Origin of the sequence: Herbiconiux dendrobii, from assembly GCF_052048175.1 — a bacterium.
GTDB lineage: Bacteria > Actinomycetota > Actinomycetes > Actinomycetales > Microbacteriaceae > Herbiconiux.
Map to the genome: position 1 here is coordinate 334593 of NZ_JBLZQV010000001.1, position 453843 is coordinate 788435.

The 453843-nt window shown below is 69.6% G+C and carries 409 protein-coding genes, 7 tRNA genes, 1 other RNA gene, 3 pseudogenes and 1 riboswitch (2 of these 421 running past the window's edge); of the genes and pseudogenes, 267 read left to right on the forward strand and 153 right to left on the reverse strand.

What is annotated here, in order from left to right; translation table 11 throughout:
• The 4 genes from ACN4JJ_RS01550 to ACN4JJ_RS01565 all read left to right on the forward strand — a co-directional run.
• Positions 1 to 186, forward strand: the 3' end of a protein-coding gene (locus ACN4JJ_RS01550) for a lytic transglycosylase domain-containing protein (RefSeq protein ID WP_440708147.1). Its footprint begins 591 nt before the window's first position; 186 of the gene's 777 nt are visible here — the last part of the coding sequence; the start codon falls outside the window, past its left edge; its stop codon occupies positions 184 to 186.
• Positions 187 to 272: 86 nt separating this feature from the next.
• Positions 273 to 354, forward strand: a tRNA-Tyr gene (locus tag ACN4JJ_RS01555).
• A 169-nt stretch (positions 355 to 523) separates the two neighbouring features.
• On the forward strand, positions 524 to 1390 hold the full coding sequence (locus ACN4JJ_RS01560; protein WP_440708148.1) for an inositol monophosphatase family protein: 867 nt from the start codon (positions 524 to 526) through the stop codon (positions 1388 to 1390).
• Between the two features lie 259 nt (positions 1391 to 1649).
• Complete coding sequence (locus ACN4JJ_RS01565; protein WP_440708149.1) at positions 1650 to 3245, forward strand: M23 family metallopeptidase; 1596 nt, start codon at positions 1650 to 1652, stop codon at positions 3243 to 3245.
• Between the two features lie 136 nt (positions 3246 to 3381).
• Here ACN4JJ_RS01565 and ACN4JJ_RS01570 read toward each other — a convergent pair whose 3' ends face one another.
• The gene (locus tag ACN4JJ_RS01570) at positions 3382 to 5184 is read right to left on the reverse strand and encodes a glycoside hydrolase family 13 protein (protein ID WP_440708150.1); all 1803 of its coding nucleotides are present in this window, start codon (positions 5182 to 5184) and stop codon (positions 3382 to 3384) included.
• A gap of 164 nt (positions 5185 to 5348) precedes the next feature.
• Between ACN4JJ_RS01570 and ACN4JJ_RS01575 the strand changes: the two genes are divergently transcribed.
• Together ACN4JJ_RS01575 and ACN4JJ_RS01580 are read left to right on the forward strand one after the other, a co-directional pair.
• Positions 5349 to 5420: transfer RNA gene (locus ACN4JJ_RS01575), tRNA-Thr, on the forward strand.
• A gap of 54 nt (positions 5421 to 5474) precedes the next feature.
• Positions 5475 to 5548, forward strand: a tRNA-Met gene (locus ACN4JJ_RS01580).
• 79 nt (positions 5549 to 5627) lie between these two features.
• Here the strand turns inward: ACN4JJ_RS01580 and ACN4JJ_RS01585 are convergent.
• The 3 genes from ACN4JJ_RS01585 to ACN4JJ_RS01595 are packed head-to-tail and all read right to left on the reverse strand — an operon-like array spanning position 5628 to position 8986.
• On the reverse strand, positions 5628 to 6401 hold the full coding sequence (locus ACN4JJ_RS01585; RefSeq protein WP_440708151.1) for an SDR family NAD(P)-dependent oxidoreductase: 774 nt from the start codon (positions 6399 to 6401) through the stop codon (positions 5628 to 5630).
• A complete protein-coding gene (locus ACN4JJ_RS01590) occupies positions 6398 to 8047 on the reverse strand; it encodes a flavin-containing monooxygenase (RefSeq protein WP_440708152.1) in 1650 nt (549 codons plus the stop codon). The genes ACN4JJ_RS01585 and ACN4JJ_RS01590 overlap by 4 nt, the downstream gene beginning before the upstream one ends.
• A gap of 30 nt (positions 8048 to 8077) precedes the next feature.
• Positions 8078 to 8986 (reverse strand): alpha/beta hydrolase, encoded by a 909-nt coding sequence (locus ACN4JJ_RS01595; RefSeq protein WP_440708153.1) that lies wholly within the window; start codon positions 8984 to 8986, stop codon positions 8078 to 8080.
• 172 nt (positions 8987 to 9158) lie between these two features.
• On the opposite strand from ACN4JJ_RS01595, the gene ACN4JJ_RS01600 reads away from it, so the two are divergent.
• Genes ACN4JJ_RS01600 through ACN4JJ_RS01615 form a run of 4 tightly spaced genes read left to right on the forward strand, consistent with a single transcriptional unit; the run spans position 9159 to position 14767 of the window.
• The gene (locus ACN4JJ_RS01600) at positions 9159 to 10310 is read left to right on the forward strand and encodes a substrate-binding domain-containing protein (protein WP_440708154.1); all 1152 of its coding nucleotides are present in this window, start codon (positions 9159 to 9161) and stop codon (positions 10308 to 10310) included.
• Positions 10307 to 11029, forward strand: a complete 723-nt coding sequence (locus tag ACN4JJ_RS01605; RefSeq protein WP_440708155.1) for an SDR family NAD(P)-dependent oxidoreductase — start codon at positions 10307 to 10309, stop codon at positions 11027 to 11029. The genes ACN4JJ_RS01600 and ACN4JJ_RS01605 overlap by 4 nt, the downstream gene beginning before the upstream one ends.
• A gap of 19 nt (positions 11030 to 11048) precedes the next feature.
• On the forward strand, positions 11049 to 13685 hold the full coding sequence (locus tag ACN4JJ_RS01610) for an ATP-binding cassette domain-containing protein (protein ID WP_440708156.1): 2637 nt from the start codon (positions 11049 to 11051) through the stop codon (positions 13683 to 13685).
• Positions 13682 to 14767, forward strand: a complete 1086-nt coding sequence (locus ACN4JJ_RS01615) for an ABC transporter permease (protein WP_440708157.1) — start codon at positions 13682 to 13684, stop codon at positions 14765 to 14767. The genes ACN4JJ_RS01610 and ACN4JJ_RS01615 overlap by 4 nt, the downstream gene beginning before the upstream one ends.
• On the opposite strand, the gene ACN4JJ_RS01620 is transcribed toward ACN4JJ_RS01615, so the two are convergent.
• Positions 14757 to 16481: a sigma-54-dependent Fis family transcriptional regulator gene (locus ACN4JJ_RS01620; RefSeq protein WP_440708158.1), complete on the reverse strand. Its 1725-nt coding sequence runs from the start codon at positions 16479 to 16481 to the stop codon at positions 14757 to 14759. The two genes, ACN4JJ_RS01615 and ACN4JJ_RS01620, sit on opposite strands and share 11 nt — an antisense overlap.
• 144 nt (positions 16482 to 16625) lie before the next feature.
• Positions 16626 to 17333 (reverse strand): GntR family transcriptional regulator, encoded by a 708-nt coding sequence (locus ACN4JJ_RS01625; RefSeq protein WP_440708159.1) that lies wholly within the window; start codon positions 17331 to 17333, stop codon positions 16626 to 16628.
• Between the two features lie 90 nt (positions 17334 to 17423).
• Between ACN4JJ_RS01625 and ACN4JJ_RS01630 the strand changes: the two genes are divergently transcribed.
• The 3 genes from ACN4JJ_RS01630 to ACN4JJ_RS01640 are packed head-to-tail and all read left to right on the forward strand — an operon-like array spanning position 17424 to position 21151.
• Positions 17424 to 18935 carry an NAD-dependent succinate-semialdehyde dehydrogenase gene (locus ACN4JJ_RS01630; protein ID WP_440708160.1) on the forward strand — a complete coding sequence of 504 codons (1512 nt, stop codon included), beginning with the start codon at positions 17424 to 17426 and terminating at the stop codon, positions 18933 to 18935.
• Between the two features lie 3 nt (positions 18936 to 18938).
• Positions 18939 to 20171, forward strand: coding sequence for an iron-containing alcohol dehydrogenase (locus ACN4JJ_RS01635; protein ID WP_440708161.1), 1233 nt, complete (start codon positions 18939 to 18941; stop codon positions 20169 to 20171).
• The gene (locus ACN4JJ_RS01640; RefSeq protein WP_440708162.1) at positions 20159 to 21151 is read left to right on the forward strand and encodes a 3-hydroxyacyl-CoA dehydrogenase; all 993 of its coding nucleotides are present in this window, start codon (positions 20159 to 20161) and stop codon (positions 21149 to 21151) included. The genes ACN4JJ_RS01635 and ACN4JJ_RS01640 overlap by 13 nt, the downstream gene beginning before the upstream one ends.
• A 164-nt stretch (positions 21152 to 21315) precedes the next feature.
• Here ACN4JJ_RS01640 and ACN4JJ_RS01645 read toward each other — a convergent pair whose 3' ends face one another.
• The 4 genes from ACN4JJ_RS01645 to ACN4JJ_RS01660 form a co-directional block, all read right to left on the reverse strand.
• Positions 21316 to 22545 carry an NAD(P)/FAD-dependent oxidoreductase gene (locus ACN4JJ_RS01645; RefSeq protein WP_440708163.1) on the reverse strand — a complete coding sequence of 410 codons (1230 nt, stop codon included), beginning with the start codon at positions 22543 to 22545 and terminating at the stop codon, positions 21316 to 21318.
• 66 nt (positions 22546 to 22611) lie between these two features.
• Complete coding sequence (locus ACN4JJ_RS01650; protein ID WP_440708164.1) at positions 22612 to 24345, reverse strand: amidohydrolase; 1734 nt, start codon at positions 24343 to 24345, stop codon at positions 22612 to 22614.
• Entirely contained in the window at positions 24342 to 25787 is a 1446-nt protein-coding gene (locus tag ACN4JJ_RS01655; protein WP_440708165.1) for an APC family permease, read from the reverse strand. Before ACN4JJ_RS01655 ends, ACN4JJ_RS01650 begins: the two co-directional genes overlap by 4 nt.
• 134 nt (positions 25788 to 25921) lie before the next feature.
• Positions 25922 to 27199 (reverse strand): helix-turn-helix transcriptional regulator, encoded by a 1278-nt coding sequence (locus ACN4JJ_RS01660; RefSeq protein WP_440708166.1) that lies wholly within the window; start codon positions 27197 to 27199, stop codon positions 25922 to 25924.
• Positions 27200 to 27408: 209 nt separating this feature from the next.
• On the opposite strand from ACN4JJ_RS01660, the gene ACN4JJ_RS01665 reads away from it, so the two are divergent.
• Together ACN4JJ_RS01665 and ACN4JJ_RS01670 are read left to right on the forward strand one after the other, a co-directional pair.
• Positions 27409 to 28626, forward strand: coding sequence for an ATP-binding protein (locus ACN4JJ_RS01665; RefSeq protein WP_440708167.1), 1218 nt, complete (start codon positions 27409 to 27411; stop codon positions 28624 to 28626).
• Between the two features lie 59 nt (positions 28627 to 28685).
• On the forward strand, positions 28686 to 29324 hold the full coding sequence (locus tag ACN4JJ_RS01670) for a LysE family translocator (RefSeq protein ID WP_440708168.1): 639 nt from the start codon (positions 28686 to 28688) through the stop codon (positions 29322 to 29324).
• Between the two features lie 58 nt (positions 29325 to 29382).
• On the opposite strand, the gene ACN4JJ_RS01675 is transcribed toward ACN4JJ_RS01670, so the two are convergent.
• A complete protein-coding gene (locus tag ACN4JJ_RS01675) occupies positions 29383 to 30012 on the reverse strand; it encodes a TetR/AcrR family transcriptional regulator C-terminal domain-containing protein (protein WP_440708169.1) in 630 nt (209 codons plus the stop codon).
• A 100-nt stretch (positions 30013 to 30112) separates the two neighbouring features.
• On the opposite strand from ACN4JJ_RS01675, the gene ACN4JJ_RS01680 reads away from it, so the two are divergent.
• From ACN4JJ_RS01680 to ACN4JJ_RS01715, 8 genes are all read left to right on the forward strand, one after another.
• The gene (locus ACN4JJ_RS01680) at positions 30113 to 31054 is read left to right on the forward strand and encodes a quinone oxidoreductase family protein (RefSeq protein ID WP_440708170.1); all 942 of its coding nucleotides are present in this window, start codon (positions 30113 to 30115) and stop codon (positions 31052 to 31054) included.
• A 111-nt stretch (positions 31055 to 31165) separates the two neighbouring features.
• Complete coding sequence (locus tag ACN4JJ_RS01685; protein ID WP_440708171.1) at positions 31166 to 32116, forward strand: MaoC/PaaZ C-terminal domain-containing protein; 951 nt, start codon at positions 31166 to 31168, stop codon at positions 32114 to 32116.
• 66 nt (positions 32117 to 32182) lie between these two features.
• Positions 32183 to 33568 carry an MFS transporter gene (locus tag ACN4JJ_RS01690; RefSeq protein ID WP_440708172.1) on the forward strand — a complete coding sequence of 462 codons (1386 nt, stop codon included), beginning with the start codon at positions 32183 to 32185 and terminating at the stop codon, positions 33566 to 33568.
• Positions 33565 to 34572: a hypothetical protein gene (locus ACN4JJ_RS01695; RefSeq protein ID WP_440708173.1), complete on the forward strand. Its 1008-nt coding sequence runs from the start codon at positions 33565 to 33567 to the stop codon at positions 34570 to 34572. The genes ACN4JJ_RS01690 and ACN4JJ_RS01695 overlap by 4 nt, the downstream gene beginning before the upstream one ends.
• Before the next feature lie 5 nt (positions 34573 to 34577).
• Positions 34578 to 36269 carry a thiamine pyrophosphate-binding protein gene (locus ACN4JJ_RS01700; RefSeq protein WP_440708174.1) on the forward strand — a complete coding sequence of 564 codons (1692 nt, stop codon included), beginning with the start codon at positions 34578 to 34580 and terminating at the stop codon, positions 36267 to 36269.
• A gap of 25 nt (positions 36270 to 36294) precedes the next feature.
• Positions 36295 to 37503: a CaiB/BaiF CoA transferase family protein gene (locus tag ACN4JJ_RS01705; RefSeq protein ID WP_440708175.1), complete on the forward strand. Its 1209-nt coding sequence runs from the start codon at positions 36295 to 36297 to the stop codon at positions 37501 to 37503.
• Positions 37503 to 38219, forward strand: coding sequence for a GntR family transcriptional regulator (locus ACN4JJ_RS01710; RefSeq protein WP_440708176.1), 717 nt, complete (start codon positions 37503 to 37505; stop codon positions 38217 to 38219). The genes ACN4JJ_RS01705 and ACN4JJ_RS01710 overlap by 1 nt, the downstream gene beginning before the upstream one ends.
• Complete coding sequence (locus ACN4JJ_RS01715) at positions 38216 to 39640, forward strand: xylulokinase (protein WP_440708177.1); 1425 nt, start codon at positions 38216 to 38218, stop codon at positions 39638 to 39640. Before ACN4JJ_RS01710 ends, ACN4JJ_RS01715 begins: the two co-directional genes overlap by 4 nt.
• Positions 39641 to 39656: 16 nt before the next feature.
• On the opposite strand, the gene ACN4JJ_RS01720 is transcribed toward ACN4JJ_RS01715, so the two are convergent.
• Positions 39657 to 39995 carry a hypothetical protein gene (locus tag ACN4JJ_RS01720; protein ID WP_440708178.1) on the reverse strand — a complete coding sequence of 113 codons (339 nt, stop codon included), beginning with the start codon at positions 39993 to 39995 and terminating at the stop codon, positions 39657 to 39659.
• Positions 39996 to 40070: 75 nt separating this feature from the next.
• Positions 40071 to 41063 carry a helix-turn-helix transcriptional regulator gene (locus ACN4JJ_RS01725; RefSeq protein WP_440708179.1) on the reverse strand — a complete coding sequence of 331 codons (993 nt, stop codon included), beginning with the start codon at positions 41061 to 41063 and terminating at the stop codon, positions 40071 to 40073.
• A gap of 101 nt (positions 41064 to 41164) precedes the next feature.
• Here ACN4JJ_RS01725 and ACN4JJ_RS01730 point away from each other — a divergent pair, with 101 nt between their 5' ends.
• On the forward strand, positions 41165 to 41632 hold the full coding sequence (locus tag ACN4JJ_RS01730) for a VOC family protein (protein WP_440708180.1): 468 nt from the start codon (positions 41165 to 41167) through the stop codon (positions 41630 to 41632).
• 24 nt (positions 41633 to 41656) lie between these two features.
• Here the strand turns inward: ACN4JJ_RS01730 and ACN4JJ_RS01735 are convergent, their stop codons facing one another.
• Positions 41657 to 41953, reverse strand: coding sequence for a DUF2277 domain-containing protein (locus tag ACN4JJ_RS01735; RefSeq protein WP_440708181.1), 297 nt, complete (start codon positions 41951 to 41953; stop codon positions 41657 to 41659).
• Positions 41954 to 42023: 70 nt separating this feature from the next.
• Here ACN4JJ_RS01735 and ACN4JJ_RS01740 point away from each other — a divergent pair, with 70 nt between their 5' ends.
• The 5 genes from ACN4JJ_RS01740 to ACN4JJ_RS01760 all read left to right on the forward strand — a co-directional run bounded on the left by ACN4JJ_RS01740 (position 42024) and on the right by ACN4JJ_RS01760 (position 46082).
• Complete coding sequence (locus ACN4JJ_RS01740) at positions 42024 to 42854, forward strand: putative ABC transporter permease (protein WP_440708182.1); 831 nt, start codon at positions 42024 to 42026, stop codon at positions 42852 to 42854.
• Between the two features lie 49 nt (positions 42855 to 42903).
• Positions 42904 to 43227, forward strand: coding sequence for a hypothetical protein (locus tag ACN4JJ_RS01745; protein WP_440708183.1), 324 nt, complete (start codon positions 42904 to 42906; stop codon positions 43225 to 43227).
• A 24-nt stretch (positions 43228 to 43251) separates the two neighbouring features.
• On the forward strand, positions 43252 to 43554 hold the full coding sequence (locus tag ACN4JJ_RS01750) for a DUF7882 family protein (RefSeq protein WP_440708184.1): 303 nt from the start codon (positions 43252 to 43254) through the stop codon (positions 43552 to 43554).
• 46 nt (positions 43555 to 43600) lie between these two features.
• The gene (locus ACN4JJ_RS01755; RefSeq protein ID WP_440708185.1) at positions 43601 to 45616 is read left to right on the forward strand and encodes an amidase; all 2016 of its coding nucleotides are present in this window, start codon (positions 43601 to 43603) and stop codon (positions 45614 to 45616) included.
• Positions 45617 to 45701: 85 nt separating this feature from the next.
• Positions 45702 to 46082: a hypothetical protein gene (locus ACN4JJ_RS01760; protein ID WP_440708186.1), complete on the forward strand. Its 381-nt coding sequence runs from the start codon at positions 45702 to 45704 to the stop codon at positions 46080 to 46082.
• Between the two features lie 19 nt (positions 46083 to 46101).
• Here ACN4JJ_RS01760 and gad read toward each other — a convergent pair whose 3' ends face one another.
• Positions 46102 to 47523 carry a glutamate decarboxylase gene (gad, locus tag ACN4JJ_RS01765; RefSeq protein ID WP_440708187.1) on the reverse strand — a complete coding sequence of 474 codons (1422 nt, stop codon included), beginning with the start codon at positions 47521 to 47523 and terminating at the stop codon, positions 46102 to 46104.
• Between the two features lie 151 nt (positions 47524 to 47674).
• Between gad and ACN4JJ_RS01770 the strand changes: the two genes are divergently transcribed.
• Together ACN4JJ_RS01770 and ACN4JJ_RS01775 are read left to right on the forward strand one after the other, a co-directional pair.
• Positions 47675 to 47899 (forward strand): hypothetical protein, encoded by a 225-nt coding sequence (locus ACN4JJ_RS01770; RefSeq protein ID WP_440708188.1) that lies wholly within the window; start codon positions 47675 to 47677, stop codon positions 47897 to 47899.
• An 8-nt stretch (positions 47900 to 47907) separates the two neighbouring features.
• Positions 47908 to 48285 (forward strand): hypothetical protein, encoded by a 378-nt coding sequence (locus ACN4JJ_RS01775; protein ID WP_440708189.1) that lies wholly within the window; start codon positions 47908 to 47910, stop codon positions 48283 to 48285.
• A 49-nt stretch (positions 48286 to 48334) separates the two neighbouring features.
• Here ACN4JJ_RS01775 and ACN4JJ_RS01780 read toward each other — a convergent pair whose 3' ends face one another.
• Positions 48335 to 48586 (reverse strand): hypothetical protein, encoded by a 252-nt coding sequence (locus ACN4JJ_RS01780; RefSeq protein ID WP_440708190.1) that lies wholly within the window; start codon positions 48584 to 48586, stop codon positions 48335 to 48337.
• A 152-nt stretch (positions 48587 to 48738) separates the two neighbouring features.
• Here ACN4JJ_RS01780 and ACN4JJ_RS01785 point away from each other — a divergent pair, with 152 nt between their 5' ends.
• A complete protein-coding gene (locus tag ACN4JJ_RS01785; RefSeq protein WP_440708191.1) occupies positions 48739 to 49212 on the forward strand; it encodes a hypothetical protein in 474 nt (157 codons plus the stop codon).
• Positions 49213 to 49347: 135 nt separating this feature from the next.
• Positions 49348 to 51573 (forward strand): S8 family serine peptidase, encoded by a 2226-nt coding sequence (locus ACN4JJ_RS01790; protein ID WP_440708192.1) that lies wholly within the window; start codon positions 49348 to 49350, stop codon positions 51571 to 51573.
• Positions 51574 to 51671: 98 nt separating this feature from the next.
• On the opposite strand, the gene ACN4JJ_RS01795 is transcribed toward ACN4JJ_RS01790, so the two are convergent.
• Entirely contained in the window at positions 51672 to 51821 is a 150-nt protein-coding gene (locus tag ACN4JJ_RS01795; RefSeq protein WP_440708193.1) for a hypothetical protein, read from the reverse strand.
• 136 nt (positions 51822 to 51957) lie between these two features.
• Complete coding sequence (locus tag ACN4JJ_RS01800) at positions 51958 to 53265, reverse strand: MFS transporter (protein WP_440708194.1); 1308 nt, start codon at positions 53263 to 53265, stop codon at positions 51958 to 51960.
• Positions 53266 to 53347: 82 nt separating this feature from the next.
• Here ACN4JJ_RS01800 and ACN4JJ_RS01805 point away from each other — a divergent pair, with 82 nt between their 5' ends.
• From ACN4JJ_RS01805 to ACN4JJ_RS01825, 5 genes are all read left to right on the forward strand, one after another.
• The gene (locus ACN4JJ_RS01805; RefSeq protein WP_440708195.1) at positions 53348 to 54235 is read left to right on the forward strand and encodes a LysR family transcriptional regulator; all 888 of its coding nucleotides are present in this window, start codon (positions 53348 to 53350) and stop codon (positions 54233 to 54235) included.
• Positions 54236 to 54415: 180 nt separating this feature from the next.
• Positions 54416 to 55612, forward strand: a complete 1197-nt coding sequence (dinB, locus tag ACN4JJ_RS01810; RefSeq protein ID WP_440708779.1) for a DNA polymerase IV — start codon at positions 54416 to 54418, stop codon at positions 55610 to 55612.
• A gap of 93 nt (positions 55613 to 55705) precedes the next feature.
• On the forward strand, positions 55706 to 56338 hold the full coding sequence (locus ACN4JJ_RS01815; RefSeq protein ID WP_440708196.1) for a 2'-5' RNA ligase family protein: 633 nt from the start codon (positions 55706 to 55708) through the stop codon (positions 56336 to 56338).
• Between the two features lie 37 nt (positions 56339 to 56375).
• Positions 56376 to 58073, forward strand: coding sequence for a cell wall-binding repeat-containing protein (locus ACN4JJ_RS01820; RefSeq protein ID WP_440708197.1), 1698 nt, complete (start codon positions 56376 to 56378; stop codon positions 58071 to 58073).
• 103 nt (positions 58074 to 58176) lie between these two features.
• Positions 58177 to 60738 (forward strand): lamin tail domain-containing protein, encoded by a 2562-nt coding sequence (locus ACN4JJ_RS01825; protein ID WP_440708198.1) that lies wholly within the window; start codon positions 58177 to 58179, stop codon positions 60736 to 60738.
• Between the two features lie 191 nt (positions 60739 to 60929).
• Here the strand turns inward: ACN4JJ_RS01825 and ACN4JJ_RS01830 are convergent, their stop codons facing one another.
• Together ACN4JJ_RS01830 and ACN4JJ_RS01835 are read right to left on the reverse strand one after the other, a co-directional pair.
• A complete protein-coding gene (locus ACN4JJ_RS01830) occupies positions 60930 to 61946 on the reverse strand; it encodes an aldo/keto reductase (protein ID WP_440708199.1) in 1017 nt (338 codons plus the stop codon).
• A 5-nt stretch (positions 61947 to 61951) separates the two neighbouring features.
• Positions 61952 to 62836: an aldo/keto reductase gene (locus ACN4JJ_RS01835; protein WP_440708200.1), complete on the reverse strand. Its 885-nt coding sequence runs from the start codon at positions 62834 to 62836 to the stop codon at positions 61952 to 61954.
• Between the two features lie 101 nt (positions 62837 to 62937).
• Between ACN4JJ_RS01835 and ACN4JJ_RS01840 the strand changes: the two genes are divergently transcribed.
• The 3 genes from ACN4JJ_RS01840 to ACN4JJ_RS01850 all read left to right on the forward strand — a co-directional run bounded on the left by ACN4JJ_RS01840 (position 62938) and on the right by ACN4JJ_RS01850 (position 64822).
• The gene (locus tag ACN4JJ_RS01840; protein WP_440708201.1) at positions 62938 to 63975 is read left to right on the forward strand and encodes a zinc-binding dehydrogenase; all 1038 of its coding nucleotides are present in this window, start codon (positions 62938 to 62940) and stop codon (positions 63973 to 63975) included.
• A gap of 54 nt (positions 63976 to 64029) precedes the next feature.
• Entirely contained in the window at positions 64030 to 64344 is a 315-nt protein-coding gene (locus ACN4JJ_RS01845; protein ID WP_440708202.1) for a carboxymuconolactone decarboxylase family protein, read from the forward strand.
• A 61-nt stretch (positions 64345 to 64405) separates the two neighbouring features.
• The gene (locus ACN4JJ_RS01850) at positions 64406 to 64822 is read left to right on the forward strand and encodes a (R)-mandelonitrile lyase (RefSeq protein ID WP_440708203.1); all 417 of its coding nucleotides are present in this window, start codon (positions 64406 to 64408) and stop codon (positions 64820 to 64822) included.
• 18 nt (positions 64823 to 64840) lie between these two features.
• Here ACN4JJ_RS01850 and ACN4JJ_RS01855 read toward each other — a convergent pair whose 3' ends face one another.
• Together ACN4JJ_RS01855 and ACN4JJ_RS01860 are read right to left on the reverse strand one after the other, a co-directional pair.
• Entirely contained in the window at positions 64841 to 65713 is an 873-nt protein-coding gene (locus tag ACN4JJ_RS01855) for a helix-turn-helix transcriptional regulator (protein ID WP_440708204.1), read from the reverse strand.
• A gap of 90 nt (positions 65714 to 65803) precedes the next feature.
• Positions 65804 to 67375 (reverse strand): APC family permease, encoded by a 1572-nt coding sequence (locus ACN4JJ_RS01860; protein WP_440708205.1) that lies wholly within the window; start codon positions 67373 to 67375, stop codon positions 65804 to 65806.
• A 168-nt stretch (positions 67376 to 67543) separates the two neighbouring features.
• Here ACN4JJ_RS01860 and ACN4JJ_RS01865 point away from each other — a divergent pair, with 168 nt between their 5' ends.
• The 6 genes from ACN4JJ_RS01865 (at position 67544) to ACN4JJ_RS01890 (ending at position 74976) form a co-directional block, all read left to right on the forward strand.
• Positions 67544 to 69148 carry a GntP family permease gene (locus tag ACN4JJ_RS01865; RefSeq protein WP_440708206.1) on the forward strand — a complete coding sequence of 535 codons (1605 nt, stop codon included), beginning with the start codon at positions 67544 to 67546 and terminating at the stop codon, positions 69146 to 69148.
• Positions 69149 to 69765: 617 nt separating this feature from the next.
• Positions 69766 to 71328, forward strand: coding sequence for an amidohydrolase family protein (locus ACN4JJ_RS01870; protein WP_440708207.1), 1563 nt, complete (start codon positions 69766 to 69768; stop codon positions 71326 to 71328).
• Positions 71325 to 72101: a VOC family protein gene (locus ACN4JJ_RS01875; RefSeq protein WP_440708208.1), complete on the forward strand. Its 777-nt coding sequence runs from the start codon at positions 71325 to 71327 to the stop codon at positions 72099 to 72101. Before ACN4JJ_RS01870 ends, ACN4JJ_RS01875 begins: the two co-directional genes overlap by 4 nt.
• 116 nt (positions 72102 to 72217) lie before the next feature.
• On the forward strand, positions 72218 to 73327 hold the full coding sequence (locus tag ACN4JJ_RS01880; RefSeq protein WP_440708209.1) for a BMP family lipoprotein: 1110 nt from the start codon (positions 72218 to 72220) through the stop codon (positions 73325 to 73327).
• A gap of 113 nt (positions 73328 to 73440) precedes the next feature.
• The gene (locus ACN4JJ_RS01885) at positions 73441 to 74391 is read left to right on the forward strand and encodes a nucleoside hydrolase (RefSeq protein WP_440708210.1); all 951 of its coding nucleotides are present in this window, start codon (positions 73441 to 73443) and stop codon (positions 74389 to 74391) included.
• 159 nt (positions 74392 to 74550) lie between these two features.
• Entirely contained in the window at positions 74551 to 74976 is a 426-nt protein-coding gene (locus ACN4JJ_RS01890) for a hypothetical protein (protein WP_440708211.1), read from the forward strand.
• Here ACN4JJ_RS01890 and ACN4JJ_RS01895 read toward each other — a convergent pair.
• From ACN4JJ_RS01895 to ACN4JJ_RS01925, 7 genes are all read right to left on the reverse strand, one after another.
• On the reverse strand, positions 74970 to 75695 hold the full coding sequence (locus ACN4JJ_RS01895) for a MerR family transcriptional regulator (RefSeq protein WP_440708212.1): 726 nt from the start codon (positions 75693 to 75695) through the stop codon (positions 74970 to 74972). The genes ACN4JJ_RS01890 and ACN4JJ_RS01895 overlap by 7 nt on opposite strands.
• On the reverse strand, positions 75692 to 76597 hold the full coding sequence (locus tag ACN4JJ_RS01900) for a CPBP family intramembrane glutamic endopeptidase (RefSeq protein WP_440708213.1): 906 nt from the start codon (positions 76595 to 76597) through the stop codon (positions 75692 to 75694). Before ACN4JJ_RS01900 ends, ACN4JJ_RS01895 begins: the two co-directional genes overlap by 4 nt.
• A 217-nt stretch (positions 76598 to 76814) precedes the next feature.
• A complete protein-coding gene (locus tag ACN4JJ_RS01905; protein ID WP_440708214.1) occupies positions 76815 to 77300 on the reverse strand; it encodes a hypothetical protein in 486 nt (161 codons plus the stop codon).
• 159 nt (positions 77301 to 77459) lie between these two features.
• Positions 77460 to 77996, reverse strand: coding sequence for a hypothetical protein (locus ACN4JJ_RS01910; protein WP_440708215.1), 537 nt, complete (start codon positions 77994 to 77996; stop codon positions 77460 to 77462).
• Between the two features lie 197 nt (positions 77997 to 78193).
• On the reverse strand, positions 78194 to 78904 hold the full coding sequence (locus ACN4JJ_RS01915) for a FadR/GntR family transcriptional regulator (protein WP_440708216.1): 711 nt from the start codon (positions 78902 to 78904) through the stop codon (positions 78194 to 78196).
• Positions 78905 to 78989: 85 nt separating this feature from the next.
• On the reverse strand, positions 78990 to 80081 hold the full coding sequence (locus ACN4JJ_RS01920) for a PfkB family carbohydrate kinase (RefSeq protein WP_440708217.1): 1092 nt from the start codon (positions 80079 to 80081) through the stop codon (positions 78990 to 78992).
• Entirely contained in the window at positions 80078 to 80737 is a 660-nt protein-coding gene (locus tag ACN4JJ_RS01925) for a beta/alpha barrel domain-containing protein (RefSeq protein ID WP_440708218.1), read from the reverse strand. The genes ACN4JJ_RS01920 and ACN4JJ_RS01925 overlap by 4 nt, the downstream gene beginning before the upstream one ends.
• Positions 80738 to 80954: 217 nt before the next feature.
• Between ACN4JJ_RS01925 and ACN4JJ_RS01930 the strand changes: the two genes are divergently transcribed.
• From ACN4JJ_RS01930 to ACN4JJ_RS01980, 11 genes are all read left to right on the forward strand, one after another.
• Positions 80955 to 82475, forward strand: coding sequence for a sugar ABC transporter ATP-binding protein (locus tag ACN4JJ_RS01930; protein WP_440708219.1), 1521 nt, complete (start codon positions 80955 to 80957; stop codon positions 82473 to 82475).
• Positions 82465 to 83475, forward strand: a complete 1011-nt coding sequence (locus ACN4JJ_RS01935) for an ABC transporter permease (protein ID WP_440708220.1) — start codon at positions 82465 to 82467, stop codon at positions 83473 to 83475. Before ACN4JJ_RS01930 ends, ACN4JJ_RS01935 begins: the two co-directional genes overlap by 11 nt.
• Positions 83468 to 84520, forward strand: a complete 1053-nt coding sequence (locus tag ACN4JJ_RS01940; RefSeq protein WP_440708221.1) for a sugar ABC transporter substrate-binding protein — start codon at positions 83468 to 83470, stop codon at positions 84518 to 84520. Before ACN4JJ_RS01935 ends, ACN4JJ_RS01940 begins: the two co-directional genes overlap by 8 nt.
• A 72-nt stretch (positions 84521 to 84592) precedes the next feature.
• Positions 84593 to 85651 (forward strand): zinc-binding dehydrogenase, encoded by a 1059-nt coding sequence (locus ACN4JJ_RS01945; RefSeq protein WP_440708222.1) that lies wholly within the window; start codon positions 84593 to 84595, stop codon positions 85649 to 85651.
• Positions 85648 to 87102 (forward strand): aldehyde dehydrogenase family protein, encoded by a 1455-nt coding sequence (locus tag ACN4JJ_RS01950; RefSeq protein ID WP_440708223.1) that lies wholly within the window; start codon positions 85648 to 85650, stop codon positions 87100 to 87102. The genes ACN4JJ_RS01945 and ACN4JJ_RS01950 overlap by 4 nt, the downstream gene beginning before the upstream one ends.
• Complete coding sequence (locus ACN4JJ_RS01955; RefSeq protein WP_440708224.1) at positions 87099 to 88259, forward strand: mandelate racemase/muconate lactonizing enzyme family protein; 1161 nt, start codon at positions 87099 to 87101, stop codon at positions 88257 to 88259. The genes ACN4JJ_RS01950 and ACN4JJ_RS01955 overlap by 4 nt, the downstream gene beginning before the upstream one ends.
• 8 nt (positions 88260 to 88267) lie before the next feature.
• A complete protein-coding gene (locus ACN4JJ_RS01960; protein WP_440708225.1) occupies positions 88268 to 89317 on the forward strand; it encodes an NAD(P)-dependent alcohol dehydrogenase in 1050 nt (349 codons plus the stop codon).
• Positions 89314 to 90054, forward strand: coding sequence for an SDR family NAD(P)-dependent oxidoreductase (locus ACN4JJ_RS01965; RefSeq protein ID WP_440708226.1), 741 nt, complete (start codon positions 89314 to 89316; stop codon positions 90052 to 90054). The genes ACN4JJ_RS01960 and ACN4JJ_RS01965 overlap by 4 nt, the downstream gene beginning before the upstream one ends.
• A gap of 108 nt (positions 90055 to 90162) precedes the next feature.
• Positions 90163 to 91503: a GntP family permease gene (locus ACN4JJ_RS01970; protein WP_440708227.1), complete on the forward strand. Its 1341-nt coding sequence runs from the start codon at positions 90163 to 90165 to the stop codon at positions 91501 to 91503.
• Positions 91504 to 91595: 92 nt separating this feature from the next.
• Positions 91596 to 91934: a hypothetical protein gene (locus ACN4JJ_RS01975; protein ID WP_440708228.1), complete on the forward strand. Its 339-nt coding sequence runs from the start codon at positions 91596 to 91598 to the stop codon at positions 91932 to 91934.
• Positions 91935 to 92353: 419 nt separating this feature from the next.
• Positions 92354 to 93070: a hypothetical protein gene (locus ACN4JJ_RS01980; RefSeq protein WP_440708229.1), complete on the forward strand. Its 717-nt coding sequence runs from the start codon at positions 92354 to 92356 to the stop codon at positions 93068 to 93070.
• 28 nt (positions 93071 to 93098) lie between these two features.
• Here the strand turns inward: ACN4JJ_RS01980 and ACN4JJ_RS01985 are convergent, their stop codons facing one another.
• Positions 93099 to 93950 carry a hypothetical protein gene (locus ACN4JJ_RS01985; RefSeq protein WP_440708230.1) on the reverse strand — a complete coding sequence of 284 codons (852 nt, stop codon included), beginning with the start codon at positions 93948 to 93950 and terminating at the stop codon, positions 93099 to 93101.
• Complete coding sequence (locus tag ACN4JJ_RS01990; RefSeq protein ID WP_440708231.1) at positions 93940 to 94479, reverse strand: RNA polymerase sigma factor; 540 nt, start codon at positions 94477 to 94479, stop codon at positions 93940 to 93942. Before ACN4JJ_RS01990 ends, ACN4JJ_RS01985 begins: the two co-directional genes overlap by 11 nt.
• 168 nt (positions 94480 to 94647) lie before the next feature.
• On the opposite strand from ACN4JJ_RS01990, the gene ACN4JJ_RS01995 reads away from it, so the two are divergent.
• Positions 94648 to 94848, forward strand: a complete 201-nt coding sequence (locus ACN4JJ_RS01995; protein ID WP_440708232.1) for a hypothetical protein — start codon at positions 94648 to 94650, stop codon at positions 94846 to 94848.
• A gap of 86 nt (positions 94849 to 94934) precedes the next feature.
• Here ACN4JJ_RS01995 and ACN4JJ_RS02000 read toward each other — a convergent pair whose 3' ends face one another.
• Entirely contained in the window at positions 94935 to 95501 is a 567-nt protein-coding gene (locus ACN4JJ_RS02000) for a hypothetical protein (protein ID WP_440708233.1), read from the reverse strand.
• A 190-nt stretch (positions 95502 to 95691) separates the two neighbouring features.
• Here ACN4JJ_RS02000 and ACN4JJ_RS02005 point away from each other — a divergent pair, with 190 nt between their 5' ends.
• Positions 95692 to 95844, forward strand: coding sequence for a hypothetical protein (locus ACN4JJ_RS02005; RefSeq protein ID WP_440708234.1), 153 nt, complete (start codon positions 95692 to 95694; stop codon positions 95842 to 95844).
• Positions 95845 to 95860: 16 nt separating this feature from the next.
• Here ACN4JJ_RS02005 and ACN4JJ_RS02010 read toward each other — a convergent pair whose 3' ends face one another.
• From ACN4JJ_RS02010 to ACN4JJ_RS02040, 7 genes are all read right to left on the reverse strand, one after another.
• A complete protein-coding gene (locus ACN4JJ_RS02010) occupies positions 95861 to 96091 on the reverse strand; it encodes a hypothetical protein (protein ID WP_440708235.1) in 231 nt (76 codons plus the stop codon).
• A gap of 54 nt (positions 96092 to 96145) precedes the next feature.
• Positions 96146 to 96496 (reverse strand): PLD nuclease N-terminal domain-containing protein, encoded by a 351-nt coding sequence (locus ACN4JJ_RS02015; protein WP_440708236.1) that lies wholly within the window; start codon positions 96494 to 96496, stop codon positions 96146 to 96148.
• Between the two features lie 91 nt (positions 96497 to 96587).
• Positions 96588 to 97031: an HTH domain-containing protein gene (locus ACN4JJ_RS02020; protein WP_440708237.1), complete on the reverse strand. Its 444-nt coding sequence runs from the start codon at positions 97029 to 97031 to the stop codon at positions 96588 to 96590.
• 149 nt (positions 97032 to 97180) lie between these two features.
• Positions 97181 to 97711: a hypothetical protein gene (locus ACN4JJ_RS02025; protein ID WP_440708238.1), complete on the reverse strand. Its 531-nt coding sequence runs from the start codon at positions 97709 to 97711 to the stop codon at positions 97181 to 97183.
• Positions 97712 to 97719: 8 nt separating this feature from the next.
• Entirely contained in the window at positions 97720 to 98265 is a 546-nt protein-coding gene (locus ACN4JJ_RS02030) for a hypothetical protein (RefSeq protein WP_440708239.1), read from the reverse strand.
• A complete protein-coding gene (locus tag ACN4JJ_RS02035) occupies positions 98262 to 98933 on the reverse strand; it encodes a hypothetical protein (protein ID WP_440708240.1) in 672 nt (223 codons plus the stop codon). The genes ACN4JJ_RS02030 and ACN4JJ_RS02035 overlap by 4 nt, the downstream gene beginning before the upstream one ends.
• Positions 98934 to 99446: 513 nt before the next feature.
• Complete coding sequence (locus ACN4JJ_RS02040) at positions 99447 to 99866, reverse strand: hypothetical protein (RefSeq protein ID WP_440708241.1); 420 nt, start codon at positions 99864 to 99866, stop codon at positions 99447 to 99449.
• A 190-nt stretch (positions 99867 to 100056) separates the two neighbouring features.
• Between ACN4JJ_RS02040 and ACN4JJ_RS02045 the strand changes: the two genes are divergently transcribed.
• Positions 100057 to 101580, forward strand: a complete 1524-nt coding sequence (locus tag ACN4JJ_RS02045; RefSeq protein ID WP_440708242.1) for an MFS transporter — start codon at positions 100057 to 100059, stop codon at positions 101578 to 101580.
• 106 nt (positions 101581 to 101686) lie between these two features.
• Here ACN4JJ_RS02045 and ACN4JJ_RS02050 read toward each other — a convergent pair whose 3' ends face one another.
• Positions 101687 to 101857 (reverse strand): hypothetical protein, encoded by a 171-nt coding sequence (locus tag ACN4JJ_RS02050; RefSeq protein ID WP_440708791.1) that lies wholly within the window; start codon positions 101855 to 101857, stop codon positions 101687 to 101689.
• Here ACN4JJ_RS02050 and ACN4JJ_RS02055 point away from each other — a divergent pair.
• The 4 genes and pseudogenes from ACN4JJ_RS02055 to ACN4JJ_RS02070 form a co-directional block, all read left to right on the forward strand.
• Positions 101817 to 102301 (forward strand): annotated as a pseudogene (locus ACN4JJ_RS02055) (CoA-transferase); the annotation flags it as partial. The gene ACN4JJ_RS02050 and the pseudogene ACN4JJ_RS02055 overlap by 41 nt on opposite strands.
• Before the next feature lie 8 nt (positions 102302 to 102309).
• Positions 102310 to 103485, forward strand: a complete 1176-nt coding sequence (locus tag ACN4JJ_RS02060) for a thiolase family protein (protein WP_440708243.1) — start codon at positions 102310 to 102312, stop codon at positions 103483 to 103485.
• Positions 103486 to 103682: 197 nt separating this feature from the next.
• Positions 103683 to 104903: a MalY/PatB family protein gene (locus ACN4JJ_RS02065; protein WP_440708244.1), complete on the forward strand. Its 1221-nt coding sequence runs from the start codon at positions 103683 to 103685 to the stop codon at positions 104901 to 104903.
• On the forward strand, positions 104900 to 106273 hold the full coding sequence (locus tag ACN4JJ_RS02070) for an O-acetylhomoserine aminocarboxypropyltransferase/cysteine synthase family protein (RefSeq protein WP_440708245.1): 1374 nt from the start codon (positions 104900 to 104902) through the stop codon (positions 106271 to 106273). The genes ACN4JJ_RS02065 and ACN4JJ_RS02070 overlap by 4 nt, the downstream gene beginning before the upstream one ends.
• A gap of 67 nt (positions 106274 to 106340) precedes the next feature.
• Here ACN4JJ_RS02070 and ACN4JJ_RS02075 read toward each other — a convergent pair whose 3' ends face one another.
• The 3 genes from ACN4JJ_RS02075 to ACN4JJ_RS02085 are packed head-to-tail and all read right to left on the reverse strand — an operon-like array spanning position 106341 to position 110160.
• The gene (locus ACN4JJ_RS02075) at positions 106341 to 107615 is read right to left on the reverse strand and encodes an acyl-CoA dehydrogenase family protein (RefSeq protein WP_440708246.1); all 1275 of its coding nucleotides are present in this window, start codon (positions 107613 to 107615) and stop codon (positions 106341 to 106343) included.
• Positions 107615 to 109006, reverse strand: a complete 1392-nt coding sequence (locus ACN4JJ_RS02080; RefSeq protein ID WP_440708247.1) for an O-acetylhomoserine aminocarboxypropyltransferase/cysteine synthase family protein — start codon at positions 109004 to 109006, stop codon at positions 107615 to 107617. The genes ACN4JJ_RS02075 and ACN4JJ_RS02080 overlap by 1 nt, the downstream gene beginning before the upstream one ends.
• Complete coding sequence (locus tag ACN4JJ_RS02085) at positions 109003 to 110160, reverse strand: LLM class oxidoreductase (RefSeq protein ID WP_440708248.1); 1158 nt, start codon at positions 110158 to 110160, stop codon at positions 109003 to 109005. The genes ACN4JJ_RS02080 and ACN4JJ_RS02085 overlap by 4 nt, the downstream gene beginning before the upstream one ends.
• A gap of 268 nt (positions 110161 to 110428) precedes the next feature.
• Here ACN4JJ_RS02085 and ACN4JJ_RS02090 point away from each other — a divergent pair, with 268 nt between their 5' ends.
• The 4 genes from ACN4JJ_RS02090 to ACN4JJ_RS02105 all read left to right on the forward strand — a co-directional run bounded on the left by ACN4JJ_RS02090 (position 110429) and on the right by ACN4JJ_RS02105 (position 116527).
• Positions 110429 to 111721 (forward strand): LLM class flavin-dependent oxidoreductase, encoded by a 1293-nt coding sequence (locus ACN4JJ_RS02090; protein ID WP_440708249.1) that lies wholly within the window; start codon positions 110429 to 110431, stop codon positions 111719 to 111721.
• Complete coding sequence (locus ACN4JJ_RS02095) at positions 111721 to 112824, forward strand: LLM class flavin-dependent oxidoreductase (protein WP_440708250.1); 1104 nt, start codon at positions 111721 to 111723, stop codon at positions 112822 to 112824. The genes ACN4JJ_RS02090 and ACN4JJ_RS02095 overlap by 1 nt, the downstream gene beginning before the upstream one ends.
• A gap of 219 nt (positions 112825 to 113043) precedes the next feature.
• Entirely contained in the window at positions 113044 to 114396 is a 1353-nt protein-coding gene (locus ACN4JJ_RS02100; protein WP_440708251.1) for an HNH endonuclease signature motif containing protein, read from the forward strand.
• A gap of 127 nt (positions 114397 to 114523) precedes the next feature.
• Positions 114524 to 116527, forward strand: a complete 2004-nt coding sequence (locus ACN4JJ_RS02105) for a cell wall-binding repeat-containing protein (protein ID WP_440708252.1) — start codon at positions 114524 to 114526, stop codon at positions 116525 to 116527.
• A gap of 83 nt (positions 116528 to 116610) precedes the next feature.
• On the opposite strand, the gene ACN4JJ_RS02110 is transcribed toward ACN4JJ_RS02105, so the two are convergent.
• From ACN4JJ_RS02110 to ACN4JJ_RS02150, 9 genes are all read right to left on the reverse strand, one after another.
• A complete protein-coding gene (locus tag ACN4JJ_RS02110) occupies positions 116611 to 117594 on the reverse strand; it encodes an NADP-dependent oxidoreductase (protein WP_440708253.1) in 984 nt (327 codons plus the stop codon).
• A gap of 27 nt (positions 117595 to 117621) precedes the next feature.
• Positions 117622 to 119385, reverse strand: a complete 1764-nt coding sequence (locus ACN4JJ_RS02115; RefSeq protein WP_440708254.1) for a dipeptide ABC transporter ATP-binding protein — start codon at positions 119383 to 119385, stop codon at positions 117622 to 117624.
• Entirely contained in the window at positions 119382 to 120305 is a 924-nt protein-coding gene (locus ACN4JJ_RS02120) for an ABC transporter permease (RefSeq protein WP_440708255.1), read from the reverse strand. Before ACN4JJ_RS02120 ends, ACN4JJ_RS02115 begins: the two co-directional genes overlap by 4 nt.
• Positions 120306 to 120309: 4 nt before the next feature.
• Positions 120310 to 121260 (reverse strand): ABC transporter permease, encoded by a 951-nt coding sequence (locus ACN4JJ_RS02125; RefSeq protein ID WP_440708256.1) that lies wholly within the window; start codon positions 121258 to 121260, stop codon positions 120310 to 120312.
• Between the two features lie 19 nt (positions 121261 to 121279).
• Entirely contained in the window at positions 121280 to 122881 is a 1602-nt protein-coding gene (locus tag ACN4JJ_RS02130; protein ID WP_440708257.1) for an ABC transporter substrate-binding protein, read from the reverse strand.
• Positions 122882 to 123060: 179 nt separating this feature from the next.
• On the reverse strand, positions 123061 to 124233 hold the full coding sequence (locus ACN4JJ_RS02135; RefSeq protein WP_440708258.1) for an FAD-dependent oxidoreductase: 1173 nt from the start codon (positions 124231 to 124233) through the stop codon (positions 123061 to 123063).
• 201 nt (positions 124234 to 124434) lie between these two features.
• Positions 124435 to 125607, reverse strand: a complete 1173-nt coding sequence (locus ACN4JJ_RS02140) for an acetyl-CoA C-acyltransferase (RefSeq protein WP_440708259.1) — start codon at positions 125605 to 125607, stop codon at positions 124435 to 124437.
• Complete coding sequence (locus ACN4JJ_RS02145; protein ID WP_440708260.1) at positions 125604 to 126299, reverse strand: CoA transferase subunit B; 696 nt, start codon at positions 126297 to 126299, stop codon at positions 125604 to 125606. The genes ACN4JJ_RS02140 and ACN4JJ_RS02145 overlap by 4 nt, the downstream gene beginning before the upstream one ends.
• A 45-nt stretch (positions 126300 to 126344) precedes the next feature.
• Positions 126345 to 127055: a CoA transferase subunit A gene (locus ACN4JJ_RS02150; RefSeq protein WP_440708261.1), complete on the reverse strand. Its 711-nt coding sequence runs from the start codon at positions 127053 to 127055 to the stop codon at positions 126345 to 126347.
• Between the two features lie 172 nt (positions 127056 to 127227).
• On the opposite strand from ACN4JJ_RS02150, the gene ACN4JJ_RS02155 reads away from it, so the two are divergent.
• Both ACN4JJ_RS02155 and ACN4JJ_RS02160 read left to right on the forward strand, forming a co-directional pair.
• On the forward strand, positions 127228 to 128022 hold the full coding sequence (locus ACN4JJ_RS02155) for an IclR family transcriptional regulator (protein ID WP_440708262.1): 795 nt from the start codon (positions 127228 to 127230) through the stop codon (positions 128020 to 128022).
• A gap of 150 nt (positions 128023 to 128172) precedes the next feature.
• Positions 128173 to 129024, forward strand: coding sequence for a TrmH family RNA methyltransferase (locus tag ACN4JJ_RS02160; protein WP_440708263.1), 852 nt, complete (start codon positions 128173 to 128175; stop codon positions 129022 to 129024).
• An 11-nt stretch (positions 129025 to 129035) separates the two neighbouring features.
• Here ACN4JJ_RS02160 and ACN4JJ_RS02165 read toward each other — a convergent pair whose 3' ends face one another.
• Positions 129036 to 129971, reverse strand: coding sequence for a Ppx/GppA family phosphatase (locus tag ACN4JJ_RS02165; RefSeq protein WP_440708264.1), 936 nt, complete (start codon positions 129969 to 129971; stop codon positions 129036 to 129038).
• Between the two features lie 65 nt (positions 129972 to 130036).
• Between ACN4JJ_RS02165 and ACN4JJ_RS02170 the strand changes: the two genes are divergently transcribed.
• From ACN4JJ_RS02170 to ACN4JJ_RS02180, 3 genes are read left to right on the forward strand one after another with little or no spacing between them, the layout of a single operon-like run.
• A complete protein-coding gene (locus tag ACN4JJ_RS02170; RefSeq protein WP_440708265.1) occupies positions 130037 to 130483 on the forward strand; it encodes an FAS1-like dehydratase domain-containing protein in 447 nt (148 codons plus the stop codon).
• On the forward strand, positions 130480 to 130938 hold the full coding sequence (locus ACN4JJ_RS02175) for a MaoC family dehydratase (protein WP_440708266.1): 459 nt from the start codon (positions 130480 to 130482) through the stop codon (positions 130936 to 130938). The genes ACN4JJ_RS02170 and ACN4JJ_RS02175 overlap by 4 nt, the downstream gene beginning before the upstream one ends.
• Positions 130935 to 132143, forward strand: a complete 1209-nt coding sequence (locus tag ACN4JJ_RS02180; RefSeq protein ID WP_440708267.1) for a UDP-N-acetylmuramate dehydrogenase — start codon at positions 130935 to 130937, stop codon at positions 132141 to 132143. Before ACN4JJ_RS02175 ends, ACN4JJ_RS02180 begins: the two co-directional genes overlap by 4 nt.
• A 66-nt stretch (positions 132144 to 132209) precedes the next feature.
• On the opposite strand, the gene ACN4JJ_RS02185 is transcribed toward ACN4JJ_RS02180, so the two are convergent.
• Positions 132210 to 132896, reverse strand: coding sequence for a PadR family transcriptional regulator (locus tag ACN4JJ_RS02185; RefSeq protein ID WP_440708268.1), 687 nt, complete (start codon positions 132894 to 132896; stop codon positions 132210 to 132212).
• Between the two features lie 112 nt (positions 132897 to 133008).
• Here ACN4JJ_RS02185 and ACN4JJ_RS02190 point away from each other — a divergent pair, with 112 nt between their 5' ends.
• Positions 133009 to 133974 (forward strand): ATP-binding cassette domain-containing protein, encoded by a 966-nt coding sequence (locus ACN4JJ_RS02190; protein ID WP_440708269.1) that lies wholly within the window; start codon positions 133009 to 133011, stop codon positions 133972 to 133974.
• A gap of 2 nt (positions 133975 to 133976) precedes the next feature.
• Positions 133977 to 134738: an ABC transporter permease gene (locus tag ACN4JJ_RS02195; protein WP_440708270.1), complete on the forward strand. Its 762-nt coding sequence runs from the start codon at positions 133977 to 133979 to the stop codon at positions 134736 to 134738.
• A 39-nt stretch (positions 134739 to 134777) separates the two neighbouring features.
• On the opposite strand, the gene ACN4JJ_RS02200 is transcribed toward ACN4JJ_RS02195, so the two are convergent.
• Together ACN4JJ_RS02200 and ACN4JJ_RS02205 are read right to left on the reverse strand one after the other, a co-directional pair.
• Positions 134778 to 135650, reverse strand: a complete 873-nt coding sequence (locus ACN4JJ_RS02200) for an ABC transporter permease (RefSeq protein WP_440708271.1) — start codon at positions 135648 to 135650, stop codon at positions 134778 to 134780.
• Positions 135647 to 136537 (reverse strand): ABC transporter ATP-binding protein, encoded by an 891-nt coding sequence (locus ACN4JJ_RS02205; RefSeq protein WP_440708272.1) that lies wholly within the window; start codon positions 136535 to 136537, stop codon positions 135647 to 135649. Before ACN4JJ_RS02205 ends, ACN4JJ_RS02200 begins: the two co-directional genes overlap by 4 nt.
• Positions 136538 to 136741: 204 nt before the next feature.
• Between ACN4JJ_RS02205 and ACN4JJ_RS02210 the strand changes: the two genes are divergently transcribed.
• From ACN4JJ_RS02210 to ACN4JJ_RS02235, 6 genes are all read left to right on the forward strand, one after another.
• Positions 136742 to 137179 (forward strand): Asp23/Gls24 family envelope stress response protein, encoded by a 438-nt coding sequence (locus tag ACN4JJ_RS02210; RefSeq protein ID WP_440708273.1) that lies wholly within the window; start codon positions 136742 to 136744, stop codon positions 137177 to 137179.
• A complete protein-coding gene (locus tag ACN4JJ_RS02215) occupies positions 137176 to 137373 on the forward strand; it encodes a DUF2273 domain-containing protein (protein ID WP_440708274.1) in 198 nt (65 codons plus the stop codon). Before ACN4JJ_RS02210 ends, ACN4JJ_RS02215 begins: the two co-directional genes overlap by 4 nt.
• Entirely contained in the window at positions 137370 to 137765 is a 396-nt protein-coding gene (locus ACN4JJ_RS02220; RefSeq protein ID WP_440708275.1) for a hypothetical protein, read from the forward strand. The genes ACN4JJ_RS02215 and ACN4JJ_RS02220 overlap by 4 nt, the downstream gene beginning before the upstream one ends.
• Positions 137762 to 138340 (forward strand): Asp23/Gls24 family envelope stress response protein, encoded by a 579-nt coding sequence (locus ACN4JJ_RS02225; protein ID WP_440708276.1) that lies wholly within the window; start codon positions 137762 to 137764, stop codon positions 138338 to 138340. Before ACN4JJ_RS02220 ends, ACN4JJ_RS02225 begins: the two co-directional genes overlap by 4 nt.
• Positions 138337 to 138942 (forward strand): hypothetical protein, encoded by a 606-nt coding sequence (locus ACN4JJ_RS02230; protein ID WP_440708277.1) that lies wholly within the window; start codon positions 138337 to 138339, stop codon positions 138940 to 138942. The genes ACN4JJ_RS02225 and ACN4JJ_RS02230 overlap by 4 nt, the downstream gene beginning before the upstream one ends.
• Before the next feature lie 220 nt (positions 138943 to 139162).
• Entirely contained in the window at positions 139163 to 139336 is a 174-nt protein-coding gene (locus tag ACN4JJ_RS02235; protein WP_440708278.1) for a CsbD family protein, read from the forward strand.
• Positions 139337 to 139404: 68 nt separating this feature from the next.
• Here the strand turns inward: ACN4JJ_RS02235 and ACN4JJ_RS02240 are convergent, their stop codons facing one another.
• Positions 139405 to 140610 carry a pyridoxal phosphate-dependent aminotransferase gene (locus ACN4JJ_RS02240; protein WP_440708279.1) on the reverse strand — a complete coding sequence of 402 codons (1206 nt, stop codon included), beginning with the start codon at positions 140608 to 140610 and terminating at the stop codon, positions 139405 to 139407.
• Positions 140611 to 140691: 81 nt separating this feature from the next.
• Positions 140692 to 141726, reverse strand: a complete 1035-nt coding sequence (locus ACN4JJ_RS02245) for an AI-2E family transporter (protein WP_440708280.1) — start codon at positions 141724 to 141726, stop codon at positions 140692 to 140694.
• Positions 141727 to 141898: 172 nt separating this feature from the next.
• On the opposite strand from ACN4JJ_RS02245, the gene ACN4JJ_RS02250 reads away from it, so the two are divergent.
• From ACN4JJ_RS02250 to ACN4JJ_RS02290, 9 genes are all read left to right on the forward strand, one after another.
• Positions 141899 to 141971: transfer RNA gene (locus ACN4JJ_RS02250), tRNA-Trp, on the forward strand.
• Between the two features lie 27 nt (positions 141972 to 141998).
• A complete protein-coding gene (gene secE / locus ACN4JJ_RS02255; RefSeq protein WP_440708281.1) occupies positions 141999 to 142271 on the forward strand; it encodes a preprotein translocase subunit SecE in 273 nt (90 codons plus the stop codon).
• A gap of 68 nt (positions 142272 to 142339) precedes the next feature.
• Positions 142340 to 143278, forward strand: coding sequence for a transcription termination/antitermination protein NusG (gene nusG / locus ACN4JJ_RS02260; RefSeq protein ID WP_440708780.1), 939 nt, complete (start codon positions 142340 to 142342; stop codon positions 143276 to 143278).
• Between the two features lie 174 nt (positions 143279 to 143452).
• Positions 143453 to 143884 carry a 50S ribosomal protein L11 gene (rplK, locus tag ACN4JJ_RS02265; RefSeq protein ID WP_137837775.1) on the forward strand — a complete coding sequence of 144 codons (432 nt, stop codon included), beginning with the start codon at positions 143453 to 143455 and terminating at the stop codon, positions 143882 to 143884.
• A 14-nt stretch (positions 143885 to 143898) separates the two neighbouring features.
• A complete protein-coding gene (rplA, locus tag ACN4JJ_RS02270) occupies positions 143899 to 144588 on the forward strand; it encodes a 50S ribosomal protein L1 (RefSeq protein ID WP_440708282.1) in 690 nt (229 codons plus the stop codon).
• 215 nt (positions 144589 to 144803) lie between these two features.
• Positions 144804 to 145973 carry a cell wall-binding repeat-containing protein gene (locus ACN4JJ_RS02275; protein WP_440708283.1) on the forward strand — a complete coding sequence of 390 codons (1170 nt, stop codon included), beginning with the start codon at positions 144804 to 144806 and terminating at the stop codon, positions 145971 to 145973.
• 262 nt (positions 145974 to 146235) lie between these two features.
• The gene (locus ACN4JJ_RS02280) at positions 146236 to 147372 is read left to right on the forward strand and encodes a cell wall-binding repeat-containing protein (protein WP_440708284.1); all 1137 of its coding nucleotides are present in this window, start codon (positions 146236 to 146238) and stop codon (positions 147370 to 147372) included.
• A 69-nt stretch (positions 147373 to 147441) separates the two neighbouring features.
• Positions 147442 to 147996 (forward strand): GNAT family N-acetyltransferase, encoded by a 555-nt coding sequence (locus ACN4JJ_RS02285; RefSeq protein ID WP_440708285.1) that lies wholly within the window; start codon positions 147442 to 147444, stop codon positions 147994 to 147996.
• A gap of 142 nt (positions 147997 to 148138) precedes the next feature.
• Positions 148139 to 149185, forward strand: a complete 1047-nt coding sequence (locus tag ACN4JJ_RS02290; RefSeq protein WP_440708286.1) for a cell wall-binding repeat-containing protein — start codon at positions 148139 to 148141, stop codon at positions 149183 to 149185.
• A gap of 28 nt (positions 149186 to 149213) precedes the next feature.
• Here ACN4JJ_RS02290 and ACN4JJ_RS02295 read toward each other — a convergent pair whose 3' ends face one another.
• Positions 149214 to 150239, reverse strand: coding sequence for an NADP-dependent oxidoreductase (locus ACN4JJ_RS02295; protein ID WP_440708287.1), 1026 nt, complete (start codon positions 150237 to 150239; stop codon positions 149214 to 149216).
• Between the two features lie 222 nt (positions 150240 to 150461).
• On the opposite strand from ACN4JJ_RS02295, the gene ACN4JJ_RS02300 reads away from it, so the two are divergent.
• The gene (locus ACN4JJ_RS02300) at positions 150462 to 151217 is read left to right on the forward strand and encodes a DUF998 domain-containing protein (protein ID WP_440708288.1); all 756 of its coding nucleotides are present in this window, start codon (positions 150462 to 150464) and stop codon (positions 151215 to 151217) included.
• On the opposite strand, the gene ACN4JJ_RS02305 is transcribed toward ACN4JJ_RS02300, so the two are convergent.
• Together ACN4JJ_RS02305 and ACN4JJ_RS02310 are read right to left on the reverse strand one after the other, a co-directional pair.
• Positions 151157 to 151930: an alpha/beta fold hydrolase gene (locus tag ACN4JJ_RS02305; RefSeq protein WP_440708289.1), complete on the reverse strand. Its 774-nt coding sequence runs from the start codon at positions 151928 to 151930 to the stop codon at positions 151157 to 151159. The genes ACN4JJ_RS02300 and ACN4JJ_RS02305 overlap by 61 nt on opposite strands.
• Before the next feature lie 58 nt (positions 151931 to 151988).
• Positions 151989 to 152615, reverse strand: coding sequence for a YqaJ viral recombinase family protein (locus tag ACN4JJ_RS02310; RefSeq protein ID WP_440708781.1), 627 nt, complete (start codon positions 152613 to 152615; stop codon positions 151989 to 151991).
• 154 nt (positions 152616 to 152769) lie between these two features.
• Between ACN4JJ_RS02310 and ACN4JJ_RS02315 the strand changes: the two genes are divergently transcribed.
• The 5 genes from ACN4JJ_RS02315 (at position 152770) to rplL (ending at position 156501) form a co-directional block, all read left to right on the forward strand.
• Entirely contained in the window at positions 152770 to 153537 is a 768-nt protein-coding gene (locus ACN4JJ_RS02315) for a response regulator transcription factor (protein WP_291051298.1), read from the forward strand.
• A 31-nt stretch (positions 153538 to 153568) separates the two neighbouring features.
• Positions 153569 to 155005, forward strand: a complete 1437-nt coding sequence (locus ACN4JJ_RS02320) for a sensor histidine kinase (protein ID WP_440708290.1) — start codon at positions 153569 to 153571, stop codon at positions 155003 to 155005.
• 87 nt (positions 155006 to 155092) lie between these two features.
• Complete coding sequence (locus ACN4JJ_RS02325; protein WP_291051130.1) at positions 155093 to 155257, forward strand: hypothetical protein; 165 nt, start codon at positions 155093 to 155095, stop codon at positions 155255 to 155257.
• Between the two features lie 291 nt (positions 155258 to 155548).
• Entirely contained in the window at positions 155549 to 156064 is a 516-nt protein-coding gene (gene rplJ, locus ACN4JJ_RS02330; RefSeq protein ID WP_440708291.1) for a 50S ribosomal protein L10, read from the forward strand.
• A gap of 50 nt (positions 156065 to 156114) precedes the next feature.
• On the forward strand, positions 156115 to 156501 hold the full coding sequence (gene rplL, locus ACN4JJ_RS02335; protein ID WP_440708292.1) for a 50S ribosomal protein L7/L12: 387 nt from the start codon (positions 156115 to 156117) through the stop codon (positions 156499 to 156501).
• Between the two features lie 54 nt (positions 156502 to 156555).
• Here the strand turns inward: rplL and ACN4JJ_RS02340 are convergent, their stop codons facing one another.
• On the reverse strand, positions 156556 to 157191 hold the full coding sequence (locus ACN4JJ_RS02340; RefSeq protein WP_440708293.1) for a TetR/AcrR family transcriptional regulator: 636 nt from the start codon (positions 157189 to 157191) through the stop codon (positions 156556 to 156558).
• 70 nt (positions 157192 to 157261) lie between these two features.
• Between ACN4JJ_RS02340 and ACN4JJ_RS02345 the strand changes: the two genes are divergently transcribed.
• The gene (locus tag ACN4JJ_RS02345) at positions 157262 to 157654 is read left to right on the forward strand and encodes a DUF952 domain-containing protein (RefSeq protein WP_440708294.1); all 393 of its coding nucleotides are present in this window, start codon (positions 157262 to 157264) and stop codon (positions 157652 to 157654) included.
• Here ACN4JJ_RS02345 and ACN4JJ_RS02350 read toward each other — a convergent pair.
• The gene (locus ACN4JJ_RS02350; RefSeq protein ID WP_440708295.1) at positions 157611 to 158636 is read right to left on the reverse strand and encodes a LacI family DNA-binding transcriptional regulator; all 1026 of its coding nucleotides are present in this window, start codon (positions 158634 to 158636) and stop codon (positions 157611 to 157613) included. The two genes, ACN4JJ_RS02345 and ACN4JJ_RS02350, sit on opposite strands and share 44 nt — an antisense overlap.
• A gap of 299 nt (positions 158637 to 158935) precedes the next feature.
• On the opposite strand from ACN4JJ_RS02350, the gene ACN4JJ_RS02355 reads away from it, so the two are divergent.
• From ACN4JJ_RS02355 to ACN4JJ_RS02365, 3 genes are all read left to right on the forward strand, one after another.
• Complete coding sequence (locus ACN4JJ_RS02355) at positions 158936 to 160261, forward strand: ABC transporter substrate-binding protein (protein WP_440708296.1); 1326 nt, start codon at positions 158936 to 158938, stop codon at positions 160259 to 160261.
• Positions 160262 to 160412: 151 nt separating this feature from the next.
• The gene (locus ACN4JJ_RS02360) at positions 160413 to 161543 is read left to right on the forward strand and encodes a carbohydrate ABC transporter permease (protein WP_440708297.1); all 1131 of its coding nucleotides are present in this window, start codon (positions 160413 to 160415) and stop codon (positions 161541 to 161543) included.
• Positions 161540 to 162523, forward strand: a complete 984-nt coding sequence (locus tag ACN4JJ_RS02365) for a carbohydrate ABC transporter permease (RefSeq protein ID WP_440708298.1) — start codon at positions 161540 to 161542, stop codon at positions 162521 to 162523. The genes ACN4JJ_RS02360 and ACN4JJ_RS02365 overlap by 4 nt, the downstream gene beginning before the upstream one ends.
• A gap of 7 nt (positions 162524 to 162530) precedes the next feature.
• On the opposite strand, the gene ACN4JJ_RS02370 is transcribed toward ACN4JJ_RS02365, so the two are convergent.
• From ACN4JJ_RS02370 to ACN4JJ_RS02385, 4 genes are read right to left on the reverse strand one after another with little or no spacing between them, the layout of a single operon-like run.
• Positions 162531 to 163385 carry a glycosyltransferase family 2 protein gene (locus tag ACN4JJ_RS02370; protein ID WP_440708299.1) on the reverse strand — a complete coding sequence of 285 codons (855 nt, stop codon included), beginning with the start codon at positions 163383 to 163385 and terminating at the stop codon, positions 162531 to 162533.
• Positions 163382 to 164464 carry a glycosyltransferase gene (locus tag ACN4JJ_RS02375; protein ID WP_440708300.1) on the reverse strand — a complete coding sequence of 361 codons (1083 nt, stop codon included), beginning with the start codon at positions 164462 to 164464 and terminating at the stop codon, positions 163382 to 163384. Before ACN4JJ_RS02375 ends, ACN4JJ_RS02370 begins: the two co-directional genes overlap by 4 nt.
• Before the next feature lie 55 nt (positions 164465 to 164519).
• Positions 164520 to 165596 carry a glycosyltransferase gene (locus ACN4JJ_RS02380; protein WP_440708301.1) on the reverse strand — a complete coding sequence of 359 codons (1077 nt, stop codon included), beginning with the start codon at positions 165594 to 165596 and terminating at the stop codon, positions 164520 to 164522.
• Positions 165593 to 166696 (reverse strand): glycosyltransferase family protein, encoded by a 1104-nt coding sequence (locus tag ACN4JJ_RS02385; protein WP_440708302.1) that lies wholly within the window; start codon positions 166694 to 166696, stop codon positions 165593 to 165595. The genes ACN4JJ_RS02380 and ACN4JJ_RS02385 overlap by 4 nt, the downstream gene beginning before the upstream one ends.
• A gap of 248 nt (positions 166697 to 166944) precedes the next feature.
• Here ACN4JJ_RS02385 and ACN4JJ_RS02390 point away from each other — a divergent pair, with 248 nt between their 5' ends.
• Together ACN4JJ_RS02390 and ACN4JJ_RS02395 are read left to right on the forward strand one after the other, a co-directional pair.
• Positions 166945 to 168834 carry an ABC transporter ATP-binding protein gene (locus tag ACN4JJ_RS02390; RefSeq protein ID WP_440708303.1) on the forward strand — a complete coding sequence of 630 codons (1890 nt, stop codon included), beginning with the start codon at positions 166945 to 166947 and terminating at the stop codon, positions 168832 to 168834.
• A gap of 24 nt (positions 168835 to 168858) precedes the next feature.
• Positions 168859 to 170076: an MFS transporter gene (locus ACN4JJ_RS02395; protein ID WP_440708304.1), complete on the forward strand. Its 1218-nt coding sequence runs from the start codon at positions 168859 to 168861 to the stop codon at positions 170074 to 170076.
• Here the strand turns inward: ACN4JJ_RS02395 and mgrA are convergent.
• Positions 170057 to 171097 (reverse strand): L-glyceraldehyde 3-phosphate reductase, encoded by a 1041-nt coding sequence (mgrA, locus tag ACN4JJ_RS02400; protein WP_440708305.1) that lies wholly within the window; start codon positions 171095 to 171097, stop codon positions 170057 to 170059. The two genes, ACN4JJ_RS02395 and mgrA, sit on opposite strands and share 20 nt — an antisense overlap.
• A 131-nt stretch (positions 171098 to 171228) precedes the next feature.
• On the opposite strand from mgrA, the gene ACN4JJ_RS02405 reads away from it, so the two are divergent.
• The 4 genes from ACN4JJ_RS02405 to ACN4JJ_RS02420 all read left to right on the forward strand — a co-directional run bounded on the left by ACN4JJ_RS02405 (position 171229) and on the right by ACN4JJ_RS02420 (position 177561).
• Positions 171229 to 173367, forward strand: coding sequence for an adenylate/guanylate cyclase domain-containing protein (locus ACN4JJ_RS02405; RefSeq protein WP_440708306.1), 2139 nt, complete (start codon positions 171229 to 171231; stop codon positions 173365 to 173367).
• A gap of 14 nt (positions 173368 to 173381) precedes the next feature.
• Complete coding sequence (locus ACN4JJ_RS02410; RefSeq protein WP_440708307.1) at positions 173382 to 174827, forward strand: mechanosensitive ion channel domain-containing protein; 1446 nt, start codon at positions 173382 to 173384, stop codon at positions 174825 to 174827.
• 157 nt (positions 174828 to 174984) lie between these two features.
• Positions 174985 to 176352 carry a cystathionine beta-synthase gene (locus ACN4JJ_RS02415; RefSeq protein ID WP_440708308.1) on the forward strand — a complete coding sequence of 456 codons (1368 nt, stop codon included), beginning with the start codon at positions 174985 to 174987 and terminating at the stop codon, positions 176350 to 176352.
• Between the two features lie 48 nt (positions 176353 to 176400).
• Entirely contained in the window at positions 176401 to 177561 is a 1161-nt protein-coding gene (locus ACN4JJ_RS02420) for a cystathionine gamma-synthase (RefSeq protein ID WP_440708309.1), read from the forward strand.
• Between the two features lies 1 nt (position 177562).
• Here ACN4JJ_RS02420 and ACN4JJ_RS02425 read toward each other — a convergent pair whose 3' ends face one another.
• Positions 177563 to 179344: a M1 family metallopeptidase gene (locus ACN4JJ_RS02425; RefSeq protein WP_440708310.1), complete on the reverse strand. Its 1782-nt coding sequence runs from the start codon at positions 179342 to 179344 to the stop codon at positions 177563 to 177565.
• 89 nt (positions 179345 to 179433) lie between these two features.
• Positions 179434 to 180804: a 4-aminobutyrate--2-oxoglutarate transaminase gene (gene gabT / locus ACN4JJ_RS02430; protein ID WP_440708311.1), complete on the reverse strand. Its 1371-nt coding sequence runs from the start codon at positions 180802 to 180804 to the stop codon at positions 179434 to 179436.
• Positions 180805 to 180964: 160 nt separating this feature from the next.
• On the opposite strand from gabT, the gene ACN4JJ_RS02435 reads away from it, so the two are divergent.
• Complete coding sequence (locus ACN4JJ_RS02435) at positions 180965 to 182497, forward strand: PucR family transcriptional regulator (protein WP_440708312.1); 1533 nt, start codon at positions 180965 to 180967, stop codon at positions 182495 to 182497.
• 81 nt (positions 182498 to 182578) lie between these two features.
• On the opposite strand, the gene ACN4JJ_RS02440 is transcribed toward ACN4JJ_RS02435, so the two are convergent.
• Positions 182579 to 183541, reverse strand: coding sequence for a DMT family transporter (locus ACN4JJ_RS02440; RefSeq protein ID WP_440708313.1), 963 nt, complete (start codon positions 183539 to 183541; stop codon positions 182579 to 182581).
• 19 nt (positions 183542 to 183560) lie between these two features.
• Here ACN4JJ_RS02440 and ACN4JJ_RS02445 point away from each other — a divergent pair, with 19 nt between their 5' ends.
• The 6 genes from ACN4JJ_RS02445 to ACN4JJ_RS02470 all read left to right on the forward strand — a co-directional run bounded on the left by ACN4JJ_RS02445 (position 183561) and on the right by ACN4JJ_RS02470 (position 189237).
• Positions 183561 to 184061, forward strand: a complete 501-nt coding sequence (locus tag ACN4JJ_RS02445; protein WP_440708314.1) for a MarR family winged helix-turn-helix transcriptional regulator — start codon at positions 183561 to 183563, stop codon at positions 184059 to 184061.
• A 333-nt stretch (positions 184062 to 184394) separates the two neighbouring features.
• On the forward strand, positions 184395 to 184634 hold the full coding sequence (gene nrdH / locus ACN4JJ_RS02450) for a glutaredoxin-like protein NrdH (RefSeq protein WP_171705925.1): 240 nt from the start codon (positions 184395 to 184397) through the stop codon (positions 184632 to 184634).
• Positions 184635 to 184638: 4 nt separating this feature from the next.
• The gene (gene nrdI / locus ACN4JJ_RS02455; RefSeq protein ID WP_440708315.1) at positions 184639 to 185043 is read left to right on the forward strand and encodes a class Ib ribonucleoside-diphosphate reductase assembly flavoprotein NrdI; all 405 of its coding nucleotides are present in this window, start codon (positions 184639 to 184641) and stop codon (positions 185041 to 185043) included.
• Positions 185028 to 187175: a class 1b ribonucleoside-diphosphate reductase subunit alpha gene (nrdE, locus tag ACN4JJ_RS02460; RefSeq protein ID WP_440708316.1), complete on the forward strand. Its 2148-nt coding sequence runs from the start codon at positions 185028 to 185030 to the stop codon at positions 187173 to 187175. Before nrdI ends, nrdE begins: the two co-directional genes overlap by 16 nt.
• 39 nt (positions 187176 to 187214) lie before the next feature.
• Positions 187215 to 188201 carry a class 1b ribonucleoside-diphosphate reductase subunit beta gene (nrdF, locus tag ACN4JJ_RS02465; RefSeq protein ID WP_440708317.1) on the forward strand — a complete coding sequence of 329 codons (987 nt, stop codon included), beginning with the start codon at positions 187215 to 187217 and terminating at the stop codon, positions 188199 to 188201.
• Positions 188202 to 188205: 4 nt separating this feature from the next.
• Complete coding sequence (locus ACN4JJ_RS02470) at positions 188206 to 189237, forward strand: acyltransferase family protein (protein WP_440708318.1); 1032 nt, start codon at positions 188206 to 188208, stop codon at positions 189235 to 189237.
• A 101-nt stretch (positions 189238 to 189338) separates the two neighbouring features.
• On the opposite strand, the gene xylB is transcribed toward ACN4JJ_RS02470, so the two are convergent.
• Entirely contained in the window at positions 189339 to 190811 is a 1473-nt protein-coding gene (xylB, locus tag ACN4JJ_RS02475; protein ID WP_440708319.1) for a xylulokinase, read from the reverse strand.
• Positions 190812 to 190917: 106 nt separating this feature from the next.
• Here xylB and ACN4JJ_RS02480 point away from each other — a divergent pair, with 106 nt between their 5' ends.
• From ACN4JJ_RS02480 to ACN4JJ_RS02510, 7 genes are all read left to right on the forward strand, one after another.
• Positions 190918 to 191490, forward strand: a complete 573-nt coding sequence (locus ACN4JJ_RS02480) for a PadR family transcriptional regulator (RefSeq protein ID WP_440708320.1) — start codon at positions 190918 to 190920, stop codon at positions 191488 to 191490.
• Positions 191483 to 193075: an MFS transporter gene (locus ACN4JJ_RS02485; protein WP_440708321.1), complete on the forward strand. Its 1593-nt coding sequence runs from the start codon at positions 191483 to 191485 to the stop codon at positions 193073 to 193075. The genes ACN4JJ_RS02480 and ACN4JJ_RS02485 overlap by 8 nt, the downstream gene beginning before the upstream one ends.
• Before the next feature lie 328 nt (positions 193076 to 193403).
• Positions 193404 to 194006 carry a hypothetical protein gene (locus tag ACN4JJ_RS02490; protein WP_440708322.1) on the forward strand — a complete coding sequence of 201 codons (603 nt, stop codon included), beginning with the start codon at positions 193404 to 193406 and terminating at the stop codon, positions 194004 to 194006.
• Complete coding sequence (locus ACN4JJ_RS02495) at positions 193996 to 195552, forward strand: sugar ABC transporter ATP-binding protein (protein ID WP_440708323.1); 1557 nt, start codon at positions 193996 to 193998, stop codon at positions 195550 to 195552. The genes ACN4JJ_RS02490 and ACN4JJ_RS02495 overlap by 11 nt, the downstream gene beginning before the upstream one ends.
• Before the next feature lie 145 nt (positions 195553 to 195697).
• Complete coding sequence (locus ACN4JJ_RS02500; protein ID WP_440708324.1) at positions 195698 to 196453, forward strand: phosphatase PAP2 family protein; 756 nt, start codon at positions 195698 to 195700, stop codon at positions 196451 to 196453.
• A gap of 28 nt (positions 196454 to 196481) precedes the next feature.
• Positions 196482 to 197642 carry an o-succinylbenzoate synthase gene (gene menC, locus ACN4JJ_RS02505; protein ID WP_440708325.1) on the forward strand — a complete coding sequence of 387 codons (1161 nt, stop codon included), beginning with the start codon at positions 196482 to 196484 and terminating at the stop codon, positions 197640 to 197642.
• Positions 197635 to 198216, forward strand: a complete 582-nt coding sequence (locus tag ACN4JJ_RS02510) for a GNAT family N-acetyltransferase (protein WP_440708326.1) — start codon at positions 197635 to 197637, stop codon at positions 198214 to 198216. The genes menC and ACN4JJ_RS02510 overlap by 8 nt, the downstream gene beginning before the upstream one ends.
• On the opposite strand, the gene ACN4JJ_RS02515 is transcribed toward ACN4JJ_RS02510, so the two are convergent.
• The gene (locus ACN4JJ_RS02515) at positions 198185 to 198811 is read right to left on the reverse strand and encodes a hypothetical protein (protein ID WP_440708327.1); all 627 of its coding nucleotides are present in this window, start codon (positions 198809 to 198811) and stop codon (positions 198185 to 198187) included. The two genes, ACN4JJ_RS02510 and ACN4JJ_RS02515, sit on opposite strands and share 32 nt — an antisense overlap.
• A 170-nt stretch (positions 198812 to 198981) precedes the next feature.
• On the opposite strand from ACN4JJ_RS02515, the gene ACN4JJ_RS02520 reads away from it, so the two are divergent.
• Complete coding sequence (locus ACN4JJ_RS02520; protein WP_440708328.1) at positions 198982 to 201408, forward strand: phosphoketolase family protein; 2427 nt, start codon at positions 198982 to 198984, stop codon at positions 201406 to 201408.
• On the opposite strand, the gene ACN4JJ_RS02525 is transcribed toward ACN4JJ_RS02520, so the two are convergent.
• Positions 201405 to 202292, reverse strand: coding sequence for a siderophore-interacting protein (locus ACN4JJ_RS02525; RefSeq protein ID WP_440708329.1), 888 nt, complete (start codon positions 202290 to 202292; stop codon positions 201405 to 201407). The two genes, ACN4JJ_RS02520 and ACN4JJ_RS02525, sit on opposite strands and share 4 nt — an antisense overlap.
• Positions 202293 to 202371: 79 nt before the next feature.
• Here ACN4JJ_RS02525 and ACN4JJ_RS02530 point away from each other — a divergent pair, with 79 nt between their 5' ends.
• Positions 202372 to 202809 (forward strand): DUF3151 domain-containing protein, encoded by a 438-nt coding sequence (locus ACN4JJ_RS02530; RefSeq protein ID WP_440708330.1) that lies wholly within the window; start codon positions 202372 to 202374, stop codon positions 202807 to 202809.
• Positions 202810 to 202934: 125 nt separating this feature from the next.
• On the opposite strand, the gene ACN4JJ_RS02535 is transcribed toward ACN4JJ_RS02530, so the two are convergent.
• Complete coding sequence (locus ACN4JJ_RS02535) at positions 202935 to 204203, reverse strand: ice-binding family protein (RefSeq protein WP_440708331.1); 1269 nt, start codon at positions 204201 to 204203, stop codon at positions 202935 to 202937.
• A 722-nt stretch (positions 204204 to 204925) separates the two neighbouring features.
• The gene (locus tag ACN4JJ_RS02540) at positions 204926 to 205210 is read right to left on the reverse strand and encodes a DUF4190 domain-containing protein (protein ID WP_440708332.1); all 285 of its coding nucleotides are present in this window, start codon (positions 205208 to 205210) and stop codon (positions 204926 to 204928) included.
• Between the two features lie 181 nt (positions 205211 to 205391).
• Between ACN4JJ_RS02540 and ACN4JJ_RS02545 the strand changes: the two genes are divergently transcribed.
• From ACN4JJ_RS02545 to ACN4JJ_RS02570, 6 genes are all read left to right on the forward strand, one after another.
• Positions 205392 to 205622 (forward strand): hypothetical protein, encoded by a 231-nt coding sequence (locus ACN4JJ_RS02545; protein WP_440708333.1) that lies wholly within the window; start codon positions 205392 to 205394, stop codon positions 205620 to 205622.
• 261 nt (positions 205623 to 205883) lie between these two features.
• Positions 205884 to 206105 (forward strand): hypothetical protein, encoded by a 222-nt coding sequence (locus tag ACN4JJ_RS02550; protein ID WP_440708334.1) that lies wholly within the window; start codon positions 205884 to 205886, stop codon positions 206103 to 206105.
• A 62-nt stretch (positions 206106 to 206167) separates the two neighbouring features.
• On the forward strand, positions 206168 to 207376 hold the full coding sequence (locus ACN4JJ_RS02555) for a hypothetical protein (protein ID WP_440708335.1): 1209 nt from the start codon (positions 206168 to 206170) through the stop codon (positions 207374 to 207376).
• A 652-nt stretch (positions 207377 to 208028) separates the two neighbouring features.
• Complete coding sequence (locus ACN4JJ_RS02560; protein WP_440708336.1) at positions 208029 to 208256, forward strand: hypothetical protein; 228 nt, start codon at positions 208029 to 208031, stop codon at positions 208254 to 208256.
• Positions 208257 to 208258: 2 nt separating this feature from the next.
• Entirely contained in the window at positions 208259 to 208477 is a 219-nt protein-coding gene (locus ACN4JJ_RS02565; protein ID WP_440708337.1) for a hypothetical protein, read from the forward strand.
• Positions 208478 to 208676: 199 nt separating this feature from the next.
• Complete coding sequence (locus tag ACN4JJ_RS02570; protein WP_440708338.1) at positions 208677 to 208895, forward strand: hypothetical protein; 219 nt, start codon at positions 208677 to 208679, stop codon at positions 208893 to 208895.
• Between the two features lie 52 nt (positions 208896 to 208947).
• On the opposite strand, the gene ACN4JJ_RS02575 is transcribed toward ACN4JJ_RS02570, so the two are convergent.
• Complete coding sequence (locus ACN4JJ_RS02575; RefSeq protein WP_440708339.1) at positions 208948 to 209964, reverse strand: hypothetical protein; 1017 nt, start codon at positions 209962 to 209964, stop codon at positions 208948 to 208950.
• A gap of 212 nt (positions 209965 to 210176) precedes the next feature.
• Between ACN4JJ_RS02575 and ACN4JJ_RS02580 the strand changes: the two are divergent.
• Positions 210177 to 210605, forward strand: a pseudogene (locus ACN4JJ_RS02580) (tyrosine-type recombinase/integrase); the annotation flags it as partial.
• 135 nt (positions 210606 to 210740) lie between these two features.
• On the opposite strand, the gene ACN4JJ_RS02585 reads toward ACN4JJ_RS02580, so the two are convergent.
• Positions 210741 to 210828: transfer RNA gene (locus tag ACN4JJ_RS02585), tRNA-Ser, on the reverse strand.
• Between the two features lie 124 nt (positions 210829 to 210952).
• Positions 210953 to 211606: an SDR family oxidoreductase gene (locus ACN4JJ_RS02590; protein ID WP_440708340.1), complete on the reverse strand. Its 654-nt coding sequence runs from the start codon at positions 211604 to 211606 to the stop codon at positions 210953 to 210955.
• Positions 211607 to 211677: 71 nt separating this feature from the next.
• Between ACN4JJ_RS02590 and ffs the strand changes: the two genes are divergently transcribed.
• From ffs to ACN4JJ_RS02610, 4 genes are all read left to right on the forward strand, one after another.
• An RNA gene (gene ffs / locus ACN4JJ_RS02595) (signal recognition particle sRNA small type) lies at positions 211678 to 211774 on the forward strand.
• Between the two features lie 195 nt (positions 211775 to 211969).
• Positions 211970 to 212623 carry a hypothetical protein gene (locus tag ACN4JJ_RS02600; RefSeq protein WP_440708341.1) on the forward strand — a complete coding sequence of 218 codons (654 nt, stop codon included), beginning with the start codon at positions 211970 to 211972 and terminating at the stop codon, positions 212621 to 212623.
• A 100-nt stretch (positions 212624 to 212723) separates the two neighbouring features.
• On the forward strand, positions 212724 to 214985 hold the full coding sequence (gene pta, locus ACN4JJ_RS02605) for a phosphate acetyltransferase (protein ID WP_440708342.1): 2262 nt from the start codon (positions 212724 to 212726) through the stop codon (positions 214983 to 214985).
• Positions 214982 to 216211 carry an acetate/propionate family kinase gene (locus tag ACN4JJ_RS02610; protein WP_440708343.1) on the forward strand — a complete coding sequence of 410 codons (1230 nt, stop codon included), beginning with the start codon at positions 214982 to 214984 and terminating at the stop codon, positions 216209 to 216211. The genes pta and ACN4JJ_RS02610 overlap by 4 nt, the downstream gene beginning before the upstream one ends.
• A gap of 26 nt (positions 216212 to 216237) precedes the next feature.
• Here the strand turns inward: ACN4JJ_RS02610 and ACN4JJ_RS02615 are convergent, their stop codons facing one another.
• A complete protein-coding gene (locus ACN4JJ_RS02615; protein ID WP_440708344.1) occupies positions 216238 to 217332 on the reverse strand; it encodes a GNAT family acetyltransferase in 1095 nt (364 codons plus the stop codon).
• An 80-nt stretch (positions 217333 to 217412) separates the two neighbouring features.
• On the opposite strand from ACN4JJ_RS02615, the gene ACN4JJ_RS02620 reads away from it, so the two are divergent.
• The 4 genes from ACN4JJ_RS02620 to ACN4JJ_RS02635 all read left to right on the forward strand — a co-directional run bounded on the left by ACN4JJ_RS02620 (position 217413) and on the right by ACN4JJ_RS02635 (position 223061).
• Complete coding sequence (locus tag ACN4JJ_RS02620) at positions 217413 to 217880, forward strand: GNAT family N-acetyltransferase (RefSeq protein ID WP_440708345.1); 468 nt, start codon at positions 217413 to 217415, stop codon at positions 217878 to 217880.
• A 106-nt stretch (positions 217881 to 217986) separates the two neighbouring features.
• A complete protein-coding gene (locus ACN4JJ_RS02625) occupies positions 217987 to 220329 on the forward strand; it encodes a DNA polymerase III subunit gamma and tau (RefSeq protein ID WP_440708346.1) in 2343 nt (780 codons plus the stop codon).
• Positions 220330 to 220407: 78 nt separating this feature from the next.
• Positions 220408 to 221007 carry a recombination mediator RecR gene (gene recR, locus ACN4JJ_RS02630; RefSeq protein WP_440708347.1) on the forward strand — a complete coding sequence of 200 codons (600 nt, stop codon included), beginning with the start codon at positions 220408 to 220410 and terminating at the stop codon, positions 221005 to 221007.
• Between the two features lie 143 nt (positions 221008 to 221150).
• Entirely contained in the window at positions 221151 to 223061 is a 1911-nt protein-coding gene (locus tag ACN4JJ_RS02635) for a bifunctional 3'-5' exonuclease/DNA polymerase (RefSeq protein ID WP_440708348.1), read from the forward strand.
• A gap of 10 nt (positions 223062 to 223071) precedes the next feature.
• Here the strand turns inward: ACN4JJ_RS02635 and ACN4JJ_RS02640 are convergent, their stop codons facing one another.
• Complete coding sequence (locus ACN4JJ_RS02640; RefSeq protein ID WP_440708349.1) at positions 223072 to 223356, reverse strand: hypothetical protein; 285 nt, start codon at positions 223354 to 223356, stop codon at positions 223072 to 223074.
• A gap of 162 nt (positions 223357 to 223518) precedes the next feature.
• Here ACN4JJ_RS02640 and ACN4JJ_RS02645 point away from each other — a divergent pair, with 162 nt between their 5' ends.
• The 5 genes from ACN4JJ_RS02645 (at position 223519) to ACN4JJ_RS02665 (ending at position 230233) form a co-directional block, all read left to right on the forward strand.
• Positions 223519 to 224841: an aspartate kinase gene (locus ACN4JJ_RS02645; protein ID WP_440708350.1), complete on the forward strand. Its 1323-nt coding sequence runs from the start codon at positions 223519 to 223521 to the stop codon at positions 224839 to 224841.
• A gap of 31 nt (positions 224842 to 224872) precedes the next feature.
• Positions 224873 to 225919, forward strand: coding sequence for an aspartate-semialdehyde dehydrogenase (locus tag ACN4JJ_RS02650; RefSeq protein ID WP_440708351.1), 1047 nt, complete (start codon positions 224873 to 224875; stop codon positions 225917 to 225919).
• A gap of 62 nt (positions 225920 to 225981) precedes the next feature.
• Positions 225982 to 226707, forward strand: coding sequence for an SGNH/GDSL hydrolase family protein (locus ACN4JJ_RS02655; protein ID WP_440708352.1), 726 nt, complete (start codon positions 225982 to 225984; stop codon positions 226705 to 226707).
• 40 nt (positions 226708 to 226747) lie between these two features.
• Entirely contained in the window at positions 226748 to 229210 is a 2463-nt protein-coding gene (locus tag ACN4JJ_RS02660) for a putative bifunctional diguanylate cyclase/phosphodiesterase (RefSeq protein WP_440708353.1), read from the forward strand.
• A 33-nt stretch (positions 229211 to 229243) separates the two neighbouring features.
• A complete protein-coding gene (locus ACN4JJ_RS02665) occupies positions 229244 to 230233 on the forward strand; it encodes a glycoside hydrolase family 6 protein (RefSeq protein WP_440708354.1) in 990 nt (329 codons plus the stop codon).
• Positions 230234 to 230242: 9 nt separating this feature from the next.
• Here the strand turns inward: ACN4JJ_RS02665 and ACN4JJ_RS02670 are convergent, their stop codons facing one another.
• Positions 230243 to 230653 (reverse strand): hypothetical protein, encoded by a 411-nt coding sequence (locus tag ACN4JJ_RS02670; protein ID WP_440708355.1) that lies wholly within the window; start codon positions 230651 to 230653, stop codon positions 230243 to 230245.
• A 32-nt stretch (positions 230654 to 230685) separates the two neighbouring features.
• Here ACN4JJ_RS02670 and ACN4JJ_RS02675 point away from each other — a divergent pair, with 32 nt between their 5' ends.
• On the forward strand, positions 230686 to 231615 hold the full coding sequence (locus ACN4JJ_RS02675; RefSeq protein ID WP_440708356.1) for a response regulator transcription factor: 930 nt from the start codon (positions 230686 to 230688) through the stop codon (positions 231613 to 231615).
• 11 nt (positions 231616 to 231626) lie between these two features.
• Here the strand turns inward: ACN4JJ_RS02675 and ACN4JJ_RS02680 are convergent, their stop codons facing one another.
• Together ACN4JJ_RS02680 and ACN4JJ_RS02685 are read right to left on the reverse strand one after the other, a co-directional pair.
• Positions 231627 to 232052, reverse strand: a complete 426-nt coding sequence (locus ACN4JJ_RS02680) for a hypothetical protein (RefSeq protein ID WP_440708357.1) — start codon at positions 232050 to 232052, stop codon at positions 231627 to 231629.
• A complete protein-coding gene (locus tag ACN4JJ_RS02685) occupies positions 232049 to 233494 on the reverse strand; it encodes a glycosyltransferase family 2 protein (protein WP_440708358.1) in 1446 nt (481 codons plus the stop codon). Before ACN4JJ_RS02685 ends, ACN4JJ_RS02680 begins: the two co-directional genes overlap by 4 nt.
• Before the next feature lie 106 nt (positions 233495 to 233600).
• Between ACN4JJ_RS02685 and ACN4JJ_RS02690 the strand changes: the two genes are divergently transcribed.
• Entirely contained in the window at positions 233601 to 234254 is a 654-nt protein-coding gene (locus ACN4JJ_RS02690) for a hypothetical protein (RefSeq protein ID WP_440708359.1), read from the forward strand.
• Here the strand turns inward: ACN4JJ_RS02690 and ACN4JJ_RS02695 are convergent.
• Together ACN4JJ_RS02695 and ACN4JJ_RS02700 are read right to left on the reverse strand one after the other, a co-directional pair.
• Entirely contained in the window at positions 234251 to 235462 is a 1212-nt protein-coding gene (locus tag ACN4JJ_RS02695; protein ID WP_440708360.1) for a GGDEF domain-containing protein, read from the reverse strand. The genes ACN4JJ_RS02690 and ACN4JJ_RS02695 overlap by 4 nt on opposite strands.
• A gap of 28 nt (positions 235463 to 235490) precedes the next feature.
• Positions 235491 to 237125, reverse strand: a complete 1635-nt coding sequence (locus ACN4JJ_RS02700) for a sensor histidine kinase (protein WP_440708361.1) — start codon at positions 237123 to 237125, stop codon at positions 235491 to 235493.
• A gap of 132 nt (positions 237126 to 237257) precedes the next feature.
• Between ACN4JJ_RS02700 and ACN4JJ_RS02705 the strand changes: the two genes are divergently transcribed.
• Genes ACN4JJ_RS02705 through ACN4JJ_RS02715 form a run of 3 tightly spaced genes read left to right on the forward strand, consistent with a single transcriptional unit; the run spans position 237258 to position 240378 of the window.
• On the forward strand, positions 237258 to 237932 hold the full coding sequence (locus ACN4JJ_RS02705; protein ID WP_440708362.1) for a helix-turn-helix transcriptional regulator: 675 nt from the start codon (positions 237258 to 237260) through the stop codon (positions 237930 to 237932).
• A 59-nt stretch (positions 237933 to 237991) separates the two neighbouring features.
• Positions 237992 to 239194, forward strand: a complete 1203-nt coding sequence (locus ACN4JJ_RS02710) for a sensor histidine kinase (RefSeq protein WP_440708363.1) — start codon at positions 237992 to 237994, stop codon at positions 239192 to 239194.
• Positions 239191 to 240378 (forward strand): hypothetical protein, encoded by a 1188-nt coding sequence (locus ACN4JJ_RS02715; RefSeq protein ID WP_440708364.1) that lies wholly within the window; start codon positions 239191 to 239193, stop codon positions 240376 to 240378. The genes ACN4JJ_RS02710 and ACN4JJ_RS02715 overlap by 4 nt, the downstream gene beginning before the upstream one ends.
• A 5-nt stretch (positions 240379 to 240383) precedes the next feature.
• Here the strand turns inward: ACN4JJ_RS02715 and ACN4JJ_RS02720 are convergent, their stop codons facing one another.
• Together ACN4JJ_RS02720 and ACN4JJ_RS02725 are read right to left on the reverse strand one after the other, a co-directional pair.
• The gene (locus tag ACN4JJ_RS02720) at positions 240384 to 240869 is read right to left on the reverse strand and encodes a MarR family transcriptional regulator (protein WP_440708365.1); all 486 of its coding nucleotides are present in this window, start codon (positions 240867 to 240869) and stop codon (positions 240384 to 240386) included.
• Positions 240866 to 241393: a MarR family winged helix-turn-helix transcriptional regulator gene (locus tag ACN4JJ_RS02725; RefSeq protein ID WP_440708366.1), complete on the reverse strand. Its 528-nt coding sequence runs from the start codon at positions 241391 to 241393 to the stop codon at positions 240866 to 240868. The genes ACN4JJ_RS02720 and ACN4JJ_RS02725 overlap by 4 nt, the downstream gene beginning before the upstream one ends.
• A 327-nt stretch (positions 241394 to 241720) precedes the next feature.
• Between ACN4JJ_RS02725 and ACN4JJ_RS02730 the strand changes: the two genes are divergently transcribed.
• Positions 241721 to 242545, forward strand: a complete 825-nt coding sequence (locus ACN4JJ_RS02730; RefSeq protein WP_440708367.1) for a hypothetical protein — start codon at positions 241721 to 241723, stop codon at positions 242543 to 242545.
• A gap of 7 nt (positions 242546 to 242552) precedes the next feature.
• Here ACN4JJ_RS02730 and ACN4JJ_RS02735 read toward each other — a convergent pair whose 3' ends face one another.
• Complete coding sequence (locus ACN4JJ_RS02735; RefSeq protein ID WP_440708368.1) at positions 242553 to 243263, reverse strand: GntR family transcriptional regulator; 711 nt, start codon at positions 243261 to 243263, stop codon at positions 242553 to 242555.
• An 85-nt stretch (positions 243264 to 243348) separates the two neighbouring features.
• Here ACN4JJ_RS02735 and ACN4JJ_RS02740 point away from each other — a divergent pair, with 85 nt between their 5' ends.
• The 10 genes and pseudogenes from ACN4JJ_RS02740 (at position 243349) to ACN4JJ_RS02785 (ending at position 251517) form a co-directional block, all read left to right on the forward strand.
• Entirely contained in the window at positions 243349 to 244128 is a 780-nt protein-coding gene (locus ACN4JJ_RS02740; RefSeq protein WP_440708369.1) for a cysteine hydrolase family protein, read from the forward strand.
• Positions 244128 to 244598 (forward strand): cupin domain-containing protein, encoded by a 471-nt coding sequence (locus ACN4JJ_RS02745; protein ID WP_440708370.1) that lies wholly within the window; start codon positions 244128 to 244130, stop codon positions 244596 to 244598. The genes ACN4JJ_RS02740 and ACN4JJ_RS02745 overlap by 1 nt, the downstream gene beginning before the upstream one ends.
• 93 nt (positions 244599 to 244691) lie before the next feature.
• On the forward strand, positions 244692 to 245873 hold the full coding sequence (locus tag ACN4JJ_RS02750; protein ID WP_440708371.1) for an ABC transporter substrate-binding protein: 1182 nt from the start codon (positions 244692 to 244694) through the stop codon (positions 245871 to 245873).
• Positions 245874 to 245970: 97 nt separating this feature from the next.
• Positions 245971 to 246750 (forward strand): creatininase family protein, encoded by a 780-nt coding sequence (locus ACN4JJ_RS02755; protein WP_440708372.1) that lies wholly within the window; start codon positions 245971 to 245973, stop codon positions 246748 to 246750.
• Positions 246751 to 246836: 86 nt separating this feature from the next.
• Positions 246837 to 246986: pseudogene (locus ACN4JJ_RS02760) on the forward strand (YciI family protein); the annotation flags it as partial.
• A 5-nt stretch (positions 246987 to 246991) separates the two neighbouring features.
• Positions 246992 to 248047, forward strand: coding sequence for an RNA polymerase sigma factor (locus ACN4JJ_RS02765; protein WP_440708373.1), 1056 nt, complete (start codon positions 246992 to 246994; stop codon positions 248045 to 248047).
• A 146-nt stretch (positions 248048 to 248193) separates the two neighbouring features.
• Positions 248194 to 248703: a hypothetical protein gene (locus tag ACN4JJ_RS02770; RefSeq protein WP_440708374.1), complete on the forward strand. Its 510-nt coding sequence runs from the start codon at positions 248194 to 248196 to the stop codon at positions 248701 to 248703.
• A gap of 91 nt (positions 248704 to 248794) precedes the next feature.
• Entirely contained in the window at positions 248795 to 249856 is a 1062-nt protein-coding gene (locus tag ACN4JJ_RS02775; RefSeq protein ID WP_440708375.1) for a MauE/DoxX family redox-associated membrane protein, read from the forward strand.
• A 74-nt stretch (positions 249857 to 249930) separates the two neighbouring features.
• The gene (locus ACN4JJ_RS02780; RefSeq protein WP_440708376.1) at positions 249931 to 250824 is read left to right on the forward strand and encodes a helix-turn-helix domain-containing protein; all 894 of its coding nucleotides are present in this window, start codon (positions 249931 to 249933) and stop codon (positions 250822 to 250824) included.
• Between the two features lie 192 nt (positions 250825 to 251016).
• Positions 251017 to 251517, forward strand: a complete 501-nt coding sequence (locus ACN4JJ_RS02785) for a hypothetical protein (RefSeq protein ID WP_440708377.1) — start codon at positions 251017 to 251019, stop codon at positions 251515 to 251517.
• A gap of 247 nt (positions 251518 to 251764) precedes the next feature.
• Here ACN4JJ_RS02785 and lepB read toward each other — a convergent pair whose 3' ends face one another.
• Positions 251765 to 252487, reverse strand: coding sequence for a signal peptidase I (gene lepB / locus ACN4JJ_RS02790; protein ID WP_440708378.1), 723 nt, complete (start codon positions 252485 to 252487; stop codon positions 251765 to 251767).
• On the reverse strand, positions 252484 to 253659 hold the full coding sequence (locus ACN4JJ_RS02795; protein WP_440708379.1) for a hypothetical protein: 1176 nt from the start codon (positions 253657 to 253659) through the stop codon (positions 252484 to 252486). The genes lepB and ACN4JJ_RS02795 overlap by 4 nt, the downstream gene beginning before the upstream one ends.
• A 184-nt stretch (positions 253660 to 253843) precedes the next feature.
• On the opposite strand from ACN4JJ_RS02795, the gene ACN4JJ_RS02800 reads away from it, so the two are divergent.
• Together ACN4JJ_RS02800 and ACN4JJ_RS02805 are read left to right on the forward strand one after the other, a co-directional pair.
• The gene (locus ACN4JJ_RS02800) at positions 253844 to 255604 is read left to right on the forward strand and encodes a tyrosine-protein kinase domain-containing protein (protein WP_440708380.1); all 1761 of its coding nucleotides are present in this window, start codon (positions 253844 to 253846) and stop codon (positions 255602 to 255604) included.
• A complete protein-coding gene (locus ACN4JJ_RS02805; RefSeq protein ID WP_440708381.1) occupies positions 255601 to 256221 on the forward strand; it encodes an arsenate reductase/protein-tyrosine-phosphatase family protein in 621 nt (206 codons plus the stop codon). Before ACN4JJ_RS02800 ends, ACN4JJ_RS02805 begins: the two co-directional genes overlap by 4 nt.
• 9 nt (positions 256222 to 256230) lie before the next feature.
• Here ACN4JJ_RS02805 and ACN4JJ_RS02810 read toward each other — a convergent pair whose 3' ends face one another.
• Complete coding sequence (locus ACN4JJ_RS02810; protein ID WP_440708382.1) at positions 256231 to 256554, reverse strand: PqqD family protein; 324 nt, start codon at positions 256552 to 256554, stop codon at positions 256231 to 256233.
• A 627-nt stretch (positions 256555 to 257181) separates the two neighbouring features.
• On the opposite strand from ACN4JJ_RS02810, the gene ACN4JJ_RS02815 reads away from it, so the two are divergent.
• From ACN4JJ_RS02815 to ACN4JJ_RS02830, 4 genes are all read left to right on the forward strand, one after another.
• The gene (locus ACN4JJ_RS02815; protein ID WP_440708383.1) at positions 257182 to 258597 is read left to right on the forward strand and encodes a tyrosine-protein kinase domain-containing protein; all 1416 of its coding nucleotides are present in this window, start codon (positions 257182 to 257184) and stop codon (positions 258595 to 258597) included.
• Positions 258594 to 259544: a hypothetical protein gene (locus ACN4JJ_RS02820; protein WP_440708384.1), complete on the forward strand. Its 951-nt coding sequence runs from the start codon at positions 258594 to 258596 to the stop codon at positions 259542 to 259544. The genes ACN4JJ_RS02815 and ACN4JJ_RS02820 overlap by 4 nt, the downstream gene beginning before the upstream one ends.
• A 145-nt stretch (positions 259545 to 259689) precedes the next feature.
• On the forward strand, positions 259690 to 261129 hold the full coding sequence (locus ACN4JJ_RS02825) for a sugar transferase (RefSeq protein WP_440708782.1): 1440 nt from the start codon (positions 259690 to 259692) through the stop codon (positions 261127 to 261129).
• A gap of 46 nt (positions 261130 to 261175) precedes the next feature.
• Entirely contained in the window at positions 261176 to 262096 is a 921-nt protein-coding gene (locus tag ACN4JJ_RS02830; RefSeq protein ID WP_440708385.1) for a nucleotidyltransferase family protein, read from the forward strand.
• Here the strand turns inward: ACN4JJ_RS02830 and ACN4JJ_RS02835 are convergent.
• From ACN4JJ_RS02835 to ACN4JJ_RS02845, 3 genes are read right to left on the reverse strand one after another with little or no spacing between them, the layout of a single operon-like run.
• The gene (locus ACN4JJ_RS02835) at positions 262063 to 262953 is read right to left on the reverse strand and encodes a glycosyltransferase family 2 protein (RefSeq protein ID WP_440708386.1); all 891 of its coding nucleotides are present in this window, start codon (positions 262951 to 262953) and stop codon (positions 262063 to 262065) included. The two genes, ACN4JJ_RS02830 and ACN4JJ_RS02835, sit on opposite strands and share 34 nt — an antisense overlap.
• 2 nt (positions 262954 to 262955) lie before the next feature.
• Entirely contained in the window at positions 262956 to 264011 is a 1056-nt protein-coding gene (locus ACN4JJ_RS02840) for a nitroreductase family protein (protein WP_440708387.1), read from the reverse strand.
• Positions 264008 to 265318, reverse strand: a complete 1311-nt coding sequence (locus ACN4JJ_RS02845; protein WP_440708388.1) for a flippase — start codon at positions 265316 to 265318, stop codon at positions 264008 to 264010. The genes ACN4JJ_RS02840 and ACN4JJ_RS02845 overlap by 4 nt, the downstream gene beginning before the upstream one ends.
• 282 nt (positions 265319 to 265600) lie before the next feature.
• Here ACN4JJ_RS02845 and ACN4JJ_RS02850 point away from each other — a divergent pair, with 282 nt between their 5' ends.
• From ACN4JJ_RS02850 to ACN4JJ_RS02870, 5 genes are all read left to right on the forward strand, one after another.
• Complete coding sequence (locus tag ACN4JJ_RS02850; RefSeq protein WP_440708389.1) at positions 265601 to 266758, forward strand: polysaccharide pyruvyl transferase family protein; 1158 nt, start codon at positions 265601 to 265603, stop codon at positions 266756 to 266758.
• Positions 266759 to 266789: 31 nt separating this feature from the next.
• Entirely contained in the window at positions 266790 to 268811 is a 2022-nt protein-coding gene (locus tag ACN4JJ_RS02855) for an acyltransferase family protein (RefSeq protein WP_440708390.1), read from the forward strand.
• 127 nt (positions 268812 to 268938) lie between these two features.
• On the forward strand, positions 268939 to 269472 hold the full coding sequence (locus ACN4JJ_RS02860) for a hypothetical protein (protein ID WP_440708391.1): 534 nt from the start codon (positions 268939 to 268941) through the stop codon (positions 269470 to 269472).
• Positions 269469 to 270578: a hypothetical protein gene (locus tag ACN4JJ_RS02865; protein ID WP_440708392.1), complete on the forward strand. Its 1110-nt coding sequence runs from the start codon at positions 269469 to 269471 to the stop codon at positions 270576 to 270578. Before ACN4JJ_RS02860 ends, ACN4JJ_RS02865 begins: the two co-directional genes overlap by 4 nt.
• Positions 270579 to 270655: 77 nt before the next feature.
• Positions 270656 to 272143, forward strand: a complete 1488-nt coding sequence (locus tag ACN4JJ_RS02870; RefSeq protein WP_440708393.1) for a hypothetical protein — start codon at positions 270656 to 270658, stop codon at positions 272141 to 272143.
• An 11-nt stretch (positions 272144 to 272154) separates the two neighbouring features.
• Here the strand turns inward: ACN4JJ_RS02870 and ACN4JJ_RS02875 are convergent, their stop codons facing one another.
• Complete coding sequence (locus tag ACN4JJ_RS02875) at positions 272155 to 273681, reverse strand: hypothetical protein (RefSeq protein ID WP_440708394.1); 1527 nt, start codon at positions 273679 to 273681, stop codon at positions 272155 to 272157.
• Positions 273682 to 273823: 142 nt separating this feature from the next.
• On the opposite strand from ACN4JJ_RS02875, the gene ACN4JJ_RS02880 reads away from it, so the two are divergent.
• The 4 genes from ACN4JJ_RS02880 (at position 273824) to ACN4JJ_RS02895 (ending at position 278538) form a co-directional block, all read left to right on the forward strand.
• Positions 273824 to 275200, forward strand: a complete 1377-nt coding sequence (locus ACN4JJ_RS02880) for a hypothetical protein (RefSeq protein WP_440708395.1) — start codon at positions 273824 to 273826, stop codon at positions 275198 to 275200.
• Between the two features lie 112 nt (positions 275201 to 275312).
• Complete coding sequence (locus ACN4JJ_RS02885) at positions 275313 to 276653, forward strand: nucleotide sugar dehydrogenase (protein ID WP_440708396.1); 1341 nt, start codon at positions 275313 to 275315, stop codon at positions 276651 to 276653.
• Complete coding sequence (locus ACN4JJ_RS02890) at positions 276647 to 277645, forward strand: glycosyltransferase family protein (protein ID WP_440708397.1); 999 nt, start codon at positions 276647 to 276649, stop codon at positions 277643 to 277645. Before ACN4JJ_RS02885 ends, ACN4JJ_RS02890 begins: the two co-directional genes overlap by 7 nt.
• On the forward strand, positions 277627 to 278538 hold the full coding sequence (locus ACN4JJ_RS02895; RefSeq protein ID WP_440708398.1) for a glycosyltransferase family 2 protein: 912 nt from the start codon (positions 277627 to 277629) through the stop codon (positions 278536 to 278538). The genes ACN4JJ_RS02890 and ACN4JJ_RS02895 overlap by 19 nt, the downstream gene beginning before the upstream one ends.
• Positions 278539 to 278550: 12 nt before the next feature.
• Here the strand turns inward: ACN4JJ_RS02895 and ACN4JJ_RS02900 are convergent, their stop codons facing one another.
• Together ACN4JJ_RS02900 and ACN4JJ_RS02905 are read right to left on the reverse strand one after the other, a co-directional pair.
• Complete coding sequence (locus ACN4JJ_RS02900; protein ID WP_440708399.1) at positions 278551 to 280545, reverse strand: hypothetical protein; 1995 nt, start codon at positions 280543 to 280545, stop codon at positions 278551 to 278553.
• Positions 280546 to 280643: 98 nt separating this feature from the next.
• A complete protein-coding gene (locus ACN4JJ_RS02905) occupies positions 280644 to 282089 on the reverse strand; it encodes a phytoene desaturase family protein (protein ID WP_440708400.1) in 1446 nt (481 codons plus the stop codon).
• Between the two features lie 92 nt (positions 282090 to 282181).
• On the opposite strand from ACN4JJ_RS02905, the gene ACN4JJ_RS02910 reads away from it, so the two are divergent.
• Entirely contained in the window at positions 282182 to 282304 is a 123-nt protein-coding gene (locus ACN4JJ_RS02910) for a hypothetical protein (RefSeq protein WP_440708401.1), read from the forward strand.
• A 50-nt stretch (positions 282305 to 282354) separates the two neighbouring features.
• Positions 282355 to 282897: a YdcF family protein gene (locus ACN4JJ_RS02915; protein WP_440708402.1), complete on the forward strand. Its 543-nt coding sequence runs from the start codon at positions 282355 to 282357 to the stop codon at positions 282895 to 282897.
• Between the two features lie 22 nt (positions 282898 to 282919).
• Here the strand turns inward: ACN4JJ_RS02915 and ACN4JJ_RS02920 are convergent, their stop codons facing one another.
• Complete coding sequence (locus tag ACN4JJ_RS02920) at positions 282920 to 283837, reverse strand: glycosyltransferase (RefSeq protein ID WP_440708403.1); 918 nt, start codon at positions 283835 to 283837, stop codon at positions 282920 to 282922.
• 179 nt (positions 283838 to 284016) lie between these two features.
• On the opposite strand from ACN4JJ_RS02920, the gene ACN4JJ_RS02925 reads away from it, so the two are divergent.
• The 4 genes from ACN4JJ_RS02925 to ACN4JJ_RS02940 all read left to right on the forward strand — a co-directional run bounded on the left by ACN4JJ_RS02925 (position 284017) and on the right by ACN4JJ_RS02940 (position 291121).
• Complete coding sequence (locus ACN4JJ_RS02925) at positions 284017 to 285333, forward strand: UDP-glucose dehydrogenase family protein (protein ID WP_440708404.1); 1317 nt, start codon at positions 284017 to 284019, stop codon at positions 285331 to 285333.
• 65 nt (positions 285334 to 285398) lie between these two features.
• Positions 285399 to 286874 (forward strand): malate:quinone oxidoreductase, encoded by a 1476-nt coding sequence (locus tag ACN4JJ_RS02930; RefSeq protein WP_440708405.1) that lies wholly within the window; start codon positions 285399 to 285401, stop codon positions 286872 to 286874.
• A gap of 51 nt (positions 286875 to 286925) precedes the next feature.
• On the forward strand, positions 286926 to 288788 hold the full coding sequence (locus tag ACN4JJ_RS02935; protein WP_440708406.1) for a DUF4012 domain-containing protein: 1863 nt from the start codon (positions 286926 to 286928) through the stop codon (positions 288786 to 288788).
• A 167-nt stretch (positions 288789 to 288955) separates the two neighbouring features.
• Complete coding sequence (locus ACN4JJ_RS02940) at positions 288956 to 291121, forward strand: acyltransferase family protein (protein WP_440708407.1); 2166 nt, start codon at positions 288956 to 288958, stop codon at positions 291119 to 291121.
• 25 nt (positions 291122 to 291146) lie between these two features.
• On the opposite strand, the gene ACN4JJ_RS02945 is transcribed toward ACN4JJ_RS02940, so the two are convergent.
• A complete protein-coding gene (locus tag ACN4JJ_RS02945; RefSeq protein WP_440708408.1) occupies positions 291147 to 291575 on the reverse strand; it encodes a VanZ family protein in 429 nt (142 codons plus the stop codon).
• A 41-nt stretch (positions 291576 to 291616) separates the two neighbouring features.
• The gene (locus tag ACN4JJ_RS02950; RefSeq protein WP_440708409.1) at positions 291617 to 292498 is read right to left on the reverse strand and encodes a TetR/AcrR family transcriptional regulator; all 882 of its coding nucleotides are present in this window, start codon (positions 292496 to 292498) and stop codon (positions 291617 to 291619) included.
• 192 nt (positions 292499 to 292690) lie between these two features.
• Here ACN4JJ_RS02950 and ACN4JJ_RS02955 point away from each other — a divergent pair, with 192 nt between their 5' ends.
• From ACN4JJ_RS02955 to ACN4JJ_RS02990, 8 genes are all read left to right on the forward strand, one after another.
• Positions 292691 to 293566, forward strand: coding sequence for a hypothetical protein (locus ACN4JJ_RS02955; RefSeq protein ID WP_440708410.1), 876 nt, complete (start codon positions 292691 to 292693; stop codon positions 293564 to 293566).
• Positions 293563 to 294510 carry a ThiF family adenylyltransferase gene (locus ACN4JJ_RS02960; RefSeq protein ID WP_440708411.1) on the forward strand — a complete coding sequence of 316 codons (948 nt, stop codon included), beginning with the start codon at positions 293563 to 293565 and terminating at the stop codon, positions 294508 to 294510. The genes ACN4JJ_RS02955 and ACN4JJ_RS02960 overlap by 4 nt, the downstream gene beginning before the upstream one ends.
• Positions 294511 to 294528: 18 nt before the next feature.
• The gene (locus ACN4JJ_RS02965; protein ID WP_440708412.1) at positions 294529 to 295713 is read left to right on the forward strand and encodes a heparan-alpha-glucosaminide N-acetyltransferase domain-containing protein; all 1185 of its coding nucleotides are present in this window, start codon (positions 294529 to 294531) and stop codon (positions 295711 to 295713) included.
• Between the two features lie 169 nt (positions 295714 to 295882).
• A complete protein-coding gene (locus ACN4JJ_RS02970) occupies positions 295883 to 297718 on the forward strand; it encodes an ABC-F family ATP-binding cassette domain-containing protein (protein ID WP_440708413.1) in 1836 nt (611 codons plus the stop codon).
• Positions 297719 to 297987: 269 nt separating this feature from the next.
• On the forward strand, positions 297988 to 298374 hold the full coding sequence (locus ACN4JJ_RS02975) for a VOC family protein (protein ID WP_440708414.1): 387 nt from the start codon (positions 297988 to 297990) through the stop codon (positions 298372 to 298374).
• A 42-nt stretch (positions 298375 to 298416) separates the two neighbouring features.
• Positions 298417 to 299535 carry an Rv2578c family radical SAM protein gene (locus ACN4JJ_RS02980; RefSeq protein WP_440708415.1) on the forward strand — a complete coding sequence of 373 codons (1119 nt, stop codon included), beginning with the start codon at positions 298417 to 298419 and terminating at the stop codon, positions 299533 to 299535.
• Positions 299536 to 299599: 64 nt separating this feature from the next.
• Positions 299600 to 300211, forward strand: a complete 612-nt coding sequence (locus tag ACN4JJ_RS02985; protein WP_440708416.1) for a thymidine kinase — start codon at positions 299600 to 299602, stop codon at positions 300209 to 300211.
• 79 nt (positions 300212 to 300290) lie between these two features.
• Positions 300291 to 300626: a hypothetical protein gene (locus ACN4JJ_RS02990; RefSeq protein ID WP_440708417.1), complete on the forward strand. Its 336-nt coding sequence runs from the start codon at positions 300291 to 300293 to the stop codon at positions 300624 to 300626.
• Between the two features lie 92 nt (positions 300627 to 300718).
• Here the strand turns inward: ACN4JJ_RS02990 and ACN4JJ_RS02995 are convergent.
• The 3 genes from ACN4JJ_RS02995 to ACN4JJ_RS03005 all read right to left on the reverse strand — a co-directional run bounded on the left by ACN4JJ_RS02995 (position 300719) and on the right by ACN4JJ_RS03005 (position 304326).
• Positions 300719 to 300792: transfer RNA gene (locus ACN4JJ_RS02995), tRNA-Pro, on the reverse strand.
• A 91-nt stretch (positions 300793 to 300883) separates the two neighbouring features.
• Entirely contained in the window at positions 300884 to 301816 is a 933-nt protein-coding gene (locus tag ACN4JJ_RS03000; RefSeq protein WP_440708418.1) for a metallophosphoesterase, read from the reverse strand.
• Positions 301817 to 301818: 2 nt separating this feature from the next.
• Positions 301819 to 304326: a transglycosylase domain-containing protein gene (locus ACN4JJ_RS03005; RefSeq protein ID WP_440708419.1), complete on the reverse strand. Its 2508-nt coding sequence runs from the start codon at positions 304324 to 304326 to the stop codon at positions 301819 to 301821.
• An 83-nt stretch (positions 304327 to 304409) separates the two neighbouring features.
• On the opposite strand from ACN4JJ_RS03005, the gene ACN4JJ_RS03010 reads away from it, so the two are divergent.
• Both ACN4JJ_RS03010 and ACN4JJ_RS03015 read left to right on the forward strand, forming a co-directional pair.
• The gene (locus ACN4JJ_RS03010; RefSeq protein ID WP_440708420.1) at positions 304410 to 304541 is read left to right on the forward strand and encodes a DUF4177 domain-containing protein; all 132 of its coding nucleotides are present in this window, start codon (positions 304410 to 304412) and stop codon (positions 304539 to 304541) included.
• Positions 304541 to 305011: a RidA family protein gene (locus ACN4JJ_RS03015; RefSeq protein WP_440708421.1), complete on the forward strand. Its 471-nt coding sequence runs from the start codon at positions 304541 to 304543 to the stop codon at positions 305009 to 305011. The genes ACN4JJ_RS03010 and ACN4JJ_RS03015 overlap by 1 nt, the downstream gene beginning before the upstream one ends.
• A gap of 148 nt (positions 305012 to 305159) precedes the next feature.
• On the opposite strand, the gene acs is transcribed toward ACN4JJ_RS03015, so the two are convergent.
• Positions 305160 to 307145 carry an acetate--CoA ligase gene (gene acs / locus ACN4JJ_RS03020; protein ID WP_440708422.1) on the reverse strand — a complete coding sequence of 662 codons (1986 nt, stop codon included), beginning with the start codon at positions 307143 to 307145 and terminating at the stop codon, positions 305160 to 305162.
• 411 nt (positions 307146 to 307556) lie between these two features.
• On the opposite strand from acs, the gene ACN4JJ_RS03025 reads away from it, so the two are divergent.
• The 5 genes from ACN4JJ_RS03025 to ACN4JJ_RS03045 all read left to right on the forward strand — a co-directional run bounded on the left by ACN4JJ_RS03025 (position 307557) and on the right by ACN4JJ_RS03045 (position 311065).
• Positions 307557 to 308651, forward strand: a complete 1095-nt coding sequence (locus tag ACN4JJ_RS03025; protein ID WP_440708423.1) for a TadA family conjugal transfer-associated ATPase — start codon at positions 307557 to 307559, stop codon at positions 308649 to 308651.
• Positions 308652 to 309069: 418 nt separating this feature from the next.
• Positions 309070 to 309801: a type II secretion system F family protein gene (locus tag ACN4JJ_RS03030; protein WP_440708424.1), complete on the forward strand. Its 732-nt coding sequence runs from the start codon at positions 309070 to 309072 to the stop codon at positions 309799 to 309801.
• Positions 309802 to 310009: 208 nt separating this feature from the next.
• Positions 310010 to 310264, forward strand: coding sequence for a DUF4244 domain-containing protein (locus tag ACN4JJ_RS03035; RefSeq protein WP_440708425.1), 255 nt, complete (start codon positions 310010 to 310012; stop codon positions 310262 to 310264).
• Positions 310242 to 310616 (forward strand): TadE family type IV pilus minor pilin, encoded by a 375-nt coding sequence (locus tag ACN4JJ_RS03040; RefSeq protein WP_440708426.1) that lies wholly within the window; start codon positions 310242 to 310244, stop codon positions 310614 to 310616. The genes ACN4JJ_RS03035 and ACN4JJ_RS03040 overlap by 23 nt, the downstream gene beginning before the upstream one ends.
• Positions 310617 to 310681: 65 nt before the next feature.
• Positions 310682 to 311065, forward strand: a complete 384-nt coding sequence (locus ACN4JJ_RS03045) for an Rv3654c family TadE-like protein (RefSeq protein WP_440708427.1) — start codon at positions 310682 to 310684, stop codon at positions 311063 to 311065.
• 26 nt (positions 311066 to 311091) lie between these two features.
• Here ACN4JJ_RS03045 and ACN4JJ_RS03050 read toward each other — a convergent pair whose 3' ends face one another.
• Positions 311092 to 311325 carry a hypothetical protein gene (locus ACN4JJ_RS03050; protein WP_440708428.1) on the reverse strand — a complete coding sequence of 78 codons (234 nt, stop codon included), beginning with the start codon at positions 311323 to 311325 and terminating at the stop codon, positions 311092 to 311094.
• A 181-nt stretch (positions 311326 to 311506) separates the two neighbouring features.
• Here ACN4JJ_RS03050 and topA point away from each other — a divergent pair, with 181 nt between their 5' ends.
• From topA to ACN4JJ_RS03115, 13 genes are all read left to right on the forward strand, one after another.
• Positions 311507 to 314332 carry a type I DNA topoisomerase gene (topA, locus tag ACN4JJ_RS03055; protein ID WP_440708429.1) on the forward strand — a complete coding sequence of 942 codons (2826 nt, stop codon included), beginning with the start codon at positions 311507 to 311509 and terminating at the stop codon, positions 314330 to 314332.
• A complete protein-coding gene (tmk, locus tag ACN4JJ_RS03060) occupies positions 314329 to 314949 on the forward strand; it encodes a dTMP kinase (RefSeq protein ID WP_440708430.1) in 621 nt (206 codons plus the stop codon). The genes topA and tmk overlap by 4 nt, the downstream gene beginning before the upstream one ends.
• A gap of 99 nt (positions 314950 to 315048) precedes the next feature.
• The gene (locus tag ACN4JJ_RS03065; protein WP_440708431.1) at positions 315049 to 316251 is read left to right on the forward strand and encodes a DNA polymerase III subunit delta'; all 1203 of its coding nucleotides are present in this window, start codon (positions 315049 to 315051) and stop codon (positions 316249 to 316251) included.
• Positions 316248 to 317843, forward strand: coding sequence for an alpha/beta hydrolase (locus tag ACN4JJ_RS03070; RefSeq protein WP_440708432.1), 1596 nt, complete (start codon positions 316248 to 316250; stop codon positions 317841 to 317843). The genes ACN4JJ_RS03065 and ACN4JJ_RS03070 overlap by 4 nt, the downstream gene beginning before the upstream one ends.
• A gap of 18 nt (positions 317844 to 317861) precedes the next feature.
• Positions 317862 to 318512, forward strand: a complete 651-nt coding sequence (locus ACN4JJ_RS03075) for a TetR/AcrR family transcriptional regulator (RefSeq protein WP_440708433.1) — start codon at positions 317862 to 317864, stop codon at positions 318510 to 318512.
• 110 nt (positions 318513 to 318622) lie between these two features.
• A tRNA-Thr gene (locus tag ACN4JJ_RS03080) sits at positions 318623 to 318698 on the forward strand.
• 118 nt (positions 318699 to 318816) lie between these two features.
• Positions 318817 to 320367, forward strand: coding sequence for a D-alanyl-D-alanine carboxypeptidase/D-alanyl-D-alanine endopeptidase (gene dacB, locus ACN4JJ_RS03085; protein ID WP_440708434.1), 1551 nt, complete (start codon positions 318817 to 318819; stop codon positions 320365 to 320367).
• Positions 320368 to 320394: 27 nt separating this feature from the next.
• A complete protein-coding gene (locus ACN4JJ_RS03090) occupies positions 320395 to 320988 on the forward strand; it encodes an isochorismatase family protein (protein WP_440708435.1) in 594 nt (197 codons plus the stop codon).
• 124 nt (positions 320989 to 321112) lie between these two features.
• Positions 321113 to 322579 carry an NAD-dependent succinate-semialdehyde dehydrogenase gene (locus ACN4JJ_RS03095; protein ID WP_440708436.1) on the forward strand — a complete coding sequence of 489 codons (1467 nt, stop codon included), beginning with the start codon at positions 321113 to 321115 and terminating at the stop codon, positions 322577 to 322579.
• Between the two features lie 145 nt (positions 322580 to 322724).
• On the forward strand, positions 322725 to 323081 hold the full coding sequence (locus tag ACN4JJ_RS03100; RefSeq protein WP_440708437.1) for a GntR family transcriptional regulator: 357 nt from the start codon (positions 322725 to 322727) through the stop codon (positions 323079 to 323081).
• Positions 323078 to 323953, forward strand: coding sequence for an ABC transporter ATP-binding protein (locus tag ACN4JJ_RS03105; RefSeq protein WP_440708438.1), 876 nt, complete (start codon positions 323078 to 323080; stop codon positions 323951 to 323953). Before ACN4JJ_RS03100 ends, ACN4JJ_RS03105 begins: the two co-directional genes overlap by 4 nt.
• On the forward strand, positions 323950 to 324759 hold the full coding sequence (locus ACN4JJ_RS03110) for a hypothetical protein (protein WP_440708439.1): 810 nt from the start codon (positions 323950 to 323952) through the stop codon (positions 324757 to 324759). The genes ACN4JJ_RS03105 and ACN4JJ_RS03110 overlap by 4 nt, the downstream gene beginning before the upstream one ends.
• A 78-nt stretch (positions 324760 to 324837) precedes the next feature.
• The gene (locus tag ACN4JJ_RS03115) at positions 324838 to 326799 is read left to right on the forward strand and encodes an ArnT family glycosyltransferase (protein WP_440708440.1); all 1962 of its coding nucleotides are present in this window, start codon (positions 324838 to 324840) and stop codon (positions 326797 to 326799) included.
• 4 nt (positions 326800 to 326803) lie between these two features.
• Here the strand turns inward: ACN4JJ_RS03115 and ACN4JJ_RS03120 are convergent, their stop codons facing one another.
• Both ACN4JJ_RS03120 and ACN4JJ_RS03125 read right to left on the reverse strand, forming a co-directional pair.
• Positions 326804 to 328675, reverse strand: coding sequence for an ABC transporter ATP-binding protein (locus ACN4JJ_RS03120; RefSeq protein WP_440708441.1), 1872 nt, complete (start codon positions 328673 to 328675; stop codon positions 326804 to 326806).
• A 30-nt stretch (positions 328676 to 328705) separates the two neighbouring features.
• Positions 328706 to 330115, reverse strand: coding sequence for an MFS transporter (locus tag ACN4JJ_RS03125; RefSeq protein ID WP_440708442.1), 1410 nt, complete (start codon positions 330113 to 330115; stop codon positions 328706 to 328708).
• A gap of 185 nt (positions 330116 to 330300) precedes the next feature.
• Here ACN4JJ_RS03125 and ACN4JJ_RS03130 point away from each other — a divergent pair, with 185 nt between their 5' ends.
• A complete protein-coding gene (locus ACN4JJ_RS03130) occupies positions 330301 to 331113 on the forward strand; it encodes a ribokinase (protein WP_440708443.1) in 813 nt (270 codons plus the stop codon).
• A gap of 77 nt (positions 331114 to 331190) precedes the next feature.
• Here the strand turns inward: ACN4JJ_RS03130 and ribH are convergent, their stop codons facing one another.
• The 5 genes from ribH to ACN4JJ_RS03155 form a co-directional block, all read right to left on the reverse strand.
• Positions 331191 to 331664, reverse strand: coding sequence for a 6,7-dimethyl-8-ribityllumazine synthase (gene ribH, locus ACN4JJ_RS03135; protein WP_291048026.1), 474 nt, complete (start codon positions 331662 to 331664; stop codon positions 331191 to 331193).
• A gap of 80 nt (positions 331665 to 331744) precedes the next feature.
• Positions 331745 to 333070 (reverse strand): GTP cyclohydrolase II, encoded by a 1326-nt coding sequence (gene ribA / locus ACN4JJ_RS03140; protein WP_440708444.1) that lies wholly within the window; start codon positions 333068 to 333070, stop codon positions 331745 to 331747.
• Positions 333067 to 333747: a riboflavin synthase gene (locus tag ACN4JJ_RS03145; RefSeq protein ID WP_440708445.1), complete on the reverse strand. Its 681-nt coding sequence runs from the start codon at positions 333745 to 333747 to the stop codon at positions 333067 to 333069. The genes ribA and ACN4JJ_RS03145 overlap by 4 nt, the downstream gene beginning before the upstream one ends.
• Before the next feature lie 4 nt (positions 333748 to 333751).
• Complete coding sequence (gene ribD / locus ACN4JJ_RS03150; protein ID WP_440708783.1) at positions 333752 to 334792, reverse strand: bifunctional diaminohydroxyphosphoribosylaminopyrimidine deaminase/5-amino-6-(5-phosphoribosylamino)uracil reductase RibD; 1041 nt, start codon at positions 334790 to 334792, stop codon at positions 333752 to 333754.
• A gap of 166 nt (positions 334793 to 334958) precedes the next feature.
• A riboswitch (FMN riboswitch) is annotated at positions 334959 to 335122 on the reverse strand.
• 77 nt (positions 335123 to 335199) lie between these two features.
• Positions 335200 to 335946, reverse strand: coding sequence for a polyprenol monophosphomannose synthase (locus ACN4JJ_RS03155; RefSeq protein ID WP_440708446.1), 747 nt, complete (start codon positions 335944 to 335946; stop codon positions 335200 to 335202).
• A gap of 170 nt (positions 335947 to 336116) precedes the next feature.
• Here ACN4JJ_RS03155 and ACN4JJ_RS03160 point away from each other — a divergent pair, with 170 nt between their 5' ends.
• Both ACN4JJ_RS03160 and ACN4JJ_RS03165 read left to right on the forward strand, forming a co-directional pair.
• Positions 336117 to 336659, forward strand: coding sequence for a GtrA family protein (locus tag ACN4JJ_RS03160; protein ID WP_440708447.1), 543 nt, complete (start codon positions 336117 to 336119; stop codon positions 336657 to 336659).
• A 51-nt stretch (positions 336660 to 336710) separates the two neighbouring features.
• Positions 336711 to 337838, forward strand: coding sequence for an FUSC family protein (locus ACN4JJ_RS03165; RefSeq protein WP_440708448.1), 1128 nt, complete (start codon positions 336711 to 336713; stop codon positions 337836 to 337838).
• A gap of 10 nt (positions 337839 to 337848) precedes the next feature.
• On the opposite strand, the gene trpS is transcribed toward ACN4JJ_RS03165, so the two are convergent.
• The 9 genes from trpS to ACN4JJ_RS03210 all read right to left on the reverse strand — a co-directional run bounded on the left by trpS (position 337849) and on the right by ACN4JJ_RS03210 (position 347202).
• Entirely contained in the window at positions 337849 to 338862 is a 1014-nt protein-coding gene (gene trpS, locus ACN4JJ_RS03170; protein WP_440708449.1) for a tryptophan--tRNA ligase, read from the reverse strand.
• A 79-nt stretch (positions 338863 to 338941) separates the two neighbouring features.
• A complete protein-coding gene (locus ACN4JJ_RS03175; RefSeq protein ID WP_440708450.1) occupies positions 338942 to 339778 on the reverse strand; it encodes an exodeoxyribonuclease III in 837 nt (278 codons plus the stop codon).
• A gap of 102 nt (positions 339779 to 339880) precedes the next feature.
• The gene (locus ACN4JJ_RS03180; protein ID WP_440708451.1) at positions 339881 to 341185 is read right to left on the reverse strand and encodes a YhjD/YihY/BrkB family envelope integrity protein; all 1305 of its coding nucleotides are present in this window, start codon (positions 341183 to 341185) and stop codon (positions 339881 to 339883) included.
• A gap of 153 nt (positions 341186 to 341338) precedes the next feature.
• Positions 341339 to 342175, reverse strand: a complete 837-nt coding sequence (locus ACN4JJ_RS03185; RefSeq protein ID WP_440708452.1) for an endonuclease domain-containing protein — start codon at positions 342173 to 342175, stop codon at positions 341339 to 341341.
• Positions 342176 to 342381: 206 nt separating this feature from the next.
• The gene (locus tag ACN4JJ_RS03190) at positions 342382 to 343149 is read right to left on the reverse strand and encodes a succinate dehydrogenase iron-sulfur subunit (RefSeq protein WP_440708453.1); all 768 of its coding nucleotides are present in this window, start codon (positions 343147 to 343149) and stop codon (positions 342382 to 342384) included.
• Positions 343149 to 344960, reverse strand: a complete 1812-nt coding sequence (sdhA, locus tag ACN4JJ_RS03195; RefSeq protein WP_440708454.1) for a succinate dehydrogenase flavoprotein subunit — start codon at positions 344958 to 344960, stop codon at positions 343149 to 343151. The genes ACN4JJ_RS03190 and sdhA overlap by 1 nt, the downstream gene beginning before the upstream one ends.
• A 15-nt stretch (positions 344961 to 344975) precedes the next feature.
• Complete coding sequence (locus ACN4JJ_RS03200; protein WP_291047997.1) at positions 344976 to 345428, reverse strand: succinate dehydrogenase hydrophobic membrane anchor subunit; 453 nt, start codon at positions 345426 to 345428, stop codon at positions 344976 to 344978.
• The gene (sdhC, locus tag ACN4JJ_RS03205; protein ID WP_291047995.1) at positions 345428 to 345841 is read right to left on the reverse strand and encodes a succinate dehydrogenase, cytochrome b556 subunit; all 414 of its coding nucleotides are present in this window, start codon (positions 345839 to 345841) and stop codon (positions 345428 to 345430) included. Before sdhC ends, ACN4JJ_RS03200 begins: the two co-directional genes overlap by 1 nt.
• Before the next feature lie 197 nt (positions 345842 to 346038).
• Entirely contained in the window at positions 346039 to 347202 is a 1164-nt protein-coding gene (locus ACN4JJ_RS03210; RefSeq protein ID WP_440708455.1) for a glycosyltransferase family 4 protein, read from the reverse strand.
• Positions 347203 to 347389: 187 nt separating this feature from the next.
• Between ACN4JJ_RS03210 and ACN4JJ_RS03215 the strand changes: the two genes are divergently transcribed.
• The 9 genes from ACN4JJ_RS03215 (at position 347390) to ACN4JJ_RS03255 (ending at position 357838) form a co-directional block, all read left to right on the forward strand.
• A complete protein-coding gene (locus tag ACN4JJ_RS03215; RefSeq protein ID WP_440708456.1) occupies positions 347390 to 348511 on the forward strand; it encodes a mannose-1-phosphate guanylyltransferase in 1122 nt (373 codons plus the stop codon).
• 246 nt (positions 348512 to 348757) lie between these two features.
• Entirely contained in the window at positions 348758 to 349828 is a 1071-nt protein-coding gene (locus tag ACN4JJ_RS03220; RefSeq protein ID WP_440708457.1) for a BMP family lipoprotein, read from the forward strand.
• A gap of 227 nt (positions 349829 to 350055) precedes the next feature.
• Positions 350056 to 351138, forward strand: coding sequence for a BMP family lipoprotein (locus tag ACN4JJ_RS03225; protein WP_440708458.1), 1083 nt, complete (start codon positions 350056 to 350058; stop codon positions 351136 to 351138).
• 137 nt (positions 351139 to 351275) lie between these two features.
• Positions 351276 to 352835 carry an ABC transporter ATP-binding protein gene (locus tag ACN4JJ_RS03230; protein ID WP_440708459.1) on the forward strand — a complete coding sequence of 520 codons (1560 nt, stop codon included), beginning with the start codon at positions 351276 to 351278 and terminating at the stop codon, positions 352833 to 352835.
• On the forward strand, positions 352832 to 354133 hold the full coding sequence (locus ACN4JJ_RS03235; protein ID WP_440708460.1) for an ABC transporter permease: 1302 nt from the start codon (positions 352832 to 352834) through the stop codon (positions 354131 to 354133). The genes ACN4JJ_RS03230 and ACN4JJ_RS03235 overlap by 4 nt, the downstream gene beginning before the upstream one ends.
• Positions 354130 to 355464, forward strand: a complete 1335-nt coding sequence (locus ACN4JJ_RS03240) for an ABC transporter permease (RefSeq protein WP_440708461.1) — start codon at positions 354130 to 354132, stop codon at positions 355462 to 355464. Before ACN4JJ_RS03235 ends, ACN4JJ_RS03240 begins: the two co-directional genes overlap by 4 nt.
• Positions 355465 to 355491: 27 nt before the next feature.
• The gene (locus ACN4JJ_RS03245) at positions 355492 to 355914 is read left to right on the forward strand and encodes a cytidine deaminase (RefSeq protein ID WP_440708462.1); all 423 of its coding nucleotides are present in this window, start codon (positions 355492 to 355494) and stop codon (positions 355912 to 355914) included.
• Positions 355915 to 355949: 35 nt separating this feature from the next.
• Positions 355950 to 357242: a thymidine phosphorylase gene (locus tag ACN4JJ_RS03250; protein WP_440708463.1), complete on the forward strand. Its 1293-nt coding sequence runs from the start codon at positions 355950 to 355952 to the stop codon at positions 357240 to 357242.
• 77 nt (positions 357243 to 357319) lie between these two features.
• Complete coding sequence (locus tag ACN4JJ_RS03255; RefSeq protein WP_440708464.1) at positions 357320 to 357838, forward strand: DinB family protein; 519 nt, start codon at positions 357320 to 357322, stop codon at positions 357836 to 357838.
• Between the two features lie 108 nt (positions 357839 to 357946).
• On the opposite strand, the gene uriH is transcribed toward ACN4JJ_RS03255, so the two are convergent.
• Positions 357947 to 358906, reverse strand: a complete 960-nt coding sequence (gene uriH, locus ACN4JJ_RS03260; RefSeq protein ID WP_440708465.1) for a uridine-preferring nucleoside hydrolase UriH — start codon at positions 358904 to 358906, stop codon at positions 357947 to 357949.
• An 85-nt stretch (positions 358907 to 358991) separates the two neighbouring features.
• Here uriH and ACN4JJ_RS03265 point away from each other — a divergent pair, with 85 nt between their 5' ends.
• Entirely contained in the window at positions 358992 to 360191 is a 1200-nt protein-coding gene (locus ACN4JJ_RS03265) for an adenosylhomocysteinase (RefSeq protein WP_440708466.1), read from the forward strand.
• Positions 360192 to 360285: 94 nt separating this feature from the next.
• Positions 360286 to 361032 carry an IclR family transcriptional regulator gene (locus ACN4JJ_RS03270; protein ID WP_440708467.1) on the forward strand — a complete coding sequence of 249 codons (747 nt, stop codon included), beginning with the start codon at positions 360286 to 360288 and terminating at the stop codon, positions 361030 to 361032.
• Between the two features lie 27 nt (positions 361033 to 361059).
• On the opposite strand, the gene ACN4JJ_RS03275 is transcribed toward ACN4JJ_RS03270, so the two are convergent.
• Positions 361060 to 362415 carry a hypothetical protein gene (locus ACN4JJ_RS03275; RefSeq protein ID WP_440708468.1) on the reverse strand — a complete coding sequence of 452 codons (1356 nt, stop codon included), beginning with the start codon at positions 362413 to 362415 and terminating at the stop codon, positions 361060 to 361062.
• 119 nt (positions 362416 to 362534) lie between these two features.
• Between ACN4JJ_RS03275 and ACN4JJ_RS03280 the strand changes: the two genes are divergently transcribed.
• On the forward strand, positions 362535 to 363656 hold the full coding sequence (locus tag ACN4JJ_RS03280; protein WP_440708469.1) for an adenosine deaminase: 1122 nt from the start codon (positions 362535 to 362537) through the stop codon (positions 363654 to 363656).
• A gap of 64 nt (positions 363657 to 363720) precedes the next feature.
• On the opposite strand, the gene ACN4JJ_RS03285 is transcribed toward ACN4JJ_RS03280, so the two are convergent.
• On the reverse strand, positions 363721 to 364107 hold the full coding sequence (locus ACN4JJ_RS03285) for a VOC family protein (RefSeq protein ID WP_440708784.1): 387 nt from the start codon (positions 364105 to 364107) through the stop codon (positions 363721 to 363723).
• Between the two features lie 121 nt (positions 364108 to 364228).
• On the opposite strand from ACN4JJ_RS03285, the gene ACN4JJ_RS03290 reads away from it, so the two are divergent.
• From ACN4JJ_RS03290 to ACN4JJ_RS03300, 3 genes are read left to right on the forward strand one after another with little or no spacing between them, the layout of a single operon-like run.
• Complete coding sequence (locus tag ACN4JJ_RS03290; protein WP_440708470.1) at positions 364229 to 365266, forward strand: helix-turn-helix transcriptional regulator; 1038 nt, start codon at positions 364229 to 364231, stop codon at positions 365264 to 365266.
• A gap of 15 nt (positions 365267 to 365281) precedes the next feature.
• Positions 365282 to 365758 (forward strand): PTS sugar transporter subunit IIA, encoded by a 477-nt coding sequence (locus ACN4JJ_RS03295; protein WP_440708471.1) that lies wholly within the window; start codon positions 365282 to 365284, stop codon positions 365756 to 365758.
• A 4-nt stretch (positions 365759 to 365762) separates the two neighbouring features.
• Positions 365763 to 366035 carry a PTS sugar transporter subunit IIB gene (locus ACN4JJ_RS03300; protein ID WP_440708472.1) on the forward strand — a complete coding sequence of 91 codons (273 nt, stop codon included), beginning with the start codon at positions 365763 to 365765 and terminating at the stop codon, positions 366033 to 366035.
• 50 nt (positions 366036 to 366085) lie between these two features.
• Here the strand turns inward: ACN4JJ_RS03300 and poxB are convergent, their stop codons facing one another.
• The 4 genes from poxB to ACN4JJ_RS03320 form a co-directional block, all read right to left on the reverse strand.
• On the reverse strand, positions 366086 to 367819 hold the full coding sequence (poxB, locus tag ACN4JJ_RS03305) for a ubiquinone-dependent pyruvate dehydrogenase (protein ID WP_440708473.1): 1734 nt from the start codon (positions 367817 to 367819) through the stop codon (positions 366086 to 366088).
• An 83-nt stretch (positions 367820 to 367902) separates the two neighbouring features.
• Positions 367903 to 369654 (reverse strand): phospho-sugar mutase, encoded by a 1752-nt coding sequence (locus ACN4JJ_RS03310; protein ID WP_440708785.1) that lies wholly within the window; start codon positions 369652 to 369654, stop codon positions 367903 to 367905.
• 95 nt (positions 369655 to 369749) lie between these two features.
• The gene (locus tag ACN4JJ_RS03315; RefSeq protein ID WP_440708474.1) at positions 369750 to 370583 is read right to left on the reverse strand and encodes a purine-nucleoside phosphorylase; all 834 of its coding nucleotides are present in this window, start codon (positions 370581 to 370583) and stop codon (positions 369750 to 369752) included.
• Positions 370584 to 370600: 17 nt separating this feature from the next.
• Positions 370601 to 370831 (reverse strand): hypothetical protein, encoded by a 231-nt coding sequence (locus ACN4JJ_RS03320; RefSeq protein WP_440708475.1) that lies wholly within the window; start codon positions 370829 to 370831, stop codon positions 370601 to 370603.
• A 135-nt stretch (positions 370832 to 370966) separates the two neighbouring features.
• Between ACN4JJ_RS03320 and ACN4JJ_RS03325 the strand changes: the two genes are divergently transcribed.
• Positions 370967 to 372406, forward strand: coding sequence for an NAD(P)H-quinone dehydrogenase (locus ACN4JJ_RS03325; protein ID WP_440708476.1), 1440 nt, complete (start codon positions 370967 to 370969; stop codon positions 372404 to 372406).
• 195 nt (positions 372407 to 372601) lie between these two features.
• Here the strand turns inward: ACN4JJ_RS03325 and ACN4JJ_RS03330 are convergent, their stop codons facing one another.
• Together ACN4JJ_RS03330 and ACN4JJ_RS03335 are read right to left on the reverse strand one after the other, a co-directional pair.
• Positions 372602 to 374395 carry an acetyl/propionyl/methylcrotonyl-CoA carboxylase subunit alpha gene (locus ACN4JJ_RS03330; protein ID WP_440708477.1) on the reverse strand — a complete coding sequence of 598 codons (1794 nt, stop codon included), beginning with the start codon at positions 374393 to 374395 and terminating at the stop codon, positions 372602 to 372604.
• Between the two features lie 128 nt (positions 374396 to 374523).
• Positions 374524 to 375186 carry a Maf family protein gene (locus tag ACN4JJ_RS03335; protein WP_440708478.1) on the reverse strand — a complete coding sequence of 221 codons (663 nt, stop codon included), beginning with the start codon at positions 375184 to 375186 and terminating at the stop codon, positions 374524 to 374526.
• Between the two features lie 39 nt (positions 375187 to 375225).
• On the opposite strand from ACN4JJ_RS03335, the gene ACN4JJ_RS03340 reads away from it, so the two are divergent.
• The 4 genes from ACN4JJ_RS03340 to ACN4JJ_RS03355 are packed head-to-tail and all read left to right on the forward strand — an operon-like array spanning position 375226 to position 379729.
• The gene (locus tag ACN4JJ_RS03340) at positions 375226 to 376623 is read left to right on the forward strand and encodes a class I SAM-dependent RNA methyltransferase (protein WP_440708479.1); all 1398 of its coding nucleotides are present in this window, start codon (positions 375226 to 375228) and stop codon (positions 376621 to 376623) included.
• Between the two features lie 43 nt (positions 376624 to 376666).
• A complete protein-coding gene (locus tag ACN4JJ_RS03345; protein ID WP_440708480.1) occupies positions 376667 to 377464 on the forward strand; it encodes a response regulator transcription factor in 798 nt (265 codons plus the stop codon).
• Entirely contained in the window at positions 377454 to 378704 is a 1251-nt protein-coding gene (locus tag ACN4JJ_RS03350) for a sensor histidine kinase (protein ID WP_440708481.1), read from the forward strand. Before ACN4JJ_RS03345 ends, ACN4JJ_RS03350 begins: the two co-directional genes overlap by 11 nt.
• On the forward strand, positions 378701 to 379729 hold the full coding sequence (locus tag ACN4JJ_RS03355; protein WP_440708482.1) for a DUF8320 family protein: 1029 nt from the start codon (positions 378701 to 378703) through the stop codon (positions 379727 to 379729). The genes ACN4JJ_RS03350 and ACN4JJ_RS03355 overlap by 4 nt, the downstream gene beginning before the upstream one ends.
• Before the next feature lie 388 nt (positions 379730 to 380117).
• On the opposite strand, the gene ACN4JJ_RS03360 is transcribed toward ACN4JJ_RS03355, so the two are convergent.
• On the reverse strand, positions 380118 to 380369 hold the full coding sequence (locus ACN4JJ_RS03360; protein ID WP_440708483.1) for an acyl-CoA carboxylase subunit epsilon: 252 nt from the start codon (positions 380367 to 380369) through the stop codon (positions 380118 to 380120).
• 46 nt (positions 380370 to 380415) lie between these two features.
• On the opposite strand from ACN4JJ_RS03360, the gene ACN4JJ_RS03365 reads away from it, so the two are divergent.
• Positions 380416 to 382944: a bifunctional lysylphosphatidylglycerol flippase/synthetase MprF gene (locus ACN4JJ_RS03365; RefSeq protein WP_440708484.1), complete on the forward strand. Its 2529-nt coding sequence runs from the start codon at positions 380416 to 380418 to the stop codon at positions 382942 to 382944.
• 10 nt (positions 382945 to 382954) lie between these two features.
• Here the strand turns inward: ACN4JJ_RS03365 and ACN4JJ_RS03370 are convergent, their stop codons facing one another.
• From ACN4JJ_RS03370 to ACN4JJ_RS03380, 3 genes are all read right to left on the reverse strand, one after another.
• Complete coding sequence (locus tag ACN4JJ_RS03370; RefSeq protein ID WP_440708485.1) at positions 382955 to 385570, reverse strand: putative Ig domain-containing protein; 2616 nt, start codon at positions 385568 to 385570, stop codon at positions 382955 to 382957.
• Entirely contained in the window at positions 385567 to 388302 is a 2736-nt protein-coding gene (locus ACN4JJ_RS03375) for a putative Ig domain-containing protein (protein ID WP_440708486.1), read from the reverse strand. The genes ACN4JJ_RS03370 and ACN4JJ_RS03375 overlap by 4 nt, the downstream gene beginning before the upstream one ends.
• Positions 388303 to 388412: 110 nt before the next feature.
• The gene (locus ACN4JJ_RS03380) at positions 388413 to 389984 is read right to left on the reverse strand and encodes an acyl-CoA carboxylase subunit beta (protein WP_440708786.1); all 1572 of its coding nucleotides are present in this window, start codon (positions 389982 to 389984) and stop codon (positions 388413 to 388415) included.
• Between the two features lie 122 nt (positions 389985 to 390106).
• Between ACN4JJ_RS03380 and ACN4JJ_RS03385 the strand changes: the two genes are divergently transcribed.
• From ACN4JJ_RS03385 to ACN4JJ_RS03410, 6 genes are all read left to right on the forward strand, one after another.
• A complete protein-coding gene (locus tag ACN4JJ_RS03385) occupies positions 390107 to 390928 on the forward strand; it encodes a biotin--[acetyl-CoA-carboxylase] ligase (RefSeq protein WP_440708487.1) in 822 nt (273 codons plus the stop codon).
• Positions 390929 to 391011: 83 nt separating this feature from the next.
• The gene (locus ACN4JJ_RS03390; RefSeq protein WP_440708488.1) at positions 391012 to 391773 is read left to right on the forward strand and encodes a PH domain-containing protein; all 762 of its coding nucleotides are present in this window, start codon (positions 391012 to 391014) and stop codon (positions 391771 to 391773) included.
• A 57-nt stretch (positions 391774 to 391830) separates the two neighbouring features.
• A complete protein-coding gene (locus ACN4JJ_RS03395) occupies positions 391831 to 393786 on the forward strand; it encodes a cell wall-binding repeat-containing protein (protein ID WP_440708489.1) in 1956 nt (651 codons plus the stop codon).
• A 46-nt stretch (positions 393787 to 393832) separates the two neighbouring features.
• Positions 393833 to 394969, forward strand: coding sequence for a 5-(carboxyamino)imidazole ribonucleotide synthase (locus ACN4JJ_RS03400; RefSeq protein ID WP_440708490.1), 1137 nt, complete (start codon positions 393833 to 393835; stop codon positions 394967 to 394969).
• 17 nt (positions 394970 to 394986) lie between these two features.
• Positions 394987 to 395526: a 5-(carboxyamino)imidazole ribonucleotide mutase gene (gene purE, locus ACN4JJ_RS03405; RefSeq protein WP_440708491.1), complete on the forward strand. Its 540-nt coding sequence runs from the start codon at positions 394987 to 394989 to the stop codon at positions 395524 to 395526.
• Positions 395523 to 396890, forward strand: coding sequence for an LCP family protein (locus ACN4JJ_RS03410; RefSeq protein ID WP_440708492.1), 1368 nt, complete (start codon positions 395523 to 395525; stop codon positions 396888 to 396890). Before purE ends, ACN4JJ_RS03410 begins: the two co-directional genes overlap by 4 nt.
• A 181-nt stretch (positions 396891 to 397071) precedes the next feature.
• Here ACN4JJ_RS03410 and ACN4JJ_RS03415 read toward each other — a convergent pair whose 3' ends face one another.
• From ACN4JJ_RS03415 to rfbB, 3 genes are read right to left on the reverse strand one after another with little or no spacing between them, the layout of a single operon-like run.
• Positions 397072 to 398211, reverse strand: coding sequence for a glycosyltransferase family 4 protein (locus ACN4JJ_RS03415; RefSeq protein ID WP_440708493.1), 1140 nt, complete (start codon positions 398209 to 398211; stop codon positions 397072 to 397074).
• On the reverse strand, positions 398211 to 399062 hold the full coding sequence (gene rfbD / locus ACN4JJ_RS03420; protein WP_440708494.1) for a dTDP-4-dehydrorhamnose reductase: 852 nt from the start codon (positions 399060 to 399062) through the stop codon (positions 398211 to 398213). Before rfbD ends, ACN4JJ_RS03415 begins: the two co-directional genes overlap by 1 nt.
• An 18-nt stretch (positions 399063 to 399080) precedes the next feature.
• Positions 399081 to 400067: a dTDP-glucose 4,6-dehydratase gene (rfbB, locus tag ACN4JJ_RS03425; RefSeq protein WP_440708495.1), complete on the reverse strand. Its 987-nt coding sequence runs from the start codon at positions 400065 to 400067 to the stop codon at positions 399081 to 399083.
• Positions 400068 to 400213: 146 nt separating this feature from the next.
• Here rfbB and ACN4JJ_RS03430 point away from each other — a divergent pair, with 146 nt between their 5' ends.
• The 14 genes from ACN4JJ_RS03430 (at position 400214) to ACN4JJ_RS03495 (ending at position 417058) form a co-directional block, all read left to right on the forward strand.
• Positions 400214 to 400768 (forward strand): GtrA family protein, encoded by a 555-nt coding sequence (locus tag ACN4JJ_RS03430; RefSeq protein WP_440708496.1) that lies wholly within the window; start codon positions 400214 to 400216, stop codon positions 400766 to 400768.
• Complete coding sequence (locus ACN4JJ_RS03435) at positions 400768 to 401610, forward strand: glycosyltransferase family 2 protein (RefSeq protein ID WP_440708497.1); 843 nt, start codon at positions 400768 to 400770, stop codon at positions 401608 to 401610. The genes ACN4JJ_RS03430 and ACN4JJ_RS03435 overlap by 1 nt, the downstream gene beginning before the upstream one ends.
• Positions 401607 to 403406 (forward strand): hypothetical protein, encoded by a 1800-nt coding sequence (locus tag ACN4JJ_RS03440; protein ID WP_440708498.1) that lies wholly within the window; start codon positions 401607 to 401609, stop codon positions 403404 to 403406. The genes ACN4JJ_RS03435 and ACN4JJ_RS03440 overlap by 4 nt, the downstream gene beginning before the upstream one ends.
• Complete coding sequence (locus ACN4JJ_RS03445) at positions 403403 to 404578, forward strand: glycosyltransferase (protein ID WP_440708499.1); 1176 nt, start codon at positions 403403 to 403405, stop codon at positions 404576 to 404578. The genes ACN4JJ_RS03440 and ACN4JJ_RS03445 overlap by 4 nt, the downstream gene beginning before the upstream one ends.
• Complete coding sequence (gene rffA / locus ACN4JJ_RS03450) at positions 404568 to 405701, forward strand: dTDP-4-amino-4,6-dideoxygalactose transaminase (protein WP_440708500.1); 1134 nt, start codon at positions 404568 to 404570, stop codon at positions 405699 to 405701. The genes ACN4JJ_RS03445 and rffA overlap by 11 nt, the downstream gene beginning before the upstream one ends.
• 150 nt (positions 405702 to 405851) lie before the next feature.
• The gene (locus ACN4JJ_RS03455; protein WP_440708501.1) at positions 405852 to 406751 is read left to right on the forward strand and encodes a glycosyltransferase family protein; all 900 of its coding nucleotides are present in this window, start codon (positions 405852 to 405854) and stop codon (positions 406749 to 406751) included.
• 11 nt (positions 406752 to 406762) lie between these two features.
• The gene (locus tag ACN4JJ_RS03460) at positions 406763 to 408625 is read left to right on the forward strand and encodes a methyltransferase domain-containing protein (RefSeq protein ID WP_440708502.1); all 1863 of its coding nucleotides are present in this window, start codon (positions 406763 to 406765) and stop codon (positions 408623 to 408625) included.
• Between the two features lie 70 nt (positions 408626 to 408695).
• Complete coding sequence (locus tag ACN4JJ_RS03465) at positions 408696 to 409322, forward strand: dTDP-4-dehydrorhamnose 3,5-epimerase family protein (protein ID WP_440708503.1); 627 nt, start codon at positions 408696 to 408698, stop codon at positions 409320 to 409322.
• Positions 409323 to 409324: 2 nt separating this feature from the next.
• Complete coding sequence (gene rfbA / locus ACN4JJ_RS03470; protein ID WP_440708504.1) at positions 409325 to 410194, forward strand: glucose-1-phosphate thymidylyltransferase RfbA; 870 nt, start codon at positions 409325 to 409327, stop codon at positions 410192 to 410194.
• A gap of 70 nt (positions 410195 to 410264) precedes the next feature.
• Positions 410265 to 412157, forward strand: a complete 1893-nt coding sequence (locus tag ACN4JJ_RS03475; RefSeq protein ID WP_440708505.1) for an O-antigen ligase family protein — start codon at positions 410265 to 410267, stop codon at positions 412155 to 412157.
• A 151-nt stretch (positions 412158 to 412308) separates the two neighbouring features.
• Positions 412309 to 414699, forward strand: coding sequence for a cell wall-binding repeat-containing protein (locus tag ACN4JJ_RS03480; RefSeq protein ID WP_440708506.1), 2391 nt, complete (start codon positions 412309 to 412311; stop codon positions 414697 to 414699).
• Positions 414696 to 415160, forward strand: a complete 465-nt coding sequence (locus tag ACN4JJ_RS03485; protein ID WP_440708507.1) for a hypothetical protein — start codon at positions 414696 to 414698, stop codon at positions 415158 to 415160. Before ACN4JJ_RS03480 ends, ACN4JJ_RS03485 begins: the two co-directional genes overlap by 4 nt.
• A gap of 73 nt (positions 415161 to 415233) precedes the next feature.
• Entirely contained in the window at positions 415234 to 415767 is a 534-nt protein-coding gene (locus tag ACN4JJ_RS03490; protein ID WP_440708508.1) for a helix-turn-helix domain-containing protein, read from the forward strand.
• 28 nt (positions 415768 to 415795) lie between these two features.
• Complete coding sequence (locus ACN4JJ_RS03495) at positions 415796 to 417058, forward strand: MFS transporter (RefSeq protein ID WP_440708509.1); 1263 nt, start codon at positions 415796 to 415798, stop codon at positions 417056 to 417058.
• Positions 417059 to 417079: 21 nt separating this feature from the next.
• Here the strand turns inward: ACN4JJ_RS03495 and ACN4JJ_RS03500 are convergent, their stop codons facing one another.
• The 9 genes from ACN4JJ_RS03500 to ACN4JJ_RS03540 all read right to left on the reverse strand — a co-directional run bounded on the left by ACN4JJ_RS03500 (position 417080) and on the right by ACN4JJ_RS03540 (position 428367).
• Entirely contained in the window at positions 417080 to 417910 is an 831-nt protein-coding gene (locus ACN4JJ_RS03500) for a hypothetical protein (protein ID WP_440708510.1), read from the reverse strand.
• A gap of 10 nt (positions 417911 to 417920) precedes the next feature.
• Complete coding sequence (locus ACN4JJ_RS03505) at positions 417921 to 418901, reverse strand: NAD-dependent epimerase/dehydratase family protein (protein ID WP_440708511.1); 981 nt, start codon at positions 418899 to 418901, stop codon at positions 417921 to 417923.
• Complete coding sequence (locus tag ACN4JJ_RS03510) at positions 418888 to 420069, reverse strand: glycosyltransferase family 2 protein (RefSeq protein WP_440708512.1); 1182 nt, start codon at positions 420067 to 420069, stop codon at positions 418888 to 418890. The genes ACN4JJ_RS03505 and ACN4JJ_RS03510 overlap by 14 nt, the downstream gene beginning before the upstream one ends.
• Positions 420070 to 420181: 112 nt before the next feature.
• Positions 420182 to 421087 carry a glycosyltransferase family 2 protein gene (locus tag ACN4JJ_RS03515; RefSeq protein WP_440708513.1) on the reverse strand — a complete coding sequence of 302 codons (906 nt, stop codon included), beginning with the start codon at positions 421085 to 421087 and terminating at the stop codon, positions 420182 to 420184.
• Entirely contained in the window at positions 421084 to 422265 is a 1182-nt protein-coding gene (locus ACN4JJ_RS03520; protein WP_440708514.1) for a glycosyltransferase family 4 protein, read from the reverse strand. The genes ACN4JJ_RS03515 and ACN4JJ_RS03520 overlap by 4 nt, the downstream gene beginning before the upstream one ends.
• A 145-nt stretch (positions 422266 to 422410) precedes the next feature.
• Complete coding sequence (locus ACN4JJ_RS03525) at positions 422411 to 423532, reverse strand: glycosyltransferase family 2 protein (RefSeq protein WP_440708515.1); 1122 nt, start codon at positions 423530 to 423532, stop codon at positions 422411 to 422413.
• Position 423533: 1 nt separating this feature from the next.
• Positions 423534 to 424742, reverse strand: coding sequence for an ABC transporter ATP-binding protein (locus ACN4JJ_RS03530; protein ID WP_440708516.1), 1209 nt, complete (start codon positions 424740 to 424742; stop codon positions 423534 to 423536).
• A 3-nt stretch (positions 424743 to 424745) separates the two neighbouring features.
• Positions 424746 to 425660: an ABC transporter permease gene (locus tag ACN4JJ_RS03535; RefSeq protein WP_440708517.1), complete on the reverse strand. Its 915-nt coding sequence runs from the start codon at positions 425658 to 425660 to the stop codon at positions 424746 to 424748.
• Positions 425661 to 425769: 109 nt separating this feature from the next.
• Positions 425770 to 428367, reverse strand: a complete 2598-nt coding sequence (locus ACN4JJ_RS03540; protein WP_440708518.1) for a glycosyltransferase — start codon at positions 428365 to 428367, stop codon at positions 425770 to 425772.
• 63 nt (positions 428368 to 428430) lie between these two features.
• Between ACN4JJ_RS03540 and ACN4JJ_RS03545 the strand changes: the two genes are divergently transcribed.
• From ACN4JJ_RS03545 to ACN4JJ_RS03560, 4 genes are all read left to right on the forward strand, one after another.
• A complete protein-coding gene (locus tag ACN4JJ_RS03545) occupies positions 428431 to 428955 on the forward strand; it encodes a hypothetical protein (RefSeq protein WP_440708519.1) in 525 nt (174 codons plus the stop codon).
• Between the two features lie 109 nt (positions 428956 to 429064).
• The gene (locus tag ACN4JJ_RS03550) at positions 429065 to 429325 is read left to right on the forward strand and encodes a nucleotide exchange factor GrpE (protein ID WP_440708520.1); all 261 of its coding nucleotides are present in this window, start codon (positions 429065 to 429067) and stop codon (positions 429323 to 429325) included.
• Positions 429325 to 430134 carry a rhamnan synthesis F family protein gene (locus ACN4JJ_RS03555; protein WP_440708521.1) on the forward strand — a complete coding sequence of 270 codons (810 nt, stop codon included), beginning with the start codon at positions 429325 to 429327 and terminating at the stop codon, positions 430132 to 430134. Before ACN4JJ_RS03550 ends, ACN4JJ_RS03555 begins: the two co-directional genes overlap by 1 nt.
• 11 nt (positions 430135 to 430145) lie before the next feature.
• Complete coding sequence (locus ACN4JJ_RS03560) at positions 430146 to 432218, forward strand: glycoside hydrolase family 99-like domain-containing protein (protein ID WP_440708522.1); 2073 nt, start codon at positions 430146 to 430148, stop codon at positions 432216 to 432218.
• Between the two features lie 39 nt (positions 432219 to 432257).
• On the opposite strand, the gene ACN4JJ_RS03565 is transcribed toward ACN4JJ_RS03560, so the two are convergent.
• Together ACN4JJ_RS03565 and ACN4JJ_RS03570 are read right to left on the reverse strand one after the other, a co-directional pair.
• Complete coding sequence (locus tag ACN4JJ_RS03565) at positions 432258 to 432794, reverse strand: TetR/AcrR family transcriptional regulator (RefSeq protein ID WP_440708523.1); 537 nt, start codon at positions 432792 to 432794, stop codon at positions 432258 to 432260.
• Between the two features lie 82 nt (positions 432795 to 432876).
• Positions 432877 to 434241: an MFS transporter gene (locus ACN4JJ_RS03570; protein ID WP_440708524.1), complete on the reverse strand. Its 1365-nt coding sequence runs from the start codon at positions 434239 to 434241 to the stop codon at positions 432877 to 432879.
• A gap of 103 nt (positions 434242 to 434344) precedes the next feature.
• Here ACN4JJ_RS03570 and ACN4JJ_RS03575 point away from each other — a divergent pair, with 103 nt between their 5' ends.
• The 11 genes from ACN4JJ_RS03575 (at position 434345) to ACN4JJ_RS03625 (ending at position 449021) form a co-directional block, all read left to right on the forward strand.
• A complete protein-coding gene (locus tag ACN4JJ_RS03575) occupies positions 434345 to 437080 on the forward strand; it encodes a hypothetical protein (protein ID WP_440708525.1) in 2736 nt (911 codons plus the stop codon).
• Positions 437081 to 437231: 151 nt separating this feature from the next.
• Positions 437232 to 438218, forward strand: coding sequence for a class II aldolase/adducin family protein (locus ACN4JJ_RS03580; protein WP_440708526.1), 987 nt, complete (start codon positions 437232 to 437234; stop codon positions 438216 to 438218).
• A complete protein-coding gene (locus tag ACN4JJ_RS03585) occupies positions 438194 to 439879 on the forward strand; it encodes an NTP transferase domain-containing protein (RefSeq protein WP_440708527.1) in 1686 nt (561 codons plus the stop codon). Before ACN4JJ_RS03580 ends, ACN4JJ_RS03585 begins: the two co-directional genes overlap by 25 nt.
• Entirely contained in the window at positions 439872 to 440330 is a 459-nt protein-coding gene (locus ACN4JJ_RS03590) for a GtrA family protein (protein WP_440708528.1), read from the forward strand. Before ACN4JJ_RS03585 ends, ACN4JJ_RS03590 begins: the two co-directional genes overlap by 8 nt.
• The gene (locus ACN4JJ_RS03595; protein WP_440708529.1) at positions 440327 to 441064 is read left to right on the forward strand and encodes a glycosyltransferase family 2 protein; all 738 of its coding nucleotides are present in this window, start codon (positions 440327 to 440329) and stop codon (positions 441062 to 441064) included. The genes ACN4JJ_RS03590 and ACN4JJ_RS03595 overlap by 4 nt, the downstream gene beginning before the upstream one ends.
• Positions 441061 to 441678 (forward strand): PI-PLC domain-containing protein, encoded by a 618-nt coding sequence (locus tag ACN4JJ_RS03600; RefSeq protein WP_440708530.1) that lies wholly within the window; start codon positions 441061 to 441063, stop codon positions 441676 to 441678. The genes ACN4JJ_RS03595 and ACN4JJ_RS03600 overlap by 4 nt, the downstream gene beginning before the upstream one ends.
• A complete protein-coding gene (locus ACN4JJ_RS03605) occupies positions 441675 to 443771 on the forward strand; it encodes a glycosyltransferase family 39 protein (RefSeq protein WP_440708531.1) in 2097 nt (698 codons plus the stop codon). Before ACN4JJ_RS03600 ends, ACN4JJ_RS03605 begins: the two co-directional genes overlap by 4 nt.
• Entirely contained in the window at positions 443768 to 444490 is a 723-nt protein-coding gene (locus tag ACN4JJ_RS03610; RefSeq protein WP_440708532.1) for an HAD family hydrolase, read from the forward strand. Before ACN4JJ_RS03605 ends, ACN4JJ_RS03610 begins: the two co-directional genes overlap by 4 nt.
• Entirely contained in the window at positions 444490 to 446253 is a 1764-nt protein-coding gene (locus tag ACN4JJ_RS03615) for a hypothetical protein (protein WP_440708533.1), read from the forward strand. Before ACN4JJ_RS03610 ends, ACN4JJ_RS03615 begins: the two co-directional genes overlap by 1 nt.
• 186 nt (positions 446254 to 446439) lie before the next feature.
• Positions 446440 to 447648, forward strand: a complete 1209-nt coding sequence (locus tag ACN4JJ_RS03620; protein ID WP_440708534.1) for an ABC transporter substrate-binding protein — start codon at positions 446440 to 446442, stop codon at positions 447646 to 447648.
• 8 nt (positions 447649 to 447656) lie between these two features.
• Positions 447657 to 449021: an MFS transporter gene (locus tag ACN4JJ_RS03625; RefSeq protein ID WP_440708535.1), complete on the forward strand. Its 1365-nt coding sequence runs from the start codon at positions 447657 to 447659 to the stop codon at positions 449019 to 449021.
• Between the two features lie 265 nt (positions 449022 to 449286).
• On the opposite strand, the gene ACN4JJ_RS03630 is transcribed toward ACN4JJ_RS03625, so the two are convergent.
• The 4 genes from ACN4JJ_RS03630 to ACN4JJ_RS03645 all read right to left on the reverse strand — a co-directional run.
• Complete coding sequence (locus tag ACN4JJ_RS03630; protein ID WP_440708536.1) at positions 449287 to 450696, reverse strand: HNH endonuclease signature motif containing protein; 1410 nt, start codon at positions 450694 to 450696, stop codon at positions 449287 to 449289.
• A 109-nt stretch (positions 450697 to 450805) separates the two neighbouring features.
• Positions 450806 to 451627, reverse strand: a complete 822-nt coding sequence (locus ACN4JJ_RS03635) for a GntR family transcriptional regulator (RefSeq protein WP_440708537.1) — start codon at positions 451625 to 451627, stop codon at positions 450806 to 450808.
• Positions 451628 to 451640: 13 nt separating this feature from the next.
• A complete protein-coding gene (locus ACN4JJ_RS03640) occupies positions 451641 to 452987 on the reverse strand; it encodes an NtaA/DmoA family FMN-dependent monooxygenase (protein ID WP_440708538.1) in 1347 nt (448 codons plus the stop codon).
• 3 nt (positions 452988 to 452990) lie between these two features.
• A protein-coding gene (locus ACN4JJ_RS03645; RefSeq protein ID WP_440708539.1) for an LLM class flavin-dependent oxidoreductase crosses the window boundary here: on the reverse strand, positions 452991 to 453843 show its 3' portion. The gene runs 245 nt beyond the window's last position; the window shows 853 of its 1098 coding nt (coding positions 246-1098); its start codon lies beyond the right edge, outside the window; its stop codon occupies positions 452991 to 452993.

Here is a 453843-nt window from a genome sequence, read left to right on the forward strand (position 1 = left end):
ATCGACGACGCCTCGCTCTCGGCCGCCGAGTACCTCTGCTACTCCGGCGGCGACCTCGGCACGGAGGAGGGCTGGCGCACCGCGATCACCGGGTACAACGAGTCGCCCGCGTACCTCGACGAGGTGCTGGAGTACGCGGATCGCTACGCCTCCGAGGCCGCTGCCGACGGTGCGTCCGGCGACTGATCCGGTCCGATTTCGCGCATCGGTGAGTCGTGGGTATCCTTGATCCGCGCCTTCGGTTGTGTGATGAACGTGGTCGGGTGCGCCCTGGCGAGTTACCCAAGTGGCCAAAGGGATCTGACTGTAAATCAGACTGCTTCGCATTCGGGGGTTCGAATCCCTCACTCGCCACACGATATATTTCTGCCACCCAGCCGGTGGCGCAGCCGTATAGCCACCCAGCCGGTGGCGCCCCCGCCCTCCGCCACCTACCGGTGGCTATCCCGACTCTCAGTGAGTGTTCCGGAGTGACACCGTGGCGGACGGGGCCGATCCGCTAGTTCGAACGACGGAGATGTGCATGTCTGAAACGCAGTCCGAATCGCTGGCCGGCGAGCTTCTCGAGGTCGCCCGGGCGATCGCGATCGAGGCGGGGGCGCTGATCGCACGGCGCCGCGCCGAAGGCGTCGAGGTGGCCCAGACCAAGTCGTCGGCCGTCGACGTGGTGACCTTCGCCGACCGCGAGTCGGAGGACTTCATCCGCGCCCGGCTCGCCGAGCTGCGGCCGGAGGACGGGTTCCTCGGCGAGGAGTCGGAGGGCAGCACCGGCACCTCGGGCATCACCTGGGTCGTCGACCCGATCGACGGCACCGTCAACTACCTCTACGACATCCCCGCCTACGCCGTGAGCATCGCGGCCGTGCGGGTTCCGGATGCCGCGCTCGCGCCCGATCCCGCCACCTGGACCGCGCTGGCCGGCGTGGTGATCAACCCCGTGCTCGGCGAGGTCTACTCCGCCCGCGCCGGCGGGGGAGCCTGGCTGGACAGCCGCGACGGCACCCGCCGGCTCGCCGTCAACACCGGGGTCGAGCTCGGCAAGGCGCTCGTCGGCACCGGCTTCGCCTACGACGCCGGGCTGCGCGTGAAGCAGGCCGACTTCATCCGCGGGCTGGTGGCCGAGGTGCGCGACATCCGCCGTGCCGGATCGGCCGCCCTCGACCTGTGCTCGGTCGCCGCCGGCCGGCTCGATGCCTACGCCGAGCGCGGGTTGAACCCGTGGGACTACGCCGCCGGGGCGCTGATCGCGCGCGAAGCGGGGGCGTTCGTGGGCGGATTCGAGGGAGCCGCCGAGGGCTCGGTGCTCACCTTCGCGGCCGATCCGGCGCTCGCCGAGGTGCTCGCACCGCTGGTGTTCGAACTGCACCGGAGCGCGGGCCTCCCGCTCTGATCCTGCGCGACACCCGGAGGGCGCGCGGGATTGTTGTGCGAGGTGGCATATCGGGGATGGCCTCGGTACCCTTGACCAATCCGCCATCTCGCTTACCCCGAGACGATCACCCGACGTTCTACCGGAGATACCCACACAATTGGCACGGACGACTTCACGCCCGGATGACGACTCATCCAAACGCGAGGCCGATGGTTCGACGACGCACCAGACCCCTACCGGTCTTGGCCCTTCCCTTCCGTCGCGACGCAGTCTGCGCGTGACGCCTCCGGCCTCCCCTGAGGCGGCTGCCGCGGCGGATCGCGACTCGGCCGGCGCTGCCGCCGCCGATGTCGCCCCGGTTCAGGAGGCGCCTGTGCGCCGCCGTGCGCGTCGAGCGGCCGCGCCTGCCCCGGCTCCGGATGCCGCCGCCACAGCCGGCTCCCCTGTCGAAGACGCGCCTTCCGCGGATGCCGTCGCCCCCGCTCGTCCCGTCGGACGCCGCGCACGCACGGCCGCGCCGATCGATGCCGAGTCGACGTCGACCCGGGCCCGCACGAAGGCTCCGGATGCCGCGACCGCACAGCCCGTGATCGCCGCGAACCACGTCACCGCCGTTCGCCCGCACGCCCCGAAAGCCGGCCGTCGCGCGGCCGACGCCTTCAGCGACACGATCGAGAAGCCGGCCGGCGGTCGCCGCGCCCGCATCGTGACGCCCACCTCGGCCCCCGCCGCCGACGAGGCCGTGCCGACCCCCGCCGCCGACGAGGCTGTGGCATTCCCCGCCGCCGACGAGGCCGTGCCGTCCGCCTCCGAAGGCACTGACGCGAACGCCGTCGTTCCGGCAGACGCGCCCGTGACCCTGACGGTCGCCGGCACCGAGATCTCCGCCGAGGTCGTGCCGGTGGAGCCGGCCGCCGTCGAACCGGCCGCCGTCGAACCCGCCGCGAGCACCGCGCCCGCCACCCGTGCGGTCTCGCGCCGCACGCTGCGCTCCGCGGCCGCGGTGTTCGACGCGGAGCCCGGTTCGGCCTCGAAGGCCACGCCGGTCGACGCCGAGGCGTCCGCCGCCGCATCCGGAACCGGCGCGTCCGCCGAGGCCGCGGGCGGCGCATCCGGAGCAGCGGGATCCGCCCCTCGCCCCTCCGGCCGGCGCGTGCGCCGCGGCGACATCGCCAAGGGCGCTTTCAGCATCGTGGCGATGATCTTCGCCACCGGGATCGCCGTCGCCACCACGATGCCCGCCTCGGCCTGGCACGCGGCCTCCGACACCCCGTCGTCGTCGGTCGTGCTCGCCTCGAGCGTGACGACCCCCGGCCAGGAGCTCACCACGAGCGCCGAGGCCGCCGTGTCGAGCGTCGCCCGCGACGGCTACGCCGTGCGCGACACCGTGGCCGAGCTGCGCGCGGCCGGCATGCGCGTGGCCGACACGTTCACGAACAACCCGACGGGTGCCATCCAGTGGCCGTTCCCGGTGGGGGTGCCGATCAGCGACTACTTCGGGCACCGCGAGTCGCCCGGCGGCATCGGCAGCACCGACCACAAGGGCGTCGACTTCACGCCCGGCCAGGGCACGACCATCCAGTCGATCGCCGACGGTGTCGTCAGCTTCGTGCAGATCTCCGACAACGGCGGTCTCGGCGTGCACGTGATCGTCGACCACGTGATCGACGGCCAGAAGGTGTCGAGCGTCTACGGCCACATGCTGGCCGGCTCGATCACGGTCACCGAGGGCCAGGTCGTCAAGGTGGCGCAGCCCGTCGGCCAGGTCGGCAACACCGGAACCTCCACGGGTGCCCACCTGCACCTCGAGATCCGCCTCGACGGCACCACCCCCGTCGACCCCTACGCCTGGCTCCAGACCCACGCGGTCTGACCCGCGCCCAGCACGCCCCTCATCCCCGGTAGCGACTTCCCGCCGCTCGTCGTGGCGACCCGTCGATTCCGGCCCTGAGACATGGATCTCAGGGCCGAAATCGACGGGTCGCGAGGAGGGGGATGGGGGTTAGGGGTTACGCGGAGGCGAGCCAGACTGTGGTGTCGGTGGGGAGTGCCGGCTCGGTGAGGGACTCCGAGCAGAGCAGCACGTCTTCGGTGCGGGTCTCCACCGGGAGCTCCACCGGGGCGGCGCCCAGGTTCGAGATGACGGTGACGCCGTTCGTGCGGAAGGCGATCACGTCGGGGCCGTAGCCGTCGAGCCACTCGACCGTGCCGGTGCCCGATCCGGTGCCGACGCCGAGCGCGAAGCGGGCCCGCAGCGACAGCGCGAGCTTGTAGAGCTCGAGGGTCGACCCGGCGACACCGGTCTGCTGGTCGCGGGCGAACCCGTCCCAGTCGCCCGGCTGGGGCAGCCAGCTGGCGGCGGACGGACCGAAGCCGTACGAGGGCACGCCGGCCTCCCACGGGATGGGCACGCGGCATCCGTCCCGCCCGTACTTCTCGCCGTTCGTGCGGAACCAGGTGGGATCCTGCCGCGACTCGGCCGGGAGGTCGATGACCTCGGGCAGCCCGAGCTCCTCACCCTGGTAGATGTAGGCGCTGCCGGGCAGGGCGAGCATCACGGCGGTCGCGGCGCGGGCGCGGCGGAGGCCGACGACCGGATCGGGCAGGCCGGGGGAGTCGGGCCCGATACCGGCACCCTGCAGGTTCTCGGCGGTGAGGGCGAGCCGCGAGGCGTGCCGCACCACGTCGTGGTTCGACAGCACCCAGGTGGAGGGGGCGCCGACCGTGCCGAAGGCGTGGATCGAGGTGTCGATCACGGCGCGCAGCTCCGGGGCCGACCAACCGGCCGAGAGGTAGGTGAAGTTGAAGGCCTGCTGCATCTCGTCGGGCCGTACCCAGCGGGCGAGCTTGGTGAGCGGCTCCACCCAGGCCTCGGCGCAGAGCACGCGGTCGCCCTCGTATTCGTCGAGCACGCGGTGCCAGCCGCGGTAGATCTCGTGCACGCCGTCCTGCGCCCAATAGGGCGGGGTGGGCGGGTCGAGGGTGGCGTCGGCGTCGATGCCGGGCTCCAGGCCCACCAGGGGGTCGGCCATCAGGGGGTCGGATGCGCCGCCGCCCATGCTCCCGGCGTCGGCGGGCGGCGTGTAGTCGGGCAGGCCCTCTTCTTTGATGAGGCCGTGCGCCACGTCCACGCGGAAGCCGTCGACGCCGCGATCGAGCCAGAACCGCAGGATGCCGTGGAACTGCTCGCGCACCCACGGGTTCTCCCAGTTGAGGTCGGGCTGGGACTTGTCGAAGATGTGCAGGTACCACTGGCCGGGCGTGCCGTCGGGGTTCGTGGTGCGCTCCCACATCGGGCCGCCGAACACGCTCTCCCAGTTGTTGGGCATCTCGTCGCCGTTCGGGCCCTTGCCGTCGCGGAACATGTAGCGGTCGCGCTCGGGGCTGCCCTCGGGGGCGGCGAGGGCCTCCTGGAACCACTTGTGGTCCCACGAGGTGTGGTTGGGAACCAGGTCGACGATGACCCGGATGTCGAGCGCATGCGCGCGGGCGAGCATCCGGTCGAAGTCGGCGAGGGTGCCGAACAGCGGATCGACGTCGCAGTAGTCGGCCACGTCGTAGCCGGCGTCGTGCTGGGGGCTCGTCATGAACGGCGAGAGCCAGATGGCGTCGACGCCGAGGTCGGACAGCGCGTCGAGGCGTGCGGTGATGCCGGGCAGGTCGCCGATGCCGTCGCCGTCGTGATCGGCGAAGGAGCGCGGGTAGATCTGGTAGATGACGGCGGAGCGCCACCATTCGCTGCCGGTGCCGATCAGGGTGCCGAGCGTCTGCACCTCGGGGACGTCGGGGTCGGGCGAGGTCTCGATAGTCATGACGAGAACTCTAACCGCAGGCCGTGGCCGCTGTGGAATCGTTTGCAGACGTTCGGGAGCAGGTCGGCAGCGGTTCGGGAGTGCCTGGACGACGGATGCGGCGAAACCAGCCCCCGCGGGATGCTATTCTCTACTGGTGCCAAAAGCCGCTCGCGGCTGTGCGCGCCCCCTTAGCTCATTGGTAGAGCACTTCCTTGGTAAGGAAGAGGTAGTGGGTCCGATTCCCACAGGGGGCTCCGGCTTCCGGCCGGCCCCGGCCCTCGCGGGCTGCGGCCGTTCTCTGGAGTCAAGGCGGGGTAGCTCAGGTGGTTAGAGCACACGGCTCATAATCGTGGTGTCGCGGGTTCAAGTCCCGCTCCCGCTACGAAAACCCCCAAGATCTCGCCATCTTGGGGGTTTTCGCTTATGGGTCGGACGACGTGAGCCCGCGCCGGTCCCGCGCGTCAGCGGGCCGTGTATCCGCCGTCGAGGGCGAGGTTCACGCCGGTGACCCAGCTCGCCTCGTCGGAGGCCAGGTAGAGCACCCCGTAGGCCACGTCGAGTGGGCGGCCGAGGCGGCGGATGGACTGGTTCGCCGTCATCATCTGCTCGTAGGCCGGGAGGCCGCCCGGGTACTCGGCGGCGATGCCCTCCACGAGCGGCGTCAGCACGGTCGACGGGTTCACCGAGTTCACCCGGATGTTGTAGCGACCGTAGCTCGCCGCATCCTGCCGCGTCTGCATCGTCACCGCCCCCTTGGCCACGTGGTACGGCGTGAACTCGTCGTTGCCGATGAGGCCGTAGATCGACGAGAAGTTCACGATCGATCCCCCGCCGCGTTCGATGAGGTGCGGCACGGCGTGCTTCGTGGCGAAGAACACGCCCTTGACGTCGACGGCGAAGAGAGCGTCCCATTCGGTCTCGGTCACCTCGTGTGTCGGCTTGTCGACGCCGATGATGCCGGCGCAGTTGACCAGGATGTCGAGGCCGCCGAACTCCGCGGCGGCCTCCGAGACGACGGAGGCGACGCTCGCCTCCGTCGACACGTCCATCTCCCAGAATCGCGCGGAACCGCCGTCCTGCGCGATCTGCTCCACCACGGTCGCGCCGAGCGAGGCGTTGAAGTCGGTGACGGCGACGGATGCGCCCTCCGCCGCGAACAGCTCCGCGGTGGCGCGCCCCATGCCCGAGGCCCCGCCGGTGATGAGGGCGACCTTGCCCTCGAGCCGCCCCGTCATGCGCGCGCCGGCTCGGGAGCGGAGGCGGCGTCGGTGGCGAGGAAGCTGCGGTAGCCGCTCTCCTCGACCTCCCGGCAGTGCTGCTGGTACACCTGCCCGCCGCCCATGTACACCTGGAACTCCTCCGGCTTGCCGGGCACGTTCTCGCCGAGGAACCAGGCCTTGGCTTTCTTGCCCTCGCTGTACATCACGGTCGACTTGCCGGTGCGCTCCGTCTCGGCGGCCCACCAGTCCTCCGACTCGGGAGTGGCCTCGAAGCGCTCGACACCGTTCTCCTCGGCCCACTTGAGCGCCCGCTGCAGCCACTGGGCGCCCAGCTGGATGGGCACCACGAGGTTGGAGTACGGCGTCTGCGGCCCGAGCGACATGAAGAAGTTCGGGAAGCCGTTGGCGTTGATGCCGAGGTTCGACTTGAGACCGTCCTCCAGCCACTTCTCGCGGAGGGTCCTGCCTCCACGGCCCCGGATGTCGATGTTGGTGAGCGTGCCGGTCATCGCGTCGAAGCCGGTGGCGAAGATGATGACGTCGAGCTCGTACTCGGTGTCGCCCACCATGATGCCCTTCTCGGTGATCTCCGTGATGGGCTCGGCCTCGGTGTCGACGAGGTGCACGTGCGGCAGGTTGAACGTGCTGTAGTAGCCGTGGCCGGTCGGCACCCGCTTGCCGTTGAACGAGTAGGTGGTGGGTGAGAGCAGCTCGGCCGTGGCGGGATCCTTCACGATCTCGCGGATCTTCGACCGGATGAACTCCGAGGCGAGCTCGGAGGCCTCGTGGTTGGTGGCGAGGTCGTTGAAGCACTCGTTGGCGAAGTGGAAACCGCCCTCGTTCCACTTCGACTCGAAGATCTCGCGCCGCCTCTCCGGGCTCACCTCGAGCGCCGAGAACTCCGCGGGCTCCATCGCCACACCGAACGGATGCGCCGCCGCCTTCGCGTAGATGGCGTCGTAGTTCTCGCGCACGTGCTGCATCTCCTCGGTGGAGACCGCGTCGTTGTTGGTCTCGACGATGAAGTTCGGTGTGCGCTGGAAGACGAAGAACTCGTCGACCTCGGGCGCGATCACGGGGACGATCTGGATGCCGGAGGCGCCCAGCCCGATCAGCCCCACCTTCTTGCCGGTGAGGTCGACGCCCGAGCGCGGCCAGTGCGCCGTGTGGTACTTCTCGCCCGTGAACGCGTCGATACCGGGGATGTCGGGGTAGATCGCCTGCGAGAGAACCCCCATGCCGCTGATGAGGTACTTGGTGGTGACCGAGGTCCCGTCGGCGAAGTTCACCGTCCAGAGATTGGCGTCCTCGTCGTAGACCGCGGAGTCGACCCGGGTGTTCAGCCGGATGTCCTTGCGCAGGTCGAGCCGGTCGGCCACGAAGTTGAGGTAGTCGAGCACCTCGGGTCCGGCCGGGTAGCGCTGCGTCCACGTCCATTCCTCGCGCACCTCCTTGGAGAAGGAGAACGAGTAGTAGCTGAACTCGCTGTCGGTGCGCACACCGGGATAGCGGTTCACCCACCAGGTGCCGCCGATGCCGTCTTCGCCGTCGACCACGATCGTGTCGAGACCGATCTCGCGGAGGTGGTGCAGCAGGGCCAGGCCGGAGAAGCCGGCACCGATGACCACGGCATCGTGGTCGCGGGGGGTGGATTCGGTCATTGTGGTGTCCTTTCGCGTGTGTTCGAGGTGTCAGTTCGTGTGTGCCGAGTACCAGGCCGCGATGTCGGCGACGGCCTGATCGGCTTCGGGGAGGTTTCCCGCCTGGAGTGGGTAGACGTGCTGCATGCCCTCGGTGGCGTGGAACGTCACCTCCACCCCCGCGGCGCGGGCGAGCGCATCCAGCCGCTGGGCGTCGTGGAAGAGCGACTCGTGGGCCGACGCCACGATGTAGAGCGGCGGGAAGCCGGTGAAGTCGGCGTAGAGCGGGTTCACGAGGGGATCGGTGGGCGAGGCGCCCCCGGAGAGGTAGCGGTCGATGTTGCCCTGGAGCCCCTCGCGGGCGATCAGGAAGTCGGTGTCGTCGTTCGTGGCGATGGTCTCGCCCGTGTTCTCCATGTCGAGCCACGGTGAGATGGTGACGACCTGGCCGGGCGTGGGCCGCCCGGTGTCGCGCAACCGGAGCGTGGTCGCGATCGCGATGCTGGCGCCGGCGCTGTCGCCCACGAAGGCGATGTCAGCGGGCGAGCGGCCGCCGGCGAGGAGCGCCTCGAACACGGCCGTCGCGTCGTCGAGCTGCGCGGGGTACGGATGCTCCGGAGCGAGCCGGAAGTCGGCGACGAACGCCGACACCCCGCAGGCCTTGGCGACGTGCCCCGCCATCTTGCGGTGGCTGGCCGCCGAGCCGAGGGCGAAGCCGCCCCCGTGCAGGAACAGCAGGATCTTCGATTCGTCGGCGCCGATCGGATGCACCGCGATGCCGGGCACGCCGCCGATCGCGGTCGTGGCGTAGGTCACGCCCTCCGGTTCGGTGGTGGCGCGCTGCCAGTCCTCGAAGACCCAGCGCAGCACCGGCAGCGACATCTCGGGGGCGGCCACGAACTCGACGGTCCACTGCGCGTAGATCTCGCCGAGAAGGTCGGTCGGCTTGTTCGTCGACATTGAACTCTCTCCTCATCGTCGGGGATGACACCAGGATGACCGCGCGGGAAGACCCCTCGAGCGCTTGTCGCAAAATGACGCACCCGCGTCTCAGGGTGACCCGGCGAAGCGCATCCGCCGGAACCCAGACTGCTAATCACGCAGCTCAACGAAGAGAAACGAGGAACTCCCCATGTTCACCAAGAAGGCATCGCTCCTGGCGATCGGCACGGTGGCGGTGTTCGCCCTGGCCGGTTGTTCCACGGGTTCGCTCTCCTCCTCCGGAGATGACGCCGGTTCGACGGCCGCAGCCACCGACTCCGCCGTCACCGTCGGCACCGTCGGGGTGCAGGGCGACATCCAGGACATCTCCAACTTCTGCGGCGACAAGGACATCACGGTCGCCCTCGCCGACGGGTTCGGCGGCAACTCCTGGCGCAAGATCACCCGCGCGATCTTCGAGGAGGAGGCCGCGAAGTGCCCGAACATCACGAAGGTGCTCTACACGGATGCGCAGGGAGACACCCAGAAGGCGATCAGCGACATCAACTCGCTCGTCGCCCAGGGCGTCGACGTGATCGTCACCTTCGTCGACGGCGGTGAGGCGCTGCTGCCCACCATCCAGAAGGCGACCGAGGCGGGCGTGAAGGTCGTCCCCTACGTGGGCTCGCCCGGCGGCACCCCCGGCGTCGACTACGTCGACTTCGTGTCGGAGGACATCAACACCTACGGCAAGAACCTCGCCGAATGGACCATCGGGAAGATGGGCGGCACAGGCAACCTCGTGATGCTCGGCGGCATCGCCGGCAACTCCTACTCGCAGGCGGTCTACGACGGCGTGCTCGAGGCCGTCGCCGAGAACCCCGGCATCACGCTCCTCAACGAGGACGGCCCGGTCGCCACCGACTGGGAGCCCGGCAAGACCCAGCAGGTGGTCGCCGGACTCATCACCAAGTACGGCGACATCAACGGCATCGTGGCCGACTACGGCGGAGGATCCGTGGGCGGCATCCGTGCCTTCGAGGCCGCCGGCAAGCCCCTGCCGGTCTGGTCGGCCAACGACTCCAACGAGTTCGCCTGCCTGTGGTACCAGTACAAGGACGCTCAGCCCACCTACCAGATCGCCACGGAGTCGTCGCGCAACTGGGTGGTGGCCGCCGCCCTGCACAAGGGTCTCGCCGCCGCGAACGGCCTGCCCAACGACGAGCCGTCGACCTACAACCTCGAGATCATCGAGGACTCGACCGATCCCGACCTGCAGCCCAAGTGCGAGTCGGACCTCCCGCCCGACGCCATCCTCTCGTCGGGGCTCAGCGTCGACTCGCTGAAGCAGCTGTTCCAGTGAACCGGCTCGACGGCAAGGTCGCGATCGTGACCGGAGCGGGGCGCGGCATCGGGCGGTCGATCGCCGAGGTGTTCGCCGAGGAGGGTGCCACGGTGATCGCCACCGGCCGTGCCGCCTCCCCGGTGCCCTTCCCCGACGGGGTCGAGTACCACCAGCTCGACGTCGCCGACGAGCAGGGCTGGGCGGACGTCGTCGCCGACGTCATCACCCGCCACGGTCACGTGGACGTGCTCGCGAACAACGCCGGCATCATCGCCTACGAGACCCTGCACGACCTGACGCTCGACGACTGGAACCACGTCGTGGCCGTCAATCAGACGGGCACCTGGCTCGGCATGCGCGAGGTCATCCCGCACATGATCGCGCAGGGCGGCGGCTCCATCATCAACATCTCGTCGATCTGGGGCTCGGTCGCCGTGGCCGGCGCCCACGCCTACCACGCCACCAAGGGCGCGGTGCGAAACATGTCCAAGAGCGCCGCCATCACCTACGCGAAAGAGAACGTGCGGGTGAACTCGGTGCACCCGGGGTTCATCGAGACGCCGCTGACGGATGCCCAGGCGCCCGAGATCAACGACTACGTGGTGTCGATGACCCCCATGGGCCGGGCGGGCACGCCCCGCGAGATCGCGAACGGCCTCGTGTTCCTCGCCTCCGACGAAGCGAGCTTCGTGACGGGGTCGGAGCTCGTGATCGACGGCGGCTACCTCGCCCAATGATGAGAAGAAAGCGAATCCGATGACGAACTCCGACATCTACGACGTCGCGCTCGCCACCCGGCCCGAACCGGCGGGGCCCACGGGCCCCGCCCGGTTCGGGCCGGCGGTGCTGAGGCTCGACGGCATCGTCAAAACCTTCCCGGGTGTGCGCGCGCTCACCGACGTCACCCTCGAGGTGCTGTCGGGCGAGGTGCACGCGCTCGTGGGCGAGAACGGCGCCGGCAAGTCGACGCTGATGGCCGTGGCATCCGGTGCCCTCGCTCCCGACGGGGGCACCGTCGAGATCGGCGGGCGCGTGCTCGCGAGCGCCTCACCCGAGGCGGCGCGCGAGCTCGGGCTCGGCATCGTCCGGCAGGATCCCGCACTACTGCCCGACCTCACCGTGGCCGAGAACATGGCCGTCGGCGTGGGCTACAAGCGCGTCGGCGGGCTCGGCCGTGCCGTCGCCTGGTCGCAGAAGCAGCTCGACCCCTGGCAGATGGGCATCGACGCCAAGACGCGCGTGGCCGATCTCTCCGTGGAGCAGCGCTTCATCGTCGAGATCGCCAAGGCGCTGGCGCTCGAGCCCCGCGTGCTGATCCTCGACGAGCCCACCGAGCACCTCTCGCTCGACGAGGTGCAGAAGCTGTTCGGCACGGTGCGCGCGCTCGCCGCGGGCGGCACGGCCATCGTGTACATCTCCCACCGCATCCCCGAGGTGAAGCAGATCGCCGATCGCATCACGGTGTTGCGGGACGGTCAGGTGCGCGGCACCTTCGAGGCCGCCGAGGTCGACGAGCAGCAGATCGTGGAGCGCGTCATCGGGCGCACGCTCGAGACCGTGTTCCCCGAGAAGGGCAGTGACGCGGGAACCGTCGGCACCGCCGACCGGCTCACCGTCCGCGCGCTCTCGGGCGATGAGTTCCACGACATCTCGTTCGCCGTGAAGAAGGGGGAGATCGTGGGGCTCGCGGGGGTGCAGGGCAACGGGCAGGCCGCGCTCATCCGCTCGCTCGCCGGGCTGGAGCCCACCTCGGGCACTATCGACGTCGCCGGCACGGCGGTGTCGAACGGCTCGAACTCCGCCGCGGCGGCCGCCGGCGTGGTCTACGTGCCCGCCGATCGGCACGGCGAGGGCGTCTTCCTCCCGCTCTCCGTCGGCGACAACATCGTGTCGAAGACGCTCTCGCCGGTGTCGACGGCGGGCATGGTGAGCGAGCGCCGCGTGCTCGAGGTGGCGGCGGAGCAGATCAAGCGGCTCGCCATCAAGACCCCTTCGGCGCGCACGCCGATCCAGTCGCTCTCGGGCGGCAACCAGCAGAAGGCGGTGCTCGCACGCACGCTGCTCTCCAAGCCCACGGTGCTGCTCGCGGAGGAACCCACTCAGGGGGTGGATGCGGGCGCGCGCGTCGACATCTACCGCATCCTGCGCGACGCCGCCGACTCGGGAGCCGCCGTCGTCATCCTCTCGTCCGACGGCGTCGAGCTCGAGGGTCTCTGCGACCGGGTGCTCATCATGTCGCGCGGCTCGGTGGTGCAGGAGCTCACCGGCGACGCGGTGACGGAGGCCGCCATCGCGCGCGCCGCCCTCACCTCCACGACGGTGCGCGAGCGAACGGATTCCGACAGGTCGGCGCGTGGCGTGACGCTGCGACGGTTCCTGCGCGGCGACCAGTCGCCGGCCGCCGTGCTCGGCGCGATCTTCCTGGTGCTCGGCATCGTCGTGGCCGCCACGAACCCCGCCTACCTCGGCGCCTTCAACATCAACAACCTGTTGTTCATGGCCGCGCCGCTGCTGTTCGTCGGCGCGGCCCAGCAGGTGGTGGTGCTCGGCTCGGGCTTCGACCTCTCGGTCGGCCCGCTCATGGGGCTGCTCGTGGTGCTGGCGTCGTACTGGATCGTCGACGGCGGCAACCTCTACATCGGTGTCGCGCTGATGGTGGCGGGCGCGATCGGCACCGGGGTGATCAACGGCTTCCTCGTGACGAGGTTCAGTATCAACCCGGTGGTCGTGACCCTGGCCATGTACATGGCGCTGCAGGGCATCTACCTCACATTGAGGTCGACACCCGGCGGCATCATCTTCGGCGACGTGGCCGATCAGATCCAGGCCAGGGTCGGCATCGTACCGATCGTCACCATCCTCGCGGTGGCCGTGCTGCTGTTCCTCGAGTTCGCGCTGCGGCGCACCCGCTGGGGCGTCGAGCTCCGCGGTGTCGGCTCCCGGATCGACGCGGCGGCGCGCCTCGGCATCAAGGTGGAGCGCACCCGGTTCTTCTCCTACGTGCTGTGCTCGTTCCTCGTGCTCCCGGCGGCCGTGATCATGATGGCGCAGATCGGCATCGGCGACGGTCGCCCCTCGCTCTCCTACACCCTGTCGTCGGTCACCGTGGTGGTGCTCGCGGGCGCCTCCATCTTCGGAGGCCGCGGGTCGTTCATCGGGATCCTCGCCGCGGCGTTCCTCGTGCAGCAGGTGCTCAACGTCTCGCCCTTCCTGGGCCTCTCGCAGGCGTGGTCGTACTGGCTGCCGGGCCTGATCACGCTCGCCGCCGCCGTGCTCTACGCACAGCTGCGCCGATCGCGGCGCCGGCGCCGCCCGCCCGCCCCGATCGCGTCACCGCCCACCTCCTCCTCGACCGCCGGTGCGGTCGCCACCCAGAATGGGAGCGCATCATGACCTCCACCCTCGACCGCAACCCGGCCCCGGCGCCGGCCGGTGCCCCCCGGCCGACGTCGTTCGGCCCGGCCGAATCGGCCTGGCGACGGATGCTCTCGGGCAGCTGGGTGGGCATCACCGTGGCGACGGTGCTGCTGTTCGCCCTGTCGCCCGTGATCGCCCCGGGCAGTCTCGGCACGGCGCCGCTGCTCAGCATGCTGCCCTTCGCCTCGGTGCTCGCCATCGTGGCCGCGGGGCAGACCCTCGTGGTGCAGCAGCGGGGGCTCGACCTCTCGGTGCCCGGCATGATCGCCCTCGCGGCCGTGCTCTCCACCGGATTGCCGCAGAACTACGGCTGGCCGCTCTGGGCGGCGGTGATCGCCGGCATCGTGGGCCCGGGGATCGTGGGGATCGTGAACGGCATCCTGGTGACCTGGTTCCGGGTGATGCCGCTCGTCGTGACCCTCGGGATGAACGCCGTGCTGCTCGGCACGGTGTTCTTCATCGCCGACGGCACACCATCCGGAGCGCCCGCCGAACTGAACGGCTTCGCACTGGACCGCACCCTCGGCATCCCGAACACGCTGCTCATCGCGATCGTGATCGTGGTGATCGCCGGCCTCGTGACGCAGCGCTCGATCATCGGCCGGCGCCTCACCGCCGTGGGCGTGAGCGAGCGGGCGGCGGCCGTGCTCGGCGTGCGGGTCACCACCTACCAGATGTTCGCCTACGCATTCGCCGGTCTCTGCTACGGCGCCGGCGGGGTGCTGCTGGCGGGCTACACGAAGACGCCCGCGCTGTTCCTCGGCGACTCGTACCTGCTCCCCTCGGTCGCGGCCGTGGTGCTCGGCGGCACCGCCCTCACGGGCGGCGTCGCGAGCGTGGTCTCCACCGGCATCGCCGCGCTCTTCCTCACCCAGCTCGGGCAGCTGCTGCGCTCGGTCGGCTGGCAGGACGCCCTGCAGCTGATCGCGCAGTCGGTGGTGCTCATCGCGGTGGTGCTGGTGCGCGAGCTGGTGCCGGTGCTGTTGCGTCGCAGGGCCGCGCGGAAGCCGGCTCCGGCGGCTCCCGGCTCCGGCCCCGCCCCGGCGCTCAGGCCGTGAGGCGGTAGGCCTTCATCTTGCGGTAGACCGTGGCGCGGGAGAGGCCGAGGATCTCCGCGGCCTTCGAGCGGTTGCCATCCGCTTCGGCGAGCGCCTTGCGGATGGCTTCCAGCTCGACACGCTCGATCATCGAGAGCACGCGCGTGCCCTGCATCGAACTCGGCAGATCGGCCGCCTGCACCACGCCCCGCTTGCCGCTCAACGTCAACTGCTCGATCAGCCCGCGCAACGCGGTGAGGTTGCCCGGCCACTGGTAGGCGGTGAGCACCTCGAGCGCGTCGGCCCGCAGTTCGAGCCCCGCTCCGGGCGCCAGCTGGTCGGCCAGCACCCGCCAGAGGGCGGCGAGGTCGGAACTGCGCTCGCGCAGCGGCGGCACCCAGATCATCGACATGCCGAGGCGAGCCGTGACCGTCTCGGCCTCGGTGCGGCCGTCGGCGGAGAGGGTGAGCAGAACGGGGCCGCGCCCCGATCCGCCTTCGAGCAGCGACTTCACGCCGTCGAGGCTGTGCGAGTCGAGCGTCTCGATGCCGCGGATGACCACGGGCGCCGAGGCCGCCAGGCGCTCGGCGAGACGTTGCAGCCACTTGCGGCTGCCGACGACGTGCCGCTCGGCCGCATCCGTCACGATCCGCTGCGTCATGACCGTGCCCGCGCGGAACGGCAGGCCGAGCGCCAGCGACGCCTTGCCCGAGCCCGTCTCGCCGGCGATGACCAGCGGTTTGCGCAGCTCGCGGTGGCGGGCGACCTGATGCGCGACCGTGAGCCATTCCGGAGATCGGCCCACGAGCTGCGGGCGCGCCGGGCCGATGCTGGTGGTGGTCGTGCGGTGCTCGCGCTCCAGCACGGCGATCGAGCCGGCGCCCTTCTCGAGGGAGGTGACGCGGAGCTCTGCGGTGCCCGTCGAGAGCTCGAGGGTGAACTGGCCCGTGCGCCCCTCGTCGACGCAGTGCTGCTGGATGAGGTTGATGTCGGCGACCGTGAGCCGGCCGGCCTTCTGGCTCTGCATCACGAGGCCCTGCGGACCGAAGGCCACCACGGGGCCCGCGTGCGAGCGCGACGCCTCGAGGAAGGAGTTGAACATCATCCGGGCCGCCGGGCGCTCGACGTCGAGCACCTGCTGCTCGAGCTGCATCGTGACCGAGTTGATGAGCGGCCGGAGCAACACGCTGCGGTCGGAGATCCTGCTCGACAGCGTGACCACCGCCAGCAGCTTCCCGGTGACCGGATGCCGCACCGGCGAACCGGTGCACACTGCGCCGCTGTAGAAGTCGGCGAAGTGCTCGACGCCCGAGATCTGCACGCTCTTGCCGGTGGCCGCCACCGTGCCGACACCGTTGGTGCCCACCACGTCTTCGGCCAGGATGGCGCCGCGCACGGTGCCGAGGCGGTCGAGGTGATCGAGCGCGCTGTGGTCGTGCGACCAGCGCTGCAGGATCCGGCCCTGCGAGTCGGCGAGCAACAGGCCCATACCGGTTCCGTCGAGATCGTCGGACACCCGGGTGAGGGGGGCCTGGAACATGTCCAGGAGGTGCACATCGAGCAGGTCGCTGTCGACGCGCGGGACGTCGCGGATGTTCGCGGGCACGCCGATGGCGGCACGCGAGCGCTGCCACGACTTGAGCAGCTCGGGGTTGAGTGTCTTCGTCGAGTCGTCCGCGGCGAGGAAGTCGTCTTTGACTTTCTGCACGCGATCCGGGTCGGAATGGAGAGGCACGATTAGCTCCTGGGGTCTGTCCGCGCCATCGACGACGCGGGTTGACTCGTCATCGAGAACACAGGACCGGTTGGGTGCGTGCACACCGGGTGAGCGGAACGTAACGTCATCATCACGGCTCCTCGGGTGAAGGTCAAGTAACGGTTAGATCGCGATCTCGACGGCGTCGGTCTCGGTGCGCTGAAGGCGCTTGTTGTATTCGACGACGGCCAGCTCGCCCGCCAGCTCGATGTGCTCCTCGCAGCGCCGGCGCGCGGTCGCGGGGTCGCGCACCACGGCCGCCTCGTGCACGATGAGCCGCAACTCCTCCATCGAGAGCGCCACGCGGTGCTCGTCGAGGAAGGCGTACCGGCGGAACAGGCCGATGCGCGTGTGCACCCCGCGCAGGTTGCTCGCCAGCACGGGGTTGCCCGCCCCGTCGAGCAGACGATCGTAGAACTCGGCCTTGCTCTGCTCGCGGCTCTCCACGGTTCCGTGCAGGTAGCTCGCCTCCATGCGCTCGAGCAGTGCCACGAGTCCGGACGCCTGCTCGTCGTCGGCGTTCCGGGCGAAGAGCTCGCCCGCGAGACCTTCGAGCACCCGCCGGACCTCGTAGAGCGATTGGATGTCGTGCTTCGAGAGCACGGTGACGATGGGGCCGCGACCGGGCAGCATCGTGATGAGACTCTCGCTCTCCAACTGCCGGAGCGCTTCCCGCACGACGGTGCGGGAGACTCCGTAGCTCTCGCAGAGCGAGTTCTCGAGCAGGCGTTCGCCGGGGGAGAGCACTCCGTCGAGGATGTCGTCGCGCAGATTCTGCACCACCTGCTGACGCAGCGGAGCGGCGTGGCGCTCGATCTTGGTGGGGGGCATCCGTCGCCCTTTCTCAATTTGACTCATCGTGTCCGGAGGAACTGCTACGCATCGTACCGTATTACGAGAATACTCGAAGGGATGGATTCAATGACGATTCTCGACAACACGACCAGCGAGGCGACCGGAGGCGGCACCGTGACGCTGCGGGGCCGCTCCATCCCGGTGGGGCTCTACATCGGCGGGCGGTGGCGGGGGGCGTCGACCACGTTCGACGTGCTGAACCCCGCCACCGGCGGAGTGATCGCGCAGCTGCCCGACGGCAGCGCCGCCGACGCGCTCGACGCACTCGACGCCGCGGCAGCCGCCCAGCACGAGTGGGGTCACGTGGCCCCGCGCGACCGCGCCGACCTCTTCCATCGCGCGCACCGCCTGCTGCTCGAGCGGGCCGACGCGATCGTCGAGACCATGACGTTGGAGAGCGGCAAGCCGCTCGCCGAGGCCCGCGGCGAGTTCGACCTCTCGACCGGGTTCTTCCTCTGGTACGCCGAGCAGGTCGCCCACCTCCACGGCACCTATGCCGACGGCTCGCGGGGCGGCTACCGGATCATCACCACGCACCAGCCGGTGGGCCCGTCGCTGCTCATCACGCCCTGGAACTTCCCGCTGCTGATGATCGCCCGCAAGGCCGGAGCGGCGCTCGGGGCGGGGTGCACCATCGTCGTGAAATCGGCGAAGGAGACCCCGCTCACCTGTGCGCTCTTCGTCGAGACGCTGCACGACGCCGGCTTCCCGCCCGGGGTCGTGAACCTCGTGCACACCACGCACTCGGCGGAGGTCTCGGCCGCCGTGATGGCCGACCGCCGCCTCCGCAAGGTGAGCTTCACCGGATCGACCGGTGTCGGCAGCACACTGCTGAAGCAGGCCGCTCCCGGGATCGTGAACGCGTCGATGGAACTCGGCGGCGACGGGCCCTTCGTGGTGCTCGACGACGCCGACGTCGAACTCGCGGCCCAGCAGGCGATCGTGTGCAAGTTCCGCAACGCCGGTCAGGCCTGCGTGGCGGCGAATCGCATCATCGTGCACTCCGCGGTGGCGGAGGAGTTCACCCGCCGCTTCGTCGAGCTCACCAAGCAGCTGCGGGTCGGCGACGGCTTCTCGGCCGGAGTGGACGTCGGCCCGATCATCTCGGCGGCGCAGCGCGACGGCGTCGCACGCCTGGTGGCCGAGCTCAAAGCGATCGACTCGGAGCTGCTCACCGGCGGTTCCGCCGTCGAGGGCGAGGGCTACTTCTTCGAACCGACGGTCTTCAAGATCAACGACCGCGACAACGAGATCTGCAACCAGGAGCTGTTCGCCCCGATCGCCACGATCTACACGGTCGACTCCACCCGGGAGGCGATCGAGGTGGCGAACGACACGAGCTACGGTCTCGCCGCCTACCTCTTCACCCGCGATCTCTCCCGCGCCATCGCCGTGAGCGAGCGCCTCGACTCGGGCATGGTGGGCATCAACCGCGGGATCATGGCCGACCCGGCCGCGTCGTTCGGCGGGGTCAAGTCGTCGGGTCTGGGACGCGAGGGCGGCCACCACGCCATCCACGAGTTCCTCGAACCCAAATACCTCGCCGTCACCGTCGATGAGAGCAAAGGACTGGACTGAATCATGAGCACCGCCTCCTTGGGAATCCTGCGCCAACCGAAGACCGTGCTGTTCGGCCCGGGCCAGCGCCACCAGATCCCGTTCCTGGTCAAGGCGATCGCCGAGCACCTGCTGGTGACCACCGACGCACGCATGGCCACGACCCCCGAGTTCACCGAGCTGATCGAGGCGATCCGGGCCGCCGGCGTCGACGTGTCGATCTACGCCGAGGCCGAGCCCGACCTCCCGCGCGAAGACGTGATGGCCGTGGTGGAGCGCTTCGGGCACACCCAGGTCGACGCCATCCTCGGCATCGGCGGAGGGTCGTGCATGGACCTCGCGAAGGTGTCGTCGATCGTGCTCGCCAACGGCGGCGACGTGCGCGACTACTACGGCGAGTTCCTCGTGCCGGGGCCGGGGGTTCCGGTCATCACCGTTCCGACCACCGGCGGCACCGGTGCCGAGGTCACCTGCATCTCCGTGGTCTTCGACCGGGAGAAGGGCATGAAGATCGGTGTGGCGAGCCCCTTCCTCGAGGCGCACACCGCGGTCATCGACCCCGAGCTCACCCTGAGCTGCCCTCCCGGGCTCACCGCGGCCACCGGGGCGGATGCTCTCTCCCATCTCGTCGAGGCCTTCACCGACCGCGTGAAGACGCCGACGCCGGAGGAGATCGACTCCAAGCTCTACATCGGCAAGAACCCGCTGACGGACGTCTTCTGCCGCACGGGCCTTACGCTGCTGAACCACTCGCTGGAGGCGGTCGCCGCCGACCCGTCCGACCTCGACGCGCGCTCCGACACGATGTTCGCGTCGTACACGGCGGGGATGTCGATCAACACAGCCGGCACCGCGGGGGCGCACGCCATCCAGGGCGCGATCGGCAACCTCACCCACACGCCGCACGGCTTCGGGATCAGTGCGCTGCTGCCCTACGTGATGCGGTTCAACCTGCCCGAGCGGGTGGCGGAGTTCGCCGAGATCGGGCGCATCCTCGGCGTGGCCGACCCGGCAGCGAGCGAGCTCGACCAGGCCCACGCGGGCATCCTGCGCGTGGAGGAGCTGCTCGCAGCTCTCGGGGCGCCGCTCGATCTGAAGACCCTCGGCCTGTCGCCCGACGACTTCGGCTTCGTGGCCGACCAGGCGATGCTGGCCACCCGCCTCACGGCGAACAACCCGCGCACGCTGACCCGGGAGCTCGTGGTGGCGATCCTGGAGCGCGGGTACGCGAACGATCGCAGCTGGTGGGAGGTGTGAGCGGGCATCCGGCCGTCTTGGAGCCGGGGAGCCGGCCGGCGGCGATCACCGGAGCGGGGTCGATCGGGGTCGCTTTCGCGGTGCTGTTCGCGAGTGCCGGGCGCTCGGTGCGGGTGTGGGACGCCTTTCCGGAGGCGTTCGACCGCGCGCGCGGCGAGCTGGCGGCGCGGCTCGGGATGCTGGCCGAGTTCGGGCTGCTCGCGGACCCCGTCGACGTGGTGACGTCCCGAGTGGTCTTCGAGGCCGATCTGGCGGATGCGGTGGCGGGCACGATCCTGGTGCAGGAGTGCGCCCCGGAGAGGGTGGAGCTGAAGCGCGAGCTGTTCCAGACCGTGCTCGAAGCCGTGCCCGGCGACGCCGTGCTGGCCAGTTCGAGCTCGGCTATCGTGCCGAGTGCGATCGCTGCGGGCGACGAGAGGCTGGCTCGCCGGCTGCTCGTCGCGCACCCGGGCAATCCGCCGTACCTGCTCCCGGTGATCGAGCTCGTGCCGTCGCCCGCCACCGACCCCGCCGTGCTCGAGCGCGCCACCGAGTTCTACCGGGCGGTCGGTCTCAAGCCGGTCCACGTGCGCCGCGAGATCGAGGGCTTCCTCTTCAACCGTCTGCAGGGGGCGGTGCTGCGGGAGGCGTACGCACTGGTGCGCGACGGCGTCGCCACCGTGGACGACATCGACGAGGTGGTGCGCAGCGGGCTCGGCCGTCGCTGGAGTTTCATCGGACCGTTCGAGACCGTCGACCTCAACACCCGCGGAGGGATCGAGTCCCACGCCTCGAAGATGGGCCCGGCGTACGAGCGCATGGGTGCGGAACGGGGTCAGAGCGATCCGTGGACCGCAGAGCTCGTGGCGGCCGTGGCCGCTCAACGGCGGGCCGCGCTGCCGCTGGACGACTGGGACGAGCGTGTGCGGTGGCGGGACGAGCAGCTCATGCGGCTGAAGCCGGTCTGGGACGGCGTCGATGGGCGAGGTCTCCCGGCCTAGACACGAGCAGGCCTCCCCGGGGCGCGTGCCCTGCACGTGCGGGGGATCTCTCAGCTTCGACCGCGGGCCGGGCCGGGCTCACCGTCGCAGAACGCTGGGAGCAGGGCATGGCCGTGCGCCGCGCGGTGCTCTCCGACGCCCACGTCGACCGGGCCCAGGCGCGGTCAGGCGCGGCCCTTGAGGATGAGGTTCCAGTACACCCAGGGCAGCACGTAGCGATCGGCGACGAACGTGAGCCGGCGCTCCTTGGCCAGACCCTTCCAGAACGGGATCGTGGGCTTCGGGCGGTAGCGGTCGTCGAACTCGGCGAAGACGACCGTGGAGCGCGACACGACGAACGGGCAGACCGAGTAGCCGTTGTACTCCTGGGGGAGCGATTTGTTCTTCATCGCGGCGACGAGGTTCTTCGCGAGCACCGTGGTCTGCTGCCGGAGCGCCCCGCCCGACTTGGAGTTGAAGGTGGCCGCGGCGTCTCCGAGCGCCCAGACATCCGGAAACCGGTGGTGCCGGAGCGTCAGCGAGTCGACGTCGACGAAGCCGTCCGTGGTGCCCTCCACGGTGAGCGGCGTCGCGGCGAGCCAGCTGGGTGCGGACTGCGGCGGTACCGCGTGCAGCACGTCGTAGGCGAGCGTCTCCCGGGCATCCGGATCCGCATCCGGGCCGGCGCCCGCGATCGTGACCGTCTTCTGCTCGGCGTCCACGGCCGTCAGCTCCCGGCTGTAGCGCACGTCGATGCCGTACTCGGCGGCCTTCCGCTCGAGCTCGGCGTCGATGAGCGGCATCCCGAACAGGGTCGGCGTGGGAACGACTAGCACCACGTCGATGTCGTCCAGCACCCCGGTCGCCCGCCAGTAGTCGCAGGCGAGGTACATCGGCTTCTGCGCCGCTCCCGCGCAGGTCGCCGGGCCCGAGGGCTGGGTGAACACCACGGTGCCGCTCCGGGTCTCCCGCAGCACCTGCGACGCCTTCTGCGCGTAGTCGTACTCGTAGTTGGAGATCCCGGACGGCGAGGCCATCGCCTGCACCAGGCCGGGCACCGCGTCCCAGTTCTTCTGGATGCCCGGGCAGACGATCAGCTGGCCGTAGCTCACGAGCCCGCCCGAGCTGAGCTCGACGGTCTTCGCGACCGGGTCGATGCCGCGCACCCGCGCCTTGATCCAGCTCACGCCCTTGGGCATGACGGAGGCCTGCGGACGGGTGGCCTTCGACGCGGGTGCGGTGCCTCCCGCGACGTGGGAGAACATCGGCTGGTAGAGGTGGTGCTCCCGCGGCTCGATCACGGCCACGTCGGTGATGCCGTAGCGCCGCAGCCGTCCCGCCACGGAGAGGCCGGCGTTCCCACCCCCGATGACGACCACATCGTGATGCACGGGCGCGGTCGATGAGGACGTCATCATTTCACCGTACTCGCGCCGGCCTCCGCAGAGACCCCCAGGCGCCGCACGATTCCGGATGCCCGGTCAGAGCGACCCCGACACGACCCGGCCCTCGAACAGAACGGCGTCCACGGCGATGGTGCTCAGGTCGTCGCGGCCCTCGGCGAGCGGGTCGTCGCTCAGCACGACGAGGTTCGCGCACTTGCCGACCTCGATCGAGCCGGCGGTGGCCGCGATGCCCAGCTGACGGGCTCCGCCGATGGTGTAGCCCTCGAGCAGCGTCTCGCGCCGGAGCTGATCGCCGGCGCCGGGCCGCACGCTCCCGGCGAAACGCTCCGGATCGAGCGGATACTCGGGGTCGATCCGCGACCGGGCGACCTGCATGCCGAACAACGGATCCGCCCGGTGCAGCTCGTAGCCGGTCACCACGTCGCTGGAGAACGCCAGCACCGCCCCGGAGTCGGCGATCTCGGTGAAGCGGTACATCCGGTTCCAGCGCTCGTCGCCGAGGTGCCGTCGCGCACCCTCGCCGAAGTAGCCGCCCGACCAGTGGCAGGTCCAGTTGACGATGATGCCGAGCTCGGCCGGGCGCCGGAGGTCGGCGGGGTCGATCAGCTCGCAGTGCGCCAGGGTGACCAGGCTGCGGAAGTCTCCGGCCCCGGCCCCACCGCCCGCGGCGGCGCGGCGCATCCGCCGGGCGATCTCCACGGCGTCGCAGGCGATCCGGAAGGCCCGGTCGCCGACCAGGTGGATGTGCACGTCGACGCCGTGCGACTCGGCGAGCAGCAGGCAGTCGACGAGCTCGTCGCACTCGAGCGACATCTCTCCGAGACCGAGACCGAGACCGCGGCCGCCGCCATCGCCGTCGTCGCCGTCGTCGCCGTGCACGCACATCGGCGCCAGCACGGCGCTGTTGCCGCTCTCGTTCGTGCCGTCGAGGAAGAGCTTGAGCGTGTTCATCCGCACGTGCCGGCCGCCATGATGGGCCTGCAGCCGTGCCAGCCGCTCGATCACACCGGGAAGGTCGTCCCGCCCGCGAAACCGCAGCGCCCCGCTGTAGTGCAGGGTGAGCTCGCCCCGCCGATCCAGTTCTGCGACCGATTCGACCATCGCCTCGTCTTCGACCAGCGCCTCGAACACGGCCGTGACGCCGTGCCGGGTCATGAACTCGAAGAAGGGGGCGATGCGCTCGGGCGTGAGCTCGTGCGGGGGAGTCCAGCCGATCGCCGCGTACACCCGATCCATGTAGTGCAGATGCACCATCTCGCGCAGGAGCCCCGTGGGTTCGCCCGCCTCGTCGCGCACGAACATCTCCAGCCCCGGGATGGGGTCGGGTGTCGATGCGGTGATCCCCATCAGCTCGATCATCCGGCTGTTCACCCAGTGCTCGTGCTCGCTGAAGTCCTGGCAAAGGCAGGGCCGGTCCGAGACCGCGGAGTCCAGCAGCTCCTTCGTCGCCTCCCGGTCGCGGAAGGTCTCGCTCGGGTAGTACTCGAAGTAGAGGAACGGCACCTCCTCGGGCGGATGCGTCTCGGCGTAGTCACGGATGAACGCCAGCAGGTCGTCGACGTCGCTGGTCCACGGCAGCCGTACGTGCCACAGGCTCTGCGTCACCATGCTCGGATGGGTGTGCGAATCGACGAAGCCCGCCGTGAGCGTCCTCCCCCCGAGGTCGACCACCGGGAGGCCGGCCGTGTTCTGCCAGTCGTCCCCGTCGCCCACGTAGGCGATGGTCGAGTCCTCGATCACGACCGTCGAGGCCCGCGGATGCGCCGGGTCGGAGGTGTGCACGATCGCGTTCGTCAGCACCAGGCTCATCGGTTCGTCCCACTCCCGGTCCCGGCCTCCGTCTCGGTCACGGCAGGGGCCGCATCCTCGTCCAGCTCCATCGACGGCGGTGGGCGGCGGAATCCGCGGGAGCGGATCGCCATGTAGACCACGCCCAGGGCCAGCCAGGCCAGGCCGAGCAGTTTCGCCGAGATGTCGATGTTCACCCAGAGCACGATGCACACGATCATGCCGAGCGCGGGGATGACGAGGTAGCGGAGAAAGTCGGCGCCGGTGCGGCGCCTGCCGCGGATGTAGAAGTGGCTGATGACCGAGTAGTTCACCATGATGAATCCGCTCAGCGCCCCGAAGCTCACCAGCGAGGCCGCCCCCAGCAGGTTGTCGGAGTAGAGCAGCGCGCTGAGCGCGACCGCGGAGGTGAGCAGGATGTTGTTCACCGGGGTGCCGAACCGCGTGCTCAGCTTTCCGAAGAAGCGCCGGGGCAGCACCCCGTCCCGGCCCATGCCGAACAGCAGCCGGGAGACCGCGGCAAGGCCCACCAGGGCGCAGATGACGCTGCCGAAGTTGTCGATCACCAGGAAGGTGGTGGACAGAACGTCGCCGCCGATCCGCGGAAGCAGCTCGAACACGGCGGTGTCGGGGTCGGCGAAGTCGCGGTAGGCGGTGGGCCAGGCGATCTGCGTGAAGTAGGAGATGAGGGCGAAGGCGGCACCGGCGCCCACGCAGACGATCATGATCGCCCGCGGCACCGTCGTGCGGGGCTCGACCGTCTCCTCGGCCATGGTCGACACCGCGTCGAAGCCCAGGAAGGCCGCTGCGAGGATCGACGAGGCCCAGAGCAGGTTCGGCCCGTCGAAGGTGTCCACGTTCAGCAACGCCTTCGGGTCCAGGAGCGTTCCGCTGCCCCCGCCCTGCGAGACGTACACACCGGCGATGATCACCACGGCGAGGCAGAACAGGATCTGCGCCCCGACGATGACGGTGTTGATGCGGCCGGCGGTCTTGACGCCGACGATGTTGATCGCGGCCACCAGCACGGCCAGCCCGATCACCCAGACCGCCACCGGCACCTGGGGCACGAAGGTGTTCATGTAGATGCCCACCAGGAGGTAGCAGACCATCGGCAGCAGCAGGTAGTCCAGGAGCATCACCCATCCGGTGAAGAAACCGAGCCAGGGATTCACCGCTCGGCGCACGTAGGTGTACGCGGAACCCGCGATCGGGTACTCCTTCACCATCACTGCGTAGCTGTAGGCGGTGAAGAACATCACGACGGTGGTGATCAGGTAGGCCAGCGCCATCATCCCGCCGGTCATCTCGGTGACGATGCCGTAGAGGTTGAACACGACCGTGGGGGCGAGGTAGGCCAGGCCGAAGGCGACCAGGTGACGGAGCTTCAGCACTCGCCGCAGGGATCCGCCGCGTGGGGCGCTCGCCGGGGCGTTCAGCGGCGGGCTGCTGGTCTCGGACATGGAGCTCCTTCGGGTGACGTTCGGGTCGATCGTCCGTCGGCGGGTCGATCGTCCACCCACTGTAGGAAGGCGACTGCGGCCCCGCGCATGCCGATGGCGCTGGGTGCGGATGCCGATCGCGCTCGAACGGATGCCTAGGGGAGGCGGACGGGGACCAGGGTCACGTGGTTCGCGCGGGCAGCGACCTGCCGGATGAGCGCGTCGACCCGGGCGCGGTCGTCATCCGCCGAGTAGTGCACCCAGAACCGCATCGGCCAGTAGCCGTCCCGCTTCGCGAGCAGGGCGTCGATCACCGCGCCGGTCGCCTCGGCCGACTCGAACTGCAGCACGAAGTACGGGGTCAGGCCGGCCGCGCGCAGCCGTGCGATCGTGCTCGCCGCGCCGGTGCGGACGAGCTGCTCGGTGACCGTGACGGGCGTGAGGTGCTCGGTCGCGGCGGGCGGGTCGGCCGCCGAGGAGGCGGGGGCGGCCGGCATCCGTCGCACCGTCTCGATGAGCCAGTGCGCCGTTCGGCCGTCGATCGCGGCGATGCGGTCGGGGCGGCGGATCTCGGCCTGCGACTGCCGCCGGTAGGCCGCCGGCAGCACGCCGAACCAGGCCAGGAACGTGCGGGTGAAGTACTTGGTGTCGGAGAAGCCGCACTGGGCCGAGATCTCCAGCATCGTCAGCTCGGTGCGGATCACCAGCTTCTCGGCGCGCCAGATCCGCAGGAATCCGAGCAGGGTGCTGAAACTCAGGCCGGAGACGTTCTTGACCAGGTGCGAGACGTACGAGCGCGAGAAGTGCTGCTCGGCGGCGATCGCGGCGAGGATCGTACGGTTCTCCGCGCCGTCGCGCAGCGAGCGGAAAACCTCCCGGTACCGGCGGCGCAGGTGCGCCGAAGGCGATCCGCTCCGGTTGTTGTAGCGCTCGAGCGAGTAGTCCGAGCACAGCCGGGTCAGCAGCCGCCGGCACAGGGCGAGCTCGCCGCCGCCCTCGCCGCCGCTCTCGGCCGGTGCGAGGGCGGTCTCCAGCAGCTCGAGCGCCGAGGCCCGCAGCGCGGCCTCCTCGCCGTTGTGCCGCACGAGGTCGAACGACTCGCAGGCGAACACGATGTGCTCGATGAGCGGGTCGACATCGAGGAAGTCCGCCAGCCGGACGTGGATGATCGCGGTCGCGTTCGCGTCGTCGCCCTCGAGGAGGTGAGGGTCGTCCTCGTTGATGACGAGGAAGTCGCCGGCGCCGAGGTCGAACGACTCGCTGCTGACCCGCACGTGCAGGGCACCCCGCAGCACGCACAGGATCTCGATCACCCCCGGATGCGCGTGCAGGTTCGTTGCCCGGATCGTGACCACGGACGCCGAGACGGCTCGCCCGGGTGCGAACTCGACCGGCCGATCGAACCGCAGCGCATCGGGCCCGGGCGCCGTCATCCGAGACGCCCGTCGCCCCCGGCCGCGAACTCCGAAGAACCGGGACGCCGCAGCGACGCGCGCGGATGCGCCGTGTCTCGCAGGAAGGCCATACCGCAGTGTACGGTGACGCCAGCATGACGAGGGCGTCGGCCGCGCTCGCGTGTTACTGACTTATGTGTATTTTATTTATTTCCAATAAAGCGTTCTAAAACCACTAACATGACGTGATGCAAGCGCTGACCAACCCTTACACGCCGAACGCCGGTGCGGAGCCGCAAGCGGTCGTGGGTCGCGATGCCCAACTCGAGTCGTTCGACCTCCTTCTGGCTCGCATCGAGCGCGCCCGTACCGAGCAGTCGATGATCATCTCGGGGCTGCGCGGTGTCGGCAAGACAGTGCTCCTCGGGCAGTTCCGGACGAAGGCGCTCGAACGGGACTGGGTTGTCGTCGAACTCGAGGTGAGCAAGAACGACGAGAAGCACTTCCGGGCATCGATGGCCACCAAGCTCCGTACCGCGCTCTTCGAACTGTCACCGAAGGCTCGGTGGACCGACAGGTTCAAGCACGCCGCCGCCGTGCTGCGCTCCTTCACGATCAGCGTCGATCCCGACGGAATCATGTCGGCCGGCTTGGACGTCGATGCCGCGGAAGGGTTCGCCGACCACTCCGACTTGGCGCTCGACATGACCGACGTCTTCGTCGCGCTCGGCGAGGCGGTGCGAGAACGGGAGCGCGGAGTGGTGCTGCTTCTCGACGAAGTCCAGTTCCTCAGCAAGCGGCAGTTGGAGGCGGTGATCGGTGCTCTCCACAAGATGGTGCAGAGGAAGCTGCCGGTCACGCTGGTGGGAGCGGGCCTTCCGCAGATCGCCGAGTTGGCCGGAGATGCGAAATCGTACGCGGAGCGACTGTTCCGATTCCCGTCGATCGGCAATCTCGGTGAGGACGACGCCAAGGCCGCGTTGGTCAAGCCGGCTGCAGAGGAGGGCGTCTACTACGACGACGACGCACTCGACGCCGCGGTTGAGGTGACAGGTGGCTATCCGTACTTCCTTCAAGAGCTCGGATATGCGGTCTGGACCGTGGCGAGCGGGCCGCTCATCACGGCCGACGACGTGATGACGGCCGTCCCCGGCTATGAGGCGAAACTCGATGAGTCGTTCTTTCGGGTGCGGCTCGACAGGGCGACGGAGATGCAGCGCGCCTACCTCCGCGCCATGGCGGGCCTGGGCGCGGCGCCCCAGAAGGCGTCGGACGTGGCGGATGCGATGGGGCGCACCTCACAGAACCTCGGGCCTACTCGGGCCGAGTTGATCAACATGGGTCTCTTGTTCACGCCCGAGCACGGCTACGCGGCGTTCACGGTGCCGCACTTCGACAAGTTCCTGCTCCGGGCGATCCCCACCCTTGATGTCCCGGTCCTGAAGCCTCGTAAGCGGAAGCACTGAAGCGAGGCGAGCGGGGGCGGTAAGTTCGGGGGAGGCCGCGTTCGACGATCGGAGTTGTCATGGTTTCCAGTGCCACCCTGTGGGCGTTCGCCGCGGCGTCCTTGGCACTGATCGTCATCCCCGGGCCGAGCGTGCTGTTCGTGATCGGGCGGTCGCTCGCACTCGGCCGTAAGGGCGGCTTCCTCAGCGTGCTCGGCAACGCCCTCGGGATGCTGCCGGCGATCGCCCTCGTGGCGCTCGGGGTGGGGTCGATCGTCGCCGAGTCGGTGCTCGTGTTCACGGTCATCAAGTTCGTCGGGGCCGCGTACCTCGTCTATCTCGGGGTGCAGGCCATCCGTCATCGTCATGACGGGACGGGCAGCCCGGATTCGACGGCGGTTCGGCCGTCGTCGTTCCGGCTGCTGCGCGAGGGCTTCGTGGTGGGGGTCACGAACCCCAAGACGATCGTGTTCTTCGTGGCTGTGCTGCCCCAGTTCGTCGCCTACGACCGCGGCGCCATCCCGGTGCAGATGGCGGTCCTCGGCCTGATCTTCTTCGCCATCGCGCTCGCCAGCGACAGCGTGTGGGCCCTCACGGCGGGCACCGCCCGCACCTGGTTCGCCCGGCACCCCCGCCGCCTGTCGCGGATGAGCGCCGGCGGCGGGGTGGTGATGATCGGCCTCGGCGGAGCGCTCGCGCTGACGGGCAGCAAGTCGTGACGGCCCCGCCTGGCCTGTGATCCCTGCGCGGGATCGGGTGGCGTCGCCGCGTCCGGCCTCAGGGGTGGCGAGCCGCGATGCCGGCGAGGATCGCGTCCACACCCCAGTCGAAGGCCTCGTCGGCGTCGCCGAGGAAGGCCTCGTTGGCAGCGTCGGTGAGGGGGAATCGCTCGACGTCGATGCGCCGGTGCCGTAACACGGCGGAGTACCGCTCGGGGGTGGCCGCCCGGTGCTGCTCCTCGATCACGTGCCCGATCACGAAGGCGTAGAGGGTCTGGAAGCTGCGCAGCGCCTCGACGAGCTCGAAACCGGCCTCCGTCAGCACCCGCAGGGGCACCTCCATGGAGCCGATCGCATCGTCGTCGGTGAGATAGGTGCCGGAGAACAGCTTGGCCCCCTCGCGGTAGCGCAGCAGCACCCGGCGGATGTGCCGGGCCGAGTCGCGCAGGAAGGCGCGCCAGTCGTGGGCCGGGTCCGCGGCATCCGGCCCCGGGAGCATCAGCTCGCGCATGATCACCGTGGCCATCTCGTCGCTGAGGGCCGCCATGTCGGGCACGTGGTAGTACAGCGCACCGGGCCGCACGCCCAGCCGGCCGGCGAGGGAGCGCGCCGTGATGGCCTCCGTGCCGCCCTCCGCGAGCAGCTCGAAGGCGGCGTCCACGATCGCTCCGCGGGTGAGTCCTGCCATCGCGCCTCCCGGTGCTCCCGGCCTGTGCCTTGACTTTTGAACAGTGTTCAGTCAGTCTAGCGGCACAGTGATTTGAACGCTGTTCAAAAAGGAGGAAGCCATGAAAGCCGCCGTCATCTCCGACCTCACGCAGCCCCCGCGCTACGCCGAATTCCGCGAGCCGGAGCCCCGCGAGGGCTTCGTGCCGGTGCGGATGCTCGCGGTGGGTGTGCATCGCATCGTGCGCTCCCTCGCAGCCGGCGCGCACTACGGGGCGGGTGACGAGCTGCCCTTCGTGCCCGGCGTCGACGGGGTCGGGATGCTCGACGACGGCCGGCGGGTCTACACCGGGGGATCGCCCGATCCGTTCGGCACCCTGGCCGAGCGCACCATCGTGCCCGAGGGGTTCGCCGTGCCGGTTCCCGACGGGCTCGACAGCGCCGTCGCGGCCGGCATCGTCAACCCGGCCATGTCGTCGTGGCTGCCCCTCGTCGGGCGCGCCGGCCTCCGCGAAGGCGGCACGGTGCTCGTGCTCGGCGCGACCGGTGTCTCGGGAGGCCTTGCCGTGCGGATCGCCCTGCACCTCGGCGCCGCCCGGGTGATCGCAGCGGGGCGCGACGCCGACGCCCTCGCCCGGCTCGGCGCCGATCCCCGGGTGACGACCGTCGCGATCGACGACGGGCTCGCCGACGGCATCCGCTCTGCCGCCCCCGAGGGAATCGACGTGGTACTCGACTACGTCTGGGGCCCCGTCGCCGAGACGGCGTTGGAGGCGCTGCGCCGCTCGGGCCTCTCGCACGCCTCGTCGGGCACGTCGTACGTGCAGATCGGCGCCCTCGCCGGCAGCCGGATCGGCCTGGATGCTGCGCTCCTGCGCTCCTCGGGCGTCACCATCATGGGGAGCGGCGCCGGTTCGATCGCCCCGCGACTGCTGCTGCAGGAGCTGCCGAAAATCCTCGACCTCGCCGCCTCCGGGGGCATCGGTCTCCCGATCCGTGTCGCACCGCTCTCCGCGGTCGAGCGGGAGTGGAACGAGCCGGGGCGTCTGGTGCTCACGCTCTGAGTGGCCGGCTTGGCCGATCCGGCCGTCTTGGCGCGGGTTGACGAATCGAAGACATCACTCTACCATTCAAGTTGTCTATACATCTAGATGTTTTCGGAAGGTGAAGCGACGATGACGTCCCTCAAAGAGGCCCGGTACGAGTTGGTGGAGGTTCCCGAGCGATTCGGGCCCGTCACGGTCGAGGTCGACCGGCAGAAGATCGTGGACTACTCCTACGCGCAGGGGGAGTTCCGAGACTGGTACCTGATCGACTCCCCGTTCGGCGGGCCGATCGGGCATCCGCTCGTGCTCGCGAACGATCTGCTGTTCCTGTTCTACGACAAGTACGACGGCAACACCGCCCAGGGGCTGCACACCCACGAGCACCTCCGTTTCCACTCGCCCGTGCGGCTCGGCGAGACCGTCACGATCACCGGCGGCTACACCGAGAAGATCGAACGGCGCGGTCAGGGCTACGTGACGCTCGAGGCGAGCGCCATCGGCGCCGACGGCCGCCTGCTGGTCGAACACGTCGGCAAGGAGATCATGCGCACCGTCGCCGGCGAGGTGGTGGGACGACGTGCCTCGGAGGGCGAACAGCGCCCTCGCACCGTGCTCGGCACCGTCGACGAGGGAGTCGCGCCCGTCACGGTCGCGGCCTCCGGCCTGCCCATGCGCGCAGCGCTTCCCACCCGCAGCACCCGCTTCAGCCAAGACCAGATGTCGGTCTTCTCCTGGGCCGGCCGGGGCTACTCCAACGTGCACACCAGCCAGGCGAAGGCGTCGCAGTCCGGCCTCGATCACACGATCGTGCAGGCGCAGCAGCAGACCGGCCTCGTGCTGGCCAACCTGATCGACGTGTTCGGGGCGAGCTGGTTCACCTCGGGCGACCTCGACCTGCGATTCGTTTCGCCCGCCTACGTGGGCGAGGAGCTCACCACGGGCGGCGCCGTCGTGGGTGAGGATGAGGGCCGACTCGAGGTCGAGGTGTGGGTGCAGAAGTCCGACGGCACCCGCACGGCCCTCGGCTGGGCCTCCGCCGAGATCTCCGACGACCCCGCCCGGCCGTCCGCGCTCTTCTGAGCCTGTGCCGGGCATCCGGCACACCATCACAGACCCTGACCACCCCGCGTCGACAAAGGAGTCCTCATGACGCAGCAATCCGGCCCGGCACCCGCCGACGCCCTCCAGAGCGTCGAAGGACGCACCCGTCTCGCCAAGCGCGCGGCCGTCGCCAGCCTCGTCGGCACCGCCGTGGAATGGTACGACTACTTCATCTTCGGCACCGCCTCGGCGCTGGTGTTCGGCCGACTGTTCTTCCCGAACGCCGACAACCCCGTGATCGGAACCCTCTCGGCTTTCGCCGTGTTCGGGGTGGGATTCTTCGCCCGGCCGCTCGGTGGGATCGTCTTCGGCCACTTCGGCGACAAGTTCGGACGCAAGGCCGCGCTGATCACCACGCTGATGCTGATGGGGGCCTCGACCTTTCTGATCGGCCTGCTGCCGACCACCGATCAGATCGGCATCGCCGCGCCGATCCTGCTCGTGCTGCTGCGGCTGATCCAGGGCTTCGGCGTGGGCGGGGAGTGGGGCGGCGCCTCCCTCGTCGCCGTGGAGTATGCACCCGAGGGCAAGCGCGGAGCCTACGGGAGCTTCCCCCAGATCGGCAACGCGGTCGGCCTGGTGTTCTCCACGACGATCTTCGCCATCGTCTCCCTGCTGCCCGACGAGCAACTGCTGAGCTGGGGATGGCGGATCCCGTTCCTGCTGAGCGCCATCCTGATCGCCGTGGGACTCTTCATCCGGTTCAAGCTCACCGAGACGCCCACGTTCCAGGCGGCCCAGGAGGCCATCGAGAAGAAGGCCGCGACCGAGAAGGTCAAGGAGAAGCTGCCGATCGCCGAACTGTTCCGGCGGTTCAAGAAGCCGCTGCTGCTGGCGATGGGCATGCGCTTCGGGGAGGCCGTGTTCGGCTACATCATCCTGACCATCGGCTTGACCTTCGCGGTGAACTACACCGACATCCCGCGCACCGACGTTCTGGTCGCCTCGACGGTCGCCGCAGCGATCGCGATCTTCACCTACTACTTCTTTGGGCGGCTGTCCGACCGCATCGGGCGCCGGCCGGTGTTCATCCTGGGCTCGGTCGTGGGGGCGGTCGTCGTGTTCCCGTTCTTCTGGATCCTCTCGGCCGACAACATCCCGCTGATGTACCTGGCCTACGCGGTCGCCTACGCCATAGGCGTCGGGGCGGTCTACGGGGTCGAGCCGGCCTTCTTCTCCGAGCTGTTCGGCACCAAGGTGCGCTACACAGGGGTGTCGATGGCGGCGCAGATCCCCAGCATCCTGATCGGTCTCTGGCCGCTGCTGTCGACGGCGCTGCTGGTGGCCACCGACGGCGACCCGTGGCCGATCGCCCTGATCACGGTCGGTGCCCTCGTGATCGGCCTGATCTGCGCGGTGCTCGCGCCGGAGACGAACAGGGTCGACATGACCAAGGTCGGGCTCGAATCCGAACCCGGAGCGCGCCGATGAGCGGCGACGGGCCCTGGCGCGACCTCATCGACCCGCGGCGTGCCGAGACGGTCGACGACCTGGAGGCCGGGCTGAAGGAGCCGGAGTTCGAGAACCTCGCCATCCCCGAGGAGCTCGGCCCGGTCACCATCCGCGTCGACGACCACAAGATCAAGCGCTTCGCCTTCACGCAGGACGACTTCCACCCCTGGCACCTCGAGCGCAGCCCGTTCACCGGACGCCGTATCGGCCACGCCGCGCTGCTCGGCAACGACCTGGTGCAGCTGTTCACGACCGTCTACGCGGCCAGCCGGGTGGTGGGTCTGCACACCGAGGAGCAGCTCTGGTTCGACTCGCCCGTCTTCCTCGGCGAGACGGTGACCCTCAGCGGCACCTACACCGAGGCCTACGAGCGCCGCGGGCAGGGCTACGTGGTGATGGAGGCGACGGCCGTGGGCGAAGACGGCCGCAGCATCCTGCGCCATCGCGGCGTCGAGATCCTGCGCACCCGTCCGGGCGACGTCGCCGGCCGGGGCAGTGCCGAACCGGCTCCCGACGAGCGCCGGGTGACGGGCGAGGTGTCGGAGGGAGCGCCGGCCTTCGATGCCGCCGCGCCCGCCGTGGGCCAGGTGCTGCCCGCGCTCGCCAAGTGCATCACCGTCGAGCAGGCCGCCGTGTTCTCGCGGGCCGGCGAGTACGTGCGCAACATCCACAACGACCTCGAGCTCGCCCGGGGCGGCGGGCTCCGGGTGCCGATCGTGCAGGGCCAGCAGCAGTACGGCGTGCTCGCCGAGATGCTCACCCGCGCGTTCGGCGCCGCGTGGTTCAACGACGGATGGCTGCGCGCCAAGTTCCTGAAGACGGTCGACGTGCACGAACCCATCGAGGCCGGCGGCATCGTCACCGGCGTGACGGACGGCCGGATCGACCTGGACATCTGGATGCGCCGGGCCGACGGGGCCCTCAGCGCCGCGGGGTGGGCCAGCGGCCCTCGCCCGCAGAACACTCCTCCGAGAAAGGCATGACAACTATGACCGAGACAATCACCGGCGGCCAGCTGGTCGTGCAGATGCTGGAATCCCTAGGCGTCACTCGCGTGTTCGGCGTGGTGGGCGGGCAGACGCTCGCCATCACCGACGCCATCATCGACACCCCGTCGATCGAGTTCATCCACACCCGGCACGAGAACGCGGCCGCCGTGATGGCCGACGCCTACGGCCGGCTCACCGGGCGGCCCGCAGTGGCCATCTCGACCACCGGCCCCGGCGCCACGAACCTGCTGACCGGCGTGGGCGGGGCCTTCCGCGACTCGAGCCCGGCGCTGATCATCACCTGCAACAACAACGGCGAGAACATCCACAAGGACGACGCCCAGAACGCCGACCACATCGACATCTTCAAGCCGTTCACGAAGTACAGCCGACTGGTGGCACACGCGTCGAGCATCAAGCAGGCGATGGAGGAGGCCTACATCAATGCGATGACCGGCAACCCGGGGCCCGTGCACCTCGACTTCGCGCGGGACACGATCGAGCAGCCCGTGGCCGATCCGCCCGTCGTTCCGGCGGTGCACCCGGCCCGGAGCTGGGTCGGCACCCGGCCCGTGGCGGCCCCCGAGGAGATCGCCACCGTGGCGGCGCGCCTGCTGGCCGCCGAGAAGCCGGTGATCTGGCTCGGGAACGGCGGCAACCGCGCCCGGGCCTCGGACGACGTTCTGCGGCTCGCCGAGGCGCTCTCGATCCCGGTCATCACCACCTTCAACGGAATGGGCGCCGTACCCACCACGCATCCGCTGGTCTTCGGCGCGCTGAGCCGGATGGGCACGAACCTCTCCACCCGGGTGATCGACGACGCCGACCTGGTGCTCGCCCTCGGCAACAGCCTGAACGCCGTCTCCACCACGCGCTGGCGCCGGGTACTGCCGGAGGTCGTCCAGGTCGACGTCGACCCCGCGATGATCGGCCGCTACTACGCCGACGTCACCACCGGTGTGGTCGGTGACCTGGCCGCGTTCGCGCGCGATGTCGTCGCGGCGACGGCGGACCGGGCGGACGGGGCCCGTGCGGGCCGCGCCGGCTGGATCGCCGAGCTGCAGCAGGCGGAGCGGGACTGGTGGGCCCTCTCCGACGACCTCGAGCCGGAGAACGCGGGCACCATCTCGCCCGCCGTCGCGGTGCGTGCGCTGCGGGAGGTCACCCCCTCCGACGCCGTGCTCATCCCGGATGCCGGCAACCCCGGCGTGTGGTCGTACCTGTGGGAGATGGACACGCCGTACCTGTACATCAAGCCCGTGGGCTTCGGCAACATGGGCTTCGCGCTGCCGGCCGCCATCGCCTCCATCGCCGACGACCCCGCCCGCCCGGTGCTGGCGCTGATCGGCGACGGCTCGCTCGGCATGAGCCTCGGCGAGCTCGAGACGCTGGCCCGGGTGGGCGGTCCGGTGGCGATCGTCGTGCTGAACGACTCGAGCTACGGCAACATCCGCCAGGAGCAGGTGCTGCACTTCGACGGCCGCACCATCGGCGTCGACTTCCTCGACGTCGACTTCGCCCAGATCGCCCGCGGGATGGGATTGAATGGGGTCCGCGTCACCGAACTCGACGAGCTGGTCGACGCGGTGCGCGACGGGTACGCGAGCGGACGGCCGATCGTGATCGACGTCGTGCTCGACCGCGAGGCGAACGCGTGGACCTACCCCGCGTTCCGGCCGCACACCGCCTGAGACACCGAGACGAGGAGTGACTGCGATGACGCAGGATGACCGTGACCGGCCGGCAGGCCCGCTCGACGGGGTGAAGGTGCTCGACCTCTCCCGGTTCATCGCCGGCCCGCTGTGCGCCCAGATCCTCGGCGACTTCGGTGCCGAGGTGGTGAAGGTGGAGAGACCGCGCGGCGAGGACTCGCGGCACCACGGGCCGTACTGGAAGGGCGAGAGCATCTACATGTTCCTCTACCACCGCAACAAGCAGGCGGCCACGCTCGACACCCGGCACGAGCGGGCCGCCGGCATCCTGGAGTCGCTGGTGCGCTGGGCCGACGTCGTGGTGGAGAACTTCCGCCCCGGTACTCTCGAGGCCATGGGGATCGGCTACGAACGGATGAAGGAGCTCAATCCCTCGGTCATCCTGGTGTCGATCTCGGGCTTCGGGCAGACCGGGCCCGACTCGAAGAGGGCGCTCTTCGACGCCATCTCGCAGGCCTCCTCCGGCCTGATGAGCGTCACCGGCGAGCCCGACGGCAAGCCGACGCTCAGCGGCACCTACATCGCCGACTACACCACCGGGTACCAAGGCGCCATCGGAGCGATGGCCGCGCTGATGCACCGGGATCGCACGGGGGAGGGCCAGCTGGTGGACATCGCCTCGTACGACACGATGTTCTCGGCGCTCGGAACGCGCCTGATCGCCGAGCTCATGCTCGGCCTGGAGATGCCCCGGAGCGGCTCGCGCGATCTGCTGACCGCACCGGTGAACGTGTACGAGGCCGCCGACGGCCCGATCTACATCCAGGCCGGCACCGAGTCGCTCTTCCCCAAGCTCTGTGCGGTGATGGAGCGGCCCGACCTGTCGGCCGACGAGCGGTTCCGCACGGTGGAGGGGCGGATGGCCCATCAGGACCTGTTGGAGGCGGCGATCGGGGAGTGGGCGGGCGCTCGCCGCACGGCGGACATCGAAGCGGTTCTCGAACGAGCCGGCATCCCGTACGCGAAGGTCGCCAGCGTGGCCGACGTGGCCCGCTCGCCGCAGATCCACGCGCGGGAGATGATCGTCGAGGCGGAGCACCCCTCCCTCGGCACCATCCGGATGCCGGGCAATCCGATCAAGATGGAGAAGACCCCGCCGACCGTGCGCAAGGCGCCCCCGTCGGTGGGCGAGGACAACGACTACGTCTACCGCACGATCCTCGGCCTGAGCGCCGACGAGGTCGCCGAGCTGCGCGAGCAGAAGGCCATCTGATGCAGCGGGCTCCGATGTACCGGGTGATCTACGACGACATCGTCGCGCAGATCCGCTCGAACGCGCTGGAGCCCGCCGCCCAGCTGCCGAGCGAGCACGACCTCTCCAAGCGCTACGGGGTGAGCCGGATGACGGTGCGCCAGGCGATGGACCTGCTGGCGGTGGACGAGTTCATCACCCGGCGGCAGGGCTCGGGTACCTTCGTGCGCGACGGGGCCCGCCGCGGGCGCCGCTTCAATCGGCTGCGATCCTTCGGCGAGGAACTGGCCGACGCGGGGGAGGCCACCTCGAGCGAGATCGTGCGCGCGGAGGTGGCGGCCGCGCCCGCCGACGTGGCCGCCGCGCTCGGCATCGCGCCCGGCGGCGAGGTCAGCCGGCTCACCCGCGTGCGCCTGGTCGGCGGGGTCGCCGCGGCGCTCCAGGATGCCTGGATCCCCTATGCGGTGGCGCCCGGCCTCACCCGCGAGCCGCTGCTGCACGGCTCGCTTTACCACACCCTCAACGAGCGCTACGGGCTTGAGCTGCGCTGGGCGGACCAGTCGATGACGGCCGACATCCTGGGCGAGGAGCAGGCCGCGCTGCTGCACGTGGCACCGGGCGGAGCCGTTCTGCGCGGCATCCGCACCACCTACGACCGCGCCGACGAGCCGGTCGAGTACACGCACGGCTGGACTCTGCCCGAGTTCCCCCTCCTGCTGCGGATCGACGCCGAATGACGGGCCCGCACCCGGCCGTCGTCGCCGTCGACGTCGGCACCTCCGCGGTGCGCGCGGCGGTGGTCGACGCGGATCGGGGCATTCTCGACTCGGTGCGGATCGCCCGATCGGACGGGGTCGGGGGAGAGACCTTCGACCCGATGGCCCTGCTCGACGACGTGGTCGCAGCGCTGTCGGCGCTCGGCGGTCCCGGCACGCCGGCCGCGCTCTGCCTCTCGGCGCACATCGGCACGGTCGCCGTGGACTCGCAGCTCCGGCCGGTGGCGCACGGCGGCGGCTGGGCGGATTCCCGCGGCTCCGCGCGTCTCGCGGCGGTGGCGCCCGGGCTGCGCGCCGAGCTGCTCGCGGCCGCCGGCCGGCCCGCTCCGACGGGCGGTGCCCTGGCCCTCGCCCTCGACCTGATGGCGGGGCCCGAACGGGGCGAGGTCGCGGCGCTGCTGAGCCCGAAGGGCTTCCTGGTCGCCCATCTCACCGGCACGATCGCGACCGACACGGTCGACGCCGCCTATACGCTCGCGTCCGACGTGTATCGCGGAGGCTGGCAGCAGGAGGCCTTACGGTCGCTCGGCGTTCCCGCGGAGTGGTTCCCGGCCCAGCTCGCACCGCACGCCGTCGTCGGGGGCATCAGCGCCTCGGCGGCCGCGCGCTGCGGCCTGCCCGCGGGCACACCGGTGATCGCCGGCGGGCCGGACGGCTCGGTCGGGATCGGCGTGCTGCTGGGCGCCTCGACGGAGGCGATCGCGGATGTCGCGGGGACGACGGACGTCATCGCCCGCCTGATCGCCCGGCCGGGTGACGCCCCCGCAGGCTCCCTGGTGAATCCGGCCATCGCTCCCGGACTGTGGACGGCCGGGGGCGCGACGGGTCTCTCCGGAGGAGCGGTCGCCCGCTGGCGTGCCCTGCTCGGTGCGGTGGACGACCCGCAGCTGGCGGCGGTGCCCGTCGGCTGCGACGGCCTGCGCATCGTTCCCACCATGACGGGCGGCCGGTTCCCGCGCTGGGACTCGGGCAGCCGGGGAGCCGTCGTGGGTCAGAGTCCGCGACACGGTGCCGCCGAGGTGCTGCGGGCCGCCCAGGAGGGGGCCGCGTTCACCGTGCGCGAGGGTCTCGACCTGCTCGACGGGGCCGCAGCGGGCGAGCGGCTCCCGATCGTCCTGGCGGGCGGTTCCGCGCGGTCGGCACACGTCGCTCAGTTGCGGGCGGATGCCACGGGGCGGGTCGTGCGGGTGTGCCGCGATCCGGATGTCACGATCCTGGGAGCCGCGGCCCTCGCGTTGATCGGCTCGGGACAGGTCGCGGACCTGGACGAGGCGCGGTCCAGGCTCGGGATCGGGTTCGACACGATCGAGCCCCGCCAGGAGGCCACGCGACGGTACGACGAGGTGTACGCCGACTGGACCGCGCTGCGCGACCGTCTGTAGACGCCGCGATCGGGCTCTAGAAGTCTTCGAGCAGGGTTCCCGCGAGGCCTTCGTCTGCCGGCAGGGCGATCGCTGTGGTGGGGCGCAGCAGCGCCGTGCGCCGCCGGAGCTCCGTGGTGAGAGTCGTGTCGCTGAGATCGACCCCCGCACCCTCGACCAGTGTCGGCGTGCAGTAGAGCTGGCTCGACGGGCCCAGCACGAGGTTCGCCGACTCGCGGCCGCCGTTCCACAGGATGGGGATCGTGATCAGGTCGGCGCTCCCGGATCGGGCCAGCGCCACCGCGTACTCGAAGACCGCGAGGCAGACCTCTTCGTCGACGAAGAGCACACCGTCGATGTAGTGGAGTTCTCGCATAGGTGCCAGCTTTATCCGTTTGCCGGAGAACGCCAACAGGTTGAGATCAGATCATCATCTGTGCAAGGGGTTCGGTCACGCGGTGCTGGTGATGGCGTCGGCGGTCGTGGCGGTCGCGGCGGCGGTGGTGGCATTGCGGGCGGCGAGCTGCGCGAACGCGGCCCTGAGCTCGGGAGGGTGCAGCACCTCGACCTCGGTGTCGAAGCGGTTGAGGGAGGCGGCGAGCCCGACCCACGACCAGGCGCCGGATTCGAGGCGGCACCGGCCGGGCCCGAGGTCTTCGACGAGCCCGTCGCCGGCGAAGGGGAGAACGGATGCGGCGGGCCGGCTCAGGATCACCGTGCCGGTGCAGGGCCATCGGTCGGTCGTGCCGGATCCCGTGAAGCGCGCCGAGACATAAGCGGCGGCGGACACGCCACCGGGGAGCCCGCGGGGCGTGAAGCGGGGCCCGGTCGGCGTGCGGGGCGTGATGCGGTCGGCGCGGAAGAGGCGCCAGTCGTCGCGGTCTAGGTCCCAGGCCACGAGGTACCAGCGGCCCTGCGAGGTCACGAGGTGGTGCGGCTCGACTCGGCGTGGACCGGTGTAGTCGAAGCGCAGTACCTCACGGGCGCGGACCGCCGTGGACAGGGCGATGAGTACATCCGTCGACACCGGATCCGTCGCCGCGTCTCCCGCGCGACCCGGGATCGCGGTGAACTCGAGCGCACTCAGGCGGTGGCGCAGCCGAGACGGCATCACCTGCCGCAGGGTGGCGAGGGCGCGCACGGCGGCCTCCTCGATGCCGAGGCCCGTGACGGCGGCCGCCTGCAGGGCGACAGCGAGCGCGACGACCTGGTCGTCGTCGAACAGGAGCGGCGGCAGTTCACTGCCGGCGTCGAGGCGGTAGCCGCCATCCGGACCCATCGTGGCCTGGATGCTGTACCCCATCTCGCGCAGGCGGTCGACGTCGCGGCGCACCGTGCGGTGGCTGACCTCCAGCCGCTCGGCCAGCACCGGGCCCGGCCAGTCGCGCTGCGTCTGCAGCAGCGAGAGCAGGCTCAGCAGCCGTGAGGTGGAGGTCGTCGTCATGATGCGATCCTAGTTTCGGTGTAGGACTGAAACTGTCCTACACGACGGTGAGAGTGGAAGTTGTCAGGGAGAGCCCCGACGACTTCTCACTAGGAGCAGACATGAGCCTCAAGGCCACCACCCACCTCAACTTCTCAGGCGACGCCCGAGCGGCGCTGGAGTTCTATCAGTCCGTCTTCGGCGGGCATCTCGTCGTCACCACCTACGGCGACTTCGGCATGCCGGCGGATGCCCCGGGCGCCGACAAGGTCGTGTTCGGCCAGGTCGCGACCGAGGACGGCTTTCGCGTGCTGGCCTACGACATCCCGGGCCGGTCGGAAGGATCGCCCGACGACGCCGGATCGACCCGTCGCGAGAACGGCGTGACGATCACCGACCAGCCGTTCTTCGTCGCCGTCGACGGCGACGGCCTCGACGAGGTGCGGGGCTACTGGGATGCGCTGGTCGTCGGCGCGACGGTCGTCGAGCCGCTCGCCGCCTCTGCCTGGAGTGCCGGCTTCGGGATGCTCACCGACCGTTTCGGGGTGACCTGGGTGCTCGGCGTCGCCGCCCCCGCCTCAGCGGCGTAGCGGCGCGGCCGGCCGGCCGGCCGGTCAGGCGGGCGCGGTGCGGATGCGCACCTCGCGCTCCATCCGCTTCTCGTGCCGCTGCCGGCCCTTGACCGCCTCGGCCTCGCGGCTCTTGGGCGGGGCGTTCGTCACCAGGCCGTCGAGCAGGCGCCGCGTCGCGGCGGCGATCTCCTCGATGGCCTGGTCGAAGGCCTCGGTGTTGGCCCGGGAGGGGCGGGTGGAGCCGCTCACCTTGCGCACGAACTGCAGGGCGGCCTCGCGCACCTCGTCGTCGGTGGTGGGCGGGTCGAAGTTGTGGAGCACACGGATGTTCCTGCACATGCCGGTGAGGATACTCCGGCGAGGGCGCCGTGTCGCCGTCCGGCGCCTCGGCGGGCGCTAGGGTCGTGCCATGAACGAGACCCTGGGGATCATCGTCGGCGGCAGCTACATCGGCCTGTGGCTGTTCTTCATCTACGGGCTGGTCGGCGTGATCATCGAGATGGTCTACTGCTGGACCATCGAGTACCGCGGCGTGATCGAGTCGCGGCTCGGGCTGCTGTACGTGCCGTTCAACCTCCTCTACGGCGCCGGCGGCCTCTTCATCTCCCTCGCGTTGCTCCCGGTCGTCGACAATCCCTTCGCCGTATTCGGGGTGGGCCTCCTGGTGGGCACCGCCCTGGAGTACCTGACGAGCCTGCTGATGGAGAAGCTCTTCCACGCCGTGTACTGGGACTACAGCAAGGAGTTCCTCAACGTGCAGGGGCGCATCTGCCTGAAGTACGCCATCATCTGGGGCCTGCTCTCGCTGGTGCTGCTGTACGTGTTCGATGCGGTGAACGTGCAGGCGCTGGCCGAGATCCCGGTCGCGATCGGGCTGCCGGTGCTCTTCGTGCTGATCGTCGCGACGGTCTTCTCGGTGGTGCTCACGCTGCTCACCTATCGCCGCACCCGGCAGAAGAACGCCTGGCTGCTCGCGCGGCGGGCCGGCGACGCGGACGCCGCACTCCCGATGCCCTGGTGGGGCCGGATGGTGGACGCGCTCGTTCCCGACTCGGTGCTCGTGAACACCTTCCCCCGCCTGAGCCTCGTGGCCGAGTACCAGGAGCTCAGCGGCCACCACCGGAAGCTCGTCTTCTGGCTCCCCGCGATCGGCCGGCCCTCCGCAGAGACCGCCCGCCTCGGCGACAGGGCCCGCGAAGCCGAGGCCGCGCGCCTGCTCGCCGCCGTGCCGAGCTCGTGAGCGGCGTTCGATTCGGGCCCGATGCGGTCTGCGGGTGCAGAGTGGGACCATGAAGAGTGTCAAATACGGAACCGAGACGTTCACCACCTCGGACGCGGTCGCGGACGCGCTGATGGCCTACGCCGCCACTCTTCGCGGGATGGACCACGGCCAGCTGCTGACCGTGCCCACGATCGAGCAGGACGGCAGCGAAGGATCGATCTCGATCCTGGTCGGCCCCGGCATCCCGATGCTGTCCCGGCCGAGCGTGTCCGAGGTCGCCGAGCCCGAGGCGATCGCGCTGATCGAGCAGATGCTGCAGCTGACCGTGGTGAAGACCGGCACGCTGCGGGCGGAACCCGATGCGGCCCCGCCCGCCGAGATCCACGAATGACGCGCACGACGAAGGGCGGTACCCATGGGACGACTCCTCTACGGGCCTCAGGAGCGTGAGATCCAGATCGACGACCGGTCTCTGGCGCACGCCCAGCTCGTGATCGTCGGCAAGCTGCGGCGCTCCGAGAGCTTCACCTTCAGCTGGGCGGCGGCGGAGGACACCGGGCGCGCCACGGTCTGGATCCACCCGTCGATCCCCGTCCAGTTCCAATACGATGCCAAAGCCTCGGTGCCGATCAACCAGGAGTGGCTGAAGGAACTCACCGCGATCGCCTCCCGGGGCGACCTGCGCCTCACGTCCGAACCGCTCGGCACCTCGACCTGATCCGCACCTCGAACTGAGAGGATGGGGGCGAGGAAAGGCGGGCGGGATGCAGAGGATCGACGTCGTCGAGCTGGGGATCGGGGAGATGCTCGAGGCGCTCGCCGCCGGACGGGTGACGAGCGTCGAGCTCGTGACGGCCTACCTCAATCGCATCGCCTACTACGACCGCACCGGGCTCTGCCTGCACGCCATCGCCGTGCTCGACCCGAGCTGCCTCGAACAGGCGGCGGCCTCGGATGCCCGGCGGCGCGCCGGGACGGCCGGCCCGCTCGAGGGGGTCCCGTTCACGGTCAAGGACAGCTACAAGGTCAAAGGCCTCACCGTCGCGTCGGGGAGCCCCGCGCTCGCCGAGTTGGTGGCGGGCGACGACGCGGCATCCGTCGCCCAGCTGCGCGCCGCGGGCGCCGTGCTGATCGGCAAGACGAACATGCCGCCGATGGCCGCGGGTGGAATGCAGCCGGGCGTCTACGACTACGCGCGGAGCCCCTACCACCCGCAGTACCTGACGGCGGCGTGGGGCTCGGGGTCGTCGAACGGTTCCGGCACGGCCACGGCCGCGAGCTTCGCCGCCTTCGGGATGGCCGAGGAGACCGTGTCGTCGGGGCGCGCACCCGCCTCGAACAACAGCCTGGTGGCGTACACGCCCTCGCGCGGCGTGCTGTCGATCCGTGGCAACTGGCCGCTGCGGCCGAGCTGCGACGTGGTGGTGCCGCACACCCGCACGGTCGCCGACCTGCTGCTGCTGCTCGACGTGCTGGCCGTCGACGACCCCGACCGCTCGGGCGACTTCTGGCGGCAGCAGGGCGCCGTCGAACTGCCGGCGCCCGAAGACGTACTGCCGCATCCGGTGTCCCGGCCCCGCCCCGACCGCCTCGACGGGCTGCGGATCGGCGTTCCGCGCCTCTACATCGGCGAGGACGACGCGCCGCTGGACCCACCCGTCATCCGCCCCAGCGTGCGCGCGCTCTGGGACCGCGCGGCCGACGACCTGCGGGCGCTCGGCGCCGAGGTGGTCGAGGTCGACTTCCCGGTGGTGTCCAACTACGAAGAAGACCGGCCCGAGGCGGTCGGGCTCGCCGCCCGCGGCCTGGTGCCGGAGAACTGGCGCGCCCTGGAGGGCGGGCCGATCACGGCGATGGCGCTCGATGCCTTCCTGCGCGACAACGGCGATCCGAACCTGAGCAGCTGGGCGGATGTGGACGGCGACACCGTCTTCCCCGTCGACACGGCCCCCGTTCCGGTGTGGATCACCCGTGCCCGCGGCGGCTTCGACTGGCAGCGCCTCGCCGAACTCGTGAAGCAGGGGCTGCCCGCGACCTACGACGAGGTGCCCGGCCTCGCTCAGCTGCTGACGGGTCTCGAACAAGCCCGCCGGGAGGACTTCGAGGAGTGGATGACGGCCCACGGGCTCGATCTCGTGGTGTTCCCCGCCGCGGGCGACGTGGGACGGGTCGACCTCTTCACGCGACCTGAGAGCCTCGAAGCGGCGTCGCGCAACGGTGTCGTCTACTCCAACGGAAACCGCGTCATCCGGCACCTCGGCATCCCCACGGTCACGGTTCCGATGGGCTTCCTGGGCGACATCCAGATGCCCGTCGGCCTCACCTTCGCGGGCGCCGCCTACAGCGACGACCGGCTGCTCGACCACGCCTCCGCGTACGAGCAGGCGACGCGGAGGCGGCAGCCGGCGTTCCTGACGCCGAGCCTGCCGAGCAACCAGATCGAGGTGCCCGACGCCGCTGCGCTGCCGGATGCGGGGACGCAGCCCGCCCCGGGCGCCGGCTCGCCCGCCGTGCCGCCGGTGGTCGCCTGGGTACAGCCCGTCGGGCGGTCCTGGCAGGTGGAGGTGCGGGTCGGCAGCGCCGAGGATCCGATGCCCCCCGCCACGCGCGTCTGGGCCGACGGGCACATCCTGCGCCCCTCCCCGAACGAGCCGGGCGTCTTCCGGGGTGCCGTCTCACGGGCGCGGAAGCGCCTCGGCGAGGAGATGATGATCGTCGTGTCTGCGGGCCGTTCGGCCGCTTCGATGCAAATCGTGCCGCTGCCCGCCCGCGACGCCTGAGCGCGCCGCCGGGAGGGGGGAACCGAATAGGATTCTGCTCATCCCGGCGATCGCCGCCGGGCGGAGCGAACTGGGGGAGCGGCGGATGACGGGGATGTTCAGCTGGGAGTACGTGCTGTCGGGCGATGGTGCCGCAGCACGGAGCGCGGTGCAGCACGGCTTCGAGCAGCAGGGTTTCCGCATCGAGCAACAGTCGGCCGACGAGTGGACGGTCACGCAGGGCGAGCGCCCGTCGTTCCTGGAGCGCATGACCACCAACGCCCACGAGCCGATCGTGCTCACGGTGAAGTTCGCGTCGGGGGCGGACGGCCTCGTGGTCGAGCTGCACCGGAACCCCTTCGGCCGCAGCGGCATGACACGCAACGCCGTGCAGATGGCCGCCCTCGACAAGGGCTACCGTGCTGCGGCCGATGCTCTGCACGAGCACCTGGCGGCCGCCGGCATCCTGCTCTCGTCCCGCGAGTAGCCCCCCCCCCGCGCACGGCTCAGTGCGTGAAGCTGGTCACCTGTCCCTCGACGGGCATCGGGGACTCGAGGGCGTCGAGGTGGGCGACGGCCTCACGGATGTCGAGCATCAGGCTCTCGGCCAGGTTGCGGCTGAGCCCGTTGCGCACCACGATCCGCTGCACGACGACGTCAGTCAGGTCGTCGGGCATCGGGTAGGCCGGGATGAGCCAGCCCTTCAGGCGCAGCCGCTCGGAGAGGTGGTAGAGGTTCCAGTTCTTCGTGTAGCCGGGCGCGAGCTGCCAGGCGAACACGGGGATGTCGGTGCCGTCGTTCCAGAGGTCGAAGGCGGGCATCGCGCCGATCTCCGTGGCGAGGTACACCGCGACATCCTGCGACGCTTTCTGCACCTTGTAGTAGCCGTCGAACCCGAGTCGGAGGAAGAGGTAGTACTGGAGAAGCACCTGGGCGCCAGGGCGGGAGAAGTTGAGGGCGAAGCTCGGCATGTGGCCGCCGAGGTAGGTGACGTCGAACACCAGATCGGCGGGGAGGTCGGCGACGGTGCGCCAGATCACCCAGCCGAGACCGGGGTAGACGAGCCCGTACTTGTGGGCGGAGGTGCTGATGGAGGCGACCCGTTCGAGGCGGAAGTCCCAGACGAGGTCGGGCTGGAGGAAGGGGGCGATCATGCCGCCGGATGCGCCGTCGACGTGGATCGGCACGTCGAGCCCGGTCTCGGCCTGGATGCGGTCGAGGGCGGCGGCGATCTCGGCGACGGGCTCGTACATGCCGGTGTAGGTGACGCCCATGATGGCGACGACGCCGATGGTGTTCTCGTCGACGTACTTCTCGAGGTCGGTGCCGTCGAGCACCTTGTGCTCGAGCGAGATGGGCACGTAGCGGGGCTCGACGTCCCAGTAGTTGCAGAACTTCTCCCAGCACACCTGCACGGCACTGGAGAGGACGAGGTTCGGCTTCTCGGTCGAGAGGCCGGCCGCGCGGCGGGCCTTCTGCCAGCGGCGTTTCAGGGCGAGACCGCCGAGCATGCAGGCCTCGGACGAGCCGATCGTGGAGGTGCCGATCGCCTTCTCGGCATCCGGAGCGTTCCAGAGCGTGGCGAGCATCTTCCAGCAGCGGGTCTCGATGGCCGCTGTCTGGGGGTACTCGTCCTTATCGACCATGTTCTTGTCGGCGGTCTCGGCGTAGATCTTGTTCGCGTGCGAGTCCATCCAGGTGCCCACGAAGGTCGCGAGGTTCAGTCGTGAGTTGCCGTCGAGCATGGCCTCGTCGTGCACCACCTGGTAGGCGGTCTCGGGCAGGGACTCGCCGTCGGGCAGCCGGTTCAGCGGGAAGTCGGTGGCCTCGCCCTCGCGCGCGAAGATCGGGTTGAGCTGGTTCTGGTCGCTGAAGCCGGTGAAGGCCTGGGCTGACTCGCTGGATCGCGCGCGCGGCGGGGTTGTCATGGCCTCACGTTACCGATGTCCCCGCGACATGACACACGATGTGGCAAGTCGGCCCGAAAAGCGACGACTTCTGCCATGTCGCGCGAAGCGCGGCGCGGCTCGGCGTCTGTCAAGGGTGCGCGGGAAACGGCCGCGGGCGGTTTGCTGGAGCATGACACTTCATGCGAACTCGATTTCCCGGCGCGTCCTGACGTCGCTGGCCGGAACCGCGCTGGCCCTGGGCACGGCGGTCGGACTCGCCGGGTGCGACGCGGGCGCCCAGACGCCCTATCCGGAGCAGACCTCCACGGACACGGCGACGCCGACCCCGATCCCGAGCGACTCGGAGACGCCCGTCCCGAAGTCGTCGGACGACTCCGGCACGCTCGGCGGCTGAGCAGCCGCATGAATGCCCGCGGCTCGGATGCGACCGCCGACGTAGCCGACTCGGTCACCGAGCGGCGCCGGGCCGAGCTCGAGCGGCACGCCTCGACGCTCTTCGTGGGCGCCGTGCTCACGATGGCGATCGTGTGCGGCGGCGTGATCGTCTCCGGCTGGTTCGCGGGGGTGCTCGTCGACTCCTGGGAGCGCCTGTTCTGGGCGGGGTTCGTGACGAGTCTCGTGATGGTGGTCGTCTTCGCCGCCGCAGCCGCCCCGGGCGGGCGGGATGCTCGTCGCGCCTGCATCCGCATCACCTGGCTGCTCCGGATCGGCCTCACCCTCTTCGCGCTCGCGCCCCTGATGTGCACCCTCGCCCTCGTCGGCGACTTCTACCGCCTCTGACGCCGACCCCGGTTGCTGCGGCCCACACCCCGCGAGCCGAAGACGCGAGTCAGTCGTAGACGCGCGCGACCCTCCAGCCCTCCGGGCCCTGCACCACGTCGAAGACGTGCGTGTCACCCGCGGCATTGGTGCCCTGGAAGCGCCACGAGACGGCGGGCGGCAGATGCGTCGACCAGTAGAAGCCCTCCGGTTCGGTGGGGGTGTCGGTGACCCGCCAGCGCTCACCGCGCCACACCATCCGGGCCGGTATCCCGTTCGCCAACCAGATCGTCGCCGTGTCGGTGGCGTGCGCCAGACTCATGATGCCCTCCTCGTCATTCGAACATATGTTCGATTGTTAATGGATAGCCCACCGGAGCCCGACACGCCAAGACCGCCGCGGCTCGGCCGGCGCTAGCATCATGGTGTCGTCGTCGTCGCGGCGAAGCATGACGCGAGGGGATCGGGGGATTCGTGGGCTACTTCATCGTGGTGGTCGCGCAGACGGTGGTGCTGCCGATCGTGTCGGGCGGCATCGAGCTCGCCACGGCGGGCGGCGACCCGGTGCTCGTGTTCGGCACGTGGTGGGTGTTCTGGGGTGTCGGCACGCGCCTGCTGCTGGCCGGGCTCGCCCAGGTGTCGGGCAAGGGGCCTACGAGTGCGATCCTCGGATCGCCGGCGTCGAGCGTGCAGGAGAAACAGCTGACCCGCGAACTCGGCACCGCCAACATCGGGATGGGGCTCGCCGGGCTGCTCGCGCTCGTGCCGGGCTGGGCCCTTCCGGCGGGCGCGGCGGGCGGCGTCTTCCTGCTCCTCGCGGGGCTGATGCACGTCACCAAGCGGGGCAAGAACGCGCAGGAGACGGTGGCGACCTGGACCGACCTGGTGGTGGGTGTGGCGGTGCTCGTGCTGGCGGCGGCCGTGCTCATCCGGGCCGTCGGCGGCTGACCTCCGCGGCCATCGTGCCGGTCCGCGCGCCGGGGCGCGCCCTGGTTGCCGGATCGCCGTTCCGCGATCGATAGGGTGGAGGGACGCGGCCGGATCCGTCGCCGCGCTGGGGATGACGGGTGGGGTTCACGGACGATGCGCAAGACGTTTGCCGGTGTGTGCGGGATGGCGCTGGCGGCGCTGCTGATCGTGGGGAGTCCGGGGGTGGCGCACGCGGATGCGCCGGATCCCGCGGGCGGGGCGGACGGCGCCGAGGTCGGTGGTCTCTCCGACCGCCTGGACGTGCTCGCGGCGGCGCCCGGGGCGCTCGACGCCGGGCAGCAGGCGGTCTCCGAGCAGCTCGGGCTGGCCGGCGAGGGGATCGGCAGCCTGCAGGTGGACGAGGGGCGCGTGGCCGTCTCGGTGTTCTACGCGACACAGCCCGGAGCATCCGACTTCGCCGCCCTGGCCGAACTCGGCGAGGTCGTGGCGAGCTCGAGCGAGTTCCGCCGCGCGGCCGCGTACGTGGCACCGGCGCGGCTCGCCGAGGTGGCGGCGCTGCCCGGGGTCTCCTCGGTGACCGAGGCGCTGGCATCCGGAACAACCGGGTCGCCATCAGCCGTCCCGGGCTCCGCAAACGTCTCCGCCGGTGCCGCGGCGAGTGCCCTCGCCCCGAACACCGTGCCGACCGCATCCGCCGGCCCCGCCTGCCGCACGGTCGAGGCCAACGCCCTCGCCCCGCTGCGCGCCGACCTCGCCGAGGCGCTGCACGGCATCGACGGCAGCGGGGTGACGATCGGCATCATCTCCGACTCCTTCTCCACCAGCACCGATTCCCCCACCACGCCCGAGCAGGACGTGGCGGCGGGCCTGCTGCCCGGCCCGGGTAACCCCTGCGGCCACGAAACCCCGGTGAGTGTGCTCGCCCAGCGGCCCGGCGGATCCGACGAAGGCCGCGCCATGGCGCAGGTCGTGCACAGCATCGCCCCGGGTGCGACGCTGCTGGTCTCCACCGACGGTGTCGACGACCTCTCCTTCTCGCAGAACATCACGGCGCTCGCCGCCGCCGGGGCCACCGTGATCGTCGACGACATCTACTCCTTCACCGAGCCGTGGTTCCAGCAGGGGGCGGTCGGTGTGGCGATCGACCGCGTGGTGGCCCAGGGCGTGAGCTACGTCTCCAGCGCCGGCAATTACAACAACATCGGCCAGGAGGGCTTCCTCAGCGCCGGGTACTCCCTCAACGGCTGGGACACGGATGCCTACCGCCCCACCGCCTGCCCCGCCCCCGTGCTCACGGCCCTCGGTGACGGCGTCTACGACTGCATGGACTTCGCCCGCCCGGTATCCGACGGCGGATCGGGCGTCGCCGACCCGAGCGCGCACCTCGGCCTCGGCGCCACCGAGGAACCCGTCACCTGGGCGCTGCAGTGGGCCGAGCCGTACAACGCGGCGAAGGGCACCTTCACCCTCGTGGCCACGGCTCCCGACGGCACGGTCGAGGTGCTCGACCGCGGCAACGCCCCGATGCCGATCACGGCCGGCGGCTACCGCCCTGAGGTCGACGGCGTCTACGAGTTCTCGATCGTGCGCGACCTCACGGCGGGTCCCTCGGCGGCGATCACGCCGGCCCTGAAGTGGATGTGGGCCTTCCACTCCGACATCGCGGTGGCGGAGTACTTCGGCACCACCGCGCACGACCGTGTGGGCGCCTCGATCACCGGCCACACCGGCCTGCCCTCGGTGATCTCGGTCGCCGCGGTGCCGGCGGCGGACACCTCCACGGTCGAGGACTTCAGCTCGCCCGGACCGGTGCGGCTCTTCTTCGACTACGACCCGGCGGTCTCGCCCGATCCGCAGCCCCTGCCCGCCCCGGTGACCGTGGCGAAACCGGATGTCGCGAGTGTCGACGGCATCCACACGAACTTCTTCAGCCCCGACCGGCCGGTGCGCGACGGCGTCTGGGCGTTCTTCGGCACCTCGGCGGCGGCTCCCTCGGCGGCGGCCGTGCTGGCCCTCGGCAGGCAGTACGCGCCCACGGCGACTCCGGATGAGCTGAGGTCGGCCCTGCTCGGCACGGCGCGCCCGGTGCAGAGCGCGTCGCCGCTCATCTCCGCCACCGATGCGGCCGGCAGCGGCCTGATCGACGCGGCCGCGTTCGTGGCGGCGTTGCCTGCGCCGGTGCCCGTGCCCGCGCCGACTCCGGTGCCGGTGCCGGTGCCGGTCCCGGCGGCCGACGGTTCCCCGCGGCTGGCGGCCACCGGATCGGCGCCGCTCGGAGTGCTCGCGCCCTGGGCGCTCGTCGCGCTCCTCTTCGGAACGGCGGCCGTCTCGATCCGCCGCACCCGCCCCAGGGCCCCGCGAACCGCCACCCGTCGCTGAGCCGGGGGTGCGACCGCGCGCCGCGTCGCTAGGCGTGCCAGCGGGCGAAGTGCGCCGCCGTCGTCGAGTCGGGCGGGGCGACCCGGATGCGCGAGGTGTCACCCGGTCGCGCCGGGTCGTAGAGCACGGCGGCCGGGTCGCCGGATGACGCCGCGCTCGATGCGCCCGTGGCCGAGCAGGTGGGCCAGCACGTCCGTCTGCGAGCGGCGGCGGGCCCGTGCCACCGCGCCCAGCAGCAGCGAGAGCACCGCCAGAACGCTGAGGCCGATCGCTACCAGCCAGAACGGGCCGGGCGCGGGGAGGCGAGGAACCCGACGATCAGCAGCGACAGCCCCACGGCCATCCCCGCGATCGCCAGCGGCGGCTCACGGGAACCGGCCGCGCTCACGCCGCGGGCGCTGCGCTCGTCGCGCGCACCATGCGCGGGCCCGCCCAGAGGATGAGCGCCAGCACGAGCACCACGAAGCCGAGGAAGGCGGGCACGAGGGGCAGCCACAGCAGCGCGACCCCCACCAGCAGGGGCGGCACGGTCATGCCGGCGAAGCCGAGCAGGAAGATGCCGGCCGTGGTCTCGCTGCGGCTGCCCTCGTCGGCCAGCGTTCCCGCCGTGGCCAGGGCCCCGCGGAAGACCAGGCCCACTCCCGCTCCCGCCACGACCGCTCCCGCCACGAACAGGGCCGCCGAGACGGTGAGCGCGGCCGCGCCGAGGCCGAGCAGCCCGGCGACCATCGAGACGACGCCGAGCACGAGCTGCCGGCGCGTACTCAGCCGCGCGAACACCACCTGGGCGAGCGCGGCGGCGCCGAACACCGAGAACGAGACGGCGCCCGCCACGAAGCGGTCGCTCTGGTGCAGCAGCTGGGCCAGGAAGGTGGGGGCGACCGATCCGAACAGGCCGGTGATGGCGAAGGCGGCGAAGCCACCGATGCCCGCGGCCCAGTAGGCGGTACGGCTCTCCCGCGGAACGCGCACCCGCTGCGGGCGATACGGCTCGCGGCTGCGCGCCGGCACCCGCACCACGGTCTCGGGCACGAAGGCATAGGCGAAGCCGACCGCCACCATCAGGGCGAGGAACACGAGGTACGGGGTCACCAGCGGCGCCGGCACCCACTCCGCGAACGCGCCGCCGATCAGGGGCCCGAGGGCCAGTCCGCCCATGTTCGCGACGCCGGCGATGGTGGCGGCGAAGCCGAGGGTCGCCTCCGGCCGCGCGATGCGGCGCAGGTCGGCGAGGTGCGCGGTGGCGGTGGCGGTGAGGATGCCGATTCCCGAGCCGGCCACGAAGCGCGCGGCGATCAGCCCCTCGGGCGAGCTCCAGAGCAGGAACATCACCGCCGCGACCACCTCCACCACCACGGCGGTGAGGATGACCCGCCGCCGCCCGAAGCGGTCGCTGAGGTGCCCCGCGACGAAGAGCGAGACCATCACCCCGAACGAGTAGGCGGCGAAGACGACCGTCACCGTGACGGTCGGGAATCCGTCGCGCTGCTGGTAGAGCGCGTACAGCGGGGTGGGCACGGTGTTGAAGGCCATCATCACCACGAAGGCGACGGCGGTCACCCAGAATCCGGCGGCGTGCGTGAGGCGGACGGGGGAGCGGCGGCGGCGGAGCCGACCGGGGCGGGGCGATGCGGCGTCGACCGGGACGGCGGGGGTGGGGGATGTGGGAGGGGGCAGCAGGGAGGTCGACATACTTCGATCATGCGCTTCCGCAACGATCGAGTCCAACGAATTATTCTGCTGACTCTGATCGCTTTCATCTATAATAGGACGAATGGAGACGCGCCTGCTGGAGTATTTCGTGGCGGTGGCCGACGAGCTCAGCGTCACCCGGGCATCCGAGCGCCTGTTCGTCGCCCAGTCGACCGTCTCGGCCGGGCTGAAGAGCCTCGAGGGCGAGCTCGGGGTCGCGCTGTTCGAGCGCAGCACGAAGGCCGTTCGGCTGCTGCCGCCGGGCGAGTCGCTGCTCCCGCTGGCGAGGGCGCTGCTCGACGACGTCGAGGGTCTGCGGCAGGTGGCGACGGAATCCGGATCGGGCCTGCGCGGGCGCGTGCGGATCGGCACCTTCGCCGTGCTGCAGGTGCTCGACCTGCCGTCGGCTCTGGCGCGATTCCGCCGCGAGCATCCACTCGTCGACGTGCAGATCGCCGGCTCGCCGACGGGTTCGACCGGGTTGATGGACGATCTCGTGCACGGCCGCTTCGACCTGGCGTTCTCGGGACTGCCCGTGCCGCCCGAGCTCGACTCCTGGGCGCTGGCCGCCTTCGACTTCGTCGTGCTGCTGCCGGAGGGTCATCCGCTCGCCGTGGCCGGCCGCACCTCCGTGACGCTCGAGGAGCTCGCCGCCGACGACTGGGTCGACGTGTTGCCGGGCTTCGGCAACCGCGTCCAGGTCGAGCGGATGCTGGCCGAGCGCGGCATCCGTCGACACGTCGTGGCCGAGATGGCCGACCTGCCGAGCATCGCGCCGTGCGTGGCGGCGGGACTGGGTGTGGCGGTCGTGCCCGATCTGGGCGAGGCCGAGGGATGCGCGCGGGTGCGGCTGGCGACGCCGGCCGAGCCGTGGGTGTTCTCGCTGGCGGCGCGGCACGGCGCCTCGCGGCGGCCGCACATCCGGGCCCTGATCGAGCAGATCCGGGCCGCCGCGCCGCGACCGGCCTGAGCGGAGTGGGGCGGTTCCCGGCAGGGCTGCTCGCCACGCCTTGCCGCGGCGAGCAGCCCTGCCGGGCAGCGATCGGGGGCGGCATGCTACTCAGGCGCCGGGCGATGTCGCCGGTTCGTGCGACCATTCGCGGAAGGGCCGGGAGTGGGGCCGGGGCTGGCGGCGACGGCGGGAGAGCGGATGCGGGGCGAGGCGAGTGTGCTGCACGCCGACCTCGACGCGTTCTACGCGTCGGTGGAGCAGCGGGATGCGCCCGAGCTGCGCGGGCGGCCGGTGATCGTGGGCGGCGGTGTCGTGCTGGCGGCGAGCTACGAGGCGAAGGCGCGCGGGGTGCGCACGGCGATGGGCGGGCGGCAGGCGCGCGAGCTGTGTCCGGATGCCGTGGTCGTGCCGCCGAGGATGGAGGCCTACTCCGCCGCCAGCAAAGACGTGTTCGCTATCTTCCGCGACACGACACCGCTCGTGGAGGGGCTGTCGATCGACGAGGCGTTCTTGGAGGTCGGCGGTCTGCGGCGCATCGTGGGCACGCCAGAGCAGGTCGCCGTGCGCCTGCGGGAGCGGGTTCACGCGGAGGTCGGGCTGGCGATCTCGGTGGGGGTGGCGCGCACGAAGTTCCTCGCCAAGGTGGCCAGCGCCGTCAGCAAGCCCGACGGGCTGATCGTGGTGGAGCCCGAGCGGGAGGAGGCTTTCCTGCTCCCGCTCCCGGTCGAGCGGCTGTGGGGCGTCGGCGCGGTGACCGCCGAGAAGCTGCACCGGCTCGGCATCCGCACCGTCGGGCAGCTGGCCGAGCTCGAAGAGGCCACCGCCGAACGGCTGCTCGGCCGAGCCACCGGCGCCCACCTGCACGCGCTGGCCCGGCTGCGCGACCCGCGCCCGGTCGACACCGCGCGGCGCCGCTCGTCGATCGGATCCCAGCGCGCGCTCGGCCGGGGCCCGCGCACGCCCGCCGAGCTCGACGTCATCCTGAGTCAGATCGTCGACCGGCTGGCCCGGCGGCTGCGCGACGGCGACCGGGTGTGCCGCACGGTCGTTCTGCGGCTGCGCTTCGGCGACTTCGCCAAGGCCACCCGCTCGCGCACGATGGGCACGCCGACCGATCGCACGGCGGCACTGCTCGCCGTCGCGCGCGAGCTGCTGGTCGCCGCGCAACCGGAACTCGACGAGCGCGGCATCACCCTCATCGGGCTCTCGTTCGGGCAGCTGGGCCGGGCCGACAGCATCCAGCCGGAGCTGCCGATCGACTGGAACGACGACGCGCGGCTCGACACGGTGCTCGATGCGCTGCACGACCGCTTCGGTGCGGCCTCGGTGGCGCGGGCCGTGCATCTCGGCCGCGATCCGGGCTGGTCGACGCCGGTGCTGCCCGAGCACGAGTGACCGGGGCCGTGCCGAGCACGAGTGACTGGTGCCGGTGCTGGATGCGGACCACGGTGCCTTGGCGATCGCCCGCGCTCACGGCAGGCTGAGACCGTGGGCGACGTCGTGAGCTTCGAACTCCTGCTCGACGAGCAGAGCGAGCTCGACGTGCGCGCCGAGTGGGAGGCGCTCGCCGGGGCCGGGCTGTCGAGCCTGGCGGCGCATCCGTCGGCCAGCAACCGGCCGCACATCACCCTGCTCGTGCGCGGCGAGGTCGCGACTCCCGACCCGAGCGCGCTCGCCGAGACGTTCCGGCTCCCGCTGCCGATCGTGCTCGGCGCCCCGATGCTGTTCGGCAGCGGGGAGCGCCGCGTGCTGGTGCGCAGCGTGATCGCCTCGGCCGAACTGCTGCGGGCGCATGCCGGCCTGCATCGCCTGGCCGGGACCGGGGCCGGCGACGACGCCCCGCACACGACACCCGGCGACTGGACGCCGCACGTCACGCTCGCCCGGCGCCTGCGGCTCGAGGACGTGCCGCAGGCTCTCCGGCTGCTCGACGACGTGCGGGCATCCTCTCAGCGAGGCGACGCCCGGGACGGCGACCGGGGCGACGGCCGGGGTGATCCCCGGCTCGCCGACCGGGTCGTCTCCAGCGCCACGGCATTGCGGCGCTGGGACTCCGCCAGCGCCACGGTCACTCCGCTGCTCGATCACGGTCGAGGTGCCCTACGATCGTCGAGGAGCTGATCGCACCGAACGCGACCGGCCCGCACGAGGGGGCACCGTGAAGGCGATCACACGACTGGCGTTCATCCTGGCTGTCGGCCTGGGGGTCACGGCCGGTCTCACCGGCACCGCTGCGCCGGCGAGCGCCGACGAGGGTGAGACGCACACGATCTCCGGCCACGCCTTCGCCCGCGACGCCGAGGGCGACCCGACGATCACGGTGCCGGTCTACGTCGGGGTGGAGACGCCGTCGCTGGATGCCGTCTACCACGGGCAGGGGACCAACTCGGGGCCGTACGAGGTCGCCGGCGTCCCCGACGGCGAGTACCTCGTCGAGTTCGTCTGGGCGACGGATCCGAACAGCCCCGACGCGCTCGGCTACGCCACGACCTGGGCCGGGGGCACGCCCTACCGCTCGGAGGCCCAGCTCGTAGTGGTGGACGGGGCGGACGTGTCGCTCGACATCGAGATGCCCCGCGGCGCCGGCCTCACCGGCATCCTCACCACCGCGCCGGCCAGCCAGCAGGACTTCCGCATCGCCGAGGCGTACCTCGTGGGCCCCGACGGCTCGTACACGCTCACGCAGAGTGCCTCGGTGACGGGTCTGACGGTGCAGACGGATGGGCGGTACCGCCTGAGAGGCCTCGCCGACGCCGACTACGTCATCCGGTTCAGCGAACGGGCGCGTTTCGGCGGGCACGATTTCGAGACGCAGTACTGGCCGGGCACGCGGAGCCGCGACGACGCCGAGCGGGTGCATCCGGTCGCCGGCCAGCTGATCAGCGACATGGACATCACCCTGCAGCCGTGGAGCCCCCGGGTGGTGGATCGCCTGGCGGGCACCGACCGCTTCGAGGCCGCGGCGGCCATCTCGGCGAGCGAGTTCGGCAGCGGGGTGCCGGTGGTGTTCGTCGCCAACGGCCTGAACTACCCGGATGCCCTGTCGGCCGGGCCCGCGGCCGCGCGGCTCGGCGGACCGGTGCTGCTGGTGACCCCGACGGGCATCCCCGCGGCGATCGCGGCCGAGCTCGACCGCCTGAAGCCGGCGAGGATCGTCGTCGTCGGCGGCGAACGCTCGGTCGGCCCCGCCGTCTACGGGCAGCTCGCCGCCGCCACCCCGCAGATCGAGCGGATCGCCGGCGCCGATCGCTACGAGGTGTCGCGCAACGTCGCGCGGTTCGCCTTCGCCCAGCCGTCGATCCGGCCTCAGCCTCCGATCACGAACATCGTCTTCGCCGACGGGCGCGGTTTCGCGGATGCGCTCACCGCGGGTGCCGCGGTGTCGCTGGCGGAGGGCAGCAACGCCGTCGTGCTGGTCGACGGCTCGAAGCCGACCGTCGACCCGGCGACGGAGGCCTTCGTGCGAGAGGTCGCCCCGCAGCGTCTGTACATCGCCGGTGGTGTGAACTCGGTCCCGCAGGGCTTCGAGGACTCGCTCGAGGCGATCCAGCCGGGCGCCACCCGCATCGGCGGCGCCGATCGGTACGAGGTGTCGGCGGCGATCGCGGGAACCATCCCGGCGCACTACGGCGGCGAGATCGACGCCGCCTACTTCGCGGTCGGGACGACGTATCCGGATGCCCTCACCGGCGCGGCGGTCGCGGCGGCGCGGGGCACGAACCTCTACATCGTGCACCCCGACTGCGTGCCCGCACCGGTGCTCGAGCGCCTGCGGATCAACGGGCACCAGAGCATCCGGTTGCTCGGTGGACCGAACAGCCTGACACCCGCGATCGAGGGGCTGCCGAGCTGCTGATCAGGGGGCCCGACGCCGACGGGGAGACTCTCGACGGCTTCGGGCCACCCGGTGATCACCCGCGCTTCACCGGCCGTTCACCCGGCGCGGCGAGCATCGGGAGGTGCTGAAGCCTGTCTCGCGTCCCCTCGCCCTCATCTCCGGAGCGGCCTTCGTGCTCGCCGGACTGTTCGCCGTTCCGGCCGCCGCCTCGGCCGCGCCCGCCGCGCCCGCCGTCACGAGCGACGCATCCGCTGCCGCCGCATCCGCCCTTCGGATCAACGAGATCGAGACCGACGGCAGCCCCGACTGGGTCGAGCTGATCAACACCGGCACCGAGCCGCTCGACGCCTCCGGCTACTCGCTCACCGGCCGCGAGAACGGCGTCACGATCACCCTCCCGAGCGCCACCGTCATCGCGCCGGGTGCCGTCTACGTCGCCGAGAGCTCCACGTTCAAGCTCAAGAAGAACGACAAGGCGAGCCTGTTCGCGGCCGACGGATCGACGCTCCTCGACTCCTACGAGTGGGGCGACTTCCACCTCGACACCTACGGCCGCGTGCCGAACGGCACCGGCGACTTCGTGCAGCAGGCAGTGCCCTCCAAGGGCGCGCTGAACGACGAGTCGGTCACGCCGACCGACCCGACCGATCCCACGGATCCGACCGACCCCACCACCCCCGGTGACGACTCCGGCTGGGCCTCGGTGAAGATCAACGAGGTCACCTCGGCCAACGACGACCCGTACCACGACGCCTACGAGCTCGTGAACACCGGCGACACGGACGTCGACGTCTCCGGCTGGCTGCAGAGCGACAGCACGAGCCTCCCGGTCGCGCTCGACGCCCCGAACGGCACCGTCGTACCCGCGCACGGCTACCTCGTGCTGCTATCGAACCAGGGCCTCAGCTCGGGCGGCGACTCGGTGAAGGTCTACCGCGCCGACGGCAGCACCATCGTCGACACCGTCGGCTGGGGTGCGGATGCCGCCCAGCCGGGTTCCTGGTCGCGCTGCGGCGACGCCACCGGCGCCTGGGTGCACACCGCCGCGGCGAGCTGGGGCGTCTCGAACGCCGAGGCCTGCGCCGGCGAGATCATCCCCTCCGACGACCCGGGCAACGGCGGCGTCTCCTGCCAGACCGAGGCGGCATCCGGAAGCGGACCGGCCCTCGCGGGCGGACTCGCCTGGCCCGGCGGCCAGAGCGCCGTCGTCGCCGACGACGAGTGCCAGTTCGTCACCGCGCTCTCGGGCCAAGACGTCTCCGGCCTCGACATCGACCCCTCCGCCCCCGACGTGCTCTGGGCCGTGAAGAACAAGAGCCACGTCTACAAGCTCGTGAAGAGCGGCGACCTCTGGGTGCCCGACACGGCGAACGGATGGGCCTCCGGCAAGGCGCTCGTCTTCCCGAACGGCGGCGGCCAGCCCGATTCCGAGGGCATCACGGTCGGCCCCGACGGCTTCCTCTACATCACCACCGAGCGCGACAACAGCAACAGCGGAGTGCCGCTGGACAGCGTGCTGCGCTTCGACCCGAACGCCGCCGGCACCACCCTCGTGCCGACCCAGCAGTGGGTACTGACGAACGACCTGGCCGACGCCATCGACCCCGTCGCCAAGGCCGACTCGAACCTCGGCTTCGAGGGCATCACCTGGGTGCCCGACACGTACCTCACCACGAACGCCTTCGTCGACCAGAGCACGGGCGCCGCCTACGACCCGGCCGACTACCCGGGCCACGGATCGGGCCTGTACTTCACCGCGCTGGAGAAGAACGGCCACCTCTACGCCTACGCCCTGAACACCGATGGCAGCTTCCACCGCGTCGCCGCGATCGACACCGGCCTGCCGCTGATCGCCGACACGCAGTGGGACCCGGATGCGCAGCGCATCTGGGCGGTCGCCGACAACAGCGTGGCCGGCTCGTCCACCCTGCTCGAGATCGACGCATCCGGAGCCTTCGCGGTCGACCGCATCTACGACCGCCCCACGGGCCTGCCGGACTACAACAACGAGGGCTTCGCCATCGCGCCGAACTCCACCTGCGTCGACGGCGTCAAGGAGGTCATCCGCTCGGACGACGGCAACAACGGCGGCCACTCGCTCTGGTCGGGCACGGTCTCCTGCGACCTCGACCTCGGCCCGCAGGGCCCGAACCCGCCGATCGAGTCCGAGCCCTCGGTGACGGCCACCCCGTCCACCGTGCAGGCCGGCGCCACCACCACCGTCCTGGCGAAGGGCCTCGTTTCGGGCACGCAGTACACGGTCGCCCTGGATGCCCCGCAGCCCGCGGCCGCGCTTGCCGAGGGCCCCGCCCCGCTCACGCTGGGCACCGCTGTCGCCGACACCGACGGAACCTTCACGCTCTCCGTGACGATCCCCGCCACCGTCGCCGCCGGCGACCACACCCTCTCGGTGGCGACGGCTGCCGACCCGGTCACGCCCCTCGCGACCGCCGCCCTCACGGTGACGGCCGCCGCCGTCACGCCCACCCCGACCCCCACGGTCACCCCCACCCCGGCGCCGGCCCCCGGCCCTGCGGGCGGCACCACCAAGCCGGCCGGCACCTCGCCGGCGCTCGCCTCCACCGGTGCGGAGCCGGCACCCTGGATCGCCGCGAGCACCCTGCTCCTGCTCCTCGGTGCGGCCCTCGTCGCGGCGCGGGCCCGGGCGGCCGCCCGCCGCTGACCGCGCGACCCCACCCCCCTTCTCGGCACGGTCCAGGAGTCGGATCCGGTTGGCGGATGCAGAAATACCGAGGAGCGACGACCTATACGGGGTCGGTGTCCCTCAGATCTGCATCCGCTGACCGAATCACCTCTCGCAGGACCGCGTCGGCCACAGCGAGCGGCGAGGCCGCCTTCGCGGCCGCGAGCGCGTCAGCGGCGGCGGGCGGACGCCTCGAGCTCGGCCTGGCCGTAGCTGTTGTCGGCAGGGTTGAGCGTGACGCCCGGGGGAACTAGGGCGTCGATCGCGTCGAGCACGTCGTCCGGCAGGGTGACCGAGGCGGCCGGGAGCTGCGAGTCCAACTGCTCGAGGGTGCGCGGGCCGATGATCGCCGAGGTGACCGCCGGGTGGCGGATGACGAAGGCGATCGCGAGCTCGATCATCGTCAGACCGGCCGACTCGGCCAGCGAAGCGAGCTCCTCGACGACGTCGAGCTTGCGCTGGTTCGCCGGGTCGGACATGTCGAAGCGCGCCGGCGGACGGGCCGACGACGTGGGCGACGCATCCGCATCCTTTCGCCAGCGGCCCGAGAGCCAGCCGCCGGCGAGCGGGCTGTAGGTGAGGATGCCCATGCCGTGCCGCCGCGCGGTGGGCAGCACGTCCTCCTCGACGCCACGCGCGAGGATCGAGTACGGCGGCTGCTCGGTGACGAAGCGTGAGAGGGTGCGGTCGCGCGCCACGACCTGCGCTTCCACGATCTGGCTCGCCGCGTACGACGACGATCCGATGTAACGCACCTTGCCCTGGCGCACGAGGTCGGTGAGTGCCGACAGCGTCTCGTCCACGTCGGTATCGGGCGAGGGCCGGTGCACCTGGTAGAGGTCGATGTAGTCGGTGTCGAGGCGGCGGAGCGAGTCCTCGACCGAGCGCATGATCCACTTGCGCGATCCGCCGCCCCGGTTCGGCCCCTCGCCCATCGGCATGAAGAACTTCGTGGCGAGCACCACGTCGTCGCGGCGGCCCTTGAGCGCCGCGCCGACGATCTCCTCCGACTCGCCGGCCGAGTACACGTCGGCGGTGTCGACGAAGTTGACACCCGCGTCGAGCGCCCGGTGGATGACCCGGATCGAGTCCTCGTGCGAGGCGTTGCCCCAGGCGCCGAACATCATCGTGCCGAGGCACAGCGGGCTGACCTTGACGCCGGTGCGGCCGAGCGGGCGATACTCCACGGCGCTCAGGCCTCCGGGATCTCGCGGCTGAAGGTCTCGAGCGTGACCTGCTCGGGCTCGGGGCCGCCGCGCTTGCCGGTGTCGAGCGCGTCGATCTGCGCGATCTCGTCGGAGCTCAGCGAGAAGTCGAACACGTCGAGGTTCTCGGCGATGCGCGCGGGCTTCACCGACTTCGGGATGACCGACCGCCCCGCCTGCAGGCCCCACCGCAGCATCACCTGCGCCGGCGACTTGCCGTGCGCCTCGGCGATCGCCACGATCGTCGCATCCTCGAGCGCGCTCGTGTGGCCGCTGTCGCGGTAGAACGTGATGCCGCCGATCGGCGACCAGGCCTGGTTCAGGATGCCGTGCTCGGTGTCGTAGGCGAGCAGCTCCTTCTGCTGGAAGTACGGGTGCACCTCGATCTGGTTCACCGCCGGCACCACCTTGGCCACGGTCAGCAGCGTGTCGAGGTGCTCGGGCATGAAGTTGCTCACGCCGATCGCGCGCACCTTGCCGTCGGCGTAGAGCTCCTCGAGCGCCCGGTAGGCCTCGAGTGTGCGGGTGAACGCGGAGGGCAGCGCCTGGTGCAGGATCAGCAGGTCGATCTGTTCGAGCCCGAGCTTGCCGGCCGACTTGTCGAAGGCGTGCAGGGTCTCGTCGTAGCCGAAGTCGTTGATCCACACCTTCGTCTCGATGAACAGCTCGTCGCGGGGGATCCCGGATGCCGCGACGGCGGCTCCCACCTCGCGCTCGTTGCCGTAGGCGGCGGCGGTGTCGATGTGGCGGTAGCCGACGCGCAGGGCCTCGGCCACGGCATCCGTCGTCTCGGCCGGCGCGGACTGGAAGACCCCGAAGCCGATTGCCGGGATCTCGACGCCGTTGTTCAAAGTCAGGGTGGGAATGCTCATGCCGGTGACGCTACGCCTGCCCACGCCGGGCAGGGAGGGTGTGTCAGTACCTGTGTCAGCAGGCACTCCCGCGGCGGCGCTCAACGCGGTGTGATGGATGCATGAAAGCCACCTACATGTTCGGCGCCGGCGACGTGCGCATCCAGACCGTCGCCGATCCCACCATCCAGCAGCCCACCGACGCGATCGTGCGCGTGACCCGCGCCTGCATCTGCGGCTCCGACCTGCATCCGTACCACTCGATGCCCGCGAGCGAGCAGGGCACCCCGATGGGTCACGAGCTCATCGGCGTGGTCGAGGAGACCGGCCGCGACGTCAGCACCCTCAAGAAGGGCGATTTCGTGATCGCGCCCTTCGCCTACAGCGACAACACCTGCGCGTTCTGCCGTGACGGGTTCCAGACCTCGTGCCCGCACGGCGGGTTCTACGGCACCACCGAGGTCGGCGGCATGCAGGCCGAGCTGCAGCGCATCCCGCAGGCCGACGGATCGCTCGTCGTCGTTCCCGGCGCCGTCGACGAAGCCCTCTACCCCTCGCTGCTCACCCTCTCCGACGTGTACCTCACCGGCTACCACGCCGCTCACATGGGCCGGGTGTCGGCCGGCAAGACGGTCACGGTCATCGGCGATGGCGCGGTCGGGCTCTCCGCCGTGCTGGCGTCGAAGCAGCTCGGCGCCGAGCGCATCATCCTGATGGGCCGGCACGCCAGCCGCACCGACCTCGGCGTCGAGTTCGGGGCCACGGATGTCGTCGCCGAGCGCGGCGACGAGGGCATCGCGAAGGTGATGGACCTGACCGGCGGCGAGGGCAGCCACATCGTGCTCGAGGCCGTGGGCCACCTCCCGGCCTACGAGCAGGCGTACGGCATCGTGCGCCCCGGCGGCACCATCTCGCGCGTGGGTGTGCCGCAGTACGAGAAGGCGCCGATCGGCTTCGGCTCGCTGTTCGGCAAGAACGTCACGCTCACCGGCGGACCCGCCCCCGTGCGCGCCTACCTCGAGCAGGCCATCCCGCTCGTGCTCGACGGCACGATCGACCCCGGCCGCGTCTTCGACCGCACGGTCGGCATCGACGACGTGCCGGCCGGCTACGCGGCGATGGATGCGCGCGAGGCCCTGAAGGTGCTCGTCAAGTTCTGACGCCCCGCCCCGCCCCGCACCCACCCCCCATCTGTACCCGCAAGGAGACGCATCATGACCGAACAGTCCGCCGCCCAGAAGCTCGTCGGCGACATCAGCCCGAAGCTCGCCGAGCTCACCGATGACGTGCTCTTCGGCGACGTGTGGGAGCGCGAGGCCCTCGCCAAGCGCGATCGCAGCCTCATCACCATCGCGAGCCTCATCACGAGCGGATCGTTCGAGCAGTTGCGCAGCCACCTGCGCATCGGCCGCCAGAACGGTCTCACCGAGCCCGAACTCGCCGAGGCCATCACCCACCTCGCGTTCTACGCCGGCTGGCCGAAGGCGATGTCGGCCGTGCAGATCGCCCGCGAGGTGTTCAAGGACTGACCCGCCGAGCATCCGCTCGCCCCACTTCATCTCGCCCACTCCGCACAGAGAGAAGCCGACCATGAGCACCGAGCTGCAGCCCAAGACCCCCACCGCCAAAGGACCCGAGGAGTGGTTCGACGGCGACGTCTACTTCAACTCCTACTACTCGGGCACCGCTCCCAGCCGCGCTCGACTGAACCTCGTGCGCTTCACCCCGGGCGCGCACACCGCCTGGCACAAGCACGCGGTCGGCCAGACGCTGCACGTCACCGAGGGTCTCGGCTACGTGCAGTCCCGCGGCGAGAAGCTCATTGAACTGCACCCCGGCGACACCGTCTACACGCCGCCGGGCGAGTGGCACTGGCACGGCGCCACGCCCGACGACTTCCTGTGCCACCTCGCCCTGTGGGAGGCGCCGGCCGACACCGATTCCGCCGAACCCGAAACCGTGTGGGGCGACAAGCTCACCGCGGCCGAGTACCCCGCCGAAGGCTAGCCTCTCCAGCGCGGCGCGTCATTCCACCAGCGCGGAGGCCTGCTCCTGCGTGGCCGCCCAGGAGGCCAGCACGCGCAGCGCATCGGCGGTCGGAGAGCCGGCCGGGGCCGTGTAGACGTTCATCACGAGACCGGGCTCGCTCGGCAGCTCCATCGACTCGTAGGTGAGGTCGAGGTCGCCGACCACGGGGTGGTGCAGGCGCTTGAGTCCGCTGCGGTGGAACATCACGTCGCGCGAGGCCCAGCGCTCGCGGAACAGCTCGCTCTGCGTCGAGAGTTCGCCGATGAGCCGGATGAGGTCGGGGTCGTGCGGGGTGCGTCCGGCCTCCAGGCGCAGCATCGCGGCCGCATCGCGCGTGATCTGGTCGTAGTCGCGCCAGAACTCCCGCGCGGCCGGGTTGAGGTAGGTGAACCGCGTGGTGTTCACCGGGCGGTGCGGGTCGTCGAAGACGGGCGAGTACAGCGCGCGCCCCATCCGGTTGGCGGCGATGATGTCGTGCCGGGCGTTGCGCACCCAGGCCGGGGCATCCGACATCGCGTCGAGCACCTGCAGCACCGAGGCGCGCACCGGTCCGGGTTTCGACTTCGGGGCGCGGCGGTGGGTGGGTCCGGATGCGCGGGCGAGGTCGAAGAGGTACTGCCGTTCGGCCTCGTCGAGCTTGAGCGTGTTCGCGAGGGCGTCGAGCACGCTCTCGGATGCCCCGGCCAGGTTGCCGCGCTCGAGACGCACGTAATAGTCGACCGAGACGCCGGTGAGCATCGCCACCTCTTCGCGCCGCAGCCCCTCCACCCGGCGGTTGCCGCCGTAGACCGGCAGTCCCGCCTGCTCGGGCGTGATGCGCGCGCGCCGGGAACTCAAGAACTCGCGGACATCGGTGCGTACGTCTCCCATGCCACAACGGTACGTCTCCGCGGCCCGGCGGGGGAGGCACTGGCACTACCTGCCAGGCGGGGCGCTTCCGCTCGGCTCCTCGCACCCTCTCTAGCGGGCGTGGTCGGGCAGGGTGCCCACGTGGTGGCGGCCGCGCAGGAGGTACCAGGCCAGACCGCTCACGACGACCGCTCCGATGAACAGCACGGCGATGTACCGCAGCAGGCCGTCATCGCCGTAGACCTCCACCCGGGGCCAGGCGAGATTGACCGCCATCCCTGCACCCCACAGCACCGCGACGATGTTGATGGGCAGGCCGAGACGGCCCAGTGAGAAATGCCGGCGGGACGCAGCGTCCGCTGGCCTTTCCGCGCGATCCCCACTCTGCGAGTTCTCGGATCGCGCCGCCCGCGCCGGTGAGCGCCACTCGCCCTTGAAGCGTGCGATCAACAGCGGCACGGTCACGAGCAGGTAGGCCAGGTAGATCAGGATGACGGCCACGCTCGTGATGGCGGTGAAGATCTCGGCGGCACCGATGTCGATGGTCAGGATGAGCACGGCCAGCACGCCGATGACCACCGCGGGCACCACCGGGGCCTTGCGCTTCGGGTCGACGCGGGCGAGCATCCGGCTGCCGGGGAGGGCGTTGTCGCGGGCCATCGCGAACATCAGCCGGATGCCCGCGGTGTGCACGGCGAGGGCGCACACGGTGACGGCGATCACGATGCAGACGAGGAAGGCCGTGCCGAGGGGGCCGCCGAGGGCCTGAAGGACGATCAGCTGCAGGCCGCCGGAGGCCTCGCCGAGGGCCGGGTCGCCCAGCTCGGGGGCGGCGAGGATGCCGAACAGCAGGATGAGTCCGCCGATCACGAACGACGCGATCACTGCGCGGAGGATCGCGAGGGGGGCCGTGCGCCGCGGGTCGACGGTCTCCTCGCCGAGCGAACTGGCCGTGTCGAAGCCGTACATCACGTAGGCCGAGGCGATGGCGGCGACGAGGAAGGCGCCGAAGTAGCCGCCCGGCATCCCCACGCCGTAGCCCGCGGTGTCGAGCAGAACGCTGGGCGGGTTGACGATGTGCGCGGCCAGGATGACCACGAGCAGCACGGCGGCGACGAGTTCGATCAGCACGCCGATGCTGTTGATGCGGGCCATGAGCTTGATGCCGAAGGCGTTCACGACGGTGGTGAAGAGGATGAGGATGCCGCCCCAGATCACGGCACTGATGCCGAAGCTCGCGCCCGTGCCGTCGCCCACGAGTTGGAAGCCGCTCCAGATCTGCGGCAGGGTCACCTGGTAGGCGAGCACCACGGCGGCGAGGGTCACGATCGAGGCGGCGAGCATCATCCAGCCCGCGAGCCAGCTCACGGTGGGCCCGGCCACCCGTTTGCTCCAGTTGTAGACCGAGCCGGCCACCGGGTAGCGGGCGGCGAGTTCGGCGAAGCAGAGCGCCACCGTGAGCTGGCCGGCGAAGACCAGGGGCCACGACCACCAGTAGGCGGGGCCGCCGTTGAGGAACCCGAAGTAGAAGAGCTGGAACGTGCCGGTGAGGATGGAGATGTAGCTGACGCCGGCCGCGAAGCTGCCAAGCCGGCCGATGCTGCGGGCGAGGGTCGGCCGGTAGCCGAACTCGGCCAGGCCGTCGTCGCTCGCGCTGTCTCCCACGCCGGTCGTGCTGCCCACTCGTGAACCGTATCGCGGCCGGCGAGGCGTTCCGGCCCGGCTGGGCCCTCATCCGCAGCCGCTTGAGGACATGTCCGGATGAGGGCACGGAAGGTCTCCCGCCAGCAGGCCGCTCGCCCCTACTGTGTGAGTGACGCGCAGGGGGCGCGCCTGCGGAGGAGGCCCGGCATGCCCGAGTGGTACACCCTCGGCGTGGTCGCGCTGGTGATCGTGGCGGTCGTAGTCGTGATCGTGCGGTTCCGCGTCAACCCCGTGATCGCCCTGGCGCTCGGCGCTGCCGCGATCGGCCTGCTCACCGGCCTCGGCCCGGTCGACACCGTGCAGACGATGTCGCAGGGGTTCGGCGACGTGATGATGGAGGCGGGCATCCTGATCGGCTGGGGTGTGCTGATCGGCGCGATGCTGAACGAGATGGGCGCCATCACGCGGCTCGTCGAGAGCCTGATGCGCCTCTTCGGCCGGCGCGGCATCCCCTACGCGCTCGGGTTGTCGCTCGCGACCTACCTGCAGACGATCTTCGTCGACGTGCTGATCGTGATCGCCGCCCCGCTCGCCCGTCGCATCGCCCCGCGGCTGGGTCGCGTCGGAACCGGCATCGTGGGTGTCACCTTCGCGGTGGGGCTCGAGATGGGCATCGTGATGATGGTGCCCGGCTTCGCGGCGGTCGCCCTGGCCGGGCTGCTCGGGGTGCCGCTCGGCGTGATGATGCTCGGCGGGTTCGCCGTGGTGGCGCCCACCGTGGTGCTGACCATCCTGCTGATGTCGCTGTTCTTCCGGCTCGGCTTCTGGAACCCCGAGCGCGACGAGCAGGTGGTGGTGCGCGATGACGAGGAGGGCGCCAAGGTGGGGGCCGCGGGTGCAGCTGGCGCCGAGGTGGGGGCCGCGGGTGCAGCTGGTGCCGGTGCTGGTGCTGGTGCTGGTGCTGGTGCTGGTGCTGGTGCCGGTGCTGGTGCTGCCAGGGTTGCGGATGCAGCCGGCGCTGCGGGCGCTGCGGATGACAGCGCCCCGGTCGCCGACTCAGCCGACCGGATGCTGCTCCGCACGCCCACCGGATCGATCCGCACCACGGTCGGCGGTGTGCCCCGCGGCCCGGCGAGCACCCGCCCGGTCGACCGCGAGGAGCGCGAGCGCCCGCTGCTGCTGCTGTTCGCACCCATGCTGATCGCCCTGCTGCTGATCGCGGCTCAGGCCGTGCTCACGGTGATCGGCATCGAGGTGCCCACGCTGCAGTTCCTCGGCAGCCCGATCATCGCGCTGCTGCTGGCCGTGATCGCCACGGGCGTCATCGGCCGCTCCGCCGTCGGCACCAAGCGCATCGAGAAGGCGGTGGTGAAGGGCTTCCAGGACGGCGGCCAGATCTTCCTCCTCACCGGCATCGGCGGCTCGCTCGCGGCGGTGATCGCGAAGGGCGATCTCGGCGCGGTGCTGCAGGGCTACTTCTCGGCCACCTCGTTCGCGCCCCTGCTGCTGGTGTGGGCGATGGCCGCCATCCTGCACATCGCCGTGGGTTCCGTGACCCTCTCGGCCATCACGGCCGCCGGCATCATCGCGCCCGTCGCCGCGACGATGGGGCTCGACCCGCTACTGGTGGCCCTCGCCGCCGGATCCGGGGCGCTCTTCTGCATCCACGTCACCTCGAACACCTTCTGGCTGCTGCAGACCTTCCTCGACCAGTCGGTGCGCGGCGCTCTGAAGACCGTCACCGTCGGCGTCTCCCTGGCCTCGGTCATCGCCCTCGGCATGACCCTCCTCGTCTCCCTGGTCATCTCCTGACTCGAGCGTGACCGGGCGGCCCGCCGTCGATCGCATCCGCGAAAGCGAACAGAAACACCGCCGAAACGTCGCCGTCACACACGCCCGCTACCGTCGGAGCATGAGGTTGTCGCACGAGTCACAGGGGTTCTGCCCGTGGTTCTGCCTGCGCCGCCAGAGCGGCCACCACAACACCTCTGTCTTCTCGTTCAACAGGTGACCCCGCCCCGCACCGGGGGAGAAGTGCGCCCACCAGCCCATTGAGGGCTCCGGATGCTGAGCGCACGCCCCGCGCGGTCGTCACGCCGTCCTCGGCTGAGCTGCTCTCGCAGCAGCCTCGCTCGGTGACTCGCTGATGACCCTGCGCGGCGATTCGCTCCCTCGGGCTTCGCGTCCTCGCGGCCGTCGTCGCGGCCGCCGGGCACCCGTTCCGGTTCAACTTTGGCTCCGGCTCCGGCTCCGGCTCCGGCTTCGGTTGCGGCTCCGGTTCCGGCGTCCGTCGACCGCGATCCGGTGACCCGGTCGACTGCCCCCCCCCCCGCACATCGCCCGCTTTCTTCGCGGCCTCACCGCCAGACCTCCCTCTCTTCGGCGCGCCCGCGCGCCATTCCACGCCTCACGCCCCACCAGGAAGCACCATGCCCACTCTCTGGCAGAACGCCCTCGTCATCGCCCTCGATGACGAGCACGGCGCCGAGCCCTTCCGCGCCGACGTGCTCATCGACGCAGACCGCATCACAGCGGTAACGGCGCCCTACGGATGCCCGGTCCCGTCCACTCCGCCCGCCACCGCCGATCCCACCGACGTCATCGACGCCACCGGCCTTCTGCTTCACCCGGGCTTCGTGAATGCGCACACCCACTCCTGGGAGATCCTGTTGCGCGGCACGAGCGACCCCCTTCCGCTGGAGGTGTGGACCCTCCTCAGCTACCCGCCCGCCGACGTCGACCCCGTGCCGGAGCGCCTCGTCTACCTGCGCACGGCGGTGGCTGCGATCGAGTCCCTGCGTAGCGGCGTGACCACCGTTCTCGACGACACGGGTGAGCTGCCGGATGCCACACCGGCCTCCTTCACGCAGGTGCTACGGGCATATGCCGAAGCCGGCATACGAGCTACCTGCACGGGTACCGCGGTGGATGTTCCCATAGTCGATCGCCTCGCTTACGCCGAGGAAGTCCTGCCTCCGTCCCTGATCGAAGCGAACCGAGCATCGATGCCCCCGTCCGAGGCGATCCAGGACGCCTACCTCGCGTTCTGCGCCGAAGCCCGCGAGCTGGCCGCCCAGCACGGCGACGGCCGCCTGCGCTACGCCGTCGCCCCGAGCGCCCCGCAGCGGGTCACCGACGAGCTGTTGCTGCGCACCGCCGCCGAAGCCCGCGAGCACGGCGAGGTGCTGCACACCCACCTGCTCGAGACGAAGCTGCAGCAGCAGCTGGCGCGCACGCGCTACGAGGGCCGCACGATCGTGCAGCACCTGCACGACCTCGGCATTCTCACACCGAACCTCGTGCTCGCCCACGGCATCTGGCTGACGCCAGGTGATCTCGACCTGCTCGCCGCATCCGGAGCCACCGTCGTGCACAACCCGCTCTCGAACCTCAAGCTCGGCTCGGGCGTGCTCGCCTGGCGGGCGCTGCACGACGCCGGCGTGCGGGTCGCGCTCGGCACCGACGGCGCCTCGAGCAACGACTCCCTGCGCATGCACGAGGTGATCAAGGCCGCCGCGACGCTGCACACTCTCACCGACCCCGACTACCGCCAGTGGCCCACGGTCGCCGAGGTTCTGCACGCCGCGACCGTCGCCGGCGCGCGCGCAGCCGGCTGGGCCGACACCGTGGGTGCGATCGCCCCCGGCCTGAAGGCCGACCTCGTGGTGGTCGACCTCACCCGCGACACCGCCTTCACCCCGCTGAACGACGCCGCTCGGCAGCTGGTCTTCGCCGAGAACGGCTCGTCCATCCACCAGGTCTGGGTCGACGGCCGGCTCGTCGTCGAAGACGGCCGCTGCACCCGGATCGACGACCTCGCGCTGCTGGCGGAGTTCCGCCGCGAGGCCGCGGCCTACCTCGCGCGAGTGCCGTCCTGGCGCGCTCGCCAGACCGAGATCGAGCCCTACGTGCGCGAGGCCCACCTCCGCGCCTGGGCGGATGACCCCACCCGAAACCCAGCACCCCAGAACGCACCGGAGGAGCACTCGTGAAACTCGACGACATCTGCCTGGTCAACGCCGAGGTCGCCGCCTCCGACGCGTTCTACACCGACACCCTGGGCCTGCCCCGCCGCATGCGGAACGTGCGTTTCGTCGACTACGACTTCGGTGTCGGCCCCCGCCTGGCCCTCTGGATGCGCCCGAGCATCACCGAAACCGTCGGCCCTGCGTATCCCGTCGCCCCCGGCCTGCCCTTCCGGGTCACCCTGGAGCTTCCGGATGCTGTGGAACTCGACGCGATCGCCACACGGCTTCCCGAGGCGGTGCCGCTGAGTCACGCTGCCACCGGCGCTACGAGCCTCGCCGCCAGCGATCCGGACGGCTTCGTGACGGTGCTGCGCGCCACACCCCCGGGAGGCCGCACCCGCATCGCCGAGGTCGAACTCGCCGTCAGTGATCCGGCCCGCACGGCCGAGTTCCTCGGGCGACTCGGGTTCGAAGCGCTGCCTTCGAATCCCAACGGCCGCATCCGCTTCGACGGGGGAGAGGTGACCTTGGTGATCCTGGATGCGGCGACTCTCGACGATCCTACCCTATCGCCCACAGAGCGCGAGTCATTCACCCGCACCGGTGGCCACCTGATGCTCGCCGTCGAACTCGAGACGGGGGAGCAGGTCGACACCCTCTACGCCGACCTCACCGCCCGCGGCCTCGCGGCGTCCGGCCCACCTGCGGTCTACGAGTGGGGCGCTCGCTCCACCTACTTCATCGACCCGGATGGCTACATCTGGGAGATCTACGCCTGGGTAGAGACCCCGAAATGACCCGCCCCATCAGGGCCCCACGACGTTCCACCCGCACCATCGGCGCTACCCGTTCCACCGGCGTCACCCGCACCACCCCATCCCGCAGCACCACCCACACCCCCGAGGAGAACACCATGTCCCCCGCAACCCCCACCCCCACCCGCGCCCGGCGCTTCATCGCGGCCGGCGCGCTCGCCCTCGTCGGCGGCCTCGCTCTCGCGAGCTGCGCCAGCGCACCCAGCGACACCGCAGCATCCGGAGCCGCCGGCAGCGCCGCAGCCGACGCGAACTTCCTCCCCTGCATCGTCAGCGACGAGGGCGGCTTCGACGACCAGTCCTTCAACCAGCTGGGCCTCGAAGGCGTCACCGACGCCGCCGAGACGCTCGGCACCGAACACATCGATGTGCAGTCGCAGGCCGAGAGCGACTACGCGCCCAACATCGCGAGCCTCGTCGACCAGGGCTGCACCACCATCGTCACCATGGGCTACCTGCTCGCGGCGGCCACCGAGGAGGCCGCGGCGGCCAACCCCGACATCAACTTCATCATGGTCGACGACAACACCATCACGGCCGACAACGTGAAGGGCGTGGTGTGGGACACCTCGCAGGCCGGCTTCCTGGTGGGCTACGCCGCCGCCGACTACACCACGAGCGGAAAGGTCGGCACCTACGGCGGAGCGCAGATCCCGCCCGTGACGCTCTACATGGACGGCTTCGCCCGCGGCGTCGAGTACCACAACCAGCAGAAGGGCACCGATGTGCAGGTGATCGGCTGGGACCCGGATGCGCAGACCGGCCTCTTCACCGGCAACTTCAGCGACATCAACGCCGCGAAGGTGCTCTCGCAGGGCATCCTCGGCCAGGGTGCCGACGTGATCGTGCCGGTGGGCGGCCCGATCTACCAGGGTGCGGCGCAGGCGATCCGTGACGGTGGAACCTCGGTCGCCCTCGTGGGCGTCGACACCGACATGTACCTGAGCGACCCCGAGTACGACGACATCTGGTTCACCTCGATCGCCCGTGACATGCCCAAATCGATCTCCGAGGTCATCCAGGCCGCGGCCGCGGGCGACTTCTCGAACGAGGAGTACGTCGGAACCCTCGACAACGGCGGCGTGCTGATGAGCCCGTTCCACGACTTCGAGTCGAAGGTCGCGCCCACCCTGCAGGGCGAGCTCGACACCATCCAGGCCGCCATCATCGACGGCTCGCTGACCATCGAGACCCCCTCGGCCCCGTAACCCCACCATCCCCCACCCCCCTCCTCGCGACCAGTCACTTTTGGCCCTAAAACCCTTCGTATAGGGCCGAAATCGACGGGTCGCGAGGAGTGTCGACTCGAAAGGAGGCGCCCGTGCGCGACCTCATCTGCATCACCGACCCCGGCCAGGAGCAGGCCGTCGCGCTGCTCGCGATCCTCGCGTCGCCGGAGGACTTCCGGGTGCGCGCGATCGTCGCGAGTGCCGGCAACACCACCCTCGACCACACGGTCGAGAACGTCTTCAAGGTGCTCGAGCTCGCGGGTGAGCCCGGCCGCGGCATCCCCGTGCACCGCGGAGTGCCGAAGCCCCTCCTGCGCCCGCTCGTCACGGCCGCGCACGTGCACGGCGAGACCGGCCTCGACGGCTACGACTTCCCACCCGTCACCGGCACGGCCGAGGAGGAGTCGGGAGTCGCCGCCATCATCCGTCTCTGCCGCGAAGCCGCCGCCCGCGAGCCGCACTCCCTCACGATCGCCCAGTTCTCGAGCATGACCACGCTCGCCGTCGCCCTCACAGAGGCGCCCGACATCGCCGAGGACATCGCCGAGATCGTCATGATGGCCGGCGCCTACTTCGAGGTCGGCAACATCACCCCCGCGGCCGAGTTCAACATCTACGTCGACCCGCACGCGGCATCCATCGTGCTGGAGTCGGGCATCCCGATCGTCATGCTGCCCCTCGACATCACCCACCAGCTGCGCAACACCCGTGCCCGCCTCGACGCCTTCTCCGCACTCGGCACCGAGCCCGGCCGCGCGGTGGATGCGATGCTCACCTTCAGCGAGACCTTCGACCTCGAGAAATACGGCTGGGACGGCGCCCCCCTGCACGGCCCCGTCGTCCCCCTCTATCTGCTGCGCCCCGAGCTCTTCCACGGTCGCCGGATCAACGCCCGGATCGAGACCGCGAGCGAGCTCACGATGGGCATGCTCGTCGCCGACTGGTGGCAGATCACCGACCTCCCGCGCAACATCTTCTACGCCCGAGACGTCGACGCCGATCCGTTCTACGCCGAACTCCTCAACCGCATCGCGCGCCTCTGAGCGGCATCGTCCGCCTCTGATCGGCGCGGCCATCAAACGCGGACGATGAGCGGAAGCTTACGTTCCAGCGCATTGCGCCCCACACGGAGACGGGGGATGCTCCTTCCAGGGGGTGAGAAACGTGGTGCATCGGCGGGACCGGGTCGCGGGTTGTCCTTCATGAGCCCGCGCGCAGCAGGCGTGCTGGCGATCGCCGGCTCTCTGGGGCTGGCCGTGCTCGGCGGCTGGCTTCTCGCAGGCCCACCGTGGAGCATCCCGGGAGCCGTCGTCCTGGTCGCCGCGACCATCCTTCTCTCGGTGGGAACCGTCTGGCTCTATCGCCGGTCATGGTCTGAGCCCTGGCCTCCCGACGTGACACCATCGATGCAGAAGCGGATGCGACGGATCCGGGTTCTGCAGGTCGTCAACAGCGTTCTATTCGTCGGCATGGTCGCAGCCGCCATCTCCGCGATCGTCTGCCAAGACTGGACGCAGCTTGCCTATGCGGGGATATTCCTGGTCGTGGGCCTGGGGAACCTCAGCATGAACCGGCGCACAATGCGCTACCTGCGTGAGCTGGAGAGACATCCGGGTTCGGGTCAGTAGGGCGGGAGCCGATCCAGAGCGCGCCGAACGGCCTCGAACTGAACCGGCGTGAGCTGCCCGCTCACGTGATGCTCGAGGGACTGTGCGGATTCGCGGGTCAGCTGCGGGGCCGCGAGGAGGTGCTGCACGCGCCCGATCACGGCCGCCAGCGAATCCGCGACAGCGTCGATCCGCTCGTCGGCGGCGTCGTCGGCAGCGTCGTCGGCGAGGCCGAGGAGAGCGTCGGTGACGACCGCGAGCTGCGCGGCGTCGGGGCCGTCGACGACGCCGAGTCCAGGCCACGCGCCCGGGTCGAGGAACAGTTCGAGCACCACGGCGGCGTCCCGTTCGGCATCGATGAGGCGCACCGGCATGCCCTGCCGGTCGCCGAGTGCCGCGATGTACCCGAGGGCGTAGGCGGGTGTGTCCGCCAGAGGCCCCAGCCGGCGCAGCTCGCCGATCACCGCGCGTCGCTCCTGCAGTTCTGCGATCTGTTCCGCGTATCGCCGGTCGAGGGCGGCGAGTTCGTCTTCGACGTCGACCGCCGGATCGATGCGGCCGAGAGGCACGCCCACGTCCGCGAGCCGCCGAGCTCGCAGCACCCGCACCAGATCGGAGGTGGTGTACAGGCGGTAGCCGTTGGCAGACCGCTCCGGTTCGGGGAGGAGGCCGATCTGGTGGTAATGGCGGAGCGTGCGCACCGTGACACCCGCCAGTCGGGCGAGGTCGCTGCTTCTCACTCCGGTGCCTCGTCTCGCGTGCGGGTCGACGCGGTCAACCACGGCGTCATCCTCCACAGTACAAAGGTCACCGCGGCGATGACGAGAACGGGCACCAGCACGACGGGGCCGGTCGGTGTCGACACGGTCGACAGCTGCCCGGCCAGGATGACCGGCAGCAGAAGAACGGTGTTGTTCGCTGCGTGGATGAGAACGGGCACCTCGAGCCCGCCGGTGCGCTCGGCGAGCACGGCGAAGCAGATCCCGACCGCGATGTAGTACGCCACGGCCCACGGATCGGACGCGCCGTGGATGAGGCCGAACTCCAGAGCCGTGATGGCGGTGGCGACGGCGAACGCCACGACAGGGCGAGCGAACCGCGCTCCGATGGCCCGGAAAACCAACCCTCGGAAGAGATACTCTTCGCCCGCTGACTGCAAAGGGATGGTCACGACGGCGACCGCGCACAGCAGCAGATTGAGCGCCGTCCACTGGGGGAGGCCGGTGCCGAGAACCGGTTGCATCACCAGCGTGTACGCGACCCAGACCGGCAGCACCACGACGGCCGCCCGAGCCAGGATGCGCCATCGGAACCGGCCGGCCAGAGAGGACAACGTCCCCGGCGAGGCCCCGTAGGCGAGCTTCTGCAGCGCCATGCTCACCGGGATGAGAAGGGCGATGAGGATGTTGCCCGCGGCCCAGAATCCGATCGTGAACGACGGATGCGCCGGGTCGAACGGTGTGACGCCGATCGCCGTGTCGACGGCGATTCCGAGCGGCGTCGCGGCCACCGCCAGCAGGAAGAGCAGCGCGAGGATGCCTCCGCCGGCGGCCAGCAGGGTGCGCCAGGGCTGGGGACGGTACCGGAGCGACTGCACGTACCCCGAGAGGCCTGAACGGGTTGCCGACGGTCGGACATTCACAAGAGGTTTCTTCTGGTGGGAGAGGTTCACCTCTTCAGGTAAAACTATGACGTCACGTCGGAGTCAAGGGGTGTCGTGCCGCGAGGCGTCCGATCGTGCTGAGCCATGGCCGGCCGGTCACCTTTTGGGCAAGATCTACGCCGCCCACTTCTCCGCCGAACTCCTCAGCCGCATCGCCTGCCTCCGAGCGGCATCCGAGGCGGCTCGGGGGAGGAGCCTAGGCGTTGCTGCTGGACCGCTCCACGACGATCGCCGGCGCGTCGAAGGGGTCGCTGATCGAGCAGAACACGGCGATGTCCAGGTCGCCGGTGTCAGACATCCAATGGACGTGCATCATGAGTGCGTTCGGGTCGTCGGAGACGTCTGTCGTGATCGTCTCGTCGGCGATGGGGTTGGTATCGGCAGGGTCGAACGGGGCGAAGGTGCCCGTCATGCCCTTGACGGCGGATGCGGACAGCTCCACGCACGACGCGTAGGCCGCCTCGAGGTCGTACGCCGCGGCGGGAGCCGGCGCGGTCGTCGGTGCCTGTGTCGGAGACGGTGACGGTGGGGCCGTCGGGGTGCCTGCGGATGTGGGTCGCGGGGTGGCTGTGGCGGTGGGGGCCGGGCTCGGCCCGGGAGAGGCGGTGCACCCCGCCACGAGAACCACCGCGCTCACCAGGGCGGCGGCGAAAGTGGGGCGCAGGATGCGGTGAAGACTCATGCTGCGAGCGTACGACGATCGTCGATTTCGGCCCGTCCGATGTTCCCGTCGAACGCCCTCCTCTGGAAAGGCGCCGAACCGGAAGACGGGCCGCCGTGGTTCGCTTCGGCGTCGAGTATGAGCCTGTGGGTGCTGCGACGACGGTTCGTCGCACGCGGGTCAGTACCCGGTCAGCGGCAGTCCGGGCGCGGGAGTGACGACGCTCGACGATGTGGCCGGGTCCCAGTAGATGAGGGAGGCGCTTGCTGACCCGAGTCCGGCGTCTTCGGGGTTCCAGACCGGGAAGTCGACGACGAACTCGAATCGCCCGGCCGGCAGGCGAGACTCGCCCGGGTCGGTGAAGTACGCCTGCTCGATGTTCGGAAAACTCAGCCGCGGAGCCCACGACGAACTGATGGTGCGCACGTTGTAGTAGGGCATGCCGCGGATCGTCACGTATCCGCTCTTGCCCTCGCCCTCCCATCCGCTCGGGATGGTGACCACCAGCGTCGCCCTCGACTGCGAGACGGTCACCGACGTCGGTACCCAGAGAAGGGTCGCTGCGCCCCCACCGTCTGAGGCCGCCGCCAGCGGCGCGGCCACCGCGACCGCCAGCACGGGTGCCGCCCACACTCCGGCCGTCACCACCGCTCGCCGGGTGACTCCATCGGCAATTCCGTCACCGTCTCGTGAGGCGGCGCTGCTTGGCTCAGCCATGGATCGAGTCTAGTGACGCGCCTGCGCGCACGCACTAGTACTGGCTCTCAGTCATCACCAGCGCTGGATGCTGGAACGAGGCCGGCGGCGGTCCGCCGGCGTCGTCGTGACGGGAGCGCGCGACGGTGGCGGCATCGGTCACGTCGTCGGCGTCCTCGTCCCCGCTCGACGCTCGGCGCTTCTGAGCGGCGTAGGCCTCAGGCAGCGCCGTCGCCGTCGGCGCCGCGCTCGGCCTCGCGAGCTGCGGACAGGGTCTGGAACGCCGTCTGGATGTGCATGGTCATCGCCGCGCGTGCAGCGGCCTGGTTCCCGTCGAGGATGTACCGGGCGATGTGGCCGTGTTCGATGACCGCCTGCTCGATGGCGCCGGGCACCTCATCGGTGGCCCTCCTGATCTCGACCAGGGTGCTAGCGACGGCGTCCAGCGCAGCCGCGTAGGCGGTGTTGTGCGAGGCCCGGGCGATCGCCGCGTGGAATTCGACGTCACGGCGGTAGGTGCCCGACTGCGAGGTCGCGGCATCCTCGTAGCGGCGCAACGCCTCCAGAATCGACGCGCGATCGTCGTCGTCCGCCCGCTCGGCCGCGCGGGCGGCCGCATCCGTCTCGAGCAGCATGCGGAACTCGTACAGGTCGTCGATCGCGCTGTCGGCCAGAAGCGACGAGAGGTTCTGCCCCTCGAGCGCCGAGCGGCCGTCGATGCGCAGCACGGTCGTTCCGCGGCCCGGCCGCACCTCGCAGATGCCGCGGGCCACGAGCGACTGGATGGCCTCGCGAACGGTGTTGCGCCCGACGCCGAAGTTCTCCATGAGCTCGCGTTCCGGCGGCAGCTTGTCGCCGACCCGGTACTCCCCGGCGGCCACCGCGGCCATCAGTTGCGCCGCGACCGACTGCGAAAGCGTCTGTCTCACGATTGTGTCTCTGATTCCTCGTCGTCGGAGGCGGAAGCGGAAGCCGCGATCCTGGATCGGTCGAATGTGCGTCGGGTGATCGCGGTCACCGAGTGGTGACCGGCGATCCGCCTTCCGCGAGATGCCTGACTTCGGCGATCGTAGCCGACGATGTGTCGCCCGGGGTGGACATCACCAGGGCGCCGTGCGCGATCGCCAACGCCAGTGAGTGCGCGAGGACGTCTTCCGACAGCGCTCCGTAGATCAGACCAGCCGCGAACCCGTCGCCTCCACCCACGCGATCGAAGATCTCGAGCGGCTCGACGGGGGCCACGCTGCAGAAGCCTTCATCCCGCACCCAGCCGATGCCGCCCCAGGAGTTGCGCGAGGCCGAGTGCGCGATCCGGACCGGTGTGGCTGCTCCGCGCAACCGAGGCAGGTGCGCCGAGATGCCCTCCACCATCGCCCGGAACGAATCCGGTCCCGGCGGCATCCCATCGGTCGGCAGGCGCCAGCCCGGGACCGCCCGTGCGATGTCGCCGTGATTGGCGAAGAGCAGATCGACGTGGCCCAGGATCTCCTCGAAGACCGAGGCGTGCCCGCCGCGTTCCATGGTGTTGCGCCACAGACTCGGCCGGTGGTTCACGTCGAACGACACGATAGTGCCCCAGCGATTGGCCGCTTCGACGGCTTCGAGGGTCAGCTGGGCGGTGGTAGGGGAGAGCGAGGCGAACACCCCGCCGGAGTGCAGCCAGCGCACTCCTCGACGCCCAAACAGGTCGTCCCAGTCGAAGTCGCCAGGAACGAGCTGGGACGCCGCGGTGTGCCCGCGGTCGTACACGCCGAGAGCTCCGCGCTGGCCGTAGCCGCGCTCAGTGAAGTTCAGGCCGTTGCGGACGGATGTGCCCACCCCGTCCGACTCCCGCCAACGGATCAGGTCGGTCGCGACACCGGCGCCTCGGATCCGATTCCGGATGAGCACGCCCATCTCGTTCTCCACGAGAGCCGTCGCCACCGCACTCCGCAGCTCGAAGGCGTTGCTCGCGGCGTGCGCCACGTTGTACTCGCCGCCGCCGATGTGCACGTCGAAGGTCTGTGCATCCCTCAGGCGGGCGTCGCCCGGATCCAGCCGCAGCATGACCTCGCCGAGCGAGACGACGTCGAACTCGCACTCGGCGGCCGGTCGCGCCCGGATCACGCGCTGGCTCCATCGCGTGCGAGGGCCGCCTCGGCCCGTTCCATGGTTCTGCGCAGAGCCGCGGTGCGGGCCACCGGATCGCCGTCGGCAGCCGTGCCGACCATCCAGGCGCCCCCGACGGCCTCGACGTTCGGCAGGGCGAGGAAGGCCTCGAAGTTGTGGGCCGACACCCCGCCGGTCGCCGTGAAGGCCACGTCGGGGAACGGGCCGGAGAGCGCCGTGAGCACCGGCTCGCCCCCGGATGCCACGGCCGGGAAGAACTTGAGATGACGAAGCCCCCGTGCGGCGGCCGCCAAGACCTCGGTGGCGGTGACCGTGCCGGGGAGGTAGAGCATGCCGCGCTCGGCGCACTCCTCGTGCAGCTCGCCCGAGAAACCGGCGCTGACGATGGCTCGAGCTCCCTCCTCTTGCGCGCGCACGACGTCGAACCGGCTGCGTGCGGTTCCTGCGGCGACCTCGATGCCGGACTCGGCCAGCACGCGAATCGCATCGAAGGCGAAGTCGTTGCGCAGGAGGACCTCCACCGAGCGCAGCCCGGCACCGTGGCACACCTCGGCCAGTTCCTGCGTGGCGCGTTCGTCGGCCAGGGTCACAACGGGCAGCAGGCCGCCGGCTGTGAACGATCGGATGTCGACCGCATCGTCGCGGACAGGCATATGAACCTCATTTCATCAACGAAAGGTAGGATAAAGCCTACGTCGGTGGAGTGGCAACTCTAACCCACGCGATCCGCCTCTCGCATAGGCCTTCGACTGCGAAGACGCGGAAAAATGCCGAACTTGTCAACGGATCGTGGGTGCTGTACGGTCATCCCATGCTCAGCAATGGTGCGACATACTCCCGTCGCCGTTCGACAAAAGGTGGGATGTTTACGTGACTACCGCAACGGTGACCGACACGATCCTCGAGGTGAAGGATGTTTCCAAGCGCTTCGGCGCCAACCTCGTGCTGCAGGGTGTGAGCTTCGAGCTCCGTGCCGGGGAGGTGCACGCTCTGCTCGGCGAGAACGGTGCGGGCAAGTCCACGCTGATGAAGATCATCGCGGGCGTCTACGAGCCGGATGCGGGGGAGATCCTGCTCCGCGGTGCCCGCACCGACTTCCGCGACCCCGGCCAGGCGGTCACCGCCGGCATCAGCACGGTCTATCAGGAGCTGAACCTCATCCCCTCGCTCAGCGCCGCGAGCAACATCATGCTCGGCCGGGAGGAATCCACCGCGCTCTTCCTGCACGAGCGGCAGATGCGCGCCGCCGCTGCGGCGGCGCTGACCGAGATCGGCTCCCGGGCCAAGCCGGGCACGATCGTCGAGACGCTGTCCACCGGTGAACGGCAGCTCGTCGAGATCGCCCGCGCCCTCTCGTCCGAGTCGAGCGTGATCATCATGGACGAGCCGACCGCCGCGCTCTCCAGCGGTGAGATCGAGACCCTGCACCGCTCCATCCGTCAGCTGCAGAGCCGGGGCATCTCGGTGGTCTACATCTCGCACAAGCTCGACGAGGTGTTCCGCATCGCCGATCGGGTCAGCATCCTGCGCGACGGTGCCCTCGTGCGCACCCTGGACACGGGGGAGACGACCCGCGATGAGGTCGTCTCGCTCATGCTCGGCCGGGAACTGCGCAAGGAGATGGCCCACCAGGCCGACGAGCGCCGCTTCAACGATGCCGACGGCGCCCGGCTCGCGCCGGTGCTGAGGGTGGAGGGCCTCACCGTCCCCGGCAAGATCGAGGACGTCACGTTCGAGGTCGGCCCCGGGGAGATCCTCGGGTTCGCCGGGCTGGTCGGCGCCGGGCGCACCGAGACCATGCGCGCCATCGTGGGTCTCGAGCGCATCAGGTCGGGAACCGTGCAGGTCGCCGGCCGCCGGCTCAGGGCGCGCAGCCCCCGGGCCGCCCAGAACCGCGGCGTCGTGCTCATCCCGGAGGATCGCAAGACCCAGGGCCTGCTCCTGGACCTCTCGGTCGAGGCGAACATCGCCCTGCCGCACCTGCGCTCGCTCAGTTCCGCCACCTGGGTGCGCCGTCGAGCGCTCAAGACCTTGGTGCAGCAGTGCATCGAGCGCTTCGACGTGCGCCCCACCACGCCCAAGACCTCGGTGCGGCTGCTGAGCGGCGGCAATCAGCAGAAGGTACTGATCGGCCGCTGGCTGCTGCGCTCGCACACCGTTCTCATCTTCGACGAGCCCTCCAAGGGCGTCGACGTCGGCGCCCGCGCCGGAATCTGGCAGATGATCCGCGACGTGGCGGCCCAGGGAACGGCGGTCGTCGTGGTCTCGTCCGAGACCGAAGAGCTCATCGCGCTGGCCGACCGCATCGTCGTGATGAAAGAAGGCCGCGTGTCGGCCGCACTCGAAAACCGAAACCTAAGCGAAGACGAGGTCATGCAGCATGCCTTCTAACGACCAAGCCACCCTCGAACGGCCCGTGAGCGCGCCGCCGAGCGTGAGCAGGATCACCAACCGCACCCGGGCCCTCAGCCTGCTCACGAAGTCGCAGTCGATCTTCGGGCTGCTGCTCGTGTGCATCGTGTTCAGTGTGCTCACCGACTCGTTCTTCACCGAGTACAACCTGCTGAACGTGCTGCGGCAGAGCGCCGTCACCGGAATCCTCGCCGCCGGCATGACCTTCGTCATCATCTCCGGGGGCATCGACCTTTCGGTCGGCTCGGTCGTGGCGGTGTCGGGCGTGTTCGCCGCGGGCCTGATGCGCGACGGGGTGCCGGTTCCGCTGGCCATCCTGGTCGCCATCGCCATCGGCCTGGTGTTCGGGGCGATCAACGGGATCGCGATCGCGATCTTCAAGATCCCTCCCTTCATCGCGACGCTCGGAACGATGACGATCGGATCGAGCATCGCGCTCGCCTACACGCAGGGTCTGCCGATCAGCGGCCTGCCGAAGGAGTTCACCTACCTCGGCCAGGGTTCGATCGGACCGATCCCGGTGCCGATCGTGATCGCCGCCGTGGTGATCATCCTTGTCGCCATCGTGCTCTCGCGCACCATCGTCGGCCGCTACGCCTTCGCGCTCGGCGGCAACGAGAAGGCCACCTACCTCTCCGGCGTCAGCACCACCCGCTGGAAGATCACGATGTACGCGCTGCTCGGCGTGCTCGGCGGTATCGCCGGCGTGCTGCTCGCGGCCCGTCAGAACTCGGGCCAGCCGAACGCCGGTACCGGAATCGAGCTCAGCGTTATCGCCGCGGTCGTCATCGGGGGCACCAGCCTCTCCGGCGGGCGAGGTTCGGTCTGGGGCGCCGTCATCGGCACCCTGCTCATCACCGTCATCAACAACGGTCTCAATCTCCTCAACGTCTCCCCCTACTACCAGGGGTTGTTCGTCGGAGGGCTCATCCTGCTCGCAGTAGGACTCGACTGGAGGAATAGGAAGAAAGATGAATAGCATCACAGCACGCAAGCGGATGATCGGCAGTGCTGCCGGTCTCACCGCCCTGGTCACCCTCGCCGCGCTCTCCGGCTGCTCGTCATCGGGCGGTTCGGGAAGCACGGATGCCGCCGGCGACGACGCCGTCGTCATCGCGCAGACCATCCCCACCCTCGACGACCCCTGGTACGTCGCGTTCTCGGACGGTTCGAAGGCCATGGCGGATGCTCTCGGCGTCTCGCTCGAGCAGGTCACGAACCCGCCCACCACGCCGTACGACCCGGGAGCTCAGATCAGCGTGATCGAAAACCTGATCGCGGGCTCGCCCGACGTCATCCAGATCGACCCGACCAGCACCGACGGCATCAACGGTGCGATCGACGAGGCCCGCAACCAGGGCATCCCGGTCGTCACCGACGGCATCCACGTCACCACCGACGTAGACGCCTCGGTGGTGGCCGACAACCTGCAGGGCGGGCAGTTCGCCGGCGAGTACATGGCCGAGGCGCTCGGATCAGCCGGCGGCAGCGTGGCGGTGCTCGAGGGCCAGCCGGGCCGCGACATCGTGCAGCAGCGAAAGGACGGCTTCGACGAGGGGCTCTCCTCGAACGCGGCGGCCGAGATCGTCTCCTCGCAGGTCGCCGACCACACCCGTGAGGGCGGCCAGCGCGTCACCGAGAACGTGCTGCAGGCCAACCCCGACCTCACCGCCATCTGGGCGGCCGCCGACACCATGTCGATGGGCGCGCTCGAAGCGCTGAAGACGAACGGGCTCGAGGGCAAGGTGCTGCTGGGCGGCTTCAACGGCGACCCGGAGGCGCTGCAGGCAATCAAGGACGGCACCATGCTGTTCACGATCGACCAGGTGCCCTACGAGATGGGTGCGGTCTCGATCGCCCTGTCGTACCTGCTCGCCACCGGCGGGGACGTCGAGCCCGACACCACGCTGGAGACCAAGGTGGTCGACAAGAACAACGTCGACGACTACCTGGCGAACGCCGATGCGGCCCGTGCCGCGACGATCGAGTCGGTACTCGCACAGTACAAGCTGACCGCCAAGTAACAACCCGCTGTACCCGTCCGGGGGTGCGATCGCGTGCCGATCGCACCCCGGACCCCAGAAAGGAGAGTCCTCGTGGCTCGGCAATTGCTCTTCCGCGGCGACAGGGTCGTCGACATCCAGCCCGTCGAGATCGGCGCACCCGGCGACGGAGAGGTGCTGATCGGCATCGGCGCCGCCGGTGTCTGCGGCAGCGATCTGCACTACCTGTTCCGGGTGCCGGCCGCCGAACGCGGCAAGCCCCGTCTCGGCGTCACCATCAACCCCGACGCGGTGCCGGGCCACGAACCTGCCGGAACGGTATTGCAGGCCGGGGCGGGCACGCGTAAGTTGCGGGCGGGCGACCGCGTGGTGGTGCACCACATCTCGGGCTGCGGCATCTGCGACTGGTGCATCCGCGACCTGCCGATGCACTGCCCCGACAAGAACACCTACGGTTTCGACATCGACGGCGCCTTCGCCGACTCGATGCTGGCCAAGGAGAAGGACTGCGTGCGCATCCCCGACGCACTCAGCACCGCGGCCGCCAGTTATCTCGCGTGCGGCGCCGGAACCGCCTACAACGCTGTGAAGAAGCTCGGCACCACCGCGACCGACCGCATCGTGATCGTCGGGCTCGGGCCGGTCGGCCTCGCCGCCGTGCAGTTCGCCGCCGCCCGCGGCGCGCAGGTGATCGCCGTCGACCCCTCGGCCGAACGCCGCGAGCTCGCGCGTCAGGTCGGCGCCGATCTGCTGATCGATCCGATCGCCGAAGACGCCCTGGCGCTCGTGCGGGCCTTCACCGACGGCCGGCTCGGCACCGTCGGCATCGACTGCTCCGGCAACGGCGCCGCCCGCCGCTCCCTGCTCGACCTCGTCGGGCCGTGGGCCCGCGTGGCCTTCGTGGGCGAGGGCGGCGACGTTACCATCGACGTCAGCCAGCAGATCATCCACAAACAGATCACCCTGATCGGATCGTGGGTGTTCGGGCTGCACGAGCTCGCCGAGGCCATGCAGTACGTGGCCGACCGCGGCATCGACCTCGACCAGCTCATCACCGACCGATTCGACATCACCGAGGCGCAGGCGGCGTTCGACGTCGCCGACGGCGCCGCCAGCGGAAAGGTCATCATCACCATGGAGGCACAGCGATGAAGATGCTCATCAACGGCGACTGGATCGCGTCCAGCGACGGCCAGGAGATCGAGATCGACAACCCGGCTACGGGCGAGAAGCTCGACGTCGTCCCCCGGGCGACGGATGCCGATGTCGACACCGCGGTCGCCGCGGCCGTCGAGGGTGTGCGGGTCAACAGCCGCGTGCCCGCGCACGAGCGCTACCGCTACCTCACCGAGACCGCCCGGCTCATCCTGGAGAACCTCGACGAGCTCGTTCCGCTGCTCGTGGCCGAGAACGGCAAGTCCGTCACCTGGGCCGACTTCGAGCTGCGCAAGGGTGCCGAGGTGTTCCAGACGATCGCCGAGCGCGTGAAAGACCCGCAGGGCGCCTCGTATCCGATGGACAGCATGTTCAACGCCGAGTCGGCCATGTCGATGGTCTACAAGCAGGCCCTCGGCGTGATCGGCGCCATCGTGCCCTTCAACTTCCCGGTCGAGTTGTTCGCCTACAAGGTCGCCGGCGCACTCGCGGGCGGCAACGCGGTCGTCGTGAAGCTCCCCGAGGACTGCCCGCTCAGCTGTCTCCGGATCGGCGAGCTCCTGCTGCAGGCGGGTACGCCCAAGGGGTCCTTCCACCTGCTCACCGGCTACGGGCACGAAGCGGGTGCGGCGATCGTGCGGCATCCGGATGTCGCGATGATCTCGTTCACCGGCAGCACCGAGGTGGGCAAGGAGATCGCCTCGATCGCCGGCCGGCGGCTCAAGCGCGTGTCGCTCGAGCTCGGTGGCAATGACCCCGTGATCGTGTTCGACGACGTCGACGTGCACGCGGTCGCCCAGGCCATCGCGCGCGGGCGGATGACCGTCGGCAACGGCCAGGCCTGCGTGGCCGACAAGGTGTGGATGGTGCACGAGGACATCGCCGACGCCTTCGCGGAGGCCGCGGCCGACGTGGCCCGCACTCTGGTGTTCGGCGACCCGGTCGATCCCGGAGTGGATGTCGGCCCGCTGATCACCGAGTCGGCGGCCGACCGGGTGCTCGCCCAGGTGGCCCAGGCCGTCGAGGAGGGCGCGGAGATCGTGGTCGGTGGCAAACGATTCGGCACCCGGGGGGTCGAGCCGACCATCCTGAAGAACGTGCCGCAGGATTCCGTGCTGGTCACCGACGAGTGCTTCGGGCCGGTCGTGCCGATCGTCACCTTCTCGACCGAGGACGAGGCGATCGAGATCGCGAACCGCTCCCGCTACGGCCTGCAGGGTGCCGTGTTCACCAACGATATCGGCCGCGCGCTGCGCGTGGCCGACCAGCTCGAGGTGGGTGGTGTCGTAATCAACGGATCGTCGTGCTTCCGGCCGGGCAACATCCCCTACATGCCCCGCAAGGAGAGCGGGCTCGGCTCGGACAACATGTTCCATGCCATGGAGGAGATGACCGCCGGCAAAGCCGTGGTCTTCAACGGAGTGCGAGTGGGGGCGGGATACGTATGAAGATCACGAAGATCGAGACCTTCCACCTGTTCGTCGAGACGCCGAACGCGTTCTACTCCTCGCAGGGGCGTTTCGGCAACCGCAAGAGCCTGTTGGTGCGGGTGGAGAGCGACTCCGGCCTGGTCGGCTGGGGCGAGGGCGGCCAGTACGGCCCGGCCGCCCCGGTCGCCAGCTGCGTGAACGACGTCTTCGCGCCGATGCTGATCGGCGAGCACCTCGAGGCGCCCCAGGTGCTGTGGGAGAAGCTGTTCTCGCGCATCCGCGACTTCGGCAGCCGCGGCCCGTTCATGGATGCCATCAGCGCGCTCGACATCGCGTTCTGGGATCTCACCGGCCAGGAGCTCGGCGTGCCGGTGCATCGCGTCATCGGGGGCGCGCGCCGCGACTCGGTGCACGCGTACGGCACCGGCTTCTACGCGCCGGCCGACGATCCCTTCTCGGTCGACGAGAAGCGGATCCGCGAGGAGTGCGATCGCAAGCTGGGTGACGGCTTCGACGCCATGAAGGTGAAGATCGGGCTGCTCTCGATGGCCGACGACCGACGCCGACTCGAGATCATCCGCGAACACCTCGGCGCGGGCATCCGTCTGGCTGTCGACGCCAACCATGCCTACAACGCCACGACCGCCATCCAGGTCGCCCGGATGCTCGCCGACTTCGACGTGCTCTGGTTCGAGGAGCCGGTCGTCCCCGAGGACAAGGACGCCTACCGACGCGTGCGCGAGGCCTCACCGGTGCCGATCGCGGGCGGCGAGTGCGAGCACACCCGGTTCGGCTTCAACGAGCTGATCGCGGGCGGCTGCGTGGACATCGCCCAGCCCGACCTGGGCGTGGCCGGAGGCATCTCGGAATGGCAGCAGATCCAGACCCTCGCCGGTGTGGCCGGCGTCTCGGTCATCCCGCACGTCTGGGGCTCCGGCGTGGCGCTCGCCGCCGCTCTGCAGGTGCTCGCGGCGACACCGCTGAACCCCTACACGGTGAACCCGGTGCCGTTCCAGAACGCCCCGGTTCTCGAGTTCGACACCACCGACAACCCACTGCGTTCCGAGGTGATGGTCGAGTCGTTCGACCTCGTCGACGGCGCCGTGGCCGTGCCGCAGGGCCCGGGGCTGGGTGTGACGGTCGACGAGGACGCGGTTCGGCGGTACGCGATATGAGCGAGCGGATGCGGTCCGTCGTGCTCGAACGACCCGGTGTGCTGACCCTCGCCCAGAGCGATGTGCCCGTGCCCGACGCCGGCGACGTGCTGGTGCGGGTCGAGGCCGTGGGCGTCTGCGGCTCCGACGTGCACTGTTACCGGCACGGGAACATCGGCTCGCTCCGGATGGATGCTCCGATCGTTCTCGGGCACGAGGCATCCGGAGTGGTCGTGGCGGTGGGGGAGGGTGTCGACGCCGCGCGCCTAGGAGCGCGGGTCTCGCTCGAGCCCGGCCGCCCCTGCCTCGCCTGCGTCGATTGCCTGCGCGGGCACTACAACCTGTGCCGGCGGATGCGGTTCTTCGCGGCGCCGCCCACCGACGGCGCGTTCCGCGAGTTCATCACGCTGCCGTCGATCTTCGCGCACGACATCCCCGAGGCCATCGGCTTCGAGGCGGCCGCGCTGCTGGAGCCGGTGTCGTGCGCCATCCATTCCACGCGACAGGCCCGGATCGGCCTCGGCTCGCGGGTTCTGATCTCGGGCGCGGGCCCGATCGGTCTGCTGCTGGTCCAGCTCTCGAAGGCGCTGGGCGCGAGCGAGATCGTGATCAGCGATCCGCATGCCGAGCGGCTGCAGACGGCACTGGGCCTCGGCGCAACCCGCACGCTCCTCTCCTCGGAGCCGATCGACGCGCTCTTCGACGCGTTCATCGACGCGAGCGGAGCATCCGCGGCCATCCACGCGGGAATCACGGCGCTCGACCGACTCGGCGTGGCGGTGCTCGTCGGCATCGGCGACTTCGACGTCGCCGTGCCCGTCGAACACATCCTGAGCAATGAGATCGTGCTCACCGGAAGCTTCCGCTACCGCGACACCTGGCCCCTGGCCATCGACCTGGTCGCGTCCGGCCGGGTCGATGTCGAATCGCTGATCACCGCCCGTTTCGGCCTCGACGACACCGAGCAGGCGCTGACCACGACCAAGGCGCCCGGCAACATCAAATCGATCGTCTACCCCACCGTGCGGCGGCTGAGCGGCGACGCTCCCGCCCCTGCCGGCGAAGGAGCTGCAGCATGACCATAACGACCCGAGACTTCACCGGGATGCGCGTCGCCGTGACCGGCGCCGCTGGCGGCATCGGCCGCGAGATCTGCCGCCAGCTACTCGAGGCCGGCGCCACCGTCTACGGCCTCGACCGCGCGCCCGAGGGCAAAGTTCCTGAGGGCGTCACGCCCGTGGCCGTCGACATCACTTCAGAGGAGTCGATCGGCGCCGTGGTGCAGTCGATCTACGGTTCCGGCGATGGGCCGGTCAACCTCATCACGGCGGCCGGCATCGTCGAGGACGACGTGAAGGCCGAAGACATGTCGGCCGAGCAGTTCCAGGCCATCCTGGCCGTCAATCTGGTGGGGGTCTTCCTCTCCTGCCAGGCCTTCGCGCGCGAATTGATGACCCGCGGAGGCGGGGCGATCGTGAACATCGCGTCGATGTCGGGCACGCAGGTGGTCAACCTGCCGCAGCACCAGGTGGCCTACAACGTGTCCAAGGCGGGCGTCGCCGCGCTGACCCGGACTCTCGCCGTCGAGTGGGGCGACCGGGGCGTGCGGGTGAACGCCATCTCGCCCGGGTACGTGAACACCCCGCTGCTGGCGCTCAAGCAGCACCAGTTCGACGAGTGGCAGCGCAAGATCCCGATCTCCCGCTTCGCCGAGCCGCGCGAGGTCGCCGCGACCATCCTCTTCCTGCTCAGCGACGAGGCGAGTTACTTCAACGGCTCCGACGTGCTGATGGATGCCGGATACTCGCTCACCTGACCACTGCGCCGGGCTCGCGTGGTGGCGGGCCCGGCGCAGTTCACCCCTGCGATCGAGGACGATCGTGCCGGCGATGAGAATCGCCGGCCGCACTGAAAGAGGACTGACGTGTCGACACCGTGGTTGATAGCCGCCTTCGTGGTGGTATTCGTGGGCATAGCCCTTCTGATCGTGCGGGTGAAGATCAACCCCGCTCTCGCCCTGTTGCTCGGTACCATCGTGCTGGGCATCGCTTCCGGGATGTCGTTCACCGACATCGTGACCGGCATCAACGAGGGATTCGGTGGCTTGATGGCCGAGGTCGGCCTGCTGATCAGCCTCGGTGTGATCATGGGCTTCCTGATGTCGGGCTACGGCGCCGTGCAGAGAATAGTGCAGGGCATCCTGAAGCTGTTCGGCTCGCGCGGCTCGCCCTACGCTTTCAGCCTGACGCTCTCCAGCGTCACCCCCGCGATCTACTTCGACGTGCTGCTCGTGCTCGTCGCCCCGATCGCGCGCACGGTGGCTCGCCGCTCGGGCCGGCCGATCGCCACCGTGGCCGGCCCGGTCGCGCTGGGTCTCGCGGCGGGCAACGCCCTCGTTATCCCGGGTGCGGCGATGCTCGCGTACCTCGGCACGCTCAAGCTGTCGGCCGCCGAGATGCTGCTGCCCGCCTTCGCCGTCTCCCTTCCCGCGGTCGCCCTCACCACTTTCCTGTACCTGCTGCTGATCGAGCGCTTCCGCTGGTGGAACGTCGCACGCGACGAAGACGCCGAGGCGGCCGCCCTCGAGCCTGAGGCCCAGCCCGAGGCATCCGCCGTCCCCCTGCCCTCGATGGCCGCCGCGCTCGCGCCGATCGTGGTGGTGCTCGCCCTGATCCTCGCCGACATCATCGCCGCGCTGGTCGGCGTGCAGTCCGACGTGCTCGACTTCGTCGGCAGCCCGATCATCGCCCTGCTCGCCGGTGCGCTGACCGCCCTCGGCATCACCGTCGCCAAGAAGGGTCTCGTGGCACAGGGCAAAGAGGTCGACAAGGCGTTGGAGACCGTCGGCACGATCCTCGTGGTGACGGCGGTGGCCGGATCGCTCGGCGCCATCATCGCGGGCACGGGTATCCAGGAGGTGCTGGCGGGACTGTTCGAGGCCAACCAGACCGTCCCTCTGCTCGCGGTCTGGCTCATCGCGGCCCTGCTCCGGATGGCCATCGGCGGCCAGACCGTCTCGGGCATCACGGCGATCGGCATCATCGCGCCGCTGATCCCGGATCTCGGTCTCTCGCCGATCCTCGTCGTGCTGGCCGCCGGTGCGGGCGGCTGCTTCGGCGGTCAGTTCAGCGACAACGCCTTCTGGATGCTGCGCAGCCTGTTCGGCCTCACCACCCGCGGCGCGCTGAAGACCTACACGCTCTCGCAGTCGATGCTCTCGATCGTGGTGCTCGCATTCGTGTTGGTCATCGACATCTTCGTCTGACCGAATCGGCTATTCGTCAGTTCTCACGGAGCGTCGAATGAAGCTCGTATGTGGTCCGGACTAAGGGAGTGACGAGTATGGGGTCTGCGCCGATGACCTTCGGGGGTTTCCTTCCGGAGGATGCGCCCGATCCGCGGCTCGCGCAGGCGGAGAAGATCAAGCTCATGCCGGTGCCGTTGATGGGGCTCGTGCCGCAGTCATCACTCGACGACGTGCATCTGGAAAGCACGATGTCGTCGCACGGCACGAGCGGGATGTCGCAGATGGCGGTGCCTGCGGTCGAGATCGACACCGACCCCTTCGTGTACGCAATCGGGGTGCAACTCGCCCGCGACACTGTTCTGACTGCCGTGATTCCTCGTGAAGAACTCCAGTACGTGCGCGTCGAGTTCGTCCGGCGTGCGCCGCGACCCGCCCGCCTCTCGACCTGACTGCCACGACGCTGAGCCACGGCACACGCAGCCCAGCAGGCCCAGGGGCATCGCTCGTGAAGGCAACCTCGAGAGGCACTCACTGCCACCCGCGCCGCACGTCTCGCGAGCCGCGTTGACACCGAGGTCGGTCTTGATCTCCCTGCTGTAGGCGGCGGTTACTGACGGCTCGGTGCCGGGTGTGAGCTCGAACAACACGATCGACTGTTGTGACAGCGTGAGCGGGATGCTTCCGGTGCAGGCCCGCCCGAGTTCGTCTGCGTTGAGCAGCACCGCCTCCTACCGCCACGGAGTCGGATAAACTCGAGCAATCGTCGAGTATGGCTTAGCCGCATGAACGACTGAGCCCCGGCGACGTGACCGGAGTCAGAGGTCCACCGGGGCTTTCTGGTGACAATCATACGCGATGGGAAAAGACGGTGTCGATCGAACCTCACGATGTCGCCGTCGCGACGTGGGTGGAGAACTGGCTGGGTGTGCCTCGCTTCTCGGTGTACCTCCGGGCGGCCGGAGAGGGGAAAGCGGCCCTCGAGCTGTACGAGTGGAATGCACAGCTCGGTTCCGCCTTCGCGCATGACCTCGCGCACCTCGAAGTCGGTCTGCGGAACGCTTACGATCGTGCGCTCGAAGCCCATCTCGACCTTTCCGGGCATTGGACGTCGTGCGGCGCAGACGTCTTCGCGCCCCTCCTGCGCACACGGAAATCAGGTGCCCAGGGGCGCTCTCGGGTCGATGTGAATGCGAAGCCACGTGCAGCGCTGGAACGAGCGGTGCGCGAGGCCGGAGGCAGATCGGCGTTACCCGGCAAAGTCATCGCCCAGCTGACATTCGGGTTCTGGAGGTATCTCACCTCAGCCGCGCATGAGGTGACGCTGTGGCGGCCTGCACTGCATCGAGCATTTCCTCCGGGCACCAATCGTGCAGAGGTCGACACTCGGATCGGTCGGTTGCATGAACTCCGCAACCGAGTCGCGCATCACGAGCCATTGCTCGGTCTGGACGCTGCGTCTCTCTATCGCGACCTCATTCATGTCGCCGGGCTCCTCGACACGAGGCTCGGCGGATACATCGGCGCTTCATCCGCGGTGGCGTCGATCCTCGATTCCCGGCCGTCGCCGCCGATCAGTTCCCCGTGACCCCGGCTGCCGCAGCCGGGAGACGGCCTCACGCCGGGCAGCGTTCGGAAGGAATCGTCTTCACCGAACGATTCTCGTTGGGCAGAACAGCCTCGTTCGCGATCTGGATGGTGCTGACCTCGTCGTCGATGAGGGCGAAGACGATCCATCCGCCGTGGCCGTCGGTGATCCCGTAGTAGGGGTAGATCTCGCTCTGGTACATCCCCGTCAGTTCAATGTCGGGGTAGGCCGCGAGAAGTTCGTCCTTGGTCGAATCGATGCCGATGCCGGCGGCGGTCTTCGGCGTCGTCGCTCGATCGTCGGCGAGCGGTGATCCACCGTTTCCGAAGGTGATCGCTGCCGTTGCCATCGGCTCGTCGGGCCCGCCCACGAAGCGCAACCTGAATCCGCTCGGTGCCTGAAGGTCGAGATTGCCGGCCGTACAGAGCGCATCGGTGAAGTCCTCGAAGGTGGAGAGCACCTGACGCTGCTGATCGAACGACGAGCCGAGTTGCACGGGACCGACCCCGTCGAAGGTGATGGTCCAGGTGCTGGGGTCGTCTGGATCGACGGCCGGTGCCGGCGGTGTCGTCGGCTGGGGCGCATCCGGGGTCTCCGTCGGCACGGTCGGGGTCGGCGTGACAGCCGAGGTGGAGGTGGGCGTGACGACCGGGGGAGCGGGATCGTCGAAGGGGCTGGGGATGACGCCCGCGGCCAGTGCGGCGCCCGCCGACCCCACGAGCAGCAGGGCCACGAGCGAGATCGCGACGCCGAGAGCGCGACCGCGGGTGCGGCGCGCGGGGCTGGGGGCCTCGTTCTGACCCGCGCGGCGAAGCACCTCGGCCTTCATGGACGTGAGCATGGAGGTGAGCTCGTCACCGGTCGGTGGATCAGTTCTCATCGTCGGTCACCGCCTTCCGAAGTCGTGCACGTGTGCGGGACACTCGCTTCTTGACCGCCCCCGTGGTGAGGCCGAGCAGCTCGGCCGCCTCGGAGTACGAGCGGCCGTCGATCAGGCAGAGCTCGCAGATGCGGCGATCGAGCGGATCGAGCCGACCGATCTCGTCGAGTACCCAGCGCAGCTGGTCGCGAGCATCCGTGTCGTGGACATCGGCCGTCAGCTCGTCCGGGAGCTCGTCGTGTCGATGCTTCTCGCGTCGCCGCCGGAGGTTGAGGCCGTGGTTGCGGCAGGTCACGAGCAGCCAGGGCAGAAGGGACGAGTCGGGCAGGGTGATCGTGGAACCCTTCTGCCAGATGGTGAAGAAGGTGTCCTGAACGAGCTCTTCGACATCCATCTTGCTCTCGGCCAGAGCCCAGGCGTACCGGGTGACGGATGCTGCGTGCCGGTCGAAGATCGCCGACAACGCCCCTCTGTCGCCGGTGACCAATCGCGCCAACAGGTCGCCATCGGTCATCTCGTTGCCCGTCATACGCACCCCCTCACTATAGGAATGTCGCGCTGGGCCAAAAGGTGACCGACCCGTCGGGAATCACCTCCCGGCGGCAGGTGGCGGCAGGTGGCGGGGAAGGATCGGCCTGCATGCAATCGTCAGCTGTCGAAGTTAGCCTTGCATGAAAAGGATGAAAGGAACGTGCTCATGGGTGCAGTCATCGCAGCAATCGCCGCAGGATCCCTCGGCCTCGCCGCAGCCTTCGTCGGACTCGTCGCCTTCTCGCGCCGCACGAGCGGCATCGGCCGACGTGCCGACCGGGTCTCCGCGTCCGATCCCGCTCTCGCCGCAGAGCTCCGCCAGGTGCAGGCGCAGATCGACTCGGGCCGGATCGGGTACCGCCTCTAGCCAGCCGGACGCCGCCCGTCGCCCGCGGATGCTCGACGCGACCGCCGAGAACCGGTGCGAGCGGGAGCCTCCGCGCTGACGAGACTTCAGACCGTTCCGGAGTCGCCTCGTGCGCCGAGGGGAACCCCATCAACGAAGGCTTCGATCGGCTGCGGTCTTGCGAACGAGACGAACAGAGACCGGCGCTTCTCGATCCGGACGTGGTGCTTCTCCTGCTCGCCGACGACGAACTCCACCACGCGCACCAAGCTCACGCTCAGTGTGACGAGCCGCCTCACGACCAGCGCATCGTCGACGGTCACGGTGAGCCAGCCCCAGGTCTGATCCCATCGGTACACGATCCGATGGGTTTCGTGCTCGCCCACCGTGAAGCTGAGGTAGTGGGCCTTTGTGCCGTCCCCGGGCCGTGGCTGTGCGCCGCGACGGTAGGGGTCCTTCGCCAGCACGAGAACCAGAAAGACTCCGATGAGCAGTGCGAGAAAGCCGAAGAGCAGAAGAGGCGCATGGGCCAGCCCGTTGACGGAGGAGGCAAGGGTCCCGACGACGACGAGGCTGCCGACCATGAAGGCAATCCAGCACGCGACTACGGCTTTCGGCCGGTCGTCGCTCGACAACGAACCCGCACTTCCCGCATCACGACGCCTGTCGACCATGAGCCACCCCCGGTGTCGATCCTAGAGACTCCGCACACCAGAGCCGCCCTCGATACCGCTGCGACGCGGTCAGTGCGATGCTCGACAGATGGAGACGATGAACGACCGTGAATCGCCCAGAGAACCCGGGCGCATCGTCTGGTGGTTCTAGAAGCGAGGGTGGAGCTCCGGAGAGGCCCTGGCTAGCACGGTGGCAGGCCTCACCATCGCTGTCGGGAGCTTCATCTGGTGGATCGTCGATCCCGGCTCCGACCGATGGGTCGTTTCGCTGGTTGTTTTGCCCGTTCCAGTCTCGTTCTTCCTGATCTCGCGAAGTCTGCGCCGGCTCGAGCGGACCCGCTGATCAGTCCGCCGGCGGCCTAGATAGGCGGTTTCCCCTTCTTCTGTCGGCGCTTGTTCACGAAGACGATCACGATCATGGCCACGCTGGAAACGATCCCTACCACGAATAGCGACTTGCCGGGAAGCAGCCGGAAGAGGCCATGACCGGGTTTCCCGTATCCGAGATCAGGGACGAGAAAGAGGCAGAGGGCGCAGGCTATGGCGAACGCCGCCAGAAAGCCCACGCCGACCTTCTCGTTGATGGACACAGCACCCCCCGTCCACTGTTCTACTCCGATTGTCCCGCGGGCACCGGCCCCTGTTCAGGACTCTTTCGGCCCGGATGATCCGCGCTGCTTGTAGTACTCGATCTCGGCATCCAGGTCGGCAAGCTGCTGCTCGGTCGACCGCGAGGAGGCATCGGCGCGCGGCGAAGTGGGTTGACGGCCGGCCCAGCGGCGGGGATCACCGAAGCTCACCGGGTCGTGCGGGCGGGTGTTGTACTCCCGGCCGATGGCGAACCACAGGATGCTGCCGATCAACGGCAGGAAGACCACGAGCAGCACCCACACGATCTTCGGCAGGTGCTTCGTGTCGCCCTCCGGTCGAGTGATGATGTCCACCAACGCAATGACGACTACCGCCAGGGTCACCACGGAAACGATCACGTACATGCTTCAAGCATCGGTCACGCGCCCGCAATATTCAACACTTGTCGGTATGTTGCGATGGCCATAACCCGAACCCTCGCGACGTCGAAAACCCTCACCGATTGTCGGCGCAGTTGAGCGCATTGATCAGGTACGAGCACCTCACCGCGATCTCGTACTTCTTGTCGACCGGGACGGACTCTGGGGCGCAAAGGGCTTTGTCTAAATCCCGGGCGTCGAGTCCCGTTAGCCTGTCGAGGTTCTCGGTGGTCAGGTGGCTCGCGGTCGTCAGTGATTCGAGAATCCCCTTGAGTCGCTCATCGTCAGGTATCGCCATCCCGCCCGTGAGCTGTGCCGCGAGGGTGGACAGGCGCACGCTCTGATCGGCAGAGACCGCCGTCGGGTCGCTTGTCATCCCACTCTCTGCGTGACCATAGACGAAGGATCGAAGCGCGTCCTCACCAACCCCGGTGATGGCCTGGAGTCCGCTCGCGCTTATCGCGCCATCTGCAAGAAGCCGCCTCAGCTGGCTCGGGGCATCAAACGCCTCTGTAGTCATCGTTGGCCTCCCAGTCCACCCGATTCTTAATGAAGCACCACGAGAATTTAGTAGCGTATCCGGATGCAGTGACCGCAGAACCGGCAACTCGAACGCGCATGCGCGCTCGTGGTGAAGCCGGCGACTCGCAATGCTCGCGACGACCTCGATCATGAGGCGCTGGGGACCAGCCTCGGAATCAGCCCCGCTTCAGCGAACCCGCGACGTCCGGCGATGGTGACGTGGACGTCTTCAAGTTCGATTGCGGTGAAATCCCAGCCACCGATGGTCGTGCGCCAGCCGTCGAGCGTCTCACCTTCGACGTCGATGTGGGCTGTCGCTCGTGGGCTCGCGTCGATCGCCTCGGCGAGAGTATCCATCTCGGCCACCTCCGGTATCCATGCGCCTGCCCGAAACTCGGGACGATGGTTGACGAGGTGTGTACTTGCATGGATGCGTAATGACTCCGAGACTTTGAGGCTGAGATTTCGCCAGGTCCACACGGACGGCTGTTCTACAAGTGGTGCGGTCCGCGGAACGGTGATGTATGCGACCTCGACCACGTCCATCTGCCCGTTGTGGGACTGAGTCGAGAGCCCGTGAAGCTCGACTGCGACGCTGCGCGAGAAGTACACCGGTAGCTCGAAAGCCCTCACCCGCGACCGATCGGCCTCGCCAAAGAAACCGTCTTCTTCGTTCACGGCATTCATCAGAGAGGGATGTCGCTCGCGAAACCCGCATCCAGAATGTCCGGTGGACCCGCTATCGAGAGCATCGCCGCATCGTCGCCGCCGGCCAGCCTGACAAAGGTCGAACCGTGCAGGGCGATGGCGTAACCACTCCGCGGAACGCCGTCGATCCGGATGTCGATCGCGCGCCGCTCAGCATCGGCAAGTTTCTGCCGAAGATCAAAGTGTTCCTCTTTAGAGAGGGCGGGGGCCGAAGCGGTCACCAATGTGCCGTTCCGCAGGTGATTCATCGCATGCAGGTGAAACTCGACCTCGAGGTCGCGTCCGAACTTCCAGGTCCTTGTCGTGAACGACAGCGGATTGGATGTCTCGAGGCTGGAACGCACCACATGGTTAGCCTCGACGATCCGGTCGTTTTGCTCTCCCGGTGACCGTTCATCTCCGACAAAGGAGTAGCCGACCAAGAGGGTATTTGGATGCAGCGACCGCAGAACCGGCAGCCCGAAGGCGCGTGCGCGCTCGTGATGAAGCCGGCGGTTCGCGATGCTCTCGACGATCTCGATCATGAGTAGAGGATGCTGTCGGATGGGTTGCCACCGTAACAGTCGCCGAGCACAGTGACCACGGTGCCGCCGGCAATAGCGTTCAGCTGGGTGTTGCGGATGGCTTGAATACTGTGCTCGAAGTTCGTCCCCCAGTCCAGGCTGATGCCCGGCAGCGGAGGAAATCCATCCAATGGGGTGTTGCCTATATCGATCGATGACTGAAGAGTGACGCCCCAGGTTTGCGACAGTGCCGGGCCGAACGCCCCATTTAAGTGATACGCGGTGTAGCCCGTGGTGTTGTCGTACAGAGTGAGCTCGGCCGTGCCGCAGTCACCCGACACAGTGTTATTCGCGCCCGTCCCATCCGGGCTGACGGTCTCGCCGGTAGTGGGGTTGAATTTCGGCGTTGCGCCCTGGAGGCTGCCCGCGGGCGTTCCAGCCGGAACGGCGTACTGCAGTCCCTCGTCGTCGGTGCGTACGTCATAGCCATTCGCAGCAGCCCGCTCGACATTGAACCCAGCGAAGTGCAACTCGGCGACCTCGCTGCCGGTGGCATTGCGCTCGACCGCGCCAGCGGATTGGGCAGCCACCATGGGAAGCGCTAACGCGAGCACCCCGATCAGTGCAGCAGAAGCGACTGTACCCTTGCGCGTTCTCGTCTTACTTTCATTTCCGGATGAGGTGAACATGAGTTCTTCCTTCCGCTCAGCGCCCGTGCGGGGCACTACCCCCTGTTTGGGGGTATTCCACAGCTTCCAATTAAATTGAGCAAAAATCAATAGCGTTATGCCGCCCGACGTCCTCACCTACCCGCTTTCGGGTTGTCCGCTACGGTGAAGTCGAATAGCGCCGACGCCTCTCGTCGGCGCATGCGGCGTAGCTTCGCCCCGCGGATGCGAATCACGGGAGACGAATAGCCTCTGAGCATGGTGGACGCCAAGCAGACGAAAACGACGGGCGAACATCATGCCGCGGCGGAGCTTGTGCGTCGCGGTTGGGCCCACGCGTTGAGCCGAAATGGGTTGGAACGTACCGATATTCTCGCAATTAGAACCGATGGCGAGCGGCGGTTGATCGAGGTGCAGGTGAAAGTTGCCGTGAACACCGGTTGGTACGTCGCGAATCTGAGGCGACTGGAGCTTCGGCTTCGTGTGTTCTGCGGAACGAGCATCGATACCCCGTCCCCTCGGTTTCGTGGTCGCCTACGGCGACGGGATGCACACAGGGTCAGGTTCATCGAACGCCTCCCGCGATAACGCATCCCAGGGACCCACCTCGATCGTGCAGTTGCCGCTATGGATAGCGATGGGAGACTGCGACGTAAACAGGTACATCGCGTCGATCTGTTCAAGCACGTCGTCGTGGACCCGAACAACTTCTCGCGCCGTCAGGTCAGCACGAGCGTCGACATCCATCCGCATGTAGCAATACTTGTCGCCTGACCTGTCTGCGACGACATCGGCCACGGATGCGCCGGTCACTAGTTCGACATTCTGAACCCAGGTCACGAGCCGTTCAGCCTGCTGCGCACACTCCTCATCGGAGTAAGTGAGAAAGTACTCACCCATATTGATGCATCCCGCAAGGGCTAAGGCTGTCGCCGCTCCCAATCCCACGGTCATGAGCTTTCGCAGACTGTTCAATTTACCCCCGCCGCCAGTCTAGAACCCAGTGGTGACATCAATCGCCGGCTCGAATCGCGATCGGCAGTCTTGGGCGTGCGAAATCGTTAACACGGGCGTACGTTCGATCGCGCCGCCGGCGTAGCCCCGCTTCCGCCCGACGATCGACCGGCGAAGACGGAGGTGCGACGTGTCACGAACGACGGATGCGGCGGGGGCGACTCCCAAGCCGAAGAAGGTGCGGAGCCTCGTTCCCGCGAGGATGGACCGGCTGCCGTGGACGAGGTTCCACTGGATGGTCGTGTTCGGCCTCGGGGTGTCGTGGATCCTCGACGGCCTCGAGATCCAGATCATCGCCTCGAACGGCTTCCAGGAGTCGCTCGGCATGGACTCGCAGCAAGTGGGCCTCGCCGGCACCATCTACCTCGTCGGCCAGGTGGTCGGCGCCCTCGTCTTCGGGCGGCTGAGTGACAAATGGGGGCGCAAAAAGCTCTTCATCATCACGCTCGCCATCTACCTCGTCGGATCTGCGCTCGCCGGCCTCAGCCCGAACATGGAGTTCCTGTTCGCGATGCGCTTCATCGCCGGCCTCGGCATCGGCGGTGAGTACGCGGCCATCAACTCCGCCATCGATGAGCTCATCCCGAGCCACTACCGCGGCCGTGTCGACATCGCCATCAACGGCACCTACTGGGGCGGTGCGGCCCTCGGATCCGTCGCCAACCTGTTCTTCCTGAACCCCGACAACTTCGCCGAGAACATCGGATGGCGGCTCGCGTTCTTCATCGGCCCGGTGATCGGCCTCATCATGATCTACATGCGCCGGCACATCCCGGAGAGCCCGCGCTGGCTGATGACCCACGGCAAGGAAGACGTCGCCGAGAAGACCGTCGACGACATCGAGGCGCAGGTCGAGAAGACCACGGGCAAGAAACTCGACCCCGTGCCCGACGACCAGGCGATCGAGGTCACGCCGCTGGACCGCATCCCGTTCAAGAAGATCGCCAGCGTGCTCATCCGCGACTACCCGAACCGCACCATCGTCGGCCTCACGATGATGATCACGCAGTCCTTCCTCTACAACGCCATCTTCTTCACCTACGCCCTGGCGCTGCAGAACTTCTACGGAGTCGAGAACGACGCCGTGCAGTACTTCTTCTTCCCGTTCGCCATCGGCAATCTGCTCGGGCCGCTCGTGCTCGGGCACCTCTTCGACACCATCGGCCGCCGCAAGATGATCCTCGCCACCTACGGCCTGTCGGGCATCATCCTCACGGTCTCCGGATTCCTCTTCCAGGCGAACGTGCTGAACGCCACCAGCCAGACCATCTTCTGGTGCGTCGCGTTCTTCTTCGCCAGCGCCGGGGCCTCGAGCGCGTACCTCACGGTGAGCGAGCTGTTCCCGCTCGAGATGCGCTCGCAGGTGATCTCGTACTTCTTCTCCATCGGCCAGATCGTCGGATCGGTCGCTCCGCTCCTCTTCGCCACCCTGATCGGCGACGGCCAGGACCGCGGCCCGATCACCATCGGCTACATCGGCGCCGGGTTGCTGATGGTGGCGGGCGGTATCGTGGCGTTCATCTTCGGGGTCAACGCCGAGCGCAAGTCGCTCGAGTCGATCACGAACCCGCTGTCGCTCGTCGACGACGGCAGCGGCCGCAAGAAGAAGGTGGAGGGCGAGCGCACCACGCGCGACCGCGCGCAGCGCACCTGAGTCGCCGCTGCCGTTCAGAAATGCAGAAATAGCGAGGACCGACGCCATATACGGGGTCGGTCCTCGTTATTTCTGCATTTTCCAACCGAATTGGCGGACGAGCGCATCAGACGACGGCGTCGACCCCCGGGCCGAAGCGGGTGAGCGCCACGAAGCCGCACAGGGCCAGCAGCGGCATCCCCCACACGATGGTGCCGAACTGCGCAGGATGCCGGCGAGGCGGCGCCGCCTGCGGAGGCGGAGCCGAAGCCGGAGCCGAGCTCGGAGCGGATCTCATCAACGCGGCAAGCAGGCCGTCATGGCCGTCACCGGGGCCGCCTACTTCCACCACGCCGACTCGTTCGGGATGATGCGCGGCGGCCACCTCGACATCTGCGTGCTCGGCGCGTTCCAGGTGGCGGGCAACGGCGACCTGGCGAACTGGTCGACCGGCGCCGAGGGATCGATCCCGGCCGTCGGCGGAGCGATGGACCTGGCCATCGGCGCGAAACAGCTCTCCGTGATGACCGACCTGCTCACCGAGCAGGGCGAGTCGAAGCTGGTGGCCGCGTGCACGTATCCGTTCACCGGGCTCGGCTGCGTGTCGCGGGTGTACACCGGTCACGCCGTGTTCGACGTGACCGGGGACGGCTTCGCTGTGCGCGAGCTGTTCGGCGGCAATACGATCGAAGGACTGCGCGAACTGACCGGCCTCGAGCTGGCGGACGCCACGACGACGTGAGGATCCCGATGACCGCCACCTATGTCTACGATGCTGTGCGCACCCCGTTCGGCCGGGCCGCCGGGGCCCTGTCGGGCGTGCGGCCCGACGACCTGGCCGCGCTCGTGATGCGCGCCGCGGTGGAGCGCACCGGCGTCGACCCGGCCCGGATCGCCGACGTGATCTTCGGCGACGCCAACCAGGCCGGCGAGGACAACCGCAACGTGGCCCGCTTCGGCGCGCTGCTGGCGGGGTTCCCCACATCCGTCACCGGTGTCACCGTCAACCGGCTGTGTGCGTCTTCGGTGGAGGCCGTCATCCAGGGCGCCCGGGCCATCGAGTCCGGCGACGCCGAGATCGTGCTGGCCGGCGGGGTGGAGTCGATGAGCCGGGCGCCGTACGTGGTGGAGAAGTCGGCGAAGCCGTGGCCGGGCGTCGGCAACCAGACGATGTGGAACACCTCGATCGGCTGGCGGATGACCAACCGGGCGTTGCCGACGCCGTGGACGATCAGCAACGGCGAGTCGGCCGAGAAGATCGCGCGCGAGTGGGGGATCAGCCGCGAGCAGCAGGACGCGTTCTCGGTGGCCTCGCACCAGAAGGCCGCCAAGGCCTGGGCCGACGGGGTCTACGACTCGGAGGTCGTGCAGGTGCCGGGGCACGAGCTGGCGCGCGACGAGGGCATCCGCGACGACACCTCGGTCGAGAAGCTGGCCGGGCTCAAGCCGCTGTTCGCCACCGACGGCACGGGAACGGTCACGGCCGGCAACGCCTCCTCCATCAACGACGGCGCCTCGGCGGTGCTGCTGGCCGGCGAGGGCGTGCTGCCGGGCGAGCCGCTCGCGCGGATCGCGGGACGGGCCGCGCACGGCGTCGACCCCGACGTGTTCCCCATCGCGCCGATCGAGGCCGCGAACAAGGCGCTCGCCCGGGCCGGCAAGACCTGGGCGGACGTCGACTTCGTCGAGCTCAACGAGGCCTTCGCCTCGCAGAGCCTGGCCTGCCTGGCCGGCTGGCCCGACCTCGACCCGGCCCGCCTCAACATCCACGGCGGGGCGATCGCGATCGGCCACCCGCTCGGAGCCTCCGGCGGCCGCATCATCGGCCACGCCGCGCACGAGCTGAAGCGCCGCGGCGGCGGTGTCGCGGTGGCGGCCATCTGCATCGGCGTCGGCCAGGGCCTCGCGGTCGTTCTCGAGCGCTAGCGCCGCCTGACCTGCCACACCACCCCGCCCCTTCGTCGACCCGTCACTCTGTCCCGCTTCAGGGGGCGAATAGCGGCACGAAGTGACGGGTCGACGGGGTGACCTCGACGCATTGTGCAACAGAGGGCGGTGATCGGTGCGCGCGCGACAGAATGGAGAGTGTCCGGGCGCGAGCCGAACATGACGGAGCCAGTGTGATGCATCGATTCGACGAGATCCCGGCCGCGCAGCTGGATCTGCCGAGCAGCCGCAAGTGGAGTCTGCATCCGGGAACCATCGGCGCCTGGGTGGCCGAGATGGACTTCGGCACCGCCCCCGCCGTGAGCGAGGCCCTGCAGCGGGCGGTCGCCGATGGCGTGCTCGGCTACCTCTCGCCGCCTACCGCGCACGACCTCGCCGAGGCGACGGCCGGGTGGATGACCGAGGAGTTCGGCTGGTCGATCGACCCCGCCACGGTGCATCCGGTGTCGGATGTGATGGCCGCGCTGGGGGTGGCCGTCACCGAGTTCTCGCCCGAGGGTTCCGCTGTGATCGTCCCGACGCCCGCGTACATGCCGTTCCTCACCTACCCGCCCACGCTCGGCCGCGAGGTGATCCAGGTTCCCGGCATCGTGGAGGGCGGGCGCTGGCGGCACGACCTCGAGGCCATCGACGCCGCCTTCGCCGCGGGCGCGGGCACGCTCGTGCTGTGCAATCCGCAGAACCCCACGGGGACCGCGCTCACCCGAGGTGAGCTCGAGGCGATCGCCGACGTGGTCGAGCGGCGGGGCGGGCGGGTGTTCGCCGACGAGATCCACGCGCCGCTGCGCTTCGATGTGCGCGAGCACATCCCCTACGCCTCGCTGTCGGATGCCACGGCCGCGCACACCATCACCGGCACCAGCGCGTCGAAGGCCTGGAACATCCCGGGGCTCAAGGCCGCGCAGCTGATCACCTCGAACGAGGCCGATCAGCGGCACTACCGCAGCTTCGGCTTCGCGGTGCAGCACGGGGCCTCGACGCTCGGCGTGGTGGCCTCGACGGCCGCCTACCGGCACGGCCGCGAGTGGCTCGCCGACGTGGTGCAGTACCTCGACGGCAACCGCCGTCTGCTGGGCGAACTGCTGGCCGAGCGGCTCCCGCAGGTGGGGTACGAGCTGCCCGAGGCCACCTACCTCGCGTGGCTCGACGTGCGCGAGCTCGGGCTGAGCGGAGCCGGAGCCGGTGCCGGTGCCGGTGCCGGCGGCCAGGGTGCGGCCGGTTCTCCGGCGCAGTTCCTGCGCGAACGCGCGGGCGTCACGCTGACCGACGGCGCACTCTGCGGGGCGGGCTACGAGGGTTTCGTGCGGCTCGTGTTCGCGATGCCCCGCCCGATACTGGAGCGAGCGGTGTCCGCGATCGCGGATGCCGTCGAGACGATCCCCGGAAGGTCCCGATGAGCGATTACCCCGACCCGACCGATCCCGCCTTCGAGGGGGCCGACAGCGTCGAGCCCGCCGAGCCCATCGAGCCCGCCGCCGAGCCCGAGTACGACTGGGAGGGCTACGGATTCGACACCCGCCAGATCCACGCGGGCGAGTACGCCGATCCGGTGGCCGGCGCCCGCATCCCGCCGATCGCGCTGACGGCCGGCTACCGCTTCGACTCCTGGCAGGACGGCCGCGACCGCTTCGCCGGCGACAGCGACGGCCTCATCTACTCCCGTCAGCGCACCCCCTCCGGCTCGGTGGCCGAGCGCCGCATCGCCTCGCTCGAGGGCGGCGTCGAGGCCATCGTGGTGTCGTCGGGCCAGGCCGCCATCACCGCGGCGCTGTTCGCGCTCGTGCGCTCGGGCGAGCGTTTCGTCTCGACCGCCTCGATCTACAGCGGCACCCGCACGCTGTTCGGCCGCAGCTTCGAGCGGATGGGCATCGGCGTCGACTACGTCTGGAACCCGCTCGACGACGACGAGTGGGAACAGCGGATCGGGCCCGACACGAAGGCGATCTTCACCGAGACCATCCCGAACCCCAAGAACGACATCGTCGATCTCGAGCACGTGGCCGCGGTGGCAGCCCGGCACGGCATTCCGCTCGTGGTCGACAACACGATCGCGACGCCGTACCTGATCCGGCCGGGCGAGTTCGGCGCGGCCGTGGTGGTGCACTCCTCGACGAAGTTCCTGTCGGGGCACGGCGCCGCGATCTCGGGAACGATCGTCGACACGGGCGCCTTCGACTGGGCGACCGCGAGCCGCGACTACCCGCTCATCACCGCCCCGCCGGCTCCCGGTGCGAAGTCGGCACTGGAGCGGTTCGGTCGCGCCGCCTACGCTCGCGCGACCCGTGACGCCGTGGTGAACGACCTCGGGCCGGCGCTCTCGCCGCTGCACTCCTTCCTGCTGCACCAGGGCATCGAGACCCTGTCGCTGCGGATGGACCGGCACCTGTCGAACTCGGCGACGATCGCGGCCTGGCTGGAAGAGCATCCGGGGGTCGAGTCGGTCGACTACGCCGGCTTGCCCTCGAGCCCGTATCGCCCTCTCGCCGAGAAGCTGTACGGCGGGCTCTCCGGATCGGTGTTCGCCGTGACCGTTCGCGGCGGCGAGGCCGGAGCGCGGCGCTTCACCGACCGGCTGCGGGTGATCAGCCGGATGACGAACATCGGGGACGTACGCTCGATGGCGCTGCATCCGGCCACCACGACGCACATCGGCTTCAGTGAGGAGCTGCGCGCGCGGCTCGGCATCACGCCGGGCCTCATCCGCCTCTCGATCGGCACCGAGAGCGTCGCCGACTTGATCGCCGACCTCGACCGCGCCCTCTCCTGAGGCCGGTCGCGAGCCAGGCCGCGAGCCCGGCGGCAAGACCCCGGCAGGCGGTCGGGTGCTCAGGTGCTCACGCGCTCTGGCCGCCGGCGGAGTCGGTGAGCTCGCCGTAGATCTTGGTGGGGTCGGTGCCGTGCACGAACCACTCGCCGAGGATGCGCTCCTTATAGACGCGCGGGTTGTGCGAGGCGAGCGTGCGGGCGTTGCGCCAGTGACGGTCGATCGCCCGGTGCTTCGAGACCCCGGAGGAGCCGAGGGCGTCGAACACGATCGTCGTCGCGGTGAGCGCCGACTCGATGATCGCGACCTGGGCCCGGGTGGTCTCGACGGTGGCGAAGACCAGCGCCTCGTGCTCGGCGGCGCCCGAGCGGTCGCCCGTGAGGAGCGCCTCCGCGCGCGCTGCCGCTACGAGGTCGAGCGTGGCGCTGGAGCGCTGCACCGCGGCCTCGGCACCGAAGGCGAGTGCCGAGACCCGGCCGATCACCTGCAGCAGCTGCGGATCCTCGGCTGCGACCTCGGCCAGCCCGTGGCTGTAGTTGCGACCGCGGGCGGTGAGCGCCGCGATGCCGTCGCGCTGCGTCGCCCGCGTGATGCCGGCCAGGATCGCCAGCAGTGAGGTCTGGTAGAACAACGCCTGGTAGCTGAAGCGCTCGCTCGCCGGGAACAGGTCGGCCGCATCCACGTGCGCGTCGGCGTAGTTCGCGCTGCCGCTCGCTGTGGTCTGCTGACCGAAGCCGGACCAATCGTCGATGAGCTCGACGCCCGGCTGGTGCCGACGCACGAGCGCCGTGATGATGCGGCCCTCCTCGGTGCGCCCGATCACGTCGAGCCAGTCGGCGTAGAGGCTGCCCGTGGCGTAGAACTTGGCGCCCGTGATGCGCCAGCCGTCACCATCCGGAGCCGGCGAGAGGATGGTCTTGAGGTTCGAGAACGAGCCGTTGTTCGCCTCGGTCCAGCCGCCACCCACGAATGCGCCCGCGACGAGCCGGTCGATCCAGACGTCGTTCCTGGCCGACGGCTCGGCGTTCAGCCGGTCTTCGACGAAGGCCAGGTGGTTGCGCCAGACGTGGGAGACGTTCGGATCGGCCTCGCCGAGGTCGGTGAGCAGCTGGAAGGTCTGGCGCAGCGAGGCCCCGAACCCGCCGTGGGCGACCGGGATGCGCACCCGGCCGAGGCCGGCGTCGATCAGCCAGCGCACCTGCTCGTGCGGGAACACGCGGTTCTGCTCGCGCTCGAGATTGCCGGCGGCGATCCGGTCGAACACCGGCTGGAAGTGGGCCGACAGCTCGGTGTCGGTCGCGGTGGCGGGAACCAGAAGGGCGCTAGCGGTGGCGGTTGCAGACATCAGTGGCCTCCAGAGGCGGTCGTTTCGAGCGAGTGGTGGGGCACGAGGCCGGCGTCGCGCACGGCGCGCAGCCCGTTGCCGAGGTCGGTGATGAGGTCGTCGACGGTTTCGATGCCGACGGAGAGACGGATGAGCCCCGGCGCGATCCCGAGCCGTTCCTTCTTCTCGTCGTCGAACGAGAGATGAGTGGTGGTGCCCGGATGGATGGCCATCGAGCGCACGTCACCGATGTTGGTCATCCGCGAGAACACCTGCAGCCGGTCGATGAACACCCGGGCGCCCTCGATGCCGCCGGCCACCGTGAACGCGAACACCGATCCCGTGCGCCCGCCGTAGAGGCGCTCGGCGAGCGCGTGCTGCGAATGCCCCGGCAGCCCCGCGAAGTCGACCGACTCCACCTCGGGTTGCGCCGCCAGCCAGAGCGCGATCGTGCGCGCGTTGTCGAGGTGCCGTTCCAGGCGCAGCGACAGCGTCTCGATGCCCTGCTGCAGCAGGAATCCGTTGAAGGGCGACAGCGCCGGCCCCAGGTCGTTCACCACGGTGAGCCGCAGGTACGCCTCGAAGGCGTGCTCGATGCCGAGCCGGTCGAGGAACGAGGGCACGCCCGGCACCTGTTCGTCGGTGAGCAGCGGATAGCGGCGCCCCGAGGCGCGCCAGTCGAAGGTGCCGCCGTCAACGATCACGCCCGAGATGCCGGCCCCGTGCCCGCCCAGGAACTTCGTCGAGGAGTGCACCACGACGCTCGCCCCGAGCTCCAGCGGCCGAATCAGGTAGGGCGTGGCGACCGTGTTGTCGACCACGAGCGGGATTCCGTGCCGCGCGGCGATGCGGCCCACCCGCTCGATGTCGACGATGTCGTTCTTCGGGTTCGGGATCGTCTCGGTGAAGATGGCCTTCGTCTCGGGGCGGATCGCGGCCTCCCACTCGGCCTCGTCATCCGGATCCCACACGTAGCCGACCGTGATGCCCAGCCGCTTCAGGGCCCGGTTGAATAGGATCTGCGTTCCGCTGTAGATGCTCGCGGTCGACACGAAATGATCGCCCGACTCGAGCAGCGCGATCAGAGCCGAGCTGATGGCGGCTGTTCCCGAGCCCACGACGACCGCGCCCGTGCCGCCCTCGAGTGAGGCGATCCGCCGCTCGGCGACCACGTTGGTGGGGTTGAGGTGCCGCGAGTACAGGTGACCTTCGTCGGTGCCGGCGAAGCGGCCATGGGTCTGGTCGAACGAGTCGAAGCGGAAGGCATTCGAGAGATGGATCGGCGTGATCCGCGAACCGAATCCGGGCTCGGGCAGCTCACCGGCGTGCACCTGCCGGGTGTCGAACCCGAAGCCCTCCCAGTCGTAGTGCGGTTCGGCGGCGGATGCCGACTCCGGGCGGCCGCCGCTCACCGGGCCACCTCCGCGGACGGAGCGGGGAAGGCGGCGCGGGCGCCCTCGAGCAGGGGAGCGGGCGAGCCGAGACCGAGTCGCTCGCGCAATGTCCGGGTGGTGGCGGTGGTGGCGGTGGCGGTGAGAGTCCCGACGGTGGCCGGGGTGGGGGAGGCAGGAGGGGCAGAGGCGTCCGCGGTGGGCGCATCCGGTGCGAAAGCGCCGTCCGGCGTGGCGAGCTCCGGGAGCAGCACCCCGAGGTCGCGAACCAGCAACGCGATCGCGGATGCCGTGAGCCGGGCGTCCGGAACCAGCAGCACGTGCGCGCGCAGGTCGAGCACACCGCTCGCGGCGGCCACCTCGTGCGCGGTGGCGTCGACGCCCACCGGCACGAGCGCGAAAACCGGAACCGTAGGCGAGACGGAGAGAGCCGACGCTACGAGGCCTGCCGGAACCACGAGCAATTCGGCAACGCCGGCCGCGGCCGCCAGCTGCTCGGCGCGGTCGGCGAACCACCCGACCACGGGCACGCCCTGCGGAGTGGAGGGCACGTTGAGCGGGCCGGCGATCGAGAAGACGCCGTCGTGGTCGATGTGCACGATGCGGTCGGCCTCGGCGTAGATGCCGGTGGCGCGGTCGCCCACGATGGTGTCGGAGGGCCAGCTCTGCCACAACTTCTGCAGCGCGAGAGTGGCGTCGCGGGTGGTGGCCGGCTCGAGTGGGGCGCCCTGCGAGAGGCGGGCGCCGCTCCAGGACTCGCGGCCCGCATCGGCAGCGGGGGCGAACCGGTCGCGCTCGCCGAGCAGCAGGCCGGCGCGGCCGGAGCTCAGGTGGTCGAGCGAGGCGACGCGCCGACCCAGGTTGTAGGGATGGTCGCGGTGCGGCGCTGCGACCACGACGACGGAGGTGCTCGGGGCGTCGGTGGCGAACACCGTGGCGGCCACGCTGGAGTCGAGGGTGGCACCCAGAGGATCGGCGCCGGACGCAGCGGCGCTCGCAGCAGTGGCGCCCACAGACGCGTCATCCGCCGGCGCGATCACGCGATCGACCCCGAGCGCCACGAAGGCCAGGCCGAGTCCTTCGAACTCCGCCGCGGCTTCCGGCTGTTCGGCGAGCGCGACCAGGTGCGGCCCGCTCAGCCCGACGGCCAGCTGCCGTCTCGTCGTGTGCGTCATGACGCATCCTTTCTCCTGCGATCCGAGCCCGGCCGTCTGGGGAGAGGGCCGGATGCGACTGCTCGCGCGATCGGTGCCGTCAGGCTAGAAAACGGCCCGGCGCCGAGGCCGCCGTGCGGTCATCCGGCGACACATTCGCCGCGTTTCGCGTGCTCTGTTGAGCAATGTTGCGCCCCCGCGCACCGTCCCCTCCACGCCGGCGCGCGATCCTCTACCGTCGCCTCGAAGTCATCCGATTCGGCACCGTGCCGAGCGAAGGGAGTCCCTGATGTCCGAACGCCGCGAGGGTCACGTCATCCTCGGAATCAACGTGCTGACGCTCGGCTACCTGCCCGCCGCCTGGCAGAGCGAGCTGCTTCACACGCACGCGCCGACCGACCCCGACTACTGGCGGCGGATCGGAGCGCTGGCCGAGCGGGGCACGCTCGACGCCGTCTTCCTGGCCGACGGACCGATCCTCGGCAACCCCTCCTACGACGCCAACAACACGCGGCTCGACCCCACCGTCATCTGGTCGCACGTGGCCCGGGCCACCAGCCGGGTCGGCCTGATCGCCACGGCATCCACCACCTTCAACGACCCCTTCGAGCTGGCCGAGCGCCTGCTCAGCTTCGACGTGGCATCCGGTGGCCGGGCCGCCTGGAACCTGGTCACCTCGCGCGACACCGGATCGGCCAACAACTTCGGCCTCGACGAGGTGCTCGGCCGCGGCGACCGTTACGAGCGCGGCTCGGAGTTCGCCGACCTGGTGATCGCACTCTGGGAGTCGGCGCGCACCGGCGTCGACGTGGTTCACCACGGTCGCCACTTCGATCTCGAGGGCCGCCTGCACGTGGCGCCCTCGAAGCAGGGCCGCCCGGTGATCTTCCAGGCCGGCGGATCTCCCCAGGGCCGCGCGCTGGCGGGCCGCGTGGGCGACGGCGTCTTCGCGGCCGAGCTCACCAAGGAGGGCGCGATCGAGCACTACCGCGAGGTGAAGCAGAACGCCGTCGGCTTCGGGCGCTCGGCGGATGCCGTGAAGATCCTCCCCGGCCTGCTGCTCACGCTGGGCAGCACCGAGGAGGAGGCGCGCCGCCGGGTCGACGAGATCCACGACCTCGGCCCCTCGGCCTATTCGGTGCTCTGGCTCTCGCAGGCGATCGGCTATGACGTGTCGACGCTCGCGCTCGACGAGCCCTTCCCCGCCGAGCTGCTCGACGCCCCGCTCGACCCCACGGCCTTTCGGGGCAGCATCGGCTTCCGTCAGTCCATCTTCGAGCGCATCCGCCAGAGCAAGCCGACCGTGCGCGAGTACCTGCGCGAGACGCGTTACACGGGCTCCGGTCACGGCGGCTTCGTGGGCACGCCCGAACAGCTCGCCGACAAGATCGAGGACTGGTTCCAGGCCGGCGCCATCGACGGTTTCAACCTGCAGCCCGACCGGCTGATCGACCAGCTCGAGGTGATCGCCGACGAGCTCGTGCCGATCCTGCGAGCCCGCGGGCTCTACCGGCACGAGTACGAGACCGACACCTTGCGTGGCCACCTGCAGGCCTCATCCCGTACGCCCGAGTTCGCCTGATGGGCCGCGCACCGCTGAAGCTCGGCTTCGCCTTCAACCTCGGCCTCCGCGACAAGACCCCGGATGCCACGGCTCAGCTCTACGACGACGTGCTCGCCACCATCCGCTATGCCGAGCAGGTAGGCCTCGATGGCGTGTGGGTGGGCCAGCACCACTTCGACATCACGCCTGGCCCGGTTCCTTCGCCGCTCGTGCTGCTCGCCGCGGTGGCGCGCGAGACCTCGCGCATCGCGCTCGGCACCGGCATCGTCACGCTGCCCCTCGAAGACCCGCTCCGCCTGGCCGAGGATGCCGCCGTGCTCGACGTGATCACCCGCGGCCGCCTGCACCTCGGCCTCGGCACGGGCGGCGCCAACCTCGGCGCCTTCGAGGCCTGGGGGCTCGACGCCGCCGACCGGCACCGCCTCTACGACGAGAAGCTGGGCCGCCTGAACACGGCGCTGACCGGCCAGGCCCTGACGGCGCCGGCCCTGACCGGCCATTTCCCGACGGCGCAGGCCCAGCCGACGGATGCCGCGGGCCCGCGCCTGCAGCCGTATCTCCCGGGACTCCCGCGCCGCGTCTGGGAAGGCGTCACCTCCGAAGCCCGTGCCCGCGGCGCCGCGCGGGCCGACCACGGCATCCAGGTCGGCGCGTTCTTCGATCCGGCCGGGGCCGGTCAGCATCCGAAGGTCGCCGCCTACGTCGACGAGCTGGCGCGTGTGCATCCGCAGTCCGAGCCGCGGGTCGGCGCCTTCCGCTTCCTCTACCTGGGGGTGAGCAAAGACGACGTCGTGCGCGAGGTCGAGCCGGCGCTCGCGCCCAAGCTGCCGTTCCTGGCCGAGCGCGGCGCGCAGAGCGGCAACACCGCCCTGAGGGGACTTTCCGTGCGCGACTACCTCGACAGCGTGGCCATCTACGGCTCACCGGCGGACGTGGTGGACGGCATCCGGGCCGACCCGGTGCTGCGCGACTTCGGCACGCACCTCGTAGCCAACGCCTCGTTCCACGACACCTTCGATGCCGACCACGCGCGACGCCAGATCGACGCCCTGGTGGGCGAGGTCGGCCCGGCCTTGGGTTGGCGGGCGGATGCACTCGTCGGATCGGGGGCCGGCCGATGAGTGCCGCCAAGCGCGGACCTTCGGCGTCTGTGGCAGGGATGTTGGGATTGACGCATCCGCTGATCAGCAGTGCGGCTGCGTCGACCGAGGCCACGTGCAACATCCGCAAGCCCCGTAGGGGGCATGATGAGTCGACATCGTTCACTCGTTCCGCTGCGGCGGTGCCGGCGGGCCGGCTGCCGGGGCTGAATGTCGGTGGTCACTGATTGAATTAATCTCATGATAGAGATGATGGAATCGGATGCCGGCACACGGCGGCGATTCGTGGCGCGCGAGGCGTTCGACGACGACCTCTATCTGCTGGAAGACATTCGGCGTCGGAAGTCGGCGTTGGAGGGGGACGAGAGCGTAGTGGTGGCGCGGTTGTCGCGGCGTGCCCGGGGGATGACGCTGGGGCTCGACGCCGAGGAGTCGGCGCTGTGCGGGTTCGCTCGAACGGAGGAGGAGAAGCGTCTGCTGCTCGCGGAGATTGCGACGGCAGTGCGGGTGCCGGAGGGCACGGTCGGCGTGATGGTGTCGGATGCCGAGACGCTCGTCACCTCGTTGCCGCTGACGCTGGCCGCTCTGCAGGCCGGGACGATCACGGGCCGGCACGCGCATGTGATGGTGGCGCAGTGTTCAACGATCCCGCTGGAGGCGCATGGGGAGTTCGAGGCGGCGTTGCTGCCGGCCGCTTGCCGGTTGACGGTGGCGCAGTTCACCCAGCGCGCCCGCGTCTTCCGGGAACGAGTCCATCCTGACTCTCCCCGCAAGCGGCATGTGGAGGCACTGGAGCGCCGGGGTGTGTGGGTCGACCCGGCGGCGGATGGGATGGCGCAGCTGAGCGTGCTGATGCCGGCTGCGGATGCTGTGGCGATCGATGACAAGCTCGACCAGATCGCCCGCGCCCAACGCGGCGAGGGTGAGTCCCGCACGCATGCGCAGCTTCGCTGTGACGCGGCTATCGCGATGTTGCTCGACCCGGAGGGTGACATCCGCCGGGTGGGGGCGCGTGTCCGCCCGCAGGTCATCGTGACCGTGCCCGTTCTGTCTCTCCTCGGCCACACCGAGGAACCCGCTGAGCTGCACGGGTATGGTCCGATCGACTCGGTGACGGCCCGCCGGCTGACCGCGAACGCTCCCAGCGTGTCCCGCTGGCTGACCGACCCGATCACGGGGCAGAAGCTGCCGGTCGGGCGGGAGAGTTACCGGGTTCCGGCCGATCTGCGGCTCGCGCTCACGATCGAGGACGAGACGTGCCGGTTCCCAGGCTGCCGTCGCCGCGCGCAACGCTGTGAACTCGACCATGTTCACGCCTGGGCCCAGGGAGGCGAAACCTCCCACGCGAACCTCGCTAGCCTGTGTCCGAAGCATCACCACGTCAAACACGAATCCGACTGGAAAGTCACCGCCCTCCCCGGCCGGGAACTGTTATGGACATCACCGATCGGTAGGCAGCACATCACCGAACCCGCCAACCCCGCACACCCACCCTGGCTCGAACAACCACCGAAACCGGGCTCAGAAGCACCGCCGAGAGCGAGCACCGAACCACCGTCGAAGCGACCAGTGTTCCACCCGGTCGGCGCGTGACGGGCGCTGCCCAGCGCCCCACCGTTTCGACCCACGGTGTCAGGCCGCAGACCGTCGACAAGTGAGGCATAATGACATCCGTCCCTCCACTGCTCGCAGGAGAGTCCGGGGGCGAAATGGGGGATCCATGGTGCGCCGTCTCGTCGCCGTCGCTGCGGCTCTGCTGATATCCGGGTTGACCGTGCTGGGCGGTGCAGCGCCGGCCTTCGCCGACGACGTGCCATTTGATCCGATCTCCCCCACGGATTTCATGCGCGGATCGTTGGACTCGCTGGCCGTCGTGCCCGGTGAGGGAATCGTTGCGACCGGGTGGTCCTTCGATGCCCGCAACCCGGCCGCCGCGAACTGGCTCAGCGAGTTCCAGGTCCTCACCCCCGACGGGCACGCCGGATGGGCGAGTTACCTCGGCGGGGAACAGCAGCTCTCCCGGCCCGATGTGGCTGCCGCCTACCCCGACGCCGGGCCCAATCACGGATTCAGGGTGCACCTGGGTTACCTGGGCCCCGCCGGCACGTACAAGCTCTGCGCCAGGTCGAACTTCGAGGTGCTCGGATGCGGTGCCGTCACCGTTGCGGCCGAGTCCCTGTCCGGCTCCGTGGAGTCGCTCACCGTCGATTCCACCTCGCTCGACCAACCCGCCATCCGGGTGCGGGGTTGGGTGGCCGACAGCTGGGCGTCGACGGAGAATCCGCTCCGGTACACGGTTTCCCACACCGATGCCGATCCTCAATACAGCTACTCGCAGACCACCGACGGGACGTGGGCGACACTCGACCGACCCGACGTCCGCGGCGCCCATCCGGGTCTCCCCGGCGTCAAGGGTTTCGAAGAGCGGTTTCCGACCACTCGGCCGGGCGAGTACCGAGTGTGCGTGCAGGCGCAACCGCGCTTCGAGTACTCCACCAATCACCCCGCCGACATCGGCTGCGTCTCGGCGACGGTCACCGTCATGACCACCCTCACCGCACCCGCACTGACGGGCGACGCGATACCGGGGTCCACCCTCCGATTCACCCCGGCGACCTGGTCGCCGACGCCGACCCAGGAGCGCATCGCGTGGTCCAACCCCACCTGGGGTGCGCCACCCCTGCGGGTGGGTTCACTCGACTACCCGGTCACCAACGCCGACGTGGGCCGCACCATCTCGGTCGGCCAGGCGGTATCCGCTTCAGGTGTGCTGGGCGCGACGGTCGGCCTCACTTCTGCCGTCGTCACCCTCCCGGGCGTCACCACCTCGCGCCTGAGCGGCAACGACCGGTACGACGTCGCCATCGCGAACTCGCAGAGCCAGTTCCCGGATGCCGCCACCGGTGCACCCGTGGTCTACGTGGCATCCGGAGCCAAGTTCCCGGATGCCCTCTCCGCCGGACCGGCGGCGGCGAAGCAGGGGGCGGCCCTGCTGCTGACGCCACCCGATCAGATGCTCGCCTCCGTCCGGGCGGAGATGAAGCGCCTGCATCCGGCGGCGATCGTGGTGGTCGGAGGCCCGGCCACGGTCGGTGACGTGGTCGTGCGGGCACTGGAGAAGATTGCTCCCGTCACCCGGCTCGGTGGCGCCGACCGCTACGAGGTCTCGCGCGCTGTCATCGACTACGCGTTCCCCAGTGGAGCGGACTCCGCCTTCGTGGTCACCGGCAACACCTACCCGGACGCCTTGTCGGCCGGAGCGGCGGCCGGATCGGCTGGGGTTCCCGTCCTCCTGACGAACGGTGGTGCCGTCAGCGCAGACGGTGGCACCAGAGCGGCACTCGCGAAGCTCGGAGCGAAGGCGGTCACGATCGTCGGTGGCACGGCATCCGTCAACGAAGGCGTCGCCGGCTCATTGGGATCCGGCATCGCCGTGACCCGCCTGGCCGGGGCCGACCGCTACTCAGCGGCCATCGCTCTCAATCGCAGTGCCTTCGCGGCTGCCGACACCGTCTATCTCGCTACCGGTCTCACCTTTCCCGACGGGTTGTCGGTCGGCCCGCGCGCGGGAACGCAGCACGCCCCGCTGTATCTCGTCGACGGAACGTGCGTACCGCAAGACGTGCTCGCGGACATCCAATCGCTCCACGCCACGAAGATCGTGCTCCTCGGCGGATATGCGAGCATCCAGTCATCGCTGGAGGGGCTCTATGCGTGTGGCTGATGACCAGAGGGGCGGGGCGCTTCAGGTGGTCGGCTGAGGCCGGGTGCCCCGGTTGCGGCGGTCTCGCCGGCCACACGCACGGATCAGTCGCGCGCGTCGGCGACGTCCCGTGCCTTCAGATAGCGGTACGTCGAGACGGGATGCGTGACCAGCACCACCTTGCCGCGCGAGTGTAGCTTGTCGAGGTCGGCGTAGGCCAGAGCGACGTCGCCGAGCGGATACAACCCGGAGATGAGCAGACTGAAGGCCCGCTTGTCGGCGAGGTCGACGAGGGTTGCCAGCTGCTCGGTTCCGTGCGCGATGGACTCCGGATCGTCGCGAAGCAGCTTCAGCTCAAGGTCGCGGCGATCCGCACTCGACCGGTACCGGGCGCTCGGCACCCCCAGCTCGCGCGCGAGCTCGTGCCCGTCTTGACCGAAGTTGTCGATGTAGGCCGTCACACCCTGAGGGGCCGCCGCGCGGATGCGGTCCGCGATACCCGGCCCGTACTTCACCGGCACGATGCCGAGCTGGCGCAGGTAGTCGAAGTTGCGGTCGCCACAGGTTCCGATCACCGTCGCCCCGCGATGCTTGGCCAACTGCACCTCGATGCTGCCGACCGCCCCGGCGGCGGCCGAGACCACGATGGTGTCGCCCGCACCGACGTGCAACTCGTCGAGCGTGTCCAGCGCCGTCACACCGGCGAGATACAGCCCGCCCGCGGTCTCCCAGGTGACACCCTTGGGCTTCCGCACGAGAGCGGTCGCGGGAACCGTGAGATACGTCGAGTGGGCACCGGATCGCACGTGCCCGACCACCTCGGAGCCACGCGGAAAGCGCGCATCCGTCGTGTCGACCACGATGCCCGCGAAGTCGCTGCCCGACCGGCGCGGAAACGGCTCGTCCGCCCAGTCGTCCTCCCGGCCGCTGCGGATGAAGCCGTCGATGTGACTGATGCCGCTGACGATCACCTCGACGGTGACCTCGCCCGGCAGCGGCGGTCGCAGGGGGCGCGTGCGACGGTGCAGCACCTCCGAGTCGCCGACTTCGTTGTACTCGATGACACTGGTCTCACTTGGCTTCTTCACCGTGACCACCTCGATCCTGCCCTCAGGCTACGGAGCCTGGCCGCCCCCGTCCAGTGCTATCGGGAGGATCGCCCCCAGCAGTGCCCGGGTGACCGGGCTGCGGTCGGGGGAGAACAGGTCGTGGGCGTCGAAGACGTCGACCAGACGACCCGCCTCGAGCACCCCGATGCGGTCGCAGACGAACTCGATCACGGCCAGGTTGTGGCCGATGAACAGGTAGGTGAGGTCGAGTCGTTCGCGCAGATCGAGCAGCAGGTTCAGGATGGTCGCCTGCGTCGACACATCCAGTGCCGAGGTGGGCTCGTCGAGGATGAGCAGTTCCGGTTCGAGCGCGAGAGCGCGCGCGATGCCGATGCGCTGGCGCTGACCGCCCGAGAGCTCGTGCGGGTAGCGGTCGAAGTACGCGGCGGGCAGACCGACCAGATCCAGGACCTCGGATGCCCGTGCCCGGCCCTCGCGCACCGAGCGTGCCTTGCCGAAACGTACGACAGGGCGAACGATCTGCTCGCCGACGGTGACCCGGGGGTTCAGCGAGCTCGTCGCATCCTGGAACACGTACTGGAACCGGGGGCGCACGGCCCGCAGTGCCCGGCCCGTGAGGGTCGAGAGCGGCGACCCGTCGAAGTCGACCGTGCCGGAGCTCACGGGCAGCAGGCCGCCGGCCAGCCGCGCGAAGGTCGACTTGCCCGATCCGCTCTCCCCGATCAGACCGAACACCTCGCCCCGGCGGATCTCGAGCGAGACCTCATCGACCGCCAGGAACGAGCGCCTCGACTGCCCCGTGCCGATGCCGCCCACCACGAACTCCTTGCGCACGCGCTCGGCGGTGAGGATGGGGGCGGAGGCCGCACGGTGCCCTTCGGCGGAGACGGGCTGCGTTCCTGGCACCGCGGCCGGACCTGGCCTCACCCCCAGCCGTCGCGGCTGCCCCGCGCGCTCGAGCGCGAAGCGCGTGCCGATCTCCGGCACCGCGTCGATCAGCGTGCGCGTGTACGCATCCTGCGGCGCCGACAGCACCGACGAGCGCGGCCCCTGCTCGACGAGCCGCCCCTCCTTCATCACCGCCACCCGGTCGGCCACGTACGACACCACCCCGAAGTCGTGCGTGATGATCAGCAGCGAGCTGCCGGTCTCGGCGATCACACTCCGCAGCAGGTCGAGGATCTGCTTCTGGATGACCGCGTCCAGCGCCGTCGTCGGCTCGTCGGCGATCAGCAGCGCGGGCTGCGAGAGACTGGCGATCGCGATCATCACGCGCTGCCGCATGCCCCCGCTCAGCTCGTGCGGATATGCGGCCAGAACCCGGGGCGCATCCGTGATTCCCACGTGCCCGAGCCACTCGGCGGCGATCTGCTCCTGCTGCGCCCGCCGGGTGCCGGGGCGGTGGATGCCGATGATCTCCCGCAGCTGGTTGCCGACCTTGAACGACGGATCCAGCGACGCCAGCGGGTTCTGGAAGACCATTCCCACGCGGGCGCCGCGGTAGCTCCGCAGCGCGTTCGAGCCGAGCCCCACCAGTTCGTCGCCGCCCAGCCGGATCGAGCCGCCCGCGATGCGCGCGTCATCCGGGAGCAGTCCGAGGATCGAGGCGGCGGTGATGCTCTTGCCCGATCCGGATTCGCCGACGAGCGCGAACGACTCGCCGGGTGCGATCGAGAAGCCGATGCCGTCGACGACCCGCGTCGCGCTCTCGCCGGTGCCGAACTCGACGACGAGATCGGTCACCTCCAGGGCCGGCACCGGGAGCGCCCGCGATTCTTCGCGCCGGGGCGCGATGTCCAGATCCGTCACGACTGCGACCTCCTCTTGTGCGGGTCGAACACGTCGTTCAGCCCGTCTCCCAGCCAGTTGAAGGCGAGGGCCACCACGAGCACCACGAGCCCGGGCAGCAGCGCCACGGTCACGTTTCCCGAGATGATGACCTTCGCGCCCTCCGAGATCATCCGCCCCCAGTCGGCCGCGGGCGGCTGCACACCGATGCCGAGCGCACTGATGCTCGACGAGAACACGATCATCGCGCCCACCAGTCCCGTGGCGTAGACCACGATCTGCCCGGCCACGTTCGGCAGCACCTCGCGGAACAGGATCGACCAGAAGCCGGCGCCCAGCGACACCGCCGCCTCGACGTACTCCCGCCCGCGATGCCGCTTCACCTCGGCGAACACGATCCGGGTCACGTACGGCGTCGCCACGAACACGATCGCGAGCACCACGACCAGCAGCCCCGGTCCCAGGATGATCGCGAAGGCGAGCGCGGCGATGATCACCGGGAAGGCGAACATCACGTCGATCGAGCGCATGATCAGGCCGGCCGCGCGGTCGTTCGCGAACCCCGCGGTCAGCGCCAGAGCGCTCCCGACCAGGGTCGAGGCCACCACGGCGATCAAGGAGACGAGCATCGAGGTGCGCCCGCCCCAGATCAGCCGGCTCAGGATGTCGCGCCCCTGCTCGTCGGTGCCGAGCAGGAACCCGGGGGAGCCGACGGGCAGGTACTTCTGGGAGGCGTCGCCCGCGACCGGATCGTAGGGCGCGATCAGCGGCGCGAACACGGCGAGCAGCACGAACACGGCGATGATCGCCAGCGCGATCACCACCTGCGCGTTGACCCGGGCGCGGGAGCGACGGCGACGGCCGGAGCGGCCACCCGGCTCCCGTCCCGGACCGGTCAGTGCCGCGACCGCCTCGCCGGCCGGTCTCTGCAGAACGCTCATCCGTTCACCTCGTCAATCGGGGGTTGAGGGCATCGACCGCGATGTCGGTCACCAGGTTGACCACGAGGTAGACGAGTGCGATCAGCACCACGCCACCCTGGATCAGGGGGTAGTCCTTGCCGTTCACGGCGTTTAGCAGCTGGGTGCCGATGCCGGGCCAGTTGAACACGCTCTCCACGAACAAGACTCCGGTGAGCAGGGTGCCGATCTCGAGGCCGATGATGTTCACCACGGGCGGCAGGATGTTGCGCCCCACGTGCTTGCCGAGGAGGGTGAGTCGTCCCGCCCCCTGCGACTGGAAGGTCTTGTAGTAGTCGGAGTGCGACTCCTGCACGATGCCGATGCGCGTGAACCGCGCCAGCACGAGCATCGAGATCAGCGCCGCCGAGATGCCCGGCAGGATGAGGTGGGCCAGCAGGTCGCCGAGCCCGCCGCCGTTCCGCGACTGCATCCCGCTCACCGGCAGCCACTTCAGCTGCAGGGCGAAGATCCAGATCAGGATGAGGCCGAACCAGTACACCGAGAGGTTCGACCCCACCTGCACGAAGAGCATCGAGAAGCGGTCGGCCGCGCGCCGGTGGTTGGCGCCGGCGATGGTGCCGATGGTGATGCCCACCACCGCACAGATCAGCACGCCGGCCACGGTCAGCACGATCGTGTTGAGGAAGTTCGGCCAGAGCACGTCGAACACCGGCGCATCCTGCACGATCGACTTCCCGCCGCCGGCCACGAACAGGTCGGCGACCCACTTCAGGTACTGCTGCCAGAGGGGCAGATTGAGGCCATAGGAGTCCCTGATGGCCTCGATCTGCTCCGGCGAGAACGTTCGAGCGAACTGCCCCTGGATGGGGTCGCCCGGCGTCAGCCTTCCGATAAGGAAGGTGAGCACCGAGACGATCAGGAGCACGGGCAGGATGTTCGCCAGTCTCCAGCCGATGTGCTTGAGCGTTCCCATGGTGATAGATCCGCCTCGGTCAGTTCGCCAGCCACACCTTCGACAGGTCGTACCAGTTGGTGGCCGGCCAGTCGAAGCCGCGCACGTTCGAGCCGAGCGCGTAGTAGCGGGTGAGGTTGACGGTCGGGATGACTACAGCGTCGTTCCGCAGGGTCTCCTCCGCGGTCTTCCAGAGGCCGATGCGGGCATCCGGATCGGCCGTGGTCGCGGCCGCCTGGATGGCGCTCGTGATGTCGGGGAAGTCGGCCGGGTTCAGGCCCTTGCCGGCGAGGCCGTTGAAGCCCTGCGACAGCCACTCGGCGTAAGTTCCGCCGTACTCGTCCAGGCTCAGTCCGTCGCCCTCCTCGGGGCCGTAGGCGCGGGCGATGTAGCTCGTGCGGTCCAGGCTCACGATCTCGACGTCGACGCCGATCTGCTTGTACTCCGACTGCAGCCACTCGGCCGTGTTCTGGTTGGCCACGTCCACCACGATGGTGAACTTCAGGTCGCCCTCGCCGTAGCCGGCCTGCTTCAGCAGGTCGATCGCCTTGGCCGGGTCGTACTCGAAGTCGCGCACATCCGGGTCGTAGGCTTCGTTGCCCGGGGGCTGGAAGCTGTATTGCGGTTCGGCGTAGCCGTTGTAGAGCTCGTCGGCCAGCTTCTGGCGGTCCAGGCCGTAGATCAGCGCCTGGCGCACCTTCTCGTCGGCGAAGGCCGGGTTCTTGAAGTTGTACGAGATGTACAGCAGCGACGAGCCGGTGCCCTCGGGAACCTGGAAGCCCTGGTCTTCGAGGGTCTGCACGTCCTCCGGCTGCACGTAGCTGATCAGGTCGAGCTCGCCGGAGAGCAGCGAGGCCAGGCGGGTCTGGTTGTTCGGGATGATCCGGAACGTCAGCGAGTCGAGGTACGGCTCGTCGCCCCAGTAGCCGTCGAACTTCTTGAGCTCGATCCGGTCGCCGATGGTGCGCGACACGAACTCGTACGGGCCGGTGCCGTCGGGGTGATCGGCGAAACCGTCGTTGCCGTACTGCTCCCACACCGCCGGGTTGCCGATGGCGAGGGTGCTCATCGACTGCGCCAGGATGCGCGGGAAGCCGAGGAAGGGCTCGGAGAACTGGAACTGGTAGGTGTGGTCGTCGACCACGGTGCCGCTGGTCAGCGTGCCGAACCAGGTGGCCAGCTTCTTGGCGCTGTTCTCGTCGTAGAACTCGTACGTGGGGTCGCTGATGCGGCGAACGTTCTTGTCCAGCGCCTCGGCGTCGAAGGGGCTGCCGTCGTGGAAGGTGACGCCCTCCCGCAGGTCGAAGGTCCAGGTGGTGCCGTCGTCGCTGACCGACCAGTCGGTGGCGAGGGCGGGCTGGATCTCGGTGGGATCGGTGGCGCCGCTGGTGTCCTCCCGGGTCAGCCCCTCGAAGATGTTGCGGGTGACGCGGTAGGTCTCCCAGTAGCCCTGCCGGTGCGGGTCGAGCGCCAGCGGCTCCAGGTAGAGCCCCACCACCAGGTCGCCGCCGTACTGCGGGGTCTGGTCGCCGGCCGCAGCGGCATCCGTGCCCCCCGCGCCCGCCGGTGCCGAGCATCCGCTCAGCACCACTGCCGCCGCGAGGATCGCCGCTCCTACCCCCAGCCATCTCTTCGTTCTCATGCCGAGAACCGTCCTTTCCATCGTCGTTCGCGATGAAGCCGTGTGCCTCGCTGGACACGCTAGGACGCGGGATGCCGGCCCCGGAAAGCGCCCGGTAACACGAGCGCCCTTTGCGTAACCTGGGCCTCGAATCCGCGCCAGTGTTACCTCGTTTGACGCCCGTGTGCGCTCCTCGCGCGTCACCGGGCGATGGCGTCGAGCCGTCGTCGGGGCCTGAGCGAGAAGCGTGCGGGGGCGTGCGGGGCGTCGTCGTCTTCGGTGAGGTCGGCGAGGATGCGGCCGATCGTGGGCACGAACGCGAAGTCGCGCTCGGAGACGCCGGCGCCCACGACGACGGGGCCGATCCGATCGATCACGAATTGCCCGTCGGCGGTGCGCAGCGAGGTCGTCTGGGTCTCGGTGTACGCGCCGGCGTCGGCCCCGGGCACCCAGTCGCGCGCGTAGCGCTGGGCGGCGGCGCGCTGGCGGGGATCGGCTCGGGAGGGGCCCGCATCCGGATCGACGGCCTTGCCGGCGGCAGCCCAGGTGAGGGCCACCGACCCGTCGTTCTCCACCGCCTCGAGGGCGCCGTGCCAGAACCGGTAGCGGCGGCTCGCCGGATCGGGGTGGTGGGCGATCACGGGCCAGGCTCCGGATGCCGCGTCGAGGCGTTCATGGGTGGAACGCTGCCGGCGCACCGCTGCCATGTCGGGCAGCGCGATGATCCGCTCGAGCAGTTTGCTCGTCCAGGCCCCGACGGCCACCACGGCGCGGCGGGCGATGACCTGCTCCGGCTCGCCGATCGTCTCGCCGTGCTCGTCGACCCGCTCGAGGTCGGCGCTCACCTCGTCATCGCCGAGCACGCGCAGGCGGGTGACGCGGGTTCCTGTCCGTGTCGTCGCGCCGTGAGCGGATGCCGACTCCTGCAGGGCGTGGAGGGTTGCGTCCGTATCGACCTGGCCGGCCTGGGGGGTGAAGAGTACGTGGCCGTCGAAGCGTATGCCCGGCCAGCGCTTCTCGGCCTCTATGGGATCGAGGGCCTCGGCGTCGATGCCGAACAGCGGCAGCCGCTCCGCGAGCTCGTCGAGGTCGGGCACGAAGCCGTGCATCACGCCGCCGGTGGGGCGCACGAGCCCGCGCGCGGTCTCCGCTTCGAGGTCGTGCCAGTGCGGCAGGGCCTCCCGCAGCATCGCCAGGCGCACCGGGTCGTTGTGCACCAGGGCGAACGGGTGCGCGCCGCGCGCCGGTGCCGCTGCCGGGGCCGCGTCCTGTTCCACGAGCAGCACCTCGGCGTCCCGCCGTGCGAGGTGCCACGCCGCCGCCGAGCCGATCCCACCCGCGCCCACGATCAGAGTGTCGACATGTGTAGCCATCCTCCGAGGCTAAGAAGACCGCGCCCGCGCAGCATCCGCCCCGACACACTGTTACCGCTACCCCGACACACTGTTACGCCCGCGCCCGAGCCCATGCCTGCGCTTCGCGTAGCCAGCCCCTCCAATCGACAAGTCGCGAATGGCCCTCATGAGCGCCCGATAGGGGCCTTCGGGACTTGTCGACGAGGGTGGGAGAGGGGGCTAGACGGCCTCGAGGATGATGGCGGAGCCCTGGCCTCCGCCGCCGCAGATACCTGCGGCGCCGAGGGAGCCGGGGCCGGAGGCCGCGAGGCGGCGCGCGAGCGTGCCGACGATACGGGTGCCGGAGGCGCCGATCGGGTGGCCGAGCGCGATGGCGCCACCGTGCGCGTTCACGATCGCGGGATCGACGCCGAGCGTCCGGGTGGAGTGCACCGACACGGCCGCGAAGGCCTCGTTGATCTCCACCGCCGCGAGGTCACCGACCGTGTGCGTGGTCTTCGCCAGCGCCGCCTGGATGGCGTTCGCGGGCTGCGCGTGCAGCGAGACGTCCGGGCCGGCCACGAAGGCGTGCATCAGCACGCGGGCCAGGGGCGCGAGACCCCGAGCGGATGCCGCGGCCTCGCTCATCAGCACCACGGCGGCCGCGCCATCCGTGATCTGCGAGGAGTTGCCGGCCGTGATGGTGCCGCCCGCGCCGAACGCGGGCCGCAGACCGGCCAGCGACTCGGTGGTGGTGTCGGCGCGCAGGCCGTCGTCGGCCGAGACCACGGTGGGGCCCTTGCGGCCCGGTACCTCGAAGGGCACGATCTCGCCCTCGTGGAACGAAGCCGACGCGGCGAGGCGCTGGTGCGAGGCCGCGGCGGCCGCATCCTGCTCTTCTCGCGTGAGGGCCAGGCTCGCATTGCGTTCCTCGGTCGACGAGCCCATCGAGCGCTTCTCGAAGGCGTCCGTCAGCCCGTCGTGGTCCATCGTGTCGATCAGTTCGATGGCGCCGTAGCGCTTGCCGGCGCGGGATCCCGACCAGGCGTGCGGTGCCAGCGTCATCGACTCCTGCCCCACGGCCACCACGATCTCGGCCTCTCCGGCCTCGATCAGGCGCACCCCGGCCACGATCGCCTCGGTGCCCGAGAGGCACACGGCGTTCAGCGTGATGGCGGGCGTGGAGAGCGGGATGCCGGCGCCGACGGCCGACTGGCGGCCCGGGTTCTGCCCGGCCCCGCCCTGCAAGACCTGCCCGGCGTAGACGTGGTCGACCTCGGAGGCCTCCACCTCGGCGCGCTCGAGGGCGGCCGTGATGGCCGCGGCCCCGAGGGCGGTGGCGGGCACCGTCGCGAACTGGCCGTCGAACTTCACGAACGGGGTGCGGGCGTAGCCCACGATGACCGTGCTCACGCGGAGACCTCCTCGGGTGCGGCGGAGGTGCCCGCATCCGGGTCCAGGATGCCCGTCTCCAGCTCCACGGTGAAGCCGGCGCCGGTCTTCTTCCGCAGTTCCTCGATCGTCACCCCGGGCGCGACCGCGCGCAGCACGAGGGCGGCGTCGACGACGTCGAAGACCGCGAGGTCGCTGATGATGCGGTCGACCACCCCGGCCCCCGTGAGCGGCAGGTCGCACGACGCCACGATCTTGGGGCTGCCGTCCTTCGCCACGTGCTCGGTCACGACGATCACGCGGGGTGTGCCGGCGACGAGATCCATCGCCCCGCCCATGCCCTTCACGAGCTTGCCCGGGATGGTCCAGTTGGCGAGGTCCCCGTTCCCCGCCACCTGCAGCGCGCCCAGCACGGCCTTCGCCACGTGCCCGCCGCGGATCATCCCGAACGAGGTCGCCGAGTCGAAGTAGCTGCCGCCCGGCAGCAGCGTGACCGTCTGCTTGCCGGCGTTGATCAGGTCGGCGTCCTCTTCTCCCTCGTACGGGAAGGGGCCCATGCCGAGCAGGCCGTTCTCGCTCTGCAGTGTCACCCGCACTCCCGGGGGCAGATGGTTGGCCACGAGGGTGGGGATGCCGATCCCCAGGTTCACGTATTCGCCGTCGCTCAGTTCGCCGGCGGCTATGGCCGCCATCTCGTCGCGGGTCCAGGGCATGGTGCGGTCTCCTTGATCTCGGGGTGCGCTGATGTCAGGGTGCGCTCAGGCCACCGCGGCGGTGCGCGGCCGGGTGGTGCGCTGCTCGATGTCCTTCTCGCGGGGTACGGCTGTGACGAGCCGCTGCACGAAGATGCCGGGGGTGACGATGGCGTTCGGGTCGAGGAATCCGTCGACCACCTCTTCGGCCTCGGCGATGGTGACGCGCCCCGCGGTCGCCACCAGCGGGTTGAAGTTGCGGGCGGTGTGGCGGTAGATCAGGTTCCCCTCGGAGTCGGCGCGCCAGGCGTGCACGAGCGCGACGTCGGCCACGATCCCGCGCTCGAGCAGGTAGGTCTCGCCGTCGAACTCGGCCAGCGGTTTGCCCTCGGCCACCGGGGTGCCGACCCCGGTCTTCGTGTAGAAGCCCGCGATTCCGGCACCGCCTGCCCGCAGCCGCTCGGCGAGCGTGCCCTGCGGGGCGAACTCGACCTCGAGCTCGCCGTCCAGGTACTGCTGGGCGAAGAGCTTGTTCTCGCCCACATAGCTCGCGATCACCTTCGCCACCTGCTTGTTCTCGAGCAGCAGGCCGAGGCCCTTGCCGTCGACGCCCATGTTGTTCGACACGATCGTGAGGCCGGTCGCTCCGGTGTCGCGCAGCGCCTCGATCAGGTCGGTCGGGTTCCCGCTCAGGCCGAAGCCGCCCACGGCGACGACGGATCCGTCGCGCACGGTCTCGTGCAGGGCCTCGGCGGCGCTCAACCACAGTTTCGACATGGGCACTCCTTCGTGACAGACGATCGTCGGCCGTCCGCATGTCCACTTAGTGGTCGCCGGGCGTGCCGTGTCCTTCACGCTAGAAGGGCCAACGGATGCTGTCAAAGCGGTTCTGGCGCGACATCCGTTGATCTTTTGCAGTGTGGTGTGCGCACGCCACTATGCTCACAATATGGACAAGACGACGCGCGGACGGCCGGATCCCGTCCGGGGAGCCCAGCTCGTCTCCCGGGTGGGCCGGGTGCTGAAAGTGGTGTCCGAGCATCCGGACGGCGCCTCGGCGGCCGCCGTCGCCCACGCCACCGGGTTCACCCGCCCCACCACGCACCGGCTGCTCACCTCGCTCGCGGCCGAGGGCTTCCTCGACCACGACACCCGGCGCGGCCGGTGGTTCCTGGGGCCCGAGCTGTACCTGCTCGGATCCCTCGCCGCCGACCGATACGACATCTCGGATGCGGCCCGCGAGAGCGTGCGCCTGCTCGCCCGGGAGACCGGTGAGAGCGCGTTCCTCTCGGCGCGGCGGGGGAACGAGACCGTGTGCCTGCTGCGCGAAGACGGCAGTTTCCCCATCCGCTCGTTCGTGCTGCACGAGGGGGTGCGCTTCCCGCTCGGTGTGGCCTCGGCCGGACTCGCCATCCTTTCGTACCTGCCCGACGAGGAGATCGACGACTACCTCGACGGCTCGCCGCTGGTGGCCGAATGGGGCCCGCAGCACGACTCGGGTGCCGTGCGCGAGCGGATCGCGGCCACCCGCGAGACGGGGTACGCCGTGAACCCGGCCCTCATCCTCGAGGGCAGCTGGGGAATGGGCGCCGCCGTCTTCGACGAGGCCGGCCGCCCCGCCTGGGCGCTCAGCCTCACAGGCATCGAGTCCCGCTTCCGCCCGGACCGGCAGCCCGAACTCGGCCATGTGCTGTTGGAGCAGGCCCACTTAGTTTCGCAACGACTCACGTCGTCGCGAAACTAAGCCCGCCTGGTGCGCCGCCGCCCCTGCGGCGCACGGTGCGGCGCGTGATGACGCTCGCGAGTTGGCCGCCCTCACGCCGCCGAAGCGACGTACACGCCGCCGCTTCGGCGGGGTGGGAGGCACTGAGGCGGTGATGCCTAGAATTCTGGGATGCCCGTCATCCCCATCCGCGACCTCGACGATCCACGGCTGGCGGATTACGCGCACGCCACCGACGTGGCCCTGAAGAACGCTCGGCGCAGCGAAGCGGGGCGGGAGCACGGGCTGTACCTGGCCGAATCGCTGCTGGTGCTCGAGCGGGCGCTGCGGGCGGGGCACGTTCCGCGCTCGGTGCTCGCGCTCGGCTCGAGCGAGCACGAGGCCGTGGCGGCGCTCGCCGCGGCCGGACACGACGACGTGCCGGTGTTCGTGGGGCCCGGCGAGGTGCTGGCCGAGCTGACCGGCTACATCCTGCATCGCGGTCTGATCGCCTCGATGCACCGCCCGGCGCTGCTGCCTCCAGAAGCCCTGCTCGCCGGCGGTGCCACCGGCCCCGGCTCAGAACCTCGGCGCATCGTCGTGATCGAGAACGTGGTCGACCCCACCAACGTGGGCGCCATCTTCCGCTCGGCCGGAGCGATTGGGGCCGACGCGGTGCTAGTCACCCCGCGCTGCTCCGATCCCTTCTACCGGCGGGCCATCCGGGTCAGCATGGGCACCGTGCTGCAGGTGCCGTGGACACGCGCGGGAGAGTGGGACGAGCTCGGGCCGCTGCTGCGCGAGCACGGCTTCCACACGGCGGCGCTCGCCCTGACTTCGGATGCCGTGAGCCTGCGCGACTTCGAAGCCCGCCTCCCCGAGAAGATCGCGCTGGTGCTCGGCGCCGAGGGTGAGGGGCTGACGCCCGAGGCCATCGCCGCCGCCGACACCGTGGTGCAGATCCCGATGCTGCACGGCATCGACTCGCTGAACGTCGCCGCGGCCAGCGCGGTCGCGATGTGGGCGGTGTCGCGCGAGCGCTGAACGCTGAACGCTCAGCCGAGCCCGTCGAGGTAGCGCAGCAGGATGCCCTCGCGCAGCGCCCACGGCGACACCTCGAGCTCCTCCACGTCGTAGAGCTTCATCACCGAGTGCAGCACCACGGCGCCGGCCACGATCTGGAAGGTGCGATCGGGCGTGATGCCGGGCAGGGCCTGCCGCGCCTCGGCCGGGATCTGCCCGAGCCGCGGGATCCAGTCCTTGAGGTCGGCCCGGCGCAGCGAGACCGTCGGCTCGCCGGAACCCGACGGATTGGGCCGGGTCGAGCCCGCGAGCCGGGCCAGCGAGCGGATCGTCTTCGACGACCCGACCACGTGCTGGAAGGGAGGCATTTCGGCGAACAGCGGCAGAGCATCCGCCCGCATCACCGCCCGCGAGTGCGCGCGCAGCTCGAGCATCTGCTCGGGCGTCGGCGGATCGTCCGGAAAGAACTGGATCGTCGTGCGGCCGGCGCCGAGCGGCAGCGACACGGCGACCTCGGGGTACTCGTCCGAGCCCGCCGCGATCTCCAGCGAACCGCCGCCGATGTCGAACAGCAGGATGTTGCCCGACGACCAGCCGTACCAGCGCCGGATGGCCAGGAACGTCAGGCGCCCCTCGTCTTCTCCGGTCAGCACGCCGAGCTTCACGCCGGTCTCGGCCTCGATCCGCGCGAGCACGGCCTCGCCGTTCGCCGCTTCACGCAGCGCCGAGGTGGCCATCGGCAGCAGCTCCTCGATGCCCTCGCGGCGCGCGACCTCCATCGCCGCGGCGATCGCGCCGATGATGGCGAGCACGCCCTCTTCGCTGATGCTGCCGTCGGCCTGCAGGTACCGCATCAGCCGCAGCACCGACTTGTGCGAGGCGGCCGGCACGGGCCGGGCCCCCGGATGCGCGTCGACCACGATCAGATGAACCGTGTTGGATCCCACATCGAGTACACCGAGTCGCACCCTCCGACCCTACTGGACCGGCGGATGCCCGCCGCTCACGGGTCACCCGTCCGTAGACTGGAGCCGTGCCAGTGAACCCAGAACTCACCGAACGCGTGTTCGCGAAGACGAGTCCGTACCTGGTCGGCCGCGAGAAGGTGCGCGAGTTCGCCCGCGCCGTGTTCGCCACCGATCCGGTGTCCTTCAACGTCGAGGCGGCCCGCGCCGCCGGTCACGCCGATCTGGTGGCCCCGCCCACCTTCGCGGTGGTCGTGCAGCAGCTCACCCTCGACCAGCTGTTCGCCGACGGCGACGCCGGCTTCGTGGTCGAAGACGTGGTGCACGGCGAGCAGCGTTTCATCTCGACCCGCCCGATCGTGGCGGGCGACGAGCTCACCGCGCAGCTGCGCGTCACGAGCATCAAGAGCCTGGGAGGCAACGCCATGCTGACGGCCGAGACCGAGATCCAGGATGCGGCGGCCGAGCCCGTCGTCACCGCCGTGGCCACCCTCGTCGTGCGGGCCGACGCATGAGCGGCGAGACGCTGGACGCCGCCGAGTTCGGGGAGGGCGCGACCGTGCACCGCTACGAGGTGGGCCAGGTGGTGGCCGAGGGCCGCTACCCGCTCACCCGCGACTCGCTCGTGCGCTACGCGGGCGCATCCGGAGACTTCAACGCCATCCACTACCGCGACGACGTGGCCGCCTCGGTGGGCCTGCCCGGCGTGCTCGCGCACGGGATGCTCACCATGGGCCTCGCGGTGCAGCCGGTGCTGCAGTGGCTGGGCGACCCGTCGCGGCTCACCGAGTACGGCGTGCGCTTCACGCGTCCGGTGGTGGTCGACCCCGAGACCGGTGCCGAGATCACGGTCGTCGCGAAGATCGGTCAGCTCGACGAGGCCGCGGGAACCGCGCGTATCGACCTGACGGTCAGCGCCGCCGAGCAGACCGTGCTGGGCAAGGCCCAGCTGCGCGTCCGGCTGCCATGACCGAGCCCGCCGCGGCCGTGCCGCTCTCGCGCTTCACGACCCTGCAGGTCGGTGGCCCCGCGGAACGGCTGGTCGAGGCGACCACCGAGCAGCAGCTGCTCGACCTCGCCCGCGAGGTGTGGGCGGCCGACGAGGACTGGTTCGTGCTCGGCGGCGGCTCGAACGTGGTGGTCGCCGACGAGGGCTTCGAGGGAACGGTCCTCCGCGTCGCCACCCGGGGCGTCGCCCCCGTGATGGCCAAGGTCGGCTTCGTGCGCGTCCGCGTGCAGGCCGGCGAGCCGTGGGACGAGTTCGTGCGGCACACCGTCGAGAACGGCTGGAGCGGGGTGGAGGCCCTCTCGGGCATCCCCGGCTCGGTGGGGGCGTCGCCGATCCAGAACATCGGGGCGTACGGGCAGGAGGTCGCCTCCTCCATCGTGTCGCTCGACTTCCTCGACGAGGCGAGCGGCGAGGTGCAGCGCCTCGCGCGCGACGAGCTCGAGCTCGGCTACCGCAGCTCGGTCTTCAAGCGCGGCCGGCGCGGCGTGGTGCTGTCGGTGACCTTCGAGCTGCGGGATGCCGCGGCGGAGGCATCCGGTACAGCGGGGGCCGGGGCATCCGGAGCCGCCGACGTTGCCGCCGCCGAGCCGCTCAGCGAGCCCGTCGCCTACGCCCAGCTGGCCGGTGCGCTCGGCATCGAGGTGGGTCAGCGCCTGCCCCTGGCCGAAGTGCGCCGGGCCGTGCTCTGGCTGCGCGCCTCGAAGGGCATGGTGCTGGATGCCGCCGACCCCGACTCCGTCAGCGCCGGCTCGTTCTTCACCAACCCGATCGTCACCGAGCACTTCGCCCGCACGCTGCCCGCCACGGCTCCGCGCTGGCAGGTCGAGCCCGAGGAGGCCGACCAGGTCATCCCGCTCGAGGACGGCATGGAGATCGCGCTCGACGGCGACCGCAGCGCGCAGCCGGCTCCGCCCGAGTATCACGTCAAGCTCAGCGCGGCGTGGCTGATCGAGCACGCGGGCATCCGCAAGGGCTTCGCCCTGCCCGGCTCCACCGCCGCGATCTCGTCGAAGCACACCCTCGCGCTCACCAACACGGGGGCCGCGACCGGCGCCGGAACGGCCGCCGATATCGCCGAGCTCGCCCGCTTCGTGCAGGGCCGGGTGCTCGCCGAGTTCGGCGTGCTGCTGCAGCCCGAGCCGGTCTTCCTCGGTCACACCCTCTAGGGCGCCGGTTCGGTTCAGACCTGCAGAAATAACGCCGACCGACCCCGTATATGGGGTCGGTCGGCGTTATTTCTGCACTTTTGAACCGCCGGCCTCGATCTGCTCGCGGTAGCGGGCCGACTCGCCCACCATCTGCCAGCCGGCGTCGTCGGCCGGGGGCGTCCAGGCCCGGTCTGCCTCGCCGGCGAACACCAGCCCGCCCGCCTCGATCGTGCCGAGGTAGCCCTCCAGCCAGCCGCGCTCCGTCTCGATCAGCCGCAGCTCGAGCTCGAGGCTGTGCGCCACGTGCGGCGGTGCGAAGCCGCGGGCCACGTAGCCGATCCTCTCCAGCAGTGCCTCGCAGGCGGCGGCCGCGGTCGCCGAGCGCGCCCGCAGCGCGGCGATCATCTCGCCCCGCGGCATCAGCGGCGCGAGGCTCAGCGCCACCCGGAACGCCGAGGGGTCCATCGCGTTCACGGTCAGCACCGCCTCGGTCAGCAGCCGGTTCAGTTCGGTGCGGCCGGCGTCCGCCATCGTGTAGACGGCGACGGTGCGCCCCGCGCCCACCGCCCCTTCACCCTCGGCGAGGTCGTGGCGCTCGATCAGCCCCTGCTTCGCGAAGGTCGACAGCATCGAGTAGATCGACCCCGGCTTGATGTGCGCCCAGTCCTCCACACCCCACGACAGCAGTTCGCGCCGCAGCTGGTACCCGTTGGCCGGCTCGAACAGGCTCACCACCCCCAGCAGCAGCGCGCGGGTCGTCAGGGTGGCCATGGCCCGAGTATATGAGCGCGTATGGACCTTCTCCAGCTCTTGACAGCCCCTATTCAAGTTTGAATAATGGACGCGATCGCACCCCCCGAGAACGTCGACCGAAGGAGACCAGGTGATCCAGGCACGAGGCCTCGCCCGCACGTTCGCGGGGCGCGGCAAGGGCAAGGAGAAGGTCGAGGTGAAGGCCGTCGCGGGTGTCGACATCGACGTCGCCGAGGGCGAGATCGTCGGCTTCCTGGGCCCGAACGGCGCCGGCAAGACCACGACGCTCCGGATGCTCACCACGCTCCTCAAGCCCACCGCCGGCTCGGCCACGGTGGCCGGCTTCGATGTGGCCACGCAGTCGCAGCAGGTGCGCCGCAGTATCGGCTACGTCTCGCAGAGCGGCAGCACCTCGCCCGAGGCGCGCGCCGGCGAAGAGATCATGGATCACGGCATGCTCTACGGCATCAGCAAGCAGCAGGCCGAGGCGCGCGGCCGCGAGCTGTTCGACCAGCTCGACCTCGAGGGGCTGTGGACGCGCGAGCCCCGCGCCATGTCCGGCGGCCAGCGCCGGCGGCTCGACATCGCGATGGGCCTGGTGCACGACCCGAAGCTGGTGTTCCTCGACGAGCCGACCACGGGGCTCGATCCGCAGGCCAGGGCGAACCTCTGGACGCACATCGCCGACCTGCGCACCACCCTCGGCTCCACCGTCTTCCTCACCACGCACTACCTCGACGAGGCCGATGCGCTCTGCGACCGCATCCTCGTCATCGACCACGGCACCATCGTGGCCAGCGACACCCCCGACGCGCTGAAGCGCCAGGTGTCGGGCGACCTGGTGCAGCTCGTCGTCGGCGACACCGAGCAGGCCGCCCGCACGGCCAAACTGCTCGGCCGCATCGCCGATGCCGAGCTCACCACCGAGGGCGCCGCGGTCAGCGCCCGGGTGCGCGAATCCGGCGCCAAGATCGCCGGCCTCATCCGAGAACTGGATGCCGCGGGCATCGCCCTCGAGTCGCTCGAGGTGCGCCGCCCCACCCTCGACGACGTGTTCCTCGACCTCACCGGCCGCTCCCTCCGAGAGGATGCCTAGTCATGCGTGGATCGTTCTGGAGAGAGACCTTCATCGTCTTCCGCCGTCAGCTCCGGATGGCGCTGCGGAACCCGGCCTGGGTCATCATCGGCCTCGTGCAGCCGATCCTGTACCTGGTGCTGTTCGGCCCGCTGCTCGAGCCGATCGCGGCCCAGCTCGGGGCGCAGAACGCCTACACGCTGTTCGTGCCCGGCCTGCTGGTGCAGCTCGGCCTCTTCGGTGCGCTGTTCGCCGGGTTCGGCCTGATCGCCGAGTGGCGGGCGGGCGTGATCGAGGCCGAGCGGGTCACGCCGGCCAGCCGCACCGCGCTGCTGCTCGGGCGCATCCTGCGCGACGTGCTGCAGCTGTTCGTGCAGGGCATCGTGCTGATCGGCCTGGCGTTCCTGTTCGGGCTCACCGGCTCCCTCCTCGGCATGGTCTTCGGCCTCATCCTCACGGTGCTGCTCGGTGCGGCCTGCGCCGCGGCATCCAACGCCCTCGCCCTCACCACGAAGAGCGAAGACGTGATGGCTCCGGTGATCAACAGCATCGCGCTGCCGGTGCTGCTGCTCTCGGGCATCCTGCTGCCGATGACCATGGGGCCGCAGTGGCTGCAGACGGTCTCCGACTTCATGCCCACGAAGTACATCGTGAACGCCATCCGTGAGCTGTTCCTCGGCGACTTCCTCACCCTCACCACGATGTGGGGCGTGATCTGGACGATCGTGCTCTTCGCGCTGGGCCTCTACGTCGGCACCCGCACGTTCCGCGAGGAGAACGCCTAGCGCCTTCACGGCGGCCGGCTGTCCGGCGGCCCGGTGGCCCTAACTGTCCTTGCGGATCCAGCGGAAGGTCACGCGGCACAGGATCAGGCCGGCCACCAGCCAGATACCCAGCGCGATCGCCACACCCACGAGGTTCCACTCGCCGCCCTGCTCGGCCGAGGCGAACGACTCGGGCAGCAGGGCCGCGCGCATCCCTTGCGCGATCCACTTGAGCGGAAAGACGCTCGCGACGTTCTGCAGCCATTCGGGCATCAGCGCGAAGCTGAGGTAGACGCCCGAGATGAACTGCAGGATCAGCAGCGGAGGGATGATCACGGCCGAGGCGCTCTTGCCGCTGCGGGGCAGCCGCGAGATGGCGATGCCCAGCACGGCGGCGGTAACGATGCCGAGCAGGTACACCCAGAGGAACGTGATCCAGTGCTGCGGATCGGCGGGCAGTTGCACCCCGAACGCGAATCGCGCGAGCAGCAGCAACAGGACGACCTGTGCCGCCGAGGTGACGAGCACCTGCCCCATCTTGCCGATGAAGTACGACAGCACCGGCAGGGGAGTGCCCGCGAGGCGCTTGAGGGTGCCGTCGCCGCGCTCCACCGCGATGTCGACACCCAGGTTCTGCACTCCGCTCAGCAGGATGCCGGCGGCGATCATGCCGGGCAGGTAGTAGGCGGCCTGGCTGATGCCGCCGCTGCCGTCGGCGTTCGTGCCCACGTTGCCGAGCCCGTCGAAGGCCACCGAGAAGATGCCCAGCAGCACCACGGGGAACAGGAACGTGAAGAACACCGTGTCGCCGGCGCGGAAGTAGAGCCGCGTCTCGTAGACGATCCGGGCGGCGCCGAGTCGCAGCGCCCGCAGAGGGCCGAACGCGGTTCCGGATCGGCCGTCCGCCGCGCGCGCATCCGTCTGGGTACTCATGCGGTCACCTCGGCTGCGGCTGCGGCTGCAACCGCGGCTTCTGCCTCGGCGGTGCCGACCAGCTCGAGGTACACGTCCTCCAGCGACGGCCGGATCACCTCCAGCTCGGCGGGCTCGCCCTGGGCCGCCACCAGCTGCGCCACGAGCCGCGCCGGCTCGTGCGTGCGCTCCTCGTGCAGGCCGGCGGCATCGCTCCACCGCACCAGCGGCACGCGCGCCTCGGCCGAGCCGATCGTGTCGACGGGCCCGATGTCGAGCATCCGCCCGCCCGCGATCACGGCCGCGCGGTCGCTCAGCTGGGCAGCCTCGTCGAGGTAGTGCGTCGTCAGCACGATCGTCGTGCCCTCGCGCGAGAGCGAGCGGATGAGCTCCCAGAACTGGCGTCGGGCCTCCGGGTCGAAGCCGGTGGTCGGTTCGTCGAGGAAGAGCAGCTCGGGCCGCCCGATCACCCCGAGGGCGACATCCACCCGCCGCCGCTGGCCACCCGACAGCGCTTTGATGCGGGTCTTGGCTTTGGCGTCGAGCCCCACTGCGGCGATCACCTCGTCGACGTCGCGCGGATTCGGATACAGGCTCGCGAAGTGGTTCAGCTGCTCGCGCACGGTCACGGTGCCGCTCTCGCCGGTCTGCTGCAGCACGATGCCGATGCGCGCCTTCCAGGCGAGCGTCGCGTGCTGCGGATCGACACCGAGCACGCTCACCTCGCCGGAGTCGCGGTCGCGGTACCCCTCCAGGATCTCCACCGTCGTGCTCTTGCCGGCCCCGTTCGGCCCGAGCAGCGCGAACGTCTCGCCCCGCTCGATCTCGAACCCGATCCCGTCCACCGCCGTGAACGCCCCGTACCGCTTGTGCAGCCCTCGCACGCTCACCGCCGCCTGTTCGCTCATGACCCCATGCTGGCGGCTGCGCGCCCCCGCCACCACCCGGCGGGCCGATGAAACGCGGATCTGTGTGCCGTGGCAATCCGGTTCGGCGCCGGTCGCGAAATCTTTTCAGCGGGATGTGTGACGAATCACCCGTTCGTCCCGTCTCATCTGTGTAAGCACGTAGAACCCCGGACAGTTCCGGGGACGACCCGAAGGAGAAAGACCATGGCAACGCCCACCACCCCCGCCACCCCGGCCGCCAACACCCCCACCTCCACCCAGACCGCGCTCGGCAAGACCGTCATCAACGACGGCGTCGTCTCCAAGGTCGCCGGCATCGCCGCTCGCGAGGCCCGCGGCGTCTACGCCCTCGGCGGCGGAGCGGCCCGCGCGTTCGGCGCCATCCGCGAGGCCGTGGCCGGCACCGACCAGAGCCAGGGCATCAGCGTCGAGGTGGGCGAGACCCAGGTGGCCGTCGACGTCACCATCGTCGCCGAGTACCCGCTGGCCCTCCAGGACGTGGCCGACGGCGTGCGCAAGAACGTCATCCAGGCCGTCGAGACCATCGTCGGTCTCGAGGTCACCGAGGTCAACGTGACCGTCAACGACGTGCACCTGCCCTCCGACGACAAGGACGAGGCTGCCGAGGCGCGAGTCCAGTGACCGCCTCCGCCACTCGCACCGGAATCCTGGTCGGGGCGGTCCTCGCCCTCACCTGGGTCGTCATCGGTTTCTGGGCCTTCTTCTTCGTCGCGATCGCCATGGCGGTCGGGGCCGTGGTCGGCCGGATCATCGAGGGCAAGCTCGACGTGTCGGCTCTGGTCGGCGCCTTCCGCGGAAAGCGCTCCTCGTCATGAGCGCCGCCGCGACGAACGTTGTCGCGGCCGGCAGCCCTTCGCCGTCACAGCGCGGTCGCAACCGCATCACCTCCAAGGCGCTCAACCGCGTCGTGGCGGCGGTGACGGCCGACGCGCTCGGGGTCGCACCCAAGCGTGTCGGTGTCGACCTGAGCGACGAGAAGGGTCTGCTCGTGCTGACGGTCACCACGCCGATCCGCGTGGTGTCGCTGGCCCGGGTGCACTCCGGCTCCGGCGTCATCGACCGCGCAGGCGGTACGGTCCTGGACCGGGCGGCCCGCGCCCAGGAGACGATCCGCGACCGGGTCGCCGCCATCACGGGCTCGGCCATCGGCCGGGTCGTCGTGCGGCTCTCCGCCGCCGACATCCAAGAAGAGGAGAGGGTGCGATGAGCACGCCCGGCATCTACCGCCGCATCGCGCGGCGCGAGACGCACTCGCCCCGCTCGCTGCTCGCCATCGTGTTGGCGGTGCTGCTGATCGTGGTCATCGCCTGGCTCGGCACCGAGATCGTGATCGCGCTGCTGGGAGCACCGGCTCTGCTGGTGGCCCCCGTGGACATGTTCACCTCCGCGGTGAACCTGGTGGAGGCTCCCGCGGGCATCGTGGTCGCCGCCGGCATCGTCGTGGCGGTGATCGGGCTCGTCCTGGTCATCGCGGCGATCGCGCCGGGGCGCCGGGCGCGGCACCTGCTGCAGTCCGAGCGCACCGTCGTCGTGGTCGACAACGAGGTGATCGCCTCGGCCCTGGCCCGGCACTCCTCGCTCGCCGGCACCGTCGATCCCGACAACGCCTCCGTCTCGGTCTCGCACCGGAACGCGGCGGTGCACCTCACGCCCACGTCGGGCATCCCCGTCGATCGTGACGCGGTGACCGGCGAGGTGGCCCGGCAGCTCGAGTCGTACCGGCTCACGCCGTCGGTACGGGCCCGGGTGCGCGTTTCGGAGAACGGGAGGATCGGCGCATGAACAGCACGAATCGAGCCGCGAACCGGCTTCTGATCCTCCTCGTCGGCCTGCTCCTGCTCGTCGTGGGCGCGGCTGCCGCGGCCGCCGTGCTCATCCCCGTGGTGCGCGACGGCTGGAAGGATGCGACCGGCCAGGTCACCGCCCAGGTGTTCGCCTGGTTGCAGCAGACGCCGCTCGGCGACACCGGGGTGAGCTGGATCATGCCGGCCCTGCTCGTGCTCGCCGTGCTGGCCGTCATCCTGCTGATCGCGTTCATCGTGCGCCAGGGCCGCGGTCACACCGCCGTCGCGGTGCGGGAGGACACGAGCGAGCACGGCGCCACGGTGGTCGAGTCCGCCGTCGCCGAGCAGGTGCTGCAGGATGCGATCGACGGCCGACCCGAGTTCGTCGCCTCGCACGTCAGCACGTACCGCGTCAAGCGCACTCCGGTGCTGAAGATCTCGGTCACTTGCCGTCGAGGTGTGTCGCCGAAGGATGCCGCGGACATCGTGGAGGACGCCGTGCGCGCCCTCGACCTGCTGCTCGGCCGGCAGCTGCCGGCGCTGGTGCAGATCAGCGGCGGATTCCGGGCCCGCATCACCTCCACCACCCGGCTCCAATAGCGGGCTCGCTCCCCTCGGGGCAGAAAGAAGGAATCATGTCCAAACCACTCGTCTGGGTCGTCGCGATCGCGTTCGGCGTCACCGGCTATGTGCTCGGCACCCGGGCTCAGGCCACGAAGGACACCGCGAAGAAGATCACCCGAAAGCGTCACTGACCCACGGGCTCCCGCACCCACGGCAGCCGACCCCCACGAAGAGAACACTAAGGAAGGAGCTCATCATGAGCGCAGCAGACAAGATCAAGAACGCCGCCGAAGACCTCGCCGGCAAGGCCAAGGAGGCCGTCGGCAACGTCACCGACAACGACAAGCTCGTCGCCGAGGGCAAGGCCGACCAGGCCAAGGCCGACGCCAAGAAGGCCGGCGAGAACGTCAAGGACGCCTTCAAGAACTGACGATCGAGCAGCCTCGTGTGGCCGTCACCTCAGGGTGGCGGCCACACCTCTGTTCACCCGCGGTCGGATCAGGACTCGGCGGAGAACAGCTTCTGCAGGCGGGTGACGCCCTCGAGCAGGTTCTCGTCGCTGAGCGCGTACGAGAGGCGCAGGAATCCGGAGGGGCCGAAAGCCTCGCCGGGAACCGTCGCCACCTCGACCTGGTCGAGGATGAGGTCGGCCAGCTCGAGCGAGGTGGTCGGTGTGACGCCGCCCCAGCTGCGGCCGAGCAGGCCTGTCACGTCGGGGTAGACGTAGAACGCGCCCTCGGGCAGCGGGGTGTGCACGCCGTCGATGGTGTTGAGCGCCTCGACGATCTGCGTGCGCCGGCGATCGTAGGTGGAGCGCATCACCTCGACGGTGTCCTGGGGGCCGTTGAGCGCCTCGATCGCCGCCCGCTGGGAGATGTTCGACACGTTCGACGTCATGTGCGACTGCAGGTTCGACGCGGCCTTGATCGCATCGAGGGGGCCGACCATCCAGCCGACCCGCCATCCGGTCATCGCATAGGTCTTGGCCACGCCGTTCAGCAACAGCGTGCGGTCGGCCAGCGACGGCACCGCCTCGACGATCGACACGGCGCGCAGGCCGTCGTACACGAGGTTCTGGTAGATCTCGTCGCTGATCACCCACAGGCCGTGGGAATCGGCCCACTCACCGATGGCCTTGGTCTGCTCGGGCGAGTACACCGCGCCGGTCGGGTTGGACGGGGAGACGAACAAGAGCACCTTGGTGCGCTCGGTGCGGGCGGCCTCGAGCTGCTCCACGGTCACCAGATAGTCCTGGTCGCTGCCGGCGAACACCTCCACGGGCACGCCGCCGGCGAGTGCGATGGCCTCGGGGTACGTGGTCCAGTAGGGCGCGGGCAGCAGCACCTCGTCTCCCGGGTCGAGCAGGGTGGCGAAGGCCTCGTAGACGGCCTGCTTGCCGCCGTTGGTGACGATCACCTGTGCGGGCGAGACCTCGAGACCGCTGTCGCGCAGGGTCTTGGCGGCGATCGCCTCGCGCAGATCCGGAAGCCCCGCCGCCGGCGTGTACCGGTAGTTCTTGGGGTCGAGCACCGCTCGGGATGCCGCCTCCACCACGTTCGCCGGGGTGGAGAAGTCGGGCTCGCCCGCGGCGTAGCTGATGACCGGCCGGCCGGCCGCCTGCAGGGCCTTCGCCTTGGCGTCGACCTTGAGCGTCGCCGACTCGGCGATGGCTGCGATTCGTTGGGAGATGCGTCGTTCCGTCACGGGGGTCAAGCCTACCCGGCCACCCCCTCGCGATCCGGGAATACGCCCACAACGGCGCGGATGCCGCGCTCGGAGCCGCGCCTAGAGCTGCGCCTGTCGGGGCACGACCACCTGCTTGATGATGATCAGCATCGAGGCCACAACCGGCACGGCGATCAGGGCGCCGAGCACCCCGAGCAGCGTGCCGCCGACCAGGGCGCCGATGACCACCAGGATGCCGGGCACGTCGACGGCCTTGTTCATGATCCGCGGGCTGAACACGTAGGCCTCGACCTGCATGTAGACCAGGAAGTAGATGCCGATCGCCACGGCGGTCACCGGCGAGACCGTCAGAGCGATGAAGGTCACCAGGATGGCGCTGATCACCGTGCCCACCAGCGGGATGAGCGCCAGCAGGAACGCCACCACGGCCAGCGCACCGGCGTAGGGCACCCCGATGACCATCATCGCGATGAAACCGAACACGCCGTTGGTGCCGGCCAGGATGACCTGCCCGCTCACGTACTTGCCGATCGAGGTCACGATCTGGTCCGAGATCGAGATCACGCCCTGGCGCTTGGACATCGGCACCAGCACGTAGAAGCTGTTCTTCACCGCCTCGATCGAGCCGAGGAAGAACAGCGTCAGCACGAGCACCAGGATGCTGCCCGAGATGCCGTTGACCAGCGCCACGCCGATCTTCAGCACGCCGCCGCCGAGGGTGGCGAGGTTGTTCGGGTCGGAGAGGAAGGTCTCCAGATCCTGCACGAGCTTCTTGGTGTCGACCGAGTCGCCGAACACCTCGGTGAACCAGGTCTGCTCGGTGATGGTCTTCACGGCGCCGGGGAGGTTCGCGACCAGCTCGGTGGTCTGGTCGACCACCGCGGGGATCACCAGGAAGAACACCAGCACCGCGAAGGCGATCACCAGCACGAACACGATCAGGATGGCCCAGCCGCGTGGGATGCGGCGCCGGGTGAGCCAGCGGACGAGCGGATCCAGGCCCAGCGCCAGGAAGAGCGAGGCCAGGATGCAGATCATCACGGTCGACAGCTGCGTGAACGCCACCCCGAGGGCGATGGCCAGCAGGCCGCCCAGTGTCGCCACGAACCCGATCCGGAAGGCGCCTGTGCTCATGGGGTGCTCCGTCTCGTTCGGTCCGGCTCGCCTTTGCGGTGGCACAGGATGTGACCTACACTGTCTGTCGGTAGTCGAAATCTGCCAAGCTTTTCTCTGCCCATTTTTGGGTGTTGGCTGTGGCCGACCCGCCTCAGGGCGAGTGTAGCGAAGCGCAGCGGTTTCGGTTCTTAGGGCGGTGGCTCAATTGGTAGAGCAGCGGTCTCCAAAACCGCAGGTTGCAGGTTCGAGTCCTGTCCGCCCTGCTCCTGCTTGTGAAAGGTAACGACACGGTGGCACGAAAAGTAATCGACGAACCTTCCGAGGACGTCGTCGAGAACGCCAAGAAAGACCGGGCGGCCAGGCGCAACCCGTTCGCCCGTATCGTCCTGTTCATCAGGCAGGTGTTCACCGAGCTGAAGAAGGTCGTCACCCCGACGCGGCGCGAACTGGTCAGCTACACCCTGGTGGTGCTGGTCTTCGTCGTGATCATGATGGCGATCGTCGTGGGGCTGGATCAGCTGTTCGGCTGGCTGGCGATCGTCGTCTTCGGCGATCCCGCCTAGTCCGGCGGCGGCATTCGGCCGCACCTGGGCGACACGCAAGCCCGCACGACGTAGCTCAACACGACCAACTGAGAAGTGGAACGAATTCATTGTCTGACGCAAAGCCCGAAGAAGCCGGTGTCCCGGCTGACCTCGACGCCCTCCTCGAGGCGATCGACGAGGCAGCCGACCCCGAAGCGGATGCGGTGGTCGACGACGCACTGAACATCGACGACTTCGACGAGGCCGCCGCGGTGCTCGAGGTGCTCGAAGACCCGGAAGCGAACGGCGAGGCCGCCGACGCCGAGATCGATGTCGTCGAGACCGACGGCGAGCCGGCTGCCGAGGGCGCCGAAGCCGATGGCGCTGAGGCCGAGGTTGCAGAAGACTCCGCCGAAGCGGTCGAGGCCGACCCGTACGACGCGTTCCGCGCCGAGCTGCGCACCCTCCCCGGCAAGTGGTACGTCATCCACTCCTACGCCGGCTTCGAGAAGCGCGTGAAGCAGAACATCGAGAGCCGCAAGACCTCGATGGGCATGGAGGACTTCGTCTTCCAGGTCGAGGTTCCGATGGAAGACGTCGTCGAGATCAAGAACGGCCAGCGCAAGCTGGTCACCCGCGTGCGCATCCCCGGCTACGTGCTGGTGCGCATGTTCCTCAACGAAGACAGCTGGTCGGTCGTGCGTCACACCCCGGGTGTCACCGGGTTCGTGGGCAACTCGCACAACCCCACCCCGCTGCGCTTCGAGGAGGCCTTCAACATGCTGAAGAGCCTGGTCGAGGTGGCCGAGGTCGCCCCCGCCAAGAGCTCGGGCGGCAAGGGCGGCAAGGCCGTCCAGCGCTCCATCCCGGCCGAGGTCGACTTCGAGATCGGCGAGACCATCACCATCAAGGAGGGCTCGTTCGCGGGTCTTCCCGGTTCGATCAGCGAGATCAAGCCCGAGAGCGGCAAGCTCACGGTCCTCGTCTCCCTGTTCGAGCGCGAGACCCCCGTCGAGCTGTCGTTCGACCAGGTCACGAAGCTCTAAATCGCGCCGCTGCCTCTGTGGCGCGAGTCGTCCGCTCCGCGGCACGATGCGATCGCGCCGCGAATCGGCTAAGATCGCAAGGTTGCTTTCGCAGCGGTTCACACCACCGCATCCGGGAATCGCCCGGCTGCGGGAGCGTCATCCATTCGGATGGCACGAAAGAGAAGAGAAGAAATGGCACCGAAAAAGAAGGTCACAGGTCTGATCAAGCTTCAGATCAACGCCGGCGCCGCCAACCCCGCACCGCCCATCGGGCCTGCGCTGGGTCAGCACGGCGTGAACATCATGGAGTTCTGCAAGGCGTACAACGCCGCGACCGAGTCGCAGCGCGGCAACGTCATCCCCGTGGAGATCACGGTCTACGAAGACCGCTCGTTCACCTTCATCCTGAAGACCCCGCCCGCCGCGGAGCTCATCAAGAAGGCCGCCGGAGTCGCCAAGGGCTCCTCCACCCCCCACACCGTCAAGGTCGCCAAGCTCACCAAGGAGCAGGTGCGTCAGATCGCCGAGCAGAAGCAGGCCGACCTGAACGCGAACGACGTCGACGCTGCAATGAAGATCATCGCCGGTACTGCCCGTTCCATGGGCATCACGGTCGAGGCATAAGGAGGAGGCTGGAAATGGCACAGAAGTCAAAGGCCTACCGGGCCGCGGCCGAGAAGATCGAAGCCGGCAAGTACTACACCCCCACCGAGGCCGTCGGCCTCGCTCGTGAGACGGGTTCGTCGAAGTTCGACAGCACCGTCGAGGTCGCGCTGAAGCTCGGCGTCGACCCCCGCAAGGCGGACCAGATGGTTCGTGGAACCGTCATCCTCCCCCACGGCACCGGCAAGACCGCCCGCGTCATCGTGTTCGCGACGGGTCCGGCCGCTGAGGCCGCGATCGCCGCCGGCGCCGACGAGGTCGGTGGCGACGAGCTGATCGAGAAGGTGGCCGCCGGCTACACCTCGTTCGACTCCGCCGTCTCGACCCCCGAGCTCATGGGCAAGGTCGGCCGTCTCGGAAAGGTGCTCGGCCCCCGTGGCCTCATGCCCAACCCGAAGACCGGCACCGTGACGCCGGATGTGGCCAAGGCCGTCTCCGACATCAAGGGCGGCAAGATCGAGTTCCGCACCGACAAGCACGCCAACGTGCACTTCCCGGTGGGCAAGGCCGGCTTCACCGTCGAGCAGCTCGACGAGAACATCACCGCGGCGCTGGAAGAGATCATGCGTCTCAAGCCCTCCTCCTCGAAGGGCCGTTACGTGCAGAAGGGCGCCGTCTCGACCACCTTCGGTCCCGGCATCCCCCTCGATGTGAACTCCATCTAGTTCGCCTCACCCCGCTCCACCCGAAAGGGCTCGCCACGCGGCGGGCCCTTTCGGCGTTCCCGGAGTCAGTGCCCGAGCAGCAACCGCCTGGACGGGCCTCCTGCGGCCGGCCTCTGCTGGTCACCACACTCCTGCTGGCCGCCGGTCTCGCAGTGGCCCAGCCGGGTGTGGCTTCAGCCGCCCCGGTGAAACCCTCCATCGCCTGTCCCGAGGGCATGAGCACCGTGGGCCTTCCGTTCGAGTCGACGCCGTTCGTCAGCCCGGCGTCGGGCGAGAAACTGAGCATCTCGGTCGCGGGGACCGTACCCGACGGCCTCACGGTCACCGACTCCCTGGACGGCGTTCCTCGAACCGCGCAGACCGTGACCTTCACCGTCACCGCTGTCGTGACGGCGTCTGACGGGACGAGCGCATCCGCCGTTCAAGACTGCACGATGTCGGTGGTGGACCGGCCGATGGTGACCCGTATCGCGGGGACCGACCGGTACGACCAGAGCGTTCAGGTGTCGAAATCAAGGTTTCCCACCACCCAGCCGTACATCGTCTATCTCGCGAGCGGGGAGAAGTTCGCCGATGCCCTCAGCGCATCGGCGATCGCCGCGTCGCACAGCTCACCCGTGTTGCTGACACCGGCCGCGTCACTGACGCCCGGGGTGCTCGCCGAACTCCGACGGCTGATGCCTCGGAAGATCGTGATCGTCGGGGGCCCCGCCTCCGTCTCCGATTCGGTCATCACTCAGCTGACGAGTTCCGGATTCCTTCCGGGCGCGATCGAGCGGATCGGCGGAGCCGATCGCTACGCCGTCTCCCGCAACCTGATCTCGAGCCCGGAGTTCGGGATCGGAGAGTCTTCCTCGCTCTACGTGGCCACCGGTTCCAATTTCCCGGACGCGCTGAGTGCTTCGCCCGTCGCCGCCTACCGCGGCGCACCCGTGCTGTTGGTGGATGGGTCGGAGGTCAGTCTCACCGATGCGGAAAGAGCAGTCGTCAAGCATCTGCGGGCGAGCCGGATCTTTCTGGTGGGCGGGCCTGCGTCGCTGAGTCCGGCGCTCCAGGCCGACCTGGCGCTCTCCTACACCACCGTGCGGTACGGGGGAAGCGATCGCTACGCCGTCAGTCGGGCAGTGAACTCGGGCTCGTTCTCTTCTCGGGGCTCGGTCTTCATCGCGAGCGGCGCCGTCTTTCCCGACGCCTTGAGCGGCGGAGCGATCGCAGGGGCACTGAACGCACCGCTCTTGATCACCCAGCAGGACTGCCTCTCACGGGAGCCGGCCTTGCACGCGGGGCTGGTCGGGCCGACGTCGATGGTCATCCTGGGGGGCCTCGCCTCAGTCGGCTCAGACGTCGAACACCTCTCCGCGTGTGCACCGGCACCCGTCGGCTGAGATCGTTCCCGAGGGTGTCGCGCGTACGCGCATGAGTAGCAAGTGCTCATAACGCCAGCTGCGTCAGCCGGCCGAAGATGAACGAGTTGTCCCACCGCATCGAGGGAGGCCCATTGTGTCCAGTGTGATCTATCGGCGTACCACCGCGTTCGCCCTTGCTGTGCTTGCCCTTGTGGCGGGCCTCGCTCTCAGCCCGGCGAGCGCTGCGTCTGCCGCGCCACCTCCCGCCATCAGCTGCCCCCAGCCGGTGAGCACCGTCGGTATGCCGATCGTCTCCCACCGCTTCGTGACCCCGCAGCCGGGAGAGTCGGTGAGAGTCGCGCTGGCCGGAACCATTCCCGACGGTCTGACCTTCACCGAAACCCTGGAGGGAACGCCCCGCACCGCACAGTTCGCCGATCTCACCGTGACCGCGACCGTCACGGCCGGTGACGGATCGACCGCATCCGCCTCGGTCCCGTGCCGGATGTGGGTGAAACCGCAGCCTGCCGTGAGCCGCACCGCCGGGGTCGATCGGTACGACCAAAGCGTGCAGGTGTCGAGGTTCACCTTCTCGTCACCCACGTCGTTCGTGTACCTGGCCAGTGGTGAGAAGTTCGCGGATGCCCTGAGCGCCACGACGATCGCCGCGATGCATCGTTCTCCGCTCCTGCTCACCTCCGCGGCATCGGTCACGTCCGGCGTGATCGAGGAGATCCGCCGGCTCAAGCCGGAGAAGGTCGTGATCGTCGGTGGTCCCGCGTCGATCTCGGACGCGGTGATCGCTCAGCTGGGAGCATCCGCCATCAGCCCAGACGCGATCGAGCGGGTCGGCGGCGCGGACCGGTACGCCGTCTCCCGCAACCTGGTGACGCATCCCGAGTTCGGTGCCCGTAATGCGCTGGGGGTCTTTCTCGCCGCCGGGGCGACCTTCCCCGATGCCCTGAGCGCTTCATCTGCCGCCTACAACATGAGCTCGGTGGTTCTTCTCGTCGACGGCTCGGAAACCTCGCTGAAGTCGTCCGAAGCGGCTGTGATCAAGAGCCTCCGTGCGACGAAGGTCTACCTCGTGGGTGGGCCTGTCTCGCTCAGTCCCGCGCTGGAAGCCGACGTGACACGGTCCTACCCGACGGTCCGTTACGGTGGGGCCGACAGGTTCGCCGTCAGTCAGGCCGTGAATTCGGCCTCCTTCTTGGACGTGAAGAACGTCTTCATCGCGAGTGCTGCCGTGTACCCGGATGCCCTGAGCGGCGGGGTGCTTGCCGGCCTTGCGAACGCCCCGATGATGATCACGCAGAAGGACTGCCTGACCCGGGGTCAAGCAACGCTGCTCGGGCAGCTGGGGGTCACCGGCGTGACCATCCTGGGCGGCCCGGCATCGGTAGGCCCGGAGGTCGAACGCCTTGCCGTGTGCCCGTAACGAGCCCTCTGAACACGGCTGACGGGCTGACCTCCCGAGTTACGGCCGGATCGGCACTAACGTCGAGGTATGGTCACGAGAGTTCGCCGGGCGCGCGTCGAAGACGCGGGGATCGTCGCCGCGGTCGCCGCGGAGACGTTCGAGATGGCGTGCCCTCCCGGCACCCGGCGGGAAGACATCGAGGCGTTCATCGCCGCGCATCTGTCGGAGGCGCAATTCTCGGGGTACCTGGCCGGTGACACCCACACCATCCTGCTGGCGGACGTCGACGGGCAGATCGCCGGATACACGATGCTGGTGGCGGGGGAGCCCTCGGACGCGGATGTCGCCGCCGCAGTCACGGCGCGACCGACGGTGAAACTGAGCAAGTGCTACGTGCGTGCGACCTTCCACGGTCAGGGGGTGGCACGCACCCTGATGGAGTCCTCGGTGGAGGTGGCCCGTGAGCTGGGCGCCGGGAGCGTGTGGCTGGGCGTGAACCAGCACAACGCCCGGGCTCAGCGCTTCTACGCGAAGAACGGGTACGCGAAGGTCGGGCGCAAGGGCTTCTACGTCGGCGAGGAACTGCACGACGACTTCGTGCTCGAGAAGGTGCTGGCGGACGACGTGGCACCGGGCGCCTGAACTGCCGGGCACGTCAACTGCTGTGCGCCTGAGCAGGGCCGCGCTCCTGAGGAGGGCGCCGCGCCTGGGTAGGAAGTACTCAGACCGCGCCTGAGCGGATCCGGGGGATCATCGATGCACCGCGATCAGGAAGGCGGGAGCAATGGTCCACACGCGCGAATCCCCCTCGAGGCGTGTGCCTGCCGGCTTCCTGGTCGTGGCCCTGCTCGCGATGCTGTCGGCGCTCGTAGCGGCTCTGCTCGGCGGTGGTGCGGTCGGGGCGCAGGCCGAACCGAAGGGCGTCCTGCCGACGCCCAGTCGGCTCGCAGGCGGAGACCGCTACGACCAGGCCGTGCGCGCCGCCGCCGCTTTCGGCAGGGCCGACACGGTCTACCTCGCCAGCGGTGAGAAGTTCGCGGATGCGCTCAGTGCCTCGGCGGTGGCCGGTGCGCACGGCTCACCGCTGCTGCTCACCTCGGCCGGCTCGGTGCCCGCGGCCGTTCTCGCGCAGCTCGTCCGGCTGACGCCCCGGACGGTCGTGGTGGTGGGCGGTGCGCTGTCGGTGTCCGACGCCGTGCTCGAGACGATCTCCCGTCAGGTCGCCGGGGCCACCGTCGTGCGGGTCGACGGCGCCGACCGCTACGAGGTCTCGCGAGCGCTCGTGACCGACCCCGAGGTGGGAGTGCCGCGGGCCAGCGAGCTGTACCTGGCATCCGGAGCAGACTTCCCCGACGCGCTCACGGCCTCGCCCGCCGCCGTGCACCGGCACGCGCCGGTGCTGCTCGTCGACGGCGCCGAGGCGGCTCCGAGTGCGGCGGAGACGGACGTGTTCCGGGCCCTCGGTGTCACGGCGATCACCCTCGTCGGCGGGCCGCGGTCGCTCGGCTCGGCGCTCGAGACCGGACTCGCCCGCACGATGCCCGTGACCCGGATCGGCGGTGCCGACCGCTACGAGGTCGGCGTCGCCGTCAACCGCGCGGCCTTCGGTTCGGCGTCGACGGTGTACCTGGCGAGCGCGGCGAGCTTCCCCGATGCGCTGAGCGGCGGGCCGCTGGCGGCGCTGCAGTCCGCGCCGCTCTACGTCGTGCCGCCGAGCTGCGTGCCCTCTGCCGTGCTGGCCGAACTGGATCGGCTCGCGCCGGCCCGTATCGTGATCCTCGGCGGCACCGCCACCCTCGGCCCCGGTGTCGACGCCCTCCGCCCCTGCTAGGCGCGGTGGCGCGCTCGCCGGTCGCCGCTCAGAAGGGAAGGGCGCCGATCTGCAGCACGAGTTTGCCGCGGGTGTGCCCACGCTCGAGGGCGCGGTGGGCCTCGGCGACGTCGGACAGCGGATAGACCTCGTCGACGTGCACGCGCACGTCACCCGAGTCGATCAGGCGCGTGATCACGGCGAGGGTGGAGGCATCCGGAGCGACCTTGAAGGTGGTCGCGCGCACGCCCGCCGAGGCCGCCTCCTGCTCGAAGGTGGGCCAGCTGCCCGTCGGGGCGTTGACGATCAGGCCACCCGGGCGCAGGGTCGTGAGCGAGCGGCTGCCCGTGTCGCCGTGCGTGTTGCCCACCAGGTCGATGACGACGTCGACACCGGACACGACGCTCTCGAACGCCGTCGCGCTGTAGTCGATGACCGTGCTGGCCCCGAGCTCGCGCAACCAGTTCTGATTGCGCGCCGATCCGGTGGCCGTCACCCGCGCACCGAAGTAGGCGGCGAACTGCACCGCGAAGTGGCCCACGCCGCCCGCGGCCGCGTGGATGAGCATCCGCTGGCCCTCGTGCGCCTTGGCCAGGTCGACCACGAGGCCCCAGGCGGTGAGGGCGGCCAGCGGCACGCCCGCCGCCTCGGTGAGCGACAGCGCCCGGGGCTTGCGCGCCACCTGCAGGCTCGGAACCGACACGTACTCGGCGTACGAGCCCTCGCCGCGCGGCACCGACATCATGCCGTAGACCTCGTCGCCGACGTTCAGCGGATGCCCGGCGAACGGCGTCTCGACCACCACTCCGGCGAAGTCGTAGCCCAGGATGCACGGGAAGCTCGAGATCGCGGCGGCGACGCCCTTGCCCGCGCGGGTCTTGGCGTCGATCGGGTTGACGCCGGCGGCGGCCACCTTGACGAGCACCTCGGCGTTGATCCGTTCAGGGGTGGGAACCTCGGCGACCGAGAAGACCTCGGGCCCGCCGAACCCGGAGATGACGGCGGCGGACATGGTCTTCGGATGCGTGAGAGTAGGGCTGGAGACGCCCGACGATCCACTCCATTGTTCGATCATCGCTGCCCTTCCGTAGATCACATGAACACGCAGGGGAGGGATCGGGCCACCCGCCTCGCTGCGTCGCCTCATCGGCTAGCTGCCACGCTATTGGGTGAATGATTCACCGGTGTTACAGTCTCGTCACTGGGGTGCAAACTCAGTGGCCGCGCGTGAGAGACCGTCTGAGCACGCGGGCCCGTCCCGGAGATCCGACCTGATGCCCTCCTCGCGAGCCGCGGCGTGACCGCGACCCCCGCAGCGAACCCGCCCACCCGGCGAACCACCCTGGGAACCGTCCTGCGCGTCACCGTCCTCGGTATCGCCGCGGCACTGACCGCGACCGGACTGGTGCTGATCTGGGTGGCTCGGCTCTCGGCCGACCGCTTCCTCTACGTGAGCGAGATGGGGGCGGCCGTCGAACCGACCGCCCAGGTGTTCCAGGTAGCGCTGGTGTGCGTGGCCGTGGCCGCCGGACTGGTGGCCGTGGCCGCACCGAGGATGTCTCCCCGCACCCGTCTGCTGACGGCGGTGCCTCCCGCCCTGGTGCTCGGTGTGGCCGCCGTCGCGTTCGGCATCGCCTCGCAGGTCACCTGCACGCAGTACTGCCCGCTGCCCGTGGGCGAGGCGTTCACCTGGCAGGACCTCATCCACACGGTGGCGGCGGTCATCGGCTTCGCCGGGGCCGCCTTCGTGATGCTGCAGGTCGCCTCCGACACGCGCTTCCGCCGGCTGGCGCGCTTCTCGGCGTTCTCGGCCGTCTCGGTGGCCGTGATCGCCGGCGTCGGCGGCCTGCTCTCGCTGCTGCGTTTCGGAACCCAGCTCGGCGGCGTGCTCGAGCTCGTGGCCACCACGATCGCCCTGCTCTGGCTGATCGGGCTCGCGGTGCTGCTGGCGATCGAGTCCGCCCGCTCGCTGCGCGTGCCGGCCGGGGCGGGTCAGCTCCAGCCGAGCCAGCCGGCGACGCCCGACCGGGTCGCCGCCACGTACGCCGAGTAGTTCTCGTCGCGGGCCGGCAGCGCGATGCCGGATGCTCCCAGTCGAGCCATCCACGATTCGGCGACGGAGACCGGATGCACCGGATCGCGCGGCGCCCAGGCGACCGCCGTGGGTACCGCGGCGCCGAGGGCGGCGAGGTCGTCGGCGGCCGTGAAGGCCCTGTTGCGCGGGATCTCCACCAGTCGTACGGCGCGGGCGGCGGCACCGGGCGAGCGGAACTGCTCCAGAAGTCCGGCGGCGCCCCGCGCCGACGAGGCGGCGGCCTGCGCGTAGAAAGACGTGCGACGGAATGCCTCCTCGCCCTCCCGGGCGCCCCGGGCCGCCAGTAGCTCGCCGATCACGGGGAAGGCGCGCAGGTTCTCGGGCAGCGAGGTCTCGGTGAAGGCGGGCCGCACGAAGACGGCACGCTCGACGGGCAGGGCGTTCGAGAGCAGCAGCCGCACCGCGATGGCCGCCCCCATCGAGATGCCGATGACGGTGACGGGCTCGCCTTCGCGCCCGGCGGCCGCCTGCTCGAGCAGCACCCGGGCCGCGATGTCGGAGGCCAGCGCGGGGAGGGCGAACGCGGAGGGCGGTCCGATCCGTTCGTCGGCGCCGTGGGCGCGCACGTCGGGGGCGATCACGAGCGAGCCGGGCGGCACGATCGGCGAGAACAGCGCCAGCGGGTTCGCGCGCTCGTTGCCGAGGCCGTGCAGCAGGAGCACGCTGGTCATGCGCAGACCTGCGGCCGGGCATCCGTCGGGCTCAGCCGGCCTGACCGCGCCGGGAGCGTCATGCGGCGCGTTCGCCGCGCATCCAGGCCAGCAGGGCGTCGGCCCGGCGCACCAGCAGCTCGATCTGCGACTCGTCGCGGTCGACCCACTGGCAGCGCGGATCGGCGGCGAGCGGCACGAAGTCGGTGTGCTGCTCCCACACCACGAGGGTGCGTTCGGCGCCCAGCACGTACTGCTGCCACCAGACCTGGCGCAGGTAGCCGCGCGGGATGCTGCGCCAGGGCTTCGAGGTGGTCTTGATCTCGGCGAGCTCGACCGATCCGTCGGGCGCCACCCGGATGCCGTCGGGCGTGGCGAGGTGCCGCTTCTCGCGCGCCGCGTGGAACAGCGCCACGCTCGGCTCGATCTCGTAGGAGGTGCGCACCCAGGCGGCGATCTCGGGCTCCCGGGCGCGGCCGTGGTCGGTGAAGGCGTTGCCCCCGAAGCCGGTGCCGTGGAACTTCTCCCAGGCGACGGCCGCCACGGCCTTGTCGCTGGCGAGGCGGGCCGCATCCGTCGCCGTCACGCCGCGGCTGCGGGCCCGGAGCCAGGCCACCCGATCGGTGGAGTGCGCCACCACCCGGGAGAGGTGCGGCGGGGCGGGCGCCACGAAGGTCTGGTCTTCCTCCCAGGGGAAGGAGAGCATCAGATCCGTCACCCGTCCATTCTGCCCGCTGCCGCCGACACGGTGCGCCGAACCGCCGTGCGGACGGATGCGGGGGTTGGCACCGATTCTCAGACGCGGCTTGGGTCGTTCATAGACTCCTCATAGCAAACTGCCAATACTGGTGAATGTGACTATCGACGGCTCCCTCATCTCCGGCAACGGCTCCTCCTCCAACGCGGCCAAGCAGCCACGGCTGCGCCGCGCCGACGGCTCGCCGGTGCGCGCGCTCGTCGTTGACGACGAGAACACCCTGACCGACCTGCTCTCGATGGCGCTGCGCTACGAGGGCTGGGAGGTGAAGACGGCCAGCGAGGGCCGCCAGGCCATCACGATCGCCCGCGAGTTCCGCCCCGACGTCGTGGTGCTCGACGTGATGCTGCCCGACATCGACGGCCTGCAGGTGCTGAACCGGATGCGCGGCGACGGCAACGAGACCCCCGTGCTCTTCCTCACGGCCAAGGACGCGCTCGACGACCGCATCGCCGGGCTCACCGCCGGCGGCGACGACTACGTCACCAAGCCGTTCAGCCTCGAGGAGCTGGTCGCGCGCCTGCGCGGCCTCATCCGTCGTTCCACCCTCGTCGTGGCCGACGCCGACGACCCGATCGTCACCGTGGGCGACCTCGAACTGAACGAGGACAGCCACGAGGTGTTCCGCGACGGCGAGCCGATCGAGCTCACCGCCACCGAGTTCGAGCTGCTGCGCTACCTGATGCGCAACCCGAGGCGCGTGCTGAGCAAGGCGCAGATCCTCGACCGGGTGTGGAGCTACGACTTCGGCGGCAAGTCGAGCGTGGTGGAGATCTACATCTCGTACCTGCGCAAGAAGGTGGATGCCGGGCGTCCCGCGATGATCCACACGGTGCGCGGCGCCGGTTACATGCTGAAGCCCGCGCTGTGAGCGCCGAGCCCGGCGCGAGCGGGGCGACACCGTGACCCTGCGCCGCACGCTGATCCTGAGCGTGCTGGGGCTGATCGCCCTGGCGGGCGTCATCATCGGCCTCGTCAGCACGCTGGCCCTGAACGGCGTGCTGCTCACCCAGCTCGACAATCAGCTGCGGGATGCCTCCAACCGCACCATCATGCAGGTCACCAGCCAGAACGGCCCGCAGCCCGGGTTCTCGCTCGGCCAGGCCGCAGGGACCATGGTGGCCGTCGTGTCGGGCGGCACGGCGACCGACGGGATCGTGCTCGATCAGAACGGGCAGGCGCAGTCCCTGACCGGGAGCGAGCTGGCCTCGCTCGACGGTGTCGTCGCGAGCCGTGCGCCCACCACCGTCTCGATCGAGGGGCTCGGCAGCTACCGGATCGAGGCCCAGACCGTCACCACCGCCGGCGACATCGTGGTGACGGGCCTCCCGCTCGCCGACGTGAACAGCACCATCTCGGGCCAGATCGTGGTGACCGTCATCGTGACGCTCGGCGTGATGCTGGCCGCGGGCATCGTCGGCCTGCTGATCCTGCGCCTGGCCCTGCGGCCGCTCGAGCGGGTGACCGCCACGGCGAGCCGGGTGGCCGAACTGCCCCTGGACCGCGGCGACGTCGCGCTCGCCGAACGCGTTCCACTGGCCGGCACCGACCCGCGCTCGGAGGTGGGGCGGGTGGGCCTGGCCTTCAACCGGATGCTGGAGCACGTGGCATCCGCTCTCACCTCACGACAGCGCAGCGAGAACAAGGTTCGGCAGTTCGTGGCGGATGCCAGCCACGAACTGCGCACGCCGCTCGCGTCGATCCGCGGCTATGCCGAGCTGACCCGCCGTACGGCGCCGGAGCTGCCCGAGGACGTGGCGCACTCGCTCGGCCGGATCGAGTCGGAGGCCACCCGGATGACGACCCTGGTCGAAGACCTGCTGCTGCTGGCCCGGCTCGACGCGAAGCCCGAGCTGGCGATGACGGAGGTCGACCTCTCGCTCGTGCTGGTCGACGCCGTCAGCGACGCCCACGTCGCCGGGCCCGACCACGTGTGGGAGCTCGATCTGCCCGAGGAGCCGGTGACCGTCTCCGGAGACCCGCACCGGCTGCATCAGGTGGTGGCGAACCTGCTGGCCAACGCGCGCGTGCACACGCCCGCCGGGTCGACCGTGCGGGTGTCGCTGGCCGAGCAGGACCAGGTGGCGGTGATGCGGATCGCCGACGACGGGCCCGGGATCGACCCCGCCCTCACGCCGACCCTGTTCGAGCGCTTCGTGCGCGGCGACGCCTCGCGCTCACGGCACGCGGGCAGCACGGGGCTGGGCCTCGCGATCGTGAAGGCGGTGGTGGATGCGCACGGCGGCGAGGTGCGCGTGCAGAGCGTTCCCGGGCAGACGGAGTTCGTCGTGGCGATCCCGACGGCGGGCGCCGCAGAGGGCCGGCGCGCGGCCGAATGATCCGTTTGACCCCCGATCGGGGTACGGTGAGGTCACGGCAACACAGCCGAGGGGGCACCACCCCGAGCCCGAAAGGTTGGGAAACCAATGAACATCCTTCTCATCGTGATCGCCGTGATCGCCATCGTCCTGCTCTTCACCGGCGGCTTCGTGTCGTCGCTGAACTTCCTGCTCTGGGTGGGCGTCATCCTGCTGGTGTTCGCTGTGATCGTCTTCCTCGTTCGCATGATCTCGGGCAACCGCAAGGTCTGATCCCCCTCCTGAACGGCCCGGCCCCTCGCGATTTGCATCCGGGGGCCGGGCCGTTTAGTCTGTACGGAGCCAAAGACCGTAGGTCATCGGTGTGCTCGCGCAAGCGGATGCACCGGTCGAAGATTCGCGAGAGCGAAGTCCCACGCAGGTGATCGAAGTAAGTGCCGCCTCGCGCGGTGTTCTCGCTCCGGCCTCCTGTGCCGGAGCTTTTTTCTTGTCTGCTTCTCTTCATCGTGTTCGTCACGAGCCCACGGTCGCCCCGGCTGAAAACCAATCATCATTAGGAGCGCCATGGCGAACAAGGAAGCCTCGGTTGCCGAGCTCACGGAACTTTTCCAGAGCTCGACCGCCGTTCTGCTGACCGAGTATCGCGGTCTCACGGTCGCGCAGCTGAAGACGCTGCGTGGCAACATCCGTGAGCACGCGTCATACGCCGTGGTGAAGAACACGCTGACCAAGATCGCGGCGAACAACGCCGGCATCTCGTCGTTCGACGACGAGCTCGTCGGCCCGTCCGCGATCGCGTTCGTCCACGGTGACCCCGTGGCCGTCGCCAAGTCGCTGCGTGACTTCGCCAAGGCAAACCCTCTTCTCGTCGTCAAGGGCGGTTACTTCGACGGTAACCCCCTGTCTGCCGAAGAGGTCACCAAGCTCGCCGACCTCGAATCCCGTGAAGTGCTGCTGGCGAAGCTCGCCGGTGCCTTCAAGGCTTCGCTGTTCGGTGCCGCATATCTCTTCAACGCACCGCTGTCGAAGGCCGTTCGCACGGTCGAAGCGCTGCGCGAGAAGCAGGAGTCCGCTTCCTGAGCTTCGGCTTCGGATCGCGGTTGAACTAACTACCAAACAAGGAGAACATCATGGCAAAGCTTTCCACCGAGGAACTGCTTGAGGCTTTCAAGGAGCTCACGCTCATCGAGCTGAGCGAGTTCGTCAAGGCGTTCGAGGAGACCTTCGAGGTCACCGCGGCTGCCCCCGTCGCCGTCGCCGGCGCTGCCGGTCCGGCCGCTGCTGCCGCCGAAGAGGTCGAGGAGAAGACCGAGTTCGACGTCATCCTCGAGGCTGCCGGCGACAAGAAGATCCAGGTCATCAAGGAGGTGCGCGCCCTCACCAGCCTCGGCCTCGGTGAGGCGAAGGCACTCGTCGACGGTGCTCCCAAGGCCGTCCTCGAGGGCGCCAACAAGGAGACCGCCGAGAAGGCCAAGGCCCAGCTCGAAGAGGCCGGCGCCACCGTCACCCTCAAGTAGTCTCAGCCACTACACGCGAGAAGCCCTGCACCGGACGGTGCGGGGCTTCTCCCGTTAACCCCGGCCCAGCACGGCCAGGCAGGATGCGGCGTGGGCTGCGGCGTCGGCCGCCGTCGGGGCCGGGTCGAGCGCCAGGAGACGGCGGCGGTGCCGCTCGCCGAGCAGGAGGGCGTAGAGGGCCTCGGCCCGGGGGAGAGCGGCGGATGCTGCGGGCTCGCGATCCGTGCCGGCTGCGTCGGTGGCATCCGGAGCCGTCAGGTGGCGGGCGAGGAGCGCGATGGAGTGGCCGGGCCCTGCCGCGTAGAAGCGGCGGGCGAGCTCGGGGAAGCGGGGGGCTTCGGCGATGACCGAGCGGTGCAGGGCGATCGCGGCGTCGGAGTGCAGCACGAAGACGAGCTCGGCGGCCACCTGCTGCAGCGTGGCGCCCTCGCCGGCGATCGCCCGGATGCGGTCGTGCTCGCGCTCCACGGCGGCGTCGAAGACGGCCGCCTTGTCGCCGTAGTCGGTGTAGATCGTGCGTTTGGTCACGCCGGCAGTCGCGGCGATCTCGTCGAGGCTCGATCCCGCGAAGCCCCGGTCGCCGAACGAGCCGACCGCCGCATCCAGGATGCGCGTGCGCCGACGATCGCGATCGTCGGCGGTGGGCCTGCCCCGCTTGGCCGGCCGTGTGGTGTGCACCTGCGTGTGCATCTGCGCCTCCCCGCATCCGTTCGGTTAATGATACCGTGAAGTGTCATTAACCGAGGAGAGGACGCCCGCCATGGCCCTGATCGCGCACATCGCCATTCTCGACGACTGGGAGTCGGCGCGGAACCTGGGGGAGTACGAGGTGTCGACCCGCGGCGTGAGCCTGGACGAGGCCGGTTTCGTGCACGCGGTGGTGCCCGGCGGCGTGCACGGCGTGCTCGACGAGTTCTATTCCGACGTGCGCTTCGCCCTGGTGCTCGTGCTGCTCGACACGGAGGCGCTCGCCGCCGGCGGTCTCACCGTGAGCGAGGAGACGGCGGGGTTCCCGCACATCCACGGCGGCCCCATCCCGACCGACGGTGAGGCGGTCGTGGCGGTGCTGCCGATCGAGCGGGCCGCGGGGGACTTCGTGCTGCCCGACCTCACGCCGTTCGTGGCCGCGGGGGAGCCGTCGACGAACGGATGATCAGCTGCGACGGCAGCATGGTGTGCTCGGCGGGTGGCGTCCAGCCGGGCTCTTCGAGCTGACGGATGACCCGGTCCACCGCCTGCTCGCCCTGCAGGTCGGGGCGCTGCTCGATGGTGGTGAGCCCGAACAGCTCGGCCAAGGGGTGGTTGTCGATGCCGATGACCGAGAGGTCCTCGGGCACCGAGAGGCCCAGTTCGCGGGCCGCCAGGATGACGCCGATGGCCACCTCGTCGGAGGCGGCGAAGATCGCCGTGGGGCGGCGCCGGGGATCGCCCAGGATCTGCTTGCCCACACGATAGCCGCCCGGGATGTCGAAGCGCGCGGCCACGAAGGAGTGCTCGTCGTGCGGGATGCCGGCGGCGTTCAGCGCCTCCTGGTAGCCCATCAGGCGCTTGGAGTGCACGTGGAAGTCCATCTGCTCGTCGATGTCGCCGCCGACGTGCATGACTGCGCGATGGCCGAGCAGCAGCAGGTGCTCGGTGGCCAGCCGGGCGGCCGCGACGTCGTCGATGCTGAGGGTCGGGATGCCGGCAAGCGGGCCGCCGATGCCCACGATCGGCTTGCCGAGCGCGAGCAGCCGCTCGGCCTCGCCCGCCGTGATCTCGAGCGTGACGGCGATGACCGCGTCCACGCGCTTGCGCACCAGGAAGTACTCGAACACCCGGAGGCGCTCCTCGACGGTCTTCGTGACGTTGTAGAGCATCAGGTCGTAGCCGCGGTCCAGCAGGGCGCGCTCGACCCCCTCCAGGATGCTCGCGAAGAACCACTGGTTGATCATCGGGATGATCACGCCCACGTTGTTCGTGCGCCCGGTGACCAGGCTGGAGGCGCTCGAGGAGACGACGTAGCCCAGGCTGGCCGCGGCATCCGACACCTTGAGGCGGGTCTCGGCCGAGACGTAACCGCGGCCGCTCAGCGCGCGGGACACCGTGGCCTTGGACACGCCGGCGAGACTCGCGACGTCTTCGATACCCGACACGGCGACCTCCTCGTCTGCAAACGCTTCCAGAATCCTAGCGCCAGTTCGGTCACGAAGAGGAAACCGGGCTTGGCGGGAGCGTCGGGATCTGTTACCGTGAGAGCGCTCTCTGCAACCGAATCGTTACCTCCTCGATCTCTCGCGAGACCGAGTTGTGGTTTGCTATCGGTTATGGAAAGGTTTCCCTACACACGCCGCCGATGGCACCACAACGGGGGCGTAACGTCCTAGCCCGATCAACGGATCGGCAACGTGGCCGGGTCAGACCCCGCGTCACAACTACTCAATGAGGAGGAGAAATGCGGTCACTCTTGCACCGTCGTGTCACAGCACCCATCGCCGTCGCGGCAGCTCTCGGACTGACACTCGTCGGCTGTTCCGGTAACGCCGGCGGCGGATCCGGCAGCAGCGACACGGTCGGCGAAGCCGACGGCGTCGTCACCGTCTACGGCACGATCGCCGACACCGAAGCCGAGCTTCTCGAACAGTCCTGGGCGGACTGGGAGAAAGAGAACAACATCGACATCCAGTACGAATCGTCGAAGGAGTTCGAGTCGCAGATCGGCATCCGCGCCCAGGGCGGCAACCCGCCCGACCTCGCGATCTTCCCGCAGCCGGGTCTGCTGTCCGACCTCGCCTCGCGCGGCTTCATCCAGCCGGCCCCCGAGGCCGTCGAGAAGAACGTCGACGACAACTGGTCGGCCGACTGGAAGGCCTACGGCACGGTCGACGACACCTTCTACGGCGCGCCGCTGATGGCGAGCGTCAAGGGCTTCGTCTGGTACTCGCCCAAGCAGTTCGCCGACAACGGCTGGGAGGTTCCGAAGACCTATCAGGAGATGCTCGACCTCACCGCGAAGATGCAGACCACCACCGGCAAGGCGCCGTGGTGCGCGGGCTTCGGCTCCGGCGACGCCACCGGCTGGCCGGGCACCGACTGGGTCGAAGACCTGGTGCTGCGCCAGGCCGGCCCCGACGTCTACGACCAGTGGGTGAAGAACGAGGTCAAGTTCACCGACCCGCAGATCTCCGACGCGTTCACCTCGGTGGGCGACATCCTGCTCAACCCGAGCTACGTGAACGCCGGCTTCGGTGACGTCTCGTCGATCAACGCGACCGCCTTCGGCGACGTGGCGAACGCGATGGCCGACGGCACCTGCTCGCTCACCCACCAGGCCTCGTTCTTCGACGGCTTCCTCACCGACGCCGGCGCGACCGTCGGCCCCGACGCCGACATCTGGGCCTTCGTGACCCCGGCGGTGACCGAGGGTGAGACCGCGGTCACGGGTGGTGGCGAGATCGTCGGAGCCTTCTCCAACGACGCCGACACGCAGAAGGTGCAGGAGTACCTCTCCAGCTCCGACTGGGCGAACAGCCGCGTGTCGCTCGGTGGCGTCATCTCCGCGAACAAGGGTCTCGACCCGGCCAACGCGAAGAGCCCGATCCTGCAGGAGGCGATCAAGATCCTCCAGGACCCTGACACCACCTTCCGCTTCGACGCCTCCGACCTGATGCCCGGTGCCGTCGGCGCCGGAACCTTCTGGAAGGGCATGGTCGACTGGATCAACGGCACGCCGCAGGCCGACGTGCTGACCGCCATCGAGGGTGGCTGGCCCACCAACTAGGCCGGTCCATCCGAACGGATGCCACGAGGCCGCCCGAAGCGATTCGGGCGGCCTCCTCGCACCCGGTGTCCCCGCCTCGTGTACGGTGTCAGCACGGCGCCAAGGCGCGCCGGACCGTTCCTGAGTTCAGAGTCGCACTCGAAAGGTTGTCATGTCGGAATTCCTCCTGTGGGTGGGGAAGCTGCCGCCGTTGGCGCAGATCCCCATCGTGGTCATCGCCTTCGGCATCGTCGTCGCGCTGATCCTCTTCTTCGTGGAGATCGCGCCGCGTTCTGGCCGCAAGTACACGATCATCCGCTTCGCCGTCTGCCTGCTCGCACCGACCCTGGTGCTGCTGCTGCTCGGCTCCGTGTGGTGGGCGGCACTCATAGCAGCTGCGCTCGGCGCGCTGTTCTTCGTGCTCGACCGCCGCTCCAAGCAGGGGGCCGGTTACCTCTTCCAGCTGTTCGGCTTCCTCGCGCCGGCCATCATCCTGCTGCTGATCGGGCTCATCTACCCCACCATCAAGACCGCCGTCGACTCGCTGTTCTCCAGCCGCGGCAACTTCGTGGGGCTGGACAACTTCGTCTGGGTGCTGACCAACCCGCAGAACCTCCGGGTCATCCTCAACACCATCATCTGGGTGCTGGTGGTGCCCGCGGCCTCCACCATCTTCGGGCTCGCCTACGCGGTCTTCATCGACAAGAGCCGCGGCGAGAAGTTCTTCAAGATCCTGGTGTTCATGCCGATGGCGATCTCCTTCGTGGGCGCCTCCATCATCTGGCGGTTCGTCTACACCTACCGCCCCACCGACGAGAACCAGATCGGTCTGCTGAACCAGATCGTGGTCTGGCTCGGCGGCCAGCCGGTGCAGTGGCTGCAGGAGTCGCCGTGGAACACCTTCTTCCTCATCGTGGTGCTGATCTGGATCCAGACCGGATTCGCGATGGTGGTGCTCTCCGCCGCCATCAAGGGCGTGCCCGCCGAGCAGTTGGAGGCCGCGGAGCTCGACGGCACCAACGCCTGGCAGCGGTTCACCAACGTCACCGTGCCGGGCATCCGTTCCTCGCTCATCGTGGTGATCACCACGATCTCCATCGCCTCGCTGAAGGTGTTCGACATCGTGCGCACGATGACCGCGGGCGCCAACGACACCAGCGTGCTGGCGAACGAGATGTACACGCAATTCAAGAACTTCGAGTACGGACGGTCCGCGGCCTTCGCGGTCATCCTGTTCATCCTGGTGATGCCGATCGTCATCTACAACGCCCGGCAGATCAAGAAGCAGAGGGAGATCCGATGAGCGCCGTCCAGCCGATCGACCTGCCGATCGACAAGTCCACCGAGAATCAGCTGCGCAGCGGCGAGAAGGCGCTCGAGCGCGGCGAGACGACGGTGCGGCGCACCAAGCGCCGTCTCACCAGCCGGGGCGCCACGATCGCGGCCCTGATCATCGCGGTGATCTGGACCATCCCCACCTTCGGTCTGCTGATCTCGTCGTTCCGCGAGCGGAACGACATCCAGACCACCGGTTGGTGGACGATCTTCTCCAACTGGGGCTTCACCCTCGACAACTACTCCGAGGTGCTCGGGGCGGGCAACTCGCAGGTCACGATCGCCTCGTCGTTCGTGAACTCGATCGCCATCACCATCCCGGCCACCCTCATCCCCCTGGTGATCGCGGCGCTGGCGGCCTACGCCTTCGCCTGGATCGACTTCAAGGGCAAGGACTGGCTGTTCATCGGGGTGTTCGCCCTGCAGATCGTGCCGATCCAGATGGCGCTCGTGCCGCTGCTGTCGCTGTTCTCCCGCGGTCTCGTGGTGGGGAACGACTTCATCTTCTCGGGGATCCCCTCCAACGGCACGTTCTCGCAGGTGTGGATCGCGCACACGATCTTCGCGCTGCCGCTGGCGATCTTCCTGCTGCACAACTTCGTGTCGGAGATCCCGCGCGAGGTGATCGAGGCGGCTCGGGTGGACGGCGCGGGTCACGGCCAGATCTTCTTCCGCATCATCCTGCCGCTCACCATGCCGGCTCTGGCCTCGTTCGCGATCTTCCAGTTCCTCTGGGTGTGGAACGACCTGCTGGTGGCGCTGATCTTCGCCGACGGCTCGGTGGCGCCGATCACCAAGCTGCTGGCCGAGATCACGGGCTCGCGGGGTCAGGACTGGTACCTGCTCACGGCGGGCGCGTTCGTGGCCATCGTGGTGCCCCTGGCCGTGTTCTTCGCCCTGCAGCGCTTCTTCGTGCGCGGCCTGCTCGCCGGTTCGACGAAGGGCTGACGCGGGATCAGGCGCGGCGGTACGTGCCGTCGGGGGCTCGGCTGACGAGCCCCCGACTCTCGAAGGCGTCAAGCCAGCCGCGCATCGGCCAGCGGTTCCAGCGCTCGTGAAAGAGCGTTGCGTTGCGGAGGATGGCGTCGAGGTGGCGCACCGGCGGCGACTCGACCGGATGGTACTGGTGGAAGGCGCGGGCACTGCCGATCCAGGCGAGGTCGACGCCGGCCTCGCGGGCCGTGTGGGCGAAGTCGGTGTCTTCCCCGCCGTAGCCGACGTAGCCCTCGTGGAAGCCGCCGATCGTGCGCCAGGTCTGTGCGGTGACCGCGAAGGAGAGCGACCAGAACAGGTCGTGATCGCCGCCCAGCTGCACCTCGCCGGGTGCGGGAGCGGGACGGGCCGGATGCGGCTCGGCCGCGGGGAGAGCGGCCAGGTCGTAGCCGCCGGGCGGGGGAGGCGGCAGGTAGGCGACGGGGCCGCAGAGCAGGCGGCCGCGGGTGGCCGGGTCCATAGCCGCTCGGGCATATGACGCGACCAGCTCCGGATCGGGCAGGCAGTCGACGTCGAGGAAGACCAGCACGTCGGCGCCCGCGGCGAGGGCTGCCTCGGCACCGCGGTTGCGGGCGGCGGCGAGAGGGAGGCCTTCCGCGTCGGTCGCGACCGTGACGGTCCGCGGGGCAGGGCCCCCCGGGGCGGCGACGGATGCCGTGGCCGCTTCGCGCGCGAGCTGGGACTCCAACTCGGGGTCGTCGATCACCACGATGACGTGGTCGTCGGGCCGCCGTGTCGACAGCGCCAGCGCTTCGCGCTGCCGGGCGAGGTGATCGTGCCGGCCGTGCACGACGGTGATGAGGGCGACGCGCGTCATCCGGTCACCGTGCCCGGCACGGACGCCGATGGGGCAGGCGCCCAGAGCGCGGCTCGCTCGATGGCGCGGGCGGCACGTTCGGCTCCGCCACCGTCGTTCCAGTGCGACCAGCGCGCGGCGGGCAAGGAGCGGGCTCGGTCGAGCAGGGCGGGCCAGTCGACGCCGACCGGCGCGGCGTCGTCGGCGAGACGGTCGAGGGGGACGACCGGGTAGCCTGCCGCGGCGAGGGCGGCGGCGGTGGCCGACTGCTCGTCGTGCGGGCGCGACTGCGCGATCAGGATCGCGGGCCGGCGGGCGGCCGCGACCTCGGCGATGGCGTTCTGCCCGGCGTGCGTGATCACCACGTCGGCTGTGCGGATGCTCTGCCACGGGTCGTCCGACCATCGGCCGTCCGCACCGCCCAGCACCTCCCACGTCCAGCCGGGACTCGAGGCTCGTGCGCGATCCAGCGCGGCGGAGCCGAAGCCGCCGCCTCCGGCGCCGTTCAGCACCAGCACCCGACCGCCGCCACCGGTGCCCGTGGCGGCCGCGTCGGGAGAGGTGGGGGTGGGCGCCGGGGAGACGGGCGCGAACCGTGAGATGGCACCGACCGGGACGAGCTTGGCGAGGGTGGCCGGTGTCAGCCCCTTCGCGAGCGGCGGGATGCCGGTGGGCCAGGCGGCGAGCACCGTCGTGGCCAGGTCGTACCCGAGGCGGTGGGCCGGGTCGTCGCGGAGGCCGGGGAGCGCGAAGGTGACCACCGGCACGCCGAGCAGGCGCGCCAAGGCGACGACCTCGACCGAGATGTCCACCACCAGAGCCGATGGGCCGGTCCGCTGGATCCACGCGGCGATCGCGGCCATCCGCTCTCTCAGGCCGGCGTCGCCGAGCGGAACCCAGTGCAGGCGGTCTCCGGCCGTGGGGTCGAGCGCGGTGGTCCCCTCGTCGTCGCGGGCGAGCTGCACCCAGTCGCCCGACCAGTCGCGGGGGCGGGAGAGGGAGGACAGGCCCGTCACCTCGTCCGAGAGCCGCGCCGCGATGGCGGCGGCGCGGGAGGCGTGCCCCTGCCCCTGGTGGTGCACGTAGTACCCGATCACCATGCCGTACCCGTACCCGTACCCGTACCCGTACCCGTACCCGTACCCGTACCCGCGCTCACGCGGCCATCGCGAGTCCGCGCGCGTCGTCGTAGAGGCGCTCGTAGGCCTCGACCATGCGGTCGAGCGAGCAGTGGGCCACCGCGTGGGCGCGCACGGCGTCGCGCGGCAGCAGCGAGGCGACCCGGATGGCCGAGGCGAGCCCGCCGACGTCGTCGGGAGCGCACAGCCGGCCACCGGCCGCACCGACCACATCGGTGAGACCACCGCGGGCGAAGCCGGCCACCGGCGTGCCACAAGCCATCGCCTCGGCGGCCACCAGGCCGTACGGCTCCTCCCACCGGGGAGTGACCACGCAGACGGCCGCGTGGCCCACCCGATGGGCGAGCTCGGCCGAGGGCAGATGGCCGAGGTACCGCACGTCGGTGTCGAGCCGCGGCGCGATCTCCCGGTCGAAGTACTCGGGATCGTGCGCGGGACCGGCGAGATCCAGCGGCACACCGGCGAGCCGCGCCGCGTCGATGGCCGCGTGCGCTCCCTTCTCGGGCACGAGCCGGCCGAACCAGATGGCGCGTTCGCCGCCCGGGCCCGCCTTCCAGCGCTCGGCGTCGATGCCGTTCGGGATGACGTCGGCCGTCACCGCGTGCGCCCACTCGTCGGCCGTGTGGCGCGACACCGCCACGAAGCGCGCCGAGGGTGCCGCGAAGCGGATCGCCGATTCCAGCCACGGGGTGGGCGGGGTGTGCAGGGTCGTGACGAAGGGCACCTCCAGCGCCGACGACATCGCCACCGGCAGGTGGTGCAGGCTGTTGTTGTGCACGATGTCGAAGCGCTCGTGCCCGGTGGCCGCGAGGTCGAGCAGCAGGGACAGGTAGGCGTGGTGCTCTTGCATCCAGGCCTCGGGCGGGGCCCCCACGTCGCTGCGCGCGCGACTGCTGAGCGACACGGACGCCACGTCGAGCGTCTCGACGTTCAGCGCCGGGTCCGAGCCCGGCCCGGCGAACAGCGACACGGCGTGCCCGCGGGCGATCAGCGCACGGGCCAGCGAGTGGGTGTGGGCCTCGAGGCCGCCGGCGAAGGGCTCGGCCACCGGGAAGCGGCTCGACGCGATGAGGCAGATCCGCAGCGGCGTCATGCGCGCGGCCCGGATGCGATCAGCCCGGCGTAGAGTCGCGTGTGCTCGGCGCTGACCTGCCGCCGCTGCAGCCGGCGCTCGGCCACCGTGGCCGGGGCGGCGGGACCGGCCGCGTACGCGGCGCGCACCGCCTCGGCCAGCGAGTCCCCGTCGAAGCCGTCGTCGTCGTTGCCGTACTCGAACACCGGTCCCTGCTCGCGGTAGTAGCCGCAGCTGGGAGCCAGCACCGCGGTGCCGAGGTCGCGGCACGCCTCGAGCCAGCCCGAGTGTGTGCCGAAGCGGTACGGCAGCACCGACACGTCGAGCGAGGAGAGATAGCTCCACAGCTCGGCGTCGCTGAAGTAGTCGTGCACCCGCAGGTCGATCAGGCCCTGCTCCGCCGCCGTGGTGAGGAAGTCGGCGAGCTCGGCCGCGTGCCGCTGCCCGCTCGGCAGCAGCACGTCCGAGTGCCCGTCGACCTGCAGCACCGCGCCGGGGATCTCCCGCAGCGTCTCGGTGAGCACCCGGATCACCGGCAGCGGGTTCATGCTCGCGCGGAGGCTCTTCACGTGCACGCCTACCCGGAACGAGTCGGCGCTGCGCTCTCCGGCACCGGTCGCCCGGTGTTCCTGCACGGCCTCCATCGTCTCGAAGTCGACCACGTGCGGATGCGGCAGCACCGTCACCGTGCGCCCCCACCGCTGCTGGATCTCGGCCGCCGCACCGGGCGTCAGGGTGATCAGCGCATCCGCGGCCGGGATGAGCACGTCGAGCTGGGCGTCGTGCTCGTCGCGCGTGCTGTGGTGCGGGTTGCGCAGGTCGTGCACCGTGTAGACCAGTGGCCGCCCGCTGTCGCGGAGCGCCTCGGTGAGCTCGCGCAACTGAGCGGGCGAGCGCGCGTCGAAGCCGAACTGCAAGTGAAAGAGGTCGAATTCCTCGTGCGAGCGCACCCACGAGGGTTCGAGCATCGCCGGCGGCCACCAGCGCGACACCGCCGAGCGGCGCGGGTCGTCGGGATCGGGATCGGCCAGCCGGCGCACGGCGGGCCCGGGGGTCGCGCGGGGCGAGTCGACAGGGGCCAGGTGCCGCACGTAGACGTGGCCGGACGGGACGGACGCCACCCGCACCGCAGAGGCCGACGTGTCCGGTTCAGACGGAGCCGCGCTCCCGGTCGTTCTGACGTGTGTGATCGGTCTCCGCTCGGTCTTCTGCCACTCTCGCACGGATCAAGCCAACACCGGAGTTAATTCTTGGCACCGGGCTTGACACGGCATCCGGATTCCGGCGCTCGAGCCGTTCGGGTGTGCGGCGCATTCCGCCCTCGGCGATACCCGGCGGCGGTGTCGCAGGCCCGGCGTAGGGTGAGCGCATGAGCGGAACAGGCGGTGGCCGGATGAGCGCGGCAGCCGCCGCCGGAGGCCGGGGTGCGGGCGGCGGGCGGGTGTCTTCCAGCGATGCGAAGGCTCAGCGGGCCGCCAACGAGCAGGCGCCGAAGATCCCGCATCTGCTGAGCCGCATCTCCGAGCTGTTCGTCCCCTACCGCCCGGCGCTGATCGTCACCGCCATCCTGGTGCTCGTGGGGGCGGCGCTCACCGTCATCCCGCCGCTGCTGACGCAGCAGGCCTTCGACCTCGGCCTGTTCCCCGCGGGCGGCAGGCCCGACATCCCGGTGCTGGCGGAGCTGGTGGGGCTGATGGTGCTGATCTGGGTGGTGTCGGCCGCCCTCGGCATCTGGCAGACCTACCTCACCGCCCGGGTGGGCAACCGGGTGATGGGCGATCTGCGCATCCGTCTGTTCTCGCACCTGCAGCGGATGGAGCTCGCCTTCTTCACCCGCACCAAGACCGGCATCATCCAGTCGCGGCTGCAGAACGACGTGGGCGGCGTGGCCAGCGTGCTCACCAACACGGTGTCGAGCGTTCTCGGCAACACGGTCACCGTGATCGCCGCGCTGGTGGCCATGCTGTTGCTGAGCTGGCAACTCACTCTGGTGGCGGTCATCCTGATGCCGTTGCTGGTGTCGGTGCAGCGGCGGGTGGGGCAGGTGCGCGCGCGCATCGCCTCGCAGACGCAGGAGTCGCTGAGCGACATGACCGCCATCACCCAGGAGACGCTGAGCGTCTCGGGAATCCTGCTGGCCAAGAGCTTCAACCGCCAGGGCGCCGAGGTGGCGCGCTACTCCGCCGAGAACGACAACCAGATCGCCCTGCAGGTGCGCCAGCAGATGAGCGGGCAGTGGTTCTTCGCCATCGTGCAGATCGTGCTCTCGATCGTGCCGGCCATCGTGTACCTGGTGTCGGCCTACCTCATCACCGGGGGTGCCGACATCACGGCCGGCACGATCGTGGCCTTCACGACCGTGCAGGCGCGGCTGATGTGGCCTCTGCTGGGGCTCATGCGGGTGGGGCTCGATCTGCAGACCTCGGGTGCGCTCTTCGCGCGCATCTTCGAATACCTCGACCTGAAGCCGGCCATCGCCGACGCTCCGGATGCGGTGACGCTGACCTCGAGCACGACCGCCGGCCGCGTCGAGTTCGACCACGTGGGCTTCGTGTACCCCGACGGCGAGCCCGAGCATCCGACCCTCGACGACGTGTCGTTCACCGTGCTGCCCGGGCAGTTCGCCGCCTTCGTGGGGCCCTCCGGCGCCGGCAAGACCACGGTGTCGTACCTCGTGCCCCGGCTGTACGAGGCCACCTCGGGCTCGGTGAAGGTCGACGGGCACGACGTGCGCACGCTGAAGCACGAGTCGCTGATCTCGCGCCTGGGCATCGTGAGCCAGGAGACGTACCTCTTCCACGCCACGATCGCCGAGAACCTGCGCTACGCCAAGCCGACGGCGACGGATGCCGAGCTCGAGCAGGCGGCCCGGCGCGCCAACATCCACGAGCGCGTGATGAGCTTTCCGGAGGGCTACGCCACCGTGGTGGGCGAGCGCGGCTACCGGCTCTCCGGCGGCGAGAAGCAGCGGATCGCGATCGCCCGGGTGCTGCTGAAAGACCCGGCCGTGCTCATCCTCGACGAGGCGACCAGCGCGCTGGACTCCATCTCCGAACGGGTGGTGCAAGACGCCCTCGACGCCGCCGCCGACGGGCGCACCACCATCGCCATCGCGCACCGGCTGTCGACCATCGTGAACGCCGACGTGATCTTCGTGGTGGAGGCCGGCCGCATCGTGGAGTCGGGCACCCACGCCGAACTGCTCGCCCGCGGCGGCGCCTACGCCCGCCTCTACGAGCAGCAACTCGCCAGCGCCTGAGCTGAGGCGCGCTACGCTCGCGAGGTGGAGTGGGACGGGCATCAGCGTGGGAGTCGTGCATACCGGCGGGTACTCGCGGGACTGTTCTTCGCGGGCGTCTCGACGTTCGCGCAGCTCTACTCGCCGCAGGCACTGCTGCCCGAGATCTCGGCCGAACTGCGGATCGCGCCGGCCACCGCGGCTCTGACCCTCTCGGTCGCGACCATCGGGCTCGCCGCCGGGGTCATCCCGTGGTCGGTTCTCGCCGACCGGGTCGGCCGGGTGCGGGCGATGACCCTCTCGCTGGCGGGGGCCTCCCTGCTCGGCATCCTGATGCCGCTGGCGCCGAGCATCCCGCTGCTGCTCACGGGCCGCTTCCTGGAGGGCGTGTTCCTCGCCGGGGTTCCGGCGGCGGCCATCGCGTTCCTGCACGAGGAGATCCACCGCACCGACTCCGGGCGCGCCGCGGGCATCTACGTGGCCGGCACCTCGGTGGGCGGACTGCTGGGCCGGGTGGTCGCCGGTCCGATCGGCGAAGCGGTGTCGTGGCGGGTGGGCATCCTGACCGTCGCCGTGCTCTGTGCGCTCTCCACCGTGGCGTTCATGCTGCTGGTGCCGCGGCCCCGCGGCTTCGTGCGGCACGTGCCCGGCAGCGGCACGGCGGGCCTGGCGCACCGCCTCGCCGCGAACCTGCGCTCGCCACGGCTGCTGGCGCTCTATGCGCAGGGCTTTCTGCTGATGGGCGCGTTCGTGGCGCTCTACAACTATCTCGGCTTCCGGCTGATCGGCGAGCCGTTCGACCTGCCGCAGCTGGTGGTCAGCCTGATCTTCTTCGCCTACCTCGGCGGCACCGTCTCGGCCTCGCGGGCCGGCGCACTCGCCGCGCGCTGGGGCTCCCAGCGGGTGCTGGTGGGAGCGGGGCTCGTGATGGCGGCCGGTGCGGCGCTGACCATGATCGACCAGATCGTGGTGGTGTTCGCGGGCCTGCTGATCGCGACGGCGGGGTTCTTCGCGGCGCACGCCGTGGCATCCGGCTGGACGGGCCGCGAGGCGACCGTGGGGAAGGCCCAGGCCGCCTCGCTCTACAACCTCGCCTACTACGCCGGCTCGAGCCTGTTCGGCTGGTTCGGGGGAGTGGCGCTCGCCGCCGCCGGCTGGAACGCCGTGGCGGCGATCATCATCGCCCTCGTGCTCGCCGCCGGCCTGCTCGCGGTGCTGCTGCTCGGCACCCGCCCGGCACCGGTCACGACGCCGTCGAGGTGACCGCGCTCGAGGGCGCCCAGAGGTTGATGTCGCGGTCGCCGGCGAGCTCGTCGATGCGGCTCAGCTCCTCGGCGCTGAACGCGAGGTTCTGCACCGCATCGAGGTTGTCGTCCAGCTGCTGCACCGAGGAGGCGCCGATCAGCACCGAGGTCATCCGCTCGTCGCGCAGCGCCCAGGAGAGCGCGAGCTGGGCGAGGGACTGCCCGCGCGACGCGGCGATGTCGTTGAGGCCGCGCACGCGGTCCAGCGTCTCGTCGCTCAGCATCCGCGTCGACAGCGATCCCGCCCGCGCCGCCCGCGAGTCGGCGGGCACTCCGTCGAGGTAGCGGTCGGTGAGCAGGCCCTGGGCGAGCGGCGAGAACGCGATGCATCCGACGCCCAGCTCGCCGAGGGTGTCGAGCAAACCGTCTTCGATCCACCGATTGAACATCGAGTAGGAGGGCTGCTGGATGAGCAGGGGTGTACCCAGGTCGGCCAGGATCCCGGCCGCCCGGCGGGTCAGCTCGGGCGAGTAGCTGGAGATGCCGGCGTAGAGTGCTCGGCCCGACTGCACGGCGGTGTGCAGCGCGCCCATCGTCTCCTCCAGCGGGGTGTCGGGGTCGACGCGGTGCGAGTAGAAGATGTCGACGTAGTCCAGGCCCATCCGCTCCAGGCTCTGGTCGAGCGAGGCGAGCAGGTACTTGCGCGAGCCGTGGTCGCCGTAGGGGCCGGGCCACATGTCGTAGCCGGCCTTGGTGCTGATCACGAGCTCGTCGCGGTAGCCGGCGAAGTCCTCGGCCAGGATGCGCCCGAAGTTCGACTCGGCGCTGCCGTAGGGCGGCCCGTAGTTGTTGGCCAGGTCGAAGTGGGTGACGCCGCGGTCGAAGGCGCGCTGCAGGATGGCGCGCTGCGTGTCGAGGGGCTTGTCGCCGCCGAAGTTCTGCCAGAGGCCGAGCGAGACGGCGGGCAGCTTGAGGCCGCTGCGGCCGGCGCGGCGGTAGGGGAAGGAATCGTAACGGGTGGGATCGGCGAGGTACGTCATGAGTAGAGTCTGCCCCTCGCACACGGCCGGCGCGCGGTGCGGTGTCCACCCGTAGAGCCCGCGTGACGGATGTGACTAGAGTTGCCCCGTGAGTCACGGGTCGGGCGTGACCACGAAAGGTGCGGGGGCCCATGGCGAAAGACCGATTTTCCGTCAAAGCGGTGAAGCCCGTCTCCGGCAGGCGCCGGGGGCTGGGCATCCAGTCGAAGCTTTTGATCATGCTGCTCTCGGTGAGCATCGGCTCCACCCTCGTGGTGGGCTGGGTGGGCTACGTGAACGGCCGGGACAGCCTGCGCGACGCCGCCTACGATCAGCTCACCAACGTGCGCGAGAGCAAGGCCGACGCGATCCAGACGCTGTTCGACAACATCCGGGGCGGGCTGAGGCTGGACTCCAGCGGCGCCACCGGCAACCAGGCCGCCACCGAGTTCGCGGCGGCGTTCGCCGAGCTGGACACGCAGCCGGTCGATCCCGCCCAGGCCGCGGCGGTCGACGCCTACTACGCCGACACCTTCATCCCCCAGCTCGAGGCACGCACCGGTGAGGAGTCCGCTCCGGAGGTGTTCGAGCCCACCACCAGCGCGCAGACCTACCTGCAGGCGACGTACACGGTGCCGCCGACCGACTTCGACGCCGCCTCGCTCGTGGACGACGCCGGCGACGGCAGCGCCTGGTCGGCGGTGAACGCGAAGTACAACCCCTACTTCCGCGAGATGGTGACCAGCTACCGCTATGAGGACGCCCTCATCCTCGACACCGAGGGCAACGTCGTCTACTCGGTCTACAAGGGGGTGGATCTCGGCACGAACGTGCTGACGGGGCCCTACAAGGGCAGCATCCTGAGCACCGCCTACAGCGCGGCCCTCAACTCGAACGTGATCGACTACAGCGAGATCACCGACTTCGAGCGGTACCAGCCCTCGCTCGGTGTCCCCGCGGCCTGGGGCGTGTCGCCGATCGGCGAGGGCGGCGTGGTGAACGGCGTGCTCGCGGTGCAGCTGCCGCTCTCGGCGATCAACGACGTGATGACCGGCGATCAGGACTGGGCGAACGACGGGCTCGGCCGGACCGGCGAGTCCTACCTCGTGGGGCCCGACAAGACGATGCGCTCGGTGTCGCGGCTGCTGCTGGACGACCCGGAGGAGTTCCAGAAGCTCACGATCACCGGAGGCACGTCGCCGGCGGACGCCCAGCGGATGGTCGACGTGGGCGGGACGGTCGAGATCCAGAGGGTCGACACGGTTCCCGTGAACCGAGCCCTGGCCGGCGAGACCGGCACGGTGCTGGCCAGGAGCTACTTGGGCCGCGACACGCTCGCCGCCTACGCACCGGTCGACGTGGGCGGGGTGCAGTGGGTGATCGTCTCGAGCATCACCACCGCCGAGGCGTTCGCGCCCGTCGACGAGTTCACCCGCAACATCGCGCTGGCCATCCTGGCCATCATCGTGGCGGTCTCACTGCTCTCGCTGCTGCTGGCCCAGGTGTTCGCCCGGCCCGTGCGCACCCTCGTGGGCGCCGTGCGGCAGGTCGCGGGCGGCGACCTCGGCGTGGAGGTCACCTCCAAGACCCGGGACGAGTTCGGCGATCTCTCCACGGCCTTCAACGACATGAGCCGCTCGCTGCAGGTGAAACAGCAGCTGATCGACCAGCAGAAGGCCGAGACGGATCGCCTGCTGCTCAGCGTGATGCCGGAGAAGGTGGCCCGCCGCTACCAGGAGGGCGAGGAGACGATCGCCGAGAGCCATCAGGACGTGGCGGTCATCTACGCCGACCTGATCGGCTTCGACGACTTCGCGGCCTCGCTCAGCACCGACAAGGAGCTGGGCATCCTGAACGAGCTGATGCGGCAGTTCGACGACGCGGCCGCCACCGCCGGGGTGGAGAAGGTGCGCACCCTGCGCACCGGCTACCTCGCCAGTTGCGGACTGATCGTGCCCCGGGTGGACAGCTCGCGGCGCACGGTGGACTTCGCGGTGGAGATGGTGCGGATCGTCGAGCGCTTCAACGCCCAGTACGACGCGCAGGTCTCGATCCGCGCCGGGATCGACAGCGGCACGGTCACCAGCGGCATCGTCGGCAAGGCGAGCATCGCCTACGACATGTGGGGCGACGCCGTCAGCATCGCCAACCGGGTGCAGGAGCTGGCCGGCAAGCCCGGCATCTTCCTCACCCAGCGGGTGCGCGACCGGTTGCCGGACACGACGGGGCTGGTCGAGGTGGGATCGCTGGAGATCAAGGGCGCGCCGCAGGCCGTCTGGCAAGTCTCCTGAGGCGGGGGTAGACGATGTTCGAGATCTGGAAAGAGCCGTGGTTCCCGTGGGCGGTGGGGCTGGCCATCGGCCTGCCGGTCGTGCTGGTGGTGCTCACCGAGGTCTACGGCGCGCTGGTGCGGCGCGGCAGCGCGGCCGCGAAGCCCGTGCGCCTGCTGCGCAACCTCGTGGTGCCGGTGCTCGCGCTGTTCCTGCTGATGACGCTCGCCTCCGACCAGCAGTTCGACGTCACCTGGGTGCGGGTGGTGGGCACGGTTCTCGGCTTCCTGCTCATCCTGCTGCTGCTCTCGGCGTTCAACGTCGCCCTGTTCACCAATGCCACCGAGGGCAGCTGGCAGAAGCGGCTGCCCTCGATCTTCATCGACCTGGCCCGGCTCGCGCTCATCCTCGTGGGGCTCGCCATCCTGTTCTCCTGGGTGTGGGGAGCGGATGTCGGCGGGCTCGTCGCCGCGCTGGGCGTGACCTCGATCGTGATCGGCCTCGCGCTGCAGAACGCGGTCGGCTCGGTCATCTCGGGCCTGCTGCTGCTGTTCGAGCAGCCGTTCAAGCTCGGCGACTTCCTCGACACCCCGGCCGGGCGCGGGCGCGTGGTGGAGGTCAACTGGCGGGCGGTGCACATCGACACCGGCAACGGCATCCAGATCATGCCGAACGCCACGCTGGCGGGTGCCTCGTTCACGAACCTCAGTCAGCCGGCCGGTGCCTACGTGGCCACCGTGGCGGTGAAGTTCACCACCGACGACGCGCCGCACGAGGTGTCGGCGATGCTCGCGACGGTGGCGGCGGGGCTGCCGATGCTCGACCCGGCCGGCAAGCCGGGCGTCAGCTACTCGGGAAACGCGGGCTACACCGTCAGTCTCCCGGTCGTCAGCCCCGCCGTGGAGGGCGAGGCCACGGCGCTGTTCCTCGGCTGGCTCTGGTACGCCGCCCGGCGGCACGACCTCGCGCTCGACGGCGACGCCACCGATCCGGTGAACACGCCGGATCGGGTGCGGGAGGCGCTCGCGCTGGTGGGCCCCTCGTTCAGCCTCGGTGAGGACTACCTCGACACCATCGCCGCGACCTGCCGCCTCGAGCAGTGGGGAGCGGGGGAGACCCTGCAGGTGCCGGGTGTGGTGCCCGACGCGCTGCGGATCGTGATCGAGGGCCGGCTGCTGCTCTCCACGCCGTTCGAGCGGAGCCGTCTGCAGTTCGGCGAGCTCGAGCCGGGCGAGTCGATCGGCCTCACCTCGCTCACCCGGCAGCCCACGTCGTATTTCGCTGTGGCCGCCGGCCCGGTGCTGACGCTGCGGGTGCCGCGTTCCGCGGTCGACGCCGCGGTGCGGATCAATCCGCCGCTGGCCCGCCGCATCGGCGAGCAGCTCGACAACCGGCAGCAGATCTCCGATGACGCCGTGGCGGCCGCCCGCAGCGCCGCCGGAGTCGTCGTGATCGGCGACGGCACAGCAAGTCTGGACTAGACTGAGCGGGTGTTCGTGAATCTTCTCTGTTGTCGTCGCTGAGCGACGAACCTCCCTTCACAGACCCGATTCGTCACCGCCCCAGCCGCCGCTCTCGCTGCGCGCGCCGTGCTCTTCGTGCACGAAGCGGTCGCGAGGCCCAGTCAAGGACACCCGCATGAAGTACGCAGAAAGCGTCATCGACCTCGTCGGTAACACCCCGCTCGTCAAGCTCACCAGCGTGACGAAGGGCATCCAGGCCACGGTTCTCGCCAAGATCGAGTACCTCAACCCCGGCGGCTCCTCGAAAGACCGCATCGCCACCAACATCATCGATGCGGCCGAGCGCGAGGGCCTGTTGAAGCCCGGCGGCACGATTGTCGAGCCCACCTCGGGCAACACCGGCGTCGGCCTCGCCCTGGTGGCCCAGCAGCGCGGGTACCGCTGCGTGTTCGTGCTGCCCGACAAGGTGGGTGAGGACAAGCGCAACGTGCTCACGGCCTACGGCGCCGAGATCGTGGTGACGCCCACGGCCGTCGCGCCCGACGATCCAGACTCCTACTACTCGGTGTCGGATCGGCTCACCCGCGAGATCCCGGGCGCGTTCAAGCCCAACCAGTACTCGAATCCGAACGGGCCGCTCAGCCACTACCAGACCACCGGTCCCGAGATCTGGCGCGACACCGAGGGCGAGATCACGCACTTCGTGGCCGGCGTGGGCACCGGCGGCACCATCAGCGGCACCGGCAAGTACCTCAAGGAGGTCTCCGACGGGCGCGTGCAGATCATCGGCGCCGACCCCGAGGGCTCGGTCTACTCCGGTGGCACGGGGCGCCCCTACCTGGTCGAGGGTGTGGGCGAAGACTTCTGGCCCACGGCCTACGACCCCACCGTGGTCGACGAGATCATCGCGTCGACGGATGCGGAGTCGTTCGAGATGACCCGGCGGCTCGCCCGTGAGGAGGGACTGCTCGTGGGCGGATCCAGCGGCCTCGCGGTGTCCGTCGCGCTCAAGGCCGCACGCGACCTGCCGGCATCCGCCGTGGTCGTCGTTCTGCTGCCCGACGGCGGCCGCGGGTACCTCGGCAAGATCTTCAACGAGAAGTGGATGCGCTCCTACGGCTTCGCCGCCGAGAGCGAGGGCTCCACGGTGCGCGACCTGATCGACCGCAAGACCGGCGGCCTGCCGGCCCTCGTGCACGGGCATCCGAGCGACACCGTGCACGACGCGATCGAGATCATGACCACGTACGGCGTCTCGCAGCTGCCGGTGCTCTCGGCCGAGCCGCCCGTCGTGATGGGCGAGGTGGTCGGCTCGCTCGACGAGCAGACCCTGCTCGACCAGGTGTTCGGCGGCCGGGCGCAGATGACCGACAAGGTGGGCGACTTCCTGGCGCCCGCGCTGCCGCTGATCGGCATCAACGAGCCCGTCTCCGCGGCGCGCCAGGCGCTCACCCAGGCGGCCGCGCTGCTGGTGAGCGACGACGGCAAGCCCGTCGCCGTGATCACCCGGCAAGACCTGCTCACCTTCCTCAGCGAGGCCTGACCGGGCTCCGCCCTCGGCCTCTCCGCTCCATCCCGAAAGAACAGACTCATGGCTTCCCAGAACAGCGATCATTTCGAGACCCGCGCCATCCATGCGGGTCAGGACTTCGACCCCACGACCGGCGCGATCATCCCGCCCGTCTACTTCACCTCCACCTTCGTTCAAGACGGAATCGGCGGCTTCCGCAACGGCTACGAGTACACCCGTGGCGGCAACCCCACCCGGACGGCGCTCGAGACGCAGCTCGCCGCGCTCGAGGGCGCGAAGCACGGCCTCTCGTTCGCCTCGGGCCTCGCGGCCGAGGATGCGCTGCTGCGCGCGCTGCTCGAGCCCGGCGACCGGATCGTGCTGGGCAACGACGTCTACGGGGGCACGCATCGCCTGATCGAGCGGATCCACGGCAAGTGGGGTGTCGAGAACGTCGTCGTCGAGATGTCGGATCTCTCCGCCGTCAGCAAGGCCGTGGCCGGCGGCCGCACCAAGCTGCTCTGGCTGGAGACGCCCTCCAACCCGCTGATGAAGATCAGCGACGTGGCGGAGCTGGCCGAGATCGGCCACGCGGCCGGCGCGCTCGTGGTGGTCGACAACACCTTCGCCTCCCCCTACCTGCAGCAGCCGCTGGCGCTGGGCGCCGACATCGTGGTGCACTCCACCACCAAGTACCTCGGTGGGCATTCGGATGTGCTCGGCGGCGCGGTGGTGCTGAACGACGACGCGCTCGAGGAGAAGGTGCGCTTCCTGCAGTTCGCGGGCGGCGGCGTCCCCGGGCCGATGGATGCCTGGCTCACCTCGCGGGGCATCAAGACCCTCGCCGTGCGGATGGATCGTCACTCCTCGAACGCTCAGGCCATCGCCGAGCACCTGGTGGGGCATCCGGCCCTCGACGCCGTGTACTACCCCGGCCTGCCCACGCACCCCGGCCACGAGCTCGCCAAGCGCCAGATGCGCTCGTTCGGCGGCATGATCTCGCTCGCCCTCAAGGGCGGCCCGAAGGCGGCCCGCAAGTTCGCCGAGTCGACGAAGCTCTTCCAGCTCGCCGAGTCGCTCGGCGGCGTCGAGTCCCTCATCGGCTACCCCTCGGAGATGACCCACGCCTCGGTCAAGGGCACCCCTCTCGAGGTCCCCGAGAACGTCATCCGCCTCTCGGTCGGCATCGAGGCCCTAGACGACCTCCTCGCCGACCTCGACCGCGCCCTCCCCCGCAAGTAGCTCAGAGAGCCGGCTTCGTCGGGGTGTAGAGCCAGGCCGTGAACAGTGCGTCGAGGTCTTGGCCGGAGACCTGCTCGGCGTAGGCGATGAACTGCTCGGTCGACACCGCGGTGCCGGCGTGCTCTTGGGCCCAGCCCTTGATGATGGCGAAGAACGCGTCGTCGCCGACGGCCGTGCGCAGGGCCTGCAGGGTCATCGCTCCGCGGGTGTAGACGGGGGAGTCGAAGATGCCGGCGGATCCCGGATCGGCCACCTGGGTCGACCAGAACGACGCCCCGCCGTCGGCGTCGGGCTCACCGTCGCCGTCCCAGTCGGTGTTGGCGTAGTACGCGTCGAACTGCTGCTGCGGCGTGGGCCCGCCGGTGTGCTCGGCCCAGAGCCACTCGGCGTAGGTGGCGAAGCCCTCGTTCAGCCAGATGTCCGACCAGCGGCTCATCGAGAGACTGTCGCCGTACCACTGGTGCGCGAGTTCGTGCACGACCACCGAGGCATCCGCATCCGCCGGGAAGGCCCAGGCCGGGTAGATCGGCCGGGTCTGGTTCTCGAGCGCGTACGGCAGGTCGTCGCCGGGGGCGATCTCGCCGATGGCGATGCCACCGGCCTCGCGGAACGGGTAGTCGCCGAAGGAGCCCGAGAGGAACCTGATGACCTCGGGCTCCGTGCCGAAGATGGCGCTCGCCACGTCGCCCACGGTCGTGCCTCCGCCGTCGGCCTCGCGGGCGAACAGTTCGGGGTCGATCGCGTCGTAGTAGGTGATGCCGGTCGTGGCATCCGTCTCGGTGTCGATCCGGTAGTCGCCGATCGTGGCAGTGGCCAGGTAGGTGGCCATCGGCTCGTCCATCACCCAGTCCCAGGTGGTGGTGCCGTCGCCGTTGTCCTCTTCGTCGTTCAGGCGCCCGTTGCCGATCACCTGCAGGCCCGTCGGCACCTCGACGCGGGTGCGGAAGGTGGCCTTGTCGGAGGGATGGTCGTTGGCCGGGAACCAGGTGGCGGCCACGCGGGGCTGCCCGACGATCACGGCGCCGTCGGGCGACTGGAACACGCCGGCGGGGCCGAAGGCGTCGTCGATCGTGATGGGCACGCCGGCGTAGTCGACGCGCACCCCGAAGGTGGTCCCGGCGGGGATGCCGGCCGCGGGCACCACGGTCAGCTCGGTGCGCGGCGGGGTGGCCTCGCCGTCGGGGGATCCGGCCTGCTGCGGCTGGCCGGTCACGATGCTGATCGGCGTGCTGGCGAGGCTCCAGCCGGCGTCGGCGCCGTCAATCGTGACGCGATCGATGACGATCGAATCGGTGCCGTCGACGCCGCGGGTGTCGAAGTCGAGGTTGAAGCTCGAGAGGTTCTGGCCGGCCGTGGCGGTGACGATGGTGCCGCCGCGGATGGCGTGGGTTGCGGGATCGTAGGAGACGTCGATGAAGTAGTCGTCGACGTCGTAGCCGCCGTTGCCGTCGAGCGGGTAATAGGGGTCACCGATGCCGGCAGCGCCCGCGGTGAACTCGGCGGGTGCCGGGGCGGTGGGCGCCGGGGTGGGAGCGGCGGTCGGGCCGGGTGCGGGCGTGCCCGCAGGGCAGTCCGCGGCGTTGGCGAAGCTCGCCGGGGGAGCGCCGATTCCGGATGCCAGCAGCGCCAGCACCAGCAGCGGTGCGGCCGCGAACGTGGCGGCCTTGCGGCGCCCGCGCCGAACGAGCAGCCAGGCCGTGCCGGCCCCCACCGCCCCCAGCGCCAGGGCCAGCATCAGCGGCCACGAATCGAAACCAGTTGCGGCGAGCACGCAGTTCGTCACGGATTCCCCATCCTGTCGTGCGAGGAACCTATCCGAGCCGGGGCATCCGTGTCCACTCGCCCCGGTGCCGGGGAGCGAGTGGACACGGGTCAGGCGAGAACGGAGCGGAGTACCGAGAGGCCGTCTTCGAGCAGTTCGTCGCTGATGGTGAGCGGAGGGAGGAAGCGGATCACGTTGCCGTAGGTGCCGCAGGTGAGCAGGATGACGCCTTCGGCGTGCGCGGCCTTCGCCACCCGAGCGGTGAGCGCCGCATCCGGAGCACCCGTCGCCGGGTCGACCAGCTCGATCGCGATCATCGCACCGCGTCCGCGCACGTCGCCGATGCGCGGGTCGACCGTGCGCAGGGCGTTGAGCTTGCCGCGCAGCAGGGTTCCGATCTCGCGGGCGCGGGCCAACAGTTCGCCGTCGATGTAGCTGTCGATGGTGGCGAGGGCCGCGGCGCAGGCGATCGGGTTGCCGGTGTAGGTGCCGCCGAGGCCGCCGGAGTGCGCCGAGTTCATGATCTCGGCGCGGCCGGTGACCGCCGAGAGCGGGAGGCCGCCGGCGATGCCCTTGGCCGTGACGATGAGGTCGGGGTCGATGCCCTCGTGCTCGCTGGCGAAGAAGTCGCCGGTGCGCGCGAAGCCGGTCTGCACCTCGTCGGCGATGAACACCACGTCGTTGGCGCGGGCCCAGTCCAGCAGCGCCTTGAGGAAGCCTTCGGCCGGCACGATGAAGCCGCCCTCGCCCTGGATGGGCTCGACGATCAGCGCGGCGAGGTTGGCTGTGCCGATCTGCTTCTCGATCTGGTCGATGGCGCGGGCGGCCGCCTCGGCGCCGGAGAGGCCGCCGTCGCGGAAGGGGTAGGAGAGGGGAGCGCGGTACACCTCGGGGGCGAACGGGCCGAAGCCGCTCTTGTACGGCATCGCCTTGGCGGTGAGCGCCATCGTGAGGTTGGTGCGGCCGTGGTAGGCGTGGTCGAAGGCGACCACGGCCTGCTTGCCGGTGAAGTGCCGGGCGATCTTGATCGCGTTCTCGACGGCTTCGGCACCGGAGTTGAACAGGGCCGAGCGTTTGTCGAAATCGCCCGGGGTGAGCTCGTTGAGCTTCTCGGCCACGGCTACGTAGCCCTCGTAGCCGGTGATGGTGAAGCTGGTGTGCGTGAAGGCCTCGACCTGGCGCTGCACGGCCTCGACCACCGCGGGGGCGGAGTTGCCGACACCGGTCACCGCGATGCCCGATCCGAGGTCGATCAGGGTGTTGCCGTCAATGTCGCGCACGACGCCCCCGCCCGCCGCCTCGACGTAGACCGGCAGCATCACGCCGACACCGTCGGCCACGGCCGCGGTCTTCCGTGCGTGCATGGCCTGCGACTTCGGGCCGGGGATGGCGGTCACGAGCTCGCGGTGCTGGGGGAGCTCCGGGCCGCCGGTGATGCGGGCGGTGGTGTCGGGGGCGAGCGGGGCGGGGGCGGATGTCATGGCGGTCTCCAGAGGCACGGTCAGGTGCTCTCACGGTAGGGCCGGGGCATCCGGAGGCCCATTGCCGGATCGGCGTTATGCTCAGGTGCGGCTGCCGGAATGGCATCACGATCAGGCGAAGGATCGTGGGGAAGCTGGGGGCCGAACAGGAGGAGAACGGATGCCGGTCACACTGAGCGAGCTGCTCGCGACGCCCGCGCTGAACCTGGTGCGGCTCACGGCTCAGGTGTCGACGCCGGCGCCCGGGGAGGCGGCCGCCGATCCCGAGCTGCTCTGGTCGCACGCCTCCGACCTCGACGACCCCAGCCCCTTCCTCGAACCGGGCCAGCTGCTGCTGACGACGGGCCGGCAGTTCTCCGAATACCACGTCGCGGACGAGTACCACGACTACGTGGGGCGGCTGCAACGGGCCGGGGTGGTGGCGCTGGGCTTCGGCACCGAGGTGCTGCGGGTGACGCCGCCCGAGCTCGTCGACGCCTGCGACGCTGCCGGGATGCCTCTTCTGGAGGTGCCCTACGCCACCCCGTTCATCGCGGTGAGCCGCCAGATCGCCGACCGGCTCGCCGCGGAGGCCCGGCAGCAGCTGGAGTGGACCCTGGTCTCGCAGGAGGCCGTCTCCCGCGCCGCCTCGACCAGTGGCGGGCTCTCGGCGGCGGTCGAGCGCGCGGCGGCCGTGCTGGGATGCGCGGTGCGGGTGGTCGACGCCGACGGCGGGCTGGTGGAAGCCGCCGATCCGCCCGGCGAGAGCGGCGCGGAGCCGCCCGGTGTGCGCCGGCGCGCCTCGGAGCTGCTCGGCCGGGGCAACCGTGCTCGGGACGGCGGCGTCGACGAGGCCACCGGCCGGCACTGGATCGTGCAGACCGTGGGCGGCACCGGTCGCCTCCGCGGCGCGGTGGCCGTGATCCGGCCGTCGGCGTTCGGGGTGGCCGAGGAGTCGGTGCTCACCGTTCTCACGGCACTCACCGAGCTGTCGTTCGAGCATGCCGAAGACCGCCGGATGGGGCTGCGCGCGATCGCCGAGCAGTTCTTCCAGCTGCTGCGCGACGGGCGCATCGACTCGGTGCGCAAGGGACTGCGCTCGATGCCGATGCGACTGCCGCGGGAGCCGTTCTCGGTGATCGCGCTGACCCTCGCCGAGCTGGGGCCCGGCATCCGCGACGCCGTCGAACGGCTGGCCGCCCGGCCTCCGCAGCGGCTGTTCGCCGCCGCCGACGAGCAGCGCCTCTTCCTGCTGGCCGACGCCGTCTCGCTGCCGGCCGCGCGGGCGCTGCTCGCGGGGGCCGAGGTGCGTGCGGGGGAGTCGGATCCGGCCACCTGGTCGCAGCTGGACACCGCCATCAGCCAGGCCGGGCGCTCCCTCGACAGCGCGCCGGCCGGGCAGCTGCTGAGCTTCTCGCGGCTGGTGAGCGAGAACGTGTTCGGCCTGCTGGCCTCCTCGCAGGTCTCCGACATCGCCCACGCGCGGCTGCAGCGGCACCTGTCGGGAGAACGGGGCCGGCGCCGGCTGGTCGAGGCCTCGGTGTGGCTGCGGCACAACGGATCGTGGGAGCCCGCGGCCCGGGAGCTGGGCATGCACCGGCACAGCCTGAAGGCCCGGATCGGCGAGCTCTCGACCGAGCTCGGCCTGCCGCTGGACACGTTCCAGGGCCGCGCCGAGCTCTGGGTGCTGCTCGCCGCGGTGGAGGTCGGTTAGCGTCAGCCGTGGGCGAGCAGCTCGAGCGCCACGACGGCGAGACCGAGACCGGGCTGACCGCGAACCGCGGCCGCTCGCCGGCTACCCTCGCTTCGTCACGCTGCCCAAGGGCGCAGGCGCCGGGCAGGGTGCGGGTGCACCGGCTGGTGCGACCGGCGGGGGCCGCCGGCTGCGGCGCTGGCCGAGCAGCACACCGCCCAGCACGAGCGCGGTGCCGGCTGCCTGAAGCGGCCCGAACGCCTCGCCGGCCAGCAGGGTGCCGAGCAGCACCCCCGTCACGGGGTTGAGCAGCCCGACGAGTCCCACGGCGCCCGCGGGCAGGTGGCGCAGTCCCGTGAACCAGGCCACGAAGGCCAGGGCCGTGGCGACGAGCGAGACGTAGGCGAAGGCCAGCACGGCCGGGAGGTCGAGCTGCGGGGGTGGCCCCTCGCTCACCGCGGCGATCGGGAGCAGGAGCAGACCGCCCGCGATCAGCTGCCACGACGTGAGGGCGAGTGTGCTCACGGGCGCGGCGCCGTCGGCGGTGCGCGACCACCGCTTGGTGAGGATGAACCCCACCGAGGAGAGCCCCATCGCCCCGAGCGAGACCGCCACGCCCCGCGGATCGATGCCGCCGCCCGGGCCGGCCGATCCGCCACCCAGCAGCATCACGCACACCCCGGTGAAGCCGATGGCGGCCCCGAGCAGCGAGAACAGGCCCGGCCGCTCGCCGAGCAGGGGCCAGGCCAGAAGCATCAGCACGGCGGCCGAGCTCGCCATGATCGTGGAGGCGACACTCGTGGGCAGCAGTTGCGAGGCCAGATAGATGAGCACGAAGAAGGCGCCGACGTTCAGGATGCCGAGCACGGCCGAGCGCCACCACCACGATCCGCGGGGTCGCTGCCGGGCGACGGCGAGCAGCAGCAGCCCCGCGGGCAGGGCGCGGATCGCGGCACCCCAGAGCGGGCTGTCGACGGGCAGGAACTGGCGCGTCACGTAATAGTTGGAGCCCCAGGCGACGGGCGCGATCGCCGTGATCAGGATCCATCGCCATTTTGCTTCCATGGAAGCTACTATAGCTTCCATGGAAGATATCCGCGACGACCGTGTCGACCTGATCCAGTCCGAATGGCGGCGCGAGCGGCCCGACCTCGACGTGTCGCCCCAGGGGCTGATCGGCCGGCTGCACCGGGTGGCCGCGGCCCTCACCGGCGAACTCGTGCCGGTCTATGCGCGACACGGCCTGAGTGAGGGGGAGTTCGACGTGCTGGCCACGCTGCGCAGGGCCGGCGCGCCCTACGAACGGGCGCCGGGCGAACTCGCCGCCCACACCATGGTCACCACCGGCGCGATGACCAAGCGCCTCGACCGGCTCGCCGAGGCGGGGCTCGTGGCGCGCGGTCCGGCCGTCGGTGACGGGCGTCGGCGGGTGGTCGCGCTGACGGAGCGGGGGCGGCACGTGATCGACGCGGCGTTCGAGGAGCACATGGCCAACGAGCACCGACTCGCGGCGCTCCTGGGCGACGAGGATCGGTCCGCGCTGGGGCCCGTGCTGCGACGCTGGCTGCTCGCTCTCGACGGGTAGTGCCGCACCCGTGCGCGACACGCCCGGAGCGCCGGATGTCGGTGGCCGAAGTTATCCTCAGACCCATCGGGCCCCACTCTCCACAGCGCAAGCCAGAAGAGCGGTTTTTCGCCGATCTGCCTGTGGATGAACAGGGCGAAAAGATGTGCACAGGTGTGGAGAGGCTGTGGATAATTACACGGGTGTAACACTTCATCTAGGGGTGCTCGATATCGCGACCAACTATATGTAGTATTGAAGTCCCGGCACCGAGCGCCCACGAAAACGGTGGACACAGGCCTGGCAACGTCCTAATTCCATCGTTCTTCCTCACTCGAGAAAGGTGCTTTTCCTATGGCAATCACGGTCTACACGAAGCCCTCCTGCGTTCAGTGCACCGCTACCTACCGCGCCCTCGAGAACAAGGGTCTCGAGTTCGAGATCTTCGACCTCTCGGTCGACGAGAAGGCCCTCGAAACCGTCAAGGAGCTGGGCTACCTCCAGGCTCCCGTGGTGATGACCTCCGAAGGCGATCACTGGTCGGGCTTCCGACCCGACAAGATCGCCGAGCTGGCCAGCCGCGCCTCGGCCTAGAGCGTTGTCCGACGACCTCGTCTACTTCTCGAGCGTCTCCGGCAACACCCACCGCTTCGTCGAGTCGCTCGGTCGCCCTGCCTCGCGCATCCCGATCTACGCTCGCGACGAGAAGCTGAAGGCGACCAAGCCGTTCGTCCTGGTCCTCCCCACCTACGGCGGGGGCGGCCTCGGCGGAGCGGTTCCCAAGCAAGTGATCCACTTCCTCAACGACGAGCAGAACCGATCGCTCATCCGCGGCGTCATCGCCGCCGGCAACACCAATTTCGGCGAGGCCTACTGCCTTGCGGGCGACATCGTCGCGCGCAAAACAGGAACCCCGCTGCTCTATCGATTCGAAGTATTCGGAACCCCGGATGACCGCGAGGCCGTCCAGATTGGATTGGACAGACTGTGGAAGCAACTCTGATCGACGCCCCCACCGCGGCGCCGGCGCTGGATTACCACTCGCTCAACGCGATGCTGAACCTCTACGACGCCGACGGACGCATCCAGTTCGACAAAGACAAAGAGGCGGCCAAGCAGTACTTCCTGCAGCACGTCAACCAGAACACGGTCTTCTTCCACAACCTGCGCGAGCGCCTGGACTACCTGATCGAGAAGGAGTACTACGAGCGCGAGCTGATCGAGTCGTACTCGTTCGAGTTCATCCAGAAGCTCAACGACCTCGCCTACTCGAAGAAGTTCCGCTTCGAGACCTTCCTCGGCGCGTTCAAGTACTACACCAGCTACACGCTCAAGACCTTCGACGGCAAGCGCTACCTCGAGCGCTTCGAAGACCGCGTGGTGATGACCGCGCTCGGCCTCGCCCAGGGCGACGAGCAGCTCGCGATCAACCTGGTCGAAGAGATCATCGGCGGCCGCTTCCAGCCGGCCACCCCCACCTTCCTCAACACCGGCAAGGCGCAGCGCGGCGAGCTCGTCTCCTGCTTCCTGCTGCGCATCGAAGACAACATGGAGTCGATCGCCCGCGGCATCAACTCGGCCCTGCAGCTGTCCAAGCGCGGCGGCGGCGTGGCGCTTCTGCTGTCGAACATCCGCGAGGCCGGTGCCCCGATCAAGCAGATCGAGAACCAGTCCTCGGGCATCATCCCCGTGATGAAGCTGCTCGAAGACAGCTTCAGCTACGCCAACCAGCTCGGCGCCCGTCAGGGTGCGGGTGCGGTGTACCTGTCGGCGCACCACCCCGACATCATGAAGTTCCTCGACACCAAGCGCGAGAACGCCGACGAGAAGATCCGCATCAAGACGCTGTCGCTCGGCGTGGTCGTGCCCGACATCACCTTCGAGCTGGCCAAGAACGACGAAGACATGTACCTGTTCTCGCCGTACGACGTCGAGAAGGTCTACGGCCTGCCTTTCGGCGACATCTCGGTCACCGAGAAGTACCGCGAGATGGTCGACGACCCGCGCATCCGCAAGACCAAGATCAAGGCCCGCGAGTTCTTCCAGACGCTCGCCGAGATCCAGTTCGAGTCCGGCTACCCGTACATCATGTACGAAGACACCGTGAACAAGGCGAACCCCATCAAGGGCCGCATCAACATGTCGAACCTGTGCTCGGAGATCCTCCAGGTCAACACGCCCACGACCTACAACGAAGACCTGTCCTACGACGCCATCGGCAAGGACATCTCGTGCAACCTGGGCTCGCTGAACATCGCGCTCACCATGGACTCGCCCGACTTCGGCCGCACCGTCGAGACCGCCATCCGCGGCCTCACCTCGGTGTCGAATCAGTCGCACATCACCTCGGTGCGCTCGATCGAAGACGGCAACGACAAGTCGCACGCCATCGGCCTCGGCCAGATGAACCTGCACGGCTACCTGGCCCGCGAGCGCGTGTACTACGGCTCGGAGGAGGGTGTCGACTTCACGAACATCTACTTCTACACCGTGCTCTTCCACGCCCTGCGTGCCTCGAACGCGATCGCCATCGAGCGCAGCGAGAAGTTCGACGGCTTCGACGACAGTACCTACGCCTCGGGCGAGTTCTTCGACAAGTACACGGATGCCGAGTGGGTGCCGGCCACGGCCCGCGTCGCCGAGCTGTTCGAGACCTCGAACATCCACATCCCCACGCAGGCCGACTGGCTCGAGCTCAAGGCCTCCATCCAGGCCCACGGCATCTACAACCAGAACCTGCAGGCCGTGCCGCCCACCGGGTCGATCTCGTACATCAACAACTCCACCTCGTCGATCCACCCGGTCGCCTCGAAGATCGAGATCCGCAAGGAGGGCAAGATCGGGCGCGTCTACTACCCGGCGCCGTTCCTCACGAACGACAACCTCGAGTACTACGACGACGCCTACGAGATCGGTGCCGAGAAGATCATCGACACCTACGCCGCGGCCACGCAGCACGTCGACCAGGGCCTCTCGCTGACGCTGTTCTTCAAGGACACCGCCACCACGCGCGACATCAACAAGGCCCAGATCTACGCCTGGCGCAAGGGCATCAAGACCATCTACTACATCCGTCTCCGCCAGCTGGCCCTCGAGGGCACGGAGATCGATGGCTGCGTCTCCTGCATGCTCTGATCATCCCCTCGCCGACTGAATTCTGAACCGGAAAAGACCATGACCCCTCCTCCCTCCGAGCCGCTCAAGCTGCTCAACAAAGTGCAGGCGATCAACTGGAACCGCATCCAGGACGAGAAAGACGTCGAGGTGTGGAACCGGCTGGTGAACAACTTCTGGCTGCCCGAGAAGGTGCCACTGTCGAACGACGTGCAGTCGTGGAACACGCTCACGCCGGCCGAGCAGCAGCTCACCATGCGCGTGTTCACGGGGCTCACCCTGCTCGACACCATCCAGGGCACGGTGGGCGCGGTGTCGCTGATCCCGGATGCGCTGACCCCGCACGAGGAGGCCGTCTACACGAACATCGCGTTCATGGAGTCGGTGCACGCCAAGTCGTACTCGTCGATCTTCTCGACGCTGTCGAACACGAAAGACATCGACGAGGCGTTCCGCTGGTCGACCGAGAACCCGAACCTGCAGAAGAAGGCCTCGATCGTTCTCGACTACTACCACGGCGACGACCCGCTGAAGCGGAAGGTCGCCTCGACGCTGCTCGAGAGCTTCCTCTTCTACAGCGGCTTCTACCTGCCGATGTACTGGTCGTCGCACGCGAAGCTCACGAACACGGCCGACCTCATCCGCCTCATCATCAAAGACGAGGCCGTGCACGGGTACTACATCGGCTACAAGTTCCAGCGCGGGCTGGAGCTCGTCGACCAGGCCAAGCGCGACGAGATCAAGGACTACGCCTTCTCGCTGCTGTACGACCTCTACGAGAACGAGGTGCAGTACACGCAAGACCTGTACGACGAGGTGGGCCTCACCGAAGACGTCAAGAAGTTCCTGCACTACAACGCGAACAAGGCGCTGATGAACCTCGGCTACGAGCCGATGTTCCCGAAGCAGGTCACCGACGTGAACCCGGCCATCCTCTCGGCCCTGTCGCCGAACGCCGACGAGAACCACGACTTCTTCTCGGGCTCGGGCTCCTCCTACGTGATCGGCAAGGCCGTGGTCACCGAAGACGAGGACTGGGACTTCTAGGGGCGTGCGCGCGGCGAGCGGGCGGCTCGCCTGGCCGGACTTCGCCCGCGGGGTGAGCATCGTGCTCGTGGTGCTTCTGCACCTGTTCCTGCTGCACTACATCTACTTCTTCTACGGGTCCGAGGGGTCGGAGGCGGTCACCGCCGTCGTCGACTTCTCCGCCCCGTTGCGGATGCCGCTGTTCTTCCTGGTGTCGGGGTACCTCGCCACCCGGGCGGTGCGGCGGCCCTGGGTGGCGGACGCGCGGGCGCGGGTGTGGACACCGGGCTACCTCTTCGTGATCTGGCTGGTGCTCAACCTGCTGGTCGACCTCGGTCGCGAGCGGTGGGGCTCGGGTGGCCCCGTCGACCCGCTCCCGTTCCTCGGCGGCAACCTCGTCTGGCCGCAGACGGTGCTCTGGTACCTCTACGCCCTCGTGCTGTTCTACGTGGTGACCCGTCTGACGCGCCGGGTGCCGGCATCCGTCGTCGTCGGCGTCGGTGTGCTGCTCTCGGTGGTCGGCACCACGTGGTTCGAGGGCCTCGGCGAGAGCCTGCTGCGCTGCTTCGTGTTCTACGTGCTGGCGGCCCGGGCACCCGAGCTGGTCGACTGGGTCGTCGCCCACTCGAGGATCGGGCCACTGCTCGCCGCCGCCCTGAGCTACACGGCGCTCACCCTGCTCTACGTACTGACGTCGATCGACTTCGGCATCTACCTGCTGGCCGGCGTCGCGGGCGTGGTGTTCGGCATCCAGCTCGCCGTGCGGGTGGGCGGGCACCGGATGGCGTCGCCGCTGCGCTACCTCGGCCGGCACACGCTCGCGATCTTCCTGGTGCACCCCTTCGTGTTCATCGCCGCGAACGACGTGTTCGTGCAGCATCCGGAACTAGCCGAAGGCATCCGGGACCGCCCCTGGCTGGTCGCCGCCTACCCCTGGGTGCTGCTGGCGGTCACGCTGGCACTCTGCGTGGGTGTGGAGGCCCTGGCAAACCGCCTGGGCCTGGGCTTCCTGTTCGCGCTCCCGTCGCCCCGCCCGAGTCCCCTCGCGCGACGCTGACCGCAGGTCAGCCCCACCCCCTCGTCGACCCGTCACTCAGTCCCGCTTTGACGCCCGGAAAGCGGGACTGAGTGACGGGTCGATGAGGGGTGTTCGGGGATCTAGAGCTGCGGGACGGCGCGGGCGGCGTACTGCTCGCGGATGACGGGGCGGTGGTCGGGCGTGGGCTCGGCCGCGAGCGAGATCGGCCAGGCCGGGCGTTCGCCGCTGAGGGCCCAGCCGGCCTGCGTGGCCGCGCCGTCGGCGACGTACTCGCCGGGCTGCGGAACCGTGACGGGCACGTCGAACACCTGGGCGGCGATCGCCTGCACGGCGGGGTTGAGTGCCGCGCCGCCGATCAGCAGCAGCCGCTCGGGCACCACGCCCACCCGGCGCACGGCGTCGAGGCCGTCGGCCAGGCCGCACAGCAGCCCCTCGATCGCCGCACGGGCGAGGCCTTCGCGGGTGGTGGACGCGAGGGTCATGCCGAACAGGGTGGCCGTGGCATCCGGCAGGTTGGGGGTGCGCTCGCCCTCGAAGTAGGGCTGCAGCACGAGGCCGCCGGCTCCGGCCGGAGCGGCCAGGGCGAGCTCGCCGAGCGTGGCGTGGTCGACGCCGAGCAGCGCGGCGGTGCTGTCGAGGATGCGGGCGGCGTTGAGCGTGGCGACCAGGGGGAGGAAGGCGCCCGAGGCGTCGGCGAACCCGGCGACGGTGCCCGTGGCATCCGCCGACGGCTCGCCGGTGACTGCGAAGACGGTGCCGCTGGTGCCGATCGACACCACGACGTCGCCCTCGGTGGCGCCGAGACCCAGCGCGGCGCCGGCGTTGTCGCCCGCGCCGGCCGCGATCACGATGCCCTCGGGGATGCCGACGGGGGCGGCGGAGGACGAGCCACCCGCGGCCCCGGAGGGCGTCGCCGAGAACGCCACCGTGCGCCCGGCGGCCTCGGCCGGCCCGAGCACCCGGGGCAGCACGGCGTCGTGGCCGAGGGTCGCGACCAGCAGCTCGCGGTCGTACTCGCCGAGCAGCGGGTTCCAGTAGGAGGTGCCGCTGGCGTCCGAGCGATCGGTGACCAGCTCGTCGAGCACCGGGCCGAGCGGGGAGACCGAGGCCGGCCCGAAGCCGCGCAGACGCCAGGTCAGCCAGTCGTGGGGGAGGGCGACCGCCGCCACGCGCGCCGCGGCCTCCGGCTCGGCGTCGCGCAGCCAGCGCAGCTTGGTGGCGGTGAACGAGGCGACCGGAACGGATCCGGTGCGCTCGGCCATGCCCTCGGCGCCGAACTCCTCGATCAGCGCGCGGGCGGCCGGTGCCGAGCGGGTGTCGTTCCAGAGCAGGGCGGGGCGGATGACGGCACCGTGCTCGTCGAGCACGACCATGCCGTGCTGCTGGCCGGCCACTGCGAGGGCCGCCACGTCGTCGAGGCCGCCGGCGTCGGCGATGGCGGTGAGCAGCGCGTCCCACCAGGCCTCGGGGTCGACCTCGGTGCCGGCGGGGTGCGAGGCGCGCCCCTGCCGCACGAGGGCTCCGGTGGCGAGGTCGCGGATGACGACCTTGCAGCTCTGGGTGGATGAGTCGATGCCGGCGACGAGCGTCATTGGTGTCTCCTGGTGATGCGGATGCTGTGGGAGCGATTCAGAAAAGTTCTGAGTGACAACATATTAGACTTGCTTTTGGAAAACTACTCGTGCGAAAGTAGTCATCGTGTCTCCCATTCGGCTGTTCATCCTCGGCGCCTTCGACGAGCGCGGGCCGATGCATGGGCATCAGCTGCGGCTGCTGGCCGAGGAGGAGCGCATCCATCTCTGGGCGGATGTGTCGGTCGGCGCGCTCTACGGGGCGATCAAGCGGCTGGCGAATGAGGGGCTCATCCACGAGCTGCGGGTCGAGCGCGAGGGCTCCTATCCCGAGCGTCAGGTTTTCGACATCACCCCCGAGGGCCGCGCCGCCCTGTCGGTGCTGCGCGAGGAGGGCCTGCGCCGGCTGGTGCTGAAGAACGATCCCTTCGACCTGGCGGTGACGCGTCTCGACCGCGACCGGCTCGACCTGCTGCCCGCCGCGATCCAGGCCCGGATCGACGGGTTGGCCGAGAACCTGGCCGAACAGCAGCGGCGGATGGCGTCCGCCCTGCCCTATCTCACCGTGGTGGAGGTCTGGGTGATGGAGCACCGGGCCGACCGGATCCGCGCCGAGATCGACTCCCACGAACGACTGCTCGCGATGATCCCCGAGATCGTCGCCGACGAACTCACCCGGAAGGTGCACCACGATGACTGACCAGAACCGCCCCGCCACCGCCGGCGCCCCGGCCCCGGCCGACGCCTCCGCGGGGGCCGCGCCCGCCATTCCGCGCCGCGCCTGGCAGGCGCTGATCGTGCTGCTGGCCGGCATGTGCATCGCCCTGCTCGACACCACCATCGTGAACGTGGCCCTGCCGAGCATCCGCACCAGCATCGACGCCTCCGAGGCGACGCTCTCCTGGATCATCTCCGGCTACGCCCTCGCCTTCGGCCTCGCGCTCATCCCCGCGGGCCGCATCGGCGACCGGATCGGCCACAAGTGGGTGTTCTTCACCGGCATCGCGCTGTTCACGCTCGCCAGCCTCGCCTGCGGACTCTCGCAGAACGACACCCAGCTCGTGGTCTCGCGGGTGGTGCAGGGGCTCGCCGGCGGCATGTTCGTGCCGGCCGTCACCGCCTACATCCAGCTGCTGTTCCCGGCGCGTTCGCGCGGCAAGGCCTTCGCCATCATGGGGGCCGTGATCGGCGTCTCGAGCGCCCTCGGCCCGGTCGTGGGCGGGCTGATCATCCAGGCCTTCGGCTCCGAAGAGGGCTGGCGGCTGGTGTTCGGCGTGAACCTGCCGATCGGGCTCGCGACCCTGATCGCGGCGGCGATCCTGCTGCCGTCGCGCCGGGAGACGGATGCGGTGAGCTCGGCCGTGGCCGGTGGCTCCGCCAAGAAGAATCCGGCCACGCAGAATTCGGCCACACAGAATCCGGCCAAGCAGGGCATGGACTGGCTCGGCCTGGTGCTGATCTCGGCCGGCCTGGTGGCGCTGCTCGTGCCGCTCATCCAGGGCGAAGACGAAGGCTGGCCGCTCTGGACCTTCCTCACCCTCGGCGCCGGCGTGCTGCTGCTCGTGGCCTTCGGCGCCTGGGAGGTCGCGTACTCCAAGCGCGGCCGCATCCCGCTCGTGCCGCCGCGGCTGTTCCGGCACCCCGCGTTCACCGGGGGCACGATCCTCGCGCTGGTGTACTTCGCCGCCTTCACGAGCATCTTCTTCACCATCTCGCTGCTGTGGCAGGCGGGCCTCGGCCACACCGCACTGGAGTCGGGCATCGTCTCGATCCCGTTCGCGATCGGCTCGATCATCGGCTCCTCGCAGAGCAACCGGCTCTCGGCGCGCCTCGGCCGCACCGTGCTGATCATCGGCACCGCCGCGGTCACCGTCGGTCTCGCCTGGGTGTGGATCGTGCTGCTGGTCACCGCCCCGATCGATCTCACGAATTGGATGCTGATCGCGCCGCTGTTCCTGGCCGGCCTCGGGAACGGTCTGTTCATCGCCCCGAACGCCCAGTTCATCGTGGCGACGGTCGACCGCCAGGATGCGGGGGCCGCCTCGGGTGTGATCAGCGCCATGCAGCGGGTCGGCAGCGCGGTGGGCATCGCGGTGATCGGCAGCGTGTTCTTCGGGTCGCTGGTCGTCAGCGGATCGTCGCCGGAGGACCTCGCGAACGGCTTCGGCGCGAGCTCGGCGGCGGCGATGGGCGTGAGCGTGGCGTTCAGCGTGCTGGCGTTCCTGCTGGTGTTCGCGCTGCCGCGACGCACGAGCGCGCCGGGCGGGCCCACCGGGGGCCACTGACCGGTCGGCGGGCGCCGGGCGCGGCGGGGGTCGTGGCATCCTGGCCCCGAAAGGGTTGCGCTGGGCTGTCCGGAGCCGCTAGCCTCGGAATCCGCGACACCACGGTCGCCCTGAGAGACCTGAGGAGGTGAACACCATGATCGAACCGAAGTCCTTCTTTTCTAAGAGCGTTGGCTTTTCTTCTGAAAGCACCTTTGTGATTCAGACCTTCCGTTCCCTCTCCATGGCGCTTCCCTCCGTCTCTCGCTCCGCGGCCTGACCGCCGCCTCGGGCAGAGCCCATCCGCAAGCGCCTCCATCATTCTGTGTTCCTGTTGGAGGACCTTCTCGTGTTCACATCATCGAGTCGCGATCACGATCGATCGTTACTGAACTTCCGAAATCCCGACCCCGTCTCGTGGGTCGATCCGGCGGCCTTCGGCCGGGGCCTGGCCGCGGGCGAGTACCGCCGCGACTGGACCTGGCTCGCCTTCGTCGACGAGCGCCCCGTCGCTCGCGTTGTCTGGTGGGGGCCCGTCGGGGCCGTGCACCCCGTCGAGCTGCACTGCCTGCTGGTGGATGCCACGCTCCCGCACCCCGAGGTGTGGGGCGCGGCGCTGATCCGCTCGGCGCACCGGGCCTTCGCCTCGGCCGGGGCCATCCTGGCTCCCGACTACGTGATCGAGGTCGACGCGGCACTCCGCGATGACCCGGCCACGCAGCGGGCTCTCGCCTGGCGGGCGCTGGCGGCGACGGATGCCGGGCTCACCCTGGTGGGCGACGGCGTCGAGAACACCGACGGCGCGGATCGCCGGCGGCTCACGTTCTCGGCCCAGGCGGCCAGGACGACCCGCTCGCCGGCACCGCGCCCGTCGGTGGCCGATACGATCGCGGCCCACTCGGCCGCGGCGCACGAGGCCGCCGACCAGCTAGCGTTGGCGCGTGAGCAATGAGGACGATCCGGGCGTGGGGGCCGCTGAGCCCTCACGCCCGGTGTCGTCCCCACCGGCGGTGATCGAGCTCCCCGTCGGAGGCGGGCCGGGGATCGCGCTGCGTGCCGGCACGATCCTCGCGCTCTGCGGCGAGAACGGCGCCGGTTTCGGCGCGATGCTCCACGATGTGACCGCCCGCATCCTGCACCACCGCCCGGCGAGGGATGCCGGGCCCACCCTGGCGCTCGTGACGCGCTCCCGCTCGATCACCACGGGGATGGATGTCACCGAGAACGTCTTCCTGGGCGGTCTGCGGCAGCGCCGGATCGGCCCGGTCCCGATCGGTTTCGACTGGGCCGGGATGCGCGCCGAGACCGCCCGTCTGCTCTCCTGGCTGGGCGGGCCCGTGTCGCCCACCGCTCCGGCCGGGGCGCTCGGCGAACTCGACCGCATCCTCGTCGAACTGGCCCGCGCCCGTCGTCGAGCGGCCTCCGCCGTGGTGCTGCACGAGCCGACCGCCCTGCTGAACGCGGCGGAGTCGGCCCGGCTGATCGCCGCGCTCGGCGTGCTGCGCGACGACGGGATCGCGGTTCTGGTGCTCACGCAGAAGCCGCGGCAGGCGCTCGGCTATGCCGACGCCGTGCTCGTCGCGCGCGACGGGGTGGTGGTGGCGCAGCATCCGCGTGCCGAGTGGGAGGCCGCCGGCGTCGAGCGCGTCCGCGAGAGCATCCTGCACGAGCTGGTCGACCGGCCACGGCCGGCACTCCCGGCTGCCACGCGCGAGCCGGCGTCGCCCGGGCCGGAACTGCTGCGCATCTCCGGCTGGTCGACGTACGACGTGCTCGATCCCACCCGGCCGGTGGTTCAGGATGCCGACCTCACGGTCGGGGCCGGTGAGATCGTCGGGCTCGCGGGCGTCGGCGACTCGGGCGCCGAGCTGCTGCTGCTGAGCGTCTACGGCGGCCAAGCCGGCACCGACTCCTCGGGCAGTGTCTTCGTTCGCGGGGAGCGCGCCGACACGTCGACGGTCGAGAGCTCGATCGCAGCGGGCCTGTTCTTCGTGGGCACCGAATCGCCCCGCTACCGGATGCGGATCGTGGGCGGTCTCGTGGTTCCGGTGCCGGCCGGGCGCGTGCGCGGCCTCGCCTCGATGGGCATGGTCGAGCGGGATGCCGGCCTGACGGACGGCGGGACGGGTTCCACCGGCTCGGGAGCGGGCGGCGAGATGGGGCGCAAGGCGCTCGACGCCGTGCGCTCGATCAGCCGCGACGGCGATGCCGCCGCTCGCGTGCGGGGCCTGGTGCGCGAGTTCCCCGCATCCGATCGCCTGGTGCTCTTCCTCGACGAGCCCTTCCGAGGCCTCGCTCCCGCGGAGCGCGACGAGCTGCTCGCCGACCTCGACCGCGCCCGGGCGGCCGGCAAGGGCGTCGTCCTGCTCTGCTCCGACCTCGCCCTCGTGCTCGCCGTCAGCGACCGCGTGCTCACGATGTCCGCCGGCCGCATCACCGGCGAGCTCCCCGCCGGCTCCCCGCCGGCGTCCGCCGCCGCCCTCATGCTCCCCGACTAGCCCCGGACCACCACCCCCCACCCCATCGAGACGTCGCAGAGGGCCCCCAAAAGGCGCTTCATCGGGCCACTTGCGACTTCTCGAATCACAGGCAGGCGCCTCGGGCGCGGCGGGAGGGGCGGGAGCGGCGGGGTAGCATCGCGGGATGTCCACCATCGAGCCCGCGGGTCCTGTCGAGGCGCCGGGGAGCGGCGGCGGCGGGCCGGTGGCCCCGGCGCCATATCGCGTCGCGCGCCGGTGGCCCGTGGTGTCGGGGGCGGTGGCGGTGCTGCTCGTCGTGATGCTGGGCGCCGTGGTGGTGCTGCGGGAGCAGGGGCTGCCGTTCGCCGTCGACAGCGAGTGGATGGACGAGATCCTCGAGCACCGTTCGCCGGTGTGGGACGTGCCCTCGCTGGTGATGAACTCGCTCGGCGGCGGTTTCGTGGCCGTTTTCGTGGTGCCGCTGGTGACCATCGCGCTGCTGCTGATCTTCCGCATGCCCTGGGCGGCGCTCTCCTTCCTCGCCGCCATCATCGCCAGCGCGGCCGCGGTGCAGCTGTTGAAGACGGTGATCGGCCGGCCCCGGCCCGAAGACATCCTCGTCGTCTCGGACTTCGGATCCTTCCCCTCCGGCCACTCCGCGAACGCCGCCACCCTCGCGGTGGTGCTCGGCATCGTGTTCGCCCGCGCCTGGATCTGGGTGGCCGGAGCCGCGTACACCCTGCTCATGATGGTCAGCCGCACCTACCTCGGCGCCCACTGGCTGAGCGACACGATCGGCGGACTACTGCTCGGCACCGGAGTCGCCGTGCTGCTGTGGGCCCCATTCGCCGCGAAGCTCTACCGCGAGAGATCGGCCTCCCACCGGCCCTTCTGGAGCCATTCCGCTCGGCCGGTCGAACCCGGTAACGTCGACTCATGAGAATCCTCCCGGCGGAGGCCGGCCGCCCATGACCTCGGTCGACCCGCTCCAGACGCACCCGGGATCGGCGCTGCCGGTCGCGATCGAGGCCATCGAGCTGCACCGCATCGGCATGCCGCTCGTGCGTCCCTTCGAGACCAGCTTCGGCCGGCAGACGGCCCGCGAGGTGCTGCTCGTGCGCGTGCTGACCGAGCAGGGCGAGGGCTGGGGCGAGTGCGTCGCGATGGCCGACCCGGTCTACTCCAGCGAGTACGTCGAGGGCGCCGCGCAGGTGATCGAGCACTACCTGGCGCCGGCCCTGCTCGAGGCACGCTTTCTGCGGGCGCCGGATGTCGCATCCGTCCTCTCCTTCGTGGTGGGGCACCGGATGGCGAAGGCCGCGCTGGAGACCGCCGTTCTCGACGCGCAGACCCGGGCCGCCGGTCTCAGCTTCGGCGAGTACTTCGGAGCGGTGCGCCCCGAGGTCGACTGCGGGGTGTCGGTGGGCATCGCCCCCTCGATCGACGACCTGCTGCAGGAGGTGCGCGGCTACGTCGACGAGGGCTACCGGCGCATCAAGCTCAAGATCAAGCCCGGCTGGGACCTCGAGCCGGTGGCCGCCGTGCGCGACCTGCTCGGGGCATCCGCCCTGCTGCAGGTGGATGCGAACACCGCCTACACGATCGGCGACATCGACCACCTGCGCGAGCTCGACGCCTTCGGCCTGCTGCTGATCGAGCAGCCCTTCGTGGAGGAGGACATCGCGGCGCACGTGCGGCTGGCGCAGGCCATCGACACCCCGGTGTGCCTGGACGAGTCGATCACCTCGGCCACCGTGGCCCAGGATGCGATCGATCGCGACGCCACGGCCATCGTGAACATCAAGGCCGGCCGGGTGGGCGGGTACCTCGAGGCGATCCGCATCCACGACGTGTGCCGGGCCCGCGACGTGCCGGTGTGGTGCGGCGGCATGCTCGAGACGGGGCTCGGCCGGGCGGCGAACGTGGCGCTGGCCGCCCTGCCCGGCTTCACGCTGCCGGGCGACACCTCGGCGTCGAACCGGTACTTCGCCGAAGACCTCACCGAGTCGTTCGTGCTGATGGACGGCCGTCTCGCGGTGCCGGCCGGCCCCGGATCCGGCGTCACGGTGCGCACCGAGCTGGTGGGCGAGTGGGCGACCCGCCCGTCGGTGCTGCTCGCGCGTGGCTGAGCGCATCCGTCTCTACGACCCGTCGGAGGTCGAGGATCGGCGGGCGGTGCTGTCGATCTGCGTGCTCACCGGCGATGCGGGTCAGGATGCCACGGGGCGGGGCGACCCGCGGGAGCTGACCGAGCGGTACGCCGCCCCCTATCTCGACCTCGAGCCCGAGCATGCCTGGCTGGCCGAGCGCGACGGCCGCGTGCTCGGCTACCTGCTCGCGGCCGCCGACACCGAAGCCTTCGCCGAACGGTTCGCCGCCCGGCCGAGCGCCTTGGCGGCGAGCGCCCGGGCCGCGCACGCCGCCGGATTGCTGCTCGCGGAAGTCGACCGCTATCCCGCGCACCTGCACGTCGACCTGCTGCCCGAGGGGCAGGGATCCGGTTTCGGCCGCCGTCTCGTCGAGCGCTGCCTGGAGCAGCTCGCCGCCGAGGGAGTGCCCGGCGTGCACCTCGTCGTCGATCCGCGCAACGAGGGCGCCCAGGCCTTCTACGCCCGGGTCGGCTTCGCCGAGCTCCGCCGCGACGACCACGGAGTGGTGTTCGGGCGGCCGCTCAGCCGACGACCAGCGAGGCCGGCGACATGAGGGCGATCAGCACCAGCGCCATCAGCGAGATCGCCCCGGCGATCGCGAGCCCGCCCACCCAGGGCCAGCGCTCGAACCAGTAGATCAGGTCGGGCAGCTCGGCCCGCAGCTTCGCCGAGGTGATCGGGTCGGCCCGGCGCTGCACCGGCACGTCGAAGGCCGAGGCGACCACCTCGATGTCGTCGTTCGACCAGAACTCGCCGCGCATCCGCATCAGCAGCTCGCCCGAGGAGTCGAGCAGGAACAGCTGGCGGTTCGTCTCGGTGGTGGCCCCGCGGTAGACGTCGAGCACGAGGGCCGTGGCGATCCGCTTGGCCGGGATGCGGTTGTCGTGCACGAAGAAGCCGCGCTCGATCAGGCCGTCGTGACCGATCCGGATGCTCACCCCGCGCAGCAGCAGGGAGCCGGCGGCGTAGACCATCACCACGAACGCCAGCGCGATGATGACCCGCGGCCAGGTGCCGCGCGGGATGGCGAACCAGAACATGGCCGCGAAGATCGGCAGTACGAGCGCGGCGGCCACCAGCCGGGTCTGGCTGAAGATCTGGGCGCGGGGGCGTACGACTCGCGCCGTGGCGCCGGGCCGTGTGGTCATCTGCTCTCGCCTCTGCCGGGGCCTGCCTCAGGCCTCGAATGGGTGATCTGCTCCGAGGATACGGGGCGCCGGGGCCGAGGGATAGCGGTCGTCCGGGGGACACGGGGCAGAAAGCTCCCAGGCTTCCCCCAGACCCTTGTGGCGCGCCGGGGTCTCCGTAGGCTGAGGCCATGACCGGTTCCGGAATGGTGCCCCTGTCCGTCGTCGATGCCTGGTGGCGGGCTGCCAACTACCTCTCGGTGGGGCAGATCTACCTGCTGGCCGATCCGCTGCGCGAGAGGCCGCTCGAACCGGCCGACATCAAGCCGCGGCTGCTCGGGCACTGGGGAACCACACCGGCGCTCAACCTCGTCTGGGCGCACCTGAACAAGCTCATCGTCGAGCGCGGCACCGACGTGATCTACCTGGCCGGCCCCGGTCACGGCGGGCCCGGAGTGGTGGCGAACGCCTGGCTCGACGGCACCTACTCCGAGCTGTTCCCGCAGATCCCGCTGGACGCCACGGGGCGGGACCGGCTGTTCCGGCAGTTCTCGTTCCCGGGCGGCATCCCCTCGCACGCGGCGCCCGAGACGCCGGGCTCGATCAACGAGGGCGGTGAGCTCGGCTACTCCCTCGTGCACGCCTACGGGGCGGTGCTCGACAACCCCTCGCTCGTGGCGGCCTGCGTGATCGGCGACGGCGAGGCCGAGACGGCCACGCTGGCCACCAGCTGGCACCTGAACAAGTTCCTCGATCCGGCCAGCGACGGGGCGGTGCTGCCGATCCTCAATCTCAACGGCTACAAGATCGCCAACCCGACCATCCTGGCCCGCATCCCCGAAGACGAGTTGCGCGCGCTGTTCACCGGCTACGGCTACTCGCCGCGCATCGTGACCGGCGGCTTCGACGGGGAAGACCCGATGGCCGTGCACGAGCGGTTCCAGACGGCGCTCGCCGAGGCTCTCACCGACATCGAGGCGATCCAGGCGCCGGCCCGCCGTGGCGAGCCGTTCGAGCGGCCCGCCTGGCCGATGATCGTGCTGAAGACACCCAAGGGCTGGACCGGCCCGAAGGTGGTCGACGGCCTGCCCGTGGAGAACACCTGGCGGGCGCACCAGGTTCCGCTCTCCGGCGTGCGCGACAACCCCGAGCACCTCGCGCAGCTCGAGCAGTGGCTACGGGAGTACCGCCCCGAAGAACTCTTCGACGAAGCGGGCCGGCCCTCCGACCTGCTGGACGCGCTGCGTCCGGAGGGCGAACTGCGGATGAGCGCGAACCCGCACGCCAACGGGGGCCTGCTGCGGCAGACGCTCAGCCTGCCGCCGCTGGAGCCGCACGCGGTCGACCTGAGCGAGGGGCGCGGAGCCGTGGTGGAGCCCACCCGGCAGCTGGGCCGCTGGTTGCGCGAGATCATCCGTCACAACCCCGACGACTTTCGGCTGTTCGGCCCCGACGAGGTGGCCTCGAACCGCCTCGACGACGTCTACGACGTCACCGCCAAGCAATGGCAGGGCGACGTGCTGGAGACCGACGAGCACCTCGCGCACGACGGCCGCGTGATCGAGATGCTCAGCGAGAACCTCGCGCAGGGCCTGCTCGAGGGCTATCTGCTCACCGGGCGGCACGGCCTGTTCACCTCCTACGAGGCCTTCATCCACATCGTCGACTCGATGTTCAACCAGTACGCGAAGTGGCTGGAGTCCAGCGCGAAGGTGCCGTGGCGCCGATCCGTCTCCTCGTTCACCTACCTGCTCTCCTCGCACGTCTGGCGGCAGGATCACAACGGCTTCTCGCACCAGGATCCCGGCTTCCTCGACCACGTGGTGAACAAGCAGGCGAGCATCGTGCGGGTGTACCTGCCGCCGGATGCCAACACCCTGCTGGTCACGGCCGAGCACTGCTTCACGACCGTGGACAAGATCAACGTGATCGTGGCGGGCAAGCAGCCGACGGCCTCGCTGCTCTCGCTCGAGGAGGCCCGCACGCACGGCGCCCGCGGGGCCAGCGTGTGGGAGTGGGCCGGAACCGAGCGGCCGGGGGAGGAGCCCGAGGTGGTCGTGGCGGCGGCGGGAGACATCCCGACCGTCGAGGCGATGGCGGCCGTGCAGATCCTGCGCACCGAGATCCCGGATCTCGCGGTGCGGTTCGTCAACGTCGTCGACCTGATGCGCCTGCAGGACAGCGCCGAGCATCCGCACGGCCTGGATTCCGAGGCCTTCGACACGCTGTTCACACCGGACAAGCCGGTGATCTTCGCGTTCCACGGGTATCCGGCGCTGATCCACCGGCTCACCTACCGGCGCACGAACCACGCCAACCTGCACGTGCGCGGCTTCAAGGAGATGGGCACCACCACCACGCCGTTCGACATGCTGATGCTGAACGACCTCGACCGGTTCCGGCTGGTGATGGACGTCATCCGGCGGGTGCCCCGGCTCGCCACCGCGTACGCCGCGCTGTCGCAGCGGATGGACGACGAGCGGGCCGCCCACCGCGCCTACACGCGCTCGCACGGGGAGGACATGCCCGACGTGCTGGGGAGCGCGGGGCTGCCCCTGCGATCGGCGGAGGGTCCGGATGCGGCGGGAGCCGATCCGGGGACGAGCGCCGACTTCTAGACGGGCTCGATCACCCCGATCGGCTCGCGCTTCTCGGCCTGGAAGCGGTCTTCGGTGCGGCCGAGCGCCCAGTAGCCCGAGAGCGAGAGCTGGTCGCGGGTGATGCCGCGCTCTTTGAACAGGTTGCGCAGGGCCTTCATCGCGGTGCGCTCGCCGTGGGCGAAGACCTGCGGGCGGCCCTCGGGCCAGGGCTCGGCGGCGATGGCCACGGCGAGGTCGAGCGTGGGGTCGGTCGTCGCGCTGCTGTCGCTGTCGTCACTGTCGTCGTCACCGTTCCCACTCGCGTCGTCGTCCTCGGGTGAGCGCACCAGCCAGTTCACGGTCACGCCCTCCGGCGCCTCCAGGGGCAGGATGTCGTCTTCCGACGAGACGGTCACGAAGGCCAGGCCGGTCGCCCCGGCCGGCAGGGCTTCGAGGGCGGCGGCGATCGCGGGGAGCGCCGAGAGGTCGCCGGCGAACAGGTACCAGTCGAACTCGGGCTTCGGGGAGAACGCGCCGCCGGGGCCGCGGAAGGTGATCTCGTCGCCCGGCTCGGCGTCGCGGGCCCACGGGCCGGCGAGCCCCTCGTCGCCGTGCACGACGAAGTCGATGCTGAGGGTGCGCGCCACCGGATCGACCGCGCGCACGGTGTAGGTACGGGTGACCGGCAGGTCTTCGGGGGCGAGCGTCTCGCGAAGCGCCTCGATGTCGTAGGGTGGCGCCAGGCCGAGCTCCGGCTTGGCGAAGAAGATCTTCACGTACTTGTCGGTGTGGCCGTTGTCGGTGAAGGAGCCGAACTGCTCGCCGCCGAGCACGAGCCGCACCAGGTGCGGGGAGAGCTGCTCACGGCTGATCACGTGGAGGGTGGTCTGCGGGCGGGCGGGCCGCGCGGAGGGAATCGTCATGTTGCACTTCCAAATCTCTGTTAGGCAAGCCTAACTCTCTCGCGACGACGTGCGTCGCGCCACTGGGTAGCATCGAAGTATGAGCAACGCGAATCTCCTCGGTGTGCCCGAGACCCTCCTGCCCGACGAGCCCGGTGTGCGCGAGGCGCTGGCAGGAGCCGTGGGCTGGGAGGTCGACGAGGTGCTCGAGGCCACGGTGAAGCAGTTCCCCACGTCGTCGCTGGTGTGGGCCACCCTCTCCGATCGCGCCTTCTCGCGCGGTGAGCCGATCCCCGCCTACGCCTACGCCCGGGTCGGCTACCACCGCGGGCTCGACGCGCTGCGCAAGGCCGGCTGGCGCGGCCAGGGCCCGGTGCCGTTCTCGCACGACGGCAACCGCGGCGTGCTGCTCTCCCTCTACCTGCTCCGCCGCGCGGCCGAGGCCATCGGCGAGACCGACGAGGTGACCCGCCTGACCGAGTTCCTCGACGGCGCCGACGCCACGGCGATCCCCCGCATCGAGGCCGGAGAGCGCTAGCCGCCGCTCGGCGTTAACCCGCGCCGCACGGTTGGCTTCTGCAGAGCTGCTCGGCCTCGCACGAACGAACGCGCCGCCCCGGTCATCCCGGGGCGGCGCGTTCGATCAGGTGCTGCGGTCGCCGATCAGGCGGAGGTGCGGCTGCGCCGGCGGACGATGATCGTCACGAGCAGCCCGGCGGCCACGGCCAGCGCGCTCGCCCCGGCCAGGAACCACGGGAGCTCGGAGACGCCGGTGCTCGCGAGCGATCCGCTGTCGGCGCCGGTATTCGAACCGGAGCCGGTGCCGTTCCCGGTGCCCGATCCGTTGCCGTTGCCGTTTCCGGTGCCGTTCCCGGTTCCGCCGCCGTTGCCGTTGCCGTTGCCGGTGCCTGTTCCGCCGCCGTTGCCGGTGCCCGTACCGCCGCCGTTGCCGGACCCGCCCGTACCGCCGCCGTTACCGCTGCCGCCGCCCGAGCCGCCGCTTCCGCCGCTGCCGCCCGATCCGCCGGATCCGCCGCCACCGCCGGTCCCCGGGCCGCCGGTGGACGGCGGAGAGGTAGGCGTGTCCGTCGAAGGCGGAGACGTCGGCGTGCCGGTCGACGGAGGTGATGTCGGGGGAGTGGTGGGAGGTGTCGTGGGCGTTCCGGTCGACGGAGGGGACGTCGGGGGAGTCGATGTCGGGGGAGTGGTGGGAGGCGTCGTGGGCGTTCCCGTCGATGGCGGCGACGTCGGTACCACGCAGTCGCCCCCGGTGAACACGTTGTCGTCGAGGGTGACCGAGCCGTTCCGGGCGAGGGCCCGGCCGTCGATGGTCGATCCGGAGGCCACGGTGATCGAGGTCAGCGCCATGATCGTTCCCACGAACGAGGTGCTGGTGCCCAGCGTGGCCGAGCTGCCGATCTGCCAGAACACGTTGCAGCTCCGGGCGCCGTTGATCGTCACGACACTGCTGGAGGTCGCCGTCGTGAGCGCCGATCCCACCTGGAAGACGAAGACGGCGTCCGGATCGCCTTCGGCGTCCAGCGTCAGCGGACCGGTGAGGCCGATCGAACTGGCGGCGTTGTAGACGCCCGGCTTCAGCACGCGGTTGCCGAGGTCGCCCTCGACGCTCGCGTCGGGTGCCTGTCCGGCCGCCGCGTTGTAGGCGACGACGAGATCGCTCTGCGCCTGCAGCGCTGCCGCGTCGGCCGCGTGGGTCGCGCCGCCCACGAGTCCCGGCGGAAATCCGGTGATCGTGTCTTTCGGGTGTACGCCGAGGTCGCCGGAGAGCACGCTCGGCCCGGTGTTGGTGACGGACTGCCCGCCGAGCACGGAGTAGGAGGAGGCCGTTCCCAGATCGACGCTCACCCCGATCGCGCTGGCGGGTTGGATGGCCAGCAAGGTGGTGATCCCCGCCGTCAACCCGATCGCCACCGCGGCTGCCGTGCGATGTCCGCCCCGGCGCCGTGACGGCACGGATGACGGACGAAGAAGAACTGAATGACCATGTCGGCTTCTCATTGAAGCCCCCAAAATACCCCCGTGCTGCGGAGGCCCCGAATCACACCCTGTGAGTACAGCTGACTGTAGGTGCAGGTGTCTAGATCACCTAGCAATTATGTGGGACTGCCAAATGCCTGTGAAAAGGGGTCTGCCAGCGTCATGACCGGTGCGGAGATTGCAGGATGCGAACTCCTCGGGGCGGGAAATCCCCGGAATTCTCGGATCGGCACCATCTCGCGCAGAGAGAACAATACACACGGTTCCTGCATAATCACCACGGATATCCGAAAAACGTCACAGAAGTCGCGAAAAGTGGCGCGCATCGTAGGTACCCACAGGGCAGGCGCAACAGATCGCCGGCCAGCGACAATCTCCGCGATCGACAGCGCCGACCGGGGCCGGCGAGGCGGCAGAGGGGGGAACGATCACCACACCGCAGAGGCGGCGGCGCATTGATATGTGCGGCGGCAAGGGCATGCGCGCGGCATCACGTCTTCGTCTCTGAACCGCCCGTGCTCAACACATCTCCGTCTCACGCGGGCCGCGGAAAAGACTCGTTCGGGTCGCGTGCCTGACTTTGACATAAATATCCGCGAGGCAATTGTGCCCGAGCCTTGGTCGTGGGCTCGGGCACAGCGCCGACTCGGTCGCTGTCAGCCTCGGAGGTAGGAGACTGCGGCGATAGCGCCGATGACCATTGAGAGGATGTTTGCGGCAATGCCGACAAAGCTCAGGATGATGCCGACGAGCGCGATTGTGCGTCCGGCGGGTTCGCGCGACCGGGACAGGAAGCCCAGGATCACGCCGGCGATGGCGAGCAAGATCCAGAGGATGGGCAGGAAGAGGCACAGCACGATGCTCACGATGCCGAACACCAGCGAGAGAATCGCCAGGGTCTTCTTGTTCGAGGTTGCGGGCGCATACGCGGGATTGGTCATTTGACTTTCCATTCTTGTACAAATGTCGATGTGTGATCGGCAACAATTTAGCGTGATCCACGAGGTACGTGACGCCACCCGGCAGGGCGAGTACGTTGGCGGGCAACCGCGAAGGTTTCTGGATGACTAGGGGGCGAACTACAGCGTAAGAGTCATGAGGATGGCACATGTGGCTATAGGTGTGACATCTGATCAGGAGGCCCGATGGCCAGGCCTAGCTGCTGATGCAATCGATGAATTTCTGAATGGCCGACGGCATGTAGCAACGGTGTGGTTTGAAACCGATGCCGGAGTCACCGGCTCTATCCCCGTTACGGAGCGCTCCAGCATCACGTTCGTCGACGAAGCCGAACCAGAGGGATTTCTGGGTGCACTGGCGCTGTTCGGTCCGGAAGCAGAACCTACCCAGTAGCAGCACACTGTGAAACCTGAAAGCCCCTCTCGCCCCGACTACGAGTAGTGCGACTCAACGAACAGAGGAGGCCCCCGGGACAGACAAATTGTCTCGGGGGCCGACCTCCCACATTCTAAGCATCGAACCCGCGCGGGCCGGCGCGCTCCCATCTGAGAGGAGCACCCGTCGGCCCAGTGGCACCCCGTCGACAACCTCCTGCCCGCCGAGCTGATCTTCCCGAGGCCGGGCACGACGGAGCCGGACGCGATCATCCGCTTGGTGGACGTGATGCTCGAGGGCGAGCCGGTGTCGCGGTGGCGGGTCGTGACGTGGCACTCCGGCCCAAAGCGGCGCCGGCTGATTGGGGCCGGCTACTACCGCGAGCTCGACGACGCAGCAATGGTCGCGCACCGGCACGCGGTGGGGAACGCGGGCAGCAACATCATCCAGACCGCCGGGGCGTCGATCAATATGAGTGTGGAGAAGGCAATTTTTCGTTGATAGCCGACGAGTGCGCGACAGTCGTGATCCTGTTACCTTTGTGCCTATTAGGGGTGGGGGATGTGCGCGGTTCCCGCGCGGGGCTTTCTGCCGTCGATTTCATTCAGGGGACGATGATGCACAAGAAGATTTCATGGCGGCAGGTGCTGGCGGTGCCGGTCGTCGCGACGCTTGCACTCGGTGGGGCGTTGCTGGGCGCCGGCGCGGCGAACGCTGCCGAGGACACGCTGGTCGTTACGAGCCCGACGCCAGGCCAGGTACTCGATTCGCGCACCGTTGTGTTCGCGGGCACTGGGTCGAACGGGTCGACGGTGAACGTCCTCGACGAAGACGGTGACCGGATTCCCGGTACGACAGCTGCCGTCGTCTCCGACGGCGTGTGGACCACCACCGGAACCTACGAGGAGACGGATGAGGTCGAGCAGACCGTCTACGTCAACCAGGTCACCGGAGGCTCCGGTGCGGGCGAAGAAGAAGTCTCGTTCGTTCTTCCGCCGGCATACGGCTTTGCCGTCCTGAGCCCGGTCGAAGGCGAAACCACCGTCTCCCGCACCGTGGTCTTCGGCGGCACCGGCACCGACGGCGCCACCGTCAACGTCCTCGACGACGACGGAAACCGAATCCCGGGAACCGAAGCGGCCGTCGTCACCGACGGAATCTGGGTCACCACCGGAACCTACACCGAGGACGACGCGATCGATCAGACCGTGTACGTCAACCAGGTCATCGGCGGCGCGGGCCGCGGTGAGCAGACGGTCTCATTCAAGCTGCCCGAAGAACTTCTTCCGGCGCCGGTGATCACCGCGCCGACGGCGGGGCAGGCGCTCACCGGCGCATCCGTCACCTTCACCGGCACGGGAACCCCCGGCAAGAACGTCTTGCTCGCCGTCGTTCCCACCAGTGCCGTCGGCCAGCTCTCCAGCATGGCGCAGGCCGTCCCGGCAGATCCGGAAGACCCGATCGTCGTCGACGACAACGGTGATTGGACTGTGACACTCGCGCTCGAGCCGGGCGACTACACGGCAGCTGCTGCCCTGGTCACCCTCGGCCCGGACAACACCCTCGAGTCGATCATCTCCGAACCGTCCATCCCGGTCCAGTTCACCCTCGCTGCCGCGGCGGTCCCCGTCACCCCGGTGACCCCTGCCGGGGACGGCAGCACCAAGCTCGCCAACACCGGTGCCGAACTTGGCGCCCTCGGCCTCGGCGGCGTGCTCGCCGCAGCTGGCCTCGTGCTGGTACTTGTGCGTCGGAAGACGCGCCTCAGCTAGTCGCTCACATCAGAAGGGGGCATGCTCGAGCTGCAAGATTGCTCAGGCATGCCCCTTTCTCAGCGCTTGCGCGGACTCACTTCGGCTCCCTACGCCTCACCTGAGAGCAGCCTGGGCAAGCCCTAGCTGGAAGTCGACGCTCAACGTAGGTTCTACGAGTCGGACCCGATGACGTCTACGGTTTGATGGCCGTCAACCCGACATGCGGCACCCCAAGGCCGCGGGAAGACCGGTCTGCGGCTTCCTGCCAGCTGAGCCCCAAACGACGCTGGCGGGAAGTCCGCACATCCCCCAGGCCAAGGGGAGCGCGCTAGCCCCAAACTGAGTGCTCAACCCTTGGCCTCACGGCACCTTCGCTGACAGACCCGATATCGGCCGAACAGGCTCCGTGTTATTCGATCCTAGGCAGTCTTCTCCGCACTCGCACTGGCTCGCATTGCAGCGCCTGGTCATCGCGAGCAACGTAAGGGCCGGGGGTGCGCCTACCCAATGCGCACTCCCGGCTAGGGAACGTGCGGGGGAAACGCTCCCATGCCCGCCACAATAACCAACCCCGAGGATCGTGACCGGAGCAACACTGCGATACCGCGGTCGGCAGGACCGACAACAGAGGGGTGGGCGGCACGGCTGCAACCGAGTACTGTCGCATCTCATGGTGGGAATCAGCGTGGAACACGGTACCGGTAAGGTCCGCAGAATCATCGACTCGACTGGTGCGGTGCTGGCCTTTATCTATCTGATGGACGACGGCTGGCACATCAAGCACGACAACCGGCACGACCGTCACGCATGGGAGGGACCCTACGCGACTGTCGAGGACGCGGCCGATAGCTTTCAACCGATGAGTCCGACGGGCGCCGTACCAGGCTTGACGCGCTAACGATGTCGAGCCAAAGCAACGCCTCCGATCCCAGCCTGTTCCGTCAATCGATCCGTGCTATCGCCGAGGCCCACCCGCTGAGGACGCCGTGGCACTACGACCAGAATCTCACCAGCCCGCGCCCTGACCGACTCGACGCCAAGACCGCCTACTTTGTCGAGTACATCCAGTATCTCGAGCAACGTATTGCCTCACTCGAAGACAGGCTCGACGGACGCTGATGTCCCGCTCTCGATACAGCACGGTCGCCGTCATCGTCCTGGCAGTCGCTGTCGTGAGCTTCATCGGACTCATCGTCTGGGTGATCACCGCTGGCAAAAACCCTTCCGTGCTGTTCTTGGTCGGCGTTCCGCTCCTGGGGTTCGGGGCAGTCATCGCAGGGCGCATAGTTACCAATCGGAAGCACCCTGACGGCTAACCATGAACCTCTACCTGCCGCGCGGCATCGAGGACGACCACTACATCGTTGTCCAGGAGGTCGACGGCATGCTCAGCGAGACACCGTGGCGGGTCGAGCGGGAATGGAACGGGTGGGTGCTCAGCCACGCAGACGATGGAGATCTCACGGACTGGGCTCACAACCTTGGCGCGTTCCTCACCCCAACTGCAGCCGTACAGATCCTGCGCGACATGCTTTAAAGCCGGCTACCCTTCGGCGCCACCGCGATTGGGACATCTCAGACGCCACGCTCTAAGCGGCGGGACCGAAAGGCTCCTTCGGAACTACGTCACCGTGAGGCTGGAATACCGTTGTTCCTGGCGACGATTCGTAGAAGGCGCCTAACCCAATGTGTACAGGTGTCGTCTCTGCAAGACGCTTCTCCTGCCAGAAGGTTGTGTTTGCGAGATCTCGGCGGGTCAATTTACCGGCTATCAAGAAGTTCACCAGCTCAATAGAGGTGGCACTTGACCGCCCATCGATCGATTGCCCAATTCGGCTGTGCAACTGAACGATGTTAGGGGTGAAGACCACCGGTGTGGCTGATCTTGAAGTCGCACTAATGTCCTCAAAACCGACGTCCAAGGTCATCTCTGTTGCGCCGGAGCCGTTGAGAAGCACCGCTAGATGAATGGCCCCACCGAGCGACCAGTCGACATACTGATCGAGGCGCACAGCGAGTGTCTGGCTGTTGATGCCCCTGAGCCAGGCGGTAATAGCGTTGTCGTCGTGCGTCTGGATTTCTAATGCCATCTCGGTGCCGGGGTAAATAGCCGAGAAGAGAATGGCGGGCCCCCGATCGGGGGCTTTGCAGGCCAGGAATACGTGAAACTCTGCCATGCTGCGCAGTGCCTCAAGGCCTAGGGCCAGCACCGCCCGGGCGAAAGTGACCAGCGCCGTCAACACCTTCAGGCGCGGGCTACCCATGATGGTTTCCTGACGCGAATACATCTGAAGGAAGCGCGCTTCTGCTTGCGTGGAATAGTGGGCGCCACCGGCAGAGTTGGCCACATACGCACTGCTGGCGCGAAAGCTGAAGGTCTCGTCGCGGAGCGTGAGAAAGGTGAAGTCGAGCGCGTCCCGAACGCTCACTTCGCGCGGCGTGGAACGGGTTCGCACGTGAGAGACGTCATTGGAGAAGGTCTCCTGCATTCCCTCGATCTCCGGGATGGGCTGATCCACTGGTAGCCAAACTGTCGGCGACAAATTGAGTTCATCGGCGATGCGAAAAAACATCGGGTCGGAGTCCCTGCGATTTTCAAGCAGCATTGCCCGCAACTGTGTCGCGAGGGTCGTGCCGTGATGGATCGCCCCCGCCTCGACGCTCTAGCGCCGACTGTACTAGCCGCCAGATCCAACGTCATTGCCAGGCCGACCGGACGATCATGCTCGCTGAGCTACCGGATCCATGGGGGAAAGGCCCGACGCCTAAACAAACGAAGAGCCCCCGGTCCGGCCGATAAGGGCCCCGATGGAGAGACATCGATTTCGACAACGGGGTCGTGTATCTCGGCCTCGCGCTCTCCTACGTCAACGAAGCGGGCGTGAAGCCGGTCATGACGTTCACCAAGCCCAAGAGCGGCCGCGGCCGGAACGTCGATTTAGATGCCGCAGGCCTCGACGGTCTGCGCGAGCGGCGCGACGACCTGGCCGCGAAGGTGCCCGAGCTCGCCACGGCCGACGCGCTGGTGTTCTGCAACCGGTACGCCCGCGCCCACAACCCTGTGCAGTTCAGCGCCCAGCGGCGCCGCCGGCTAGCTGAAGCACAGAAAGACCTGCCCGCCCTACCGACGCTCTCCGTGCACGAACTACGGCACACGCACGCGACTCTGCTGCTGCGTGCCGGCGTGCACCCCAAGATCGTCTCCGAACGCCTGGGACACGCCTCCGTCACGATCACGATGGAGGTGTACTCGCACGCGATCCAGAGCCTGCAACGCAACGCGGCAAGCCTCATGGGTGGGATGCTCGACGGACAAACTGTGCCGGCTGGTGTGCACCGATCGGGCGACGTGCTCGCGATCGGCGCATGGCGGGGGAATAACTGGCGGAGAATGGGGGATTCGAACCCCCGAGGGCTTGCACCCAACACGCTTTCCAAGCGTGCGCCATAGGCCACTAGGCGAATTCTCCTGGAGCATCGCTCGCGAACGGGCGAATGACCATGAAGCATCCTACCCGTACGAATGGTGCGCCGCGAACCACGGGCCGGCCGCGGGGAGCGGGCGCAGCATCCGGACCCCGGAGGAGACCGTGCTCAGAGCGCGCGGAGCGCCTCCGCGATCGGCGTCTCGCCCGAGATCGCCTCGAACTGCCGATGCACGCCTTCGCCGGTGCTGAGCAGCTGCGACACGATCCAGGCCACGTCGGCGCGGGGGATGCTGCCGCGGCCGGTCGACGGCGCCAGGATGACGAGGCCGGTGGCCGGGTCATCCGTCAGCCCACCGGGGCGCACGATCGTCCAGTCGAGGTCGCTCGCGCGCACGGCCGCATCCGCTTCGCTCTTCGCCCGCAGGTAGACCTGGAACACGTCGTCGCTCTCGGGGTCGAAGTCGTCGGCGGCCATCGCCGAGACCAGCACGTAGCGCTTGGCTCCCGATCGCCAGGCGGCGTCGGCGAGCAGGATGGCGCCGTCGCGGTCGACGGTGAGCTTGCGCTCGGCGCTGGACCCGGGGCCGGCGCCGGCGGCGAACACCACCGCGTCGATCTCGCGCGAGGCGAGCTCGGCGGCGAGCGTCTCGGAGTCGGACTGCTCGAGGTCGAGCACGAGCGGCTGCCCGCCGGCCGCCTCGATGTCGTCGCCGTGGTCGGGGTTGCGGATGATCCCCCACACCTCGTGTCCGGAGGCGGCGAGCAGTTTCGTGGTGAGCAGGGCGATCTGGCCGTGGCCGCCCGCGAGTGCGATCTTCATGTCTCCAGTCAACGCCCTCGGGCGGCCCACCGCGAGGTCCCGGACACGCGGATCGACTTGCTACACTGGTTCCCGGCTCCCCGTGTGGCGCCATCCAGGCCAACTCCCCCAGGACGGAAACGTAGCAAGGGTAACCGGGCTCTGGCGGGTGCGCGGGGAGTCCTTTCTCGTTAACGGGCGGTCGGGCAGATCGGGCGGTCAGGCAGATCGGGCGGTCAGGCAGAACGCGCGGTCAGGCAGCGCTCTTCGCGGGCGGCCCGTCCGGGGAAGTGGCCGGCCCGTTCGGGGGGAGGTCGCGGCATCCGCTCTCCCCCTAGTCTTCTCGCAGAGCGCCGAAGGGTCGGCGCCGACGAGGGAGACACCATGGGCATCCGCCGCACCGCCACGCTGACCGGGCTCGTGTTCGCTCTGGCCGTCACGGCATCCGGATGCGCCGGCTCGCCCGAGCCCGCCCCCACCGCGACCGTCACGGTCACCGCCACCGCCGCCCCCGCCACCCCGACGGCCGTACCCACGACCGACCCGGCCCCGGATCCCGCTGCCTACGTGGCCGACGACCCCGCCACCTGGGTGATCAGCTACGCGGGGATCGGGCCGCTCGACCTCGACTCGACCCTCGGCGCCATCCAGACCGAGATGCCGGTCGCCGTGGCCACCTGCCGCCCCGGGGTCGACACCTACAGCGTCGACGGCCTCGGGCTCACGGCGGTGACGGGCAACGACGAGACCGACCCGGCCGCGCCGATCCAGGTCGTCCGCCTGCTGCCGCTGGACGCCTGGTCGCCCGGCTCGCCGGCGCCGCTGACCGAGAAGGGCATCGGGCTGGGCTCGACCGTGGCCCAGCTGCAGGCCGCCTATCCCGAGCTCGACACCTCCGTGGGCCCGAACAAGACGACCGTCTACCAGATCGCCGCCGACGGCCGCACGATCAACTTCGAGGACTACGGAACGGGCGCGATCACCGCGATCTCGGTGGTCGTGGGCACCAGCGTGGCCAGCGAGTACTGCGGCGCCTGACCCGCCGACGTCTGGCCGGCAGCTGGGTGATGGCCCGGCACCCGGGCGCGGCGCCGGGCACGCGCCCTAGGATTGGACACGGACGACCGAAGAGGATTCCGTGGCTCATCTCGATACCCCATCCATCCCCGCCGACGCCCCCCGTGCCGGCGTCAAGAGCATCTACATCACCTCCGCCGAAGGGCACTCCGGCAAGTCGACGATCGCGCTCGGCGTGCTCGACATGCTGCGCCGGTCGGTGCAGCGGGTCGGCGTGTTCCGCCCGGTCGCCCGCTCGGTGACCGCGCGCGACTACGTGCTCGAGATGCTGCTGGCGAGCGAGGGCAGCGGGCTCGACTACGAGACGGCCATCGGCGTCACCTACGACGACGTGCACGACGACCCCGAGGCCGCGCTCTCGCGCATCGTCGAGCGCTACAAGGCGGTGGAGCGCGAGTGCGACGCCGTCGTCATCCTCGGCTCGGACTACACGGATGTCGGCAGCCCCACCGAGCTCGGCTTCAACGCGCGCATCGCCGCGAACCTCGGCGCCCCGGTGCTGCTGGTGCTCGGCGGGCGCAAGGGGCAGGGCTCGGACGAGCTGCTCGGCCACTCGGAGGCGCGCACCGCCGACGAGATGCGGCAGATCACCGAGCTGGCCCTGGTGGAGCTGCGCACGGCGCACGCGACGCTCGTGGGCATCATCGCGAACCGGTCGGATCCGGGGCACCTGGAGAAGATCCGCGACGCGATCGGCTCGGCGGCCCGGGAGGCCGTGGACGGACTGGCCGCTGCGGCCTCGCCCGCGGCATCCGGAGCCGGCGCGCTCACCGGCGCGGCGCCCGTCACGGCATCGATCCCGGCGCAGCCCCGGCGCATCCCGGTGTGGGCGATCCCCGAAGACCGCGTGCTGGTGGCCCCGAGCATGGCCGGCATCCTCGAGTCGATCGACGGAACGCTGGTGCTCGGCGACGAGCGCCTGCTGGCGCGCGAGGCGCTGGGCGTGGTGGTGGCCGCGATGTCGATGCGCAACGTGCTGCCGCGGCTCACCGAGGGGGCCGTCGTGGTGGTTCCGGGCGACCGCGCCGAGCTGCTGCTCGCAGTGCTGATGGCCAACGCCTCGGGCACGTTCCCCTCGCTGGCCGGCATCGTGCTGAACGGCGGATTCGATCTCCCCGAGCCGGTGATGCGCCTGATCGTCGGGCTCGATCCCTCGATCCCGATCATCCGCACCGAGCTCGGCACCTACGAGACCGCCGTGCGCATCACCTCCACCCGGGGCCGGCTCGCCGCCGACTCGCAGGTGAAGTACGACAACGCGCTCGGCCTGTTCGAGCAGTACGTCGACCGCAATCAGCTGCTGAAGCTGCTCGACGTGAGCAAGGCCGACGTGGTGACCCCGCTGATGTTCGAGTACGGCCTGCTCGACCGCGCGCGGATCGCGGGCAAGCACATCGTGCTGCCCGAGGGGGACGACGACCGCATCCTGCGCGCCGCCGCCACCGTGCTGAAGCGCGGAGTGGCCCGGCTCACCATCCTGGGCGACGTCGACGCGGTGCGCGGGCGGGCCGCGGAGCTCGGGCTCGACATCGACGAGGCCGCGGTCGTGAGCCCCTCCGACCCCGAGCTGCGGCAGCGGTTCGCGGAGGAGTACCAGCGGTTGCGCTCGCACAAGGGCATCACCTTCGACATGGCCTTCGACACGGTGGTCGACGTCTCGTACTTCGGCACCATGATGGTGCAGCTGGGACTGGCCGACGGCATGGTCTCCGGCGCCGTGCACACGACGGCGCACACCATCCGGCCGGCCTTCGAGATCATCAAGACCCGGCCCGGCGTCTCGGTGGTGTCGAGCGTCTTCCTGATGGCTCTGGCCGATCGGGTGCTGGTCTACGGCGACTGCGCCGTGGTGCCCGATCCCACCAGCGAGCAGCTGGCCGACATCGCGATCTCCTCCTCCGAGACGGCCCAGCAGTTCGGCATCGCGCCGCGGGTCGCGATGCTGTCGTACTCGACGGGGTCGTCCGGTTCCGGTGCCGACGTCGAGAAGGTGCGCACCGCGACCGCTCTCGTGCGCGAGTTGCGGCCTTCGCTGCTCGTAGAGGGCCCGATCCAGTACGACGCGGCGACGGATGCCGTGGTCGCCGCCGCCAAGATGCCGGGATCGAAGGTGGCCGGCCGGGCCACGGTCTTCATATTCCCGGATCTGAATACCGGCAACAACACCTACAAGGCCGTGCAGCGCAGCGCGGGAGCGATCGCCGTCGGGCCGGTTCTGCAGGGGCTCAACAAGCCGATCAACGACCTGTCGCGGGGAGCGCTCGTGCAAGACATCGTGAACACGATCGCCATCACGGCGATCCAGGCGGAGGGCACCTCATGAGCGCGATCCTGGTAGTCAACAGCGGATCCTCGTCGTTCAAGTACCAGCTGATCGAGGTGGAGAGCGAGCAGGTGCTCGCCTCGGGCCTGGTGGAGCGGATCGGCGAGTCGCTCGGGCAGACCCGGCACACGATGCCCGAGGGCTCGTCCACCAGCGAGACGCCCATCCCGGACCACACCGCGGGCTTCCGGGCGATGCTCGACGCGTTCGAGACGCACGGGCCCTCGCTGGCCGAGCATCCGCTGACCGCCGTCGGCCACCGGGTCGTGCACGGCGGAAAGCGGTTCCACGAGGCGACCGTCGTCACCGAGCTGGTGAAGATCAACATCGAAGACCTCAGCGAGCTCGCGCCGCTGCACAACCCGGCGAACCTGGCGGGCATCACGGCGGCCGAGAAGGCCTTCCCGGGGGTGCCGCAGGTGGCGGTGTTCGACACGGCGTTCCACCAGACGCTGCCGCCCGCGGCCTACACCTACGCGATCGACGCGCAGCTGGCCGAGAAGCAGCGCGTGCGGCGGTACGGGTTCCACGGAACGTCGTTCGAGTACGTGACCGGGGCTGCGGCCGACTTTCTCGAGCGCCCGGCATCCTCGCTGAACCTGATCGTGCTGCACCTCGGGAACGGGGCCTCCGCCTGCGCGATCGAGGGCGGGCGCTCGGTCGACACCTCGATGGGCATGACGCCGCTCGAGGGGCTCGTGATGGGCACCCGATCGGGCGACCTCGACCCCGGCATCCTGTTCCACCTGCACCGCAAGACCGGGATGGGGTTCGCCGAGCTCGACGAGCTGCTGAACCGGCGCAGCGGGCTGCTGGGGCTGTCGGGGCTCGGCGACATGCGCGATGTGCAGAAGGCGGCGACGGGGGCGGATGACTCGGTGGGGGCGGATGACTCGGCTCAGGCCGAATCGGCGGCGCTCGCGCTGGACGTGTACCTGCACCGGATTAAGGGATACGTGGGCGCGTACTACGCCCAGCTCGGGCGCGTCGACGCGGTCGTGTTCACGGCGGGCGTCGGCGAGAACAACGCGTTCGTGCGGGCGGGAGCGCTCGCCGGGCTCTCGGAGCTCGGCATCGAGGTCGACGAGGAGCTGAATGCGGCCCCGTCGTCGGAGGGCGCCCGCCGCATCTCGCCGCCGTCGTCGCGCGTGCAGGTGCTGGTGGTGCCCACGAACGAGGAGCTGGAGATCGCGCGGCAGTCGTTCGCGGCCGTCTCGGCCCGCTAGCGCCCCCGAGGGCGCGGGTAACCCCGTCAGTCGTCGGCGATCAGGCGCTTGCCGAAGCTGACGGCCGCATCCTGCGTGTAACCGAGCGCGCGGTAGAACGCGAACACGGGCTCGTTGCCCTCGCGGATCTGCAGGTTCACCTTCGGGCAGCCGCGCTCGAGCAGGCGCTGCTCGAGGTGCGTCATGAGTGCGCGCCCGATCCCGCTGCCCTGCGTGTCGGGGTCGACCGCGAGGTAGTTCACCCAGCCGCGGTGCCCGTCGTAGCCGGCCATGGCGGTCCCCAGGCGCTCGCCGCCGCCCACGGTGCCCGGCGCGCGCTCGGCGACCACGAAGAGGTCGGGCTGGGTCGTGAGTTTGCGCGCGATGTCTTTGCCCGGATCGTTCCAGGGGCGGGTGAGACCGCAGCGCTGCCAGAGGTCGATCGCCCAGGCGGTGTCGGTGGGGACGAAGGGGCGGATGCGCAGGGCGTCTGAGGCGGAGCCCTGCGGTGCCGCGACCACGGCCGAGACCGCCCCCGCGACCGCCTCCGCCGGTGGCTGGTCGAGCGCGCGCTCCACGGCTCGGGCCATGCCGGCGCGCTGGGATGCGGGGGAGTAGGTCTCGGGATCCGCCGCGCCGAGCGTGCTGAAGCCCTCCGACTGAGCGACCAGCGTGAGCGCTTCGAGGTGAAGGCGCGGCGCGTCCCAGTCGGGGCGGCAGGCGGCGAGCAGACGCTCGATCCGTTCGACGAAGCGGCGGTTCTGCTGCCGGTGGCGCGCGGCGAGATCGGGGTCGGTGAGGGCGGCGGCGAGGAAGCTGATCCAGACCCGGGCCTCGTCGTCGTCGCCCGACTCGGGGGCGAGCGCGTTGAACAGCACCGCCAGGAGCGCCTCCCGGGGAGACGTTCCGGATGCTTCGGCCGCGTCGGCGGTGGCCGCCGTGCGGTCGTGCAGGAGGTCGCGCGCGTGCAGCAGCAGCGCCTTCTTGTCGGGGAAGGCGTGCAGCACCAGTCCGGTGCTGCAGCCGGCGCGCTCGGCGACGGCGCGCAGGGTGAGACCGGTGAGCCCTCGCTCGGTGAGCACCGACCAGGTCGCCTCGGAGAGTCGCCGCTGCTGGTCGTCGAGATCGCGTTGCCGTGCCATCCGATAAGCGTAACAAGTGTTACGGTACTGTTCGTTACGAAGCCGCAGCCGAGGCCGCAATCACCCGAGATGAGGAGCGTATGCCCGATCCGATCGCCGTCACCATCGCCCGCGAGCACTTCGACGCTCCGGATGCCGCGGCCCTCCGCCAGGCGCAGCGCGACGAGCTCGACGCCCGGTACGGCCGCGACGACCACGAGCCCGGCGCGACGCCCACGGCCGACAGCGTGCCGATCTTCCTGGTGGCGCGCACGGCCGACGGCACGGCGGTCGGCTGCGGCGGTCTGCGCCCCCTGCCCGACGGCGGCGCCGAGATCAAGCGCATGTTCGTGCACCCCTCCGCGCGTGGCGCCGGCGTCTCGACGGCCATCCTGCGCGCGCTCGAAGAGGAGGCCCGCGGTCTCGGCCTGGACCGCCTCGTCCTGGAGACGGGCACCGCTCAGCCCGATGCCATCCGCTTCTACCAGCGCGAGGGCTACGCCCCCATCCCCCTCTTCGGCCCCTACGTAGGCTCCCCCCTCTCCCTCTGCTTCGCCCGAACCCTCTAGCCCGCCCGAAGCGAGGCCACGGGGCGGCAGGCCGCAAGCATCCCCGCCCCGGCAGCAAGCACCACCCGGCAGCCAGCATGTCGGTAGCCCGAGGTATTGTTGGCGGGTGTCCACCGCCCTGTATCGCCGCTACCGGCCCGAGAACTTCGCCGAGATGATCGGGCAGTCGCAGGTGACCGATCCGCTGATGACGGCGCTGCGCACGAACCGGGTCAATCACGCCTATCTGTTCAGTGGTCCGCGGGGCTGCGGCAAGACCACGTCGGCCCGCATCCTGGCCCGCTGCCTGAACTGCGCCGAGGGTCCGACCGACACTCCGTGCGGCGTCTGCCCGAGCTGTGTCGAGCTGGGGCGCGACGGCCCGGGCTCGCTCGACGTGGTCGAGATCGACGCGGCGAGCCACAACGGTGTCGACGACGCGCGCGACCTGCGCGAGCGCGCGGTGTTCGCGCCGGCCCGCGACCGCTTCAAGATCTTCATCCTCGACGAGGCGCACATGGTGACGCCGCAGGGCTTCAACGCGCTGCTGAAGATCGTCGAAGAGCCGCCGGAGCACATCAAGTTCATCTTCGCCACGACCGAGCCCGACAAGGTGATCGGCACCATCCGGTCGCGCACGCACCACTATCCCTTCCGCCTCATCCCGCCGGCGCAGCTGCTCGAGTACGTGCAGTCGCTCTGCGACTCCGAGGGCGTGGAGGTGGCTCCCGGCGTGCTGCCCCTCGTGGTGCGCGCGGGCGGCGGATCGGCCCGGGACACGCTGTCGCTGCTCGACCAGCTGATCGCCGGTTCCGAGGGCAACCGGGTGGAGTACGAGCGCGCCGTCGCGCTGCTCGGCTACACCCACGGCGCCCTGCTCTCCGAGGCCATCGACGCGCTCGGCACGCACGACGGGGCCGCGGCCTTCGACGCGGTCGACCGGGTCATCCAGACGGGGCAGGATCCGCGCCGTTTCGTCGAAGACCTGCTCGAGCGCGTGCGCGACATCATCGTGGTCGAGGCCACCCGCGAGCAGGCCTCCGCCGTGCTGCGCGGCGTGCCGGCCGATGAGATCGAGGTGATGCGCCGTCAGGCGGCCCTGTTCGGGCACGCCGAGCTCTCGCGGCTCGCCGACATCGTCAACACCGCACTCACCGAGATGACGGGTGCCACCTCGCCGCGCCTGCACCTCGAGCTGATGGTGGCGCGGGCCCTCGTGCCGGCCTCCGACGACTCGCAGCGCGGTGCGCTCGCCCGCGTCGAGCGGCTCGAGCGGCGTATCGGCGTCGACGGTCCGGATGCGGGGCGTCCGGTGGCCGCCGCGGTCGGGTCGGCCCCCGCAGAACGTGTGGCCGCGTCCAGCCCGGCCGTGCCCGTTTCCTCGCCGGCGCCTGCTGCTTCCGCCCCGGAGCCGAGCACGCCTGCCGCCGCGCCGACGGCATCCGCGGCCTCGGCGGCACCCGCGTCACCCGCCGGCCCCAGCACCCCGGCGGAGTCGCCGGTCGAGACGCCCGACGTCGTGGCCGTGCCTCAGGCCGCCGTGCCCATCCCGGCTGCGGATGCGGCTGCCGCGGCCGAGTCGCCGGCGGCCGTCTCCGCCGCAGCCGGCGAGGTCACGCTGCAGCAGATGAAGGATGCCTGGCCCGAGATCCTCGAGGCCGTGCAGAAGGCCAAGATGACCGCGTGGCTCGTGGTCTACACCGCGCAGGTGCGGGCGCTCGACGGCGACGTGCTGACGCTCGCCTTCCCGAGCGAGAACGACGTCGCGAGCTTCAAGGAGCGCTCCGCTCCCGGCCAGGGCGTGAGCGAGTTCCTCCGCCAGGCCATCCTCGACGTGCTGGGCCTGCGCGTGATGTACCGCGCCAACGTCGACACCTCGCTGCGCCCGCACCATGACCCGTCACCCGAGGCCCCGGCCGCGCCTGCCGCACGTCAGCCCGCCACCTCGACGCAGCCTCCCCCTTCGGCGCAGGCGACTCCGCCCGCCGCTCAGGGTCCGACCCCGACCGCGGGCCGGGCCGCGCAGTCGCGCTCCACCAGCGCTCCATCGGCCCCCTCGGCGAACCGGGCCGCCGCGCCCACCACCAGCTGGGACGTCGTCGCCATCCCCACCTCGAGCGACGACGAGCCCCCGTTGGCCGACGAGCCGATGCCGAGCGACGAGCCGGAGCTTCCCGCCGATCGCGCGGACAGCGTTCCGGGTGCCGGCGCTCCGGCGCAGTTCTCGGCTCCTGCTCCGGCGTCCGCGGCCCCCGCTCCGGCCGCCGGATCGTCGGCACCGCAGGCCGCTGCGCCGACGACGTCGGCGAGCACCGCCTCCGCCGCCGCGCCCGTGCGCGCTCCGGCGGCTCCGTCCCGGCCCCCGGCGGCCACGGCGGGCGGCCGCGCCCGCTACGGCGAGGCCGTCGTGCGCGAGATCCTCGGGGCGAACTTCATCGAAGAGCAGCCGCTGCCCGGCCGCGAGGGCTGACCCGGGTCGTCCACCCCGGTTCCACCCGCCCCACACCGACCCCGACGACCGGCGAGCATCCGCTGAGAGGCCCCCACCATGTACGAAGGAATCGTCCAAGAGCTCATCGACGAACTCGGCCGCCTGCCCGGCATCGGCCCCAAGTCGGCCCAGCGGATCGCGTTCCACATCGTGCAGACGGAGTCGTTCGACGTGAGCCGGCTCGCCGAGATCCTCACCGACGTGCGCGACAAGGTGCACTTCTGCCAGGTGTGCGGCAACGTCTCCGAGCAGGAGACCTGCGGCATCTGCCGTGATCCGCGCCGCGCGCAGAACCTGATCTGTGTGGTGGAGGAGGCCAAGGACGTGGTGGCCATCGAGCGCACCCGCGAGTTCCGCGGCCTGTACCACGTGCTCGGCGGCGCGATCAGCCCGATCGACGGCATCGGCCCCGACAACCTGCGCATCCGCGAACTGATGCAGCGCCTCGCCGACGGCACCGTCACCGAGGTGATCATCGCCACCGACCCCAACCTCGAGGGCGAGGCCACGGCCACCTACCTCTCCCGGCTGCTCACCACGCTCGAGATCCGCGTCACCCGGCTGGCCTCGGGCCTGCCCGTGGGCGGCGACCTCGAGTACGCCGACGAAGTCACGCTGGGCCGGGCCTTCGAGGGGCGCCGCCTGGTCGAGAACTGAGTTCTCGTGCGCACGCCCACACCCGGGCCCCGCAGCGCGGTCTGCCGTTCACAGGGCTGCATTTCAGCCGGAGCGACGCCGAATACGGCCCCGCTCGTCGTTATGTGCAGCCTTGTCAACCGGTCCGCGCCGGGTGACACCCCGTGATCGAGTTCGTGGTCGTCGCCGAGGCGCCCGACGGCCGCGTCCGGCTCCTGCCGCTCGACGCGAGCGCGGAGTCCGGGAATTCCCCGGCCGTGACCGCGATCTCGGGAGTTCCGACCGCCGAGGCCGCAGACTCGCGGATCGCCACGGCCGAGGCGGTCGTCGTCGAGCGGTCTGAGCTGGCGGCGGCCGTCTCGCGGCTGGAACGCGGCCATCACCCCCGCTGGGTGTGGGACGACACCGCCCGCTGGTACCCGGGCCTGCTCGCCGCGGGCGTGCGGATCGAACGGGCCCACGACCTGCGCCTCGTGCACACGATCCTGCGGGCGTCGGAGCTCACCGCGAGCACACCCTTCGCCAAGGCGCCGCCTTCCGACTGGGATCGTGCGCCGGTGCGACTGCCGGGAGCCGATTCCGATCTCCCGTCGTCGATGCCGACCGTTCCCGCCGACCAGACGACCTTGTTCGACGACGCGCTCTTCACCGCGCCCGCCGAATCGCCCGACCCGGGGAGACCGGGCGAAGCGGCGCCACCGCGCACTGCCGGTGCCCGGCCCGCTCCGCCTGACCGGACCGGGCCGGACGAGCTCACGGAGTTCCGCGCCCAGCGCACGGTCCTGGCCGAGGCCGCCGACCCGAGCCGCATCGCGCTCCTCGCCGCCGCCGAGTCGGCCGGCGCCCTCGTCGCCGCCGAGATGCGGCACGTCGGACTGCCCTACAGCGCCGAACGCCACCACGAGGTGCTCGAAGATCTGCTGGGCCCCCGCCCGCAGCGGCCGCCGGGCGCGCGGCCCGGCGATCCCGATCCGCGCCCGGCGAAGCTCGAGGCCCTGCTCGCCCGCATCCGCGACGCCCTCGCCGATCCCACGGCCAACCCCGACTCCCCGGCCGAACTGCTCAAGTCGCTGCGCCGCGCGGGCATCCGCGTCGACAGCACCCGCTCCTGGGACCTCACCCGGATCGACCACCCCGCCATCCCGCCCCTGCTCGACTACAAGAAGCGGGCGCGCATCCTCACCGCCAACGGCTGGAACTGGAGCGACACCTGGGTGCGCGACGGCCGCTTCCATCCCACCTACATCCCCGGCGGCGTCGTCACCGGCCGCTGGGCTTCGGAAGGCGGCGGCGCCCTCCAACTGCCGAAGGCCGTCCGCAGCGCGGTGCGCGCCGACCCCGGCCGCCTTCTCGTGGTGGCCGACGCCGCCCAGCTCGAACCGCGCATCCTCGCCGCCCTGGCCGGCGACCGCGCCATGGCCGAGGCGGGCCGCGGCCGCGACCTCTACGACGGCATCGTGGCCTCGGGCGCCGTCGACACGCGCCCGCACGCCAAGCTCGGGATGCTCGGCGCCATGTACGGCGGCACCTCGGGCGAGAGCGGCCGGATGCTCCCGCGCCTGGCCAAGGCCTACCCCGCGGCCATCGCGTACGTCGAGGCGGCCGCCCGCACGGGCGAGGCCGGCAACCGCGTCTCGACGAGGCTCGGCCGCACCAGCCCGCGCCCGGGCGACGACTGGCTCGACCTGCGCGACGCGGCGACGGCCGACGGCGCCTCCGACACGGTGCGCGCCCGCGCCCGCCAGTCCGCGCGCAGCTGGGGCCGCTTCACCCGCAATTTCGTGGTGCAGGGCACGGCCGCGGAGTGGGCGCTGTGCTGGATCAGCTCGATCCGCCGCCGCCTCTGGGCGCTCGGCCGCGACGGCGCCACGGATGCTCTACTCGAGCAGCGTCCCCACCTCGCGTTCTTCCTCCACGACGAGGTGATGGTGCACACGCCGGCGGAGCTCGCCGAGCAGGTGGCCGCGGAGCTCCGGGCGGCCGCGGCCGAGGCGGGCCGCCTCATCTTCGGCGACGCCCCGGTGGAGTTCCCGGTGACGGTCGCGATCGTCGACCGCTACGACCAGGCCAAGTGACCGATCGGGCTCAAGCGGCGGCGGGCACGGCCGCGACGGCGGCGGGGGCCGACGAGGACGCGACCGACGACACGGCCGGCCACGCATCGACCGAGCGCGCCAGCAGTTCGAACGCCGAGGCGCCGTCCTCGGCCGTCAGCGAGCCCCGGTCGACGCCTGCGACGATCCGCAGGTAGTCCAGCCGCCGGCCGGCGAGCTCCGGCGTCACCGCGCGGCCGTGCGCCGCGGTGTCCAGCGCGAGATCCGCCCGCAGGCGGGCGCGGAGGGCGGTCTTGGTCCAGTTGGTGCTGCTCATGAGCCCACGCTAAGACGCACGCCTTACGCGCAGATGAACCCCCGGTGACCCCGAGCTGGGAATACACCCCGACGCCGCCGCGATATACTCGGCAGTCGGGTTCCGTGCACCACCCGCACACGCACGCACCCGCTTCCCCGCCCCGCCCCACCAGGAGTCCCCGTGAGCTTGATCGTTCAGAAGTTCGGCGGTTCGTCGGTCGCCGACGCGGAGAGCATCAAGCGGGTCGCCAAGCGCATCGTCGAGGCCCGAAAGGCCGGCAACGAGGTCGTGGTCGCCGTCTCCGCCATGGGCGACACCACCGACGAACTGCTCGACCTGGCCCACGAGGTGGCCCCCATCCCCGCCCCGCGCGAGATGGACATGCTGCTGAGCGCCGGCGAGCGCATCTCCATGGCCCTGCTCGCCATGGCCATCGAGAGCCTCGGCCACGACGCCCGCAGCTTCACCGGCAGCCAGGCCGGCATGATCACGGATGCCACGCACGGCTCCGCGCGGATCGTGGACGTCACGCCGGTGCGCCTGCGCGAAGCGCTCGACGAGGGCGCGATCGTGATCGTCGCCGGCTTCCAGGGCTTCAACCGCGACACCAAAGACATCACCACGCTCGGCCGCGGCGGTTCCGACACCACGGCCGTCGCCCTCGCCGCGGCGCTGAACGCCGACGTGTGCGAGATCTACACCGACGTCGACGGCATCTACACCTCCGATCCGCGCCTGGTGCCCAAGGCCCGCAAGATCGACCGCATCACGAGCGAGGAGATGCTCGAGCTCGCGGCCAACGGCGCGAAGGTGCTCTACATCCGCGCCGTGGAATACGCCCGGCGCCACGGCGTCACCCTGCACGTCCGCTCGTCGTTCAACAACAACGAGGGCACCATCGTCTACAACCCGACGGAGACCGAGCCGAACGGCCCCGCCGTCGTGCCCGGATCATCCGTCATCCCGTCTGGAAGTGAGGGTCTCGTGGAAGAACCCATGATCGCCGGCGTCGCCACCGACCTCAGCGAAGCGAAGATCACCGTCGTCGGCGTGCCCGACATCCCGGGCAAGGCCGCACAGATCTTCACGGTCGTGGCCAAGACCGGCGCGAACATCGACATGATCGTGCAGAACGTGTCGGCGGCCTCCACCGGCCTCACCGACATCTCGTTCACGCTGCCGAAGACCGAGGGCCAGTTGGTGCTGACCGCCCTGCGCGCCGAGCAGGAGGATTCCGGCTTCAAGGCGCTGCAGTACGACGACCAGATCGGCAAGCTCGCGCTCGTCGGCGCCGGCATGCGCACGAACGCGGGCGTCTCGGCGAAGCTGTTCACCGCACTGTTCGAGGCGGGCATCAACATCGAGATGATCTCGACCTCGGAGATCCGCATCTCGGTGGTCACCCGCGCCGACACGATCAACGACGCCCTGCGCGTGGTGCACACCGCCTTCGGCCTCGACGCCGACGTCGAGGCGATCGTGCACGCCGGCACCGGCCGCTGACCCGACCATCTCCCCGAACGAAGGACACACCGTGAGCAAGGCACTGAACGTCGGCGTCGTGGGCGCAACCGGCCAGGTCGGCAAGGTCATGCGCCGCCTGCTGGAGGAGCGCGACTTCCCGATCGCGAGCATCCGCTTCTTCGCCACCGCCCGCAGCGCCGGCACCGTGCTGCCCTTCAAGGGCCAGGACGTCGTCGTCGAAGATGTCGAGACCGCCGACCCCACGGGCCTGGACATCGCCCTCTTCTCGGCCGGGGCCACCGGATCGCGCGCCCAGGCGCCCCGCTTCGCCGCCGCCGGCGTGACCGTGATCGACAACTCCAGTGCCTGGCGGATGGACCCCGAGGTGCCCCTCGTGGTCTCCGAGGTCAACCCGCACGCCATCACGCAGGCGGTCAAGGGCATCATCGCGAACCCGAACTGCACCACCATGGCGGCCATGCCCGTGCTGAAGGTGCTCGACGCCGAGGCCGGCCTCGAGCGGCTCATCGTCAGCACCTACCAGGCGGTCTCCGGATCGGGCCTCGCGGGCGCCGAAGAGCTGGCGAACCAGGCCATCGCGGCCACCGCCGACCCCGAGAAGCTGCTGAACCTCGTGCACGACGGCGGCTCGGTCGACTTCCCGGCCCCCGTCAAGTACGTCGCCCCGATCGCCTTCGACGTCATCCCGCTCGCCGGCTCGATCGTCGACGACGGCGAGCTCGAGACCGACGAGGAGAAGAAGCTCCGCAACGAGAGCCGCAAGATCCTCGAACTGCCCGAGCTCCGCGTCGCCGGCACCTGCGTGCGCGTGCCCGTCTTCACCGGCCACTCGCTGAGCATCAACGTCGAGTTCGCCAACGACATCACCCCCGAGCGCGCCTACGAACTGCTGGCGGATGCTCCAGGCGTGCAGATCGCGGACGTCCCGACCCCGCTCCAGGCGGCCGGCAACGACCCCAGCTACGTGGGCCGCATCCGCCAAGACCAGTCGGCCCCCGGCAAGAAGGGTCTCGTGCTGTTCATCAGCAACGACAACCTGCGCAAGGGCGCCGCCCTGAACGCGGTGCAGATCGCCGAGGTCATCGCGGCGAGCTAGCCGCACCGGAGCGGATGGACATTCCCTCCCGTCGAAACGTCGGGCGGGTCCGAATCACCCGTATGCCTCAGGGTTACCGGAATCTGATCCTCGTCGGGGCCGCCTTCGTGGTGGCGGTCGTGCTCGTGCTGCTCGCGGTCGCGCAGGTGTCGTCGCGCAACGGGGGCGACCCCCAGGCATCGAGCTCGCCGAGTGCCGCGGCGGCGGATCCGAACGCCGTGCGGGTGGCGTTCTACGGCGACTCGTACACGCTGGGAACGGGGGCCAGTGACCCGGCGAAGCGGTGGTCGAGCATCGTGAGCGCCGAGCGCGGCTGGAGCGAGTTCAACCCGAGCGTCAACGGGCTCGGGTTCGTGAACAATCGCGCCAGCACGCCGCCGGACTACTCGGGCGACGACGAGGTGAGCAAGGTCATCGCCGACGATCCCGACATCCTCTTCATCACGATGGGCCTGAACGACAACTTCTCGATGCCCGGGCGCGCGGACGAGATCCAGGATGCGATCCGCACCGACTTTCAGACCCTGAAGGCCGCGCTCCCGGATGCCCGCATCATCGTGGTGGAACCGTTCTGGTACACAGACGAGCGCCCCGACTCGGTGCCGCAGATCATCGACTGGGTGAAGTCAGGCGCCGAGGACATCGGCGCCGACTACATCCCGGACGCCTCGCACTGGATCGAGGGTCATCCCGAATGGATGGCCTCCGACGGTCTGCACCCGAATGACGAGGGCTACGCGGCGATGGCCGAGAAGATGGACGCCGCCCTGCGCGGACTCGGCCTCTGACCCGGCCGGCGGCGGGGCCCGCAGCGGATAAACTCGCGGCATGGTCGAGCACTACGAGCAGCGCAAGGCGTCGATCGCCGTCTCGGCCCTCCTGGCCGCCGTCGCGGTCGCGACCGTGGTCGTCGGCGTCGTGGCCGGCCTCGCCGACCCACCGCCGAGCGCGGTCGCCTGCCTGGTCTTCCTGCTCAGCGTCGGCGTGACGGCGGTCTACCAGATCCCCGTCGGCCGCGTGCCCGGCCTTCCCCCCTTCGGGGTGGCCAGCGCTCTGCTGGTGATCGGCTCCGTCGGCGAGAACCCCCTGCTCGACATCGGACTCTGGGTCGCCGCATTCTTCATCTCCAAAGCCGTCACCTCCCGAGCGCCCTGGATGGCCGCGCAGTGGGCCGGTATCGCGGCCATCGGCGGCATCACCTTCGTCGCCGTCTCCCGCGCCCTGATCGCCGCCGGCGTCTGGGAGACCGTCGCGATCGTGGCGGGCATCGCCGCCCACATGCTCGTCGTACTGGTGATCGAGTTCCTGCGCGACGGCGGCCGCTGGAACATCGACCGTTCCCGCGGCGTCAACGGCCTGAGCCCGTGGCGTCTGCTCGGCGTGCTCGCCCTCACCTCGCTCGTGGCGGTGGCCGTGTTCGGGGCGAACACGGGCGCCCTCGCCCTGGTCGACGGTCCCGACCAAGAGCTGCGTCTCGCCCGCGACACCGTGCCGTTCCTGGTCGTCGCCCTGATCTTCTACAGCGCGGCCAAGCGCCGGCAGACCCGCAGCAGCGAGCGCCGGCTGAGCGGTGTCGTGGATGCGGCGCGGGCGCTCCCCTGGGACGTGCTGCAGGATCCGAAGGTCTCCATGGTGGAGTTCGCCCGCCGCGCGATCGACGCCACCGAGTTCGAGGTGCGCCGCACCCCTCCCGGTCGCAACGAGATCGGTGCGCGCTTCTCGGCCATCGACGCCATCGATCCGCAGCTGGATCCGGATGCCGTGCTCCCCGACGACGACGACGTCAGCCAGGAGCACCAGCAGGACGCCGTCGAGCCCACCGAGTACCTCGTGGCCAGCCGCAAGAACGGCGGCGTGCCGTTCACCCCCGACGACGAGCTCGCGCTCGACGCCATCGGCCACATCGCCTCCGAGACCGCCCGCGTGCGCGGGGCCTACGACACCCTGCTCGACCGGGTCGACCGCGACTCGCTCACCGGCCTGCCGAACTACAACGCCTTCCAGCGCTCGCTCGCGCGCCTGAACGAAGACCGCAGCTACGCCTCCGGAATCGCCGTGCTGTTCATCGACCTCGACCAGTTCAAGCGCCTGAACGACACCGAGGGTCACCACATCGGCGACGAGGTGCTCTCCACCGTCGCCACTCGCCTGCGGGCCAGCGTGCGCCCGCACGACTTCGTGGCGCGGGTCGGCGGAGACGAGTTCGTCGTCATCCTCACCAAGCTGCAGTCGCTGGCCGAGTCCAAGGCCGTGGCCGATCACATCGTGGCCAACATCGGCGCCCCCGCCACCCTCGGCGGCCGCGAATACCGTCCGCTGGTGAGCGTGGGCCTGGCGTACTCCGGGCACCAGGAGACGGATCCGCAGTCGATCGTGGTCGACGCCGACCACTCGATGCTGGCCATCAAGAAGTCCCGCCGTCAGGGCGGCCCCTCGTTCGAGAGCAGCATCGGCATCTCGCCGCACCGCTCCAGCCGCATCAACGAGATCGTGGCGAAGGCCATCGACGACGGCGTGCTGAACGTCGTCTACCAGCCCATCGTCAACACGGTCGAGGACAAGATCTGGGCGTTCGAGTCGCTCGTGCGGTACACGCATCCGGAGCTCGGCCGCATCTCGACCTCCTCGCTGATCGAGAAGGCCAAGGGTCTCGGCCGCATGGACCTGCTCACCAAGCAGGTGATCGAGGCCTCGCTGAAGTCGGCGCGGGAATTCCGCAAGATCGTGCCGAGCATCACGATGATGACGATCAACCTCGAGGTCGAGCAGATCCGCGACGAGCACGTCGGGGCCTTCCTCAAGGACATCGTGCCGCGCTATCCCGACGTCTCGCTCTGCCTCGAGCTCAACGAGCGCTCCACGAAGGACATCGACGACGACCTGCGCGCCCAGGCCGAGCACTTCCGCCAGCTCGGCATGCTGATCGCGCTCGACGACTACGGATCGGAGGCCTCCAGCGTGGGCGCCCTGGTGCGCATCCCGATGGACATCCTGAAGATCGACCGGTCGCTGGTGGACAACCTCGACGACACCCGCCAGCGCGAGGTGGTGCGCGCACTGCAAGGCTTCGGCGACGCCTTCGACTACTCCACGGTGGTCGAGGGCATCGAGACCCAGGATGCCGTCGACGTGCTCGTCGGGATCGGCGTGCGGCACGCGCAGGGCTTCTTCTACGGCCGTCCCGTGCCGTTCGCGCAGACCATGTCGCGGCTGAAGGCCTACGGCGCCGTCGGTACGGTGGGTCGTGCCAGCTCGATCAGCGAGCCGGGCACGACCGCTGCGTCCCGGTAGGCTGGGGGTACTGTCCAGACCGGGAGGGCCTTCGTGAACAGAGTGCTGCCGCGGGTCGGCCTGGGGGTCGCGATCGTCGCGATCGTGGCGGTGCTCGGCGCCATGGTGGTGGGGATCGGCTCGATCCTCGGCCAGGGCGGCGTCGCCTCTGACAACCCGTTCGCGGGCAAGACCCTCTTCGTGGATCCCGGCTCCAAGGCCGCGGCCGCGGCGTCGGATGCCACCACGGCCGGCGACACCGCCGATGCCGCGACGTTCGAGAAGATCGCGGCCGTCCCGACAGCCATCTGGCTGACGCCGGAGAAGCATCCGGCGGGCGAGATCGGCGGCTACGTGGCCGACCTGGTCTCGCAGGCGAAGAAGCTCGATCAGACACCGATCTTCACGGTCTACGGCATCCCGAACCGCGACTGCGGCAACTACTCCGGCGGCGGACTCTCGGCCGAGGAGTACCCGGTGTGGGTGCAGGAGATCGCGACCTCGCTCTCGGGCAGCGACGCCGTGATCATCCTCGAACCGGATGCGCTGGCGCTGGCCGACGAGTGCGACAACGTCCAGGAGAGGCTCTCCGAGGTCGGATCCTCCGTCGACACCCTGGCCGGCGCGGGACTGACCGTGTACATCGACGCCGGGCACTCCAACTGGGGGCCGGCCGCCGACATGGCCGAACTGCTGAACAAGGCCGGGGTGAGCCGGGCGCGCGGCTTCTCCACCAACGTCTCGAACTACAACTCCACCGATCGCGAGCAGTACTACGCGAACGAGATCTCCAGCCTGACCGGCGGCGCGCACTACGTGATCGACACCGGCCGCAACGGCAACGGCTCCACCGGTGAGTGGTGCAACCCCTCCGGCCGGGCGCTCGGCGCCGAGCCCGCGGCCACCAAGTCGGGTTCGGCCCAGGACGCGAACCTGTGGGTCAAGCCGCCGGGGGAGAGCGACGGCACCTGCAACGGCGGTCCGGTCGCGGGGGAGTGGTGGAGCTCCAACGCCCTCGAGCTCGCCGCCGACGCCGGCTGGTAGCGGCGCGCGTCACTCCTCGGCCGACGCCACGGGGAGGCCCACCGCAGCCCGGGCGACCTCGCCGATCAGTCCCAGGGGGACGGATCGGGGCAGCACGCTGAAGGCGCCCGACGACAGGGCGAGCTGCGCAGCGGCCGCATCCTCCTCGCCGCCGGCGCTCAGCACGATCACGGCGGCCCCGGAGGCGCGCACGGTGCGAACGCGCGAGACGACGGAGGTACGCGCCGAGGAGGCGGCATCCAGCAACACCAGCTCGGGCGGGAAGCCCTTCGCCTGCAGCAGGTCGCCCCAGCGGGTCGCCTCCAGCACCACGGCCAGTTCCGGATCGTGGGCCCGGAACCACTCACGCAGTCCCGCGCTGAAGGCCTCGTCCTGGCTGAGCACCGCCACCCGTTCGGGCCGGCCACCGGAAAGACTCATCGTCGGCCCCATCCGTTGATACGATCGTGGCAATGGACACCAATTCGGAACGACGCGTCGCGGTGATCATCGAGGATGATGCCGACATCCGCCATCTGCTGGAGACGGTCTTGACCCAGGCGGGGTTCGAGGTCATCGCCACCGGCAACGGGCTCGACGGCGTGCAGGCGGTGCGCGCCTACGACCCGATGGTGACCACGCTCGATGTGAGCATGCCGGGCATCGACGGGTTCGAGGCCGCGAAGCGCATCCGTGCCTTCAGCAACACCTATCTCGTGATGCTCACGGCACGCGACGAGGAGATCGACACGCTGCAGGGCCTGGAGGCCGGCGCCGACGACTACCTCACCAAGCCGTTCCGCCCGCGCGAGCTGCGGGCCCGGGTCGAGGCGATGATGCGCCGGCCCCGCCAGGTTCTCGCGGTCGACGGCTCCGGCCCGGTCGCGCCGGTCGCGCAGCCCGCGGCTCCCGCCCCGGCGGTCGCGCCCGTCCCGGCCGCTGCGGCACCGGTCGCCCCCGCCGCGCCCGAGCAGGTCTACGCCGCCCCTGCGGCGGCTCCGCCCGCCGCCGCACCGGAGCCCACCGCCGCGGCCGAGCCGGCCGGCCCCAAGAACTACGATCGCGAAGACGGCTGGATCGAGCACAACGCCCTGTTCGTCAACTCCGAGATGCGTCTCGCCGAGAAAGACGGCAAGGCCATCGACCTCACCCGCAGCGAGTTCGACCTGCTGAACGCGCTGATGGAGAGCCAGCGGCGCGTGCGCAGCAAGGCCGACCTGGCGCTGCTGCTGCGCGGCGAGAGCTACGTCACCGCCCACTTCGTGAGCGAGGCCGACAAGCGGGCCATCGAGGTGCACATGGCGAACCTGCGCCGGAAGCTCGCCGACAGCATCACGACGCCGCGCTGGATCGAGACCGTGCGCGGTGTCGGTTATCGTCTGGCGGCCTCCGAAGTAGACTGAGGCCATCCGGATCAGGCCTGCCCGGATCCGCTGCCGGCCGATCCACTGCCGGCCGATCCGCTGACGGAGCGCGGCCCCGAGGCGCGCATCGCCTCCAGGCGCTGGAGCAGCTCACGGCAGGTGTTCGAGCCCACCTCGTGCAGCCGGGCCAGATGGCTCATGCTGCCCGCCAGATCGTGGGCCTTCACCGAGGAGTGCACCATGCCGGCGATGGCCTCGAGGGGCCACGCGCCGAGCATGGTGCTGCTGCTGCGGATGCTCAGCAGCACCACGTCGGCATCCTCGAAATCCTGACTGCCGAGTGCTTTCATCAACCTCTGGGATCGGGTCTCCCAGAGGTTGATGAAATCGTGCACGAACCGTCCGCGACCCTCTTCGTCTCCGACCGCGCTGAGCAGCGAGAGCATCACGTCGTGTTCGATGTAGCTCTGGGTCAAACCTTGTACCCCCGGTACCGCGTGAGCACCTTGAAGGTCATGGTGAGGGTCTGCAGGATGGTGATGACACCGAGCACCGGCCAGCCGATCCAGAGGATGGTCGACTGGGTGAACGGGTCGAGCATGAACCAGACCAGAACCAGGACGGCGACCACGAGCACCAGGATGACCAGGGGAACCAGGTAGCCGTTCCCGCGGCCGCGCTCGGCCTTGGCCTGGGCGGCCCAGTTGTCGGTCTGCTTCTTGCTGAGGAACTTCGTCCAGGCCCGCAGGAAGTGGCCGAGCCTGACCCACATGTAGATCTCGGCGGGGAACAGGAACAGGGCGAAGAAGATGTCGCGCTTGTTGCGGTTCTTCATCGACAGCGCCGTGCGGAGGTTCAGCAGGATGGCGATCACCGGGGGGATCAGCCAGACCGGCGAGAACACGAAGGCGCTGATCGAGAGCGAGCCCATCAGCAGCAGCACGAAGAGCACGCGGGTGACGAGGTTGGTGAGCATCGAGAGGTTCTCGAGCCAGCGCAGGCGCAGGTTCGGGTGGAAGGGCTGGCCCTTCGTGTCGCCGCGCTGGCCGGGCCACATCAGCTCGATGGCGCCGAAGTTCCACTTCACCTGCTGGCCGTCCAGGCCGCGCAGGGTGGTCATGCCACCGACGTCGGCGCGGGCCTGGGCCGAGATCTTGGTGAGGTAGCCGGCGCTCTTGATCTGCAGCGAGAGCAGCGAGTCCTCCACCTCGGAGTCTTTCACCCACGGGGTGTTCTGGTGGTTCTCCACCATGATCTGGCGCAGCGCCTTGGTGCTGAAGATCGAGAACTGGCCGCCGAGCACCGCCATGTTGCGGCCCTTCAGCATGTTCTGCATGTTGAAGGCGGCGAACTGGAAGCGCTGGCCGGTGATCAGGAACTTCGCCACGAAGCCCTCGATCGGCCGGTCGTCGATCGAGAAGATCGCCGAGATGCCGCCGATGCGGGAGTCGGAGGTGATCTCCTCGGCGAGCCGCTCCACGGCGTCGGGGGCGGCGGTGGTGTCGCCGTCCACGCCCAGGAGGAAGTCGCATCCTTCGATCAGCTGGTAGCCGTAGTTGAGGGCGCCGACCTTCTTGTCCTTGTTCTTGCCGATGTCGTGCACGTACACCTCGGTGAACTGCTCGACCCCGTCGACCTCCTTGAGGTGCGGGCCCGCGTACTGCGCGGCGATCTTGACGGTGTCGTCGGTGGTGTTGTTCACGACCACGTGGATCACGTCGGGCAGCCGCGTCTGCGTCAGCAGCGACTCCAGCACGGCCCCGATCGACTCGGCCTCGTTGTAGGCCGGGATGATGCAGCCGATGGTGGGCCGGTAGGAGGGCAGCGACTCCACCGACTCGATGAAGTCGTTCTGGAAGTCGTCGCGCTCGTCGCTCAGATCGCTGCGATCTGTCACGTACGGGTTGATCTCGGTCATGAAAGTCAGTCTCCCCCACTGGTCCAAGCGTTCCCCCGACAATGCGCTAGGGTCGCGTCAGGATCAGCTTAAGATTGGATCAGGTCATTTGGGAAAGGGTGTTCGGATGCCAGGCACAGCACGATCCGGGCGCCGGCGGGCGATTCGAGGCGTTTTCGCGGGCGGTCTCGCCCTCGCCGCCACGATCGCGCTGAGCGCGTGCGGCACCGCTCCGTGGGACCAGCCGGGCTTCAACACCGACGCCGCCGACACGCCGAGCGCCTCCGCCTCGGCCACCCCCACCCTTCCCGCCACCATCACGCCGGTCATCAACGAGCTGGCGAGCGGATCGGCGCGGCACCAGCTGCAGGCCGGCGACATCGCACTCACCATCAACTACTACTCCACGCTGGCGATGGACGAGTGGACGGCCGAGGCGAACAAGCCGCTCACCTTCTCGCTCTCCGGTGTGCTCGGCAGCGACCAGGGTCAGAGCTTCTACCTCTCCCGCGTCACGCTCACCCCCGCGGTCGCCGGCCCCGACGGCCCGCTGCCCGCTCCGAGCCCCATCTCCGACCAGGCCTCGGTGGCCCCCGGCTACTACATCAAAGACCCCTACTCCTACAGCCAGACCTTCATTCTGCCGGCGCTGGACCCCACGGCCACCTCGGTCACCCTCTCCTTCACCTACGAGATCCTCCTCCAGACGGCCCCCGGCAGCGGTGACTACTCGAAGCAGACGGCGAGCGACCAGCTCACGATCGCGATAGCGGGCAGCTAGACGGCTGTCCTTCGCGCCACGACGATGCGGTTGCCGCCCTCTTCGCGGGCCTGGAGTGTGCTGTCGTCGAGGGCGCGGCGCAGCACGGGGAGGCCGTAGCCGAAGGCGTCGGTGTCGACCACGCCGAAGCTGGCGGTGGCGCGAAGCGACTGCTCCGGGTCGATCGGTTCGTCGACGAGGGCGGTCTGCAGGCGGATCGCCAGCTGTTCGGCGTCGGTGGCGGATGCCGTCACCACCACGATCACGAAACGCCCGGCACCGGTGTGGCCGAGCAGCGACGTGGTGGGGGCGTAGTGCCGGATGATCTGCGCCACCGAGCGGATGGCGGTGTCGCCGAAGGTGCGGCCGAAGGCGGTGTTCATCTGCGGCAGGTTGTCGACGTCCATGGCGATCATCGCCAGCCGGTCGCCGTTGAAGGAGGCGCGCTCCACCCAGTCGGCCCACTGCTGCATGAAGGAGGCCGCCGAGAGCACGCCCACCACCGAGTGCACGCCCACCGTCACGTCGCCGAGGGCCCGGGCGCCGGAACGCTCGGCCTGCAGGATCGACATAGAGATCGTGCTGAGCAGCACGAGCAGGATGGTGATCACGGTGGTGAGGCCCGATCCGAAGTAGTCCTGGAAGATGGCGCTGTCGGGGCCGAGCGCCACGAAGATCGAGGTGCGCATCACGTAGTAGGCGCAGACGATCCAGAGGCAGAAGCTGAGGATGCGCGCGTTGAGGTTGCGTCGCATCCTGGCCCGCATCGTCTCGGCGGCGCCGAGGCCCGCGAACACGGCGATGCCGGTGAACAGGCCGGTCGACCCCGTCCACGGTCCGCCGGCGGGGCCCTCGATCGCCGTCAGCAGCGCGGTGACGCCTCCCGCGGCCAGCGCGACCCAGATCAGCCCGCCGCGGCCGTTGAACACCCGCGCGCCCGACCAGATGGCCCCGATCGAGATGACGTACGAGGTGTTGCCGATCGCCAGCACCCACCAGGTGTCGGGAGCGACGCTCCACACCGAGAACGAGAGGGCGGTGAGCATCCCGGTGATGAAGGAGATGCTCCAGAGCCGGCCCGAGGCGTCGTTGCGCCGCATGGCCGTGTTGAGGATGAACGAGACGCCGCAGAGGATGATCACGAGGCCCGAGACCGTGAGCAGCGTGCTGTCGTCCAGCGCCATCGCCCCCACCCCCGTTCCACCGGTCTCCCTCGGGCCGAACTCCACCCAGTCGGAGTTTAGCGTCAGTCGACCTTCAGCGGCGTCGCGGAACGGATGCGGTGAAGGTCGTGCCCACGGCGACCGTGCTCGCGACGGTGAGTTCGCCGCCGTGCCGCCGCACGATGTCGCGGCTGATGGTGAGCCCGAGGCCCGAGCCGTGGATGCTGGACTGCCGCACGCCCTCCGCCCGGAAGTACCGGTCGAAGAGCTTGGACTGCTCGAGGTCGCTCAGCCCGATCCCGGTGTCGCTGACCACCAGCCGCACCGTCGTCTCGTCGGCCTCGATCTGCACCGACACCCGGCCGTTCTCGACGTTGTACTTGATGGCGTTGGTCAGCAGGTTGTCCACCACCTGCCGCAGCCGGAATCCGTCGGCCTCCAGCAGCACCGGCCCCTGCACGCTGTTCTGCAGCACGATGCCGCGCTCGCTCGCCGCCAGGCGCTGTGCCTCGATGGCCTGCGCCACGATCTCGGAGAGATCGCACTGGCTGAACGACATCACGATCTGCTGGTCCTTCTCGCTGGCGGCGGTCAGCAGGTCGGCCACGAGCGCGAGCAGCCGGTCCGAGTTGGCCGAGGCCACCTCCAGCATCGACCGGGTGGAGGGGTCGAGGGTCTCGTCGTCGAGCGCGAGCTCGAGGTACCCGAGGATCGAGGTCAGCGGCGTGCGCAGCTCGTGCGACACCGAGGCCACGAGGTCGTCGCGGGCCTGGATGGCGTTGATCTCGGCGGTCACGTCGCGCGAGACCATGACGCCGCCGTCGGGCCGGCCGTCGGCCGTGGTGAGCGGGCGGGAGCTGATCGAGAGCGCGATCCGGTGCTCGCCCGGCTCGCCCAGCCAGGCCACCATGTCGTCGAAGCGCTCGCCGCGGGTCGCCCGGTGGAAAGGTCGTTCGTCGTCGCCGTACGGCGTGACCCGGTCGGGCCGGTAGAGCACCGGATGCTCGACGCTGGTCTCCGGTAGCCCGAACTCGGTCTGATAGGCCCGGTGCGCGCGGTTCAGGATGGTCTGCACGCCGTCTTTGCTGAAGGCGACCACGCCGAAGGTGACCGCGTTCAGCACCTCGTCGAGGGTCTGCTCCTGGCGGCGCGCTCGGCGCAGGGCGACCTCCAGCAGGTCGGCCTGCTGGCGGAGCAGCCCCCTTTGGGCGGCCGTTCGACTGGAGGTGGCCAGGGTGGTGGTGGCGATGAAGGCGAGCGTGATGGGCAGCACGAGCAGGGCCGGGATGCTGTTCAGCGCGAGCGGGATGCCGGCCAGGATGGCGCTGGCCCAGAGCAGCACCGAAGAACTGAGCACGCTGACCAGCGCCCCCACGAAGCCGAAGTAGCTGGAGAGCCAGATGACCGGGAACACCAGCAGAAGCCCGGCTCCGAGGTCGGCGTTGCCGAGGCGCAGGGCGAGGATGGCCAGGATGTCGATCAGCGGCACGATGGCGGTGCAGGAGCGGGGCAGCTTCGACCAGGGCACCAGGGCGGACGCCCCGGTGAGCGCGAAGATGACCGCCACGCCGCCGAAGAACCGGAAGTCGAGCACGGCGCTCGGGCGGAAGAGGTATGCGGCGCAGACCAGCAGCAGCACGGCGGCCGCGAGCAGCAGCTGCGACTGGAAGACCGCACGGTCGAAACGCGAGCGGCGCTCCGCCTCGGTGTTGTCGCTGCCCGCGCTCATGTGTCGAGGGTACAGCCATGGCGATCCGCCGCCCGTCCCGTGCGTCCCGGCGATTGGACGCCCATTCGGGGGGCTTGTATCATCCCAGCAGGGGTGGGGGAGTTGACGACAGAGGGTACTGTGCCCGGCCGTGTGCCGCATTCGCTCGGACTGCTCGACGCCCACGGGCTCGTAATAGACGGACTGGCCGCGTGGATCGCCGCCGAGGCCACGGATCTGCGGGTGACGGTGTGCGCCCGGTCGTGGTCGGACCTGGTGGAGGAGACGGCGGTCTGGCCCGAGGTGCTCGTCATGGATCCGCAGCCGGACGACAGCGTGGCGCTCGAGGCGCGCATCCGGATCTGCCTGACGGCCGGCACCGTCGTGGTGGTGACCGGAGACGCCGAGGCACCCGCTCTGGAACGCCGCGTGCGTGCGGCAGGCGCCGCCGCGTACGTGTCGAAGACCCGCCCTGCCGCCGAGCTCGTGCAGGCGGTGCGCCGTTCGCTCGCCCGCCGGACGGCCTCGGCTGTGGCCTGGGACGAACCCGCCGACCGCACGCCGCCGCGCTCGGGGAGGACGCCGGAGTCGGGCCCGCCCACCCTGCCGACCGCCGCCATCCGCTTCTCCGAAGACGAGGAGGAGACACTGCGGTTGTACGCCTCCGGCCACAGCCCGGTGGAGGTGGCGATGGTGCTCGGCACCAACATCCAGGCGGTCAAGAACGCCCTCGAACGGGTGCGCGAGCAGTACCGCTCGGAGGGCCGGAACGCCGACCGCAAGCAAGACCTGATGCGGCGCGCGGCCGAGGACGGCTACCTGGCCTAAAATCACCAGTGGGTCGGTGACCGGCGCGACTTCGTGCTCCGGAACTGTGAGGGGCACGGGTGACACTACAGATAGCGGCGGACGTCGACGGAGTGGCGACGAGCCGGGCACTGTGCCGCGGGGGCACCTGGCTCGCCTCCGTCTTCCTCGCGGCCACCTTCGTGGTGGCGGTGCTGTTCATCCCGGTCACCGGGCACGCGGAGATCGCCTTCGGGCTGGTCGGGCTGCTGGCGACCGGCGCCGGAGTGGTGCTCGCCCTGCGCGCTCCGGTGTACTGGCACGCGCTGCTGTTCACGCTGTTCGCCTGCGCCGGCCTCTACTTCTTCGCCCTGGTGACCACCGAGGTGTCGGTGCAGGTGCCGGGGCCGACGCCTTCGAGCGACTACGTGCTGCTGTCGATGCCCGAGTTCGCCGTACTCGTGGTGGGCATCTCGGCCCGATCCCTCGCGAAGGCGCTGTCGCTCGGCACGGTCGCCTTCGTGGCCGGTCCCGGGCTCGTGCAGGTGGCGGCCTGGCAGCAGGGCATGCCGCTGGCCGTGGACGTGCCGGTGATCGCCTCCTACCTCGCCGTGTCGCTGCTGGTCTGCTCGCTTTGGTTAGGCCGTCGCGAGGCCTCCCGGGGCACCGCACTGATGGCCGGGGCGGCGCTCGCCGAGGAGCGCGACGTCGCCCTCGGCCGCTTCCACGATCGCGCCTCCACCTGGCTGCAGGAGAACGTGCTGGCCGATCTGCGGGCGCTCGCGAGCGCCGAGCCCGGCGAGCTGGGACTCGAGCGCCGGCAGGCGATCGATCGCGATCTCGCCAACCTCGCCGACGTGCGCCTGATCCTGGACGCCCGCGGGGTCGACGGCTCGGCCACCCGCAAGCTGGCCAAGGTGCCGGTGCTGCTCGGGGCCGTGCGCGACGGCGAGCAGAAGGGGCTGCACATCCGGGTCACGGGCGATCTCGGTGCGGTCAACGCGCTCAGCACCACGGTGAGCCGCAGCCTCGAGCGCGCGCTGGTGGAGTGCCTGGACAACGTGGTGCAGCACTCCGGCGTGATGGAGGCCGAGATCGCGGTGATGTCCAGTCCGCCGGAGCTCAGCGTGATGGTGTCGGATGCCGGGGTCGGCTTCGACCTGAACCGCACCACGGAGCAGGACGTGGGACTGCGGATGATGGTGGTCGACAACATCATGGAGATCGGTGGCACCGTGCAGATCTGGTCGCGGCCGGGCGCGGGAACCGCCGTGTTCGTGACCGTGCCGGGGGGATACTCGTGATCGGCCGCTCGAAGACACCGGCCGCTCAGGCGCCCCGGGTGCAGGCGGTGCCCCGGATGCGGCCGCCGCGCGGCACCACGGCGCTGCAGCTCGACCCGCTGGCCTCGATCAGCGCGCGCGGCTTTCTGGTGGTGGTGTCGGTGGTCTCGCTGCTGGTCGCCGTCGGGCTCACCGTCAGCACCACCGACCAGATCTCCTCCTGGCCCCTGGCGGTGGCGGCACTGGTGGTGCTCGCCGCCGGGTTCGGCTGGTTCGTGCGCAGCGCCTTCCGCTTCGATCTGGGCGTGAGCTCGGACCGCTTCGCCATGGCGTACGCGCTGATCGCGATCGCGACCGTGCTGAACTCGCTCAGCTGCCTCGGCACCAACATCGTCGTGCGCGACGACTGGGGTCTGATCACCCTCGGTCTCGCCCTGATGGCGGCGGCGCCCTTCCGCACCCACACCGAGCTCGGCACCTACGTGACGGTGTCCGCGGTCGTGGTGCTGATCCTGGTGGTGCTGCACGAACTGATGAGCTTCCGCAGCACCGTCATCCCCGTGCCGGTCACCGTGCTGGTGGCGCTGGCGCCGATCCTCGCGCTGGGGCTGGGCGCGGTCGCCTACGCGCGGTCGCTGCTGTACGGCATCTACGGCGAGCGGCTGGAGCAGGCCGACGAGCGCGACCAGCAGTTCGACGAACTGCGCCGCGAGTTCGTCGACGACGACGTGGTGGGCGGCATCGGTGGCCTGCGCAGCGACATCGTGCCCTTCCTCGGGCGCGTGCGGCAGAGCGGTGTGCTGACCGAGGCCGACCGCCTCCGGGCCGCCGAACTGGCGGCGGGCCTGCAGAGCGCGCTCGAGGCCTCGGCGCAGCAGGACTCGCTCGGCGACCACGTGAGCGTTCTGGTCGACGAGAGTGCGCTCTCCGGGCGTCTGCACGAAGACGACCGCGCCACCATCCGGGCTCTGCTGATCGCGCTGGAGTCCTCGCCGCACACCGAGAAGGGGTCGATCATCCTCGAACTGCTCGAGGGGGAGTCCGATCGCTTCGGCATGGTGCGCTGCTCGAGCGACGACGTGCGGGCGCTGCGCACCGACGTGCTGCCCTTCATCCGGATGACCCGGCTGATGTTCCACACCGCCACCGAGCAGGTGGTCGGGCGCGAACTGCTCGTGCAGTTCGACATCGACCGTCTCGGCTGAGCGGGCTAGGCGGCAGGCTCGGCGGTCTCGGCGGCAGGCGAGGTGGCGGCGGCCAAGGCGAGCAGGAAGCTGCGCACGACGTGGGCCTGGCGGTCGTCGAGACGCGACGCCACGTCCATCATGCGGGTGTGCATCGCGCCGAGGGTGGCCCGCACCTCCTCGTTGGAGTCCGGCGTGGCCACCACGGCGAGCGACCGCCGGTCACTGGGGTGCGCGGTGCGGCTGAGGTGGCCGGAACGGGTGAGGCGGTCGAGCATCACGGTGACCGAGGCCGACTTCATGTTCAGGTACTCGGCCAGGTCACCGGGAGTGACGATCCGGCCCTCGCGCTGGGCCTTCAGCAGGTAGCGCAGGGCGGTGAGATCGTTCTCGCCCATCTTCATCGTCTCCCGGGTGCGCCGGCGCATGGCCTCCTCGGCGGCCCGGTAGGCCTGCAGCTCGTTCATCACCGCGGCCGTACGGCTCGCCGCGCTGCCCGCCGCATCGCTCATCGGTGCTCCTCTTTCACGTAGGCGCGATTGTCGATCTGGTCGAGCGCGTCGCGCATCTCGGCCAGGAATCGGATGACGAGTTCCGCATCCTCGGCGCTGAGACCCTCGATCACCTCGACAAGCTCCTCGCGCACCTCGCCGAGGGTCGCGATGGCGATCTCGTCGGTGGGCACCGTCGGCACGATGATGAGGGCCCGGCGGTCGAACGGGCTCGACTGGCGGTGGATGCGGTCGGCCTTCTCCAGCCTGTCCAGCAGCACGGTGATCGAGGCGCTGGTGATCCCGAGGTATTGCGCGAGTTCTTTGGGACCCACCGCGCGCCCCTGCTCGTGCGCCCGGAGCAGGTAGCGCATGGCCAGGATGTCGTTCTCCCCGAGGCCGAGCGAGACCTGCGACCTGCGGCGTTGCGCCGACTCGGCGGCGCGGAAGCTCCGCAGCGCCTCGAGCACGGCGATGCTGCGCGAGCGGTCGGAGCCGTCTCCGTACCAATAGTGTCGCGCCGAATCCGTTCGATCCGTGTCCATGGGACAAGCGTAGTCCACCTCTTTACTAGAAGGACTAAGGATGAGGGATCGGATCGGGTTGATCTCCCGAGTCGGTGGTGCTACTAGCTAGTCTAGCTAGAGGCACGGCGGCCTTCCGGTGAGACGAAACGTCACACTCGACTGGGACTTGGTGTCCCGTGTCCCATCGGGGAATTTCATTCACTACGCTGGTCGACACGTGTGCTCGCGCTGACCCGGCCTGAGCCACGCGACCGTGTGGGGGTGCATCCGATGGCCGACTCGACCGCTTCGAACGATTCCCTTCGGCGTCGCTCGCGTATCCGTGCCGCCGAAGTGCGAAGGCGTGTGCTCGATGTGGCCCTCGAGCGCATCGAGGGCATCGGCCTGACGATCGGCTTCGAGCACATCGTGATGGACGACCTGATCCGTGAGGCGGGCGTGCCGCGCAGCTCGACCTACCGGCTCTGGGACTCCAAGGAGGCCTTCGTCGCCGACCTGCTCGCCGAGATCGCCGCCGAGACCTCGACCAAGCTCGCCGACGACGAGACGCTCGCGATCAGCGAGCGCATCCTGTTCGAGAACGTCGAGCTGCTGAGCTCGGAGACCGACCGCCGGCGGGTGATGTTCGAAGTGATCCGGGTGGCCCTCGAGCACAACTACCGGGCGGTGATCGCCTCGGTGGCCTGGCAGTCGTACGTGGGGCTCTCGGCCTCGCTGCTCAGTCATATGGAGTCGACGGCGCGGGCCGACATCGAGCAGGCCCTGCTGAGCGGCAGCGACTCGTTCATCGAGCGGATGGCGGAGTTCCACGGCTGGTTCTCGCGCATCCTCGGCTACCGGCTGCGCCCGGAGTGGGACGGCGACTACCGGCCGTACGCGGTGGTGATCTCAGCCGTCGTGGAGGGTCTGGGGCTGCGGCACCTGGGCAATCCGGGGCTGGTCGACGCCTCGTACCGGGGCCCGGCCACCATCAGCTCCGACGATCCGGAGTGGACGCTGCCGGCGATCGCGCTGGTCGCGATCCTGGAGCGGTTCCTGGAGCCCGACCCGGAGTACGACGTCGAGGCCGCGATGGAGACCATCCGCGGCTACCGCGCGGCCCGCGAGGCCGAGGTGCAGGCGGCGCTCGCCGCCGAAGCGGAGGAGGAGCCCGAGGAAGCGACCGGCTGACGACCGCTCAGCGCGGAACGGTGCGGATCATGCCGTAGGGCACGATCCCCTGCCGATGGGTCTCCTCGGCCAGGTAGAGCTTGGTGCCGAGCACCGAGATGCCGGCCATCGTGATCCGCAGCACGCTGGACTGCGCCGGGAGGGAGAGCAGCTCCTGTTCGGCGGCATCCGCCACCTGGGCCTCGATCCAGGTCTGCTCCCACTCGATCGTCGAGCCGCGCAGCTGCCGCACGAGCTCGAACACGGTGAGCGAGGGATCCGGGGTCGAGCCGGCGGACGAGCCGTCCGGCCGGGTGGCGGGGATGAAGTCGATCGCCACCATCGTGGGCACCCCGTTCGCCGACCAGCGCTTGGTGGTGCTGAACGCCGATGCCCCCGGACGCACGCCGAGCCGGTCGGCGCGCACCGCGTCGAGCTCGCACCACGACGAGTCCAGCACCTCCATCCGTGGTTCGAAGCCGGCCTCGCGCAGCATCTCCGAGAACTCGTAGCTCTGGTCCAGCCGCAGCCCCATGTCCAGCGCCGAGCGATTGGGGAAGGTGCCGCTGTTGGGCAGGCGGGTGAGCAGCCCGTGCGATTCCAGCCGGATCAGCTCCTCGCGCACGGTCGGCCGGCTGACGCCGAGTTCCACGGCCAGGGCCGCCTCGGAGGGCAGGGGTGTGCCGGCCTCGGCCGCCGTGCGCCACAGCTCGAGCAGCCGGTCGTGGGTGCTGGACATTGTTTCCTCCCGGTGACGCTGCCGAAATACGACCGTTATAAACCAGTCTTACCATCGCATATACCGCGACCGGGAGGAGGACGACATGCGACAACCACGCCGATGGACCGTGTCGGGTTCGCTCACCGACCTCGTGGCATCCGGGGTCGACGAGGCCGGCACCGTCACCGTGCCAACCCGCCGCGGCGAGCTGCGGTTCGACCTCGGGCGCACGGCGCTGGTCGTGGTCGACATGCAGAACGACTTCTGCACCCCGGGCGGCTGGCTCGCCTCGATCGGCGTCGACGTCGCGCCGGCCCGGTCGGCGATCGAGCCGATCCAGGCCCTGCTCCCCGCCCTGCGCGACCGCGACGTGCCCGTCATCTGGCTCGACTGGGGCAACCGGCCCGACCGCATCAACCTGCCGCCGAACGTGATCCACGTCTACGACCCGTCCGGCGTCGGCGAGGGGATCGGTGCTGCGCACGACTCCAGCCCGGCCGTGCTCACCGCCGGATCGTGGGGTGCGGCCGTCGTCGACGAGCTCGAGATCGCCGACAGCGACATCCGCATCGACAAGTTCCGGATGAGTGGCTTCTGGGACACCCCGCTGGACTCCACCCTGCGCGCCCTCGGTGTCGACACCGTGCTGTTCGTCGGCGTGAACGCCGACCAGTGCGTGTACGCCACGCTGATCGACGCCGCCTGCCTCGGCTACGACTGCGTGTTCCTCGAAGAGGCCAGCGCCACCACCTCGCCCGCGTTCTGCCTCGACGCCACCGTGCACAACGTCGACCAGTGCTTCGGCTTCGCGGTCTCCGCGGCGGCCCTCGCCTCCTCGCTCGCCGCTCGGCGGGCATCCGCACTCCCGAAAGGAACCCCCTGATGGCCGACGCGCCCACCCTCCGTTCGCCCGACACCTACACGGCGTACCGCATCGCTCCGGATGACACGGTGCGGCTCGTTCCGCTGACCGGCCCGGTCGACGGCTCGCCCTCGAGCGTCTTCCTGGAGATCTGGGACCCGGAGGGGCAGCAGCCCGACAACTCCCACCCCGACTCGGTGGAGCTCTTCCTCTTCCTGAAGGGGCAGGGCATCGCCTACAGCGACGAGAACGAAGTGCCGGTCGCGGCCGGAGACATGCTCACCCTCCCGATCGGCTCGGTGCACCACATCGTCAACACGTCCACCACCGAGAAGCTCTACTCGGTCACGATCATGACCCACGACCTCGGCTCGCAGCCCGAGGGCGGCCTGCCCGGCTTCTACGACCTCGTGGTGGCCGGCACGCCCGAGCCGCTCGACGAGGACGACCTCGCGGTCGTCTTCGCCGCTCGCGGCACCCTCGCGGCCTGACCGCCCGGCGCATCCGTCTCCCGCAGACCCCGCCACCCTGAACCCATCCGGCCCACCCGCACCACACAGCACACCCAACCAAGGAGACAATCCATGCGCAGCTCCCGATCCCGGCTGATCCTGGCCACCGGGCTGGCGGTCACCGCCGCCGTGTCCCTCGCCGCCTGTTCCAGCGGCTCGTCGGCCACCACCGGCTCCACCTCCTCGGCCGACCTCACCATCGGCTCCACCGACCTCGCCGCAGCCGGCTGCCCGGCCAAGGTCGTCATCCAGACCGACTGGAACCCCGAGGCCGAGCACGGCCACCTCTACCAGCTGCTCGGCGACGACTACACGATCGACTCGGAGAACAAGACCGTCTCGGGCCCGCTGATGTCCGGCGGCGAATACACCGGTGTCGACGTGGAGATCCGTGCCGGCGGCCCGGCGATCGGCTTCCAGACCGTGTCGAGCCAGATGTACACCGACCCCGACATCCTGCTCGGCTACGTCTCCACCGACGAGGCCATCCAGCTCTCCGCCGACATGCCCACCACGGCCGTGTTCGCGCCGCTGGACATCGGCCCCACCATGATCATGTGGGACCCGGAGACCTACCCCGACGCGAAGACGGTTCAGGATGTCGTCGCCGCCGGCGCGACCGTCCGCTACTTCGGCGGCTCCGCCTACATGGAGTACCTGATGGCCGCGGGCATCATCCCCGAGTCGCAGACCGACGGCTCCTACGACGGCACCCCCGCCTCCTTCGTGGCCGCCGGCGGCAAGGACGCCCAGCAGGGCTTCGCCTCCGCCGAGCCCTACATCTACGAGAACGAGGTGGAGAGCTGGGGCAAGCCGGTCGACTACCAGCTGATCAACGACCTGGGCTACCCGATCTACTACGGCCCCATCTCGGTGCGCAGCGAAGACGTCACCGCCCAGGCCGACTGCCTCAAGGCGCTCGTGCCCGTGATGCAGCAGGCCGAGGTCGACTTCTACGACTCGCCCCAGCAGACCGTCGACCTCATCCTCGAACTCGTCAAGGACTACGACACCGGTTGGGTCTACACCCAGGGCGTGGCGGACTACTCCATCGACACCGCCCTGAGCATCGGCCTGGTCGGCAACGGCCCGAACGGCACCCTCGGCGACTTCGAAGACCAGCGCGTCTCGGACGTCTTCGACAAGATCGTCCCCGTCTTCGAGGGCCTCGGCACCGCACCCGCGGAAGGCCTCACCCCCGCCGACATCTACACCAACGAGTTCATCGACACCTCGATCGGCCTCACCAAGTAACCCCCAGCCGCCGACCCGTCAGTCAGTCCCGCTATCCCTCCGGGTTAGCGGGACGAACTGACGGGTCGGCGTCGTTTCACCGTCGGGAGACACCTACATGACGCATCTGCTGGCACACCTGACCACCGCCGAGGTGGCGGCGCTCGAGAAGAGCGACGCCGTGATCGTGCAGCCGATCGGGGCGATCGAGCAGCACGGGGCGCACCTGCCCCTGGTGACGGATGCCCTGGTCGCCGAGCGGATGACCGAGCTGGCCATCGCACGGCTCGGCGCGGGCAGCAACGTGTGGCAGCTGCCCACCCTGAGCTACGGCAAGTCGACCGAGCACCTGGGCCGCGCGGGCACCATCGCGATGAGCGCCTCGACGCTGATGGCGGTGTGCCTGGATCTCGGGCGCTCGCTGGCGGCGTCCGGATTCCGCAAGCTCGTGTTCGTGAACGGCCACGGCGGCCAGCCCGGGCTGCTGGACGTGGTGGCGCGCGACATCCGGGTCGAGACGGGCTTGGAGGTCTTCCCGATGATGCCCGGGCGCCTGGGGCTGCCCGAGGGCGTCGAGGCGGTCGATCCCGACTACGGCATCCACGGCGGCCAGATCGAGTCGAGCATCGTGTGGGCGCTCGCCCCCGAGCTGGTGCACATGGAGCTCGCCGTGCGCGACGGCGCCGCGGCCGGCGAGCTCTTCGCCGGCTACACGCACCTCACCCTCGAGGGCGCGGTGCCCACCGCCTGGGTGACGGACGACCTCTCGGCCTCCGGAGTGCTCGGCGACCCCACCGCGGCCACCCTGGAGCTCGGCCACGCGATCGTCGCCCACCAGACCCGGGCCCTCGCGGAGGTCTTCCGCGAGATCCAGAGCTTCGCGTTCCTACGGCTCTGACAATCCCGCAGGAAACCAGTCCCGCCGAAATCTTTTCGGATGATGTCGATCCGGGGCCGTGCCGTTCGACGCGATAGTAGGAGGACGCACACGAAGGCCTCGCGGATGACCTGAGCACGGCGTTCGTGGTCGACTTCGCCGGCGAGACGCCGATCGTGACGGATGGCCCCTACGGCGAGATCCACGAGCTGTTCAGCGGCTTCTGGATCATCGAGGTCTCCTCGAAAGAGGAGGCCGAGCGGTGAGCGACGAGGCCCGGCGCACGGTCGACGCAATCTGGCGGATCGAGGGGGCGCGCATCGTCGCCACGCTCGCCCGCCGGACCGGCGACCTGGGCCTGGCCGAAGACCTCGCCCAGGATGCCGTGGCCGACGCGCTGGCGCAGTGGACGGAGTCGGGCGTGCCGCAGAACGCGGCCGCCTGGCTCACCGCCGTGGCCAAGCGCAAGGCGATCGACGGCTGGCGCCGGCGCGAGCGGCTCGACGAGCGGCACAGCGCGATCGCGCACGACCTCGCCTCGGCCGACGGCAGCGGGGGAGCACCCGGCCCCGACGCGGTCTGGGAGCCGATCGACGACGACGTGCTGCGGCTGGTCTTCACGGCCTGCCACCCCGTGCTCGCCCGGGAGGCCCAGGTGGCGCTGACGCTGCGCCTGGTGGGCGGGCTCACCACCGAGGAGATCGCGCGGCTGTTCCTGGTGCCCGTGGCCACCGTGCAGCAGCGGATCGTGCGTGCCAAGAAGACCCTGACCGCCGCCAGGGTGCTGTTCGAGGTGCCGGATCCGAACGAGTGGACAAAACGCCTGGGCCCCGTGCTCGGCGTCGTCTACCTCGTCTTCACCGAGGGCTACGCGGCCCCCTCGGGGGAGCGGCGGATCCGGCCCGAACTCGCCACCGAGACGCTCCGGCTCGGCCGGGTGCTGGCGGGCCTGCTGCCGCGGGAGCCCGAGGTGCACGCCCTCCTGGGGCTGATGGAGCTCCAGGCCTCGCGGTTCGCGGCCCGCACCGCCCCCGACGGCCGCTCCGTCCTGCTCGCCGACCAGGATCGTTCCCGGTGGGATCACGTGCAGATCCGGCGCGGTGTGGCCGCCCTCGAGCGAGCGGATGCGCTGACCGACTGGGCCCAGATCGTGCTGCTCTACGAAGCCCTGGGCCGGATCGCGCCGAACCCGGTCGTCGAACTGAACCGGGCGGTGGCGGTCTCGCAGCGAGTTCGCGACCGCCGTGGGACTCACCTCGAACGCCCGGGAACGGGAGGTGCTGCAGGCCAAGTCAGACGCCCTCTGACCCCGGACTGATCACTTTCGCGACACATGAGGTCACCGCAACGACAGGACCCCCGGGCGGGGTGACGGCGCCTCCGCCTCCTTGGCGAGCATGAGTTTCCAGTGAGCACGCAAGAGCTCACGAGACCGAAACCATCTCGCGAAGCTCAGGGGGCCTCATGACCGAATCCGACATCACCAAAGACGAGAGCGGCGTCGCACGCCGCACCGTGATGAAGGGAGCGGCCTGGTCGCTGCCCGTCATCGCGCTCGCCGTGTCCACGCCGCTGGCCGCGGCGTCCGACATCCAGGTCGGGGCCTTCTCGCTCAACGGCGCCTGCGGCATCCTGGGCGTGATCGCCCCCGGCTTCACTCTGACCGCCGCCGCCGACGCGCCGCTTCCTGTCGGCACGACCGTGATCATCACCGGCTCCGGCGTCGCCAACATCGGCGTGTTCAGCGTCTCCGGTGGCACGGCGAACGTCGCGGTGCTGAGCGACACCAGCCGCCAGATCACCCTGACCGCGGCTCTGCCCGCCGGCGCCACGATCGACTTCCGCACCACCCTCTCGATCTCGGTGCTGTTCACGCTGAACGCGGTCGCCTCACTGCCCACCGGATACGTCGGCACCGGCGCCAAGGCCGCCGGCTCGGTCAGCTCCACGGCCATTCTCTGCTCCGCGACCTGATCCGGTGCGGCGGGGCGGCCTCCCCAAGGGCCGTCCCGCCGTATCGCGTCCGCTCGTCGTAGTCGTCATCATCGGAAAGCCTGGCCGAGCAATGATCCTTCCCGTCGCCGTGCTCCTCACCACCGTGCTCGCCGCGGTGCTGCTGGTCAGCGGCACGGCGAAGCTCGGCCGCACCGAGCAGACGCTGCGGATGCTGCACGATCTGCGGATGCCCGCCGCGCTGCAGCGCCGCAGCATCGCAGCGGCCCTGCCCGTCGCCGACATCGCCCTGGGTGGGGCGCTCCTGGTGGCTCGGGGAACGGCCTTCACCGTGATCGCGGCCATGACCGCCGCCGTCTTCTGCGTCTTCCTGACCATCGCGGTGCTCGTGCTCGTGCGGCGGGAGAAGGTGGTGTGCGCCTGCTTCGGCGGCGTCTCCGGCCGACCCATCGACCGGTGGTCGGTGGCCCGCAACGTCCTGCTCGTCCTGGCCTCGCTGCTCGTGCTCGTCATCGCCGATGACGGCGTGATCGCGGGGCTTCTGGCGTTCGACCCGGCCGAGTGGCTCGCCTTCGGCTCGGGAACGCTCGTGATCGCGGGGCTGACCGCCCTCGCGTTCGCCGTGAGGGCCACCGGCAGCCGTGGCGCGGCAGCCACGGCTGCCGCGCGTTCCCAGGCCGGCACGGTTCCGGATGCGGCCGGCCGTAACGGGGAACCGTGGCCCGTCCCCGACCTGGAGGTGACGAGCCCGGCAGGCCGGGCCGTCCCTCTGACGGCGATCGCCGTGTCCCGCCCCACCTTGCTGCTGCTGCTCTCGGTCGAGTGCACGCCCTGCGGCCTGATCGCCGGCCGCATCCCGCAGTGGACGCGCGAGTTCCAGGGAGCGGTCGACATCGCCGTGCTCACCTCGGAGTCGCCGGAGGCGATCCGGAGCGCCTACCCCGACCTCGACGCGACCGTCTACCACGGCTACCATTCGCTCATGACGGCTGCGCGTATCGGCGGAGTGCCGAGCGCACTGCTGCTCGGCACCGACCGCATGGTCGCCGCAGGCCCGGCGCAGGGATCCGTGGAGGTGCAAGACCTCGTGCGCGCGGTAGTCTCCGTGATACCCGATCCGGCACGACGTGGTGCGGCTGCTCTGATCCGATCCGATCGAATGGAGACCTCATAAGACCGAGGCGATGGCATTGCTAGTTGCGACATGATGGCCCGCAAGGGTTGAGAACTAATCGAGCGGGGGCTCAGATGATTTCTTCAGGCACGACTTCGGCACACACGACTACGTCGTCCGCCGACGGACACAACACGACCAGGCTGCGATTCGGCGACACCGAACTGTCGGTTCTGGACATCCCGGCCGGCGGTACACCTCTGCGTAAGATCTGCCGAACGGCCACGCAGTCGATCGAACTGGTCTTCCCCGTCGACGCCACCATCGTGGTGCGCGGCGAGAATCGCGAAGACCTGCCGCTGCGCGCCGACCAGGCCGTGTACCTCGTGGGCGCCCGGCGCTACGCCGTCTACGGATCGCGCCGGTGCACGGCGTTGGCGGTGGCGATGCCGACCGCGGCGCTGGAGGAGTACACCGGCCCTGCGGGGTCGTTTGGCACCATCCAGGGCTCGGCCGTGCTGACGCCCACGAAGAAGTTCCTGCTCGGCACCCTGGAGAACACCCAGAGCCTGGAGCGTCTCTCCGCCTACTTCCTCGAGAAGCTGGTGCTCGAGATGGTGGCATCGCTGCTGCTGGAGGGCCGCGGAGCCGGGGCTCTGGCCACGCCGAGCGTCGGGCTGCTCGATCGGGCGATGTCGCAGATCGCGGCCTACCGCACCGATCGCGCGCTGACGCCGACGCGCCTCGCGCTCGATCTCAACATCTCGATGCGCCAGCTGCAGCGCCTGTTCTCGGCCATCGGATCGACCCCCTCGCGGGAGATCCGTCGCCAGCGCGCCGATCTCGCGGTCTCGATGCTCACCAATCCCGCCTTCCGGGTGCTGAACGTGTCCCAGATCGCCCAGCACAGCGGCTTCGCGGACGCCTCGGAGCTGCGGAGGGCGTTCGAGTCGATGGGCTACAGCACGCCGTCGGAGATCCGTCACGGGATGCCGGTGAGCCAGCCGGTTCGGCACAGCATGCGGTAGCGCACTCGGGGGCCGGTCAGACGGGTTTTTCACCCCCTGCTCGTTGATTATCACCCCTTTGTGGGCGCGGGTGGCGGTGCCGGGTGGCGTGTGCCGTGTACGGTCGAAGCTGCGACTCCTGAACGCTGCTGACGACCGGGATCGCATCATGTCATGTCATGACGAATCACGCCGACGCGGAGACAGATCCCGATGATTCCGAAGCCCCACCACGACCCCGAGGGTGAGCGCTCCGAACCGTCGCCGACCGTTCACGGCCTGCCGGACCAGGCGGCCGATGCGCTGCCCGGCATCATCAGCCCGCTCCGGTTGAGCGTCGACTTCGCCGCGAACACCCAGCCGGGTGTGGTGAGCGTCACGATGGGCAACGGCGTGCTGCGGATGCACGGATCGCACGCCGCGCAGGAGTCCGGCCGCCTCACCCTCAGCCTGCGCTGGTCGGGCGCGTTCCGGGCGCACGGCCTCTCCGTCGGCGACGTGCTGAGCGGCGGCTGGGCGATCACGCGCGCCGAGTCGAACCGGCTCGACGCCACCCGGCCCTCCGTGTCCGCCGAGGCGGGGGATGCGGTGCTGCCCACGGTGAGCATCGTGAAGCTGGAGAGCGCCCGCGACGACGACGAGTTCACCGCCCGCATCTGGGGCGAGGAGCGGAGCACGGGCTCCGCGGTCATCTGCGGGTGGTCGCGGGCCTGAGTCCGGCGCATCCCCACCGGATTCGACGGCGTGGCCTCCCCGCCAGCGGTTTGGGGCCCGATTGGCGGGGAGACACAGACGTTGTCGCCGCGGAATGGGTGTCCGACGAAGGCGACTCGTCATCGAGACCGTAGACGTCCTCGGGTCCGACTCGACGAATATATCCCCCGATAGGGGGGTGCCGCACAAAGTTCGCCGCATTTCATCTTCGACTTCACCCTCGGGTCATCCTGGGTGAGGCGTTCGCTCAGACCGGTCCCCAGTCTCCGAAGGGGAACACGATCTGGAACACCCGCCCCACCACGTCGTCCCGCTTCACCAGGCGCACACAGTCGTCGATCACCGTCTGACCCCGGCAGTTCGCCAGTCCGTCGCTGGAGGCCGAGCGATGGTCGCCGAGCACCAGGTAGCGATCATCCGGAAGGGTGTACTCGTCGAAGCACCGAAGCGACACCGGAGTGCTCTCGCAATCCGAGGTGCCGGCCACGAAGGGGAGGTCTTCGAAGACGTAGGGTTCGTCCAGCGGAACGCCGTCCACCAGCATCCGTCCCTCGGCGTCGCAGCACGAGACCGTCTGGCCCGGCCCGGCGATCACGCGCTTGACCAGGGTGTGCCGATCCGAGGGGCCGATGCCCACGATGCCGCCCACCCACTTCACGGCGGCCTTCAGCGGGTTCGGATCGGCCGGCCTCGGCGCTTCCCAGGCGTCGGAGGCGTCGAAGACCACGACGTCGCCGGTCTGCGGCCCGTCGCCGAGGTACGCCAGCTGGTTCACCAGGATGCGGTCGCCGATCTCGAGCGTCTGCTCCATCGAACCGGAGGGCACGGCGTAGAGCCGCACCAGGAAGGTCTGCACGAGCGCGAGCACCAGGAACGCGGCCACGAGGTTCACGAGCGGGTTGCGCGCCAGCCGCCGGGCGAGGCCCGACCGGCGGCGGGTGCCGGCGGTCTGCCGCGGTGCCGGGGTCATGCCGGCCTCCCGCTCTCGGATCGAGGGCCCGGGTCGGTCCCCTGCAGGAGGATGCCGGATTCGGCGAGATCGAGCAGGGCCGCCGAGACGATGGCCTCGGGGTCGCCGGATGCCGGTTCCCCGAGGCTGCGCACCACCTGCGCCGTCACAGTCTGCACCCCGGCCGGCTCGGCCAGGGCGTCCCAGATGGCCGGGCCGATGCCGTCCAGCACCCGCACATCGCTCCCGTGCAGCAGCACGTAGGCGCCTTCGACCGCGATCGCGTCGAGCGGTTCCACGCGCGCGAACTGCCCGGGGGCGGGGGTGCGACCCGCGGCGGCCGCCGGGAGCGGCATCCACGAGGGTTCGCTGCGCGCGGGCCGGCGCAGCGGGAGCATCTGCGAGGCGACGGTCGAGGCCTCGTGGTAGCGGAGCCGGCGCACGCCGCCGATCCGGTCGATCAACCCGGCGAGGCGCTGCAACGGCCGGGTGAGGTGGGGGAGGTAGCTGAGCTCGGGGATGATCGAGGTGATGGCCTCCACCATGCCGGTCTCGGTTACCTCGGCCGGGCCGTCCCGTTCGGCATCGCGCTCGATCAGGGTGATGGCGGCGATGTGCAGCGGCTCGTCGGGCAGCGCGAGCAGCCCGAGCTCGGAGGGCGCGCGCTGGGTCTTGCCGGGGGCGGACCCGGGTTCGATCACCGAGAGCGGTTTGCGGTACGGGGTGACGGCTCCGTCGGCACGTACGCCGATGGTCTCGTCGCTGACATAGCCGAAGACTCGTCCGAGGGCGGCCGCGAGGGTGGTCTTGCCGCGCCCCGACGGGCCGACGAAGGCGTAGACGGCGCCATCCGGAGTGGCGACGCCGCAGGCGTGCAGCATCACGAGGTCGGCCTTGCGTGCCTCGATCGCGGCGAGCGTCACCCGGGAGGAGAGCGCCGAGGCGAGGCTGCGCAGGTCGGGGGCGAGCACATCCTCGGCGCCATGTTCCAGGCGGGAGGCACGTACCCGGTCGGCCGGGTCGTCGATCACGGCGCGGAGCCGGACCGTGCGGTCGTCGGCCGCGTTCGGGGCGAAGGCCGCGTCCTGCCAGAGTTCCCGGAGGCTCCGGCGCGAGCCCTGGTCGGCGACCGCGTCCAGACCGACGCGCACCCGCACGCCCAGCGCGCTGATGTCCAGCTCTGCGCCCCCCATACCGCAACGATAGTGCACGGCTGCGGATGCCCCCGGCGGGCCCATCGGGAGCGCACCCGGACGGGAATGGATCGCGGAGCCGCGCTCTCGCTTAGAATGTCAGGATCGGGCCGTTGACGCCCCACAAGATGCGGGGCGATTCGGAGCGCTGAATGGGCTCCATAGTCACAGGTGAGGGGAACTCGTGGAGCTCAGATCGATACTGCCGATACTCCGGGCGCACTGGATCGCGATCGTGCTGCTCACGCTGCTCGGCGGCGCCGCGGCGTTCGGCTGGTCGCTGCTGCAGCCGCGGGTCTACTCGGCCGATGCGAGCGGCTACGTGACCGCAGGATCGAACACCGACACGGGCAACGCCCTCGTGGGGAACAACCTCGCCCAGTCGAAGGTGAAGTCCTACATCGACATCGGATCCTCGCGCGCCGTGGCGCAGTACGCGATCGACGACCTGGGACTCACCGACATTCAGCCGGAGCAGCTCGTCAGCCGCATCGTCGTCACCAACCCTACGGACACAGTGCTGATGAAGGTTTCGGCCGAAGCATCCTCTCCCTCCGCGGCGCGCGACCTGGCGGAGGCCTGGTTGCGTGGCATCGCCCAGCAGATCCAGACCCTGGAGAACCCGACGGGTGATGTCGCCGCAGCAGGAGTCGTGCAGCTGGTGCCTCTGGATTCAGCCGTGCTACCGACCTCTCCCACGTCGCCGAACACGCGCCTGGCGATCGGGATCGGGCTCCTCGTGGGCCTTGCCGTCGGAATTGCCTACGCGACGGTGCGTCATGCGCTGGACCGGCGCATCCGTTCGGCCGAGGCGGTCGAGCGGGAAACCGGGCTCTCGGTTATCGGAGCCATCCCGATCGACCGCCGTTTCACCGACGAGGACCGTCTGGTTTCAATGGACGGAGCGACGGATTATTCCAATCAGGGTGATGACGATGTAGCCGTTGCCGAGGCACTCCGTGAGGTGCGGACGAACCTGCAGTTCATGGACGTGGACAACCCGCCCCGCGTGATCGTCGTCACCAGCCCTCTGCCGGGAGACGGCAAGTCCACCACGATCGCCAACCTCGCAATCGCTCTGGCTGCCGGCGGACAGGCCGTGGTGCTCGTCGACGCCGACCTCAGGCGTCCCACAGTCTCCAAGACGTTCAACCTGGTTGACGGAGCCGGCCTCACCGACGTGCTTGCTGGCCGGTCCGACCTCGCCGATGTCCTTCAGCCCTGGGGCACGTCCGGCCGGCTTGCCATCCTCGCAGCCGGAAAGACTCCGCCTAACCCCAGCGAATTGCTCGGATCAGAGCGTATGCACGCGCTGCTGGCACAACTCTCCAGCAGGGCTATCGTGCTGATCGACGCCCCGCCCCTGATTCCGGTGACCGACGCCGCGATCCTCACGCACAACACCGACGGTGCTCTCATAGTGGCCAGTGTGGGCAAGACATCCTACGAGGGGCTGAATAAAGCGCTGCAGAACCTCCAGCGCGCCAACGCGCGTCCGCTCGGTATCATCCTGAACAGGATGCCGCGCCGCGGTGTGGGCTCGTACTACGGGTACAGCTACGGATACGGGTACAAGCCCCGCAAGGAAGACGCTGCAACTGCCCAAACGGAGTCCGCACGAGTGCAATCGCCAGCTGAGAAGGAATCAAGGGTAGAGACGCCCGTTGCCCCGTCCCCGGTAGGGCAGCCGTCGACTCAGGCGCTTCCGCAGCGTGTCGGCGCTGCCGCACCATCCCGTACAACCGATCCAGGCGATCGGGCCGATGCCGGTGCCTCATTCGATGAGATTCTCACCGGTGCGGGGTTCGACCAGGCCGACGATGTGCGAGCCGTCGATCAGGACGGCTATTTCATGGAGGGTGAGTCGGAGCGCGTCAGTGCTTCAGATGTTCGGGGGCTCACGCGACGCGAGCTGCGCAATCAGTCGAAGCGTTCGACCCAGTGACGCTCGACGACCTCTTCGGCCGCCCGAGCGCTCCTGCCGGTCCTCCAAGAATTACCTTCCTCTGCACAGGCAATATCTGCCGTTCACCGCTGGCCGAGAAGATTTTGCGGGCGCGTCTTGCCGATCTCGGCGATACCCACGCAGTCGTCTCCAGCGCGGGGCTGCATGCTGTAGTCGGTGCTCCGATGGAGGCGCAGCCTGCGGAAATCGCCACCCGATATGGAGCCGATCCACAGCACACGGCGGCCCAGGCCACAGCCGACGTCTTGCGTTCCAGCTCTCTCGTCTTGACGATGACGCGGGAGCAGCGTGCCGAGGTGTCTCGGGAGTACCCGTTCGCACTGAAGCGCTCCTTCACTCTCATTGAGTTCGTCCGGATCCTCGACGAACTCCCGAGCGAGGTCCGTAGACCATCACTGCAGGAAGAAGGTGGTCTATTCGACACCGTCATGGAGGCGTCGCGGTTCCGGGGCATGATCGCTCTCGGCGACGAGGATGACATCGACGACCCTTATCGGCGTTCGGCGGAGACTCATGAGCGCGTCGGCACGCGAATCGCCGAGGTCACCGCGCGACTTGCAGCCCAGCTGACCGACAGCCGAGGTGAATTCTCCTAGTCGAGCTGATCAACCCGTGTGGTCTATCGCTGGGCCTCTTTCCAGAACCGCAGCGTGCTCGAGCTGGACCAGGAACGTTTCCACGTCTGACGCGACATCGGCACGGCCTGCATCGAAGAGGCGACAGATCTCCGACACGATGTCCGAGGTGCGGCGTCGTCCGTCGATTTGACGCCAGATCGCCAAACCGGCTCCGGTGAGCTCGAGCGGGACCGAGTCGATCGGCGTGAGCGCCAAGACGACGACCCGGTCCTCGCCCGCGACGACTGCGACGTCGGGCCGCACTGCCCAGGAGTGCTCCGTCCCATTTCGGGCCTGGTCTTCCGCCGTCATTCTCCGACGCTATCAGCGCGGTACCAACGCGGCGACCAAGAGCCCCCCAGCGATCACCCCGGCTCCAATGACGGAGAAGAAGCCGAACAGCCGGCGGTTGTCCGGATTCGCCAAGGGATTCCAGCGCGGCCGACGCGGCGGTTCGACACTCACAGGCGTATCACGGCGATCGAGACGAGAGCGCCGGTAGACGCGGTGAGGAACGACAATCCGAAGACCTTTAGCACCGTCCCTGCTCTGGTGCCGGATCGGGACGACTGCGCTCGCAGGCCAGGACGTGAAGCATAGTCCTTCGACTCCTCGCCCATTTCGGCGGGACTGCGTAGCGGAACGAGGCTGATCGGCAGCTCGGGAGCAGGGTCCACCGGAGGTACTCGCGGTGATGGCCGAGAGACCTTCGGGCGGGTGCCGTCGTTCTTGACTGCGATCGTGTGGCTGGCGGACATCGGACCTCCATCAATGGAAAAGCCGTGACGCCGGTGTCCTCGATTTCATTGAAGCATGTGCGCTGCGAGTGCTTGCATTTCGTAACGCGATGTTCACGAAACAGAACCGACTCGTGGCATGTGCGACCATTAGGAGGGTAGGGGGCCAGTCGGCCGCTGTTTCGGGGAAAGGTTCAACTGCGTGGAGTTTCGCGATTACATTCGGGCAATACGCAAGGGCTGGGTCTACATCGTCGTGTTAGTGCTGCTCGGGATTGCCACGTCGGCCTTGCTGTCGATCCTCAAGACCCCCGAATATCAGTCAACTGCGAAAGTTTTCGTGTCCGTGCAGTCGACCGGTTCGATCAGTGATCTGACGCAGGGAAACAACTTTCTGCAGAACCAGGTGCAGTCCTACGCCGATGTCGTAAACACGCCGATCGTTCTGCAGCCGGTGATCGACTCGCTCGGGCTGGCGATGACGACATCGGATCTCTCCACGCGTGTGGTGGCAACATCCCCGTCGGATACCGTCATCGTGGAGATCACAGCGTCGGACGAGGACGCAGTCGAGGCGGCCCAGATCGCGAATGCGGTCGCCACGAGCTTCGAGACGACGGTCACCGATCTGGTGCCGACTAACGCGGAGGGCATCACCCCCGTGAAGATCACGGTCCTCCAAGAGGCTTCCGTGCCGGCGACCGCTGCCTCGCCCAACGTGCCGTTGTACATCGTCGCCGGTCTTCTCATCGGACTGATCCTGGGCCTCACCCTCGCGATCGTGCGTTACGTGCTCGATACCAGGATCCGCAACGAACACGATGTGGAGGCGATCACCGAGGCGCCGATCGTCGGTGGCATCGCCTTCGACGCCAAGACACCGGAGAACCCTCTGGTGCTGAGGGACGATCCGCGCAGTCCTCGCGCGGAGTCCTTCCGCACGCTGCGGACGAACCTGCAGTTCCTCGGGGTCGGAGAAGCCCAGAGTTTCGTGCTCACATCGTCCATCCCCGGTGAAGGCAAAAGCACGACCTCCGCGAACCTCGCGATCGCCATGGCGCTGTCAGGCAAGCGCGTCGTCATCGTTGACGCCGACATGCGGAAGCCCCGCCTCGCGGAGTACTTGGGCGTTGAAGGGGCGGTCGGCCTGACCGACGTGCTCGTGGGCAGGGCGAAGGCGAGTGACGTGATCGTGCGGTGGGGAGACACCAACCTCTACGTACTCCCGGCGGGACGGATTCCCCCGAACCCGAGCGAATTGCTCGGTTCGAGCGCGATGATCTCGTTGATCGCGACGCTGGAAGGGTCATTCGATATCGCGCTCTTCGATGCGCCGCCGCTGCTACCGGTGACGGACGCCGCGATCCTCGCCACCAAGACTGGCGGCGCGCTGCTGATGGTTGCGGCCGGTCGGGCACACAAGAACCAGGTAAGAGGCGCTGTCAGCGCGCTGACGAACGTCGGCGCGAAAGTCGCGGGCGTCGTCATGACGATGTTGCCCACAAAGGGCCCGGACTCCTACGGCTACGGCCGATACGGGTACGGATATGGGTACGGCTACGGGATCGACGAGCCCGAACAGAAGCTGGGCAGCCGGAAGGCGCGCGAACGCGGATGACCAGCGGTAAGAGGGAGCGAGTCCGCCGTACGCCGGCGATCGCGGCAATCGCGTCGCTTGCGTGCATAGCCGCGGTTCTGGTCTTCTTCGCGCTACGCACGGAGCCTATCCCCGAGGCGGGCCGTACCCCGTCCCTGCAGATCACGCCCGAGGCATCGGAGGCGGTCCCGACCCCGGTGCCATCGGCCTCGCCTGTCGCTGCGCCGCCGCCGCCCGCCGCCTCAGGCCGTTTCCTGGATGCTCTCGATTCCGCGACCGCCGCCCGCGCGACGGCGGGTTCCTGCACCGGTCCGCGGCCGACCCTTGAGACGACAGACGACGGGGGCGCGAGCTGGGCCGCAGAGATTCTCCCGGCGTCGGACGATGTGCGGCAGATCCTGGCTCTGGATCTCGTAGACGGCAGTCAGATCGACCTGGTGGTTCTGGTGGGGGCGGACTGTGTCCCTACCGTGCTGACCACGTTCACAGCCGGCGAGTACTGGCAGCAATACCCGGACCGGCTTGCGACGGAAACCTATCTCGACGGCACGGATCCCGCGCGAATCGTCGTGGGGGGGAACACTCTCAGTGCCCCGTGTGCCACGCCGCTGGAGCTTTCCTCTTCTGCGACGGGTTCCGCCGTGCGGTGCGCCGATGTCACCGCTGTGTCGACGGGTGCTCCGAATTCGTGGACTGCCGTCACCACGGTGGGTCTATACGCACTCGCCTCGTCCAGCGATTCGCCGATCGTGCTCGGTGGCGTCTTGGGTGCGGGATGTGATGGGCTCGTCATCACGTCGTTCCCCCTGGACGGCACTGATTTCGACGGGACAGCCTTGGGCTGCGCCCCTGTCGGATCTGAGTCCTCCTCGGTGTCCCTCGCCCTGGGAGTGGGAGCCGTCTGGATCTGGAACGGCACCATGACCATCACCAGCCGAGACGGCGGTGCGACGTGGGCTGCTGCATGAGATGCTGGTGAGTGACGACATGGTGACAGAGAACAGCCACGCGCTAAGGTGCCTTTAGGGGATGCCGGGGTCCCGTAGGGCGACGGCGACGAAGGATTCACAGGTGAGCGAGACCGCGAGTATTTCCGCTTCAGCTCGCTCGACCATGCCGTCGGCGACATGGTCGCAAATCTACGCCCGCCGCCTCTTCATCACTGACCTACTCGTCCTCGCCTGGGTCATCTTCGGCGTGCAGTTCGCATGGTTCGGTTTCGCATCAGCGAACCTGGCAGTCGGCCAGGCCTCCGTGCCGCCGATCAGCTACACGTACGTCTCGGTCATCATCCTCGCTGCCTGGCTTCTCGTGCTGAGTATCTATGCAACCCGCGGGCACCGGGTAGTGGGCACCGGAACGCAAGAGTACAAGCTGATTGCGGATGCCACGCTGCGGCTGTTCGGCCTGGTCGCCATTGTCGCATTTCTGTTCCAGATCGACTTCGCCCGTGGCTACGTTCTGATCGCGTTTCCCGTAGGACTTGCCTCGCTGTTGTTCGCGCGCTGGTTGTGGCGGCAATGGCTCGCCACAAAGCGCGCGAAGGGCGAGTACTCGGCACGCGTGCTGCTGGTCGGATCCGCGGCATCCGTGACCCATATCGCGCAGGAATTGCTGCGTCGTCCGGAGGCCGGCTATTCGGTCATCGGTGCCTGTGTGCCCACAACTCTTGTGGGGGGCACTCTGCCGGGCACCGACATCCCGATCTTTGGCAACCTCGACAAGGTGACACGAGCGATGGAGGCCAGCGGTGCCGATACCGTAGTGATCACCAGTGCCGACGAACTCCCGCCACGGCGTGTTCGCGAGTTGAGTTGGAGTCTCGAGCCGGGTCGCCAGCATCTCGTGGTGGCCCCCAGCCTTGTCGACATTGGCGGCCCTCGCATTCATACGCGTCCTGTGGCCGGTCTCCCGTTGATCCACGTCGAAACTCCTCGCTACGAGGGCAGCAAGAGGTTCGCCAAGCGCACTTTCGATATCTTGGCATCGGGAGGCATCATCTTGGTCCTGTCGCCGGTGCTGCTCTTACTCGCGGTCGTGGTTCGGTTGAGCACGCCCGGGCCGGTGCTTTTCCGTCAGGAGCGCGTCGGGTACAACGGCGGTAAATTCCACATGTTCAAGTTTCGCTCCATGGTGATCGACGCCGAAGCACGCCTGCTCGATCTGGAGGGCACCGAGCGTCTCGAGGGTAATTCCGTCATGTTCAAGATGCGCGACGATCCGCGGGTGACCCCCGTAGGCCGCGTTCTGAGGCGCTACAGCCTGGACGAGTTGCCCCAGCTCTTCAACGTCTTCGGGGGGAGCATGTCTCTCGTCGGACCGCGCCCGCCCCTGGAACGCGAAGTCCATCAGTACGAGCAGCACGTCCACCGCCGGTTCCTGGTCAAACCGGGCATCACCGGACTCTGGCAGATCAGCGGGAGGTCGAACCTGTCTTGGGAGGACACGGTTCGTCTGGATCTGTTCTACGTAGAGAATTGGTCGTTGACCGGTGACCTGCTCATCCTGTGGAAGACAGCGAAAGCCGTGGTAGCCAGTGACGGGGCCTATTGACGCAGAGGCGGTGGCGGGTCGGTCGCGGCTGGAACAGGCGACTGCGGTGGAACTCGCGGCCGCGCTGGTAGCCCATGTGGCGCGGGCCGAGGGCATCCCGCTCCTCGTCATCAAGGGGCCCGTGCTAGCGGCGCAGGGGCTTCGCGAACCGCGTAACTATGCCGATGTCGACATCTGGGTACCGAGAGATTCCGCCGCGCGGCTCGTCGTGCTCCTATCAGCGCGTGGATGGCACGAGCGAGGTGCCAACTGGTTCATCGACCGAGTGGGGAGTCATTCCATCACCCTCATACACGATCGATGGCCGTGCGACATTGACATCCACGTGCGGTTCCCCGGTTTCCTCGCACCCGACGACGTCGTTTTCGAGAGCTTGTGGCGCTCTCGAACGGCGCTCGATCTCGCTGGTACGCGCGTCATGGTCACAGATCCCGCGGGCAGTGCGGCCGTTCTGGCACTGCATTCCCTGCGGCAAATGTGGGATCGGTCGAAGGCCGCAGAATTCGAGCAGTTGGCCCGGCGCTTGGCCCGGCAGCCGGACCTCGTGCGCTCGCTGGCCGCACTGTCGGCCGTCGTGGGCGCGAATGAGACACTCGAGCCCCTATTTCGTCGGCTGGGTGCGGAGCCCCCGACCGGCTACACGGCGACGGCGCGCCAATTACGGGAGTGGCATGACCGTCGCGCCCATGATTCGAGAACGGGGCTCTGGATCGGATACCTGAAAAGCACGCCGATGAAACGGTGGCCTCGAGAATTGGCCGCCGTGATCTGGCCGAACCCTAGTCAGTTCCTGCAGGATCATCCGAATTCACCCCGTACTCGACGGGCGCTCGTCTGGGGCCGTATCCGACGATTGGCCAAAGGCGTGACAGCCCTGAAGTTCATAGCTCGTGAACGGAGGTTGGGGCGTCGCCGGGTACGCCCGTACGACCGTCACTCCGAAGGGATCGAGGGCACGAGGAAGTAGTCCTTGTCGCCCTTGTTGCTCCTGTCGATCCGATACTGTCTGAGCGAGTAGTGCGCAAGGGTCATACCCAGGTGGTAAAGCTTGCCGATTCGGGTGGGCGACGAGTGACGGCGGATACGGTGGATGACGAAGCGCAGTTGCCGACGATCCGCTCGTGTCAGGTCGGACCGGTGCTTCTCGAGGTACCTCACGGTGTTGTCGGCTCGGGCGGCGGAGTGGCCGGTCAGCTGCCCAGATTCGTGCTTACGTTGATTGACCAACCGCTGCTCGACCACGGCGTACTCGTACCCGGCCTTCAGCAGGCGATAGAAGAAGTCAGTGTCGTTCTTCATCCGCAGCTGGGGGTCGAATCCGCCCACCCGGTCGAAGCAGCTCCGTGAGACGACCATGTTGCTTCCGGTGGTGCCGGCGTTGACGGCGACCACATCCTTTGCTGTCAGGCCACTGCGGATGGCAGGGCCGGTCTTGCGGGTGTCGCCTCGGAACATCGTGATCCAGCTCACGGCGACATCGGCCGAAACCGCGGAGAGAACGGCGCCGGAGGCCTCGAGGAAAGTCGGCTCCCAAGTGTCGTCGTCATCGAGGAATGCGACGTACTCGCCGGTGGCCAGCTGCGCGCCGGCGTTGCGGGAGGCCGAGGCGCCGCCCGGAGCGCCCGATGTCGTCTCGAAGCGGATCGGAACGGTACTGAGGGCGCGGAAGTCCTCGCACGCCGCGGATGCGGCAGCATCGATCACGTCGCTCACCACGATCACCTCGCTCGGCGGGGACGTCTGCGCAGCAACCGAGGCCAGAGCTTCGTCGAGGAGATTCGCGCGGTTGTGTGTAGGTATGACGCAGCTAATCTGCAGAGACATGGCTACTCCAGTCGTCGGAATGTGCGGACGGCGTCCAGCGGCCGTTTGGCCGAGTAGGGAACCAGCCCGGAAGGGTCGGCGTGTCCGTATGCCACGAGCATGACCACTCGCTCGTGTGAGGCGAGCCCGAGCAGATCGGCCATTGCCTTGTCGCGGTCGGGCAGGTCGGGCCAGTTGATGCAGCAGCTCTCCACACCTTGTGCCTCGAGCCCGTAGATGAGCCCCATTGCCGCCAGGCAGCTGTCGATGTAGATCAGGTGCCTGTCGCGTTCGTCGAAGAAGGCTGACATGTCGCCGACGATCACAATGATGCCGCTCAGCTGCTCGCCGTATCCGGCAGTGCCCATCGGGATGGCGGCCACCCGGCCCACGCTCTCCGGATCGTCGAAGATCTGAAAACGGTAGGGCTGGCGGTTGCACGCCGTCGGCGACTCGGCTGCGATGGCGACAGCCGCGTCGACAAGGTCCCGATCGACGGGCTCGCCGGTAAACCACCGGACGGACCGGCGGTTCTCGGCAAGCTCGCGCAGTGCATCGACTGAGACGGCTGGCCGGCTCGGACGCGGGTGATGAGGTCCGCTCGCGATGGATACCGCCGTCGGAGACAGCGGTGAAAGTCCCGAGAACGTGCCGCGCAGACGCTCGATCTTGGGATGAGTCGAGGCGCCGGTGGCTTCGAAGTACTGGGTGAGCACGGTGTGCATCCAACGAGATTCGTCGACTCCGACTCCCGACTCCGCACCCAACTGGTGGACCTTGGCGAACGCGCCCACGGTCGAGCCGATGTAGCTGAGCGCGAACTCGTCACGGCGCGGCCTCATCGTCAGGCCTTTCTCCAGCATGTGCACGTTGCGTCGGAGCGTGTACAGCTCACGGCCGGTGCCGAGGGTCGCGTGGTACGCGGCGATGCCCGCGTCCACCGCAGACTCCTCGCGTCCGAACGCCTCGCTGACGAGACGGTAATAGATCATGCGGCGCGAGCGGCTGCCCCGCAGGGCCCACCGGCCGAATACCTTACGTGCCTTCGACGTGGCTCGTGCGACTACCTTTTTCTTCACTGTCCGTCCGTCCCTTTCGCTGGTGCGGGCCCAGAGATCAATTCACGCAGAAGCCGCAAAGGCCACACGATCGCCATGGCCATCTGGCCGCCGGCGAATCGCGACTTCCGTCCGAGAAAACTGGCGAGGAACGAAGCGGTGACGTACGACACCAAGGTCGCCACCGCTGCGCCGACCACGCCCATCACCGGGATCAAGGCGAAGTTGAGAGCGATGTTGACGCCGGCGCCGAATGCATGCCGGACGAGGGAGGACCAGAGGTAACCCTCGGCGATGATCCACTTCGAGTACACAGCGCCCATGAAGACGAACGGACATGCCGCCGCCTGGATGTACAGGATGGTCTTGGCGTCGTCGTACTCCGGTCCGAAAACGTACGTGATCACGACGGTCCCCAGCACCACGACGGCGATCGCGATCAGCACGCCCACCCAGAAGGAGCGGTCGTAGGACTGCTGCAGCATCTTCTTGTACTCGGGGCTGTCCACGCCCTTCTCTTTGCGCACTTTCAGCAGCACCGGGAAGGTCGAGTTCATGAAGACTACGGGCAGGAAGAAGGAGATCTCGCTGAGACGGGACGCTGCGGCGTACACGCCGACGGCTCCGGGCCCCAGAAGCGCCTGGATGACGATCACGCTCGACTTGAGGTTGGCCTGATCCGCGAGGCTCGAGAGCATGAGCGGCCAGGACCGCCTGAGCAGGGTGAACATCGCGCTGAAGCTCGGCGACGCGAAACCTGGCGAGGCCTTGTCCCGGAAATACATGAACATGATGATCAGGCTCGAGATGAGGCCCTCGAGCGAGTAGAGGATGAGCATCACCCAGATGTTCGGCCAAAACGCCAGCAGTGCCAGGCGCACCCCGAAGAGAGCCACGGTCACCGAGATGCGCGCAATGGCCGGTTTGCGGCTACGCAAATGAGAGAGGAACCACAGTTCTGGCGCATTCAGAGCACGTCCGAAGAGCGCGGAAGAGGCGAGAAGGGTTGCGGCGATTGCGAGCCCATCGCCGCTCGTGAGGCTCAGCGCGCCGATGATCAGGAAGCCGACCAGCGCGAAGAATTCGCGGATGATGGTGAGCGAGGCGACTATGGCCGAGTTGGCCGCCCGGTCGTGCACCAGCTCGCGCACCGCGAGTCCGGCCAGACCGGCCGACATGACCGCTACGCCGATGGACGACAGCGCTACGGCGTAGCTGTAGATCCCGTACTCGTCCACCGGCACCGCGACGACGAGCAGGATTCCGATGACAGCGTTGAGAGCGAGCGATAGGCTCTGTTGCCCGGCATTCCAAAACCCATTACCCATGGACCGTCGCGAATCGCGCGAAAACCTGACCACCTGTCTCCTTAATTGGCAGGATCGACCAGCGGCGTCGATGGGTGCGGGTGCCGACGCGCGAGCAATTTCGTGCTGAGGATCCCCTTATTGTGAAGCCTCCGCGTCGCGGGTAAGTGTAACATTGGGCGCGGTCCAACCGACGACGTCGAGGTGCTGGAGCGTTCGACAACCCGTCCTGGACGACGAGATGCTTTCCACGTGTGGACTACCGTTGCAAGTCAGGTCAGTCGATACCCGGGGGCGAATCCGTTGGCAAAGAAGTACATCCTCATGGTGGGCGTCGAATTCAATAATCAGGGCGCTTATCTGATGCTCCTCGCCGCTGCAGAACGCATCCGAACGCAATTCGACGCGGTGCCGGTAGTCGAGTTCCACAACGGTGCCGACCTGAAGAAGCGGATGGCAGGGGTCTACCCGCTTGTGCCGCAACGCACATTCGGGCTCTTCACAGCCCTGACTAAGGTGCCGCTGCTCCGAAAGATCTGGAAGCGTTTCCCTTGGGTGCTTCCTACGGAGATCGAGGCCGTTTTCGACGGTTCCGGCTTCCGCTACGGGGACCAGTGGGTGAATCAGTCACTGGAGTACACAGCCGGCAAGCTCGCCCAATGGGCTTCTCGTGGGGTCCCGGTTTACATGCTGCCCCAGGCGTTCGGACCGTTCGAGAAGACAGCCGAGCCATCCCTCGCAGCGATTCGAGCGTCGCGCATCGTGTTCGCTCGAGACCCTGAGTCGGAATCGTACGTGCGTGGCCTCGCACCGGCAGGGGTGCCACGGAAGCTCACACGCCGACCTGACTTCACGGCGGTCCTGGCCGGCCGATTCCCACCAGAGCACGAAAAGTATCGCGGCGCTGTACCGATCGTGCCGAATATCAACATCTATTCCCGGGCCGATGGTGAGGCGTCTGGGCGTTATGTGGACAACCTCGCGGCGATCGTCACCGAGCTCAGCGAGCAGGGGATGCGTCCTTATGGGCTCGCACATGAAGGTCGGCGGGACATCGAGATCCTGCAGCGCGTCGTCGATCGTGTGCAGCGCGAGTCAGGCATCGGTCTCGATGTGGTGAGCGGCCTTGATGGCGTCGAACTCAAAGGCCTGATCGGCTCCGCGCCGCTACTCGTTTCCGGTCGCTACCACGCCGTCGTCAGCGCACTGTCCCAGGGTGTTCCGACGGTGATCCATGGGTGGAGTCACAAGTATGAGCATGTCGCTGCCGACTTCGGTGCTCCGGAATTGCTGGCCGACCCGCTGGGGGCTCCCGAGGACTCGATCCGCTTGATTCGGCAGATCATCGACTCGGATGAGCTCCGGCCGCGCATCCTGGCGGCCGCCGCCGACGTCAAGGACGAAATCGAGGCCATGTGGTCCGAGATCCGACACGATCTCCGGAGCCCCTCCGGTCGGTGATTCTGTCGCAGAACAGCCAGACGACGAGGAGATGACCGTTGTGACTGCTCCGAAACAAGCCTTCCGGGTCGACATCCAAGGACTGCGCGCCGTGGCGGTGGGCGCGGTGGTCCTGTACCACGCCCATGTGCCCTTCTTGACGGGCGGCTATGTCGGTGTCGACATCTTCTTCGTCATATCCGGGTTCCTGATCACCAGCCATCTGCTCCGCAATCTCCAGACGGACGGGCGGATTTCGTTCGCCGACTTCTACGCACGCCGGGCGCGTCGCATCCTGCCCGCCTCGTTCGTCGTGCTGGTGCTGACCGTCATCGGATCGCTCATCTGGCTGCCTCCTCTACAGCTGAAGTCGATGTTGCAGGGCGCGATCGCGACCGCACTCTACGTGCCCAACTACCTGTTCGCAGTGACGGGCACCAGCTACCTGAGCGAGACCACCCCGTCACTCTTCCAGCACTACTGGTCTCTAGGTGTCGAGGAGCAGTTCTATCTGTTCTGGCCAGCCATTCTGCTTGTGCTTTTCCTGGCCCTCCGGCGCTCGCGCCGAGGGTTGTTCATCGCCGTTGCTGCCGTGGTCGTGGTGTCATTCGTCTTCTGCGTGATACTGACGAGGACCGACCAACCGTGGGCGTTCTTCTCGCTTCCCACGCGGGCTTGGGAGCTGGGGGTCGGGGGTCTGGTCGCCTTCCTCCTGAGCGGGCCGTTCGTGCATCGCAAGGGCGTGCTCGACCTTGTCGGCGTACTCGGATGGATCGGTCTCGCCGGAATTTTTGTGATCCTAGTGACCTTCGATGAGAAGACCTCGTTCCCAGGCTTCAACGCAGCGCTTCCCGTGGTCGCCGCGGCGCTTGTCATCATCGGCGGAGCGGCCGGCGTGCGGACGGGCCCCGGCGCGGTCCTCGGCATTCGTCCGTTCGTGTTCATCGGCACGATTTCGTACTCCCTGTACCTCGTGCACTGGCCCGCGCTGTTGCTGACTCAGGCTGCTCTGGGAGATCGTGATCCCCTACCGCTGTGGGGGACGCTCGCCATCGCTGGCCTCTGCGTTCCCTTGGCCTGGCTGCTTTACCGGTACGTCGAGGACCCGTTCCGGAATCAGCGATTCCTGATCAGGGCGCCCGCCAGACGAACGCTTCTCCTCACCGTCGCCGCCTCGGCCGTGATCTCCGTCGTCTGCGCGGGGGGAATCGTGGCGGTGGCGAAGATCCCTCTCACCAGCTCTCAGTCCGCGCCGGCCTACAGCCCGACGGTCGAACCGCGCGGCACGGACTTCGTCCCGGTAAACCTCAAGCCGGCGCTGCAGGACGCGAGTGACGACAATCCGGTCGTCTCCACCAATGGATGTCACCTGGAGTTCGAGCAGACCGACCCTGCAGGCTGCCAGGTGGGTGACGACTCCGCTCCGCGCGTCGTCCTGTTCGGCGACTCCCACGCCAGCCAGTGGTATCCGCCCCTGGCGGAGCTCGCCGATGCGGGTGACATCCAGCTAGACACCAACACCAAGAGCGCTTGCAGTTCCGTCACCGTGCAGAGTCTGCGCGACAGCGAGCCGTATCCTGAATGCGACGAATGGCGCCGAGCGGTGATCGAGCGGCTGGCTGCGGACCCCCCGGATGTCGTCGTGCTCGCCAATTACGCTCGCGAGATCGACGTGGCGCACGGATCCGAAGATTTCAATGAGTACTGGGCAGACGGCTTGCGCGCGACGATCGATGCGCTGCCTGATTCTACGCAGGTCGTCGTGGTAGGCGAGACCGCCACGATGGGCATCACGCCGGCTCTGTGCCTTTCGGACCATCTGGACGACGCCGACTACTGCGGCCGCACGCCCACCGCGGCGATAGACGAAGGCGCGGTCGATGTCGAGCGCGAAGTCGCCAAGGAGAAGGACGCTGTCTGGCTCGACATGAACCCCTACCTGTGCAGCGACGACTGGTGCCCTCCGATCATCGACGACACGCTGGTGTATCGCGATGCCCATCACCTCACGGCATCGTTCACGGCAGCACTCGACGGTGTGCTGTGGGATACGATTCGGAGCGCGATCACATAATTTCGCTCCTGTCCAGGCCCCGAACAGGGTGGCGCTTCCATGCATGCGTATCGTGTAAAGCTAGAGGTGACCTTCGTGCCATTCGCGCGTGAGCTCGAGGCGAGCTCCTGGGTCGATGAATGGGGACGTGATAGTGACGAACGAGTCAGAAACCGTGGCGGGGGCATTGCGGCCACGTCAGAGGGCCGGGAGCCGTAAGCGCACGATAGCGCTTCGGGTCGTATTCGCGGCGGCGCTTGTGATGCTTCCTGCAGAACTGGTCTTTCAGAAGTATGTCGCGCAACCATATCCGGGTGTCTTCCAGCCCAGCTTCGCGGGTACCCCGCTAAGGGGTGACATCCTCTCGGCGCAGATTCCTATCGTCTATGTGGACTTCACCGACGGAAGCCGTACCGAAGTAGGGTTCGAGCAGGTGCTCCCGGATTCGAAGCTGCTGGACAAGTCCGTGTTCAAATCGGCGTTCTACAACGAGGCGCGAGCCACAGCCGATGACACTCGGGATTGGTTGCGCAAAGACCTCGCCGAGCTGTTCCCGGAGCAGACGGCGACGCGGATGACAGTGGACTGGACGGACCGGAAGATCGACGTCACGGGTGAACACGAGCCGGTGGACACAGTGACAAAGACTGTCGTCATCGACCTGACGGGGAGCCAGCAATGAGGCTCTTCGACCGCTGGGTCCAGAGAGGGCCGTTTACCGCTCGGGACCTGGGCGTCTACCGGGTCGTTTATGGTCTGATCGCGTTGGCCATCCTGCCCAACGCTCAATTCCTGGCGGGCTATCCGGATTCATTCTTCGCTCCGCCGCCTGGGCTGTTCCGCCTGTTTCCGTCCCTGCCTCCTCTGGGCGTTCTGATCGGGTTGGAAATCGCACTGGCACTGGCCCTGGCGGCGGTCGTGTTCGGAGTGTTCACGAGAACCGCATCCGTCACAGCAGGCATTCTGCTGATCGTCGTGTTCGGTTTGAGCTACAGCTTCGGGAAGATCGACCACACGATTTTCCTCCCTCTGGTAGCCCTGCTAGTTGTCTGGGCCGGCTGGGGTTCGGCGTATTCCGTGGATTCGCTGGCGTCGCACGGCGTCGCAGCGCCCGTTCGGCAGTGGCCGCTGCGTTTGCTCGCCCTCCTGATCGGCGTGGGCTTCGCCACCGCGGCCGTTCCGAAGTTCCTCGGCGGCTGGCTGAAGCCGGGTACGCAGGCCACCGAGGGGCACTATTGGTACGAACTGCTGATCGACGGGCGCGACTCGTTCTTCGCGCCGCTGTTCGGCAACATCACCACGCCCGTGTTCTGGGAGCCGCTGGATTGGATCACGCTTCTGCTCGAGGGGGGCATCATCCTCTCGGTGCTCAGCTGGCGCTCGTTCCGTATCATGATCGCTTTCGCTTCGGTGTTCCACGTCGGGGTGCTCATCATGATGAACATTCTGTTCACCACCAATGTCGTCGCATATGCGGCCTTCGTGCCGTGGGGCCTGGCCGTGGGATGGTTGGCGCGGCGCGGTATAACCGGGCCCCGGTGGAGCACGGCCGTCTGGCGCCGGATCGCCTGGGTGGGAGTACCCGTGCTTGCCTTCGCCGCCTGGGCTCTGTCCACCTCGATTCCCCTGGAGATCGAGGATGGAATGAAGATCGTCATCATCTCCGTGGCCGGCCTGGTCGGTGCCTGCTATCTCGTCTACGAAATGGTGCTCTTCGCTCGCTGGGTACTGCCGAAAGCGCGCGGATCGCGTTCCTCACGCCAAGACCTCCAGCTCGTCCAGGACTGATTTCAGCCTGCCGCGGTCCCGGATGTGGCGCTGATTCACAGGCTCGGGGCCCCCGGCCGAAACAAATCATGACTTGAATGGTCATGGAAGAGGTTGAGATGAGCGAAGAGCGACGCGATGGAAGCAGGATGTCCCGGCGCGCGTTCAACCTCGTCGCCGTGAGCGGAGCGGTGACTACCGCCGTCGGTTTGCTTGGTGGCGGTCTGTTCACTGCTAACAAAGAGCAATTGCTGGGTCCGTCCATCGTCGAGTCGACGTCGTATCCCGCCCTCAACGCGCTGGCCGGCACCGATCGCGACGCGACGGCAGAATTGACCGCGTTTCTCAAGTCCGCCGGTCCCCGAGCGGTCATTCGGGGGCGGTACGTGGTCGATGATGCTGTCATCGTGCCCTACTCGGTCTCACGGCTGACCTTGGCGGCGGGAAGCGCGATCCAGGTGCGCGGAAGTCATTCCGCACTCCGTCGGGAAGGGGCAATCGTGCTCCGCGAGAAGACCGGCCATGCGATGAAGGAGGGCGCCACATCATTCGAGACGGATGAGCCGGATCTCTATGCTGAAGACGAGTACCTCCTGCTCACCGGTGACAATACGGTAGCCAACTCGAAGGCCAAGTACGGGTACCTACGCCGGGTGACGTCGATCGATGGCTCGACCGTCAACATTGATCGGCCCCTCCCTCGCAAGATCGACAAATCACCGCGCACATCGGCAGTGTCCCTCGCTCCGAAACTCGTCATCGACGGCAGCGGCGAGGTTTTCAGCCTCGATCCCGAGAAGAGCGTCAACTCCCTGGTGACCTTGTTCGCCGTCGAGGCCCCGGAGGTCATCGGTATCGAGGTCCACTCCAACGGTGGCATTGGCGTCACGGCCGCGCACTGCCATGACGGACTCATCGACTGCACCGTGCGCGACCTGCTCGACGACGGCAAACGTTACTTCGGATACGGCGTCAACGTCTCCGGTTCCACCCGCGGGCTCGTGGTGGCGGGTTTCATGACCCGCGTCCGTCACGCGGTGACCACCAACGCCGGCGGAGACATCAAGGGCGTGGGTTATGCGGGGGAGCCCGAGGATTGTCTCTTCCAACCCCGCGCAGTCGACTGTTCCAACAAAGCGGTGGACACCCACCGGCTCGGGTGGGGCATCACCATGATCCCGAACGTCACGGGCGGCGCGGGCGGGGTACAGGTGCGCGCAGACAACGTCACCGTGCGGGGCGGTAGCGTGCGGGACACCCGGGTGTCCGGCATCACCGTGGCCAGCGTCGTCGCAGTGGGCCCAAAACTGGAGGGCGTCGCTATCTCGAATATTACGGATGGCATCGGCATCCGGTGTCGAGGCCCCGCCACGATCACAGACTGCACCATCACCAGTACCTCAGGGGTTGCTGTCGAATTAGCCGACGATTCCGTGATCGACGGATTGCAAATCAGCGATGGCGGTCCTGTGGGCGTCATGGTGCTGGGCAGGGGCAACACTGTGGGGTCCGTGACCGTTGACGGACGCTCAACCGTTCCGGTGGTGCTCGATAAGGGGGCCGCCGACAACGAAGTGAACTCTTAGTCCGGGAGGGTCTAACGGCTCTTAGTGTTGGTCAGGCGGCGGTAGAGCCGACCGCCATCCCGGCGGACACGGAAGAGGGCGTAGTCGATGCGACCCCGCATGCCGGGTCGTCGATCGTATGGTAGCGCCGCCAACTCGGGCCATCCATGGCGGGCGATGTCTCGCGGCATCTGCCCGCCAAGCACGTAATCGACGGGCAGGCGGAGCATGTCCTGGATCGTATGACGCGTGTTCATCGGGATGATGCTGAATCGAAATGGAGCGGCACCGTACAACTGCGTGCTCGCCCAAGCGCCTTGACGTTGCTCGAGGTAGAGCAGATCGAGCATCTGGCGAGTGTCGGCATAGACGGCATCGCGCACCCAGGACTCCACTGCGCCGGCGTTTTCCGCCGTGTGATTCAGTCTGAGGCGCGCGAGCAGATCGTCCGTCGCAGGAATTGTAGCGCCGTCCTCCGGCCGCCAGAAGTAACCGCGACCGACTTCGCCCACGTATCCCGTCACCCAGCCGCGGTCACTGGGAAGGGAAGCGGCAGCGAGGTAGAAATCTCGGGCCTTACCTTCGTTGGCGTCGTAACCTACGGCTTCCAAGTAGATCCTACGATCGTCGTCACTCGGTGTCGGAATCGTGACGAGTCGATGGTTGAGCGAATACTTGCGGCTGACGACCTCGGCGTAGGGCCCGTCCGCCTTGCGAAAATCGTGATAGCGGAATGTGAAGAATTCGCACCGGTCCAGCTGCCCGCGCAGTGAGGACATGATGATGCGGCTGTCCCGCCCGCTGGTCATCGGCACGATGATGGTGCCGTGCTCGAGAAGCGCGTCCATGACGGCCTTGGTGCTGGCGGCGATACGCTCGGTTGCGGATTCCACCTCTGCCCCGGACGTGAATCGCGTCAAGGCCTTGGTCGGCCAGTGGCGCGTCGTGCGCCAATTCGAGGTGTCGAGCCGATGGTTTGGCAGTACGCGCCGGATCCTGGCATCGCTGGTGAGGCCGGACGGGAAGAACTGATTCTTGCCCAGGACCCGCCGAGAATACCTCTCCGGCGTGAAGCTGTCGGAATCGCCCCAATTCAAGATCGATGTCGTGGATGCGATCGATTCGTCCTCGCCTCGGTAGACGACCCCGAGCGAGGCGGACGGATCGACATAGACCTGGAGTGAACCGTTGATCTCGACAAAACAGGCCCACCGGCCCGCACGTCCGTAGAGAGCGTCCTCAAATTCCTCACGGCCGGGTTCCGGCATATCGAGGGCCCCGTCCTCGTAGCTGAATCGACCATCTTCGAGGATCAGCCAGCCCAGGATCCAACCGACTACCGACCCGTGTGCCGTGATCCGAGTCAGCGGCAGGTTCGGGCTCACCGAGATGTTCCAGCCGAGGAGAGAACTCGTTTCGAAGTCGGCGGGATGCGCATGTTCCGCGCGCGCGATCAGGAACTGGTCGTACATGCGTGGGCGGCTCAGGAGGTTCGGAGGCGAGATCTCGCCGAACGTGTCCGACGCAGAGGATCCGGCGGGTGGCTCATCGACGAGCATGGTGGTGCCTCCGGCGCCGCGTGGTAGAGATGTCGCGGAGCCAAACCAAATCTAATGCGCTTTCGACACTCGTCGATAGTGTGAATTCCTATTCGGCCGATTCAGGGCGTGTGGGTCCCGTACACTGGGGCGGGGAGGGCACATGGCCGGCACAAAACTGCGCGACCGCGTTCACGCGAGGGATGTAGTCATTGCAGCTGCGGCCGCGGTCATGGTGCCCGCTTTGACGATCGTCGCCGTGTCTGCCGGATCCGACGGAATCGTATCCATCCTGGCCATCGTTTTCGGACTCGCCTCGGTGCTGGCCGCGATGGCGAACAATCCCGTCCTCATCATCGGGCTGCTGGTGAGCGCATCCGCGTGTCAGCGCGCAGTCGGTGCGCTGACGGGGAGTTCGATCGCGCTCTGGCTCGACGACGCCGTGCTCATCGGAATCGCGCTGTACATCGTACTGAGGCTCGCCAGCCGATTCAAAGGACGATCCAGCGTCGTATTGGTCTTGATCGTATTCGTGGGACTCCTAGTGATCACTCTGGCGCGTTCCGCCAACCTGTCGATCGGCTTCTACCAACTGCGGCAGATCGCGGTGCCGGCGGTGCTGCTCCTGTTCGGCCTGGTGGTTGATCGTGAAAAGCTCAAGCGAGCTGCTCCGGTTGTCATCACCTTCATCGCCATCGGCTGCGCTTACGGACTGCTGGAGCTCGCAGGCGTCCGCCTGATCGACCCGGCGGGGGCGAGCAACCTCAATTCATTCTCCAATTCCAATATCCGGGAGAACGGGCTGCCCGCCGCCTACCGGTACTTCCTCTCTGACGGTACAGTTCTCTCCCGTGTGGGCGGCCTCGTCCTGAATCCACCCTCGTTCGGCATTCTTGCGGCGAGCGGATTCATCTGGTTGCGCTTCTCTTCGCTGAAGCGAGACGCGCTTTTCCTGGTGTTGGCGTTGCTATTCGCAGGCATGACCATCGCATCCCTCGGCCGCGGCGGGATGGTCGTGCTCGCTCTTGCGATCGTGCAGCCCTTCCTGACGAAGTATTCGGGGCGCCTAGCGTTCATCGCGGTAGGCATCGTAATGGCAGTGGTAGCGTACGGAGAGTTCGCGCAGCAAGGCCAGAGTGGACGTCACGCCGACGGATTCGTCTACGGAATCACCTACGCGATATCTCATCCGCTCGGTGGAGGGTTCGGGATCGTCGGAAACTCGGTGAACAAGGCGGGTCTTGACGGAAGTGGAGCGGGCGAGAGTCTCGCGGCCATCTTCCTCACTGGAATGGGCTGGGTCGGTATCATCTTGCTCGTCTGGCTCCTGCTCAAAGGCATCGCTGCCGGTGCGACTATGCCGGGCGTCGCCCTGACCTCGGCCGTACTCGTCAGCATGGTGTCCGAGACCGCCGGGGGTCTGGATGCCTCGGGGCCCCTGTGGATCCTCGGCGGTCTCGCGCTGGCGGAAGGCTCAGCCCGCGGTGCACTCAAGGGCGTCGTGGCGCGCAAGAAAGCTCCGGCCGAGAACTTCGCCTGACGGCGACACACGATGGGTCGCCGCCCGAAACGAGACGTTAACTCTCAGACGGTAGGCTGATCGGGAGCGTTCCGGTTGAGCCGGCGCATCGTCTGCGATGAGGGGATTCGTATTGCACGTAGCAGTCATTGGGTTGGGTTATGTCGGTATCGTCACGGCCGCGTGCCTGGCGGATGCCGGTAACACCGTTGTGGGTATCGACCCCGTCCCAGCAAAGGTGGACGCGGTCAATGCGGGACGCACGCCGATCGTCGAGCCCGGCCTCGACGAGCTCGTGTCCAGCACGCATGCGGCGGGCCGCCTGAGTGCGACCACCGATATCGCAGCGGTCGACGAGGTGGACGTCGCGATCGTGAGCGTCGGTACGCCGTCGGCCGAGACCGGTGCGCTCGACCTCACATATGTGAGGCGCGTGGCGGTGCAGCTCGGGGAACGGCTGGCGGAGCGGAGCAAGCCCCTCACGGTCGTGTTACGCAGCACCGTGCTCCCGGGCACGACCCGAGACGTCGTCATCCCGCTGATCGAAAAGACGTCGGGTCTGACTGAGGGAGCCGACTTCTTCGTGACCTTTACCCCTGAGTTCCTGCGCGAGACAACAGCGATCAACGATTTCCGCAACCCGCCGATCACTGTGGTCGGAGCCGAACACGACCTCTCGGCCGTGCTGCCTTCGGAGCTCTTCTCTTCGATCGACATGCCGGTCCAGGTCGTCAAGACGGGTGTCGCTGAAGGACTGAAATATGCGTCGAACACCTTCCACGCGGTTAAGGTCACGTTCGCGAACGAGATCGCCCGGCTGTGCCAGGCGACCGGGATCGACGGCCGCGAAGTCATGAATCTCTTCGTGCAGGATCGTGATCTCAACATCAGCGCCAGGTACCTGCGTCCGGGTTTCGCCTTCGGCGGCTCCTGCCTACCAAAGGATGTCAAGGCGCTCCAGCACCATGCCACCGCGCTGTCGGAACCGGTGCCGCTCATCCAGAGCCTGAACGATTCGAACGACCGCCACATCAGCCGTGTAGTGGAGACGGTCAAGGCCCTGGGTGCGAAGTCGATCGCGCAGATCGGACTCTCGTTCAAACCCGCGACGGACGACCTGCGCGAGAGCCCCTACGTAAGGGTGGCGGCAGCTCTGCAGGCGGAGGGGATGGCGGTGAAGGCGTATGACCCCGTCGTGGACGTGTCTCGGCTCATGGGCGCCAACGCCGGCTTCGTCGACGCGACCCTGCCAAATCTGCCGGAGCTGTTGACGAATTCGGTGGCGGAATGCATCGAAGGCGCCGATGTCATCCTGCTCGGCACGAATCACAACGACATTACCGAGGAGATCTTGGCCCACTCCGCGATCCCGGTGATCGACCTCTCCGGCACGCTTTCGGGTCGGGTGGAGGCTCTTCTCCGGGACCGGCTCATCCCGGCCGGTGGCCCGGCATATTCCGGGGCAGCATGGTGACCAGCGGCCACTCGGGAGCACCTATCTATCTCAGCTGGGTCGAGTTCAACGGCCGGAGCGCGGGCATGGCCGAGGGGTTGGGCATCGAACCGGTCTACATCCACGGCGGCAAGGGGCTATCGCTTCCTCGCCGGTACTGGCGGCAGTGGCGGATGACCGGCGCCATGCTCCGCGCAAAGAGACCGGGCGCTGTGCTGGTCATGCAGCCCCCCTTCTTCTCATTGTTGCGTGTGTGGCTCTACACTCTGGGCTCCGGCTCGAAGCTGGCCGCGGACATGCACACCGGCGCCTTCGACGATCCGCGTTGGAAATGGGCCACCCCCTGGATCCTCAGAATCGCGCGTCGTCCGCGCAATAGGGTTGTGCTGACCAATGCCCCGCTCGCGGAGCGAGCGCGGAAGGCCGGAGCGACGGTACTCATCTGCCACGGATACCTTCGGCCCTTCATCGCACCGAGCATTCAGCAGTTTGATGATGCCGCGCTGGCTGATGCGAGTGCCGGGGAGTTCGTTCTGGTCCCGCTCGCCTGGGCCTACGACGAGCCGGTCGCCGAGATCATAGCGGCGGCACGGCTGACTCCGGAGATCCGGTGGGTTCTGACGGGAAAAGCCCCGCAGGGCGTTCGTGACACCGCGCCGCCGAACATCACCTTCACCGGGTTCGCCACCCGTGCCGATTACGAGCTGCTGCGCTCCCGAGCGAGCGTCGTCGGAGCCATCACGACGGCCGAAGACACGATGCAACGCTCGGGTTACGAAGCACTCGAAGCGCATACGCCTTTAGTTACGAGCCCCAAGCGTGTGCTCCAGGACTACTTCGGCGAGCATGTGGTCTACGCAGAACCTGTAGCGGCCGGGCTAGCCGATGCCATGCGGCACGCACTCGCCGACGGCGACCGGCTGCGAGCGTCGATGGCAGAGCTGTTCGCCGAGAAGGTCATCGAGCAGGATGAGGCGATGGGAGCGATCAAAGCGTGGATGAACGCCGCCTAACGCCTGACACGAGTTGCGTGATCCCCACACACGGCCGTCCTGAATTCCTGCGTGAAGCATTGGAGTCGGTATTCCGGCAGACCACGCTCCCGGCCGAAATAGTCGTCGTGTCGGATCTCGAAGATGACGCGACGGCGGAGCTCTGCCGGAGCCTTGCGGATGACGTCCCAATACCGGTTCTCTACGTCGTGAACGCCGGGGGCTCGGGTGCGTCGAGCTCGCGCAACCTCGGAGCCGCCCGGGCCACCGGTGACGTGCTGGCATTCCTGGACGACGACGACAAGTGGGAGCCGGGCTACCTGGCCGCAGCGTCTGCGATCTTGGAGTCCTCGGCGGCGGACGGCGTGGCGACGTGGATACAGATGTTCCGGGGTGAAGAGGTCGCACCGGGCCTCCGGATCGCTCCAGGACTACCAGCCGCAGCCACCGCGTCGGAGAACCCGGGCGTGACCGGTTCGAACTTTCTGGTGCGCCGGCGCGCCTTCGACCAGATCGGCGGCTTCGATGTGGAGTTGCCGGTGAAGAACGACGGTGATTTCTTCTTCCGGTTCCTGTTGGCGGGTCTGAGCTACGCGGTCAATCCGGAATCCCTCGTCCTTCAGCGCAAGCATGCCGGAGGGCAGCTGACCGGTCGCACGGCTTTTCGCGCGGCAGGGCTCGAGAAATATCTGCAGAAGCATCGTGCGAATCTCACGCTCGGCGACCGGAGATTCATCCGTCTGTCAGCCGCGCGCATCCGCTACCACGCTGCGACTACGAAGCGGGAGAAAGTCAAACAGATGCTGCTGGGGGCCTTCAACTCCTCACCCCGCACGCTGCGTTCCAGCCTGGAAGGTCGATCAACCAAGGACTTCTGGATAGTCGCAGGCTTCGACGGGGCTCCTCGAAACTGAGCCTGGTTCTTCTCAGGCCGTGATCGTCACCCCCGGCGTCGTGAACGTGCCGGTGGTGAATCCGGTGCGGGTGGCTGTGACCATCACCGAGATGCTCTTCCCCTTGTCGCTGTTCTTCGGTTTATAGGTGGACCCCGTGCTGCCGTTCTCCACTCCGTCGGCGAACCATTTGCAGCTGGTGTTCTGCGCAGCTGGGTCCCAGGTTCCCCGAGTCACCGTCAGGGTCTGACCCGGAACCGGATTGCCGGTGAGAACGGGAACGTCGGTCGGTGCGAGCGTCCGGCCCGCCGCTATCGGTGGGGTGGGCGCGCTCGCCGCGGAGCCGTCTGCGTATCCCGCACGCTTGGCAGTGACGAGGACCGTCAGTTGCTGACCCGCATCGCCGCTCACCACGTCGTACGTGCGGTACGTCCGGTTGGTGGCGTTCGAGAGCGGGGTGCCATTGCGCATCCAGGTGAACGACATCGTCAGTGGCGCGACGTTCCAGGTACCGTCGTCGAGCTTGAGTTGCTCGCCGACGATGAAATTGCCTGAGATGGTGGGGGCGACGCTGGCGACCGGTGCGGGCATGAGGTCCGTGGGGGTGCTCGAGGGCGTGAAGACGTTGTTGGTGGCACCGGTATCTTCTGTGTAGGGCGTCGTGATGTTTGAGCCCAACTTCAGGCCGGTGACCGAATTGTTGCTTCCCCGAAAGCGGACTCCCGTGGTGCCGCCGGCACCGAGTGAACCTCCGGTGATCGTGGAGTTGGATGAGAGAACGATTTGCGTGCCGTACGAATCCCAGACCTGCAGGTCGTTCGCCACGACCGGGGCATCGGCCAGCAGCGCGGTGCCGGAGGGCTTGAGATAGCTGATCACGGTGCCTGTGATGACTGGCGCAACCGTGACCGCGGGATTGATCGAGATTCCCGGCCCCGTGCAGCCCACGATGGTACCCCCGACGATCTTGGTGTTGTCCGCGCGCACTTGCACTCCGCCGCGGCTGCCCGTGATGTGGGGGATGATCGTGGTATTCCAGCCCAGGCGGTGCGTGTCGACCGATTTGTCGCTGCAGTCGAGCGTCACCGGCTCGAAGGTGCAGTCCTCGGGTTCCCCCGCGGACCCCATGACGCTGATGAAGGGACCAGCGTTCGTCGTGACGGCGTGCCTGACCCGGCTGATCGTCCCGCGCACAGCTAGTCCCCGTGTCGACCCGGTCACGTTGACGCCGTAGCCGAATTTGCCGTTCGCCTCATCGTCCAGAAGGTCGTGGATGGTGCAGTCGATGACGCCACCCTTGCAGTGCGCCACTACCACGCCGGTGGCACCGTTGTCATGCAGGTCGAGCCCGATGACCTGGGGCTCCAGCACGGCCATCAGCCGGATCAAGGAGGAGGTGCTGGACGCTGGATCGGTGTGGAAGATCTGCCCGCCACCGAAGATCTTGAGAGAAGGGGCAAGCGAGACGATCGCCGTGCGCGGCTTGACCTGAACCGTGCGGGGCAGGGCTTTGTCAAGTTGGACGGTCGACCCGGACACGGTCGTGATGCGACGGAGGTAACCGTAGCGCTCCGAGCCGCCTGCGAGGGTGTCGTCACCGGCGAGCAGAAGGTATTCGTTGGCCTTGTACTTGTCAGGCTTCACCACCGTGATAGCGGTCTTGCCCTTCGTCATCGCGGTCGTCAGCTGCTCGCGGTAGACGATCGTGCCCACGCGGGACAAGGCGGAATGATCGCCACGGATCTTCAGAGAGGAGCCACTGGTCAATTCGAGCTTGGTGACGGCGGCAGGTACTTCGACTTCCGAGTCGAGGAAGTAATCACCGGTCAGCGCGACCGAGCCCGCCCGCCCCTGGAGGTAGGCGCGGATTGCGGCTGACGCATCCACCGCCGTGCCGGAGAGAGCGGCCAAGCCCGGCGTCTGCGGGCCGGCGGCAAAGGCAGCCGTCGGTCTGCTCAGACCCACTGACGTCAGCAGTCCGGCACCCGATGCTGCCAGAAAAATGCGTCGCGAAATTGTTCCGTGCATAGCGAGACCCCCAAAGTCTCTACGGGATCCCAAAATCCCGGTGAGGCACCCAACGGCCTCACTGTCACGATACAACCTCCCGGAGGAGCGTGGGGACTCTAACCGGAGATGGCCAGGTGCGGGGCATCCATCCCGAAGACGTCTTTAAGCGCGGTCCGCGCCGCGTAATAGCCGCACAGACCATGCACTCCTGTGGCGGGAGGCGTCGAAGACGAGGCCAGGTAGATCCCAGCGCCGGGAGTGCGCCACGGGTGTGTCGACAGCACCGGCCTCGCAGCCATCTGCGCCAGCGAGAGAGCGCCCGCCGAGATGTCACCTCCGACGAAGTTCGGATCATAGAGGGCCAGCTGTTCGGCCGACATCGCTGCAGAGGCTTCGATGGTGTCGCGGAAGCCGGGGGCAGAGGCCTCGATCGCCGCAGTGATCAGCTCAGTAGGGTCGAGGACCGACCCGCGCGGGACATGCGTATAGGCCCAAAGGACATGCTTGCCTTCCGGCGCACGAGTGGGATCGAGCACCGAGGGCTGGGAGACGAGCACATACGGCTCATCGGGAATGTGACCGTTAGCCACCTGCTCCTCGGAGCGCGCGATGGAGGTGCGGGTGCCGCCCAGGTGCAGGGTTCCCGTCTGCCGGGCTTCCGCGTTCGCCCACGGCACAGGGCCGGACAAGGCGTAGTCGACTTTGGCTATGCCGTCGCCGAACCGAAAACGGCGCAGCTTCGCGACGTAGGCATCGGGCAGCTCGGATCCGGCTAGGTCGGCGAGCGAACGGGCGGACACATCCAGCAGCACGGCCCGACACCTGGGGAGGTCACGGATGTCGATGATCTTGGTTCCAGTGGTGACCACGCCGCCGTGTGCGACGAAGTCGTCGTGGAGCGCCCCGATGATCGACTGGCTGCCTCCGACCGGGACGGGCCACCCCTGGGCGTGGGCATGGGCGGCCAACACGAGTCCGGCCCCGGAGGAGGCGAGGGTGGGCATGCGCCCGATCGAATGGGCGCTGACCCCAGAGATCATCGCGGCTGCCGTCTCCTCGCGGAATCGGAGATTCCAGAGAGGTGAACCCTGCTCGAGGGTGCGCAGCCCGAAGAGGAGGGCCGCAATCGGGTCCCTCGGCATCCGGATTAGCTGGTTCCCGGTGAAGTCGGTCACACCGCGGATCCGGTCGACGATGGGACCGAACAGCCGCATCCATGCCACTCCGTCCCGTCCGAGTCCGGCCGCCGTCCGCTCCAGATCGCGGAACGCTACGCCGGCAGTACCGTTGGCCAGGGGATGCACGTAGGAGATCTCCGGCACCACGAATTCGATACGACGATCGAGCTGGAAGGCGCGGAAGAACGGCGAGGCGAGGCCCATCGGATGAACCGCAGAACCCACGTCATGCCGGAAACCCGGCAATGTCAGTTCCATCGTGCGGGCGCCCCCGCCCAGAGTGCGTTCCTGCTCGAACAATTCAACGGACAAGCCAGCACGAGCCATGGTCACGGCGGCGGCCAGACCGTTGGGGCCGCCGCCGACAATACAGACATCGGGCATGCCACTCAGTATGACATCGTCACTATGGAGACGGTTTCGACGGATAGTGCCGCCGCCGCGACGCGCGGCTGGAGAACTGATAACTTCGAGCCGTGAGAAAAGACAACTCGGCTGATTTTCCGCCGGACCCGGAAGACCCTGCTGTTGAGGAACTGATCCTCGAGGAGGAGCTGTTCGCAGAGGAGGGCTTGGACGGCGCCGTCGACGGAGGATGACGACGCAAGGTCGTGCGACCCCACGGCGCCCCCTTTCCGCGCGTCGACTCGTGGTCGCGGCTGTCACGGCGGTGGTAGTCCTTGCCGCGGCGATCGGCGCTGCCCGGATCATCGTATTTCCCGACCTGGACGATCCCGTGCGTGCGGATGCGGTGCTCGTGCTCGGGCCGCCGACCGTGCAGCGCCTGGTCAAGGCGCAGTCGCTTGTCGATGACGGGCTCGCCGACGAGATCATCATCTCCGTGCCGACCGGGTTCAAGGACGATGACAAGCACACCCGGGTGCGTGATCTATGCCTGCACCGCACCGAGTACGAGGTCACCTGCTTCACGCCCGATCCGTTCACTACACAGGGGGAAGCCCGCCTGACGGCGGGCCTGTTGCGGGACCACTCTTGGGACTCGGTGATTGTCGTCACGTCCGTCACGCACGTGAGTCGGGCACGGCTACTTTTCGACCGATGCGTGGAGCCGAGCGAGCACCTCGTCCAATTCGTTTCGGACGAGCGCGCTTACGACCTTCGTCGTTGGATCGACGAACTCGTCTACCAGTCTGCGGCCTGGGTCAAAGCGCTCGCGACGCCAGGGTGTTGAGACCTGACGGGTCAGCTCGCTGTCAGAGCACCCGGGTCGCCGCGGCCCGCACGAGCGTGTCGGCGGAGATCTCGTCCACCTCGGCCGAGACGGCCAGCCCGCGGCGCGAGACCTCGCGGGTGATCTGCAGCTGGTGGTCGTCGACGTGCTCGCGGTGGCTCTTGCGGCGCGGCACCACGAGGGTGGGCCGGCGCAGGTCGAGCAGGCCCATGATCGTGCCGACACCGGCGTGGGTGACGACGAGGTCGCTGGTCTCGGCGGCCTCGGTGAAGGCGGCCGACGACATCTCGGTGTTCACGACGCCCGGCAGGTCGTCTCGCGGGGTCGAGCCCAGCTGCCAGACGAACTCGGTGCCCTCGGGAGCGACCTCGACGAGCCTGTCGACGAGGCGGTCGAAGCGGTAGGGGTGGATCGTGCCCAGGGTCACGAAGACCTTGCGCGGCGGCTCGGCCGGCGCCCACGACTCGTCACGCTCGTAGGTGTCGAGCACCGAGAACTCCTGCGTCCACCGCGCGGCGTCGTACCCCGGATGCTGGGCGTAGCGCTCGATCCGCGGCACCCGCTGCAGGATGCGGCCGGTCAGCGACGGACCGTCGAAGCGCGAGACGCTCTCGATGTACACGGTGCGCAGCCCGGCGTGCTGGGCCGGCAGGTGCGAGGCCAGCGCGATCGCCGCCCCGGTGCTCACCACGGCGTCGAACGACTCCTCGGCGAGCAGGGCACGGAACATCCGCATCCCCCTCAGCACCCCCAGGTAGTCGCGGGGCGAGATGTACGGGATGAACCGGTGCCGCGCGTCTTTCAGCAGCGACGTGCTCTGCGGCTTCTCGAAGGTGACCCAGAGGGAGTCCTCGGCCGGTTGCATCCGCTCCGACAGCCGGTGCAGCTGCGAGAGGTGGCCGCCGGTGGATGCGACGAGCAGCAGCTTCTTACCGCGCATGCTCTCCAAAGCCTGGGACAAATCTTCTCCTCGTCTGGGACCTCGTGTGGTGCTCGGGCGGGAATCTCGGCTCCGGTCCATTCTGGCGCAGATTAACCGGTGCCCCCGACACCTGCTATGAATGGTTCAGGCAGCACAGCGCGGTGGTTGGTAGACATCCTTGGGGTTGGAGTATTTCTATGAAGATTTCCGTTGTCGGCTGCGGATACCTCGGAGCCGTGCACGCGGCGGCCATGGCGGAGCTCGGTCACGACGTGATCGGCATCGACGTCGACGAGCGCAAGATCACCGCGCTCGCCGAGGGCAAGGCGCCGTTCTTCGAGCCCGGCCTGCCGGAGATCCTCACCTCTGCCAGCGCCTCAGGCCGCCTGGCCTTCTCCACCGACATGGCGGCCGTGAAGGATGCCACGGTGCACTTCATCGCCGTCGGCACCCCCCAGAAGCCCGGCTCGTACAGCGCCGACATGACCTACGTCGACGCGGCGCTGGAAGGCCTTCTTCCCTATCTCAAGGACGGCGACCTCGTGGTCGGCAAGTCCACGGTGCCGGTCGGCACCGCGGCTCGCCTCGCCGAGCGCGTGGCCGAGGTCGCTCCGGGGGCGGCGCTGGCCTGGAACCCCGAGTTCCTGCGCGAGGGCTTCGCGGTGAAAGACACCATCTCGCCCGACCGCCTCGTCTACGGCGTCTCCGACGACCCGGCCGTGGCCGAGTCCTCCAAGGCCGCCCTCGACGAGGTCTACGCGAAGGCGCTGAGCGAGAACACCCCGCTGGTCGTCACCGGCTACGCCACCGCCGAGCTGGTGAAGGTCTCGGCGAACGCCTTCCTCGCCACCAAGATCTCGTTCATCAACGCCATCGCCGAGATCGCCGAGGTCACCGGCGCGAACGTCACCGAGCTGGCGGATGCGATCGGCTTCGACGCGCGGATCGGCCGCCGGTTCCTCAACGCCGGCATCGGCTTCGGCGGCGGCTGCCTGCCCAAGGACATCCGGGCGTTCGGGGCGCGCGCCGAAGAACTCGGCCGCGGCGAGTCGCTCGCCTTCCTCAAAGAGGTCGACGCCATCAACCTCCGCCGCCGTCAGCGCGTGGTCGACCTCGTGGTCGAGATGCTCGGCGGCCAGGCGTTCGACAAGAAGGTGGCCGTGCTCGGTCTCGCCTTCAAGCCCGACTCGGACGACATCCGCGATTCGCCGTCGCTCGACGTGGCCGTGCAGCTCAACGGGCTCGGCGCGCTGGTGAGCGCCACCGACCCCGAGGCGATCGCCAACGCGAAGGCGAAGCACCCGCAGCTGCACTTCGTGGCCGACGCCAGCGAAGCCGTGAAGGACGCCGAGATCGTACTGCTGCTCACCGAATGGTCCGAGTACCGCGCCCTCGTGCCCGCCGATCTGGACGGTCTGGTGGTCGGCAAGAAGATCATTGACGGCCGCAACGTGCTCGACCCCACGGTGTGGCGCGAGGCCGGCTGGGAGTACCGCGGCATGGGCCGTCCGTAAAGAACGGCGATTCTTCTCGGGGGCGACTGTCGTCGGCTTGTATACAAGCGGCGTAAGATCGAGGTGTGAGCACAAAGAACGTGGATGTCGTCCTGATCGGAGGGGGCATCATGAGTGCAACCCTCGGAACGATGATCAAGCAGCTTCAGCCTGACTGGTCGATCCTGATCTTCGAGCAGCTGAGCGATGTCGCCCTGGAGAGCTCGAACCCCTGGAACAACGCCGGCACCGGTCACGCGGCGCTCGCCGAGCTCAACTACATGCCCGAAGCGGCTGACGGCTCGCTGGAGAGCTCGCGCGCCGTGAACATCAACGAGCAGTTCCAGGTGAGCCGGCAGTTCTGGGCATCGCTGGTGAAGCAGGGCGTGCTCCCCGAGCCCACCAGCTTCATCAACCCCACCCCGCACATGACCTTCGTGCGTGGCGAGGACAACGTCGACTACCTGCGCCGCCGCTACGAGCTGCTGCGCAGCGAGCCGCTGTTCGAGGGCATCGAGTTCAGCGACGATCCGCGCGTCATCTACGGCTGGGCGCCGCTGCTCATGCGCGATCGGCAGAAGGACGAGAAGATCGCCGCGACCCGGATCGACTCCGGCACCGACGTCGACTTCGGTTCCCTCACGCACCTGCTGTTCGACTCGCTGGTCGACAAAGGCGCCGAGCTGAAGCTCGAGACCGAGGTCAAGAAGCTGTCGAAGCAGAAGGACGGCAGCTGGAAGATCACCGTCCGCGAAAAGGTCGGCAACACCCCGTACACGGTGTCGGCCAAGTTCGTGTTCGTGGGCGCCGGCGGCCACGCACTGCCGCTCCTGCAGAAGTCGGGCATCCCCGAGATCAAGGGCTTCGGCGGATTCCCGATCAGCGGGCAGTTCTTCCGCACCGACAACCCGGCCGTCGTGGCCGAGCACCAGGCGAAGGTCTACGGCAAGGCCGCCGTGGGCGCTCCGCCGATGTCGGTGCCGCACCTCGACACGCGCGTCGTCGACGGCCAGTCGTCGCTGCTGTTCGGCCCGTACGCCGGGTTCAGCCCCAAGTTCTTGAAGCGCGGCTCGTGGCTCGATCTGCCGGCCTCGATCCGGCTGCACAACATCGGGCCGATGCTCGCCGTCGCCCGCGACAACTTCGACCTGATGAAGTACCTGATCGGCGAGCTCCTCGCCAGCCGCAAGAAGAAGCTCGCCGCCCTCCGCGAGTTCATGCCGACGGCCAAAGACGAGGACTGGTACCTCATCACCGCCGGTCAGCGCGTGCAGGTGATGAAGAAGGACGCCAAGAAGGGCGGGGTGCTGCAGTTCGGCACCGAGGTCGTCACGGCGGCCGACGGATCGATCGCGGGCCTGCTCGGGGCCTCGCCCGGCGCATCCACCGCCGTGCCGATCATGATCGACCTCATGAAGCGGTGCTTCCCCGAGCAGTACCCGGCCTGGGAGAAGACGCTCGAGAAGCTGATCCCCTCGCTCGGCACGAAGCTCAACGAGAACAAGAAGGCCAGCGAGAAGACGCTCGAGAGCACGGCCGCCGTGCTCGAGCTCACGCGCTGACACTCGTCATTCGCTCAGCCGGGGCGCTCGGCCTGCCGATACGATAACCGGATGACCGACGACACCCCTACGCGCCGATCTTCGAACACCGCGTCTTCCCGCTCCTCTTCGTCCTCGTCGCGTCGCCGTCGTCGCCGTCAGCCTCGCCGCAAGTGGCCCTGGATCGTGGGCGGCGTCTTCGTGCTGCTGCTCGTCGTGGTCGGGGGAGCCGTCTGGGTGGGCTTCAAGGCCTTCACCGTGCAGAGCGAACTGTCCGCGGCCAAACCCCTGCTCTCGTCCGTGAAGGACAAGGTGCTCGCGGGCAAAGCCTCCACCGCTCAGGATGACGTGCAGGAGCTGCAGGAGCACGCGACCGCGGCTCGGGAAGCGGCATCCGGCCCGGCCTGGTGGCTCGCCGAGCAGGTACCCGGCATGGTGGGGGAGAACCTCGTGGCCGTGCGCACCGTGGTCGACAGCATCTCCGACGTGGTCGACGAGGCCGTCGTGCCGGCCGTGGGCCTCGGCGACACGCTCTCGCCGGCGATCTTCAAGCCCGTCGACGGCACCGTGAACCTGGCGGCCATCGCCGACGTGGTGCCGGTGCTCGACCGCGCGGGCACCGCGCTCACCAGCGCGAACACCGCGGTCTCGGGGATCAAGACCGACTCGCTGATCGGCCCGGTGAAAGACGCGGTCAGCCAGGTCGGCACGCTCGTCGGCGACGTCGAGCCCGCCATCGCCTCGGCCAAGGCGCTCGCGCCGGTTCTCCCGGAACTCTTGGGGGCGAACGGGCCGCGCAACTACCTGCTGGTGTTCGAGAACTCGGCGGAGGTACGCCCGCTCGGCGGCATCGCCGGTGCGCAGATCCTGCTCACGGCCGACCAGGGGCATCTGAGCATCGCGCAGGACTCGTCGGGCCGCGCGTTCGAGCGCGAGTCCGAAGACTTCGCCAACGCCCGCCTGGCGCCCGAACTGCGCCAGCTCTTCCTCGTGCCCTTCGGCGTGCAGAGCCAGAACAACACCCTCACGCCCCGGGTGGAGGTCGCCGCCGACCTCACCCGCTCGATGTGGGGCTCGCAGCGGGGCGTCACGCCCGCCACGGTGCTGTTCATCGACCCGGTGGCCCTGGGCTACATCCTCGATGCGACGGGCCCCATCAAGCTGGCCGACGGTAACAAGCTCACCTCGGCGAACGCGATCGATCTGCTGCTGAACCAGGTGTACCAGACCTACGCCGACGACGCGGATGCGCAGGACGCCTACTTCTCCGCGGCCGCCGGAGCCACCTTCAGCGCCATCATGAGCGGAGACGTCGACCTCGCGAAGTTCGTCGCCGGCGTGCAGAAGGCGGGCGGCGAGCGCCGCATCCTGGCCTCGAGCACGGATACCACGGTGCAGGGCCTCATCACGGATGCGGGACTTGCAGGGAAGATGCCGCAGGAGACCGACACCGCGCACCAGGTCGGCGTCTACTTCAGCGATTACCTCGGCTCGAAGATGGACTACTACCTGCGATCGACCATCGAGGTCGGCCAGGCGCAGTGCGCGGCGGGCAACCGCATCGTGCGCGTGAACATCGCGGCGAGCAACATCCTCGACCCCGCGGCGGTCGAGGGCCTGTCCACGTTCATCACGGGCGCCGGCGGCAACGGCTTCGGCATCCCCTTCGGCGACCTGCGCGTCTTCACCTACATCTACGCGCCCGAGGGTTCGACCGTCGTAAATGTCACCGGATCCACGAACCAGGCGCCCGCAGCCATCGGAATCGACGGCGGGTATCCCGTTGGCCGCGGAGTCATCCAGGTGTCGCCAGGGGAGACCCAGACCGCCACGATCGACATCGACGTCAGCGCTTTGCCCGAGAAGGACATCGAGACGCTCGTGGGCCCGATGCTCGCCCAGCCTGAGGTCGCGCAGCTCGACTTCACCTGCTAAGACCTGCATGGCGTCTTTGATGACCAGAGTGTGACCTCGGCCTGAAATTTGTTAGGCTGACCGCTCCGGCAGGTGTCGGACAATGCGACGAGCGCTCTCTTTGCCGTGCCCCTTCACGGTTTCTCGATTGACGCCGCACGTCGCAGGTATGTACCCGGGGGTCGATGATGACGAATTCGCTCGCACCAGATTCTGTGTCCGCACGGTCACGCGACTCCAAGAAGGCGGTGCCCCCAGCACGCCATCCGATTCGCCGTGACGTGCAAGGCCTGCGGGCGCTGGCGGTCGTGGCGGTGATTCTCAATCACCTGCTGGGCTGGCCCGCCGGCGGCTTCATCGGCGTCGACGTGTTCTTCGTGTTGAGCGGTTATCTCATCACCGGATTGCTGTTGCGCGAGCACGATCGCTCCGGGACTATCTCCTTCACCGGGTTCTATCGCCGCAGGGTGAAGAGGATCCTGCCCGCTGCGGTGCTCGTACTCGCAGCGACCGTGGCTGCGTCCTACTTTCTGACACCCGGCGCACGATTTCTCCGAACAGCGGCAGATTCGTTCTGGGCGCTTCTGTTCTCCGCGAACTGGAACCTTGCCTTGCAGGGCACGGACTATTTCCAGCAAGACCTCCTGCCCAGTCCCGTCCAGCACTACTGGTCGCTCGCTGTGGAGGAGCAGTTCTACTTCGTCTGGCCCTGGCTGATGCTCGGCATCTTGGCGCTGGGGGTACGCCTCTTCGGCTGGACCGCCGGCAGACGGCGAGTGGCCGTGGGCGTTGCGATCGGCATCATCTCGATCGCGTCCTTCGTCTACGCGATCTACCTGACGGGCAGTGATCAGAATTGGGCCTACTTCAGCTCCCTCGATCGGGCTTGGGAACTGGGTGCTGGAGCGCTGGTTGCCGTTTTCGGCGTGTACTTCCGCACGAAGAACATGGCGGTGAGAACCGCGATGAGCTGGCTGGGCTTCAGCACGATCGTGGCCTCGTGCTTCCTAGTCGTCCCGAGCCAGGGATTTCCTGCTCCGTCCGCTGCGCTGCCCATCGTCGCCACGGCACTCATCCTCCTGGCGGGCGAACAGGGGAATCAGCCGTACCTATGGCCCTTGACGAATCCGGCGAGCCGGTATGTAGGAGACATCTCCTACTCGCTCTATCTCTGGCACTTCCCGGTGCTAATCCTCTTGCTTGCCGTCATGCCGGGCGACAACGTGCTCTACTGGGGAGTGGCCGCCGCCCTCATCGTCGGGCTGAGCGTGCTGTCCTACCACTTCGTCGAAGATCCGATCCGCAAGTCGGCTTGGCTCACCCCGGCTGTGCTCTCGAGTCGGCAGAGGCGTCGCAGGAGGCGCCGTCGTCAGCGCTTCCTGCGCAAGACTGCGCCGAAGATTGGTCTGTTCGCCGTCATCGGGGTCGTCGCGCTCGGACTCGTCTACGTCGCCTTTCTCCGGGGTTCAGAGCAGGCGCCGACAACTGAAGTCGCGTCGACCGCCGCTCCAGCCGACGAGGCAACCGGCTCAGTCGATACCGGGCGTAGTTGTGTCGGCGCTGCCGTGCTGGATCCAGCGTCCGGGTGCGCGCAAGTGGACCTCGGCGCGACGATGGATCCGACGCCCGCGGATGCGGTCGATGATGTCATGCTCGTTTCCGGAAAATCCCTGTGCTGGATCAAGACAACGGGTGATCTGAGCTGGTGCAAGTACGGCCTTCGGTCAGCGGACAGCTACAAAGTGGCCATCGTGGGTGACAGTCACGCTCAGAGTTTGCTTCCCGCGTTCTTCGCTGGTGGGGGATCACAGAATTGGCAGATCGACGCCTACGTCGGGGACGGCTGTCTTCTGAGTACTCGTCTGACCGAGAAGTGCGGCGAGATTCAGCCCAAGATCCTGGACAAGGTGGCCGGCGGTGAATACGACCTGGTCATCACTACTGCGGCGCGGACGAAAGGAAACTTCCCTGACGAGTTCGCACAGGCCTTCCAACGTGTCGTCGACGCGGGCAGCGAGATGGTAGTCGTGGCCGACGTGCCTGCGGTCTCGGAGGACGCGCTACTGTGCACACAAAGGCTGGACTTCAATCCGCAGACAAGCACCTGCGCGACGAGCCTCTCCGGGATGCGCGCAGATCCGCTCGTCGCGGCGGCGGCAGCCGTTCCTGCCGTGAAGCTGGTAGATCTGACGAACTTCTTCTGCGTCGGTGACAGTTGCTCCGCAGTGGTCGGCAACGTCCCGGTGTATCGGGATGCCGGTGCGCACATGACCAAGACGTATTCGCAATCGTTGGGGCCCTATCTAGGGGCGGCGATCCGGCAAGCTGAGCCGGAGTCGGCGCCGGCACGATGATGCGGAGCCCGGACAGGAGAGACTCTCAGTTCAACTTCGAGGCGGTGGTGCGGGGCAGCAGCGCGATGATCACGCAGCCTAGAGCGACTCCAATGATGCTCCCGGTGGTGTTCGCCACCACGTCGTCGAGGGTTGCAAATCGCGCCGGCAAGGCCCACGCCTGGATCGTTTCGATGCCGATTGACAGTGCCGGGCCACCTATCAACGCGATCCACCACCGGTGCGGACCGAGAGCGACCGCGGCGAACGCACCCAGTGGAACGAACATCACGACGTTGGCGCTGAACTCCACGACCCCATAGTTGACCGCATCCGGCACGCCGAGGTGGTGTAACCAATCCAGGACCCGCAACAGCGTGCCCTTCGAGCCAGAGTCGACAGGAGATGGCCAGAACACGATCGCGCCGACCGCCGCCAGGCAGGCCACCAAGAGTGCGGCGGCGATCGGTCGCACTGCAGCTGAACGGTACGACCCGCTTCGCCGCACGTCGAGGCTCAGCCGTCTGTTCCGTCGTGCCCGTCGAGGTCGCGGCTGCGCGGCTGAACCAGGGGCATCTCGTCGATGCCGCCGGAGAGACGGGCGATGGCGGCGTCGGCGTCGTAGTTGGGGTCGGGGACGATGAACGCCATGATCATGGCGTGGTAGGAGATCGCGGCGAGGGAGACCTCGGCGGGGCGTCCCTCGTTGTCGACGAGGTAGCGGCTCTCGACGAGGTCGGGGATCGTGGTGCGCGCGATCCCGAGACCCTCGATGATCGCGGCCGCGGCCACGGCCAGGGGGCGGTAGTCGTCGTTGAGGTCGGGGCGCAGACGGTAGCCCACCGCGGGGATGATGTTGCGGTAGAACACCTCCATCTGGTCGAGGAAGGCCAGCTCGGAGTTGCGCAGTGCCTCGATGATGAGGTCGCGCACACGGGCGTCGGGGTAGGAGGGGGCCGTCGACGAGAGGGCGACGTAGGTGCGCCACTGCATCGAGGAGGTGACCGACTCGAAGTTCTGCTCGGCGGCGAGGCCGGTGACGTCGACCAGGATGCGGCGACGGCCCTCGGGGGTGCGCAGCTCGTCGGCGCGGAAGCCGAGGTATTCCCAGGTGGCGACGAGCGACTCTTCGTCGGCTCGGCCGGGGGAGACCTGGTTGGCGACTTCACCGAGGAGCTCTTCGAAGAAGGCCTCCTTCGATTCCCAGATGCGGTAGACCGAGCTGCGCGGCACGCCCGCCTCTTTGATCAGGTCATCCATCAGGAGGTGCTCGAAACCGACCGTGAGGCCGTTCGCCTGCACGAGGCTGAGGGCCGTGTCGAGCAGCTTCGCACGGACCTCGTCCTTGGGTGTGCGCGTGCGGCCGGTCGCGGACTTCGTCCAGCTGTTCTCAGACATGATTGCCCCTCTCAGCACCATTTTGAGACATAATGTCCCAAGTTGCAAACCACTTGGCGCGCTTCTATGCTCGGGATTACGGCAGCGTGCCTCGCGCGAGTTCGCCGGACGGCCATCCACCCCTTGATAACGGAGGATTCGAAGTGCTCCGGACGATGACTGTTGAGCGGACTGCGACGTGGAAGACACCCGGTGTCCCGGATTGATCGATCCGTCAGCAATGCGGCGGTCATCCCGGTCATCGCGCATTCGCCGGCCTTCCAGCTAGACCCTGAGGCGCGCCTGGCCACCGGCATCATCGGCGTCAACGGCGTGGCCCGCCCTGGATTCGAAGATGCCTATCGGCAGCACTTCGAGTTCCGCCGCCGTGTCTACGTGGAGCAGACCGGCCAGCTCGACCCCTCCGACCTCTCCGACGACGGTCTGGACCGCGACGTCGACGACTCGCGATCCGTCACCTTCGCCGTGCTCGAGAACGCCCCGGAGGGCGTGCGCATCGTGGGCGTGGCCCGCACCATCATCAAGGGCGCCGACGGCGAAGACCGGCCGCTGCCGGTGGAGGAGTTCTGCCCCGAGCTGTTCGCCGACGACCCGCTGGACGCGGGCAGCGTCGAGGTGTCCCGGGTGATCGCCCGGCACGAGCGCGTCGCCATGCAGGAGCTCGTGCAGTGGCACCTGTTCGCCCTGATGTCCTCCTACTTCTCCTCGCACGACGTGGGCCGCACCTTCGCCATCATCGAACCGTGGCTCGAGCGTCACCTGGCCGGCGTGCTCGCCATCTCGCGCATCGGCGAGCCGCGCTACATCGAGCACTACCTCGACTACAACCTGCCGGTCGAGTTCGATCTGGCCGGATCCGCCGCCCGCATCAACGAGCGCAACGCCACCATCCTCGGTCAGCTCATCGCGGCCGACGGGGCCCTGGAGTACTTCGGGCGCATCTCGCGCGCCCAGCGGGAGGCTGCGGCCGGGGCATCCGAGTCGGCCGACAAGACCGAGTCCGCGGATGCCGTCGGAACGTCGGCCGACAGCGAGAGCACCGAACCCGTCGCGGTCGAAGGCGGATGAAGTCCGTCGGCTCGCCCGAGTTCTCCCGCAACTACGGATTCTGGAGCGAGGCCGAGCAGCTCGCGCTGGTGAACTCCCGGGTCGCGATCGCCGGGGTCGGCGGAGTCGGCTTCCAGGTGGGCACGAAGCTGGCCCGGATGGGCGTCTCCAGCTTCAGCGTCGCCGACCCGGAAGACTTCGAACCGCAAAACGCCAATCGCGTCCCCGGCGCCACCACCGCCACCTACGGCCGGTCCAAGGCCGAGGTGTTCCGCGAGCAGGTGCGCGAGATCAACCCGGCCGCCGTGGTGCACGTCTACCGCGACGGCGTGACCGTCGAGAACGTGGGCGAGTTCCTGGCCGGCGCCACCATCGTCTTCGACGAGTCCGAGACCACGCATCCGGAGATCGGCACCACGATCGCCCGCACCGCCCGGGCAATGGGCATCCCCGACATCCTCGTCGTGAACGTGGGCTTCGCCGCCCAGGTGACGGCGTTCCATCCGCAGGGCCGGTTCACCTTCGAACGGTTCATGGGCCTGTCGGAGACGGCCTCGCTGGAGGAGATCGCGGCCTCGGAGGTCGACTACTCCCGTTTCCTCCCCTACATCCCTCCCTACAGCGACCTGCGCGGCCTGGTGGCGATGACCACGGATGCCCCCGACGGCTCCCGCGTCTCGCTGCCCTCCATCTCGCCCGGCGTCGATCTCGCCAGCGCCATCGGCACCACGCAGGCCTTCCTGCACCTCACCGCTGCGGCCGGCATCGTGAATCGCCGCCGCCGGCCCGTATGGGCTCCGCGGCTGGCCTACCTCGACGCCTACACGATGCGCGGGCGCATCCTGAGGGCCGGCAAGGCGGCGCACCTGCGGCACGTGCTCGTGGCCGCGGTGCGCGACCGTTTCGGCCGCAACCCCAAGGGCGCCTACACGCACGACGAGATCGCACGGCGCTCGCTCAGATAGCTGAGTAATACTCGACGCGTGAATCGCATCGTCAGTCTCGATTGGGTTCGGGGCTGGATGCTCATCGCCAGCGTCGCCGCCAACTCCCTGCTCGTCCTCCCGCCCTGGTTCGACCACGCCCGGTGGGACGGCGTGCACCCGCTCGACTGGATCTTCCCGGTCTTCGTCACGCTTTCGGGATGCGGTCTCGCGTTCGCGATGCACCGCCGGGTGAAGCCGTGGCCGCTGCTGCGCCGCGTGCTGCTGCTCGTGCTGGTGGGGCTGCTCTACAACGCGCTCACGCAGAACGTGTGGGACGTCGACGGGTGGACCGTCACGGGCGTTCTGCAGCTCTACGCCTTCGTGGTTCTGGTGCTGGGCCTGCTGCATCTCGTCACCCGATCCTGGCTCGGCTGGCTGCTCGTCACGGTCGTGCTGGCCGCCGGCTACACGGTGGTGCTGGCGGTCTGGGCGACCGGATGCGGTGACGCCGGGCTGACCGAGACCTGCAATCCCTCGGGGGTCGTCGACCCGGCGGTGTTCGGCGCGGCCCACATCTACCACCACGCCGAGTGGGGGTACGACCCGGTGGGGTTGATGGCGGCCTGGGGCGCTCTCGTGAGCGCGTCGGCCGGGGCGACGATGGGGCATCTGCTCCTGTCGCTGCGCGAGCGCCGGGAGGGCGGGCCGGGCGGTGTGGCCCGGGGCGGCGTGGCCCGGGCCATCCTGCCGCTGGTCGCCTGCGCGGCCGGAGCGCTGCTGCTGGCCCAGCTGTGCGTGTGGCTGCCGGAGTGGATCGGCGGCGCCGAGGTGCTCGTCATGAAGCGCCTCTGGACGCCGCCCTTCGCCCTGCGGCTGGCGGCCCCCGTGGCGGTGGCGCTGCTGGTCGGGCACCTGCTGCTCGACCGCCGCTCGCAGAACCGGGCCGACCGGGTCGTCCGTGGGGCGTCGTATCCGCTGATCGCGCTCGGCCGCAACAGCCTGCTGGTGTACTTCGGGTCGCACGTGCTGATGAGCGTGCTGCATCGCCCGATCGAGATCGTGGCGGCGGGTGCGGGGCCGGAGGGCGCCGAGGTGGTGATCGAGACCTCGGTGGCCGACGAGCTCGCCCGATCGATCGCGATCGGAGGCCAGGTGCAGCTCACCTGGACCTGCACGCTGCTGCTGTTCTGGGTTCTGCTCGCCTGCGTGCTGCATCGTGCGCGCGTCTACCTCCGCCCGTGAGCGGACGCGGGGGCGGGCGGCCGGGCCTTGAGCATCCGGCGCGGCGGATGGTAGCGTCGTCGGCTATGGAGAGATGACGCCCTTTCGTCCCGCGCCCGAGGCCGCGGCATCCTGAACGGATGCGCGCACCGCCCGGCGGGAACCCTCGTTCTCGAGAAGGGCGGCCCTCGTGGCCCGATCCGATTCCTCTTTCCGCGCGCGCTCGGCGCCATCCGTCCCCCATCCATCCGTCCCCCCGAATCCGGCCGCCCATCTGCGGGCCGACGGGCTCTCGCACTCGTACGGCGACCGCCGGGTGCTCACCGACCTCTCGCTGGTGCTCGATCCCGCCGAGCGCATCGGGCTGATCGGCGAGAACGGCGCCGGCAAGTCGACGTTGTTGCGCATTCTCGCCGGTGACCTGACTCCGGATGCCGGCGTCGTGACGCGGCCTTCGACGGTGGGCTATCTGCGTCAGGAGCTGCCCTTCGGCGGCGAGCAGAGCCTGGACGACGTGCTCGAGGCGGCTCTGGCGCGCGAACGCACCGCCGAGAGGGAGCTGGAGGCGGCGGGGATCGCGCTCGGGTTCCCCGGGCCGCACCCCTCGTCCGGCATCGACCCGGCCGAGCGCTACGCGGCCGCTCTCGAGCGCGCCGAACGGCTCGACGTGTGGTCGGCCGAATCCCGCCGCGACACGGTGCTGGCGGGCCTCGGCCTCGGCGGCCTCCCGCTCGAGCGGAGGATCGCGCAGATCAGCGGCGGCCAGCGCTCCCGCCTGGCACTCGCCGCCCTGTTGCTCGCCCGTCCGGCGCTGCTGCTGCTCGACGAACCCACGAACCACCTCGACGACCAGGCCACGGACCACCTGAGGCAGACCCTCGTCGACTGGCCCGGCGTCGTGCTGTTCGCCAGCCACGACCGCGCGTTCCTCGACGAGGTGGCGACCGCCGTGATCGACATCGACCCCGCCGAGCAGGGGGGTGCACGGCGCTTCGGTGGAACCTTCAGTCACTACCTCGCCGCGAAGGCCGCCGAGCGCGAGCGCTGGCAGCGGCGCTACGACGACGAGCAGGTGCGGGTCGGCGAGCTGCAGGAGTCGGTGGAGGTGACCAGCCGGCGGGTGGCTCCGGATCGGGGCCGGCGCGACAACGAGAAGATGATGTACGGCCTGCGCGGCGAGCGGGTGCAGGGCCAGATCAGCCGGCGCGTGCGCGATGCCCGTGGGCGGCTGGAGGCGCTGCGCGAGAACCCGACTCCGATGCCGCCGGCGCCGCTGCGCTTCGGCGGGGTGCCGGGTGGCGCGCATCCGCTCGGCTCGACGGGTGACGAGGGGGCGGGCGGGCCGGGTGCTGCTTCTGCTACGAGCAAGCGTCGCGCACCGATGATGGTGCTGGACGGGGTGTGGGTCGAGGGCCGGCTGGGCTCGCCCGACTGGCCCGTGTCGGTGCGGCTGGAGCCGCTCTCACGGCTTCTGGTGACCGGGGCGAACGGAGCGGGCAAGTCGACGCTCCTCTCGCTGTTGGCGCGTGCGGGTGCGGGGGCGGGGGCGGGCGCGGCGGCGGGGGCGGACGGCGCTGCCGATGCGCTTGCGCCGAGCGGCGGCTCGATCACCCGGGCGCGCGGGCTGCGCGTCGGGCTGCTGGCGCAAGACGTGCGGTTCCCGCATCCGTCCCTCTCTCCACGCGAGATCTACGAACGATCTCTCGGCGGCGCTCGGGCCGAACGGGTGCCGCTGTCCCAGCTCGGCCTGCTCGCCGACCACGATCTCGACCGCGCCACCGGCAGCCTGTCGGTGGGCCAGCAGCGCCGGCTCGCGCTCGCGCTGGTGCTCGCCCGGCCGCCGCACCTGCTGCTGCTCGACGAGCCGACCAACCATCTCTCGCTGCAGCTCGCGAGCGAACTGGAGGAGGCTTTCGGCGGTTACCCGGGCGCGGTGGTGGTGGCCACGCACGATCGCTGGCTGCGCCGGCGCTGGAGCGGTGAGGTGCTCGCGCTGGGTGACGGGGGCGGCATGTTACGAGCGTGAGAACTTTTCGTCGCCGAGCCCGAACCTGGGCGACACATTCGGGTCAACCCACCTCGGGGCCAGCCGGGACGGTGTAATGTGAGGCCAACGGGGACGCCGGACGCGGGCCTGGATCATGGCCGTAAGGGTAACGGCGCATCATGACAGGTCTGCAGGCGTCTCCTTGCGGGATGAGAGTATCGGGTCCTCTCATCCCGCTAAATAGTTAAGTCGTCGAAATGGCCGGGCCGTCGACAGAGTCCGGCCGTGGCCAGATGGGGATCGAGAGCGTGAAGCTGAACCGCGTGCATCACGTCGCCGTGATCGCGAGCGATTACGAGCGGTCCAAGGCGTTCTACCTCGAGGTGCTCGGCTGCACCCTGCTGAGCGAGGTCTACCGGGCCGAACGCGACTCGTGGATGGGTGACCTGGCGCTGAACGGCGAGTACCTGATCGAGCTCTTCTCCTTTCCGCATCCGCCCGAGCGGCCTAGCGGGCCCGAGGCGGCGGGGCTGCGTCACCTCGCCTTCGAGGTCGACTCGGTTCCGGATGCGCGGGCCGAGCTGGTGGCCAAGGGGGTGCGCTGCGAGGAGCTGCGGATCGACCCGCACACCGGAAAGCAGATGCTCTTCTTCTTCGACCCGGACGATCTGCCGCTGGAGCTCTACGAAGCCTGAGTCGGGCTTGTGTCGCATTCGAATATATGTTCGAATGTCGGCATGCGATGGAACGGACAGGCACTCGGCTCGGAGAGCGATGCCGCACTGCCCGGGCTCGCGCGGCTGAGCAACCTGGTGCGCAGCGTGCAGACGCCCGAGTTCGCGGGGATGACCTTCCACGAGGTGCTCGCCAAGAGCGCGCTCAACCACGTTCCCGGCAGCAGTACGGCCATGCCCTCCATGCCCTATTCGTGGACGATCAATCCCTATCGCGGGTGCTCGCACGCCTGCGTCTACTGCTTCGCGCGGCCCACCCACCGGTACCTCGAGCTCGACGAGGGCGCCGACTTCGATCAGCAGATCATCGTCAAGGTGAACGTGGGCGAGGTGCTCGAGCGCGAGCTGGCCAAGCCGTCCTGGCAGCGGCATCCGGTGGCGCTCGGCACGAACACCGATCCGTATCAGCGCGCCGAGGGGCGCTATGCGTTGATGCCGTCGGTCATCCGGGCGCTCGCCGGCTCGGGCACGCCGTTCTCGATCCTCACCAAGGGGTCGTTGATGCGGCGGGACCTCGACCTGATAACCGAAGCGGCCACCGAGGTGCCGGTCACCCTCGCGATGTCGATCGCCGTCTACGACGACGAGCTGCAGCAGTCGGTCGAGCCGGGCACTCCGAGCACGAAGGCGCGGCTGGCCACCGTGCGCGCGGTGCGCGATCGGGGGCTGGAGTGCCAGGTGTTCCTGATGCCGATCCTGCCGCTGCTCACCGACACCGTCGAGCATCTGGATCATGCGCTCGGGCTCGCGGCCGAGGCCGGTGCGTCGAGCGTGGTGTACTCGACCCTCTATCTGAAGCCGGGCGTGAAGACCTGGTTCCTCGGCTGGCTCGCGCGCGAGCATCCGGAGCTGTTGCCAGCGTACGGGCGGCTGTACGCCGAGGGCAGCTATGCGCCGAAGGAATACCGACAGTGGTTGTCGGCGCGCATCCGGCCGCTGATCCGCAAACACGGGCTGCACACGGGGCAGGTCTCCCCGTCCACCGGGGGAGTGGGCACGCCCAGCCGGGGATTTCGGGCCGGGGCTGCGGCCGTCTCGCCGCGGAACGAGGGTGCCCCGGTGCCGATGCCCTCGAGGCCGAGCTTCGGGCCGGTGGGCGATGCGCAGCCGATGCTGTTCTGAACGGCCGCCCGAGCGGCCGAGGGCGGATGGCGTCGTGATGGTGCGGAGGAAATAGGGTATTCGGATGGCGAAACTGTATTTCCGGTTCGGGGCGATGAACAGCGGCAAGAGCACCGCGATGCTCCAGGCCGCCTACAACTACGAGGAGCGCGAGCAGCAGGTGCTGATCGCCAAGCCTGCGGTCGACACCAAGGGTGAACTGCAGATCGTCTCCCGGCTCGGCGTCACACGCGACGCCGACTTCCTGATCGCCCCCGAGACCTCCGTTCGCGAGGAGTTCGGCGCCCGGCGTGAAGCCGTGCGCGACCGCACCGGCTCCGACGTCAGCTGCCTGCTCGTCGACGAGGCGCAGTTCCTCTCCCCGGCCCAGGTCGACGACCTGCTGCGGATCGCCATCCTCGACGGTGTCCCGGTGCTGGCCTACGGCATCCGGAGCGATTTCCTCACCGCAGGCTTCCCGGGCAGCATCCGGCTGCTGGAGGTGGCGCACAGCCTCGAAGAGCTGAAGACGATCTGCCGGTGCGGCCGCAAGGCGATCTTCAACGCCCGGCGGATCGACGGCGAGTACGTCTTCGACGGAGCCCAGGTCGCCATCGACGGTCAAGACGTCACCTACGAGTCGCTCTGCGGGGCCTGCTACCTCGAGGAGTCGCACGGCGAACTCGGCCGCGGCTGATCCGTCCGCCGGCCGACGCTGCCTGGGACCGAGCCGCACGGGGGTTGCTGGGGGTGGGTGCCGGGGGCATGGTTGAAACATGAAAACTGTCTCTTACGTGGGTCTGACCTTCCAGACCGCTGACGCGATCGCCGACGCGCTTCTGCGACTGGCGGCCGCGCTGGGACAGAACGAGCGGGCCGAGACCGTGGAGATCCCGGTGGTCGAGAGCGACGGCCGGCTCTCGTCGGTTCAGCTCGTCGTCGGGCCTGCCAGCCAGTTCATCTCGCAGCCCGTCGTCTCGGGGTTCCCCGATCCTGTCGACGACGGTGTGCTGGAGCAACTGGAGCGCCGCACGCGCCTGCTCGATCTGCCGCGGGCCGCAGCCGTGACCGCGGGCGAGATGGACCGTTTCGACCTGGACGACCTGGCCTGAACCTCGGCCTGCGTGGCAACCGCGGGCGGAACCCTCAGACGAAAAAGAACCGGCCGGAGATCTCTCTCCGGCCGGTTCTCGTCTTCGTGCTGTCGGGGTGGCGGGATTCGAACCCACGACCTCCTCGTCCCGAACGAGGCGCGCTACCAAGCTGCGCCACACCCCGAAGTGGTTCACCGCGACCAGCGCGGCTGAGGCCTCAATAAGGATAGCCGATATTCCCGGTGCCGACGACCGCGCACGGTCGGCGTCGGCGATCAGCCGAGGGCGCGGAGCGTGAGGAGCGTGGCCTCGGGCCGGCAGGCGAACCGGAACGGCGCGTAGATCGACGTGCCGAGACCCGCCGAGACGTTCAGGAACGCGGAGTGGAAACCGTGGCGCCACAGGCTCAGCCCCTTGACCTGGGCGCGCGGGATGTCGCAGTTGGTGACCACCGCGCCGTAGCCCGGGATGCACACCTGACCGCCGTGGGTGTGTCCGGCGAAGATCACCTGGGCACCGTGCGTCACGAAGGAGTTCAGCACGTACTGGTACGGCGCGTGCGCCACGCCGATGCTGACCCGGGGCCCGCGGTCGTCTTCCTCCCGCAGCTCGTCCAGGGCCCCGGGGATGCGGTCCAGGCGGTCGAAGTGGCGGTGCGGGTCGTCGACGCCGAAGAAGTCGATGATGGTGCCGTTCACCTCCACGGTGGCGGCGCGGTTGTTGAGGTTCTTCCAGCCGAGGCCGTCGAAGAACGCCTGCAGAGCTTCCGTGTCGAGGCGCTCGGCATCGCCCGTGTGCTTGGACGGGCCCATGAAGTAGCGCATCGGGTTCTTGAACGACGGCCCGAAGTAGTCGTTCGATCCGTTCACGTACACGCCCGGCACGCCGTCGAAGGCCGACAGGGCGGCACGGATGCCGTCGATGCCGTCCCGGTGGCCGAGGTTGTCGCCGGTGTCGACCACGAGGTGCGGCTCGAGTCGCGCGAGGTCGCGGATCCAGAGCTGCTTGTCATGCTGCCACGGCGCCATGTGCAGGTCGCTGAGATGCAGCACCCGGATGTCGGCGGCACCCCGGGGGAGCACGTCGATCGTGGCGGTGCGGAGCGTGTACTGCTTGCGCTCCACGAACGTGCCGTAGGCGAAGGCGGCGGCTCCGGCCGCCACGGCCACCGAGACGGCGGTCGTGGCGGCCCGGGTCGCGGGGGTCACTCTCAACCGGCCTTCGTGGTGACCCTGAGCTTGTCCGTGCCGTAGCGGATCGGGTTGCCGGCTCCGGGGTTGGTGGCCGTGACCTTCACGCCGTTGCCCGAAGACGGGCCGTCGAACACGATCTGGTCGCCGGCGATACCGGCTCCGGTGATGGCCGAGCGGGCGGCCTCCGGAGACATGCCCACCACGTTCGGTACCGATCGCAGCTGGCCGTTCGAGGTGAACACCGTGACGGTGGACCCCTTCGAGGCCTGACCCGAGGGCGAGCTGCTGTCGACCAGCCCGGAGGCCTGCGTCGAGTCGATCGCCCCGCCGTCCTGGAAGTCGAAGCCCGCCGTCGTGAGCGCCGACCTGGCAGCGTCGAGCGACATGCCGGCCACGTTCGGGATGGACACCTGCACACCGTTGCGGAGCGAGCTGTCCGCCTCGGGGAAGGCGTTTCCGCCGTACTTGCCGTCAGCATCCGTCATGTACTGCTTCCAGATGGAGTGGCGCACGTTACCGCCGCTCTGACCCGCGATGGAGGTGTTGCGGATCGAGACCGTCCCGACGACGTTGCCCACCCAGACAGCGGTGGCGAGTTCGGTCGAGGCGCCTACGAACCAGGTGTCCTTCTCGGAGTCGGTGGTACCGGTCTTGCCGAAGTGGGGGATGCCGTCGTTCGGGTTGGACTGGGTGGCGGTTCCGCCGTTGATGACGCCTTGAAGGGCGGTCGTCATGGCGGCGGCGATATTCGGATCCACCGCCTGGCTGCAGGTCGATGCGGGGGGCGGCAGTTCGTTGCCCTGTGAGTCGAGGATCTTGTCGATGGCGATCGGGCTGCAGTAGGTGCCCTCGTTGGCGACGGCGGCGAAGGCCGCGGCCATCGTCAGCGGGGCGATCTCGTTGGTGCCCAGCACGTCGGCGGGGTTCTCGCCCAGAGGGTTGCCATCGGCGCGGTGCACGCCGAAGGCCTCGGCGGTCTTGCGGATCTCGCACTGGTCGAGTTTCTGCGCCATGCGCAGGAACGCGAGGTTCACCGAGTCGGCCGTGGCTTTCATCACGGTCACGTTGCCGGGGGCCGCACCGCCATCGTTCTTCACGGAGTAGGTGCCGCCGTTTCCGCCGGTGCAGCTGTCGGCGAACTGGGCCAGGTTCAGCGTTCCCGGGTTTCCGTTGATGATGTCGCCGAGCGAGTGGCCGGTCTTCAGCCATTCGGCCAGGGTGAAGATCTTGTACGTGGAGCCCACCTGGAACCCGGTCGATCCGCCGTACTTGTAGTCGGTGCTGTAGTTGATGGCGGAGGCGCCGGTGTTGACGGCCGTCACCTCGGGATCGTCGCTGAAGTCCTTGTTCTGCACCATCGCGAGCACCTTGCCGGTGCCGGGCTGTACGGTCACGAGCGAGGAGCCCAGGTCGAAGTCGTACGACTTCGGCACGTTCTCGTTCATCGCGTTCATCGCCGCGTTCTGCAGATCGACGTCGAGCGTGGTGTAGATCTGGTAGCCGCCGGTCTTGAAGTTCGTCCAGCGGGTGTCTTCGTCGGCCCCGAACGCCGGGTCGTTCTTGACGATGTGGGTGACGTAGTCGCAGAAGAAGCCGGCGCCGATCGTGTTCGCGGTCTGGCACCCGGTCGAGGGCTGCACGATGTTGGGGGTCACCGGTGTGGCGATCGCCTCGTCGTACTGGGCCTGCGTGATCTTGTGCTCCTTGAGCATGGCCGGCAGCACGTCTTTGTCGCGACGCGCCTGGTTGTCGGCGATGTTCTCCTCCTGGTCGATCCGGAGGCCGTTGGGCTCGTTCACGGTGGCGATCAGGCTGGCGGCCTGCGCGACGGTGAGGTCGGAGGCGTTGACGCCGAAGTAGTACTGGGCGGCCGACTGGATGCCGTACACCCGGCCTCCGAACGGTGCGATGTTCAGGTAGCCGAGCAGGATGTCGTCTTTCGAGAACTCCTTCTCGAGACCGATCGCGAGCTTGATCTCCTTCAGCTTGCGGTCGACCGTGGTCTTCGTGGCCTCGGCGTACGCGGCGTCGCGCTCCGCCTCGTCTTGGATGGCCTCGGCCTTCTGCACCTGGATGTTGCGCACGTACTGCATCGAGATGGTCGACGCGCCGGAGGCGGAGGTCTCGAGGGCGTTGCCTGCGGCCGCACGCAGGGTCGACGCGATGTCGACTCCGCCGTGGGTGTAGAAGCGCGGGTCTTCGGTGGCGATGACCGCGTCTTTCACGTACTGCGAGATCTGGTCCCAGCCCACCTCCTCGCGGTTCTGCTCGAACACGCTGGCGAGCAGGATGGGGGTGCCATCGCTCTGCGTGGCGTAGATGCTGGTCTTCTCGGCGAGAGCATCCGGCTTGATGTAGCTGGGCAGGTTCTCGAACATACCGATGGAGTTGTTCGCGGCAATGCCGGTGACAGCGAGTGCGGGCGTGACCATGGCTGTGACGAGGATGCCCGCGATTGCGCTCATACCCACGATGCCCAGAATGGCTCCGACCACACCGCTAGCCGTGGCTTTCGGGGCAGACATAGGATCAAGGGTAAGCGACAAACCTCTAAAACCGCCTCGAAAGGGTGCTAGTGCCTACCTGGGAATATGTGACGACACCGCTCATGATCCACAACACGACCGGAATCCTGAACACCTGGGGTTCCGAGGGCTGGGAGCTCGTGCAGATCGTCACCGGTCCCGAGGGCGGTCTCGTGGCCTACCTCAAGCGGCCGATCGCCGGATCGGGGGCGTGATGGCGCAGGTCACCGCGCGGCTGGCCGAACTGGGCATCTCGGTACCCACCGTCTCTGCTCCGGCCGGCGCCTATGTGCCCGCAGTCGTGTCGGGCAACCTCGTCTACACGGCCGGTCAGCTGCCGTTCGTCGACGGGGCGCTCTCGGTCACCGGCAAGGTGGGTGACGGATCCGGCCTCGTGTCGCCCTCCGAGGCCAAGTCCCTCGCGCAGCTCTCCGCACTGAACGCCCTGGCGGCGGTGCAGAGCGTGCTCGGCTCGCTCGATCGCGTCGTGCGCATCGTCAAGGTCACCGGTTTCGTGTCGTCCGACTCCTCGTTCAGCGGCCAGCCCGGCGTCATCAACGGCGCCTCGGAGTTCCTCGTCGACGTCTTCGGCGACGCCGGCATCCACGCCCGCTCCGCCGTCGGCGTCGCCGTGCTCCCCCTCGACAGCCCCGTCGAGGTCGAGCTCATCGCCGAGTTCGCCTGACCATATTGAGCGCCGCCGCCCCTGCGGCGCTTCTTGCGGCGATGTGATGGGTGCCGCCGTCATTGGCGCTCTCACGGGGAAAGTGACGTACACGCCGCCACTTTCCCCAATTCCGCGGGGTGTCCGCTCGGGTGTGCTGGTCTGAGGCTCAGCGCATCGTCTCGCTGATGATCGTCATGACGCTCGTGTCGGCGAGGGTAGTGGTGTCTCCGACCTCGCGGCCCTCGGCGACGTCGCGGAGGAGGCGGCGCATGATCTTGCCCGAACGGGTCTTGGGGAGCTCGCTCACGATGAACACGTCGCGGGGCCGGGCGATGGCGCCGATCTGCTGCGCGACGTACGCCCGCAGCACGGCCGAGGCGTCGTCTTTGCTCGCGGCATCCGCTTGGCTGGCCCGGGTGATCACGAAGGCGACGACGGCCTGACCGGTCGTCTCGTCGGCGGCCCCCACGACGGCCGCCTCGGCGACCATCGGATGCGACACCAGGCTCGACTCGATCTCGGCCGTGCTGAGGCGGTGGCCCGAGACGTTCATCACGTCGTCGACCCGGCCGAGCAGCCAGATGTCGCCGTCCTTGTCGTAGCGGGCGCCGTCGCCGGCGAAGTAGGTGCTGCCGAACTTCTCCCAGTAGGTCTCCTTGAAGCGGTCGGGATCGCCCCAGATGCCGCGCAGCATGCTCGGCCAGGGCTCGGTGACGACGAGCAGTCCGCCCTCGTCGGCACCCACCGGGGTGCCGTCATCCGTCACGATGCCGATCGAGACGCCGGGAATCGGCACTTGCGCGCTGCCCGGTTTCAGGGTGGTGACGCCGGGCAGGGCGGAGATCATGATGGCGCCCGTCTCGGTCTGCCACCAGGTGTCGACCACCGGGGTGATGCCGCCGCCGATCACGTCGCGGTACCAGACCCAGGCCTCGGGGTTGATCGGCTCGCCGACGCTGCCGAGCAGGCGCAGGCTCGTCAGGTCGAATTCGGCGGGGATCTGCCGGCCGAGCTTCATGAAGGTGCGGATCGCGGTCGGCGCGGCGTAGAGGATGGTGACCTTGTGTTTCTGGATGATCTCCCACCAGCGGCCGGGGTGCGGCGTGTCGGGCGTTCCCTCGTAGATCACCTGGGTGGCGCCGTTCGCGAGCGGGCCATAGACCACGTAGGAATGGCCGGTGATCCAGCCCACGTCGGCGGTCGACCAGTAGACGTCCGATTCGGGTTCGAGGTCGAAGACGTTCTTGTGGGTGAACGCGACCTGTGTGAGGTAGCCGCCGCTGGTGTGCAGGATGCCCTTCGGCTTTCCGGTGGTGCCGCTGGTGTAGAGGATGAAGAGCGGGTTCTCGGCGGGGAAGGGGCGTGCGACGTGCTCGGCGTCGACCTGGGCCAGCTCGTCGTCCCACCAGAGGTCGCGGCCGGGAGTCCAGTCGACCTCGTTGCCGCCGCGCTTGACGACCAGGACGTGGTTCACCGTGCTGGTGCTGGTGCTGGTGCTGGTGCTGGTGTCGCCGGTCTCGAGCGCCAGGGCCGCATCCACCGTCGGTTTCAGGGCGAAGACCTTGCCCTTGCGGAAGCCGCCGTCTGCCGTGATGACGAGCTTGGCGCTCGCGTCGTCGATGCGGGCGCGCAGGCTCTCGGCGCTGAAGCCGCCGAACACCACCGAGTGCACGGCGCCGATGCGGGCCACCGCGAGCATCGAGATGACCGCTTCGGGGACGAGGGGGAGGTAGATGGCGACCCGGTCGCCCTGGCGGATGCCGAGGCTGGTCAGCAGGTTCGCGGCTTTCTTGACCTCGTTCGTGAGTTCCGCGTAGGTGTACGACCTCGAGTCGCCGGGCTCGCCCTCCCAGTTCAGGGCGATGCGGTCCCCGTTGCCGGCCTCCACGTGCCGATCGAGGCAGTTGTAGGCCACATTGATCTCCCCGTCGTCGAACCACTTGGCGAACGGCGGGTTCGACCAGTCGAGGGTACGGGTGAAGGGCTTGTGCCAGTGCAGCAGCTCGCGGGACTGCTCGGCCCAGAACTCTTCGCGGCTCTCAGCCGCCTTCTCGTAGAGCTCGGCACCGGCCACCGCGCCGGCCGCGAACTCGGCGCTCGGGGCGAAACGGCGCGATTCGTGCATGAGGTTGTCGATGTCGTGGGCGGTCATGGTCGATGTCGCTCCTTCGCGAGTCGTGCTGCCGCGATCCCGTCCCGAAGGGAGGATGGGGTGTCGCGAACCATTCCGAAGATACTCCTCGGGGACGACACGCTGAGAGTTCGCTGGAGTGATTTGACCCAATGTTTCCAGCGGGTAAACTCGTCACTACCGAACCTCGTGTTCGGATGCAACGCACTAGTGATTCCCCCCAATCCAGCGTTGCTGCGGCGGCACCCTTCCCCCCATTGGGTGCCGCCCCTTCTCTTTAACGCGATGGCCCGCTCCTCTTCTCGAGGTGCGGGCCATTCGTGGTTCCGGGTTCGTCCTGGCGCGTTGTGCACAGCTCGAGCGCTGCTCGGTTCTGTCCACAGATCGCGGGCGGGCGGCTCGGCTCCGGATGCGCATCCGTAGCGTCGGGGCATGACAACTCGCCACAGCGTCGCCGACCCGGATGCCGGCCCGGCGCCGCTCGCTTCTCCTCCTCCCGCTCCTTATCTCGCTTCTCCTGGTGCTCACCCTCCGTCTCGGTCGGCGCCTCCGCCGGCGGGCGACCGGTTCGCGCCGTTCGGGCCGCTGGCCCGGGTACTCGCCGATCCGGCCGTCACCGATGTGTTCGTCAACGGCCACCGCTCGCTCTGGGTCGACCGCGGGCACGGAGCGGTCGCCGACCCGAGCTGGAGCTGCCCGAACGAGGAGCGGTTGCGCGAGTTCGCGGTGCGGCTCGTGGCGCAGGGCGGGCGGCACATCGACGAGGCCACCCCGTGCGTCGATGTGCGGGTCGCGGGCCTGCGCGTGCACGTCGTGCTGCCGCCGCTGGCGCCGGGGGGAACGCTGGTGTCGATCCGGGTTCCGCAACGGCGCTGGCCGAGCCTGCACGATCTCGACCAGCGAGGTCTGTTCGGTACCGGGGAGCCGGGGCGCGCCCGGAGGGCGATCGTCGAGTCGGCGGTGAGCGAGCGGGTCAACGTGCTGGTCACCGGGGCGGGAGGCAGCGGCAAGACGACGTTCCTCTCGGCGATGCTGGCCTCCGCCTCGCCGAGCGACCGGATCGTCGTCATCGAAGACGTGACCGAGCTGCGCATCGAGCATCCGCACGTGGTGGCCCTCGAGGCCCGGCAACCCAACCTCGAGGGCGCGGGCGGCATCGGGCTCACCGAACTCCTGCGCCAATCGCTCCGGATGCGGCCCGACCGGCTGGTGCTCGGCGAGTGTCGCGGGGCGGAGATCCGTGAGTTGCTCGGCGCCCTGAACACCGGCCACGACGGGGGAGCGGGAACGCTGCACGCCAACGCGCTCGCCGACGTGCCGGCACGGTTGGAGGCGCTCGGCGCCCTCGCGGGAATGGATGCCACGGCGGTGGCGCGGCAGAGCGTCAGTGCGATCGGGCTGGTGTGCCACCTCCGGCGCACCGAGAAGGGCCGGGTGATCGAGGCGTTCGGGCGGTTCGAGGTCGACGAACGCGATCGGCTGGCGATCAGCGGCATCGACGTGACCGGTTCCGTGCGCGATGCGTGAGGGGGCGCGGGGCCGGAGTCGCACGTCTGCGCAGGCGGGACGGACGTCGCCGGAACGGACACCACCGGAGCAGACACCGCCGGACCGGACACCACCGGAGCGGAAGCCGCCGGGGCGGAAGCCGCCGGGGCGGTCCAGGCGACCGGCGGTGGAGGAGATCGGGTCTGTCGCCGAGAAGCTGGCCGTTCTCCTCTCCGCCGGGGTGTCTCCCGTCTCGGCGTGGCATCTGATCGGCGCGAGTGTAGGCGGATTCGCGCAGTCGGTGGCGGATCGCACCGACCGGGGCCTGCCGGTGGCGGAGGCGATCATGGCTTCGGCTTCGGCTTCGGCTTCGGCTTCGGCTTCGGCTTCGGCCTCGGCGAGAGCGTCTCCATCGGCGGGTACGTCGTCGGCTGGCGACGAACGGGCGGCGTGGTCGATGCTGGCGGCGTCCTGGTTCGTGGCCACCGAAGCCGGCGCGTCGCTCTCCCGCTGCCTGGTCGACATCGCCGAAGCGCTGCGCGATCTGGGTGCGGTGGAGCGGGAGGTGGCGGTGGCGCTGTCCGGTCCGCGGGCGACCACCCGTCTCGTGCTCGCCCTCCCGTTCGTCTCGCTGGGTGCCGGGATGCTGTGGGGGCTTAACACGGTCCAGGTGCTCGTCGCCACCCCACCCGGCTGGATCTGCCTGGGCGCGGGCGCGGTGCTCGTCCTTCTCGGCCGGGCCTGGAGCCGCTGGCTGCTCCGGCGGGGGAGCCGGCGCGATCTCGCGCCCGGTCTGGCTCTCGACCTGGTGGCCGTCGCCGTGGCAGGAGGAGGCTCGGCCGACGGCGCCGTCGAGCTCGTGGCGGAGGCGCTCCGACGGTACTCGCCTGTCTGCTCGTCCGGCACCATGGCGCGGGCGTCCGGCAATGACGGCCGCGAACGCCGGCAGATCGAGGCGGTGCTGTCGCTGGCGGCGCTCGCCGGGGCCCCACCGGCGCAACTGCTGAGGGCCGAGGCGGTGCGGATGCGCCGGGACGCGATCGGAGCGGCCTCCGAGCGGGCGGCATCGCTCGGCGTGCAGCTGATGCTGCCGCTCGGCTTGTGCGTGCTCCCCGCGTTCCTTCTGCTCTCGGTCGCGCCGGTGTTGCTCGGCGTGCTCCGTTCGACATCCTTCGTGAGTGCGGGGTGAGCACACCGCACCGACGCGTCACTGCTTTCTGCGCCAGACCTGCGTGTTCTCGCGGGTCTGCTTGTCCTCGCAGTCCGGCGAGTCCTCACCGGACTGCTCGCGCTTGCACCCTCCGAAATCCGACACCTGACACCTGACACCCGAAACCGACGACAAATTCCGACGCCAGAAATTCGACGCCTGAACCTGACAGTGAAAGGGACTTCTCATGACACAGATCTTCGCCACTTCGACTTCCGCCCCTGCCCCCGCCTCTGCACTGGGCCGGACATCGGGCCGCCGTCTTCTCGAGCGGGCGCGGAGCGCGCTCGACGACGAGGCGGGCGCCGCGACGGCCGAGTACGCCATCGCCACGCTGGCGGCGGTGGGCCTGGCCGGCCTGCTGGTCGTCGTGCTCCGCGGCGACGACGTCAAAGGCATGCTCACCGATCTGATCCACCGTGCGCTGTCCGCAGCGGGGTGACAGCGCGGCCGACGAGGGGTCGGTTACCGCAGAGTTCGCCCTCGTCCTTCCGGCCGTCGTTCTGATGCTCGCGCTCGGCCTGGGAGTCGTGCAACTCGGGGCGGTCCAGGTGGGGCTGACGGACGCCGCGGCCGACGCGGCCCGGATGGTGGGCCGCGGCGATCCTCCGGGTGAGGCGTCGTCGCGGGTCGCGTCGGTGACTCCCGGCGCCTCGATGGCGATCGCCGCCTCGGGATCGATCGTGTGCGTCACGGCCTCGGCGTCCGTGTCGCTCGGCAGGCTCGGCTCGCTGTTCGAGCTGACCGGTCGTGGATGCGCTCTCGACGACCGTCAAGGGGGAGAACGCCCATGAGCGTGCACCGTCTCCGAGCACGCGTGGTCCGGCGGCTCGGGTATGGGTACCGGCAACGAGCGGGCATGGTCCGGCGGTTCAGGAACTGGCGCGGGCTCCACTCGGCGTGGGCCGATGAGAACGGCAGCGGGAGCATCCTGGGCGTCGGTCTCGTGCTCGCGCTCGCCGTGCTGGTCTGCGCACTGGCACCCCTCGGCGCCGCCCTGGCCGGCCATCAGCGGTTGCAGGGGGCCGCCGACTCGGCCGCGCTGGCGGCCGCCGACACCGCTTCGGGGCGAGTCGCGGGCTTCCCCTGCGAAGCGGCCGGTGAGGTCACGGCGTCGCTCGCCGGGTCGCTGGTGGGATGTGTCGTGGCCGATGGTCTGGCGACCGTGGTCGTGAGTGGGGAAGTAGGAGGGATCCCCCTGACGGCGAGTGCTCGGGCCGGGCCGCCTGCAGCACCTCCCTGAGGAGGGGAGCGGCCCGGCCGGCAACCTCAGCCGACGATGGCCTCGACGTAGCGGTAGTCGACCGCGCTCGGGCGATCGGAGTCGCCGAACTCCAGGCCCGACGAGCGACGGTAGAGGTATTTCTTGCTGCTGGCGGCAGCGGGGATGGTGAGTCGCGCCTGGGGCTCGCCCGCCGACGTGAAGTCGGTGCGGATGGTCTTTCCCTCCAGCGGCCCGTCGGTGAACTTGGCGGTGTAGCTTCCTCTTTCGACCGGTGACATGTGTCCAGCCCTTCTTCCTCGAAGTGGTCACATCCATTGTCCACCCGCTGCCTGCAGGCGCAACGGGTGGCGCGGAACAGGTGCCGAGAGGGGCATACGACCCTGATTAGGCTTCGACCGGGATGAAGTGTGTATGGTGTGCCTGACACTTCATGCGGTGTCGCATATATAAGGAGAAACGTTGTCAACCCCGAGAAAGCTCGTCATCGTCGAGTCACCGACGAAGGTCAAGTCGATCGCCCAGTACCTCGGCGACGGCTTCGACGTGCTCGCCTCGGTGGGGCACATCCGCGACCTCGTCGAGCCCAAGAACCTCCCGGCGGAGCTGAAGAAGGGCTCGCTCGGCAAGTTCTCCGTCGACGTCGAGAACGGCTTCGAGCCCTACTACGTCGTGTCCGACGCCAAGAAGAAGACGGTCGCCGAACTCAAGAAGGCGCTCGCCTCGGCCGACGAGCTCTACCTCGCAACGGATGAGGACCGCGAGGGCGAGGCCATCGCGTGGCACCTCCTGCAGGTGCTGAAGCCCAAGGTGCCCGTGCACCGGATGGTCTTCCACGAGATCACCCGGGAGGCCATCGAAGCCGCCCGGGACAACACCCGGCAGATCGACGACGCCCTCGTCGACGCGCAGGAGACCCGCCGCATCCTCGACCGTCTGTACGGCTACGAGGTGTCACCGGTGCTCTGGCGCAAGGTCGGCCCCGGCCTCTCCGCCGGTCGCGTGCAGTCCGCCGCCACCCGCCTGGTCGTCGACCGCGAGCGCGAGCGCCTCGCCTTCACCAGCGCCAACTACTGGGACCTCACCGCCCAGCTGGCCCCGGATGCCGCCGAGCCCGAGGTCGACCGCTTCGAGGCGCGTCTGGCCCGCCTGAACGGCGAACGCGTCGCCACCGGCCGCGACTACGACGAGTCCGGTGTGCTGAAGAGCAAGGCCGTTCCGCTTGGCGAGGCCGCAGCCAACGCGCTCAAGACCGCGCTCGCCGCCGACGGCGTCCGCATCGCCGTGTCGAGCCTGGAGACCAAGCCGTACACCCGCCGTCCGGCCGCGCCGTTCACCACCTCGACCCTGCAGCAGGAGGCGGCGCGCAAGCTCCGCTTCTCGGCCCGCCAGACCATGAGCGTGGCCCAGTCGCTGTACGAGAACGGCTACATCACCTATATGCGTACCGACTCGCCCTCGCTCTCGCAGCAGGCGATCACGGCGGCGCGCAATCAGGCCACGGCGCTCTACGGTGCCGACACGATCCCCGACAAGCCCCGTCTCTACTCGGGCAAGGGCAAGAACGCGCAGGAGGCGCACGAGGCGATCCGCCCCGCCGGTGAGGTCTTCAAGACCCCCGACGAGGTCTCCTCCGCGCTCCGCGGCAACGACTTCAAGCTCTATGACCTCATCTGGAAGCGCACCGTCGCCTCGCAGATGGCCGACGCCAAAGGGTCCACGGCATCCGTCACCATCACGGCCGGGCCCGTCACGGTGGCCGAGCTGGGCGGCGCCACCACGGCCGAGTTCTCGGCATCCGGAACCGTCATCACCTTCCGCGGCTTCCTGCACGCCTACGAGGAGAGCCGCGACGAGGAGCGCAACGCCGCCGCCGAGCCGGTCGAGGCGAAGCTGCCCGTGCTGAAGGAGGGGCAGTCCCTCGCCGCGGTCGCGATCGACGCCGCCGGGCACGACACCACGCCTCCGCCGCGCTACACCGAGGCGAGCCTGGTGAAGGCGCTCGACGAGCTCGGCATCGGCCGCCCGTCGACCTACGCGAGCATCATCTCCACCATCATCGACCGCGGCTACGTCACCCCGCGCGGCCAGGCCCTGGTGCCCAGCTGGACGGCCTTCTCGGTCGTCCGCCTGCTCGAGGACTTCTTCGCCGAGCTGGTCGACTACGACTTCACGGCCACCCTCGAAGCCGACCTCGACAAGATCGCGGGCGGCGAAGAAGACCGCATCGACTGGCTGAACGGCTTCTACTTCGGCAGCGAAGGCCACCCCGGCCTCCGCAACGTGATCGACAACATGGGCGAGATCGACGCCCGGGCGGTCAACTCCGTCACCATCGACGACGACATCACCCTGCGCATCGGCAAGTACGGCCCCTACCTCGAAGTGGTCGACCCCTCGGGCGACCTCGAGGCCCCGCCGCGCCGTGTGAACCTCCCTCAAGACCTCGCTCCCGACGAGCTCACCCCGGAGAAGGCGCGCGAGCTCGTGGACGCACCGGTCGTGACCGACCGCGTGATCGGCGTGAACCCGGAGAACGGCAAGGAGATCGTGGCGAAGGACGGCCGCTTCGGCCCCTACGTCACCGAGCTCGACCCGGTCGTGCCCGAGACGACTCCGGATGCGGCGACCGAGGCCGTGGCCTCCGATGCGGAGGCCGCTGCGACCGCCGCTGCCGGAACCACCGCCAAGAAGGCGCCGGCCAAGAAGCCGGCCGCCAAGAAGGCCGCCGCGGCCGTCAAGCCGCGCACCGCCTCGCTGTTCAAGTCGATGGATCTCGCGACCATCGACCTCGACACCGCGCTGCGCCTGCTCGACCTGCCGCGCGTGGTGGGCGAAGACCCGGAGTCGAGCGAGCCGATCACCGCGCAGGGCGGCAAGTTCGGTCCGTACCTCAAGAAGGGCACCGACACGCGGTCGCTCGAGAGCGAGGACCTCATCTTCGAGATCGACCTCCCGGGTGCGCTCGAGCTGTTCGCGCAGCCCAAGTACGGCGCCCGCCGCGCCTCCTCGGCGCTGAAGGAGTTCGACGCCGACCCGGAGAGCGGCAAGCCGATCCGGGTGAAGGACGGCCGCTTCGGGCCGTACGTCACCGACGGCGTCACCAACGCGACCATCCCGCGCGGCGAGACGGTCGACGAGGTCGACTTCGAACGTGCCGTGCAGCTGCTGGCCGACAAGCGCGCCAAGGGCCCAGCGAAGCCGAAGGCGAAGACCGCCACCAAGACGGCGGCCAAGAAGCCCGCGGCTCGCAAGGCGCCCGCACGCAAGGCCGCCCCGAAGAAGTGACGGGCCTGTTCGTCACGCTCGAGGGCGGCGACGGTTCCGGCAAGTCGACCCAGGCGGCTCTTCTCGACGACTGGCTGACGGCATCCGGGCGCACCGTCGTGCGCACCCGCGAGCCCGGTGGCACCGACTTCGGCACCGAGGTGCGCGAGATCGTGCTGCACAGCCGGGGCCACATCGCGCCGCGGGCCGAGGCTCTGCTCTACGCGGCCGACCGTGCCCAGCACATCGCCACGAAGGTGCGGCCGGCCCTGGAGCGCGGCGAGGTGGTGATCCAGGATCGCTATCTCGACTCCTCGGTCGCCTATCAGGGCGCCGGCCGCGTTCTCGACGGGGTCGAGATCCGCGACCTCTCGCTGTGGGCCGCGGAAGGCCTGCTCCCCGACCTGACGGTGCTGCTCGACCTCGACGAGGAGGCCGCTCGCGCCCGCCTCGACAGTGCCAACAAGCGCTTCGACCGCCTCGAGGCGGAGAAGAGCGACTTCCACCGACGCGTGCGCGAGGCGTTCCTCGCCCTCGCCGGAGCCGAACCCTCGCGCTTCCTCGTGGTCGACGCCTCCCTCCCCGTGCCCGACATCGCAGCCGCCATCCGCACCCGCGTAGAGTCCCTTCTCACCTGACCCGCCCCTCTCGACCCGGACACCCGTCCACGATGGGAGCCACCGGGGCGAGGGGCGAGACCGGGGAGCTTGTCAGGGGGTGCCGGTAGATTGGCAGACATGAGCGTTTGGGATGACCTGACCGGCCAGCCGGCCGCCGTCGAGGTGTTCCGTGCGGCCGCCGCGAGTGCCGACGTGCGTCCGGGCGGCGTCTCGCCGACTGCGGCGCCCGACTCGATGACGCACTCCTGGCTCATCACGGGCCCTCCCGGCTCCGGCCGCTCCAACCTCGCCTACGCCTTCGCCTCCGCACTGCTCTGTCGCAACGGTGGCTGCGGCGTGTGCCCGGACTGCACCCAGGTCGCGGCGCGCACGCACCCCGACCTCGCCATCCTGGCCACCGAGCGCGTCATCATCTCGATCGAGGAGGTGCGCCGCCTGGTCTCGGCCTCGCAGTTCTCGCCCTCGGTCGCCCGGTACCGGGTGGTCGTGATCGAAGACGCCGACCGGATGGCGGAGCGCACCTCGAACGTGCTGTTGAAGGCGCTCGAAGAGCCGCCCGAGCGCACGGTCTGGATCCTCTGCGCCCCCAGCGAGGCCGACCTGCTGCCGACGATCCGCTCGCGCGTGCGTTCCGTGCGGCTGCGCGTGCCCAGCACCGACGACGTAGCGGCGCTGATCGTGAAGCGCGACGGGGTCGACGCCGAGCTCGCGCTGCGGGCCGCGCGCGAGTCGCAGAGCCACATCGGCATGGCGCACCGCCTGGCCACCAACGAGGAGGCCCGCGCCCGCCGCGCCGAGACGCTGGAGCTCGCCCTCACGGTGTCGACCGTCGGCGACGCCGTGCGCGGTGCGGCACGACTGCTGGAGATCGCAGGCGCCGACGCCCAGGCCATCACCGAGGAACGCGACGCCGAGGAGCGGGCCGCAGCGCTCCGCTCGCTCGGCGTCGAACCCGGTCAGGCCATCCCGCCGGCTCTGCGCTCGCAGATCAAGAACCTCGAAGACGACCAGAAGCGCCGGGCCACCCGGAGCCTGCGCGACGGCATCGACCGCATCCTCACCGATCTGCTCTCGCTCTACCGCGACATCGTGCTCGTGCAGCTCGGCTCCTCGGTGGAGCTGGTGAACGAGGCCATCTCGGCCCGCGTGCGCGCGATCGCCGAGGATAACGATTCGTCATCGACCCTGGCGGCGATGGATGCCATCGCCGTCGCCCGACGGAGGATAGCGGCGAACGTCGCGCCCGCCCTCACCCTCGAGGCGCTGCTCATCACGGTCGCCGAGGCGAACCGGTCCGCACCACGAAAGGTCCACCCGTGAGCCGAATTCCCCGCGCCCCGCGGTCCACCGCCGTTCGCCGCACCCTGGCGGCGGTCGCCGTCGTCGCCTCCGCGGTGCTCGTGCTGTCGGGCTGCGCCACCTGGTACACGGCGACCCTGGCGGATCCGTCGACGGGTTCGACCGGTGCCCCGGTCGCCACCTCCACGCCGAGCGCCGAAGACGTGCCGGCCGAGCTGCAGCCCTTCTACAGCCAGGTGCTCGAGTGGACCTCCTGCAGCGGCTCGTTCCAGTGCGCCACCGCGACGGCCCCGCTGGACTGGGCGAACCCCACCGGCGACACCGTGTCACTCGCGCTGATCAAGAAGCCCAGCTCCGGGGGCGCGCCCCTCGGCACCCTGTTCGTGAACCCCGGCGGTCCCGGCGGCTCGGCCTACGACTTCGTCGAGCAGTCGGCCGACTACGCCGCCCACCCCACGCTCCAGCAGGGCTACGACCTGATCGGCTACGACCCGCGCGGCACCGGGCACTCGGATGCCGTGCACTGCCTCACCGACGCCGAGCGCGACGCCTACCTCTACGACATCATCCCGGGCGAACGCGGCTCCGACGAGTGGATCGCGGCCTACACGGCCGCCGCGAAGGACTTCGCCCAGAAGTGCGCCGAGAACACCGGCCCGCTGCTGGAGTTCATCGACACCGACAGCACCACCCGCGACCTCGACATGCTGCGCGCCCTCGTGGGCGACCCCAAGCTCAACTATCTCGGCTACTCCTACGGCACGCTGCTCGGCGCCGAGTACGCCGAGAACTTCCCCGACAAGGTGGGGCGGATGGTGCTCGACGGCGCCGAAGACCCGAGCTCGAGTGGTTTCGACGTCTCGATCTCGCAGGCCGAGGGCTTCGAGAACGCCCTCAAGAACTACCTCACCGACTGCGCCGGCCGATCCGACTGCTGGTTCGACGGCTCCGCCGACCAGGCGCTCACCACCATCCAGAAGCTGCTGGCCGAGGTCGACGCGAGCCCGCTCCGCTCCAGCGACGGGCGCGAGCTCAACGCCACGAACCTGCTCACCGCGGTGTTCTACCCGCTCTACAACGAGAGCAGCTGGCCCTACCTCGACTCCCTGTTCAGCTCGGTGCAAGACGGCCAGGCCGATTACGCCTTCTCGCTCGCGGATGCCTACAACAGCCGCAACGAAGACGGCACCTACGCCGACAACCTGATCGAGTCGTTCAACGCGATCTCCTGTGCCGACTACCCGGCGCAGACCGACCCCGCGGTGATCGCCCAGCAGAATTCCGACCTCATCGCGGCCTCGCCGACGGTCGGCCCGTACTGGACCTACGGCGACATCACCTGCTCGCAGTGGGTGTACCCGTCCAAGCGGGTGCCCGCCGCGGTGACGGCCGCCGGATCCGGCCCCATCCTCGTGGTGGGCACGACCGGCGACCCGGCCACTCCCTACAAGTGGGCGCAGGCGCTGGCCGGCCAGCTGGAGAACGGCCATCTCGTCACCTTCGAAGGGGAGGGGCACACCGCCTACAACTCCTCGAGCTGCGTGGCGAGCACGGTCGACGCGTACTTCCTCGACGGCACTGTTCCCGCCGCCGACCCCGACTGCACGAGCTGACGTGGGATCATGGTGGGCATGACCGCACCCGAAGAACTCGGTCTCCGTGAGCGCAAGCGGAGGGCGACCCGACGCCGCATCCAGCTCGCCGTGCTGCGCCTGACGGCCGAGCACGGCCTCGACCAGGTGACCATCGAAGACATCAGCCGCGATGCCGGCGTCTCGCCGCGCACCTTCTTCAACTACTTCCCCTCGAAAGAGGACTCGCTCGCCGGCGACGCGCCGTTCGTATTCACGGAGTCCGTGTCGACGGCCTTCGAGCAGGCCGGCGCCGACAGCGATCCGCTGGGCGACCTGGTCGAGATCATGGCCGCCCAGGCGCGCGAAGACGGGGGGCTCGACCCCGAGCTGCACGCTCTGCGGCGCGCGGTGATGGCCGAGCATCCGCAGATCTTCGCCCTCAAGATCGACCGGATGCGCGAGTTCGAGGCCGAGGTCGCCGCCTCCGTCGACCGCCGTCTGCGCGCCGATGCCGCCGCCCGCGACGAGCCGGTCGACGAGAGCGAGACCGTCGAGAGGGCGCGGCTGGTCTCCCTGCTGGCGCTCACGCTCGCGCGTGCCGCCTGGCTGTCGTGGGCCGAGCATCCGGATGCCGACTCCCTGGCGGAGTCGCTCACCCGCTCGTACCGCCACCTGCGCGACGTGGTGGGCGTACCCGCGCGGGTGTAGGCCGAGCCGAGCTCGAGGTGCCGTCGGCGGTCACGTCCCGCCGCGTTCGTACCGGCCCTCCGGATCGGCTATGCTTTGTAGCTGTGCCGCGCGCCACATGCGCCGGCCAGGCCGCCTTAGCTCAGTCGGCAGAGCGATTCACTCGTAATGAATAGGTCCCGGGTTCGATTCCCGGAGGCGGCCCCACAGAACCCCCGACCGGTACCCCGGCGGGGGTTCTTTCGTTCCCGGGCTCGAATGCGCCGCTGACGAGGCAGGCAGGCGTGCTGGGCGCGTCGCCGACGCCGCGGGTACCATGGCTGGGATGTCGGAGTCGGAGCAACCCCGGTCGCGCCGCGAGGCGCGGGCCGCGGAGACGGGCGCGGCGGGGTCGAGTGGCGCCGCCAGCACGTCCGCGCGGTCGGCGAACCGTGCTTCGGCCGGTGGGGTCGTGACGCGGGTGCGCCGGCATCCGCGGGCCTGGGCGGCCGCCGCGGCCGCCGTCGCGGTGGTCGTGCTCGGCGGCGGGGCGTTCGCCGCCGGCGCCGCGATGGGGGCGAACGCGCCCGAGGCCTCCACAGCATCCGTCGCTCTCGTGCCCGAGACGGCGGTGCCGAGCGCCACGCCCACCGTCACCCCGACCCGGACGCCCGATCCGCGCGCGCAGCCGCAGGCCGCGGCGGCGCCGGCGGCCGTGCGCACCTGCTCGGTCGCCGAGCTCGCCACCGACTCCCGGCTCGGCACGTTCCTCGGCAGTGTGCGCGACGCCTCCACCGGCTCGGTGCTCTTCGACCGCAGCGCCACCACCTCCGCCCGCACCGCCAGCGTGATGAAGGTGCTCACCAGCGCCGCCGCCCTCGCGGTGCTCGGCCCCGACTACCGGGTACCCACCACGGTCGTGAAGGGCTCCGAGCCCGGCCAGGTCGTGCTCGTCGGCGGCGGCGACATCACGCTCGCCAGCGGCGCCTCCAACATCTACACCGACTCGGCCAGCATGCTCGACCTGGCCGCGCAGGTGAACGCGGCCTGGGCCGCGGACCCGTCGACCGCGGGCACGCCCATCACCTCGATCGTGATGGATGCAAGCGCCTTCTCCGGCGACCGCTGGCAGCCCTCCTGGAACCGCAAGGAGCTCTACGACGGCTACTCCTCGGAGGTCACCGCCCTGCAGGTGGACGGCGACCGTGCGGAACCGGGCGCGAACGTCTCCGCCCGCAGCGAGAACGCGGTGCTGCGTGCCGGCCAGGCCCTCGCCCTCGCGCTGGGTTCCCCCGACGCTGCTCTTGCCGAGGGGGTGGCCACCGCCGGATCCCCTCAGCTCGGCCAGGTGCTCTCGGCCCCGGTCTCGACGATGATCCCGGATGCTCTGCTGCGCTCCGACAACACCGAGGCCGAGATGCTGGCCCGGCTGGTGGCCGTGAAGCTCGGCGTGGGCAGCGACTTCGGCGCCCTGAACACCGCCATCCCACAGGCCCTCGCCACCTACGGTCTCGACACCCGCGGCCTCACGATCGTCGACGGCTCGGGCCTCAGCGACGACAACGGAGTCTCCCCGAACTTCCTCACCAGCCTGTTCATCACGATCCAGAACCGGGAGGGCAACCTCGCTGTCATCGCCGACGGCCTCCCGGTGGGCGGACAGAGCGGCACGCTCGCGGGTCGCTTCACCGACTCGCCGGCGGCGGGCAGCGTGATCGCGAAGACCGGCTGGATCGATACCGGCTACACCCTCTCGGGCATCATCGACGCCGCCGACGGTTCGGTGCTCACCTTCGCGTTCTTCGCGCTCGACGACGTGGGCGACAGCGCCAAGACGGCCATCGACGCGCTCACCACGGCCGTCTACGCGTGCGGGTCCAACCTCTCGAACAACTGAGGCCGAGGCGCTGCCTAGACTGGACGCATGGCGAAAGCGCTCTTCATCATCGACGTGCAGAACGACTTCATCGAGGGCGGCGCCCTCGGCGTGCAGGGCGGGACGGCGGTCGCGAACGGCATCTCGAAACTGCTGGCGGAGCATCCGCACACCTACGACTTCGTGATCGCCTCGCGGGACTGGCACGACGCCGGCAACGACAACGGCGGGCACTTCGCCGGCGACGCCGAACCCGACTTCGAGTCGACCTGGCCGGTGCACTGCGTGGCAGGGACGTGGGGCGCCGAGTACCACGACGAGCTCACCACGCGTGCCATCGACCATCACGTGCGGAAGGGCCAGGGCGAGCCCGCCTACTCCATCTACGAGGGCGTCACCGAAGAGGGGGGCACGGTGCACGACCTGCTCGACGCGAACGGTGTGACCCAGGTCGACGTGGCGGGCCTCGCCACCGACTACTGCGTGAAGGCTTCGGCGCTGGACGCCCTCGAGCACGGCCGCCGGGTGCGCATCATCACCGACCTCGTGGCAGGGGTCGATGCGCAGGCCTCGCGCGCGGCCATCGCCGAGCTCGCCGCGGCCGGTGCCGACCTCGTGACCTCGGACCTCGTCGACCGCTGAGGTCGGTTCGGTCACGCGGTGCCGGATGCCATTTCGGCATTCAGAGAAGGCGGTCACGCCAGATCGGCACTATCGCTCCGACCGGCTCCCATTACCGTCGAAGCACGTCCCGAAAGGAATCCCCATGAACTCCACCGCTGAGACCGCGCTGCTCGCCCGCATCCCGAACCGCCTCTTCATCGGGGGAGACTGGGTGGCCGCCGAGAACGGCAAGACCCTCAAGGTCTACGATCCCGCCACCGGCGACGTGCTGGTGGAGATCGCCGACGCGAGCCCGGCCGACGGCATGCGCGCCCTCGACGCGGCCGTCGAGGCGCAGGAGTCGTGGGCGAAGACCGCGCCCCGGGTGCGCGGTGAGATCCTGCGCAAGGCCTTCGACCTGCTGCAGGAGCGCAAAGAGGATGCTGCGCTGCTGATGACGCTCGAGATGGGCAAGCCGCTCGCCGAGGCCCGCGGCGAGGTGGCCTACGGCGGCGAGTTCCTGCGCTGGTTCAGCGAGGAGGCCGTGCGCATCTCGGGCCGCTTCGGGGACAACCCGGAGGGAACCGGCCGGATGGTCGTGTCGCAGCGCCCCGTCGGCCCGAGCTACCTCATCACGCCGTGGAACTTCCCGCTGGCCATGGCCACCCGCAAGATCGCGCCCGCACTGGCCGCCGGCTGCACCGCCGTGGTGAAGCCCGCCGCACTGACGCCGCTCACCACGCTGTTCATCGCCGGGCTCCTCGAAGAGGCCGGGCTGCCCAAGGGTGTGCTGAACGTGATCACCACCTCCACCACGAGTGCGGTGTCCGATCCGATCATCGCCGACCCGCGGTTGCGCAAGCTGAGCTTCACGGGATCGACGCCGGTGGGCCGCACGCTCATCAAGCAGGCCTCCGAGAACGTGCTGCGCACCTCGATGGAGCTCGGCGGCAACGCCCCGTTCGTGGTGTTCGAGGACGCGGATCTGGACAAGGCGGTCGAGGGCGCGCTGCTGGCGAAGTTCCGCAACATCGGCCAGGCCTGCACGGCCGCGAACCGTTTCATCGTGCACTCGGCCGTCGCCGGAGAGTTCGCCGAGCGGCTGGCCGCCCGCGTCTCGGAGATGCGGATCGGCCGCGGCACCGAGGACGGCGTCACCATCGGCCCGCTGATCAACGACAAGGCGGTCGACAAGGCCGACGAGCTGGTTCAGGATGCCGTCAACCGGGGTGCGACCCTGGTGGCCGGCGGGCAGCGTGTCGACGGCCCCGGCAGCTTCTACCAGCCGACCGTCGTGACGAACGTGCCGGCCGAGGCCGAGATCCTGCGCGAGGAGATCTTCGGGCCGGTCGTCTCGATCATCGAGTTCACCGACGAGGCCGAGGCCGTGCGCCTGGCCAACGACACCGAGTACGGCCTGGTCTCCTACGTCTTCACCGAGTCGTTGGCGCGGGGCAACCGGATGATCGACGCGCTCGACACCGGCATGATGGGCCTGAACATCGGCGTGCTCTCCAACGCCGCCGCCCCCTTCGGCGGCGTCAAGCAGTCCGGCATCGGCCGCGAGGGCGGTGCGGAGGGCATCCACGAGTACCTCTCGACGAAGTACACCCTCATCCCGAACTCATAGCGTTCGCCGCTCGCTCCACCGGATCCGCCACCTCACCGTGGCGGATCCGTCGTTTAACCCTCTCCACGACAGCTTGGCCTTGACACGAGCGCCCTGACCTGGTTGGTTAGTTACATGAGTAATGAACCAGTGAACGAGGTGGGTCGTGGATGAGTCCCGGCCGATCTTCGTTCAGATCGCCGAGCAGATCGAGAACGAGATCATCGGCGGCACGTTGCCGGAAGAGAGCCAGGTGCCCTCGACCAACGAGTTCGCGGCCTTCCACCGCATCAACCCCGCGACCGCCGGCAAGGGCGTGAACCTGCTGGTCGACGCGGGGATCCTGTACAAGAAGAGGGGAATCGGCATGTTCGTGGCCGAAGGAGCACGGGACCGGTTGATGGCGGGGCGCCGCGACCGGTTCGAGAACGAGTACGTGCAGCCGCTGGTGACCGAGGCCGAGAAGCTCGGCATCACCCGGTCGCAGCTGGTCGCCATGATCAGAGAGGACGGCACCGAATGAGCGCGGTCGTGGAGGTCAGGGGCCTCAGCAAGCACTACCGGAACGTGGCCGCGGTCGACGGTGTCGACTTCGCCCTCGAGGAGAACACGATCTGCGGGCTGCTCGGCCGCAACGGCGCGGGCAAGACCACGCTGATGCAGCTGCTCACCGGGCAGGAATTCCCGACCAGCGGCGAAATCCGCGTCTTCGGCGAGAACCCGCTGGAGAACGCCCCCGTGCTGCAGCGCACGAGCTTCATCAAGGAGAGCCAGAAGTACCCCGACGACTTCGCGCCGCGGCACGTCTTCCGGAGCGCGCCCTGGTTCTTCCCGAACTGGGACGCCGCCTTCGCCGACCGGCTGATCGACGACTTCCGGGTGCCGCTGAAGCGCCGCATCAAGAAGCTCTCGCGCGGCCAGCTCTCGGCCATCGGGGTGATCGTGGGGCTCGCCTCGCGCGCCCCGCTGACCTTCTTCGACGAGCCCTACCTGGGGCTGGATGCCGTGGCCCGGCAGACCTTCTACGATCGCCTGCTCGAGGACTACGCCGAGCATCCGCGCACCGTCGTGCTCTCGACGCACCTGATCGACGAGGTGAGCAACCTGCTCGAGCACGTGCTCGTGATCGACGAGGGCCGGCTGATCGTCGACGAGTCGGCCGAGAGCCTGCGCGGCTCGGCCGTGATCGTGAGCGGCACACGGGCCGCCGTCGACGGCTTCGTCGGCACGCGGGAGGTGCTGCACCGCGATCAGATCGGCAGCTTCATCGCCGTCACCGTGGGGCGGCTCAGCGCCGAAGAGCGCTCCGAGGCCACCGCGGCCGGGCTGGAGCTCGCTCCGGTCTCGCTGCAGCAACTGATCGTGCAGAAGTCGACGAAGGAGACGATCTCATGACCGCCGCCAGCCCCACCCGCGCCTCCGGGCCCGGAGCAGGATCCGGTTCCGCCACCGCCGGCCGCCCCGCGGGCGGACGCGTGCTCGCCGTCGCCCGCCTGCACCTGGTGAACCGGATGAGCGTGTTCGGCATCCCCTGGATCATCCTCGCGTTCATCTTCCTGGTGAACCTCGTGATCTGGTGGGCCATCTTCACGGCCACCTCCGACGCCGCCGACCGGGCCGACGCGCAAGAGGGCCTGCAGTACAGCGGCGCGACGTTCTGGATCTTCGTGTACATGATGGTGCTCGGGATCCAGGCCGTCGCGCTGGCCTTCCCGTTCGCACTGGGCTTCAGCGTGACCCGGCGCGAATTCTGGCTCGGAACGGCCCTGAACTTCGTGATCGTGTCGGCCGTCTACTCGGCGGGCATGACCCTGTTCGCCGTGATCGAGCAGGCGACGGGCGGTTGGGGCTTCGGCGCCCACTTCTTCACGGCCCTGTACTTCGGTGGCGACTCCGCGCCCTGGTACCTGCGGTTCCTGCTGTTCTTCGCCATCTTCCTGTTCTTCTTCTTCGTGGGAGCGGTCATCGCCACGATCTACCAGCGCTGGCGGGTGAACGGGATGCTCGTCTTCTTCGGCGTGCTCATCCTCGTGGCGCTCGGGCTGGTGGCGTGGGCGACCCTCACGCAGAACTGGCCGGCGGTGGGCGCGTGGTTCGTCGCCACCGGGGTGTCGGGCGTCGTGGCCTGGAGCGTGCTGCCGACCGTCCTGTCGGCGATCGCCGGGTACCTGATCATCCGCAGGGCGACGCCGAAGAACTGAGGGCCCGGCGCCGCGCGCATCGGAGACGCTTGGGCGCGGGGCGGGTGGGGCTCAGGATGCATCCCTAGGCTTCTGGGCGTGAGCACCTCGATCGCGGACTCGTCCGCAGCACTCCCCGGCGGCTCCGCCTCCCGCGCCCCGGCGCGGTGGTGGAGCCGCCGACGTGCGTGGCGCGGGTGGCACACCGGTCTCGTGCTGCTGACGGTGGCCTCGGGGTTCATCACGCTCTGGGGGCTGCAGCTCGGCCAGCGCTCGGAGTACTACGCCTCGATCGCCCTGTCGATGAGCCAGAACCTCTCGAACCTGTTCTTCGGCGCGGTCGACCCGGCCGGGACGGTGTCGCTCGACAAGATCCCCGGCTCGTACTGGGTGCCGGCCGTCTTCGTGCGGCTCTTCGGCTTCTCGACCTGGTCGGTGAATGCGCCGAACGCGATCGCGACCGTGCTGGCCGTTCTGCTCGTCGCCGTCACCGCCAAACGGCTGCTGAACCCCACGGCCGGGCTCATCGCGGGGGCGGTGGTGGCGACCACGCCGATCGTCGCCGCCGTCGCCCGCTCGAACCAGCCCGAGTCGTTCTTCGTGCTCGCCCTCGCGCTCGTCGCCTGGGCCGCCACCAAGGCGCTGCAGGGCCGCTCGCTGCGCTGGCTCCTCGTCGCGGGCGCCTTGGTCGCCCTCGCCTTCCAGATGTACATGCTCGAGGCCTGGGCGGTGTGGCCGGCGCTCGCCGCGGCCTACCTCTGCGTGAAGAAACCGTGGCTCCGGAAGATCGGCGACCTCGTGCTGGCCGCGATGCTCAGCCTCGCCCTCTCGCTGGTGTGGATCGTCGTGGTGTGGCTGGTGCCGGCATCCGCTCGCCCCTACGTGGGAGGCACGTACTCGAACGACCCGTTCGAGATGGTGTTCGGGTACAACGGGCTGGGGCGCTTCGGAGCCGCCTCGGAATCGACGGCGTACCGTTCGTTCACCCCGCCGTTCTCGGGCGACCCGGGGGTGCTGCGGCTGTTCAACGCCGAGCTGGCCGGGCAGGTGGCGTGGCTCATCCCGGCGGGACTGCTCGCGATCGTGGTGCTGTGGGTGCTGCGCGTGCCCCGCCCGCTCGTGGTGTTCCTCGGCGGCTGGCTGGTGACGTTCCTGGCGATGTTCTCGGTGGTGGCCGGGATGCACCAGTTCTACACCGCCGCGCTCGCTCTGCCCCTCGGCCTGCTCGTCGGGCTGGCGTTCGCGAAGGCGCGAGCCGGCGGAGTGCTGTGGGCGCAGCTGGCACTCGTGGGAGTGGCCGCCGTGACCGCCGTCGGGATCGGGCTGTACAACACCGCCTACCTGTTCGAGGTCGCCGTGGTGCAGGTGGCTCTGGCGATCGCGTTCGCCGTGCTGCTGGTGCTCGGGCGCCGGCGCACCCGCGGGGTGCTGCGGGCGGGCAGTGCCTGGGTGTCGGTGCTCGCCGGTGCCGCGATGATGCTCACACCGGCCGTGTGGGCGGTGGACGCCATGAACCACCCGAGCTCGATCAACCCGATCGCGGGGGAGTCGTCGGGCATCGGCGGCGGCTTCGGGGCGGGTGGCTTCGGCGGCGGCGCGCCCGCGGCCGGCGGTGGAGGCCGCGGGGCGTTCGCGGCCGGCGGTGGCGCCGCCGTCGACCAGAGCCTGATCGCCTACCTGGAGGCGAACCGCGGCTCGGCGAGCTACCTCTTCGCCACCTTCGGCGCCTCGGAGGCCGCCCCCTACATCACCGCGACGGACGGCGAGTGGGTGATGCCGATCGGCGGCTTCAGCGCTGAGGATCCGGCGCCCACCTTCGGCCGGTTCACCGAGCTCGTCGCCGCGGGCGAGCTCCGCTTCGTGCTGATGGCGAGCCAGGGCGGCTTCGGTGGCGCCGGGGGCGCCACCGGCGGGGATGCTCCCGCGCAGACCTCCGGCGGCACCACGGCCACCGACGACAGCACCGCGGTCGCCGACATCCGCACCTGGGTGTCGCAGACCTGCACCCTGGTGACCTCACCCGAGCTCTCGACGACCGACCTCTACGACTGCGCGCCCTGACGTCTCAGACGAGCAGCTGGTGCTTCGCGAGCTCGCGGTAGAGCGGAGTGGAGACCACCAGCTCGGAGTGCGTTCCGACGCCCACCACGCGGCCGTGGTCGACCACCACGATCTGGTCGGAGTCGACCACGGTCGACAACCGGTGGGCGATCACGATCAGCGAGCGGTTCTCGGCGACGGCGTCGATCGCCCCGCGCAGCATCTGCTCGTTCAGGCCGTCGAGCGAGGAGGTCGACTCGTCCAGCAGCAGCACCGGGGGAGCCGCGAGCAGCGCGCGGGCGATCGCCAGCCGCTGGCGCTCGCCGCCGGAGAGCATCACGCCGTCTTCGCCGACGGCCGCATCCAGCCCCTCCTCCGAGCGCTCGAGCACCTCCCCGAGGTTCACGGCCTCGAGAACCCGCACGCAGGCCTCGTCGGTGGCATCCGGAGCCGCCAGCAGCAGGTTCTGACGGAGGCTGCCCGCCAGCACCGGCGCATCCTGCTCCACGTAGCCGATCTGCGAGCGCAGCTCGACGCGGTCCAGCTGGCGCACGTCGACGCCGCCGAAGCGCACGGCGCCGGCGGTCGGGTCGTAGAAGCGCTCGATCAGGGCCAGGATCGTGCTCTTGCCCGCGCCCGAGGGGCCGACGATCGCGGTGCGCTTGCCGCGGGCGGCGGTGAAGCTCACCCCGTGCAGCACGCCGGTGGACTCTTCGAGCGAGGCGGCATCCTGCTCGGACGAGTCGCCCGTCTTGCGCACCTCGTCGTAGGCGAAGTGCACGTCGTCGAACTCGATCGCGGGGGCCTGCGCCGAAGCCGAGCCCGAACCCGCCGCGGCCAGGGCGGCGATCTTGCGGTCGTCCTGCCCCTCGATGGGCAGGTCGATGATCTCCTGGATGCGCCCGAGCGCGCCGAGCGCCTGGTTCACCGAGTTGAGCGCGCCGAAGGCCTGGCCCAGCGGCATGATCATCATGAACAGGAACAGGATGAACGACACCAGACTGGCGATCGTGATGGCTCCGGATGCCACGCGGAAGCCTCCGACGCCGAGCACCACCAGGAGCGAGACCTGCAGGGCGATGCCGGCGATCGGCACGACCAGGGCCGAGATCTTCGCGACCTTGACGCCCATCTCCCAGGCGCCCTGGGCATCCTTCTCCACGCCCGCGATCTCGCGCTCGGTGGCGTTCGAGGCGCGTACGGTGCGGATGGCGCTGATCGAGCGCTCCACGGCGGCGGCGAGGTCGCCGACCTTCTCCTGCTGCTTGCGACTCGCCGTGCGCACCCGGCTCGAGATGAGCACGACGGTGACCACCGAGACGCCGATCACGAGCACGGTGAGGCCGAGCAGCACGGGGTCGATGACGAGCATCGCTATGAGAGCGCCGACGAACACCAGGGAGCCGCCGATCGCATCCACCAGGCCCTGCGTGATGACCGCGTACAGGAGCGTGGTGTCGGAGCCGACCCGCGACACCAGGTCGCCGGTGCGGCGGGTGTCGAACTGGCTGATCGGCAGCCGCAGCATCCGCTGCACGAGGCGGCGGCGCGCCGAGAGCACCACGCTCGTACCGGTGCGCTGCAGCAGGTAGTGCTGGAAGCCGCTGATGATGCCCGAGACCACCACCAGGATGACCAGCGCCCACACCAGCATGTTCAGCGAATCGCCGTTCTGCACCACCGTGATCACCTGGCTCACCAGGAGAGGCTGGGCCAGGCTCGCCGCGGCGCCCACGATGCTCAGCGCGATGACCACCGCGAGCACCTTCCTGTGCTCGAGGAGGAACGGCATCAGCTGCTTGAAGGAGGCGCGCGGCCCGTCGTCGGGCTTGCGGCCCCGGGCGAACGGACTGCGCGAACGGGGAGGTCGATCGACGCCGGCCGAGGAGGTGCTCATGGTCTCATTCTCTCAGGGCGCCGCTGCCGCTCAGCTGAGGGTGTTGTCGAAGTCGACGTCTTTCGTCTCCTTGCTGAGGTACAGCGCACCGAGCGTGATCAGCGCCATCAGCGAGAGGTAGTTGCCGACCAGGGCGGGGGAGCCGTCGGCCGCCTGCCACAGTGCGACCGCGATGAACGGGGCCACGGCGGCGCCGAGGATCGAAGCCACGTTGTAGCTGATGGCCGATCCGGTGTACCGCACGTTCGCCGGGAACAGCTCGGGCAGTGTCGACCCCATCGGGCCGAAGGTGAGGCCCATCAGGGTGAAGCCGATGATCAGCAGCGACATCACGCCCACGAAGCCACCCGCGAACAGCGGCACGAAGAGCAGGCCGAAGCCCGCGATGCCGACCGTGGTCCAGAACAGGGTGTTGCGGCGGCCGAAGCGGTCGGCCAGCGGGCCCGAGACGAGCGTGAAGATGCCGAAGAACACGCAGCCGATCACGAGCATGATCAGGAAGTCGTTGCGGCTGTAGCCGAGGCCGGGCACGAAGGCCGCGGCGTTGAACGGCTTGCCCGCAGCCTCGGCGGCGGCCTGCGCGGTGGCGGCCGAGGAGGCCGTGGTGCCGAAGGTGAGGGTGAACGTGGTCATCAGGTAGAACAGCACGTAGGTGGCCAGCATGATGAAGGTGCCGAGGATGAGCGGGCGCCAGCTGGTCTTGAACACGCGGGCCAGGGGGAGCTTGGCCACCTCGCCGGCGTCGACCACCTTGGTGAAGGCCGGCGTCTCGACCAGCTTGAACCGCACGTACAGGCCGATGATCACGAGGATCGCGGACGCCAGGAACGGCACACGCCAGCCCCAGGCCAGGAAGGCCTCGGGGTCGAGCGTGGTGCTGAGGACGAGGAACACCACGTTGGCGATGATGAAGCCGATCGGCGCACCCAGCTGCGGGAAGGTGCCGTAGATGGCGCGCTTGCCCTTCGGGGCGTTCTCGGTGGCCAGCAGGGCCGCGCCCGACCACTCGCCGCCGAGGCCGAGGCCCTGGCAGAAGCGGAAGAGCACCAGCAGCGCGGGGGCGAGGATCTCCCAGCCGGGCGTCTGGCCGGTGGGAAGGGCGCCGATCAGCACGGTCGCCACGCCCATCGTCAGCAGCGACGCGACGAGGGTGCGCTTGCGCCCGATGCGGTCGCCGAAGTGACCGAACACGATCGAGCCGACCGGGCGGGCGATGAAGGCCACGCCGAACACGGCGAAGGAGGCCAGCAGCGAGATGGTGGGGTCGGAGTTCGCGAAGAACAGCGTCGGGAACACCAGCACGGCGGCGGTGGCGTAGACGTAGAAGTCGTAGAACTCGATCGACGTGCCGATGAGGCTGGCGAGGATGACGCGGCCGCGGGAATTGACGGGGGCGGCGGTGGGCCCGGAGGAGGGCGCGTCGAGAACGGAGGAGGACATGAGGGGCTTTCGGATGGACGGAGAAGAGATGCCCCAGATGAGCGGCGCCGATCGGGCTCCACAGGGCACCGACGCTGGCGGGGGCGAGGATCGCTCGCAATCGCCCAGTTTACGCCCCTCTAGGATGCTGGAGGACGTTCGATGCCGACGTCCGTCGCTGGTGGACGTTCGAGAAGGAGCCGTTGATGGGAATCGTCGTAGTGGTGGGGTCGCTGAACATCGATTCGACGGTGGCGGTGGAGCGGCATCCGCAGCCCGGCGAGACGCTGATGGGCGGAGACCTCGTCAAGCACTTCGGCGGCAAGGGCGCCAACCAGGCCATCGCGGCGGCCCGGGCCGGTGCGCGGGTGTCGATGATCGGCCGGGTGGGCGACGACGCCGACGGCGACGGCTACCTGCAGCGCCTGGCCTCGTACGGCATCGACACCGGCCGGATCGCGCGCACCACGGGTGTGGCGACCGGTCACGCGGCCATCGCGGTGGACGCCCACGGCGAGAACACGATCATCGTGTCGCCGGGTGCCAACGGGCGGCTGACGGTGGGAGACCTGGCGCCGTTGCGCGCGCTGGAGCCGGGCGACGTGCTGCTCGGCTCGCTCGAGGTCGACCTCGACGTGATGGCCGAGGCCTCGCGCATCGCGGCGGCGCAGGGAGCGCGTGTGGTGCTGAACCTCGCGCCGTATGCGGCCCTGCCGGGCGACGTGCTCGAACTCGCCGACCCGGTGGTGGTGAACGAGCACGAGAACGCGCAGTTGACCGCCGCGGGCCTGGACCCACGCTCGGTGCTGGTGACCCTCGGTTCGGCCGGCTCCCGCTGGGGCTCGAACACGGTGCCCGCCGGTGCGGTCACCCACGTGGTCGACACCACCGGAGCCGGCGACTGCTACTGCGGAACGCTGGCGGCGGGCCTCGCAGCCGGCCTCAGCGAGCGAGACGCGATGGAGGCGGCCTCCACCGCGGCGGCCGCGAGTGTGGGGTGGGTGGGCGCACAGCCCTGACCCACCCCACGAACAGCGTTCGGAAAGACACAGGTGTCGAGAATGGCCTGTCTCAGGCCCTACTCGACGACCGGCAGCTAACGCAGCTTCTTGAGGGTGAGGGCGGTGGCTATGGCCGCTTCGGCGGCCTCCGCGCCCTTGTCTTCTTTGGAGCCGGGGAGACCTGCTCGGTCCAGGCCCTGCTGCTCGGTGTCGAGGGTGAGCACTCCGAAGCCGACGGGCTTGCCGGTGAGGATGCTGACCTGGGTGAGACCGCTGGTGGCGGCATCCGAGACGTATTCGAAGTGGGGGGTTCCGCCCCGGATGATCACACCGAGGGCGACCACGGCATCCGCCCCCGCCTCGAGGGCGGCCTTGGAGACGACGGGCAGCTCGAAGCTGCCGGCGACGCGCACCTCGGAGACCGTGACGTTCGCGGCCGCCAGGGTGCGGCGGGCACCCTCCAGCAGGCCGTCGGTGATCTCGGTGTGCCAGGTTCCGGCGACGATGGTGATGTTGAGGCCGGTTCCGTCGAGGTCGAGATCGAGGCCGGGGGCTCCTGCACCGCTCATGGGCGAGTGTCCTTTCGGTGGGCGAATCGGGATGAAGGGGGCGAATCGGGAAGGAAGGGGCGAATCGGGAAGAAGGGGCGTCAGAGGGCGGCGGAGGGCAGCATGTGGCCCATCCGGTCGCGCTTGGTGTCGAGGTAGCGCTGGTTGAACTCACCGGCGCCGACGACCAGGGGAACCTGCTCGTCCACCGCGATCCCCTGCTCCTCGAGCTGGCGCACCTTCTCGGGGTTGTTGGTGAGCAGGCGCACGCGGGTGGCGCCGAGGTCGCGGAGGATGGCCGAGGCGGCGCCGTAGTCGCGGGCGTCGGCGGGCAGGCCGAGCGCCACATTCGCGTCGAGGGTGTCGAGCCCGTCCTCCTGCAGCCGGTAGGCGCGCAGCTTGTTCACCAGGCCGATGCCGCGGCCTTCGTGACCGCGCAGGTAGACGACGGCGCCACCGTGCTCGGCGATCAGGTCGAGCGAGGCGTCCAGCTGCGGGCCGCACTCGCACTTCAGCGAGCCGAAGGCCTCGCCGGTGAGGCACTCCGAGTGCACACGCACGAGCGGTATGCCCTCGGCGAGGTCGCCGGAGAGGATGGCCACGTGGTCGGCCCCGGTCTCGAGGTCGCGGTAGGCGCGCATCCGCAGGGTGCCGTGCGTGGTGGGCACCGAGGTCTCCACCTCGAAGTGCACGCGCGGGGCGCCGGAGGGGCGGCGGGCGGCGGCCGAGACCAGGGCGTCGGCCTCGGCGGCGGCGGTGGCGGCATCCGGAGCCGCGGCGGCCAGGACGGCGGCCCCCGACTCCTCGGCCGCGCCCCCGTCCTGCTCGTTCAGCCAGTCGATCATCTGCTCGATCGTGATGATGAGCAGGCCGTCGCGCTCGGCGATCGCGTCGAGCTCGTCCATCCGCATCGCCGATCCGTCGTCGGCGATCATCTCGCCGATCACGCCCACCGGCGGCAGGCCCGCGGCCCGCATCAGCTCGACCGCGGCCTCGGTGTGCCCGGCCCGCTCGCGCACGCCGCCGTCGACCGCGCGCAACGGCACCACGTGGCCGGGGCGGATGAACGAGGCGGCGGTCGAGTCGGGGTCGGCCAGGCGGTTCAGCGTGAGCGCGCGGTCGTGCGCGTTGATGCCGGTGGTGACTCCGGATGCGGCATCCACCGTGATCGTGTACGCGGTGCGCCGGGTGTCTTCGCTGTTCACGACCATCGGCGGCAGGGCGAGCTTGTCGGCCAGCTCGGCCGGCATGGGGGCGCACAGGTAACCGGAGGTGTTACGCACCATCCAGGCGATCCACTCGGTGCTGGCGAGCGAGGCCGCCATGATGGCGTCGCCCTCGTTCTCACGGTCGGCGGCATCCGAGACCAGCACGGGCCGGCCGGCCCGCAGCGCTTCGACGATCTCGGGCATGGTGGCGAATGTCATGATCCGCTCCTCGGGGTAGGGGTCTGGGGTGAGCGCGGGGAGGCCAGGCCGAGCGTCACGAGACGTTCGACGTGCCGGGCCAGGATGTCGGTCTCGATGTTCACCCGGTCGCCCGGGCGCAGGGTGCCGAGCGTGGTGGCGGCGAGCGTCTCGGGGATGAGGGAGACCTCGAACCAGTGGCCGGCACCGAGCTGACCGTCGCCGGCCTGGCCGGACTCGTCGCGGCCCACGTTCGAGACGGTCAGCGAGACGCCGGAGACCGCGATCGAGCCCTTGTCCACCACGAGCGGTGCCAGGTCGTCGCCGAGGGTGAAGCGCAACACGCTCCAGGCCTCGCCGGGGGTGACCGAGAGCACGGTCGAGGTGCCGTCGACGTGACCCTGCACGATGTGCCCGCCGAGGCGGTCGCCCACCTGAGCGGCCCGCTCGAGGTTGACCCGGCTGCCCGGGGCGAGCGCGCCGATGGTCGACATGCTGAGGGTCTGGGCCATCACGTCGGCGGTGAAGCTGTCGTCGGTCTGCGCGATCACCGTGAGGCACACACCCGAGACCGAGATGGAGTCGCCGTGCTTGGCGTCGCTCACCGCGAGCGGGGCGCGCACCGTGATGACGGCGGCATCCGCGGTCTGCTCGAGGGCGAGCACCTCGCCGAGCTCTTCGATGATTCCGGTGAACATCGGTCTAATCCTCCAGGGGCTTCGTAGGCGTGGGCTTCGTGGGCGCGTCGGCGACCGGTCGCGCGACGATCACGAGGTCGTCGCCCAGTCGTGTGACCTCGCCGACGGTGAGGCGGCGCTGATCGCCGATGGTGGCGACTCCGAGGTCGGTGAGGGCGGTGCGCGGGCCGCCGAGCAGGGTGGGGGCGAGGTAGACCACGATCTCGTCGGCCAGCCCCGCGGCCAGGAAGGCGCTGGCCAGGGTCGGCCCGCCCTCCACGAACACGGAGCGGATCTCGTCGCGGTAGAGCTCTCGCAGCACGGCGTCCAGGTCGCGCGACGTGAACTGGCGCAGGGCATCCGGATGCGGGTGCCGGCGCACGCGGGCGCCCTCGGGAACCGGGCGGCGGCCGATCACGACCGGCGCGGGCTGGTGCTCGAAGAGGCCGGCGCCGTCCTCCCGGGCGGTGAGGGCCGGGTCGTCGGCGAGAACGGTGCCGGTGCCCACCACGATCGCATCGGAGTGGGCGCGGCGGCGGTGCACGTCGGCGCGGGCGAGTGGGCCGGTGATCCACTGGCTGGAGCCGTCGGCCGCCGCGGCCCGGCCGTCGAGACTGGACGCCCACTTGACGGTGACGAAGGGGCGGCCGAGGCGTGTCGCCGTGAGCCAGGGGCGGATGGCCTCCTCGATCTCGTCGGCCCGCAGGCCCTCCTCGACCTCGATGCCGGCCGCGCGCATCCGTTCGCCGCCTCCGTGCGAGGCCGCCCCGGGATCGGCCACGGCGTAGACCACGCGCGCGACCCCGGCGTCGATCAGCGCCACGCTGCACGGACCGGTGCGGCCGTGGTGGTTGCAGGGTTCGAGGGTGACCACGGCGGTGGCACCGCGGGCGAGCGACGGATCGGCCAGGGCCGCGAGGGCCGTGGTCTCGGCGTGCGGGGTGCCCGCGCCGCGGTGCCAGCCCTCGGCCAGGAGGTCGCCGGCGGGGGAGAGCAGCACGCAGCCGACCTGCGGGTTCACGCCGGCGCGGGGGCCGCGCAGGGCGAGTTCGAGGGCGCGGAGCATGGCGTCCGCCTCGGCCGCCCGCGACGGGAACGGCGCACCGGAGGGCGTGGCCGTGGCCGCCGTGGCGGCGCTTGTACCCGCTGTGCTCATCCCGTCCTCGTCTTCCGACGTGACTCCGGGGATGCGCTCGAAAAGCGCCGGCGGGGTCTCGAGGTCGAGTATCCCGCCCGTGCTACCTCTCATCCGGACTGAGGTGAGGTCTTTCGACCCCGCCATAACCGTCGGTCCTGGAATTCCACCAGGTCAACCACCGGGTGATTGCGGACAATCGATCGGAGGCTCGCGGACTATAACCGCCGGTTCAGAATCTCACTGACCCCGGAGCACGTTGCTTACATCTAGTTATACCTCAACGCAGGAACCGTCGGACAATTCCCGACGCATCGCGTCACGTGCGGGGATGCGGGTCAGCGGGCGGCGGAGCCTGCGGCCGGAAGGGCGAGACGCTCGGGCGCGCGGCCCACCAGGCTCGACAGGCCCCAGCCGGTGACCTTGGCGAGAGCCTCGACCACGATGCCGGTCGACATCTTCGACACGCCCTCGGCGCGCTCGACGAAGGTGATCGGGAACTCGCCGATCCGGGCTCCGCTGCGTTCGAACAGCCAGGCCATCTCGATCTGGAAGCAGTAGCCCTGCGAGTTCACGGTCTGCAGATCGATCGCACGGAGGGAGTCGGCGCGGAAACCGCGGTACCCGCTGGTGAGGTCGTGCAGCTTCGACTGCAGCAGGATGCGGGCGTACGCCGTTCCCGAGCGGGAGATGAACTTGCGGTGGGCCGGCCAGTTCACGATCACGCCGCCCGGAATCCACCGCGTCCCGATCGCCATGTCGCAGCCGTTCTCGAGCAGGGCGATCAGCAGCGGCAGTTCTTCGGGCTGGTGCGATCCGTCGGCGTCCATCTCGACGATGAAGTCGTAGTCCTTGTCAAGGGCCCAGCGGAAACCGGCCCCGTACGCGGCGCCCAGACCGTTCTTCTCGGTACGGTGGAGAACGTGCACGCGGGAATCGTCGGACGACAGCTGATCGGCCAGTTCACCGGTGCCGTCGGGCGAGTTGTCGTCGACGATCAGGACGTTCGCGGCCGGCTCGGCGGCGAAGATCCGTTCTACGATGCTGGAGATCGACCCGATCTCGTTGTAGGTCGGAATCACCACGACAGTCTTCGCCACAGTTCCCTCAATCGATCATGCGCGGCCACGTTCGGCAGCGCTGGAAATCGTATCGATGCTTTCTGTTCATTCTCCCCAGTTACGCTCAGCATTCCCCTGGAAGATACGAACAGTTCTCTTCACGAGTTTCGTACGTCAGAAACGGTAGTCCATTCATGAGCAGTGCCCCCGTCACGAGGTCGCGCCTCCAAGTTCTCGCCACGGAGTTCATCCGGTTCGGCCTGGTCGGTGGAGTGGGCTTCGTCGTCGACGTAGGCGTGTTCAACCTGCTGCGCACCACGATCATGGACCCGGGGCACATGCACGGCGGGCCCGTGATCGCGAAGCTGATCTCGACCACGCTCGCCATCCTGGTGAACTGGCTCGGCAACCGGTACTGGACGTTCAAGGAGCGCCGCCGCACCGACGTCTTCCGCGAGAGCGTGGAGTTCTTCGCCGTCAGCATCGCCGGCATGGGCATCGGCCTGGCCTGCCTGTGGTTCTCGCACTACGTGCTGCACTTCACCTCGCTGCTGGCCGACAACATCTCAGGCAACGTGATCGGGCTGGTGCTCGGGGCCGTGTTCCGCTTCGTGCTGTACCGCGTGTGGGTGTTCGGGGAGCACCGGGTGGGGGTGCAGGCGCCCGCGCCGACGCCGGCTGCGGCGGCTTCTGCGGCGTCGGTCGAGACGATGGGCAAGACCAGCTCGCTGTCCTGAGGCTTCCTGGCCGTCGGGCGCTCCCGAGCGGGCGACGGATACTGTGGTGACGTGAGCACAGACGGAACGGGAACCGGCGACCCGGGTGGTGCCCGGCCCTCACGCCTGAGGTCGGTCGCCCGGGCCACGCTCGCCCCGGCCCGCGCCTTCCAGACCTCGGCACGCACGCCGCTGCTACAGGTATTGAAGACGGCGGCCGCCGCCGTGATCGCCTGGGTGCTGTGCTCGCTGATCGCCCCGAACCAGATCCCCGTGTTCGGCGCCATCGCGGCGATCATCGTGGTGCAGCCGAGCGTCAACCAGTCGCTCAGCCGCGGCATCGAGCGGTCGATCGGCGTGATCGTCGGCGTCGTCGTGGCCTACCTGGCCTCGCTGGTGTTCGGGGCGCCGAGCTGGCTGATCCTCGCCGCGATCGTGGTGTCGCTGTTGATCGGCTGGGTGCTGCGGCTGCCCCAGTCCTCCACCGTGCAGGTGCCGATCAGCGCGATGCTGGTGCTCTCGATCGGCGCGCAGACGCCCGGCTACGCCGTGGAGCGCATCATCGAGACGATCATCGGCGCCGTGATCGGTGTGGCGATCAACTGGTTGATCGTGCCGCCGCTGGCCGTGCAGCCGGCGCACGACGCCGTGGCCGCCCTCGGCCGGGAGATCGCGTCGACGATGGACGGCCTGGCGGTGGTGCTGAGCGAGCAGACCGACGAGCCGTACCGCCTGAAGCTGCTCGTGGAGGCGCGACTGCTGCGGCCCATGCAGGCCAAAGCGCAGAAGGCTCTGGATGCCGCGACCGAGAGTCTGCGCTTCAACCCGCGCCGCTCGAACCTGCGCGACCAGCTGGCGGCCGACGCCGAGCTGCAGGCGATGCTCGGGATCGTGCTGACGCGCATCCTGGGCATGGCGCGGGCGCTGAACGACCACTTCGACGACACCCTGCACCAGGAGCTGTCGGCCACCGCCATCGGCGAGGAGCTGCGGCGGGCCGCGCACGATCTGCGGCTGGTGATGTCGCACACCCAGCTGCCACCGGGCGAGGCGGAGCGGGCAGAGGAGGAGGAGCCGGCGCTCACGGCGCCGTTGCAGACGATCGTGCCCGATCCGGCGCACTGGATCCTGATCGGCTCGCTGCTGGAAGACCTGCGGCGGGTGCGCGAGGAGATCGTGGGGGCGACGCCGGACGCCTGAGCTCCCGGCCTCAGCCCCGGCGGGGGAGGAACCCGACGCGGTCGTACACGGTGGCGAGCGTCTCTTGGGCGACCGTCTCGGCCCGGTCGGCGTTGACGGCGAGGATGTGGTCGAGCTCGGCCGGGTCTTCGAGCAGCTCGAGGGTGCGCGTGCGGATCGGGTCGATCGTCTCGACCACCAGCGCCGCGAGCGCCTTCTTGAGTGTGCCGTAGCCTCCGCCGGCGAACTCCTCCACCACGGCGTCGACGGTGCGGCCGTCGAGGATGGAGAACAGGGTGAGCAGATTGGCCAGGCCCGGCTTCGTCTCGCGATCGAAGCGCACCTCGCCGTCGGTGTCGGTGACCGCCCGCATGATCTTCTTCTCGGTGACCTTCGGCTCATCCAGCAACCAGATCAGGCCGGCCTGCGACTCCGCCGACTTCGACATCTTCGACGCCGGGTTCTGCAGGTCGTAGATCTTGGCCGTGTCTTTCAGGATGTAGGGCTTCGGCACCGTGAAGGTCTCGCCGAACCGCGAGTTGAAGCGGGTAGCGAGGTCGCGGGTGAGCTCGATGTGCTGCCGCTGGTCTTCGCCCACCGGCACGTCGACGGCCTGGTAGAGCAGGATGTCGCCGGCCTGCAGGATCGGGTAGGTGAACAGGCCCACGGATGCGGCATCCTGACCCTGCTTGGCAGCCTTGTCTTTGAACTGGGTCATCCGCGCCGCCTCGCCGAAGCCGGTGAGGGTGTTGAGCACCCAGGCGAGCTCGGCGTGGGCCGGCACGTGCGACTGCACGAAGAGCGTGGAGCGCGAGGGATCGATGCCGGCGGCGATGTACTGGGCCGTGGTGCGGCGGGTGTTCGCGCGCAGCTGTGACGGGTCTTGCGGCACGGTGATCGCGTGCAGGTCGGCCAGGAAGAAGAACGCGTCGTGGGTCTCCTGCAGCGCCTTCCAGCTGAGCAGGGCGCCGATGTAGTTGCCGAGGTGCAGCGAGTCGGCGGAGGGCTGCATTCCGGAGAGCAGGCGGGGCTTGGGGGAGTTCATGGTGTGGATGTCCTGTTTCGATGGAGAGCCGGTGATCGGCGGGACGCTGCGCCGCAGGGGCGGCGGCGCAGCCGAAGGGTCACAGCTGGTAGTCGACGACGACGGGAGCGTGGTCGCTCCAGCGCAGGTCGTGCGTCTCGGCACGGTCGATGGTGTACCCCGTCGCCGCGGCGGCGAGCTCGGGTGCGGCGAGCTGGTAGTCGATGCGCCAGCCGGTGTCGGTGTCGAAGGCGCGCCCGCGCTGCGACCACCAGGTGTAGGGCCCTTCGACCTCGCCGGCGAAGCGGCGGCCGAGGTCGACCCAGCCGAATCCGGCACCGGCGTTGTAGGCGGGGTCGTCTTCGGCGCCCACGAAGCGATCGAAGTAGGCGCGCTCCTGCGGCAGGAAGCCGGCCTTCTTCTGGTTGCCGCGCCAGTTCTTGATGTCGAGCTTGCGGTGGCCGACGTTGAGGTCGCCCATCACCACGGAGAGCGGGTTGTGCGCCTGGAGCGCGGGCAGGCGCTCGAGCATCGCGTCGAGGAACTTGTACTTCTCGACCTGCTTGGGCGTTCCGTCTTCGCCGGAGTGCACGTACGTGGACACCACGGTGACGATCTTGTCGCCCCACTCGTAGTCGGCCTCGAGCCAGCGGCCGGCGCTGTCGAAGTCGTCGGCGCCGAAGGAGACCCGGTGGATGCTCGCGCGGTCGCGGCTGGCGAGGGCCACACCGGCGCGGCCCTTGGCCGTGGCGGCATCGTGCAGGATGTTCCAGTCGGGCCCGAGCAGCGCCTCGACGTCTTCGGTCTGCGCCCGCACCTCCTGGATGGCGAGGATGTCGACGTCGCGTGCCTCGAGCCAGTCACCCATGCCTTTGCGGTAGGCGGCACGGATGCCGTTCACGTTCACGGAGGCGATTCTGAGGGGCTTCGAGGGCATGATCCTACTGTACCGGCGACCCCGGACACCGGCCGGGGCATCCGTCTCCCGCCCTCGCGGACGTTCGCATCCGCTCCGGCCGGGCGGCGCATCCGCCTCCGCTCAGCGGCGCTTGGACAGCTTCAGCTCTTCGGCCTCGTCGAGTTCGTCGAGCTTCTCGAGCTGCTTGCGCACGCGGCGGCGGCGCAGGCCGTGCTCGGTGGCGAGCTGCTCCTGGAGGCGCTGCCGCTCGGCCGAGATGAGCACGTCGCGTGCCTCGGCGACCGACCGTTCGCGTTCGGCCTGCTGCTGCTCGGGGCTGAGCGAGCGGGCATCGATGCCGGCGTCGTCCATCCCGACGGCGATCCAGGTCGCCGAGATGAGGATGACGCGGCACACCAGGTTGAGGAAGATCATGATGCCGATGATCACCGCGAACGAGGCGAGCAGGGGGTTCGAGGTGGCACCGCCGAGCAGCTGCGAACCGAGGATCTTCAGCACGCCGAGGGCGGCGCCTCCGATGGTGGCGCCGGCGATCAGGCGCCGCCTCGGGATCTTGACGCCGGACAGCACCCGGAAGGCGATCCCGAGCACGAAGCTGTCGAATGCGAACACCACCACCACGCCGAGGAGCCAGGCCATGATGAGCGCGAACGGCGACTGGTTGTCGACGCCGAGCAGGTCGAAGACGAGCCCGAGACCCTGGTTGCTGACCAGGCTCACTGCCGAGGAGAGCACGATCGCGACCGCGAAGCCGAGCGCCAGCCCGAAGTCCTTGACCTTCAGCAACACGGGGTTGGTGCTCGGCGGGTCGAGCTTGAACAGGCGGCGGATGGAGTCGCGGGTCGAGGCGAGCCAGCCGATGGCGGTGAGCACCAGGCCGACCAGCGCGATCGCGCCGGTCCAGCCGAGGATGCGGGCCTGAGAGAGCGCTTCGGGATCGATCGCCCCGCCCTCGCCGATCAGCCCGGGAATCGCGTTGCTCAGCTGCGCGACCACGGCATCCATCAGCGCCGGATTCCCGGCGAGCGCGATGCCGAAGATCGAGAACCCCACCCAGATGCCCGCGAAGATGGCGAACACGGCCTGGAACGACATCCCCGACGCCATGATCTCGCCGCCGCTGGCCCCGAACCGCAGGAACACCCGTACGGGCCGCAGCGCCATCACCCACGCGATCAGCCTGGCGATCCCGCTCGCGGGCTTCTGGGTATCCTCGCCCTTCTTCTCGATCTCGACCGCCGCCGGCCTCCCCGCCTCCACCTTCGTGGTCGCCTTGTCGTCCTTCACCGCGGTGCCCCCTGTCGGGTCGCCGCCCGCCTTCGCCTCGGTCCCCGTCTTCGCCGCGGCTCCCCGCGGCTTCGCCTCGCGCGTCTTCGTGTCGCGCGGATCCGTGTCGCCCGCCGTTGTGCCCCGCTCGTCGCTCATCCTCTGAGCCTAGAACGGCCGCGCCCCTGCCGCCCGCTCGGCGGTGGGGGCGGGGCATAACGACGGAGTTCGGAGCTGCGCGTCGCCAACGACGGATCGTGAGTCCGAATCGACCGCGACTCTCCGTCGTTGCGGATCGCGGTGTGGGCGCCGTCACAGGTCGGCCAGGGCCGCGAGGATCGCGGCGAGGCAGCGGGGCCACTCGTAGATGACCTGGGAGTAGCTGAAGTGGAGCACGCGATAGCCGCGGCGGGTGAGCTCCGCCGCGCGGCGCCGGTCGCTCTCGAAGGTGGACTCCGAGTCGTGGAACTCCTTGCCGTCCACTTCGACGATCAGGCGGCCGGCGATGAGCAGATCGACGCGGTAGGGCGGCATGCGCACCTGGAGTCGGGCGTCGATGCCGGCCTCTCGGAGCCGCACGCGTGCAATGGACTCCGTGCCCGACTCGGCTCGCGCATCCGTTCGCTGAAGCGCCTGCCCGAGACGGGGGACCGTTGAGAACTCGGCCATCAACTGGCGGCGGGTGGCGAGCTGACCGCGCAGCACGGAGTCGAGCACGGCCACGGTGAAGGCGGGGTCGAGGTCGCTCGGAAGGTGCCGGATGGCGCGGGCGATCGGAACGATCGGGTCGGAGCGGAGGGAACCGACCACCCCCGTCTTCCAGTGCACCGCCACGTCGGGCCGTTCCCGGAAGGGAGCTCCCGTGTCGGGATCGCGAAGTGCTCGGGCGTGGGCATCCACGGCGACGTGAAGCCGTTCGTCGTCGGGAGGACACCAGGCGCCGAGCTCCCGCAACGCGGAATACGACGTGAGGCGGCCTCCGAGTCGAACGGCACGAACCACGTCGATGCGAGCATCCGGCCGCGCGTAATAGCCCCGCCGCACACGGATGAGGGACTCGTTCCGGCACAGGTCGAGGACGGCACGCTCGGTGAAGCCCAACCGGCGCAGGACCGGCACCGAGGCCACTTCAGGCAGGAGTCTTTGCATGCCGCAATGGTCGCGCCGTAGGCGACGAGCAGGGCGTCACGTCCGGAATCTGTGGAGAACACCCCGGCGATACGAGCCTGTGTAGACGGGTTCCGGCTGCGGTACCGACGGAGGAATGTGCCGAGCGGTGGAAACGACGGAGCCTCAGCCCGAAGGTGGGCTGAGGCTCCGTCGTTCGCCGCAGGGCGGCAGAGGCGGGGCAGGCGCTAGGGCTTGCCTCGCATGATGGCCTGCTTGACCTCGGCGATGGCCTGCGTGACCTGGATGCCGCGGGGGCACGCGTCGGTGCAGTTGAAGGTGGTGCGGCAGCGCCACACGCCTTCCTTGTCGTTCAGGATGTCGAGGCGGGTCTGCGCCGCCTCGTCGCGCGAGTCGAAGATGAAGCGGTGCGCGTTCACGATCGCGGCGGGGCCGAAGTACTGCCCGTCGGTCCAGAACACGGGGCACGACGAGGTGCACGCGGCGCAGAGGATGCACTTGGTGGTGTCGTCGAAGCGGGCGCGGTCGGCGACCGACTGGATGCGCTCCTTGTCCTTCGGCGGCGCGGTGTTCGACTGCAGGAACGGCTGCACCTCGCGGAACGACTCGAAGAACGGGTCCATGTCGACCACCAGGTCCTTCTCCAGCGGCAGGCCCTTGATGGCCTCCACATAGATCGGCTTGGTGATGTCGAGGTCTTTGATCAGCGTCTTGCAGGCGAGGCGGTTGCGGCCGTTGATGCGCATCGCATCCGAGCCGCAGATGCCGTGCGCGCACGAGCGGCGGAACGTGAGCGACCCGTCCTGCTCCCACTTGATCTTGTGCAGGGCGTCGAGGATGCGGTCGGTCGCGTACATCTGCACGTCGAAGTCCTGCCAGCGCGGCTCGTCGTCGACGTCGGGGTCGAAGCGACGGATGATGAGCGTGACGGTGAAGGCCTCGATCGGCGCCTCGGGGGCGGGACCGGAGGCGGGGGCGTCGGCTACGAGGGTCATCAGTACTTCCTCTCCATCGGCTGGTAGCGCGTGATGACCACGGGCTTCCAATCGAGTCGGATGTGGTCGGCGGCGTCGCTGGAATGCGGGTCTCCGGAGAGATACGCCATCGTGTGCTTCATGTAGGTGTCGTCGTCGCGCTTCGGGAAGTCGTCGCGCATGTGGCCACCACGGCTCTCCTGGCGGTTGCGCGCCGAGAACACGACGACCTCGGCGAGATCGAGCAGGAAGCCCAACTCGATCGCCTCGAGCAGGTCGGTGTTGAACCGCTTGCCCTTGTCCTGAACCTGGATGTTGCGGTAGCGGTCACGCAGCCGGTGGATCGTGGCGGTGACGGATGCCAGCGACTCGTCGGTGCGGAACACCTGCGCGTTCTTGTCCATCTCGTCTTGCAGCTCCTTGCGGATGGCCGAGATGCGCTCGGTTCCGGTGGAGTCGCGGAGCGAGGCGACCAGCGAGATGATCGCGGCGGCCGGGTCGGCCGGCAGCGGCGTGAAGTCGACCGTCTGCACGTACTCGGCGGCGTTGTTGCCGCTGCGCTTGCCGAACACGTTGATGTCGAGCAGCGAGTTGGTGCCCAGACGGTTCGAGCCGTGCACCGAGACGCAGGCGCACTCGCCGGCGGCGTAGAGGCCCGGCACCACGGTGTCGTTGTCGCTCAGCACCTCGGCCTTGATGTTGGTGGGGATGCCGCCCATCGCGTAGTGCGCCGTGGGCATCACGGGCACCGGCTCGACGACCGGGTCGACACCCAGGTAGGTGCGGGCGAACTCGGTGATGTCGGGGAGCTTGGTCTCGAGCACCTCGGCGCCGAGGTGCGTGCAGTCGAGCAGTACGTAGTCTTTGTGCGGCCCGGCGCCGCGGCCCTCTTGCACCTCCTGCACCATGCAGCGGGCGACGATGTCACGCGGTGCGAGGTCTTTGATGGTGGGGGCGTAACGCTCCATGAAGCGCTCACCGGAGGCGTTGCGGAGGATCGCTCCCTCGCCTCGCGCTCCCTCGGTGAGCAGGATGCCGAGGCCGGCCAGGCCCGTGGGGTGGAACTGGAAGAACTCCATGTCTTCCAGCGGCAGGCCCTTGCGCCAGACGATGCCGACGCCGTCGCCCGTGAGGGTGTGGGCGTTCGAGGTGGTCTTGTAGATCTTGCCGAAGCCGCCGGTGGCGAAGATGACCGCCTTGGCCTGGAAGACGTGGATGTCGCCGGTGGCGAGCTCGTAGGCCACCACGCCCGAAGGCTTGTCGACCCCGTCGACGTTCGTCATCACCAGGTCGAGCACGTAGAACTCGTTGTAGAAGTTGATGCCGAGCTTGACGCAGTTCTGGAACAGCGTCTGCAGGATCATGTGACCGGTGCGGTCGGCCGCGTAGCAGGCCCGGCGCACGGGCGCCTTGCCGTGGTCGCGGGTGTGACCGCCGAAGCGGCGCTGGTCGATCTTGCCCTCAGGGGTGCGGTTGAAGGGCAGACCCATGTTTTCGAGGTCGATGACCGCGTCGATGGCCTCCTTCGCCAGGATCTCGGCGGCATCCTGATCGACCAGGTAGTCGCCGCCCTTGACGGTGTCGAAGGTGTGCCACTCCCAGTTGTCCTCCTCGACGTTGGCGAGCGCCGCCGCCATGCCGCCCTGCGCCGCACCCGTGTGCGAGCGGGTGGGGTAGAGCTTGGAGATGACCGCGGTCTTCGCCTTCGGCCCCGCCTCGATCGCCGCACGCATGCCCGCGCCGCCGGCGCCGACGATCACGATGTCGAACTGGTGGTAGGTCACGCCGTCGATCACGGCGCCGTCTTCGAACTGGGTCACGGATTCACTCACGTCGTTGCTAGGGGACTACTGGTTGACGGGGCAGAACGACGGCAGCAGGTCTGCCGGGCCGCCCGCGGGGCACGGGTCGAACGCGAAGATCACCACGGTGCCGAGCACGATCTCGGCCACGACCGAGACGAGGATGGCGCCGAGCAGGATCTTGCGCGTCAGAGGCTTCGTGGCGTAGTCGTTCACGATGGTGCGCATGCCGTTGCCGCCGTGGATGAAGGCTAGCCACAGCATCAGCAGGTCCCAGACCTGCCAGAAGGGGCTCGCCCACTTGCCGGCCACGAAGGCGAAGTCGATGCTCTTGATGCCATCGCCCAGCAACAGGTTCACGATGAGGTGGCCGAAGATCAGGATGATCAGCACGACGCCCGAGGCGCGCATGTAGATCCAGCCCCACTTCTCCCAGTTCACACCGCGCTTGCGGGGAACGGAGAACGGGGCGCGAGGGCTCTGGATCGTCGTCGACATCAGTGCCCCATCTCGCTGAACACGTTGATCAGGTGGCGCGGGGCGAAGCCGAGCATCGCCACCACCCAGAGCCCGATCACCACGTAGAACATGACCCGCTGGTACTTGGTGCCCTTGCTCCACAGATCGATCAGGATGATCCGGATGCCGTTGAAGGCGTGGAACACGATGGCGGCGACCAGCGCGGTCTCACCGAGGCCCATCAGGGGGTTCTTGTAGGTGTCGATCACCGCGTTGTACGCGCCCGGAGCGACAGCCACCATCGAACTGTCGAGCACGTGCACGAGTAGGAAGAAGAAAATCGCTACGCCCGTGATGCGGTGCAGCACCCACGACCACATGCCTTCGCGGCCGCGGTAGAGAGTGCCTGCTGGCCGCCTCGGCGTCATCGTCCCTGCCGAATTCTCAGGCATGAACAACCCTCCTTGGCTTCAGTCGAGGCCGCCACCGCCCCCGCGCGAATGGCGAGAACTCGGTCGACGACCTTTGTGAGTCTACGCCCAGAAACCCGGAATGGCTTGTAAGGCGAACCTAAGTTGTATACAGGACCCGGATGGCGCGAATTCCGCGTGATCACAGGGCGAGACGCCCTCTGCATACCCGACTGTATTCAGGCGTGTGAGCCGGCCGGAGTGCGTCGCGCGAGCGCCGTCCGCACAGGCCGCGAGGCGATGACCGAGCGGTAGTGGCCCATCAACTCCTCGCACACCGAGCTCCACGAGGTGCCGATCACCGTGCGTCGTCCGGTCTCGCCCATCCGCAGCCGCAGCGCCGGGTCGCCCACCAGCGAGCCCACGCGCATCCGGAAGTCGTCGGCGTCGGCCGGGTCGAAGAGGTAGCCGTTCTCGCCGTGACGGACCAGGTCGATCGGGCCGCCCGCCGCGGGGGCGATCACCGGGAGTCCGGCGGCGTGCGCCTCCTGCAGGGTCTGGCCGAAGGTCTCCTCCGTGCCGGTGTGCACGAACACGTCGAAGGCGGCGTAGGCGTCGGCGAGGTCGGCGCCCGACAGCCGGCCGAGGAAGGTGGCCGGCATGCCGTGCAGCAGGCTCCGGATGCTGTCGTCGCTCGGCCCGTCGCCCACGATCGCGAGCTGCATCCCCTTCATCCCGCGCAGGGCGGCGAGGCGCTCGAGGCCCTTCTCGGGGGCGACCCGGCCGACGTAGCCCACGACCGCGTCCCGGCCGTCGCGCGAGAGCAGCGCGTGCAGCGCCTGGGCCGTGGGCCGCGCACGGTGGTTGGGGTGGTAACGCTCGAGGTCGACGCCGCGGCCCCAGCGGGCGATGCGCTGCACACCCGCCTTCTCGAGGTCGTGCTGGGAGGCGCTGGAGGGCACGAGGGTGAGGTCGGCGCCGTCGTGGATCCAGCGCACGAAGCGCCAGGCGAACTTCGACGCCGAGCCGAGGCGGTTGCGGCGGGCGTAGCCCGCGACATCCGTCTGGAAGATCGCCACCGAGGGCACACCCAGCCGGTTGGCCGCGGCGATGGCCTGCGCCCCCAGCAGGAAGGGGGAGGCGGCGTGCAGCACGTCGGGCTGGAAGCGGGCGAGCAGTCGGGCGACCTGGGCGTTCGGGATGCCCACCGGGAACTGTCGGTACGCCACGGCCGGCACCTGGTAGACGGGAAACCCGCGGTAACTCGCCGGTGAACCGGCGGCGGGGGCGATCACGATGGCCTCGTGGCCGGTGTCGGCGAGGTGGTCGAGCACCTTGCAGACACTGCCCGTGACGCCATTCACGGTGGGAAGGAAACTCTCGCTGACAACGGCTACTCGCATGAGGTGCCTCCGTGTTCGTCGGCTGACCGCATCCGGCCACGCCCTCAGGCTAGGAAGGCGGGGTGGCCTGATGGTGGCCCGCAGGTGACCGGGGGATGAGCGGCGGCCGACCAGCGGATGCCCCGCTCTCCGGGGCGCCGACACGGGACTCAGGGTCCCGTTTTCGCGCCCCGTTAGGCTGTCGCTCATGACTTCGACTCCTTCGCCGCTCGAGCGGCTCTACAACGTGATCCCCGCCGGGGGGATCGGCTCGCGGCTGTGGCCGCTGTCGCGCGCGGACGCGCCGAAGTTCCTGCACGATCTGAGCGGATCGGGCCAGAGCCTGCTGCGCGACACCTGGGACCGGCTCGCCCCGCTGGCCGGCGAGCAGCGGATCATGGTGGTGACCGGCCGCGCCCACCGCGCCGCCGTCGAGGATCAGCTGCCCGACCTGCACGACCACAACGTGGTGCTGGAGAGCGAGCCGCGCGACTCGACCGCCGCCATCGGTCTGGCCGCCGCCATCCTGGAGCGCCGCGAGCCCGGCACGATCATCGGCTCCTTCGCCGCCGACCACGTCATCACCGACCCCGACCGCTTCCGCGCGGCCGTGAAGCAGGCTGTGCTGGTGGCCGACGCCGGCTACATCGCCACGATCGGCATCACCCCGACGGATGCCGCGGTGGGCTTCGGCTACATCCACACCAGCAAGCCGCTCGGCATCGAGGGTGCCGCCACCGCGTTGAAGGTCGACAACTTCGTCGAGAAGCCCGACCTCGCGACCGCCCGCCGCTACCTCAAGTCGGGCAAGTACCTCTGGAACGCGGGCATGTTCATCACCCGCGCCGACAAGCTGCTCGAGCAGCTCGGCCAGACCGAGCCGGAACTGCTGGCCGGCCTGATCGAACTGGCCGAGGCCTGGGACACCCCCAAGCGCGGTGAGGTCGTCGACCGCGTCTGGCCGACGCTGAAGAAGATCGCGATCGACTACTCGGTCGCCGAGCCGGCCGCCGCCGCCGGCATCCTCGCCGTCATCCCGGGCGACTTCGACTGGGACGACGTGGGCGACTTCGCCTCCATCGCCAAGCTGCACAGCTCCGGCCGGGGCAGCGAGCTCGCCATCCTGGGCCAGAACGCGCGGGTGCTCTCCGACTCCTCCAGCGGCATCGTGGTCTCCCAGTCCAAGCGCGTCATCAGCCTGATCGGCGTGCGCGACATCGTCGTGGTCGACACCCCCGACGCCCTGCTGGTCACCACCAGCGAGCACGCCCAGCGCGTGAAGTCGGTCGTCGACGCGTTGCGCGCCGGAGGCTCGGGAGACGTGCTCTAGGGGGTTCAAGGTCGTACTTCTCGGGGACTCGTTGTTCGTGGGTGACCTGCCCCGCTGTGCTTGTTGCCGGGGGCGCCGGGCTTCGCTCGGCGCTCCCGGGGCTCGCCGGTCCCTGCCCGGCGAGCCGCGACATGTGAGCGCGCGGTCGACGGGTGCGGGCTTCGCTCACACCCGTCGGCCACACGCTCACCTTGGGTCGTCGGGTACGGCCCGCTGGGTTTGGTGAGCGTTCCCTAGACTTCTCGTATGAGAAGTCGTGTCGTTGTCGCATCCGGGGTCGTCGTTGCTGCACTGGTGGTGGCGCTGAGCGGGTGCGCTGACGCGCCACCCCGCGAGACGGGGGCCGCGACCGACGCGTCCAGCGACTACTGCGCTCGGATGGTGACGAACTCCGGTGGGCTCGACGACCGGTCGTTCAACCAGTCGAGCTGGGAGGGGCTGCAGGAGGCCGAGAAGCAGTTCGGGATCGACGCGCAGGTGCTCGTGTCGACGGGGGAGACCGACCTGGCCCCTAACGTGGCGCAGGCGGTGCAGAGCGGATGCGGTTTCGTGCTGACGGTGGGCTACGAGCTCGCCGACGCCACCCTCGACGAGGCGGGCAAGAACCCCGACACGCACTTCGCGATCGTGGACGAGACGGTCGACGCCCCGAACGTGAAGCCCATCCTGTTCGACACCGCCCAGGCCTCGTACCTCGCCGGCTATCTGGCCGCGGGCGTCTCCAAGACCGGCAAGGTGGCCACCTTCGGCGGCGGCAACCAGCCGCCCGTCACCCTGTTCATGGACGGCTTCGTCGACGGTGTCGCGAAGTACAACGAGGCGCACGGCGCCGCGGTGCAGGTGCTCGGCTGGGACAAGGCGGCCCAGGACGGCGTGTTCACCGGCGACTTCGAAGACATCAACAAGGGCAAGACGGTGACGCAGGGCTTCATCGACCAGGGCGCGGACATCATCATGCCCGTGGCCGGCCAGGTGGGCCAGGGCGCGGCCTCCGCGGCGGCGGAGAAGGGCGGCGTGTCGGTCATCTGGGTCGACAACGACGGGTACGAGACGCTGCCGGCCGAGTACCAGCCGATCGTGCTGACGAGTGTGATGAAGAACACCGGCGATGCGGTGGTGCAGATCGTCGGTGACGACATCGAGGGATCGTTCTCGCCCGATCCGTTCGTCGGCACCCTCGAGAACGGCGGGGTGGAGCTCGCGCCCTTCCACGATCTGGCCTCCTCGGTTCCGGCCGAGCTGTCGGCCGAGATCGATGCGCTGAAGGAGCAGATCGTCTCCGGCGCCATCACCGTGGAGTCGCCGAGCGCGCCCTGAACCGCGCCGGCGGTCGCCTCAGGGCGCCTGTCGCCGGGGGAGGCGGCGGATTCCGGCGCGTTTCACCCGGGTGGCGTGGACATTTCGCGCACATTACGGCGTGATCGCGTCTTTGTAACGCTTGCGCCGCTATGCCCCCTCCCCTCTTACGCGGGGCGTCACATTCGGTAACGTGGACTCCCACACAGCCCCTGCGCACCTTGCAGGGCAGCATCTTGGAGGACATCTTGAGCATCAACCTTCGCCGGGCCAGCGTGGCCGGCTTCGCCACCCTGGGTGTGGCAGCTCTTCTGGCCGGATGCGCATCCGCGCCGTCGGACACCGCATCCACGAGCGGCGGCGACACCGCGAGCGACTTCGTCCCCTGCATGGTCTCCGACTCCGGTGGATTCGATGACAAGTCGTTCAACGAGGCCGGCTTCGAGGGCATCACCGAGGCGGCGGACAAGCTCGGCGTCGAGCCCATCACCGTCGAGTCGGCCGCCGACACCGACTTCGGCCCGAACATCGACAACCTGATCTCGCAGGACTGCAACCTGATCATCTCGGTCGGCTTCCTGCTGGCCGACGCCACGAAGGCCGCCGCCGAGGCGAACCCCGACGTCGAGTTCTCGATCATCGACGACTCCTCGATCGAGGCCGACAACGTCAAGCCGATCGTCTTCGACACGGCCCAGGCCGCGTTCCTGGCCGGCTACGCCGCCGCCAGCTACTCCAAGACCGGCACGGTCGGCACCTTCGGTGGCATGCAGATCCCCTCGGTCACCATCTTCATGGACGGCTTCGTCGACGGTGTGAACTACTACAACACGCAGAAGAGCGCCAGCGTCAAGGCCATCGGCTGGGACGTCGCGAGCCAGACCGGTTCGTTCACCGGCGGCTTCGCGGCCGGTGTCGAGGCCAAGACCGCGGCCCAGGGTCTGATCGACCAGGGCGCCGACGTCATCCTCCCCGTCGGTGGACCGATCTTCCTCTCGGCCGGTGAGGCCATCAAGGACTCCGGCAAGGAGATCGCCCTGGTCGGCGTCGACTCGGACAACTACGAGACCGCTCCCGACCTGTCCAGCCTGTTCCTGACCTCGGTCATGAAGGGCGTCAAGGCCGGTGTGGTCGACGTGGTCGACACCGCCGCCGCGGGCAACTTCGACGCGACCCCGTTCGTCGGGACGCTCGAGAACGAGGGCGTGGGCATCGCCCCGTTCCACGACTTCGAGTCGAAGGTCTCGCCCGACCTGCAGGGTGAGCTGGACAAGATCCAGGCCGGCATCATCGACGGCTCGATCGAGGTCGAGTCGCCCAGCACCCCGTAACACCTCGCGTTCCACGGAACGCGGATCGGTCGGGGGGACCAGCGCTGCTGGTTCCCCCGACCTCTTTCACTTAATGGACTTCATCCAGCCCTGCCGGACGGACCGGCGGCATGACGGGGAGTAGGTAGATTGACTCTATGAAGCTCGAACTCCGGGGCATCACCAAGCGATTCGGTGCCCTCACCGCGAACGACCACATCGACCTCACGGTCGAGCCGGGCGAGATCCACTGCCTTCTGGGTGAGAACGGCGCCGGCAAGTCCACCCTGATGAACGTGCTGTACGGCCTCTACCAGGCCGACGAGGGCGAGATCGTGCTCGACGACGCCGTCCAGCACTTCGCCGGCCCGGGCGACGCCATGAACGCGGGAATCGGGATGGTGCACCAGCACTTCATGCTGATCCCGGTGTTCACCGTCGCCGAGAACGTGATGCTGGGCCACGAGCAGACCGGCTTCGCCGGGCGCCTGGACCTGAGTGCCGCCCGCAAGCGGGTGCGCGAGATCAGCGAGCAGTTCGGCTTCGACGTCGATCCGGACGCGCTCGTCGACGATCTCCCCGTGGGTGTGCAGCAGCGGGTCGAGATCATCAAGGCCCTGTCGCGCGATGCGAAGGTGCTCGTGTTCGACGAGCCGACCGCGGTGCTGACGCCGCAGGAGACCGATGAGCTGATGGGCATCATGCGCCAGCTCAAGGAGAGCGGCACGTCGATCGTGTTCATCACGCACAAGCTGCGGGAGGTGCGCGAGGTCGCCGACCGCATCACCGTCATCCGGCTCGGCAAGGTCGTGGGGGAGGCCTCGCCCACCGCGACGAACGCCGAGCTGGCGTCGCTCATGGTGGGGCGCGCGGTCGAGCTGACCGTGCAGAAGGATCCGGCGAAGCCGGGGGCATCCGCTCTGGTGGTGTCGAACCTCTCGGTGATCGACCCCCGCGGGCAGGTCGTCGTCGACGACGTGTCGTTCGACGTGAAGGCGGGCGAGATCGTCGCCATCGCGGGCGTTCAGGGCAACGGCCAGACGGAGCTCACCGAAGCGCTCCTCGGGCTGCAGGAACGCGTCACCGGCGAGGTGACCCTCGACGGCAACTCGCTGCGGGGTCTGTCGGTGCGGAAGGTGCTGGATGCCGGGGTCGGGTTCGTGCCGGAGGACCGCAAGGAGGACGGCCTGGTGGGCGAGTTCACCATCGCCGAGAACCTGATGCTCGACCGCTCCGACGGCGATCCGTTCGTGAAGCGCGGATCGCTGCAGCTGACCCGGCTGAACACCTTCGCGGAGGAGAAGTCGAAGGAGTTCGACGTTCGTTCGCAGGGCATCCAGACCCAGGTCGGGCGGCTGTCGGGCGGTAACCAGCAGAAGGTCGTGCTGGCTCGCGAGCTGAGCCGCACTCTGCGGTTGTTCGTGGCGGCGCAGCCCACCCGCGGCATCGACGTGGGCTCGATCGAGTTCGTGCACAAGCGGATCGTGGCGACCCGCGACGAGGGTGTGCCGGTGATCGTGGTGTCGACCGAGCTCGACGAGGTCGTCGCGCTCGCCGACCGCATCGCCGTGATGTACCGCGGAACGATCGTGGGCATCGTGCCGGGCAACACGCCCCGCGACGTCCTCGGACTCATGATGGCCGGGGAGGTGCCGCCGCCGGCCGTTCTGCCCGCGGATCCGGCCGCCCCCGCCGACACGGAAGGAATCATCGCGTGAGCGACACCACGATCACCCCGGCCGCCCCGGGCGCGTCCGGTTCTCCGGCGCCGTCCGCTGCACCGGGGGTGGAGCCGCCGTCGCGCTGGCGCCAGACGTTCAACGAGATCATCGGCGGATCGGTGATGATCTCGATCCTCGCCGTGGTGCTCGCGATGATCGTCGGCGGCATCCTGATCGCCCTCACCGACGAGAACGTGCAGAAGGCCTCGGTGTACTTCTTCGCCCGTCCGGGCGACACCTTCGCCGAGATCTGGAAGTCCGTCTCGGGGGCGTACGTGTCGCTGTTCCAGGGGGCGATCTTCAACCCCAAGCGCGACGACTTCCTGCAGCAGATCAAGCCGATCACGGAGACGCTCACCTTCGCCACCCCGCTGATCACCGCGGGTCTGGGTGTGGGGCTGGCGTTCCGGGTCGGCATGTTCAACATCGGTGGCCGCGGCCAGATGCTGATCGCCGCCGCCTGCGCCAGCTGGGTGGCGTTCACCTTCCACCTGCCGTGGGGTCTGCACATGGTCGTCGCGGTCATCGCCGGCCTGATCGGCGGCGGCATCTGGGGCGGTCTCGCGGGCCTGCTGAAGGCCCGCACCGGCGCGCACGAGGTGATCGTCACGATCATGCTCAACTACGTGGCGTTCTACCTCATCTCCTACCTGCTGCGCACGCCCATCCTGCAGGCGCCGGGGTCGAACAACCCGAAGTCGCCGCCGCTGGATTCCACCGCGGTGTTCCCGCAGATCCTGGGACCGCAGTTCAACCTGAACTTCGGGTTCATCCTGGTGATAGGCGCGACCTTCTTCGTGTGGTGGCTGCTGAACCGCTCGGCGCTCGGCTTCAAGTTCCGCGCGGTGGGCATCAACCCCAACGCGGCCCGCGTCGCCGGCATCAACGTGAAGAACATGTACGTCTACGCGATGGTCATCTCCGGCGCCCTCGTGGGCCTCGCCGGTGTCTCGCAGGTGCTCGGCCCGCTGTCCTCCGGCTTCAGCTCGGGCCTGGATGCGGGTATCGGGTTCGACGCGATCACCGTGGCGCTGCTCGGCCGCTCCAAGCCGTGGGGCATCTTCGTGGCCGGCATCCTGTTCGGGGCGTTCAAGGCCGGCGGATTCGCGATGCAGGCCTCCCAGGGCATCCCGATCGACATCGTGCTCGTCGTGCAGTCGCTGATCGTGCTGTTCATCGCGGCACCGCCGCTGATCCGTACCGTGTTCCGGCTACCGGATCCGTCGAAACCCAAGAAGCCCAAGGCGCGTAAGACGCCCGTCGCGCCGACGCAGGAAGCGGTGATCGCGAAATGAGCGAGTCCGTCCCCACCCGCAGCAACCTCGCCCCCGGTGGCGCCGTACCGCCCACCGAGCACAACCACCCCGACTCCGCTCCGCTGGCGCCGGCCGTGGTGCTGGTGAAGAGCTGGAAGGCGCCGATCGCGTTCGGCATCTTCGCGCTGGTGTCGATCATCCTGTTCGTGGTGTTCGGCCGCGACGGCGACTCCACGTTCCGGCTGTCGACCGACGTCGACCTCGTCCAGCTGCCCGCCGTGGTGCTGCCGACCCGCCCCACCGGCATCGTCGTGGCGGTGCTGCTCGTGCTGCTGGCCGTGTACTCGGCCTGGCTCGTGGCCTCGTCACGCAAGGTGCGGCTGTGGGTGATGGCCGTCTTCGCGGTGATCTTCCTGATCGGCTTCCTCACCTGGGCCTCGGCCGGGCAGACGATCCCGATCCCGGGTCTGCTGATCGGAACGGTCTCGCTCAGCGTGCCGCTGATCTTCGGTGCTCTGGGAGGTGTCATCTCCGAGCGGGTCGGCGTGGTCAACGTCGCGATCGAGGGGCAACTGCTGGCCGGCGCCTTCGTGTCGGCGGTCGTCGCATCCGTCACCGGCAACCCCTACGTGGGCCTCGTCGGCGCGGTGATCGCCGGCACGCTGGTGTCGTTCGTGCTCGCCGCGTTCTCGATCAAGTACCTCGTCGACCAGGTCATCGTCGGTGTCGTGCTGAACGTGCTCGTGACCGGCCTCACCTCGTTCCTGTACTCGCAGGTGCTGACCGCCGACCCGACCCTGCTGAACTCGCCGCCGCGGTTCCAGGCGTTCCCCATCCCGGTGCTGTCGGAGATCCCGATCATCGGGCCGACCCTGTTCCGGCAGACGCTGATCGTGTACCTCATGTACATCGCGGTCGCCGTGGTGTTCTTCGCCCTGTTCAAGACCAAGTGGGGTCTTCGTGTGCGGGCCGTAGGCGAGCATCCGCAGGCCGCCGACACCGTCGGCATCAAGGTGAACCTCACCCGGTTCTGGAACGTGTCGCTGGCCGGCGCGATCGCCGGACTGGGTGGCGCGTACTTCACGCTCGGCTCGGTGGGGTCGTTCCAGAAGGAGATGACGGCGGGTGCCGGTTATATCGCTCTGGCCGCGGTGATCTTCGGGCGGTGGGATCCGATCCGGGCCACCCTCGCCGCCCTGCTGTTCGGGTTCGCCACGAACATGCAGTACGTGCTGGGAGTGATCGGGTCGCCGGTGCCGTCGGAGTTCCTGCTGATGCTCCCGTACGTCGTGACCATCTTCGCCGTCGCCGGACTCGTCGGGCGGGTGAGGGGCCCCGCGGCCGCCGGTAAACCCTATGTCAGCGCCTAGGCGTCTGACAGGCCTGAGGAGGCTGTGATGAGTTCTTCTGAAATCGACTGGGACGCCCTGCGCGCCACCGCCCTCGAAGCGATGGAGAAGGCCTACGTGCCGTACTCCAAGTTCCCCGTGGGCGTGGCCGCGATCGTCGACGACGGGCGGGTGATCTCGGGCTGCAACGTCGAGAACGCCTCGTACGGGCTGACGCTCTGCGCCGAGTGCGCGCTGGTGTCGTCGCTGCACATGACCGGAGGCGGCAAGCTCGTGGCCTTCACCTGCGTCGACGGCCACGGCAACGCATTGATGCCGTGCGGGCGCTGCCGGCAGCTGCTCTTCGAGCACTCGGCCGAGGGGATGCTGCTGGAGACGGTGTCGGGCATCAAGACGATCGACGAGGTGATCCCGGATGCCTTCGGCCCCCGCACCCTCGTGGAGTACAAGGCGTCGTCGAACGCCGAATAGCCGGATCACCGGATACACAGTTAGGAACCACCCGCATGGCCACCGAGGACTTCGACGTCATCGACCTGATCCGCACCAAGAGGGACAAGGGGACCTTGTCGACTCCGCAGATCGACTGGCTGATCGACGCCTACACGCGCGGCTACGTGGCCGACGAGCAGATGTCGGCGCTGGCCATGGCGATCGTGCTGAACGGGATGTCGCGCCAGGAGATCCGCGACCTGACGCTGGCGATGATCGCCTCGGGCGAGCGGATGGACTTCTCGGGGCTCGGCAAGCCGACCGTCGACAAGCACTCGACCGGCGGGGTGGGCGACAAGATCACGCTGCCGCTGATGCCGCTGGTGGCCTCGTTCGGCGTGGCCGTGCCGCAGCTCTCGGGCCGCGGACTCGGGCACACGGGCGGCACGCTCGACAAGCTGGAGTCGATCCCCGGCTGGCGCGCCTCGCTCACCAACGAGGAGATGTTCGAGCAGCTGCGCACCGTGGGCGGGGTGATCTGTGCGGCCGGATCGGGCCTCGCGCCGGCCGACAAGAAGCTCTACGCCCTGCGGGACATCACCGGCACGGTGGAGGCCATCCCGCTGATCGCCTCGTCGATCATGTCGAAGAAGATCGCCGAGGGCACCGACTCGCTGGTGCTCGACGTGAAGTTCGGCTCGGGCGCCTTCATGCAAGACATCGCACTCTCGCGCGAGCTCGCTCAGACGATGGTCGACCTCGGCAACGACGCCGGCGTGCGCACCACCGCGCTGCTGACGAACATGAACGTGCCGCTGGGCCTGGCCATCGGCAACGCCAACGAGGTGCGGGAGTCGGTGGAGGTGCTCGCCGGTGGCGGCCCCGCGGATGTGGTGGAACTGACGATCGCGCTCGCCCAGGAGATGCTGCGGCTGGCCGGACAGCCCGACGCCGACGTGGCGGAGGCGCTGAAGGACGGCCGGGCGATGGACACCTGGAACCGGGTCATCCGGGCCCAGGGCGGCGACCCGGAGGCTGCGCTGCCGGTGGCGCGCGAGACGCACACGGTGCTCGCCCCCGCGTCGGGCGTGCTGCTGCGGCAGGACGCGCTCGCCTTCGGCATCGCCGCCTGGCGCCTCGGCGCCGGCCGGGCCCGCGCCACCGACGCCGTGCAGCACGCGGCGGGCATCGACCTGCTCGCGAAGCCGGGCGACACCGTGGTGGAGGGCCAGCCCCTGTTCACCCTCTCGGGCGACGAGCCCGCGCGCTTCGAACGCGCGCTCGAGTCGCTCGAGGGCGCCTACGCCGTCGGCGCCCCCGCCGACTACGTCGCCCAGGCGCCCCTGGTGGCCGAGCGCATCTCCTGATCCGGGTGGCAGGAAGTGCGCGTGGCGTGACCGGAAAGCGGTGGAAGGGGCGCGGGGCGCGTCCCTAGGGTTGGGGCATGAGCATCGTTCCCGACACCAAGAACTGGACGTGGGTACTCGAGCGCGAATGCCCGGAGTGCGGCTTCGACTCCTCGGCCACGGCGGCCGCCGCCGTGCCCGGGCTGTTGCGGGAGAACGCCGCGGCCTGGCCCGCCGTGCTCGAACGCCCGGACGTGACGGTGCGGCCGGATGCGGCGACCTGGTCGGACTTGGAGTACGCGGCGCACGTGCGCGACGTCTTCCGTATCTTCCGCATCCGGCTCGGGCTGATGCTCGATCAGGACGACCCGGCCTTCCCGAACTGGGATCAGGACGAGACCGCGATCGCCGAGCGCTACAACGAACAGGATCCGGCGACGGTCTCCGCGGAGCTCGGCGAGGCGGGCGAGGCGCTCGCCCTCGCGCTGGAGGCGGTGCCCGCCGACGCCTGGGAGCGCCGCGGTTTCCGCGGTGACGGCTCGGCCTTCACGGTCGACACGCTGGCGCGGTATTTCATCCACGATCCGGTGCATCACCTGCACGACGTGCGGGGCTGAGCCGCAGCTGCCGCTCGCGCCGTTCTCCGGCCGAGCCGTGCACCGCGGTCCGAATGCGTGCAGTCATTCGGCCCGCCGTGGGCGGCTCGGCCCGCTGCGCGGCGGCGCTCAGTGCAGGGGCGGGTCTTCGGGTTCGCCGATGCGCTCGAGGGCGTCGACGATCAGGGCCCAGAAGCGCTCGTGGTCGAGTTCCATCGCGACCTTGGTGGTGCAGTCGGCCGGAGCGGGGGAGCGGAAGTCGGCCACCGTCATGCCGAGCGTGAGCGTGCCGGAGAGCTCGACGTCGAGCGGCACCGTGCGCACGGTCATCACGGAGGGATCGATCACCTGGGCCACGGCGCAGGGATCGTGCACCGGCGGATGCTCGAAGCCCTGCGCCTCGAGGTAGGTGGAGGCGAAGAAGTCGAGCAGCTCGACCACGAACCGGGACGGCCCGGTGCCGATCGCCCGGATGCGCTCGACCACCTCGGGGGTGGCGAGCGCCTGGTGCGTGAGGTCGAGCCCGACCATGGTCAGCGGCCAGGACTCGTTGAACACGATGTGCGCGGCCTCGGGGTCGATGATGATGTTGAACTCGCTCGTGGCGCTCCAGTTGCCCACGTTGTAGCCGCCACCCATCAGCACGACCTCTTTGACGCGCGGCACGATCCGCGGCTCCTTACGGGCGGCGAGGGCGATGTTGGTGAGCCCGCCGGTGGGGACCAGGGTGACCGTGCCCGGCTCGTGGGCCATGATCGTGTCGATGATGAGGTCGACGGCGTGCCGGCCGTCGAGCTCGAGCGTGGGCTCGGGCAGCACGGGACCGTCGAGCCCCGACTCGCCGTGGATGTCGGGGGCCACCTCGACGGTGCGCACCAGCGGCCGGGCGCAGCCGGCGGCGAACGGGATGCCGGTGATGCCGGCGACCCGGGCCACCGCGAGGGCGTTGCGGGTGACCTTCTCGATCGTCTGGTTGCCGACGACCGTGGTGACGGCCAGCAGCTCGACCTCGGGGTTGCCGTGCGCGAGCAGGATCGCGATCGCGTCGTCGTGCCCCGGATCGCAGTCGAGGATGATCTTCTGAGGCACGTCGCTCCCGTCGTTCTCCGGGAGGTTCGGCCCGGTTCGGAAAGCATATATGAAAACCGCGTTCACCTGTGCAATACTTCCCGGCATGGACCACGTCACCGATCGCACCGAACTCGCCGCCCGAGGCGCCGCCCGCGTCGAATGGATCCGTTCGCGGATGCCCCTGCTGGCGGCCGCGCGCACCGAGTTCGCCCGCACGCTCCCCTTCGCCGGGCGCCGCATCGGCATGTCGTTGCACCTCGAGCCGAAGACGGCGGTGCTGCTGGAGACCCTGGCGGCCGGTGGCGCCGAGGTGGTGGGCACGGGAAACCACGGTTCCACGCAAGACGACGTGGTGGCCTACCTCGGCACGCTCGGCATGACGCTGTTCGGCACCCGGGACGACACCCTCGAGCAGCACCACGAGAACGTGGGCCGCGTGCTCGACGCCGAGCCCGACATGCTGCTCGACAACGGGGGAGACCTCGCCGCCGGTGTGATCGCCCGCGGCGTGTCGGCCTCGGTGATCGGCGGCACGGAGGAGACCACCTCGGGCGGCGACCGGTTGCGCGGCGAGCTGGCGGGCACGGTCGGCTTTCCGATGATCGTGATCAACGACAGCCTGCTGAAGGCGATCGGCGAGAACAAGCACGCCGTGGGCCAGTCGGTGGTCGAGAGCTTCATGCGCATCACCAACCTGATGGTGCCCGGTCGCCGGTTCGTGGTCTTCGGCTACGGCTGGTGCGGCCGGGGCGTGGCGCACTACCTGCGGGCGCTCGGCGGCAAGGTCGCGGTCGTCGAGGTCGACGAGCTGAAGGCCTTCGAGGCGGCGCTCGACGGGTTCCGCGTCTCCACCGAGGGAGCGCTGGCCTTCGCCGAATGGGGCGACGTGTTCATCACCGCCACGGGCCACCCGGGTGTGCTCCCCGTCGACGCGATCGAGCGGATGCACGACGGCGCCGTGCTGGCGAACTGCGGCCACTTCCCGTGGGAGATCGACGTCGCGGGACTGCGGGCCGCATCGGTCGCCCGGCGCGAGATCGTCGACGCGATCGAGCGGATCGAGCTGCCGAACGGCCGGCACGTCGTGCTGCTGGCCGGTGGCCGCATGTTCAACCTCGCCGGGCGCGAGCCCAAGGGCAACTCCCTGGAGTCGATGGACCTCGGATTCCTGTTGCAGACGCTCTCGCTCGAGCGCGTGGCCACCGACGCGGCGAGCCTCGTGGCCGGGGCGCAGCCGGTCCCCGACGACATCGATCGCACCATCGCCCGCCGGATGCTCGCCGCCCTGAACGCGGCCGAGTAGCAGGCGGCCGAGCGGCAGCCCGTTGAGCGGCAGCCGGCCGAGCGGCAGCCCGCACCGACCACGATCGATCGACCGAGACAGCGGAGGAATTCGGATGGCAGCCATCTCGGAGCGCGAGAAGAGCGCGCCCGACTACGCGGTTCCGGCGCTGGACAAGGCGCTGGACATCCTCGAGCTGCTGGCCGAGCAGAGCGGGGGGCTGACGCAGCTCGAGATCGCCCAGGCGATCGACCGTTCGCCGAGCCAGATCTTCCGGGTGCTCACCACGCTCGAACGCCGGGGCTACCTGTTCCGCGAGAAGCAGTCGGGCCTCTACCAGCTGTCGCTCCGGCTGTTCGATCTGGCGCACCGGCAGGAGCCGCTGCGTTCGCTCACCGCCGCCGCGCTGCCGGTGATGCGGCGGCTGGCCGAGGAGATCCGCCAGTCGTGCAACGTGTCGGTGCTCGATGCCGAGCGCGTGCGCGTGATCGCCCAGGTGGAGAGCCCGGGTGACTTCGGCTTCCAGGTGCGGGTGGGGGCGCTGTTCCCGCTCGCCGAGACGGCCACCGGGATGGTGCTCGATTCCTACCGGCGGGCCCCCGACCTGAACTCCTCGCCGATCGAGGACCTGCTCCGGCAGATCCTGCGCGACGGTTACCTCGAGCGCTCCGACGCGCGCCAGCCGGGCATCACCGATGTGGTCTTCCCGATCCTGCGGGGCGACGGCTCCGCGGTCGCGGCACTGACGGTGCCGTACGTCGCGACCAGCTTCAGCGCCACCACGCCCGAGGTCGTCGTTCAGCGGGCGGGCGCGGCCGCCGGAGACATCGCCCGCTCACTGGCGCTGGCCTCCGAATACTGAAGGCGTGGTGCCGGAGGTGCGTCGAGGTCAGCGGCATTCGCCGGCGACGGCGATCTGCTCCTCGCTGGGGCGGCCGTAGGCCTCGATGCCCGAACCGGGCACGTCGAAGCCGTGACTGATCGACCAGGCGGTGGCCCAGGTCTCCTGGCTCTGGCCGAACACCGGCCCGGTGAACAGGGCCCGGCAGTTCTCGCGGAAGACCTGCGTGTGCCCCACCTCGTGGGTGACCAGGGCGCGCGCATCGGGGCCCTCGTCCCAGGCCTCCTCGATCGTGTAATTGAGGTGGATGATCGCCCAGCCGCCGTCGGAGTCCCAGGTCTGTGCGGTGCCGGAGAGCCAGTCCTCGCCGTACCCGCCGACCACGGGCTCCCACACGAACTCCAGGGCGACGCCGTTGCTGATCGACCGCGCGTAGTCCTCGATCTCCACCCGGGTGGCCCAGGCCGGATCGTCCCGCTCGGCCTCGTGGGTCGTCTGCGAGCTCTGCAGCTGGGCCTCGCCGGCCGCGATGGCCGACACCAGCGCGCAGTCGTGCACGACACCCCGGCCGGGCGCGCGCGCATCCTCGATCAGGCGCATCAGCGCCACCTGGAGGGAGCGGTCGGAGAGGGGAGCGGATGCCATGGCGTCTTCGGCGCGCACGGCCCGGGCCTTGAAGTAGGCCGACTCCACCGGGTCGACCGCATCTTCGGCGGCGCGCGCCGCGCTCGTGCCCTTGAGCAGCGCCGTCTCGGACCGCTGCGAGGCGTGCGAGCTCTCCTCGATCGCGAGGGCCTGCTCGAACAGGGTCCACGGCGGCACGTACCCGGCGGACGTGGACTCGGCCGAGGCCGGGGTCGCCCCAGCACCCGCATCCGCCGTATCCGTCGCATTCGCATCCGCCGCCGCATCCGGAGCGGGCACGGGCAGCGGCGACTGCACGATCGAGTCGATGCCGGCGATGCTCTGCCGCAGCGCTTCGGCCGGTGCCGAGGTGTCGGCGGCGAAGTCGGCGGCGCCCCCGATCGACTGCAGGCGGCTGTCGATCTGCTCCATGCTCCGCAACCGCGCCGAGTACGCGGCTGCGGCTTCCGCCTCCTGCTGGGACTGGAGGGTGAACGCGGCCGTCGCGATGTCGTGCCGGATCGTGGCGGTGACCACGGCTCCCGCGAACACCGCCCCGGCCGCCGCGAGCGACGCCACGACGACCCCCGCCACGAACACCCGCCGCCGCGCGGCCGAGGGAGTCCGCGGGCCAGCCGAGGCGGAGGCCGAGGCCGATACCGGATCCGGCGCCGAGTCCGATATCGGATCCGGCGCCGAGTCCGATGCCGGTTCCGGCGCCGAAGCCGAGACCGGTGCCGGAACCGATCCGGGCTCGCTCGAGGGCGTGTGGTTCGTCATGGCGGTGCCTCTCCCCGATCCTGCGCCGGCGTCCCCCACCGCGCTGCGAGATCAGCCTAGCGACCGCCGAGGGCGAGATCGCTCGCGCTCGTAGGGCCGCCAGAGCCTAGGCTGGTGCCATGACCGCCGCACCAGAGGAATACCTCGTCCCCGGAACCGCCATCAGCTTCAACTCGCTGCCGAAGATCTCGCTGCACGACCACCTCGACGGTGGCCTGCGGGCCTCCACGATCATCGAGCTGGCCGACGCGATCGGCCTCACGATCCCCTCCACCGACGACGATGAGCTGGCCGACTGGTTCGAAGACAGCGCCGACTCCGGTTCCCTGCCGAGCTACCTCGCCACCTTCGATGTCACCATCGGCGTGATGCAGACCCGCGAGGGCCTCACCCGGGTGGCGCGCGAGTTCGTGAACGACCTCACGGCCGACGGCGTGATCTACGGCGAGGTGCGCTGGGCTCCCGAGCAGCACCTCACCCGCGGCCTGAGCCTCGACGAGGTGGTCGAAGCCGTGCAGGAGGGCATCGAGCTCGGAACCGACGACGCCCGCGGCGCCGGCCGCAGCATCCGGGTGGGTCAGCTGGTCACGGCGATGCGGCACGCCGACCGGGGCCTGGAGATCGCCGAGCTGGCCGTGCGGCACCGCGACCGCGGCGTGGTCGGCTTCGACATCGCCGGCGCCGAGCTGGGCTTCCCGGCCTCGAACCACCTCGCGGCGTTCGACTACCTCGCCCAGAACTACTTCCCGGTCACCGTGCACGCCGGAGAGGCCGACGGCCTCGACAGCATCCGCGGCGCGCTGTTCCACGGGCGGGCGCTGCGCCTCGGCCACGGCGTGCGCCTCGCCGAAGACATCGAGGTGGAGCGGCAGGACGACGACAACACCTACGTGTCGCTCGGCCTCCTCTCGCAGTGGGTCAAAGACCGCGAGATCGCGCTGGAGCTCTCGCCCTCGTCGAACCTGCAGACCGGTGCCATCTCGGCCTGGGGCGACGAGCTCGCCGACCACCCCTTCGACCTGCTCTACCAGCTCGGCTTCCAGGTGACTGTGAACACCGACAACCGGCTGATGAGCAACACCTCGCTCAGCCGCGAGCTGGCGCTGCTGACGGATGCCTTCGCCTACGACCTCGCCGATATCGAGGTCTTCCAGCTGAACGCGGCCGCGGCCACGTTCCTGCCGGTCGAAGACCGCGAAGACCTCGCCGACGCCATCTCGGAGGGCTTCGAAGAGGCCTGAGGCGCGCGGAGGCCCGGGGGCCTCGCCCGGCCCCGGCCCTCCGGCCGGACCTGACCCTGCCCGGCTACGCCTGCTTGGCGGCGGCGTAGTCGGGAAGCTCCTGCAGGGCCCAGTGGTTGCCGTCGGGGTCGTCGAAGAACACGAACAGCCCCCAGCCCTCGTCGGTGATCTCCGAGCACTCCACACCGTTCGCGATCAGCTGCGCACGCGCTTCCTCGGCGCTCGGCACCACCACCTGCACGCCCTTCTGCGACCCGGGAGGCATGTCGCTGATGCCGCGCCCGAACGCGATCGAGCAGGCGGATCCGGGCGGAGTGCACTGCACGAACCGGATCTCCGCAGTGGGAGACGAGTCGTGGTCGGCGGTGAAGCCGAGCTGATCGACGTAGAACGCCTTCGCCCGGTCGACGTCGGTGACGGGGATGAAGACGAGTTCGATCTTCCAGTCCATGATGAGTCCTCTCGCGATTTCCTGGCTGCCGCGGCGGTGGCCGACGGCCTGCCGCGTGACGAGAGCCACGCTAGGCAGCATTCAGGTCACATTCTGTCCTGAATGCGAACGAGAATGAGACATGGCCGAAACGACGTCGCGTATCCTGTCGCTGCTCAGCCTGCTGCAGACGCACCGGCAGTGGCCCGGGGCCGAACTCGCGCAGCGACTCGGCGTCACCGAGCGCACGCTCCGGCGCGACATCGAGCGGCTGCGCGAGCTGGGTTACCAGGTCGACGCCACCCGCGGGCTCTCGGGCGGGTACCGGCTCGAGGCCGGCGCCCGGATGCCCCCACTCCTGCTCACCGACGACGAAGCGGTCGCGACGGCGATCGGACTCCGGATGACGGCCGGCCGCGGCCTCGTCGACGGCGAGTCGACCACGCTCAGCGCTCTGGCGAAGTTCGAGCAGGTGCTGCCGCCCGCGCTCCGCGACCGGGTGAACGCGCTCGGCGGGGTGCTGCAGCCGACGGCGCGGCGGTCGTGGAACGGCGTCGGCCGGGCCGCCGATCCGCTACCGACACCGGCCGTGCCGCACGACCTCCTCGGCCGCCTGGCCCTGGCCTGCCGCGATCACGAGCGCATCCGCTTCCGGTACACCGCCGCCGACGGGGCCGAGAGTGCCCGCACGGTCGATCCGCACGCCCTGGTCGCCTCGCTCCGCAGCTGGTTCCTGGTGTGCTGGGACGTGCAGCGGGAGGACTGGCGCAGCTTCCGGCTCGACCGGATGAGCGACTTCTTCGGCACCCGGCTGCTCGTCGCGCCCCGCGAACTGCCCGAGGCCGACGCCGCCCGCTTCCTCGAGAACTCGATCGCCGGGATGCGCCGCACCGTCTCGCTGGAGGTGCGGCTGGCGCTGCCGCTTGAGCGGTTCCAGGAGGCGTTCGGCGGCTACGCGGAGGGGGCCGAGGCGATCGACGGGCACCGCACGCGCTGGCCGATCCACGGCGACACCCTCGAGGTGACACTCTCGCGGCTGCTCTGGATCCCGCCCGGGGTCGACTACGAGCTGCACGGGCCGCCCGAGCTGCTCGAGCGCGCGGCCGAGATCGCCGAGCGGATGCGCCGGGCGATCAGCGGGCATCCAGCGAGCTCACCGGATGGGGACGCCCGGGCCTGAGATGATGGTCCCACGATGACGTACGAACTCCCGCCTCTGGGCGACCTGCCCGACGAGGCCATCACGATCGGCGCGCACGCCGCGGACTGGCGTGGCGCCATCCGGGCCGCCGCTGACGCGCTGGTCGCCTCCGGTGCGGTGGAGGAGCCGTACGCCGAGCGGATGATCGCCCTCGTCGAGCAGTTCGGCCCGTACATCGTGATCGCCCCGGGTCTCGCCCTCGCCCACGCCCGGCCCGGCCCCGACGTGCTCGCCCCCGGCCTCGCCCTGGTGACGCTCGCCGAGCCCGTCGCCTTCGGGCACGCCCACAACGACCCGGTCTCGGTGGTCATCGGGCTCGCCGCCGCCGAGGCCGACCAGCACGTGGCATCCGTCGCCGGCCTCGCCAACGTGTTCAACGACCCGAGCGTCATCCCGGCGCTCGCCGAGGCGGGCTCCGCCGACGAGATCCGGAGTCTTCTCCGCCGTGCGGCGGAGCCGGGCTTATCCTGAGACCGTGAAGATCGTTGCGTTGTGCGGTGCCGGAATCGGAACCTCCGAGATCCTCCGGGTGAACGCCCTGCGCGCCCTGGAGCGGCTCGACATCGAGGCCGAGGTCGCCGCCTCCGACGTGGCCGGGGTGGCCACCGCCGCAGCGGGGGCGCAGGTCATCCTGACCTCGCCCGAGCTGGTGTCCGCGATCGGCGCCACGAACGCCGACATCGTGGTGATCACCAACTACTTCGACCTCGACGAGATCACCGCGAAGCTCGAGATCGCCGTCGGCTGAGCCGCGCCGAGCGGGTCAGCCTCGCCGCCCGGCCCGCGAGCGCACCGCGCTCAGTGGAACAGCCGCCGCAGGATGTTCGTGTCGGCCAGGTCGACCAGCTCGTCGCCGCGCCCCGACAGGATCGTGCGGATGGCGTAGAGCGTGAACCCCTTCGCCTGCTCGGCCGTCACGGTCGGCGGGATCGACAGCTCCTGCCGCGCGGTCACCACGTTCACCAGCGCCGGTCCCGGATGCGCGAACGCCGCCCGCAGCGCCCCCTCCAGCTCGCTCGGCTTCTCGACCCGCTGCGCGTGCAGGCCCATCGCGCTCGCCACCGCCGCGAAGTCGGGATTGTCGAGGTCGGTGCCGAAGTTCACGAACCCGGCCGCCTTCATCTCCACCTCCACGAAGTTGAGCGAGGAGTTGTCGAAGACCACGATCTTCACGGGCAGCTCGCTCTGCCGCAGGGTGAGAAGTTCGCCCAGCAGCATCGACAGCCCGCCGTCGCCGGACAGGGCGATCACCTGCCGATCCGGGAACGCGCTCTGCGCCCCGATGGCGTGCGGTACCGCGTTGGCCATCGTGCCGTGGGTGAACGAGCCGATCAGGCGGCGCCGGCCGTTCATCGTCAGGTAGCGGGCGGCCCACACCACGGGGGAGCCGACATCCGGGATGAAGACCGCGTCCTCCGACGCCAGCTCGCTCACCAGCCGGGCGACGTACTGCGGATGGATCGGCTCCCGATCGTGGTCGTTGTCGGCCAGCGCATCCAGCCCCGTGCGTGACTTCTCGTAGTGGGCCACGGAGGAGTCGAGGTGCTTGCGGTTCGTCTTCTCCTCGAGCAGCGGCAGCAGGGCGTCGACGGTGTCGCCCACGTCGCCCACGAGTCCCAGGTCGATCGGTGTGCGCTTGCCGAGCTGCTCGCCGCGCACGTCGACCTGCACGATCTGCGCCTTCGACGGGTAGAACTGCGGATACGGGAAGTCGGTGCCGAGCATCAGCAGCGCGTCGCAGCTCTCCATCGCCCGGTAGCCCGAGGCGAAGCCGAGCAGGCCCGTCATGCCCACGTCGTAGGGGTTGTCGTACTCGAGGAACTCCTTGCCGCGCAGGGCGTGCACCACCGGCGCCTTGAGCTTCTCGGCCAGGGCGAGCACCTGCGCGTGCGCGCCCTCGGTGCCGGCGCCGCCCAGGATCGTGACCGACTTCGCCTGGTTCAGGACGCCGGCGGCCCGCGCGAGCTCGGCGTCGTCGGGACGGATCACCGGATGCGTCGCCCGGATGGGCGCCGACTTGGGCCGCCCGGCCGAGGAGGCCAGGAAGATCTCGCCCGGGATGACCACCACAGCCACCCCGCGCCGCTCGATCGCGGTGCGCATCGCGATCTCGAGCACGCGCGGGAGCTGCTCGGGGGTGCTCACCAGCTCGCAGTACACACTGCACTCGCGGAACAGTTCCTGCGGGTGCGTCTCCTGGAAGTAGCCGCTGCCGATCTCGCTCGCCGGGATCTGGGCTGCGATGGCGAGCACCGGCACCCGGCTGCGGTTCGCGTCGTAGAGCCCGTTGATCAGGTGCAGGTTGCCCGGCCCGCAGCTGCCCGCGCAGACCGCGAGCTCACCCGTGAGGGCGGCGTCGGCGGCTGCCGCGAAGGCCGCCGCCTCCTCGTGCCGCACGTGGGCCCAGTCGAGATCCGGTTGCCGGCGGATGGCATCCGTGAAGCCGTTCAGCGAGTCGCCGGGCAGTCCGTACACGCGGGGCACCCCCGCATCCGCGATGATCTCGACCAGGGTGTCCGCGACGGTAGTCATACTCCGACGCTACGACGTTCCACTCCGGACGGCGAGCCCGGCGAGCGCGACCGGCACACGGGGCACCCGCGACCACCCGGCCGTCAGGAGATGCGGTCGCGCATGCCGCCCTCGAGGCGCTGCAGCAGGTCGACGGCGGCCTCGCGGCGGTCGACGGCCGAGCCCTCGGTGCTCCAGGTGTCGAGGTAGATCTTGAGCTTGGGCTCGGTGCCGCTCGGGCGCACCATCACGCGCGCGCCCGGCAGGGCGATCCGCAGCACGTCGCTGGCCGGCAGGGCGTCCGAACCGGGCGCCAGGTCGTCGATCCGTTCGACCGGCAGACCACCGATCTCGGTGGGCGGATCGGCGCGCAGCCTCGCCATCACCACGTCGATCTGCGCGAGGTCGGTGACCCGCAGCGAGATCTGTGCCGAGGCGTAGTGGCCGAAACGCTCCGAGAACGCGGTCAGGCGATCCGCCACGCTCTGCCCGGAGGCGGCCAGCGCCGTGGCGAGGCTGAGGAAGGCGACGGCGGCCGAGATGCCGTCCTTGTCGCGCACGGTCGTCGGGTTCACGAGGTAGCCGAGTGCCTCCTCGTAGCCGAACACCAGGCCGGGGGCGCGGGAGACCCACTTGAACCCGGTGAGCGTCTCGGCCCAGCCGAGGCCGTATTCGGCGGCGACCACACCGAGCGCCGGCGAGGAGACGATCGAGCAGGCGAGGGAGGGGGAGGGGGCGTCCGCATCGGCCGTCAGCGGTTCGGAGCTCGCGAGCTCGGCGGTGCGCCAGCCGAGCAGCTGCCCGACCTCGTTGCCGGTCAGCGGCCGGTACCCCTCGGTGGACGAGGGGTCGGGGATCGCGACCGCCAGGCGGTCGGCATCCGGATCGTTCGCGATGATGAGGTCGGCCGACACCTCGCGCGCCCGTGCGTAGGCGAGGTCGAGCGCACCGGGCTCCTCCGGGTTGGGGAAGGCCACGGTCGGGAAATCGGGGTCGGGGGCGATCTGCGCGTCGACCAGCACGGGCGCCGGGAACCCGGCGGCCTCGAGCACGCGTGAGACGGTCTCCCAGCCCACGCCGTGCATCGCCGTGTAGACGACGGTGAGCGAGGGGGCCTCGGATGCGGTGCCGGATCCGGCGGCGCGGGCCCGGCTCAGCGACGGGCCGGTCAGCGCGATGGCCGCCGTGGCGGCGACGTAGGCGTCGACGAGGCTCTCCGGTGCGATCTCGTAGTCGTTCGAGCGCGGCAGCTCGAGCACGTTCGCCGTCGCGGCGACGCGGTCGATCTGCGCGGCGATCTGCGCGTCGACCGGCGAGACGATCTGCGACCCCTCGTCGGCGTCGCCGAGGTAGACCTTGTAGCCGTTGTCGCGCGGCGGGTTGTGCGAGGCGGTCACCATGACACCCGCCGAGACGCCGAGCTCGCGCACCGCGAAGGCCACCAGCGGCGTGGGCAGCAGCCGCGGCAGCAGGACGGCCCGGATGCCGGCGCCCGCCATGATCTCGGCCGTGTCGGTGGCGAAGACCCGCGAGTTCTTGCGGCCGTCGTAGCCGATCACGATCGAGGGGGAGGCGCCCGCGCCGCCGGTGCCTTCTCCGCCACCGGAGCCTTCGGTGCCCCCGGCCGCCCGCTGGAGCAGGAACGCCGCGAGGCCGGCCGCGGCCTGGCCCACCAGCACCCGGTTCATCCGGTTCGGGCCGGCCGCCAGCTCGCCGCGCAGCCCGGCCGTGCCGAAGGCCAGCCGGGTGCCGAACCGTGAGCGCAGCTCGTCGGCCGCATCCGGAGCACTGCGCCCCACCGCCTCGAGCAGGTCGGCCAGTTCGGTGCGGGTCTCCTCGTCGGGATCCTGCGCCATCCAGGCGAGCGCCTCCTCGGCGAGCACCTCGAGGTCGTTGGGGAAGTCGTCGGCGGAGGGCGCCGATCCGCTGGCCGCAGTCGTCACGGTGCGGCCTAGAGGGCCTCGACGACCCGGGCGAGCAGTGCCCCGATCCTCGACTCGGCGTTGCGACCGGCCTCGATCACCTCGGCGTGGCTGAGCGGGGTCTTCTGGATGCCCGCCGCCAGGTTCGTGATCAGCGAGAAGCCGATGATCTCCATGCCGGCCTCGCGGGCGGCGATGGCCTCGAGCGCGGTCGACATGCCCACGATGTGGCCGCCGATGGCCTTGGCCATCTGCACCTCGGCCGGGGTCTCGTAGTGCGGGCCGCGGAACTGCACGTACACGCCGTCGTCGAGCGAGGAGTCGACCGTGCGGGCGACCTCGCGGAGCCGGGCGGAGTACAGGTCGGTGAGGTCGACGAAGGTGGCGCCCTCCAGCGGGGAGTCGGCCGTGAGGTTGATGTGGTCGCTGATCAGCACCGGGGTGCCGGGGGTCCAGGTCTCCTTGATGCCGCCGGCACCGTTCGTGAGCACCATCGTCTTCACCCCGGTGGCGGCCGCGGTGCGCACGCTGTGCACGACCCGGCGCACCCCGTGGCCCTCGTAGTAGTGGGTGCGGGCGCCGATCACCAGCGCGTGCCGGCCGTCGGTCAGGCGGATCGAGCGCAGCGTGCCGACGTGGCCCGGCACGGCCGGCATCCCGAACCCGACGACGTCGCTCGCGGGCACGTTCGCCACGGTCTCGCCGAGCAGGTCGGCGGCCTTGCCCCAGCCGCTGCCGAGGGTGAGGGCGACGTCGTGGTGCGCGACCCCGGTCAGCTCGGCGATCTGCGCGGCGGCTTCACGGGCGATCGCGAACGGGTCGGATGCGGGGTCATCGAGGGGATTGGTGCTCGTAATCGACATCCATCCACTCTATTCATTCAGCGATCCCGTTGGGACACGGCCCGCGCGATCGCGGCCACCAGGAAGTAGAGACCGCCGAGGATGCCCACCACGGCCATCACCCACAGGTGCCAGGAGCGCGAGATCGGCTCGTCGGGGTGCATCGACAACAGCGCGATCCCGGCCACGCCGATCAGCAGGGCGACGACTGCGGCGACGAAGACGCGGGCCACCGGACGCTTGCGCCCCGGAGTGCCCGCGGCGCTCACGGTCGGCTCCCGACGACGACGGACTCGTGCACATGCCCCTGGATCACACCGAAACCCTAGCCGAATCGGGCGTCCCGTTCAGATGTCATCCGCCGTTGGTTTTGCCAGCCTGCTCTCAGGCGGGACAATGGCCTCATGGCCTATGAGTTCGAGCGCAAACAACGTGTCGCCGTCGTCGGGGGCGGGCCGGGCGGGTACGAAGCCGCGATCGCGGGTGCGCAGCTCGGCGCCGAGGTCACCCTGATCGAGCAGGTGGGGGTGGGCGGCTCGGCCGTCATCACCGACGTGGTGCCCTCCAAGACCCTGATCGCGGTGGCCGAGGCCACCAACGCGATCGGGGAGGCCGCCGATCTCGGCGTGCAGTTCTTCTCCCGCAGCGAGAAGAACGGGCGCCCGGTGCGACCCGAGGTGGCGGTGAACCTCGCACAGGTCAACAAACGTCTGCTCGGTCTCGCCCGGCAGCAGTCGGAGGACATGCGGGCCAGCCTCATCCGCGCCGGCGTCAAGGTGCTCAACGGGCACGGGCGGCTCGACGGGCCCGACACCGTGATCGTCTCGACCGGTGCGGGCGACGGCGGCACCGACTTCGAGCACATCGACGCCGACACCATCGTGATCTCCGTGGGGGCCAGCCCGCGCATCCTGCCCACGGCCGTGCCCGATGGCGAGCGCATCTTCACCTGGACGCAGCTCTACAACCTCACCGCCGTTCCCGAGCACCTGATCGTGGTGGGATCGGGCGTCACCGGCGCGGAGTTCGCCTCGGCCTACACCGCGCTCGGCTCGAAGGTGACGCTGATCTCGTCGCGCGACCAGGTTCTGCCGGGTGAAGACGCGGATGCGGCCGCGGTGATCGAGAACGTGTTCAAGCGCAACGGGATGACCGTGCTCTCGAAGTCGCGGGCCGACTCGGTGGAGCGCACCGCCGACGGCGTGGTCGCCACCCTGTCCGACGGCACGAAGGTCGAGGGCTCGCACTGCCTGATGGCGGTCGGCTCGGTGCCGAACACGAAGGGCATCGGCCTCGAGGAGGCCGGCATCCAGCTCTCCGACTCGGGGCACATCCGCGTGAACCGGGTGGCCCGCACCAGCGCGCCGAACATCTACGCCGCGGGCGACTGCACCACCTTCCTGCCTCTGGCCTCCGTCGCGTCGATGCAGGGGCGCACGGCGATGTTCCACGCGATGGGCGACGCCGTGAACCCCACGGAGCTGCGCAACGTGGCCTCGAACATCTTCACCCAGCCGCAGATCGCGACCGTGGGCTGGACCCAGCGCCAGATCGAGGAGGGCATCGCCCAGGGCGACATCTACAAGCTGCCGCTTTCCTCCAACCCGCGCGCCAAGATGATGGGCATCAAGGACGGCTTCGTGAAGCTCTTCGCCCGCACCGGCTCCGGCACCGTCATCGGTGGAGTGGTGGTGGCCCCGAACGCCTCGGAGCTGATCTTCCCCATCGCCCTGGCGGTGGAGCACCGCCTCACGGTCGACCAGGTCTCCCGAGCCTTCACGGTCTACCCGAGCTTGTCGGGCAGCATCTCGGATGCCGCCCGAGCCATGCACATCGTCTTGTAGCTAGCTGCCGGTCGCGCCGGGCTTCGCTCGGCGTGACCGGGCTGCGCCGGTCCCTGCCCGGCGCAGCGCGACATGTGAGCGCGCGGTCGAACGGCCCGGCCTGCGGTCGGGCCGTTCGGCCACACGCTCACCTTGGGTCGTCGAGTACGGCCTGAGACGTCGTGTGCCGCTCCGAGCGGCCCCGTCGGTGGCGCGTCAGCCGATGGTCAGCAGCACGTGTCCGGAGGAGACGGTGCTGCCTACTGCGGCCTGGATGTTCGAGATGGTGCCGTCCTTGTGGGCGGTGATGGGTTGCTCCATCTTCATGGCCTCGAGGACCAGGACGAGGTCGCCCTTCACCACCGTGTCGCCGTCGGCTACGGCGATCTTCACGACCGTGGCCTGCATGGGGGCCTTCACGGAGTCGCCCGTGGCGCTGGAGACGCCGGAGGCTGCAGCACCGCGGCGCTTCGGCGGGGCGCCGACGCTTGCGGCGGACGACGCGGCGCCCGATCCGCTCGACCGGCCGCCGGCCGCACCCAGGCGGGCGGGGAGGGCGACCTCCACGCGTTTGCCGGCCACCTCGACGATCACCGTGCGGCGCTCGGGGGTGGGAGCGGCGTCTTCGAGCGAACCGCTCCAGGGCTCGGCGGGGTTGACGTAGTCGGTCTCGATCCAGCGGGTGTAGATGGAGAAGGGCTCGCCGTCGGAGGGCGCGAAGGCCTCGTTCCGCACCACGTCGCGGTGGAAGGGGAGCACGGTCGGGAGGCCGGCGACCTCGAACTCGTCCAGGGCGCGGCGGGCGCGCTCCAGGGCGTCTTCGCGGGTCGCGCCGGTGACGATCAGCTTGGCCAGCAGGGAGTCGAACGATCCGGAGATCACGTCACCGGCCTGCACGCCCGAGTCGACGCGCACACCGGGGCCGCCGGCGGGCTTGAACACGTGCACGGGGCCGGGGGAGGGCAGGAAGCCGCGGCCCGGGTCTTCGCCGTTGATGCGGAACTCGAACGAGTGGCCGTGCGGCTCAGGGTCGGCGTAGTCGAGCGTGCCGCCCTCGGCGAGGCGGAACTGCTCGCGCACCAGGTCGATGCCGGTGACCTCTTCGGAGACCGGATGCTCCACCTGCAGTCGCGTGTTCACCTCGAGGAACGAGACGGTGCCGTCTTTGCCGATCAGGAACTCGCAGGTGCCGGCGCCGAGGTAGCCGACCTCCTTGAGGATCGCCTTGGAGGCCGAGTAGAGCAGGTCGTTCTGCTCTGTCGAGAGGAACGGCGCGGGAGCCTCCTCGACGAGCTTCTGGTGACGGCGCTGCAGCGAGCAGTCGCGGGTGGAGACGACCACGACGTTGCCGTAGGCGTCGGCGAGGCACTGGGTCTCGACGTGACGAGGCTGGTCGAGGTACTTCTCGACGAAGCACTCGCCGCGGCCGAACGCGGCGATGGCCTCGCGGGTGGCCGAGTCGAACATCTCCGGTACTTCTTCGACCGTGCGGGCGACCTTGAGGCCGCGGCCGCCGCCGCCGAACGCCGCCTTGATGGCGACGGGCAGGCCGTGGATCGCCACGAAGTCGAGCACCTCGTCGGCACCGGTGACGGGATCGATCGTGCCGGGGGCGAGCGGAGCGCCCACCTTCTCGGCCACATGGCGCGCGGAGACCTTGTCGCCCAGCTTCTCGATGGCCTCGGGCGAGGGTCCGATCCAGGTGAGGCCCGCGCCGATGACCGCCCGCGCGAAGTCGGCGTTCTCGGCGAGGAAGCCGTAGCCCGGGTGCACGGCGTCGGCGCCGGAGCGGCGCGCCACCGACAGGATCTTGTCGATCACCAGGTACGTCTCGGCACTCGTGGTGCCCTCCAGCGCGTACGCCTCGTCGGCGAGCTGGGCGTGCAGGGCGTCGCGATCCTGGTCGGCGTAGACGGCGACGGAGGCGATTCCGCTGTCCCGGGCGGCACGGATGACGCGCACGGCGATCTCGCCCCGGTTGGCGATGAGGACCTTGGTGATTCGAGGCATAATCACCTAGCTTATTGCCGCCGCCCATCGCTCCTTTGGCATGTGCTCACAAAAATGCGGCCGCGACCCTGGCGGAGTCGGACAATGGCACCGGATGCTCCGGGCCGGGCCCGGCCGGAAAGCGGGCGTCAGAGACCGGGGTCGGCCACGGCATCCGGATTCCAGAAGTCGGTCCAGGAGACGCCGAAACCCGCCAGGAGGTCGCGCAGCACGGGCAGCGACATGCCGATCACCGCCGAGGGGGCGCCCGTGATGGTGCGGATGAAGGGGGCTGCGAGCCCGTCGATGGTGAAGGCGCCCGCCACCAGCAGCGGCTCGCCCGAGGCGACGTAGGCGTCGATCTCGGCGTCAGAGATGTCGTCGGCGAAGGTGAGCTCGGCGTGGTCGGTGCGGCCGGCGGCGGCGCGCCACTGCCCGCCGCGGTGGTCGATCAGCCAGTGGCCGGAGTGCAGGATCCCGCTCTTGCCGCGCTGGGCGAGCCAGCGCTCGCGGGCCACCTCGGGGCGATGAGGCTTGCCGTAGGCGATGCCGTCGAGCTCGAAGGCCGAGTCGCCGCCCAGGATGAAGCCGTCGATGGGCTCGCCGTCCACCAGCGACCCCACCACCGCCTCGGCCTTGGCCTCGGCGAGGAGCTGCACCATGGCATCCGGGGTCAGCGGGCCGCCGGCCTGCTCGGCGGCGACCACCGCGGCCTCCTCGTCGACGTTCGAGGGCACGAGCACGGGCTCGATGCCGACCTGGCGCAGCAGCGCGAGACGGGCGGGCGAGGTGGAGGCGAGGTACAGGCGCACGGAGGGCCTTCCAGGAGCGAGCTGTGGGATGCTCGGAGGATGAATACAGACCGGAACGGGCTCGTAGAGCTGGACATCGACAATGTAGCCCACGGCGGCGTGACGGTGGGCCGGCTCGACGGTCGGGTGGTGTTCGTGGCCGACGCCATCCCGGGCGAGCGGGTGCTGGCGCGCATCGTCGACGACGCCAAGAGCTCGTTCTGGCGGGCCGACACGGTCGAGGTGCTCACGGCGTCGCCGGATCGGGTGCCGCACGTGTGGTCGGCCGCGTCGGTGGAACGCGCTCCCGAGCAGCGGGCGGGCGGTGCCGAGTTCGGACACATCGCGCTGCCGCGGCAGCGGGCGCTGAAGGCCGTGGTGCTGCAGGACGCGCTGAAGCGGATGGGCGGCATCGAGCGCAGCGTCGAGGTCGAGGCGATCGGGGCGGATGCCGCGCCGGAGCCCGCGGCCCCCGGAACCCGCTGGCGCACGCGCCTGCGACTGCACGTCGGCCCCGACGGGCGCATCGGCCCGTACGCCGCCCGCTCGCACACCGTCATCCCGGTCGACGACCTGCCTCTGGCGACCGCTGCGATCGAGGAGGCCGCCGCGCTCACCCGCCTCGTCGACGACGCCGTGGCGGTGGAGTTCGTCGAGACCGCCGACGGGCAGGTGCGGGTGTCGCGCGTGGCCGAGGAGCTCTCGAAGACCGGTGGCCGCGGGCGTCCGCGGGGGTCCCAGCGGGGAGCGGCGCGCGGCGCCGGAGGGCGAGGCGCCCGCGCGGGCGCCGCATCCGGAACCGGCTCCCGCACGAGCTCGGCCCCGACCTCGGGGGCGGCCCCCGCCCGCAAGCCCGCCACCATCACCGAGCGGGTGGGCGAGCGCGAGTTCCGGCTGGCCGAGAACGGCTTCTGGCAGGTGCACCGCGACGCCGCCCGCACCCTGAGCACCGCGGTTCAGGAGCAGACGGATGCCGCCCTGTTCGATCCGCGGGCCGCCAACCACGACCTCTACGGCGGCGTGGGCCTGCTCGCCGCGGCGATCGGCGACCGCTTCGGCCCGGCCACGCGCATCACCACCGTCGAGAGCGACGCCACCGCCACCGACTTCGCCTCGGCCAACCTGGCGGAGTGGATCGGCGCCCGTGCCGTCACCGCGCGGGTCGACCGCTACCTCTCGGACCTCGAGAAGCAGTCCTCGGCGCACGAGCTGCAGCGGCTCGCCGCGGCGACGATGGTGATCGACCCGCCGCGATCCGGCGCCGGCAAGCAGGTGGTCGGCTCGCTGACCCGCCTGAAGGTGGCGCAGGTCGTCTACGTGGCCTGCGACCCGGTGGCGTTCGCCCGCGACGTGGCCCTGTTCCGCGAGGCGGGCTACGAGCTGGCCTCGCTGCGCGCCTTCGACCTCTTCCCGCACACCCACCACGTCGAGACGATCGGGGTGCTCGTGCGCTCCTGACCGGGCGAGCGCCCAGCCGGGGACGATCGGCGGCCGCCGTAGGATGGATACCGGACTTCTCGAGGGGTGGGCAGTGCACGACGACGATGACGCCGCCGCGAGCGGCACGGACGAGACGACGGCGCCGGCGGCAGCCGCCGTACGGGTGGCCATCGTGGACGACCACGAGTCGGTGCGCCTCGGCGTGCGCGCGGCGTGCCAGGACGCCGGTCTCGAGGTGGTGGCCGCCAGCGCCTCGGTGAGCGAGCTCTGGGTCGCGCTGGGCGGGACGCACTGCGACGTCGTGGTGCTCGACCTCAGCCTCGGCGACGGGTTCACCGTCACCGAGAACGTGCAGCACGCCCTCGCCCTCGGCGCGGCCGTGCTCGTGCACAGCATCGCCGACCGGGTGGGGCTCGTGCGCGAGGCGCTCGCCGCGGGGGCCGCCGGCGTCATCCCGAAGTCCGCCGCCACCAGCGCGGTCGTCGCGGCCATCGTCGCCGTGGCCCGGGGCGACGTGCTCAACAACCTCGAGTGGGCGAGCGCCATCGACGCCGACCGCGAGTTCGGCAAGGCGCAGCTCGCCCAGCGCGAGCGCGACGTGCTGCACCTGTACGCCTCGGGACTGCCGCTGTCGCAGGTCGCCCTCAAGCTCGGGATCAAGGCCTCCACGGCCAAGGAGTACCTCGACCGCATCCGCGCCAAGTACGTCGAGGTCGGCCGGCCCGCCCGCTCCAAGGTGGAGCTGCTGCGCCGGGCGGTGGAGGACGGCATCCTCGCCCTCGACGACCGGGGCCAGCTCGACGACCGGCGCCAGCTCGACGACCGCGGCCAGTTCGACGACCGCGGGCATGTCCGCTAGCATCCCGGCGACCGCCGGGGCGAAGGCGAAGGCGCCGGCCCCGCCGGCCCGGCCGCGACTCAGCCGCACCCGCATCGACCTCACGCTCGCGCGGCTGGAGGGCCTGTTCGGCCTGGTCTTCGCGGTGCTCTCCATCCCCGTGCTGAACGACTCGGTGCACACGCTCAAACCCGAATGGGCCTGGTGCGTGGCGATCGGGGTCTTCGGATCGCTGGCCGCCGCCGCGGTGTGCTCGCTGCTCGGCCGCGGCATCCGTGTGAGCATGGGGGTGTTCGCGGGGCTGTTCGTGGTGATCCTGCTGCTCTGGCCGTTCGCGGTACGGGACGCGGATGCGGCGATCGGCACGCAGCCCTGGCTCTGGTACATCGTCACGGTCGCGATCGCGGCCGCCGGCATCGCGTTCCCGATCGTCTGGGCCGGGGTCTACACCGTCGCCGTGCCGGTGATCTACGCGGTGCTGCGCATCCTGCCGGTCGGCGGGCAGGCCCCGTGGGAGATCGCGGTTCTCGACGCGTTCTACGCCCTGGTGCTCGGCGCGTTCATCGTGATCGTGGTCGCCGCTCTGCGCGCGGCCGCCAGCCGGGTCGACGACGCCCAGGCCACCGCCACCGGGCGCTACGCCGAGGCGGCGAAACAGCACGCCGCCGAGCAGGAGCGCACCCGTGTCGACACCGTCATCCACGACCGGGTGCTCTCGTCGCTGCTCGCGGCCTCCCGCTCGGCGTCGGAGGCCGATCGCACCCTCGCCGTGCAGATGGCCGAACGGGCCCTGGTGGCGCTGCAGAGCGCCGACGCCGAGACCGCCGGAGGCCGGCTGCAGCCGCTGCACGTGCTGGCCGAGCGCTGCCGCGCCCTGGCCGACACGCTCGCGGCCGACATCCGCTTCACCGCCGAGGGCGACCTGCGGGCGCTGGTGCCCGACCGCGTCGCCGAGGGCGTGTACTCGGCGACCGTGCAGGCCATGGTCAACAGCATCCGCCACGCCGGCGACGGACGCGTCGTGCACCGCACCCTGACGGTGCACGGCTGGGGCGACGCCGGCTTCAGTGTGGTGGTCGCCGACGACGGCGCGGGCTTCGACCCGGCCGCGGTCCCCGCCGACCGGCTGGGGCTGCGGATCTCGATCCGCGAGCGGGTGGACTCGGTCGGCGGCATCGCCGAGATCCGCTCCGCACCGGGCGCGGGCACCTCCGTCGTGCTCGAATGGCCGGGCGGCGACCAGGACGGCCGCTTCGCATGATCGGCGTCCCGCGGTTCCTGCTGGTGGGCCTCGCCGCCCTGTTCTCGGCCCTGCACATCGTGCTCGGCATCTCAGCGCTGGACCTGCCGTACTCGCCCGGCCCGGCGATCGTCGCGATGACCCTCTACGGCGCGGCGACCGTGCTGAGCCTCGCGCCGTTCTCGGGCATCCGGATGCCGGCCCCGCTCGCCGCGGTCAACGTCGCCGTGGCGTCGGTGGGGCTGATCCTGGTACTGACCCAATTGGATCCGGCCGTGCAGAACGGCTACGCCACCTGGATCGTGGGCGCGATCGGCACGCTGATGACCATCACGGTGGTGCGGCAGCGTCCGTGGTTCGGCTGGACGGGGCTCGCCGTGATGGTGCTGGCGATGCTGGTGTGGTCGGGCGACCCGCTCGCCCTGCCGGAGCTCGGCGCCATCGGCGGGCCGATCTGGGCCGGAGTGGCACAGGCCACCACCACCGCGATCGAGCACTCCTCCCGCGACGCCCGGCTGTTCGAGCAGGCCGAGCACCGGGCGGCCGAGTGGCAGGCCCAGGAGGAGGCCGAGTTCTACGAGCGCCGGGTGCGGCTGGGCCAGATGAACCGGAGGGTGGCGCCGATGCTGCGCCGCATCATCACGAGCGACGGCCGGCTCGACGACGACGCCCGGCGGGAGTGCCTGCACCTGGAGGCGGCCATGCGCGACGAGATCCGCGGCCGGCGGCTGCTGGACGACCGGGTGCGGCACGAGGTGATGGCGGCGCGCCGCCGCGGTGTCGAGGTGACGCTGCTCGACGACGGCGGCATCGACGACCTCGACAGCGCCGCGCACGCCCGGGTGACCGCCGTCATCGCGCAGCAGATCGGCGAGACGGACGCCGACCGGATGGTGGTGCGCACCGTGCACGACGACGAGGAGGTCGCGGTGACCATCGTGGGCCTGCGCGACCCGGGCGCATCCGGAGCCCGGGACGACGCCTCCGCGGGCGAGGCCGAGCTCGCCCTCTGGCTCGAGGTTCCGCGCAGCGCGGACGAGGACTGAGGCGAGCACCGCGGGTGCGGGTGCAGCGCGGGCGCGGTGCGAACCCCCTGAGGGCACAGTGCGGGCCCCCTGCGGGCACGGCGCGGGCCCCCCGCGGGCACAAAAGTACCGGGGGCCGATTCTCATCGACCCCCGGAAGGTTTTCGAGTCAGGGCGATAACCCGAATACCGCCCTGACTCGCCCCCGGAATACGAGCCCGCTTACCCTAGTCGACCCGTATCCGGCGGTGTAACTCCTAAGAGAGACACCTAGCGATAACAATTCTGGCGGCGCCGGCGCAAGCGCACAGTCGGCATTTCGGTGGACACTTTCGCGGGCGTTCTCAGACTCCGCACAGCGAGCATCCAGACGACGACGGCGCCGCCGACGGAGGCGAGGGGCGCGGACTCAGGCCGAGAACGACCGCCACACCCCGGCGCCCGGATGCAGCGGCTCGCGCAGCGCCCGCTGGCTCCGCTCCCAGGCCGAGGGGGCGGCGGGCTGCTCGTCGTGCAGCGCGTCGAGCTCCTCTTCGATCGCGGCTTCGATGACCGCCGTCACGGCGGCCACCTCCTCGGGGGAGAGGCCGGTGCTGAGCACGCGGATCGAGGGCTCGACAGGGCCGGAGTCGATAGCGCCGGAGTCGGTCGTCTCGTTCACATCGTCGAGGCTACATTAGAACTCTGCGACTGGAGGGGGACACAGGATGAGGAACACGCTCGTCTTCGCGGGGAGGTACCTGGCCACCGTGCCGCTCAGCATCGGGTTCGCCGCGATCATCCTCGTCACCTCGCTGGTCGCCGGGACGTTCTTCGGGGCCCCCTCCGAGACCACCCAGTACGCCTGGGCGGCGGGGGTCACCACGGTGATCGACATGGGGCACTGGTGGACCGTCATAACCGCCCTGTTCATCCCGTGGGATCCGTTCCAGCTGGTGGGCGGCATCCTGGCCTCCCTCGTGCTGCTGGGCGTCTCCGAGCGTCTGCTCGGCCGCCGCCGTCTCATCCCCGTCTTCGTCGTCACCGGCCTCGTGGGGGTCGGCCTCGGTGTGCTGGTGCAGTGGATCGGATCGCTCGCCGGCGAGTGGTGGGCCGACGGCACGAGCTTCGACCTCACGATGGATCCGCTCACGCCGATCGTCGGAAGCCTGCTCGTGGCGAGCGCCTTCATGGGACCGCTGTGGCGCCGCCGGGTGCGCCTGGTCACCTTCGGGCTGCTCATCATGTTCGCGCTCTACGACGGCGACACCTCCACGGTCTACCGCTTGATCGCCGGCGTGACGGGTCTGGTCATCGGCCATTTCCTCTCGCATCGCCGGGGCCGGGGCCTGGTCTTGCTGCGCAGCTCGTTCGGCGAGGTGCGGGTGCTCATCGCCGCCATCGTGCTGATCACCGCGATCGGCCCGCTGGTCTCCCTGCTCGACCCCGACGGCAGCGGCGCCTTCGGTCTGGCGGGCAGCTTCTACGGCGACATCTTCCCCTCCGCCGCCGACATCGACTCCTTCTGCTCCACGGCCAGCTCCGCGGTGTGCGACGACTTCGAACGGCTCTCCCAGCTCGGCGGACCCGGCCCGATCGTGCTCACCTTCGTGCCGCTCGCACTGCTGCTCGTGTCGGCCTGGGGCCTTCGCAAGGGCCGGCGCTTCGCGCTCTGGCTGGGCATCGTCACGAACCTCGCGATGATCGTGCTCGCCTTCGTCTTCCTCGGCCTGGTGCTCTCGTTCGCCGCCGGGGCGGGCGACACCGACACGGCGACGGATGCCGCGCTGCAGCCGATCGACATCGGCGAGTACATCGTCTGGGGCGGGTCGACGATCGCCGTGCCGCTGGCCGTCGCGATCCTGCTGTTCGTGGCGCGGCGCCGCTTCGCGCTGCGGGCTCCCCGCGAGGCGTTCATCCGCTTCGTGGTGTTCGTGGTGGCCTCCTACGCCGTGCTCACGCTGGTGTACCTGGTGGCCTGCGGCATCCTGATCGGCTCGTTCAGCCCGGCCGGTACGACCGTCGTGGAGCTCGTGTTCGACCTGCCGCGGCGCTTCCTGCCGGTGACGCTGGTGGGGGTGACCGGCGAGGCGCTGGTGCCCTCGGCGCCGATCGCGCTGTTCCTGTTCCAGTGGGTCGGTCCCGCGTTCTGGGCGCTGTTCACGGTCGCTTCGTTCCGGTTGATCGCCTCGACCGAGCAGTCGGTGCGGGTGGGCGACCACCAGCGCATCCGGGCCCTGCTCCGGCGAGGCGGCGGCGGAACACTGGGCTGGATGACCACCTGGCCCGGCAACGTGTACTGGTTCTCGGCCGACGGGAACGCCGCCGTGGCCTACCGGGTGATCAACGACGTGGCCATCACCATGTCCGACCCGGTGTGCGCTCCCGGCGCCGAGTCGGCGACCATCCGTGAGTTCGCGGCCTTCTGCGACTCCCGCAGCTGGGTGCCGGTGTTCTACAGCGTGCACGAGAACGTGATGCCGGTGTTCGCCGAACTCGGCTGGCAGTCGATCCCCGTGGGGGAGGAGACGCTGATGCACCCGCAGTCACTGGAGATGACCGGCAAGTCGTGGCAGAACGTGCGCTCCTCGCTCAACCGCGGGGTGCGCGAGGGCATGACCACGCTCTGGACCACCTACGACGAGCTCTCGCGCCCGATGATCGCGCAGATCAACGCCATCTCCGAGGCCTGGGTGTCCGAGAAGGAGCTGCCCGAGATGGGCTTCACGCTCGGCGCGCTGGAGGAGATCAAGGATCCCGACGTGAAGCTGATGCTCGCGATCGATTCCACCGGTCGCATCGCGGCGGTCACCAGCTGGCTGCCGATGTACCGCGACGGGGTGGCCGTGGGCTACACGCTCGACTTCATGCGCCGGGCCGACGAGTCGATGGGCGGCACCATGGAGTACCTGATCGCCTCCTCGGCGTTGCACATGAAGGAGGAGGGTGTGGAGGTGCTGTCGCTGTCGGGTGCTCCGCTCGCGACCGCTCCCGCCGCTCCGGGTTCACCTGAGCCCGAGCCGACCGTGATGACGGGCCTGCTGGAGTTCTTGGCCAAGACGCTGGAGCCCGCCTACGGCTTCTCGTCGCTGTTCAAGTTCAAGGCCAAGTTCAACCCCACCTACTCGACCATCTACATGGTCTACCCCGACCCGCTCGGCCTCCCGGCGATCGGCACCGCCATCGGCAAGGCCTACCTCCCCTCGATGTCGGCCAAGGAGACGGTGGCGCTCGTGCGCACCCTCGCCTCGCGCTGAGCCGCCGGGGCTAGCGCTGCAGGCGGGCGCGCCGGCGGGTCAGCGCGAGCACGAGAGCTCCCAGGAGTGCCGCTGCGGTGGCGGCGAGCAGCAAGGCCCCGGAGGTCGTGTCGCCCGTGGCCGCGAGGGAGGCCGGGGCCGCCGAACCGGCTGCGGCGGACGAGCCTGGTGCGGCCGCGGCGGGAGCGACGGTGAGCGCGAACCGCGCGGCGGCGGAGCCGTTCAGCTCGGTCAACGACAGCGCGGCGAGTCCGGCTGCGGCGGGGGTGCCGCTGATGACGCCCGTGAGGCTGTTCAGACTCAGGCCGTCGGGCAGGGGTGCCGAGTCGGCGGCGAGGCCGATCAGCGGATCCGTGCCGGTCGTGCTCAGCACCGTGGCCGAGTAGGGCACACCGACCGTGGCCGCCGGCAGCGCCGACGCCACGAACACCGCGGGCGCATCCGTCACCGTGAGGGTGAACGACGCGGTCTGATCGAGCACGGCCGCCTGGTTGGCGACGGTGAACTGCGCCACCTCGGTGGTGGCCGGCGTGCCGGTCAGGACTCCGGTGGCCGGGTCGAGCGAGACGCCCTCGGGCAGGGATCCGTCGACGACCCGGAGATCGAGGTCGGCGGGGGCGCCCGAGACCAGCGGCAGGTTCAGGGGCTGTCCGTAGGTGGCTGCGAGATCGGCGGGCTCGAACGTGAGCGCCGCGGCGTGCACCGTGATCGTGAAGCTCTGGGCCTGGGAGTCGCGGCCGGGCGCTGCGTCGAGCACGGTGAACGTGGTCACTCCGGGCTGTGTCGGGGTGCCCGAGAGCGTGCCGTCGGCACCCAGCTCGAGGCCTTCGGGCAGGGGTGTGGCGGGGTCGACGCTCAGCGCCATCCCCGTACCCGGGGCGGCGATCAGGCTCGCGCTGTAGGCCACGTCGGCCTCGGCCTCCCGCGGGTCGCCTGCGAAGCTCGTGGGCAGCACCGTGGCGTCGAGGCCGGACGGCGGCAGCAGCGGCACGTCGTTGACGCTGAGCGACGGCGCCGAGTCGAGGCGCTTGGCGGATCCGACCTCCACCAGCTCCACCTTGAGGAAGGGGTCGCCGGTGCCGGAGCCCCGTGTGGAGGGCTGGATCGTGTAGCTGGCTCCGGTCGCCCCGGGGATGGGCACGCCGGGACTCGTCGCATCCGCCGACACCATCCAGCGGTAGCTGAATTTGAGGGGCGCGGTGCTCCCGGCGGGCAGTGTCCACTGGCCGGGGCACACCGACACGGTGGTGCCGATGCGACCGACCGGCTGGGCCGGGACCGCGTTGCCGCAGGTGGTCGGGTCGCTGGTGAGCTGGGGCGCCTGTTCGATCGGGTTCGTGGCGGGCGGTCCGGCGGAGCAGTCCTTCTTGGCCCGCGAGGTCACGATGGCGTGATCGGTGAACGGCCCGTCGTCGAGCGCGACGGCGAACGAGCTCTGCAGCGGCAGGCTCCAGGCGATGTTGCCGACGTTCGCCGCGAACTTCCAGCGCCCCGAGAGGGTGTAGATGTTGCTGCGCCACTGCGTCATCAGCCACTCGCCGGGCTGAGCCGTCGCCGTCTCGCTGCTGTCGAAAGTGGAGCGGTCGCTCCGCGTGGTGACCACCGAGCCACCGAGGGTGATGGACTGCTTGATCTCCGAGCTCCAGACGTCCTTCACCCCTTGGCTCAGGGTGAGGCCGGTGGTGCTCGACGCCGAATCCGTCACGCTGAAGCTGTGCGCGAGGGTGGTGGAGGTCTTGGTGTTGACGGTGACCGGGAAGTTCGATCCGTTGTAAATCTGCGTGGACGGGATGGCGGGCTGATCCGGTCCGGTCGAGGGCACGACGCCGCATCCGGTGGCCTGAAGCGTCGCCAGCGAGCCCTTCCGGAACGAGTCGGGGTTGCTGTCGGGGCGGTGCCACTCGCTCTCTCCGGCGGCCTGCACCTGGCAGAAGTCGGCCTGCTTGACGCACCGGTCGGCGGCGTAGCGGATGGCCAGGTTCAGGATGTTGCGGAACTGGATGGGCACGCCGGCCGGGTTGGTGGTCTCGTTGCGCACCCGGTACTCCTGCGGGGTGTCGCCGGCGGAGCATTCGGAGAGTTGGGGCGACTGGGCGATTCCCCGTCCCGAGACGAAGTCGGACAGGCCGGGGATGCTGTAGATGCACTTCGAGAAGACCGTGCTGACGATGTAGAAGTACTGGTTGCCGGGCTGGGTGATCCCGCTCTCAATCGGCACCGGGTTCTGCGGCACGAAGAAGAAGGTCTGACGGCTCTCACTGCTGCAGGCGCGGAAGTAGAGGTCCTGCTGCGGGGCGTTGATCGCCTCGAGGCACTGACCCTGCTGATTCACCAGCCGCACCGAGCCGTCGGGGTTGGGCTGGATGTCGTAGCGGAAGACGTCGCCCTCGGTGCGCGGCGGCACCGCCTCGAGGATCATGCCGTGGCCGACATCCTGCAGCAGGCCGGCCGCGTCAGTGGCCGAGACGACGGTGGTGGCGCCGGACGGCTCGGCCGCGACGGCGGCTCCGGCGCCGAGCGACGACAGACCGACCGGTACGAGCACGGCCAGCGCGGTGAGCAGCGCGATCGGGGCGCGGGAGCCTGCGCGGCGGATGGTGTGGGCGATGCGGGTGCGGGCGGTCATCGTCGGGCCTCTCGTTCGCCGGCGCGGCGGCGGTGCAGGGTGATCAGGCCGGCGGCGCCGAGCGCGAGGGCGGCGAGGGCGGCGAACCCCAGGCCTGAGACGGGTGCGGCGTCGATGCCGGTCGCCGCCAGGGCGCCGGGCGGCGTGGCGCCGGATGCCGCGCCGGCGGGCACGGTGCCCGGACTCGCGGTCGGAGGCGCATCGGGGGCGCCTCCGACCGCGGCCGGCAGCACCGAGACGGTGACCGTGTGGCCGACCGCATCCGGATCGCCGGAGTCCACGAGCGTGACCGTGGTGGTGCCGGCCTCGGTCGGAGTGCCGCTGAGCACACCGGTCCGTGCGTTCAGGCCGAGCCCGGCGGGCAGCCGGTCGTCGGCGCCGAGCAGCAGCAGGGTGCCGCTGCCGGAGGCGGCCATCAGTCCGGCGGAGTACGGTTCGCCCACCCGTGCGGCAGGGGCGGCGCCGCTGCCGAACAGGGAGGGCGTCTCGGTGATCTCGAGCACGAAGGCCGTCGGCAGCACCGCGTCGGCATCGGTGTTGGCCACCGTGAACCGCGAGGTTCCGGTGGTCAGGGGCACGCCGGTCAGTGTTCCGGTGGTGGGATCCAGGCTGAGTCCGGCCGGCAGCGATCCGCCGGTCACCTCGGCGACCATGCCGGGAGCGGCTGCCGTGACCAGGGGCAGCGTGAGCTGCTGGCCGACGGCGCCCGTGAGGGCCGTGTCGGCTCGATAGGAGGTGACGGGGGAGTCGATGGCCACCGGGATCTCGGTGACGGCGGCCGTCGCATCCGCGGAATCGACGACCCGGAGAACGAATCGGCCGTTGTCGGTGGGCACGCCGGACAGCTCGCCGGAGCGGGAGAGCGACAGGCCGGGCGGGGCGATGGAGCCCTCGGCGAGCCGGATGTCGGCGCCGGGGGCCGGGTCGGCCACGAGGGAGGAGTCGTAGGCCTCGCCGGTCACGCCGCTCGGCAGCGCTCCGAGGTAGAGCGTGTGCGGCGCCGGCTCGGCGGCGGCGTCGGCGGCGGCCTGGGAGGCATCGGCGGCGATGGTGGATGCTCCGGATGCTCCGGCGGCGGCGGCGTGCGGCCGGGTCGAGGCGATCAGGATCGGGCTGCCCGCGGCCGTCGGCGGCGAGTCCAGGCGCGTCGGGCTGCCGATCTCGGTGATCGTCACGCCCAGGTAGGTGGGAACGGTGGCCGAGGTGGTGGAGGTGCGGATGGTGAACTGCGACCCCGATCCGATCGACCCGAGCACCGGGTGCAGCCCGTCGAGCCCGCCCTGGGTGAGGTACCAGGAGTAGCTGAAGCGCAGCGGATCCTCGCCCTCTTTGAGCCCCCAGTCGCCGGGGCAGACGCTCAGCACCTCGAGCACGGCACCCGTGGGCACCGAGGGCGTGGCCGAGCCGCACGTGGCCGGGTCGTCGGTGATGACCGGGGGTGTCGTCGCGGCGGCCGCGGGCCCGGCCGTGCAGTTCTTCGGGGCGAACGACACGGTGGGGCTGTAGACGCTCGCCTCGGCGCCGTCCAACGACACCGGAACGGTGCTGCGCACCGGGATCGACCAGGCCATGCTGTCGCGCGGGGTCCCGGGCTGCGAGCGCCCCATCTTCCACTGACCGGACGTGCGGTAGACGGTCTGGCTGTAGAGGCCGGTGAGCGTGCGGGCCGGCTCGACCGAGCTGGACACGGTGCGGGTGACCGAGGTGGTGCCCGAGACCGCGCTGGCCGTCTGCTCGCCGATCGTGAACGACTCGTTGAGCTTGTACGAGAAGAGGTTGAGCACGTTCTCGCCGTGTTCCATGGAACCGGTGGCCGAGGCGCCCGTGGTGATCGCCAGCGAGCTGGACTGCTCGAGGGTGCCGCTCACCTGCAGCGGCTCCACGGAGGTCGACTTGTTCGTGTGGCTCGTGTCGGGGCCGTTGCCGCAGCCGGCCGCGGTGGTGGTGAAGGAGCCGAGGAGCGAGGCATCCGGATCGTTCGCATCGAACCACTGACCGGCGTACGGGCCCGCATCCGGAGCCACCTGGCACGAGTCGGGCGTGTCGGCGCAGCGCTGGCTGGCGTAGACGGTGGCCAGCTTCAGGATGCCGGCCCAGTTCTGGTCGACACCGCCGCTGCGCACGTCGGTCTGGATCTTCCAGGCCATCGCGACGTCGCCGGAGGAGCAGGGGTAGAGCGAGGCGTGCAGCCGGGAGTCGCCCTGATCCAGGTTCAGGCCCCCGTCGCCCGACCAGATGCAGCGCCCGTCGACGGCGGAGGCGATGTAGAAGAACTGCTTGTCGGCCGGGGTGTCGGGAGCCGAGGTCGGTGTCTTCTCCCAGGGGATGAAGGTGAAGCGCTGGTTCGGGTCGCCCGAGCACGACCTGCGGTCGACCCAGGGATGCGGGCCGTTGTTCGCCACGTACAGGCAGGCCCCGATCTGGTTGTTGACCAGGTGCACGGTGCCGGTCTTCCAGTCGGGCACGATGTCCCAGCTGAGGCTCGGGCCGGTGGCGTCGTAGAAGTGCTGGAACCGCACCTGGCTGAACACGACGGGGAGCGGATCGCCTACCGGCTCGGTGGAGTCGGCCGCGCCGGATGCCGCACCCGTCGACGCGGCGGACGCCGGAAGCGGCTCGGCCGAGGCCGAAGCCGAGGTGACGGCGGCGGCAGGCGCGAGCAGGGCCGCTCCGGCGGTGAGGGCGATGAGCGCGGCGAGGCGCAGTTTCGAGGGGCGGCGGGGTCGGCGCACGGGGATCCTTCGGGGAGATCACGCCGCACGTTCTGCGCGGCCCGCCCACCGTACGGTCCGTTTCCCGCCCGGGTCATCCCCCCGTTCGGTCCGCTGCCCTCGTGCAGCTCCTACAGCGGGATGTTGCCGTGCTTCTTGGGGGGCAGGCTCGCGCGCTTGGTCTTGAGGGCGCGGAGGGCCTTCGTGACGGAGACGCGGGTGGCCGCGGGCTCGATCACGCCGTCGAGCTCGCCGCGCTCCGCCGCCAGGAACGGCGAGGCCACGTTGTAGGTGTACTCGTTCGCGAGCTTGGTGCGCACGGCCGCGACATCCTCGCCCGCCTCCTCGGCCCGCTTGATCTCGCCGCGGTAGAGGATGTTCACGGCGCCCTGGCCGCCCATCACCGCGATCTCGGCGGTCGGCCAGGCGAGGTTGATGTCGGCGCCGAGCTGCTTGGAGCCCATCACGATGTACGCGCCGCCGTAGGCCTTGCGGAGGATCACGGTGACCAGCGGCACCGTCGCCTCGGCGTAGGCGTACAGCAGCTTCGCGCCGCGGCGGATGACGCCCGTCCACTCCTGGTCGGTGCCGGGCAGGTAGCCGGGCACGTCGACCAGGGTCAGAATCGGGATCGAGAACGCGTCGCAGAAGCGCACGAAGCGGGAGGCCTTCTCGCCGGCCTCGATGTTGAGGGTTCCGGCCATCTGGCTCGGCTGGTTCGCCACGATGCCCACCGAGCGGCCTTCGATGCGCGCGAAGCCCACCACGATGTTGGGCGCGTAGAGCGGCTGCGTCTCGAGGAACTCGCCGCCGTCGACCAGGTGCTCGATCACAGTGTGCACGTCGTAGGGCTGGTTCGGCGAGTCCGGGATGATCGTGTTGAGCTTGCGGTCGGCATCCGTGATCTCGAGCTCGACCTCGGAGTCGTAGACCGGCAGCTCGGCCAGGTTGTTCTGCGGGAGGAAGCTCAGCAGCGCGCGGGCGTAGTCGAGTGCGTCGTCCTCGTCGCTGGCCAGGTAGTGCGAGACGCCCGAGACGCTGTTGTGGGTGAGGGCTCCACCGAGCTCCTCCATGCCGACGTCTTCGCCGGTGACCGTCTTGATGACATCCGGGCCCGTGACGAACATCTGCGAGGTCTTGTCGACCATGATCACGAAGTCGGTGAGGGCGGGGGAGTACACCGCGCCGCCGGCCGCCGGGCCCATGATGATCGAGATCTGCGGGATGACGCCGGAGGCGGCCGTGTTGCGGCGGAAGATCTCGCCGTACTTGCCGAGCGCCACCACGCCCTCCTGGATGCGGGCGCCGCCGGAGTCGAGCATGCCGATGATGGGGACGCCGGTCTTCAGGGCCAGATCCATCACCTTGATGATCTTCTCGCCGGCCACCTCGCCGAGCGAGCCGCCGAAGATGGTGAAGTCCTGCGCGTAGACGGCCACCTGGCGGCCGTGGATGGTGCCGGTTCCCGTGACGACCGCGTCGCCGTAGGGGCGCGACTTGTCCATGCCGAAGGCGTGCGTGCGGTGCCGCACGAACTCGTCGATCTCGACGAAGGAGCCGTGGTCGAGCAGCTGCTCGATGCGCTCGCGGGCGGTCTTCTTGCCGCGCTTGTGCTGCTTCTCGATGGCGGCTTCGCCACTCGCCGTCACGGCCTCGTGGTAGCGGTTCTTGAGGTCGGCCAGCTTGCCCGCCGTGGTGTACATGTCGGGCTCGGTCGTCAGATCTTCACTCACGCCGTTCACTCTACCGGCCAGGGGTTGGGGCATCCGGTTGCCGAAACCCTACAAAACCGCACGCCCGGCTTGTGAGTCGATAGCGTGTCGGCATGGATCTTCCGCTCTCCTCGGCCCTCACGCCCGCGCTGCACTGGCTCGATCGGGCCGGCTCCACCAACGAGCTGCTGGTGCGCGAGGCATCCGGTCCCTCGGCGGCCGACTGGCCCGATCTCTCGGTGGTGGTGACCGACGATCAGGTCGCGGGCAAGGGCCGCCTCGGCCGGGTGTGGACGGCACCGGCGGGTCGTTGTCTGGCGATCTCGGTGCTGCTGCGGCCGGCCGGCGCGTCGGGTGCGCCGGTTCCGCTCGAGCGGTTCGGGATGCTGCCGCTGGTCGTCGGGGTCGCGATGGCGCGGGCCGTGCGCTCGCTGCTGCCGGCATCCGCGGAGCCGCTGGTGGGCATCAAGTGGCCGAACGACGTGCTGATCGACGACCGCAAGGTGTGCGGCATCCTGGCCGAGCTGCTCCCGGGCGGGGGTGGGGTCGTGGTGGGCACCGGGCTGAACCTGTCGCTGACCGAGGAAGAGCTGCCGACACCCACGGCCACGTCGCTGGCGTTGGCGGGGGCTCCGGATGTCGCGCCCGACGTGGTGCTGTCGGCGTACCTGCGTTCGCTCGGCGAGGTGTACCGGCAGTGGCTCGCGCACGACGGCGATCCGGTGGCGAGCGGTCTGCTCGATGCGGCCACCGCGGCCTCGGCCACGCTCGGCCGGCCGGTGCGCGTCGAACTGCCGGGGGAGGTGTTCCGCACGGGGGTCGCCCGCTCGCTGGACGCGACCGGCCGGCTCGTCGTCGACCTCGACGACTCGCCCGATCCGCTCGTCGTCTCGGCGGGTGACGTGACGCACCTGCGGCATCGCGACAGCCGCTGAGCGGGGGCGGTCGAGCTCCCAATGTGGCGCACCTCCGGTCGGGCGGCAGCCCATACCGGGGTTCGCAGTGAAGAATGGGCAGCATGGCCAGGCGCAGGAACGTACCCACGGAGGACGAGGACTCGTTCACCGCGCTCCTGAACGGCGCCGAGCCGGTGACGCGCGGGCGGTCTCCGCGGGCCGATCCGGGTGACCAGGCGGCGACCGAGCGCTTCGGATGGGGCGCCGCGTCCGCGCCCGCGGCCCCGGGGGCCCCGTCGGCCCCGTCTTCGCCGGGAGCCGATCCCTTCCCCGGTTCCGGTCGCGGCCCCGGGGCGGCGGCAGCGCCCGGCGCGCCCGCCCATCCCGGCTACGGCGGCTACACCACGGCGGTCGAGCCGGTGCCCGAGACGATCCTGCTGCGCACCCGCCCGCATGCGCGGCGGCTGACGATCCCCGTGCTCATCCTGTTCGCCACCGTGACCGCGTTCGGCTGGTTCGGCGGGCGGTTCCCCGAGGAGTGGCAGAACATCACGGCGCTCGCCGCGGCCGGCGCGCTCGTCTTCTTCGGCACGCTGCTCCCCTTCATCGCGTGGCTCGCCCACCGCTACACCATCACCTCGCGCCGCATCATCGCCCGCCGGGGCCTCTTCGTCGGCGACCGCCAAGACCTCTACCTGGCGCGCGTCACCGACATCCGCGTGCGCCGCACCCCGCTGCAGGCGGCCTTCGCCACGGGCAACGTGCGCGTGGTCGCTGGCCCCGACCTGACCGTCGTGCTGCACGACGTGCCTTCGGCGCGCCTCGTAGCGGAACTCCTCGGCGACCTGACGGAGCACCCCGTCCCTCCGCTGCCGTACGCCTGAGCGCTCCATCAGCAGGTCACCGACCGCGTGGCCAGTATATGAGTTATGCTCGTATTCATGTCATCTCGCTTGGCCATCAAGCTCTCAGCCATCCCGATGTGCGTCATCCTGGGCGCACTCTTGCCGGCCGGTGCCATTTCGTCGGCCATTGCGACCGAGCCGGCTCGCCACGTCACGCTCGAGTCGTCGGGGGAGGTATCCGTTCCGAGCAGCGACGTCTACTCGGTCGCGGTCGATGACCGAGCGGGCCGAGCGTATGTGGTGGAATGGGACCATTCTGTCGACGTCCTCGACATCACCTCAGGCAAGCCGGAGCCTGTTGCGACAATCACCGCCGGGCTGAGCAAGCCGCGCCGGGTCACGGTCGATCCGGCGTCCCATCGGGTATTCGTCGTGGATGCCGGCGCTGTGGAGTCGGTGAAGGTGATCGACGGTGATCCCGCATCCCCCACCATCGACCAGGTTGTCGACACCTTTCCCACGGGCGGCACCGGAGGGTATCTGATCGGACTGGATCCGGGGGCAGGCCTCGTCTACGTCACGAACTCCGCCTCGAAGGATGCGTCGATCATCGATCTCACTGCTCGAACGAACCGCACGATACCGATCGGGGACGTCGCGGGAGGGCTGGCCGTGGATACGGTCGGACATCGGGCGTTCTTCTCCAACACCGCTTCATCGTCGATCGTGACTTTCGCCGCGACGGACGGCTCCTACTCGTCGGCGATCCTGAGCCGTCCGCCGAGAGTGCTCGAGTTCGTCGAGGGTCGGCTGCTTGTCGCTGTCGACACCGCTTTCAATGCGCGGATCATTCGGTACGATCCCGCGAGCTGGAGGCTCGAGGAATCGTCTGCAGAACTGCCTACCCAGCCGGACGCAATAGTTACCGATCCGGTGCTGCACGTCACCTTCCTCAGCTATGCCGCAGCCGATGTGCCCGGCATGCAGGCACTTCGCACCTCGAGTCTTGAGTTCGAGGCGGTGTCGGGCGCGCAGTCGTACTACACGAGTCTGGCCACGGGCTCTTCGGGGCAACTGGTCGCGATCCAGCGCACCTCCAGTTTCGCGACGCGCGTGACGTCCTACCGCGTCCTCATTAGCCCACTACCATCGGTCGACCGCATCGCCGGAGCCGACCGGTTCGCAGTCTCGGCGAACGTCGCCGCCGATGCGTTCTCCTCTGGGGTTCCCGTGGCCTACGTCGCGTCCGGGGCGAGCTTCGCCGACGCGCTGTCGGCGTCGGCCGCCGCGGGTGCCCGAGGTGGTCCCGTGCTCCTCGTAGGCAAAGACTCCTTGCCGTCCCCCGTTGCTGCGAGGCTGACGGCGCTCCGACCTCGGTCCCTCATCGTCCTCGGGGGCACGGCTTCCGTCAGTTCGGCCGTCGAAACGCAGCTACGCGCTCTCGTACCGTCGGTGACCCGGATCGGTGGTGCGGATCGATTCGAGGTATCTGCGGCTGTCGCAGCCGATGCTTTCCCTGCCGGGGCCAAGACGGTCTACCTGGCATCCGGAGCCGTGTTCCCGGATGCCCTCTCCGGCTCGGCCGCGGCCGGTCATGAGGGTTCACCGGTGCTTCTGGTGCAGAAGGACGCCGTGCCGACCGCGGTCTCCGCCGAACTCGATCGACTGGCACCGCAGGTGATCATCGTTCTGGGTGGACCGAATACCATCGACGAGTCCGTCGTCCAGACGCTGCAGCAGCGCTGGCCGGTCATCCGGATCGCGGGTGCGGACCGGTACGAGGTTTCCGCGGCGGTGGCGTCCCGGATGGCGCCGCGGCAGGTCTTCACCGTCTACGTGGCATCCGGCGAGGTGTTCCCGGATGCGTTGTCCGGCTCGGCTGCGGCCATCGATGCCGGCGCGCCCGTGCTGCTGATCACCCACGACAGCGTTCCGGCATCGGTCGCGGCGGAAATCCAGCGCCTCAAGCCCTATCGCATCGTCGTGCTGGGCGGGCCTAGCACGATCTCCGACGAGGTCGTGGCTGGCCTCGGTGCCTACCTGCCTGACTGACGGCGCTCGATCGATGGCGCATCGAGGCCGCGGGTATGGTGGATGCGTGACTTTCAGAGTGGGCGTTGTGGGTGGCGGGCAGCTGGCCCGGATGATGGTTCCTCCGGCGATCGAGCTGGGGATCGACATCCGGGTGCTCGCCGAGGGCGAGGGGATGTCGGCCGCCATCGCGGCGACGGCGGTGGGGGACTACACCGACCTCGAGACCGTGCGGGCGTTCGCGCGCGACGTCGACGTCGTGACGTTCGACCACGAGCACGTGCCTCAGTCCGTGCTGCGGGCGCTCGTCGAGGAGGGTGTGCGCGTGCATCCGGGTCCGGATGCTCTGCAGTTCGCCCAGGACAAGCTGCGGATGCGCGAACGGCTCGGCGAGCTCGGCATCCCGATGCCCGACTGGGCCCGCGTCGAGACCCCGGAGCAACTGGACGCGTTCATCGCCGACCACGGCGGCCGGGCGGTCGTCAAGACCGCGCGCGGCGGCTACGACGGCAAGGGCGTGCGGGTCGTCGAATCCGCCGCCCAGGTGGAGGAGTGGTTCCAGGCGCTCGCCGAAGACGGCCGCGGAGGCGCCCTGCTGGCAGAAGAACTGGTCGAGTTCCGCCGCGAGCTCGCGCAGCTGGTCGCCCGGCGGCCGAGCGGCGAGACCACGCTGTGGCCCGTCGTCGAGTCCATCCAGAAGGACGGCGTCTGCGCCGAGGTGATCGCCCCGGCACCCGGTGCCGCCGGCGCCGTGGCCGACATGGCGGCGCGCATCGGGCACACCGTCGCCGAAGAGCTCGGCGTCACGGGCGTGCTCGCCGTCGAGCTGTTCGAGACGACGGATGAGCGCATCCTGGTGAACGAGCTGGCGATGCGCCCGCACAACACCGGGCACTGGACCATCGACGGCTCCACCACGAGCCAGTTCGAGCAGCACCTGCGGGCCGTTCTCGACCTGCCGTTGGGGGCGACCGGCGCGAGCGAACCGTGGACCGTGATGATCAACATCCTGGGCGGTCCCTCCGACGGCGACCTCGACGGGCCGGCGCGCGCCGCGCTGGAAGACCAGCCGACCGCGAAGCTGCACCTGTACGGCAAGACCGCCCGCCCCGGCCGCAAGATCGGGCACCTCACGGTCGCCGGAGAAGAGCTCGACGACGTGGTGTTCCGCGCGCGTGCCGCTGCGGCGTTCTTCCAGAACTGACACTTACGCTAAGAGGCATGCCCTCAGACGTTCCCGACAGCAGGCCCGACGGCACCCGGCCCGTAGTGGGCGTCGTCATGGGGTCGGACTCCGACTTCTCCGTGATGAGCGACGCCGTGCAGGTGCTGAACGACTTCGGCGTCCCCAGCGAGGTGCAGGTCGTGTCGGCCCATCGCACCCCCGAGAAGATGATCGCCTACGGCAAGTCGGCGAGGGAGCGCGGCCTCAAGGTCATCATCGCCGGGGCCGGTGGCGCCGCGCACCTGCCGGGCATGATCTCCTCCGTCACCACCCTCCCCGTCGTCGGCGTTCCGGTGCCGCTGGCCAAGCTCGACGGCCTCGACTCCCTCCTCTCCATCGTGCAGATGCCGGCCGGCATCCCGGTCGCCACAGTCTCCATCGGCGGCGCCAAGAACGCCGCGCTGATCGCCGTCAGCATCCTCTCCACCTCCGGTGACGCCGCGGGCGACGCGCTCGCCGACGCCCTCGACCGCTATCGTTCCGAGCTCGCCGAGCTCGTCGAGCAGAAGAACACGGACCTGCAGACCCGCCTATGACGACCACCGCCAACTCCACCGCGAGCCCGATCCGGTATCCGGATGTCACCTCCTCCCAGGCCATGACGGTCCGGGGGTGGTGGCTCGTCGTGCTCAACCTGCTGATCCCGGGATCCGCCCAGGTGCTCGCCGGCAACCGCAAGCTCGGCCGTTTCGGGCTCTACTTCACCTTCGCGCTGTGGATCCTGGCCGTGCTCGGCCTCATCATCTACGCGATCTGGCCGCAGGTGATCTTCTCGATCGCCACCAACCCGATTCCGCTCACCATCGCGCAGGGCGTGCTGATCGCCTATGCGGTGCTGTGGGTGGTGCTCACGCTGGACACCCTGCGCCTGGTGCGCCTGGTGCGCGTGGGGGAGCGGGCGCGTCCGGCGCTGGCCGCCTTCTCGGTGGTGCTGCTGGTGCTGACCTCGGGCGGAGCGGCGGCGGCCGCGTACTACGCCAACGTGGCGCAGTCGGGCCTGAGCTCGGTCTTCAGCGCGCAGGCCGCGGCCGAGCCTCCGGTCGACGGCCGCTACAACATCCTGCTGCTCGGCGGCGACGCCGGGCCCGACCGCGACGGCATGCGGCCCGACAGCATGACCGTGGTCTCGATCGAGGCCGACACGGGGCGGGCGACGATGATCGGCATCCCGCGCGACCTGCAGGACGCACCACTGGTGGCGGACTCGCCGCTGATCGGCACCGACTACGCGCCCGACGGCAGCTACGACTGCGGTAGCGACTGCCAGATCAGCTTCCTCTACCCGCGCGTGATGGCCTTCGACCAGGACCTGTATCCGAACGCCGAGGCCGAGGGGTCCAACGCCGGGGTCGAGGCCACGAAGGATGCCATCGAGGGCGCCCTCGGAATCACCATCCAGTACTACGTGATGATCGACATGCAGGGCTTCTCCGACCTCATCGACGCGCTCGGCGGCGTCGACATCAACGTCACCGAGGAGCTGCCGATGGGCGGCGACGAAGAGGGCAACGAGGTCGAGGGCATCATCTGGCCCGGTGAGCAGCACATGGACGGCTACACGGCCCTCTGGTACGCCCGCTCCCGCCACACCACGAGCGACTACGACCGGATGGAGCGTCAGCGCGAACTGCAGACGGCCATCCTGAAGCAGTTCCAGCCGGTGAACGTGCTCTCGAAGTTCCAGGACATCGTCTCGGCCGGAACCCAGGTGGTGCAGACCGACATCCCGCAGTCGACGCTGGCCTACTTCCTCGACCTGGCGCTCAAGACGAAAGACCTCCCGATCGACAACGTCGAGCTCACGCCCCCGCTGATCGACCCCGAGGCCCCCGACTGGGACCTCGTCCGCAGCACGGTCTCGAGCGCCCTGGTGCTCTCGAACTCGACGCCCGCTGGTTAGCTGCCGGGGGCGCCGGGCTTCGCTCGTCGCTCCCGGGGCTCGCCGGTCCCTGCCCGGCGAGCCGCGACCTGTGAGCGCGCGGTCGAGGGACGCGGCCTGCGGTCGCATCCCTCGGCCACACGCTCACCTTGGGTCGTCGAGTACGGCCTGTTGCGTTCGTGCGCTGTGCCGATTGTGTCGGTTACAGATCAGCGTGCAGCTGCCAGACCTTGTCGGCGCTGTCGCGCCACGAGAACGCTCGCGCCCGGTCCAGCCCGGAGATCGACAGCCGCTGGCGCAACTTCGCATCGGAGACGACCGCGCCGATCGCCTCGGCGAGCTGGCCGGCGTAGGCGTCGGCCGTGGTGCGCTCCACCACGAAGGTGGATCCGGCGGCCACCTCGAGCAGGGCCGGCACGTCCGCGTGGATGACGGGGGTGCCGAAGTTGAAGGCCTCGACGATCGGCAGGCCGAAGCCCTCCGCGAGGCTCGGGAACACGAACACGGTCGCCCGATCGAGCAGCAGCGCCAGGTCGGAGTCGCTCACGAACCCGAGCACCCGGATACGGGACGCATCGACCCCGGCAGCGGCCGCGACCGAGGCCACGTCGACCTCGCCCCACCCCTCGGGGCCGGCGATCAGCAGCGGCAGGTCGCCGGTGGCCGGATGCGCGAGCGCCTGGATGAGCGCCGCGAGCCCCTTGCGCGGCTCCAGCGTGCCCACGGCCAGCAGGTACTGCTCGGGCAGGTCGAGCTCGAGGGCGCGTGCGGCCGGGTCGGAGGGCAGCCGCAGCTCGTCGCTCACCGCCCCGCCGATGACCCGGATGCGGTCGCCGAAGTTGAGGTAGCGCGAGAGGTCTTCGGCCACGGCGTGCGTGGGCACCACGATCGCGTCGGCGTACTTCGCGGCGCGCTTCGCCATCGCCTTGTGCCAGCTGACGCCGCGGGGTGTGAGGGTCGACGGATGCGTCCACGGCACGACGTCGTGGATCGTCACGGCCGTCTGCGTGCCGAGATCCGATCGCCGGTCGTGCTTGCGTACCGGGGCGAGCAGGCTGGTGGCGTGCACCATTCCCTCGCCGGAGGTGCCGATGAGCCCGTGCTGCCAGGCGGCCGACAGCTCACGCCGTGGCAGGGTGGCCCGGTGCAGCCCGGCGAGCCCGGGGAGCTTGGCGCTGACCTCGTCGGCCTTCTCCTGCGGCACGGCCGAGAGGATGCCCTCCACGTCGCAGCCGCGCGGCGCGGTGACGACGAGCTGCTTCGTGAGTTCGAGCGTGTAGCGCCCGATACCGCCGGGAACGGGGGCCACCAGCTGATCGATGATCACCCGTAGCGTGGCCATTACTCTCCAAAAACTCCCGAGGTGGTCGCCTCATGCAGGGCTGTGCGCCAGGGGCGCATGGGCGGTAATCCTGCTCGGGACCACGCGTCGTGCCCGAGTACGGAGTACGCGGGACGCGGGGCAGGACGGACGAACTGCGAACTGTCCGTTGGACCGACTTTAGCAGGGTCCAATCCGGCTTCCTGAAAGGTTGCCTGGGCGAACTCGAACCACGACGCCTGCCCGGAATTGGTGCCGTGATAGATGCCGGCCGGAGCATCCGAGTCGGCCAGCAGCACCAGCTGACGGGCGAGGTCCGCGGTCCAGGTGGGCTGCCCGACCTGGTCGGCGACCACCGTCACGCTGTCGCGTTCGCGGCCGAGGCGCAGCATGGTGGCGGGGAAGTTCGCGCCGTGCCGGCCGTACAGCCAGGCGGTGCGCACGACGTAGCCACCGGCCGGGTTGAGGCCGAGAACCGCCGTCTCGCCGCCCGCCTTCGTGCGGCCGTAGGCGTTCAGCGGATCGCGCGGCTCGTCCTCGGCGTACGGCGAGGTGGCGTCGCCCTGGAACACGTAGTCGGTCGAGATCTGGAACAGCTTCGCTCCGGATGCGGCCGTCGCCTCCGCGAGGGTGGCGGGGCCGACCGCGTTCACCACACGGGCGGCGTCTTCGTCGGTCTCCGCCGCATCCACCGCGGTGTAGGCGGCGCAGTTGAAGACGACGTCGATGCCCGAGACCGCGGCGGCCACGGCAGCCGGGTCGGTGATGTCGAGCTGTGAGCGGGTGAGGGCGACGACGTCGCGGCCCTCCAGAGCGTCTTGGAGGTCGCGGCCGAGCATGCCGGCGGCGCCGGTGATGAGGTAACGGGTCACGTCAGAGCACGCAGCCGATCAGGCCAGCGCGGCGCGGGCCTTGAGCGGCTCCCACCACTGGCGGTTGTCGCGGTACCACTGCACCACGTCGGCCAGGCCCTGCTCGAACGGCACCTGGGGCTCGTAGCCGAGCTCGTTCCGGATCTTGGAGATGTCGACCGAGTAGCGCAGGTCGTGACCGAGTCGGTCGGCGACGCGGTCGACGTACGACCAGTCCTTGCCGGTCGCGTCCAGCAGCAGCTGTGTGAGCTCCTTGTTGGTGAGCTCGGTGCCGCCGCCGATGTTGTAGATCTCCCCGGCGCGGCCCTTGGTGAGCACCATCGCGATGCCGCGGGTGTGGTCGTCGACGTGCAGCCAGTCGCGGATGTTGTTGCCCTCGCCGTAGAGCGGGACGTGCTTGTCGTCGATCAGGTTGGTGACGAACAGCGGGATGACCTTCTCCGGGAAGTGGTAGGTGCCGTAGTTGTTCGAGCAGCGCGTGATCGAGATGTTCATGCCGTGCGTGCGGTGGTAGCTGCGGGCGAGCAGGTCGCTGCCGGCCTTCGAGGCCGAGTAGGGCGAGTTCGGCTCGAGCGGGCGGTCTTCGGCCCAGGAGCCCTCGGCGATCGAGCCGTAAACCTCGTCGGTGGAGACGTGCACGAAGCGGGGGAGGTTGTTGCGGAGCGCGGCGTCGAGCAGCTGCTGGGTGCCGAGCACGTTGGTCTCGACGAAGATCGAGGCGTCGCGCACCGAGCGGTCGACGTGGGACTCGGCGGCGAAGTGCACCACGGCGTCCAGGCCCGGGAACAGGTCGTCGAGCAGCTGGCCGTTGCGGATGTCGCCGTTGACGAAGGTGAGGCGCGGTGAGTCCTTCACCGGAAGCAGGTTGTCGAGGTTGCCCGAATAGGTCAGCGCGTCGAGCACGACGACCTCGGCGCCCTCCAGGCCCGGGTACGCGTCTTCGAGCGTGCGTCGGACGAAGTTGGAGCCGATGAACCCGGCGCCGCCGGTCACAAGAATCTTCATGGTGGGGGAGTTCTCCTCGCAAAGTTGTCGCCACCGATTGTAGCCGCAGCCCTCCGCCGCCCCCTGTGCGCCGCGCATGGGAGCCGGATCGAAGGGGGGACGTGTCGTGGGGGAGGGTCACAGGGGGCAGCACCTAGAGTGGCACCGTGACAGAGCCGGGTGGTGTGCGCGGCGACGAGCCCGCCGAGCGCCCGGGGCTCATCCTGCGGCTGGTCAAGGATCAGCGGGTGGCCTTCCTGCTCGTGGGGGCGACCAACACCGGCGTCGGGTTCCTGCTGTTCATCGCGTTCGACCTCACCGTCGGGGCGTGGGTGGATGCGGCCGTCAACGAGACCGTCGGGTCGCTCGCCGTACTGGCCTGCGCGCACGTGCTCGGCGTGCTCTTCGCCTTCGTGCTGTACCGCAAGTTCGTGTTCAAGGTGACGGGGCACGTCTGGCGCGACCTCGCCCGGTTCGAGAGCGTCTACCTGGTGTCGATCGGCATCAACGCGGTCATCCTGCCGATCCTGGTGAACCTCGGCTGGAACCGGATCCTCGCGCAGCTCTCCATCCTCGTCATCACGACCCTCATCAGCTATTTCGGCCACAAGGGGTTCTCCTTCCGCCGCCAGGCCGAAGCGGCCACCGAGATCGACCTCGCAAGCCCCGAGACCCCTGAGACCCCCGAGACCCAGACCCACCCACAGAAGGGCGAGCGCTGATGCCCCAGCTGTCCGTCGTCATCCCGGCCTTCGACAACGCCGACTTCATCGCCGCCACCGTGCGCTCGGTGCTGAGCCAGTCGCACGGCGACTTCGAGCTCGTGGTGGCCGACCACGCCTCGACCGACGGCACCCTCGCCGTGCTCGAGCGCTTCGCCGGCGACACTCGGATGCGCATCCTGCACACCCCGGCCGGTGGCGGTGCCGAGGCCAACTGGAGGCGCGTCTCGGAGGCCGCGACCGGCGAGTACCTCAAGCTCCTGCCGGGCGACGACGTGCTCTACCCCGGTGCGCTCCAGGCGCACGCCGAGGCGCTCGACGAGAACCCGTCCGTCGTGCTCGTCTCCAGCCCGCGCGACATCATGGACGCCCGCGGCAAGGTCACCATCCGCAACCGCGGCCTGCAGGGCGTGCCCCGCCGCCGCCAGCCGGGCGCCGAGGTGGTGCGCCAGACGGTGCGCCGCGGCACGAACGTGTTCGGCGAGCCCGGATGCGTCACCATGCGCCGCGCGAACCTCGAGGAGGCGGGCGGCTGGGATGCCCGCTTCCCCTACCTCATCGATCAGACCGGCTACTCGAAGGTGCTCTTCGGCGGCGGCGACTACCTCCCGGTCGCCCGCACGCTGGCCGGCTTCAGGGTGAACGCGGGCCAGTGGAGCGTGGCCCTCGTCGGCCAGCAGGCCGAGCAGGCCAAGGCGTACCACGCCTGGTGCCGCACCCAGGCTCCGGAGACGATCAGCGCCGCCGACGTGCGCCTCGGCGACCGCCGGGCCGAGCTGATGGCCCTCGCCCGCCGCGCCTACTACACGGTGACCGCTCCGCGGATGCGGGTGAAGGCATGATCGATCGCGTCGCCGCCCGCCTCGCCTCCTGGCGCTGGCTGCCCTACGCCCTCGCGGCGCTGTTCTCGCTGATCGCCGTCTGGTGGGGCCTCAACCTCTGGCGGCTCGACTGGAAGGTGCCGCTGTACTACTCCGGCGACGCCCTCGCCGTGGCCTCGCACTTCAAGACCATCATCGAGACCGGCTGGTTCACCCACCAGCCGAACCTCGGCGCCCCGTACGGGCAGTACTACAGCGACTACCCGCAGGCCGACAACCTGCACTTCATCGCCGCCGACGTGCTGCGGCTGTTCACGAGCGACTTCGGCGTGGCCATGAACGTGTACTTCGTGCTCGGCTTCCCGCTGGCCGCCATCACGGCGGTGTGGTTCCTGCGCCAGGTGGGCGTCAGCCGCGTGCTCTCGGTGGCGCTCGCCGTGGCCTTCGCCATCGCGCCGTACCACTTCATCAAGGGGCAGGGTCACCTGTTCCTGGCCGCCTACTTCGTGGTTCCGCTGGCCCTCGGCATCCTGTTCCGGGTGGCCACCGCCAAGCCGCTCTGGTCGCGCAAGGTCATCAGCGGGCGCAACGCGGCGACGGTCGGCACGCTCGTGCTGCTCGGCACCGCCTCGAGCTACTACTCCGTCTTCGTGGCGCTCGTGCTGGCCATCGTGGGCCTGGCGAAGCTCTGGCAGACGCGCGCCTGGCGCCGCTTCTTCGGGGCCGCCGCGGCGGGCCTGCTGATCGCCGGAACCATGCTCGTGAACCTCATCCCGAGCATCCTGTACCGGCTCGCGAACGGCGTGAACGAGGCCGTGCTGGTGCGCAGCCCGCCCGAGGCGGAGCTGTACTCGTTCAAGCTCTCGAGCCTGCTGCTCCCCGTGCCCGGCCACCGCTTCGGGCCCTTCGCCACCCTGCGGCAGCTCTACGACACCTACTACCCGCTGCCCTCCGAGGCGCCCGCGCTCGGCCTGATCGCCGCCGCCGGCTTCGTGTCGCTGATGGTCGTGGCCGCCTACTTCCTGCTCGTGGGCGGCAAGACCCGCTGGCGCGCGCCGAAGAGCTACGTGCGCACGCTCGCCATCCTCGCCGGGCTGACCTTCGTGGCCTTCCTGTTCGGCACCGTGGGCGGGCTCTCGACGCTGCTCTCGTTCATCGACTTCCCGATCCGGTCGTGGAACCGCATCGCGATCCTGATCGCCATGCTGTCGCTCGCCGCGCTCGGCCTGATCCTTGACCGCTTCGTGCGGTGGCTCGCCACCAGGCGGCGCGCGCGGGATGCGGCATCCGCCCGCCCCGCCCGCCGCTGGCTGGTAGCCGTGCCGCTCGCCGTGCTGCTGATGCTGCTCGCCGCCTGGGACCAGATCCCGCCCGTCGACCCGGCCGCCCGTGCCGCGACCGTGGCGAGCTTCGACTCCGACGACGCCTTCGTGAAACAGATCGAGGGCACGGTCGACCAGGGCTGCCTGATCTACCAGCTGCCCTACATCGCCTTCCCCGAGTCGCCGCCGGTGAACGGCGTCACCGACTCGGAGGAGATGCGGATGTTCCTGCACTCCACGGATCTGCGCTGGTCGGCCGGCGGCATCAAGGGCCGCGCGCCCGTCGACGAGGTCGGCGCCTACGCCTCGCTGCCGGTGCCGGCGATGGTGATGGCCGTGCAGGCCATCGACGGCTGCGGTTTCGTGGTCGACCGCGCCGCCTACGCCGACGGCGGCGAGGCGATCGTGGGTCAGCTCGAAGCGGTGACCGGCACCGGATCCTCCGCGTTCACCTCGGACGACGGCCGCTTCACGTTCATCCGGCTCGGCTCGTGATAGCTTCTGGTGCCGTGGAGGACGCGGGGCGCGATGCGACGATCTACACGATCTCGGTGGTCGTGCCGGTCTACCAGGGCGAGCGCACCCTCGCGGCGGTCGTGGCGGAGCTGGATCCCTACACCCACGGGGCCAGAACGCCCGAGGGAGTCGATTTCCGGATCGACGAGATCATCCTCGTGCACGACAACGGGCCCGACCACTCCGATACCGTCATGCGTGCGCTCGAGCAGCAGTACGCGGCCGTGCGCATCCTCTGGCTCAGCCGCAACTTCGGCCAGCACGCCGCCACGCTCGCCGGCATGGCCGCCTCGACGGGCCGCTGGATCCTGACGATGGACGAGGACGGCCAGCACGATCCGGCCTCGATCGGCGCCTTCCTCGACACCGCGATCCGCGAACGCGCCGGCGTCGTCTACGCCCGCTTCACCAACGAGCGCCCGCACGGCTTCTTCCGTGCGGCGGCGTCGAAGTCCTCGAAGCGGATGCTCGGCGCGGCTTTCCACCTGCCCGACGCCAGCCAGTTCCAGAGCTATCGCCTGGTGCGCGGCGACGTGGGCCGGAAGCTGGCCGAGTTCGCGCAGGCCGGCGTGTACCTCGACGTGGCGCTCTCCTGGGTCACCAACCGCGTCGCGACCGCTCCGACCGTGCTGCGCAGCGCCGACGGCCGGGTCTCCGGCTACTCGCTGCCGGCCCTGTTCGCCTACTTCTGGCGGATGGTGCTGACCAGCGGCACCGCCGGGCTCCGCGCGGTGAGCGTGCTCGGTGGCGTGATGGCGCTGCTCGGCCTCGCCGTGATCGTGTACGTGGTCTTCACGCCCCAGGTGGGCGCCGATCCGGATGCGGCCGGCTGGGCCTCGCTGATCGTCACGCTGCTGCTGTGCTCGGGCGCGATCCTGGTGTCGCTCGGCGTCATCGCCGAGTACATCGGCGTCTCGCTGAACGTCTCGATGGGCCGTCCGCTGTATCTGGTGGTCGACAACCCGGAGACGATCATGCCGGAGGACGGGCCGACACGCCTCGACGTGCCCACCCCGACGGCGCTGCCCGACACCGGTACGATCGACCTGCCGACGGGCCTGCTCGCGGCCCACCACCGACCCACCCCGGCAGTCCGGCCCGAACCGACCGTCGCACCCCACGGAACGGACCCCACCCCCGGTGCCCGATGAGATCGTCTTCAGCCGCCCCTACCGCTCGCCCGGCGAGCTCGAGAACCTCGACGCGGTGCTGCGCTCCGACCACGCGCACGGCGACGGCCCGTTCACGGCTTCGGCCAGCGCTCGGCTGACCGGCATCCTGGGCGCCCGGCACGCCCTGCTCACGACCTCGTGCACGCACGCGCTCGACATGGCGGCACTCCTGCTCGATCTGGGGCCGGGCGACGAGGTCATCGTGCCCGCCTTCACCTTCCCCTCGGCCGCCACGGCGATCGTGCTGCGCGGGGCGACGCCGGTATTCGTCGACATCGACCCGTCGACCGGCAACATCGATGCGCAGCAGGTGGCGGATGCCGTCACCGAGCGCACCAAGGCGGTCACCGTGATGCACTACGGGGGTGTGCCCGTCGACCTCGACGCCATCCTGAGCATCACGCGGTCGCGAGGGCTCGCGCTCGTGGAGGACAACGCGCACGGGCTCGGCACCGCCGGGCTCGGCACGGTGGGGGCGCTGGCCACGCAGAGCTTCCACGACACCAAGAACGTGCACTGCGGCGAGGGCGGGGCGCTCGTGGTGAACGACGCCGCGCTGCTGGAGCGGGCCGAGATCGTCCGCGAGAAGGGCACCAACCGGGCGCGCTTCCTGCGCGGGCAGGTCGACAAGTACACCTGGCAGGACGCCGGGTCGAGCTACCTGCTCTCCGAGCTGAACGCCGCCGTGCTGGATGCCCAGCTGGCCGCCTTCGACACCATCCAGCAGGAGCGTCACCGGGTCTGGGACGCCTACGCCGCCGGGCTCGCCGACTGGGCCGCGCCGCGAGGCGTGCGGCTGATGTCGGACGACGCCTCGCTGCAGCACGCGGCGCACCTCTACTACCTATTGATGCCCTCGCACGAGCAGCAGCAGGGTCTGCTCGCGCACCTGCGCGGGCTCGGCGTGCGCGCCGCCTTCCACTACGTGCCGCTGGACACCTCGCCCGCGGGGCTGCGGTTCGGGCGCTCGTTGCGCCCGGGTGCCGCGCTGCCGGCCAGCGAGGACTTTTCGCGGCGCTTGGTGCGCCTGCCGCTCTGGGCGGGCCTCACGGATGCTCAGGTCGAGCGCGTGCTGGACGGCGTGCGCTCGTATTCCGCCTGACGGCCGGCCCGGGATCGCACCCGGATGAGGCTTCTGTGACACACGTGTCTATGAACTTTCCTCAGAACCCGTAGACTGTGCGTGGGGATACGCCGGACTCATCACAGGGATCGAGTCGGCGTGGGTAAGCGGTGGACGGAATAGGTAGGAATGTTCACCACGTTCACGAGCATCACCGTGCAATCGGTGCTGTTCCACACCCCTGTCGCTGCGCTCGAACGCACCCTGGCGAGCCTGGACCGCGTGTCCCAGCTCGGCCAGAGTGCCGGAGAGCACGGCCTGGTGAACGTCTCCTACGGAGACTGTTCGCCCTCACCCTCGCTGACGCCACCGCAGGTGGCCGAGCTCACCGCGCGTTTCGACGGCATCAACGAGATCACCTATCGGCACTTCGGCGAGAACCTCGGCCACGGCGGGGCGCAGAACCGGCTGGCGGCCGACACGGTGACCGACCGGCTGATCATCGCGAATCCGGATGTGCTCCCCTCGCGCCGGGCGCTCGGTGCACTCACCGCGTTGCTCGAAGATCCCACCATCGGGATCGCCGAGGCCAAGCAGCTGCCGCTGGAGCATCCGAAGGACTACGACCGCGTCTCGGGGGCCACCTCCTGGGCCTCGGGAGCGTTCTCGATGTTCCGCCCCGCGGAGTTCCGCGATCTGGGCGGCTTCGACCACGACTCGTTCTTCCTCTACGGAGACGACGTCGATCTGTCGTGGCGATACCGGTTGCGGGGGTTCCAGGTGATCTTCCAGCCCGCGGCGGCGGTGTTCCACGACAAGCGGCTCGGCCCCGACGGCGAGTGGCTGGCCTCCGACACCGAACGGTACTTCTCGGCCGAGAGCGCCCTGATGCTGGCGCACAAGTGGTCGCGCGACGACGTGCTCGAGCGGTTGCTGGAGTCGATGACCGGCTTCCCCGACGAGATCGTCCGGCGCGCCGTGGCCGGCTACCTCGACCGGCGGGAGCGGGGCGTGCTGCCCGAACGCCTGGACCCCGAGGGCACGACGGGCGAGTTCGTGGCCGGGAACTACGCGGTGCACCGATGGTGAGGGCGGATGCGGTGAAGAAGTACGACAACGCCTACTCGATCGAGAACCTCTACGGGCACGTGATCTCCCTGCTCGGCGAGCACCTGCCGGAGGGCAGCGAGGGCGCCGTGCATCTCGACATCGCCAGCGGCTACTCCGCCATCGGCGAGGTGGTGGAGGGCGAGTTCGGGCTGCACTACGTGGGTGTGGACATCGACCCCGTGGCTCTGGCGGCCGTGCGGCAGCGCGGGCTCGAGGTGCACCAGGCCGACCTCGCCGAGCCGGGCGGCATCCTCGCGGCTCTCACCGCGGTGATCGCCGGCCGGCGGGTGGCGTCGGTGAGCGTGCTCGACGGGCTCGAGCACATCGCCGACGGGAGCGAGCTGCTCGCCGCCATCCGGGCCGTCGTGGTCGAGCACGGCGCCGTGAGCGTTTTCAGCCTGCCCAACGTCACCCACCGCGACGTGGGCTACAAGCTCGCGCTGGGCTCGTGGGAGTACACCCCCACCGGGCTGCTGGATGCCACGCACCTGCGGCTCTTCGGCGAGAAGTCGCTGCGCGAGACCTTCGCGGCCGCCGGGCTGTATCCCATCGGGCGCAACGACTACTCGCTCGCCGAGAGCGACCAGCACTACCCGGCGGGACATCCCGCTCTCCAGCCCGGCACGAACCTCACCCGGTTCCTCGACGAGCTGCGCGACGCCGCCGAACCGAGCGGGCGGGTGAACCAGTTCGTCTGGGCCTGTGTGGCGGGGCCGCAGAAGCCGGTGCGGCACGAAGCCGAGCCGGCCGGCCCCTTCCTGACGGTCGTCATCCGCACCCAGGGCCGCCGGATCGCCGAGCTCGAGGAGGTGCTGCTGTGCCTCGCGGGCCAGAGCAGCACCGACTTCGAGGTCGTCGTGATCGCGCACCGCACCAGTGTGGAACAGCAGCTGGGCGTCGAAGCCGCCGTCGAGGGGGTGCCCGCCTGGCTCGCCGAGCGGATCCGCATCGTGCACGTCGACCACGGCAACCGGGCGACGCTGCTGAACACCGGGCTCGAGCAGGCCCGAGGCCGCTACGTGGCCGCGCTCGACGACGACGACCTGGTGTTCGCGCACTGGGTGCAGGCGTTCGCCGACCTCGAGCTGAAGTTCGGCGGGCGCGTGCTGCGCAGCGTGTGCGCGCGCCAGCAGGCCGACCGGGTGCGGGTGCGCGAGGCGGATGCCACGCGAGCGCACTCCGGCATCACGATGCCCTACGCGCGGGAGTTCTCGTTCATCGAGCACCTCTCGCTGAACAGCACGCCGTTCATGTCGGCGGCGATCCCCCGGGCGCTGTACCGCGACCTCGGCATGCGTTACGACGACACGCTCACCACCACGGAGGACTGGGACTACCTGCTGCGCGCCGTCTCGGTGGTCGGCGTGGCCGACTCCGGGGTGCTGACGGCCGTGTACCGGGGCTGGGTCTCGCAGGATTCGTCGATCACCGAGCACGTGCACGACGAGTGGATCCTCAACCAGTACGCCGTCGACCGCAAGGTCGACGCCCGGCCGGTGCTGCTGCCGGCGGGCGAGACCCGGGCCATCCGCAAGCTCGTGCGCCAGGCCTCGGCCGCCTCGGTGCCGCCGCCCGCCCCGCCCGAGCGCGACGTCGAGGCCGAGGTGGAGCAGCGCACCCGCGCCCGCGTGCGGGAACGCGACGACCTGCACCTGCGGGTGGTCAGCCTGCTGGAGTCCCGTTCCTGGCGCGCCAGCGCGGGCATCCGGGCGGCGGGCCTGCTCACCGGGCGGGGCCGGCCGATCAAGGCCAGCCAGGTGCTGCGGATGCCGGACGAGCAGTTGCGCGAGGTGATCGCCGCGATCGAATCCTCGCGCTCCTGGCGGATCACGAAGGTGCTGCGGCGCGGCTGACGGGATGCGCGGTCCGCCCGCGGCGCGTCGGCCGCCGACGGGCGGGCCGCGGGTTGGTTAGACTCGCAGCGTGCAATTCCGCGAACTGAGCATCCCCGACTCCTACGAGATCACGCCGAAGCAGTTCGGCGACGACCGGGGCGTCTTCCTCGAGTGGTACCGCTTCGACAAGCTCGAAGCGGAGATCGGCCACTCCATCGACCTCGCTCAGGCGAACACCTCGGTGTCGAAGAAGGGGGTCGTGCGCGGCATCCACTTCGCCGACATCCCGCCGTCGCAGGCCAAGTACGTCACCGCCACGCACGGCGCCGTGCTCGATTTCGTGATCGACATCCGGGTGGGCTCGCCCACCTACGGCCAGTGGGACTCGGTGCTGCTGGACGACGTCGACCGCCGCGGCATCTACCTCGCCGAGGGGCTCGGCCACGCCTTCGTGGCGCTCACCGACGACGCCACCGTGTCGTACCTGGTGACCTCCACCTTCGCCGCCGAGCGCGAGCACGGCATCAACCCGCTCGACCCCGAGATCGAGCTGCGCTTCCCCGAGGAGGCCGGCAACCTGCTGCTCTCGCCGAAAGACACCGAGGCGCCGTCGCTGGCCGAGGCCGCCGCGTCCGGGCTCCTGCCCACCTGGGACCAGGCTCGCGCGTTCTACGCCTCACTGAACGACAAAGCGTCGAACGAGAAGGGCCGCTGAGCATGCGCGGAATCATCCTGGCCGGCGGATCCGGCACCCGGCTCTGGCCGATCACCAAGGGCATCTCGAAGCAGCTGATGCCGATCTACGACAAGCCGATGGTGTACTACCCCTTGTCGACGCTGATGATGGCCGGGATCAGCGAGATCCTGATCATCACCACGCCGGAGTACAACGAGCAGTTCCGCTCCCTGCTGGGCGACGGCAGTGAACTCGGCATCCGCCTGGAGTACGCCGTGCAGCCCTCGCCCGACGGGCTGGCGCAGGCCTTCATCATCGGCGAGGAGTTCATCGGCGACGAGAGCGTCGCGCTGGTGCTCGGTGACAACATCTTCCACGGTGTGGGTCTCGGCTCCTCGCTCCGCACGAACGGCGAGATCGAGGGCGCCCGCATCTTCGCGTACCACGTGGCCGAACCTCGCGCCTACGGCGTGGTGGAGTTCGACGAGAACAACGTGGCCGTCTCGATCGAGGAGAAGCCGGTCGAGCCCAAGTCGAACTACGCCGTTCCCGGTCTGTACTTCTACGACAACTCGGTGGTGGAGATCGCGAAGTCGATCGAGCCCTCGGCCCGCGGCGAGCTCGAGATCTCGACCGTGAACGAGCGCTACCTCGAGCGCGGCGACCTGCACGTGCAGGTGCTCGACCGCGGTACGGCGTGGCTGGACACCGGGACCTTCGAGTCGATGATGCAGGCCTCCGAGTACGTGCGCGTGATCGAAGACCGGCAGGGCTTCAAGATCGGCTGCATCGAGGAGATCGCCTGGCGCGCCGGCTGGATCGACACCGAGCAGCTGGCGAAGCTGGCGGCACCCCTGGTGAAGAGCGGCTACGGGGCCTACCTGCAGACGCTGATCGCCTCCGCCGAGTAGGCGCACGCTGAGCACGACCCGCCGCGCCGGGCGCGCCGGCTCCTGGGCCACGGCGGCGATCTGGCTGGCGGTGCTCGCGAGCATCGTCTTCCTGCCCGAGGGCTTCACCCGCTGGCTGCTGCCGAAGGACGCGCTGTTCGCGATCGCCGCGGTGGCCGCCAGTCTGGCTCTGCCGCGCGGACGGCTGCCGCGCTGGGTGCTCGTGGCGGTGGCCGCCGGCACCCTGCTGCTGGCCGTGGGGATCGCGTTCGCGGTCAGCCCCTGGGCGGCGTTCTGGGGGCGCTGGCCGCGATACGAGGGCGCCGTGGGGCTCTCGGTGTACCTCGTGGCGGTGTGGGCGGGTGCGCGACTGCTCGGGCCCGGCGCGGGGCGGGGCATCCGCACGTTCTGGTCGGCCTCGGCCGTGGCCAGTGTCGCGCTCGGGGTGATCGGGGTGCTCGAGTCGGTCGGGATCGATCCGATCCCCACACCGTGGGAGCGGCCCGGGGCGCTCGCCGGCAACGCGACCGACCAGGGCATCCTGGGCCTGATCTTCCTGGCACTGTTGGTGCTGCCGGCGGTGGGCGCGGCGCGGGAGGCATGGGCCGGTCGGCGCGGTGCCGGCGGTGGCGCCGGCGCTGGCGGTGTTGGAGGTGGCCGGGACCGCAGGGGCGGGCGACCGATCGCCTGGGCGCTGCTGCTCGGAGCCGGGGCCGGCTTCGGGCTCGTGACGGTGGCGGTATCGGCTTCGCGCGGGGCGTTCCTCGGCGCCGTGCTCGTGGTGCTCGCGCTCGCCGCGCTGCAGGTGACCTCGCTGGGGCTGCGGCGTCCGCGCGGCGCGGGGGCGGATGCGGTGGCGCACCGCCGGCGGCTGGTGCGCGGTGTGCTGATCGCCGTCGGCAGCCTCGTGCTGCTGGTCGGGGTCGCGCTCGCAGTGCCGCTCACCCGAAGCCGGCTGCTCGGCCTCAGTCCGCTGTCGATGACGACCGTCTCGGACCGCGTGCTGATCTGGCAGGAGTCGTTCGCCATCCTGGCCGGACGGCCGTTCACCGGTGTCGGACCGAGTGGGTTCGTGGATGCGGCACCCGGCTTCCAGAGCGCCGAGTGGTACGCCAGCGTAGGCACCGAGACCACGCTGGACTCCCCGCACAACGTGCTGATGCAGGCCGCGATGGCGGGCGGCTGGCCGCTCGCGGCGCTGCTGGCGGGGGTGAGCATCGCGATCGTGGTGGTGGGCTGCCGCCGTTGGGCCGCCGCGGTGCGGGCGACGGCGGTGCCTTCCGGGCCGCCTGCGGCGGTGGCTGCGGCGGTGGGTTCGGCTCCGAGAGTGTCGATGGTGGGGGGCATGCCGGATGCGGTGGCCGCCGATCGCGCGCTGCTGCTGTCGGGCGCGCTCGCGGCGCTGCTCGGCACGGCGGCGGCGCTGATGACCTCGTTCACCGTTCCCGCGACGGCCCTGCTGTGCTGCCTCCTGGTCGGGGCGCTCGTGGCGCGGCCGGTGATCGCGGGGGAGACGCGGCGGGAGTCCGCCGCATCCGTCGGCCGCGTGCGCGTCGGGCGCGCGGTGCGCACCGGGGTGCTCGCCGTGTGGGCGGCGTTCCTGGTGGTGTGTGCGCTCGCCGAACTGCCGCTGCAGGCGGGGGCCTCCGAGGCCGAGGCGGGCCGTATCGCCGCGGCCGACGCGGGCTTCGGGGTGGCGCAGGCGCTGCGCCCCTGGGATGCCGACATCGCCTCGATCGCCGCGCAGCAGCTCAGCTCCGACGACGTGCCCGCGGCCGCGCGGGCGGAGGCGGCGGTCTCCGCCGAGCGCTGGGCCCGTGAGGCGCTGGCCACCGTGCCGAACTCGATCCCCACGCTCAAGGCCCTTGCCACCGCCGAGCGCATCCAGCACGACGACGACGGCCTCCGCGCCACCCTCGACCGCCTGGCCGCGCTCGTGCCCCTCGACCCCGACGTGCGCGCAGCCCGCGCCGCCCTTCCCTGAACCCGACCCTCCTCGCGACCCGTCGATTTCGGCCCTGAAATGCGCCGGGAAGGGCCTAAATCGACGGGTCGCGAGGAGGGGCGGGCGACGGATGCGCGGGTCGCAGCACGGGGGAGCGGGGGCGGGGCCGTAGCGTGAGGGGGTGCGATCGATGTTCCGACCTGTCCGACGGCGTTCCGGCCGGCTGCTCCTCGTCGCCGCGGTCGTGACCGTGGCGGCCCTGTGCGGCGCCGCGACGTCGGCCGCCGCCGAGGTCGCGCCGAGCCCCGAGGGATCCGCCCCGTCCGAAGACGCCCCGGCCCCCGACCCCACCGCCGAACGCCCGCGGATGTCGAACCTGCCCGCCGAAGCGTTCACCTCCCAGGCCGCCGAGCTGCCCGCCGACCTGAGCGAGGCCATCCGCCGCGACCTCGGCGAAGACCCGGCCGACTACCTCGCCCGCACGAACGCGGCCCTCGAGGCGAGCGACGTGGTGGAGGGGCTGCAGGCCGAGGGCATCGAGGTGCTCGGCTCACGCCTGGACGGCACCCAGCTCGTGGTGAACATCCCCGAGGGCGCTGCGGATGCCACCGGCGGCGACGCCGCCGCATCCGTCGCCGAGGTGGGCGCGGTGGCCGAGACCGGGGCCCCGGTGGTGCCCGACTACTCCGATCAGAAGCTCACCGCGATGGCCGACCTGATCGGCGGCCAGGGCTTCCAGTTCGTGGCGGCCGGCCTCACCTACGTCTGCTCGACCGGCTTCGTGGGGCGCTACGGGCCGTATCCGCAGACCCAATTCATCACCTCGGGCCACTGCATCGAGCCGGACCGCGACACCGGGACCTACTACTACGAGTCGCGGCAGGCCAGGGCGGGCAGCGCCCCCTCGCGCGGCGAGATCATCGGAGCGCCGGTGGAGTCGCTGTTCCGGTTCGGTTCGGGCGCCGACGTGGGAGTCGTCGCCAGCAACTGGAACCCGCAGCCCAAGGTCTCCACCTGGGGCGGTGGCCAGGGCGCCCTCGGCGACGGCACCCCCGTGACGATCACCGACATGACGACCGGCATCGTCGGCTCGCCCATCTGCAAGTCGGGCCGCACCACGGGCTGGACCTGCGGCACGGTGCTCGTGGTCAACGAGTCCTACCCGGTGTACAACCACTCGGGCGTGCCGCAGTACGTGAACCTCACGCTCACCGACGTGTGCATGCTGCCGGGCGACAGCGGTTCGGCCGCGGTCGTCGGCACGGCCGCGTTCGGCCTCGGATCGGCCGGCAGCTACGTCGGCGACTGCAACCGCGCGGGCCAGCCGAACGCCATCAGCGCCTTCTTCCCCATGCTCACCAGCAACGGCAGCAAGAGCGTGTCGAACACGGTGCCCGACTGGGAGCTGAGCGTGGTCGTGCCGACGCCGACCGTGTACCGGCCCTCGTTCGTCGGCGACGCCATCCGGGGCACCCTGCCGGGGGCCGGCCCGCGGCACCGGATCGACATCACCATCGACGGATCCTCCGTCTACACGGTCACTCCCGGCACGAACGGCGACTGGTCGCTGGCCCTGCCGAGCGCGCTGCAGAGCGGCCGGCACAGCTATTCGGTGAAGGCCCGCTGGGGCACGTTCTCGGTCTCGAGCGCCGTGACCGACACCTACCAGCTGCAGGCGAAGCCGGCCGTCGAGCGCATCAGCGGCGCCGACCGCTACGAGGTCGCCCTGCAGATCTCGAAGAAGACCTACCCGGGCAAGGCCGACGTGGTGTACCTCGCCACCGGTCAGAACTACCCGGATGCGCTCAGCGCCGGCCCCGCCGCCGTCAAGCAGGGCGGCCCGCTGCTGCTCACCCAGCCGACGGTGCTGCCCGCCGCGGTCAGCGCCGAGATCAGCCGGCTGGCACCGAAGACGATCGTGATCGTCGGCGGACCGAACTCGGTCTCCGAGGAGGTGGCCGCCCAGCTGGCGACGCTGGCCCCCTCGGTGGTGCGCCTGCAGGGCGAGGACCGCTACGCCGCCTCGCGCGCCGTGGCGCAGTACGCCTTCGGCACGGCCGCCCGCAGCTACGTGGCGACCGGCGGGAACTTCCCCGACGCCCTGTCGACAGGATCGGCCGCCGGTTCCCGCGGGGTGCCGATCACGCTCGTGAACGGGGGAGCGGCATCCGTCGACACCGCCACGGCCCAGCTGTTCCAGGCCCTCGGTACGAACCAGATCACCATCTCCGGCGGCCCGAACTCGGTCTCGACCGGCGTCGAGAGCTCGCTCAAGTCGTTCGCCACGGTCAACCGCCTCACCGGCAGCGACCGCTTCACGGCCTCGCAGGCCATCAACCGCGCCACCTTCACCTCGAGCAGCACCGTGTACCTGGCCACGGGCTACAACTACCCGGATGCCCTGGCCGGCGGAGTCCTGGCCGCCAAGTCGGGCGCCCCCCTCTACATCGTGCCGACGGAGTGCGTGCCGCGAGGCGTCATCTCCGACATCGGCTCACTGAAGGCCACGAAGGTGGTGCTGCTGGGCGGCCCCAACTCTCTCAATGCGAACGTCGGCGCGCTCACGGCGTGCGCCTGGTGATCCCCGTCCCGGCGTCCGGGGTGGCCTTCCTGCTGTGTTCCGCGGTCATCGTCTTCTTCGACTGGGTGCCGACACCGCTGAACCGCAACATCCACAGCCTCACGGTTCGCGAGCGACTGCCGAGCACCGTCATCCATTCGGTGACCGGTCTCGCCTTCGCCTCCGCCGCCCTGCTCGGCTGGATCTGGGTCGTGGTGGCGGCTGTCGCCTGGTACGCCGTGGTGCTGTTCGCGGCGCTCCGCAACTGGTGGTTGCCCTACCTCGTCGGCACGGGATCGGCGGAGGTGTCGGAGGAGGACTTCGCCCGCCACTACGGGGAGAACACCTCCGTGCTGCCGCGTCGCAGCACCGGAGTGATCGTCCCCGACCTCCAGCACTGCATCATCCACGCGAGCATCGTCCTGGCCTTCGCAGTCGCGCTGACCCTGTCGATCGCGGGCCTCGGAGAGCTGTTCGGCTGAGCAGCGCGTCTTCCCGTGCGCGACCCCCAAAGGCGCTTTTGGCGGTGGGTGGGGGCGGGGCGAGAATGGGCGCATGGCCACCCTCGACGAGCTTCGTGCGACCGCGCATCCCATTCGCCTGCAGCTGCTCTCCCTGCTGACCGGTGCCGCGCTGAGCGCGGCGGAGGCGGGACGGGAGCTGCGCCTCTCGCAGGCGACGGCGAGCTATCACCTGCGGGTGCTCGAGCGCGCCGGACTCGTGCGCGTGGTCGAGGTGGTGCGCGTGCGCGGCGGGGAGGCGAAACGGTACCGGCACGAGTCGTCGGCCCGGCCGTTCGCGCTCGGCGACCCGGCGACGGCCACGCCGGCCGCCCGGGCCGCCGAGGAGGTCGCCCAGTACGTCGAGGCTCTCGCGGGTGAGCTCCGCCGGCGGTCGGCGGCGCGTGCGGACGGGCCGCAGGTGACGACGGATGCCGAGCTCTGGGTCGATCCCCGCGTGTGGAACCGGGTGGTCGCCCTCGTGGGCGGTGCGTCCGCCCTGCTGCACGCCGAGGCCAGGCCGCCCCGCACGCCGGGCACGGTGCCGGTGTCGATGACCGCGGCCCTGTTCCCGCTCCGGCGCCCATGAGCACCGCCCCGCTCGTGCCCGAACGACCGTGACCGCGTCCGGCGCTCCCGAGGCGGCGCAGGATCTCGACGCCCCGCCCGGTGCGAACCCGCTGCGATACGCCCCGTTCCGGTGGCTGCTCGCCGCGCGCACCACGAGCATCCTCGGCAATGCGGTCGCCCCGATCGCCCTCGCGTTCGCGGTGCTCGATCTCACCGGCTCCGTGACCGACCTCGGACTGGTCGTCGCGGCGCGATCCGTGGCCAACGTCGCGGTCCTGCTCCTCGGCGGCGTGATCGCCGACCGTCTGCCCCGGCACCTCGTGCTGGTCGGGACATCCCTGGCAGCCGCGCTGTCCCAGGGGGCGGTGGCCGCGCTGGTGCTGACGGGATCGGCCACGATCCCGCTGCTCGTGCTCCTGGGCGTGCTGAACGGCGCGGTCGCGGCGGTCGCGCTGCCCGCGGCAGCCGCCCTGGTGCCCGAGACGGTTCCGGCGGCGTCGTTGCGGCCGGCGAACGCGCTGCTGCGTCTGGGGCTGAATGCCGCGGGGATCCTCGGCGCGGCGGCGGGGGCGGCGCTCGTGAGTGCGGTCGGGCCCGGCTGGGGCCTGGCGATCGACGCGGGGGGATTCGCGATGGCCGCGGTGCTCTTCGGGCTGCTGCGCCTGCCGCGACGGCGGACCACGCCCGGCGGTGAGGCGGCCCAGGGCTTGCACGCCTCGGTGCTGGGTGATCTGCGGGACGGCTGGCGGGAGTTCACGCGACGCCGCTGGGTGTGGGTCGTGGTCGCGCAGTTCGGGGTGCTGAACGCGGCCTTCGTCGGAGCGACGACGGTGCTCGGGCCGGTCGTCGCGGATGCCTCGTTCGGACGGGGCGGCTGGGGTGTCGTGGTGGCGGCGCAGACGATCGGACTGGCCGTCGGCGCGGCCGTCGCCATCCGCTGGCGTCCGCGCCGGGCCCTGGGGATCGGGGTCGGACTCATGGCCGTCACGGCCCTTCCCGTCGCGACGCTCGGTATCGCGCCCGCGCTGCCGGCGCTCGTCGTGGCGTTCGCGATCGGCGGTGTGGCCCTGGAGATCTTCGCCGTCGCCTGGGATCAGTCCCTGCAGTCCCACGTGCCCCGCGAAGCTCTCGCGCGGGTCTACTCCTACGACATGGTGGGATCCTTCATCGCCATCCCGCTGGGCGAGGTGGCGGTGGGGCCGCTCTCGCAGGCCCTCGGCATCGCCCCCACGCTCCTGGCCTGTGCCGCGCTCATCGTCCTCGCCACGCTGGCCGCCCTCACGGTGCGCAGCGTCCGCACCCTCACCTGACCTGCCCCGAGCCGCCGGCCGCTAGCTCAGATACCGGTAGAACTCGCGCTTGAGGTCGCCGAGGTTCCAGTGCTGGTTCGTCTCCGCGAGCACGAACTCGATCTCCACGGGCAGCTTAGCGAGGGTCTGGCCGTGGGTCTTGGCGAAGTGGGTGAACCAGAGGTCGTCGAGCAGCCAGTAGCGCTGCGGGAGCTCGGTGAAGAAGCGGTCGTCGAGGAAGATCGACAGGTCGCAGATCATCCCGCCGGGCCCGACGTGGTCGACCGGGCCGCCCACGACGGCGGGCGTGCGGTCGAAGTAGTCGTCGGAGGCGACGGTGAACGCCCACCAGGCGTGCACGACGCCGGGCCGGTGCACCGAGAGCGCGGTGCGGACGAAATCGGGCTGCACGTCTTCGTCGTCGTCGATCACGATCACCGGGCCGGGATCGACACCCGCACCGACGCCGGCACCCGCGCCCGCCCGGCGAGCGGCCGCGGTCGCCTTGGTCGCCAGTACCCGCGCCCAGTAGAAGCGCGCGATCGACCCGAGGTTGTACGGGCTGCGGACCAGCCGCACCGAGCGCAGGGCTCCGGATGCCTCGAACCCGCGCAGCACGCCGGCGTAGAAGTCGTGGTCGGCGCGGTTGTTGTTCCAGAGGTACAGCGCCACGCCCGGAGTGCCCTCCTGGCCGTCGAGCAGCCGCAGCATCGCCTCGAGCCGCTCGGGCCGGTTGAACAGGCACATCAGCACGGGAACCTCGGAGCCCGTCTCGCCCCAGACCCGCTCATCCGTGGGCCGGAAGCGCCCCTTCAGCAGCCGTCGCCGCACGAACGCCTTGGCCAGGCGTCGCGGAGAGGTCGGTGCGGCCATTCCGAAAAGCCTAGCGTGCGCGCAGCCAGGCGACGGTCGCCTCGAGGCCCTCGCGCAGCTGCACCGCGGGCACCTCGGGGAACAGCGTCGCCAGCACCGAGCCCTCGGCCTGGGAGTGCAGGATGTCGCCCACCCGGGCCGGCGCGAACTCCACAGGCACCGGATGCCCGAGCACGTCCTCGATCTCGGCGATCAGTTCGAGCAGGCTGGTGCGCACCCCGAAACCGAGGTCGACCGGCTCGTCGTGGGCGACACCGCGCACGATCGCGTCGGCGATCACCGCGCAGATCGACTCCACGTAGGTGAAGTCGCGCGACTGCTCGCCGGTGCCGTGCACGGTGACCGTCTCGCCGGCGACGGCCCGCTCGAGGAACGCGGGCACGACGGCGGGGTAGGCGGCATCCGCTCGCTGTCGCGGCCCGAACACGTTGAAGAAGCGGAAGGCCAGCACCGGCAGGCCGAAGCTGCGCTGCCAGGTGAGCGCGTAGGCCTCGGCGGCGAGCTTGGTGGCGCCGTAGGGGCTCTCGGTGCGCGGGCGCATCCGCTCGTGCTTGGGCAGGTCGGGCAGCGATCCGTAGACCGCCGACGACGACGCCACGATGGTGTGCACCAGTCCGGCGGCCCGGGCGGCCTCCAGCACGGCCACCGTTCCGGTGACGTTGACCTCGTGCACGTGCAGCGGCCGTTCGAGGGACTCCTGCACGGAGGCGACCGCCGCGAGGTGCACGACGGCGTCCACCCCGTCGACGGCCGAGGCGAGCACGGCGGGGTCGAGCACCGAGCCCTCGATCAGCGTCACGTCGACGCCGTGGAGGTTCTCGCGGCTTCCCGCGCTGAGATCGTCCAGAACCCGGATGCTCGTGCCCGATCGTGCGGCCAGCACCCGGCAGAGGGTGCTGCCGATGAACCCGGCGCCGCCGGTGATCAGCACCGTGAGGGGTCGGTCCGGGTCGGGACGGCCGCCGCCGGGCGCGGCCTCAGCCCCGGTCACGCGTCAGAACCCGTCGCACCTTGTTCTCGACCCGCACCAGCGGCCGGTGCTCGAGCGCGGCCAGCCGGGCCTCGAGCGAGGCGACGTGCACCCGGGTGAGGTCGAGCTCCTGGCGCGTGCGGGCGAACTCGGCCTCGACCGCGGCGGCCTCGTCGGCCGCCCGCTGCTGCTCCTCGGCGAGCTGCTGCTCGAAGGCGGTCTTCTGCTCGGCCAGGGCCAGCCGCTGCTGCTCGGCCGCCGCCACCAGGCTCGCGTGCGAGCGCGACTCGGCGTCGCGCAGCGCCGGCGCCACCGACCGGAACCGCTCCAGCACCTCGGCCTCGAACGCGCCGTCGGGCACGGGGGAGGCGAGCGCGGTCAGCGTGTCGTCCCGGCGGAAGTGGCCGGCGGCCAGTCCCTCGGCCAGCTCGGCCTCGTCGGGGTGCCGCAGCAGATAGAACGGCAGCAACGCGCCGGCCTGCAGTCGCCGGTAGTCGCGCATCCCGTGGTGGTTGGGGCTCGGGGTGAGTTCGGGGTTGTCCTCGTAGGCACGGCCGGCGATCTCGACCTTGTTGCGGTACTGCTCCCAGGAGCGCCAGGGCACGTGCAGCACCTCGATGGCGAGCGCTTCGGGGGGCACGCCGCGGGACTCGAGACTGACGAAGTGGTTGCCCTGGATGACGTCGATCTCCGGGTCGCCGACGTGCACGGCGTCGGCCGTCGGGTGCGCGCGCAGCCCGGTGGCCCGCAGGGCCGCTTCGGGGCGCTCGTCGCGGTAGGTCAGCCGCCCGAGACCCGATCCGGATGCCGCGGCCGGCCCGGTGAGGTTGATCACGGGCACGAGGAAGGCCTGGATGGCCGGATCGAGCTGCTCGAACACCTCGTGCAGCGTGAGCGCGCGATCCACCGGCACGAAGAACTCGTCGGCGTCGGCGTTGATCACCCAGTCGGCGCCGTGCAGCGATGCCGCATCCCGCGCCATCTGCGTCACCACGGGAGCCTGCTGCTTGCGGTGGACGGGATCGTGCCGCAGCTGGATCAGCCCGCGGTCGGCGTAGCCCTGCAGGATCTCGGTGGTGCCGTCGACCGAGCCGTTGTCGGTGACGATCAGCAGGTCGATGCCCTGGGCCAGGTGGTGATCGAGCATGGCCCCGATGATGTCCGCCTCGTCGCGGACCATGACGGTCATGGCGAGCTTCACCGTGACGGCCTCCCTCGTGTTCGCGTGCCCGGTCGCACCGGACGCCTTCGCTTCCGACGACCGCGTCGGGTCGGTCGTGCCGGAATGCGCTCCCAATACCCTAGCCTCCGGCCTTCGAACGGCGGCTGACGACTGTCGAGCGGAGTGTCAGTCCGAGCGACAGCGCCGTGCGCACCGGCCAGAGCAGCGCACCGGAGTACTTCTTGGCCAGGAACCGCTTCGCGCTCTCGTGATGGGCCTGCAGCATCCGGCCCGATTCCCCGCCCGTCGTGGAGTGGGCACCGGTGTGCACCACGGCCGCCGCGGGTTCGTAGACGTTCCGCCAGCCGGCCTCGCCGAGGCGGTAGCCCAGGTCGACGTCTTCGAAGTACATGAAATAGCCGGTGTCGAAGCCGCCGAGGGCGTCGAACACGGAGCGGCGGATGAGGAAGCACGATCCGGAGAGCCAGCCGGCGTCCCGGCGCACGGGGTTCTCGCCCACCTGCACGCGGTACGACCTCGTCCAGGGGTTGTTCGGCCAGACGTTCGCGAACAGCGCGTGACCGATGCCGTTGCGGATCGAGGGCACCGAACGGGCCGAGGGATAGGCGCTGCCGTCGGCCTCGAGGATCTTGGGGCCGATCGCGCCGGCATCCGGCAGCTCGGCCATCGCCGCGACCAGGACGTCGATCGAGCCGGGGCGCAGCAGCACGTCGGGGTTGCTGACGAGCACGAAGTCGATCGCAGGATCGAGGGTGGCGACGACCTCGTTGATGGCGTGCCCGTAGCCGAGATTGCCGCTCATCGGCCGGTAGTGCACCGGCACCTCGGGGGCGGCGGATGCGGCGGCGGCGATCGCGGCCTCGAGCTCGGGCCGGGCGGAGGAGCCGGGCTTGTTGTCGGCGACGTGCACCTCGAGGCGCGCCTGCTCGGCCGCAGCGGGCACGGATGCGAGGAAGGGCACGAGCACGCGGAGCGAGTCGAAGCTGACCGTGACCACGGCCACACGTGTGGGGGCGGCGCTCATGCGGCCGCTCCCGTGCCGGCGCCGGTTCCCGTCTCGGCACCCGTCTCGGCATAGACCTGCTCGTGCACCCCGGCGCAGGCGGCCCAGGTGAAGGAACGGGACCGCTCGAGGGCGGCCGCTCCGAGCGCCCGGCGCCGCTGGTCGTCCGCCAGCAGCGCACCGAGCGCCGCGGTCATCGACCGCTCGTCGGGTTCGGTGTAGGCCACGGCCTGGCCGCCGACCTCGGGGATCGAGAGCCGGTCGGTCGTGAGCACCGCGGCTCCGCACGCCATCGCCTCCAGCACCGGCAGGCCGAACCCCTCACCGAGCGAGGGATACGCCACGAGCCGTGCGCCGCCGAGGAACGACGAGAGCTCGTCGAGGGGCAGGTACCCGGCCTCGACCACGCCCGAGTCGGCGCGGAGGTCGTCGAGCATCCGCGCCGCCTCCTCGTCCCACCCGCGGGAGCCGGAGAGCACCAGGGCGGGGGAGTCCTCGCCGCGGGCGGCGCGCTCGCCGCGGAGCCCGGCGTAGGCCCGCAGCAGGGCCGGCACGTTCTTGCGCGGCTCGATGGTGCCGAGGAACGCGATCCAGCCCTCCGGTCCGTCGAGGCGGTGGTGCCGGCCGAAGTCGGTGACCGCGGAGGCCGCCGGTGGCGCGAACACCTCGGCGTCGACCCCGAGGTAGGCCACCCGGATGCGCTCGGCGTCGATGCCGACGGCGTGGGCCACGGCGTCGGCGGTCGCCCGGCTGGGGGCGATCAGGGCGCTGGCCGACCGGGCTGCGCGCCTGGTCCAGAAGGTGAAGAAGGTGCGCTTCAGCCGCGAGTGCACCTCCGGCTCGCTGAAGAAGGTGGCGTCGTGCACGGTCACGATGCGGGCGCGCCGGGTGAGCAGCGGATGCGTGTAGTGCGGCGAGTGGATGGCGCGCACACCGAGTTTCGCGGCCAGTCGGGGCAGCCCGGCCTGCTCCCAGGCGAAGCGCACGGGGCGAGACCGGAGGGAGGCCGGGCCGGCGTGGTAGCGGTGGCCGGGAGCGGCCAGCCGCAGCCGCGCGATGTCGGTGGGCTTCGCCACCACCTCGAGAGCGATGCCGCGTTCCTGGAGGCCGCTCAGCAAACCCTCGATGTACCGGGCCACCCCGCCCCAGTTCGGCGGCAGCGAGGTCGCGTCCAGGAGGACGGGGATCTGTTGGCTCACCGGATCAATCCTCGGCTTCCTCTGGGGCAGCGAGCCCGAACAGCGCGCAATCCAGCATACTCATCGCGCGCCGGGACCGTCCTGAGGCCGTGCGGCGTGCGCGGCGGCGTGGGGGGCGTGCGCGGGGCAGCGTGCGTGTGCCGGCTCAGTCGTCGACGAGGAACTCCGCCACCGCGGAGCGCGGGACGAGGGAACGGCGGTCGATGCGGGCACGCAGGCGCAGGTTCGCGGGGGCGAGGCGCAGGGCGGAGCCCAGCGAGCGCGCCCGGCGGCGCGCGTCGGTGCGGTTCGCCGCCGACGGGCGCAGCGCGGCGCGGACGGCCGATCGGACGGTGGCCGCCGAGGTGCGGGCGGCGGCGGTGAGCGCGACCCGAGCCGGTGCGGTGCGCAGGGCGACGAGCATCCGGTTGCGTTCATTGCTGAAACGGAATATCTCGCTCCCGGTGCCGGAGGAGGCGGCGTGCGCGTGCCGCGCGGTCGCCGTGGGCTCGTACCGGATGCTCCAGCCGCCCCGGCGCAGACGCCAGGACAGCTCGGTGTCCTCGTAGTACATGAACAGGCTCTCGTCGAACAGCCCGGCCTGCCCGAGCGCCGAGGCGCGCAGCACCGCGGCGCCGCCGCAGAAGCCGAACACCTCACCCGCCGGGCGATCGGCGCCGGCGGCCCCGCCCACCGGCCGCAGCCAGTCGCGGTCGCGCCCGTTGCCCGAGCGGGTCATCTCGTTGCCCGTGCTGTTCAGCAGCTCCACGCCGTCGTCGTCGGTGCCGCCCGCAACCCGCCGCCAGAGCGCGCCGTCCGGGCCCACCAGCCCGCCGTCGCCGGGCGAGCCCGTGACGGCCTGTCGCCACCGCCCCTGCAGCACGATCCGCGCGGTCACCGCGCCGGCCGCGGGTTCGGCCCACAGTGCGCGCACCAGGGCGGCCACGAAGCCCGGCTCCGCCACGGCGTCGTTGTTCAGCAGCACGTACGCATCGGCGGGGCACGCGCGGATGCCGGCGTTCACACCGGCTCCGAAGCCCCCGTTGCGCCCGGCATCCACCACGAGGTGCTGCGGATGGCGCTCCCGCAGTTCCTCGAGAGAGCCGTCGCCCGATCCGTTGTCCACGATCACGACCCGCAGCCGGATGCCCGGCAGCGTGCCCTCAGCAGCCAGCCCCGTCTGACGCTCCAGCGAGGCCACCGCCTCCGAGGTCAGCGCGGGCTGCCGCCAGTTCACCAGCACCGCGGCCACGGTGATCTCGGCGGACGACCCGTTCGACGCGATCATCTCAGGCTCCGAGAACGCGGATCTCCGGCTCGGCGTGCAGGATGCCGACGGCCAGTTCGTAGTGCGGCACGTCGAACGACACGGCCTGCGGCACGTCGGCCAGGTGCTTCTTCTCGGAATCCATCAGCGTGGAGTTGATGAAGTACTTGCCGGTGCCGAACTGCGCCCCGCGGATGACGAACTCCACGGTTCGGGGCTCGCGCAGGGTGCCCATCGACACGCCCAGACGCAGCGACGCGGTGCCGTACACCGGCACGCCCTGCACGTTGTCGATCTGGATGGCGGCGATCCAGTCGTCAAGGCCCGTCGGATGCCGGTAGGTCACGCGCACCACGAGGTCGTCGCCCGGGCGCACCGGCTCGCCCTCGGCGCGCCCGGCGGCGTGCACCGTGGTGGCGAGGATGGAGCCGTTGTCGACCGGGATCTGCTCCTCGTGCTTGGCGTTGTGCGCCTCGGCCTCCTCCTGCCGGCGCCCCTCGAGCACCTCGCGGAAGTCGCGTACGGCCTCGTGCGGCACGCCGTCGAACAGCACCTCGCCGCGGTTCAGCAGCACCGCGCGGTCGCAGAACTCGGTGATCTGGCCGAGCGAGTGGGTGACCAGCACGATCGTGCGGCCCTCCCGCTGGAAGGAGCGGATCTTGTCGAGGCACTTGCGCTGGAAGGCCTCGTCGCCCACCGCCAGCACCTCGTCGACCAGCAGCAGGTCGGGATCGACGTGCACGGCCACCGAGAAGGCCAGTCGCACGTACATGCCCGAGGAGTAGAACTTCACCTGGGTGTCGATGAAGTCCTTGATGCCCGAGAACTCCACGATGTCATCGAAGTAGAGGTCGGTCTGCTTGCGCGAGAGGCCGAGGATCGAGGCGTTGAGGTACACGTTCTCGCGGCCGGTGAGGTCTTGGTGGAAACCGGCGCCGAGCTCGAGCAACGCGGCCAGGCGGCCACGGCGCCGGATCGAGCCGGTGGTGGGCTGGATGATGCCGCCGATGGTCTTCAGCAGCGTCGACTTGCCCGATCCGTTCGGCCCGATCAGGCCGATGGTCTGGCCCGAGGTGATCTCCAGCGACACGTTCTTCAGTGCCCAGAAGTCCTCTTTGAACTGCTTCGAGCGGCCCGCGTTCACCAGGCGTTCCTTGAGGCTCTTCTCCTTGCGGATGATGAAGCGCTTCGAGACGTCGTTGACTTCGACGACGGGGGTATTACCGGCCACGGATCACAGCTCCTGTGCGAAGTCGCCCTGAAGGCGGCTGAAGACTCGTTGGGCGCCGAACAGGGCCAGCAGCCCGATGGCGGCGGCGATCAGCATCCGCAGCGCCAGGTGGGGGAGGGGCACGCCGTTGGACGCTTCGCTCCAGAAGGCCTCCTGGAAGCCGAGCACCGCCAGCGTGATGGGGGAGTTGACGTACACCTCGAGCAGCCACTGCGGCAGGATCGCCGCGGCCTGCTGCCAGGAGTAGAGGATGGGCGAGGCCCACATGAGCAGCAGCAGCACCACCTCGACGAGGTACTGGATGTCGCGCAGGTACACGTTCAGGGCGCCGAGCAGCAGCGCGATGGCGGTTCCCCAGATCAGGATCAGCACGAGGGCGCCGACCCCGAACAGCAGCTGAGGGCCGAACGAGAGGGTGCCGATGACGGCCGCCGCGATGATCAGGATGACCATCTGCACCACGAAGTTGAACAGCGCCGATCCGACGGCCGCCAGCGGGAAGATCTCCCGCGGCAAGTAGACCTTCTTCACCAGCCCCGCGTTGGCGATGATGGAGCCGGTGCCGGCTCCCACGATCTCGCTGAACAGCGTGTAGATGGTGAGACCGGCGAAGATGTAGACCGCGAAGTTCTCGATGTTGCGGGCGGCGCCCAGGAACTGGCCGATGACCAGGTAGTAGATGAACAGCTGCGTGAGCGGCTTGGCCAGGCTCCAGAGGAACCCGCCGGCGCTGTCCTTGTAGCGCGACTTCAGCTCGCGGCCGGTGAGCAGCCCGAGCAGCCGGCGCTGGGCCCAGATCTCGCGGACGGATGCCACGGTGCCGGTGACGCCCTTGCTGCTGCCGCCTGCGTACTGCCACGGCTCATCCTGCAGCCGGGCCGCTCGCGCGGCCGGGGACTCTAGTGCGGAGCCAGCCATATCACGGCCTCCAAGGCGTATCGTGCGGCAGCCGGAAAACTGCCGCGTTCGAGGATACATGACGCCACTGCGCGGCCCTCCCAGCGACGCGGGCAGGGTCGGCGGGGCCTCAGGAGCGCGACGCGCTGCGGTGGTTCAGGCGCGAGCGCACCTTGCCGGCGAGCGAGCCGAGGCCGCCGTTGGCGAGGTAGTGGCCGGCCAGCGCCAGGTCGCGGCGGAGGCCGTGGCGGCGGGTCGAGATGCGCTGGAACTTCTCCTCGGCCGTCACCGGACGGGCGCGACCGGGGCCGCCGCCGGCGAGCAGCGACGACGAGCCTCCGGATGCGGCGGGGTCGCCGGCGAGCGAGCCCAGCACGCGGTCGGCGGCCGGATGCGGGTCGCGGCAGAACTCCACCAGCGGCTTCAGCGTCTCGTCCCAGGTGAACTGCTCGCGCACCCGGGACACGGCGGCGACCGCCGCCTTGCGCTCGGGGGCCGCGTAGAGCATCCGCTCGAGGGCGTCGGCCAGGGCGTCGACGTCGCGTTCGGGCACCGAGACGCCGAGGCCCTCCTTCTCCACCAGGTCGCCGAAGCTGTCGCCGCGGGTCGTCACGATCGGCAGGCCCGCCCACAGGTAGTCGAGGATGCGGGTGCGGAACGAGAAGGTCGTCTCGATGTGCTCGAAGTGGGTGCTGACGCCCACGTCCGCCTCGAGCAGGTAGTTCTGCCGGTCGTCGAGGTCGACCCAGGAGTCGTTGAAGAACACGTTCTTCCCGGTGAGCCCCAGATCCGCGGCGAGCTGCCGGGTCTTCTGCACCACGGCCATCTCGGGCACATCCGGGTTCGGATGCGTCACGCCCATGAAGAAGAGCTTCACGTTCTTGCGGCGCTCGGCCAGCTGGCCCACGGCCCGCACCAGCGTGAGGGTGTCGAACCAGTTGTAGATGCCGCCGCCCCAGATGACGACCTTGTCGGTCTTGCCGATGCCGGGCACCACACCCCGGATGGCGTCGCGGGTGTGCCGCGGGGGCGTGGAGTCGAGCCCGAACGGCGCGAGCGAGATCAGCTGGTCGAGGGTGTCGTCGGCGGCGTAGTTGGCCGGGTTGATGCGGCCGAGCGCGGCCAGCTGGCCGAGCCAGAACAGCCGCTGCCGCTCGGAGGCGCAGAGGAAGAAGTCGGCCCGGGCCAGCTGCTGGTTCAGCACGTCGGTGGCCGAGCGCACGATGTTCGTCCAGCGTTCGGTGCCGAACTCGCGGCCCTGCTCGAGCTGCTCGAGGTGCATCGGGTCGTAGATGTCGGCCACGATGATCTTCTGCGACTTCTGCAACGTGGTGAAGTGGTGCAGGGCGTAGCCCTGGAAGAAGATCACGTCGGCCCACTGCTCGTGCCGGCGCATCTGCCGCTCGTTCTGCAGCTGCACGTGCTCCACCTCGAAGCGGTCGGAGGTGCGCGCCGCCGCGTTCCAGGTGAGCAGCCGCACGTCGTGCTCGGCCGAGAGCGCCTCGCTGATCTTCCAGGCGCGAAGCCCCGGCCCCGCCATCTTCTCGCCGAGCGCGTCGCCCGTGATCACCAGGATGCGCCGCCGGTCGGTCGAGGCCTCGATGGAGAAGGCGTCGACCACGGCTCGGAAGCCGGAGAGGTAGGAGGAGCCGCCCAGCAGCGGGTGGATCATGTTGCCGAACAGCCGGAACAGCTCGCCGTCGGTGCGCCGCCGGCCGGCCTGGATCGTGTCGCGCGACACGCTCAGCGACTCCAGCTCCTCCACGAACTGGTCCAGGGCGAACAGTCCCGCCAGCGACTCCTTCGAGACGGGCGTCGTCTCGTCGAACTCGGCCGCGGCATCCGTGCGGTCGAAGCGCCGGATGTCGAAGGCCTGCGAGTCGAGGTCGCTCTTGGCGACCGCGCGGCGGGCCAGCAGCGCCATGGCACCGGGCAGGAACCGCGCCAGGTTCTCGTCGGAGAGGTTCTTGTAGAGCGTGGCCAGCGCATTGCGCTCGAGCAGATAGCTCTCGCGGTACGGCCCGAAGCTGCGCATCGAGGCGTGGTGCTTGTGGAAGACCGCGGATGCGGGTGCGAACCGCACCCGGAGCCCCGCGAGGTTGAGCCGCCAGCCGAGGTCGACGTCTTCGTAGAACATGAAGAAGCGCTCGTCGAAGCCGCCGGCCGCCTCGAAGGCCGAGGCCCGCACGAACAGGGCCGATCCGGTGCCGTAGAGGATGTCGCGCGGGGCCTGGAAGCGCTCGTCGTCGGGCTGGTTCTCGTGGTCTTTGTAGCCCATGCCGAACCAGGTGAGGCTGCCGCCGACGAAGTCGACCACCTTGCCCTCCCAGTCGAGCACCTTGCTGCCGACCGCGGCGACCGAGGGGCTGATGTCGAACTGCTCGATCGCCCCGCGGATCCACTGCGGATGCGGCTTCGCGTCGGAGTTGAGGAAGGCCACGAACTCGCCCCGGGCGGCCTGGGCGCCGAGGTTGGAGCCGCCCGCGAAGCCGAGGTTCTCGGCCGACTCGATCACCCGCACCCGGGTGTCGCCGGCGAAGGCGGCGGACAGGCGCGCCAGGCTGTCGTCGCCCGATCCGTTCTCCACCACGACGACGTCGAGCTTGTCGGCGGGCCAGTCGACGGCCGCGAGCTGCGAGACGCACTCGATCGTGTCGTCGGCCCCGCGGTAGTTGACGACCACCACGGACACGACGCCGGATTCGGCGGGCAACGCTCTCTGCTTCACCCGTTCAGCCTATCGCCGGTGCGCCTGGCGGCATCCGGAGCGGCCGTGCCTAGGATCGGTGCCATGGTTCGATCGACACTGCTCCGCCTCACCGTCAGCTCCCTCCTGGCCGTCTCGGCGGGCGTCGCACTGGCCGGCTGCGTCGACGGATCGGCGGCGCCGTCGAGCACGCCCACCCTCACCGCCAGCAGCACTCCGACGCCCACCGCCACCCCCACGCCGACCGCCACGAAGACGCCGGCCCCGTCGCCGACGCCCACTCCCACGCCGACCCCCACCGCTCCGGTGATCACGCCGGTGAGCGTCGAGATCATCAACGCGGCGTACGACCCCTCCTCCTCGGCCATCTCGGTGGCGGGCATGGTGACCGACCTGGTGAGCTCCACCGGCGTCTGCATCGCCACCGCCACCCAAGACACCCAGTCGGCCTCGGCGCAGTCGCCCGGCATGGCGGATGCGGCCGTCACCTACTGCTCGAACCTCGCCGTGCCGCTGCCCGCCGGCGCCACCGGCACCTGGTCGGTGGAGCTCTCCTTCGCCGACTCCACGCACTCCGGATCCACCAGCACGACTGTCTCGGTCGGCTGAGCGGCGGGCCGCTGGGGGCCGCCCCTCGCATTCGGCTGGCTCGCAGGCTCCGACATCCGTAGCCCACTACGATGGATTGGTTTCCCCTGTCGAAAGTGCGGTAGCAGCGATGAGCTCAGTCCCTCCCACAGGCGACGTCGACGTCGCCAACGAACTGCGCGAACTCCGCCTCGAGGTCGCCGCCTTGCGCTCCCAGCTCGCCCGTCGCACGGCCGAGACCGAGGAGTACCGCCGCCGGCTCCTGGCCGCGCGCAACCAGAGCGAGCGCTACAGCAGCCAGCTCAAGGCCCTGCGCTCGTCGACCTCGTGGTCGATCACGCGGCCGCTGCGGATGCGGCGGCGCAAGGCACTGAACAACGGCTGGACCTGATGGCCGGTACCGTCCTCGAGCAGGTTCTGCACCGCACCCTCATCGAGAGCCCGCGGAAGGTGCTGCCCGCCGGTGACCGCGTGGCCGTGGTGGCGAGCTGGGGCCGCAGCTCCCGGGCGTCGCTGTCGCTGTCCTGGATGGTGGCCCGGCTCGAGGAGCAGGGCTACGCGGTCGTCGTGGTGCGGGCCTCCGACGACACCGAGCCGCTGGACTGGTCGCGCGGGCCCGCCAACGACGCGATCGTCGTGCGCAAGCCCAACATCGGGTACGACTTCGGCTCGTGGGCCACCGGCCTCGAGCTCTTCCCCGCCATCCGCTCCAAGCGCTACGTCATCATCACCAACGACTCCCTGGTGGGCCCGTTCGGCAGCCTCGAGCCGATGGTGGCCGACTTCGAGAACTCCTACTACGACGTCTGGGGCGGCACCTGGACGAACCAGTACATGCCGCACCTGCAGAGCTTCCTGCTGGGCTTCCGCGACGGCGTGCTGGCCGACCCCGCGCTGCGCTACTTCTGGAAGAACCTTCCCGAGCAGCCCACCAAGTTCGACATCATCGACAAGTACGAGCTCGGGCTCAACCGCCTGCTGCAGGGCGAGGGCTTCGTCACCGGGGCCTGGTTCGGCTACGAGCAGGTCGTGGACTACACCCAGAACCCCACCATCCAGGGCTGGCGCGGGCTGCTCGACCTGGGCTTCCCGTTCGTCAAACGGGAGCTCGTGGTCAACCCCGGTATCGTGGGAGACGGTTTCCGGGTGCCTGCGGTGATCGCGGAGAAGTACGGCGTCGATCCGGCCGACTGGATCTAACAAAGGGAACAATGAGACGAATCACCATCGGCGGCGTCAAGCGGCGAACGGGGCGCGCGCTGAAGCGGGCCGGCGAGATCCTGGCGGATCCGCCCGCGACCACGCGGTCCGACGACTTCCCGGCGAGCTTCGGCACCTGGGCGTACAACCGCGGTTCCCGCCTGAAGGCGCTCTACCCGGGCGAGTGGAAGAAGCAGTTCCTCGCCGAGGCGCCTACTTCCCGTGTCGCCGTGGTCGTGCACGTCTACTACACCGACCTGCTGCCGCAGATCCTCGAGTCGATCGCCGCCATCCCGGTGCCGTTCGATCTGCTGGTCACCAACGCCTCCGGCGAGGACATCTCGATCGACGCGGCGGCCCTGCCGAACGCCGACCGCGTGCAGGTGTTCGCGCTGCCGAACCACGGGCGCGACATCCTGCCCCTGGTCTCGCTGGCCAACGCCGGCCTGCTCGACCCCTACGAGCTGGTGTTCAAGGTGCACACCAAGAAGAGCGCCTGGCGGGAGGCGCACGAAGAGCTCGGCGGCTCGGGAGACCAGTGGCGCGAGGGCTTCTTCAGCGAGCTGGCCGGTTCGGTCGACACCATCACGCGCGTGCTGAACGAGTTCGCGAGCGATCCCTCGCTCGGCATCCTGACCTCCACCGGCAACGTGCTCGGCCCGGAGTTCTGGGGCGGCGACCGCGACATCGTGGCCGCGCTGCTCGGCCGGATCCAGATCGACTTCGACGAGGAGGCGCTGCGCTTCGCGGCCGGCTCCATCTACTGGATCCGCGGCTTCCTGCTGCAGGGCCTGCGCGCCTTCGAGCTCTCCGCCTCCGACTTCGAGGAGGAGGCCGGGCAGGTCGACGCCACGACCGCCCACGCCATCGAGCGCATCCTCGGCATCGTCGCGGGCGAGGCCGGGTACGTCATCCGTGACGCCTCGAGCCTCGCGGATGCCGCGGGAGAGGCATCCGGCACCGCAGGGGTCTCCGCCGCCGGAACCGCCTTCGAGCGCTACCGCCCCGACACGGAGGTGCTGCCGCGCGCGCGGGTCATCCCGTTCTACCTGCCGCAGTTCCACACCTTCCCCGAGAACGACGAGTGGTGGGAGAAGGGCTTCACCGAGTGGTCGAACGTGGCCGCCGGCGTGCCGCTGTACCCGGGCCACATCCAGCCCTTCCTGCCGAGCGAGCTCGGCTTCTACGACCTGCGCTCGCCCGGTGTGCGCGACGCCCAGTATCGACTCGCGGCCTCGGCGGGCATCGAGGGCTTCATGTACTACTACTACTGGTTCGCCGGCAAGAAGCTCATGGAGCTGCCGGTCGAAGACCTCGTCGCCGGCGACGGCGATCAGCCGTTCTGCATCATGTGGGCGAACGAGAACTGGACCCGCCGCTGGGACGGCAGCGAGAAGAACATCCTGATCGCGCAGGACTACGACCGGGTGCCGGCGAAGCAGTTCATCCACGACGTGCTGCCGCTGATCACCGACCCGCGCTACATCCGCATCGACGGCAAGCCGGTGATCGCGGTCTACCGCATCACCCAGATCCCGGATCACGTCGAGACGGTCGCGTACTGGCGTCAGGTCGCCGAGGAGGCCGGGCTGGCCGGTCTCACCATGGTGACCGTCGACGTGGGCGGGTCGATGCAGGGCATCGAGGGCGGTGTGGCCGAGCACGGGCTCGACGCCTCGCTCGAGTTCGCTCCGCACAACATGTTCTGGGCCTCGCTGCCCCGCGAGGGCCGCGGCCTCGACTACCGCTTCCAGGGCAACTTCCTGGGCTACGGCGCGATGGCCGCCGCGGCGGAGGACAAACTGAACTCCGCGTCGCCGGACGGCCGCTACCCCGGCGTGATGGTGAACTTCGACAACACCGCCCGCCGGCAGTGGCAGCCCGACATGTGGTACGGCTCGAACCCGTTCACGTTCCGCCGCTGGCTGAACACCACGGTCTCGTCGGTGGCCGACCGGGAGCGCGACCAGCGGGTCGTCTTCATCAACGCCTGGAACGAGTGGGCCGAGGGCGCCGTGCTCGAGCCCTCCCAGCGCTGGGGCCGCACCTACCTCCTGGCCGTGCGCGACGTGCTCTTTCGCTAGTCCCGCCGGCAGCGGGTCGGAGGGTCTGCGGCTCGAGGGTCAGCGGCTCAGCAGGGTGGAGATGCGCTCAGCGAGGGCCGCGCGCAGCTCGGGCGTGATGGGTTCGCTGCCGAAGGCGTCGTACGACCAGAGGCCGTCGGCGGCCAGGCGCAGCACGAATCGGTCGAACTCCGCCGGATCCGTCGCCGCCTGCTGGGGGGTCGGAGTCCAGCGGCGCTGCACGACGTTCCAGGGCTCGGCGAGGCGCGGATCCGACGACGACTCGATCACCAGGGCGAACTCCGCGCCGCTCGCCGACTCCATCGCCACCCGCGCGTAGGCCGCGATCCGCTCGTCGGGCGTCGCCTCCGCCGCGGTCTTGCCGGCCGCCGCCTCCAGCTGCTCCTCCCAGCGCGCGGATTCGAACTCCTGCAGCGCGAGCATCAGGGCGTCCTTGTCGCGGAAGTGGTACATCATCCCGCCGCGGGTGAGCCCGGCCTCCTCGGCCGTGGCCTCGAGGGTGAGCCGGCGCACCCCGTCGCGCTCGACCACGCGGGTCGCGGCCTCCAGGATGCGGGTGCGGTTGTTGGGGCGCATGATCCCATCCTCCTGTACTCGGCGCGCGGCCGGGGGCTCGGTGACCGGGGGCTCGGTATCCGGGGGCTCGTAATCCGGGGGCTCAGTGGCCGGTGAGGGCCGTGGCATCCGTTCGGCGCAAGAGGAACCAGGAGAGCCCGGCTCCGCCCACCAGCACGGCGGCCACGATCACCATCACCACCGGGTAACCGGTCTCGATCGAGAAGATCAGGCTGCCGAGCACGGCCACCGCCACGAGGCCGCCGAATTCGTAGGAGACCTCTTCGACGGATGCGGCCATCCCGGCGCGGTGCCGGGGAGCGCTGCCGACGATGGCCGAGGAGGCCGAGGCCATCACGAACCCGAGCCCGAGGCCGGCGACGACGAGCCCGGCCACCGGGCCGCCCCAGCCCGCGGGGAGCAGGGCGATGGCGAGCACCACGCCCACGGCGGCGATCCCGAGGCCGCCCGCGATCAGCATCCGTGGCCCGACGCGGTGCAGTACGGCGCCGCCGAGCAGGGAGCTCGGCAGCGAGCCCACGGCGAACGAGACGACCACCAGCCCGGCCTGCAGGGGGGTGAACCCCTCCACCAGCTGGAAGTACTGCGAGGTGGCGAGCTCGACGCCCGCCACTGCGAACAGCGAGAGCCCGGCGGCCACGACGCCCGCGGTGAGCGCGGGGATGCGGAAGAGGCGGAGGTCCAGCAGCGGGTAGGGCAGCCGGATCTGACGGCGGAGGAACAGCGTGAAGGCGACGGCGCCGACCACGGCCGCCACCCCGAGCACGGGCCAGGCGGGGTCGGCCTTCGTAGCCTCCTTGAGGGCCACGACGAGGCCGCCGAGTCCGAGCATGGCCTGCACCGACGAGAGCAGATCCCACGGGCGCGAGCGGTCGCGGTCACCGCCCGGGGCCACGATGGCCGTCGCGATCAGCGCGACCAGCACGACCGGCACGTTCACCAGGAAGACCGATCCCCACCAGAACACCTCCAGCAGCGCACCGCCCACGATCGGGCCGAGCGCGGCCCCCACCACGGCGACGCTGCCCCAGACGCTGATGGCGATGTTGCGCTCGCGCTGGTCGTCGAAGCTCACCCGGATCAGTGCCAGGGTCGCGGGCATCATCGCCGCCGCTCCGACGGCGAGCAGGCCGCGGGCCCCGATCAGCACCTCGGGGGTGGGGGAGAAGGCGGCCAGCACCGACGCGGCGCCGAAGACCACGAGGCCGATCACGAACATCCGCTTGTGCCCGATCCGGTCGCCCAGTGTGCCGGCACCCAGCAGCAGGCCCGCCATCACCAGGGGATAGGCGTTGATGATCCAGAGGCCCTCGGTGGCGTTCGCGCCGAGTTCGCGGGTGAGCGTCGGCAGCGCGGTGTACAGCACCGAGTTGTCGATCGTGATCAGCAACAGGCCCGCCGACACGGTCGCGAGCAGGATCCATCGCGTCGTCATCCGGGAGCTCATGCTCTAACTATACATTCATGAATGTAAAGTTTGAAGATGAGCGCGACTCGCCGATGATCAGGGGGTCTGGAGCGAACTCGAAGGGGTTCCCTAGGATGAATCCATGAGACGCCGTTCGACCAGGGGATTGCTTGCGGCCGGACTGAGCGTGGTTCTGGCTGCGGCCGGGCTTGTCGCCACCGCCGCCCCTGCCTCCGCACTGCCCGCCGAGAGCCCGGCCGTGTCGGTCGCGACGACTCAGGATGCCGCTCCGCAGGCCGCCGCTCCGCAGGCTGTCGAGCAGGCCGCCGCCCCGCAGGCTGTCGAGCAGGCTGCCGCCCCACAGGCCGTCGTGCAGGCCAACGCCTCCGACTTCGACCCGGGCAACATCATCTCGGACGCCAACTTCTTCAACGGCAGCGCCATGTCGGCGCAGGCCGTGCAGAACTTCCTCAACTCCCAGGTCTCCAGCTGCCGCTCGGGGTACACCTGCGTGAAGGACTACACGCAGAGCACCTGGACCCGCTCCGCCGACGCGATGTGCAACAGCTACACCGGCGCCTCCAACGAGTCGGCGGCCACCATCATCGCCAAGGTGGGTCAAGCCTGCAACGTGAGTCAGGCCGTGCTGATCGTGCTGCTGCAGAAGGAGCAGTCGCTGATCACCGACAACGCTCCGAGCGCCCGCCAGTACGCGGCGGCCACCGGCTTCGCCTGCCCCGACACCGCGCCCTGCGACGCCGAGTTCACCGGGTTCTACAACCAGGTCTACAAGGCGGCCTGGCAGTACAAGCGCTACTCCAACCCGCCGGGGACGACGGCGTTCTTCACCTGGTTCCCCGTGGGCAAGTACGCGAACGTGCGCTACCACCCCGACGCGAACTGCGGATCGTCTCCGGTGCTCATTCAGAACCAGGCCACGGCCGGCCTCTACTACTACACGCCCTACCAGCCCAACGCGACGGCGATGTCGAACGTCTACGGCGGCCAGAACGACGGCTGCTCGTCCTACGGCAACCGCAACTTCTGGCGCCTGTACACCGACTGGTTCGGCGACCCGCGCGGCTCGAACAACCCGCACGGCTCGCTCGACAAGGTGCTGGGCGTGATCGGCGGGATCCAGGCCATCGGCTGGGCCGTCGATCCCGGCACGGCCGACCCGACCTGGATCACCATCTCGATCGACGGGGTCAGCACCTCGTACAAGGCCGACTACCGGCTCGACTGGCTCCCCGGCCTGTACCCGACGCTCGGGCCCAATCACGGGTTCAGTCAGATCGTCGGCGCCAAGCCCGGGGCGCACACCGTCTGCGTGTCGAAGGCCAACGGCGTCGACCTCGGCTGCAAGAGCGTGACCGTGCCGTCGAACGACCGCGCGGCCGCCGCGCTGGACGTGGCGCAGGGAACGGCCGGCGGCATCCGCATCTCCGGCTGGTCGGTCGACAAGAAGAGCGCCAATCCGACGTACATCTGGGTGAACGTCGACGGATCGGGTGGCGCGTACAAGGTCGACAAGAACCTGAACTGGACCCCGGGGATGTTCCCGGGCGTGGGCAACCTGCACGGATTCGACCGGGTGGTCCCGGCCGCTCCGGGGCTGCACGAGATCTGCGTCTACGGCGTGCAGTCGCTGCTGATCGCGTGCAAGACCGTGACGGTGCTGCCCTTCGAGGTGGGCAAGGTCGAGAGCGTCACCGGCGTGGTCGGGGGCATCACGGTGAGCGGCTACAGCCTCGATCAGCGCACGACCGCTCCGACCTACGTCTGGGTGAACGTCGACGGCAGCGGCAGCGCACTCCGCGCCAACCTCGCCTCCGACAGCGCCGGCGCGGCCTACCCGGCCGCCGGCAAGAACCACGGCTTCCGCGGCACCTTCCCGGCCGCGCCGGGCAAGCACACCGTCTGCGTCTTCGGCACCACGGCCTCCACCCCCTACGGGTGCCAGGAGGTGACCGTACCGAACAACGAGGTGGGCAGCTTCGACTCCGTCACGGCGGAGATGGGCAAGCTCACGGTCACCGGCTGGACGCTGGACCAGACCTCGAAGGCCACCACCTACGTCTGGGTGTTCATCGACGGCAAGAGCGCCGGACCGATCAAGGCCAACCAGCCCCTCGGCTGGATCCCGCAGCTCTACCCGAAGTCGGGCCCGAACCACGGGTTCACGGGCACCTTCGCCGCCACCCGGGGAGACCACCAGGTCTGCATCCAGGGCACCCAGGAGAACGTGTCCTACGGCTGCAAGACGGTGACGGTGCCCTCCAGCGGCGCTGCAAGCCTGGACAGTGTGACGGCCGGCGACCGCTCGATCACCCTCACCGGCTGGGCGGTCGACCGGCTGTCGACGGCGCCCACCTACCTCTGGGTGACCGTGGACGGTCAGGGCGGCCCCTACCGCGTCGACAAGCCGCTGAACTGGATCAACGCGTACTTCCCGGGCGTCGGGCCCAACCACGGCTTCTCGATCACCGTGCCCGCCGGCGCCGGTCCCCGCAAGGTCTGCGTCGTGCACTCCTTCGACAACCAGGATCTCGGCTGCCGGACGGTCGACGTGCAGTCGCCCGGTGCGGCCAGCGTCGACTCCGTCACCGGGGTCAAGGGCGGCGTTCGGGTGCAGGGCTGGTCGGTCAACCGGGCCAGCACCGAGACCACCTACCTCTGGGTCGACATCCAGGGCGTCGGCGGCTTCCCGGTGAAGGCCGACAAGCCGCTCGGCTGGATCGACGCCTACTTCCCCGGGGTCGGGCCGAACCACGGCGTGGATGCGGTGGTGGCGGCTCCCTCGGGCACGAGACAGGTGTGCATCTACGCCACCTTCGACTCGAGGGCGATGGGCTGCAGCACGGTCACCATCCCCTGATCCGCCGCTTCGGCACGGCCCTCCGACACGGCCCTCGCGGGCTGCCGCAGGCACTGCCGCCCTCGACTACTATGAGGACGGCGTTGCTCGGGGGAGAGCAGACCAGGGAGTCGGGAGAAGTGTGATCGCGTCCAGCGAATCGGAGTCGGCCGTGGCCGAACTGGTCGGTCTGTCGGTGGGCATCGGCGCCGATCTGCGCCTCGTGCAGGGCGCCGGCGGCAACGTCTCGGTCAAGCGCGACGGCGTGATGTGGATCAAGGCCTCCGGCACCCGCCTGCTCGAGGCGGCGCAGACGCCGATCTTCGTGCCGATGAGCGAGGCGGAGACCCGGGAGGCCGTGATGGTCACCGAAGACCTCGCGCCCTGCATCGTGGACGGCCTTGGCGGCGGTGCGCTGCGGCCCTCGATCGAGACCTCGCTGCACGTGCTCCTGCCGCACCGGGTGGTGGTGCACGTGCACGCGACCGGAGCGATCGCCGCCGGCCTCACCGCGCGGTCCGCCGAGCGCATCCACGATCTCGGCCTGGACGCGGTCACCGTCGTGGTGCCGTACGCCAAACCGGGCATCGAGCTCGCCCGGGCCGTGTTCGCCGAGCTGGGCGACGAGGTGGATGCGACCGAGCCCGTCGTGGTGCTGCTGCGCAACCACGGTCTGATCGTCGGCGCCGCCGACGCCGACCGTGCGCGCGAGCTGGTCGACGCCGTCGAGGAGGCGCTCCGCACCGCTCCGGCACCCGTCCGCACCCTCCTCGCCTCCTCCGTCGGGAGCGAGGAGGCTGCCCACCTGGACGACGACGGATACCGGGAGCTCTACCCGGCCGGGACGGTCGGCGAGCGAGCGGCCGCCGTGCTCTGCCGCGGCGCCCTGACCCCCGACTCCTCGGTCTTCCTGGGCCGGCGCCCCTTCGCGCGCGCCGACTCGGCCGAACGGGCCGCCTCGCCCTGCGTGATCGGGGCCGACGGCTCGGTGCGCATCCTGAGCACCCTCGGCGCCGACGAGGTGGAGATCGCCGAGAGTCTGGTCGACGTGGCCGTGCAGGTGACCGGCGACGAGGTGACCTCCTTCCTCTCGGACGACGAGGTTCTGGCATTGATCGATTGGGAAGCGGAGAAATGGCGACAGAGTCTGAAGCGGTGAAGCCGCTCCTGGTGATCCCGATGACGGGGATCAGCTCGCGGTTCACCGCGGCGGGATACGACCGGCCGAAGTTCCTGCTCGAGTCCGAGGGCCAGACCGTGATCGATCACGTGATCGACATGTATCCCGGCTGGGACGACGTGCTGTTCATCTGCAACGCCCTGCACCTCGACGACGAGCGCTTCGACCTCGAGCGGCGGCTGCTCGCCCGGCGGCCGAACGCCAGGATCGTGCGTCTCGAGGAGGCCGCCGCCGGCCCCGGCGCGGCCGTGCTGCGTGCCCGCGAGCACATCCCCCTCGACCGCGCCGTGGTGGTGAACTACTGCGACTTCACCTGCTACTGGGACGCGGATGCCTTCGCGGTACGGCTGACCAGCGGAGAGGTCGACGGCATCATCCCGTGCTACACCGGCTACCACCCGCACATGGCCCACTCCACCTCATACGCCTACGTGCGGATGGACGGGCCGCGGGTCGCCGCCATCCAGGAGAAGATGCCGTGGACGGATGAGCCGAGCACGGAGTACGCCTCTAGCGGAACCTACGGCTTCGCCAGCGGACGCCTGCTGCTGGACTCGCTGGACCGGCAGGTCGAACAGCAGATCCTGCTCGGCGGGGAGTACTACCTGAGCCTCACCTACCGGCCCCTGCTGGAGGCCGGCGGACGGGTCGAGGTGTTCGAGCTGCAGCACTTCATGCAGTGGGGGACCCCGCAGGACTTCGAGGAGTACCGCGACACCAGCCGGGCCATCCAGAGCTGGCTGGATCCGCGCCCCTCGGAGGCGCCGGGCGCGGTGCAGGCGGCTCGCGTGGTGCTCGCCTCCGGTGCCGGCCAGCGGTTCCGCGATGCCGGCTACGAGGTCCCGAAGCCCGCGCTCCCGCTCTCGGGCAAGCCCGTGCTGGCGCACGTGCTCGCGGCCACGCCGGGCGGCGACACCGTCGTGGTGTCCCGCGACGACCTGCCAGCCGCCGAGCAGGTCGACGCCCTCGCACGCCGGAACGGCGCCCGTGTGGTGAGCCTGCCCGGCCTCTCCGAGGGCCAGGCCGTCTCGGCCCTGCGCGGCCTCGAGGCGATCGCCGAGAACGTACCGGTCACGGTCGCGGCCTGCGACGCGCTCGCCATCGTGTCGGATGCCGCGTTCGCCGAGGCGGTGGCGGCCGCCGGTCCCGACGGCGTCATCCCGTGGGTGGCCTGGCCCTACCACGCGGCCGCCCGGCGGCCCGAGCAGTACGGCTGGGTCTCGGAGCACGAGGGCCGGATCGACGAGGTCTGGCTGAAGCAGGCCCCCGCCCGCGACGCGGGCGTGCTGATCGGCACGTTCAGCTTCGGCTCGCGGGACGGCGCCATCCGACTGATCGAGCAGCTGATCGCCGACGACGAGCGGATCAACGGCGAGTTCTACCTCGACAGCCTGGTCGCGCGCGCCCTGCGCGACGGCCGGCCGGCGGTTCCGCTCCGGGTCGACTCGTTCAGCTCGGTGGGAACGCCCCTGGAGTACGAGGCGCTGCTGTACTGGCAGTCCTGCTTCCACAAGTGGGCGAACCATCCGTACTCCCTCGCCGGCGACCCGATGGTGAATCCGACGGATCGCCGCACCCTGGATCACGGTTTCCGCTCGTTCACGCCGCGCACCTTCGAGATCGCGGGCCTCGGTGGCTGACCGCCGAGGGCTGCTCGGCTCCGTTCTGAAGTTCGGCCTGGTCGGCGGGCTGACCGTGCTCATCGATGCCGCCGTCTACGCGCTGCTGGGCGCCCTCGGGGTGCAGCTCGACCTGGCCAAGACGATCTCGTTCGTCACCGGCGCCGTGTTCGCCTACTTCGCGAACTGGCGGTTCACCTTCGGCCGCCGCCGCGGCCGCTTCAGCGAGCTCGTCTTCGTGGTGATCTACGCGGCCTCGCTGGGCATCAACGTGGGCATCAACGCCCTCGTTCGCCTGCTGCTGCCCGAGTCGTGGGCGCTCACCCTGCCGCTGGCCTTCGTGGTGGCGACCGGAGCGTCGGCGGCCTGGAACTTCGTCGGCATGTCCCTGTTCGTCTTCCAGCGCCCCGAGGCCGCCGTCGCGGCATCCGCGCCACCGGCCGGGCGCACCCCACCCAGGAGTGATCCATGACCGGCGTACCCGCCTTCTCCCTCGTCGTGCCGTGCTACAACGAGGCCCGAGGGCTGTCCGCCCTGATCGCCCGCTGCGCCTACGTGGCCGAGGCGGGCTCCGGCGAGATCATCCTCGTCGACAACGGCTCCACCGACGACTCGGCCGAGGTGCTCACCACGCTCCTGGGCGAGGCGGGTGCGGATGCTGAGGCCGGGCGGGTGCGCTGGGTGAGGGTGGCGCAGAACCAGGGCTACGGATACGGCATCGTCACGGGCCTGAAGGCCGCCGTGGCGCCGATCATCGGCTGGACCCACGCCGACCTGCAGACCGACCCGGTGGACGTGCTCCGGGCGCTGGACCTGTTCGAGGCGCCGTCCTCCGGCCGGCCGGCGCGCGACATCCTGGTGAAGGGCACGCGCTACGGCCGCCCGATCGGCGACCGCGTGTTCACCGCCGGGATGACCGCCTTCGAGACCGTGCTGCTGCGCGCGCCGCTCCGGGACATCAACGCCCAGCCCACGATGTTCACGCGATCCCTGCTGGAGAAGTGGGGCACACCGCCCGACGACTTCGCGCTGGACCTGTTCGCGCTGTACAAGGCGAGCCGGCTGAAGTTCTCGATCCGCCGTTTCCCGGTGATCTTCGCACCGCGCAAGTTCGGCACGTCCAGCTGGAACACCGACTTCTCGGCCAAGCGCAGATTCATCAAGCGCACCGTCGACTTCAGCCTCACCCTCCGGAAGACGCTATGACCCTCATCTGCTCGCACCGCGTCAACGAACCCACCGCTCTGGACGCCCTCGACCTGCGCTACGGCGTGGAGATGGATCTGCGCTCCGAGGGCGGCCGGCTCATCCTGGTGCACGACGCGTTCACCGACGGCCCGGATTTCGAGGACTGGCTGGCGCACTACCGTCACCGCTTCATCGTGCTGAACACGAAGGAGGAGGGGCTGGAGACCCGCATCGAGGAGGCGCTGGCCCGGGCCGGCGTCACCGAGTGGGCCTACCTCGACCAGTCCTTCCCCTTCCTCGTGCGCACGCTCAAGCGCGGCGAGACCCGCACGATGGTGCGCGTCTCCGAGTACGAGTCGGTGCAGACCGCGCTGGCACTGCAGCCGAGGCCGCAGTGGGTCTGGCTCGACTCGTTCACGGGCGCGTGGCCGGAGGCCGCGGAGCTTCGCCTGCTGGCCGAGCACGGGTTCTCGATCATGGTGGTCAGCCCCGAACTGCAGGGGCGTGACCTCGAGAGCGAGTTCGAGGTGATCACCGCCCGCTTCACCGAGGCCGGTGTGCCGCTGCACGGTGTCTGCACCAAGAAGCCCGCGGTGTGGGACCGGCCGGAGGCCGAATGGTGGGCGGCTTGATCGCTCGGATCCTCGCTTCGCGGCGCACGCTGCCGATCGTCTTCGCGATCGGCGTGCTCGTGCGCCTGGCCGTGATCGTGTTCGTGGTGCCCGACGTGCAGACGCAGTGGTTCGTCCCGTTCCTGCAGCACACCTTCGCGCATCCCTCACTGGACCCCTGGCAGTCGTTCCTGGACAGCGGCGGCCCCGCCGACGCCTTCCCGTACGGCCCGGTGATGCTGGTCTACTACGGCGTGGCCGGCTTCCTCACCTCTTGGCTGCCCGACCCCTGGGCCACCCAACTGGGCCTCGGGCTCGGCAACCTGGTGCTCGAGCTCGCGATCTGGTGGCTGGTGTCCAAGTGGCCGGGCGTGCGCGTGCGCGCCGCGCTCATCCTGATCATCCTCTCGCCGATCGTCGTCTACGCCGCGTACGTGCACGGTCAGCTCGACCTCCTGCCGACGCTGCTCATGTTCGCCAGCGCGTTCGCACTGAAGAAGCAGCGCTGGGGGGCATCCGGGCTCCTGGCCGGGCTGGCCATCGCCAGCAAGTTCTCGTCGGCGCTGATGCCGCCCCTGGTGCTGATCTTCCTGCTGCGGAACGCGCGCTACCGCGGCTCCGTCAAGCCCTACCTCCTCGGCCTCCTGCCGGGTCTCGTGCTCACGGTCGCCCCCGCGCTGCTGCCCGGGTACCGCCAGATGGTGCTCGAGACCCCGACCAGCCAGTCGATCTTCGCCTACGCGGCCGCCCTCGGTCCCGGCCTCGTGATCGTGCTGCTGCCGATCGTCTACAGCGCCCTGCTCGCCCTGCAGTACCGCTCCAAGCGGGGTAACCCCGATCTGCTGGTGATGCTGATCGGCATCACGCTCACGGCCGTGACCCTGCTCACCCCGGCCAGTCCGGGCTGGTACCTCTGGGCGGTGCCGTTCCTGGCGATCCTGTCGGTGATGACGAGCCCGCGCTCGGTCTGGCTGGTCTGGGGTTTCTGGCTCGCCGCCACCGTGGCCCTGGCGTACCGCGCCTCGGCCGGCATCTGGCGGGCGGATGCGACCGGCGGCCCCGGCTCGGCCGACTTCGTGGAGGCCGGGCCGTTCGTGAACCTGCTCGGTGTGTGGGGGCCGATCCTCGCCACCGCGACGGTGGTGCTCGGGGCGGCGGCGCTGATCATGGTCTACCGCGCCGGAACGCAGCGCTTCGACGAGTACCGGCTGAGCAAGATGCCGCTCTCGGTCGCCATCTCCGGCGACAGCGGAACGGGCAAGGACACGCTGTGTGTGTCGCTCGCGAACGTGTTCGGCGAGAAGGCGACCGCCTTCCTGTTCGGCGACGACTACCACCTCTACGAGCGCGGGGCCCCGATCTGGGAGATCTCCACGCACCTGCATCCGGCCAACAACGACCTGGCCACCATGACCCGGGACGCCGTCAGCCTGATGCGCGGCCGGCCCATCTGGGGCAAGCACTACGACCACGCGCGGGGGCGGTTCACCAAGCAGCGCCCGATCCAGCAGCGCGAGCTCGTGGTCATCAACGGACTGCACGTGCTCGCCTCGGCCGAGATCCGCAAGGCCGCCGACCTCGCTGTGTTCATGTCGATGGACGAGGGTCTGCGCCGGCAGCTGAAGATCAATCGCGACGTGGGCGAGCGCGGGCAGTCGGCGGAGCGGGTGCGGGATTCCATCCAGCGCCGGCTCAGTCACGCCGAGAAGTTCATCGCGCCCCAGGCGGCACTGGCCGACATCGAGTTCCGGATCGAGAGCGTGCGGCCGATCCCGGAGGACTCCCCGCCGTCGTCGGAGCCGATCGAGCTGCGCCTCGTGGCCGACATCCACGATTTCTCGTTCACCGAGGCGCTCCAGCGCACGCTCACGTCTCTGGCGAACTGCCCTGCGACCATCGAGTACCTCGACACGCCGGGCGTCATCCGCTTCACCGTCTACCCGGAGCTCGTCACGGCCGCCGACACCGCCGCGGTGGCGGCCCAGCTGATCGCGCGCCCCGAGGAGCTCTTCGTGGACGAGCCGCACTGGCTCGGCAAGAGCCGCGGCGTGATGCAGATGATCGTCGTGGCAGCCCTGCTGGAACGACGCGCGAACCGATGGGAGCGAACATGACGGCGGAACGCCCGAGCCTGGTGGTCTTCGACCTCGACGACACCCTCTACGACTACGACACCAGCCACCGGGCGGGCAGTGCCGCGCTCCTGAGCTTCGCCACGGCGCAGCTCGGAGTCAAGGCGGCCGAGTTCGAGGTGGCCTCCGCCCAGGCCCGGGAGAACGTCAAGCGGCGCCTGGGCGCCACCGCCAGCAGTCACAGCCGGCTGCTCTACTGCCACGAGGCGCTCGAGCTGATCGGCATCCGCAGTGAGCTGCAGCTCGCCCTCACCATGGAGCAGGAGTACTGGCGCACCTTCATGTCGGCGTCCACCCTGCGGCCGGGCGCGCTGGAGCTGCTGCAGACGCTGCGCTACAACGGGGTGGCGACGGCGATCGTCACCGACCTCACGGCGCAGATCCAGTTCCGCAAGGTGGTGCACCTCGACCTCTCGCGCTACATCGACCACATCGTCTGCTCCGAGGAGACGCCGAACGAGAAGGCGTCGCTCGGGCCGTTCCAGCTGCTGTTCGAGCGCGTGGATCCGGCACTGCGCGACCACGTCTGGTTCGTGGGCGACAAGGACTTCGACGCTCCCGTCGACCGGCTCGTGCAGGAGGGACTGATCGGCGGCGGACACGGGTTCCTGTACCGGTTCCCCGACCGAGGGGCGGTCAGCGGATGGCGGGAGTTCGCCGAGATCGAGCGCATCGCCGAGACGTTCTTCGAAGGGCGATGATGACCACGATCCTGCAGCGCACGGCGCCCCGGCTCGCCGCCGTGCGCGACCGGCTGTTCCCCCTCGTGGAGGACACGGCATCGCCGCGTCGCGCCTACGTGCTCGCCGCACTCGTGGTGCTGATCTACCCGCTGCAGCAGCTGCTGACCCAGGGCGAGATGTTCCTGCGGGGCCAGATGTGGGCCGAGATGGCCACCAACTACTACCGCTCGGCGATGAACCTGCCCTGGTGGGAGCAGCTGGTGGCGACGGATGCGGGCTACATCCCGTTCCCGCAGCGGGTGCTGGCGCTCGTGGGCGCCAAGCTTCAGCTGCCGGTGGAGAGCATCCCGTATTACTACTCGGGGATCGGAATCCTGATCACCGCCCTCCTGGTGGGCGCGATCTGCCTTCCGGTGTTCCGGGTGGTGCTGCGCAACGACGTCCTGCGCTTCGCGGTGGCCCTGGCCTGCGTGTTCGTGGCCGACTGGCAGACCCGCACCTTCATCAACTTCACCTACTTCGGTCTGCTCCTGCTGGTGTTCATCGCCGCGTACGCGCTCGTGGAGCGTCGCGCGGAGGCGCCCTACTGGATGTGGATCATGCCGGTGCTGATGCTCTCCAAGCCCGCTCTGCTCACCGTCATCCCGTTCATCGTGATCGCCGCGGTCTTCTCCCGCCGACGGTTCCGGATCATGGCCGCCAGCACGGTGCTCGTGGGCCTCGTGCAGCTGGGCTTCCTCGCCGTCGCGGCGAAGAACGGCAGCAGCGTCAACCAGTCCGGCGCCCAGTCGAGCCTGGTCGAGAAGCTCTGGGCGGGCGTGCTCTACTTCTTCGGCTGGCTCGGCCGGATCGTGCTGGGCGACTCCGGGTCGCTCGGCAGCCTGGGGCTGATCGTGGCCGGGGTGGTGCTGTTCGCGGTGCTGGTGCTCCTGGTGCTGCGCGGGCGGCATGCGGCCTCGGCGTTGATCGTGGGAGCCGTCGGGGTGGTGTTCTTCAGCATGCTGCTGAACGCCATCAGTTTCCCGACCGACTTCCAGGCCAACCTCGCCTACGTCGCGGCCTACCCCGAACGGCGGCTGATCGGCTCCACGATCGCCCTGTTCGTGATCGTGGCGGCCGTGCTGGCGGTGCTGTTCGACAATCCGCGCTGGGCGCGGCTGACCGTGTCGGTGCACGGACTGCGGGGAACGCTCTCGGCGGTGTCGGTGCTGGTGTTCCTGATCTGGTTCGGGCTCTCCGGCTGGCTCGGGGTCGTGGCCCGCTCCAACCAGCCGCTCTCGGTGGGCAGCGCCAACGTGTCGCAGTGGCAGGCGCAGGGCCCGAACCTCGCGTCGGCCCAGGGCATCGTGTGCATTCCGCTCGGCCCTCTCGGCTGGGTCGACGGGCGCGGATGCCGTGAGCTGTCCACCTCCAACCAGACGGTGAACGGCGTGTTCTTCGGCGTCACCGAGCCGGCCGTGACGACCTTGGAGACGGCGGCGCCGGCCTCGGTGACGAAGGCCTCCGTGGCATCCGTCGGCATCATGGTGAAACCGGAGTTCGGTTCCGGCACGGTGACCGGGCGAGTCGAACTGGTGTCCGCCGACGGCACGGTGACCACGCTGGTCGCCGCCTCCGACATCCCGTCGTCGGGCGGACTGCTGCAGTTCGGCGCGCAGGAGCTCGCCCTCACGCCCGACGTCGTCTCGGCGCGCTTCGTGTTCGACCAGCCGGTGGAGATCGGCTACGGCGACGACCACACGCCCGAGGGCGTGCTGTCGGTCATCTGGATGGGTGCCTGACCGCACACGGTCGGTGCGGTGGCGCAGGCGGCGCGGATCCGCCTGGCGACGGGCGTGGGATCCCGCTCGCGGTGGCGCAACGGAGAGTTCTCCCTCGGGAAACAGGCGTGCAACGGCGGGCCGCGAGACTGGCGGGGCACCAGTGACCTCGACCCGATCCTGCACCGCCGACATGAGGGAGATCCCATGCTCCGCACCACTCCGCTTCGCACCACCCCGCTCCGCACCAGGTCGAAGACCGCCGTCTCGCTCGGTGCGCTCGCCGCCACGGCCCTGCTGCTCAGCGCGTGCAGTTCCGGCTCCTCGGCCAGCGAGGACGGCCCCACGGATGCCGCGCTCAGCGTCGGCTCCACCGACCTCGCCGCGGCCGGCTGCCCCGCGAAGGTCGTCATCCAGACCGGCTGGAACCCCGAGGCCGAGCACGGTCACCTCTATCAGCTGCTCGGCGACGACTACACGATCGACTCCACGAACAAGGTCGTCTCCGGACCGCTGATGGCCGGCGGCGAGTACACCGGTGTCGACGTGGAGATCCGGGCGGGCGGGCCGGCCACCGGCTACCAGACCGTCAGCAGCCTGATGTACACCGACCCCGACATCCTGCTCGGCTACGTCTCCACCGACGAGTCGATCGCGCAGTCGGCCGAGATGCCCACCACCGCCGTGTTCGCCTCGCACGACATCAGCCCGCTGATGATCATGTGGGACCCGGCGACCTACCCCGACGTGAAAGGCGTGAGCGACCTCGTCGACGCGGGCGCGATCATCCGCTACTTCGACGGCACCGCGTACATGGAGTACCTCACCTCGGCGGGGATCATCCCGGCCGATCAGACCGACGGATCCTACGACGGCAGCCCCGCCTCGTTCGTGGCGGCCGGCGGCAAGGACGCCCAGCAGGGCTACGCCTCGGCCGAGCCCTTCGTGTACGAGAACGAGGTGGAGAGCTGGATGAAGCCCGTGCAGTACCAGCTGATCGACGACCTCGGCTTCCGGCCGTATCAAGACCCGGTGGTGGTGCGCAGCGACGACGTGGCGGCGCAGTCGGACTGCCTGGCGGCCCTCGTGCCGGTGCTGCAGCAGGCCGAGGTCGACTACTTCGCGGCGCCGGATGCCACGAACGCGCTCATCCTCGACCTGGTCGACCAGTACGACACCGGTTGGGTCTACACGCAGGGCGTGGCGGACTACTCGGTCGAGACGATGCTCTCCGAGGGCATCTCGGGCAACGGCGACAACGAGACGCTCGGCGACTTCGACGAGGCCCGGGTGCAGGATCTGATGGACAAGGTGCTGCCGGTCTACAGCCAGCAGGGCATCACCGTCGCCGACTCGCTGACCCCCACCGACCTGGTGACCAACGAGTTCATCGACACCTCGATCGGGATGGACTGATCCCGGGGATGCCCCCGGCCGCCGGTGAGGGGGCGGCCGGGCGGGCATCCGCTCCGCTCGGCATGAACGCGCAGGCGATCCTCGTCTGCGCGTTCATCGCGTCGGTGCAGATGACCTGGGGCGTGATCGTGCCGGCGCTGCCGCTCTTGGTCGAGCGGTTCGGGATCGGGGTGGGCAGCATCGGCCTGCTGATCGCGGCCTTCGCGATCGGGCGGGTGCTGGCCAACGTGCCGGCCGGGCTGGCGCTCCGCCGCATTCCGCCCCGGCCCTTCCTGCAGGTGGTCTCGGTGCTGCTGGCGGGCCTGACCGCGGTGACCGGACTGCTCGACTCGGAGCCCCTGCTGCTCGGTGCCCGCCTGCTCGCGGGCGTGCTGGGCGGTGCCGCCGTGACGATCGGCTTCGCCGTGCTCGTGGCCGGGGCGCCGCCGGCCCGACGGGGCAGCACGATGGCGACGGCCACCGTGGTGCAGATGAGCGGATCGGCGGTGGGCGCGCTGCTCGGCGGTGTCGTCGTGGAGGGCTGGGGCGTGACCGCGGCGTTCGCGGTGGCGGCGGTGCCGCTGCTGCTGTGCCTCGGGTTCGACCTGCTGCGGCCGGCGCGGCACTACTGGGGTGCGTTCCGGCGCTCGCCGGAGGTGCCTGAGCCGGAAACCGTGCCCGTACCCGAGCTTGAGCCCGAGCCCGAGCCCGAGCCCGAGCCCTCACCCGTACCCGATCTTGCGCCCATGCTGCCGCCCCACGGTGCTTCGACGTCCCCGGCAGCCGCGGATCCCTCGGATCCAGCCGGGGCTGCGCGTTCCGGTGGCCGGCGGCTGGTCGTGGGCTTGGTGGTCTTCTCCTTCGCCACCTTCCTGGCGCGCTTCGCGGGGGAGCAGGGGCTCATTCCGGTGCTGGCCTACGCCACCGGCGGCCTCTCGCCCTTGGGGTTGGGTGTGGCGATGGCGGTGGGCACGGTGGTGAGCATCGCGGTGCTGCCCGTGATGGGGCGACTGGTCGACCGAGGTGCGCGGCTCGCGGTGCTCGTGCCCGCCGGAGTCGTCGGCGCGGCCGTGCTGCTGGCGTTCCCCTTCCTCACGGCACCGCTCGGGTTCGGAACGGCGATCGTGCTGTACTACCTGGCCACGAGTGTGGCCGGTGTGGTGCCGAACGTCGTCACGAGCGAGCGCTTCGCTCCGGCGACGGCCGGCGCCGTGGTGGGGCTCACCCGCACGGCGGGCGACGTGGGCGCCGCCGTCGGCCCGCTGCTGGTGTTCGCGCTCGCGGCCGCCTCCGGAGACCTCGCCGCGGTCGCCGTCATCGCGGCCGTCCTGCTCGTCGCCCTGGCCGTGCTCGCCCCGTCACTCCGTCCCGGCAGGAAAGGTGCGATCGGATAACCCGCGACACGCACGACTTGCCCCAGCGATGCCGATCGTGTCGCTTCCCCAGCCAGCAGCCGACACCGTCGCAATCGATCCTCACCTGCCCCGAATGCGATCAGGCACCCGCCGACTCGGCCATGGCCATCGTTGGCAAGCGCGGAGCGCGCGGCAGCCCCGTGCGGGTTCGGTTCGCGGATGGTTGGCCCGATGGATGGGCTGCCGCGCGCTTCGCGCTTGCCTTCGATGACGGTGCCCGGTTCTCGGAGACGGGCGCGCGCGGTTAGGCGGCTGGGTGGCGGATGGTGCGTCGGCGGGTGGTCGGGATCGGTGTCTGGGCGATGTCGATCCACCTCGGTGGGATGAGGTGGGGCACACCGGTGCGCATGACCAGTTTCCAGGATGACTTATGCAGGTGCGAGTGATGGAAGTGACAGAGCAGCACGCCGTTATCGATATCGGTACGTCCCGGTGGATGATCGGCGGATACCCATTCGTCTGCGTGGTGTGTTTCGCAGAATGAGGGTGGTCGGTCGCAGTCGGGCCAGACGCATCCGCCGTCTCGGGCCGCGAGGGCTCGGTTCTGGGCCGGACTGAAGAGGCGTTCTGTCTTGCCGTGGTAGAGCACCGCACCGCGATCGCTGAACAGTGTCGCAGCGACCGGAGAGCTGCAGCGCAGCTGGGCGATCGTAGAGGCAGGAACGGGTTCGTCGATACCGTCGATCCATCCGACACCGCGACCGGTCTCGACGTTATCGAGCGAGATGTGGACGTTGACCGTGGTGGTGGCGCCATTCAGGCGGGGCATATCGGGGGCGCCGGCAGCGCGGGCGATCAGTTCGGTGACGGTGTCGGCGTTCTTCTGCGCTTGCGTGCGGATGTCAGTGGTGGCGGTTTGCGCGACGAACTCGTCTTCGCTGAGGAACCGCGGTCCGCCGCCCGGGGAACCGGCAGGAGAACCTGACACGCGGGGGCTCTGCATGGCCTGGATGCTCGCCAACCACACCGCGCCTTGTTCGGGGGTGAGGGCGAACCGGCCCCGGATCATCCCGTCAGCGGCCTGCGCGATCGTGAGCGATCGCTGCTGCTGGAGCACCTCGTCCCGAGGTTCGGCACCGTCGGGGTCGATGACCTCACGCAGATGGGTGGCGAGCCTGGACGCCTGATCGGCGGTCAGATGGTGCGCGATGGTCTCGTCGACGAGGGTCTGCTCGGCACTGGCCACCACATCGGGGGCACATCCGCGCTCTGCGAGCTCGGCGCACCGGCTGGTGATGATCGACGCCGTCTCCACCCCGAGGACACCCTCATCGAGAGCCTGGGCCACGACCGGGAACGGGGCCGGGCCTTCGCCGCCACCCAGAAGCACCGCGCCGCGCAGCCGTCGCCCGAGCTCGAGACGCGCCTTGCTCTCCCGCACCGAGGTGCCGGTGACGGTGGAGACGAGCTTGACCGGGCTGGTGAAGTTCTGCGACCGACTCAAGCCCTCATCCCCCAGCTCGCTGCGGGACCGCACCCCGACCTCACCGGCCACCCGCACCTGCCCCGCCGAAATCACCCGCCCAATGGCCTCGAAATCGGCCATCACCTTCAGCACCTCGTCGCCGCTGAGCCCCGCCAACCTCGCGCAGACCGTGCCCACGACGCCGCGGAGATCGTTGGCGATCTCTGGGAGTTGAGCGTCGTTCTGCATACTGAGATTCTATCAGAAAGACCTGATGAAAGCTCGATTAGTTTGCGGCCGAAGAGCCCTGCGGAATGGGCGATCCGGACTGGACCGCGCCGCCCTGGAGGGACACGGACTACAGCTCGCCGCGGGCCGGTGAGAGCTCCACCCGCACTTGGTCGGAGCGCTGGCGGCCGTGGTAGACCATCACGACGTGGCCGGCGGCCGAGCGCACGGTGGTCTCGATGAACAGCAGCGGCGACCCCACATCGACCGCGAGCAGCTCGGCGGCCGAGAGGTCGGCCGAGATCGCACTGATCTGGCGGGAGGCGCTGAGCGGCCGGTGGCCGAAGCGGCCCTCCAGGATCTCGAGCACGTCGTCGTTCGCGTCGGCGCGGGTGAACTCGTCCCGGTCACGCAGCGGTACATAGTACGTGCGCAGCGATCCGGGCCGGTGGCGGTAGAGCACCACCCGCTCGAACACCGCCATCCGGTTCGCCTCGGGGGAGAAGACGGCGGCCATCGAGGCCGGCACCGCGGTGGTCTCGCGCCATCCGATCAGCAGGTAGTCGTGTTCGACCGGGGCGGGGTCGATCCGCAGCATGTCGAGCAGACGATCGGTGCGCCAGGTGGTGGGCCGGCTGTGCGCGTAGGTGCCCTGGCCGGCGGTGCGGCCGATGGTGTTCTCCTGCACGAGCATCTGCATCGCGATCCGGGCGGTGTTGCGGGTGCACGAGAACTCGCGTGCGATCTCCTCGTCGGAGGGCAGCCGCTGTCCGCTGTCGGCCGCAGCCAGCACGAAGGCCGAGACGAGGTCCCGCAGCCGGCGCGCCTCGTCCTGACGCCGGTGCTGACCGAGGTCGAGCATCTTGTCGTCGGTGAAGCTGCGGCGCCGGGGCCCGGTGCCGCCGAGGGGCCGTGCCGGGCGCGGGCCGTCGTCCGGGTGATCGCTCGTCATCGTCTCGAGCCTCTCACGCGAACGCCGGCACCCCCAAGGTGTCGCGGAGCGTGGTGCCGTCATACCGGGTGCGGAATCGCCCCCGGCGCTGCAGCTCGGGCACCAGCAGCCCCACCACGTCGATCAGGTCGCGAGGCGTCACCTGCGGGTGCGCGATCATGAAACCGCCCCGGCTACCGGTCGACTCGTACGACTCCTCGAGGTAGTCGGCCACCTCGGCGGCACTGCCCGCGACGGTGTGCTCGTACCCGGTGGCCACCTTCCAGAGCGAGTCGAAGAACTCCTCCCGGCTGAGCTCGGTGGTGGCGCCGTGCTCGTTCACCAGGTCGCGGAAGCCCATCGGGCTGGCCTGCTTGGCGATCACCTCGGCCTGCAGCTCCTCCAGCGTGAAGCGCGCCGGCAGGGAGGCGAAGTCGTAGCCCGTGTTGTGGGCGAACTGGGCGGCGGAGGCTTCCGGCGGAAGCAGATCGGCCAGCTGTTCCTTGCGCCGGCGCGCGTCGTCGGGAGTGTCGCCCACGATCAGGTGCAGATCCCACAGGATGCCGACCCGTGACGGGTCGCGGCCGGCGGCCAGCAACTCCTGGTCCAGCGTGGTGCGGTGCCGCACCCGGTCGGCCTCGGCGAAGGCTCCGCCGAAGACCACATCGGCGAACCCGGCAGACGCCCGGATGCCGCGAGGCGATCCGCCGGCCTGGATCAGCACGGGCGCCTGCTGCGGGCTCGCCACCGTGTTCAGCGGCCCGGCCACGTCGAAGAACTCGCCGTGGTGGTCGATGGCCCGGATGCTGCCGGGCTCGGCCACCATGCCGGTCTCGCGGTCCCATACGAAGGCGTCGCGGTCGACGCTGCGCCAGAGCTCCTGGCACACCCGCACGAACTCCTCCATCCGGCGGTACCGGGCGTCGTGGTCCATCAGCTCGTCGAAGCCGAAGTTGGCGGCATCCGCCCCCCGCGAGGAGGTGACCACGTTGAACGCCATCCGCCCGTTCGTCACGATGTCGAGCGAGTTGAGCAGGCGCGACACGTAGAACGGATGCATGAAGGTCGACGAGTAGGTGAGCCCGAAGCCGATGTGCTGCGTGTCCTGGGCGAGGGCGGCGATGAACGGGCTCATGTCCTGCCGCGGGAAGCCGATGCCCCACTCGACGGCCGGGTCGATCGAGGCCCCGTAGGTGGAGGGGATGCCGGTTCCGTCGCCGAAGAACACCATGTCGAGGCAGCCGCGCTCGGCCGCCAGCAGCAGTTCGCGGTACATCCGCAGGTCGGGGAAGTCGCGGCCGGCCCAGGAGCCGGGGAGGCGCCACCGGCCCTGGTGGTGCGAGAACGAGAGGTCGAGCGCGAGACTCATCTGGTAGGGCACGGGTCAGCCTTCCTTGCCGGATTCGATCGGGGAGGCCGTGCGGGCCGGCAGGTGGTCGAGCAGGGGCATGACCTCGGTACCGAACCGGTCGACGCCTTCGAGGAAGTCGTCGAAGGTGAGCATCGTGCCGGCCGTGCCGGGCACGGCGGCGATGGCGTTGAGGTGATCGGCCACGGTCTGCGGCGAGCCCACCAGGGCCCGGCCGCCGTAGAACGGCGACACCTCGGCGCGGTGGCTCTCCGCCACCATGGCGCTGGAGCCGTCGGTGGAGGTGTCGTTGGAGTACTCCCGCACCATCCCGGCCACGGCGCCGCGGTCGACACCCCGCGTGTAGAGCTCCACCTTGCGGGCCGCGTCGGCATCCGTGTCGCCGAGGATGACGAGGGTCTGCGCGAAGGCGCCCGGCGTGCGGCCGAGGCTCGCGCTCGCCTCGGCGAGGGCGGTGTTCGAGGCCGCCACCTCCGCGGCGTCGCCCCCGGCTCCGAAGTGGTAGTCGGCGTACTCGGCCACGAAGCGGCGACCGCGCCCCGAGGTGCCCGCCGAGATGAGGTCGATGTGGCCCGCGGGAACGGGTGCCACCTCGCAGTCCTCGATGTCGAAGTACTCGCCGTGGAAGGTGACCCGGCCGGTCTCCCACGCGGTCAGCAGGATCTGGGTGAACTCGCTGAGGTAGTCGTAGCGGTAGCCGTAGTAGTCGTCGCCGCGCCAGGCGCCCATCTGGGCGTACTCGCTGCGGTTCCAGCCGGCCACCAGGTTGATGCCGAAGCGGCCGCCGGAGATCTCGTCGATCAGCTGCGCCATCTTGGCCACCACGATCGGGTTGTAGCTGAGCGGCGAGACGGTGGCGTAGAGCTTG

What these genes read in the sequence shown, in the direction of transcription:
- ACN4JJ_RS01560 (WP_440708148.1), top strand. Translation starts at nt 524, where the DNA reads ATGTCTGAAACGCAGTCCGAATCGCTGGCCGGCGAGCTTCTCGAGGTC.
- ACN4JJ_RS01570 (WP_440708150.1), bottom strand. Translation starts at nt 5,184, where the DNA reads ATGACTATCGAGACCTCGCCCGACCCCGACGTCCCCGAGGTGCAGACG.
- ACN4JJ_RS01585 (WP_440708151.1), bottom strand. Translation starts at nt 6,401, where the DNA reads ATGACGGGGCGGCTCGAGGGCAAGGTCGCCCTCATCACCGGCGGGGCC.
- ACN4JJ_RS01590 (WP_440708152.1), bottom strand. Translation starts at nt 8,047, where the DNA reads ATGACCGAATCCACCCCCCGCGACCACGATGCCGTGGTCATCGGTGCC.
- ACN4JJ_RS01595 (WP_440708153.1), bottom strand. Translation starts at nt 8,986, where the DNA reads ATGTCGACGAACAAGCCGACCGACCTTCTCGGCGAGATCTACGCGCAG.
- ACN4JJ_RS01600 (WP_440708154.1), top strand. Translation starts at nt 9,159, where the DNA reads ATGTTCACCAAGAAGGCATCGCTCCTGGCGATCGGCACGGTGGCGGTG.
- ACN4JJ_RS01610 (WP_440708156.1), top strand. Translation starts at nt 11,049, where the DNA reads ATGACGAACTCCGACATCTACGACGTCGCGCTCGCCACCCGGCCCGAA.
- ACN4JJ_RS01615 (WP_440708157.1), top strand. Translation starts at nt 13,682, where the DNA reads ATGACCTCCACCCTCGACCGCAACCCGGCCCCGGCGCCGGCCGGTGCC.
- ACN4JJ_RS01625 (WP_440708159.1), bottom strand. Translation starts at nt 17,333, where the DNA reads ATGCCCCCCACCAAGATCGAGCGCCACGCCGCTCCGCTGCGTCAGCAG.
- ACN4JJ_RS01630 (WP_440708160.1), top strand. Translation starts at nt 17,424, where the DNA reads ATGACGATTCTCGACAACACGACCAGCGAGGCGACCGGAGGCGGCACC.
- ACN4JJ_RS01635 (WP_440708161.1), top strand. Translation starts at nt 18,939, where the DNA reads ATGAGCACCGCCTCCTTGGGAATCCTGCGCCAACCGAAGACCGTGCTG.
- ACN4JJ_RS01645 (WP_440708163.1), bottom strand. Translation starts at nt 22,545, where the DNA reads ATGACGTCCTCATCGACCGCGCCCGTGCATCACGATGTGGTCGTCATC.
- ACN4JJ_RS01650 (WP_440708164.1), bottom strand. Translation starts at nt 24,345, where the DNA reads ATGAGCCTGGTGCTGACGAACGCGATCGTGCACACCTCCGACCCGGCG.
- ACN4JJ_RS01655 (WP_440708165.1), bottom strand. Translation starts at nt 25,787, where the DNA reads ATGTCCGAGACCAGCAGCCCGCCGCTGAACGCCCCGGCGAGCGCCCCA.
- ACN4JJ_RS01660 (WP_440708166.1), bottom strand. Translation starts at nt 27,199, where the DNA reads ATGACGGCGCCCGGGCCCGATGCGCTGCGGTTCGATCGGCCGGTCGAG.
- ACN4JJ_RS01665 (WP_440708167.1), top strand. Translation starts at nt 27,409, where the DNA reads ATGCAAGCGCTGACCAACCCTTACACGCCGAACGCCGGTGCGGAGCCG.
- ACN4JJ_RS01670 (WP_440708168.1), top strand. Translation starts at nt 28,686, where the DNA reads ATGGTTTCCAGTGCCACCCTGTGGGCGTTCGCCGCGGCGTCCTTGGCA.
- ACN4JJ_RS01675 (WP_440708169.1), bottom strand. Translation starts at nt 30,012, where the DNA reads ATGGCAGGACTCACCCGCGGAGCGATCGTGGACGCCGCCTTCGAGCTG.
- ACN4JJ_RS01680 (WP_440708170.1), top strand. Translation starts at nt 30,113, where the DNA reads ATGAAAGCCGCCGTCATCTCCGACCTCACGCAGCCCCCGCGCTACGCC.
- ACN4JJ_RS01685 (WP_440708171.1), top strand. Translation starts at nt 31,166, where the DNA reads ATGACGTCCCTCAAAGAGGCCCGGTACGAGTTGGTGGAGGTTCCCGAG.
- ACN4JJ_RS01690 (WP_440708172.1), top strand. Translation starts at nt 32,183, where the DNA reads ATGACGCAGCAATCCGGCCCGGCACCCGCCGACGCCCTCCAGAGCGTC.
- ACN4JJ_RS01695 (WP_440708173.1), top strand. Translation starts at nt 33,565, where the DNA reads ATGAGCGGCGACGGGCCCTGGCGCGACCTCATCGACCCGCGGCGTGCC.
- ACN4JJ_RS01700 (WP_440708174.1), top strand. Translation starts at nt 34,578, where the DNA reads ATGACCGAGACAATCACCGGCGGCCAGCTGGTCGTGCAGATGCTGGAA.
- ACN4JJ_RS01705 (WP_440708175.1), top strand. Translation starts at nt 36,295, where the DNA reads ATGACGCAGGATGACCGTGACCGGCCGGCAGGCCCGCTCGACGGGGTG.
- ACN4JJ_RS01710 (WP_440708176.1), top strand. Translation starts at nt 37,503, where the DNA reads ATGCAGCGGGCTCCGATGTACCGGGTGATCTACGACGACATCGTCGCG.
- ACN4JJ_RS01715 (WP_440708177.1), top strand. Translation starts at nt 38,216, where the DNA reads ATGACGGGCCCGCACCCGGCCGTCGTCGCCGTCGACGTCGGCACCTCC.
- ACN4JJ_RS01720 (WP_440708178.1), bottom strand. Translation starts at nt 39,995, where the DNA reads ATGCGAGAACTCCACTACATCGACGGTGTGCTCTTCGTCGACGAAGAG.
- ACN4JJ_RS01725 (WP_440708179.1), bottom strand. Translation starts at nt 41,063, where the DNA reads ATGACGACGACCTCCACCTCACGGCTGCTGAGCCTGCTCTCGCTGCTG.
- ACN4JJ_RS01730 (WP_440708180.1), top strand. Translation starts at nt 41,165, where the DNA reads ATGAGCCTCAAGGCCACCACCCACCTCAACTTCTCAGGCGACGCCCGA.
- ACN4JJ_RS01735 (WP_440708181.1), bottom strand. Translation starts at nt 41,953, where the DNA reads ATGTGCAGGAACATCCGTGTGCTCCACAACTTCGACCCGCCCACCACC.
- ACN4JJ_RS01740 (WP_440708182.1), top strand. Translation starts at nt 42,024, where the DNA reads ATGAACGAGACCCTGGGGATCATCGTCGGCGGCAGCTACATCGGCCTG.
- ACN4JJ_RS01745 (WP_440708183.1), top strand. Translation starts at nt 42,904, where the DNA reads ATGAAGAGTGTCAAATACGGAACCGAGACGTTCACCACCTCGGACGCG.
- ACN4JJ_RS01750 (WP_440708184.1), top strand. Translation starts at nt 43,252, where the DNA reads ATGGGACGACTCCTCTACGGGCCTCAGGAGCGTGAGATCCAGATCGAC.
- ACN4JJ_RS01755 (WP_440708185.1), top strand. Translation starts at nt 43,601, where the DNA reads ATGCAGAGGATCGACGTCGTCGAGCTGGGGATCGGGGAGATGCTCGAG.
- ACN4JJ_RS01760 (WP_440708186.1), top strand. Translation starts at nt 45,702, where the DNA reads ATGACGGGGATGTTCAGCTGGGAGTACGTGCTGTCGGGCGATGGTGCC.
- gad (WP_440708187.1), bottom strand. Translation starts at nt 47,523, where the DNA reads ATGACAACCCCGCCGCGCGCGCGATCCAGCGAGTCAGCCCAGGCCTTC.
- ACN4JJ_RS01770 (WP_440708188.1), top strand. Translation starts at nt 47,675, where the DNA reads ATGACACTTCATGCGAACTCGATTTCCCGGCGCGTCCTGACGTCGCTG.
- ACN4JJ_RS01775 (WP_440708189.1), top strand. Translation starts at nt 47,908, where the DNA reads ATGAATGCCCGCGGCTCGGATGCGACCGCCGACGTAGCCGACTCGGTC.
- ACN4JJ_RS01780 (WP_440708190.1), bottom strand. Translation starts at nt 48,586, where the DNA reads ATGAGTCTGGCGCACGCCACCGACACGGCGACGATCTGGTTGGCGAAC.
- ACN4JJ_RS01790 (WP_440708192.1), top strand. Translation starts at nt 49,348, where the DNA reads ATGCGCAAGACGTTTGCCGGTGTGTGCGGGATGGCGCTGGCGGCGCTG.
- ACN4JJ_RS01800 (WP_440708194.1), bottom strand. Translation starts at nt 53,265, where the DNA reads ATGTCGACCTCCCTGCTGCCCCCTCCCACATCCCCCACCCCCGCCGTC.
- ACN4JJ_RS01805 (WP_440708195.1), top strand. Translation starts at nt 53,348, where the DNA reads ATGGAGACGCGCCTGCTGGAGTATTTCGTGGCGGTGGCCGACGAGCTC.
- dinB (WP_440708779.1), top strand. Translation starts at nt 54,416, where the DNA reads ATGCGGGGCGAGGCGAGTGTGCTGCACGCCGACCTCGACGCGTTCTAC.
- ACN4JJ_RS01835 (WP_440708200.1), bottom strand. Translation starts at nt 62,836, where the DNA reads ATGAGCATTCCCACCCTGACTTTGAACAACGGCGTCGAGATCCCGGCA.
- ACN4JJ_RS01840 (WP_440708201.1), top strand. Translation starts at nt 62,938, where the DNA reads ATGAAAGCCACCTACATGTTCGGCGCCGGCGACGTGCGCATCCAGACC.
- ACN4JJ_RS01845 (WP_440708202.1), top strand. Translation starts at nt 64,030, where the DNA reads ATGACCGAACAGTCCGCCGCCCAGAAGCTCGTCGGCGACATCAGCCCG.
- ACN4JJ_RS01850 (WP_440708203.1), top strand. Translation starts at nt 64,406, where the DNA reads ATGAGCACCGAGCTGCAGCCCAAGACCCCCACCGCCAAAGGACCCGAG.
- ACN4JJ_RS01855 (WP_440708204.1), bottom strand. Translation starts at nt 65,713, where the DNA reads ATGGGAGACGTACGCACCGATGTCCGCGAGTTCTTGAGTTCCCGGCGC.
- ACN4JJ_RS01865 (WP_440708206.1), top strand. Translation starts at nt 67,544, where the DNA reads ATGCCCGAGTGGTACACCCTCGGCGTGGTCGCGCTGGTGATCGTGGCG.
- ACN4JJ_RS01870 (WP_440708207.1), top strand. Translation starts at nt 69,766, where the DNA reads ATGCCCACTCTCTGGCAGAACGCCCTCGTCATCGCCCTCGATGACGAG.
- ACN4JJ_RS01880 (WP_440708209.1), top strand. Translation starts at nt 72,218, where the DNA reads ATGTCCCCCGCAACCCCCACCCCCACCCGCGCCCGGCGCTTCATCGCG.
- ACN4JJ_RS01890 (WP_440708211.1), top strand. Translation starts at nt 74,551, where the DNA reads ATGAGCCCGCGCGCAGCAGGCGTGCTGGCGATCGCCGGCTCTCTGGGG.
- ACN4JJ_RS01905 (WP_440708214.1), bottom strand. Translation starts at nt 77,300, where the DNA reads ATGAGTCTTCACCGCATCCTGCGCCCCACTTTCGCCGCCGCCCTGGTG.
- ACN4JJ_RS01910 (WP_440708215.1), bottom strand. Translation starts at nt 77,996, where the DNA reads ATGGCTGAGCCAAGCAGCGCCGCCTCACGAGACGGTGACGGAATTGCC.
- ACN4JJ_RS01925 (WP_440708218.1), bottom strand. Translation starts at nt 80,737, where the DNA reads ATGCCTGTCCGCGACGATGCGGTCGACATCCGATCGTTCACAGCCGGC.
- ACN4JJ_RS01935 (WP_440708220.1), top strand. Translation starts at nt 82,465, where the DNA reads ATGCCTTCTAACGACCAAGCCACCCTCGAACGGCCCGTGAGCGCGCCG.
- ACN4JJ_RS01940 (WP_440708221.1), top strand. Translation starts at nt 83,468, where the DNA reads ATGAATAGCATCACAGCACGCAAGCGGATGATCGGCAGTGCTGCCGGT.
- ACN4JJ_RS01950 (WP_440708223.1), top strand. Translation starts at nt 85,648, where the DNA reads ATGAAGATGCTCATCAACGGCGACTGGATCGCGTCCAGCGACGGCCAG.
- ACN4JJ_RS01955 (WP_440708224.1), top strand. Translation starts at nt 87,099, where the DNA reads ATGAAGATCACGAAGATCGAGACCTTCCACCTGTTCGTCGAGACGCCG.
- ACN4JJ_RS01960 (WP_440708225.1), top strand. Translation starts at nt 88,268, where the DNA reads ATGCGGTCCGTCGTGCTCGAACGACCCGGTGTGCTGACCCTCGCCCAG.
- ACN4JJ_RS01965 (WP_440708226.1), top strand. Translation starts at nt 89,314, where the DNA reads ATGACCATAACGACCCGAGACTTCACCGGGATGCGCGTCGCCGTGACC.
- ACN4JJ_RS01975 (WP_440708228.1), top strand. Translation starts at nt 91,596, where the DNA reads ATGACCTTCGGGGGTTTCCTTCCGGAGGATGCGCCCGATCCGCGGCTC.
- ACN4JJ_RS01985 (WP_440708230.1), bottom strand. Translation starts at nt 93,950, where the DNA reads ATGAGAACTGATCCACCGACCGGTGACGAGCTCACCTCCATGCTCACG.
- ACN4JJ_RS01990 (WP_440708231.1), bottom strand. Translation starts at nt 94,479, where the DNA reads ATGACGGGCAACGAGATGACCGATGGCGACCTGTTGGCGCGATTGGTC.
- ACN4JJ_RS01995 (WP_440708232.1), top strand. Translation starts at nt 94,648, where the DNA reads ATGGGTGCAGTCATCGCAGCAATCGCCGCAGGATCCCTCGGCCTCGCC.
- ACN4JJ_RS02000 (WP_440708233.1), bottom strand. Translation starts at nt 95,501, where the DNA reads ATGGTCGACAGGCGTCGTGATGCGGGAAGTGCGGGTTCGTTGTCGAGC.
- ACN4JJ_RS02015 (WP_440708236.1), bottom strand. Translation starts at nt 96,496, where the DNA reads ATGTACGTGATCGTTTCCGTGGTGACCCTGGCGGTAGTCGTCATTGCG.
- ACN4JJ_RS02020 (WP_440708237.1), bottom strand. Translation starts at nt 97,031, where the DNA reads ATGACTACAGAGGCGTTTGATGCCCCGAGCCAGCTGAGGCGGCTTCTT.
- ACN4JJ_RS02030 (WP_440708239.1), bottom strand. Translation starts at nt 98,265, where the DNA reads ATGATCGAGATCGTCGAGAGCATCGCGAACCGCCGGCTTCATCACGAG.
- ACN4JJ_RS02035 (WP_440708240.1), bottom strand. Translation starts at nt 98,933, where the DNA reads ATGTTCACCTCATCCGGAAATGAAAGTAAGACGAGAACGCGCAAGGGT.
- ACN4JJ_RS02040 (WP_440708241.1), bottom strand. Translation starts at nt 99,866, where the DNA reads ATGACCGTGGGATTGGGAGCGGCGACAGCCTTAGCCCTTGCGGGATGC.
- ACN4JJ_RS02050 (WP_440708791.1), bottom strand. Translation starts at nt 101,857, where the DNA reads ATGAGATCCGCTCCGAGCTCGGCTCCGGCTTCGGCTCCGCCTCCGCAG.
- ACN4JJ_RS02060 (WP_440708243.1), top strand. Translation starts at nt 102,310, where the DNA reads ATGACCGCCACCTATGTCTACGATGCTGTGCGCACCCCGTTCGGCCGG.
- ACN4JJ_RS02065 (WP_440708244.1), top strand. Translation starts at nt 103,683, where the DNA reads ATGCATCGATTCGACGAGATCCCGGCCGCGCAGCTGGATCTGCCGAGC.
- ACN4JJ_RS02070 (WP_440708245.1), top strand. Translation starts at nt 104,900, where the DNA reads ATGAGCGATTACCCCGACCCGACCGATCCCGCCTTCGAGGGGGCCGAC.
- ACN4JJ_RS02075 (WP_440708246.1), bottom strand. Translation starts at nt 107,615, where the DNA reads ATGTCTGCAACCGCCACCGCTAGCGCCCTTCTGGTTCCCGCCACCGCG.
- ACN4JJ_RS02085 (WP_440708248.1), bottom strand. Translation starts at nt 110,160, where the DNA reads ATGACGCACACGACGAGACGGCAGCTGGCCGTCGGGCTGAGCGGGCCG.
- ACN4JJ_RS02090 (WP_440708249.1), top strand. Translation starts at nt 110,429, where the DNA reads ATGTCCGAACGCCGCGAGGGTCACGTCATCCTCGGAATCAACGTGCTG.
- ACN4JJ_RS02095 (WP_440708250.1), top strand. Translation starts at nt 111,721, where the DNA reads ATGGGCCGCGCACCGCTGAAGCTCGGCTTCGCCTTCAACCTCGGCCTC.
- ACN4JJ_RS02100 (WP_440708251.1), top strand. Translation starts at nt 113,044, where the DNA reads ATGATAGAGATGATGGAATCGGATGCCGGCACACGGCGGCGATTCGTG.
- ACN4JJ_RS02105 (WP_440708252.1), top strand. Translation starts at nt 114,524, where the DNA reads ATGGTGCGCCGTCTCGTCGCCGTCGCTGCGGCTCTGCTGATATCCGGG.
- ACN4JJ_RS02120 (WP_440708255.1), bottom strand. Translation starts at nt 120,305, where the DNA reads ATGAGCGTTCTGCAGAGACCGGCCGGCGAGGCGGTCGCGGCACTGACC.
- ACN4JJ_RS02125 (WP_440708256.1), bottom strand. Translation starts at nt 121,260, where the DNA reads ATGGGAACGCTCAAGCACATCGGCTGGAGACTGGCGAACATCCTGCCC.
- ACN4JJ_RS02130 (WP_440708257.1), bottom strand. Translation starts at nt 122,881, where the DNA reads ATGAGAACGAAGAGATGGCTGGGGGTAGGAGCGGCGATCCTCGCGGCG.
- ACN4JJ_RS02135 (WP_440708258.1), bottom strand. Translation starts at nt 124,233, where the DNA reads ATGGCTACACATGTCGACACTCTGATCGTGGGCGCGGGTGGGATCGGC.
- ACN4JJ_RS02145 (WP_440708260.1), bottom strand. Translation starts at nt 126,299, where the DNA reads ATGCCCTGGACCCGCGACGAGATGGCGGCCATAGCCGCCGGCGAACTG.
- ACN4JJ_RS02150 (WP_440708261.1), bottom strand. Translation starts at nt 127,055, where the DNA reads ATGTCGAAACTGTGGTTGAGCGCCGCCGAGGCCCTGCACGAGACCGTG.
- ACN4JJ_RS02155 (WP_440708262.1), top strand. Translation starts at nt 127,228, where the DNA reads ATGGACAAGACGACGCGCGGACGGCCGGATCCCGTCCGGGGAGCCCAG.
- ACN4JJ_RS02160 (WP_440708263.1), top strand. Translation starts at nt 128,173, where the DNA reads ATGCCCGTCATCCCCATCCGCGACCTCGACGATCCACGGCTGGCGGAT.
- ACN4JJ_RS02175 (WP_440708266.1), top strand. Translation starts at nt 130,480, where the DNA reads ATGAGCGGCGAGACGCTGGACGCCGCCGAGTTCGGGGAGGGCGCGACC.
- ACN4JJ_RS02180 (WP_440708267.1), top strand. Translation starts at nt 130,935, where the DNA reads ATGACCGAGCCCGCCGCGGCCGTGCCGCTCTCGCGCTTCACGACCCTG.
- ACN4JJ_RS02185 (WP_440708268.1), bottom strand. Translation starts at nt 132,896, where the DNA reads ATGGCCACCCTGACGACCCGCGCGCTGCTGCTGGGGGTGGTGAGCCTG.
- ACN4JJ_RS02195 (WP_440708270.1), top strand. Translation starts at nt 133,977, where the DNA reads ATGCGTGGATCGTTCTGGAGAGAGACCTTCATCGTCTTCCGCCGTCAG.
- ACN4JJ_RS02200 (WP_440708271.1), bottom strand. Translation starts at nt 135,650, where the DNA reads ATGAGTACCCAGACGGATGCGCGCGCGGCGGACGGCCGATCCGGAACC.
- ACN4JJ_RS02205 (WP_440708272.1), bottom strand. Translation starts at nt 136,537, where the DNA reads ATGAGCGAACAGGCGGCGGTGAGCGTGCGAGGGCTGCACAAGCGGTAC.
- ACN4JJ_RS02210 (WP_440708273.1), top strand. Translation starts at nt 136,742, where the DNA reads ATGGCAACGCCCACCACCCCCGCCACCCCGGCCGCCAACACCCCCACC.
- ACN4JJ_RS02220 (WP_440708275.1), top strand. Translation starts at nt 137,370, where the DNA reads ATGAGCGCCGCCGCGACGAACGTTGTCGCGGCCGGCAGCCCTTCGCCG.
- ACN4JJ_RS02225 (WP_440708276.1), top strand. Translation starts at nt 137,762, where the DNA reads ATGAGCACGCCCGGCATCTACCGCCGCATCGCGCGGCGCGAGACGCAC.
- ACN4JJ_RS02230 (WP_440708277.1), top strand. Translation starts at nt 138,337, where the DNA reads ATGAACAGCACGAATCGAGCCGCGAACCGGCTTCTGATCCTCCTCGTC.
- ACN4JJ_RS02235 (WP_440708278.1), top strand. Translation starts at nt 139,163, where the DNA reads ATGAGCGCAGCAGACAAGATCAAGAACGCCGCCGAAGACCTCGCCGGC.
- ACN4JJ_RS02245 (WP_440708280.1), bottom strand. Translation starts at nt 141,726, where the DNA reads ATGAGCACAGGCGCCTTCCGGATCGGGTTCGTGGCGACACTGGGCGGC.
- rplK (WP_137837775.1), top strand. Translation starts at nt 143,453, where the DNA reads ATGGCACCGAAAAAGAAGGTCACAGGTCTGATCAAGCTTCAGATCAAC.
- rplA (WP_440708282.1), top strand. Translation starts at nt 143,899, where the DNA reads ATGGCACAGAAGTCAAAGGCCTACCGGGCCGCGGCCGAGAAGATCGAA.
- ACN4JJ_RS02275 (WP_440708283.1), top strand. Translation starts at nt 144,804, where the DNA reads ATGAGCACCGTGGGCCTTCCGTTCGAGTCGACGCCGTTCGTCAGCCCG.
- ACN4JJ_RS02280 (WP_440708284.1), top strand. Translation starts at nt 146,236, where the DNA reads ATGCCGATCGTCTCCCACCGCTTCGTGACCCCGCAGCCGGGAGAGTCG.
- ACN4JJ_RS02285 (WP_440708285.1), top strand. Translation starts at nt 147,442, where the DNA reads ATGGTCACGAGAGTTCGCCGGGCGCGCGTCGAAGACGCGGGGATCGTC.
- ACN4JJ_RS02290 (WP_440708286.1), top strand. Translation starts at nt 148,139, where the DNA reads ATGGTCCACACGCGCGAATCCCCCTCGAGGCGTGTGCCTGCCGGCTTC.
- ACN4JJ_RS02295 (WP_440708287.1), bottom strand. Translation starts at nt 150,239, where the DNA reads ATGATCGAACAATGGAGTGGATCGTCGGGCGTCTCCAGCCCTACTCTC.
- ACN4JJ_RS02305 (WP_440708289.1), bottom strand. Translation starts at nt 151,930, where the DNA reads ATGACCAGCGTGCTCCTGCTGCACGGCCTCGGCAACGAGCGCGCGAAC.
- ACN4JJ_RS02310 (WP_440708781.1), bottom strand. Translation starts at nt 152,615, where the DNA reads ATGCTCTCCTTCCCCTGGGAGGAAGACCAGACCTTCGTGGCGCCCGCC.
- ACN4JJ_RS02325 (WP_291051130.1), top strand. Translation starts at nt 155,093, where the DNA reads ATGAACATCCTTCTCATCGTGATCGCCGTGATCGCCATCGTCCTGCTC.
- rplJ (WP_440708291.1), top strand. Translation starts at nt 155,549, where the DNA reads ATGGCGAACAAGGAAGCCTCGGTTGCCGAGCTCACGGAACTTTTCCAG.
- rplL (WP_440708292.1), top strand. Translation starts at nt 156,115, where the DNA reads ATGGCAAAGCTTTCCACCGAGGAACTGCTTGAGGCTTTCAAGGAGCTC.
- ACN4JJ_RS02340 (WP_440708293.1), bottom strand. Translation starts at nt 157,191, where the DNA reads ATGCACACGCAGGTGCACACCACACGGCCGGCCAAGCGGGGCAGGCCC.
- ACN4JJ_RS02345 (WP_440708294.1), top strand. Translation starts at nt 157,262, where the DNA reads ATGGCCCTGATCGCGCACATCGCCATTCTCGACGACTGGGAGTCGGCG.
- ACN4JJ_RS02355 (WP_440708296.1), top strand. Translation starts at nt 158,936, where the DNA reads ATGCGGTCACTCTTGCACCGTCGTGTCACAGCACCCATCGCCGTCGCG.
- ACN4JJ_RS02360 (WP_440708297.1), top strand. Translation starts at nt 160,413, where the DNA reads ATGTCGGAATTCCTCCTGTGGGTGGGGAAGCTGCCGCCGTTGGCGCAG.
- ACN4JJ_RS02365 (WP_440708298.1), top strand. Translation starts at nt 161,540, where the DNA reads ATGAGCGCCGTCCAGCCGATCGACCTGCCGATCGACAAGTCCACCGAG.
- ACN4JJ_RS02370 (WP_440708299.1), bottom strand. Translation starts at nt 163,385, where the DNA reads ATGACGCGCGTCGCCCTCATCACCGTCGTGCACGGCCGGCACGATCAC.
- ACN4JJ_RS02375 (WP_440708300.1), bottom strand. Translation starts at nt 164,464, where the DNA reads ATGGTGATCGGGTACTACGTGCACCACCAGGGGCAGGGGCACGCCTCC.
- ACN4JJ_RS02380 (WP_440708301.1), bottom strand. Translation starts at nt 165,596, where the DNA reads ATGACGCCGCTGCGGATCTGCCTCATCGCGTCGAGCCGCTTCCCGGTG.
- ACN4JJ_RS02390 (WP_440708303.1), top strand. Translation starts at nt 166,945, where the DNA reads ATGAGCGGAACAGGCGGTGGCCGGATGAGCGCGGCAGCCGCCGCCGGA.
- mgrA (WP_440708305.1), bottom strand. Translation starts at nt 171,097, where the DNA reads ATGACGTACCTCGCCGATCCCACCCGTTACGATTCCTTCCCCTACCGC.
- ACN4JJ_RS02405 (WP_440708306.1), top strand. Translation starts at nt 171,229, where the DNA reads ATGGCGAAAGACCGATTTTCCGTCAAAGCGGTGAAGCCCGTCTCCGGC.
- ACN4JJ_RS02410 (WP_440708307.1), top strand. Translation starts at nt 173,382, where the DNA reads ATGTTCGAGATCTGGAAAGAGCCGTGGTTCCCGTGGGCGGTGGGGCTG.
- ACN4JJ_RS02415 (WP_440708308.1), top strand. Translation starts at nt 174,985, where the DNA reads ATGAAGTACGCAGAAAGCGTCATCGACCTCGTCGGTAACACCCCGCTC.
- ACN4JJ_RS02420 (WP_440708309.1), top strand. Translation starts at nt 176,401, where the DNA reads ATGGCTTCCCAGAACAGCGATCATTTCGAGACCCGCGCCATCCATGCG.
- gabT (WP_440708311.1), bottom strand. Translation starts at nt 180,804, where the DNA reads ATGACATCCGCCCCCGCCCCGCTCGCCCCCGACACCACCGCCCGCATC.
- ACN4JJ_RS02435 (WP_440708312.1), top strand. Translation starts at nt 180,965, where the DNA reads ATGCCGGTCACACTGAGCGAGCTGCTCGCGACGCCCGCGCTGAACCTG.
- ACN4JJ_RS02440 (WP_440708313.1), bottom strand. Translation starts at nt 183,541, where the DNA reads ATGGAAGCAAAATGGCGATGGATCCTGATCACGGCGATCGCGCCCGTC.
- ACN4JJ_RS02445 (WP_440708314.1), top strand. Translation starts at nt 183,561, where the DNA reads ATGGAAGATATCCGCGACGACCGTGTCGACCTGATCCAGTCCGAATGG.
- nrdH (WP_171705925.1), top strand. Translation starts at nt 184,395, where the DNA reads ATGGCAATCACGGTCTACACGAAGCCCTCCTGCGTTCAGTGCACCGCT.
- nrdF (WP_440708317.1), top strand. Translation starts at nt 187,215, where the DNA reads ATGACCCCTCCTCCCTCCGAGCCGCTCAAGCTGCTCAACAAAGTGCAG.
- xylB (WP_440708319.1), bottom strand. Translation starts at nt 190,811, where the DNA reads ATGACGCTCGTCGCCGGCATCGACTCATCCACCCAGAGCTGCAAGGTC.
- ACN4JJ_RS02485 (WP_440708321.1), top strand. Translation starts at nt 191,483, where the DNA reads ATGACTGACCAGAACCGCCCCGCCACCGCCGGCGCCCCGGCCCCGGCC.
- ACN4JJ_RS02500 (WP_440708324.1), top strand. Translation starts at nt 195,698, where the DNA reads ATGTCCACCATCGAGCCCGCGGGTCCTGTCGAGGCGCCGGGGAGCGGC.
- menC (WP_440708325.1), top strand. Translation starts at nt 196,482, where the DNA reads ATGACCTCGGTCGACCCGCTCCAGACGCACCCGGGATCGGCGCTGCCG.
- ACN4JJ_RS02515 (WP_440708327.1), bottom strand. Translation starts at nt 198,811, where the DNA reads ATGACCACACGGCCCGGCGCCACGGCGCGAGTCGTACGCCCCCGCGCC.
- ACN4JJ_RS02520 (WP_440708328.1), top strand. Translation starts at nt 198,982, where the DNA reads ATGACCGGTTCCGGAATGGTGCCCCTGTCCGTCGTCGATGCCTGGTGG.
- ACN4JJ_RS02525 (WP_440708329.1), bottom strand. Translation starts at nt 202,292, where the DNA reads ATGACGATTCCCTCCGCGCGGCCCGCCCGCCCGCAGACCACCCTCCAC.
- ACN4JJ_RS02530 (WP_440708330.1), top strand. Translation starts at nt 202,372, where the DNA reads ATGAGCAACGCGAATCTCCTCGGTGTGCCCGAGACCCTCCTGCCCGAC.
- ACN4JJ_RS02540 (WP_440708332.1), bottom strand. Translation starts at nt 205,210, where the DNA reads ATGACCAATCCCGCGTATGCGCCCGCAACCTCGAACAAGAAGACCCTG.
- ACN4JJ_RS02560 (WP_440708336.1), top strand. Translation starts at nt 208,029, where the DNA reads ATGGTGGGAATCAGCGTGGAACACGGTACCGGTAAGGTCCGCAGAATC.
- ACN4JJ_RS02565 (WP_440708337.1), top strand. Translation starts at nt 208,259, where the DNA reads ATGTCGAGCCAAAGCAACGCCTCCGATCCCAGCCTGTTCCGTCAATCG.
- ACN4JJ_RS02570 (WP_440708338.1), top strand. Translation starts at nt 208,677, where the DNA reads ATGAACCTCTACCTGCCGCGCGGCATCGAGGACGACCACTACATCGTT.
- ACN4JJ_RS02575 (WP_440708339.1), bottom strand. Translation starts at nt 209,964, where the DNA reads ATGCTGCTTGAAAATCGCAGGGACTCCGACCCGATGTTTTTTCGCATC.
- ACN4JJ_RS02590 (WP_440708340.1), bottom strand. Translation starts at nt 211,606, where the DNA reads ATGAAGATCGCACTCGCGGGCGGCCACGGCCAGATCGCCCTGCTCACC.
- ACN4JJ_RS02600 (WP_440708341.1), top strand. Translation starts at nt 211,970, where the DNA reads ATGGGCATCCGCCGCACCGCCACGCTGACCGGGCTCGTGTTCGCTCTG.
- ACN4JJ_RS02610 (WP_440708343.1), top strand. Translation starts at nt 214,982, where the DNA reads ATGAGCGCGATCCTGGTAGTCAACAGCGGATCCTCGTCGTTCAAGTAC.
- ACN4JJ_RS02615 (WP_440708344.1), bottom strand. Translation starts at nt 217,332, where the DNA reads ATGGCACGGCAACGCGATCTCGACGACCAGCAGCGGCGACTCTCCGAG.
- ACN4JJ_RS02620 (WP_440708345.1), top strand. Translation starts at nt 217,413, where the DNA reads ATGCCCGATCCGATCGCCGTCACCATCGCCCGCGAGCACTTCGACGCT.
- recR (WP_440708347.1), top strand. Translation starts at nt 220,408, where the DNA reads ATGTACGAAGGAATCGTCCAAGAGCTCATCGACGAACTCGGCCGCCTG.
- ACN4JJ_RS02640 (WP_440708349.1), bottom strand. Translation starts at nt 223,356, where the DNA reads ATGAGCAGCACCAACTGGACCAAGACCGCCCTCCGCGCCCGCCTGCGG.
- ACN4JJ_RS02655 (WP_440708352.1), top strand. Translation starts at nt 225,982, where the DNA reads ATGCCTCAGGGTTACCGGAATCTGATCCTCGTCGGGGCCGCCTTCGTG.
- ACN4JJ_RS02660 (WP_440708353.1), top strand. Translation starts at nt 226,748, where the DNA reads ATGGTCGAGCACTACGAGCAGCGCAAGGCGTCGATCGCCGTCTCGGCC.
- ACN4JJ_RS02670 (WP_440708355.1), bottom strand. Translation starts at nt 230,653, where the DNA reads ATGAGTCTTTCCGGTGGCCGGCCCGAACGGGTGGCGGTGCTCAGCCAG.
- ACN4JJ_RS02675 (WP_440708356.1), top strand. Translation starts at nt 230,686, where the DNA reads ATGGACACCAATTCGGAACGACGCGTCGCGGTGATCATCGAGGATGAT.
- ACN4JJ_RS02685 (WP_440708358.1), bottom strand. Translation starts at nt 233,494, where the DNA reads ATGACCGAGATCAACCCGTACGTGACAGATCGCAGCGATCTGAGCGAC.
- ACN4JJ_RS02690 (WP_440708359.1), top strand. Translation starts at nt 233,601, where the DNA reads ATGCCAGGCACAGCACGATCCGGGCGCCGGCGGGCGATTCGAGGCGTT.
- ACN4JJ_RS02700 (WP_440708361.1), bottom strand. Translation starts at nt 237,125, where the DNA reads ATGAGCGCGGGCAGCGACAACACCGAGGCGGAGCGCCGCTCGCGTTTC.
- ACN4JJ_RS02720 (WP_440708365.1), bottom strand. Translation starts at nt 240,869, where the DNA reads ATGAGCGATGCGGCGGGCAGCGCGGCGAGCCGTACGGCCGCGGTGATG.
- ACN4JJ_RS02725 (WP_440708366.1), bottom strand. Translation starts at nt 241,393, where the DNA reads ATGGACACGGATCGAACGGATTCGGCGCGACACTATTGGTACGGAGAC.
- ACN4JJ_RS02735 (WP_440708368.1), bottom strand. Translation starts at nt 243,263, where the DNA reads ATGTCCAGCACCCACGACCGGCTGCTCGAGCTGTGGCGCACGGCGGCC.
- ACN4JJ_RS02740 (WP_440708369.1), top strand. Translation starts at nt 243,349, where the DNA reads ATGCGACAACCACGCCGATGGACCGTGTCGGGTTCGCTCACCGACCTC.
- ACN4JJ_RS02745 (WP_440708370.1), top strand. Translation starts at nt 244,128, where the DNA reads ATGGCCGACGCGCCCACCCTCCGTTCGCCCGACACCTACACGGCGTAC.
- ACN4JJ_RS02750 (WP_440708371.1), top strand. Translation starts at nt 244,692, where the DNA reads ATGCGCAGCTCCCGATCCCGGCTGATCCTGGCCACCGGGCTGGCGGTC.
- ACN4JJ_RS02755 (WP_440708372.1), top strand. Translation starts at nt 245,971, where the DNA reads ATGACGCATCTGCTGGCACACCTGACCACCGCCGAGGTGGCGGCGCTC.
- ACN4JJ_RS02770 (WP_440708374.1), top strand. Translation starts at nt 248,194, where the DNA reads ATGACCGAATCCGACATCACCAAAGACGAGAGCGGCGTCGCACGCCGC.
- ACN4JJ_RS02775 (WP_440708375.1), top strand. Translation starts at nt 248,795, where the DNA reads ATGATCCTTCCCGTCGCCGTGCTCCTCACCACCGTGCTCGCCGCGGTG.
- ACN4JJ_RS02780 (WP_440708376.1), top strand. Translation starts at nt 249,931, where the DNA reads ATGATTTCTTCAGGCACGACTTCGGCACACACGACTACGTCGTCCGCC.
- ACN4JJ_RS02785 (WP_440708377.1), top strand. Translation starts at nt 251,017, where the DNA reads ATGATTCCGAAGCCCCACCACGACCCCGAGGGTGAGCGCTCCGAACCG.
- lepB (WP_440708378.1), bottom strand. Translation starts at nt 252,487, where the DNA reads ATGACCCCGGCACCGCGGCAGACCGCCGGCACCCGCCGCCGGTCGGGC.
- ACN4JJ_RS02795 (WP_440708379.1), bottom strand. Translation starts at nt 253,659, where the DNA reads ATGGGGGGCGCAGAGCTGGACATCAGCGCGCTGGGCGTGCGGGTGCGC.
- ACN4JJ_RS02810 (WP_440708382.1), bottom strand. Translation starts at nt 256,554, where the DNA reads ATGACGGCGGAAGACCAGGCCCGAAATGGGACGGAGCACTCCTGGGCA.
- ACN4JJ_RS02820 (WP_440708384.1), top strand. Translation starts at nt 258,594, where the DNA reads ATGACCAGCGGTAAGAGGGAGCGAGTCCGCCGTACGCCGGCGATCGCG.
- ACN4JJ_RS02825 (WP_440708782.1), top strand. Translation starts at nt 259,690, where the DNA reads ATGCCGTCGGCGACATGGTCGCAAATCTACGCCCGCCGCCTCTTCATC.
- ACN4JJ_RS02835 (WP_440708386.1), bottom strand. Translation starts at nt 262,953, where the DNA reads ATGTCTCTGCAGATTAGCTGCGTCATACCTACACACAACCGCGCGAAT.
- ACN4JJ_RS02845 (WP_440708388.1), bottom strand. Translation starts at nt 265,318, where the DNA reads ATGGGTAATGGGTTTTGGAATGCCGGGCAACAGAGCCTATCGCTCGCT.
- ACN4JJ_RS02855 (WP_440708390.1), top strand. Translation starts at nt 266,790, where the DNA reads ATGACCGTTGTGACTGCTCCGAAACAAGCCTTCCGGGTCGACATCCAA.
- ACN4JJ_RS02865 (WP_440708392.1), top strand. Translation starts at nt 269,469, where the DNA reads ATGAGGCTCTTCGACCGCTGGGTCCAGAGAGGGCCGTTTACCGCTCGG.
- ACN4JJ_RS02870 (WP_440708393.1), top strand. Translation starts at nt 270,656, where the DNA reads ATGGTCATGGAAGAGGTTGAGATGAGCGAAGAGCGACGCGATGGAAGC.
- ACN4JJ_RS02875 (WP_440708394.1), bottom strand. Translation starts at nt 273,681, where the DNA reads ATGCTCGTCGATGAGCCACCCGCCGGATCCTCTGCGTCGGACACGTTC.
- ACN4JJ_RS02880 (WP_440708395.1), top strand. Translation starts at nt 273,824, where the DNA reads ATGGCCGGCACAAAACTGCGCGACCGCGTTCACGCGAGGGATGTAGTC.
- ACN4JJ_RS02890 (WP_440708397.1), top strand. Translation starts at nt 276,647, where the DNA reads ATGGTGACCAGCGGCCACTCGGGAGCACCTATCTATCTCAGCTGGGTC.
- ACN4JJ_RS02900 (WP_440708399.1), bottom strand. Translation starts at nt 280,545, where the DNA reads ATGCACGGAACAATTTCGCGACGCATTTTTCTGGCAGCATCGGGTGCC.
- ACN4JJ_RS02905 (WP_440708400.1), bottom strand. Translation starts at nt 282,089, where the DNA reads ATGCCCGATGTCTGTATTGTCGGCGGCGGCCCCAACGGTCTGGCCGCC.
- ACN4JJ_RS02920 (WP_440708403.1), bottom strand. Translation starts at nt 283,837, where the DNA reads ATGCGCGGTAAGAAGCTGCTGCTCGTCGCATCCACCGGCGGCCACCTC.
- ACN4JJ_RS02925 (WP_440708404.1), top strand. Translation starts at nt 284,017, where the DNA reads ATGAAGATTTCCGTTGTCGGCTGCGGATACCTCGGAGCCGTGCACGCG.
- ACN4JJ_RS02935 (WP_440708406.1), top strand. Translation starts at nt 286,926, where the DNA reads ATGACCGACGACACCCCTACGCGCCGATCTTCGAACACCGCGTCTTCC.
- ACN4JJ_RS02940 (WP_440708407.1), top strand. Translation starts at nt 288,956, where the DNA reads ATGACGAATTCGCTCGCACCAGATTCTGTGTCCGCACGGTCACGCGAC.
- ACN4JJ_RS02950 (WP_440708409.1), bottom strand. Translation starts at nt 292,498, where the DNA reads ATGTCTGAGAACAGCTGGACGAAGTCCGCGACCGGCCGCACGCGCACA.
- ACN4JJ_RS02960 (WP_440708411.1), top strand. Translation starts at nt 293,563, where the DNA reads ATGAAGTCCGTCGGCTCGCCCGAGTTCTCCCGCAACTACGGATTCTGG.
- ACN4JJ_RS02980 (WP_440708415.1), top strand. Translation starts at nt 298,417, where the DNA reads ATGCGATGGAACGGACAGGCACTCGGCTCGGAGAGCGATGCCGCACTG.
- ACN4JJ_RS02985 (WP_440708416.1), top strand. Translation starts at nt 299,600, where the DNA reads ATGGCGAAACTGTATTTCCGGTTCGGGGCGATGAACAGCGGCAAGAGC.
- ACN4JJ_RS02990 (WP_440708417.1), top strand. Translation starts at nt 300,291, where the DNA reads ATGAAAACTGTCTCTTACGTGGGTCTGACCTTCCAGACCGCTGACGCG.
- ACN4JJ_RS03005 (WP_440708419.1), bottom strand. Translation starts at nt 304,326, where the DNA reads ATGTCTGCCCCGAAAGCCACGGCTAGCGGTGTGGTCGGAGCCATTCTG.
- ACN4JJ_RS03010 (WP_440708420.1), top strand. Translation starts at nt 304,410, where the DNA reads ATGATCCACAACACGACCGGAATCCTGAACACCTGGGGTTCCGAGGGC.
- ACN4JJ_RS03015 (WP_440708421.1), top strand. Translation starts at nt 304,541, where the DNA reads ATGGCGCAGGTCACCGCGCGGCTGGCCGAACTGGGCATCTCGGTACCC.
- acs (WP_440708422.1), bottom strand. Translation starts at nt 307,145, where the DNA reads ATGACCGCCCACGACATCGACAACCTCATGCACGAATCGCGCCGTTTC.
- ACN4JJ_RS03025 (WP_440708423.1), top strand. Translation starts at nt 307,557, where the DNA reads ATGACAACTCGCCACAGCGTCGCCGACCCGGATGCCGGCCCGGCGCCG.
- ACN4JJ_RS03030 (WP_440708424.1), top strand. Translation starts at nt 309,070, where the DNA reads ATGCTGGCGGCGTCCTGGTTCGTGGCCACCGAAGCCGGCGCGTCGCTC.
- ACN4JJ_RS03035 (WP_440708425.1), top strand. Translation starts at nt 310,010, where the DNA reads ATGACACAGATCTTCGCCACTTCGACTTCCGCCCCTGCCCCCGCCTCT.
- ACN4JJ_RS03045 (WP_440708427.1), top strand. Translation starts at nt 310,682, where the DNA reads ATGGTCCGGCGGTTCAGGAACTGGCGCGGGCTCCACTCGGCGTGGGCC.
- ACN4JJ_RS03050 (WP_440708428.1), bottom strand. Translation starts at nt 311,325, where the DNA reads ATGTCACCGGTCGAAAGAGGAAGCTACACCGCCAAGTTCACCGACGGG.
- ACN4JJ_RS03065 (WP_440708431.1), top strand. Translation starts at nt 315,049, where the DNA reads ATGAGCGTTTGGGATGACCTGACCGGCCAGCCGGCCGCCGTCGAGGTG.
- ACN4JJ_RS03075 (WP_440708433.1), top strand. Translation starts at nt 317,862, where the DNA reads ATGACCGCACCCGAAGAACTCGGTCTCCGTGAGCGCAAGCGGAGGGCG.
- dacB (WP_440708434.1), top strand. Translation starts at nt 318,817, where the DNA reads ATGTCGGAGTCGGAGCAACCCCGGTCGCGCCGCGAGGCGCGGGCCGCG.
- ACN4JJ_RS03090 (WP_440708435.1), top strand. Translation starts at nt 320,395, where the DNA reads ATGGCGAAAGCGCTCTTCATCATCGACGTGCAGAACGACTTCATCGAG.
- ACN4JJ_RS03095 (WP_440708436.1), top strand. Translation starts at nt 321,113, where the DNA reads ATGAACTCCACCGCTGAGACCGCGCTGCTCGCCCGCATCCCGAACCGC.
- ACN4JJ_RS03105 (WP_440708438.1), top strand. Translation starts at nt 323,078, where the DNA reads ATGAGCGCGGTCGTGGAGGTCAGGGGCCTCAGCAAGCACTACCGGAAC.
- ACN4JJ_RS03110 (WP_440708439.1), top strand. Translation starts at nt 323,950, where the DNA reads ATGACCGCCGCCAGCCCCACCCGCGCCTCCGGGCCCGGAGCAGGATCC.
- ACN4JJ_RS03120 (WP_440708441.1), bottom strand. Translation starts at nt 328,675, where the DNA reads ATGAGCACCTCCTCGGCCGGCGTCGATCGACCTCCCCGTTCGCGCAGT.
- ACN4JJ_RS03125 (WP_440708442.1), bottom strand. Translation starts at nt 330,115, where the DNA reads ATGTCCTCCTCCGTTCTCGACGCGCCCTCCTCCGGGCCCACCGCCGCC.
- ACN4JJ_RS03130 (WP_440708443.1), top strand. Translation starts at nt 330,301, where the DNA reads ATGGGAATCGTCGTAGTGGTGGGGTCGCTGAACATCGATTCGACGGTG.
- ribH (WP_291048026.1), bottom strand. Translation starts at nt 331,664, where the DNA reads ATGAGCGGTGCAGGAGCCCCCGGCCTCGATCTCGACCTCGACGGAACC.
- ribA (WP_440708444.1), bottom strand. Translation starts at nt 333,070, where the DNA reads ATGACATTCGCCACCATGCCCGAGATCGTCGAAGCGCTGCGGGCCGGC.
- ACN4JJ_RS03145 (WP_440708445.1), bottom strand. Translation starts at nt 333,747, where the DNA reads ATGTTCACCGGAATCATCGAAGAGCTCGGCGAGGTGCTCGCCCTCGAG.
- ribD (WP_440708783.1), bottom strand. Translation starts at nt 334,792, where the DNA reads ATGCTCCGCGCCCTCGAACTCGCCCTGCGCGGCCCCCGCGCCGGCGTG.
- ACN4JJ_RS03160 (WP_440708447.1), top strand. Translation starts at nt 336,117, where the DNA reads ATGAGCAGTGCCCCCGTCACGAGGTCGCGCCTCCAAGTTCTCGCCACG.
- trpS (WP_440708449.1), bottom strand. Translation starts at nt 338,862, where the DNA reads ATGAACTCCCCCAAGCCCCGCCTGCTCTCCGGAATGCAGCCCTCCGCC.
- ACN4JJ_RS03175 (WP_440708450.1), bottom strand. Translation starts at nt 339,778, where the DNA reads ATGCCCTCGAAGCCCCTCAGAATCGCCTCCGTGAACGTGAACGGCATC.
- ACN4JJ_RS03180 (WP_440708451.1), bottom strand. Translation starts at nt 341,185, where the DNA reads ATGAGCGACGAGCGGGGCACAACGGCGGGCGACACGGATCCGCGCGAC.
- ACN4JJ_RS03185 (WP_440708452.1), bottom strand. Translation starts at nt 342,175, where the DNA reads ATGCAAAGACTCCTGCCTGAAGTGGCCTCGGTGCCGGTCCTGCGCCGG.
- ACN4JJ_RS03190 (WP_440708453.1), bottom strand. Translation starts at nt 343,149, where the DNA reads ATGACCCTCGTAGCCGACGCCCCCGCCTCCGGTCCCGCCCCCGAGGCG.
- ACN4JJ_RS03200 (WP_291047997.1), bottom strand. Translation starts at nt 345,428, where the DNA reads ATGTCGACGACGATCCAGAGCCCTCGCGCCCCGTTCTCCGTTCCCCGC.
- sdhC (WP_291047995.1), bottom strand. Translation starts at nt 345,841, where the DNA reads ATGCCTGAGAATTCGGCAGGGACGATGACGCCGAGGCGGCCAGCAGGC.
- ACN4JJ_RS03210 (WP_440708455.1), bottom strand. Translation starts at nt 347,202, where the DNA reads ATGCGAGTAGCCGTTGTCAGCGAGAGTTTCCTTCCCACCGTGAATGGC.
- ACN4JJ_RS03215 (WP_440708456.1), top strand. Translation starts at nt 347,390, where the DNA reads ATGACTTCGACTCCTTCGCCGCTCGAGCGGCTCTACAACGTGATCCCC.
- ACN4JJ_RS03220 (WP_440708457.1), top strand. Translation starts at nt 348,758, where the DNA reads ATGAGAAGTCGTGTCGTTGTCGCATCCGGGGTCGTCGTTGCTGCACTG.
- ACN4JJ_RS03230 (WP_440708459.1), top strand. Translation starts at nt 351,276, where the DNA reads ATGAAGCTCGAACTCCGGGGCATCACCAAGCGATTCGGTGCCCTCACC.
- ACN4JJ_RS03240 (WP_440708461.1), top strand. Translation starts at nt 354,130, where the DNA reads ATGAGCGAGTCCGTCCCCACCCGCAGCAACCTCGCCCCCGGTGGCGCC.
- ACN4JJ_RS03245 (WP_440708462.1), top strand. Translation starts at nt 355,492, where the DNA reads ATGAGTTCTTCTGAAATCGACTGGGACGCCCTGCGCGCCACCGCCCTC.
- ACN4JJ_RS03250 (WP_440708463.1), top strand. Translation starts at nt 355,950, where the DNA reads ATGGCCACCGAGGACTTCGACGTCATCGACCTGATCCGCACCAAGAGG.
- ACN4JJ_RS03255 (WP_440708464.1), top strand. Translation starts at nt 357,320, where the DNA reads ATGAGCATCGTTCCCGACACCAAGAACTGGACGTGGGTACTCGAGCGC.
- ACN4JJ_RS03265 (WP_440708466.1), top strand. Translation starts at nt 358,992, where the DNA reads ATGGACCACGTCACCGATCGCACCGAACTCGCCGCCCGAGGCGCCGCC.
- ACN4JJ_RS03270 (WP_440708467.1), top strand. Translation starts at nt 360,286, where the DNA reads ATGGCAGCCATCTCGGAGCGCGAGAAGAGCGCGCCCGACTACGCGGTT.
- ACN4JJ_RS03275 (WP_440708468.1), bottom strand. Translation starts at nt 362,415, where the DNA reads ATGACGAACCACACGCCCTCGAGCGAGCCCGGATCGGTTCCGGCACCG.
- ACN4JJ_RS03280 (WP_440708469.1), top strand. Translation starts at nt 362,535, where the DNA reads ATGACCGCCGCACCAGAGGAATACCTCGTCCCCGGAACCGCCATCAGC.
- ACN4JJ_RS03285 (WP_440708784.1), bottom strand. Translation starts at nt 364,107, where the DNA reads ATGGACTGGAAGATCGAACTCGTCTTCATCCCCGTCACCGACGTCGAC.
- ACN4JJ_RS03290 (WP_440708470.1), top strand. Translation starts at nt 364,229, where the DNA reads ATGGCCGAAACGACGTCGCGTATCCTGTCGCTGCTCAGCCTGCTGCAG.
- ACN4JJ_RS03295 (WP_440708471.1), top strand. Translation starts at nt 365,282, where the DNA reads ATGACGTACGAACTCCCGCCTCTGGGCGACCTGCCCGACGAGGCCATC.
- poxB (WP_440708473.1), bottom strand. Translation starts at nt 367,819, where the DNA reads ATGACTACCGTCGCGGACACCCTGGTCGAGATCATCGCGGATGCGGGG.
- ACN4JJ_RS03310 (WP_440708785.1), bottom strand. Translation starts at nt 369,654, where the DNA reads ATGGCGCAGGATCCCGACGAGGAGACCCGCACCGAACTGGCCGACCTG.
- ACN4JJ_RS03315 (WP_440708474.1), bottom strand. Translation starts at nt 370,583, where the DNA reads ATGTCGATTACGAGCACCAATCCCCTCGATGACCCCGCATCCGACCCG.
- ACN4JJ_RS03325 (WP_440708476.1), top strand. Translation starts at nt 370,967, where the DNA reads ATGGCCTATGAGTTCGAGCGCAAACAACGTGTCGCCGTCGTCGGGGGC.
- ACN4JJ_RS03330 (WP_440708477.1), bottom strand. Translation starts at nt 374,395, where the DNA reads ATGCCTCGAATCACCAAGGTCCTCATCGCCAACCGGGGCGAGATCGCC.
- ACN4JJ_RS03340 (WP_440708479.1), top strand. Translation starts at nt 375,226, where the DNA reads ATGAATACAGACCGGAACGGGCTCGTAGAGCTGGACATCGACAATGTA.
- ACN4JJ_RS03345 (WP_440708480.1), top strand. Translation starts at nt 376,667, where the DNA reads ATGGATACCGGACTTCTCGAGGGGTGGGCAGTGCACGACGACGATGAC.
- ACN4JJ_RS03350 (WP_440708481.1), top strand. Translation starts at nt 377,454, where the DNA reads ATGTCCGCTAGCATCCCGGCGACCGCCGGGGCGAAGGCGAAGGCGCCG.
- ACN4JJ_RS03355 (WP_440708482.1), top strand. Translation starts at nt 378,701, where the DNA reads ATGATCGGCGTCCCGCGGTTCCTGCTGGTGGGCCTCGCCGCCCTGTTC.
- ACN4JJ_RS03365 (WP_440708484.1), top strand. Translation starts at nt 380,416, where the DNA reads ATGAGGAACACGCTCGTCTTCGCGGGGAGGTACCTGGCCACCGTGCCG.
- ACN4JJ_RS03370 (WP_440708485.1), bottom strand. Translation starts at nt 385,570, where the DNA reads ATGACCGCCCGCACCCGCATCGCCCACACCATCCGCCGCGCAGGCTCC.
- ACN4JJ_RS03380 (WP_440708786.1), bottom strand. Translation starts at nt 389,984, where the DNA reads ATGTACACCACGGCGGGCAAGCTGGCCGACCTCAAGAACCGCTACCAC.
- ACN4JJ_RS03385 (WP_440708487.1), top strand. Translation starts at nt 390,107, where the DNA reads ATGGATCTTCCGCTCTCCTCGGCCCTCACGCCCGCGCTGCACTGGCTC.
- ACN4JJ_RS03390 (WP_440708488.1), top strand. Translation starts at nt 391,012, where the DNA reads ATGGCCAGGCGCAGGAACGTACCCACGGAGGACGAGGACTCGTTCACC.
- ACN4JJ_RS03395 (WP_440708489.1), top strand. Translation starts at nt 391,831, where the DNA reads ATGTCATCTCGCTTGGCCATCAAGCTCTCAGCCATCCCGATGTGCGTC.
- purE (WP_440708491.1), top strand. Translation starts at nt 394,987, where the DNA reads ATGCCCTCAGACGTTCCCGACAGCAGGCCCGACGGCACCCGGCCCGTA.
- ACN4JJ_RS03410 (WP_440708492.1), top strand. Translation starts at nt 395,523, where the DNA reads ATGACGACCACCGCCAACTCCACCGCGAGCCCGATCCGGTATCCGGAT.
- ACN4JJ_RS03415 (WP_440708493.1), bottom strand. Translation starts at nt 398,211, where the DNA reads ATGGCCACGCTACGGGTGATCATCGATCAGCTGGTGGCCCCCGTTCCC.
- rfbB (WP_440708495.1), bottom strand. Translation starts at nt 400,067, where the DNA reads ATGAAGATTCTTGTGACCGGCGGCGCCGGGTTCATCGGCTCCAACTTC.
- ACN4JJ_RS03435 (WP_440708497.1), top strand. Translation starts at nt 400,768, where the DNA reads ATGCCCCAGCTGTCCGTCGTCATCCCGGCCTTCGACAACGCCGACTTC.
- ACN4JJ_RS03440 (WP_440708498.1), top strand. Translation starts at nt 401,607, where the DNA reads ATGATCGATCGCGTCGCCGCCCGCCTCGCCTCCTGGCGCTGGCTGCCC.
- ACN4JJ_RS03455 (WP_440708501.1), top strand. Translation starts at nt 405,852, where the DNA reads ATGTTCACCACGTTCACGAGCATCACCGTGCAATCGGTGCTGTTCCAC.
- rfbA (WP_440708504.1), top strand. Translation starts at nt 409,325, where the DNA reads ATGCGCGGAATCATCCTGGCCGGCGGATCCGGCACCCGGCTCTGGCCG.
- ACN4JJ_RS03480 (WP_440708506.1), top strand. Translation starts at nt 412,309, where the DNA reads ATGTTCCGACCTGTCCGACGGCGTTCCGGCCGGCTGCTCCTCGTCGCC.
- ACN4JJ_RS03490 (WP_440708508.1), top strand. Translation starts at nt 415,234, where the DNA reads ATGGCCACCCTCGACGAGCTTCGTGCGACCGCGCATCCCATTCGCCTG.
- ACN4JJ_RS03500 (WP_440708510.1), bottom strand. Translation starts at nt 417,910, where the DNA reads ATGGCCGCACCGACCTCTCCGCGACGCCTGGCCAAGGCGTTCGTGCGG.
- ACN4JJ_RS03510 (WP_440708512.1), bottom strand. Translation starts at nt 420,069, where the DNA reads ATGACCGTCATGGTCCGCGACGAGGCGGACATCATCGGGGCCATGCTC.
- ACN4JJ_RS03515 (WP_440708513.1), bottom strand. Translation starts at nt 421,087, where the DNA reads ATGAGCGCCGCCCCCACACGTGTGGCCGTGGTCACGGTCAGCTTCGAC.
- ACN4JJ_RS03525 (WP_440708515.1), bottom strand. Translation starts at nt 423,532, where the DNA reads ATGATCGCGTCGAACGGGTCGTCCGCCGAGATCACCGTGGCCGCGGTG.
- ACN4JJ_RS03535 (WP_440708517.1), bottom strand. Translation starts at nt 425,660, where the DNA reads ATGGCTGGCTCCGCACTAGAGTCCCCGGCCGCGCGAGCGGCCCGGCTG.
- ACN4JJ_RS03545 (WP_440708519.1), top strand. Translation starts at nt 428,431, where the DNA reads ATGGTTCGATCGACACTGCTCCGCCTCACCGTCAGCTCCCTCCTGGCC.
- ACN4JJ_RS03550 (WP_440708520.1), top strand. Translation starts at nt 429,065, where the DNA reads ATGAGCTCAGTCCCTCCCACAGGCGACGTCGACGTCGCCAACGAACTG.
- ACN4JJ_RS03555 (WP_440708521.1), top strand. Translation starts at nt 429,325, where the DNA reads ATGGCCGGTACCGTCCTCGAGCAGGTTCTGCACCGCACCCTCATCGAG.
- ACN4JJ_RS03560 (WP_440708522.1), top strand. Translation starts at nt 430,146, where the DNA reads ATGAGACGAATCACCATCGGCGGCGTCAAGCGGCGAACGGGGCGCGCG.
- ACN4JJ_RS03565 (WP_440708523.1), bottom strand. Translation starts at nt 432,794, where the DNA reads ATGCGCCCCAACAACCGCACCCGCATCCTGGAGGCCGCGACCCGCGTG.
- ACN4JJ_RS03570 (WP_440708524.1), bottom strand. Translation starts at nt 434,241, where the DNA reads ATGAGCTCCCGGATGACGACGCGATGGATCCTGCTCGCGACCGTGTCG.
- ACN4JJ_RS03575 (WP_440708525.1), top strand. Translation starts at nt 434,345, where the DNA reads ATGAGACGCCGTTCGACCAGGGGATTGCTTGCGGCCGGACTGAGCGTG.
- ACN4JJ_RS03585 (WP_440708527.1), top strand. Translation starts at nt 438,194, where the DNA reads ATGGCGACAGAGTCTGAAGCGGTGAAGCCGCTCCTGGTGATCCCGATG.
- ACN4JJ_RS03595 (WP_440708529.1), top strand. Translation starts at nt 440,327, where the DNA reads ATGACCGGCGTACCCGCCTTCTCCCTCGTCGTGCCGTGCTACAACGAG.
- ACN4JJ_RS03600 (WP_440708530.1), top strand. Translation starts at nt 441,061, where the DNA reads ATGACCCTCATCTGCTCGCACCGCGTCAACGAACCCACCGCTCTGGAC.
- ACN4JJ_RS03610 (WP_440708532.1), top strand. Translation starts at nt 443,768, where the DNA reads ATGACGGCGGAACGCCCGAGCCTGGTGGTCTTCGACCTCGACGACACC.
- ACN4JJ_RS03615 (WP_440708533.1), top strand. Translation starts at nt 444,490, where the DNA reads ATGACCACGATCCTGCAGCGCACGGCGCCCCGGCTCGCCGCCGTGCGC.
- ACN4JJ_RS03620 (WP_440708534.1), top strand. Translation starts at nt 446,440, where the DNA reads ATGCTCCGCACCACTCCGCTTCGCACCACCCCGCTCCGCACCAGGTCG.
- ACN4JJ_RS03625 (WP_440708535.1), top strand. Translation starts at nt 447,657, where the DNA reads ATGCCCCCGGCCGCCGGTGAGGGGGCGGCCGGGCGGGCATCCGCTCCG.
- ACN4JJ_RS03630 (WP_440708536.1), bottom strand. Translation starts at nt 450,696, where the DNA reads ATGCAGAACGACGCTCAACTCCCAGAGATCGCCAACGATCTCCGCGGC.
- ACN4JJ_RS03635 (WP_440708537.1), bottom strand. Translation starts at nt 451,627, where the DNA reads ATGACGAGCGATCACCCGGACGACGGCCCGCGCCCGGCACGGCCCCTC.